The following is a 336,129-nucleotide window of genomic DNA, read 5'->3' on the forward strand; positions in this document are numbered from 1 at the left end:
TGACTTTATGCAGCTGGGACGCACCGAATGGGTGAAAGACGGCGTAGTGAAAAACCTGGCGCGCAGCCGCTACTGGGCCGAGCAAAGCAAAGGCGAAGTGGTCCCCGAACCCAACAACCTGATTATGATCGGCGGCGATAAAACCACCGAAGAACTGATCAAAAATACCCGCCGCGGTATTTTGGTATCCCGCACCTGGTATATCCGTATGGTCGATCCACAGTCCATGCTGCTCACCGGCCTCACCCGCGACGGCACCTTCTATATCGAAAACGGCAAGATCAAATACCCGGTGAAGAACTTCCGCTTCAACGAGAGCCCGGTAATCATGCTCAACAATATCGAAGATATGGGCGTCCCCCAGCGAGTGGGTATGTGGGGCATGTCCGCCATGATTCCCGCGTTGAAAGTGCGCGACTTCACCTTCAGCAGCCTTTCCGACGCCGTATAACAGCCAGCACCCATCGAGGATAACGAAATGGAAAGAAGAAAATTTCTCCAGCTCAGCGGTGCCGGCCTGGGTGTTTCCATGTTGCCGCTGTCCGGCAATCTGGTCGCCGAGAGCAAACTGACACAAAGCGGTATTGATCTCTCTGTAAAAAAAGAATTTGCCGATGTCGCCCTGAATACCGCCACTAAACTCGGCGCCACTTATGCCGATGTGCGTATTGGTCGCTACCTGAACCAATACGTGATCACCCGCGAGATGAAAGTGCAGGACGTGGTGAACACCGAATCTATCGGCATGGGGATTCGGGTTATTGCCAACGGCACCTGGGGCTTTGCTGCCACCAATGACCTGACAGCCGATGGCGTCGCTCGCGCCACCCGCCAGGCAGTAGCTACCGCCAAGGCCAACTCCAAGTACCAGCAGGAGCCAGTACAGCTGGCTCCGGTAAAAGGCCACGGCGAGGTGAGCTGGCAGACACCGATCCAGAAAAACGCTATGCAGATCCCCCTGGCCGACAAGGTGGACCTGTTAATGGACGTGAACAAGTCCGCTATGGATGCCGGCGCCAGTTATATCAATTCCATGTTGTACCTGGTGAATGAACAAAAGTATTTTGCCTCTACCGACGGCTCCTATATCGACCAGGATGTCCACCGTTTGTGGGCGCCCTTCTCGGTCACCGCAGTGGACAAGAAAACTGGCGGCTTCCGTACCCGCCAGGGCCTCAGCCAGCCGGTAGGACGCGGCTTTGAATACCTGGATGGCCGCGCCGAAGACAAGATCCAAGCGCAGACAGTGCTCTACCGCGACTCCTACGATATGGCCGAAGACGCACGCCTGGCGGCGCAACAAGCCAAGGAAAAGCTCACGGCTAAATCGGTCAAACCGGGCAAGTACGACCTGGTGCTGGACCCAAGCCACCTCTGGCTCACCATCCACGAATCCGTCGGCCACCCACTGGAGCTGGACCGCGTGCTCGGCTACGAGGCCAATTTTGCCGGTACCTCTTTCGCCACTATCGATAAATGGCGCAGCGGCAAATTCCAATACGGCAGCGACAAGGTCAACCTGTTTGCCGATAAGGTACAGCCCGGCTCTCTCGGCGCCGTCGGCTACGACGATGAAGGCGTGAAGACCCGCAACTGGGATCTGGTAAAAGACGGTGTGCTGGTGAACTACCAGGCCACCCGCGACCAGGTACATATGCTGGGGCAAAAGAAATCCCACGGCTGCTGCTACGCCGACAGCTGGTCCAGCGTGCAATTCCAGCGCATGTCCAACGTTTCGCTGGCGCCCGGCAAGGAGGAGCTGAGCGTCGACGATATGATCAAGGATGTGGAGAAAGGCATTTATATTGTGGGTGCCGGTTCCTTCTCCATCGACCAGCAGCGCTACAACTTCCAGTTTGGTGGACAGCTGTTCTACGAGATTGAAGACGGCAAGATTACCGGCATGGTGGAGGACGTCGCTTACCAGTCCAACACCCAGGAATTCTGGAATGCCTGTTCGCAGGTCTGCGACAAAGATGATTACCGCCTGGGTGGTTCCTTCTTTGACGGTAAGGGACAGCCGATGCAAACCAGTGCGGTATCCCACGGTAGTTCCACTGCACGCTTCGACGGTATCAATGTGATTAACACCAAGCGCAAGCTGGGCTAACCATTGATCCAGGCGGGAGCTGGCCAGCAAACCAGTCAGCTCCCAGCATTGAAAATAAATGGGTAGAAGGAAAGAAGGTGCTCCGTTCGAGACCGTTTGAGGCATGGATGCCGATTACGAGCGTACAGGGATGTATTTACAGCATGTCTCGAACGGAGCACCTTCTTTCCTTTGCTCTCAACAATAAAAACCAACGCAGTAACAGAGTTATCCCGTGTCCCTCACCCGCAAGGCTTTTCTCCAGCGCCTGATCCTGGGTAGCTGCGCCGCAGCGCTGCCGCTGGGCACACGCGCACAAAATACCGCACCGGGTAGTGCGCAGGAGCACTACGATTTTTATTTCACCCGCTTGATGTACGAGTCCGGTGACTGGGATGTGGATCAGCGCATGCCTTCCAACCTGCTCAATTCACTGGTGGAATACACCAATCTCAGGGTTGATCCCAAAGAGCACATAGTGCCGCTGGCCGATAAGAAAATGCTGCTGGCGCCTTTCTGCTACCTGGCCGGACACAAGCTGGTGCAATTCACCACGGAAGAGGCAAAGAATTTTCGCGATTACGTCAATCGCGGTGGCTTTGTATTTGTCGACGACTGCAACCACGATATCGACGGTCTCTTTGCCAAATCCTTCGAAGCACAAATGGCCGAGCTGTTTGGCGAAGACTGCCTGCAAAAGCTCCCAGACGATCACGACCTCTACCGCTGTTTCTTTCAATTCGATGAATTGCCGGTAACCAGCTTTGAATTAAATGGCTGGGGTGATGATCTGGTACATGACTACCTGAAAGCCATTATTGTTAACGGCCGTATCGCCGTGCTCTACAGCAACAAAGATTTCGGCTGCGAATGGGACTACGACTACCGCAACAAACGCTGGCTCGCCATCGATAACACAAAATTTGCGGTGAACATTGTTATTTACGCACTGACGAGCTGATTATGCTGACCACCCTGGAAAATAGTATCGAAGAACAACTGCACAGCCTCGACAATCTTCAACAGGAAATTGCGCGGGTGATTGTCGGCCAAAAACCCGTAGTGGAACAGATGCTGATCTGTCTGTTGGCCGGCGGCCACGCCCTACTCGAAGGGGTGCCGGGGCTGGGTAAAACCCTGCTGGTAAAAACTCTCGCCGATGCCAGTGCGCTGGATTTTAAGCGGGTGCAGTTCACCCCGGATTTAATGCCCGGAGATATTCTCGGCAGTGAGATCCTCGAAGAGGATCACAGCACCGGCAAGCGCTTTTTTAAATTCCAGCAGGGCCCGGTTTTCACCAATATCCTGCTCGCCGATGAAATTAACCGCACACCGCCGAAAACCCAGGCAGCCCTATTGGAGTCCATGCAGGAAGGCTCGGTAACCGTGGGCGGTAAAACACTGAAATTGCCCGATCCCTATTTCGTACTGGCCACACAAAACCCCATCGAGCAGGCGGGCACCTATCCCCTGCCGGAAGCTCAGCTGGACCGCTTCCTGTTAAATATTCATATCGACTATCCCGATGAGCGGGATGAAGTTGAAATCCTGCGCTCCACCACCGGTGCCAGCAGGGTCAAACCCAGTCCCAGCCTGGATGCGGAGCAACTGCGCGAAATGCAGCAACTGGTGCGGGAAATTCATGTCAGCGACGATTTGTACCGCTACGTGGCGGCACTGGTGCGCGCTACCCGTATGGAAACCAGCGGCAGCGATACCCTGCAACAGTGGATCAAGTGGGGCGCCGGCCCCCGCGCGGGGCAGGCTCTGATTCTCGCCGCCAAGGCACGGGCCCTTTTGCAACGACGCCTCGCCGTCACCCGCGAGGATATCCGCAGCTTGTTACTGCCGGTACTGCGCCACCGGGTGCTGCTCAGCTTCCAGGCACAGGCCGATGGCGTGCAGATGCCACAGCTGATTGAAGAATTACTGGCAGCGGTGCCGGAACCGGGCCGGGACTGATCAGCGTGGAATACCTGTCCCCCAAAACCCTGGCCAGCTGTCGCGATCTGGTATGGCTATCGCGGCATATTGCCGAGGGCGTGATGCTCGGTGTGCAACACAGCCAGCGCCGTGGCACCGGCTTGGAATTTCACCAATACCGAGGCTATCAAGCGGGTGATTCCATCCGCCATATCGACTGGAAACTGTTTGCACGCAGTGATCGCTACTATGTGCGCGAGACCGAGCAGGAGAGCCGTATGCACGTGTGCTTTGTGCTCGATAGCAGCGCCTCCCTGGGCCAGACGAGCTTTGTCGAGCCCAGTCTGAATAAACTGCATTACGCCAAGTGCTGGATTGCCAGCCTATGCTGGCTGCTCAACGCCCAGGGAGACAGCTTTTCCCTATTGGCGTTTAACAGTAGCAGAACGGTTTATGTGCCCGAAGGCCAGGGCGAGAGCCACCAGCGTCAAATCGCTCTTCAGCTACAACAACTCGACGCCAGCGGCCACTGGCCAGATCACACTCAACTGGCGCCGCTGTGGCAATACTTTGAGCGGCCCTGTCAGGTGGTGTTACTGAGTGATTTTTTTGAACAGGGTAATGAGATCGGCGATTTTGCCGCACGCCTGCATGCCGCCGGCCGCCCCTGCCTGCCACTGCAATTGTTAATTGAGGCAGAACAGACTTTTCCTTTTGGCGGAGAGCTAAAGCTGCTCAATCCAGAAGTAAGCGCCGGTACGCCCGCAACTTTAGAAGTAGACGCCGAGCGGCAACGCCAGTCTTACCTGGATGCTTTTGCTCAAGCACAGAGGGAGTTAAAAGCACGCTTTGCCGCACAGGAGTGTTCACTACAGACCGACCTTATCGAGCAGCCTGTGGAAAAGTCACTTCGGCAATTTATTCAGCTGCACGGCAGGTTGTGCTGAGATGTTGTGGATAAATAACTTATTTCAATCCCCACAATGGCTATGGCTATTCACAGCCCTGATTATCCCTGTCGCCATTCATTTGCTGCGCCGAAGTAATCCACAACAGGTCTCCTTTGCTGCGCTGCAATGGGTACAAAGATATTCACAGAGTCGCGCGCGCCGCCCTATTGTGGATAACAAGTGGTTGCTGCTATTGCGCCTGCTAATCGTCGCCCTGCTGGCAAGTTTATTGGCAAAGCCGCTGATTAAACGGGAAATTTATCCCCAAGAGGGCGTGATACTGGTAGACCCCAGAATTGAATCAGGGGAAGCGAATACATTTATCCACAATTCACTGCCGCAGCTTGTGGGGGAAGGTAATAAAGTACTGTGGTTATCCCCAGAAACGCCTTCCGTAACCTCACCCCCACCACAAAATGTGGACCTGTGGAAAACTCTATCAGTACTATCACGCCGGGCGGATTTGCGCAGGGCTCATATCCTGTTGATAAACAACGGGGTTCCAGCATCCCACCAGGCACTAAGAGTCAGTCCCCATTGGCAGTGGCACGGCCTCGACAAAACATCCACAGCTACGAGCCCGGTATTACCAGGTATCGCTTTAATGGGCAAACCGCCCAGCTGGTGGGCGCCTGTGCTGGAAGACTGGCAAGGCAATATGCCGGGACTATCGGTGCATATTCAGGAACAAGAAGAGACACCCAATGCCGAGCAGGCAGATTGGTTGATCTACACGGGCCCCGCTCCCCTGCCACAAGCCGTGCTGGAATTTGTTTCAGATGGCAGCCTGTTAATCACCGACAACAGCATCCCCCCTGCCGATAATCTCAACTTCGTTGCTGTGGATAACAGCCAGTCAGCTCAAGCGGCCTCAGTGGGACGGGGAAGTTGGCTGCGCTACGAAAGTGACTGGTACAGCGAGGCCTTTTATCGCCGCGCAGATTTACCTGAACGTTTATGGCAGCACTGGTCTGGGCAAGACTGGGCTCTGCAACACCAAAATCGTGGCCACTGGTCTGCCAATAAAGTAGTGGCAGACATAGCTGGGGCAGGCCTTCCTGTAGAAGACAGCGAGGTAGAAAACCGCCGTATTGAACAACTGCAACCCTGGTTAATAGCCGCCCTACTGTTACTTCTGGCTTTTGAACGCCTAATTGCCCTATCTCGTCCCCCAGCCATCATGGCAATCGATAGTAATAGGGAGGCCGACCATGCATAAGCACCAGTCCACCCTTAACGCTGTGCGCAGGCGCTGGCAACTGACAGCCCTGTGGCCCTATCTCTGGCTTGCCACTGGCCTCAGCCTTCTGGCGGGCTTGGGCATTTTTGTATTCGGCTGGCCACAGTGGCTATTGCTCGCCTGGCTCGGAATTATTGTTGTAGCAATTCTATTGGATCGCAGCTGGCGCCCAAGCCCTGAAAGCCTATGTCGACAATTGGATGGACAATATCCACAGCTGCAAGACAGCAGCCAGTTGCTTAGCCAACAGAAAACCAACCTAAGTCCATTGCAGCAATTACAGCGCACGCGTATCGAAACAGAGCTGCAACAACTGCTGGAAAGTGGCGACCGGTCGTTTTTCGGTCCAAAAAAACTCCGCAGTACCCTGACAAATGCTTTTGGTGCCTGCCTGGGACTATTGTTATTTGTACTGAGCGATTCTCACTTCACCGGGGATAAAACTGAGACCACGCAACAAAATACGGCTATTCCCGTTGCCGAAAAGCTCGCCATAACCCGCGCGGCAACCCATATCCAGCCGCCCGCCTACACTGGGCTCGCAGCCGACAGCCAATCCCTACAAGTCGACGTGCCGGAGCAGTCTGCGGTCGAGTGGCAACTTGAATTGAATCAACCGGTGCAAGGGCTGGAAATGCTGGCCGAAACTGAGCGCTTCGCCTTTTCTCCACTAGGTGATCTACCCAGTAAAAAATGGCAATTACAACGCACAATCGCTAAAGCAGACTTTTACCAGCTCTCAGTGCAACTCGCGGAGAGCCAAATGCTATTGCCGGAAATTCATAATATTCGGGTGCAAAAAGACAATGCTCCGGAGTTTACCTTTGAGGCACCCAGCTTGCGCGTCGATACGATTCAAGGCAGCGCTCAAAGTATTCCCGTGAAAGTAATCATTAATGATGATTACCAGGTGAGTTCTGCGGATTTATTGGTCACCCTCGCCAGCGGCACCGGGGAAAATTTACGCTTTCGCGAAGAGCGTATTGCTCTCACCAGTTTGCAACCCACTGCTTTATTAACAAACTCCTCGGAAGATAAGAAAGCAGCTCGCTACGATTTCCTCCTGCCCATCCACCAGTTTTCCATGGAAGCGGGAGATGAACTTTACTGGTATTTGGAGGCCAGGGATAACCGCGAGCCCAGCGCCAACGTTGCCAAGAGCCAACACTTTATCTTGCGCTGGCCGCAAGAAGAGATTTTCGGGCTGAGTGACAGCGAGGGGATGGCGATTAAGATATTACCGGAGTACTTCCGCAGCCAACGCCAGCTGATTATTGACACCGAGGCCCTACTAGCCGAGCGAGAGCAGCTGCATCCACAGGAGTTTCGCAAACGCTCCGAGGGTTTAGCCTATGAACAGAATTTGCTGCGCATGCGCTACGGCCGCTTTCTCGGCGAAGAGGATTCGGAAGCGGAGCATTCTGGCGCAGAGAGCGAGAAGCACGATGATAAAGAAGAATCCGAACACGGCCATAGCCACGATCATACAGAACAAGGTGAGCACCAATCACATGGCGAAGAAAATGCCACTCCCTTTGCACAGCGAGACTCCCATTTCCAACAGGCAGAGCGCATAGCTGCTTCTGCCGGACACCGGCATGACAGCTCAGAGCATGCCACCCTGTTCGATCCCCAAACCAAGGAGCTACTGCGCAACGCGCTGAATGCCATGTGGAGTTCCTGGCGCGACCTGTCGGTTATAGAGCCCCAAGCCTCCCTGCCCCACCAGCACCGGGCTCTGCGCTTTATCAAGGAGGTACAGCAGGCTTCGCGTATTTACTTACAAAGAGTCGGGTTCGAGGCGCCCCCCATAGACGAAAGCCGCCGGCTTAGCGGTGAACGGGAAGACGTAGCGCCAGAAACTGTCGACAGTGCCTTTGAACAAATACAAAGAGCACAGGTACTCGCCCTAATGGCCCAGGTAGATGCTGGCGCCGAACTCGATACTGATCTGCTGGTGCAGATAAATGAGCTAGCCACAGAGCAATCACTGGATCTCGGCCTGGAACTGTCCAAACAGCTGCGTTTATACCAGCAGCGCCACCAGCAACCGAATTGCATCGATTGCACGAACTCCCTGAATCAGCTGCTCTATCAGCTACTGCCAGCACCGGAGTCTGCGCCTTCACTGCCTTTGCAAACTGAGGCCGACGGCCATTTCAGCCGTTGGCTACACCAGCAAGGGGAGAAATCATTGTGATTGATTTCTTGATACCCGGCCTGTGCCTGTTGGCCTGTTTAACATCACTCGTACTGTTGCGCCGCCGAGGTACCAAGCCGTTCGACTATGGCTTGCAATTGGCGATTTGGCTGAGTGCCTGGATGCTCTGGCAGCCGCCGGCGATCATTCCCACCGAGCGCAATATCTCTATCAACAGCAAACAGCTGGCGAGCTCACATCCAATAAATCTCAATGGTGTGGAAAATATCTCTCTCAATGGGGAGCCACTCGGGCGCGACAAACTTCGGGACCTGGCACCGGTGCGTCTGGAGTTATCGAAGATCCTGGAATCTGATGGCCGCTGGGAATTGGACTGGCAGCGGCAAATTACCTTTGGTGATTCTTTAAAGTTAAAGGTTCACAACAACCAGCCACTGACTGAAAACGTAAAAATTAGCCTGCTCAATCCCTACGGCCATATTGAAGACAGTCTTGAGCTGAAAGTGGGAGAAACAATTCAGGCACAACTCACTGCCACTCCAAAACTCGCGGGCCCCCAGCTATACCGGGTACGGACGGAAAGCGAAGCCGGCGAAACCCATACAGATCCTTTACCCATCCTGGTGCGAGAACCGCTCCAACCCAAATTATTACTGTGGCTGGCACGCCCCTCTTTTGAGACGGCAGCCCTCTCTCGCTGGCTGCGCCAATCCGGTGTAACAGCACAAGTGATGACCCAGTTGGCACCTGAAATCATAAGAAAAGAAACTCTCAACGGCCTTCCACTTACCGGGTCTGCAGATTTATTCACGAATGAAAGTCCCTTCGATTTAGTGATACTCGACAGCAGTTTGTGGCCACAATTTTCTGCTCTGCAAAAGCGTCAGCTCAACGAGCTGGCCACTACAAAGTCACTGTTGTGGTTAGTCACTAGCGATAGCTCTGAAGAGTTTCTCCAGTACGCTGCTGCCCAATCCATGCCTCTACAAAAGGAAGAAGCCACCCACTTACATTCCGGCTTTGGCTACCAAAAAGCGGACAATCCAGAGATTCCCCCACTGCGTAATCTTGGCTTCAAAGTCACACAGCCCGGCTCCTACGACTTTTTACTGGGCAATGGAGAGTCCCCACATTTCTGGGGGCGTTCGACTGAGACACAACACCTGGGGTTTATCCTATTTAGTGACAGCCATCGCTGGCTAACCAGTGGCTTTACTACTGAATTCGCCAGCCTGTGGAAGTCCATTATTGATTACCAACTCAAGCATTTGGGTAGTCAGCAGCCAGTAATCCTCTCCAATGAGTTACCGCGTACACAAGAACGCATCACCCTATGCAGCCCACTTTTTTCTGATCAGAGTCCATTCTTATCAGAGTTTCAAGATAGCTCCCGCTCTACCAAAGGAATCGCCGCAAGCAGAAGTTCCCAGGGTCAGTGCTACAGCTTCTGGCCCCAAAATTCAGGTTGGCACCAGCTTTGGACTGAATTGGAAGGGGAGTCGGTACTAGACTTCTATATCTTTGCCAAAGAGGACTGGCCTCTATGGCAGCAGTCCCTGAATGCCAGGGAAACCCAACTAATGGCTGCCGCACGTTTGGGGCCAGAAGCAAATAATCAGGCAAACAGGGTTTTGTTGGGGCGCCAATGGCCGGCCCTTATATTGCTGTTACTAGTGTGTATAAGCTGGTGGCGGGAACGCAGGCTTTTGAACAGATCACGACCCTGAGGGCTGCACCGAGGGCTTATTTCCGGGCTTAGCCTCTTGCTTGGGAAATATCATCTGGTCGACGGGATACCCCAAAGCTTTGGCCTTCTGTAAAAACTGCTCCAACACATCCTTGGGCATGGTTGGGGTGCGGGACAATATCCACAGATAGGATTTATCGTAGCCAGATACCATCGCGTATTGGTAGTCATCCGATAGAGCAATCACGATATAGGATGAGTAAAAGGGGCCAAGAAAAGAGACTTTCAAATGGCCCACATTTTTCGGGCCGACAAACTCGGCCCTCCCCTCCGCCATTTGCCAGGCATCACGCGCTTTTGAATAGCCGGTATTGATCACCGCGACAGAACCATCATGGTTGAGACTGTAGTCGGCAGTTACCTGGGTCAGGCCGCGCTCGAATGAGTGATCCAATCGAGCAATCTCATACCAGTGACCTAAATATCGCTGTAGCTGGAAGTTTTGGACAGGCTCAACCCCCTCCGGCACCCGGGTACAGGCACCCAGCCAGAAAAAGGAAATCAGTAATACACCCAGTGAAAACAGCTTCATCTAGCCACTCCCAGCAAGCTCCCCTCAAGTCAGAATAGAAGGCAGGGGTTTCACAAGATCAGGATAGTTTCGGGAATCTGTATTTCACCCATAAAAAAACCACCGCGAGGGTGGTTTTTTTATCGCTGGACTGACCAACTTATTTTTCGACGAAAGCGCGCTCAATCACATACTCGTGAGGTACACCTGCGCGGGTCTCCTTGAATCCCCAGTCATCGAGGATATTGGTGAGATCCTTCAGCATTGCCGGGCTGCCGCACAGCATAAAGCGATCTTCCTCAACACTCGGCTTGGGCACACCCAGATCGGTGAAAAGCTTTCCGGACAGCATGAGATCAGTCAGGCGGCCAGTATTCCGATAGGGCTCACGGGTAACGGTTGGGTAGTAAAGCAGTTGCTCGCGTACCATCTCGCCAAAGTACTCGTGTTCCGGCAATTCGTTCTCGATCTGCTCCTGGTAAGCCAGCTCAGAAACATAGCGAACACCGTGAGTAAGGATTACCTGGTCAAAACGCTCGTAGACCGTGGGATCTTTGATGATGCTCATGAAAGGTGCCAAGCCAGTACCCGTGGACAGCAACCACAGGCGTTTGCCCGGCAGCAGGTGGTCCGCCACCAGAGTACCGGTGGGTTTTTGGCTCACGTAGATCTCATCGCCCGGCTTAATCTTCTGCAGGCGGGAGGTCAGGGGGCCATCGGGAACCTTGATACTGAAGAACTCCAACTCGTCTTCGTAGTTGGCACTAGCAATAGAGTAGGCGCGCAGCAGTGGACGGCCATTGTCCTGCTGCAAACCGATCATCGTGAAATGTCCGTTCTCAAAGCGAAAACCCGAATCCCGGGTGGTCTTGAAGCTAAACAGTGTGTCGTTCCAGTGATGGACTTCCAACACCTTCTCTATATTCAATTTGGACATAAACTTAAAACCGGTTATTCCACGAGTCTCTTGATAGTTGAATTTTAGCCCTAGAAGATCTATTGGCAAAGTGGGATATTTCGATATTCCTTATCTATTTTAACGATCAACTGGAGATATCCCTTTGCGCTACACGCTCCGCCAGTTAGAGGTGTTCCTTGCCTGTGCCCATCACGAGAATGTCAGTCGTGCTGCGGAGAGCCTGAGTATGTCCCAGTCCGCAGCCTCCACAGCGCTGAAAGAGTTTGAACAGCAGTTTGAGTTGCGCCTGTTCGAGCGCACCGGTAAGCGATTGCGTCTCAATGAACTGGGACGGCAATTGTGGCCAAGGGCGGAAGAACTCCTGGAGCGAGCCCAGGAACTTGAGCAGACACTGGCCACTCACCGGGAACTGGGAAGCCTGAAGATCGGAGCCACCCTAACCATTGGCAACTACCTGACTGCCAGCGTGATGGCTCGTTATATGGAAGAGCAGCCCGGTACTCAAGTACAACTGGAAGTTGCCAATACCGCAGCGATTGCCGAGAGGGTGCTCAATTTTGAATTGGACCTGGGATTAATTGAAGGAGAGATCAATCACCCGGATCTGGAAATCATTCCCTGGCGCCATGATGAGCTGGTTGTCTTCTGTGCACCCAACCACCCACTGGCAGGCCGCAAACGCCTCGCCGATAAAGATCTGATCGGTGCGACCTGGATCACCCGGGAATCGGGCTCTGGAACGCGACAGACTTTTGAACGGGCAATGGCTGGCATACTCCCCAAGCTTCACATTTTACTTGAGTTACAACATACGGAAGCCATAAAACGAGCGGTAGAGACCGGACTTGGTATTAGCTGCTTATCCAGGGTTTCATTAGCTGAGGCGTTTAAGAGAAACTCCTTAATTGAGCTCCCTGTACCACAGAGAAATTTTCAGCGAGAGTTTTATTTTGCCCTACAGCGGCAAAAATATAGAAGTGCAGGAATTGAACGATGGATTGAGCTGTGTAAACAAGCTTAATTAAAAAAAAGCCACCTCAAAGGTGGCTTCCTAACAACTGGCAACGATATTACTTAATTCGTACCAACTGTGATTTAGCCTCTTCCGGCACTTCGTCAATAGAAGCTATATTTAACCCACCGATCGGAGCAACAGCGGTATTTGACTGCAGAGTAACATGCGCAGATTCTGGCAGTTTCCACATTGCACCAGTTGCTGGGTCAACGATCAACCAGCCAATTAAACCACCAAAAAGAATATTACCGATGTACCAGCCATCCATACCCGCTTCAATCAAAAAGCTCTGTTCATTGTAACCAGCCATTTGGTATTTCACCGTATAGCTTGCAGAAGAAAAGAACCCATTAGATGCAGGCAGGGTAATTGTGTCAGGGGTTACACCACTATGAACATCCAAGCCCGCTTCATTAATGATAGTGAAGTTTGCACCGTTCGGAGTGCTGTTGATAGTTACCGGGTAGGAACTTTCACTCACGATACTTGCACAGCCAGTTACTGTCACCAATCCAGCAACAACAGCCCCCAAAGCGTATTTCTTAAACATATTTACTCCTAGTGTTATATATTTTAATTATCGGTAACTAGCCGATAGGTTGCGCAATTTAACATAGACCTATATTCATCTTACAAAAATTACGCACAATTCTTTCACAATTGAACTGTTAGTCGCTAATATCTAATTAGTAGCAAATAGCTCTCCAAAAAAATCCCCTTCATACCAATATGGCCTAGCTTCAGAGTCAGCCACTTCCCTGGCAATCAGGTAGTTCACCTCGGTAAACTGTTTGGCCGCTTCATAGCTAATCTGCTCGTCAGCAGCATCTCCTGGCTTGTGGTATCGCTCACGTAAGAAAGCCATCTGTGCAGCAGTACCATCGATGCTGGAATCTTTGGCCTCCCTTCCAGTAATCAAGTAAATAGAAGGAACTCCGCGACGAACAAAATTATAGTGGTCACTGCGCACGAAGATAACTTCCTCAGGCATGGGGTCGGGACTGAGTTTTAGCCCGGAGCGATTTGCAGCCTGCTCCGCAATTTTCCCCAAAGATGAATGTTCAGCACCGAAAGCAATAATGTCTCGGAATGGATAGAGTAACATGGGCATGTCAAGGTTGATGTTGGCTACGATAGACGCCCGTGGCACTGTGGGGTACTCAGCGAAGTAATCCGATCCCAGCAAACCTTTCTCTTCAGCGGTAACAGCAACGAACAGCAGTGATCTGCGAGGACTCTGACCAGATTCAACAAATAAGCGTGCAGTTTCCAACATAACGGCAATACCGGCCGCATTATCCTGAGCGCCGTAATGAATTTTGCCATCTTCTTTTTTTCCAACATGATCCAGATGTGCGGAGAAAACAACATATTCATCTTTAAGGTGTGGATCACTCCCTGGCAACACCGCCACCACATTGGGGCTGGTTAGGTGCTCATGCTTAGAGCTGCTGATTAATTCTGCACGGTACTCAAGCGTGAAGCCTTTCGGGATCTTTCCTTGCTCAATATCGCTAAAAATACTTTCTAAGCTGCGCTCAGCGCCATCAAACAGCTTGCCGCCTGCAGTGATGCTCAACATAACTCCCGGGTGCATCCCCGGGATTGCACTACCGGGCATACCAGTCTTTTTCACCCAGTCAAAAGTGTCGTCAAAACGGTGCTTCGCATAGTAGTCAAATGGGCGGCGTTTCTCCCGCTCAGGCGTATACAGGCGAACAAAACCCACAGCGCCATGTTTTGCGGCAACCTGGCGTTTGGTGCGAGGAGAGGAGTGGTGAGCCCCCACTTCACTGGGCAAGCTCTGCGGCCGGCCTGCTAACACAACGACAATCTTTCCCTGTACATCCAGGCCGTGATAGTCATTAATGCCAAAATCCGGAGCCTCAATACCGTAACCGACAAATACCAACTCGGCATTGATCTGCGAGCGCTCACTCAGTGCGGAGGGCGATGCTAGAAAGTCCTCGCCAAATTGCATGGCGATTTCATCGTTCTGGCCCTCTAAGACAAATTCAGGATCACTCCCATCCCAACTGGCACTGCGAAAAGGCACTTCCTGGAAGTAACCTTGCTCCCCTGCTGGAATCAGCCCCATCTTTTTAAATTGGCCAGCCACATACTGTGCCGCTTGGCGATAACCCTCGCTACCGGTATCGCGACCCTCTAGTTCCGCTGATGCGAGGAAATTGATATCTCTACGGATGTAATCACTATCTGCAATGGGGCCAGTGCTGTTAATGCTGGAGGTGGTACAAGCCACCAATAGTGCCATAGCCAGGGCACCCAATAGACTTTTAACTCTCATGGGGAGTGCTACTTCTCAGGAATACAAAGCGTGATTGTTGATACGGACAGGTCATTTGAAATCGCACCACTACAGGTGCTTGTGGACCGTCGAGCAATTGCCCATCTTACCACGATTTAGGGCAATCTAAGCTGAGGCCCAGTGAGCTGCGCCCTGACTGTGCTCGCTAAACTCATCTATGCAGCCTTCCCCAAACCGGGGAACGCTTGTCCAACCGCATAAGCTACTTTCTCGTAGGCATTATCCGCACAAAAATCTCCATGAGCCGCAAGAAAGTGCAAAAACGGCTGCCTTAGGATTTGTTCGAAGTCGTACTTCAACCACAGCCTGGGATTTTTATCACTTGGTGTCACCCTTGCTCTCCAGGAGGGAGCAATCTGCATACCTCGGCGGATACCAGAAAACCTCAGCAGGTTTTTCCCAAACCAGGTACATCCATTCCATGACTGCCAGTACTGCAGGGCATCACAACTGACCAGTAGTCCGCCACTAAACGGGAGCCACAATACGGCCTCTGGAAACTGACTTTGGGAAAAGACAATAAAGCGCCCCCCCGGTATTGGACAAACATCCTCCTGTCGCAACACCTTATCTGCTTTTGGCGGATAAAAATCGGAGCCGCGCTGTGTCCAAAAGGTAAGATCAAAGTGGTCTCTGTAGTAGAGATCATCACGCCCATGGTGATAGCCGAGCCGTATCGCGTGACTCACACGCCCGAGATCTTTTAACTTTTCCTCCTGCTGTGGACGCAATCTGATGGGATTAATCAAGGTAAGGTGATCCTGCCAGCGAGCGATTCCCATATTGCGATTGATAGTGACCCCCGGCGCTAGTTTGATAGTTCCGGGAACATAAAAAAAATTAGGCAACAGTTGGCGAATCTCGCCGTGGGGCTCTGTGGGGGGATAGTTGATACGCACTGGCAGGCTACATATCAGCTATATTGAACTCGATTTCGAATACCGCGCAGAATTTTTACTGCAAATTCCGCGCGCTCATCAGGGACAAAAATGTGGTCACGGTGTAGTGTGGATACCACGCTGGTATCTATTCCAGCCTCCATTAATTCCTGGGCGACCACAGGAATAACCCGCACCGCATCAAGACCAGCCAGGATCTGCAAAGTGATTTGGCGAAAGGGGGCGCTTGCGGCAATATCTAATTGCCGAGCCGAACGTTGAGGCAGTATCACACTCATTCCCTCACCTTCTCGGAAGAAACACAAACTCTCTGACAAAATATCTGTAAACCGACTATCTGAAACCTGACAAAACACATAGATTTCATCGTGCAGCTTGGGATACAAAGTTCTCAATGCTCTCACTACGGATAGATCAGCTTTCATGCTTTCTTTGCCGTCTGGAAGTTTTCTCCAACCTGATTAATACGACCGGTTTCTACACGGTCGCACTGCTTTTGGATCAATCTTTTTGATTAATACCTGTCTTCAGGTGAAAATAGTCCAACTCTAAAACTACTTTTTGTGGGCTCTCTATTACCCGGCAGCGTATTTTAATTTGGAAAAAATAAGATCACGCATTTTTTTAGAATTATTTTCCGAATAGAGCTGGCAGTTTAATAACTAAATATTTTTTAAGAGTTTTCCTGAAGCTTAGAGAAGTCGGATTTTAGCTGGTGGAAAGTTAAAAATATATTGATGGGATTAATTCTTATTGATAGAAGTTGACCCAATGACTGTGAGAAGTTACGGATTTCTCAGCTCTTCACCATCAAATTCCGGTTCATTGGGCGCGGGAGTTGTATCCACTTCCGACGAATCCTGTTCAACCTCCCAGCTCTTCAGCACCGCATCAATATCCTTTTCCAGTCGCACACGGGGAAATTTGGGGCAGGGTGAATCTCTATCTGGATCATGCCATGCGGATAGGGGGGCTACAAAAACTACGTAGGATTTATGCAGGCGATTTCGCCCAATACTCACTTCTGTCCATGTTGTTTGCCAGGCAAACTTTCCCCTTACCGCATAGTCGCTTTCGTAGGATTTTAAAGTGAGAAAATAGGGGTAAATCTTCCCTCGCTTGCAAATAATTCTGCGTCCGGTCTTTATATTGGCCATTTGAGTAAATGGATCAAAATACCAATTAATATCGTATCCAAATACGAATTGCATCTCTCCATTTTGCCTTAAAAAAGCGTAGGATCTCCCAGTGCCATCGGGCTTGAGACTCCACACATGCCGCGCTTCACCATCGCGGGAAATCAGCCAGGCCCCAACCCATTGACTGGCATCGTAGCGTGATTTTGCATGCCAGCCTTCATTGAGTGTTTTTCGTTTCTCTTCACTGGCATTTGCACTTACGACAAAAATTAGCAGTGGCAGGAAGAGATAGAATTTTATCCATTCCCACCCACTACTCATCTTTTCCACGCACGGATTAAATAGCGTTCGCACGGAAGTAAGCTGCTAGCGACTGACAATATCCGGGCAACTTGCACCGGCCTTGGGGGTTCGCCAATCAGCCAACCGACGCTGAAAGCTCAGAAGTCCACCGCCCGCCTGCAGCCAATGACGGCCATCAATCACTGCAAAGAGGAGGGTGGCACGGCTCCAATCTCGAAATGCGACAGATACAACCCCGCCCTTACAGCGCACCGAAGTTCCCGTTTTAACTCGCACCCGGTCACCATCCAATTGCCAGTTAATGGCAAAACCATGGGTCAATAGGCCTTTGGCATTAAATCCATAGGCATATCCGGAGCCATCGGCATGCAGTTGCCACACTAATTGATCATCGCCTTCACTCACAACTAGCCAATTTCCCGCCCACTTTTGCTGGGCGGACTCCGCCGAGGCCCACATTGGTATCGCTAGGAAAATTGCTGTGACAAATGGAACAACCGGCTTGATAAAATGCCGCTTTGGTAAATGACGCAAAAACTTCATGCGCTGCCCTACGGTATCGGCCCCAGTGCATTACAGGGGGCGGGTTATTCAAAAGACGACTGGGGAAGTCGCCAATTTTCCTTTCCGATTACGGGGCTAAAGCCTCACTTATCGGCATGAAAAAACGCTCAGGCGCTATTTTTCACATCCCTCGAAAAGTAAGGCTAGACGCAATTTACAACGGTGGCAGGTTAAACGTTTAAAATATTCAAATTTACGACAAATTCACAAAAAGAATGGCAAGTCACTTTTACCGGTAGTCCAACTATCTGGATTTTGCTTCGGAAAAATTCTTGTCTGCTCTCCACACTCGATACTTTAACTGCACGCCCTGAGGCAGATATATAACCATTGGCAACTTACTGCTATAAGGCAGCATCAAGCCATCACCGCGCACGGTGATAAATCGCCGGGATTCACTGCCTTGGGCACAGACCTTTTGCGTATCTGTGGTCGGGGTCAGGTCGGACAGGACATAGAAGGGGTAACCCCAGCCTGGGAGTATGTCCTTGCGCAATGGGGCGCTAAAGCTTTGCAAGTTGCATTCCGCGACTTGGCTTTTTCCCGGTATCAACTCAACCCTAAAGCGACTTTCATCGACAACCTTGGGCAGCTTGATAACGTGACGTAACTTGCCATCAACCTCCTCTGGAAATGCATCCAGAGGCTCAGAACTGTGGCAATCCAGGGCCAGTAACAACATGAAGGCAGTGGCAACTAATTTTGACATGGTATGGCCTCACTACTGCGCCGGGAAATGGCGGACAAAACTTTTTAAAGTCTAGTTCGCTTTTGTCTTCGCAGTCCCCACCAGAGCAGCGCCCCCAAACCAATTGCCAAAGCAAACAGAGCGGCAGTCCATAGGTATCGCTCCTCCCCCATCGCAGGTGGCTCCAACTTGGAGTGGGCCAGATTGAGATCCGCCCGCAGATTTTGAAACGCGGCAATAACTTCTGTAGAACTGGCACCACCAATCAAGTCACCCCGCAATTGCTGCCATTGGACCTGAAGCTGCTCCACCAGTACCTTGTCACGAATCAGTAGCTCCTGTCGTAACGGCCTATACCCATCACGATAAGCCAGCATTAACTTACCGTATGCCGCTGTTATATCTCCTCCTCGATAGTCCGTCTCCGCCAGCTGCAGCAAGCCAATTGCGCTGATAAGAGGGGGGATCAGAGTGCGTACAAGGTGGGGGTTTCCGCGCCACCACATCAGTGCTTGTTGCAGAGTTGGATCAAGTTCCGCCGGTTTAGTGGTCGCCATTCCCGGCAGTCCCAGTAAGCCGGGGTAACGGGTCGCCAAGTCGGAAGAGGGTGGCAACTGATCTGCCAATGGAAAAGCAGCGACAGTCACCGCTAATGCCCAGCGCTGTAGGCCGGTCAAGTCTCCATCAATGTCGACTGTGTGAATAGAGTCAGTTTCTGGGTCCAGGGTGTTATAAAGATCATAGAGACTGAACCCCGCCATTCTCTCGAGATCATTGAGGGCTGGGCCTTCATTACTACCCTCACCGTCGACACCGTGGCAGATGGCACACCGCTGCTGATAAACAGGCATCATAAAACCCGGCGAGGGCAAAGAGTAACTGGGTGACCGCTGCAGCTGATACAAAGCAGCAAGGCGGTCGGCGATTGCATTGGCTCGACGGCGCACCTCTGCGCCGGAATCCTTATTCTCAATCGCCTTACGCAAGTCCGAGAGGCTTTTCTGCAAACCCTGCCGACCAGGCCGATCGGGGAGTTGAGTGACCAGACGCAGTACTTCTTCTACCTGTTGCTTCTGTAGTTCATACAGAGGAGTGTCCAGTCGCTGCCCGTTCTCTACGGCGTCGCCGTAGTCTACCGCTATATAGGAGAGAAGATTGCTGGCCTGAGCGGCCACAGTATTGCTGCTTGAAGTGTCCTGGGCTGAAACAGGTGCGATTAAGCCAGCTAGGAGGGTAAACAGTAAAATCCATTTGAATCCCATTAGTGGCTTCCGGATCGGGCAAGGTTGATCGATGTTAGGAGCCTCTCGACAGATTGCGGGGCACCTTTCTTAGGGTAGAAATAAAAAACCCCGCTCGAGGCGGGGTTTCTTCAATTGGAAAGCTTAGCCGCGATCCGCTCGCTCTTTGGCAATCAGGTAATCCGCCACTTGCAGCATCAGCTCCTGGCCATTGCTCTTACCTTTATATCCGGGGAAAGAGGAACTGATGCGGTATTTACCCGCAACAACAACTTCCGGGGTACCGGTCATTTTGTAAGCGCGCTGATTGGCCATACCTTGCTTAACTTTGCTGTTGATAGCGAAGGAATTCATCAGCTTCGCAGCTTTCGCACCATCTTCACCATGCTTGTTAAACAGAGCCTCGATAGCCTTTAAGTCAGGCACCCAGTTGCGACCTTCGCGGACAGCCAGCATCTGGCGCTGAGTGTAGATGGTGTTAAAGATAGGCGTGTGCATCTTTTCCAGAACACCCATGGAATCTGCTACGTAGTAAAGACGAGCGTGTACATCCATAACCGGCTGCCAAATTGCTGGCAATTTCAGCAGCGCAACATCGCTGGGCATCTTCTCTTTCCAGCGCTCCAGAGTTGGCTCAAAAGTGAAGCAGTGGGCACAGCCGTACCAGAACATCTCAGTCACTTCGATCTTGTCGTTGCTCTTTTGTGGTACAGCCTGCGGCAATACTTCATAGTGCTGGCCCGCTTTGAACTCGCCACTTTCCTGGGCGCAGGCAACGAGGCTGAACATTACAGCAAAAACCATCGTGATCGGGGCGAGAAATGCTCTCATAAGTCTTCTCCAACTTTTATTTAGTGGTGCGAACGCCATCTAGCGGCGGGCTGTCGAGCCACTGAGGACACAATAGACAACGCAGATTATTTAAGTTCCCGGACCCTCGTGCAAGGAAACACTGCAAAAACTGCCTAGTACATCTATGGAAAGCGGCTTTATGCTCAGGCGACAGGCACAAAAAAGGCCGGTTACAGACCGGCCTCAGTGTACTCAAACCCTGTGACTATTAGTCAGTCAGGCCTGCGATATAGTTGGCCAGCGCCTTGATCTCTGCATCGGAGAGTTGCTTGGCCACGGTGCGCATAGTGCGAACTTCACCGTCATTGTTGCGGGTACCCACACGGAATGCTTTCAGCTGGGCTTCGATGTACTCTGGATACTGACCGCCCAGACGAGGGTAACCGGCCGGTGCATTGCCCAGTCCAGCAGGTGAGTGGCATCCCATACATGCGGGAACACCAGTCTCCATATTGCCACCACGGTAGATTTTACGTCCAAGCATCAGGCCGTCGACGTCCTCACCGTTGTTTAGCTTCACGGAAATAGCCTCAGATCCGGTCAGCTGCATTGGCTGCGAGGCAAAGTAAGCGGCGATATCCTGCAGGTCCTGATCGTTGAAGTTGTCCAACTGACCGATCATTTGCGGCACATCGCGGGCCTTTTTACCGTCTGGTGTACCTTTAATATCTTTAAGCTGCTTATACAGATATTTTTCGCCGAGTCCGGCAATCTTTGGAAAAGCTGGAGCAATACTGTTACCGTCTGCACCGTGGCAGGCTGCACATTGAGCGGCTTTTGCCTTGCCCGCAGCAGCGTCGCCCGCAGCCAGCGCCAAGGGCACGGCGCCCAAGCCGAAAACTAAACCGAGTGCCAGAGCAGTGTTCTTGATAATGCTGTTCATACGTCGTCCCGTTGCGCGCTGAGAGATGGCGTTTCGCACCGCCCCCGATAGTCCTGCGACGCGAAAACGGCGGCATTATATACTTGCGCGCCAAGCGAGTGTACCGAATAAACAGACTTATACGATGTCAAATTCAGAATTTAAAGCCCAACCACCAAAACTGAACTACCGTTCCATACAATTTCTCACCAGTGCCCCCACCCTGACTGAGTGTCCGGAGGACTTTGGTGCCGAGGTGGCCTTTGCCGGTCGCTCCAATGCGGGGAAGTCCAGTGCCATCAATGCGCTCACGGAAAACAACAAGTTGGCGCGTACCTCTAAAACACCGGGACGCACCCAGTTGATCAACTTCTTTCGCCTCTCCGACCAGCAGCGCCTGGTGGATCTGCCCGGCTATGGCTTTGCCAAGGTCGCCCGCAGTATGAAAGATGAGTGGCAGCGCCATCTGGCCACCTACCTTGAGAAGCGAGAGTGCCTGCGTGGACTCGTGTTACTAATGGACATTCGCCAACCCCTCAAGGAGTTCGATCTACATATGCTCACCTGGGCAGTAGAGGCCGAGCTCCCAGTGCACATCCTACTAACCAAGGCCGACAAGTTGAAGAACGGTCCAGCCAACAACACTCGCTTTGCTGTAGAGAAGACCCTCAAGGAGCAGGGACTCAATCACGGGGTCACTCTGCAGATCTTCTCATCGACCAAAAAAACAGGCCTGGACAAACTCGAGCGCAAGCTCAATGAGTGGCTGGAAATCCCAGAGGAAGCCGCCCCCACTGACGATTGAACGAGCTGGGAGCCCGGGGGCAGCGCCCCCCGAGCAACACAAGCACTTCAATTTTTCTCACACCGGAGATAATTCCTAAAAGCGAACTCCGGGCACACCAGTTGCCGCTGCTTTGCGCTTCTGTTCGGGGATCAGGGAGCGAAGCAGTACCCGGTGCAGCCGTCGTCGTGCCCCCGGAGTTAAACAATGCAATTCCTCTGCATGTAAGTACCTCTGCGCGAGAAGAGCGGCAAGGGTTTCTTCGTGTATGGCAATCGTCAGCAGACGGGAATTGCCATTGGCATTCATCTTTTCATTCCCCTCAGTGCACTCTGTTTCCACCATTGATACAGGCAGATATTCTGGCTGTGGAGAACTCGCGTACCTGCTGCTGTGTCTCTCCGGGGTAGAGTGAGCTGATGCAATCCGCCGCAACCCTTTGCTTATGGCTATCGCCCAACTCGCGGGCGAGTACTGAGCTGGCGCCGGCAAGTATGTAGTTTCGAAGTTTTTCATCACCCAGCTCCCGGTAGGCAGCCATTAACCAGATAGCGCTTTCACTAAAACGCGTTGCCGAAATGGCATAAGTTGGCCACTGCTTTTCCAGAAGAAAGCTGGCCAGATCGAAGGCGCATCCCAAATAAGGTATTGCTTCGGCGTAATTGCACTCTTCAAGCAAAAGCTTGCCGCGCTCAATCCAATCGAGCCACGCCTTTTCCGCACGATCCGTGTCAGCGATCAACCATTGGCGATGGTTGGCACACAAGTAACGTAAATTCACCGATAACCCCCCATATTTGATTTAACTTAAAGATAATGCGAACTATTATCATTTGCAAGCGCATTCACGAGCAACTTTTGCTTTCTGCTGTGATGGCGTCATTTACTGAAATAAAAAAAGCCGGCAGATGGGGGCTGCCGGCTAGGGGACAGTGCCCTTGGGGTGGGGCACTTGTCAGACGCACCCAGGGGGACGGGTACGCCTGAGGGTTCTTTTCATCCCAATATTTCTTTACCTATTTCGATATTAGGCTGAAATTTCATGCTTCCCAAGCGCATGTTTGAGCCTTTGGGTTAGCCCTACGCCATGCCCCCAAAATCGATTATGCCGGAAGTGGATAACAGGCAATGTAACCGTGGGACCTAGAGGTAACTGTGAAAAACCTCTGCGGGAGTCTTGGGGAAAGCCAATCTAAGGGCCTGCTCCCCACATACGAAAACTAAAAGTGGCTGAGCGGCTCACCAAACGATTTAAGCGCTTAATTCAAAAAGGAAAGGACAGGTGTCCCGATGAATGAAATTACAGAAATTCACGAAAGACATAAAAAAACCCCGGAGTTGGGGACCATCCGGGGTAGAAAAAGCTAAACGCTTTGGGGTTAGGGAGCAACAATGAACTGATTACTTGGATAGGCTCTCAAGCCCGATGGTTCCCGCTCCTTTGGTAAATAAGTGTAAACAAAATACGTGTTTTGGCGCCTCATACGTTCTTCTAAGTAAAGGCGGTCAATTTTTATCAAATTGATAACTCAGCCACTGGCCCATTGCTGTGCAGGCGGCGAATACAATCTGCAATCAACGGCGCACAATCTATCCACTCACAGTTTCCTCGCAGCTGCGACTGGGGAAGAGAATTAGTCACCACAATTGATTCCACCGGCAAGCGCGCCATTGCTGTATGGGCATCGCGACTAAATTGTCCGTGGACACAAAACACCAAAATCCGCCTCGCTCCCGCTTTTATCACCGCGTCCACTGCCCGTGTAACTGTGTGGCCAGTAGCAAGTAAGTCATCGACGATAATGACCGTGGCATCCTTAACTTCCCCAATCAAAGTTCCCCCACTCAACAGAGCACCGCTGCGATACTTCTCCACAAATGCGCTAGACACCGGCACCCCCAACTGATCCCCAAGGGCCAAACGGAATTTTTCCGCACGCTTTATCCCTCCTTCATCTGGAGACAAAACAACCAGGGGACCGGGGTCTCCGGACAGACGCATTCGCGCCACTTCAATCAACAGGGGGTTGGAAACCAGGTGAACGGTGCGACAGCGAAATGCGTTCTCAAAGGCCGCCAGGGAGTGAACATCCATAGTCACGACTACATCCACTCCGGCGGCTTCCAGAAAACTGGCCAGATAGCGACTCGGCAGGGGGTCGCGCAATTTGGTTCGCCGCTCTTTTCGTGCATAGCAAAGGTAGGGGATGACCGCAGTCACTCTCGCGGCACCGGCATCGCGAAGCGCCCCAATGAAAAACAGGCAGCGCATAAGTTTCTGGTCAACACAGCTGCTGGTATCGGTGTAAAGGGATTGGACCAGAAAAACATCCGCCCCTTCCACATCATCCAGTGGCCGAACTTTGTGTTCGCCATCATCGAATTGACGCTCTTCATGGCGAGATACCGGTTCACCGAGACTCGCGGCGACACGTCCAGCGAAGTCTGCTCCCACATCGAGACTGAATAACTTAATGCGGCTCATAAGCTCAGTACCCTGCCTGGCGCCTCACACTCGCTAAGCGCCTTGCCCACGTTTTAATAGAAGTATGGACAGTGGAATTTAGGATCTGGAGTACTGCGGGTGTTGCAGTTGTTGCGGCTTGCGTAGATAGGGAGGGTCAGGGCTGAAAGACAGGCAAAAAAATGCCCCGGACTTGGGGGAGTACCGGGGCAAACATCTGACTTCCTTGGGGGATGATGACGCATTCCAACGATCTTGCCTTTTTAGAGGGGCTGTCGCCGGAACAGTTCCACGGAATTTCAAAAAGATTGTAAAAACGCCTAACAAAACACAAAAATTGGCATTTTATTCATCCGTACCAACAAGGGCGCGCCAAATCATTCCGGACGCGCGCCCTACCCTCAATTCTTAGATGGTTTCTTTAGTCAAATTAGTGCGCCTGATCCCAATCTCGGCCCTGCCCCAGATCCACAATCAGGGGAACGTGGAGTTCTGCCGCGCCTTGCATCAATTCAACAATGCCATCGGCCACAATTTCGACCTCATCCTTGGGTACTTCAAGAACCAATTCATCGTGTACTTGCATAATCATCCGGGTCGCCAGCTTCTTCTCCCTGAGCCAGTTATCCACAGCGATCATGGCCCGCTTGATAATATCGGCGGCAGTACCCTGCATTGGCGCATTAATTGCGGTCCGCTCTGCTGCTTGGCGCTGCATGCCATTGCGTGAGTTAATTTCCGGCAGATAGAGACGGCGTCCAAACAGGGTTTCCACATAGCCCTTTTCTGCGGCCTGTGCACGGGTATCCTCCATATAGCGCAATACACCCGGGTAGCGCTCAAAGTAACGGTCGATATAAGTTTGGGCGTCAGCCCGGGGGATATCCAACTGCTTGGCCAGGCCAAAAGCCGACATGCCGTAAATCAAACCAAAGTTGATCGCTTTGGCCCGCCGGCGCTGCTCATCAGTCACCTCATCCTGAGCTACTTCAAAGACTTCTGCCGCCGTCGCGCGGTGAATATCTGCGCCTTGAGCAAATGCATCCACCAACCCTTTGTCCCCAGACAGGTGAGCCATAATACGCAGCTCAATTTGGGAGTAGTCCGCAGCGATGATCTCACTGCCACCATTGATTCTTGGGTCAACGGTGAAGGCCCGACGAATACGGCGCCCCTCCTCTGTACGAATAGGAATGTTCTGCAAGTTAGGGTCACTGGAGGACAGGCGCCCGGTAGCCGCTACTGCCTGGTGATAAGAGGTATGTACACGACCGCTTCCCGGGTCGATCATCTTTGGCAGTTTATCGGTGTAGGTATTCTTCAGTTTGGCCAGGCCGCGATACTGCATTATCAGTGCGGGCAGCTCGTGGTTGTGGGCCAACTCCTGCAATACAGCTTCAGCGGTAGAGGGCGCACCTTTGGGGGTCTTCTTGATCACTGGAATCTGCAGCTTTTCAAACAGGATCGCCCCCAGCTGCTTGGTGGAGCCCAGATTGAACTCTTCGCCGGCTACTTCGTAAGCCTGCTGTTCCAGCTCTCGCATTCGCTGCTCAAGTTCAGCACTCTGCTCCGCCAACATCTTGGCATCGATATAAGCACCGTTACGCTCCATACGGGCCAGAACTGGTAGCAGGGGCATCTCAATTTCATCGAGTACCTTTACCAGAGTTGGCTCTCGCTCCAGACGCGCACTCAACTCATTGTGGAGACGCAGGGTGATATCTGCATCTTCAGCCGCATAAGGGCCCGCTTTGTCCAGCTCGATCTGGTTAAACGTCAGCTGTTTGACGCCTTTACCGGCAATATCCTCGAAGTGAACCGTGTTCTCCCCCAGATACTTGAGTGCGAGACTGTCCATATCGTGACGGCTGCCAGTGCTGTCCAGAACATAGGACTCCAACATGGTATCCCGTGCGATGCCGCGCAATTCAATATCGTAGTTTGCCAGGATATGACTGTCGTACTTCAGGTTCTGCCCCACCTTCTTGTGCTGTGGATCTTCCAGCAGGGGTTTGAGTTTGGCCAGCACCTCATCAAACGGCAGTTGCTCTGGTGCACCCATATAGTCGTGGGCCAGGGGAACATAGGCTGCACGATAGGGCTCCACCGCGAAGGACACCCCCACTAATTTTGCCTGCATATAATTGAGGCTGGTGGTTTCCGTGTCGAAGGCAAAGATGTCTGAACTCTTCAGTTGTTCCAGCCAGGCATCGAACTCCGCCATTTCTGTGACGATGACGTAATCGCGCTCAACGGCTTCCGCCATGGCTTCTTCAGCCTCTTCACTGGTTAGCTCTTCTAACCAGCCACGAAATTCATTCTGCGTGAATAGCTCAACGAGAGCCTCTGTATTGGGCTCTGAATTGTGCAGTTCCTGGGGGTGATAAGGCATCTCCACGTCGGTTTTGATAGTGGCGAGCTTATAGGAGAGTTCTGCCGCCTCGCGGTGCTCCGCCATCTTTTTGCCGAGGGTTTTTGAGCCACGGAACCCCAGCGGTGCAATGGCATCCAGGTCGGAATAAATGGTCTCCAAGCCTCCCAGATTCTGTAACAGTGCCAGAGCGGTTTTCTCGCCCACACCAGGAACTCCGGGGATATTGTCTGATTTATCTCCCATCAGGGCGAGAAAATCGATAATCAGTTCTGGACCTACGCCAAATTTCTTAGTCACGCCCTCGCTGTCCATTTCGGTATTGGACATGGTGTTAACCAAGGTAACGCCCGGACGCACCAGCTGCGCCATGTCTTTATCGCCGGTGGAGATTATGACTTGCTGCCCCTGGCTCTGGGCCTCCAGCGCCAGGGTGCCAATCACATCATCAGCTTCAACACCGTCGACCACCAAGCGCGGCAATCCCATAGCGTCGATGATGTCGTGAATGGGCTGAATCTGCTCACGCAAGTCATCTGGCATAGGAGGGCGATGGGATTTGTATTCGGCAAACATCTCATCGCGAAAAGTCTTGCCCTTGGCATCAAAAACAACCACTACAGGACTGCCTGGGTGCTCCTTGAGGTGGCGACGCAGCATACTGATTACACCGCGCACCGCACCAGTAGGCTTACCCTGGCTGGTGGTCAATGGCGGCAGCGCGTGAAAAGCGCGATAAAGGTAGGAGGAACCATCCACCAAAATCAACGGGGCGGCTGAGGTGTTTTGTTTACTCATAGACGATGAATTCTTGCTTGCTTAGTTTGGCGTTCAGGACGCGCGGCAGGCCGATAGGATAACGCCCTTCGCTCTGTTTTTCCGCTTACTGATTCTTTCCCGCCAGACACCGTAGGTAACCTCTGCACAAAAGCCCACTCGACTTACCCCGCCGATTAAAACTATCGGCGCATCGATCTCACCAAATCTCCAGGCTTGGCTAGTCTTGCCGGTAGCGACCTTATGCGTTCGCTACTCCCCGGAAATCAAATTGTCACAGGCTGCCCCCAGGCAGTCAGGGATCTTTTATTTCCAAAAAACTGTGCCACCCGATGTTGAAGGAAGGATTCGAAAGATGAGAGGAGTGATGCGTGCCACCCTGTTGTTTGCCGCAAGTATTTTTGCCATTTCGGCAAGTGCCGGCTCGGATTGCAGTGGAGAGCATACCGCTGAAGCCGAGGCGACTGATGAAATACACTCACAGCAGTCTGAGGTAGAAGGCCATGAGTTAATACTCAGGCAGGCTATCCGAGAGAGAGAAAATGATTTGCTGGAGAGACAAAAACAGCAGCTGGAGAAACTGCAAAAACAAGCGGAAAGAGATGCTGCCCGGGTAGAGAAACTACAGCAAATAACCAATCGTTCCTAGAAACCACCCTACCAGGTCCCGCCGCCCTCCCTGGGAAGGCGGGATACTTGGTGCCCTCAAGGAGCCTCTGATTTATCCTTGCTGCGGTCGGGAACCTGACTCAAGCAAGTGCGGGCTTGAGACAAGAGGGACTCTATTAATTCCCTGTAATCAGCATTTTCATTCAACTGATCTCCCAGCAGATCCAAAGCGGCGTAACGCAGCCCCAAATTTTCTGCCAACTGTTGATCTCGTTCATTAGCCGGCATATCTCCAAATAGACAGCCGTCGCCAATCTGTGACAAATCCAGCATTGCCTTGGCACCATAGCCCCCGCCACTGCCATCGCCCAGGGCATGGGTTTTCACTCCTGCGGAACCAAAAAAGTGACCATAGGCATCGTGCGTAACAACGATGGGAACTTCGCGATATCCGTACAAGGCCCGATCGATTACTTTCTGCAAGTTGGCCATTGCACTGGAAAACTGCCGTGCACGCCCCATAAACAATTCCGCCTGCTGCGGCTGTAATTGTGCCAAGCGCTCAGCGATCTGCGCCGCTGCTATTGCCGCATTGCGGGGGCGCAGCCAGAGGTGGGGGTCGGTAGCACTGGCTCCCTTATATTCAAGGGTCTCTATATCCAGCAGCTGCATTTGCCGACCTGCTGGTAACAGCGCTGCCTGTTTTGCCAATACCCCCTCCATTTGCGGCCCCAGCCACACCAATAGTAAGGCGCGCTCAAGTGCAGCCCGATCGGAAACCGAAGGGGCATAATGGTGAGGATCTGCTCCCTCAACTAGCACCCGAACAGGAATATCCTCACCGGTTATTTCCCGGGCGATCAGGGCTAAAGGGCGCACGCTGACGACCAGCTCTCCACCACTGTCGGATTCCGGTTTGCTACAAGCCGGGAGAAAGAGCCCGAATAGAAGCACCGTGGAGATTGTAAAAAGACGTTTGAAGGGATACATCAGAGACATTAGGCGGCGAAAAATTGCGATATAATCACAACCAGCGCCAAGCTGCCAGCCTGGTTGTCCATATCCGGTAAAGAAGGTATGGAAGCAAACATCTTAAAGACTTCCCTGCGGAGATTGAATTCTGAATCCACCCCAGCCGCTTATCACAGCTGACAATATCGCCCTTCAGGTGGGCGGCAGACAGTTACTTAAAGATATTACAGTCGAATTGTCCCAGGGGGAGATTGTCACCTTAATAGGCCCTAATGGAGCCGGCAAAACCACTCTCCTTCGCCTTCTGCTGGGGCTCAGCCAGCCGACCCAGGGCCGCGTGTGGCGACAAACTGGGTTGCGTATTGGCTATATGCCCCAACGGCTTCATATCGATAGCTCAATGCCCATGTCAGTTGAACGCTTCTTGCAGCTTGGCCAACCGGCCATGAAGCCCGAGCAAGCGCAGTCGGCATTGGACAGGGTGGGCGCAGGGCAGCTTAGAGGCGCCTCTCTGGCAAATCTATCCGGTGGAGAAATGCAGCGGGTCTTACTCGCCCGTGCCGCATCGCGCAAACCTCAGCTGCTTGTCCTGGATGAACCCACGCAGGGAGTCGATATCGGTGGTCAAAGTGAGTTGTACCAGTTAATTGCCACTCTGCGCGACGAGCTCGGCTGCGGTGTGTTACTGGTTTCCCACGACCTTCATTTAGTTATGGCTGCAACCGACCGGGTCCTTTGTTTGAACCAGCATATCTGCTGTCACGGACATCCGGAGCAAGTAAGTCGCCACCCTGCCTATCTGGAATTATTTGGGGACAAGGTCGCCCCCTATACCCACCAACATAACCACCAACATAAATTAAGTGGAGATATTGCGCCCGCAAGCAGCTGCAATCATCAACACACTCACACAAATACAAAAAACAAAGAGCAAAAATAAGTGGTCGATTTCGGCGAATTACTGCACAGCCAATTTCTCTGGTACGCCCTCGCCGCCGGCCTTATGGTCGCTGTTGTCAGCGGCCCTTTGGGCTGCTTCGCCGTGTGGAGACGTATGGCCTATTTCGGCGACACCCTGGCTCACTCAGCCCTTCTCGGAGTGACGCTGGGTTTTGTACTTCAAATTATGCCAACGGTGGCCGTCGGCATTACTTGCTGTGTACTGGCACTGCTACTGATGTATTTACAGCAACGCCAAAAGCTCGCCGTAGATACCCTGCTGGGCATATTGTCCCACTCCATGCTGGCACTGGGGATTGTCACCGTCAGTTTCTTCAAGATAAAGGTGGACCTCTTATCTCTGTTGCTGGGAGATTTACTCGCAGTCAGTGGCCAGGATCTGGTACTAATGGCCATTGCCGCCGCCACAATCCTGGGACTGCTTTATTTCCTGTGGGAACAGTTACTGGCTTTCACCCTGCACGAGGAATTGGCTTCAGTAGAAGGTGTCCCCATCGAGCGACTGCGAGTCGCTCTGATGTTGATGCTGGCAATACTGATTGCGATCGCAATGAAAGTTGTCGGGGTTCTGTTAATTACCGCCCTGCTGATTATTCCCGCGGCTACCGCGCGAAAACTGTCGCACACTCCAGAGCGTATGGCGGTGCTGGCCTCATTGCTGGGATGCTTAGCGGTAGTGCTCGGCCTTCTTGCCTCTATCCTGTGGAATACACCCGCGGGCCCGTCCATTGTTCTGGCCGCAGCACTGTTCTTCCTCACTTCACAACTGCGAGCCAGCTAAAGGTGGCCTGCCGGTTAATCTCATCCTAATTTCTTATTTTATTTCGTTATTTGTCGCACATTGTCGCGTAAATCTACCCATTGGTGAGATGCCTGTCACCGTTTATCGCAATAAGCTGATGCTTAGCCGCTAGCTAATTGTGTCAATTTTCCGTCGTTGCTAGTGTTGCCCGACGACCAGCCGTATTAGGCCGGTCACCAATAATGACAAAAAAATGGACGCACAACGATATGGAAAAGTTCTCTCTTCGTCGCAAGGTATTAACTACAGCCATAGTGGCGGCAACCGCTGCCACTAGCCCACAAACACTCTTTGCCGCCGAGGATCAGGCGATGGAAGAAGTTGCAGTTGTGGGTTCCCGTATTAGTCGAAACGCTGAATTTGAAACAGCTACCCCGATCCAGGTAATGGATCGCGATGCCATCGAGAAGTCGGGATACACCAATCTGCAGCAGCTTTTTGAAAAAAACCCCGCCGCAGGTAATGGCACCTTCTCAACCCGGGGTAACAACCAGGACTCTACCGCAAACGGGGCTGCCGCTGTGAGCCTGCGCGGTATGGGTGCTGACGCCACTCTAGTACTGGTAAATGGTCGCCGGGTGGCTATCAGCGCATTTGCCGAGAGCATTACTACCAACTTTGTAGATATAAACAGTGTGCCCCTTGCGGCGATTGAGCGGGTCGAAGTCCTAAAGGATGGCGCCTCCGCAATTTACGGTTCCGATGCCGTTGCCGGTGTGGTCAATCTGGTGTTACGTAGAGACTTTGAAGGTACCGAGGTATCCGTAGATTACGGTGGTGCCGATGGCTATGACGAGCAATCCATGTCCGCCGTCTGGGGCATCAATGGGGATGACTCAAACCTGACTGTTATTTTTGACCACCATAAAAACAGCCGCCTATCCAGCACCGAACGCAGTGGTTTGGATACCGCTAACCAATCCAGCCGTGGCGGTATGGACTTCCGCTCCTCCAGGGGCTATCCCGGTAGCTTCAATGTGGGCGGTACCTTTGTTTCCGACCCCAACTGTCCCGAAGAGCGCGATACCGGTGAAGTCTGTGTCTATGATTACGGCCCCTGGACTTTGATCACACCCGAAGCCGAACGCACTGGCCTATTAATGCTTGGCCATACCCAGTTGGCCGAAGGCGTGGAGTTCTTTAGCGAGGTCGCTGTTCAGCACAATACCTCCGTAGCCCAGGGTGCACCCACCCCCCTCGATGGCGACGCGGGTCTCTATGTACTGGCAGATCATCCAAATAACCCATTCGGCGAAGATGTGGATATTTACCGCTATCGCACCGTGGATGCAGGCGCCCGCCAGTGGGATATCGAAACCGATAACTTGCGCGGTGTCTTCGGCCTGCGCGGCTCTGTCGCTGACTGGGACTGGGAGGCTTCTGTGCAGCGCTCCCGCAGTGAAACAACCCAGACCGGTGACCGCTCCCAGGGCTGGGTGCGTACGGACCTGTTACAAGAGCAGATTAATGCCGGTAACTACAATCCGTTTGGCGGGGTTCAAAATCCGGACTCGGTCATTGATGCCATCACCACCAGCCTAGTCCGCCAAGGCAAGTCTGACCTGACCAGCTATAACTTCTCAGTTAATGGAGATTTAGTCGATACCGCCAGTGGCACCATTGCCATGGCTGCAGGCTTGGAATATCGGGAGGAGAAAGCCTCCGACATCCCTGATGACCAGTTCCAGCGCGGTTTGATCTTCGGTACCGAATCCGTATCCGCCAGTGCCAGCCGGGATATCTCCTCAGCTTATGTGGAAGTTGCTATCCCCCTCCCTGCCAGGTTCGATCTAACTGTGGCCGCCCGTTACGATGATTACAGCGACTTTGGCAGCACCACCAATCCAATGGCAAATCTGCTGTGGACAGTAACCGACCAGCTATCCTTCCGAACCTCTTGGGGTACCGGCTTCCGCGCGCCGTCACTGGCACAGGTCGGCTTAGGCCCGTCACAAGAATCCTTATTCTTCGCTGATACCTATGGCTGTGAAGTTAACGATGCCTACTGTGCAAAGACCGACTACACCATTGTCTTCTCCGGCAACCCGGATCTGGATGCGGAAGAGTCAGAATCCTTTAACATCGGCGCTGTTTACGAGCCCATAGAAGACCTGCGACTGTCTCTGGATTATTGGAATATCACCCAGGAAGGTAAGATTGACGAGGTCCCCTTCGGCTATATCTACAGTCTCTATTGCTGGGATCAAGACAGCACCGTGTGCCGCCGCGATACCCCGATTGATGGTGAAACTCTTGGCGCTCTGCAATCTATCGACAGCAGCTTCACCAATATTGGTGAACAGGAAGTGTCGGGCGTTGACCTAAGTATTGTCTACAGCGGATTTGAGCTAGTGGGCGGAGAGCTTGGCCTGCGCCTGGATTACTCTTACCTGGCAGAATTTGAGCGTGTTGAACTGAATTCCAGCGGCGACGCATTTATCACCCGCGATCTGGCCGGTGAATACGAGTATCCACAACACCGTTGGAACGCTACCGCTGACTGGACCTTTGACACCTTCGGATTTAGTGCCGGGCTCAGCTACATTGGTGAGTTCGAGGATACTCCGGATATCGATTTCGACGGGACACTCGACTATGACAGCAATAACTCCCGCACCGTAGACTCTTTCCTGACCATGAATATGCAGGCCCGTTATACCGGCTTCGAGAATATGGTGTTGAGCCTGGGTGCGGATAATGTCTTCGATGAAGAACCGCCCTTCGCTATCGGGGATGGCGACGGAGACCTCTATGGTTATGTACAGTCACAACACGATCCCCGTGGTCGCTTTATCTACGGCAAGATGACTTATAGCTTCTAAGTTTTTTGTAAACCATAAAAATTACAAAGGGGAAGTATCAGGCTTCCCCTTTGTATTTCCTAACTAAGAGTAGTTAAGGACGACAATCATTTTTCTACGCCATTCTTCCGCACTCTTATTGCTGCCGACTCCAGAGAAATACGCTGTTTAGTCAATTCTTTTCCTGCTTTTCGAAACTCACGAATGCCCAGTAGAATTCCTATTAACTCAAAAAGCGAGACTGCCACCCCAATGACTAAAAGATAAATTTCTGGCACAACTATCTCCTGCGAGCTAGCAAAGCCGTCACTTTGAAATAGATACCCAGTGTCAGAATAGAGGGAACCCAAAGTGCGGTAAAAATGCCTTGCTCCTTATAACCGCTAAACCACAAACTTGCAGATAATATCAAAGAGATTAATACTGCCAGTAAGATAAAGAAATCTGATACTTTGAGCACACACCATATCCTCTAATCTTCATCAAATTCCCAGAATCCAATTGCCGCCATCAGCAAACCAAAAACTGTAATACCAGCTGGAATCCGCATCCACAATACGCCAAAAATATCTAACATTGAGGGAATAAATGAAAGAAAGCCTAAAATTCCCCACAGAAAGAATACACCGGCAATCGACAATCCAGTCCAACCCACTATCAATCGTACTTTCTTAGATCGAAAATAACCGGCCAAAAGTAATTTCTGCATTAATAATACAAAACAAACGGGCTTTGCCCGTTTGAACATTATTAACAGAATAGTGCAGCCTCAGCTGGTTAGAGGAGTGTGAGTCTCATCCTTTATTGCGCTTGGCGTAATCTTCATTAGCTTGCCAAACTCTAACTAAATTTCCGCCTAGAATTTTTTTAATGTCCTGCTTGCTATACCCACGCTTTAGCAGGCCTTCAACCAAATTAGGATATTGAGAGACGTCTTTTAAGCCGACGGGCAAGCTATCTCCGACACCGTCAAAATCCGATCCAATGCCTATATGATCCACTCCCACTAAATCACGAATATGGTCGAAATGATCAAGAACATCTTCCAAATCTGCATAAATGAACTTCTCAGCTGAAAGCTTATCGGAGTACTCCTCAACTTCCTTACTATCTTTGGGTAAACCCTTTTCTTTAGCAAATTTCTCAACCTGATCAGTTATTTCACGATATGAATTCAGTGATTCACCACTAATAAAAGTAGAGCCAAAATTCACCATGATAATGCCGCCATTGTCAGCCAACGCATTTATCATTTCATCATTCATATTTCGTTCAAATCCCGGCGTAAAATGCCTTGCCGAAGAGTGTGAAGCGATAATAGGAACAGCAGATAAATCAACAACTTGCCAAAAAGCTGCATCTGATACGTGGGAAATATCGATCATTACTCCCATCCGATTCATCTCTCGTACCAAGCGCTTTCCGAATGCACTCAAGCCTTCCCAGGGCCTGTTTTTATCATACGAGGAATCAGAGATATGATTGCTCTTTGAGTGGGCTAAGGTAATGTACCTCACCCCTCTATCAGAGAAATACTTTAAATTAGCAAGATCCCCCTCAATAGGAGCCCCGTTCTCTATACCCAAAGGTAAGGAAATTAAGCCGGCATCGACTTGCTTTTGTAGATCATTTATTGACTTAGGTATTGCAAACTTATCCGGGTGCTGTTTGACCATTGCTTCCACTTTATCAATCAAAGTATCTGCATACGATTTGGCAATACCCTCATCCTCCTTTTCTGCTGGGACATAAATAGACATAAAGGGGGCATTTAGTCCACCTGCTTTAGCTCGTGGGTAATCAAAGTCTCCCTTATCCGTGCTAAGTCCAACATCTTCTTCAGCTTGTTCGAGACGATAGGGAACATCTACATGTCCATCAACAATCAAATACTCTTGAACAAGCTCTTGAGCCAGACTTTTACCTTCAACTGCAAATACAGGGTTGCAAGTTAGTGCACATAATGTCCCAACTAAAAAATAATTTTTCAAATGACAATCTCCCTATTTATATGAATAAATCTAGAAAATTTACCGTAGATGGTGTTCATCTAGAACCACATTTCTTAAATACATTACTTTGATTTGTTAATCTACAAAGATTAAATCGTTGTCTTTCTTATAACTGCAGATTGGCTGAATCTTAGGGGTAACAATAAAACAATGATCCAAAGCAGATGATATATGGCCTAGCCGGGTAACGGGTAAGGCAACAAGATCATATGCAAAAGATTTACTCCCCAATGAGTCATTACGCATATCCAAAAATTCTGCCGTAATGTCCAAATCAATGCATAACAGATTGAGGCGACTATCAATAATAGAACTGCGGAGATATCTGTTGACCACCCTCCATGTAGAAGCACAAACACCGTAGCTACAACTGGTACGGATAACCAGCGCCAGCGCCCTAATAGTTCTTCGGTACCCCGCTGTAATATCCACCGGAAGAACCCCTCTTCAGAAATGCAAACAATTACTAAGTTTATCATTACCGCAACGGCGATAGTGCCAGTAAATTTTATCGAAGGCGTATATAGGAGTAGACCCAATGCAACGGGAGTAAATATAGCCAATAAAAGATAGGGTAAGTCCGTAAAACGGAAGGTCTGCTTCATGCGCAACATAAAAGCCAATAGGGCAATAGCAATAACTGCTTTACCGCTGTTTATGCTGGCATAGATAAGATTACCACTTGCATCTGTATAGGGTGGCAATACCTGGATATGTTCACTACCGGGAAGCAAATTTAACCCCGATACCAGCATTAAAACTGCTACAGAAAGAAAAGACAACGCTCTCGGCCAACTGCTAGTAGACTCTATTGCTCGCAGGAAAATCCAGATTAAAGGGGCTATAAGCCCACTCCAGCCAAAAGGAATTATACAAAGTGATAGCAAGATAGGTGCAGCCCAAGGACTCACCATACCAGATGGTGTCTGATCTCCTCTTCTCTTTAATGTAGCAACTTCATTTTGCATCGATTGGCCCAGAATTAATATCTAATTTGATAACAATAGCTCATGCGATTCCTTCACTATCCATTAAAGGTCGCTCGTATTGAACGATAGGTCAACTTCATTTTCGCAGGATCTAGAGGTGCCTTAAAAAAGGCGTGATAATGTCCTCTAGGATTAATTAATACAACTTGAGACCCATGATCGATAGTATAACCGCCCTCAGCAAGAGAAACTTTATTAAAAGGTACATTTAGCTGAGTGGCAAATTTCTTCAGCTTAAAAAAATCACCGGTAATACCACGGAATTCAGAATTAAAATAACGGACATACTGCCCTAACTGCTCCGGCTTGTCCCTGCTTGGGTCAACCGATACGAGTACTACGTCTGTAGATGCTCTGGTACTTTCGTCTAAAGTTTTATAAAAATTATTAAGTGTAGATAGAGTTGTTGGACAGATATCTGGACAGTGGGTAAACCCAAAAAATACCAAAGTCCACTTACCTTGAAAGTCTTTGGTATAGAAATCTCTACTGTCATCAGACAATAATTGTATATCTTCTATGATTCTTGGTCTCTGCAGTTTTACAGTGCCGTTAATTCTAAGTTCCTCATCAGTAATAATACGAGGCTGTCCGAGCTTATGTATAAATCCTGCAAGCACAGCAAGAATCAATACTAAAAGAACAATAACCGTAATTCTAATTCCACGTTTCTGTTTATCGATGGCAGAATATTTATTTTCCACTTTTCCCTCACACCTCAATTAAATAATGATCTAATAGCATGATAAAAAATAGTGCCATTAAATAAATTATTGAATATTTGAAAGTCTCCATACCAGCATTGGGGGTTTTTCCAATGAGCATTACAAAGCTCCAATAAACAAAACCAAATCCAAGTACGACAGCTCCCAGCAAATATAACCACCCAAACATCGCGGTGGCAAAGGGCAATAGGCTAACGGCCAGTAAAATAAAGGTATACAAAACTATATTTAGGTTTGTATAGGGTATTCCATGTGTAACCGGCAACATGGGAACATCAGCTTTTGCATACTCTTCTTTTCTATGTACGGCAAGGGCCCAAAAGTGTGGAGGAGTCCAAGCAAAAATAATCAATACTAACAACAATGCATGCCCATGCACTTCCCCAGTAACCGCAGTCCATCCCAGTAGGGGCGGAGCGGCACCTGCAAGCCCGCCAATAACAATGTTTTGTGGTGTGGCGCGTTTCAGGAACATGGTGTAAATCACCGCATATCCGAGAAGAGATATTAAGGTTAGCCAAGCGGTAAGGGCATTTACAAAAATCAACAGGATAAACATTCCTGTCACACCCAAGATAAGAGCAAAAGCAACCGCTTTAACTGGCTCAACCCGTCCTTTCGCAATCGGGCGATTACTGGTACGAGCCATTTTTGTATCAATATGACGATCAACTAAATGATTTACTGCCGCAGCACTACCCGCACAAAATGCAATTCCCAAATTACCAAATACTAAAATATCTAGCGGCACCATTCCTGGAACAGCTAAAAACATTCCAATAACAGAAGTTAACAGCATAAGCATAACTACTCGAGGCTTAGTAAGCTCATAGTAGTCCCGCCATTGAATTTGATGTATTCCCGTGGAGTTTATGGCCATATTCTCACCTATTTTTATATTTATATACGCTTAGTATCTAATTAAGATTGGATACGGTAGTTAAACCTTCTCCCCGCTCTATTACTTCCACATCGACTACCTCTTGTTTACTTATAATGACGGCATTCATTGTGTATATTCGATAACAAAAAGTTAGCAAACTAAGAAGTAGAAGAGCTGCACCAGCATTGTGTGCCACAGCAATCCCTAATGGTAGAGACATAACAACATTTGCTATTCCCAAGCTGACTTGAAGAAGTAGTACTCCGGTAAGCCATAATGACCAACCTCTCAATCCATATCTCCAAGCTAAAACTGAAAGAATAAGTACAATTGCTGTTGTAATCAGTGCTCCAATACGATGGGCAAGATGTATGGCTGTACGTGCATCATTCTCTAATGCACCACCTAAATAATTTGGGCCAATTTGTTGAAAAATATTAAAGCCTTCCACAAAGTTTGCCTGTGGCCACCATTGGTTATGACAAGTTGGAAAATCTGGACAGGCTAAAGCTGCGTAATTAGAGCTGGTCCAACCGCCGAGTCCAATCTGTAGAATTACTATTGCAACTGCAGTCAGAGCAAGTAGCCGTAATCGCCTTATTCCTGGTAAATACCTCCCATGTAATTGTCTAGGTTTATCAGCCAACCTTTCACAGAGAATCCACAACATAGATAATGTTGCCATTCCACCTAATAGATGAGCAGTAACTACCTGCGGCCAAAGCTTCAAGGTTACCGTCCACATCCCAAAAGCAGCTTGCAGTATAATAATAATTAAAAGAATATGTGTTTGCTTAAAGGTTGGGGCTTGCCGATCTCTCCAAGCAAGATAAGTGAGTAATACAACGAATAAAAGTAAAGTTCCTGCAAAGTATCGATGAACCATTTCCGGCCAAGTTTTACTAACATCTACCGGAGAGTCCGGAAAAATCATATTGGCCGTTTTAATTTCTTTTATATCATTCGGCCAGGTGAGATGACCATAACAACCAGGCCAGTCTGGACAGCCCAAACCGGCATCCACCAGCCTAGTAAATGCACCTAGAACAACAACTACGACAGCTAGTATACAGGCCGCCCAGGTAATGATATGTCGCCAATTCTTAGGGGTTTTTTGTTTAGACACTACTGAAAATCTCCGAATAATAATCTTATTGCTCGTAGGAGTACTTCAATAATCTTTTTATATCTTTAAGTAATTGGTTTCCGCTATGCTGCCGATCATAGGCCATCATTGCATAACCCTCCTGATCAACCAGCAATGCCTTGGTTGAAGTTACACCGCCATGATCAGTTTTCTGTACCAACTGCTTAAAGTTTTCATCATCCAAATTCACTATTTTTAGTTTCGGATGCTCAGTTTGTATTTGTTCTTGTCGTTTTTCATCCAAACTATCACCAACCACCAGTAACCTCTCAACCCTATGAGCTTTTTCCCCCAGCCGAATATGAACCTGCCTACTTATATACAAGAGATCTTCACAATCTTTACCACAATCACTGTCACTTAATATTAGATATCGCCATTTTGATTCTCCCTCTTGTGCCAGGGATTGCTGTTGTCCTTGAAAGGTGATTTTTATTTCAGTGATATCAAATGGGGGCTGCAATAATTCACCTTGATTAATCGTCTCTTTAGGCATGCCTAAGCCCGTATAGTAAACGACATAGGCAGCTGTAATTGGGAGTACGACGGATGCTAGCACTGAGAGTCCTTGAATGATTTTATTCGCTGGCTTCCTTTTGCTCAGATTTCTTTCAGGTGAAACTGGCTGACTATTTGATTTCATTTTAAAACTCCTTTTTCAAACTTCTACTCAATCTACGACGTAATCTAAAAATAATATTTGTGGCTGAATAAGCCCATAAAAGCCAGACAGCTATTGCCATCGTGAACCACTGGAAAGCATACGCTTGATGTTTTTCAGGGCCACTATTGAAAAAATTCCAATCAGTAATTAAAGCTGCACCTGAATCCGCAAACAAACGGATCGACCATCCACTGTTAACTAAGCCTATAGTCTCAATGAAATTTGAATTTATTTGTTGAATTCTATTATTAAAAACCGGGTCTAGACTAACACTCAAGGAGGTTTCAGTATCGATAGGGTATAAGTAGCCCTGAAGTGATTTCACATCAAGTGAAGCTGTTACTTCAGGTAAGCTATCTCGGTCGCCAGTAGAGGGAATCCAACCTCTATTGATAAGCCAATCAGTACTTTCTGTTGAAAATACTTGTAGTACTTCATATCCAACACGACCGTTTCTTGTTCTGTTATCCAGAAAATATATTTCCTTCTGGAAAACTCCCGCTAAAGTTACAGACGCATACTCTTGATAAGAACTTAGATTTGAGATTTCCTGCGGTTGCAGAGAGAGCCTACTCTCTACCTTTTGTATAAGTTCGACTTTCTGCTTTGCTCTATCAAGCTGCCACAATCCTAAAAAGATAAAAAGGATGAATGCACCCAGAGAAAATATCGTGATGGGCCAATTGCGAATCAGTGGTAAACTGATATCTTTCGCAGAAGCTGATGGAATATCTACTATCATGCGCAACTACATAAATAATGGAAAATAATAAAATGTGGCTAAAGATTGTTATTGTTGTCCTATTCCTTTCCGTACTTGCTAGTCTTTCAAGTGCACTTTTTTTTCTACTTAGAGATATGGGAACACCTCAATCCAAGCGCACACTCTACGCATTAGGTATTAGAATACTCCTAGCGTCACTCTTACTTCTTGCCATTTGGTACGGCTTTGAAAGTGGCATTTTGGCAAAAACGGCACCTTGGGCTGATAAATATTAAGAAAACAAAGGCTTTCTATTAATACGATAGAAAGCCTTGCCCACATTAAGCACCTAGAACATATACAAATATAAACAGCCCGACCCAAACTACATCGACAAAATGCCAATACCAACTTGCTGCTTCAAAGCCAAAGTGATCATCAGGTCTAAAATGATTGGCTATCACAGACCTTAACAACATGATCAACAACATAATTGTACCGAGTGTGACATGAGCACCATGAAATCCGGTCAGCATAAAGAATGTTGTACCATAGATTCCTGACTCAAGTGTTAACCCCAGGTGTTGATAGGCTTCGTAATATTCTTTACCTTGTAGAAAAATAAACGCCCCACCCAATGCTACAGTGATTGCCAGTAATATATTGAAATTTTTTCTTTGATTCTTTTTCAGGAAAACATGTGCGAAGTGTACAGTTACACTGGAAGTGAGAAGTATGATGGTGTTCCATAGTGGTAAGTGCCATGGGTCTATCACATCTTTAGGCCCCATAAATTTTGCCGTTTCTCCGTTTGCTGCGGCGTCAGGAGTCACATATAGGGGCCAGCTACTTTCGAATCCCTCCCAAAGCATATTGGAAATTCCACGATCACCTTCACCACCTAGCCAGGGAACTGTAAAATTGCGTATGTAATAAAGTGCTCCAAAGAATGCAGCAAAAAACATCACCTCAGAAAATATAAACCAGCCCATCCCCCAAACATATGATCTCTTTAACTGTTCACTGTTGAGCCCTGCCATATTCTCCTTGATTACGGCAGCAAACCAAAACCACAAAACTGCGGCCATCGCTAACGCACCGGTGAAGAAAATATAAGAGCTTCCTCCATTAATCCAATTTGCTGCGCCGAACGCTATTAGGAATAGACCTATCGTCGCAAAAATTGGCAGCCTGGATTGTTCGGGCACGTAATAACTGCTTTCACTAGCCATAATTTTTATCCCTCTCGCTCGGGGTCGATATCATTCTTATCGGTTTTATTGGCAAACCTTTCCGTTACATCAAACAACGTATAGGAAAGCGTTACAGTATTAACACTTGCGGGAAGATCTGGATCCACAATAAAACGTAGTGGTAATTCTGCAGTCTCTCCCGCTTTTAATTCTTGCTGGTTGAAGCAAAAACACTCTGTTTTATGAAAGTACTCAGCAGCTTTGAAAGGAACCATACTGGGAATTGCCTGACCAACCATATCCCTAGATGTCTTATTTTCTGCAATAAAAACAGTATCTTTAATTTCTCCAGGGTGTACTTTCAAAGACATCACACTCGGGCGAAATTCCCATGGCATATTTTCATTATTGTTTGCCACAAATTGCACTGTGACCAGCCTATTTTTATCAACCGCAGCTGGCACAGCTTCATAACGACCACCGGTTTTACCATTGAGTCCTGTGATTTCACAGAAGACATCGTAAATAGGCGGCATAATGAAAATTGCAAATACCAGCATGCTAGTCGCCACGGCCAGCAGCTTGATAGTTACCTTTGCATTTGCTCCAACTTTCATAGGTTAGCGTACAACCGGTGGCGTACTAAACGTGTGATATGGGGCAGGGGAAGCAACCGTCCATTCCAGTCCCTCAGGATCATCCCAAACCTGATCGGATGCTTTTTTCCCGCCCATTACAGTTCGTACCACATTAAACAAAAATACTATTTGTGCAGCGCCAAATAGGAAGGCACCGATACTGGATATTTGATTGAAATCCGCAAATTGCAGTGCGTAATCAGGTATCCGACGTGGCATACCGGCCAGGCCAACAAAGTGCATTGGGAAGAAAGTTACATTGAGACCAATAAATGCCAGCCAGAAATGTACCTTGCCCATAACTTCGCTATACATATGGCCAGTCCATTTAGGCAACCAATAGTAAACACCAGCAGTAATTGAGAAGATTGCACCAGGAACCAGCACATAGTGGAAATGAGCAACCACAAAGTACGTATCGTGATATTGGAAGTCTGCAGGCGCAATCGCTAGCATCAGACCAGAGAATCCACCGATGGCGAAAAGGATGATGAATGCAATTGCAAAAAGCATCGGGGTTTCAAATGTCATGGATCCCCGGAACATGGTGGAAACCCAGTTAAAGATTTTCACTCCTGTAGGTACAGCGATCAGCATTGTGGCGTACATAAAGAACAGCTCACCTGCAATCGGCATTCCCACAGTAAACATATGGTGCGCCCATACGATAAAGCTCAGGAATGCAATTGCTGCGGTGGCATATACCATAGAGCTGTATCCAAAAAGAGGCTTACGAGCGAAGGTGGGAATAATTGCAGAGATAATGCCAAAGGCCGGCAAAATCATGATGTAAACTTCCGGGTGTCCGAAGAACCAGAACACATGCTGGAATAAAACCGGATCACCGCCACCGGCTGCACTGAAGAAACTTGTGCCAAAATGAATGTCCATCAACATCATGGTCACTACTCCGGCTAACACTGGCATTACAGCAATCAAAAGGTAAGCAGTGATCAGCCAGGTCCATACAAACAACGGCATTTTCATCAAGGTCATACCAGGAGCACGCATATTCAAAATGGTTGCGATAATGTTGATCGCACCCATGATGGATGAAGCACCCATAATATGAATGGCAAAAATGAAGAAGGTTACGCTGGGTGGCGCATATTCCGTTGAAAGTGGCGCATAAAATGTCCAGCCGAAATTAGGCGCTCCCCCTTCCATAAATAAGGTCGATGCCAACATTGCGAAAGCAAAGGGCAAAATCCAAAAACTCCAGTTATTCATTCTTGGCAGTGCCATATCTGGTGCACCAATCATCATTGGTATCATCCAGTTAGCCAACCCCACAAAAGCCGGCATAACTGCACCAAATACCATGATCAGACCATGCATAGTGGTCATTTGATTGAAAAACTCCGGCTGTACAATTTGCAAACCGGGCTCGAATAATTCAGCGCGTATAACCAATGCCATACATCCGCCGAGTAGGAACATCGCAAAACTAAACCACAAATACATAGAGCCTATATCTTTGTGGTTGGTCGTATAGAGCCAACGCTTTATACCGGGCTGAGGACCATGTGCCATTCTTAAATTCCTCCGGGCGCTTACTGCTTATTCTTAAAGTTGAGGATATCTACGGGTTGGACGGTATCACCCATCTCATTGCCGAAAGCGTTTCGCTGGTAAGTAATTACCGCAGCCAGATCCACTTCTGATAGCTGCTCACCAAAAGCCTGCATTGCGGGGTTTACCGTAGAACCATCGATAACGATATCTAAGTGGCCATTGAGGGGACCGGTAGCAATTTTTGAGCCAGCAATCGGCGGGAATACTCCGGGTACTCCCTGCCCGTTCGGCTGGTGGCAGGCGGCACATGTGCGTGTATAGACTTTTTCACCCTGAGCAAAAAGCTCTTCGAAGGTAAATGTCTTCGCTGTAAGTTCACGCATTTTTATGGCTTCTGCTGCACGAGAACTCAACCAGTCATCGTATTCAGCCTGTGGTACTGCTTTCACAACAATAGGCATAAATCCATGGTCTTTTCCGCACAATTCAGCACACTGTCCGCGATATATTCCCGGCTCCTCAATACGCGTCCAGGCATCATTTATAAAACCGGGGATAGCATCTTTTTTAACGGCTAGATCTGGGACCCACCACGCATGTATTACATCATTGGCAGTAATCAGGAAGCGGATTTTTTTCTTGATAGGAACAACCAGCGGCTCATCGACTTCTAGGAGGTAGTTAGCACCCTTAGGCTGGAGGTTATCAATTTGAGCTTTGGGAGTGGACAAGCTGGAAAAGAATGAAACATCAGTGCCCCGATATTCATATTTCCACTTCCACTGATAACCGGTGATTACGATATTGAGATCTTCTTCCTCAGTATCGTAAATATCATAGAGCGTTTTGGTGGCCGGAATCGCCATCAGAATCAGGATAACGGTGGGAATAATAGTCCACACCAATTCCACAACCGTGCTCTCATGAAATTGGGCCGCTTGGTATCCCTTACTTTTGCGGTGACGCCACATGCTGTAGAACATGATGCTGAACACCAATGCCCCTATAGCCACACAAATCCAAAAGATCAGCATGTGTAGCTCGTAGGTGGTCTGGGCGACTTCTGTCACCCCCTGGGGCATATTAACCCCCCAGCGTTCAACGTCCTGCTCATTCGCTAACACCGCTTGTGCAGATAGCGAAGTAGCCAGCAAGGCGAACAGCCGATCAAAGCCTTTCAACATCGCCTACAGATCTCCGTGGTTGCGGGTCTCTCAGGGAAACCCGTAATTTTTATTTTGGCCACTGGCCTTCACGGATAAGCGAATTTTACCTGTATCAACTGCCTAACAGGATTAATTCCACACAAAATTTGTGGACATACTGTAGTAACACAAGACTACATACACTGGGCGAGGAGACCACCTCGCGTTACTGCCGTCAGTGCAACTTGTTATTCTTAGTAAAAGATTTTTTACTCCAGATGTCGTCGTCCGGAAAGGTACAACCAACAACCAGTTTCTTTATTTGTCGCAACTACTGCAGGTACAAAAGGAACACATCGACACAAAAAAGTCAATCGGGATCATTTTTGAATAACGTTGCTGCTTTATGAAAAAATTCGGTGATTAACAAATAAATTTAACCTCTTTGATAGGATACTTTTCCACAAGTAGAAAAAATATCGCTCCAAATAGAGACATGGCAATTTATTTGGTGAAAGATGACAACTAATCAAGCATTAATAATGCTGCCAAGAGAAGTATAAACCCTCTGGTTCAAGTGTCCCTGATTGCTTTTACACAGATTGACAACGATTTTTAATCCCTAATACTAAATTCTGACTGCTTCACACAACCAAGGCAGATTAGTTTCAATAAGCTTGAGGATTATCAGGCAGATCAATACAGAATCCTGTACTATCTACAATCAATCGAAATGATTTTTCCGCCAAATATTTCGTTTCGATTTTGTAAGCGTTACGAAATGAATTGCAAATAGCAGTATTGGGAGTCCGATTTAGGAAAAGGGTCTTATCAGCTCTGTACTGTTACCATTGGTAGAATCCGCCTGCACAGCTTTTCTTTTTCCGATTTCGGCTAGAAGCCAATCTATCCGTTAGTTGTTATGACTTATGCCTTCTTCTACAAAACTTGAATCCCAACCCATGTCTCGCGTCTGGAATCTGGCTTGGCCAATGATACTGAGTAATATTTCAGTGCCCTTACTCGGGATAGTAGATACCGCAATTCTTGGTCACCTCCCATCTGCAGAGTACCTATCCGGTGTAGCTATCGGGGCTAGCGTAATGTCGATGCTTTTATGGGCATTTGGGTTTCTGCGCATGGGTACTACCGGACTGGTGGCTCGGAGTACAGATCTTGGGATTCAATGGTTAGTACGTGCACTAGTATTAGCCATGGGGTTGGGAATCACTCTGTTTATTGTTGCCTCTCCTTTAATCTACTATATCGTTGAGTGGATGAATGCCAGTCAGGAAGCACAACCCCACGCACTGGCCTACCTACAAATACGTCTGTTATCTGCCCCCCTGGCTCTGGCAAACTTTGCCATTCTGGGTTTTTTTATTGGTCGACAAGATAGCCGTGCGCCTCTATATATACTTTTCGCTGCCAATCTTCTGAACATAGCCCTCGATTTCCTATTTATCCTTGGCCTGGGCCTAGGGGCAAAAGGTGCAGCAGCGGCAACCGTACTCGCTGATATTTTTGCATTTCTACTGGGTCTATATCTTCTTACCAGGGTTCATGTTGATATCTGGTCTTATGTACACAAAGAAATTGGGCAGAAGAAACTTCTCCCCTGGATCGATTCATCCCCATGGATCAATCTTTTAAAGATAAATACAGACTTATTTATAAGAACCTGTTTGCTCTTGCTAACACTCACTTTTTTTACTGCACAAGGGGCAGCCCAAGGTGATAATGTACTTGCTGCAAATGCTATTCTTATACAGTTATTAATGATGACTTCCTATGCCCTGGATGGTTTTGCTCATGCTACCGAGGCCTTGGTTGGGGAATCCATGGCAAAGAGATCAACGGCTCTATTCAGAAATACCGTTCGCAGTGCAGGTTTGTGGGCCCTGGGAAGCGCTGTCCTGATTACGCTGGTACTAGTTTCAGGGAAACCCTTGATTCTATCCTTATTTACAGATATCAAACCAGTAATCCACCAAGCGGAACAGGTATATTGGTGGCTCTGTGCACTACCTTTATTAGCGGTTTGGAGTTATCAGCTCGATGGTGTTTTTATCGGTGCTGGGAAAAGTCGCGATATGCGTAATACTATGTTTATAGCCTCAGTACTGGTTTTCTTTCCCGCCTGGTGGTTTACAAGGGATTGGGGGAATACAGGCATATGGTTCAGCTTGTTTTTGTGGATCGGAGCACGATCTTTAGGACTCATAGTATATTTTCAATACTACACTGTAACCAATTCCTGGATACGTAAATTACAGTAAAACTGTGGCAGGATATTTAGAGTTATTTTTTAATGTATAAATAACAGAATATGACAAATTTTGAGATTGAGAAATTAACTATTTCAGTCAGGATTACTCACTATCAAAATAGTAAATCTCTTATGATGCTACAAACACATTTAAAGCTATAATCTCAGGTTGGTAAATAATGACCGGGCAAAGCAACAAATAATAAAGCCCGCTCACATTTTTAATAGCTTGAAGACCGCACCTGTTTTTGCACTAAAATTTGCTTAAAATTTCCATAAAACGCTCCTTCTCCCTGGATGACAGCATTATATAAGTCTTCAACCTTCTGCTTTAATTCTTGGCTATAAAAATATAGGCTGCCGTTTCGGACACTGTAGGACTTTGGGTTCTCGGCCATGGTTTTGTAAAAAAGGGATACCCTTTCCAGATAGGTATCTGCCTGCTTTTTGGAAAAATTACCTTGTTGGTAATTATCTAAAACCTGAGAACTGATTCTTTGAAGAGTTAATTCGCGCTCTTCATCTGAAAAACGAAAGGCTTTTAATTGCGTGTTGATATCACGCTTTAGGTCTTTCATATAGCGAGCAGCAGCTTCTGCTGATTCATATAGTGCGTGAATAGTCTTTTCCCGCTTCCGCAGAGCACCGCGATCTTTCAAGGTATATATATTGGAGATTTCCTTTTCGGAGAAATCGCCTAGGGGGCGAAAAATAGTGACATGTTGCAAATTGCTATTCCTTGTGAGCTTGTCACAAATCTTTATTGCATGTCTCCACTTTTCAAAAGATTCTCCTTTAAGGATTTGATCAGGTAAAGCTTTTACAGCCACTCCCAACCTATTTTCCTCTTCAATGTAAAAATCTGGATGGGCTTTCCAGTCATTAGCCTGTAAACGGAATAACGTAAGTATCCCCTGATTCACACAGCTCGTTAGTAGATAGGCAACTTGTTCTCTCTGCCGTTCTGTATTTTTTCGATGGCGATCAAGGCCATAGAGACCTATGATCGCAACCGTAATAAAAACCACCAGTATAAAAAATATTTTTTTCACTTTTTACGGCTACTTGTGGGTTGGATAAGTTTCACTGGCTCCTCGTGAATATCTTTCTCTGTATCTTGGTTAACACGAGTAGACAGTTCTGTTGGCGCTGACTGCAATCGAATTTCATCCTTAAACCCACAGGCAACACATTCCCTATAATTTTTCCCATCCTTGTGATAGTTAATAATTTTATCCATTTCGCTACAGCGGGGGCACACAGCCCCTGCAATAAAGCGTTTTTTAACGATCTTACCAGACTCAGCCGAATCTTCTTTCTTCATCATGACTACTACTCAATATTTCATGACTGACTTATCCGTTACACAGGACTGATATTCAGCTCTTGCTGCTCGATACCAGAGTGACGCAATAGGGCATCAATTTGCGGCTCTCGTCCACGGAATTGAACAAACAGCTCCAACGCATCACGGCTACCACCCTGTTCCAAAATACTGTGCAGAAATTTATTTCCCGTCTCTCTATTAAAGATACCATCTTCCTCAAATAGAGAAAAAGCATCTGCCGAAAGCACTTCTGCCCATTTATAGCTGTAATATCCTGCGGCATAACCACCAGCAAAAATATGGCTAAAAGCATTTTGGAAGCGGTTTTCTGCGGCGATAGGCACAACAGCAATCTCTGCTCGTACCTGATCCAGTAAAACCTGAACTTTATCGGCGGTCAATGCCTCTTCGCTGGCATGGAGGCGAAAATCAAAAAGTGCAAACTCCAACTGGCGTACTGTAAACATGGCAGACTGGAAATTTTTCGCTGCCAGCATTTTATTCAGTAAAGCTTCGGGAAGGGCCTCTCCAGTTTCGAAATGTGCAGAAATTATGGAAATAGCCTGGGGTTGCCAACACCAATTTTCCAGAAATTGGCTGGGCATTTCCACCGCATCCCAAGCAACACCATTAATACCAGAAACTGCTGCCACATCAATCTGTGTCAGCATATGGTGGAGGCCATGGCCGAATTCATGGAATAAAGTGGTTACTTCCGTGTGGGTTAAAAGTGAGGGGATATCACCTGCAGCCGGACTGAAATTACATACTAGATAAGCTATAGGCAACTGGAGTCCGTTGAGCGTGTGGCGACGACTACTTACTGTATCCATCCAGGCCCCGCCACGCTTTTTCTCACGCGCGAACGCATCCAAATAGAAACCAGCTATCTTTTCGCCATCTCTCAGCAGCCAAAAGAACTGCACGTCGGCATGCCAAGTAGCAACGCTGGTATCTTCTTCAACTGTGATTCCGAATAATTTATCCACCACAGTAAAGAGGCCGTCAACGACTTTGGCGTAAGGGAAATAGGGCCTCAATTCCTCTTGGCTGATAGCGTATCGCTGCTGTTTGAGCTTTTCTGCAGCCCAGGCCACATCCCATGGTTGCAACTCTTCAATACTGAGTTGGTCTGCAGCAAACGCTTTCAGCTCAGCCATTTCTCGTTGGGCAGCTGGCCTGGCTCGTTCTGCCAGATCCTGTAGAAATTCCAAAACCCGCTCTGTATTTGGAGCCATTTTGCTGGCCAATGACAACTCCGCATAGCTGTTCATTCCCAGTAAACTGGCCTGTTCAGCGCGCAATGCGAGAATTGCCTCCATCACTTCGGAGTTATCGTATTCACCTGCCTGGGGACCAACTTCGGATGCGCGACTAACAAAAGCCAAATGGACATCCCGACGCAGAGATCTATTTTCAGCGTGGGTCATAACAGCGAGAAAGCTGGGCCCCTCTAAGGTAATCAGCCACCCATCGAGGCCTTTTGCCTCAGCTGCATTCCGTGCAGCGGCAAGAGCAGTTTGAGGAAGCCCCTGAAGCTGAGCTTCATCATTTGTATGCCAGGTCCAGGCATTGGTTGCATCGAGGACATTGTTGGCAAATTGGCTGGATAACTCCGCCAAACGCTGACTGTTAACGGCAAACTTTTCACGGGCCTCTCCTTCAAGGCCTACACCACCAAGTTCAAAGTCTCTGACTCCCAGCTCCAAGGACTTCTTGCGTGCCTGTGGCCAGTTTACAAACTCGGGCGACTGCATTAATTGGAGGTACAGGTCGTAAAGTTCACGATTTTGCCCCTGCTTTGTCCAGTAAGCCGTCACTTTGGCTAAAGCGGCCTCATAGGGCGCCCGCCAGGGGCCACTTACAACGCTATTCAGGTGACTGACTGGGGAGAAGGCTCGATTTAGCTGGTCTTCCGCCTGCTCCAGAGGCACCAGCGTATTATCCCAGCTGGGGGTCTCCAATCCCTGTTGAAGGGTTTGCTCACACGTTTTAATCAGTTCGGCGATGGCGGGTTCCACCTGCTCGGGCTCGAGATTATCAAAAGGCGGCAGCAGCGGGATATTCAACAGTGGATTGGACATATAAGACTCTGTGCTCGAATTAGGATAAAGCTATGATAGAGGATTCATTGTACAGGAGCTTATTTATGTCCCCACTGCGCAGCCACGATGATTCCCACGGCGAGAAGTTTCCAGAACTTGGCGACAGCGTATATATCGATCCGCAATCCGCAGTCATTGGTGACGTTACCCTGGGGGATGATTGCTCCGTATGGCCCATGGCCGTTGTGCGCGGTGATATGCATAAGATCCGCATCGGCGCGCGAACCAGTGTACAGGATGGGGCTGTTCTCCATATCACCCATGCGGGACCATTCAACGCCGACGGTTGGCCGCTGACCATTGGCGAAGATGTCACTATCGGTCATAAAGCCTGCCTGCACGGTTGTACCATCGGCAACCGGATCTTAATTGGTATCGGATCTATTGTTCTCGACGGAGCCATTATTGAGGACGATGTCGTACTGGCAGCCGGAGCACTGGTTCCGCCCGGTAAAACCCTGGAGAGTGGTTATCTCTACGTAGGCGCCCCCTGCAAAAAGGCGCGCCCCCTGTCTGACAAGGAAAAGGCTTTCTTTAAGTATTCCGCTGAAAACTACGTGAAACTGAAAGATCAGTATCTCCTTAAGCAGCAACCATAGTGACAGCCGGCTCCCCGCTATGCTTAACCTGAATATGGACCAGCTGCATATTTTTGTGCGCTCCTGTGAAGTCGGATCTTTTTCGGCGGTTGCTCGCGAAGTGGGCCGGGCTCAGTCTTCTGTAAGCAGCTTGATTCAAAATCTTGAACTCGACCTGGGGCTGACTCTATTTAACCGCGAAGGGAAATATCCCCAACCCACCGCCGCCGCTTTGGCATTACTACCATTAGCACGTCAATCGTTGGGGCAGTTGCAGCGCTTCCAACAAGCGGCAATTTCCTTCCAGCGGGGAGAGGAGCCCCAGCTCAATATATTATTTGAAGAGCTGGTAATGCCAGATCGACTCAACGATATGCTGGTAACTTTCAGCGAGCGCTTTCCGCATACTGAGCTTCAGCTCGGCAGTGTTACTGGGGAGGAAGCAGTCCAGCAGGTGACACTGGGTGAAGCCGATTTTGCCTTTGTCACCTCAAGGGATTCCTATCCCAGCTCGCTGGATACCAGTAACCTGGGACAACAGCGGGTACTTAGCCTGGCCTGCCCGGAACATCCCCTTGCCCAGAAAAAACAATCCTCATTGAATGAAGCGGCCCAGCACCGACAGATCACCACAGCACCAGAATCCCAAAGGTACCGTTGGCAGCTCTCTGCACAGACTTGGCGGAGTGATTCTCTGCTACAGGCCCTGGATCTGGCATGTAAGGGGGTTGGGTGGGTCAATGCGCCCTACGAACTGGCCCGGCCCTTTTTAAAAAGCGGCAGGTTGGTTGAGCTCAACTTAACCGGTTCTCTCAATACCTGGAGCCTCGGTGTGGATCTGCTCTGGTCCAAGCAGACGCCACAAGGCTTAGCTGCGCAATGGTTTGCCCGAGAGGCCCGGCGACTCTACGGTAACTTTTACAGCCCACCTATCGAAATATCCGATAGAAACTAATTTTTACCTATCAGGCTTTTACATAAGACTTGGCGTTGTAGGCCGATGGTCTGTGACTCAATCCGACTTGATTAGGAGCCAAACTATGTCGAAAGAGCAATACCTCCAGGAAATGGAGGCCTTCTCCCAAAAATACCGCTATGACATGGACTACTTGCGCGAGTTTCTTCAGGGCTCTCCTGAAGGCTTTGAAAAATTTAGAAATTTTCAGCCCCTATCCATGCACAGGGAGTTTTTACCTATTGATGTTTTTTGGGTGAGTAAGATAGCGGCAATGCAAGTAGCTGATTGCGGCATGTGCCTGCAACTGAATGTGCGTATGGCCCTAGAGGCTGGTGTTGAACCCCACTTGGTGAAAGCTTGTATCCAAGGCGGCAGCGGCCTGCCTGAGAACTTGCAGGACATTTTTGATTTTGCAACAGCCGTGGCCAGCTACAAAACGATCGATCCTGTTCTCAATGAACGGATAGGTGCACAACTGGATAACCGACAGAGAATCGAGCTGGGGGTCAGCGTCGCTACCGCGTCGGTCTTCCCCACAATCAAGCGGGCTATGGGATATACCCAAAGCTGCAGCCTGGTTGAGATCGAATTTAAACAGTGATGTGGCAGGCCTTGGCAACCAAGGCCTCCTCACTATTTACCCTGTAGCCGCAGCAGTGCCGATGCACCTATGCCGCCAATGGCACAAGCTAGAACGATAACCAGGGGCGTCATTTGTCCCAGTACCAGAGCACCGTAGTCATAACCTCTCTGCGGCAGAAGATACAACAGCATCAACCCTGCCGGCACCAGGGATAAGAGGAAGCCCCTTATTAACCAGGCGTTGCGCAAAGGCAACAAAAACAGCAGCCCGAAAACTCCACCCCAAACTACGCGCTGGTACAGGTAGGCATTGCTCAGGGATGGCGCCAAATCTACCCCTAGAAACTGGGTGAAGCCATACCGCCCCATGGCCCATAGCCCCACGGCATAGCAGAGCCCACCGAAACACCCCACAGCAAAACAAATCGACAGGTTTCGCACAATATCACGCACAACGCTTTCTCTCTTTTAATTATCGGTTGTCTGATTGAGGGCCCGGCGCAACTTGGCCATGATCGGCGCTGTTTCAGGACGTACACCACGCCACAGTAAAAATGACTCAGCGGCCTGCTCTACCAACATCCCAAGGCCATCAGCACTCTCTGCGCCCTGTCCACGCGCCCATTGTAAAAAAGGCGTTGGCTCGGCGGCGTACATCATGTCGTAAGCTTTACCATGACTGGCGACACAGCCTTCAGGAAGCGGCGGCAGCACACCGCCAAGGCTTGCGGAACTCGCATTGATAATCAGGTCGTAGCAGCCTCTCAATTCCTCCAGGCCGCCACCACTTAATTCGCCCAACTGGGAAAATTCTGCCGCAAGCTGTACCGCTTTTTCTGAGGTGCGGTTGGCAATATGTAAATGTGCTGGTTTTTCCGCAAGGATTGGCAGCAATGCTCCCCGGGCGGCTCCGCCAGCTCCCAGTAAGAGAACTTTCCGATCCTTAATTTCCCAGCCCAAGTTGGTACAAATATCAAATACCAGGCCGGTCCCGTCGGTGTTGTCGCCGAGAATCTTTCCACCTTCGGCCAGTGCCAAGGTATTCACCGCTCCCACTGACGCAGCCCGCTCGGTCAAGTTATCCGCCATCTCAAATGCTTGCAGCTTGAAGGGCACCGTCACATTGAGGCCACAACCACCCTCAGCAAAAAATGTTCGCGCGTAATCAACAAAGCCATCCAGAGGGGCAAGCAGTTTCCTGTAATCGATATCCTCGCCTGTTTGCGCGACAAAGGCTCGGTGTATCTCCGGTGAGAGGGAGTGCTCTATAGGGTTACCCACCACCGCATAGCGGTCACTCATGATTCCGCCCTTTTGCGCTCTCTCGCTGCCTCACGAATCTTGGCACTTTCATCGACAATTATTAAACCGTCAATTTTGAGGCCGTCGGCAGCTTCGGTGACTAAATAGCGGGTTTGTGAGCTGTACAGCTCTACCGCCTTTTCTTCCCCCTGCGGGTGTAACAAGGTCCAGCGCAAGCTCGCAAGGGTGCTGTAATTATTCAGCTCTATCACCTCGGTAACAGTGCCGAGAATCTGACAGACACCAAGGCGTCGATAAGCATTGAGGAGCTTAACCACCTGCTGGATAAACTCATCCCGTTCTACGGTGAGCTTTACGCCATCTTCCCGGTAGTAGTGCAGTGGGAAACGATAAAAGTCAGCAATCTGCTCAACATCTCCCGTTTCAAAATGCCGCCTGTAATCGAGAAACAGGGAGTTGATTCCTTCCAATCGCGATGGGTGCACAACAAACCTCCATTGTGACAAATTGCTTGGCTATACCCAGTCTCTGTGTGGCAGAAAATCAGTGTATAGCTTCTCTTCCGCAGATCCCGGCTCTGGTTGCCAGTCATACTTCCAACTCACCAGTGACGGCAAGGACATCAGAATGGATTCTGTACGCCCACCACTTTGCAATCCGAACAGAGTGCCACGATCAAAGACCAGGTTGAATTCCACATAGCGCCCACGGCGGTAGAGTTGGAATTCACGCTCGCGCTCACCGTAAGCAGCCTCTTTGCGCTTCTGCACAATGGGTAGATAAGCCTCCAAGTAACTATCGCCAACAGCGCGCATAAGCGCAAAAGCATTGTCGTAGCCACCTTCGTTAAAATCATCGAAAAAGAGTCCGCCGACTCCCCGAGCTTCATCCCGATGCTTCAAGTAGAAATATTTGTCACACCACTGCTTAAAGCGAGGGTATACCTCCCTGCCAAAAGGCTCACAGGCCTGCTTGGCCGTTTGGTGCCAATGTACGGCATCCTCGTGATAGCCGTAATACGGGGTCAAATCATAGCCACCACCAAACCACCAGATGGGCTCAGCTCCTGGCTTTTTCGCCACAAATAGACGCACGTTTGCATGGCTAGTGGGTACGTAAGGGTTGCGCGGGTGAATGACCAAGGAGACGCCCATTGCTTCAAAAGAACAACCGGCCAGTTCGGGGCGATTAGCCGTGGCCGAAGGCGGGAGTCCATCCCCATAAACATGGGAAAAGTTCACTCCGCCTTTTTCGATCAGATTCCCCTCTTCCAGCACTCGAGTTCGACCACCGCCACCACCGGGCCTGTCCCAGTTGTCCTCACGAAATGACTGGCCGTCTTCTTCGCTCAGGGCATTGCAAATACGGTCTTGTAGGCCGAGTAGATAGGCCTTTACTTCCTTGGTATCGATATCACTCATAGGCGAAAACTACGTCTCTGTTTGAGGTTAGGCACCCGCCCTCAGCACACGGCCGCTTTGCAGATCGCGAATTTCACTGGGGGCGCTGCGGCCGCCGGTCGAGCCGCCGCCGACAAAGTCGAGGTCGCGGCCGAAATAGCGTAGTACCTGGTACTTATTACGGGCGGGCTGAGACCCGGCCGGGTTTGCTGAAGTGGATACGATAGCACCGCCAAAGGCGCGTGTTAACGCAGCAGTAAACGGGTGATCGGTGCAGCGCAGGGCCACAGATTTATGTACTCCACAGACCCAGGCAGGAATTAAGCCCCGATGGGGTACGAGCCATGTCACCGGTCCCGGCCAGCTGCAATCCAGCTGCTCCTGTTGTTGATCACTAAGGTTTCTAAGGAGCGGATCAAAATGTCTTCTGTCACCGGAGACCAGGATCAAACCCTTTTCAAGCGGACGATGCTTGAGTTGTAGCAGGCGCCTAACAGCCAACAGGTTATTGGGATCGCAAGCCAAGCCCCAAACAGATTCAGTGGGATGGGCAATAACACCACCCGCTGCCAGGGCCCGGGCAGCCTGTTTTACGGAAAGTGGTGAGTACTTCATTTTTAAGCTGGTCTTACTTCATTTTTAGGCCGCTGCCAATCTTGCTGCAACGGAATATGGAGTTTATCCAAGGCGCCAAGCAACTTTTCCTACAGGCAGGTCGAAGTCAAAATCCACGAGGATCGCTCCAAAAGGCTTCTCTTCCGACTTACTTTACTGCCGAGCGAGGTGAACCACTACAATCTAGCGAATTGCCCAACTGCGCACAAGATGTAACCCCCGCGCTCATCTCAGAAATCAGTTCGAAAGCAAATCCCATGGCAATTCATATTGAACAGGGCATGCGAACCGCTCTTCAAAGTGCCATTTTTACCCCTGCGGCATAGCTGGGATGTACTTTGTGGAACTCAGCCAATTGTCGCTTAATTATTTCATTCGGTACACCCGCCATCGCTTCTGCAATATTGTTATATAAGCGCTGTTTTTGTTCATCGTCGAACAAATCAAATAGAACTCGAACCTGACTGTAATCCTCATTGCCTTTGCGGTGGTCATATCTATCTGCCGCACCGGATGTTGGTAACGGGGGTTCTTTCGCTTTTGGGTCCTCCTCTGGTCCAGAAAAACTATTGGGCTCATAAAAGGCATCCGGATTGCCACTGCGGATACCCGTACTATTCATTTCACCATCCCGATAATAATTATGGACAGGACAACGCGGTGCATTCACTGGAAGACTCTCATAGTGAGTTCCCAAGCGGTGACGATGTGCATCGGCATAAGAGAATATACGCGCCTGCAGCATCTTATCCGGCGAGAAACCGATACCCGGTACGATATTGGATGGAGAGAAAGCTGCCTGCTCGATTTCTGCAAAATAGTCTTGCGGGTTGCGATTCAACTCCATGGTTCCCACATCGATAGGTGGGTAATCACCGTGGGGCCAAACCTTGGTGAGGTCAAAGGGGTTGTAGCTTGTTTTGCCAAGGTCTGCTGCGGGCATGACTTGAATCTGGAATGTCCACTTCGGGCATTCCCCGTTTTCTATTGCACTGTACATCACCTCCTGGTAACTCTCCCGGGAGCGCCCAATTACTGCTTCCGCCTCCTTATTGGTGAAGTACCTATGTCCCTGCTGGGTCTTGAAATGAAATTTCACCCAGAAACGCTCCCCATTGTGATTCCACAGGGAGAAGGTATGGGAGCCATAACCATTCATATGCACCGGAGATATGGGCAAACCGCGATCGGAGAACAGTATGGTCACTTGGTGAAGACTCTCAGGACTCAGCGACCAGAAATCCCACATGGCCGTGGGGGAGCGCAAGTGAGTGCGGGGGTGGCGTTTTTGTGTGTGGATAAAATCCGGGAACTTGTAGGGGTCTCGTACAAAAAAGACCGGCGTATTGTTGCCGACCAAATCCCAATTGCCCTCCTCCGTATAAAACTTCAGTGCAAAACCACGAACATCCCGTTCCGCATCAGCTGCACCTAACTCGCCGGCCACAGTTGAAAATCGAGCCAACAGTGGGGTCTCTGCTCCAGGCTGCAGCACCCGGGCACAGGTGTAGTTAGAAATATCACCGGTTACCCTCAAAACCCCATAGGCGCCCCAACCTTTGGCATGTACCGCCCGCTCGGGTATACGCTCACGATTTTGATGCGCCAGTTTTTCGATAAGCTGATAATCTTGAATCAATAGCGGGCCATCTGGCCCCGCTGTAAGGCTATTTTGATTATCGGGAACCGGAGCGCCGGCATCAGTGGTGAGTTTGGGTTTATCCGCCATAATGAGACTCCACTTTTGGAATCCACTGAGTATTAACGCTGCTCCAGAGCAGCGCGAATTGATCGGCGGCTACACCATCAACAAGGAGTTTCTGATTAATTCTCTTCGTAACTTCCCAGTAAGACCTTTAGAGACTCACTAACTCCTCACAAGTTTTAGCCAGTTTTTCCCCATCCGTGTAACGGCTGCCCTTCAGAGTTAGCTGGTAAGACCCTGTGAGTTGCTCCACCAAGCCCTCTAACTCCAATTCCATCAATACAGCCATTAAATCACCCGGCTCAACTCCGGTATCCCGCGACAAAAGTTCGATACTTCGGGGCCCACCGGCAAGCGCCCTGATGACTTGTTGCTGAAGCTCTGGCAGTGGTTTAGCGGGAGGAAGATCAGTGGGTGTGGGCTCTGCCAGTAAACCGCCCAGCTGGCTAGCTACATCTGCACTGGTTTCGACCAGTGTCGCACCTTCCTTAATCAAGTGGTGGCAACCCCTGGCCATTGGGTTGTGGATAGAACCTGGAATCGCAAAAACCTCACGATTCTGCTCCAGCGCCAAACGCGCCGTAATCAGAGACCCTGAGCGCATCGCTGCTTCTACCAGTAACACCCCCATTGAAAGGCCACTGATAATCCGGTTCCGCCGAGGGAAGTTCTTTGCCTCAGCACTGCTGCCTATAGGCAATTCGCTGACCAGAGCACCGCCTGCAGCGAGAATGTCCTCCGCCAGGGGGCGATTGTGTTTTGGATAAATGCAGTCAACTCCACTACCCAACACAGCGATCGTAGCACCCCCTCCCCGCAGCGCCCCTCTGTGAGCTGCAGCATCCACACCCAGAGCCAGCCCGGAAGTGATAGCAAATCCGGAACCTGCCAATTCCGCGGCGAAGGCCCGGGCATTATCTAGACCCGCCACTGTGGCCCGACGGGCACCCACCATCGCTACCTGCGGTAGATTCAAAGCGCTTCTTTCACCACGAATATAGAGCACAGGCGGGGGGCGTGAAGTCTCCGATAACAGGGCGGGATAATCGGGATCACTGTGACAAATCAGCTGCACGCCCAGGTCTGCACAGCGGGCCCGCTCGCGCTTAACCCAATCGATGAGTTCACTGGCGGCAGATCGGCTGGAAAACCCCCGCCACTGGGTTTGGGCCCGCGGTGATAACTTTTCCAGAAGAGGTTGAGGAAACTGGTGGAGAGCCTCTTCGGCAGTGGCAAAGTACTCCAGTAATTGCCAGTAGCGAGCTGGGCCAATTCCCTCAAGACGCAGCAACGCCATAGTAGCGGTCAATGCATCCATGCGACTTACCATTTTCTGTTTTGAAGGTTATGCGGCAGGGCAAACAGCAACACCTGCCGCGAGATTTTCTGGGATCGCTTAGGGGTTGCGCACCATATCCATCACTGCCAGCGGGCGACGGGCATCCAGTACCAGGGCTAGGCTCATTTTTTCAAAGGTGCGGAATACCATCAACTCACCAGCGCGGGTATCTGGGAGCTTCACCACGTCACCAGCAATACGGTCGCGTACTGTTGAACCCGCTTTGTATATCGCCAGGACATTACCGGGTTGCAAGCCGTCTCTGTCTCCCGAATTCAAGATAACAACATCAAACTTACCAATTTGGTTTACCCCTTCATCAACACCTACAATCACCCCATCAACCGTGACACCCGGTGCGCTAGGGTGGAACAGCGCATCAATTGAGCGCTCTTCTACGGGCATCAACCGATCTTCAAGACGAACCTCACGAGAAGTGTTACGCACGCCCATTGTCGCTATAGAAAAATTCGAGTTGTTATCCGGATTGCTATCTGGGTCCAGCTGCAACAAGTCTAAAGTACCTATGCCAAGTGCCTGACGCCCGAGGACTTCACCAGATACTGGGTCAGTATAAATAGGACCAGGGCGATAGAGCCCGTACGAAGGTAATGGCGCCGCAAAATCACCGCGAGCATAGAGGATATCTCCAGCACCCATCAAAATATGATTTTCTGACCCAGAAACTACATAGGGAGTCCCCTCAAAAGCACCGGGCTCTACAATACGAGTCCGCGATAAAAAAGCATTGATCGCATCTAGCGGAATTGCCGGAATTGCATCCTCAACTGCCTGGCGTCGGATCGAAGGCGACAGGCGGTTGTCATCAACGCCCGGGGACAGTTGATAGGCTCGAGGGCCGCGTTGCAGCTGTAGCTGTGGTTGACCGTCGACATAAACAAGGCGCAGGCTATCTCCCGGATAAATCAGGTGGGGGTTTTCCACCTGTGGGTTCACTTGCCAAATCTCCGGCCAGTACCAGGGTTGCACCAGAAACTGACTGGAAATATCCCAGAGCGTATCGCCCTTTTGCACCACATAAGCGTCGGGGTGACTGGGGTTCAGGCGAACCTGATCCTGTGCTTCGACACCAAGGGCAACCGCTAACAACGAGATCGCGGCCAGGATAATTTTTTTCATGGAAGCATTCCTATGCTCTTTATCGCTATAATTCTCAGCGCCGGGCCACTCCCGTGAAGGGAGCGAGACCGGACCCGGGCGCATAGCGCCAGCAAAAACAGGGGTCCACTCGGTAAATTTTGAGCGCGATCATAATGTTATCAGCGCACGTTCAACGAATACTAGAAGTTTGTCACAGGTGTTATGGCTAAACTCGAGATACTGGAATTTCCCGATCCGCGCCTGCGCGAGATCGCTAAACCCGTCGCTGAAGTGACCGACGCCCACCGCCAATTGCTCGACGACATGTTTGAAACCATGTACGCCGCGCCCGGTATCGGCCTCGCCGCTATCCAAGTCAATGCGCAGGAGCGCATTGTGGTAGTGGATATATCCGAAGACGGCAATGAACCTTACGGGTTTATCAATCCCGAAATCGAAGTGCTGGACCCGGAGATCCATCAGTACGACGAGGGCTGCTTGTCAGTGCCCGGTTTCTACGAAACGGTGGAGCGCCCGCGCAAAGTGCGTGTAAAGGCCCTGGACCGCAATGGCGAACCTTTTGCCCTGGAGGCCGAGGGATTACTGGCGGTCTGTATCCAACATGAAGTCGATCATTTGGATGGTAAGCTCTTCGTGGATTATATCTCCCCGCTGAAGCGCAACCGCATCCGCTCTAAGCTGGAAAAGTCCCAGCGCCGCCGCGCCTGATCTGCGCCAGCCGCAGGAGCCTGGAGCTGCCGCCTTACGGCAGCTCTCCCACCCCCATTACCTGAGAGCAAGTCAGTGAATATTATTTTTGCCGGCACACCGGACTTTGCCGCCGTGCACCTGCAAGCGCTGCTCGACAGCGAGCACAATGTCATTGCCGTTTACACCCAACCGGACAGGCCGGCTGGGCGCGGTAAGAAATTGCTCGCCAGCCCGGTGAAACAGCTGGCACTCTCCCACAAAATCCCGGTGTACCAACCCCTGAGCCTGCGCGACGAGACGGCCCAGGCGGAGCTCACTGCCCTTGGAGCGGATATTATGGTGGTGGTGGCCTACGGCCTGATACTGCCGCAGGTGGTGCTGGATACCCCGCGTCTGGGCTGTATCAATGTGCACGCCTCTTTGTTGCCGCGCTGGCGCGGTGCCGCACCGATCCAACGCGCGGTGGAAGCGGGTGACAATGAAAGTGGTGTCGCCATTATGCAAATGGAGGCGGGCCTGGATACCGGCCCAGTTTTGGTGGAAAGCCGCTGCGCGATTACTGAGTCCGATACCGGTGGCAGTTTGCACGACAAGCTGGCGGAACTCGGCGGCCCATCCCTCCTCCAGGCCTTGGCTCTACTGGAAAGTGGCAGTGCCAAACCTCAGGTACAAGACGATACCCAGGCTAACTACGCCAACAAAATTACCAAGGAAGAGGCGCAGATCGACTGGCAGCGCCCCGCTGCTGAACTACATCGATTGATACGCGCTTTTAACCCCTTCCCGGTGTGCTGGAGCACTTATCGGGACAAGAAAGGCGAGCAGCGCCTGCGTATCTATAGCGCCGCCATCGAACAGGGCTGTCACAGTGATCAGCCCGGTACCATTCTCTCCAGTGACGACGAAGGTATTTTAGTGGCCTGCGGCCGCGAGGCCCTGCGCCTCCAATTAATACAGCTACCGGGTAAAAAAGCGCTTCCCGCAGCAGAAATTTTGAAAGGCTACCGGGAGCAGTTCGCCCCGGGTACCAAACTGGGATAATTATGAGCAGAGATGTACGCGCCGAGGCCGCCCGAGTTATCGCCTCACTGCTGGAAGAACGTGGCTCGTTGGCAAGACTTCTGCCTGCCGCCGAGGACAAAGTCGAGGAGCGCGATCGCCCCCTGTTGCGGGAGCTCTGTTACGGCAGTGCCCGCACGGCACCGCGCCTGCAATTGATCGCCGCCAAGTTACTGCGTAAAAAAGTCTCGGATATTGAGGTCAATGCACTGATCCTGCTGGGCATCTACCAGCTCGAGTACACTCGCATCCCCGATCACGCCGCCATATCTGCAACCGTCAATGCCGCGCGCAGCCTCGGTCTGGACAGAGCGACCGGGCTGATCAACGGGGTGCTGCGCAACGCCCTGCGCAACAGTGAGCAGCTTCAGCGCAAGCTGTCCGGCAATCCACAGTTCAGCTCTATGCACCCGGCCTGGTTACAGCAGCAGATTAAAGCCGCCTGGCCTGAGAAGGCGTCAGACATCTTCCGCGCCAACAATGCCAACCCACCCATGACCTTGCGGGTAAATACTGCCAAGATCTCGCGCGAGGACTATTTACAACAGCTCGATGAAACCGGCCTCTCCGCCGAGCCCTGTACTATTTCCCCGGTCGGTATCACCCTGGTTGAGCCGGTTTCAGTCACAGTGCTACCGGGCTTTGCCGAGGGCTTGGTCAGTGTTCAGGATGAGTCCGCACAATTAGCGGCGCTGCTGTTACAGCCGCAGGAAAATGCCCGGGTGTTGGACGCGTGTGCGGCACCTGGAGGCAAGAGTTGCCACTTATTGGAGCAGGAATCCAGCATTCAGTTGAGCGCGTTGGATATTGAGGAGGACCGCCTGGTGCGGGTCGAGGAAAACCTCGAGCGCAACGGGCAGAGTGCCGAGCTTATCTGTGCCGATGCCACGTCTCCGAATGAGTGGTGGGACGGGCAGCAATACGACCAGATACTACTGGACGCACCCTGTTCGGCAACCGGGGTAATTCGCCGCAACCCGGATATCAAACTATTGCGCCGGGAAGCAGACATTGCCGAGTTAGTGGCTTTGCAGGGCAAGATCCTGCGCGCTCTGTGGCCCCTGGTTAAACCGGGTGGGCAGTTGCTTTACGCCACCTGTTCCAGCCTACCGACGGAAAACAGCGAAGTCGTCGCAGCGTTCATTGCGGAGACAGAGGATGCGAGCGACAATACCCCTGAACTGCTAAACGATAAGCCCTGGGGCGAGAAACAAGTTGCCGGTATGCAGCTTCTACCCCAAACCGGCGGCGGTGACGGTTTCTACTACGCTCTGCTGAGCAAAGCTGAATAACGACGTCGCTAGTCGCGAGTCTCATCCGATATGAAAATTGTCATTCTCGGCGCCGGCCAGGTGGGCGGCTCTCTTGCGGAGGCCCTGGCCTCCGAGCGCAATGATATTGTCCTGGTGGACAGCGACGAGAAAACCCTGCGCGAACTGCGCGACCGCATCGATATCGGCGTGGTACTGGGCCACGCCTCTCACCCGGATATTCTGATGGAAGCCGGGATTGAAGATGCGGATATCCTGGTTGCAGTCACCAATAACGATGAGACCAATATGGCGGCCTGCCAGATTGCGCACTCTCTGTTTCGCGTACCCACCAAAATCGCCCGGGTACGAGCCTCCTCCTATCTGCAATACCCGGAATTATTCGATACCCAGGCCATCCCTATCGATGTACTGATCAGCCCGGAGCAACTGGTTTCAGAGTATATCTCCCGCCTGATGGAACATCCCGGTGCCTTGCAGGTGTTGGATTTTGCCGGCGGTCGCGTACAGCTGGTAACGGTTTTAGCCGTTCAGGGCGGGCCTCTTGTTGGGCACCAACTGCGCTATTTGCGCGAGCATATGCCCAAGGTAGATACCCGGGTTGCAGCGATTTATCGCCGCAACCGGCCAATTATTCCCCAGGGTGATACGGTGATTGAAGCCGGCGATGAAGTGTTCTTTATTGCCGCGCGAGCAGATATTCGCGCGGTAATGAGCGAACTGCGTCGATTGGAACACGGTTATAAACGAGTGGTGATCGCCGGCGGCGGCAATATTGGTTTGCGCTTGGCCACCCGGCTGGAGAATCGCTATTCGGTAAAAATTATTGAGCAGAGCCACGAGCGCTGTGTATTTTTATCCGAGGAGCTGTCTCACACCATTATCCTGCACGGGAGCGCCTCCGATCAGGAGTTGCTGCTGGAAGAGAGCATCGAAGATACCGATGTTTTTCTTGCCCTGACCAATGACGACGAGGCTAATATCATGTCGTCACTATTGGCCAAGCGTCTGGGCGCACGCAAAGTGATGACGCTGATCAATAACCGCGCTTATGTGGACCTGGTACAGGGCGGTGAAATCGATATTGCCATCTCACCGCAGCAAAATACGATCGGCAGCCTGCTCACCCATGTGCGCCGAGGAGATATGGTCAACGTCCACTCCCTGCGTCGAGGTGCAGCTGAAGCCATTGAGGTTATCGCCCACGGTGACGAGCGCACATCCAAGGTGGTGGGGCGCAAGATCGAAGATATCGACTTACCCGAGGGCGCCTCGATTGGCGCCATAGTACGGGAAACGGAAAATGGCAGCGAAGTTTTGATGGCACACGATGATGTCATTGTGCAAAGCGATGACCACGTGATTGTCTTCCTTATCGACCGCCGCCAGACCCGCCATGTAGAACAGCTGTTCCAAGTTGGTTTTGGCTTTTTCTGAGCAAATAATATTTTCGTTTTCCGGCGATAACGGTCTCCGCCGTCCAGATAACATTGCAACAAATAACGATAGGCTGATAGGCGCCAATGCGAATTGCGGTAATTGCGCGAGTTTTTGGAATTCTCTTGACGGTGTTCAGCCTGACTCTGCTGCCGCCGATTGGCGTATCCCTGTGGTATGAAGATGGTACTCACAGCGCATTTGTCGCAGCCTTTGTCATCACTCTGATCACCGGCCTGTTTATGTGGCTGCCAGTGCACGATTTGCGCGAAGACCTGCGCACCCGGGACGGGTTCGTAGTGACATCTTTGTTCTGGCTGGTACTGGGCAGCTTCGGTGCCCTGCCCTTTATTATCAGCCCACAGCCTGACTTGAGTATCACCGACTCTATTTTTGAATCCATCTCAGGGCTAACAACCACCGGCGCCACGGTGATTACCGGGTTGGACTCACTGCCTCCTGCCATTCTCTACTACCGCCAGCAGTTGCAGTGGTTTGGCGGTATCGGCGTAATTGTTATCGCCCTGGCCATCCTGCCGATGCTGGGTATCGGTGGTATGCAGCTGTATAAGGCAGAAATTCCCGGCCCGGTAAAAGATACCAAATTGACTCCGCGTATTGCCGAGACAGCGCGGGCACTAATTGTTATTTATGTAATTCTTACAATCCTCTGCGGCATCGGCTATTGGTGGGCCGGCATGACGGTATTCGACGCCGTTGGCCATGCGTTTTCCACTGTGGCCAATGGAGGCTTCTCCACCCACGATGCCAGTATGGGGTTCTACGCCCACAACCGCGCGATCATGATTATTTGTATCGTGTTTATGTTTACTGCTGCCATTAACTTCGGTCTGCATTTCTTCGCATTTCGCAACAGGACCCTCAGCCACTATTGGCGCGACTCAGAATTCCGCTTCTACGTTATGCTGATTCTCGGTGCCGGCCTGTTGATCAGCTGTTACCTGTGGATATTGAATATCTTCTCCCCCGGTAACAGCCTGCTACACGGTTTCTTCCAGGTGGTCTCGATCAGCACCACTGCCGGCTTCGCCTCGGAAAATTTCTCAGCCTGGCCAGTATTCTTACCCTACGTCCTCTTGCTGTTAGGTATTCTCGGTGCCTGCGCCGGCTCAACCTCGGGGGGCATTAAGGCGGTGCGCGGTATGCTGATTATGAAGTCCGGTATGCGCGAGCTGAATCGCCTGGTACACCCCAATGCAGTTATCCCTATCAAGATCAACCGCAAAATTGTCCCCGATCGAGTTACCGACGCTGTGTGGGGCTTCTTTGCGGTCTATGTTTCATCCTTTTTTATCCTCGCCATTATCGTCATCGCCACCGGTGAGGACTTTGTCACCTCCGTTACGACAGTAGCCTCCTGCCTGAGTAATATCGGCCCCGCCCTCGGCGAAGCCGCTGCCCACTATGGCGCGGTTAATGAAGTCGCCAAATGGTTTCTTATCCTGGCGATGCTGATGGGACGCTTGGAAATATTTACCCTGCTAGTACTACTTACCCCAGCTTTTTGGCGCCACTAACGACACAAGATGTCATGGCCACGCTAACGCGTGGCAATATTTTTTAATTTCTGCCACAGTTGCTGTTTACAGGAAGTAACTAATAAAAACAGGCTGTATGAGCAGAGATACTAGTGCGCTGCTCGGTCAACTCAAAATTGATCGGGAAACAGCGCCCGAACCCAGTTCCCCATCGCGCAAAGTTATATTGGCGGCATCTGTCGGCCTAGTTACTGGCATAGTTATAGGCCTTGCCGGCGCTTCTCTATTTGCAGAAGACAGTACACCAGTGCTCCCCCAAAGTAGCGAACCTCAAGCCAAGACTCTCAGCTTGATTCCCATGGAGGAAAAATTTCACGAGACCATTCTTAATGCTTCCGGCTATATCACACCGAGGCGCATGGCTACAGTCTCTGCTGAAGTAATGGGCCTGATCAGTAGTGTGGATGTCGAAGAGGGAATGCAGGTCGAGGAGGGACAGGTTCTGGCCCGCTTGGATGATGCCAAAGCGCGGGTCGCGCTGGATTTTGCCCAGGCACAAATTCAAGTGCTTCAAGCCAAGGAAGCGAGTATTCACGCGAAGTTAAAAGAGGCTGAACGCCAATATCGGCGTTTTGCCGGACTTCGAGACAAAAATTATTCCAGCAAAGCGCAGCTCACCCAAAGTGAATCCTCGGTAGAGGGGTTACAGGCAGACTTAAAAAGTGCCCGCGCCAATATTCAAGTCGCCATTCTTGAAGCTGAGAGGCAGCGAGAACGCCTGGCAGATCATATTATCCGCGCGCCTTTTGCCGGCGTAGTCACGACAAAAAATGCACAACCTGGCGAGATAGTTGCCCCCAGCTCTGCCGGCGGAGGTTATACCCGCACTGGAATCTGTACCATCGTGGATATGAATTCACTCGAAATCGAAGTGGATGTGAACGAAGCCTTTATCGGCCGGGTTGCCAAGGGACAGAAAGTTAACGCCAACCTGGATGCCTACCCGAACTGGGACATTCCAGCTACCGTTATCGCTATCATTCCAACGGCCGATCGAGCCAAGGCAACTGTTCGAGTGCGAATAGCTATCGACGACAAAGATGCTCGAATCCTGCCGGATATGGGCGTTAAGGTGGGCTTCCTCGCAGGCGAGGCCGCAGCTCCTTAGCAAACACCAATAAAAACACAACAGTATTTATAAGAGGGAATTTGAGATGTCAGAGGAAGTGTTGTTTCAGCTGAAGGATGTCAGCAAAAGTTTTACCAAGGGCAAAGAGACCATTTCCATTTTTGAATCCCTGAATATGGAAATTGATCGCGGTGATTTCGTTGCCATTATGGGGCCTTCGGGCTCCGGTAAAACAACGCTGTTAAATATGTTGGGCGGCGTCGATCAACCCAGCGGTGGAGAGATATGGTTTGACAGCGAGCGCATTGACTCCCTCAATGAAGGCGCCCTAACCCGCTGGCGAGCGAGAAATATTGGTTTCATTTTCCAATTTTACAATTTAATGCCGATGCTCAATGCCCAGCGCAATGTAGAGCTGCCGCTACTGCTGACAAATCTCTCCAAATCTCAACGCCGCCACAATGTGGAAACCGCACTGGCCCTGGTGGGATTAAGTGATCGGGCAAAACATATGCCCAGTGAAATGTCCGGCGGGCAACAACAGCGTGTTGCCATCGCTCGCGCCATCGTTTCCGATCCAAAACTGATTCTGTGTGATGAGCCCACTGGTGACCTGGATCGGGCCACAGCAGATGAAATACTGGAAATGCTGCAATTGTTAAACCGCGACCACGGCAAAACCATCGTGATGGTTACCCATGATCCCGCGGCTGCAAGATACGCCAAGCGCACCCTACATCTGGATAAAGGACAATTTGTGCAGAGGGAAATAGTGGCATGAGTGATTTTTATTTGGTTTTTAAAAATATGACAAGGAAGCCCTTGCGGCTATTCCTTACCTGCTTTGCTATTTTTATCGCCTTCTTGATTTTCGGTTCGGTTACCAGCCTCAAGTCCGCATTAAATTCCAGCGTGGAATTATCCGCTGATAATCGTCTGGTGGTATTCAATAGAATTAACTTTACCCAGTCACTACCCATTGCCTATGTGCAAAAGGTTGCAGCCGTCGAGGGAGTGAAACATGTAACTCATCTCAACTGGTTTGGCGGTTATTTTCAGGAACCCAGCCGGCAGGTCGTTTCAATGGCTGTAGATCCAGAATCCTATTTAAAAGTCTATGAAGAAATTGTTATTCCCGAGGAACAAAAGCAGGCTTGGTTTAACAATAGGCAAGGGGCCTTGGTTGGGGAAAAACTCGCGCAGATTTACGGCTGGAAAGTGGGCGATAGGATTCCTTTATCCTCCAATATTTTTTCGCATAAAGATGGTGGCTACACCTGGGAATTTGTGATTTCCGGGATTTTTAAAGGGGATACGGAACAGTACGATACACGCCAATTATTGTTTCATTATAAATATTTTATGGAGACACAGACTTTCGGTGGTGACTGGATTGGCTGGATGGCACTAACAACCGATGACCCTGCCATCAATGAAAACGTCGCAAAAACTATCGATGACAATTTTGCCAACTCGCAAAATGAAACCGATACCAGTACCGAGAAAGCCTTTAATAAAGCCTTTATTGAACAAATCGGAAATATTGGCTTAATTATTTTTTCTGTGGTGTTTACTGCCTTTTTCACCATATTGGTAGTGGTTGGCAACACTATGGCACTGGCTATTCGCGAGCGCACCGGGGAGATCGCCGTATTAAAAACCTTGGGTTTTTCCAGCACTCGTATTTTCCGAATGGTGCTGTCGGAGTCCCTGTTAATTGCCTTTGTCGGCGGCCTTTCCGGCCTGGCCGCAGCCTGGCTGCTGGTCGAAGGGGTAAAAACCTTCCTTGCCCGCTTTTTGCCCAACTTGATTTTGGATGGGGATATCGCCCTGCAAGCCATTCTATTTATGTTGTTGTTGGGTCTGATTACCGGGCTGATGCCAGCCTTTCAGGCTCTGCGACTTAACATAGTAACTGCATTTAACCGACAACAATAAACTGGTGCCCCACTGAAACTACACAATGGTTTTCACTGGGGAAACCTTAAAGGAGAAGAAATTATGGGTTCTCTTATTGCACAAATTGTTTCGGTAACCCTGATGAATCTGGGCAGCCTGCGCCGGCGCCTGTGGATGTCACTGGCCATGGTATTTGCCTCGGCAGTTGTCGTCGCAATCCTGCTGGCGTTTCTCGCTATGGCCAAGGGATTTGAGGCGACCATGAGTGGGGCCGGCTCCAGCCAGATCGCAATCCTGATGCGAGAGGGGTCTGCCAGTGAAATCAACTCTGTAATCCTGCAGGACCAGGTCAACCTGATTGCGGAATCGGCCGGTGTTGCCAGGGATACGAACGGCCCGCTGGTATCACCGGAGCTCTACGTTATTGTCGATGGCCTGAAGAAATCCACCGGCACCGAAGCCAATATCCCCTTGCGCGGCCTCAATGAAACCGGCATGGCCATGCGCAATAACATGCGTATGGTGGAGGGGCGTATGTTTACTCCCGGCACTAACGAAATGATTGTTGGTGAAGGGGTATTGCGTGAATTTAATGGTTTCGAAATCGGTAAAGAAGTGCGCTTTGGCAAAAACCTGTGGACAGTTGTTGGGGTCTTTTCCACAGGGGGTAATATATTTGAGAGCGAGCTGTGGGCAGATATCAAAATTATCCAAAGTCACTACAACCGCGGCAACAGCTACCAGTCAATCCGTTTGCAATTGGAGAATGACGGCGATCTCAAGCCCATTCAGGAAACCATCAAACGCGAGCCCCGCCTAAACCTGGAAGCGCAAACCGAACAGGAGTACTTCGCCAGCCAGGGTAAACAGCTGCAATATATCGCTACTTTTGGCTGGATCATCAGCTCTGTGATGGCGCTAGGCGCACTGGCCGGAGCTCTCAACACCATGTATACCTCGGTAGCGGACCGGGCTCGTGAAATCGCCACGCTGCGCGCGTTGGGATTCAGCAACTTCTCCGCGTTCTGCGGCACTATTGCTGAGGCAATGGTTTTAGCCGTTGCCGGCGGGCTTTTGGGTTCCCTAGCTGCTTACCTGTTTTTCGACGGTCTCAACACCTCAACTCTGGGAGGCAGTTTTACCCAGGTGGTGTTCAGTTTTGAGATGTCCCCAGACCTGTTTGTGCAGGGCGCCGTATTGGCGCTGGTGATCGGTTTTATCAGCGGCTTCTTCCCAGCCTGGCGCGCGGCACGCATGCCGGTTGTGGTCGCTTTCCGGCACGCGACTTAAATAATTTTATGGGGGGGCTTCTATGAAGAGCCCCTACTTTTTCTTGCGGTAAATTTTACTCTTGCCTTCCGGCTGTTTCCTGAAGCGCTTGTATTCCCACTGATACTGCTCTGGTGCCTGGGCAATACAGGCCTCCACTCCCCGATTCATCGCCGCCAGGGAAACTTTCTGCTCATCGCTATAAATGGCCTTTTCCGCAGGAACAAATACCAGCTCAAATCCACCTTCAACGCGCTTGCCGAAACCAAACACCACATGGCAGTTGGTGCGCTGAATCAAGTTGTGGGCGAGGGTCATCGTCAGGGCCGGGCGGCCAAAGAAAGGAGCAAAATCACCGCCCATATCCGGCTCCTGATCGGGAAGTATCAGGGCAAAATTACCGGCTTTGAGAGCCTTAAGTAGCGAGCGAACCCCATGTACGTTGGTGGGAACCATCTTGCCACCGGTCACTTCCCGCCCATTGCGAATAACCGGGTCCAAGGCTTCAATTTTGGGAGGCTGGTATAGCACTGTGCAGGGAGCCAGGGTGCCTACATGCAAGCCAAAAATTTCCCAATTGCCCGTATGCGGCATCAGTACAATTGTGCCGGTCCTGCCTTCTTCACTCCCGTCGAGCAAGTGCTGGTTGCGCACTCCCACAATCGCATTCTTACTTTTGGCCCAGGGGGTGTTCCATAGGGCCGCCATCTCAAAACCGGTCATTGCAGTACTGATCACGCTCTCTCTGGCGAGCCGTTCGCGCTGCTTTGGGTCCATGGCCGGATAGCACAACTCCAGGTTTATACGGCTCAGACGCAGCCCCTCGGAGCGCGTCCACACAGCAATTTTGCCAACGAGTAAACCGAGGCGTCGCGACCAAGACAACGGCAGTTTGCCAATGATTTTCAGTGCCCCTACTGCAAGGCGCCCTTTAATATCCACTGAATTACTTCCTATCCACAAAAGCCATTTTGAGACGGCTATCTAGTTCGAGAATGAACATTGACACCTCCGAAGCGGCTATAGCGCTTTAAGCACAGGAGCCGCTGCCGCTATAATTGCGTCCCTTTGCCCACAGCAGATACTGATCCGGAGATAGCGGTGTCCAAGCAATACGATCTCAGTACCTTTCAGGGACTCATTTTTGCCCTGCAGGATTATTGGGCGCGCCAAGGGTGCGTCATTCTACAGCCTCTGGATATGGAAGTGGGCGCCGGCACCTTTCATCCAGCGACCTTCCTCCGTGCCATAGGCCCGGAAAACTGGAATGCGGCCTATGTACAGCCCTGCCGCCGCCCTACCGATGGCCGCTACGGTGAGAACCCCAACCGCCTTCAGCACTACTACCAATACCAGGTAGTAATGAAACCATCCCCGGACAATATCCAGGAATTGTACCTCGATAGCCTTCGCGCCATGGGCGTAGATCCCGCTGTCCACGATATTCGCTTTGTTGAGGACAACTGGGAATCCCCAACCCTGGGCGCCTGGGGCCTCGGCTGGGAAGTTTGGCTGAATGGTATGGAAGTTACCCAGTTCACCTACTTCCAGCAGGTTGGCGGCCTCGAGTGCTACCCAGTTACCGGCGAGATCACCTACGGTCTTGAGCGTATCGCCATGTATCTGCAAGGTGTCGAGTCCATCTACGATTTAGTGTGGACCCGCAACCCGGATGGCAGCCCCGTCACCTACGGCGACGTTTTCCATCAGAACGAAGTGGAAATGTCCCACTACAACTTTGAACACGCCGATGTGGAGTTCCTGTTCGCGACCTTCGATCACTGCGAGCGCGAGAGCACACGCCTGATTGAGCTGGGCCTGCCGCTCCCCGCTTACGAGCAAGTTATGAAAGCCTCCCACGCCTTCAACCTGCTGGATGCGCGCCACGCCATCTCCGTAACCGAGCGCCAGCGCTATATCCTACGCGTACGCACCCTGGCCCGCGCGGTGGCACAGTCCTACTACGATGCGCGCCGCGCCCTGGGTTTCCCCCTGGCAGATGAAGCACTGCGGGCAGATATTTTGGCGGAAGACATCGAGCAAGAGGAGAAGCAGTAATGGCTCAGGATTTTTTGGTAGAGCTGGGCACCGAAGAGCTGCCGCCCAAGGCGTTACACAAATTGATGAGCGCTTTCGCCGATGGTATTTCCCAGGGCCTTAAAAGCGCCGAGCTGTCTTTTGGCGAAGTGAAAACCTACGCCGCCCCCCGCCGCCTGGCCGTGGCGGTATTTGGCCTGGCGGATAGACAGCAGGACAAGCAAATTGAAAAGCTGGGCCCGGCGGTCAAAGCCGCCTTCGATAAAGAGGGCAAGCCCAGCAAAGCCGCTGAGGGTTTCGCCCGCAGCAACGGCGTCACCGTTGCAGAGCTGGGACGCAAAGAGACCGACAAGGGAGAGCGCCTGGCCTTTATCAGCGAACAGAAAGGCGCTGCAACCGAATCCCTATTGGCTGGTATTGTCGAGAAGGCGCTGGCTCAATTGCCAATTCCCAAGCGCATGCGCTGGGGTGCGCGTCGCGAAGAGTTTGTGCGCCCGGTGCACTGGCTGGTTATGCTGTTCGGCAACAAGGTAGTCGACGGCGAAGTACTCGGCTTAAAAGCGGGTAACACCAGCCGTGGCCACCGCTTCCACTGCAACCGCGAGCTGGAGATCCACTCCGCCCACGACTACCCACAGGTTCTGCGCGAGCCCGGCTACGTTATGGCCGACTTCGCCGAGCGCCGTGAAGTGATTCGCGCCCAGGTGATCGCCGAGGCCAACAACGTCAACGGCGAAGCGGTTATCGACGACGATCTGCTCGACGAAGTGACCGCGCTGGTAGAGTGGCCCGTCGCCCTCACCGGCCGCTTCGAGGAGCGCTTCCTGGAAGTCCCCGCCGAGGCCCTGATCTCCTCTATGAAGGAGCACCAGAAGTATTTCCACGTGGTGGACGAAGACGGCCAGCTGCTGCCCTTCTTTATCACCGTGTCCAATATCGAGAGCCGGGATGCCGCCCAGGTAATCCACGGCAACGAGCGCGTAATCCGCCCGCGCCTGGCAGATGCCGCCTTCTTCTTCGAAACCGACAAGAAGACCAGCCTCGAATCGCGTCGCGAGAAACTGCGCCAAATCGTGTTCCAGCAGCACCTGGGCAGTGTTTACGACAAGACCGAGCGGGTCTCCGCTCTGGCGCGCACTATCGCCGAGAAGACCGGCGCTAACGGCGACTGGGCCGAGCGCGCCGGCCGCCTGTGCAAGTCGGACCTGGTCACCGAGATGGTGTTCGAGTTTGCCGATATGCAGGGTATCGCCGGTTACTACTACGCCGAAAACGACGGCGAGCCGCTGGATGTGGCCAAGGCCATGTACGAGCAGTATATGCCCAAGTTTGCCGGCGACGAGCTGCCCGCCAGCGACACCGGCACTGTAATCGCGCTGGCAGATCGCCTGGATACTTTGGTCGGCATCTTCGGCATAGGCCAACCCCCCAGCGGCTCTCGCGACCCCTTTGCCCTGCGCCGCGCCAGCCTGGGGATCATCCGCATCCTCGTAGAGAAGCGTCTCGACCTGGACCTGCGCGAGTTACTGGAATTGGCCCGTGACAACTACCCGCGCACCGCCCTGGGTGAATACGACAAAGTGGTGGAACAGACTCTGCAATATGTACTGGAGCGCTTCCGCGCCCGCTACGAAGACCAGGGTATCGCCACCGAAGTATTTATGTCCGTTGCCGCGCGCAAGCTGTCGCGCCCGCTGGATATCGACAACCGCGTGCATGCAGTCAACGCGTTTAGCCAGCTGCCAGAGTCTGGTGCTTTGGCCGCCGCCAACAAACGCGTTTCCAATATCCTCGCCAAGTTAGACAGTGCTGTACCCAGCAGTGTCGATGAAGCTCTGTTGCAGGAAGAGGCGGAAAAGGCTCTGTTCGCCGCAGTACAGGTTGCCCGCACAGAAGTCGAGCCTCTGTATAGCGATGCGCTCTTCGCCGAGGGCCTCGCCGGTCTGGCTGGCCTGCGTGAAACCGTAGACAGCTTCTTCGACCACGTGATGGTAATGAGTGACGACGAGCAACTGCGCAACAACCGCCTGGCCCTATTGGCCCAGCTGCGCGCACTGTTCCTCGAAGTTGCCGATATTTCCCTACTGGTTCCTGCCAAGTAATGACTTGCAGAGGCGGGGCATTAAACCCCCGCCTCGCAAATCAGGGAGATACGAATATGGCAATTATCATTCTCGGCCGCGACGGGGTGATCAACGAAAATCCCGATAAATTCGTCAAATCCGCCGACGAATGGCAGCCCCTGCCCGGCAGTATTGAAGCACTGGCAGCTCTCAGTCAGGCCGGCCATCAATTGGTAATAGCCACCAATCAGAGCGGCCTGGCGCTGGGCCAATTTGATCTGGATGACCTGGAAGAAATGCACGCTAAAATGCGTGCTCTGGTGGAAGATGCCGGTGGCGAAATCGCCGCTATTTTCTACTGTCCCCACGGCCCTGAAGATAATTGCCGCTGCCGCAAACCCCTGGCGGGTCTGCTGGATGCCATCGAGGCTGAATTTGATACCAGCCTGCACGACTGTTTTTTGGTCGGAGACAAGCTGGCAGATCTTTATCTGGCGTTGGAGAAGGGGTGTAAACCCGTTCTGGTAAAAACCGGTGCAGGTGATCAGACGTTACAGCGACTAATCGAGCAGCCGGAACCCCGCCTCGCTAATACTTCAGTATTTGTTGATCTTTCGCATTTTTCTCAGTTTTTATTATCCCCCTAAACCACTCCCTCTCTCTTTTCGCTAGATGATTCAAGCGACCAATATCTAACCTGGCGCACCATTTTTGCGATCTGTTGTTCAGCTAGACGCCAAAATGTTGAGCTATATGGCGCATTCCTTTAAAAGCAACTAGCGGGAGGGCGAGCCCATTGTTGTATCAATGATTCGTGCCAAGCCCAGGATGGGTCAGGCTTGAATGACGCTCTGAACATTCCTGTCGGGGGGAAAAGGAGTAATGCCCCCGGCGACGAGCTCTTTTAAGCCTTTTGTTGCCACCTGCACAAAACAATAAAAGGGATACTTCAATGAAAAGAAAAATTCTTACTGCCCTGACAGCCGGTATGTTGTTATCCAACAGTGTATTTGCTGAATCAGCCACAAGTAAGTTTGCCCCCAGTCAAGAAAAACCAAAAAAAGTTTACATTGTTCAACTGGACAGCGAACCTCTGTCCTCCTATAGCGGTACCATCCCCGGCTTATCGGCCACCAAACCGACTAAGCGTGGCAAAATCGACCCCCAAAGCAGTAGCTACCAACACTATTCCAATTTCCTCCGGTCGCAGCGGGAACAGGTTCTATCCACCATTCCCAACGCACGTACTGTTCATGAATACGACACCGCTTTTAATGGCTTCGCGGCCGTAATGAGCGAAAAAGAGGCGGCTGCTCTGCGCGGTCGCGCCGACGTTAAAGGTGTTTGGGAAGATGAATTACTGAAGCCCCATACCGATTCCACAGCGAACTTCCTCGGCATCACAGATATGCCCAGCCCTTGGCTCTGGGGAATTACCGGTGAGGATATAGTGGTGGGCATTATCGACTCGGGAATCCATCCAGAGCACCAGAGTGTCGCCGACATAGCTACACCTTTTCAGGGCAACCTGGGACCCCATGTGCCCTACGGCTCTATTCCAGAATCCTTTACCGGCAACGGCTGTGAATTCGGCAACAGCGACCACAACCCCAACGACGCTGCGTTTACCTGTAACAATAAGCTGATTAAGGCCAAGTCATTTTCCGATGCCTTCCTGACCAACAACGAATTGGCAGATTACGAATTCCTGTCAGCCAGGGATGCAGACGGGCACGGTACCCACACCGCGACTACTGCCGCCGGTAACTATGGCGTTACCACCCCGGATGGAAAAACCCTTACCGGCATGGCGCCACGAGCCCGCATCGCGGTGTATAAAGTGTGCTGGGATGCTCCAGACCCCGATGATAGTGGTTGCTCGTCCGCCGACTCCATGGCGGCTATTGATGAAGCCGTGGCCGATGGAGTGGATGTTATTAACTTCTCGATAGGTGGCGCCAGTACCACCTTTAGTGGTGCCGATGACATCGCATTTTTATTTGCCGCCGATGCCGGCATTTTCGTCGCCACATCTGCCGGTAATAACGGACCAGGCCCAGAGACCATGGGAACCCCTTCAGGGGTTCCTTGGATAACCGCAGTGGGCGCCTCTGAAGATGACCAGAGCTTCGGCTTAGCCCTACAAGTATCCTCACCAGAGTCGGTTTCCGGCACATACGAAGGGCGCGAGGGTAACGGCACAGTAAGTCTGGAAGAGGTTGGAGCAGTCTCTGCTGAGGTTGTTCTCAGCGAGCCGTTAGAAGCTTGTAGCGAAGTCACTAACAGCGAGTCTTTGGAGGGCAGTATTGCTCTGGTAAGACGTGGGGGTTGTTCCTTTACCGATAAATATAATAATGCTGCCGATGCCGGAGCCTTGGCTATCGTCGTTTACAACGATGGTACTGCAGACGATCGCATCAACCCGATTTCCATGTCAGCCCCTGATACCCGTATCCCCGGAATGATGATCTCGTACTATGAGGGCGAAACTCTCGCAGCCAGTAACGAAGTTTCTGGGGTTATCGATCCATCTCAATTGATCCCCAGGGAAGACCGCGTCGCAAACTTTTCATCTCGCGGCCAGAACGGCGGAGCTCCGGATATTATCAAGCCGGATATCAGTGCCCCGGGGGTTGGCATTATCGCGGGGATTTCTCCAGTGTTAAGCGGAGGAGAACTATTCGGAGCCCTCAGTGGAACTTCTATGGCCAGTCCCCATGTCGCCGGTGTAATGGCCATGCTGAAACAGGCCAACCCCCACTGGAGCCCGGCAATGGCCAAGTCCGCATTGATGACGAGTGCACGCAATGACCTGCGCAAGTCTTACGGACTAGCGGATGCAACACCATTTGATATTGGTGCCGGTGCCATAGTGCCCCGTGACGCCTTTAAACCGGGTCTGGTTTACGATGCGGGCTTCAATGATTATCTCGCCTTCCTATGTGGCGCTGAACTCCAGCCCGAGATGGTCGATAGCACAACCTGTGATGCTTTGACGTCCCTGGGATACTCTAGCGATTCCAGCGACCTGAACCTCGCTTCTATGGGGGTCGCCGACCTCCTCGGCAGCCAGACCATCAAACGCCGGGTTACTAGCGTCGCCTCCGGCCAGCGTTGGTATTGGGCATCCATCAACGCACCACTCGGTATCGATGTAGATATCAACCCGAAAGTGCTACGCCTCAGGGAGGGAGAGAGTGCTGAGTTTGAGGTGACCTTCACCGCCACAGAGTCCGTCGAAATGAATACTTGGGTCTTTGGTGACCTCACCTGGCAATCCGTAGGCTCCCAGATCAGTGTGCGCAGCCCAATTGCTATTCGGCCTGTTCCTCTAGCTGCACCACAGCAATTAACTGGCAGCGGCACCGATGGCAACCTCGAACTCAATGTGGGCTTCGGCTACAACGGTGATTTCCAGGTGAATGTCACTGGCCTGGCGGAGGGTGAGGCCACTACAACCACTGTTGAAGATGGCGATGTTCAAGTAATTTTCTTTGATATACCTGAAGGAACAGAGCTTGCGCATATCGCTATGTATGATGCCGATGTGGGCGACGGTAGCGGAAGTGACGACCTAGACCTGGAAGTTTATGGCCCAGCGCCAAACTACCCCGAAGTCGGTACCAGCGGCAGCGCCACTTCCGCAGAGTCAGTTTCCCTGGCTAACCCCTCTCCCGGTCAATATGCAGCCGTTGTTGTCGATTATGCGACATCCGCCGGCCCCACCAATTTCAGCTTATTCAATTTTAATCTGAACGGGGACAATGGAAATACCGCAGTGGATGCGCCGGCTCAAGCACAGATTGGCGGAACTGGGGTAGTTTCTTTGGAGTGGATGAACATTACTCCCAATACCCGCCATCTTGGTATTTTGGCTCATGGTGACGGAGAAAAAGAATTTTCCGAAACTCAGGTCATGATTAATACTCAATAGGCCTCACACGCTAATAATTGATGGTAAGAAGTGAAAGTCAAAACCGGCCGGAGTTTGGCCGGTTTTTTATTCGCAATTGAGTGTATTCTGCTGATGAATAAAAGCACTCGCTATGTCTAGGGATACTCGACCAAAGTCCCAAAAATCTTTTGTCTTTCGATTGATATTCACAGCAACAGAAAGCTGATATTCCGGTAATATCATTAACCAACTCTGACTGCCACGACTAACTCCGCCGTGATTGGCCACTTTTGTTAATCCTACCTCAGGGATTTCTACTTCAGTCACCCGCCAACCCAAGGCATAGTTTTGTTCATTCACTTCACCATTGGCCAATTTTTGTGGCGCCCAAAATATCTCACGGACTCCTGGGGACAAGTAGCCTGCTTTCAGGAACTGAGCACCCAGTCTCACCAAGTCACTGGGTGTGGAAATAAAGCCTCCCCCCGGCAGGCGATGACTTAAATCCACTGGACGCCATTCCCGCAGGCGAAGGGCACTGCCAGACAAGCCATTACTTTTGTAGAAAAGAGCAATATTACGTTCTATATCACCATTCAGTGGCGATACCTCTGTGCTGTTCATTCCGCTAAGCGTAAATACCTCATCATGCATCACTTCCAGATAAGGTTTGTCCTCAGCACCAGCCAAAACGGCCCCCAGAAGAACTGTGCCCAAAGTACTGTAATAAAAATCGGTACCCGGTTCGAAAAGTAATTCACTAGCATCAAAAATTCCCAGAGCCCGATACATATCCTCGTAGTGAACATCCAGTGCCAGAGTTTGATACAACCCCAGCCAATCGGAGTTCTTTTTATAATGTGGCAAGCCAGACATATGGGAAGCCAATTGGCGCGGGGTCATTGACGCCCAATCGGGGTTTGGTAAGGGTTCCAGATAATTTGAGATAGGTTTATCCAGATCAATAGCCCCCCTCTGTACCAAACGCGCCAATGCAGTTCCTGTTAAAGCCTTAGAGGTGCTACCAATACGAAAGCGTGTCTCTGTAGAAACAGGTACTTGCTCCTCTAAATCAGCCCAGCCGGCAGCCCCAGCCCAAACTACTGCACCACAAGCAGATACTGCCGCAGAAATTGCCGGAGCACCGATTTTCTCACGATGATTTTCAATTGCTTTAAGCGATTGCCCTGCGGCAAGCTGCAATCCACTATCGGAGAGCTCTTGAGTGGACGGCGCCTTTGTAGGTAGAGCCTGCCACCCCAATGGACTTAACGGCACTGTATTTAGTGACCAGGCATAGAATTGATAAACTGGCCACAACATATAAGTAAAACCACACAGAAGTGTGGCCACGCTCATCAATATGAGCTTACGTCTCATACCCCCTCCGAATTAAGCTTTAGGTCTGTTGCCCGATTTAAAAGCAAGCTTGACACAATTAAAAGTGTCGCAGGAGGCACATTTACGACCAATTCCGACACGATTTTAGATCGGCCCTAGGTCTCAAGTTTTATTCTATTCCCATGTTTCCTAAGCGGTGAACAATATCGAAATTTATTTTTAGATTTTTCCATAAAGAAGTATTTTATTCGCAAACTAATAAACTCTAGCGCCATTAGGGTATTCATAGGTTTACCTCCAACTCAGTAAATTTTCTCTAAAGTTGAAAACTAACCTTCAATAAACAATTATTAAAATTGCCGTTTGAGAGAGATTTAAAGAATCATTTACTTTTTAACTAGGCTAAATATAAATATCCCAAATTAAATATTAACAATTGGCTGCAAGTAATTAATAATTATATTTTTAGTGAAAACGCTTTCGATATTCACTCGGCAAAATACCCTTATGCTTTTTAAAGGCTCTTCTCAATTGCTCTTGGGATTGAAACCCACAGAGTTTTGCCACTTTATCCTGTGACTGATTTTGTTCGGAAAATAATTGGCAAGCTCGTTCCACTCTTATCTGCTCTAGAAAACGAGCAGGTGTTACACCAAGTTCTCGCACAAAGCTCCGGGCAAAATTCCGTGGGCTCATAGCGGCTTCCTGAGCCAGCCTCTCCACCGTTAGAGGTTTCTTAATATTCTGGTACATCCATTCAATTAAAGTTGCAAAACGATCGCTGTTTATCTGATTTTCCAATCGCACACTAAATTGCTGCTGTCCTCCATCTCTCTTTAAGTAGAGAACAAGAATTCGAGCCAGGTTGAGTGCCAAGCCCCTCCCATGGTCCTCCTCAATCATCGATAGAGCCAAATCAATTCCAGCAGTAATTCCGGCCGACGTATAAACATTACCGTCGCGGACAAAGATGGCATCCGGATCCACTTCTACCTGGGAGAATCCCTGCAACTCAGGAACATCCGCCCAATGCGTCGTAGCACGCCGCCCATTGAGAATGCCTGCGTTGGCGAGCATCAAGGCCCCACTACAGATTGAACCAATACGAGCAACTTTTTTCTGCTGCTCAGCCAGCCACTCCAGAACAGAACTATTGGCACAAGCTCGCTGACAGGAGTCCGGTGGCATGCCGCTCACTAACAGGGTATGAATCCCCTCAGCTTCATGAAACGGGAGGTCTATAAAAACCTTAACCCCTGTCGAAGTCGTAACCGGACCAGACTCAAGTCCCACCAACTGAATATCATAGAAATCCTGGTTGGAACGCCCTTGTTTGCGCAACTGATCATTTGCCAAGGCAAAAACCTCTAGGGGACCTGTGATATCCAGGCTAGTTGCACCCGGGCAGACCACCATGGCGACTTTCCTAGCTCCATTTTGTGTTTGTTGGTGCTTATTCATCTCGGCAGTTTTCCACAACGGCTGGGGATAAGAATGATTTACAGGCGCCAGATTCTGCCAGTTATAGCCAGCTTAGACACCCTGTTACCCCAAATTGATAGTCATTTTCTCCGGTACTGACGTATAAACTTTGACGGATATGAGTAACCCTCGGGTGACTATTGGTTCTTAAAGCTCCGAACGAGCCATACATCAGCTTGAGGCTTGACCTTCACTTAGCTGTCCGCACAATTGGCCCCTAATTTGTACACATCAACGGAGATCCCCTTTTGGTGGAGTTAATACTGAATCGAGGCGCAGAGCGCCGACTCAAGCGTGGCCACCTATGGATTTACAGCAATGAGGTGGACACTAAGCGCTCTCCATTAAAGGGAATTGATGCGGGTAGTCAGTGCCAAGTTCACGATAGCCAGGGCAAGCTGCTCGGCACAGCCTTTGTAAATCCGAGCCAACTTATTTGTGGACGAATAGTCAGCCGCAATTCTGACTTTTCCACAGATACTGTTTGTGAGCGCATACAAACTGCATTTGAACAGCGCCAGCGGTACTTTTCCCACCCCAGCTACCGGATGGTATACGGTGACTCTGACTGGCTTCCGGGCTTGGTAGTGGATAGGTTTGGGGATTATTTAGTAGTCCAGGTCAGCAATTGGGGAATGGAGCGCTACCAACAAACGATTGTGGATAAGTTGGTAGAGATGGTTAACCCCAAAGGCATCCTGCTGCGCAATGATCATCAGGGGCGCGCAGTTGAAGATATGCCGCTGGTACACACCGTAGCCTTTGGAGATGTACCCGAGATGGTCCCGTTCGAGGAGAACGGCGTTCCACTTCTGGCCCCGGTACACCAGGGGCAGAAAACCGGTTGGTTTTACGATCACCGGGAAAACCGCAGGCTATTGAATCGCTGGGTCAACGGCAAAAAAGTATTAGATCTGTTTTCCTACGCGGGCGGTTGGGGTATTCAGGCACTGGCCAATGGTGCGGCAGAGGTAGTGTGCGTAGACGCCTCACAGCAGGCTTTGGACTGGTGTTTGCTCAATGCGGATCACAATGGATTCGCCGACAAGCTCAAAACCATCCAGGGTAAAGCACTGGATGTCCTCAAAGGGTTGGTTGCAGAGGGGGAGAGGTTTGATGCGATTGTGCTCGACCCACCCGCTTTTATTAAGCGGAGGAAAGATCATAAAGCCGGCTTGGCGGCCTATCGCCATATCAATGAACTCGCAATGCGTTTGTTGGCAAAGGATGGGCTGTTAGTAAGCGCTTCCTGCTCTATGCATCTGCAATCCGATGAGCTTCTCGACTGTATCCGTGGCGCCGCTCACCGCTTGGGGCGCCCAGCCTCAATTCTGGCCAGTGGTGGTCAAGGGGCCGATCACCCTGTGCATCCAGCAATTCCGGAAACCAACTACCTAAAAGCTCACTTTGTACATCTCGAGGGAAACACCAATAAGTAGGTGCTCATGAACCCCACAAGGCCCCGGTAATGACCGGGGCCTTGTTCTCAGATCGATGAGCCTACTTCAGGTCAAAAGACATACTTCATACCTAAAGTGGCAGTGCGGGGTCGATTTGCACGGGCACCATCTGGACTGCGACTAATAATAACCTGCTCATCCAATAGATTATCCACTTTCAGGTAACCGGTCAGGTCAGCCATGAAATCATAATGCGCAGCAGCATCTACAACCCAAAGTGACTCGGTATAATCAAATTGGTCGGTATCTCCCCGGTTGCATTGGGTGTTAACACACATCTCGTCCTGATAGGCTGCAGTCAGGTTCAAACGCCAAGCAGCGCCGCTATCCAGACCCGCAGATATCGCAAAGACATTTTCTGGGAGGTATTCGAGGTTGTCGCCGGCAAGCAGGTCATTACCGTCACTATCTTCACTGATTTCTGCATCAGTAAAGGTATAGGTTGCCCGCAACGGTAGTATCCAACCGTTTGTGAGCACCCACTCACTTCCAAACGTAGCTTCCAGCCCTTTGATTTCTGCTTCACCCAACTGGTAGGTACCACTCTCGGCACCATTGGGACATTTCACCGCCACCGAGCAGTTTTGCACAGCATTTTCATAGTCACTGTAGAAGGCGATCAATTCAGCATTCAGGCTTCCTTTATCGAAGCGAGCACCCCATTCATAGTTTGTGGATAACTCCGGTCCCTGGCCATCGGCTGCACCTGCGCCGGGAGGGGCGAAGCCACGGTGCACACCTGCCAGCAGGCTCCACTGTTCGCTTGCCTGGTAAACAAGTCCCAAGCCTGGCAGCCATTCATCCACCTGATTGGAGCGATAGCTGCCCTTCTCGGTACGCTCAGCGTCGTTATAACGCTGCTGCTCGGTCTCTATATCCTCGTAGCGAAGAACAGCAGTGAGAGTCAGCTTATCGTTCAGCTGGATATCGTCGTAGATAAAGAACGAAGTTGCATCCGCTTCTTCAACACGGTTATTGCTGCTTTCTTCAGCGGTATCGGGAATATCTGTGCTCAGATACACCAATTTGCCATCAACCTGCTCATAGTTTTCCACAGGCTGGAATCTATCCACCTCATCTCGATGCTGGCGCACTCCAAAGGACAGCTCATGACTAACGGAAGCAGTATTAAAGCGCCAATCGGCACTGATCTGCAGGCCCTTGGCCTCGTACTCACGATTGTTGTGCTTAACACCGAAGGTGTAATCTTCAGTGCCATCCAAAACCGCTTGAGGGTCTAAAACTCCATCAGCACTGCCGCCGGTATTAACAGCATCTATCAAGTCACCCTCGCTGACCTTAAACCAGTCGCGTTTAAACTTGTTGTAGTAAGCCTGGGTATGCAGGGCAAAACTGTCACTCAGTTCGATACTGTGGTTCAGCTGGATAGTGCTGTGGCGATTCTGCATTTCATCCAGGGCGCTGATACCGTATCGACGGTTCGGATCTTTCTTAAAGTCGGCATCCGTTAGGCCCAGATAACTCATGCCAGACTCCTCTTCAGAGTACTGCAGCTTGATGTCCAACTGCTGGCGATACGTTGCGTCTCTATCGGAACTGATACGACCCTTTAATAGATAGTCTTCTTTAGCAATATCTGCGCTGCCGGCACTATCGATTTGTCTGAATCCATCTGCATACTGCTGCTGTGTTTCCAACAACCAGCCAGTATTTTCTGTACTGGCGCCATAATGAGCATGCAAACGGGTCTCACCGAATTCTCCAGCCTCTAGTTGCACCATACCTTCACTGGCGGTGGGAATAGGTGTGCTCAACATATTGACTGCACCACCCACGGTGAATGGGCCATATTGCAGAGAGCCGGGGCCTTTCAACACCTCAATTGCATTCATGCGGCCCGCACTGGGGAAATAGTAAGCTTCTGGTGCAGAGTAAGGAGCCGGAGCCACTAACACTCCATCTTCCATCAAGGAAATTTTGGCGGAGCGTCCCCCTTGGGCACCTCGAATCCCGATATTCGGACGCAATCCGTAGCCATCTTCTTCAAGAATGTAGACCCCAGGTACTGAGCGCATCATGCGATTGATATCTACAAACTCGAACTCGGCTAACTCATCAGCATCAACCAAGTGTGCAGAGCCAGGCAACTTGGAAATAGATGAGGAGTCGCCGATTACTGTTACGCTCTCCAGCTGTTGCTCGGCTAAAGTCGGCGCAGCAATAAGAGTGGCTATCGTAAAGGCCAGGGGTGTAAATGGAATGTGCTTCATGAACCCTCCAAGGATTATTAGTAACCTTGAGTCATTGTTTTTATAAATACGAATGATTGTATTTTAACATTCCCATTACACTTTATTTACACTCTTCTTTTTGCTGTTTAGCGTCACGAACTTCGCTGGTGTGCCTGCAACTTTAAGGTTTTGCTTATAAGCAGATGTTTTCTAGGATCTACTCTTCGATCTGACTAGCATTGGGCTCACGTATCCGCTTCGGGTGTGCCCATGATTAGAAAGGCAAAACTCAAAGAGCTGGACAGGTTGGAGCAACTTTGGCTACATGCATCAGCGAACTCCCACCCCTCCATACCCCGCCAGTTTTGGGTGGACCGTATAGCTCAATTTCGTAAAGACTGCCGTAACGCCACTCAATGCCTGGTTTATACCGATCGCAACAACGCTGTCGCGGAAGCCTTTATCACGCTTCTTAGTGACGGTACCGTCACCCACCTCTGTGTCAGTCCTTTATTTACTGGTTGTGGAATCGGCACTAACCTCATTTCTGCAATTCGTGACCGACGCTATCCACTAAAGGCTGAAGTACTTCGTGAGAATCTTCGCACTCGATACTTTCTACAAAAGCATGGTTTTGTGGAGGTGGAGCGCAGCTATAACGTGGAGTATGGCCAGCATTCAATCTCCATGCAGTGCCCCAGGGCATCTGCAAGATAAAATTTGCCGCACTATGCCCATTGAATAGACTTTCCCTTATAACTGAAGCTTATTGAATCACTTCTTTTTATTGTTTCTACGCGACTCTTGAACCGGGTAGCATGCCTCCCATCATAATTTTCCTGAGCGCTGAATTTTTATGGGACGCAACGCTTCCAGCCAAACTTTACAGCCTATTCCAGAACGCACCTTTCATCACGATGCGGATCTGGGGTCCATGAACCTTCGTTTCGCTGGCGCCAAGCCAAGCGAAATTATGCAGTTCACTATGGAGCACGCTCAGAACCCGGTGGTTTTTACTAATTTCCGCCCTTTGGCGATAGCCTTTCTCCACTTGGTTACGCGCGCCAAACCGGATATCCCGGTAATTTGGGTGGATCATGGCTATAACACCCCGGAAACCTATCGCCATATCGAAAACGTGGTCAATTCTCTCGATTTGAACCTGCGCACCTACTCACCGAAGATGTCCGCGGCCCACTACAACGCTGTGTACGGGGGGATCCCGCAGCTGGACACCCCAGAGCATGACTTCTTCTCCAGGACCGTTAAATTGGAGCCGTTTAACCGCGCTATGCAGGAATTGCAGCCGGATGTATGGCTAAACGGTATCCGCCACGATCAGAATTCGCACCGCAAAAACCTGGATATTTTCACCCAGGGCAACCACGGTACTATTCGAGTGGCACCGATGTTCCACCTCAAGGAAATCGATGTGGAAGAGTATGTTTACGAGAATGACCTCCCCGATAACGATATTTACTTTGATCCAACTAAAGGTGAGGAGCACCGGGAGTGCGGATTGCTGTTGGAAAAATAGAATGGACTACTCGGCGAGGACTAGCGTACTTCGCCTATCTCTTTAACAAGACCTTCTATCCCAGCCGTTTTTAAAGTAAATACTTTTTACGTATTTACCGAATAATAAAATCTATTACAAAAGGCGAGTCTCGACTCGCTGTATTTTTTTTAAAAAGGAGACTCTTCTATTTACTTCCGCGTAAATCCAGAAGAGTCTTTAAATTACTTATCATGCGATAGGCTAGGCAACTGCCCCTTTTGCAAGATGACCTCCTTTTTCCATGTAAATTTTCAGGTCCTTCAGCATTTGCTCAAATTGAGAGCCAGTCATCTTCTTCACCACAGGACTCAACACGCCTCCTAAAGCATTTAACTCCATATTTGCGGTGAAATTCACTGTTGTGCCTCCACCAACAGAGGGGCTTAATTTAAATTGAGATAAACTCTTTTTAACGGGGAATCCCGGTGGCGTATTTTTGGTTTCAACCGAGACATCCAGTTCATAGTTTTTCTCATCAAACCTTGTAATAGTTTCATCTGCGACAAGACCCGACGGTCCCTTATTTGTCAGGACACAAACCCGGCCTTCTACACTCGCATTTTCAACAGGTTTTCCCTCCTTAGCGAAGGAATGAGGGATTAACGTCATCCACTCGTAAGCTGTATCAAAATCAACGGCGAGGACTTTCCAGACCTCATCAATTGGGCGGTTAATTGCGATTTCTCGGTTTACTTGGGCTTCTTTCATCTCTGATCTCCTGGGTTTCTCTACGGAGTGCTATTGACGGGAGACAGATTAACTGGACACTATATGCAACGGAATACAGCAAAATAGGACAGTGTGTTGCATAAAGAGTCCATCGATTGGGGAGATATCCAGTTCTTTATCGCGGTAGCCAGGAGTAAGAGCGCTCGCAGCGTTGCTGACGACTTTAAGGTCAGCCATTCCACAGTTTCTCGCCGTATTGATGCCCTGGAGGAAAAGCTCCAGGCCAAGCTGTTTTATCGCAGCTCCAAAGGCTATCAGCTGACGGAGGATGGCAAGGCGATGCTCGACTACGCCCAATCGGCAGAGCAGTATCTAAATGCCGCGCAGAAGCATTTACAGGGGGGGAGTAACCAGCTGTCCGGGGAAGTTCGCATCACTATGCCGGATGTAGTCGCATCGCACTTAATTATCCCCTACCTAAATGACTTCTCACGTACGTATCCAGAGATCAACGTACAGCTACTGGTTACTAACCACGTTCTCGATTTGGAAAGTCACCAAGCCGACATAGCACTTCGTATTCTCCCCAAAGGCGACGTCGATGTTTCGGATCGACTTGTTGCTCGCAAGCTCGCTGACCTACCCAGTTGCTGTTACGGTTCTCCGAGGTATATCGAGAAATCTGTACCTGACGATGGCCACTGGCTCGGCTGGAGTGGCGATGACGCCACATTGAATTGGGCCAAAGACACGCCCTATCCACAGATGCCTTATCAGCACCAGATTAATCACGGTTTGATACAGCTAGAGGCAGTTAAGAGTGGACTGGGGCTGGCCAGGCTGCCCTGCTTTCTTGCAGATGGTGCTGAAGGAGTCGTTCGGGTCCCTGGGGCATCTCCATCCAGCCTGCATGAACTGTGGCTAGTCTCCAACCCAGAGCACCGCAATGTCATGCGCTTTAAGGTTTTTAGGGAGTTTATCGTGGAGTTGTTTATGAACCTGGAAGATAAACTGGTAGGAAAGCTTTAGTTGAGGCAATTGGTATATTTCCGGATATAGTAAGCCTCCCTAACCGACTGACGCTATTGAGCTGTTTGATTTTTTAACTATTTATTGTGATCGAAATTTGTCTGAGAGGGCAGCTGTTTAGCTTTCACATGGCTTTTGATAAGGAGAAAATTATAAATATCCAATTTATCGGAAGTTGTTTTTCAGGTGAAAACAATACTCCACAGTAATTCCTTATGTTGGTCACGTAAGAAATTACTGTGGGCTTATCGACTTCTATTAAACGTCGAGGTTTTCTACCGCCAAAGCATTGGTCTCGATAAAGTCACGGCGAGGCTCTACCTGATCGCCCATCAAGGTGGTAAAGATCTGGTCTGCTGCGATAGCATCTTCAACTGTTACCTGCAGCATACGGCGGCTCTCCGGGTCCATGGTGGTTTCCCAAAGCTGCTCCGGGTTCATTTCTCCCAGACCTTTATAGCGCTGGATACCGTAGCCTCTACGGCTCTCGCCCATCAGCCAGTCCATCACTTCAGGGAAGCTGCCAACAGAGTGCTGCTTCTCGCCGCGCTGGATAAAGGCACCCTCTTCCAACAGACCCACCATCTTCTCACCCAGAGCGCAGATAGACGCGTACTCTGCGGAATCGAAAAACTCGTGGTTAATCAGGTAGTCACTGCCAACACCGTGGGCCACGATATGGATATGGGGCAGGAATAGGCCGCGCTCGGTGTTCTCCTGAACCGTCACTTCGTGACGACGGGTTCCACCACTCTCTTCGTCACCGAGTTTCTCCTGGAGCTTCTCACTCCAAGCTGCGACTTTCTCCTGGGACTGGAGGTCTTCCTGAGACAAGCTGGGCAGGTAGATCATGCTGCGCAGCACTTCCTCAGGGTACAGACGCGACAGGCGGTCGATTGTCGCCAGTACGCTGCGGTACTCGCCTACCAGGCTTTCCAGGGAGGCACCAGAAAGCCCAGGGGCATCCGGGTTCACAAACAGCGTGGCGCCTTCCAGGGCGGCGTTGGTGAGGAACTGGGTCAGAGCGCCCTCATCCTTCAGGTACTGTTCCTGTTTGCCCTTGGAGATCTTATACAGCGGCGGCTGGGCGATGTAGATGTGGCCCCGCTCGATCAGCTCCGGCATCTGACGGAAGAAGAATGTGAGCAACAGGGTACGGATATGGGCTCCATCCACGTCCGCATCGGTCATGATGATGATGCTGTGGTAACGCAGTTTGTCCGGGTTGAACTCGCTCTTGCCGATGCCACAGCCCAGTGCGGTAATCAGGGTACCCACTTCGGCACTGGAGAGCATTTTGTCGAAGCGCGCTTTTTCCACATTGAGGATCTTACCTTTCAACGGCAGGATCGCCTGGGTGCGGCGATCCCGGCCCTGCTTGGCAGAACCACCGGCGGAGTCACCCTCCACCAGGTAAATTTCAGATAGTGCCGGGTCTTTTTGCTGGCAATCTGCCAATTTTCCGGGCAGGCCAGCAATATCCAGTGCTCCCTTGCGGCGAGTCATTTCGCGGGCCTTGCGGGCCGCCTCACGGGCTTTGGCCGCGTCGATCATCTTGGTGACGACAGATTTGGCTTCCTGTGGGTTCTCCATCAGGTAGTCTGTGAAGTGGTGGCCCATCTCCTGCTCTACTGCGGGTTTCACTTCGGATGAAACCAGCTTGTCCTTGGTCTGGGAGGAGAATTTCGGGTCCGGGACCTTCACAGAGATAATCGCGGTGAGACCTTCCCTGGCGTCATCGCCAGTGGTGTTCACCTTGTCTTTCTTGCCCAGGCCTTCCCGCTCGATATAGCTGTTCAGGCCACGGGTCAGGGCTGCACGAAAGCCCGCCAGGTGGGTACCGCCGTCGCGTTGGGGAATATTGTTGGTGTAGCAGAAGATGCTTTCCTGGAAGCTATCGTTCCACTGTAATGCCACCTCTACTGCAATGCCGTCTTCACGCTGGCTCTGGAAGTGCAGAACCTTGTTAATCGGGGTTTTGTTCTGGTTGAGGAACTCCACAAAGGCACTCAAACCACCTTCGTATCCATAGACCTCTTCCTTACCACTGCGCTCGTCCTTCAAGACAATACGCACACCCGAGTTCAGGAAGGACAGCTCGCGCAGGCGCTTGGCCAGCACGTCGAAATGGAATTCGATATTGCTGAAGGTGTCCTCTGAGGGTTTGAAGTGCACAGTGGTGCCGGTGGTATCGCTGTCACCCACGACTTCCAGGGGTGCCTGGGGCACACCGTGGTGGTAGGTCTGCTCGTGGATCTTGCCACCGCGACGGATAGTCAGCTTCAGCTCCTTGGACAGAGCGTTTACCACCGATACCCCTACCCCGTGCAGACCGCCGGAGACCTTGTAGGTGTTGTCATCAAATTTACCGCCCGCGTGAAGGACGGTCATAATCACTTCTGCTGCAGAAACCCCCTCTTCCGGGTGAATCTCTGTCGGGATACCACGGCCATTGTCCGATACGGAAATGGACTCATCCGGATGGATGGTTACGCGGATCTCATCACAATGGCCGGCCAGCGCTTCATCGATGGAGTTGTCGACCACCTCGAATACCATGTGGTGCAGACCGGTGCCATCGTCGGTATCACCAATATACATTCCGGGGCGCTTGCGCACCGCATCCAGGCCTTTTAATACCTTGATACTGCTTGAGTCATAGCTTTGCTGCTCTGACATTTATTCGCTCCATTAAACTTATTGTGCGGCCGAAGCTTCGGCACTGATCTTCCCATGTTCCACGTGGAACACTTTCGGGCAATTCCAAGGGGCATCTAGTTGCCGCCAGGGGCGGCTTGTAGTGCCCTCCTCAATTCCGGTTACAAGCACCTGGCTGGCACAACGCCCAACCCAATGCGCAAAAATCTGTTGGTTACTGTCATCCAGCTCTGCCGGCAAGTCATCTACCAGGAATACTGGCATATCTCCCTGCCTACAGACTACCTCCGCCATGGCCGTGCGCATTGCACACACCAACATCTTCTGTTGGCCGCGAGATAGGATATTGTGGGCCGACTCACCGGCTACGCTAAAACGAATATCCGCCCTATGGGGACCAATACGCGTGTGCCCCTGTGAAACATCCGATTCCCGTGATTCAGATAGAGCGCTACGCAGGTCAACTTCTTTACGCCAACCTCGACGGTAACTCATATCGACACGGCTCAACAGGCTCTGTGGTAACTCACCAAGCAGTTGTGAAACGGCAGACTGCAATTGAGAAAACTGAGCTAATCGCAGATCGTTTACACGATCGCCACTAAGGGCCAACTGCTCTTCCCATACGCCGATGCTGGCCTCATCGATTTTACCACGACGCAGGAGAGCATTTCGCTGCCGCAGTGCGATTTGATAATTTTTCCACTCCTGGGCAAATAAATGTTCCACGTGGAACACTGTCCAATCCAGCAACCGACGCCGAACGCCGGGGCCACCATCAAGTGCGGAAAAACTTTCACTGTTTATCAATTGAAGTGGCAGGCAACTAGCAAGCTGTGAGCTGGATTCCGCTGGAGCCTGGTTAACCCTGATTCGGCCCGAGCCATCTGCGAGGCGCTCTACCCCCAAGTTAAGACCTGTATCGAGCTGGGCAAAAACCGTAAGCCCACCAGTATCATGCTGAATAACCGATTTATGCTGGCGAGAGCGAAAGGAACGACCGGTTGCCAGCATATGTACCGCCTCTAACAGTGAAGTCTTGCCACTGCCATTCGCACCACAAAACACATTAACGCCAGGACCCAGTTTGAGATCGGCAGAGCAGATATTTCGAAAATTAGATAAGAGAAGACGGGTCAGCGCCACAGACACCTCCCCCAGAGTGAAGAGCGCGATGCACAGGCATCGCTTTGTTTATCGGCTACCCCACCGAGCGGGGAGGTAGCCTCAATCCATTCAGAAAAGAGCAATGGGTGGGCTGCCTTACAGGCGCATAGGCATAATCACGTACAGTGCATCACCTTCTTCAGGTTGCTGCAGCAATGCGCTGCTATTGGCATCCGCTAGACTGATACGGATCTGGTCACTGTGAATAGCACCAGTGACGTCCAGCAGATAGGAAACGTTAAAGCCAATCTCCATTGGCTCACCTACGTAATCCACCATCATCTGCTCTTCCGCCTCTTCCTGCTCCGGGTTGTTGGCAACGATCTGCAACAACCCCTCAGAAACCTGAAGGCGCACCCCACGGTATTTCTCGTTGGAGAGAATCGCCGCTCGGGAAAAGGCTTGGCGCAACCCCTGGCGATCCGCATAGACCACATTGCCCGCGCCTCGCGGCAACACGCGCTCGTAGTCAGGGAATTTGCCATCTACCAATTTAGAGGTGAAAGTAAACTGACCACTAACCACACGAATATGGTTGTTACCCAGCACTACCTGTGCCTGTGCATCGCTATCTTCAAGCAAACGACCCAGCTCAAGTACGCCTTTGCGCGGCACAATAGCCTGGATAGGCGTGGAGACATCCAGGCCGGGGGCATCGCGATCGCAGAGTGCCAAGCGGTGGCCATCAGTAGCAACCGCGCGCAGCTGCTGCGGGCGGCATTCAAGCAGTAAACCATTCAGGTAATAGCGCACATCCTGCTGAGCCATAGCAAAACTAGTGGCTTCTATCAGGCGGCGGATCTCGCGCTGGGAGATATCGAAACGGGTCTGTGCACTGGCCTCTTCCTGGTTCGGGAAGTCCGCTGCGGGCAGAGTCGACAGCTGAAAACGGCTGCGGCCACTGCGCAGTATCAGGCGCTCACCATCGCGCTCAAACTTTAGTTCAGCACCATCGGGCAGAGAGCGACAGATATCCAGCAGCTTGCGTGCGGGAACGGTCACCTCACCTTCCATTTCTACACCGTCTACACCGAGACGGCCGACAATTTCCACTTCCAGGTCAGTACCGGTCAGGGAGAGTTCCTGGCCCTGTAACTGCATCAACACATTGGCCAGGACTGGCAGTGTTTGGCGTTTCTCAACAACACCGGCCACCAGTTGTAACGGCTTCAGAAGGGCGTCCCGGCTCACATTGAATTTCATCGGTAGTTTCGCCTTGTTTTGTCAGTTATTCGATTAAGTGGTCAGCGACCGTGTCAGCAACTTAACGTCCTCGCGAATATCCGCGTCGGACTCCTGCAACTCACGTATTTTGCGGCAGGCATGCAGTACTGTTGTGTGGTCGCGGCCACCGAAGGCATCGCCGATCTCCGGCAAGCTGTGATTGGTCAGCTCCTTGGCCAGGGACATAGCGACTTGGCGGGGGCGGGCCACCGAGCGACTGCGCCGCTTGGAGAGCAAATCCGCCACCTTAATTTTGTAGTATTCAGCGACAACCCGCTGGATATTATCCACACTAACCAGTCGATCCTGTAGGGCCAACAGGTCTTTTAGTGCTTCGCGCACAAGGACATCGTCAATAGCGCGACCGGTAAATTGCGAATTGGCAATTACGCGGCGCAGTGCACCCTCGAGCTCCCGCACATTGGAGCGAATACGCTGTGCAATAAAGAAAGCGGAGTCGTGGGGCAAGTCCACACCCACCTGCTCGGCCTTCTTCATCAAAATAGCTACCCGGGTCTCGAGCTCCGGAGGCTCTACAGCCACCGTTAATCCCCAGCCAAAGCGGGATTTCAACCGCTCTTCCAAGCCGTCGATCTCTTTCGGATAGCGGTCACAGGTTAGGATAATCTGTTGACCACCCTCCAGCAGAGCATTAAAGGTATGGAAAAACTCCTCCTGAGAGCGCTCCTTACCGGCAAAGAACTGGATATCATCAATCAGAAGGGCATCAACAGACCGGTAGTAGCGCTTAAAGTCGCTGATGGCATTCAGCTGTAGCGCTTTCACCATATCTGCAACAAAGCGCTCGGAGTGCAAATACACCACCTTGGCGTTGGGGTTGCGCTCCAACAGTGCGTTGCCAACCGCGTGCATCAAGTGAGTTTTCCCCAGACCCACGCCCCCATATATAAAGAGGGGATTGTAGGCGCCACCCGGATTGTCAGAAATCTGTTGTGCCGCAGCGAGGCCCAGCTGGTTGGATTTACCCTCGACAAAGGACTTGAAGGTAAAGTTGCGATTGAGTGAGCTACCGTGCTTGATGGCCCCCTCCACCTCAACCTGCCTGGCCGGCTGCTCCGGTACGGAGCGAGCTATACCATTCATAGCCGGTGGTCGCAAATCTGTCAGGGCCAGTTCGCCTGTCGTCATCTGTTCGGCAGTCACCTCCTCAGCCATAGCGGGGTGAGGCACCGGCCTGCTGGCACCAAACCCAGATCCCAGCGGTGAAGTCACCGGAGGTGGCGTAGTGGCAACAGGTGGCACTGATACCGGTGGCGGTGCCACTGCCGGCTGCACCGGAGGTGGTGGCGGAGCTGGCGCCGATGGCGCGGGTGTCGGTACCGGAGTCGGAGGGGCATTATTTGTTACATGGCCGCGCTGGAAGCGAGCCGGCCGGCGAGCGGTAATCTCGAGCGCCACTTGCAGAGGGCGTCCTGGTGCAAACTGTTGCACCAACTCGCGAATGCGGTTCAGGAATTTATTGCCAACCCAGTCCAGCACAAAGCGGTTCGGTGCGATCAGGCGCAACTCGCCCTCCGCACTAACGGGATTGACGCGCAACGGCCTGATCCAGGTATTGAACTGCTGAGACGGCAGCTCGTCCTGTAAACAGCTCGCGCACTGCTTCCATACGGATTCAGTCAAGAAACCCCCCAAAAAACCCCAAAATGGTAAGACCAAGGAGAGACGGCAAGGCCGGATTAGGAATCACCCGGGGCCGTCAAATAAGATCGGCGCAGTATACCTTTCCACCTTTAGGTTATCCACAAGAAAGACTGCATCTGTTGAAAAAACTGCGCAAAAAGATCCACACAATCAAGGATTTGCACAACAATTAGACAATTGAGGTGGAAACCCTTCGAAAGTTATCCACAGGGGGCTGTGGGTATCTTGGGGTCAATCAGTGGGCATTCAGAGATACCCCTGATGACTCAACGACTTGTCTAGTTGGCGTAAAAAATTACAGTAAACTCGCGCACCAATAAAAAGAATTTCCCTGATTAGCGCGTTGCTTTCGCTGCTGGCTTTCTATACAATCCGCGGCCTTCGCAGCGCGTAGCTCCGTCTGCACCGGCTTTGTGCCGGACCGGAGTCCAGGCCGCGGCCGGGAAAGGTCCCGAGAAATTTTGAACACAAAGTCTCAGGTAGCAAGACTATGAAACGCACATTTCAACCAAGCAACTTGAAGCGCAAGCGCACTCACGGTTTCCGCGCTCGCATGGCAACCAAAAACGGCCGTAAGATTCTGGCCCGCCGTCGCGCTAAAGGCCGCAAAGTACTGTCTGCATAAGATCTCTTCCCTTTTAGAGATATCTCTTTATGCAGCAGGTGCGCAGCAGCTTCGGATTTGCCAAGACGCTGCGCCTGCTCAATGCGGCGCAGTATCGCTTGGTATTCAATGAAAACCAGGTGCGCGCCGCACACCCTCATCTGTTGATCCTCGCCCGTCCAAACTCCTTGGAACACCCGCGTCTCGGTCTCGTTATTGCTAAAAAGCATGTACGCAACGCCTCCGACCGCAACCAAATCAAGCGTATAACCCGGGAAACCTTCCGTCTGCAGCAATACGATTTGCCGCCGCTGGATGCCGTGGTGCTCGCGCGCCCTGGGGTCGCAGATCTGGATAAGGCCGAGTTGGCGAAACTACTGAATAAACTCTGGCGTAAACTGGCCAAGCGGGCTCGACAGCCGAAACCCCGACCATGAAGTGGATACTGATCAAGCTGATTCATGTATACCGCTACCTGGCCAGCCCCTGGGTAGGCAACCAATGTCGCTTCTACCCCACCTGCTCCCGGTACTCTGAAGAGGCCATTGAAACTCATGGAGCGATAAAAGGGGGTTATTTAACTCTGCGCCGCCTTATAAAATGCCACCCCTGGCACCCTGGTGGATTGGACCCGGTTCCCCCTACCAGACACAAGAACACGCTCTAGGTAATAAGATGGATTGGCAACGCTATACGCTGCTCGGCGGAATTCTCGCGGTTCTCCTGGCACTTATCTTCCAGTGGAACGCATTTCAAGAGCAACACACTCCTGAACTCGACCGCGAAACCGTCGTGCAGACTGGCGGCGAGACTGTCAGCCAAATACCCGCCGAAACACCCGCGAGCACCGGCGACAGTGATGTTCCCCAACTTCGCTCCCAGGTGCTCGCATCCGATGAAGGTAGCAGTACTGAGAGCAAGCTGATCAGTGTCACCACCGACGTTTTTGATCTGCTCATCAATCCTCGTGGCGGCGATATCGTCAAAGTGGCGCTGCGCAAACAGCAAGAGAAGTTGGATACCCCGGACCAACCCCTGATCCTGTTGAACCAGACCCGCAACCATACCTATATTGCCCAAAGTGGCCTTATCGGTAAAAATGGGACCGACAGCGCCGCTGGCCGCCCGGTTTTCAAGGTGGCAAAAACCGAATATGCGATGGTTGAGGGCGACGATACCCTGATAGTAGACCTGACTCTGCAACAGGAAGGCGCCAATATCACTAAGCGCTTCACCTTCAAGCGTGGAGACTACCTGCTCCAAGTGGCCTACTTGGTGGATAACACCAGTGACAAACCCTGGTCTGCGGCCATGTTTGGTCAGATTAAGCGCGATGCCAGTGAACCCGCAACCGACACCGGCTTCGGTATGTCGCCTTTCCTCGGCGCCGCCATCCGCACCAACGAAAAGAACTACTTCAAGCAGGACTTCGAGGAGATTGCTGAAAACCCCACCCGCGAAACCATCGAAGGTGGTTGGGTAGCTATGGTTCAGCACTACTTTATCAGTGCCTGGATTCCCCCCCAGGACGAGCGCAATACCTTTGAATTGAAGGAGCTATCCAACGGCCTCTTCCGCATGGGCTTTACCGCACCTCAAGTGCAAATCCCCGCTGCCACCCAAGGCGAGCTGAGCGCTTCTTTCTACGCTGGCCCGAAAGATGTCTACCGTCTGGAAGAAATCTCCCCCGGCCTCGATCTGACCGTCGACTACGGCTGGCTCTGGTGGATCGCAAAACCGCTATTCGGTGTCCTGCACTTTATCCAGGAGCATATTGTCAGCAACTGGGGCTGGGCGATCATCCTGCTCACCGTATTTATCAAGACGCTGCTTCTGCCTCTGTCCGCCGCTGGCACCAAATCCATGGCGCGTATGCGCAAGTTTGCGCCGCAGATGAAAAAGCTGCAGGAACAGTACAAGGATAACCGGCAAAAGCTGGCGGAAGAGACGATGAAGCTCTACCGCCGCGAGAAGATCAATCCGATGGGTGGCTGCCTGCCGATCCTGTTGCAGATGCCGGTATTTATCGCGCTCTACTGGATGCTCACCGAAACCGTTGAGCTGCGCCACGCGCCCTGGATTTTCTGGATTCACGATCTGTCGGCGAAGGACCCCTACTTTATCCTGCCGGTATTGATGGGCCTGTCTATGTGGTTTATGCAAAAGCTGAACCCGGCGCCCACCGACCCAACCCAAGCCCGCATCATGCAGCTGATGCCGGTGATGATGACCGTGTTCTTCCTGTGGTTCCCAGCGGGTCTGGTTCTGTACTGGATCGCCAACAACCTGATTACCATTGCGCAAACCTGGTATATCAACAAACAGGTGGATGCCGGTAAGTACTAACCAGTACCGATCTGCAGCAACACAATAAACAAGGGCCGCAAATGCGGCCCTTTTCCGTTCTGTCGAGTAAACTCAGCCGATGACACAAGAAAGCCTTAATCGCGACACTATTGCCGCTGTTGCCACCGCGCCCGGGCGCGGCGGTATCGGCGTTATCCGACTGTCGGGCACAAGAGCCCTACAAATTGCCCAACAAATCTGCGGCGAAAAATCCCTCCAGCCCCGCTCTGCCCACTACCGGAACTTTACCCACAAAGAGCAGTTAATCGACCAGGGATTGGCGCTCTTTTTCCCCGGTCCCAACTCCTTTACCGGGGAGGATGTGGTGGAGCTCCAGGGACACGGCGGTCCGGTAATTCTCGATCAGTTACTTCAAGCCGCTATCGAGTTAGGCGCTCGACAAGCCCGCCCCGGAGAATTTTCCGAGCGGGCTTTCCTCAACGACAAAATGGATTTAACTCAGGCCGAAGCGATCGCCGATTTAATCGACGCCGGCAGTGCCCAGGCAGCGCGTAATGCCATGCGTTCACTGCAGGGCGCGTTTTCCGAGAAAATCGAAGACCTGGTGGAAAACCTTACCCACTTGCGTATCTACGTGGAGGCCGCCATTGATTTCCCCGAAGAGGAAATCGACTTCCTCGCCGATGGCAAAGTGGCAGCTGATATAGAAACCCTACTGGCACAAATGGTGGGTGTGGAAACCCAGGCGCGTCAGGGCGCGATAATGCGCGAAGGAATGCGAGTTGCTATCGCAGGACGCCCCAATGCAGGGAAATCCAGCCTGCTCAACACACTGGCCGGACACGACGCCGCTATTGTTACCGATATCGCCGGTACCACTCGGGATATCCTGCGTGAATATGTTCATATCGACGGTATGCCCCTCCAGTTTGCCGATACTGCAGGGTTAAGAGATGCCCCGGATAAAGTCGAGCAAATTGGTATCGAACGCGCCTGGGAGGAAATCCACGGCGCAGACCGGGTACTACTTGTCATGGATGCAGAGCAGCTCCACTCCCTGGACCCCACACAAGTTTGGCCAGAATTTACCAGTCAGCTAAGAGATCTCAACAAACTGACATTGGTACTGAACAAGATCGACCTCACCGACTACAGCGCTGGACTTCAGGCACATACTGAAGGCGTGCCTGTGATTGCCATCAGTGCAAAAACAGGTGCCGGACTCGATGCGTTAAAAGAGCATTTAAAACAGAGTATTGGTTTCAGCGGCGCTGGAGAGGGAACATTCAGTGCCAGGCGCCGACACCTAGACGCACTGGGCCGGGCACAAGCTTTTATACATCAGGGCCAGCGGCAACTTCACACTAGCGGTGCAGGCGAACTGCTCGCCGAAGACTTACGCCAGGCCCAGCAGGCTCTGGGGGAAATTACTGGCACTGTGAGTGCCGATGAATTACTCGGCAAGATCTTTGGCAGTTTCTGTATCGGTAAGTAAACGCCCCATCCCAACTTCCAAGTTATCCCAAGGGGGAGGCAACTTTATTCTCCCTCTCTTCTCTCCTTCCGGCTTCCCAACATATTTCTCACTTCTTTTACACAGGCTTAACCCCGTTTTTCAGGCCTGATAAATTAAGTCCCCAATTTTTCCCGATCTTATTAAATAGACTCTCGAAAAAATCTGGCAAAAAACTCTGCAAAATAAGATATGGCGCCGATCGAGTTATACATGTCCACGGGGATTTCCCGTGGATATCTTTTCACTTGCTTCAATCACCTGTAAATCACATAGATACAGCAACGAAACTCACAGACTTATACAATATTCACTCTTACGCACAATTAACCCCCAAGTCTTATAACTCTCTACACACAAGCTAAAACCTGAAATTGCCAGGTGTGAGTAAAAAAGGGGATAAACACCTGCGTAAGCAACGAATGCTATGATGATAACTTTCCCGCCAGCATGAGGCGCGCAAAGTTGTCCCTGCTTTCCACAATCGTCTACCGGGGTTGCCCCCCCTTCGGCCAAGGGGTTATTGCCCATGTTTTCATCAATGTAAGATACTGATTTATAAGACTTTTTTTTGCTTATACATGATTTGCCGGACACTAATAAAAACAACTAAATCAAAAACCTCTCTCTAAGAAATACATTTATTCATTTATATAAACTTAAGAGAGCCAAAAAATAATTTGCTCTAAAGCTAGCTCTAGAAAGTTTCCTTGGAGAGAGAGCCCCAATAGCATGGAACTGGATAGTCTCAGTTTTTACAGCTTTACAAGCGTCTACCAACTAGAGTGCAGGAATATGCTTGTAGCCAATTGCTGACTCACACCTACTGCCTATAAAATGTGCGCCCCCAGTTGTAACCAGTAGCAGCCACTATGGAATTCCCTAAGACCTATGATGTGATCGTGATCGGCGGAGGCCACGCAGGTACCGAAGCCTCACTGGCAGCGGCACGTATGGGAGCTTCCACTCTGCTGCTGACCCACAATATCGAGACTCTTGGACAAATGTCCTGCAACCCGGCGATCGGCGGTATCGGCAAGAGTCATCTCGTGAAGGAAGTCGATGCCCTCGGTGGCGCTATGGCAACGGCAACAGACCTGGGCGGAATTCAGTTCCGGGTCCTCAATGCCCGCAAAGGCCCCGCAGTAAGGGCAACTCGTGCCCAGGCCGATAGAGCCCTGTATCGCGCCGCTATCCGTTCAATCCTGGAAGCACAGGAAAACCTGGAAATCTTCCAACAAGCGGCGGATGACCTGATTGTCGAAGGTGAACGGGTTGTGGGCGTTGTCACCAATGCGGGGGTGCGCTTTCGTGCCAAGACAGTGGTACTGACCGCTGGGACTTTCCTCGGTGGGCGTATACATATCGGCTTGGATAACCATGCCGGCGGCCGCGCGGGAGATCCGCCCTCGATTGCCCTGGCGGATCGTTTGCGCGAACTGCCTTTCCGCGTCGATCGCCTCAAAACCGGTACCCCTCCCCGTATTGATGCCCGCTCGGTAGATTTCAGCGAGCTGGAGGAGCAGTGGGGAGATAGCCCTACACCGGTGATGTCCTACCTGGGCAGCCGCGATCAACACCCGCGCCAGGTCTGCTGCTGGATTACCCACACCAATGCCCGCACCCACGAAATTATCCAGGGGGGGCTCGATCGCTCGCCCATGTACTCCGGCGTGATTGAGGGGATTGGCCCGCGCTACTGTCCTTCCATCGAGGACAAGGTGCACCGTTTTGCGGACAAAGACAGCCACCAGGTGTTTATCGAGCCGGAAGGGCTGACCACCAACGAGCTGTACCCCAACGGTATTTCCACCAGTTTGCCCTTCGACGTACAGATTGATCTGGTGCATTCCATCAAGGGCTTTGAAAATGCGCATATCACCCGCCCGGGCTATGCAATTGAGTACGATTTCTTCGACCCGCGCGACCTTTTGCCGTCCCTGCAAACCAAATTTATCCAGGGGCTCTACTTTGCCGGCCAGATCAATGGCACCACCGGCTACGAGGAAGCGGCTGCCCAGGGACTCCTGGCTGGCGCCAATGCCGCCCTACAGTCCCAGGAGCGCGAAGCCTGGGCCCCGCGTCGGGATGAAGCCTACCTGGGCGTGCTTGTGGATGATTTGATCACCAGCGGCACTAAAGAGCCCTACCGCATGTTTACCAGCCGCGCGGAATATCGCTTGCTGCTCCGTGAGGACAATGCTGACCTGCGCCTGACCGAAAAAGGTCGCGAATTGGGCCTGGTCGACGATACCCGCTGGGCAGCGTTCAGTGAAAAGCGCGAGGAGATCGCTCGGGAGACCCAGCGACTACAAGATACCTGGGTGCACCCAAAGACGCCCCAGGCCGCCTCTGTAGAAACCAAATTGCCGCAGCCATTGGCGCGGGAATATAGCCTGATGGACCTGTTGCGCCGTCCGGAACTGGGCTATCAGGATGTGGCGGGCCTCAAAGGGGAAGCGGTAACCGACGAGCAGGTTGCCGAACAGGTGGAAATTTCGGCCAAGTACGCCGGTTATATCGATCGCCAGCGCGAGGAAATTGAGCGTTTGCAGGCCTACGAAGATACCCCGATCCCGGCGGACTTCGACTACAGCGGTATTTCTGGTCTGTCCAATGAGGTTAAGCAAAAGCTGGGAGAGACCCGCCCAGATACCCTGGCGCGGGCCTCGCGAATACCGGGCGTGACGCCCGCATCCATATCCCTGCTGTTGATCCAGTTGAAAAAGCGCGGGCTGCTGAAGCGCAAAAAAGCGGTATAAATCGGTTTTCCACAGGGTATCCCGCGAGGCCCTGCGGGGTTTGAATTTCGCGGGACTACTGGGGGATAGACCCATTTCTCACTCAATGGAACAGTTTCGTCCGCGCCTGTTAGAGGCGGCGGCACAGATGTCGGTGGTACTCAGTGACCGGCAGCAGGATCAGCTACTGGAATACCTGGCGCTTTTCGCCCGCTGGAACAGTGCCTACAACCTGTCCGCCATACGCGACCCGGAGCAGATGCTGGAGCGCCATATTATCGACAGCCTCAGTGTGGTAAATCTCTGTGGCGAAGGCTCTTTAATCGATGTGGGTAGCGGTGGCGGCCTGCCAGGGATTCCCCTGGCAATTGTGCATCCGGAGCGCGCCATCACCCTGCTCGACAGCAATGGCAAGAAGACCCGCTTCCTGTTCCAAGTCGCCAGCACCCTGCCCCTGCCCAATATCACGGTAGTCAATGAGCGGGTAGAAGCCTTTGTGCCAGAACAGCCTTTTGCCGGTGTGGTGTCCCGCGCCTTTGCCTCCATAGAAGATATGGTCAATGGCAGTGAGCACATGTTGGCACCCTGGGGTCGTTTTTATGCCATGAAGGGCAAGCTGCCTGAGGATGAGTTGAGCGCTCTGCCAAAAGGCATTAAGGTCGAGCAGGTGCACCGGTTGTCGGTGCCCGGCTGCGACGGTGAGCGACATATGATTCAGCTCTGTCGCACAGAATAAGATGATAGTTTGGCGGGTTTGTCGCCCGCCCAATCCTGCTCCCCTATCGTGGGGCACAACAGCCGCCGCCCGAAGCCGAGCCGGCGTCGGGGCAAACGCACCCGGAAACAACAAAGGACAAGAATCTTGAGCAAGATATTTGCTGTGGCCAACCAGAAAGGCGGGGTTGGCAAGACCACTACCTGCGTCAACCTGGCCGCATCTTTGGTTGCCAACAAGCGGCGCGTATTGCTGATCGACCTGGACCCCCAGGGCAATGCCACCATGGGCAGCGGTGTGGATAAAAGTGACCTTGAGGTGTCCGGTTACGATGTGCTGGCCGCTGAATTACCCGTTGAGCAGGCCATTGTATCCACAGAGAGCGGTTTTGATTTGATCCCGGGCAACGGTGACCTGTCTGCGGCAGAGGTGGAGTTGCTGAATCTGGAGGGCCGCGAATCCCGCCTGCGCCGCGCCCTGGCTGCGGAGAGTAATCGTTACGACTACGTGATTATCGACTGTCCGCCATCGTTGAATATGCTGACCGTAAACGCCCTCTGTGCAGCTCACGGCGTATTGATTCCCATGCAGTGTGAATACTATGCCCTGGAGGGGTTGTCAGCACTGGTAGACACCATCACCCAGATCCAGCAGGCCGCCAATCCGGACCTGAAAATCGAGGGTATCTTGCGCACCATGTACGATCCGCGCAACAGCCTCACCAGCGAAGTGTCGGCGCAGTTGCAGGAGTTTTTCGGCGATCGTCTGTATCGAACCTGTATCCCGCGCAATGTCCGTTTGGCAGAGGCTCCCAGCTTCGGCAAGCCGGCGCTGGATTACGACCGCCATTCGAAAGGGGCTATTGCCTATCTGGCACTGGCTTGCGAAATCAATCGCCGCCATCCCGCCAATCAATCTTCCAATAAGAAAAGCCGCCCTGTGGCGGAAGCCGTATAAGGGGTAATTACTATGGCCGCCAAACGCAAAGGACTGGGCCGGGGTTTATCCCACCTGATCAGCAATAAAAACAGCACCGCGATCGCCGAGGCTACCGGTGAAGCTGAAACCGAAACCGCCGTGGTCGACGGTGAGCTGAAGGAGTTGCCGATAGAGTTTTTGCAGCGCGGCCGCTACCAGCCACGCCGGGATTTTCCACAGGAATCCTTGCAGGAGCTGGCGGACTCGATACGCGCCCAGGGCATTATGCAGCCGATCGTCGTGCGCGGTATCGGTGAGCAGAGCTATGAAATCATCGCCGGTGAACGGCGCTGGCGCGCGGCCCAATTGGCGGGACTGGAGAAAGTGCCGGCACTGGTGCGCAGCGTTTCCGATGAAGCTGCCATCGCTATGGCGCTGATTGAAAATATCCAGCGTGAAGACCTGAATCCGGTAGAGGAAGCTGTAGCCCTCAAGCGTTTACAGGATGAGTTCAAGCTGACCCAGCAGGAAGTGGCCGATGCGGTGGGCAAATCCCGTACCGCAGTAACCAACCTTTTGCGACTGTTGAGTCTCAGTGAAGAGGTACGGACTTTCCTGGAGCGTGGCGATCTGGAGTTGGGGCACGCCAAAGCCCTGCTCGGTCTATCCGGTGCCACCCAGCGCTCTGCTGCGCGCCAAGTGGTCGAGCGCAGCCTTACCGTGCGCCAGACAGAGGCGCTGGTGCGCCGTTTACAACAGCCGGCTGCCCCCGCACCGGAAAAACCGAAGCCCGACCCCAATATCCGTCGCCTGACTGAGCGCCTGGCAGAAAAAGTCGGAGTGCCCGTATCTATCGATCACAACGATAAAGGCAATGGCCGCCTGGTACTCAAATACACCACTCTGGAAGAGCTGGATGGAATCCTGGCCCACCTGGGTTACGCCGAGGACTGAGGCCACAGGGAAATGCGCGTCCTAGTGGCGCGCGCAATAACTGTTGGCAAATACTCACTGCGGCGAGTAATTCCGTGCAAAACCTCCTGAAAATCAAATAAGTTGACGACATTTGCCGGTTGAATCGGCGATGCTGTTGCCGCATAATTCGCACGCCCAAATTTTGGGCGGACAGCGCAAAAAAAGTCGGCTTATCCCGTCTATGACAAAACCCCCGGTATTACGAATAGCCGCGGTACAGCTTCTGCTGATATCGGTGGCCAGTGCGGCACTGCACTTGAGCGGTAAACCGGTGACTGCGCTCTCCGTATTTATCGGCGGTGCCCTGTGTGCACTGCCCGGAGCATATTTTGGCAGGCGCGCCTTTCGCGATAGCGGTGCGCGCGCGGCCCATCGCGTGGTAGGCAATTTCTACCGCGCGGAAACCGGCAAATTTATATTGACCATGGCAGGTTTTGCAGCGGTGTTTGCCACCGTCAAGCCACTGAATGCCGCGGCGCTTTTTATCAGCTACGTCCTCTGTGTAATCGTGCAGTGGATTTTGGTAGCGCGCATGGTCCGCTAGCCGGTGGATAAGAAAAAAGAATTCTTACTTTTACGATTGTTGAGGAACTATGGCAGGCGAAGCTCAAACCGCGACGGGGTATATCCAACACCACCTGCAAAATATGACTTACGGCAAGCTGCCGGCCGGGTATACCCGCGCCGACGGTACTGTGCTGAATGAGTCTACTTGGACTATGGCGCATTCCTCCCAGGAAGCTGCGGATATGGGCTTTTGGGCCCTGCACGTAGATACTCTGGGCTGGTCTATCGGCCTCGGTCTGATTTTTTGCTTCCTGTTTGCCCGCGCAGCCAAGAAGGCCAGTGTGGACAAGCCCACAGGCTTCCAGAGCTTTGTGGAGCTGGTTACCGACTTTATCGACAAGCTGGTTAAGGAAACCTTCCCCCACCGCAACACTATGGTTGCCCCGATGGCTCTGACCATCTTTGTGTGGGTGTTCCTGATGAACCTGATGGACCTGGTACCGGTGGACTGGCTGCCGATGGCTGCCGCCAAGATCTCCGGTAACGATCACCTCTTCTTTAAAGTGGTTCCGACTACCGACCCGAACGCCACCCTGGGTATGGCCCTGGCGGTGTTTGCGCTGATGATTTTCTTCAGTATTCGCGAAAAAGGTGCCATCGGCTTCCTTAAAGAGCTGACTCTGCACCCTTTCCATACCGGCAAGTTGTTCTTTGACATCCTGCTGATCCCGGTGAACTTCCTGCTGGAAGCAGTATCCCTGATCGCCAAGCCGATCTCCCTGGGCCTGCGTCTGTTCGGAAACCTCTACGCGGGTGAAATGATCTTTATCCTGATCGCGATTGTCTTTGGCGTTGGCGTTCTCGGCTTTATTGGTGCGGGCCTCCTGCACATGGGCTGGGCGATCTTCCACGTACTGGTAATCGTGCTGCAGGCGTTCGTATTTATGGTATTGAGCACCGTGTACATGGCGATGGCACACCATCGCGACGATGAGCACGAGCACGATCAATAAGTTTTTAACCCTTTTTTCGACCTTTACAACAACTCTTTAACTTTGATTTGGAGAACACAATGGAAGCATTAGGTCTGGTTTACATCGCAAGTGCACTGCTGATCGGTCTGGGCGCCCTGGGCACCGCAATCGGTTTCGGTACTCTGGGTGGCAAGCTGCTGGAAGGTTCCGCTCGTCAGCCTGAACAGGCTCCGGCTCTGCAGGGCAAGATGTTCCTGATGGCTGGTCTGCTTGACGCGGTTCCGATGATCGGTGTTGGTATCGCTATGTACCTGATCTTCGCCGTAGCTCCTGGTCTGGTTTAATTACGCCGTTCCAATTGCCCTTAACCCTATTTAAAGAGCAAGAGGTGTCGGAGTGAATATCAACCTGACTCTAATCGGCCAGTCGATTACTTTCCTGTTTTTCGTCTGGTTTTGCTGGAAGTTTGTTTGGCCGCCGCTTTTGGGCGTGATGAAAGAGCGTGAGCAGAAGATCGCAGATGGTCTCGCTGACGCCGAACACGCACAGAAAGACCTGGAACTGGCCAAGCGTAAAGCTGCCGAGCAGTTGAAGGAAGCCAAAGATCAGGCTAACGAGATCATTGATGGTGCCAACAAGCGCGCCAACCAGATTCTCGATGAAGCCAAGCAAGCGGCTCAGTCTGAAGGCGATCGTCTGAAAACTGCGGCCAAAGCTGAGATCGACCAGGAAGTGAATCGCGCTAAAGAGCAACTGCGCAGCCGTGTGGCAGACCTGTCTGTCCTGGGTGCGGAGAAGATTCTCGCGGTCAATATCGACGCTAAGGCGCACGACGACCTGATCGATAAACTGGCAGCCGAGCTGTAAGCGAGGAACCCAATGGCGGAACTCAGCACACTGGCCCGGCCCTACGCTAAAGCTGCATTCTCTTATGCGCAGGAAGCCTCCCACTTAGGTGGTTGGAGCACTGCGCTGAGCACTGCGGCAGCGGTCAGCCAGAACGAAAAAGTGCGTGAGCTGCTGGATAACCCCCAGCTCACCAGTGAAGAGCGCGCAGATAAATTCCTGTCGATCTGTTCAGACGAACTCGGCGAGCACGGAAGGAACTTCATCCGGTTGCTGGCGGAAAACAACCGCCTGCAGCTGCTGCCGGAAATTTCCGAACTGTTCGAAGAGCTGAAAGCGCAAGCGGAAGCCACCCTCGAGGTGGAAGTTGTTTCCGCGCACGCCTTGAGCGATGCACAGGCGCAAGCACTGGGCCAAAAGCTCAGCGTGAAGTTTGAACGCGAAATACATCTGCACAGCTCGGTGGACGAGAGCCTGCTGGGCGGCGCGATCATCCGCGCCGGTGATACAGTCATCGACGGTACCGTACGCGGCCGTCTGGCCAAGCTCGCCGAGGCGATGAACTCCTAAATTACTCTCCCCGTTGGCGTTAGCCGGCGGGGACTTGAGGAACAGAGCATGCAGCAACTGAATCCCTCTGAGATCAGTGAAATCATCAAGAGCCGCATCGAAAATCTCGATGTGAGCACTGAAGCCCAAAATGAGGGCACCATTGTTTCCGTATCCGACGGCATCATCCGCATCCACGGCCTGGCCGATGTGATGTACGGCGAGATGATCGAGTTCGAAGGCGGCGTTTACGGTATGGCGCTGAACCTGGAGCGCGACTCCGTTGGTGCTGTAATCCTGGGCGACTACAAGGCGCTGGCTGAAGGCCAGAAGTGCCGTTGTACCGGCCGCATCCTGGAAACCCCCGTTGGCCCGGAATTGCTCGGCCGCGTTGTAGACGCGCTGGGTAACCCGATCGACGGCAAAGGCCCGCTGAACAACAAGCTGACCGATGCGGTAGAAAAAGTAGCGCCTGGCGTTATTGCCCGTCAGTCCGTTGACCAGCCTGTACAAACCGGTTTGAAAGCGGTTGATACCATGATCCCGATTGGCCGTGGCCAGCGTGAGCTGATCATCGGTGACCGTCAGATCGGTAAGACTGCTGTGGCGATCGACGCCATCATCAACCAGAAAGGTACCGGCGTTAAGTGTGTCTACGTTGCCGTGGGCCAGAAGCAGTCCTCTATTGCCAACGTAGTGCGTAAGCTCGAAGAGCACGGCGCTATGGATCACACCATCGTAGTAGCCGCTGGCGCCGCCGACCCGGCAGCGATGCAGTTCCTGGCTCCCTACGTCGGTTGTACCATGGGTGAGTACTTCCGCGACCGCGGTGAAGACGCCCTGATCGTATACGATGACCTGACCAAGCAGGCTTGGGCCTACCGTCAGATCTCCCTGTTGCTGAAGCGTCCGCCTGGACGTGAAGCCTACCCCGGTGACGTTTTCTACTTGCACTCCCGTCTGCTGGAGCGCGCAGCGCGTGTAAACGCCGACTACGTAGAGAAGTTCACCAACGGTGAAGTGAAAGGCAAGACCGGCTCTCTGACCGCCCTGCCGATCATCGAAACCCAGGCCGGTGACGTATCTGCGTTCGTACCGACCAACGTGATTTCCATTACCGACGGCCAGATCTTCCTCGAGACCGATCTGTTCAACTCCGGTATCCGCCCAGCGATCAACCCGGGTATCTCTGTATCCCGTGTAGGTGGTGCAGCGCAGACCAAGGTGATCAAGAAGCTGTCCGGTGGTATCCGTACCGCTCTGGCTCAGTACCGCGAACTGGCGGCATTCTCCCAGTTTGCCTCTGACCTGGACGAAGCTACCAAAGCCCAGCTGGATCACGGTGAGCGCGTAACCGAGCTGATGAAGCAGAAACAGTACTCTCCGCTGTCTATCGCGGACATGGCTGTTTCCGTTTACGCCGCCGACAAGGGTTACCTGAAAGAAGTAGAAGTTGCCAAGGTTCTCGATTTCGAAGCCGCCCTGCTCGCTTACATGAACAGCGAACACGCAGAGCTGATGGAGAAAGTGAACAGCACTGGTAACTACAACGACGAAATCGACGCAGCTTTCAAAGCCGCTATCGAGAAGTTCGTCGCTACTAGCAGCTGGTAAGAACTCCCTGGAGAGCGCGAGAGAGCGGCGTGTCCGCTCTTTCGGAATCTAACTTCCAGCGAACAAGGTAAATCACTATGGCAGGCGGAAAAGAAGTACGCACAAAAATTGCCAGCATCAAGAGCACGCAGAAAATTACTGCCGCAATGGAAATGGTTGCAGCCAGTAAGATGCGCAGGGCTCAGGATCGCATGGCACTGGGGCGTCCCTACGCCCAGCGCATACGCGCAGTGATCGGCCACGTCGCCAACGCTTCGGCCGAGTACCAGCATATTTACCTGCAAGAGCGCGAGGCCAAGCGGGTCGGTTTTATCCTGGTATCCACTGACCGCGGACTCTGTGGTGGCTTGAACGTCAATATGTTCAAAGCCGCTATTCGCGAGATGCAGGCGTGGTCCGAAAAGGGTGTCGACGTCGAAGTCTGCGCGGTAGGTAACAAGGCGGCCAGTTTCTTTAATGCCATCGGCAGCAAGGTTGTCGCAGCGGTACGCGATCTGGGCGATGCGCCCCAGGCCAACCAGCTGATTGGCTCAGTTAAGGTAATGCTGGACCGTTACGCAGAAGGCGATATCGATCGCCTGTTCCTGGTATCCAATGAGTTTATCAACACCATGTCCCAGAAGCCGCAGGTTGAACAATTGCTGCCGCTGCCGAAGGACGAAGATGAAAAACTCATGCACGAGTGGGACTACCTCTACGAGCCGGATCCGGTTGAATTGCTGGATGGATTGCTGGCTCGCTACATCGAGTCCCAGGTATACCAGGCAGTAGTTGAAAACAAAGCCTGTGAACAGGCAGCGCGTATGATCGCGATGAAGAGCGCCACCGATAACGCCGGTGAGCTGATCGATCAGTTGCAGCTTGTCTACAACAAGGCGCGCCAGGCGGCCATTACCCAGGAACTGTCCGAAATTGTCGGCGGTGCGGCGGCGGTTTAATCCGCTGCCAGTAATGGTCAGCCTAGAAAGAATTTAAAGCTGAGGATCCGGAAATGAGTAACGGGCAAATTGTGCAAGTGATCGGAGCGGTCATCGACGTGGAATTCCCACGCGATTCTGTTCCGAATGTATACGACGCACTGGTGGTTGAGGACAAGAACCTCACCATGGAAGTGCAGCAGCAGTTGGGTGACGGCGTGGTACGCGCTATTGCCATGGGTTCATCCGAAGGTGTCAGCCGCGGTCTGTCCGTGCGCAATACCGGCGCTCCGGTTTCTGTACCGGTTGGCCTGGAAACCCTCGGTCGCATCATGGACGTGCTCGGCAACCCGATTGACGAGTGTGGCCCTATCGGTGAGAAAGAGCGCTCCTCTATCCACCGCGCTGCACCGACCTACGAAGAGCAGTCCAGCTCTACCGAGCTGCTGGAAACCGGCATCAAGGTAATCGACCTGGTTTGCCCGTTCGCCAAGGGTGGTAAGGTTGGTCTGTTCGGTGGTGCCGGTGTAGGTAAAACCGTAAACATGATGGAACTGATCAACAACATCGCTACCGAGCACTCCGGTCTGTCCGTGTTCGCAGGTGTTGGTGAGCGTACCCGTGAAGGTAACGACTTCTACTACGAGATGGCTGAATCCGGCGTTGTTGACCTGGAAAACAAAGCCAACTCCAAAGTGGCGATGGTTTACGGCCAGATGAACGAGCCGCCCGGCAACCGTCTGCGTGTAGCCCTGACCGGTCTGACCATGGCGGAGAAATTCCGTGATGAAGGTAAAGACGTACTGCTGTTCGTCGACAACATCTACCGCTACACCCTGGCCGGTACCGAAGTATCCGCACTGCTGGGCCGTATGCCTTCTGCGGTAGGTTACCAGCCGACCCTGGCGGAAGAGATGGGCGTTCTGCAGGAGCGTATTACCTCCACCAAGACTGGCTCTATCACCTCTATCCAGGCGGTATACGTACCGGCGGATGACTTGACTGACCCATCTCCGGCGACCACCTTCGCGCACTTGGACTCCACTGTAGTACTGAGCCGTGATATCGCCGCTAAAGGTATCTACCCGGCTGTTGACCCGCTGGACTCCACCTCTCGTCAGCTGGACCCACAGGTAATTGGTCAGGAGCACTACGAAGTGGCTCGCGGCGTACAGTCTGTACTGCAGCGCTACAAAGAGCTGAAGGACATCATCGCGATCCTGGGTATGGACGAGCTGTCTGAAGAAGACAAGCAGACCGTAGCCCGCGCCCGTAAGATCGAACGCTTCCTGTCCCAGCCGTTCCACGTTGCGGAAATCTTCACCGGTGCACCAGGTAAATACGTTTCCCTGAAAGAAACCATCCGTGGCTTCCAGGGCATCCTGAACGGTGAATATGACCACATGCCGGAACAGGCCTTCTACATGGTGGGAACCATCGACGAAGCTGTGGAAAAAGCCAACAAAGCCAAGGGCTAATCGAGAGAGGCATATACTATGGCCATGACAGTACATTGTGACATTGTCAGCGCCGAGCAGTCTCTCTTCTCCGGACTGGTAGAGATGGTGATTGTGAGTGGTATCGAGGGTGAGCTGGGTCTCTCCTACGGTCACGCTCAGTTGCTCACCGCTCTGAAAGCCGGTCCGGTGCGCATCATCAAGCCCGGTGGTGAAGAGGAAGTACTGTTCGTCAGCGGTGGCTACGCCGAGGTACAACCTAATATGGTGACTATCCTCGCCGATGTAGCCGAACGTGAGATCGATGAAGACGCCGCGCAGAAGGCCCGCGAAGAAGCGGAACACGCCCTGCACAAGGCACCGTCCGAAGTCGACTACGCGCGCATCTCAGCCCAGCTGGCCGAAGCCGAAGCGCGTCTGCGTACCCTGCAGGCAATCCGCAAGGCGGCCGGTAAGTAAACAGTTCTTACCTTCTCGTAAGGCCTGTTTCCAGGCGACATAAAAGCAGCTTCGGCTGCTTTTTTTTCTGGAAAACTCCAAAAGACTTTTACTCCCCCTACCCTGCCCGCACCTTCTAACGACTATAGTTACACGTGATGCTTGTATGTTTATGGATTGAAGAAGCTATCAACTATGAAATGGATGTTAGTTGTCGCGTATTTACTATTCCTGTTTGCCCCCTTGACTGCTAACTCTAACGCAGTGACTGCAGCCTCTATTAAAACTAGTAACAAACCTACTACAGCTGAAAATCTACAGTCCCCCAAAGCGTTGCTACTTCATGGAAATATCACTTCGCCTATATATGTAAACCCGGGAAACATTGTGCCTGAACACTTAGTGGAATTTGGATTCTTTCATTCCGGGTGGACTATAGATGAAATTGCTGAGGTGTCACAGTTTACTACTTTTGTAGACGTCTATTTCAATGAAATCGGTATTATGAAGGCTGCAAGGGCTCATGGATTAAAGGTTTGGGTACAACTAGCCCCAATATTTTTTGATGGATATCCGACCTTCAGAAAACGAGCGGATTATTTGGAGCGGTGGGAAGTAGCAAAGAAACGACTTGAGCCATTTAGTGACATAATTATGGCCTTCGATTCGTTAGATGAACCATTCCATCGCTCAAAATTAAGTAATCAAACGTTAAAGCTATATCTTGAAGAAATTGCTCAATTAGTTAAAGAAAGCTTTCCTAACGCAAAAAGAGCAATTACATTTATGAATGAAACTGTGAGGAAATCGAAGTTTAAGAATTTAATCCCTAAGAAATATAATTTACTTGGTGTAAATTACTATGTAGGAGAAAACTTCCAGCAACAATTGGTAGAAAAGCTAATGATAAAGACATCGCATTTAGATGTTGAATATTACTTAATACCGAGAGCATTTAAAACATCGAATAGAGGTTTCGGTAGTATTTCAGAACCACAAATAATTAGCCAGGCACGCCAAGCTTATAATTTTGCGATAGCAAACCCCAAGATTATCGCCATTTACCCGTTTGTTTGGGAAAGCATTTATGGCAAAGATGACTACTACCTCGGGGTGGACAATCTAGAGCGAGTACAAGAAGAGTATCGAAAAATAGGTCACGCCATATCAAACTCCAAATAAACTATTTTTTATTACCCATTATATAAGTGCTGTATATAGCTCTATCGTCGCCAAGAACCTGAAGTGCAAATAGTTTTTCTTCAATTGTATTTACAGACTTCATTCTAAACTTCATTAAATCAGTTGACTTTAAGTCAATGACAATAAAATCTGCTTCTTTTCCTTTTTCAAAGTTTCCAACTTTGTCATCGATATCCAATGCTTTTGCAGATCCTAAGGTTGCAAGATAAAAAGATTTTAGCGGAGAGAGTGTCTTTATATTGTTGTTATTTCCAATCGATTTTTGTAGCTGAACTACCTTATAGGCCTCATCCATAGTCTCTAACATCGAGAAACTGGTGCCGGCTCCTACATCGGTTCCCAGGCCCACACTAACATTGATTTCCTCAGCTTTATTAAGCGGGAATAATCCGCTCCCTAGAAACAGATTAGACGTTGGGCAAAAAGCTATAGCGCTACCTACTGAAGCCATACTTTCCATCTCTTGGTCATCCAGATAAATACCATGAGCAAACACTGAGTGGTCCCGATTTAATCCATATATGTTATAAACATCAAGATAACTGTTTGCTTCTGGGAACAATGATTTTACCCAATTAATTTCATCCTTATTTTCGGAAACATGGGTATGCATATACACATCGGGATATTCATCTAGTAACTTAGCTGCCTGCTTAAGCTGCTTAGGAGTACTTGTCGGGGCAAATCTTGGAGTAATGGCATAGCTCAATCGATCCCTATTATGCCAACGTTCGATTAGCTTCTTGCTATCGGAATAGGCACTTTCGGGTGTATCTTGCAGATATTCTGGCGCATTGCGGTCCATCAGTACCTTACCTGCAATTAGTCGCATGTTCTCCCGTTGAGCGACTTCAAAGAGAGCATCTACAGACTCCGGGTGAACGGTACCAAATACAAGTGCTGATGTTGTGCCATTCTTTAGTAACTGACTAATAAAGAACTCTGCAACCTCTTTTGCATGTTCTTGATCGGAAAATTTACTTTCAGTTGGAAAGGTGTATTCTTTAAGCCACTCCAATAATTGCTCGCCATGAGCCGCAATCATTCCCGTCTGTGGATAGTGAATATGAGAATCGATAAAGCCGGGAAGTATCAACTTGCCGCGATAATCTATAATCTCTGCGCCTCTTTGTTTTTCCGAAATTTCTTCTTCAGAAATTATCCCGGCAATTATTCCATCTTTGACAATTAATCCGCCGTCCTCAACATACTCATAAGCTTCATTAGTCTTCGCCGGGTCGGAAGTAAAATGAAGTATGTCACCTTGATATATAGTTGTCTCTGCATAAACAAAGTTGCTAGAGGCTGAGATTAATAGAAATAATATAGCTATATTGGACTTTATATTGCTGCTTAAGGATAAAGATTCGACCACTAGTTCACTCCGTTAAAACAATAAGCAAACCTATATATTTAGCATTTGAAAGATAATGCGACAAATATATTTTGGTTGTCTCTAGATGAGCTGGAATACAAAACAACAAATTAACTTACATATTGAGTAATAACCTGCTTGAAAATACAAAAATTTGATTTGTATATTTTGTATTTGGAAAAAACTTAAGTAATTACATCTAAACTTGTACTTAAATCCAGATTGAAGGCTCTCAATCCATGTTTAAACACCCAGATCACGTAACAGTAGTTGTTACGAAATTAGAGGAAAGTGTCAGTTTTTTTGAATTGCTGGGTTTTGAGCTTCTACTCAAAAATTATCTAACTGGCGAGAAAGCGTCACGGTATCTCCAGGTGGATAATGTAGAAGCAGATCACTTTACGATGGTACTAAAGCAGTCATCTCCGAAATTTGAGATACAGCTACTTCACTACCGAAATCCAGTGGTTAAAACTAATCCATCACTAATTGACTTGGCAAGGCCCGGTTATAACCATCTGTGTTTAAAGGTAGATAATTTGAATGAAGCTTTAGAGTATTTATCGAAGCAAGGAATTAGTACAAGAAGCGGAATATTGGAGTATCAAGATAAAAAATTAGCTTTTCTCTTGGGGCCTGAGAATATAACTGTTGAATTAGCCGAGTGAATTATCCAAGTAAATAGATAGTACTTTTACTTAATAACTTGACATGTAAATCTCTCGAAGAAATGATACTTGCCTAGCTAAAATTTATGTCTCCACATAATTTCGAGATATTGACATGGCAAATGAAATCATCTTTTATACGAATCCTCAGTCGAGAGGCTGTATTGTTCGATGGATGTTAGAGGAGATATCAGTACCCTATCAAACCAAAGTACTTGAATATGGCGAAGACATGAAATCGCAAGAGTATCTTGCTTTGAATCCCATGGGGAAAGTTCCAACACTAGTGCACGACAACAAAATAATAACTGAAGCAGCAGCAATATGTGTCTACTTGGCAGATGTATTTTCCGATTCAGGTTTGTCTCCGATAAATAACGAAGAGCGTGCCAATTATTACCGATGGATGTTTTATTCGGCTGGACCTCTGGAGTCCGCCATTGTGAATAAATATATCTTTGATGAAGATGTGGCTAAAGATAAACAGCAAATGTTGGGTTACGGTAATTATAAATTGGCACTAGATACGCTTTCTAGTGCAATTAAATCAAACCCGTATATTGTTGGAGAACGTTTTACAGCAGCAGATGTATATATTGGTGCACAGCTGGGGTGGGGGTTACAGTTTGGAACTATAGATAAGCGTGAAGAGTATCAGGAGTATGTAACTCGTTTATCTCAGCGTAAAGCATTTCAACGAGCTCATGAACTTGATGCAGCTTTGGAAAAAGACATGAATATAAGTCCCGCTTAAATTTAAGTATAGTTTGAACTAAAAGGTCAGAAATTATACTTCTGACCTTTCTAATTTATCCCAAATACTAGTTTTCAACTAAAAATTCCGCTTTTTATTTGCCGAACAGCTCTGTTGAATCGAAAACGATCATTTCTGTCTATAGAAGTATTTTCATCCATCATATGCTCATAATCACTTTCAACTACTTTGAGATAATCTAGTGCTTCATCTTTATCCCCCTTCATTGCAATAAGATATGAGCGAGACAAGCACATTCTTAATTTGTGAGCATCTGTTAGATGTTCTTTAGGATGATTATCGTGGAGCTTCAAGCATTCCTCTAGGCTAGCTTCGGTGAATGGGTCGTATTCAGCTACTTCCTTAGGAATTGGTTTTTTACACTTATAGATTGAACTTGAGAATACTTGCCCATACCAGTCGAAATAATCTTCAAGATATCCCATGGTTACTTTAATCCATGGTAAACGATCAAAGAAAAAATCTTGATTAATGAAAAATGATTCGCCCTCAATAAGCTTTGGCATAAACTCTGCTGAAACATGTTTATTTAGGTCCTGAGTTTTACATACATCAATAAAACAAATTTCAATTGGATTATCAGGCCAGGAAAACTCATTAAAATCACCGATATTTAGTTCAATCAATGATTGAAATGGAGAAATACTATTTTCTAGTATTGGAACAAAAGATTCACCAAACTTATAGGTTAGTGAGTCACACTCCCAAACACGATCCGAACCATTTGCAGGTTTAGGTAGAAAACCCAATTCATAACTACTAATAGGTTTACTATCCAATATATTTGAGTTTCTGTTGTTTGAAAAATCTGAGTTACTCATCAACCCATGTGCGAGAGAAACCACAGATGCTCCCATAAAGCTTCCGGCATCAACAATATACCCTTTTTGCTGAAAGTTTTTTGACGCCAATGAATAGAGTAATTTACGTTCCGCAATCGAAACCATCCCTGGTGTCTCAAATACGCTCTGGGGGACTTCAGTTTTAGAGAATGAAATTTCTGGGTGTACATAACAACCCCTTGCAATTTCCGCATCATCAATTTCGTACATTATTTTGCTCCGGAAATAATTGATTACTTAGCGTAAGCTACACAAAAAACAACATTTGTCTTCATTTCATCCAGTGTAATATCAGGAATTTCTTCTCTTACCCTGGTCTCTATTTCCGGAGTTAAACGCTCTAAAACATTACTATGGGAAGGCTGTAGTTCCCAGGTTTCGATATTAAAATACTTACGTGTTAATGCGCGTAATTCATCGATTCGAATGCGATTTAGATGTGTGTGTAAATAGTGGTCATGTGGCAAATGGCGGACAATATTAATATGGTTCCAATCACAAAACTTAAGATGATCTGGATTCCCTTCATCCAAAACTGATGGATTATGAGGAGGCATATGGTGCCCACTCCAGCCATAAAAGTTGTGATGCAGAAATATAATTTTCCCTCCTTTGGTTAACAGCCCCGCAATATCCTCGAATACACCCTCAATTTCCAATAGGTGCTCAGTGACATTGTGAAGGCAAACCGTATCAAAGGTCTTTATACCGACGAGATCGCGGGTAGAGCACTGGCGTAGATCAATATCCGGGATCAAATCCATGATGTCCTGGCCGGACATTGGAGCGTTAACCCACTTTCTTATCCTTTTATTGCGAACCCTCCTGGAGTCTAAAGACATTGCTGGGTCTACACCGGTATAACTGTTTGCTCCAGCACAGAGGTAGCCCATGGCATAGCCGCCAAAACCACAACCGACATCTAAAACATTGCACCCTTGTACATATTTATGTAATTTTCTTGGCCATGAGCAGTAGCCGAGTTCAACGGCACTAGTGATGAGATCCGAATCAAAATTCTTCAGTGCGTGGCGTATATTAGTGCAGTTGTGGAAAAATGCGATTTTAGCCTGTAATTCATGATTGTCCCAATCTTCTAAAGGTTCTATTTTCTTCAGTTGTTTTGCTGCCTTTGAGCGGGAAAGTTTTGAAAATGCAGGGTGAGAACGGGAAGTGTCTAAAATTTCAATCGCTTCCCTGGCGTTATTTTCGATTCGTATCAGTTTGACTTGGTCAAAGACTTTCAGAGCTCGTTTATGTTCTGGGTTGCACTTGATTGCTATTTTTATATCTTTTTCAGCTTGATCTATGTCTCCTTTAGCTATATTTAGCATAGCGGAGATTATTCTCATGCCTACATGGTGTGGATGTCTTGAGATGAAGGTCAGCGCATACTTATCACAATTTAGAATCGAACCATTTTTTGATTCGGCATAGCACAGAAAATAAGTAGCCGGATGAAAAGGGTTGAGATCGGCAATTGGACGCAATAACTCTCTCGCCAGGTCTATTTCTCCAGCTAATGCAGCTTGCTTCCCTTGTTCAAAGTTATCCAGCTGATTGATTTCTAAAGTAGACATTTAATTTTCCAAGTAATGGTAACCAGGTTTTTTGGCGTGGATATTGACTTGCATGCTGCAAATAGGTGCAGTTGCGCTCGATTTAAATCAAATATAATAAGATTGCTTATTATTGAGTACATGCTCGCAGCTAGCACTGATTTTCTTAAGCTATGAAAATATTCATAAATGTGAAAGTTGGAGCTGTCAAATAATAAATTTATTTTCTCTGAGAAAACTATTCAAGGTGCAATCTATAAAAGTTGGCGCGGATGCTAACTCGTATAATCGGTAAAGCTGGAAAGCCTGTGTTATAAATTGGATTTTGTAAGATTCACGTTATCCAATTAAGCAGCAGACGATAACACCTCAATCCTGAATAAATTGATCTGCCAACGGCCTGGTTGGCAAAACTTGTGGAGGTGGCTCTTTGAAACTGATAATAGTCGGTGGCGATGGCTTTTGTGGATGGCCAACCTCATTACATCTGAGTAATTTAGGTCATGAAATTATTATTATTGACAATTTTTCTAGAAGAAAAATTGATAGTGAGCTCAATGTAGAATCATTGACACCGATTCGAGAACTGAAAGAGCGTATTGATACCTGGTTTGAATTAACGGGAAAGGCTATTCGCTTTGTCGAGTTGGATGTTTCCCAGAAATTTAACGATCTTGTAAATCTCCTAGAGGAGGAAAAGCCAGATAGTATAGTTCATTTTGGTGAGCAGCGCGCTGCGCCCTATTCGATGAAAAGCAGCGCTACTAAAAATTATACGATCGCTAATAATATTTGTGGTACTCATAATATTCTCAATGCGATTGTAGAGACGCAGCTTGATATTCACTTGGTTCACCTCGGTACAATGGGAGTGTATGGTTACGGCCATGAGGAGCCCATACCAATACCTGAAGGTTACTTGGATGTAAAAATAGAGACAGTTGATAGTCGTCAAATTTCAGACTCCATCGTTTACCCGCCTAATCCCGGCTCCATTTACCATATGACCAAGACGATGGATTCGCAGATGTTCCAGTATTATGCGAAAAATGACAGGCTTCGTATTACCGATCTTCACCAGGGGATTGTTTGGGGAACGCAGACTGAACTCTCTAGTCTGGATGAGCGTCTGATAAATCGTTTTGATTATGACGGGGACTACGGCACAGTCCTAAATAGATTTCTAATGCAAGCGACTGTCGGTTTCCCACTGACTGTTCATGGCACAGGTGGTCAAACTCGTGCATTTATCCATATCTCTGATACTTGCAAATGTATTGAGCGGGCACTTTTACATCCACCGGAACTCGGTGAACGGCCACTGATTCTCAATCAGATGGCGGAAACGCAAACACTTTCCGATCTTGCACAATTAGTTCAATCACTGACAGACTGTGAAATAAGTTATCTGCCAAACCCGAGAAAGGAGGCAGAGAGAAATGATCTCAATGTAAAAAATGATTTACTTCGTTCATTTGGATGGCAGCCGATTCTTATTAAAGATAGCCTTCTGCAAGAAATTACAGATATAACAATGCAATATCAAGATCGGGCTGATCATACAAAAATACCTTGCGTTTCCTATTGGACACAAGGTAATAAACTAGCCGATATTTCCTATCGGGAAAAAACTAGTGAAGTTACAGAAACCATTTCTTAGTGGGTAGCTTTAGCTATGTCTACGCGAATCCTTATTACTGGTGGATGTGGATTTATAGGTTCAAATTTAGTCAAATATCTCAATGCTTTGAGTTTATATGACGAAATTTTAGTTTTAGATAATGAGGTCACTGGCACTACTGCAGCATTAGCCGGAATACCTCATCAATTTATCAGAGGAGATGTTAGAAATCAGCGGGATGTAGATGAGGCAGTAAAGCATGCTGATGCTGTTATACACTTAGCTGCAGATACACGTGTTATTAATTCAATAAATAATCCAGTCTATAACTTTGAAGTAAATGTACAAGGGACAGTCAATCTTCTGGAAGCGATGCGAAGGTATGAGGTTAAACATCTCATTAATGCTTCTACAGGTGGGGCGATCATTGGAGAAGCTGATCCACCAGTACACGAATTAATGCCAGTGAATCCCGCATCGGCTTATGGTGCGTCTAAGGCTGCAGCAGAGGCCTACTGTTCTGCATATTCTCAAAGTTATGGATTATCAATAACTTCTTTACGATTCTCTAATGTTTATGGTCCGCTTTCCTTTCACAAAGGAAGTGTGATAGCAGCCTTTATTAAAAATATTCTGAAAGGACAGGTCTGTGATGTCTACGGAGATGGCTATCAGACTAGAGACTTTATTTTTGTAGGCGATCTCTGCCAGGGAATAATTAGGGCTCTGGAAAAGAGAGAAAATGGGGTATTTCAGCTGGGTAGCGGCCAGCCGACGTCAATTAACGAAGTAATTAGTTTACTAAGGGATGTCTCGGGCTGCCATGAAGATCTTGAAATAGCTAACCACCCTTTCAGGGCAGGTGAAGTGCGCCATAACTATACGGATATTACTAAAGCAAAACAGTACTTGGGCTTTAGGCCGGAGGTATCATTAAGGGACGGTATTCAAATTACATGGGATTACTTTGTCAATAAGGAGGATGTTCTGAAGCCTAGCCTCTCGCAGAGGGCCCTACAGAATGCAGATTGACAAATTTTCAGTAGAATCATTCCCTGATTTAAATGCTTATGCAGGTTTTGAGTCGGACCAGAAGCTCAGAGTTTGTATAGCCACAGAAGAAATCCTAGGTCCGGTGAGAAATGGAGGGATTGCTTCAACCTACTATCACCTAGCGAAAGGACTGGCAGCACATGGGCATGAAGTACATGTGCTCTACTTAAAAGGTGAAACAGTTGAGAATGAAACACCTGAGTATTGGGTTGAGGAATATTCCAATTTTGGTGTTTCACTGCACTATTTGGTGCACACGGATGAAACAATAATTGGCCCCTCACAGGGTTGGCAGCGACGATATAGTGCGGCATACCGCTGGTTAATTGAACAGAGACGTTTTGATGTTATCCACACTTCCGAATGGCGAGGTGGATTAATTTATGCGTTGATGGTTAAGAAGTTGGGATTGGCGTTTAAAGATACATTATTTATTGTAAAGACATCGTCCCCGCACCTCTGGAATCGCCATTATCAAATGCAGCCATTGGTAAAAAGGGAGCTGTTACCAGCGAGTTTTGCTGAGCAGAAATGTGTTGAATTTGCCGATATGGTAATTGGTGGTAGCGCACATCTACTTTGCTTTATGCGCTATGTCGGCTATAAGCTGCCAACATCAACTTATGTTCAGCCAAATATTCTCGATTTTTCTGAAGTTCCCGTTGATGATAAACGCATTAATCGACAGCCTGGTGATGTAGTTCGCACTAACGAATTGACCTTCTTTGGTCGTTTGGAAATGCGGAAGGGATTGGAGCTCTTTTGTACCGCTCTGGATTTACTTGAGCGGACGGGGACTTGTCCTACCAGAGTTAATTTCCTAGGTAAATATGGTGAAGCCTTACCTAATCAAAACAATGAGAAGGTTGCGGACTATATTGAGCGAAAAGCATCTACTTGGAGTTTTGAAGTCAATTGCATCACAGATTATAACCAGCCGGAAGCTCTCTCGTTTTTATGTTCCAGGGATATGATAGCGGTAATGCCCTCCCTGATTGAAAACTCCACCATGGCAGTATATGAAACACTAGAGAATAATATTCCTTTTATTGCAACGCGAGTAGGGGGAACTCCAGAGCTTATCGCAAAAGAAGACCATGAAAGTTGTCTTATCGCACCCTACGCATTTGAGCTTGCGAAAAGGCTAGCAGAGGTACTGAAGAATGGGCATAAGATTGCGCATTCCAGTTTTGATAACAATTATAACCTTCAAGTTTGGTATGGTTTTCATGCCTACTTAGCAGATCTTTTTAAGCAGTATAGTGGCGCTGAAGCGATCACCAAGATTACAGGCTCTCCCACCTTAACAGCTTCTAATGAGATGGAGCTACCGACCCTAGAAGTGGTTGTTCTATTGCGGGATACTGAGAGTGTTATGGAGTTTTCTGAGGCACTTTTAGTTGATAGACCCGACTCCATCAAATTTTTATTAATTGATCCCTATCTTGAAAATATTGCTGAGAGAGCTTCTAACTTTCTATTGGAAGCCGGTCTCAATTGTAGTTTGGTGGATTTCATTGGATTTCCAGCAGGGATTGCACTGGCAAAAAGTCTTTCTGAAAGTACTCTAGATGCTTGCATTCTCTGTGATGGTACATCCTCTCGATTAGGTGGAAAATTTTGTGGTGAGTTACGCAAAACTCTTCAAATAAATCATGAATTCATAATCACTAGCTTTTTATCTCTACCTGAAAACAAGGTGGTAATGCCGATAGGTGGAGATATCGTCTCTGAGATCAGCTTTGGAAATGCAATAGGCACAAATATTATTTGTATCCCAAAACTGGTATCAAGCAAGGTGGGGTCAATACTCCCTTATGATATTCGCTACGGTTTGGTACAAGAATATATTTTAAGGGCGAACAAAGAATTTGGGTTTGAATTGATGGTTATTCCTGAGTGCCATCTTCGTAGTGATTACTATTTAGAGGAATTGGAAGAATCTCGAAATAACGCTAACTCTGTCTACCTTCGCTCAATGTCGTTGATTGAAAATGATAATATTGCCTATCGTAAACTAGCCCTTCTTCCTTCAGCTCAGCCTATTGGAGCTAAATTAAGACCAGCACTTTATCGGGATAAGAATCGTTTGGATGAGGAACCTGTGTGGCTTTTACATGCCGACCGGCCTCGTAAAATGAAAAATCGTAATCCGAGGGTAGTTGTTGGTTTGGACGAGAGAAATTCCCATTTGCTCTGTGTAGCCAAAGGTCCGGGAAATAGGCAATTAATTGTTAATGGCGAGCCCCAATCAATTTCTTTGGAGCTACAAGATAATGAACTTACTTTACATAGATTCCCAATTCCAGATAAATGGGAAGAAGGTGAAAAATTTAATATTAAGTTTCTGTTAGAAGATCAAGAAATGACTTACACCCGTTTTATACGGGTTATAAAACTATCTAAAAATGTATTTGCAGCTATCTCTGGAAGTCCAATACTTAATGAGGTAGCTGTTGAGGAGATATTTAACCAAAAATATACCTGGAGTTTCTTCTCTAAAACAGAAAATAACACACCTGAAAACATTCAAGGGATAGATACCGAAGATACCACTTTATATGGGCAAGATCACGCAGAGGTAGGAGAGTTTGTAGACAAGGATTATACAGTAGAAGGTAAGGATGAGCCTGAACATGATATTGCAAAAATTATCCATGAGCAGGGAAAAATCAATGAAACTGAATTTAAACCCAAGTTTAGTTTTCAGGCTGTGATTCAAAAATCAGGTACTACCTTGCAACGTATATTTAAGGGATATACTGGCTCACCTATTAAGGGGTCAATTCCACCACGAGAGCTTTTTGCACTCGATCCACGGGTTCTTGAGGGATGGGCATGGGATAGAAGCAATATAGCTAAAAATTTAGTGATTGTCTTAGAGGTAAACGGAAACATTGTAGCTGAAGCCACGGCGAATCGTTATGTGGAACGTTTCGGTACTCGAAACCCGAAACTAGCTTGGTATGGATTCCGGTTCTCATTAACACCTGAAATAAAGCAGGAAAACTCAGAGATTACCGTACGTGTTAAGGAAAATGGACTTGTCTTACGAAATGGTCGATTGCGTTATCTTAAACAAATGCTAGTTGCGATCTAAGGTGGCTTGAATAATGAAAGAGCTTCACGAGGATTTACGCCTTGAAGCTGTTCAGAAACCTAAACGTATATGCATCCTAACGGAGGATATGTTTGGTCCAATAAAAAATGGTGGCATTGGAACGGCTTACTTTCATTTGGCTGTTTTTCTACAGAGATCTGGTCACAAAGTCACCATCTGTTTCGTTAATGGTCTAGCAAAAAATCCTGTGAAAATGAAAATCACAAAAAATTTTTTTGCAAAACTTAATGTTGAATTTCATGGTGTTGCACCGCAGGCACTAGCTAAAACGACAATGGCTCGCACTATGGCAATGCCCTATGCAGCCTATGAGTGGCTCAAGAGAAATGATCGCTTTGATATTGTCCATGTTTCAGAATGGCGTGGAATGGGTTATATAGCATTACTTGCCAAGAGTCTTGGTATTGCATTCCAAGATATACATTTTGCTGTTAAAGGTTCTTCCCCAACACTCTGGTCTGCCGAAGGTAATCAACAATTCCTTAAAGAGGAACGGCAATTGGGGTGGGTATTTATGGAGCGTAGAAGTGCTGAGATGGCAGATACTCTGATCTGTGGGAGTCAGCATTTAGTCTGCTGGATGAAAAATAATAAATACCGCCTGCCTGAGCGCAGTTACTATTGGCCAAATGTATTTTTGGACGATCTATTACCTGATAATGAAGCCATAAAAAATAGTAACTTAGAGACAAAAGAATGGGTGTTTTTCGGGCGTCTTGAACCTCGTAAGGGGATTATTCTTTTTGTGAATGCATTAAACACTCTTGCTAAAAGAGGGGTTAGATTACCATCGATTACTTTTTTGGGAGGACACTCTTATCGATTTGATGCGCGAAAATTCATAGAGGAAAACCAGAAGCATTGGAGTACAGAAGTCTCATTTATAAGTGATTGTAATGCTATACAGGCTGTAGAGTATTTGAGTGGAGAAGGACGTTTGGCTGTGATCCCAGCTTTGTTAGAGAATTCCCCGATTTCTGTCTACGAATGCCTTGCAACTAAAGTACCATTTATTGCTGCTGATACTGGTGGTACTCGAGAGTTACTTGATGACGAAAATGGAAAAAAAATCCTCTTCAAGCCAAATCATATTGCTTTAGCGAGAAAGTTAGAATTACATGCAAAGAAACTGCCTGCGCCGGGTATAAAACACCAGAGGCTTAAGAAGTCGTTAGATGTATGGAATAAATGGCATGGCCAAGAGCATTCAATTATTAAAAACGCCCGATCTTCCAATAGACATGATCCCTTAGTTTCTATATGCGTAACTCATTTTGAGCGTCCAGACTTTCTCTACCAAGCGTTAAAAAGCATTGAAGATCAGACTTATAAGAACATAGAAGTTATTGTGGTTGATGATGGTAGCCATTCACAAGAAGCGCTACACGCGCTGGAAATTTTAGAAAGTCACTATCAGAAGAATGGCTGGCAGTTTGTATACCAGGAAAACCGATATGTAGGGGCTGCTAGAAATACTGCAGCACAAAATGCAAGCGGAGATTATCTACTTTTTTTTGACGATGACAATGTCATGATGCCGGAAATGGTAGATAAGTTGGTTAGCGCGGCAACTTTTGCAGATATTGATTGCCTGACTTGTAGCTCTATCCGATTCAGCGGCAAGGGGGCACCTAATACTCCAGAAGGTAAGCTCGGAACTCAAATTCGTTTTATGGGGCCAGCTAGAGCTTGGGCAACGAAAGTAAATATAGTCGGTGATGCGACGTGCCTGATAAAAGCTACTAAGTTTAGAGATCACGGAGGTTATACAGAGAGGTATAGAACAGGTAAGGATGATATTGAATTCTATAGCAAGCTAATTTTAGCAAAGGAAAATGTATCCTATTATCCTGATCCTTTATATTACTATCGCACCGGTGACAACTCTATGAAATTCAGAAATCACCTTCAAGAAGAAGGAGATTTCAGGCAAATAAGTCCTTACCTTGAAGGGCTCGACTCGGAAGAGAAAAGCCTCCTACTACTAAGAAAACAGCAAAAAGATGCCAAAAAAAATAGAGGGGGAAAATATAAGCCAGGGTTTTTAAAGCGAACGATTCGAAAGCTGCGTAAATTCGCTAGGGTGAAAGTTTGAAAGTAGTTAAGTACATTGAAAGTGCTAGTGAAACACGCTTCCCCCTTATTTGTATCTTCCGTGATGAATTGGATATTCTCCCGGCTTTTCTCGACCACTACCGGTCTTTAGGTGTGACATGTTTCCACCTAGTGGATACGGGAAGTAGCGATAACTCGGTAAGCTATCTACTGAAGCAGAATGATGTCCAGCTATACGAAGTTGATTGTGGCTACCCCCAGGCTAACGCAGGTGTAGATTGGGTTAACAGAGTTGCCCGGGACTACTGTCAGGGAAAATGGACTCTTGTGGTAGATGCTGATGAATTTCTCTGGTTACCTGAAATTTTAGGTAAAGCTTCACTGAAGGTTACGACTCAACTTATGCAGAGTGAATTAGCTTTTGCTCTATATACTCCACTAATAGATTTCTTTAGTGACAACCTTCAAGGGAATACATATGACATAAGAAATCTTTCTGAGTTAATGGAATCTACGCCTAACTATGTATCTTATAAAAACTTTAAGAAAAAAAGTATATTAGCTTTTCCTTTTTTTGAAATTCGCTCCAAAGCCAGAGCGCAAATATCTGGTATTTCTGATTACTTTGTTAAATCCTATAAAATTCCGCTGGTTTATTGGCGGACGGGTTTTCAATATTTACGTTCAACCCACTCATGTACGCCGGTTCCTCTCAGTAAAAATTGCGCTCATCTTCTCCATTTCAAATTCCGGTCCGGCTTTCAGCAAAGGCTTAGTCGGGAATTGCAGAACCCTGACCGGATGAATGCTGATGTATATCGCATTTCCAAGGCCATCATTAAAAATCAGATAACTATCCCTCAATACACATCGGATCTGCGCAAGATAGATGGATTCGGGGAAAGCGATTGGCTAACAAAGATGGATTTTGATACTGATTGGCAGAATGAAAATAAGTCCAAAAGCCACTATTTCGAACTGCTCACACAGCAAAAGATAGCCTCGGAGAGCTTTCTCGCCGATAACTTAAACCGTATAACCAAGTCTTTTAGTTGGCGACTGAGCCGGCCTTTACGCAGATTTCTGTTTCATCGGGGCATATTGCGACACGATCATTATCCAGAAAGGCTCGACCAGGATCATCCATTAGTGGATCAGACGATTGCCATCTATGAGTCATTTTGGTGGCTGGTTACGGGAATCTTTAGACTGCCTGTCGCAATCTATCGCGCCATTCTCTGGCATAAGTTGGGAGGACGTCGCCGGACCAGGTAGGGCTTTATACAAAAAAGGCCGGGGAGGTTTGTCCCTGGCCTTTTGTTTGCATCTCAGTTTGTGCCTGAGGTTAGTGTACCCAGTGGTGGCGTTCCATCTTCTCCTGTACCGCTTCTGCCGTAGGAGCGGGCATAGCGCTGATAGGCAGGCGTTCGTGGAAGAATGCCAAGCGTTCGCCAGCACCGACTTCGTTCATGGTTTCTGCCTCAAACACACGGCCATTAATTACCGTGTAGGTAATGTTTTCTGACAGGCGCAGGTTATCCAAGGGGTTGCCGTCAACCACGATCAGGTCAGCCAGCTTACCAGCTTCAATACTGCCGATATCACCGTCCATACCCAAGTAGCGGGCACCATCGATGGTACCGGCGCGGAAGGCTTCCCAGGGCGTAAAGCCGCCCTGCTCCATCATCCACATCTCCCAGTGGGCTCCAAGTCCTTCGCGCTGGCCGTGGGCGCCGATATGTACGGTGACACCTTCGTCGCGCAGCTGCTTGGCCTGACGGGCCACATTAAAGTGGTTGTAGTGGGCATCCGGCGCAGTCGGGCGACGGATAGAGCGGGGGTTAACGATAAAGTCCGGAGTAAAGCGGGTCAGGCGCTCGTTCTTCCATACCTCAGTGCGGTCATACCAGTACTCCTCACCCCAGAGACCGCCGTAGGCCACGACAAAGGTCGGTGTATAACCCACTTGGGTTTGGCTCCACAGTTGCTCCACATCGCCGTAGACATTGGCGATCGGCAGTGAGTGCTCGATACCGGTGTGCCCGTCCACAATCATGTTCATATTGTGCTGGTACTTACCGCCGCCCTCGGGCACTACCATAATGCCGGCTTCGCGGGCTGCCTGCAGCACTTGCTGGCGCTGGTCGCGGCGGGGCTGGTTGTAGCTCTTCACCGAAATGGCGCCCATTTCCTTGAGGCGGTTCACGTGGAACTGAGCGTCCTCCAGGGAGTTGATCTTGGCTTTGTAGCCTGGACCTTTGGCGCCATAGAGGATGGTGCCGGTGGAGAAAATACGCGGCCCAGTAATCAGGCCGGCCTTTTGCATTTCAGCGGCGGAGAAGATCTCGCTGCTGTCATTGGAGGGGTCGTGAATAGTAGTCACTCCAAATGCCAGGCTGGAGAACAGGTTCCAGTTCTGCTGCGGGATAATCTCTTCGCGACCCTGAGCACCGTGGGCATGAGCGTCAATAAGCCCCGGTAAAACGGTTTTGCCGGTGATATCGATACGGTTCGCTTCGGTGGGAATCTCCACTTCCGCTGCGGGTCCCACGGCGACAATACGGTTGCCCCGGAACAGAACCACACCATTGTCGATAATTTCACGGGTGTTTTCCGCATCGCGCATAGTGACAACCTTGCCGCCTGTGAGGGCAACGAGACCTGCGCGATTGTCGAAGGACTGTTCAAAGCTCAGGTCGATGCCTTCAGAAACTGGCTCTGGCAGTTCCTCCGGAGCGCCGGCGACAAATTCGAAGGCGTCCTTCAGTTCACGCTCGAACAGTTTGGGGCCGTGTGCCCAGCCCAAAGTGTCGCTATCGGCAGACCAATGCAGGTTTTCACCGGCGCGCTTGGATACCTGGGTGACTTTGACTGCTTTGCTATCGGGGCCGATAACCTCGGATTTGCCAGTATGCATAAAGGGCGCGACAAAGGCTTTGAAGTCCTGGGTGAAGGCAACCCACTTGCCGTCTGGAGACAGGCGGAAGGAAGTAATCTCAGCGCCGTGCAGGTGCTCGCGCTCATCCTTGCCTTCCAGGTTGGTGCTCTTCAGCACGCGCTTGCCGCCGTCAGCGTTTTGGTACTCGGAAAAGTAGATACGATCTTCGCTGGCGCCGAAATGAGGCTCATAGCCAGACTTCACGACCCGGCGCTGCCAGTCGCCGTCGGCGTCTGCCAGGTAAATGCCCGGTTCCAGGGAGTACTCGGGGCTGAGCAGATAGCCGCCGGTAAAGCGACGGTAGGCCACTGCGTCACCACTTGGAGAAAAGCTTGGTTCAACGTACAGGCCCGGCTGCTTGGTGATGTTTTTACCGCGACCGTTGCGAGCGGAAACTACCCTCACATGGCCCAGGTTTTGGTCGTCCCAAGAGACATAGGTGATCTCGCGACCATCGCGGGACCAGCTGGGATAGAACTCAAAGTGGTCGTCCTGGCGGGTCAGACGACGACGCTCACCACTGGCGACATCCTGAATATAAATCTTGCCCAATGCCTGGAAAGCGACCTGCTTGCCGTTGGGGGATTTCTGCGCCCAGCGAATCATCTTCACATCGAAGGTTTCCGGCGCTACGTCTACCGGGAAGCGCACCGCATCCGCTACCTGTTTCTCAACTTTCACATGGGCCGCAATCGGTGCGACGCTGTCGCCGTTGATGGAGATGCGCAGGAATTTACCGCCAGTCCAAACGACCAATGACTCACCATCGGGCATCCAGTCGTATTGAACGTAGTTGCCATGGGGGCCAAAGATTTCCTGCAGGTCGCGTTCGAGGCCGGAGTAAACCGGTGTTTCCAGTCCTGTGTCCAAATCTTTCAGGAACAGGGAGGTCTGGTTGTCCTGGCGGCGAATGAAGGCCAGTTTACTGCCATCCGGGGATGGTACAGGTGCCACTGCGCCACCGGGACCGGAGACAAAGGTCTCCTCTTCACCATCCTGGAGGTCATAGCGGTTGATGGCAAAAATTTCCTGGGTGGAGTTTTTGTTGTACTTCCACACGGTGCCGGGGGTGGTGTCGATGGAGTAATAGACATAGCGCCCATCCGGTGAGAAGGCCGGATCGGCAATATTTTTCTGGGCGATATCGCCACCGATACGCTCTTTCAGTTGGCGACCTTCACCCCCACCGTAGTGGTACATCCAGATTTCACCGGCGGGAATACTGCGGCCAGACATAAAGCCTTTACGCGCCACCAAGTACTGGCCATCGGGGCTCCAGTTGGGCGAGTGCAGCAAGTTTTCCTTCTCTGTCGTGAGCTGGCGAAGATTGTCGCCATTGCGATCCATCAACCAGATGTTGTCGGCGCCGTCACGGTCGCTGATAAATACGATGGTCTTGCCATCCGGGCTGAAGCGCGGCTGCATATTCCAGGCGATTTCATTGGTCAGGGCTACCGCCTCGCCGCCTGCTACCGGTACTGTGTAGATATCGCCGAGCATATCGAACAGGATGGTTTTGCCATCTGGGCTGATATCCAGGTTGCTCCAGGTGGTCTCGCGGGTGTCCAACTGGATCGGTTTGAATTCGTAGGGTGGCTTGTTGATATCCCAGGATTGGGCTTCCGCCTTTTCTACTTCCTTTTCTTTGGTAGCTTCGAGAGCGCTTTCGGCTTCTGCCACAGCACCCATCGGCAGGGTCAGTGCCAGGACAGCCAGAGCCAACAAATGGTGGCGCGGCTTGTTCTGCTTGGTGGTGTTCATTGAAATATCCCTCCGCCCGATTCTGTGTTTGGCGGCTATATTTGTTTTGTTGGGTTGAGTAACCGGTTGATTTCACAGGGGGTAAATTACCGGGATCAAAGCGGCGCAGCAATCTTAATGCGTTGAATACCTGGGCTCCGGGGCGAACTGTTGTTTGCTTGAGTAAACCGAGTCTAGTGGCCACAATGCACTCAAATTTTGTAGACGATTGGAATATCGACCCGTTATGACTATCGATGTTGTGATTTTGGCCGCCGGAAAAGGCACCCGCATGCACTCTGACCTGCCTAAAGTGCTGCATCCTATTGGCGGTATTCCCATGCTTGAGCGGGTAATTGATACCGCCATGTTGTTGGGAGAGGTGCAGATTACCGTGGTAATCGGGCATGGCGCAGACCTGATACGTGACCGCTTTGCTGATCGCGGTGTCAGGTTTGTGGAGCAGGAACAGCAATTGGGTACCGGGCATGCCGTGGCCCAGGCGGTGCCCCATTTCCGCGAGGGAGCTACCGTTTTGGTGCTCTATGGCGATGTGCCTCTGGTCAGGGCCGGCAGTTTGCAATCACTGCTATCGGCAGCGGATCACGGACCTGCCCTGCTGTCAGTTGAAATGGCAAATCCCGTCGGTTACGGGCGCATCGTGAGGGATAACAGCGGCTGTGTGCAGTCGATCGTTGAGGAAAAGGATGCCGATGCGGATACCCTGGCTATCCGTGAGGTTAATACCGGCATTTTGGCGACTCCTGGAGCACTGTTGGCCCGCTGGTTGCCGGAGTTGTCCAGTGACAATGCTCAAGGTGAGTACTACCTGACCGATATTATCGGTCGTTCGGTTAGTGAGGGTATTCCTGTAACGGGCGTAATTGCCAGTGATCCACTGGAAGTGGCGGGAGTAAATAGCCGTGCGCAGCAGGCACAGATGGAGCGCGCTTTGCAGCATAACCATGCGACCAGTCTTATGAATGCGGGGGTGACTTTATTGGACCCCATGCGTATAGATGTTCGCGGCAGCCTGGAGTGCGATACCGATGTCTCTATTGATATCAATTGCATTTTCGAAGGGACAGTTTCACTGGGTAAGGGGGTACAAATTGGACCTAATTGCCTGCTAAAAAACTGTCGTCTGGCAGATGGCACCAAGGTAGAGGCCAATTCCATTATCGAAGGCGCTGAGATTGGTGAGGCTTGCACTATTGGTCCCTTTGCACGTTTGCGTCCGGGCACAGAGCTGGCCACCGGTGCCAAGGTGGGTAACTTTGTCGAAACCAAAAAAGCCAAAATTGGTGAGGGCAGTAAGGTTAACCATCTCTCTTATGTCGGTGATGCCCTGGTGGGCGAAGCGGTCAATATCGGTGCTGGCACCATTACCTGTAATTACGACGGTGTGAACAAGTCCCTGACCGAGATCGGCGACAATGCCTTTATAGGTTCTAACACAGCTCTGGTAGCCCCAGTAACTGTGGGCGCCGGAGCCACAGTGGGTGCTGGCTCCACCATTACCCAGGCTGTGGGGAGCAAAGAGTTGGCGGTAGCGCGCAGCAAGCAGCGCAATATTACCGGCTGGCAGCGCCCTACCAAGAAAAGCTAAATAACCCTTACCGTAATTGGGTTGCCCTTCGGAAACTATAATTCCGGCGGGCATTCCCTCTCTACAACTGTTGATAGCCACCCTATCCATTAAACTTGCGCTTCGGGAACAAAAGGAATGGCCCGATGCACAAGCCCAGATTACAGCTGCTTGCCAGTTTTGATATTGCTTCGCTGCAATATTTGGATGAACAGGGACAGACGACCCAAGCCCTACCGGAATTTGCCACCCCGGATACCCTGATTGCTTACTACCGCCAGATGACGTTGGCTCGTATGGTGGATGATCGCGCGGTAAAAATGCAGCGTACCGGTCAACTTGGCACCTATCCCTCCAGCCTCGGCCAGGAAGCTATTGGTGTTGGTCTCGCAGCCGCCATGGCCAAAGAGGATATCTACTGCCCCAATTACCGGGAGACAGGCGCTCTTCTGGAGCGGGGCGTTACTATCGAGGAGATCTACGCAATCTGGGGGGGCGATGAGCGGGGGCAGAACTTTCGCCATAGCCGCGAAGATTTGCCCTTGAGTGTGCCTATAGCCACCCAGATGCTGCACGGTGCCGGTGTAGCCTTTGCCCTGAAATATAAACATGAGCATTTCGGTGACCCCATGCGCGTCGCTGTTTCGACCGGCGGCGATGGATCTACTTCGCGGGGAGACTTTTACGAGGCGATAAACCTGGCTGGGGACTGGCACCTGCCTTTGGTGATCGTTATCAACAACAATCAATGGGCCATTTCCCTACCGCGAGATGAGCAAACGGCCTGTAAGACTCTGGCACAGAAGGCTATTGCCGCCGGCATACCCGGCTTGCAGGTAGACGGCAACGATGTGATTGCCGTTCGTGAGGCGGTGGGTGATGCCGTGGAGCGGGCGCGCAGTGGTGCTGGCCCAGCTCTGATCGAGGCGATTAGCTATCGCCTGTGTGACCACACCACCGCCGATGATGCCAGTCGCTACCAGCCCAAAAAAGATGTCAGTGAAGCCTGGTCCCGAGAGCCTTTGCGGCGCCTGCGATCCTACCTGGAAAACTGCGGTGCCTGGGATGATGCGCAGGAAGAAGAGATGCAACGGGAGCTGACACAGAAGCTGGAGAGAGCGGTCCACATCTACCGGGAAACCCCCAGAGATGCCGCCACAGCAATATTCGATCACCTCTATGCAAAGTTGCCGGAGCCTTTTCTGGAGCAGTATCAACAGTTGCAGGGAGATAGCTAATGGCTGAGATAACTTTGGTCGAGGCTGTCACCCAGGCTCTGGCTTACGAGATGCAAGCAGACCCGATGGTGGTTCTATTTGGTGAAGATGTTGGTCTGAACGGTGGCGTATTTCGCTCAACTGAGGGGTTGCAGGCCAGGTTTGGCCGGGACCGGGTGATGGACACCCCCTTAGCCGAGACCATGATTGCCGGAATGGCTGTCGGTATGGCGGTGCAGGGCCTGCGACCGGTGGCTGAATTCCAGTTTATGGGTTTTATCTATCCCGGTCTCGATCAGATCCTCAGCCACGCCTCGCGCTATCGCAATCGCACTCGCGGCCGCCTCTTCTGCCCGATTGTCTATCGGGCCCCCTATGGAGGTGGAATCCATGCACCGGAGCATCACTCTGAGAGCACCGAGGCCCTGTTCGCCCATATTCCAGGTCTGCGCCTTGTGGTGCCCTCCTCTCCTGCACGGGCTTACGGTTTACTGTTGGCGGCAATTAGAGACCCGGACCCGGTAATTTTCCTGGAACCCAAACGTATTTACCGAGCCGTTCGCCAGGAAGTGCCCGACACTGGCGAGGCTCTGCCACTGGATCGCGCCTTTGTGTTGCGGGAGGGCCGCGATATAACGCTTATCGCTTGGGGCGCTTCCCTCAAAGAGACCCTGCAAGCCGCAGAGCAGCTCGCAGAGGAAGGGGTAGAGGCTGAGGTTATCGACCCGGCCACCCTGAAACCCCTGGATATCCACACGGTAATAGACTCCCTGGAGAAAACCGGGTGCTGTGTCGTTGTGCACGAGGCGGCCAGGTTCTGTGGCCTGGGTGCCGAGGTGATCGCACAGATTAATGAGTATGCCTTCGATCTTTTAAAGGCACCGGTACAGAGGGTGACCGGTTTCGATACAGTGATGCCCTACTATCAACTGGAGGATGAGTATCTACCCGGAGTGCCGCGTATTTTGTCGGCCGTACAGGAAGTGCTGGACTACGCCAACGGAGGGCCACAATGAAGACTTTTACCCTTCCGGATCTCGGTGAAGGTCTGCCCGATGCGGTAGTGCGGGAGTGGCATGTCAGAGAGGGAGATACCATAGCTGCCCATGAAACTCTGGTGACAGTGGAAACCGCTAAGGCCTTGGTGGAAGTGCCGGCTCCTTGGGGCGGCACTATTGAGAAGCTATTTGCGGCAGTGGATGAGACCGTGAATGTTGGCGATCCCCTGGTGGGATTTATGGCCGAGGGAGAAGTCGCAGATGAAAGCCCGCCCACTCAAGCTGAAGAATCGGAACAAGAGACTAGTCCTCGGGCCGACAGCGGTACGGTGGTGGGAAAAATAGAGCAAGGGCAAGGTGTATTGGGGGCTGAGCGGGGGCCGGAGGTGGGCTTAAAGCGCCTGGCCACCCCGAGAGTACGGGCCCTGGCCAGGCGTTTGGGGGTAGATTTACAGTCAATATCACCAGCGGGTGCACTGGTAACGGAAGCCCAGGTACTTACTGCGGTGGGGCCGGGAACAAAGCCCAAAACTGTGGCGAAGGGGCAGCATCCATCACCTGCCCGCGCTTCTGCCGTACAAACTACAGCCGTTGCACCCCAATTCGATTTTGAGTCCGAAGTCATGACGCCTGCACGTCGCGCAATGGGTTTGTCCATGAGCCGAGCGCGGGATGAGGTAAAGCAGATAACGCTGTGTGACGATGCGGATATTTCCAACTGGTGGGGTAGTGCTCCGGCGCTGCTGCGATTGATTCGTGCAGTACAGGAAGCTTGTGAGGCGGAACCTACCCTCAATGCTCTGTATCAGGATGAGAAGCTGGCGCCACAGGGCAGTATCAATATTGGTTTGGCAGTGGACTCTCCACGAGGGCTCTATGTGCCGGTACTCAGGGATGTCGCCCAGCGTACTGATGAAGATCTGCTCCAGCAAGTGGCGGACTTTAAACACCAGGCCCGCGAGACCGGGATCGCCCAGCGAGACCTTCAGGGGGCAAGCATACTTCTCTCCAACTTCGGCTCCATAGCCGGTCGTTATGCCACTCCGGTAGTCATGCCGCCCACTGTTGCCATTGTCGGTGCCGGGCGGGTGTGCCAGGGAGTTGTGGTGGTCAATCGATGGCCGGCACTTCGCCCCCTACTCCCTCTCTCCATCAGTGCCGATCATCGGGCCGTTACCGGTGGAGAGTTGGCGCGCTTTCTTCAGACAATGTTGGAAACTTTGTCTCTCTAGCAGACAGTCTGAGTGAGCCCTATACCGGTATCTAATCTGTTGAGTAATGGTTATTGATAAAAGTTGTGGGAACTTTAGTTTCGTTTTGTTATCTTTAAGTTTCGAAATGAAACTTATATGCCTATGTCCAAACGCAACACTCAACAGCGCCGCCACGGTATTCTCCACTTGCTAAATGAAGTAGGAGAGACCACTGTCGAGCAATTGGCGCGGCAGTTCGGAACTTCGGAAGTTACGATTCGAAAGGATCTGACGGCAATGGAAAATCATGGCTTGTTGCTGCGCCGCCACGGTGGTGCTATCCCAGTGCCGAGGGAGTTGGTCAATGAAGAAGGGCCCTCGGGGAGCAAGCGGGCCATTGGTCGAGCCGCTGCTGAGCTGATACCGGATCACCATCGAATTGTGATCGATTACGGTCGCACCACGGCGGCAATGATTCCTGAGCTTGAAAGCAAGCGCGGCCTAGTGGTGATGACTAACTCGCTGCATGTGGCCAATGCACTGCGCGAACTTGAAAACGAACCGACGCTGTTGATGACCGGAGGCACCTGGGACCCACACTTTGAGGCCTTCCAGGGGCAGGTTGCAGAACAGGTACTGAGGGGATACGACTTCGATCGCGCTTTTATTGGTGCCGATGGAATCGATTTGCAACGCGGTACCTGTACATTTAATGAGCAAATTGGCCTCTCCCGCGTAATGGCGGAAGTTGCGCGGGAAGTGGTTGTACTGGCGGAGTCCAGTAAAGTGGGGAAGCGGATTCCCAATCTGGAATTGTCATGGGAGCAGATCGATATCCTGGTAACTGATGATGGCCTGGCGGACGCCGTGGGCCAAAAACTGGAACAGCTGGGTATCCAGCTCATTTGTGCCGCTGAAGACAGGAGCGGAGGCGCTCAGCCTGAAATGTTAATGGGCGGCGAGACTCCCGGGTTAATGAGGAAATAATTATGTGCGGAATCGTAGGTGCGCTGGCACAGCGCAATGTGACGGGGATTCTTCTGGAAGGGCTGCGCCGCTTGGAGTACCGCGGTTACGACTCAGCCGGAGTCTGCTTAAGTAGTGGAGATGGCCAGCTGCAATTGCGCAAAAGCCTGGGCAAGGTCGCAGATTTGGAAGCCAAATTAAGTGAGGAAAGCGCCGAGGGCCATATTGGCATTGCCCATACCCGTTGGGCTACCCACGGTGTTCCCTCCGATGAAAATGCCCATCCCCATCTGTCAGGCCATATCGCTCTGGTTCACAACGGCATTATCGAAAACCATCAGGAATTGCGTTCAGAGCTTCAGGGAAAAGGCTATGAGTTTGAGTCTGAAACCGATACTGAAGTTGTGGTTCACCTTATTCACTCATTAAGTTCTGAGGGCCGCAGCCTGGTCGACTCTGTGACTGAAGCCACGCATATTCTTGAAGGTGCTTACGCCCTCGCGGTTGTTAGTCATGAAGAGCCAGAAGTTTTGGCCTGTGCCCGCTCTGGTAGTCCCCTGGTCCTGGGGGTGGGTATTGAAGAGAACTTTATTGCCTCTGACCCTATGGCCCTGCGCCAGGTGACTGATCGCTTTATATTCCTCGAAGAGGGCGATGTGGCGGAAGTGCGTCGCGGTGGCATCGCAGTTCGAGACAAGTTGGGAGAGGAAGTCAGTCGCCCGGTGCACAAGTTGACCGGCGGTCATGAAGCTACCGATAAAGGGCGCTACCGCCACTTTATGCAGAAAGAGATTTTCGAGCAGCCCCAGGTGGTCGCAGCCACTCTGGCGGGCCGTATCGGTGAGCGCTCGGTGTTGGCCCAGGCCCTTGGTGCCCGCGCCCAGGAGATTTTGCCCAAGGTGCAGCAGGTACAGATAGTAGCCTGTGGCACCAGTTACCATGCGGGAATGGTAGCCCGCTATTGGCTGGAGGACTGGGCCGGTATTCCCTGCTCGGTGGAGGTGGCCAGTGAACTGCGCTACCGCAAGAAAGTGGTGCGCCCGGGAACCCTGTTTGTGAGTATTTCCCAATCCGGGGAAACGGCCGATACCCTCGCCGCCCTGCGCCAGGGCAAGGACCTGGGCTACCTGGCCTCCATGACCATCTGCAATGTGCCCAATAGCTCATTGGTGCGAGAATCTGAGCTATCGCTAATGACTGAGGCGGGCCCTGAGATTGGTGTGGCCTCAACCAAGGCCTTTACGACCCAATTGGTAGCATTACAACTGTTCTGTATCGCCCTCGCCAAGGTCAACGGCCTGTCGGCGGAGCGTGAAGCTGAACTGGTCAGCGCCTTGCACCAGTTACCTGAGCTAATGGAGAGTTTTACCGGTCTGGATAAGGTGGTTAAAAACACCAGCAAGGCCTTTGCAGAGAAGAACCACGCGCTTTTCTTGGGGCGTGGTGTCGAATTCCCCATTGCTCTGGAAGGCGCTCTAAAATTGAAGGAAATTTCCTATATCCACGCAGAGGCCTATCCTGCCGGTGAATTGAAGCACGGCCCCCTGGCACTGGTGGACGGCGATATGCCCGTGGTTGTCGTTGCCCCCAATGATGAGCTGCTGGAAAAACTCAAATCCAATTTACAGGAAGTGCGTGCGCGGGGTGGGCAACTGTTTGTTTTCGCTAGCCCCAAGGCCGGATTTACCAGTGAAGAAGGTGTTACCGTGGTGGAAGTTCCAGATTCCCCAGAGAGTCTGGCGCCGATTCTCTACACCGTGCCGCTGCAGCTATTGAGTTACCATGTGGCGTTGCTAAAAGGTACTGATGTGGATCAACCCAGAAACCTGGCTAAATCAGTCACGGTTGAATAACCGTTCACCTGCCGCAAAAGGTTTATGCACAAGCGAGTAAAGCTGTGTGAATTTATTACCTCTGATAGCGTCACCCTGCGCTATCTGGAGGCCGGCAACGGCCCCATATTATTGATGCTACACGGCTGGTCCCAGGGGGCGGTGTTGTATAAACATCAGCTCGCTGGGCTCAGCGATCAGTTTCGTGTGATCGCGCTGGATATGCGTGGTCACGGTCAGTCTGACAAGCCCAATCATGGCTATCGAATTTCCCGCCTCGCCAAGGACTTGCAGGAGCTGATCTCAAGTCTGCAACAGGAACCCCTTCATTTACTCGGCCACTCCGCCGGCTGCTCGGTGATATGGAGCTACCTGGAAATGTTTGGTGGGGATAGGGTCAGTGCACTAGTGCTAATCGATGAACCCCCCTGTCTACTGGCTGATCCCGCCTGGAGTGAAGCGGAGCGATTGGCCGCTGGAGGCATACTGACCCCGGAGAGCCTCTTCCAGTTTGTGGATAACTTGGTTGGAAAAAAAGGTGTTGAGGCCACTCGCCAAATTCTTATGTCTATGGTCACGCCTTTAATGGGGAAAACCCAACGGGATGAGCTGGTTGCGGTTAACCTGCAGTGTCCCCGTCGCTGGGCTGCAAAGCTTTTTGTGGATAACGTAACAAAGGACTGGCGGGATTTTATCCCCAGGATTGATAAGCCGACGCTAGTGGCTTTCGGTCGTGCCAGTCCACACCCAATAGAGTGCCAGCAGTGGATTCACCAGCAAGTTGCGGGTTCCAAACTTGAGATCTTTGATGTGGCGGAAGGAGGAAGCCATTTCCTGTTTCTGGAAGCAGCACAAAGATTTAATGCCCTGGTGAGTAAATTTCTTCTCAAGTTTTCCACAGATCGCCATTTCCCCGTGCCCTAGTTCAGCTTTGTGGATAACTGTGGATAGAGTTATCCATAGACACTGGAATTTAAAAAAATAATTGAAACAGCTTCTGCGAGAAGGCAGTTTTTCCTGTGGATATTCCTTTTTAAGATACCTTCACACTAATTACCCCATTTGGAAAAGGATAAAACTGATGATGAAGGCCGTCGGTTATCAACAGTCTCTGCTAAGCAGTGATAAAGAAGCGCTACAGGATATAACCCTCCCCATACCGCAAGTCTCCGGCCGGGATCTGCTGGTAGAAGTACAGGCCGTTTCAGTTAACCCGGTAGATACTAAAGTGAGGCAGCGGGCCAGCCCGGATAGCGGTCAGTGGAAAGTACTTGGCTGGGATGCTGTGGGCATAGTGAAAGCGGTAGGCCCGGAAGCGGGACTCTTTAAGGTTGGCGATCGGGTCTGGTATGCAGGCGACATCTCCCGCTCGGGCAGCAATGCCCAGTACCAGCTGGTGGATGAGAGAATCGTTGGTACTGCCCCCAAGACGGTTGGCTGTGCCGAGGCGGCGGCGCTGCCCCTCACTGCGATTACCGCTTGGGAAATGCTATTCGACCGCCTCCAAGTAGCGGTGGGTAAAGGGGCAAACAACAAGTCACTGCTGATCATTGGTGCCGCTGGTGGCGTGGGTTCGATTATGGTCCAATTGGCCCGTCGTCTGACCAATTTGACTGTGATAGGCACTGCCTCCCGCCCCGAAACCAAAAGCTGGCTTGAAGAGCTTGGAAGCCACCATGTGATCAATCATCGTGAGTCTCTTAGCGAGCAGTTAAGCCGCGAGGGCATCGATGGCGTCGACTATGTCGTTAGTCTCACTAATACCGAAGAGCACTTGGCGGAAATTATCAAAAGTATCAGACCTCAAGGGAAGTTTGGTTTGATTGACGACCCCGCCTCCTTGGATGTTATGGCACTGAAGCAGAAGAGTGTGTCTCTGCACTGGGAGTTTATGTTTACTCGCGCGCTGTTTTCTACCGAGGATATGGTTGCCCAGCATGTTCTGTTGAATGAACTTGCGGAATTAATTGATCAGGGATTAATTAAAACCACTATGGGGCAGAATTTTGGGAAAATAAACGCAAATAATCTTTTAAAAGCGCATCAGCTTATCGAATCCCAGGCTGCAAAAGGAAAGATAGTCCTGGAAGGTTTTTGATAGAGTAAACTCGCTCCTACTCAGAGTCATATCTATGACATCTGGGTGGGAATTTACTTTGAGTAAGCAGTCCTAATTATTCGATAAAAGAAACTAAGTGCAAGATACTTATTTTTCATTATTTGGCAGTAAATTTTTGCTTATATTTCTACAGGGCGAAAATAAACTGATAGAAAAGACATCAAAGTCACTTTTATATTTTTCCGCATTATGCAGTCACCATTTTATTAAGTTATTAATCCTCGCATAGAAAATAAAAGTCATGCTATAACCATGCCTCGGCATTTTTCAAAGATGAGAGGGCCGCTAGGTGGCTACGACAGAAAAAAATAAAACAAAAACCGGTATTGATGCTGCTGTTATGAATGGCGACATCAATATGTTGCTTGGCGAGCCAACCCAGCCGCCAGAACAAGTTCGTGAAGAGCGCAAGAGAAAGCTGACGGCGGCTTTTCGGCTGTTTGGAAAATTTGGTTTTGATGAAGGCGTAGCCGGTCATATCACTGTCCGTGACCCGGAATATGACGATCATTTTTGGGTCAACCCCATGGGGGTTTCCTTTAAACAGATGACGATGTCACAACTGTTGCTGGTCAATCATCAAGGAGAGGTGGTTGAGGGGGATGGTTACCTTAATGGCGCAGCCTTTACTATTCATTCTCACATCCATAAAACCCGCCCGGATGTGATAGCCGCTGCGCACGCTCATTCCCTTTATGGGAAAAGTTGGTCTACTCTCGGGCGCCTTCTGGATCCCATTACCCAGGATGCTTGTGCCTTTTATCAGGACCACGGTTTGTTGGATACTTTTTCCGGCGTGGTATTGGAAATGGGAGAAGGTGCGGCCCTTGCTAAAGCCTTGGGTAACCACAAAGCACTGATATTGCAGAATCACGGCTTACTGACGGTGGGTAAATCCGTCGATGAAGCTGCCTGGTGGTATATCACTATGGAAAAAAGCTGCCAGGCTCAGTTACTGGCGCAAGCAGCTGGGCAGCCTATTTTGATCGATCCAGAGGTGGCAATACGAACCCGGGCGGTTGTGGGAACTGAACTGGCGGGATTATTTAGCTTTCAGCCTCTTTACAATGTAATTGCAAAAGAACAGCCGGATATGTTTGAGTAAAGAAACTCCAAAACTCTGCCAAATTTGCAGAGTAATTTTTTGGAGCGCTGCAAAGCGCCGGCACTTTTTCTCAGAATTTATTCCCTGTTTTCTATTCTCGCATAAACTTCCTGATATTGAGTGAACAGCACTAGGGAGCCTCTGAATAACTCCATGATACCTCTGCAAGCCCCGAAGGGCGGGCCTTGAAGGCCACATCTGCTGCGTTGCAGCTCTTGCAAAGGGCTACGGCCATTCGCGGCGAGCTGCGCCTAACATCTGCAGCCTTCAAGACCCGCAGAGGCATTACGGAGTTATTCAGAGGCTCCCTAGTTACTCGATAGAGATCTATTTCAATAAGGCGTCACAGGGAACTGTAGCGAGTAATGCACTATCTGGTTATTGCGCTGGTGCTGTTGTTAGTTGTGGCCATTACCCTGGTTATTGCGCGCCTGTTGCCTTTACCTATTCCACTGCCTCTATTGCAAATTGCTGCGGGAGCAATACTGGGTAGCTTTTTGGGAATAGAAATACCCCTCGAGCCAGAAATTTTTTTCCTGCTGTTTGTTCCGCCCTTATTGTTTATTGCCGGTTGGCGAATACCGAAAGGCGCTCTGTTTCGAGATATCGGTGCCATTGTTACCTTGGCTATTGGATTGGTGCTTTTTACCGTTGTGGGTATGGGGTATTTTATTTCCTGGTTGGTGCCTGTCATGCCACTGGCGGTGGCTTTTGCAGTAGCGGCAATTTTGGCACCGACCGATCCTGTGGCGGTATCGGTGGTCCACGGTGGAACGTCTATGCCACCACGGCTGGAGCATATCCTCGCCGGAGAGTCCCTGTTTAATGATGCCTCGGGATTGGATATTTTCCGTTTTGCAGTGATTGCCGCCCTCACCGGGACCTTTTCATTTCCCCATGCACTGGCTGGTTTTTTCTGGGTCGCTATCGGCGGTGTGGTTATAGGCGCTGGAGCAGCATTTGCCTGTGGGTATATTTTGCGCCTGCTGGTCAGAGTTGGCGGTGAGGACACTACTGTACAAGTTCTAGTGAGCTTATTAGTGCCCTTTGCGGCTTATATCGCCGCCCATACTTTACAGGTATCGGGTATTTTGGCGGCTGCCAGTGCTGGAATTGCGACTCACTATACCACCTTACACGGCGCGGAAATGTCGACTACACGGATGGACCGCCGTGCAGTATGGAAAACAGTACAAGCAGTTCTTGACGGTATTATTTTTGTTCTGTTGGGAGAGCAATTGGTTCGAATTACCGGAGCGGATTTCTCCGGCGCGCGTCACACTGGTGACTTAACAATTATTTTTTATGTCCTGGCAATATTTGTTGTACTACTTCTCCTGAGATTTGTGTGGGTATGGGTCTCCCTATATCTCTCACGTTTTGGGCAGAAAGTAGAATCTTTTGGTACCCATTTTTTATTGGTTAGCGTGTTGACCATCGCCGGGGTAAGAGGGGCGATTACATTGGCGGGAGCCTTTTCCCTTCCCCTCGCTATGACAGATGGAAAGCCGTTGCCCGGCCGTGATTTAGCCCTGATTATTGCAATGGGCGTTATCTTGCTTTCCTTATTGCTGGCAAGTTTTTTATTGCCTGTTCTACTGCGCCGTTTACCCGAAGCCCCCAATTTTGCCGCTATCGGTGATGAAAAAGGTGCGCGAATATCTGCTGCCACAGCGGCAGTGAATCAGCTGATGAATATGCGTCATGATATTGATCGAGGTGAAAAAGATCGCGATCTCGCTTTTGAGGCGGTGGATCACCTTTTAGCTATTTATCGGCGGCGCATAACCCTAGGAGAAGATGAAAGCGAGGATATTATCTGGATGCGTTCCAGGGTTGAGCGTCATTATCACCTTGCCGCACTTTCTGCTGAGCGCGAACAACTGTTGGAATTGCGTGTCTCCAGGAAGATTGATGATGAACTCCACCGCAAATTGGTTTTGGAGGTTGATCTGGTAGAGGCGAGCTTAATTAACAAAGAATAAATTTTCTCTTGTAATAGACACGCTTAAATTGGTGAAAACTTGATATGGAGTTTGTAGAGCTGTGTTCAGTTAATGGGGTTTCCCTTTTTCAGAAAAGAAAAATAGACAGTCCCCAGCGCGAGCCCCTGGGTAATTACTCAATCCCCTATCCCGCCAAGCAGGTGCAGTTCCGGGAGTTTAGTGAGGGACAGCGTTTTGATTGGCACTGTGCCCCGCAGGCGCAGTTTATTCTTTATCTTGAAGGCAGGGTGAAGCTCACAACCAGCTCCGGTGAACAATATATCTTTGCTCCCGGAGATATCTTATTAGCCAATGATTTACACGGAAAGGGGCATATCAGCGAGAGTCTGAGTCCTGGAAGGGCTGCCATTGTCGTGCTTAATGACAACCCCTAGGGCCAATAACCGGCTTACTGTTTTTCCATCTCGGGCTTGGCTTCTTCCCAGTAGTGATCCAGATGCAGGTCCTTGTCGCGCCGGTCTTGTTGTAACGCCTGTAGTAGCTGCTCGCGATAGATTCGGCTTTGTGCAATATGCTGGGACTCATCGCGCCAGTAGGGGAAAAGTGCCTCCAGCATACGCTGGTCGTGTTGCTTGAATTTCAAGGCGGCGCGGCGCGCCTGTATGGGACTGAGTCCCAATAGTTCCAGCGCCTTTTCGCCGATGGTCAGGGCCGAGTCCACGGTCTCGCGGAAGATATAGCGGACCCCGGCTTCCATCAAAGCATACTGGTGCATACGGTTGCGGGCCCGGGCGAGGATGGTCACATTGGGGAAGTGTTTTTGCAGCTGGGCCACAATTTCCAAACAGGCGGCCTGGTCGCTCAAGGTCAGGATAACCAGCTTTGCATTTTGGGCTCCGGCGGCGCGCAGCAGATCCTCTCGCGAGGCATCCCCGTAGTAAGCTTTGATACCATAGCGGCGCACCAGGTCCAGTTGTTCTGCATTGCGTTCGAGTAAAGTGGTATTGAAACCGCAGGCATTTAGAAGTCGCCCGGCGATCTGCCCGAAGCGTCCGTAGCCAATAATGATTACAGGTGAGCCCGAATCCACAGGCGGTGATGTATCTATGTTGGCGGGAACCTCTGGGCCGGTGACAAACCGCGGCTGGATAAACTGTTCGTAGATCAGCAGCAGCACTGGTGTCAGGGCCATGGTCAGAGCAATTTGAGCTACTAACAGATTGCCGATGTCCGCACTCAGGACCTGAAGCTGGGTAGAAAACGCTACCAATACAAAACCGAATTCACCGGCTTGCGCCAATGACAGCGCGAACAACCAATCCTCGCCCTTTGACATTCGCAAGGTGCGCGCCAGGGCAAACAGCACGGTAAATTTTACCAGCACCAACGCCAATGCTAATCCGATTAGCACCAGCGGGTTGTCCGCGATCAGGGAGAAATTCAGGCTGGCACCCACGGCGATAAAGAAGAGACCCAACAGCAGGCCCTTAAAAGGCTGTATATCCGCTTCCAGCTCATGGCGGAACTCGCTCTCGGCCAGCAGTACCCCGGCGAGGAAAGTACCCAGTGCCGGCGATAGGTCCAGCCAGGTCATTACCGCAGCTGCGGCAAATACGATCAGTAGCGCGCTCACGGTAAACAGTTCGCGAACTTGGCTGCCCGCCATTAGACGCAGCAAGGGACCGAGCAGGTAACGTCCGGCGAAAATAAAAGCCAGCATGGTGCCGATAACTGCCGATGCGTAATACCAACCACTCAAGCCACTTTCATGGGGGCTGGCAGCGGTACCTGCCAGCAGTGGCAATAGCGCGAGGATGGGAATAACAGCGATATCCTGGAACAAAAGTACCGCAAATGCAGCGCGCCCGCCCTGGCTTTTCAGCAGGCCCTTTTCACTGAGGGATTGCAATACGATCGCAGTTGAGGACAGTGCCAGGATCAGCCCGATAGCCACCGAAGAGCGCCAATCCATCTCGGAAAAGGCGAGAACCAATCCAGCGATGGCCGCAGCGGAAAACAGTAGTTGGGCACTACCGGTGCCTAGGATAGCACCGCGCATTTTCCACAACTTCTTCGGCTGCAGTTCCAAGCCGATCAGGAACAGCATGAGTGCAACACCAAACTCGGCAACGTGCATTTCATCGCTGGCATCGCCGACTAAGCCTAGGGCACTTGGGCCTATGGCCACACCGGCGAGTAAGTAACCGAGGACTGAGCCCAGGCCCAGGCGGGTGGCAATGGGTACCGCAATCACTGCGGCAGCCATGAAAATTACTGCCTCAATAAGGAAGCCGGAGTGTTCCATTTAATCGTTATCGCTATTTGGCTGTCGGTTGTTGGGGCTCGTCGCGTTCGGGCTCAGAAAACTCCCGGCTGCGACGAATCAATGGCGCTATGGTAGAGCCCTGTACGACGATAGAAAAGAGCACCACGCCATAGGTCATGACCACCCACAGGTAGCGAAGGTCCTGCCCTTGGACGAAGGCACTGCCGGCGGGAATCGACATCGCCAGCGCTAATGCCAAGCCACCTTTCAGCCCTCCCCATATCAAAATCCGGTTGGTATAGGGGTGGTACTTGCGGCGACTTTTTAAATACAGGAAGGGTATGCCGACAGCGAAAACCCGGGCGGTAAGAACAATGACAATGCCCACTGCCATCAGCAGGTAGTCGGAGGGGCGCAGGTCGATAGTAATCAGGAACAGGCCCACCAGCAGGAAGAGCAAACCGTTGAGGAAGTCCTCGGTGATGCTCCAGAAATTATCCAGCTCGTGTTGGCTCACCCGGGAAAAGCCGCGCTCGCGGGTAAAGTTGCCAATAATAATGCCACTGACCACCATTGCCAGGGCGCCGGAGACTCCGAGTACATTGGCCAGGGAAAAACCGGCGGTGGGGATAACCATGGTCAGCATCAATTCCAGGCTGTGATCATTGGTACAACAAATGGCCCAGTGGAAAACGCCACCAATGATCAGTCCCAATAATATGCCCCCCAGTGCCTCGATGGCGAATAGCTCAGCCACTGCTGGTACCGTGGGTTGGCCGCCTTCGAAAGCGAGTGCGTAAATCACCGCGAAGATCACGATACCGAAGCCATCGTTAAACAGGGACTCACCTTCAACCTGAATGGAAACCTGCTCAGGGGCTTTCAGGTTTTTCATAATTGCCAGTACGGCGATAGGGTCGGTGGGAGAGATCAATGCACCAAATAACAGGCAGTAAACAAAAGCTACCGGCATATTGATCAGCATCAGGAACCAGTAAAGAAGGGCCCCGACCACAAAGGTGGAAATGAGGGTACCGACAATGGCGAGAAGACCGATCTCCAGTTTTTGGTTGCGCAGTTCCAACAGATCGATATGTAAACTGCCGGCAAAAAGCAGAAACCCGAGCATTCCCTTGAGCAGAATATCCTCAAGGTTGAGCAGCGGCAGAAGCTGATCTGCCCAGGTGCGCAACTCTACCACCCCCAACTTGCCGAGGGCGGTGACCAATAGTGATAGGGCCAGGGCTCCGGCGGTAATAGCGATCGTGGTTTGGGCGCGCAATACGTATTGGTTCAAGAAGCCCAGAAAAACTGATACGGCGGCAAGAAAACAAAAGGTGTAATAAACTTCCATGCCGTGTGTGGACTCCAGCGCTGAAATATTCTCGGATGGTTTAATGCCATTTTGGGGAGCGCCCCGGCGGCAATTTATATGATGGTGAGTGTGCCGTTATTGTAGTCGTGCAGAGGCTGCTCGATTTCCCTTGGAGTGGATCTAGGGCAACAGGATTACACCGGGGCGGGCCGCGCGGGCACAAGCGGCCAACTCCCTTTTATATGGGCGCGCAATTGTAGCGGCTCTAGGGCGCCAGACAACTGCATTTTTCAGTTTTGCGCTCAAACGGATCGACTTCCCCTACCCACTAAAATTCATTAATGCCTTAGCTTTTTAAACATTACTTCATTACTTTCTAACTGCCAATTAGTAGATTCCTACCGACTATTGAAAATAAAAAGGATGATTGTCACGCCAATCTAGTGGTTTTTATCCCTCCTGAGTAAAGGCAGCTACCGACTATCTCATGAATTTTCACGACAGTGTCTACACTGGTTGATAGTCCATACCCATAAATGCGCAATTGAGGAAGTAGTAGTGAAGCATTCGATGTTGTGCGACACCTCAAAGCTGATCGGTCGGGTACTGATGTCGCTGATCTTTATATTTGCCGGCTGGAATAAAATTGGCGGCTACGAAATGACAGAGGCCTTTATGGTTTCCATGGGGATACCCGGCTTCATTTTGCCCCTAGTCATCGTTATTGAGTTGGTGGGAGGACTCGCGGTGTTACTGGGGATATTCACCCGGATTTCTGCTTTTGTCCTTTTCCTGTTCTGTCTCGCTTCGGCCTTCCTGGTACACCTGTCCCCTGGTGATGCAACAGAAATGACCAGCTTTATGAAAAATATCACGATTGCCGGTGGTTTCCTGATTCTGACCTGTGCCGGTGCCGGTCGCTTTAGCCTGGACCATTGGATACGCGGTAAGTAGATTTCAGCAACAGTTGTAGAGAGGAATTGAAGCCAGTTTCAGTCGAGCTTCAGTGGGGAGAAATTAGCCGGGCCTATACTGCCTGGATATAGGTAATGACTCAACAGGATTACCATGAAGCTTTTTTATGCACCGGGTGTTTGCTCTCTATCGCCTCATATTGTCGCTTGTGAAGCAGGGATCAATCTGGGCCTGCAAAAGGTCAATCTAAAAACCCACGAGCTGGAAAACGGCGACGACTTTACAAGGATTAACCCAAAGGGGTACGTGCCGGCACTGCAACTGGAAGGCGGAGAAGTACTGACAGAAGGTCCGGCAATCGTCCAGTTTTTGGCGGAGCAAAAGCCCGACGCGCAACTGGTGCCACCAGTGGGCACCCTGGCCCATTACCGGCTTCTCGAATGGCTCAACTTCCTCAGTGCTGAAGTCCACAAGCTATTCAAACCACTGTTTTGGCATGGTACAGAAGAAGAACAGGAGGATTCCCGGGTTAGGCTTATCCGCTGGTTTGACTATATCGAAGGGCAGCTTGATAAAGACTACTTAATGGGAGACGGTTTCACGGTTGCCGATGCCTACCTGTATGTTCTCTCTCGCTGGCTGAAACATCAGCAGTTTGATATGCCCCGGTGGCCCCGGCTTCAAGCATTCCAAAAGAGAATGGAAGAAAGGCCCGCAGTGCAGCGGGCGCTTCAGGAGGAAAGTTTAGAGCCGGTGTAAAGAGCTGTCGTTAACGCGGGGTAAAGCGCCGGGTCGCAGGGATATCGGACTCGATCGGTTGGCGAACCTTCGCGATAAATAGTGCAGAGAGTAGTGCCACAAAAGCACAGCCCGCCATAGATCCTGCAATAGGTGTCAGGGTTCCGGTGTGCAGGCTGCTCGCCAGTCCACCCAGTATCCCCCCGGTAATAAAAAGAGCGGCGCCGTATAGCGCGTTGGCACTACCGCTGATTTTGGGGAAGAACTCCAAATAACAGGCGGCGGCATTGGGGCCGGTAATACCGATACAGCTCATCACCAGTACCAGGGGAATCATCCACAGGGTCAGTTCTTTGACTCCTGTCATAGTTCCCAGCAGCAGCAGGCCGCAACCCAATAGCTGCAACACAATACCCGCCAGCAGGATATTGCGCGGCTCAAAAAAGTTCAGCAGGCGGATATTCACCTGAACCATGCAAATTAGCCCGAGTACGCAGATACCAAAAAACAGTGGGAACTGATTCGCGCTAACACCGAAGTAATCCATAAACACAAAGGGCGCGGTGGTGATGTAGATAAACATCGAACCGCTGACACAGGCCTGTGCAATCAGGAACCCAATAGCGCGGGGATTGCGCAAAACCTGGCCGTAGCTGCCCACGAGAGACTTTAGCGGCATCATCTGGCGGCGTGCGCGGGTAAAGCGGGAGACGGTCTCCGGTAACAGCAACTGTACTAGTACGAGCATTGCCAGAGCGTACAGTAACAAAAAGACGAATATACTCTGCCAGCCGCCAACGGCTAGTAGTGCGGAGCCGATCACCGGGGCGATCAGTGGTGCAATCAGCATGATGGTGCTAATCAGGGAAATAATTTTTGCCGCCTCACGGCCACTGTGTAGGTCGCGCACTATGGCAGCACAGATTACTGTGGCAAAGCCGCCGCCAACTGCCTGGCAGAAGCGCAGGATAATCAGTTGGTCTACATGGTCGGTAAACAGGACTAACAGGGAGCTGGCTATATAGATACTGAGGCCGATAGTTCCTACAAGGCGCCGTCCCCAGCGATCTGATAATGGTCCGCCAAACAGTTGTCCGAGGGCAAAGCCCAGCAGAAAACTGGACACTGAGTACTGCATCCGCTCGACTTCTGTATCCAGGGCTGCCGCCATCGCCGGAATGGCCGGCAGGTAGCTGTCGATGGAAAAAGGTGTCAGAGAAACGAGTGCGGCCAGCCACACCACTAGCCAGCGCGGGGCTTTCTCGTCCGGGTTAGAAGCGATGGATGTCATTATGTTGCTCAGGTACAGCCTGGAAGGATCTTCCCGGCAAAGCCCAATTGGCGGGAAATGGCTTTGGTAGAAACGGGCGGGCACATTGTCCCTTGCCCGCTTTGGATATCAGGGAGTTTAGTGCTTGTCTTCCCGCAATGTGTACAGTCCCTGTTTCAGTTTCAACAGGTGCTCCTGTAGCTGAGGACCTTTGCGCTGGGCTACGCCGATAGCCAGAACATCGATTACCACCAGGTGGGCGATGCGCGAGGACAGCGGCGTATAGATCTCAATATCCTCTTCTACATCCACTTCCAGTGGGATGCTGGCTTGTTGTGCCACCGGCGAGCCGCTGGGTGCCAAACCAACCACCAGAGCGCCCTGCTCTTTTGCCATGCTCATGGAGCGAAGTAACGCCTTGGTGCGACCGCTCTGGGAGATAGCTACTACTACATCCCCCGCTTGCATGGACATGGCCGACATATTCTGGATGTGGTGGTCCGAGTGGGCAGCGGTAGCCAACTGTAGGCGGAAGAACTTGTGCTGGGCATCGGCGGCGACGGCACCGGAGGCGCCAAAACCGAAGAATTCCACCCGCTTGGAAGCGGCCATCGCAGTGACAGCGGCCTCGAGGGCACGGTCGTCAATTCTATCGCGGACTTTCAGCAGGGTATCCACCGTGGAGTCGAAAACTTTGCGCTTGTACTCGGCAATGGTATCCGTTTCCGTAACCGCAATCTGGCCGAAGCTGGGGCTGGAAGCCAGCTGCTGCGCCAGGTTCAGCTTGAACTCCTGGAATCCGGAGCAGCCCACGGCGCGACAAAAGCGCACCACGGTAGGTTCACTCACCTGGGCTTCAGTAGCCAGGTCGACGATGCGCATATGAATGATTTCATCGGGGTTGGCGAGAATATACTCCGCCACCTTGCGCTCTGATTTGCGCATGGATGACAGTTGTTCACTGATTCGTTGCGTTACTTCCGCCGGTTTCACAGGACTTCCTTCTCTATGCCAGATGGCGCAGTTTAGCCGCTGTGCCCTCCGCTGGCGAGCGACATTACATTGTCAGGCAGGGCAAAATCCTGTTTATTTACACAGGTCTTGTGCATCAGCTCTGGTACAATCTTCGCCCATGGACGTATCTCAGATTTTAGACCCCCTCAACGACGCCCAGCGCGAAGCAGTAGCTGCCGCGCCCGGCAATCAATTGGTTCTGGCCGGTGCCGGCTCGGGCAAGACCCGGGTGCTGGTACACCGCATCGCCTGGCTGATGCAGGTGGAGGGCGCCTCGCCCTACTCCATTATGGCGGTAACCTTTACCAACAAGGCGGCCCGCGAGATGCGCGCCCGTATCGAAGAGCTGCTGGGGGTGAATACCTTTGGCATGTGGGTGGGCACCTTCCACGGCCTGGCTCACCGCCTGCTCAAGGCTCACTGGCAAGAAGCCAAGTTGCCGCAGAACTTCCAGATCCTGGATTCCGATGACCAGCTTCGCCTGATCAAGCGGGTACAGGCAGATCTTGGGCTGGATGATAAAAAGTGGTCACCGCGGGAAACTCAGTGGTGGATTGGCGCGCAGAAAGATGAAGGGCTGCGCCCGCAATATATCAACGCCGGCGCCGATCCCTGGTTGCAGACCATGGTGCGAATCTACTTCGCCTATGAAGAGGCCTGTCAGCGCGGTGGATTGGTGGATTTCGGCGAGCTGCTGTTGCGCGCCCACGAGCTCTGGCTAAATAACGACGCTATTCTGGCCCACTACCGCCGGCGCTTCCCCCATATCCTGGTGGATGAGTTCCAGGATACCAACACGATTCAATATGCCTGGTTGCGCTTACTCGCCGGTGAGCAGTGCCATATCACCGCCGTGGGTGACGATGACCAGTCTATTTACGGTTGGCGCGGTGCCAAGATCGAGAATATCCAGCACTTTTCCACAGACTTACGAGAAGTGCAGACGGTGCGACTGGAGCAGAACTACAGGTCCACCTCCACCATTCTAAATGCGGCTAATGCGGTGATCGCTAATAACAGTGGTCGCTTGGGCAAGGAGTTGTGGACCAAGGGTGAAGAGGGTGAGTCCATCGCCGTTTACGCGGCCTACAACGAACAGGATGAATCGCGCTTTATTGTCGAGCGAATCAATGACTGGGTGCGCGATGGCAACCGCCGCGACAGCATCGCCATCCTCTACCGCTCAAACGCCCAATCCCGGGTACTTGAAGAGGGGCTTTTGCGCGAGCAGGTTCCCTACCGTATCTATGGCGGCCAGCGCTTCTACGAGCGCCTGGAAATCAAGAATGCCCTGTCTTATCTACGCCTGATTACCAACCGCGATGATGATACTGCGTTTGAACGGGTAGTGAATACGCCCACTCGTGGCATCGGCGCGCGCACTGTAGAGATGGTTCGCTCTTATGCCCGGGAGCAGGGATGCTCCCTGTGGCAGGCGGCCAAGCTGATGTTGCAGCAGCGGGTATTGGCTGCTCGCGCCGGCAATGCCCTGCAGAGCTTCCTGGACCTGATTAACCAGCTGGCAGCGAATGCAGAAGATAAAGAGTTAGATGCTATTGCTGAGGATGTGATCGAAAACAGCGGTTTGCTGGAGTTTCACGGCAAAGAGAAAGGCGAGAAAGGCCAAACACGAGTGGAGAACTTGCAGGAACTGGTCACTGCCTGTCGCGGCTTTACCGGTGCAGGCCTGCCCGAGGGAGAGGAAGATGAGGAGGAAATCCCGCTTCTTAACCAGTTCCTCGACAGCGCTGCCCTCGATGCCGGTGAAGGCCAGGCGGATGAGTTTGAGGATGCCGTCCAGCTGATGACCCTGCACTCCGCCAAAGGTCTGGAGTTTCCCCTGGTATTTATGGCGGGTGTGGAGGAAAACCTGTTCCCCCACAAGATGTCGGCGCAGGAGCCCGGCCGCATGGAGGAGGAGAGACGCCTCTGCTACGTGGGTATCACCCGCGCCATGCGCAAGCTATACATTACCTACGCGGAAAACCGGCGTCTGTTTGGCAGCGAAACCTATAACAGCCCTTCTCGCTTTATCGGCGAAATTCCACCTAATTTGGTGCAAGAAGTGCGCCTGAAGACCGAAATTTCCCGCCCACTCTATCAGGCGGATTACGGCAAGGTAGGCCAGTTTTCCGACCCGGCGCCAGACTTCGATGATTTGCCCCCGCTGGTCCTGGGCGGGCGAGTGGACCACGCCAAGTTTGGTGAAGGAACTGTCATTGAGTTTGAGGGAACGGGTCCTCGAATGCGGGTGCTGGTTAATTTTGACGATGTTGGCGACAAGAGGTTGATACTTTCAATGGCCAAGTTGCAGCCGCTTTAAGTGATGGCTTGAGCTGGCACTAAGCATTAAATACTGAGTGCCGGAGCATGTCGGTACCGAAAGGCATGCAGAATTGAAAGTTAGATAGTGGTGAATGGATTCCAGCGATAGCGGGAATCCATTCAAAATACCAAGGTAAAATCACAGCGGACTTCTTCTGAAGACCTAAGTTGGCGACCAAAGCGTCTGCCGATAATTTGTACAATACAAAAATAACGATAAATTAGTGGCAATGAAAAAACTCAATTGGTACCCGGCTATCATTCTCGGGCTCTTAGCCCTGCTCGCCATTACCTTCGCCGCCCTGGTAGCTTCCCGTGCAGCAATGGGCCCTGCCCAGCACTTTTCTGCAGAGGGCAATAAAGAGCTGTTCGAGTGGAAATTAGTTACTACCTGGCCCAAGAATTTCCCTGGCCTCGGCAGTGCGCCGGAGCGTTTTGCCAAGAAAGTCGAGGCGATGTCAGCCGGGCGTCTCAGGATCAAAGTGTACGGTGCCGGTGAGTTGGTACCTGCCCTGGGCGTATTTGGTGCTGTTTCGGAAGGCGCGGCGCAAATGGGACACGGCGCGGCCTATTACTGGAAAGGCAAGGTGCCCGCAGCCCAGTTTTTTACCGCAGTGCCATTCGGATTGAACGCCCAGGAAATGAATGGTTGGTTGCACCACGGCGGTGGTCTCGAACTCTGGGAGGAGATCTACGAGCCCTTTAACCTGATCCCACTTGCGGGGGGCTCCACCGGTGTACAGATGGCGGGCTGGTTTAACAAACCGATTGAGTCGGTGAAGGATTTAAAGGGCCTAAAGATGCGTATTCCCGGCCTGGGTGGTGAGGTTTTAAACCGCGCAGGCGGCACTGCGGTGACCATTCCCGGTGGAGAACTCTACACCGCCCTCCAGACTGGAGTGATCGATGCTACCGAATGGGTGGGGCCCTACAACGATCTCGCTTTTGGTTTCCACCAGGTCGCTGAGTATTACTACTACCCCGGGTGGCATGAGCCGGGCTCTATCCTGGAATTTATCGTTAATAAAAAGGCGTTCGAAAAACTGCCTGCTGATTTGCAGGAAATAGTGCGAGTCGCCGCCCGTGAAGCTAACCAGGATATGCTGGACGAATACACGGCACGCAATAACCGGGCCCTCAAGGAGCTGGTAGAAGAGCACGGGGTAAAAGTGGAGCGCTTGCCGGAGGATGTTCTGTCTCACCTGAAGAAGATCAACAACGAAATTATGCAGGAGACGGCGCAGCGGGACCCGGAGTTTGCCCGTGTTTACAAAGCCTTTAAGGAATTTGAACGGGATGTGAAGCCCTACCACGAGATCAGTGAAGAGGCTTACTATCAAACGAGAGATACAGCTAAAGAGACTAGATAGACATTTTAGTTAAGGTTAAAAATTACCTTTTTACCCCAAATGATTAAAATAACTTTAAATTTTTCGGTTAATGAGAATAATAGCGCCGGCATTTACAGGCTATTTTTTTGGGGAAGAAATGAAGTCATCATTGCAAGTAGCATTTGTTTCGCTACTTATACTATTAACCGGTTGTGTCTCTCAGCAAGTTCCTGTTCCATTAGAACAGTCTTTTTATAGCTCTGAAAAGAAAGCAGTTGGCTTGGTACTTGAAGTGCCAGCGGTCCCTTCTCTTTCTTTTGAAGGTAATATAGGTTTGCTGGATTACGCAATTATCTCAGCAGCGACTGCTCCAATTTCAAAGCACTTGGAAACACTGGATACTAAAGAGTTTGTTGCAATTTCTGGGGACTTGAGCCAGAGCTTGGCAGAGGAAGGTTTTAGTTTAATCCAACTGGATACACTTGATAAAGACTTAAAGCTGGCGAAATTTAAGGATCCTGATACCAAGGATACCGTGTATTTTGCAAGAAGTGACTACCGCAGCTTTACTGAAGAGCATAAAGTTGATTACCTTTTGAAACTTTCAGCCAGACGAGTAGGTTTGGCACGACCATATTATGGCTTTATTCCGACAGATGCCCCGAGAGTTGTTTTCGAAATTACGGGTGAAATGATCGATTTATCGTCGAATCAGTTACTTTGGTATTCCGATGTTGTCCAGACAGCTTATGCTGCAGGCGAGTGGGATGAAGGGCCTACCTATCCTGGATTAACTAATACTTACTATATTGTAATGAATAATGCTAAGCAGGAGATTATGACTGCATTAGCTAAGCATGAAGCTGAAAGTAACACCCCTCTCTCGAGTGAAAATACAGTTCCTTCTGTATCTGAGTAAAATTAAGTAATAAATAATCTATTGACGGCACGTGAGTGCCGTCATTTTCTATGAAAAATATAATACTTTTATTAGTTTTTGCTCTGTTTAGTTCAGGGTGTACGAAAACGGCAACTTATCATATAGCCACTATTGACGCCGACAAGGTTAATCAGCTTAAAAGTATCTCTTTAAAAGTTGACTCACTAGAGAATGGCCCACTAACTGTAGATATACATCCAGAGCCATGGCGCTATACCTCGATATCATCGAATATGGCAGCAGCGCAATATTCAGCTCCGCCTCCCCCCCCTGGGACCAGTCCTGGGCAAGCTGCGGCAGCTGGTGTCGCTGGCTCCTTAATAGGAACACTTATTGCTAGTGAAATGGCCAAAAGCCGAGCTCAGAAAGAGGCGCAATTACCAGCTCAATCACTATTAGATGAACTATCAGCCCTGAATGTTGAAGGATTGAGTCAGGATAGGATCTATAACCGTTTTTTATTATCGAATTTTTCCCAGGGTAGAAGTGTTGTTACAGGGGAAGGGCAAAATAAAAAAGATATTCGCCTGATGATATCCCCCTCTATTAAGTTAACCAACTCTTTGGATGTTCTAAAATTTAATCTGAATGCTGAATTGAAAGATAAGAATAATAAATTGATTTATAAGAATTCAATTGAGTATTGGTCAGAAGGAACTACAAGTATCTCAAAGTCTGAGAGTTTAGATTACTGGCAAAGAGAGGGGTTGGAGGCTTTTTTAAATGAGCTTGATATTGCGATCGATTTTACGGTTGAGTATTTAACTGGCTCTCTAAATAACTCTTTGCCTATCCAGGAAGAACAACAGAAAACTCACAAAGTTACAAGTGGTAATAGCTGGGTATTGGTGCGTGGTAATCTCTTGGATGGTAGCGATCGTGGCTATGTAATAATCAGAGACTTGCGTGGGAATATTAAAATTATCCGCGGAATATTGATGTGATGACTGTTTGTTTATCAGTCAAACTTTAAACGTTAAAACATACATAAGGTAGTTCGATCAAAACGCCATTGATCGAACTACCTAGAAGCTTCACTATTAACGAGGGACTATGGCAACGGCCTGGTACGGCCGGCGTCGTCGATAGCGACAAATACAAACTCACCCTCGGTGACCTTGACCTGCTCACCAGAATCCACCCGGGTCAGCCAAACCTCAACCATGGTACGAATTGAGGAGCGCCCTTCTTCAATGGCTTCCGCATAGCAGCTGACTGTTGAGCCAACCGGAACCGGGCGCAGGAAAACCATGCTGCCCACCGCAACAGTTGTGACACGGCCGCGCGCCATAGTTTGCGCGAGAATGGCGCCAGCGAGGTCCATCTGCGACATCAGCCAACCGGCAAAAACATCCCCCTGCGGATTGGTATCGCGGGGCATAGCCAGGGTTTGCAGGGTTAGCGTGCCTGTGGGTTGCGGATCTTCATCGAGAGCTGACAGTGCGGACATCGGGTACTCACAGATTGTTAGAGTTATTGGTTTCCACTACTGGAATGGTGGCGCATTCTAGCACAATTTGACCAGTAATTGACCAGAATAAATTTAGGCCCAGTCTCTCCCGGTGCAGTTAAGGCACCGGGGGAGACTGGGCCTGTGGAACTAAAGAGTCTCGATAGCCAGCAAGTTATCGTCCGGGTTTTTGTCGATCATCTTGATGTAGGGATCAAAGCCGGCAATGCTCGGTTTACCCTTCACCTCAAACTCCAGCAAGGTGGTTTCTCTACTGATCTCCTGTTTGGCGAAGTAGAGCACATTATCTGAACTGGTATTTTTGTCAGGATCTTCTGCAAAAATGGCGACATCTATCCAGTTCTTCATGGGTATCTCTTTTTCCTGACCGTCTCCATCGGCTTCATATTTGCGTGCCTCCAGTTCCAACAAGACGCGATAATTGCCATTTTCCAATAGCTCTGAGGTGGCACTTGCGACCTGAAGGTCAAAGAGAACCACTCGCTCCAGCATATCGGTGATCAGCTCTTGCTGAGAGGCTTCCGCCCGAGCCCGGAGTCTCGCCACTAAGTCCATGCTGGTGGGATAGGGATCGCTGGAGAAGCCCTTTTCTTTTAGTAGGGAAGCCAGGACCTCATTGACGGCGTCTTCACCCATCGCATCCTTAAGGGCGTACATCGCCAGGGAACCCTTGCGGTAGTGGATATAGGATTGGTTCTCGTTATGGGTTAAGGGTAGCTCTTCGAGCAACTCGGAACCCCGCGCACTCAGGTAGCTATCCAGCTCATATTTGAGGAAGCGACGCATCTTTTCCGGGCCGTATTCCCGCTCCATCACCATCAATGCAGAGTACTGCGCCAGGGTTTCTGATAATAGGGTTGCGCCCTGCACATTGGCGCCAATCAATTGATGTGCCCACCACTGGTGTGCCACCTCGTGAGCGGTGACATAGAAGACGTAATCAATTTCATCCGGGTCCCGCAGGTCGGCGACAAAGCCGATAGATTCAGAGAAGGGCACGGTGTTGGGGAATGCCTGGGCAAAGGTTTCATAGCCCGGAAACTCGACGATACGCAGCTGGCGATACTGGTAGGGGCTGAATGCCTCGCTGAAGTATTCCAGAGACTTTTTCACCCCCTCGACCATGCGATCCACGTTGTAGTCGTGGGGCTTGTGGTGGTAAACCTCGATCGCGACATCCTGCCAGCGGTCTTTGACCACAGTGTAGTCTGCTGAAAGGTAGGAGAAAAAGTTGTGAATGGGCGCGTCCATCTTGTAATGGAAATAGTGGCGCTGTCCCTCCTGCCAGTCTTTTTGCAGGTAGCCGGGCGCCAGAGCTATCTGCCCCAGGGAAGTACTGACGGTAGTTTCAAAATTGATCCAGTCGGAGTCGCTGCGCAGATAGGACTCCCTGTAGTGGCCCTTGTCCTCCAGTTTGGGCATACGCTGTGGCGGCGGTAGGTCGTGCTTCCTGCGTAGGTGGCGGTCGGTCAGCTCAGCATTGCCGTTGTAACCGATAAACGGCAGCGCTTCATCGTTATTAAAGAAGGTACCGTTTTGCACCAAGGTGGTGGAGGAGCCGGAGTTCATAAAGCCGCGATTGATCCTGCTTAAATCAAACTTCAAGGTGAGAGACTCACCGGGTTGCAGAGGCCGATCCAAGTTAAAGAAATAGTGGCCGAACTGCTCGTCCTTGTCGCGCAATGTGGCCTGATCCAGGGATAGCTGGTTCACCCTAAGGCCGCGATCCAGTCCGATAACCACCTCTTCGATCGATTCGTTGCGTTTATTAACCAGGAAGTAACGGCCGCGCACTTCATAGCGACGCTCATCGGGGAAGATATCCACATCGACTTTGACATCGGCGATATGTGGTGCGGGTTTGTCCTCCAGGGCTTTGTATTTCTTCTCGTAGTCTGCGGCTAGCTGCTCCCGATCCTTGCTGGTTTCGTAGTGATTGAGAATATTGGTATTGTAGAAAATAAAGGCGCCACTGCTGATAAACAGCACTAGGGCGGTGGCGGCAGTTAAGCGGCTGGATAGCCCCAGTTGGCAGCGCAGGGCCTTGATCCGGCTCACCAGTGGAGCCAGAGTACCGCGCTGCCAGAGTCCGTAGCTCAAGATTGCCAGTATCAGGCTGAAGTTGATCCAGTAAAATGCAAACCAAGCCCGCCCCTGCTCAAAGTGACCATAGCCATTCATGTCTGAATAAGGTGCCGCGTTCCAACCGGCGAACCGATAGAGGTTGTGCTCGAAACCGAGGCCGTCGAGAACACTGGAGCTAATCAGGTAGCCCACCATCAGTAACATACCGAGGAATTTGTTGCGGGTTATTACCTGGGCAAAGATCGATAGGATTGCCATCAGGTAGAAAGGCATCGCGAACTGGTACCAGACACCGTAAAAGTACAGGCCCGGCTCAAGCGTTGTGTACCCCTTGCTCAGCTGTACAGCGACAGTGGTGAGCATGCAAGCAATCAGGATGCCAGCCAGAACCACCAACATCGCAATAAACTTGCTCGCGACAAAAATCCAACTGGGTGTGGGCACAGCATCCATAATTTCATGGCAGCCGGCCTGGCGCTCCCGCCATACCAATTCAGCTCCGTAGTAGATCAGGATAATCAGCATAATCAGGCTGAAGGCGCCCTGGATCAGACTGACCATAGAGCGGGTTACCGGGTATACCGCAGTGCCAAATATCGCTTCCAAATTTAGGGATGCGCTCAATACATTGAGAATACCCAGTGCCAGGATTACCCAAAAGGCCAGGCTTTTTACCACCGCTGTGACTTCAAAGCCGCAGCGAGCGCGAAATTGCTGCCAAACCGCACCCGTGCCAAACCTGGGAGTGACTCGCGGTAGGGGCTTGTTATAGCGAGGTGCCTCATCCTCTTCTGCTTCCGCAGTGCGTCGGCGCGACCAGAGCGGATTGCGCTCGGTAAATGAAAAACATTTATAGCCCAAACCTATAAATAGTAAGCTGGCCCCCAGCCATATTAAGCGGTTGATAAGATAGTTTCCCTCCAGCGCGATCATGGACGTATTGCGATCGAAAGCGGTCCAGTAGCGAGTTGCTTCCTGGAAGGCAGCGAGACCAAAGGGATCGGCCAGTGCTGCGGCACTGTGGTAGGCGGGTTCATCCATCATTCCCTGACTGGTGAAATAGAGCACCAGGAAGGCGATCAACCCCACGTAAGTGGCCATCATGCTGCGAGTTATGGCTGCCAGGCTAAAAAACATGGCGCTGCAAAACAGCATGCTGGGAAGGACAAGTATGAATAAGGTGTGTAGATAGTGGGAGATTTGGGTGGGCCCCAGGCGCTCTGGGTCCAGCCAGGGCATCCAAGAGCCGAGCAGCATACCCAGCGCCGCAGTTGAGAAAGCCAGGAAGGCCACGATAAATGATCCAGTGAAGCGCCCCAATAAATAGTCGCGCTTACTGATCGGGGTACTGAAGACAATACCTTCCATTTTCATATCGCGATCGCGCAGCACCGGGTTGGCTGCGAAGGCGGCAGTAATAAAAATGCTGAAAACGTACATTATTAACAGGGTCAGCATAATCGCGTAGGGGGAGTTGATCAGGGTGCTACCCCCACCGCCGCCGATCTGTACGTTGTCGACGGTCATAGCACCAAAAGTCAGTAGAAAAAATACCAGGCTGGTCACATAAAACAGCGGCTGGCGCAGCTGGTACTGAAGTTCAAACTTGGCAACCGATAAAAACATGTTGATATCCTCCCCTGTCTCAGGCGGCGCTAACCATACGAGAGGCTTGATTGCTGAACAGGGTGGAGAAGTAGACATCTTCGAGGTCGGGTTGCAGCAGCTCAAAGCCCTCGGCCGGTTGGCTATCTGCCAGTGCGTGCACAACATGGCGCCCAGCTAATAGTCGAGTGGAAATCACATCCAAACTATTGCGGTATTCCTCCAGTGCAGATTTGTCGACGGTACGCCGCCATACACGCCCTGCTAGTTTGGAGGTCAGCTCTTCAGGTTTGCCCTGGGCCACAATTTGGCCTGCGGCGAGGATAGCCATATTGGGGCATAAATCGGCAACATCCTCGACGATATGGGTGGAGAGAATTACCACTACGTTCTCGCCAATTTCACTGAGCAGGTTGTGAAAGCGGTTGCGCTCCTGTGGGTCGAGACCGGCGGTGGGTTCGTCGACAATAATCAGGCGTGGATCGCCGATCAGGGCTTGGGCGATACCAAAGCGCTGGCGCATACCGCCGGAGTAACTGCTGAGGCTTTTCTTGCGATCCTTAAATAAATTGGTTTGGTGCAGTAATTCCGCCACCATCTCGCGGCGCTCTTTGCGGTTGCCAATGCCTTTTAGTACCGCCATATGATCGAGCATATCCTCGGCATTGATTCTCGGGTAAACCCCAAAATCCTGTGGTAGATAACCCAGGGTACTGCGGATTTTCTGTGGATTGCTGGCCACATCGATGCCATCGAAAGTAATGGTGCCGCTGTCGGCAAATTGCAGCGTGGCGATAGTGCGCATGAGTGAGGACTTGCCGGCGCCATTGGGACCGAGCAACCCAAACATCCCCTTGGGAATCTCCAAGTTGACGTTATTGAGCGCGTGTACACCGTTATCGTAGGTCTTGGAAAGGTTGGCAATCCTTAGCATTTCTTAATTCCCTTTTATTTTTTATTCGCCCTTGAATATCGCCAGTAGTAGTTAATACCTTTTGATATTTAAGAACAGATATCCACAGAAAAGTTTCGATGGATTGGCGAGAGAGTTAAATGTCGAGCGCCAAAGTAACAGGAGGTGGTGGCTTGCTGGGGGGAATCAAGGTGCGTTGATAAATTTAAGGGGTGAAGGGTTTATAGAGTGTCTGTGTTGGTACAGTCGTCTGAGGCTGGAGGTTGGCTGCAAGCGGTAGTGATTCAAAATGCTATCGTACCAATTGCAGCCTCAGGGTTATTGTTGAACCATTCCCGGAAGCCAAGTGGCCAGGGCCGGCCATATCGCCAGCAGGCACAGCAGTAAAAGTTGGATGGCAATAAAAGGCGCTACCCCGCGATAGATGGCCGATGTGGCCACAGAACTGGGGGCCACCCCGCGCAGGTAAAAGAGAGCAAACCCAAATGGAGGCGTTAGGAAAGAGGTTTGCAAATTGATGGCAATCATAATGCCGAGCCACACCGGATCGACGCCCATTGCCAGCAGTACCGGGCCCACAATTGGTACCACTACAAAAGTGATTTCGATAAAGTCGAGGATAAAGCCCAGCAGGAAGATTACCAGCATCACCAACAGGGTCGCGCCGACTACCCCTCCGGGCAAGCTGTGGAAAAATCCTGTCACCAACTCTTCACCGTTGTAACCGCGAAATACCAGAGAAAATAATGAAGCGCCAATCAATATGGCGAAAACCATTGCCGAGACCTGAAGTGTACTGCGGCCGATTTCCCCGGCGCGCTTAAAGCTTAGTGCTCCGCGACTGGATGCCAGTAACGCCGCCCCCAGTGCGCCGACGGCGGCCGCTTCTGTAGGGGTGGCAGCACCAACGATGATTGATCCGAGCACAATCAGCATTAAGGCAATCGGGGGCAAAAGACTGCGAAGCAGCTGGGCCTTATCCACTTCTGGAGGCTCGCTGCTCTCCACGGGTTTGGGGCGACGAGCAATAAATAATAGATAAATGATATAGGCGGCCACCAGCAGTAAGCCGGGAATAATTGCCCCTACAAACAGATCCCCTACGCTGACTGGCTTGGGATTGAAAATGCCTGCAGACAATTGTGCCTGTTGATAGGCATTGGAGAGGGTATCACCCAGTAGAACCAGGGCAATAGAGGGTGGAATGATTTGCCCGAGGGTACCAGTGGCGCAGATAGTGCCGGTGGCCAGTTTGGGGGAGTAGCCATTTTTTAACATGGTGGGCAGTGACATCAGTCCCATGGTGACTACAGTTGCACCGACGATGCCAGTACTGGCGGCGAGCAGCGCGCCCACTACCACCACAGAAATAGCGAGTCCCGAGGGAGCCCCCATAAAGGCTTTGCTCAGATTAACCAACAAATCCTCGGCAATCTTGGCTCGCTCCAGTATTACCCCCATCAGCACAAATAGCGGAACGGCAACCAGAGTGCCGTTTTGCATAATGCCGTAGAGGCGATCGGGGAAGGCGCGCAGCAACTCAGCATCAAATACACCATACACAATACCCAGGCCCGCTGATAGCAGGGCGGTACCCGCGAGGGTAAAAGCTACTGGGTAGCCGAACATAAGCAGAGCGCAGACGGCTGCAAACATCAGAAAGGGGATTAGCTCAATCACACTTCGGCCCCTTCTACCTGCTTCAGTACTGCTTTTGACGACGACATTGGAATGGACTGTTGTTGGGGCAGCATCAATTGCACCAGCGCGCGAATAAACTGGGCCAGCCCCGCCAGAGCCAGAGTGACGGCGGACAGAGGAATCAGGCTCTTCAGTAAAAATACCCCGGGCAGGCCGCCGGCGTTCGCACTGTCTTCAAAAACTGACCAGCTATTCAGTACAAAGTGCCAGCTGCTTATAAATAGAAAGACGCAAAGCGGTAAGAGGAATATCAGATAACCAATTGCATTGATCCAGGCTTTGGCCCTGGCGCTCATCCTGCGGTAGAAGACATCCACCCGCACATGGGCATCGGTCTGCAACGCATAGGCCAACCCCAGCATAAAGGCTGCACCGTGCAGGTAAATCACGGATTCCTGTAGGGCGATAGAACCGGTATTGAAGCCGTGGCGCATCACCACAACACAGCTTTGTAACAGGACCATGGCCCAGGTGAACCAGGACAGCAGTTGCCCGGTATGACTGGTCAGGCGCTCGAGTGCCTGCGCGCTGCACAGCAGAAAACGCATGGGGGCTTCTCTCTTTACATCTTATTGTTATTTATGTTGCTCGAAGGTTAACCCTTTGCCCGCTCTCATGCCAGCAGGGTAAAAATACAGCTGTAACCTTTTTGTAATCTTTTATTCATAGAATCGTCACCCGTTGTTCCTAGCATCGCCGCGTGAAATAAAAACACTCATCGGAGTTACACAATGAACAAGCAAATTCTGGCGACTTCTCTGGCAGCCCTGACCCTGGCAACTTCACAGGTTGCTATGGCAGCGCGCGACTACATTAGTGTTGTAGGTTCCTCTACTGTTTACCCGTTTACTACGACTGTGGCGGAGCGTTTTAGCCGCGCAACCCAGTTTAAAACTCCAGTCGTTGAGTCCACTGGTACTGGTGGTGGCATGAAGTTGTTCTGCCAGGGTGTTGGAGAAAGCACTGCGGATATCACCGGTGCCTCCCGCCGCATCAAGCAATCCGAACTGGAAATGTGTAACAGCAACGGTGTTGATGTTGTTGAAGTACAGATCGGTTACGACGGCATCGTTCTTGCGAATGCTAAGAAAGCAGCTCCCTTTAAGCTGACCCGCAAGGACATCTTCCTGGCCCTGGCTAAGGAAGTACCTAACCCAGATGGTTCTGAAACTCTGGTAGCCAACCCCTACAAGACCTGGAAGGACGTAAATCCAGCCCTGCCCAACACCAAAATCGAAGTTTTGGGCCCGCCCCCCACTTCCGGTACCCGCGATGCTTTCGCCGAGCTGGCAATGGAAGGTGGCTGTAAGAAGTTTGGCTGGATCAAAGCCATGAAGAAAACAGACAAGAGCGCTTACAAAGCGATCTGTCACAACGTTCGCGAAGACGGCGCTTATGTTGAGGCCGGTGAGAACGACAACCTGATCGTGAACAAGCTGGTTGCCAACCCGAACGCCCTGGGTATCTTCGGCTTTAGTTTCCTCGACCAGAATGCTGACAAGGTACAGGGCTCTCTAATCGAAGATCAGGCTCCTACTTTCGACTCCATCGCTGACCAGAGCTACCCGGTTTCCCGTCCGCTGTTTATCTACGTCAAGAAGCAGCACGCTGACGTGGTTCCCGGTGTTAAGCAGTTCCTGGCTGAATTCACCAATGAGCGCGCTTGGGGTGAAGATGGCTACCTGGCTGACAAAGGTATGATTCCTCTGCCCACCGAGAAGCGTCAAAAGATTGCTACTGATGTGCGCAAGCTGAACGCACTGAGTAATCTCGCAGCCAAGTAAAAAAATTCTGGAGTTGTACTGTCAAAGGGAATTGACGGCCAAGCTCGAAAGGGCTTGGCCGTTCTTTATAAGAAGACTCACAAATTGTCGCCCCCCTGTGATGGAACGCGGGGATAAAGTCTGGATAATGCCAGCGACGATATTTTTAGTACGGTAATTCAATGCAAACCCCCACACTGTTCGCACTTTTGCTGCTCCTGATATTAGTGGCCTACGGCACTGGCTTTCGCCGTGCAGTGAACGCTGCTCGCAGTCTTGGCGGCGTTCGCAATCTGGCCGCCCTGCCCAGTTACTACGGATTACTCACCGCCCTTTGGTGTGGTTTGCCAGCACTGATATTACTCTGTGGCTGGTTGGTGTTTGACGATTCGATCATCCGTGCGATGGTCATGAATAGTATTGCCGATAAGCCGGAGAGCATCTCCGGGCAGAACCTTCTCTACGCGCAGATCCAGAATCTCGCGGCGGGCCACCTGATAGGTGAAAAGTCGCCACAATTGCAGAGTGCTGCGGACTACCTCAGTCAGTTGCGTTCCAGCTCCAATAATTTACAGGCTTTCCTGAGTTTGGTGTTGGCCAGCGGCCTTGCCGCTTTTGCACTGCTGCGCTTTTCTCCCAAGCTGCGCGCTCGCGAAAAAGTTGAAAAAGTGCTGCGCACGGTGCTGATTGCCTGTGCCAGCGCCGCGATTCTAACCACTGTCGGTATTTTGTTATCGGTATTGTTTGAATCCCTGCGTTTCTTCCAGTCCGTGCCGGTGAGTGAATTCCTGTTTGGATTGCACTGGAGCCCACAGATGGCCCTGCGCGCAGACCAGGTGGGATCGAGCGGTGCTTTTGGTGCTGTCCCGCTGTTTACCGGAACCCTGATGGTGTCCGCGATCGCCATGTTTGTGGCGGTACCTGTGGGATTGATGGCGGCTATTTATCTGGCCGAGTACGCCAGTAAGCGCGTGCGTTCTCTGGCCAAGCCGGTACTCGAAATTCTCGCCGGTGTACCCACCGTGGTATACGGATTTTTTGCTGCCTTAACCGTTGCTCCATTTATTCGCGAGTTGGCCACTTCTATGGGCCTACAGGCCTCCAGTGAAAGTGCACTGGCCGCTGGCCTGGTGATGGGAATCATGATCATTCCCTTTGTTTCCTCTCTGTCCGATGACGTGATCAACGCGGTGCCCCAGTCCCTGCGCGATGGCGCCCTGGGTTTGGGTTCCACCCAGTCCGAGACGGTGCGCAAAGTTGTGATTCCTGCGGCACTGCCTGGCATCGTCGGCGGTGTATTACTGGCGGTTTCCCGCGCAATTGGTGAAACCATGATTGTGGTGATGGCCGCCGGACTCGCGGCGAACCTCACCGCAAACCCGCTCGAATCGGTCACGACTGTGACGGTGCAGATTGTGACTCTGTTGGTTGGCGACCAGGAATTTGACAGTCCCAAGACCCTCGCCGCTTTTGCTTTGGGCCTGATGTTGTTTATCTCCACTTTGGTGCTGAACTTTATTGCCTTGCACGTAGTGAAAAAATACCGGGAGCAGTATGACTGATCTTACTCAGGCGCAGGTTCGCGAGCGCATAGAAAAAAGCCTCGCCAGCCGTCACCGCAAAGAAAAGCTGTTTCGTGGGTTGGGTATCGGCAGTATTGCCTTTGGTGTACTCGCTGTACTGATTTTGTTCACTGACATTATCAGCAAAGGCAGTGGTGCCTTTGTGCAGACAGCTATCCAACTGGAGGTGCACTACGACGAACAGGTTCTGGGCATCGATAAGGTCGATGATGAAAGTCTGACCTGGGCAAACTTCACCGGTGTTATTCGTCAGTCCCTGCGCGAACGCTTTCCCACTGTGACTGGTCGCAGTGACAAGCGCGAGCTCTACAGCCTGGTCTCCTCCGGAGCACCGTTTACCCTGCGCGATCGCTTGGCGGCGAACCCGCAACTGTTGGGTAAATCCGAGAAAGTCTGGCTGTCAGTCGATGACGATGTGGATACTTTCGTCAAAAGCCTGAAGGATTCCAAAGAGGGTTTCCGTGGTCGTACCTCGGACCAGAAGGCCGGTTGGATTGAGCAGCTGTTGGACAGCGGTGAGCTGAAAAAGCGCTTTAACACCATCTTCTTTACTAATGGCGACTCCCGTGAACCAGAGCAGGCGGGCATCCGCGCAGCCTTGATGGGCTCCCTGTTTACCCTGTTGGTAACTCTCGCACTGTCATTCCCTATCGGTGTGGCGGCGGCGATTTACCTGGAAGAGTATGCGCCCAAAAACCGTTGGACCGATTTGATTGAGGTGAATATCAACAACCTCGCGGCAGTGCCCTCTATTGTTTTCGGTCTTTTGGGCCTGGCGATATTTATTAATTTCTTTGAGTTGCCGCGTTCGGCACCCCTGGTAGGGGGCTTGGTACTGACACTGATGACCTTGCCCACGATTATTATTTCCAGCCGCGCGGCTTTGAAGGCGGTGCCACCCTCAATTCGCGAGGCGGCAATGGGTATGGGGGCTTCACGTATGCAGGTGGTTTTCCACCATGTGCTGCCCCTGGCGATGCCGGGTATGTTGACCGGCGCGATTATCGGTATGGCCCAGGCCCTCGGTGAGACGGCGCCCCTATTGATGATTGGTATGGTCGCTTTTATTGTCGACGTACCTGCTGGGGTAACCGACCCGGCCACCGTGCTGCCTGTGCAGATTTTCCTGTGGGCAGACAGCCCGGAGCGCGCCTTTGTCGAGCGCACCTCCGCAGCCATTATGGTGTTGCTGAGTGTGTTGATTGTGATGAATACCAGCGCGGTATTGCTGCGCAAGAAACTTGAGCGCCGCTGGTAACAGAGCGCGGATTATCAGAAAGCGGGATATTATATGAGTACCATGACCCTGGATGCCGCCAGCCAAACTGATGCGGCGCAATCCGATGTTGCGGGTAGGCAAATGATGAATGATCGGGCTGATGTTAGAGAAACAGTTGGCCAACCCTTCTGTGACACCGCCAAGTTGCGTATGCGCAATGTGAATGTTTTCTATGGTGAAACCCAGGCGATCCACTCGGTCGGCCTCGATATTGGAAAAAATGAAGTGGTTGCCATGATCGGCCCTTCCGGCTGTGGTAAGTCGACGTTTTTGCGTTGCCTCAACCGCATGAATGACACCATTGAAGGCTGTCGCGTCGAGGGCGAGTTAAGTCTGGATGGTGACCCCATCTACGGCCCCAAAGTGGATGTGGTACCCCTGCGCGCCCGCGTCGGTATGGTATTCCAGAAACCAAACCCTTTTCCCAAGTCCATTTACGAGAATGTGGCCTACGGCCCAAAAATCCACGGCATTGCCAGCCGCCGCGCCGATCTGGATGAGATCGTAGAAAACAGCCTGCGCCGCGCCGGCCTGTGGAATGAGGTTAAAGACCGCTTGGACAAGCCCGGTACGGGTCTGTCCGGTGGTCAGCAGCAGCGTCTGTGTATCGCCCGCGCTATTGCGGTGAGTCCGGAAGTGATCCTGATGGATGAGCCCTGCTCTGCCCTGGACCCAATTGCGACGGCGCGAATCGAAGAGCTGATTGATGAGCTGCGCCAGAACTACACTATCGCAATCGTTACTCACTCGATGCAGCAGGCTGCGCGGGTGAGTCAGCGTACGGCTTACTTCCATTTGGGGCATTTGGTGGAAGTTAACGATACTGAAACGGTGTTCACCAACCCCGAGCACGAACTCACTGAAGCCTATATCACCGGCCGCTTCGGCTAAGGTTCCTGCTCGGAGGGAAAACTATGGAAATGCATTTCGATCAACATATCTCACGCCAATTTAATGAAGACCTGGAAAGCCTAAAGACAGAGATGCTGGAAATGGGCGGCATGGTCGCCCGCCAGGTTGCCGATGCGGTTGATGCCCTGGCCAATGCGGACAGTGAGTTGGCCGAGGAAGTGCTGCGTATTGAAGAAGTCATCGATAAGAGTGAGATGGCCCTGGATGAGCACGCCACGCTAATTATTGCCAAGCGCCAACCGGCGGCATCTGACCTTCGCATGGTGCTGTCTGTCATTCGAATTGCCCGAGACCTGGAGCGCATTGGGGATGAGGCGAGCAAGATTGCCAAGATGGCCATAGCGCTGACAGATGAAGGTACGTCGCCGCGCGGGTATACCGAAATCCGTCATATTGCCAATGCTGTGCGCAAAATGCTCAATGACGCGCTGGATGCCTATACTCGTTTCGATGTGCAGTCGGCTCTGCAAACTCTTGCTGAGGACCAGCAGGTTGATATGGATTATCGTACGGCCGTACGTGAACTAGTAACTTACATGATGGAGGACCCGCGCAGTATTTCCCGGGTCATTAATGTGTTGTGGACCCTGCGCTCACTGGAGCGGATCGGTGACCATGCGAAGAATATTTGTGAGCAGGTTGTTTACCTGGTGGAGGGTGCTGACATTCGGCACGGACACCAGGAAAATCTACGCAAGTCCTAAAGGGATTTGCTAATTTAAAAAGGTCGCCTAGCGCGGCCTTTTTTGTTGGAATCTAATTCTTAGTCGTCAGGTAATACAGGGAATGAAATTTATCTTCGAAGTTCATCTACAAGATGGGTTTAAAGCTGAGGATTATGCCGATGCTTGGTTGCGTGCTTCCGAGATTATCCAGCGCTCCCCGGGAGCGATGGGCACAGAGCTTCATCGAAAAATTGATGACCCCAATGTGTTGATAGCCATTGCTAGCTGGCGATGTAAAAAAGATCGGGATGCTATGCAAGCTGTGCACAGTAAAGAAATTGATAAAATCATTGCCAGCGTAGCCCCTTTTGTGAAAATTAATCTAATAGGGGAATTTTATGACCCGCAATGGGTCGTAAATATTAATAGTGATCAATGTTAATCAACTGAACCTGAACACAGCCTGAATAAATATGTGTTCGAATAACAAAATAAAACTTTTTATTTTATTGTTTTTAGCTGGAATTTATTTATTTGGTGGATTACAGCCGATTACAGAGTTTGTTTTTTCTGGTTGATACGTTTTTTTGTCGAAAAAAAATATTCGCTTTACCGCAAATTTGGCTCTAATTGCTTATCGTGTAATTTGCTGTTGTTGCGCACTAAAAAACTTTTGCTACAATCCGCAGCCCAATTTGGATCGCTACGTTAACGAAGGATTTATCAAATGAGATTCAAGCTTGCTGCTCTGCCCCTAATGCTCGTTGCCGCAACTGCCGGTGCTGAGGAATATAATTCTTTTACTAATGCTACATACTTTAATACCGAGTATGATTATAAGGGTGATGGTTTTAGTTTTAGCTCTGATGCAGATGATTTTGACCTTGGTACTACTTACTTTTTTGGTGGTAAAGAAACTCTTGGTCCATTGAAAGAGTTCGAATATATCAATAAGGTAAGTAATGTTTCTGCCGGTTTCTCTCATTCTAATTTCGGTAGTGAAGATATAGATACTTTCAATTTGGGTGGTGAATACTTTGCATCCAATGGGTTGGTTATCGGTGCCGGTATATATGACCTTTGGGAGTCTAATGTAGATTATCAGTCTATCGGATATCTCTTTTCTCCAGATTTTCTGGTTAAGTTGAACCATGTTGATAACGATAGTGATAATGAGTTTTCGGTTGAAGCTCGCTATAACCACCAGTTAAATTCAACTGATTATGTTGGTTTTAATATTTATGTGGATGAGGAGTCTGATAATCGCATCCTGTCTTCTAAGTATTTCGTTCATCTGAGTGGAGAGCAGTACCTAACTGCAGAGTTAGCTTACAATAGCATCAACGAATACGATGACTTCTGGACGCTGGGTACTGAATTTTTCTTCAATCAGCGCACGTCTGTTGAGTTTGATTATAACGAACAAGAAGATTATAAGCTGGGGATGACTCATTTCTTTAACCGTAATATTGCTGTTGAAGCAGCTTATCTTTCTAACAATGATATTGAGGGTGACCTTGATATCTATCAGCTGGGCTTAACTGTCCAATTGTAAGCTTGCCAGTTTAAAAAGGGACTATCACTGATAGCCCCTTTTTATTTGTGCAAAATAGAAAATTACTAGCCTTTACCTGTTATCGCTTTAATTCTATTTTGTGCCATGGTACCAATTTCCCCACCAGCCCCGGCAGCCTCCTGATAGTGCTTGTAAGCACTTTGCTTATTTCCCTGTCTCTCATAGGTCTGGCCGAGGTAGTAGTGTGCGTAAGCGGTATCCAGATAGCGTAGTGATCTGGTTAGGTCGCCCTCTGCAGAGCTATAATTTTTTAATTGGATATTAGTGATTCCCCGCTTTAGCCAATGTGAAAATAGCGCCGGATTCTTTTGAATGGCACTGTCGTATGCCTTTCGGGCATTTTTATATTGTTTCTTTTGGCTGAGTAAATCGCCTTCTAGCGCAAAAAAGGCAGCTTCTTTGGGTTGCTGATTTTGAGCTTTTCTTACCAGCGTTAGTGCAGAATTGAATTTTTTATTATTGGCTGCAGCAACCGCATCGTCGTAATTCTTGTAAGCATCGGCATCGCGCTTTAATTGCGCTATGGCTTTTTGGTAAGAGGCCCGGTTGGTGATTCCCCCTTTGGGTAGAGATTGACTGTGCTTGATATTAGCGCTGACACGGGATTGGGAAGGGGGGTGGCTGGCAAAGAGTGCTTCCAATCCACTGGTTTGCCGCCCCTCTGACAGTTCAACAAACTTTCTTTGCAGGCGTACGGCTCCCTGGGGGTCATATCCTGCAGCGGCCATATATTTCATGCCGTACTGATCTGACTCTAACTCATTGCCGCGACTGTAGCGGGCAATATAGGCGGAGCCTCCCAGTTGAGTCCCGGTGGAGATCAAGTCAGAGTAGCCAGAGTCCTGGGTGGCAGCCCCCACGATTGCCAGGCCTGCGCCCAGTAATTGTTGTTGGGACATTGCAGTTGCGGAATGTCGCGCAGCAGCGTGAACTATCTCATGGCTCAGTACGGCAGCGAGCTCAGCTTCGTCATCGAGTAACACCAGCAGGCCTCGATTGATGGCAATTTTGCCGCCGGGCAGGGCCCAGGCGTTGGGAACCGAGTTGTTCAGAACCACAAACTCGTAAGGTAGCTGGGGGCGGTCTGAGACCCGCGCCAGCTTTTGGCCAACCTGGCTGACGTAGTTTTGCAAGGCTGGGTCAATGGTGTATTGGCCGCCTTGCTGCTGTTGATTGGCAGCGTAGTGCTGTTGCCCCAGTTGAACTTCCTGCTGCGGAGATATCAGCGAAACCTGTTTCTCACCGGTGACTGGATTGACAACGCATCCTCCGAGAATCGTGGTTGTCCAAAACGCGACACATGCCGTAAGCGCTTGGGTACGCGAGATCATTGCCTCCCTCCCTGTATAATGTTGAGTCATTAGAATGGTTACTCATTGTACACAGTACGGGAACTGAGGTTTATGACGGCACTTCAAGTCATTGAGTTATTTGCGGGCAACAACCCCGAAGGTGAGCCCGTTGTGGAACGGCTACAGGTTCGTGTGAGCGAGGATGATAGCTGCCAACTGGTGCGATCCCCTGTCTTTATTAAGGGAATCGCCAGTGGGGATTACATTAAGGTCGATAAAGACACCCAGCAATTTGAGTTGGTAAAGCGCTCGGGCAATTTGGCGGTGCGTATTTTTTGTCGCGGCGATAGCACGGAACTGTCTGATAAGTTGACCCCACAGCTGGAAAAGCTCGGGGGTGAGTTGGATCTTGAGGCACCGCGCGTATTGGTCTACAGCATTCATGTCAGTTGTGGATTCGATAAGATTGAGGAGATCCTCAACAGTGCCTGCGATGGGGCTAACAGCGTTTGGTATTACGGCAATGTTTATGACCCTAAAGACGGGCAGACTCCACTCAATTGGTGGCAGGACGTTCTAAAGCCGGAGTAAACATCCGCGATATATTTGGGCCAGCCACAATAGCTTGGTAGTGTGTGGTTGAGGCGATAGCGAAGCGAGAAGGCACCCGATGTTAATAGTTATTTCACCGGCGAAAACCCTGGACTATGAAAGTGATATTCCCTCACTGGAAACCACCCAGCCGGACTTTTTGAAAGAGTCAGCAGCCCTGATCAAAGAGTTGCGCGAACTGAGCCCGCAGCAGGTTTCCAGCTTGATGAAGATTTCAGATAAGTTGGGAGTCTTGAATTACGATCGCTTCCACACTTGGAAGCGCCCGTTTACCGATAACAACGCCCGCCCCGCCCTGCTCGCCTTTAAAGGTGATGTTTATACTGGATTGGAGGCGGAGACTATGGGTAAGCGGGACTTTGCCTATGCGCAAAAGCACTTACGTATGCTCTCTGGCCTTTATGGTTTGCTGCGCCCGTTGGACTTGATGCAACCCTATCGCCTCGAGATGGGCACTAAATTTGAAAATGCCAAGGGTAAGAATCTCTATGAATTTTGGGGAGATAAGATTACCGAAGCATTGAATGCGCAGTTGCAGGGCGTGAAGAATCGCGAGTTGGTAAACCTGGCATCCAATGAATATTTCAAATCAGTCAAAACCAAGCAGCTTGATGCTCAGGTGATCACCCCGCATTTTAAGGACCTGAAAAATGGTCAGTATAAGATGATTAGTTTCTTTGCTAAGAAAGCCAGAGGCATGATGAGTCGCTGGGCGATTGACCAGAGGATAAAGAAGGCGGAAGAGCTGAAAGGTTTTGATGTGGCTGGTTATGGTTATAACCCAGGTTTGTCCACTGAGTGGGAGTGGGTATTTACCCGGGATGAGCCGCAGTGAGCAGTACTGAATTGCCGAATGCGCCCTCCTGCGGGCGCAATCGCGAGCCGATTCTCCAGCAACTGACTCGCCTGTTGGCTTCGAGTCGTAAAGTGCTTGAGGTTGGCAGTGGTACTGGTCAGCACGCAGTATATTTTGCTCCGCATTTACCGCACCTTGAGTGGCAAACTTCAGAGCGATCGCAACAGCTGGAGGCAGTAAAGTCCTGGCTGGCGGAGATACCCAATAGCAACCTACCGCAACCGCTGGCGCTCGATGTTGGTGATTCTTGGCCCGAGATTTCGGCTGATGCTATTTTCACTGCAAACACCTTGCATATTATGTCGGCTGAACTGGTACAAAAGTTCTTTCTGCACAGTGCCGATGTTTTGGAGCCGGAAGGTTTGTTGATCGTTTATGGTCCCGTGAAAATTGCAGGAGAGTTTCTTGGCCCTACTAATGCTGATTTTGATATTGAGTTGAAGGAGCGTGATCCCGAGCGGGGGATTCGCGATCTCGAATGGCTCGATCAGCTGGCGGAGAGTGCGGGGTTCAGTCGCGTAGAACTAAATTACTTGCCAGCCAATAACCAATTAATGGTCTGGCGCAAAAGCGATAATAAGGAGTAACCATGCCCGAGTGGTTGGAAATAGTGGTAATCGTGGCTTTTGCCATTGGAGCGGTATTCTTTTTTGCCAAATACCGAGAGACAGCGGCGGCACTGCATGAGAGTGAGCGCATGAAAGCCCGTTTGTCGAATGACTTGAATCGCTATCGCGATGTGCCCAAGCTGCGCGCTCTGCGAGATGCCCTCATTGGTGTTAAGGCCCTGCCTACCGATGATGAGGGCAATGAGCACCTACTGCTGCGCGATGGGGATTTGCAGTTGCACCATTTGGTTTTGCGCCGGGAAGCAAACGCTCTGGGTAAAGAGGCCACGGCCAGCTATGTCAAAGACGGTAAAGAAGTAGAACTGCAGGAACTGGAGTAATCGAAAGCCGCTTTAATTAGCGGCTTCAGAACTCAACCTGGATGCTGGTTTTTGAGCCAGCTTTGCTGGCGGAAAGTGAAGCGTGAAGAGACTGCCCTGCCCGGGCGTGCTTTCTACACTCATTTCTCCATTGTGTCGCAGCAACACATGCTTAACGATCGCCAACCCGAGACCTGTGCCGCCACTGTCCCGTGAGCGGCCTGGATCAACTCGATAGAAGCGCTCAGTCAGGCGGGGAATATGGATCGAATCGATACCGATACCATTGTCCTCTACGGAAAAGTGCCCGCCTTTGTCATCCTGCCACCAGCGCAATTGAATTCCGCCCTCTTCGGGGGTGTATTTCACTGCATTTAATACTAAGTTGGCAAAAGCACTGTGTAATTCGCCGGGGTCTCCATTGAGGTAGCAATCCCCTTTGCAATCAACTTCGATATGATGATGCCGATCGCCACTGAAGCTGCGGGCTTCCTGGGCCACCCTCTCAATCAGTTCTGGCACTGATACAGCCATATCCCCACTTTTACGCTCTGAGGTCTCCAAGCGAGCCAATAGCAGCAGGTCATTGACCAGCGTACTCATGCGGCCAGTCTGCTCCTCCATTTGAGCCAGGGGTTTCCTCCAGGGAGGCGGTGCCATATCACTGCTTTGCAGTGTTTCCAGGTAGCCGGCAATTACCGTGAGGGGGGTGCGCAGCTCATGGGAAACATTGGCGACAAAATCCCGGCGCATCTGCTCGAGATTGTGTAAACGGGTGATGTCGCGAACAATGACCAAAGCCTCATCTTTACCGTAGCGGGTGACTTCCAGCTGTAACATACGGGCTTCATTGCCAGGTGCGGGCAGAGTGAGGGGTTCCCCGCTGTTGTCACTGTGCATATAGTTGACAAAGCCAGGGTCGCGGACAAAGTTGACTAATGACTGGCCGGAGTCACTGGCCTGTAATCCGAGAAGTTCACCGGCAGCAGGGTTCCACCAGGCCAGGTTATCGCCGTCTTCCAGGGCTACAATGCCTTCGCGCAGGGCGCTGGTACTGTCTTGTACCCGGCGTAACATCACGTGCAGCTTCTGCTTCTCGCGGCGGTGGCGCCGCTGCATACGGTAAAAGTCGTCGTAGATTTCGCCCCAAATACCAAAGGCGGTTGGGGCTGGGCCGCGTCTGCCGTTTGCCAGCCAGCGGTTGAAACGTTGCTGTTGCCACAGCACTGAGATCAGGTAGCTGGCCAATCCCGCAATCAGGGCGAGAGACCAGCTGCCGGAGGTGACACCGAGAATGGTGCACCCCAGGGCGATAATTACGAAACGCGAGAACTCGCCAATACTGCGATCCAACATAGAGTTGCCGTGTTGCCTGATAGATGGCGGCAGTGGCACAGCCTCTTCCGCCCGCATTCAATACCTCATGGAACCAGGCCCGCACCCGTTAAGCGCGGAGGTTTGATTCTGCAGGGATCGGTACCGATCCAGAGAGGATTGTCACACTTTTTCTGCGGTTTGCACAGAAAACCGATACCCGGTGCCGCGAACTGTCTGGATATAGCGGTCGTGGCCATCAATGGCCAGGGCTTTGCGCAGACGGCGGATATGGACATCCACGGTGCGCTCCTCCACATAGACATTCCCACCCCATACATGATCGAGGAGTTGGGTGCGTGTATAGGCGCGCTCCTGGTGGGAGAGGAAGAAGGTGAGCAGGCGAAATTCTGTTGGCCCCATATCCACCGGCTGCCCTTTGATAGTGACTCGGTGACTCAGTGGGTCCAATATCAGTGCGCCGGCACTGAGCGGTTCTTCCGGGGTTGCCGGGCCCGCGCGGCGCAGTACGGCCTTTAAGCGTGCAACCAGCTCCCGGGGGGAGAAAGGCTTGGTGATGTAATCGTCGGCCCCGGTCTCTAACCCTTTGATTTTATTGTCTTCTTCACCTTTTGCCGTGAGCATGATGATCGGCAATGAGGTGGTGAGTTCATCGCGCTTGAGGCGCCTTGCCAGCTCTACCCCGGAAACATCCGGCAGCATCCAGTCGAGCAGCACTAAGTCTGGCTTCTCGTCGATAATCAGGGCGTGAGCTTCCTGGGCGTTTTCCGCCTCAAGGCAGCGGTAATCCGCCATTTCCAGTGCGACCCGCAGCATATCGCGCACTGCGGATTCGTCATCGACAATCAGGATCGTTTTACTGTGCATTTGCCTGCCATACCCGCTCTGTTGTCAGGGTTTCCCCAGTTATGGCCGAGGATTAAACGGGATTTATATGACAAATATATGACGCTCCACTTCTAGGGCCCACTCATCTTTCAATTCAGCAGAAAATGCAGCGATATGCCGGCGAAAATGGCAAACCCTACCCAATTATTGTTGATAAAAGCCTGAAAACAGCCCTCTCGCTCTCGGTCCCGAATCAGCCACTGCTGATAAACGAATAAACTGCAAACCGGCAATAGCGCCAAGTAGTAAAAAATACCGAGTGAGAACCTTGATCCAATAAGCAGCAGGGCTATTAGAACTAAAAGTTGTAAGGTTCCGGTGATCACCTTGTCCATTTCCCCAAACAAAATGGCGGTGGATTTAACGCCGATCTGAAGATCGTCATCGCGGTCCACCATCGCATAGAAAGTGTCATAGCACAGGGTCCAAACCAAGTTGGCGGTATAGAGCAACCAGGCCTCTGCTGGTACTTCTCCTGTAACCGCTGCAAAAGACATGGGGATTCCCATACTAAAGGCGGCGCCCAGGACCATCTGGGGTAGGTGTGTGTGGCGCTTTGCAAAGGGATAGCCGAATGCCAGAGCCAGAGCTAAAAACGAGAGGAGAATTGTGAGTGTGTTGGTGGTGAGTACCAGAAGGAAGGCGGCAGCGCTGAGGCCGGCGAAAAGCGCCAATGCAGACTTTGGCGTCAGTGCGCCGGTGGCCAGAGGACGCTCCGCAGTGCGCTTTACATGGGCGTCAATTTTGCGATCGGCGAAATCATTGACTGCGCAGCCAGCCGCTCGCATCAGGATCACACCGAGTGTAAATACGATAAACAAGTGGAAGCCCGGCCACCCCTCAGCGGCTAGCCATAGTGCGCACCAAGTGGGCCAGAGTAACAGCAGTGAACCTATGGGTTTGTCCATCCTCGCTAATTGCCAGTAGGGCAGCGCGGTGGGCCAGCGTTGTGCGATCTGTTGGCTGATCACAGTGAATCCTCAGTTGCGATAGTTTTGGCTGCTTCTTGCGCTATGGGGTCACCTGTCGGTGTGAAGTTGGGAAGAAAAGCCTCCGACACCAGTAAAGGCTTGTCCCGCAGCCAGAATAGCGAGCGGCGACCCCAGACTTCAGAATCCTTTTCCCCAAGTTCACGATCGGCGCAGCCAGGGGATTTTTGCAGCAAATTGAGGGCGATCTCCCCTCTGCGAATACCCGGTTCACTAAACAGCAGCTCCCCCAGCGGGCGGGTATCCAGGCTGCGCAGATTGCGAGATTTTCCTTGAAGGCTGCGTTCGGGCAAAACGCTGCGGGCATACACCCAGGGCTGTCCGCAACCGTAGAGCAAAACTTCCCGAATCAGGGCCCGGCTACCATTGTGTAAACCCAGTACAAGGCATTCTTCTGGGCGAGGTGTCTGCCAACCCTGATACAGCACGCGAACATAAAAGTCCCCGTCACTTTGCTGCTTGAGAGCGGCGGTGAGTGATCCGGAATAGGTCAGCCAGGGCACCAGATTTTTGGGTGGTTGCTGCTGGGTTTCAAGAGGCAAACTCTGCCAATCGCCAGAGGGCACAAATGGTGATTGGTGCAACGATAACTCCGCAGTCTGGATAAAGGCCCCATTGTATCCCGGCCGGTGGCAACAGGTCTCTCCCTGTTGCATTTTTGCTCCCCAGCACGGCAATGGATATAGTGCTCACTGCAATGAAAACAACGATTCATAAAGAGAAGCTTGTTATGGGGCTTACGACCAAAATTTTAGTGGGAATGTTTGCGGGCATTACCGTTGGGGGGTTAATCAACTCCTTGAATGAGACCCAGCTGCTCGGTGCTGGCGTGAACAGTGCTATTAATCTTTACCTGACCGAAGGCCTGTTTGATGTTATCGGCCGTATCTTTATCGCGTCACTAAAGTTGATGGTGGTACCTTTGGTTCTGGTCTCGCTGATCAGTGGCGCCTGTGCCCTATCGGAAGGCAGCCGAATTGGACCGCTGGCGGGTAAAACCGTCCTGCTTTATATGGCGACAACGGCCATAGCCATTACTCTGGCACTGTGTCTGGCATTAATCTTCCAGCCTGGAGTTGGTGTTAATGAAGCCGCAGCTGAAGCCGCTTCAACATTTGTGCCGAAGGAGTCCCCACCTCTTTCAGAGGTACTGGTCAATATATTCCCGACCAACCCTGTTGCCGCTATGGCTGAGGGAAATATGCTGCAGATTATCGTTTTTGCCCTGTTGATGGGCTATGCGATCTCTCGTTGCGGGGAGCCGGGTCAACGTATTGCCGCTTTCTTTAATGACCTCAATACCGTTGTTTTGCGCATGGTCGGTGTACTGATGGTTTTTGCCCCCTATGGCGTTTTTGCGTTGCTGGCGAAAACCTTTGCCGGTCTTGGGTTAGGAGGCTTGATACAACTCGGAAAGTATTTCCTGGTCGTGGTCTGTGCCCTGCTTCTGCATGCATTGGGTACTTACTCGGTGATTCTGAAGCTGCTGAGTGGGCTCAATCCCCTAGAGCTACTGAAGAAAATGTGGTCGACCATGTTATTTGCCTTCAGTACCGCTTCCTCTGCTGCCACTATCCCGGTGACTTTGTCGACGGTAGAGAAGCGCCTGGGTGTGGATAATAAAATTGCTGCATTCACAGTTCCTCTGGGTGCGACTATCAATATGGATGGCACCGCGATTATGCAGGGTGTGGCTACGGTCTTTATTGCCCAGTTCTTTGGAATTGAGATCGGCCTGACCGGCTTTCTGACGGTGATCCTGACAGCAACTCTGGCGTCTATTGGTACTGCTGGGGTGCCCGGCGTCGGCCTGATTATGTTGGGTATGGTATTGCAGCAGGTGGGTCTGCCACTCGAGGGGATTGCCATTGTGATCGGCGTAGATCGCCTGCTGGATATGGTGCGCACTGCGGTCAATATTACCGGTGATGCGGTAGTAAGTAGTGTGGTGGCGAAGAGTGAAGGTGCCCTGGACGAAGAGACTTACTACGATGCCAATTACAAGAGTGTCAGCATTAACGACAACAACACAGTAGGCGCCCACTAGGGCGCTCTCCTCAAGCCTCGGCAAATCGGGGCTTGTTCTGTAACCAGCGTTTAATCAACTGTTGTCGCATGCCCTCTGTCAATTGAGGGGAAATAGCAATTTTTTGCACTTGCGGCAGCAGCTCAGCATCCCTCTGCAAGTCTGCGATGCGGTGCTGGATCTCCCCTGTCTGGCGGGTGCCGAGGATTTCCCCGGGACCTCGCAGACGCAGGTCTTCCTCTGCAATAGCAAAACCATCACTGTGTTGACGCAGCGCTTGCAAGCGGGCGCGGCCATTCTGCGATAGCGGTGTGCCGTACAGCAGCACACAGTGGCTGGCGATGGAGCCGCGCCCGACCCTGCCGCGCAACTGGTGCAATTGGGCCAGGCCCAGGCGTTCGGGGTTTTCGATAATCATCAGGCTGGCATTGGGCACATCTACGCCCACTTCAATGACCGTGGTTGCCACCAGCAAATCCACTTCCCCGGCCTTGAAGGCGCTCATCACCTGCTCTTTTTGCTCGGGCTTCAGGCGGCCGTGTACCAGGGCCACGCGAACGCCTTCGAGCATTTCGGCGAGTTCTTCAGCGGTGGATTCTGCGGCCTGGGCTTGCAGGCTTTCCGACTCCTCGATAAGGGTGCAAACCCAGTAGGCCTGGCGGCCCTCGGCGATGGCGCTTTGCACCCGTTCCATAACCTGGTCGCGCCGATCATTGGCAATGGCAACGGTGTTGATGGGTTGGCGCCCCGGCGGCAGTTCATCGATGATTGAGCAATCCAGGTCGGCGAAGGCGGACATCGCCAGGGTCCTGGGAATCGGTGTAGCGGTCATAATCAGCTGGTGGGGTTGCAGCCTGCCGGTAGCTCCACTTGCCGCCCCTTTCTCACGCAGCTCCAGACGCTGCTGTACGCCAAAGCGGTGTTGCTCATCGATAATCACTAATACCAGGTTGTGGAAAGCCACCTCTTCCTGAAAAAGTGCGTGGGTGCCAACCACTAACTGGGCATCGCCACTGGCGATCTTGCCCAGCTGTTTACGCCGCTCGGCAGCCTTTAAGCTGCCCGTTAGCTGAGCAACTTCAATACCCAGAGGTTCCAGCCAGTTACAAAAATTGATTCGGTGCTGCTCTGCCAGGATTTCTGTCGGTGCCATGACTGCTACTTGGGCGCCGGCCCCGATACCCTTGAGGGCAGCCATAGCGGCGACCAGGGTCTTTCCCGCGCCCACATCTCCCTGCAATAGGCGCATCATCGGGGTTTGCTGAGCCAGATCCTCAGCGATTTCCTCGCAAACTCTCTGCTGTGCTCCGGTGAGGGAAAATGGCAGACGCGACAAAAAGTCTCGCTCCAGGGATCGGTTAACGGACAGAGGTGGTGCCGCTACCCTAGCGCTATTGCGCCTCAACTCCAGCAGACTCAGATGGTGTGCCAGTAACTCTTCGAGGGCCAGACGCTGCTGGGCGGGGTGAGTACCTGCTGCCAGTTGATCTAGCTGGGTGCCAGCTGGAGGGGCGTGCAAATAAAGCAAGGCGTCCCTGAGGGGGTAGCGCAGTGATTTGGGTAATAGCCCTGCCGGCAAGAACTCGGTCACAGCGCCGTTTTTCAGCAGAACCAGTGCCTGCTCCACCAATCCTCGCATACGGGCCTGGCTCACACCTTCTGTTAGCGGGTAAACCGGCGTAAGGGTATCTGCGGTCTCCGCGTTTTCGATACCGACGATTTCCGTTTCCGGGTGGTAGAGCTCCAGGCCGTTGGCACCGCGACGGGCCTCCCCAAAGCAGCGTATTCGGGTTCCTCGGGCAAAGCGGCTTTTCTGTGCGGCGGAAAAATGAAAAAAGCGCAGGGTTAAGGTGCCGCTGCCATCCTGTAATCTGACCACCAGGCTGCGACGGCGGCCGAATACGACATCGGCGGCACTGACCTCCCCTTCAATTACCACATCCATACCAGCGGTGAGGCCGGCAATAGGCACCACCCGGGTGCGGTCCTGGTAGCGTAGCGGCAGGTGGAAAACCAAATCCTGTAGGGAGTTGATATGGAGTTTGGCCAACACCTGGGCAAATTTATCCCCCACGCCTTTGAGGGTGGTAACGGGCAGCTCGGCCAGGTTGTTATCTATCCCACGGTCAGGTGACACTGGCTGATGGCCTCTCGCAGTATGTCGATTGCGCGGTGTCGGGGGAAGCTTGCCCGCCAGGCCAGTGCTACGGTGCGGCGTGGGCCCGGTGCGGTAAAGGGGCGGGTCTCCAGCAGGCCACTGGCGTACTGTGATGCGGTGGCGGCTGAGAGTGGCAATACGGTAATTCCAAGCCCTGAGGCCACCATATGGCGGAGTGTTTCCAGTGAGCTGCCATCTGCGGCTGTGCGTATGCTGCCGCCGCCCGCTTCTTTTTCCATGGTTAGCTGCAGGTGCGGACAAGCTTCCAGTACCTGATCGCGGAAGCAGTGACCCTCACCCAGCAGAAGCACATTGTCTTCAGTGAGTTGATCCGGGGAGATAGCCTCTTGCTGCGTAAGTGGATGGCCTGCGGGCATCAATACAACAAATGGCTCGTCGTACAGGGGTTGGGTGACAACGTCGGGCTCGGTAAAGGGGAGCGCAATAATGATGGCATCCAGTTCACCCTTGCGCAGCCTCTGTCTCAGCGTGGCGGTATATCCCTCTTCAACATAGAGTGGCATTTCTGGTGCCAAATGCTGTAGTTGGGGAATAAAGTGTGGGAACAGGTAGGGCCCAATAGTAAAGATGGCGCCAACTGACAGGGGGCTCGCCAGCTGGTCCTTGCCGGCGCTGGCGATGTCTTTGATGGCTGCTGATTGTTCCAGAACCAGCTGGGCCTGGGCGACAATTCTCTCGCCCAATGGGGTTGCCTGCACTCGAGTTTTTGAGCGCTCAAACAGGGCGACACCGAGCTCTTTCTCCAGTTTCTTTACTGCGATAGAGAGTGTCGGTTGGCTGACGTAACAGCGCTCGGCGGCACGGCCAAAATGCTGTTCCTGGGCGAGAGTTACGATATAGCGCAGTTCATTGAGAGTCATGGTCGAGGCAATTAGATGGCCATTAGTAATAGTAATTATTCATAAATAATCGCCGCTGGCCAATACCCTGTCTCAATCTGTAAGCTGAGAGCGAATATTGGGAAAATTTACTATTTTTGGGAATTCAAGTGGGATTGAGGCGCAAAATTTTGCTATATCTGTAAGGGGCACACCGAACGGAGATACGTCATGGGAGTTCTGTCCTGGGTCATTCTCGGGTTGATTGCCGGCGCTTTGGCAAAGTGGATTATGCCCGGGAGAGATCCTGGTGGTTGGATAGTCACTATGGTCATCGGCATTGTCGGTGCCTTTATTGGAGGCTGGCTCGGTGCCCTGATTGGGTTCGGTGGCCCAGTGACTGGTTTCGGAATAGGCGACATAATAACGGCTACGATTGGTGCGATAATTTTTCTTGCGATCTATCGCATGTTCAAAAGGCGTGGCAACTAGTCCGCCTTTGGGGAGAGCCTCGGCGGCGAACTATAAGCATTCCGAATTTGAATTTGCCCAAATGACCCCAGCACCTTAGGACTGAATAGCACTGAATCAAGGGAATAAGGTGAGCAGCAAAGATTGTTCACCGGGAACTATATGACACAACAAGAAAAGCTTTGGATCCTTGGGTGTGGTGACCTCGGGGCGAGACTGGCACTGCATATAGACCGAAAGCAATACGCGGTTTATGGAATGCGGCGCAATCCCCTGGTAGCTCTGGCGAGTAAGCGCCGGGCAGATGTGGTGAATTGGCGCCGGGGGGATGCCACTAAGAAAGAGGATATTGAACGCTTGTTGTCTACGGGGGCGGATGTCATTCTCGCGACATTTACCCCCACTGAGCACACGCCAACCGGCTATCACCGCGCCTATGTGGAAACGGCAAAGGCAGTCGCTGAAGTTGTTCCGCACCTTCCATCCCCACCGCGTTTGGTTATTTGGGTTTCATCTACTCGTGTTTATGGCCAAAGCGGTGATGACTTTATCGATGAGCAAACCTTACCCCTGCCCAGTGGTTTTCAGGGAGATAGTTTGCTGGCAGCTGAAGAGATCATTCGCAACGCAATTCCCAACAGTTGCATTGTGCGCTTTGCGGGAATTTATGGGCCTGGTCGAGATCGCTTGTTGTCGCAGGTTCGCGCTGGTCGCTGCGCTCCTCCCCAGCCACCGCAATATAGCAATCGCATCCATGTCGATGATTGTATTGGTTTTTTATTGCACCTTATTGAAAGGCACAAACAGGGGTGGGTCCCGGAGCCTCTTTATATAGGCGCCGATAGCCAGCCTGTGCCGATGTACGAGCTGCAACAGTGGTTGGTAAAAGCGATGGGATATACCAGTGCCCACCTGCGCGAGATTGTGCAAACGAGCGAGCGCCGCTCGAAAAAGCTTAGCAATCAGTTGATGCTGTCCAGTGGTTACGAATTGAAGTATCCAGATTACAAGGTGGGCTATAGCGCTCTGTTGGAGTCGGAGGGCTGAGCTGCCCTCCTCAATTATTGCCACAGCATCGGCGAGAACTTCTTGCCTCAGGTCACCATAATCGCTTCGGCTTCAAAAAGGGCTCCCCGCGGCAACTCCTTGACGACGACGGTTGCCCTGGCGGGATAAGGCTCTTCGAAAAACTCTGCCATTATCTCATTTACAGCGGCAAAGTTGCTGCTGTCGGTAATGTAGAGATTGAGTTTCACAATATGCTGAAGCGATCCGTCAGAGGCCTCACAGACTGCGCTGAGGTTGCGAAAGACCTGGTGGACTTCATCGCTAAAACCTCCGCTAATCATCTGTTGTGTCTCTGGGTCCAGAGCGATTTGTCCCGACAGGTAAACAGTATTATCCACTTTTACTGCCTGGGAATAGGTACCAGCTGCGGCGGGTGCCCGGTCGGTTTTAATAACGGCTCGATTGGGCATGGGGTACTCCATTACTTATCAATATTGTTGAAAAGGAAGACCTATACGGAACTTCCGAATAATCCCTTACTTATTTGCGGGGCTTTCAGAAGTCGGTTAAATATATCGCGCTTTGAAGCCTAATGGCAGTTCCCAATGGGATTCCCTTGTGTTCCTCAAGGGCGGGCGATGCGTATGACAGAAGGGAGGTTGCGCAGGCGCTTCATAACCCGCGCCAAATGTACACGGCCACTGACTTCCAGGGTCAGGGAGATCACGCTGTTGTGAGCATCCTTCTCATCCACATTGATCTGTTCGATGCTGGCGCCCTCTTCCGTAATACGAGTAGCCAGTCGGGCAATAATCCCTCTCTCTGACTCGACTTCTACCCGCACATCACCGAGGAACTCCCCTGTCACATCCGGTGACCAGTTCACCAGCATGATGTTCTCTGGGTGCTCGCGAAAATCACCGGTATTGCGACAGGTGTCGCGGTGTACTACTACGCCTTTGCCCGAGCTGATATGGCCGATAATGGCATCCCCGGGAATAGGACGGCAACAGCGAGCAAAACTGATCATCATGCCCTCTTGGGCATCGATCGTTAAGGGTGAAGAGATATTGCTGGCTTCAGTCTCTTCACTGGTGACGGGCGCGAGTAATTTAGCGGCAGAGAAGGCCACTTTACTGCCCATACCTATCTCTTCCAGCAGTTTGTCCAAAGTTGCGCATTTCGCTTCTTTGAGGCCCGCTTCTAATTGCTCTGGTGATAGCGCGTCTAGGCTCGTGTCGAACTTACTGAGTGCTTTTTCCAGCAGGCGCCGTCCCAGGGTAATGGAATCGTGGTGACGCTGGTGCTTAAGGAAGTGACGGATAGCACTGCGCGCTTTGGCGGTTACTACAAAATTGAGCCAGTTAGGGTTTGGCTGTGCAGTTTTGCGCGTGAGAATCTCGACTTTTTGCCCGCTCTCCAGAGGTTGGGACAAAGGGGCCAGGCGCTGATTGATACGCACGGCAACACAGGAGTTGCCGATATCCGTGTGTACGGAATAGGCGAAGTCCACGGCAGTGGCTCCTGCGGGGAGGTCGACGATCTGCCCTTTAGGGGTAAAGACGTAAACTTCATCCGGGAACAGGTCAATTTTTACGTTTTCAATAAACTCTAACGAGTCGCCGGCGCGCTGCTGCATCTCTAGCAGTCCCTGGACCCAGCGCCGTGCGCGCACTTGGCTGGTGCCACCGGTATTGATCACCTCATCGCCGGAGGCTTTGTACAGCCAGTGGGCGGCAATGCCACTGTTGGCCATTTCATCCATTTCCTTGGTGCGGACCTGAACTTCAATGGGCACCCCGTGCATACCCAGCAGCACTGTGTGCAGTGACTGGTAGCCATTGGATTTGGGGATAGCGACGTAATCTTTAAACTCGGAGATTACCGGTTTGTACAGGCTGTGCATAACACCTAGAACCCGGTAACAGGTATCCACACTGTCCACAATGATGCGGAAAGCGTAGACATCCATTATCTCCTTGAAGGACTTCTTCTTGGCGCGCATCTTTTGGTAGATGCTAAATAGGTGCTTTTCCCGGCCAATCACCAGAGAGCTGATGCCCTCCCGCTGCAAGCGCAGTTCTATAGCATTCTGAATTTGTTCCAGCAGCTCTTTGCGATTGCCGCGGGCGGCGACCAGGGCGGCGCGCAAGCGGCTGGCACGCAGTGGGTAGATGGCAAAAAAAGCGCGATCCTCGAACTCGATACGAACGTCGTTCATACCCAGTCGGTGGGCGATGGGTGCGTAGATCTCCAGCGTCTCGCGGGCAATACGGGCACGCTTCTGCGGTTTCAGCGCGCCGAGAGTGCGCATGTTGTGCAGGCGGTCGGCCAGTTTGACCAGAATCACGCGGATATCGCGGGCCATGGCCAGGGCCATCTTCTGGAAGTTTTCCGCCTGCTTTTCTGCAGGGCTGTCGGTCTCGAACTGGGTTAGTTTGGAGACCCCATCGACCAGGTCGGCAACCTCTCCACCAAACTGCTCAGCCAGAGCTGCCTTGGGGATACCCGTATCCTCGATCACATCGTGCAACATGGCTGCCGCCAGGCTCTCGTGATCCATATGCATGCCCGCGAGAATAGTGGCAACTGCCAGCGGGTGGGTGACATAGGGCTCGCCGGAACGGCGCTGCTGACCATCGTGAGCCTGCTCCGCGTAAAAATAGGCGCGGCGGACGATTTGGATCTGGTCGGGGGGAAGGTATGAGGAGAGGCGGTGGGCCAAACTATCTATGGTGTGCAATGCCGCGCGCGCCTCTCATAAAACTCAAAAAGTACCCAGTAAGAGACCTGATCAGACTTGCTGATCTGTTAGGTAGTTGGGGGCAACGATAGGAGCAGGTGCCTCTTCGCGTTCCGGCTCGTCGAGGATGGCGGCATCCACCAGGCCCTCTTCGATTTCGCGCAGGGCAATTACCGTGGGCTTATCGTTTTCTTCGGGAACCAATGGATCCCTGCCGCCTGTAGCGATCTGACGGGCGCGTTTGCTGCCGACGATAACGAGCTCGAAGCGGTTGTCCACATGCTCAAGGCAATCTTCAACGGTAATACGTGCCATAAACTTTCGTTTCCATTTGCTGTGCCCGAAGGCAAATTCTGTACAGGGGACCGGCTATTTTACCGGACCGGGAAATGTATGCAATTCGATCAATTGGTTCAGTGGCGCAACAGTGCCTGAAGTAGATCGCCGTGGCGCAGTTGCTGCAGCTCTAAGCGCTGTCGCTGGGCAACGATAATGGCACGCAGCTCTGTTAACGCTTGGTCGAAGTTGTCGTTGATTACCAGGTAATCTGCGGCGACATAATGGGTCATTTCGTCGATGGCCTGGTCCATACGGCGATCAATGACTGCTTGATCGTCCTGACCGCGTCCGGTGAGGCGCTCGCGCAGGGCTTCCTGGGACGGAGGCAAAATAAAAATACCCACTGCATCAGGGCGCAGGCGACGAACCTGTTCGGCCCCCTGCCAATCGATTTCCAGGATTACATCGCGACCACTGGCAAGAGTCTCTTCGATCTCAGCTTTGGCGGTACCGTAATAATTATCGCCATAAACTTGGGCGTGCTCAAAAAAAGCATCGCGCTCCAACATTGCCAAAAATTCTTCTCGCTCGACAAAGTGATAGTCAACGCCGTGAGTTTCGCCTGGGCGCATGGCACGAGTGGTATGGGAAACCGATACGGTAACCTGGCTGTCGCTGTCTACCAGCGCTTTGACCAAGCTGGTTTTTCCTGCACCGGAGGGAGCGGAGACGGTGTAGAGGGTTCCTGTTTGCACAACTGATCCTGTTCGCGAGCAAAGAGCCCATTATAACCGAAGCTTGCGTCTGGAGATGAAAGAGTGTCATGAAGGGACAAGGCTAGCCCCCGACCGGAGTGGGGGTATCTGTTGGGAGATTCAGGGCGCGTTACCACCTGCGCGCCTGGGCCCGGCCGGGATAGCCTCGCGGGAGTTTCTCAATCACCGCCAACCACCTGTGATTAAGGGGACCTCCCTGTTGTTAATCGCTAACGAAAGTGACTCTATCCTCTTTGCGCCGGGTTGCCAACCACCACCATACCAAAGAGCTTGCGAGCAAGTAGGATATGAAGAGTGGTACATATGTATTGTTTAGTAGCGGAATAGCGCAGATGAGTGCTGCGAGTCTCAAAGTTTCGAAGCGCCCTGAAATAGGATGACCATCCAGTATCCTTCCATTAATTGCCAGGCAAATAATCAAGGCAATAACCGAGCCCATAAGTTGCCAGAAACTCAATACGCTGGTGAACCAGAGGAGAGATAAGGTTGTGGCGGTGTAACAGAGGTGCTGTGCGAATGCGTAGTTGCGCAAACCAGGGCTAATTTCAGGGTTGAAACGTTTAAAGTTTGTCAGATCGGTAGAGGCTACTGGCATGGATTTTTCTACATCTGCGGGCCTGTAGCCGGTGGGGCGGAACCAAAGAGTGCACTTGTCCCACCAGCTTTTCGTGTGCCAGGCATCAATTGCCATGCGCTTTAAGTGTTGTAAATTGGCTGCTACAGGATCAAAGGTATTCAGGGGCTTACGCACACCGTAAAGACAGGGCTCAGTTTCGAGTTCCTGCTGGTAGGTGCCAAATAAGCGATCCCAAAGTATTAGTATTCCGCCGTAGTTTTTATCTACGTAGACAGCGTTCTGGGCGTGGTGTACCCGGTGATTCGAGGGGGTAATGACAAACCACTCCAACCAGCGGATCTTGGGTATTTTTTGTGTGTGAACCCAAAACTGGTAAATAAGATCAATTGCGCCGGCGACAATAACAATTTCTGCCGGCAAGCCAATCAATAGAAGCGGTAGATAAAATATCCAATCCAGCTGTAGCCCCCCCGAAGACTGGCGCAATGCTGTGCTCAGGTTGTAGTCCTCACTCTGGTGGTGCACCAAGTGTTCTGCCCAAAAGATGTTTACCTCGTGACAGATACGGTGCTTCCAGTAGTAGCAGAAGTCGTATGCGAGAACTGCCAGGGCCAGGTGCCAGACATTGTCGATAGACCAGTTGAAACCAACCCATTGATAGTAAGGTTGTAGCAACGTAAACAGCGGGATATAGATAACGAGGAATAAGCTTTTATAGGTAAGCCCGATAATACGATTGAGAATCCCCGTGCTGAGATTGCCAATAGTGTCATTCAGCCTGTAGAGCCCCCAGCCTTTCCAGCGATCCAGGGCGAACTCCATAAGCATGGCGGTCAGAAAAAATGGAATGGAGAAAGTAAGCAGGTCCACAGAAACCCCATATTTTTATTATTAGATAGCGTATCTATCGAACTTTGCCACACGGCTACTGGGCCGCATATGCCAGTGAAGCATGGATTCTGAAATCAGTCAGTATTCGCTAAAGGGATTTTGACGTAATTAACTTTCAGGTTTACAAAAGTGGTGCCTGATTGGCACTAATCAAAAGATTGGCAAGAGCATGCGATACGTCGAATTGGTACCACGGCTAGGTGTGACTTTTGATGTTTAGGCATGGTTTTCTTCGTGAAAGGATTTTCTTTGGAGTTTATAAATAAAAAGACCGGCAAATGCCGGTCTTTTTTTACTCTGAACGCGTCGTTATTTACTCGCTAGCTTCCGCTTCCAGAGTCACACCGCTGTAGGATTCATACCCATAGACACTGATGTACCAGGTGCCGGAATCCGGGTTGCTAATGGTGCAGCTCTCCTCATTACCCCAGAGGTATGGACGACAGTCATATCGACGCAGAGTAGGATAGTTACCGTGGCGCACGTAGAGATCAACTTCGCCAGAGCCACCGGACATCTCTATAGTAAGGGTGGAAGTCCCCGACTCAACATCAATGGTGAAGTCATTCCAGCTGCCCTGGCTGCCAGAAAGGTTAGTTTCTGTCCAACCTGAACCATTGCTGCCACTGTCGTCATCGTCGCCATTACCACTATCGTCGCCGCTCGCCATAGCTACAGCTGCTGCCGCGTCCACAATACCGGAGCCGCAGTTGTTGCAAGAAGAGGGGAAGCTGCGAGCAGTGCTGGTGAGGATCGACTCAACTTCGTCCGGAGTAACGTCGGGGTTAACCGAATAAATCAGCGCAGCTGCGCCGGCGACATGGGGGGCCGCCATACTGGTACCCTGGCTGTAATAGTAGCTATCGCTGCCCGCATCGGTAGAGCCGTTGTTGTAGGTGGAAAGGATACCGTCGGAATCGTTTGCGAAGCTCTGTGCGCCACCGGGTGCAGCGACATCAACTACATTGCCATAGTTGGAGTAATAAGAGCGGCCGCCGGTACGGTCAGTTGCCGCAACGGTAATAACCCCATCACAGCTGGCGGGCGAGTATTGGCTTGCGTTGGCACCACTGTTACCAGCGGCGACAACCACGGTAGCGCCGAGGCTGCGCGCAGTGTCGATAGCACTTTGCGTGGTAGTGTCGCAGCTACCGCTACCGCCGAGGCTCAGGTTCAATACTTGGGCTGGGTTCTGGTTGCTTGGTAATCCGCTGACAGAACCACCGGCACCCCAGATGATGCCGTCGGCAATATCAGAGGTATAGCCACCACAGCGTCCAAGCACACGAACGGGCACTATCTTCGCATCATAGGCAACACCGGCGATACCCATGTTGTTGTTAGTAACCCCGGCAATGGTGCCGGCTACATGGGTGCCGTGCCAGCTGCTATCGCTCTCAGAGGTATCGTCGCAAGTGCCGGCTTCATACCAATCCCCTGGGTCAGTGGGATCGTCATCACGTCCATCTCCATCTACGGAGACGAAAGTGTCAGAAATCATATCGTAGCCTGGCAGGATATTGTCTACCAGATCGGCGTGGGGGAGATAACCGGTATCGAGTACGGCAACCACTACGCCATCGCCCTGGGTAACGTCCCAAGCTGAGGGCAGGTTCAAGCCGCCGGTGGACTCGTAGTAATGCCACTGGCTGAGATAGCTCGGGTCATTGGGCTCGGCCATCGCTTTCATAATCAGGTCCGGCTCTGCGTATTCCACATCCGGATCCTGTTTCAGGCGATCGATGATCGCGCTTACTTCAGCTCTACTTTTACGGCCTTCCAGGCGCATTACCTGGGCGCCAGTGGCCATACGGCGGAGGTGGCGCATCTTGTGGCCGGCGCGACGGGAAGCTTTTTCGACCGTCTCTGTGGCCATGGTGGCCGCCTTCCCAACTTTAGCGCTCTCCTTGTACTTTACGATGATGCGGTCGGTTAGCAGTGTTTTTTCCGCGTCCGCTGCGTGAGTAGCGAAAGGGGTAGCACACAGTAACGAAAACGCACTCGCCAGAGTCGTCTTTTGCAAAAGACTTTTCAATGATGATTTCATTATTGTTATATCTCCGAGATATTTTAAATCCGGCTATCAGTATTCCGATAGGCCGGAGACTCCTGAAAAACTCCGCACTAACAAAATAAATTTGCTTAACGGATAGGCCTAGAAACTGTCTTTCTCACAGTCGGTAAGTCAGTTTGACCAAAATTGGTACCAAAGTTTCAAAATGGTACTTCTTTATAACGTTCGTGAAATTATTATCCTCAGCTTAAGCCTTTAAATTTGTGTGGCTTTTGGCGACAAATTTATAAGTTTTGGGAAAAAAATCTGATAGTGAGAATTTATCTACGGGAGAGATGTGGAGGGGTTCACAGGGGGGAAATTGGATAATAAACGAATATTTTCAGATAAAAGAATTATCGTGCGTAGAAAAGATGAATCGCTAAACGCTTCTTAGTGACGTGTACGTAGCATTTACGTAGCATTTACGTAGCTTGGCTTTGGGGCCTGTTTCCTGAGGGTACCCCAGTAATGAAAACCTTTGCTGGCTACTACTGGGGTTTGAGGTTGAAAGGTTGGTGTTAGGACTTGTGTTTATCTGGCCTTGCTATAACTGGGAACTTTGGCCCACAGCTTTGCAGCCAGCAACCCAAAGATAAATCCAAATAGGTGGGACTCCCAGGAGATAAAACCACCCCGTGGCAAGACACCGAAAATAAGCCCTCCATAAAGGACGGCTACCACAATAGATATTAATAAACGGCTAAATTTCCTGCTGATAAATCCCGCAAGAAGCAAAAAGCCGAAATAGCCATAGATAACTGAGCTAGCTCCCAAATGATTGCCCCTGCCAGCAAAAAGCCAAACGGCCACTCCGGTGGTAATCACAACGAACAGGGTCACTCTCAGGTAAGTTTTTACCCCGTACTGCAGCACTAAGAAACTGAAGATGCACAGAGTGAATATATTCGAGAAGAAGTGCCAGCTATTTCCATGCAGTAATGGTGCAGAAAAGATATGGGGGAGGTGGTTGATTGAGCGGGGAACAATACCAAAGTAATTAAGCGATCGGCCGCTCAGAATATTAATAATCTCAATTGCAGCAAGCACTATAAAAATAGCGCCGACCCACTTCAGGTTTTGTCGCATAAATATCCCTTAAAGGGTGAGCTATCATAAATCCCCCTCTCTGGTGGCAAAGGGGCATCCACAGTCTCGGTGAGAATGCCCCAGAGGGTTACTCGATGTTTTGTACTTGCTCGCGCATCTGCTCGATCAATACTTTGAGCTCTACCGCAGCCTGGGTTGTGTCGGTAACCACAGACTTTGAGGAGAGGGTGTTGGCTTCGCGATTAAACTCCTGCATCAGGAAATCCAGCCGCCGGCCGATTGATCCACCGCCGGCTAAAACCCGACGTGTTTCAGAAGTGTGCGCACTGAGGCGATCGAGCTCTTCATCCACATCAGCCTTCTGGGCCAACAGGACGATCTCCTGCTCGAGCCGGTCCTTGTCCAGCTCCACTTGCAACTCTTCCAGGCGGCTGCGCAGCTTGTCTCGCTGTGCCTCAAGAATTTGGGGAAGCAGTTCTCGAACCTTGGCCACCTGCTCTTCGATTCCCTTGAGTCGGGCCTCAATAAACTTGGCTAGCTCAGCGCCTTCTCGTTCACGGTTTGCGCGCAGCTGTCCCAGTGCCTCGCGAAAAGCCTCCAATATCGTTGCCGACTGTTGATCGGTATCCGCCTCCGGTTCACTGATAACACCGGGCCACTGGAGAATTTGCAAGGGATTGAGTGGTTGAACATCCTCGCCACCCGCTACCTGTTTTGCCGCTTGAATCAGTGCCTGGGCGAGGGGTTGATTGATTTCCAGCCCAGTGTCTTCGGCGCTATTGGTCTTCAGGCTCAGGGTCAGTTCAATTTTGCCGCGGGACAGCGTCTTACGTAGCGTATCGCGCAGTTGTGTTTCCAGGGAGCGAGCCGCTTCGGGCAAACGGAAATGTGGTTCCAGGTAGCGATGGTTGACCGAGCGTAGTTCCCAGATAGCGGTGCCGTTTGCGTAATTGGCCTCGGCGCGTCCAAAGGCTGTCATGCTGCGCACTTTGTTCTGTTCCCGTTGACTGGCCATAGCTGATCCCCTACAGGCGTATTAATCGGCCCGGCATAATAACACAGCGTTTGGATCGCCATGCTGGGGTATATAATGCGGGGCTTTCATTCAATATTTGAGGTGGACTATGCAGCGTCCCAGTGGCCGCGCCCCTGCGCAATTGCGCCCGGTAAAAATTACCCGCAACTATACCCGTCATGCGGAGGGGTCTGTATTGGTGGAGTTTGGTGATACCAAGGTTTTGTGTAATGCCTCTCTATCCAGTGAAGTCCCAAGGTTTTTACGCGGCCAGGGCAGCGGTTGGATTACTGCAGAGTACGGCATGCTGCCACGCTCCACAGGCTCTCGTATGCCCAGGGAAGCGGCCAAGGGCAAGCAGAGTGGGCGCACCGTGGAAATTCAGCGCTTGATCGGGCGCTCACTGCGAGCGGCGGTAGACCTGGAGAAGCTGGGTGAGAATCAAATCACCGTCGATTGCGATGTTATCCAGGCCGATGGCGGTACCCGAACCGCAGCAATCACAGGTGCTTGTGTGGCACTGGTTGACGCCCTGCGTCATATGCAGCGAGAGAAAATCATAGCCGATGATCCGCTCAAGAATATGGTAGCGGCGGTATCAGTGGGAATTTATGAGGGGGAGCCGTTACTGGACCTGGATTACCCGGAAGACAGTTCAGCGGATACCGATATGAATTTGGTGATGGCCGAAGATGGCGGCATGATCGAGGTTCAAGGCACTGCAGAGGGTGAGCCATTTACCGAAAAGCAGTTCGCTCAGATGCTGGGGTTGGGCAAGGCGGGTATTGATGAATTGATCGCTTTGCAAAAGCGGGCGCTGGACGAGTAAAGCAGCCGCCCCTTGGTTTGTATCCGGCCCTCTCCCAATAGGGAAGGGGCCGGAACTCCATGCGATTCAGACTTCGATTTCGTAGTCCATGATTACCGGCAAGTGGCTGGAGAATTTCACATTCTTATTGATTGCACCGTACTCAATGCGATTTTTCAGACCGTGAGAAACGATCTGCATATCAGTACGCCAGCCATCTCCTTCTCCGACAGTACCGCTGGGCCACCAGCTAAATTCGTCGGTATCTTTTACTACACGGCGAAAAGCATCGACATAGCCAACATCATTAAACAGCTGGTCCAGCCAGCGCTGTTCGTGACGCATAAAGCCGGGAGAATCCTGGTGATCTTGCCAATTCTGTACGTCTGCACGACGGTGAGCCATGCCCCAGTTACCACAGAAAATAAAGTCGCGGCGTTTGCGGCTTATTTTTAGCAAGTGCGCCTGCATGTCCTCAAAGAATTGGACTTTTTTCTCTAACGACGTCTCATCTGAGGCGACTGGCGCGAGCAGGGAGCCAACACTCAGTCGCTCGAAATCCGCCTGTAGATAGCGGCCGTACATATCCTCACCATTGGCGAAGCCCATGCCGAATATGATGGCTTTGGGCTGGCTTCGGGTGTAGATAGCCACACCGTTTTCGTGGGGAGTTCCCGAGTCGAAAAAGTAACTGTAATAACCGTCGGGGTGAAATATTGGGTGGTCCAATTCAGGCTCGAGAGAGCGCAGGTCCTGAAGGCAGATAATATCTGCGTCCTGCTCCGCCAACCAATCGTAGAGACCGCGTTGGGCGGCCTGATGAACGCCGTCTACCGACAAGCTTACTATTCGCATTATTAGCCCCTTACCAGCGGACTGTGTATCATTAGAAACATTATATGCATGCCTACCCCCGGGAATGCTACGGGGAGGTCTCCCTTCACCTTAGCCAATAGTTAACAATTTTCCATGCAGCAATATCAGCGCGATTTTATCCAACTTGCCCTGGATCATCAGGTTTTGTGTTTCGGCGACTTCACATTGAAGTCGGGCCGTCAAAGCCCCTACTTTTTCAATGCCGGCCGTTTCCACACCGGTGCTGCACTGGCAGCGCTGGGACAGGCCTATGCCGAGGCGATAATCGCTTCGGGAGTGGAGTTCGATGTCATTTTTGGGCCGGCCTACAAAGGTATCCCGCTGGGTGCGGTGACTGCTGTGGCTCTAGCCCAAAAGGGGATCGATAAGCCTTTCTGTTACAACCGAAAAGAAGCCAAGGATCACGGTGAAGGCGGAACCTTAGTGGGTGCGCCGCTTAATGGCAAGGTTTTGATTATCGATGATGTTATTACTGCGGGCACAGCCGTGCGCGAAGTGATGCAAATTATCGAATCTCATGGCGCAGAGGCGGCGGGAGTTGTGATTGGTCTCAACCGCCAGGAAAAGGCTAGCGAAGATTGTGAATTCTCCGCTATTCAGCAAGTTGAGAGACAGTACAATATTCCTGTGGTCGGCATCGTGCAGTTAGACGATGTGATTAGCTTTCTCGAGCAGGAGTCGAATGACAGCGATACTCTGCAGAAAATTGTGGACTACCGGCAGCGCTACGGTGTCGCGGGTCAATAAATTTTGTCCCTCCTAGCCGTGGGCCGGTTAATTTAGAGAGAAGAGCGATGCGAGTCGCCCCTTTAGTACCTCTATTGGTCAGCACCCTTTTGATGCTGGCTGTAGAGGCTTATGGCAACAATAGCCGGGTTTTGTATCGATACACTGATCACCAGGGAGTCCTGGTGATCAACGATGCTATTCCACCGGAATTTGTTCCAAATGGATATGAGATTCTCACTCTTACCGGTCGTGTAGTTGAAGTAGTTGCACCGCAGCTCAGTCCCGAAGAGTACCAAGCCGAACTTCAGCTAGAGGCCCAGCGGGAAGCGGATCGTAAGTTGCTCAAGCGCTATAACAGTATTGCGGATATTGAGAGTGCTCGGTCGCGCAAGTTGGCTGTCGTAGAGCAGGATATGGCTATCATGCGGTCAAATATCAGCAGTCTACGCCGGCAAATTGCCCAGGAAGAAGCCTCTGCTGCGCGCACGCAGCGGGGCGGCCGTGAGGTGGCTCCCGAATTGTTGCAGAGAATTGCTGATCTACAAAAAGAAATGGAAGTGCTTGAGGAGCGCCTCAGCCGGCGTGCGGCTGAAGCGGATACCATAGGGGTTGATTTCGATAAGGCGGTAGCCCGCTATACCGAACTTAATGCTGAGAGCTAGCTAATTTCTCAATGCCTGAATAATTTCGGAGGGCTGCCGCTAAACAGCCCTCATGAGGAAATGGTTATCTGGCTGCAGCCACTGTCTCACGGAAGAAACCAGCCGTTAATACGGGCCACTGTTCTGCCCAGTACTCTGTAGGCTTACGCTTAAAACCGCTGCGCACGTATTGGACGATACGCCCCTCCGCGCTCGCCAAAAGCAGGTTGGCAGCACCACCGAGAGGAAGAGTCGGGCGCAGGTGTTCGCGCAATTCGGCTTCGCGCAAGATCTGTCTAATTTGGGTTTCCAGTCGATCAAACAACTGCAGGATTCGTCCATGCAGCCTCTCAGTTTCACCGGTAAGCGCGTCGCCTGTAAGCAGGCGAGTGATTCCTGGATTGCGTTCACAGAACGCCAGAAGAAGCTGCAGAATTTTCTGGCAGCGATTGAGAGCCGAGGGCTCCTCCTGCAGGATCATTGCGATACGGCTGAAAATGGTCTCCTCAATAAATTCGATCAGCCCTTCAAACATCTTGGATTTACTGGGGAAGTGACGATATAGCGCGGCTTCAGAGAAACCAACTTCCTTGGCCAGTGCTGCTGTTGTAATACGTGCGCCGGGACTGACTTCCAGCATATGTGCTAGAGCTTCCAGGATTTGTTGACGCCGATTGATTTTTTCGCTGCTCATTGACTGCCTTTGGTCCGCTTGGGGGGCGGAATTTAGTTTTGCTCTTGTCGTCTTATTTTGACGGCGGCGGAATCCTACCGATTCGCCGGGCTGTCTTCAATTGCCAAGGGCCTAGTGGTCCACAGTTTGCGCTTCGATGTTGGTAATCAGGGTACCCACGCCTCGATCTGTAAATATTTCGAGCAATATGGCGTGGGGCACACGGCCGTCGATGATGTGAGCGGAATTTACCCCATCCTGAACAGCGTCCAGAGCGCAGGTGATTTTTGGCAGCATGCCGCCATAGATGGTGCCATCCTGAATTAAGCCCTCTACTTCATTGGTAGTCAGTCCGGTGAGAACCTCCCCCTCCTTATCCTGCAGACCGGCGACGTTGGTAAGTAACATCAGCTTTTCTGCTTTCAATTCCTCAGCGATTTTTCCAGCGACGAGATCGGCATTAATATTGTATGAAACCCCATTGCCGTCGACTCCGATGGGCGCAATAACCGGGATAAAGTCACTGTGGACCAGCATATTGATCACATCAATATTAACTTTCTCGACTTCCCCAACCTGGCCAATATCAATGATTTCAGAGGCATGTAGTCCCGCGCTCTCATTTTTTCGGGTCAACTTTCGCGCTTTAACCAGTAATCCGTCTTTACCGGTGATACCTACCGCGCGGCCCCCATTTTTGTTAATCAAATTGACGATCTGTTTGTTGACGGTGCCCCCTAACACCATCTCCACAACATCCATGGTTTCGCTATCGGTGACTCTCATTCCGTCTACGAAGCGGGACTCAATACTGAGCTTATTTAGCAGCTGCCCGATTTGAGGTCCGCCGCCGTGCACCACCACTGGGTTCATACCTACCAGCTTCATCAGGATAATGTCTCGAGCGAAACTGTTTTGTAGTTGCTCATCCACCATGGCGTTGCCACCGAACTTGACCACAATAGTTTTGCCCGTAAAGCGCTGGATATAGGGCAGTGCTTCATTGAGGACCTGGGCACTTTTCAGCGCAGAGTTTAGATCTAGGGACATGGGCAGTTCCTTACACAGGGCGACAGGCAATTAGGTTTGGGGTCCTGACTTGAGTCGCCAACGATTTAAAGCAAATGTGGTGGGTTGTTTTCTAAGCAATAGAGGCAGTGGCCCGATGGCGGCGCAGTCTATTCCGCCGTTTAATCTTAATCGAGCAGCTGCCAGTCGGGTACAGTAATTGCGGGAGCAATCTTTCTGAGCTGTCCCATCACCTCTGTACGGATGCGCTCCAGGGCCTGTTCATTTTCAGCCTCAAAGCGCAGGGTTAGTGCGCTAGTGGTATTGGAGGCACGTACAAGCCCCCAGCCATCGGGAAACTCTATACGCAAGCCGTCGATAGTATTGATATCGGCATTGCCAAAATTCCCCTTATCGCGCAGCTGGTCTATCAGTGAAAACTTCTCAGTTTCCTCTACTGGTAGCAGGATCTCAGGGGTGCTGTGCATTTTCGGCAAGGTGTCGAGAAGCTCATCAAGACTTTGTTCTCGCAGTGCCATAATTTCTAGTACCCGCGCAGCAGCGTAGATACCATCGTCGAAACCAAACCAGCGGTCCTTAATAAAGATATGTCCGGAAAGCTCGCCGCCCAAAATGGCTTTGGTCTCCAACATCTTGGCTTTCATCGGAGAGTGTCCGGTCTTCCACATAATGGGGCGGCCCCCATACTGGCTGATTAGCTGGGATAAACTGCGACTGCTCTTAACGTCGAAGACAATATTTTCTCCCGGATTGCGCGCGAGGATATCCCTTGCCAGCAACATAACCAGTTGGTCTGCCCAAGCGATACGGCCGCTGCTTGAAATCAGGGTAACACGATCACCATCACCATCCAGGGCCACGCCCAGATCTGCTCCTGTAGCCAGAACCTTTTCAGTCAAGGCTTCGAGGTTTTCTGGTCTGGAGGGGTCCGGTGCGTGATTGGGGAAGTTGCCATCCACCTCACAATAGATCGGTGTTACCGCACAGCCGAGCTGCTCAAAGAGGCGGGGAGCCAGGTTAGAGGTGGCGCCATTGCCAGCATCGATAACCAAGTGCGGTTGCCCGGCGAGGGCGACATTATTGAAAACTTCATCGATATATTTATCGGTGATTTCTTGCTCCCGATTGGCGCCTTCCCCACTTTTGAATGGGCCTTTTTTCATCAACTGGTAGAGCCCCTGCAGTTTGTCTTCCGCCAGGGCGCGACCTTTCAGTACGATCTTAAAGCCGTTGTATTCTGCAGGGTTGTGGCTTGCGGTAACAATGACCCCACTACTGGTATTTTTTCCTTTCGCACAAGCGTAATAGAGAAGTGGTGATGGAATCAGGCCGAGATTAATAGAGTTGCAGCCACTATCTAGAATTCCCTCAATCAGGCACTGGCTAAGTGTTTCACTGCTATTGCGTCCATCTCGGCCAACTAGTAAGAGATGTTCTCCAGCGTGCTGTGCCAGGGTGCCGAGCGCTCTGCCTAGCTGATAGGCAAAAGGTTCATTGATTTCCTGCCCGGCGATTCCACGGATATCGTAGGCGCGGAAAACATGCTGGGGATACTCAGAGGTAAGAGGCAGCTCGGACTTGTCATCGTCACTTTCTGGCAAGTCCTTTGAACTATTTTCTTTTTCTTCGCTTTCTGAGTTCTCCGAATCGGAGTCCGAGATACTGGGTGCTGAGGCCAAGCTCTGCGGCAGAAAATCTGTATTGGGAGCCTGTGTAGTTCCTCCATCAGAGGCTTGTGGGTGCGCCTTATTAAACTCGCTGCCACTAGTATCCTTACTTCTTTCCCATGGGGCTCTCGAATCGCGAGGTAGGAATTTCAGTAGGGCGAGTAGACTCGCTAATATTCCAATGCCGGCTCCGATATAAATCCAGGATGTGGGCAGACTGTGCTGTTCGACAAAGGTTTTGGAGGGGCTGAAGTGGAGGCTTAAATAGCTGTCCTCAAGTTGCTCCACAGTGTTGTGGCCTTTTCCTGTGCCTGCGCGCCACAGAGTTTGTCGGTGGGCATCGGGAAACTTCTGCATTAACTGAACTTGTCCATGACTACCGCCCAGACTTTTTAAAATGTTTTCCAGCACGGAAAAGGGTTGGGTAGCCAGTAGTTGTTCATTTTCCAGGGTGATAACACTATGCAGTTGCCAGCTATTTTCCACACCTGTACGCAGTACTTCCATCGGTTGCTCAGGTGCTTCCTGGCTGCGCTTTAACAGATCGACCAAGGCAAAGTTCAGGGAGGGATTTTGCCCTGAGCCCACTCGAACCTGTTCGGAAGAAAAGGCCTGGAGGGATACCTGCTCAGGTAGTTTGGTAGATTCTGCAGGGAGCTTCCTTGATTCAAGGGCCTGCAGGCGCTTCGAATAGTCTGTGACGTAAGACTGCACGACTTCAGCTAGTTCGGCAGTTTTTTGCTTGGCGGCTAGCTCAATCTGCGAATGATTGTGGGGTATTACAAGATGCTGGATTAACAGATAGGCACCGCCCAGCCAAGCGACAACTACTAATAATAACGGTAAAAATAACCCTTTCTGCATGGTACCGCCTGGTTTCTTTTTGTTGTTGGAGCCCACAGATATCCCTGATTTGAGCGTAAATGTTGTCACTGAGCCTTGGAGGCGATGAGTTCAATGAGCTGTCGGGCTAGGTCGGTCTTTAATGCGGGAGCTAGTCGGCTCTGACCATCCGCATCTATCACAGTGACAGCGTTGTGATCGCTGTTAAATCCGGAGTCCGGTTGGCTCACATCGTTGGCAATGATCATATCGAGGTTTTTCCGCTGCAGCTTGCTCTGGGCGTGGGCGAGAACCTGTTCTGTCTCTGCGGCGAACCCGATAGTGAAAGGTCGTAGCTCAGTACGCGTGGCTATGGCTGCAACAATATCGGGATTTTTGATGAGGGCAATTGCATCATCATCTTGCCCGTCTTTCTTTTTGATTTTCTGCTCAGCGACTTGGGCCGGGCGGAAATCAGCAACGGCTGCTGCACTGATAAAGATATCGCAGTGATCGGCGACACTTTTGGCGGCCTCATACATATCCTGGGCGCTGATAACATTGATACGATTGACCTTTGGCGGCGTATCCAAATTTACGGGGCCGGCAATCAACGTCACTTCGGCACCGGCACTCTGCGCCGCCGCAGCCAGGGCGAAGCCCATTTTTCCAGAGCTGTGGTTGCTGAGGAATCTCACTGGGTCAATGGCTTCCCTGGTAGGGCCGGCAGTGATTACTACTTTGCGGCCCTGCAGTGAGTGGCTTGTGTGAAACAGGGATTCAGTGTGTTCCGCCAGGTTTTCTGGTTCCAGCATACGGCCGGGGCCCACGTCGCCACAGGCCTGGCTACCCGCGCCTGGGCCCCAGAATATGACTCCGCGCTCCTTTAGGGTCTGAGCATTGGCTGAGGTAGCTGCGTGGCGCCACATGGCTTGGTTCATGGCTGGTGCCAGGGCCAGGGGGGCTTCGCTGGCCAAACAAAGGGTGGTTAAGAGGTCATCAGCCATACCGGCAGCCAACTTTGCCATTACCTGGGCACTGGCTGGAGCAATCAGGATAAGATCAGCCCATTTCGCCAGTTCGATATGACCCATAGCGGCTTCTGCCGAGGGATCCAACAAGTCTGTATGCACCGGGTTAGCGGATAGCGCCTGAAAGGTCAGTGGCTGTACAAACTCCTGTGCTCCGGCGCTCATTACCACTCGGACATCGGCACCGCGCTCTTTGAGCCGGCGAACCAGGTCGGCACTCTTATAGGCGGCAATTCCACCGCTGATACCTAAAAGTATGCGTTTGTCGGCCAGAGAGGACATAAATGCTGTTTCCGATTTGGTGCGAGCCGGTAAGATTAGCATTTCTATGTCGTTTCTTATAAGACTGCAGTAGTGCTTCAAAGGCGCAGCGTGGAAGAGGTGTTCAGTAGATGTGCGATAGATAAGACACTGACTAACTGGGCTACAAATGAAAATAAAGGACTGGCCGGCAGGTGAGAGGCCTCGGGAAAAGCTGTTGGAGAGAGGAGCTGAGGCTCTGTCGGATGCAGAGCTATTGGCAATTTTTCTGCGCGTGGGGCTACCCGGCCTCTCAGCAGTGGATCTGGCCAGGAGACTTCTCAATGATTTTGGTGGCTTGCGCCCTCTATTAGAGGCCGAGCGAGATGACTTTTGCCGCGCGCGAGGGCTCGGCGACGCCAAGTTTGCACAGTTGCAAGCGGCGCTGGAAATGGCCAAGCGGCACTTGGCGGAGACGATACAGCACGGCAGCGCACTGTGCAGTCCCGGGGCGGTCAGGGATTACCTGGCAATCCAGCTCAGGCACCGGCGCAGGGAAGTGTTCTGCTGCCTCTACCTGGATAATCAACACCGGGTGATCGCTTTTGAGGAGCTGTTCGAGGGGACTCTGAATGCAGCGAATGTCTACCCGCGCGAAGTAGTACAGCAAGCGCTGTTGAAGGGAGCTGCGGCGGTTATTTTGGCGCACAACCACCCGTCTGGTGTCAGTGAGCCCAGCCAGGCAGATATCTGGATTACCGAGCGTTTGACCCAGGCACTAGAGCTGGTGGATATCAAGGTTCTGGACCATTTGATCGTCGGTGAGGGCAAGGCGCTATCCTTTGCAGAGCAGGGATTGATGTAAAGGTGTCGTTCCCGGCGTTGAAATGTTGTACAAAACTTGCTCCCTACGGGCTCTTTTGGTATAAAACGCCGCTCTTTGCGGCCGGGCCAGATTCTGCACAGGTTCCGCCGCCATCCAGGAACCGGATTAGAATCCCGATTTTTATGTTCCCGCACTACCTTTTCCTCTTCAGGATTGGCGCCATGCGGGCACAAGCGTTTTGAAGAGGCCAACAGATGTCCAAGGTATGTCAGGTAACCGGTAAGCGTCCGGTCACCGGAAACAATGTATCCCACGCTAAGAACCGCACCAAGCGTCGCTTTGTGCCGAACCTGCACAGCCACCGTTTCTGGGTTGAATCCGAGAAGCGTTTTGTGAAGCTGCGTGTTTCCGCGAAAGGCATGCGCGTTATCGATAAGAAAGGTATCGACGCTGTGCTGACTGAGCTGCGCGCCCGCGGCGAAAAAGTGTAACGGCTGTAGCCCAGCTAATAGATTGGAGATAGAGCAATGCGTGAGAAGATTCGTCTGAATTCCAGCGCCGGTACTGGCCATTTCTACACCACTACCAAAAACAAGCGCAACATGCCTGAGAAAATGGAGATCAAAAAGTACGATCCCGTTGTACGCAAGCATGTAATGTACAAGGAAGGCAAAATTAAATAATTGCCTACCGCTACTGTACAAAAAGCCCGGTTCTAACCGGGCTTTTTTGTGCGTATTGGAAATTGAGCAGCCAGTTTACACAGGGTAACTCCAGAAGATGCCAGAGCTCCCAGAAGTAGAAACCACTCTCAGAGGCCTGCAACCTCACCTGGAGGGGCATAAAATTCGCTCCGCAAAAGTGCGCCAGCACCAGTTGCGCTGGCCCGTGGAAGCAGACTTTGAGCGCCGTGTCCGCAATGCCCGGATACTGAAGCTGGAGCGCCGCGCCAAGTACCTGCTGGTGCACACCGATAAAGGCTGCGCTATCTGGCACCTGGGGATGTCTGGCAGCCTGCGAATGGTCGAGGCTGCACAGGCACCGGAAAAGCATGATCATATCGACTGGCGCCTGGATAGTGGTCTCACACTGCGTTACCGCGACCCGCGCCGTTTTGGTGCCCTACTGTGGACAGTGGCGGACCCACTGGCCCACGACTTACTCAGCCATTTGGGCCCAGAGCCTCTCTCGGAAGAATTTAGTGGTGACTATCTGTTCGAGACTTCGCGCAAGCGTAAGCAGTCTGTCAAAACCTTCGTCATGGATGGCCGTATCGTTGTGGGGGTGGGTAATATTTACGCCAGTGAATCTCTTTTCCTGGCGGGCATTCGCCCAGATCGACAGGCCGGTTCTATTTCCAAAGCCCGATACCAGCGCTTGGCTGAGTCCATAAAGCAGGTTCTCAGTCAGGCAATCGCCCAAGGTGGGACTACCTTGCGGGACTTTATTGGCGGCGATGGAAAACCTGGCTATTTCGCCCAACAGCTAAATGTTTATGGCCGTGCGGGTGAGTCCTGTCCCTCTTGCGGCCGAGCAGTCAAAGATATGGTTTTGGGCCAGAGAAATACCTTTTTCTGCTCTAGCTGCCAACGTTAAATCGCATCCTTCTGGCAGCTTTAGGCAATACTAATATCATCGTATTGCCGATAAGGAGCTGCTTAGTGGTCATGATATTGCCTTTTCTTACGGTCACCCTGTCGATTTGGGCCGTTTGGAATGGTCGTCGCGGCTCTGCAATGGGCTGGTGGTTGTTGACCTTGCTAATCTTCATTATGTGGTGTGGATATCATATGACGCGAGCACTGTCGCTGTCTTTCTAGGGACCGTGCCCATGATGGTGTTTATGGTCAGAAGGCTGGATAGCTTGGCGCTGTTAGCGGTAAGCATAATCCTATGGATTGCCTTGATCATGGAGTTGGTATCTCACCAACACCCCTGCCCTCTCTGTCTCTTACAACGTGTTGCCTTTGCCATGATTGGCATGGGATTGATGTTGAACCTGCGCTTTAGTATTCGTGCAGAGCATTACGGCGTTGTTATTCTTTCGTGTCTGGCCGGTCTGGCTGCTGCTGTCAGGCAGGTATTGCTGCATATCACCCCTGGCGATCCAGGGTTTGGCAGCCCAGTATTTGGCTTACATTTATACACTTGGTCTGCGCTGATTTTCTTTGTCTTACTGATCTACTGTGGCGTTGCATTAATGTTTGGCTTTAAGCGGCGAAGTTTTGCCACGAGAGAGTTTACTTTGATTGAAAAGTGCATTGCCATCTCGTTCTTCACTGTCGTGTTGGCCAATTTAGTCGCGGTTCTCCTCGAGTGCGGTCTGGGTCCCTGCACCAGTGGGTCATTTGGGTATCACTGGTTGTGGTCTCGAGGTTAGGCACACAAATGTGTCCGAGCTTTCTACACTTTTCCTGATAAGACCCGAGTCCCGGGGAATTGCGGAAAACTGTGAGGAGTCCCTATGCGTCTGGCCTGCCTGCTCATTTCACTATTGTTAATTGCTTGTGAACGAGCTGAATCCCCCTCGCCGGCCACCAGTGTTGAAACCGCCCAGCACGTTTTAAGGAATGCGTATATCTATACCGTCGACCCGGCCCGCAGTGTTGCCTCGGCAATGGCTATCCGCGATGGGCGCATTGTTTATGTGGGTACAGATCGGGGGGCAGAAGCCCTTGTAGGAGAGGGAACAAAGGTCACTGATCTCAGTGGAAAAATGGTATTGCCCGGTTTTATTCAGCAAATACCTGATGTTGGTATCAGTGACAGTTTGGATTTATCCACATATAAAACTGTAGAGGGGTATGAGAATAGCGTTCGTAAATTTATTCAGGCCAACCCCGAGAAGCAGCTTGTCGTTGGCAGCGGCTGGCGTCATGTCATTTTTGCACCACACAGACCACATAAAGCAATACTGGATCAAATAAATGATTTGATCCCCATTATTCTTTTCTCAGAAGATGGCGCCAGTGTATGGACTAACTCTGAAGGTATTGCCGCAGCTGGGATTGATATGGAGTCTAATTTTTCTGAGGGTGGTAGAATCGAAAAAGATGAAGATGGTCTTCCCATCGGTATTTTTCATGGTCGTGAAGCGGTGGAGGTTTTTTCCCGTCTGATACCCGTAAATAATGAGGGTGAAAAACCAACTCGAAGTTTTTCAGAGATTAAGAATATTGCGGCCCAGAGAGGCGTAACTACTTTTTTTCAGGCTGTAATGCCGCTCAATGATTTAAATAAATATCTCAGCGCCTTCGATCGCCCACTATCGTCAGAGAAATTGAGTTTGCGTATCCGAGCATCCTTTGAAATAGCGATGGATGTCACTGGTAAGAAACTTAGAGAATTGCAGAAGGTTGCAGAAAAATATTCCGGTGATGATTTCAAGATCAATTCGGTCAGCTTGAAAGCTGACAAGGTAGGTTTAGGTGATCAACGTGATTCAGGCCTATCGAGTGAACTTATTTCCAAGATAATTACTCGTGCTAATTCACATAATTTCCAGTTTTACCTGGATGCTAAGAGTAATAAAGAGTTGGCAGCTCTACAAAAGCTCATACAGATATCCCTGGATGGTGGCAGGGAGTTGGGATTGCGTAACACCCTGCTTAATATTAGTTCGGATAATGCTGGGAGTGTATTGTCAGCTGATAAGGAAAAACCGATTTTATTGCTGTCAGTAGCAGCGCGCTCAAAAGTTTCTCCAGATGATAAAAGTTACTTAACTGAAAGTCGAAAATCTAATACAGAGCCTCGTCATATAGCCGTGGTTATGGACTCGGGATATGTTGCCGGGCGAGAGGTGTCACCAATCCAGAACATCCATGCTGGAGTCAGTAACCAGATATCATTGGAGACAATGATTGAAATGTTCACTTTTACCGGTGCTGTTACGAATCACCTGGAGCAGGATACTGGTAGTTTGGAGGTGGGAAAGTGGGCGGACTTTATTGTTTTGGACAAAAACCTGTTTTTAATTCCGCAGCGAGATATTGGTAGTGTCCGGGTGATACAGACTTATTATAAAGGTCAGAAAGTCTATGACCGCAGGCGCTAAGGAGAGGAAGAAACCGAGGGGCAGTGCGCCCCTCGGTTGATCAATGTTAACGCCCTTGGGCGCTACCCTCGCGGCGGGGGTCGGCTCCCCCGTACAGCTTGTTATTTTGCAAAGCGATTGCATGGATACCACTGTTGAGGCCCCTTTCGACAACCTCGTGCCCACGGGCTTCGAGTTTCTCGATAGTATCGGGGCTGAAAAAGCCGGGCTCCAATTCGACCCTCTTACCGATTGCACCGATATTTCCCGCAGAAATCGCTTCGGCAATCGGCATATTCAAGCCCAGGTGGTAGAGAATGGTGCGCGCGGTGTAGTCAATAATTCGTGAGCCGCCGGGGGAACCCACCAGAAGGCGCATGCTGCCATCTTTGTTGAAAACGATGGTGGGGGACATGGAAGAGCGTGGTCTCTTGCGCGCTTGAATGCGGTTGGCCACCCGCTCCCCACTACTGTTTTTTGGAGTGAAGGAAAAATCGGTGAGCTGGTTGTTGAGCAGGAAGCCCTTCACCATCAGGCGCGACCCGAAGCCGGTTTCAATACTGGTCGTCATACTGACACCATTACCGTAGCGGTCGACAATCACTAAATGGCTGGTGTTGGGCAACTCTGGCGACTGGGCCATCACCCGCTTCACCCCGAGTTCGGCTGGGGTACCCGGAGTCGCAGCTGTGGCGGAGTCCGGGTCGATTAACTGCGCGCGGCGAGCCAAATAATCCCTGGACACCAGTGATTTACTGGGTACTTGGACAAAGTCGGAATCACCGGAGTAGGTGTTGCGATCGGCAAATGCCAGTTCCGAAGCTTCGATAAATAAGTGGGTGAGCAGATCACTGCCAGGCTCGAAGCGCTCCAGTGGGAATTGTTGCAGCATGCCCAGAATGCCGCCTACTGTGGTACCTCCGGACGACGGGGCATCCGCACCGCACACACGATATTCGAGAAACTCCGAACACAGGGGCTGGCGCTCCTTGGCCCGGTAGCTAACCATATCTTCGAGGCTCAGGAGCCCTGGGTTGGCACTGTCATAGCGCACAGCTTTGACGATAGCCTTGGCAATGTCGCCGTGATAGAAGGCATCCGCACCGCCCTGGGCAATGGCCTCCAGAGTTTCCGCGTAAGCTGGATTCTTCAAGTTGTGACCCACCGGCAGGGGCTTGCCATCACTGTTGAAGAAGTAGCTGGCAATTTCCGGTCGAGCAGCCACCTTCGGCATGCGCAGTAACAGCTGGTGAAGGCGCGGTGATATCTGAAAGCCGGATTTGGCCAGGTGTATGGCCGGCTGAAATAACTGCTCCCAGGGTAACTTGCCATCGCGCTCGTGAGCCATTTCCAGCATTCGCACAACACCGGGAACGCCGACCGAGTAGCCGCCGATTACAGACTCAAAAAATGAACGCGGCTTGTTGTCGCGGATAAAGTAATTTTCGTCTACCTGAGAGGGGGCTGTCTCGCGCCCGTCGTAGTACTTGAGCTTCTTTGCCGCAGCGTCATAGCTGAGCATAAATGCGCCGCCACCAATCCCGGAGGATTGTGGTTCTACCAATCCCAATACCATCTGAGCGGCAATGGCGGCGTCCACAGCGCTGCCGCCCCGGGCGAGAATCTGTTCGGCAGCCCGGCTGGCATGGGGGTTGGCAGTGACTGCCATATAGAAGTTGGCCGTTGAGGACTTAACGGCAGTGCGACCGGTATCAAACTCCGGTTGTGGTTCATCGGCAAAAGCGAAAGCGGGACTCAGAACCAGTGCAAAGGCGGCGAGAAAGTTGCGCACGTAACACTCCGCGGATTGTGGATAAATCCGCTCGAGTGTATCAGAAATAGCCAGATTCAGGCTTAACGAAATTTCTCTTCCAGCGCGCTTTGTACAGCAGCCGGAACAAACTTGGTGACATCGCCGCCCAGGGAGGCAATTTCACGTACTAAAGAGGATGAAATGTAGGACAAATGTTCTGCCGGTGTCAGGAACAAGCTTTCCATATTGGGCGCTAACTGGCGGTTCATATTGGCCAGCTGGAACTCGTATTCAAAGTCGGACACCGCGCGCAGACCGCGCAGTACGCCATAAGCATCTACCTGGCGCACCAGGTCGGCGAGCAGGATATCGAATCCAATGACTTCGACATTGGGCAGGTGACCGAGAACTTTTTGTGAAAGTTCTACCCGCTCCTCTAAGGTGAACAGGGGGTTTTTGCGATTGCTGGCAGCCACAGCCACGATAACGTGGTCAAACAAGCGGCATGCGCGCTCCACCAAGTCCAAGTGACCATTGGTGATGGGATCGAAGGTTCCGGGATAGACGACTTTTTTCATACGCCAGGGCTTAAATGCGGGCCGAATGGGATGCGAATGGTAAACAATTTACGGCTAAGGTCAAAACCGAATCTTTTTATTCTTTCCTAACCTGCCGGGCCAGCACGGCGAAACAAGCGCATACACACCTGTCCGGCACGTTTTTCTTTTTCCTGTTCCCAGCCAGGTACTGATGCAACCACTGTGTCTCGCGGTGTTTCCACATAGATTAATGCATCCTGCGAAAGATGGCCGGACAGGGCGCCTAGAGTTGCCTGCCAAAGATTGTCAGCAAAAGGGGGATCGATAAATACGAGGTCGTATTTACTTCCATTACTTCCGAGGAACTCTTCTGCACTACAGTTATGGACTTTGGCTTCCCGGGCGTTTAACTGTTTTAACTGTTCCGCCAGGGTTCGCGCAGCGCGAGTATTTAGCTCGACAAAATCTACTGAGCCAGCGCCTCGGGATAGCGCCTCCAGACCCAGGGCACCTGAACCGGCAAAGAGGTCCAGGCAGCGGGCGTCGGGCAGGTAGAACTGCAGCCAGTTAAACAGAACCTCCCGCAGTCGGTCGCCGGTAGGTCTCAAGCCCTCCACTGGGGCAAACTGTAATTTTCGCCCGCGCCACTGTCCGCCAATGATGCGTAACTGTGAAAGGTTTTGCGGGCTTTGCTTTCGGGATGAACTTCTGGCCAAGGTAACTCTCTACTGGGGGCTTAGCGATGCTAAGATTAGCGTCTTTCTGCAAGCGGTACATCCGGACATACGAATGATTTTTGACTTCCTGCGCAAAAAGAAGAAGCGCAAGCCCGAACAAAGTGAGCCCCAGCAATCCCAGGCGGAGGTCACTGCTGCGTCTGAAGAGGAATCATCGGCGCAGAGCCCTGAGCCTTCAGCTCTAGATAAAGAGCCCTCGGCGCTGGACAAAATGCCCTCAGACATAGAGGAAAAGTCGCCTGCTCAGGGAGAAACCTCCGCTCTGGAGGAAGCAAAGGCCCCTATCGATAAACCCACTGCCCCAGCTTCTGTCCCCCAAGAGGAAAGTGCCGGCTGGGCGCAGCATACTGATGCGGCGGGCGAGCCGGAGGCCGTTGTCGAAGCCTCCCAGGTGGTTGCAGCAGAGCCTGTAATAAAAGAAGAGGCCGAGAAGCCAGCCCCGATTCAACCTGAGCCAGCTCCAAAACCCAGAGCCAAAGAGCAGCTGAAACCGGAAGCCAAAAAGAAAGAGGGCTTCTTTGCTCGTATTCGTCGCGGCCTCAGCCGCACCAGCAACCAGTTTGTCGAGGGGATGGGAAACCTGTTCCTAGGGGCCAAGGAGATCGATGAAGATCTGCTGGAAGAGCTTGAAACACAGCTTTTAATGGCAGATGTGGGAGTTGAGGCTACCAGCGAGATCGTCGAGCGCCTGACCGAACGGGTATCCCGTCGGGAACTGGCCGATGGCGATGCACTTTACAAGGCATTGCAGCAGGAGCTGGCTGACTTACTCGATAGTGTTGATGCTCCTCTGGAAATCGATATCAGCAAAAAGCCTTACGTCATCCTGGTAGTGGGCGTAAACGGTGTGGGTAAAACCACAACAATCGGCAAGCTGGCCCACCGCTTTCTCGGTGAAGGTAAGTCGGTGATGTTGGCTGCCGGTGATACATTCCGTGCTGCAGCAGTTGAGCAGCTGCAGGTTTGGGGGCAGCGCCACGATGTACCGGTTGTAGCGCAGCATACCGGTGCCGATAGTGCGTCAGTTATTTTCGATGCGGTTCAGTCTGCCCAGGCGCGCGGCGTCGATGTGGTAATTGCCGATACCGCCGGGCGCCTGCACACCAAATCCAACTTGATGGAGGAGTTGTCCAAGGTGCGCCGGGTGATGGGCAAACTGGACCCCAGCGCGCCCCACGAGGTGCTGTTGGTACTGGATGCTGGCACTGGCCAAAATGCAATTAACCAGGCCTCTCAGTTCCGTGAGGCGGCCGGCGTTACTGGCTTGGTGCTGACCAAATTGGATGGTACTGCCAAAGGCGGCGTTATCTTTGCCCTGGCTCGTCGTTTCGGCATCCCGGTGCGTTTTATCGGTGTGGGTGAGCAGGCGGAAGATCTACAGCCATTCCGCGCTCGCGAGTTCGTATCCGCCCTGTTTGGCCGCGATAAGGCCTGATAGTTCGCCTAGGAAATAACAAGAACAACAGAAGCCGTGATCACTTTCGATAATGTGAACAAGCGTTACGCATCGGGGCAGGATGCCCTGGTGCGAGTCAGCCTGGAAATCCCCCGTGGCGATATGGTGTTTCTCACCGGTCACTCCGGTGCGGGTAAAAGTACTTTACTGAGACTCCTGACCGCGATTGAGCGCCCTACTAAGGGCAGTATTCTTGTCGCCGGACAGAATCTCAACCGCCTGCGCAATGGCCAGATCCCCTACTACCGCCGCAACCTGGGTATTGTCTTCCAGAATCACCAGCTGCTATTCGACCGCAGCGTTTTTGACAATATTGCCCTGCCCTTGTCTGTTGCTGGTTGCAATAAGCGAGAGGTGGGGCGTCGGGTTCGCGCAGCTCTGGATAAGGTCGGCTTGCTGCACAAGGAAAAGCAAAATCCCATTATGTTGTCTGGTGGTGAGCAGCAGCGGGTTGGGATTGCCCGCGCAGTCGTTAACAAGCCCGCGATACTGGTTGCCGATGAGCCCACCGGCAACCTGGACCCAACACTCTCGCAGGAAATCATGCAGTTATTCGCGGACTTTAACGCTGTGGGGGTTACGGTGCTGGTGGCGAGCCACGACTTGGAGCTGATTGCACGGATGCGCCGACGGGTATTGACCCTACAGGCTGGCCAATTGATTTACGACGGAGTGCCGAGCCGTGAAGTACACCCAAGCTAAAGCGCAACGGCAGGCCAACCCTGCCGCAGACAAGCGTGTGCGCAGCACCGGCGCTGTTGTTGCGCAAACAGGGCTGGGCGATCGATGGAATAGCTGGTTGGGGCACCACCGTGAGATGGCTGCCGACTCTGTCAGTCGATTTTTTAGCGCACCCATGGCCAGTGCAATGACGGCGCTGGTGATTGCTATTGCCCTGGCCCTGCCGGCGGCATTGCAATTGGGATTGTTGAATTTCCAGCGCGCGGTGGCCGGTTGGGATGGGCAGCCACAAATTTCTGTTTTTCTACACAAAGATGCGAGACAGGCTGCGGTTAATTCCCTGGCCGACAAATTGCGCAGTGACCCCGCTATCGCGGAGGTAACTTATGTCTCCCCGGAAGATGCACTGGCAGAGTTTGAACAGGCCTCGGGGCTTGGGGATGTATTGGTTGGCCTGGATGCCAACCCCCTGCCGGCAGTGCTGTTGCTGCGGCCAAGGGATGCGAAGGACGGCGATAAACTACAGGCTTTGGTGGAGAATCTGAGAGCCCAGGCACTGACGGATTCAGTGGTCTTGGATCTTGCCTGGGTCCAGCGCCTCGCCCAGATCACCGAACTGGGACAGCGTCTCTCCGCAGGTCTAGCCCTGTTATTGGCGCTGGGAGTGGTATTGGTGGTGATCAATACGATACGACTGCATATCGAAAGTCGTCGGGAGGAGATCCTGGTAGTAAAGCTCGTTGGCGGCACTAATGCGTTTGTGCGACGGCCGTTCCTTTACAGTGGCATTTGTTATGGGCTATTTGGCGGGTTGTTGGCGTGGCTGTTGCTTACAGGTGGTGTGGCTATGTTGTCTGGGCCAGTTGAGAGTCTGTCATCAAGTTATGGCAGCAGCTTCGAACTGAGAGGGCCGGGCGCCAGTTACTTCTTTCAATTAACTTTGGGGGCCTCCTCGCTGGGCCTATTAGGGGCTTGGCTTGCGGTAGCGCGACACACTCGCAAGATAGAACCCCGCTGACCAGCGAGTCTGATCAAGAAGGGTAAAGTGTTCTGGCAAAGGGAACCTGAGGCGTAAAAAGCCCCTCTAATTCCGCGAAATACAACAGAATACGGTAGTTGTTGGCGGGCTTTCTTATCTGCCCGTGCAAGTGCTACACTGAGTCCAGCTTGTCGCCGGATACAGTATCCGCCGGCAGCGGCCGGTAAGATCGGCCGACTAATAATGACAGGAGAGACCTGAATGGGAACCAGCCTACAGCCAGTGCATACGCTGTCTCCGGGCGCCAACCTGGGAGCTTATATCCAGACCGTCAGTGGTTTTGACGTACTGACCGCTGAACAGGAAAAGCACCTGGCAGAAGACCTCTATTACCGCGAAAATCTCGATGCTGCACGCCAGCTGGTCATGTCACACCTGCGCTTTGTAGTGCATATCGCCAAATCTTATTCCGGCTACGGGCTCAATGAAGCCGACCTGATTCAGGAAGGTAATGTCGGTTTGATGAAGGCCGTCAAACGCTTCAATCCCGAAAAGGGAGTGCGCCTGGTATCCTTTGCGGTACATTGGATTAAAGCTGAAATCCACGAATTTATTCTGCGTAACTGGCGTATTGTCAAAATTGCCACCACCAAGGCGCAGCGCAAATTATTCTTCAACCTGCGCGGTCAGAAGAAAAAACTCGCTTGGTTGACCAATGCAGAAGCTAAGGCCGTCGCCAAAGACCTGAATGTGGATGTCACCCAGGTCCATGAAATGGAAGGCCGCCTGGCTGCACACGATGCGGCTTTTGATGCGGGTGTCGATGACGATGACGATACCGCCTGGCAGGCACCGGCTCACTACCTGGAAGACCGCAGTTTTGATCCGGCCGCCCAGCTTGAGCGGGATAACTGGCAGGAAACCAACTTGACCAGCCTCGCCAGTGCCATGGCACAACTGGATGATCGCAGCCGCGATATTATTCAGGCCCGCTGGCTCAGTGAGGAGAAATCCACATTGCATGAGTTGGCTGATAAGTATGGTGTTTCCGCTGAGCGAATTCGCCAGCTGGAAAAAAATGCCATGAAGAAAGTGCGTGCTGCTATGGAAGCCTAAATCGGCGTTCTGGTACACGGGTAGAAAACCGCGCAGTAGCGCGGTTTTTTTTGTCCCGCCTGTTACAGGCATACCTGTCACCACTGGGTAAAACAAAAAGGGAAGGTAATGGCCAAACTCTATCTGCTGCTGTGCGCACTCTTTGGCGCTAGTGGTGTGGCTCTGGGGGCGTTTGGGGCTCACGGCCTGCGCGGTAAAGTGGCAGAGAATCTGCTAGAGGCCTATAAAACCGGAGTCCAGTACCAGATGATTCATGCCCTGGCGCTGTTTGGTGTGGTGCTGCTAATGCAAAACTGGGGAAACCGTTTATCGCTGACCCTGAGCGGTGCTCTTTTTACTTTCGGTATTATCTTCTTCTCCGGCAGTCTCTATGCCCTGGCACTGGGAGGCCCCCGATGGCTAGGTCCAATCACCCCTCTCGGCGGGCTGATGATGATAGCCGGTTGGGTAGTCCTGTTTTTTGCCGCATGTAATTTCTCTAAGTAGCCACCTTTACTGGGCTTACACTCAGATACCGAGCCCGAACAAAACATCAAGATATAATCCGTTTCGCATAAGAGGTCGCGAACAATGCAAGACGAATCTGCGGAAGATTTTCCCTACCGCACAGAATTTAAGAAGAAATCTATCCGCAGCTATGTGATTCGCGCGGGGCGAATGACAGAGGGGCAGCGCAATGCCTTTGACAATTATTGGGGGCAGTATGGGCTCTCCCTATTTGATGGACCTCTGGATCGCCAACAGGTCTTTGGCCGCGAGGCGCCACTGGCGTTAGAGATCGGTTTCGGTATGGGGGATTCCCTGCTGGCCATGGCTGAAGCCGAGCCAGATAAGGATTTTATTGGTATTGAAGTACACCCGCCGGGGGTTGGCCGGTTGATCAATAATGCAGGCAAGGCAGGTATCAAAAACCTGCGTGTTTACATGGCTGATGCGATCGATGTCCTAAACGATTGTATTGCCGATGGGAGCCTGGATCGTTTCCAGCTGTACTTCCCTGACCCCTGGCACAAGAAGAAGCACCACAAGCGCCGGATAGTGCAGCCGGAATTTGTTCGCCTGATTTGCAGCAAGTTAAAAACTGGCGGTCTTATGCATATGGCGACAGATTGGGAGAATTATGCCGAGCATATGCTGGAAGTATTGCAGGGTGAAAACCTGCTAGAAAATACCGCCAGTGAGGGTGATTATGTTGCCCGGCCAGAATGGCGCCCAGAGACCAAGTTTGAGCGTCGAGGGCAGAGACTGGGGCACGGTGTTTGGGATCTGGTATACCGCAGGTTACCTGGTGAAGCGCTGCCGCTAACTACCACTGACGTAGATGCGTCAACTGTTGAAGAGTCCAAAGGCGAATAATTCGCACTGACGATCGATGTTTGCCACCGGTGCTAACATGGCACCAGTGGCATGCAACAGCCCACCTCTATTGTTAGAAAAACTCATTCCAGTTTTTCTTGGCGGCTTCCCATCGGCGCTTGTCTTCTACAACATTCAGGTTGCGGATGGTGTTACTGTCATAGGACATCCAGTCCGACAGTTCAATATTATTTTGGGTGCCCGCAAAATAACGCATGCGAAAGCGGCGAATAAATTGGTTGGGAATAGCCATAAAGGCAACTTCACGTCCCTGGGTGACAGTGGAAACCTCTACGCATTGGTGGTTTCTTTTATCGAGCTCATAGATAAAACCGGTAGTGGCTAAGTCACCCTCATTTGTTCCATGCACAAAATAATACCTTTTTGGGCAATAAGTTTTGTTGTGCCAGGCAAAGCGCGCAACAATATTTGCATTGGTAGTGGTTGAGATGACTTGGTTAGATGCTCCGGTACCCAGGTGCGGATCAAAGCGGCCATTTTGATTCATCCAGGGAAAGAATCCCCCGGCTTGCCACAGCTTCTGTGGTGGGCGGGTATCGCCACGGTATAACAGCGTTGTCACTGTGTGCAGATTAAAACCACTGCGGCTAAATCGGTAATTAAATAGTGAGAAAGGGACGTCCAAATGGGCTTCGATGTTGGATATTGCTCTCCTCTCAGAGCTGAAAGCTTCACTGGCTTGTCGATACCAGCAGTAAGCTCCACCGAGTAAAGCTAAAACGGCATCTTTACGGCGTGTTATTCCATCGCTATCGAGTAGCTTGGTGGGTGTGGAGGGATCAAATCCAGTAAGCCAGGTATATAGGGTTTCCACTAGTACTTTGGCGACACGGGTAATCCTTCCGTAATCATTTGTTTGAATTTGTACTGCCTGGCTCACTAATTGGTCGATCCGGGTTAGTCCATCACTACTGCGCTTGTGATACCACTTACTGTTGCTATTGGAATTATTTTGGAAGTCCTGTGCGTACTCACGGATACTTTTGGGGACATAGCAGGTGGTTTGTATGTTTTGTGGGTGAACCAAGTTCCTAACATAGTTATCGATATTGGGTGCCAGCAAGGGTTAACTCTCCTGTCTTTATTACTGTTTTTCGCCACTAGCCGTCTATGCTTCTAGTGGTGCTGTGATTATCGAATTTTATTTCCAATAAGAACCGGATTCAGGAAGCATCGCGAAAACAAAACCGAATTATTTTTGTTAATAGATATTGATGTTAATAATAATTTGGGGGGTTGATCAAGGAAGGAATCTTGGTGTTTCTAATGAGAAGGCGTGACCCTCTGCTTTCATTTCTCTATAGCCTGCCGTTTATCTTACTCTTTACAGTTTCTGAAGTCCGTGCTGATTTTGTTGGAACTTTAAACCTCTATGTTAATGGGGGTAAGCATTGGTTTGATGGTGACCGCCTACAAGGCACGCCATTTCGCGGTTTTGAAATGCGAGATACCTCAGGTGTCGGTGCCGGTTTTGGCTTTAACATGACAAATCATTGGGCGATGGAAGGGGTTGTCGACTATTTCGTCGTGAGTGTTGCGGATACGCCCGAGAAAGTAGATGTGTATAACTACCGCATAGATCTCCTATATCAATTTGGAGGGCAGTTCTGCGGTAATTTTTGTTGGCAGCCCTATGTCGCGTTTGGCCTGGGTGAAATGCGTATTAATTACGACCGGCGTTACCGTAAAAAACACTGGCATCCAGATGACCCAAAGTATGTCTATGATCCGGATCATCCCTACGACCCATACTATCCCTATCCTTGGGATTGTCGTAAGAAATTCTATGTCCCTGAGGATCGGCCAGACGGCCACCATTATCCCTACCCGCCTTACCATTGTGACTGGCATGACCGGCAAAATATGGTGAATGTGGGAATGGGAATTAAATATCACCTGGGGCCCCGTTGGCAGGCCCGCGCAGATATACGTCTTTTCCAGGGGGTCGAAGAAGGTGGTGTCGATGGTTTTGCCAGCTTGGCGGTCGGCTATCAATGGCTTGAATATCCGGATTTTTGGTATGACGAAGATGCCGATGGTGTTATTGATGCCACTGATCAATGTCCGCAGACCCCAGTGGGAATCGATGTGCAATTAGATGGCTGCCCGCTGGATACAGATTTTGATGGTGTACCCAGCTATATCGATCAATGCCCAAATACACCGATTGGTATTGCAGTGGATGAATACGGTTGTATTCGTTAAGGGCAACTAAAATCGATTTCTTCAGCGGGCGGCAGAAAAGTTCTGAAGCCCGCTGAAGATATTGTTTAAAATGATTTTCTATAAAATTACTCGCTGCGAATTTCTTCGAGCTTCTCAGAAATTTCCAGCCATTCCATTTCCAGTTCTTCCATTAATTCCTGCTGCTCCGACTGCTCTTTATTAAGTCGAGCTATTTCCTCCTGCTGGCCACCGCTATATAGCGCTTCATCGGCAAGTTTTTCCTGTACTGCGACCAATGCCTTTTCTGCCGAAGCCATCTGTCGCTCAATATTCTTGAGTTTGTTGGTCAGGGGTTTCAGTTGTTCGCGTAGAGCGGCGGCGGCGCGCCTTTGGGCCTTCTTATCCTCAGGGGCTTTTTCCTCTGTGCTTGTAACAGTGGAGGCGCTCTCTTCTTTGCGTTTCTTTTCCCGGTTAAAGCCGAGCAGCCACTGTTTGTAGTCATCAAGGTCACCGCTATAGGGTTCGGCGCGGCCATTGGCCACCAGAATAAATTCGTCGGCAGTATTGGCCAGTAGATGACGATCGTGGGAAACCAATATGACGGCACCGGGAAACTCCGCCAGCGCCAGGGTCAGGGCGTGGCGCATTTCCAAATCAAGGTGGTTTGTCGGTTCATCGAGAAGCAACAGGTTAGGTTTTTGCCAGGCCAGTAGTGCCAGGGCTAAACGGGCTTTTTCACCGCCGGAAAAGCCCCCTACCGTTTCGAAAACCCGATCGCCGATAAAACCGTAGCCGCCGAGAAAATCCCGCAGCGATTGCTCCGAGGCATCGGGGCTCAGCCTTTGCAGGTGCAGCAACGGGGAACCGTTGCTATCCAGTGCTTCCAGCTGATGCTGGGCGAAGTAGCCGATGGCCAAGTGTTCGCCACATTGGCGCTCGCCTCTGAGGGGGGCGAGTGTGCCAGCCAGGGTTTTGATTAGAGAGGACTTGCCCGCACCATTGGGGCCGAGCAGGCCGATACGGCGTCCCGGTTGAATGCCCAGCTGAACGTTCTTCACCACTATTTTTTCGGCATAGCCAATATCCGCCTCGCGCAGGTCGATTAACGGATTAGAGGTTTTCTCGGAAGATGGCAAGGTGAAATGAAAAGGGGAATCCACATGGGCCGGGGCAATCAGAGCCATCCGGTCCAGGGCTTTCAGGCGGCTTTGTGCCTGCTTGGCCTTGCTCGCCTTGGCGCGAAAGCGCCGCACAAAGTCTTCCATATGTGCGCGTTCGGCCTGCTGTTTTTCAAACTGTATTTGCTGCTGGGCCAGGCGCTCAGCGCGAGCGCGCTCGAAGGCACTGTAATTGCCGCTGTACAAGACCAGTTTTTGCTGTTCAAAACTGACAATGCCGTCGACCACGGCATCGAGAAAGTCGCGGTCGTGGGAAATAATCAGCAGGGTACCGGGGAAGCGTTGCAGCCACTGTTCCAGCCAAAGGGTGGCATCCAGATCCAAGTGGTTGGTGGGCTCGTCCAACAGCATAAGATCTGCGGGGCACATCAGGGCGCGGCCCAAATTGAGGCGAATACGCCAGCCACCTGAGAAGCTGCGAACGGGGCGCTGTTGCTCTTCGTGGGAAAAGCCGAGCCCGTCGAGGAGTTGCGCGGCGCGCGCCGGGCCACTGTAGCCATCAATACTGGCCATGCGCTCGTGCAGTTCTGCCAGTTTGTGACCGTCGGTATCGCCGCTCGCTTCGGCCTCTGCCAGTTGCTTTTGCAATAGCCGCAACTCGCTATCGCCGTCTAAAACGTAATCCAGTGCTGACTGCTCACTAGCTTCTACCTCTTGAGCCATATGGGAGATACGCCAGGTGCTGGGGAGGTCTACCCGCCCTGCATCGGTTTCCAGTTGTCCAAGCAGCAGTTTGAACAGAGTTGACTTGCCACAGCCGTTGGCACCGATAATTCCGACTTTGTGGCCGGGGAAGATTCTGCAATCTGCGCTGTCAAGCAAGTCGCGCTCACCTCGGTGCAGAGAAACCCCTTGTAAATTGATCACTGGAAAAACCTCATATGAATAGGCCGATGAATGCTAGGCTATTGAACAGACCCGGACTCCACAGAGACTGGGGCACTATGCCGATCAGCAAAGGGTCGGGATTTTAACGTGACAAATACTTCACCTCCATCTTCCCCCAAGGAAAACCCCCTCTGGCAGTTCAGCTTGGACTTTTATGCCTATCAGGATGTTGAGAAGTTCCTACTCGACTGCCAAGACAGAAATGGCGCTGACGTGTGTCTTCTGCTGTGGGCGAGCTATACAGCCGTTTGTGGCAAGGAAATCAGTGAAGAGGGATGGAGAGTCGCAGATCGAGGCGTTGCGCCGCGCAGGCGAATGATTCGCAGTGTGCGGCACCTGCGTCGTTGGTTGGGGAGTTTGCGTCCCCATACCCAGCGGGCCTACGCACTGTGTAAACGCTATGAATTGAAGCTGGAGCAGTTGCAGTTGGCTGCGCTGTGGAAAATTTATGCTGAGGACTGGCCGGGGGATCGTTCTGCACTGGAGCTAGCATCCCAGCAATATGGTTTGCAGCAAAAAGATCAGGCCCGCTGGGCGGGCCTGATCGAAAGCTACTTGGCTCACAGGGGGGCAGCGGGTTAAGCCACTGTTACACCCCTCTGGGCACTGTACTTTTCTGGGGTCGCCGGTAATACAGTCGTGAAAAGTACAGAGCTCAATTAAGCAGCAGCATATTTGGCTGCGAGGAGTTCCGAGACTACTCGCCGCTGGGTTGCTCCGAAGAAAACAGGCTGTTTGCCGGAGTACTAGGAGTAATCGTTGCTGCTGGGCGCGGAGTATCCATCGGTTTCTGCTGCTCAGCTGGAGCCATGGTTTTTGAATCGTCTTTGGGCTTCTCTACGGTTTCTGGCTTGCTGGCAGCCTTCACCTTCGGAGTTTCTGCGCTTGGCTTGGCTTCCGTAGAGGGTTTGCTCGCCGTTGGTTTTTTGGCAGCAGTAGTTTTAGCTGGAGCTTTCTTCGCTGGAGTTTTTTTCTCGGCAGTAGAAGCTTTCTTCGCTGGCGCTTTTTTCGCAGCAGTGGAGGCTTTCTTTGCGGGAGTTTTCTTTACAGCTTTAGTGGCAGCGGCGGTTTTTGCCGGCGCTTTCTTGGCACTAGTTTTCTTTTCTGTGGCTTTTTTTGCCACTGTCTTTTTCGCCGTTTTGGTGGTGCTGGTAGTGCTTGCTTTAGTGCGGCTCTTTGCTGCGGTTGCTTTAGGAGCGGCTACTTTTTTTGAGGTGGTAGCTTTACGGTTTTTTGGCTTGGATTTGTTCAGCAGTTTTTCTGCTTTTACACCGGCCTTACGTACAGCTTCGGCAGCTTTCAGCTCGGCTTTTGCCTGGGACTCAGTACCCTTTGCTTCGGCGTGTGATGCCTTTGCTTGCTGGAGTACTTCGTTATGCTTTTCTACATTGGCCTTGGCGGCTTCTACACGCTTTTGAGTGGCAGCTGTCTTTCGTGTCTTGGCTGCAGTTCTAGCGTCTACTAGTTTAGTTTTCGCTTTAGCTAATTTTTCTTTTGCGGAAGTCAGTGCTTTTCCGGCCTTTAAAACACTTTTGCCGGCATCGGTAACTTTCTTGTTGCGGGCTTTGTCCAGCTTGACGGTTAGCTTGGAAATTTGTGCTTCCAGTTCTGCGACTGAATTGACAGCTCTTTGTTTGGCAGCCATGAGTAAATGTCCTGACGTTTATTATCAATTGGAACATCCGGACAGTGTACGGATCAGATCTATATGTAATAGACATATTTAAATCGGGGATCTGAACACTGTAAATTGTTCTGAAACTGAAAAGCACCTCAAACAGTCCGGAACAATAACCGGCGACTGGTCGATAATAGCGCTGTTTTTAAAAAAAATGTATGCCGTAAGCAGCGAAAATAGTGCTGTAAATGTATTTTTTTCTCGCTGGTCCCTGGAACCTTAAGGTGGAATGTGGTGTCCTGCACAGTGTGCGCGTCATCGGTATGCACTTGCAGTCGCCTTAGGTTAGACTTGAGCGGACTGGCGGAAAAGGTGCGCCTGGAGGCTAAGGGCCGAATCAGGATTACTTGATAAGCCGCCGCAGGCATTGACCCTGGGTCAAGCGCGAATCATTCAACGCAATACGGACAAAGAGACAACACCCATGAATAAATACCCTTTGGCTGCAGCAATTGCCCTTGGCCTGGCGCTGACCGGCTGTAACGAACAGGGATCTAAGCAGGAAAAAGAAGTTGCCCTGGACACCCAGGAGAAGAAGGTCAGCTACATCATTGCCGAAGATATGGCGAAGCGCCTTGAAGCTCAGGATGTGAAATTAGATCCCCAAGTGGTGATGATGGCTCTTAAGGATGTCTCCAGCGGTCATGAATCCCGTTTGACTGAAGAAGAAAAGCAGCAAACTATCGCTGCCTTCCAAGAGCAAATGCAGAAGAAGCAGCAGGAAATGCTGGCTCAGCAAGAGAAAGAATTCAAAGAAACTGCTGATAAAAACCTGCAGGAAGGAAAAGCCTTCCTCGAAGAGAATGCCAAGAAAGATGGTGTTGTTACCACTGATTCTGGCCTGCAGTACAAAGTGATTACTGAGGGTTCCGGCGGCCAGCCCAGTGAGAACAGCACTGTTGAAGTGGACTACAAGGGTACCCTGATTAATGGTGAAGAGTTTGATAGCTCTTACGCCCGTGGTGAGCCGGTCCAGTTCCCGGTTAATGGTGTCATCAAAGGTTGGACCGAAGCGTTGCAACTGATGAAAGAGGGCTCCAAGTGGGAGCTTTACATCCCCTCCGAGTTGGCATATGGCCCGGGTGGTGCAGGCGGTAAGATCGGCCCTAACGCAACGCTGATTTTTGAAGTGGAGCTGCACAAAGCCAATGTTGGCAAGGAAGATGGCGCCGAGAAAAAAGAAGAGAAAAAAGAAGAGCCCAAAAGCGAGTAAATAAATTTACTACTTTGGATTCAATAAAGGCGCCCAATGGGCGCCTTTATTTTTTACCCTGAAAAATCAACAGCAAAAATATTCGATTAAAGGCGCCGGCTTCCCATCGCCTTTACAGTGATGAATTCAGTTTTTAGACCAGCTGGTTTTTATGGGCCGTGTGCAAAAGTGCGATCATTCGATCTTCGGAACTAAAGCGGGTTTCCAGTGCTTCCCCCAGCTGTGACAAATCTGGGTTCAGGCTGGATAGATCGTCAGTTTCCTGGTACTTATCATTGAAATCGACAGCGACATCAGTGGTCACATCAATATCCCGATAGAGTTCCCGCGCTTGTTGCAGCCCCTGTTTATCATCAAAAGCCTGGCCTTCCAGTATGAGCTGTTCGTATACCTCAAAGTGTCCCGCAGAGACGTAGTCCACTAGCAACTGGCAAAGATGACGAACACCGTTCTCGGTCTCCGAATCCCCATCGTTAAATTCTTTCTTCTCAGATAGATGGTAGTAACTTACCAGCAGGATTTGTCGGGACTGTAGCCAGCGGTCAATGATTTCACTGACGCCACCCCAGCGCTCGCGCGCAGATTTACAATTTTCCAGCATCTCCAAGAATCCTTTGGTTACTGTTGCCGTGATAGCCAGCTTTATTGCTGATCCCGAAGGCCCTAAGAAGATAGGAGATTCCCCCGCCGACGGCAAGGTGCAGAGTGTGATCTACGCCAGAATACAACGATGCCTGCGGCGATCTTTGGTGGAGCAAATCTAGGGTGTTTTATCCTCTGATAATGAGCGGCAAAATCAGCGCGGTGAGCGCACCGCAGGTACCCATGGCCAATGCTGCACAGGCGCCGCACAGGGCGCTGATTTCTAATGCTCGTGCGGTCCCCACCGCGTGGGCATTGATGCCGAGTACGATACCGACAATGCGCTCATCGTGAATATTGAGCCTACTCATTAGAGCTGGGCCAGCGATAGCACCGACCACCCCGGTCAAGACCACAATAGCTGCAGTGAGGCTGAGAGAAGCGTGGATTGTTTCCGCTAGGGCCAATGCGATGGGTGTGGTAATAGATTTGCCGCTCAACGCCAGTAGTACTGACTTGCCCGCGCCAAATACCAAGGCGATTAATACCGCTATAACCGGGGCCAAAATCGCACCCACAAAAATAGTGACAAGTAGCGGCCAGCCGGCTTTGCGGATAATCACTAGATTTTGTTTGAGAGGGACAGCCAGGGCAACAACTGCTGGCCCTAGCAAGCTGTACAGTAATGCACTGGAGCCCTGGTAACTCTCATAGGGGATATGGAGAGCACTCAATGTTATTGCGGTCAAAATGCTAGCGCTGATGATAGGGTGCAGCAGAACAGTCTTGTAGCGCCGGTAAAGGGTAACGCCGACAAGAAAAGCTATGATATTCAAGGGCAATACAAAGATTGGGCTCGCCAGAAATTCATTCACTCTCTATTACCCCCAGAGCGAATCAGCAATTTCTTTAATAGCTGTGCGCAAATAGCGATACTGATCAGTGTGCCAATCACAATAGCGGCGATTAAGGCTAGCCAGTCGGATAGAGTCAGGCCCTGGAAAAAAAATACCCCGACAGCCGCCGGTAGCAATAACAGCGGCAATAGATAAAGCAGTTGTGAGCTGACTTTGGCAAGGCCTGCGGGAGCCCCACCATTGAACACGAGAATCACCAGTAGCATCAGCATCCCTATGACAGATCCCGGAATGGGTAGTGACAGGCTTGAGCTGGTGAAATTGCCCAGCCAGGTACAGGCAACCAGAATGGCAGCTCCCCCCAGCCAGCGGAGTATGTTGTGCAGCGTGGATTTTGACATGTAGGAGATGGCGGCCGGTAAAGCCGCCGGAGATTGTTAAGCTCTGCGGAATGCTTGCCAGCCACCGAACAGGATCAGACCGGCAAAACCGATAGCGGCCCAACCGGGGATACTCAGGCCCATCATGGTCCATTGTACTTCAGCACAATTGCCATCGCCGCTCAGCAGTGCCTTGAGCACATCGGCCATCGGGAAAACTTCAATCATATAGCTGACGCTTGGACCACAGGCCGGCACTTGGTCTTCCGGCAGGCTTTGCAGCCACAGTTGGCGACCGGCAAAGTAGAGACCGCCCATTGCCCACAGGGATACCAGCAGGCCGTAGACACGACGGCCAATGGTGGCAGGGTTGTGCAGGAATGCGATCAACGAAACTACACCAACACCCAATAGCATTACCCGCTGGGTAATACACAATTTGCAAGGCTCCAGCCCCTGCACGTACTCGAGATAAAAGGCGGAGCTGAGTAAAAAGGCCACCATTAGGAAGACCAGAAGAAAAGTGATGCGCGGGTTGGGTAAGGTCATGGTAATTCGGGTCCTGAATAGTGCTGTCGAAAGCGGTTCGCTTCGAGATTCAAGTCGGTTAATAGTTTATTGAAATTGCTTTCCAGTTTGTTCCGCCCGGCGATAAGTTCAGGCAGTAGCTCCTGCAGTGCTACCGGGCGGCGCAACCGCTGTCCAACCCGCTCCAGGGTCAGCTCGATTACCCGCTCCTCGCGGTAACTTTGCAGCAGTTTAATTTGCTCGGCGCGTTCAATAAATGCCATTGCGCGTGGCGGAATATACCGGCTGTCAAAATGAAAGTCTCTCCAACAGCGCCGGCAAAACTCATCCAGCGCTTCAGGGTGCCACTGCTGCCAGTTTTCTGCCAACAGGTGATCAAACCATATATCCAGTGCGATACCGGCATAGCGACGCCAGCGCGGGTCCAGTTGTGACAGGGCATCCCGGTAGGCCGGGTGAGCATCGGTGATGGCATCGATGCGACGGTGCAGGCGAATACCATGCTCAATATCCGTTGGCCAACTGTCATCCAGGGGACCTTTAACAAAGTCCCCCAGGAGCCCGCCCAGTCGCCAGCGCGGATTGGGCCCGGACAGTAACAGGTGTGCCAGATAGTTCATAAGCCTCGCTCAGGCTGCGGCACTGTATCAGCCGCTAGTCCTGGCAGCAGTTGTATTGGGCATAGTAACGGCTCAGGAATGTTTCAAAAGTACCGCTATCCTGCGCTTCAATTTCTTTTTGCTTGAGCAGTGAGGTTTCTGCCTGTTGTAAGAAGTCTTGCAGATAGTCGCTGTCCAGAGGGCGCTCCAGGAAGTAGCGGCGGTGCTGTTCGGCTTTATCCATAGCCCACTGGGAAAAGGTAATGTTTTGTTCGCGCATCTCTGCCAGTATCTGCTGTGCCGGTGTGAGGATATCCCCTTTCACCTTGGCCTTCTGCACGCCCACTGAGCCGCGGTATTGTGAGCCGCCCCAGGCGTTATCCAGCAGTTCTGCCACTGAGTCGACCTCTTCCAATAATTGGGTGGCCCAGTCGCCCAGTTTACGCTCGCCACCGTTATCCAGCAGTGTTAGTTCCGGTTCGTGACCCCGGTAGACGATACGCTGTTGGTTCTCCTGGGTACTGCGGTAATCGGCATCACTGGTTTTGGGGCTGTCAGTGAGCAGGCAGTGCAGCAGGAAGCTATCGAGAAAGCGCATCTGCTGGGCGTCAATTCCCAGGGGGGCGAAGGGGTTCAGGTCGAGACAGCGCACCTCAACATATTCAACACCGCGATTATCCAGGGCAGACAGCGCTGTTTCGCCGCGTTTGGCGGGGTTTTTGGGACGGATCGGTGAGTAAAACTCATTCTCGATTTGTAGTATGCCTGTGGACAATTGCTGGTAGTCGCCGCCTTCATTTTTAACCCCCATTTCCTGGTAAGGGCCGTAGGAACTGCTGATCGCTGAACAGAGCGTCGATAAATAGCTGCGCAGGTCGTTGTAGCAAACCACCAGTGACTGCTGCACGTTGCTGTTGTAGCCCAGGTCGCCCATACGCAAGGACGTAGCGTGGGGCACGTGCAGAGTGTGGTCATCCCCATTGAAGGGCTCAAGACTGTGCTCGCGGCCATCGACAAAAGAAGCGCATACCGCAGGTGCGGCGCCAAACAGGTAAATCAGCAACCAGTAATTGCGGCGGAAATTACGAATTAGATCGAAGTAGCGACGGGTTTTAAAACTTTTTAAATCCTCACTACTGCCTTCGATTTCATGCAGCCACAGCCAGAACTCTTCAGGAAGCGAAAAGTTGTAGTGGATACCAGCAATGGTCTGCATGGCTCGGCCGTAGCGCAGCCCCAGGCCCAGCCGGTAAATAGTTTTCATTGTGCCGCTGTGAGAGCTGCCGTAGCGGGCAACCGGAATATCTTTATCTTCGCCAATCGCACAGGGCATGCTGTTAACCCACAGGCGCTCGTCACCGATCTGGTTGTAGGTGTAGCGGTGGATACGGTCCAAGACCTGTAACGCTTCCTCTGGGGTCGCTACTGGTGGCGTTATAAATTCCAGTAGGGCCTCGGAGAAGTCGGTAGTAATACTTTCATGGGTAAGTGCGGAGCCCAGTGCTGTGGTATGCGGCGTTTGCGCAAGGGCACCATCGGGAGCGACACGCAGGCTCTCTTTCTCGACACCGCGGAGGATGCCTTTGAGTAGTTGGGCTGGTTTGGCTTGCGATAGCGCGGCCAGGTGGGAAATGGGCACTCGAATCTCCTTGGTACTACCGGAACGCTTCTTTATCGCTGCCATCTCGGGCGACTCTCTGTGCCGGTGCTGAATGTTCTGGCGCTCAGGCGGCGGATTCAGATTTGTTTTCGTCAGGCTGTGCGGGCGTTTCAGCGGGCGCTTGTTCCGGGGCAACCTCAGGCGCTTCTTCCGGTGCGACTTCAGGCGCAGGCTGGGGTTCTATCTCCGGGTTGGCCTGCTCTGGCAGTTCCTCAGGTGTTGAGGGGGTGATTTCAGGGTCACCCTGACTTACATCACTGGATACCGGTGCTAGAGCTTCCTCGGGGATCTGGGGGTGCCCCTTAATGCTGAGTTCGCACAGTAGCAATTCAATGCGTAGGCTCACATTGCGAGTATTGGCCTCGAACATCTGGTTGATAGCGACATCTTTATGCTCGCTGCGAAACAGTTTGTTCGGCTCGCGGCCATCGGTCCATTCGCCGCTTTTACTCAGGAACTGCTGGTGCTGATTGGTCAGCACGTACACATGACTCATTATGTTGGGCAACTTTGATGCTGTGACAGAAAGGCAGTTTAGCGACGGGGGCTTTATGGCTCAAGAACTCCGTTAGAGCGAAAGCGGTAAATGCCTGCTCTAACGGGTTAAGTGAGGAAATCTGTGATCTTTACAGGGTTTCCAGGGGATAGTTGTCCGGGTAGGGCAGGCGCGCACAGCCACTGTCTACGGCTGCTCGAGCTACGGCCGAAGCCACCTCAGGCAGTAAACGCGGGTCGGTTGGCTTGGGCAGGATATAGTTGGGCCCGAAGCTGAGCTCGATACCGCCATAACCTTCGCGCACTGAATCCGGTACCGGCAGGTGGGCAATTTTGCGGATCGCCTCGATCGCTGCCAGTTTCATCTCTTCATTGATTCGCGCAGCGCGGACATCCAGGGCACCCCGGAAAATAAACGGGAAGCAGAGGACGTTGTTAACCTGGTTCGGGTAGTCGGAGCGGCCTGTGGCCATAATCAGGTCGTCGCGCACACTGTGAGCCAGCTCGGGTTTAATCTCCGGGTTGGGGTTAGAGCAGGCGAAGACCACCGGTTTTGGGGCCATGCGCTGTAGCTGCTCGGCGGAGAGCAGGTCCGGGCCGGACACACCAAGGAATACATCCGCACCGGCGATGGCATCGTCGAGGGTGCGCATATCGGTATCCCGTGCCCACTCACCTTTGTAGGCGTTGATATCTGTTCGACCCGAGTGGATAACCCCACGGCTGTCGAGCATGGTGATCTGCTCTTTGCGCGCTCCGGCAGCCAGCAGCAGTTTGCAGCAGGCGGTCGCAGCGGCACCTGCGCCCAGGCAGACCATATGCACTTCACTAATTTTCTTACCCTGAATCTCCAGAGCATTGAGCATACCGGCAACGGTCACAATGGCGGTGCCGTGCTGATCGTCGTGGAAAACCGGTACCGGGCAGCGCTCGATTAGGGTCTCTTCAATATGGAAGCACTCTGGCGCCTTAATATCTTCGAGGTTGATACCGCCGAAGGTGTTGGCGATTGAGGCCACGGTCTGAATAAACTGCTCCGGGCTGCTGGCATCAACTTCGATATCTACTGAGTTGATATCGGCAAAGCGTTTAAACAGCAGTGACTTGCCTTCCATCACGGGTTTTGAGGCCAGCGGGCCCAGATTGCCGAGACCGAGAATGGCACTGCCATTGGAAATAACTGCTACCAGATTACCTTTGCCGGTGTATCGATAGGCTGCTTCTGGGTCCTTGGCAATTTCTCGCACCGGTTCGGCGACGCCGGGGCTGTAAGCCAGGGACAGGTCTTCCTGGGTTTCGGCAGGGGTCGTCAGTTCTACTGAAAGTTTGCCGGGACTGGGGAGCGCGTGGTAATCGAGCGCTGCCTGGCGCAATGAATCCGTCATTTGGGGGCTTTTCTCTCGAATACTGTGGACAACACTTAAGTGTTATCCCGGTTACTGCGGGGGCCAGAGAATAACCGAGGGAAGCTTGGCGCTACAAGCGTGAAAATCTGCAATATATGGTACGGACTTCTATTTTTATCGTGTCTATCGACGATTTTCGGGATAAATAGCCGCAATATTTTGATTTATAAGGATAAAATGGTCGCCAATAGCGGTAAGGTTAAGCGATTCAAGTCGATTTTGATTTTGTACACAGACGCTTACGGCTGCTGGATATGATGGGGAATGAATAGATACAAAAAAGGCACCATCACAGTGTGAGGTGCCTTTTGGGAATGGACCCTGCCGCAAGCGGCGGGCCCACTCGAGCGAAGAGCCCGGATTATTTGCCGATACGGCTGCCGAAACGCTTCTTGAAACGGTCAACACGACCACCAGTGGTAGCCTGCTTCTGCTTGCCAGTGTAGAAAGGGTGGCACTGGGAGCAAACGTCGATTTGCAGGTCTTTGCCCAGAGTGGAACGGGTTTTTACAACATTGCCGCAGGAACAGGTAGCGGAGATGTCGGTGTAGTTAGGATGGATATCTGCTTTCATGATTGCCTCTTTTCGAAACCGCCACTCGATCTTTTGCCGAGCACGGCATCGCCATTGGTGCAGGAACCAGTATGGTTCCAGGCTGTTTAAAAAGTCGGCGCATACTATCAGATTAATGTCGCGGTTCAAGCACAATTGGGTGGCGAAATAACTGAGGATGGCCACTTGTTAGCATTGCACAACAGCTTTGATAACAATTGACCTCACTAATTTCTCTGTGACGCCTAAGTCGCCAATTCGGTCATAACACCATTATCCCCGACGAAGCCCTGCAACTTGCCACATCTGCCATTACACTAGCGCCTTTTGCTTGAGTGAGTGGGGGCCAGGTGCAGGAGTCAGTCCAACAGAGAGTCATTTTAAGGCTGGCAGTGCCCGTGCCCCTGAGGCGCTTGTTTGACTATTTGCCGCCAGAGGGACTGTCGCCGGAGTCACTGCGGCCCGGCCAGCGCCTCTGGGTGCCCTTTGCCGGGCGCAAGTTAGTGGCAGTACTATTGGATATAGTGCAGGAGTCGCCGCACAGCAGTTTGAAGCCAGCGCTGGAACTGGTGGATTCGGAGGTTCTGTTTGGTGATGGCAGCCGCAAGCTGCTGTCCTGGATTGCCGACTATTACCAGGCGCCCCTCGGCGAGGTCTACGCCGCAGCGTTGCCTGTGGCGCTGCGCAAAGGTAAGCCGGCAGATCACTGGGCGGAGCAGTGGCTCCAGCTCACTACCGAGGGAAAGGGCTTGCCGGAAACTGCACTGGCACGCGCGCCCAAGCAGCAGGCTCTGTTCCAGTTGCTGTTGAGTGATGGCAAGCTGAGCCGAACCCACCTTAAGACCCTCGGCCACAATACCCCCGTGATTCGAGCCCTACAGGATCGCGGCCTGGTGGAATGGATTCCAGGCCCTACCGTACCTGCGCCGCTACCCGCAGCAGAGAGTACACCGGCTCCGGAGCTGAACAGCGAACAGCAACAGGTGCTCGACAGTATCGATTGCAGCGGCTTCTCTGCCTCACTACTGGAGGGCACCACCGGCAGCGGCAAGACCGAAGTTTATCTGCGCCTGATGCAGCGGGTCCTGGATAGTGGCCGCCAGGCACTGCTACTGGTTCCGGAAATTGGACTTACACCGCAAACGCTGAGGCGTATTGCTGCACGATTTCCCAAGCACAGTATCGCAGCGCTGCACTCTGGCTTGGCCGACGGCGAGCGCGCTCAATCCTGGTTGGCGGCAGCGGGTGGGCAGGCAGATATCGTGATCGGCACCCGCTCAGCCATTATGACCCCCCTGCCCAGGCTCGGCGTTGTGATTGTCGATGAAGAACACGATGCCTCTTTCAAGCAGCAGGACGGTGTGCGCTATTCGGCCCGGGACTTGGCCGTGGTTTTGGGGCGCAATAATAATGTACCGGTGGTTTTGGGTTCGGCCACGCCCTCTCTGGAAACCTTGCACAACGCTCTGAATGGGCGCTATCAACACCTGCGTATGCGCTATCGCGCCGGTGATGCCAAGCCGCCGCAAATTCACGTAGTGCCGACACTGCGGGAGCCGTTGGAAGAGGGATTTTCTCCCCAGGTGCTGCGCCATATCGGTGATACCCTCGCGCGAGGTGAGCAGGCTCTGGTGTTTATCAATCGGCGCGGCTTTGCCCCCGCGCTGACTTGTGATGATTGCGGCTGGCTGGCGGATTGCCCGCACTGCTCGAGCAAACTGACTATGCACCGGCGGCAACGCCAGTTGCGCTGCCACCACTGCGATTACCGCCGCCCGCTGGTTGATAGCTGCCCGCAATGTCACAGCCGGTCGATCTCGGCCCTGGGTGCCGGCACGGAACGCAGCGAGGAACTGTTGGCCCGTCGCTTTGCCGACTACCCGGTGATACGTGTGGACCGGGATACCACGGCGAGCAAACAGGCGCTGGATAAATTGTTAGCACCGGCGCGAGAGGGGGAGCCCTGCCTGTTGCTGGGAACCCAAATGCTGGCCAAGGGGCACCATTTGCCCAAGGTCACTTTGGTAGTGATCCAGGATGCCGATGGCGGCCTGTTCAGTGCAGATTTCCGCGCGCCAGAGCGTACCGGCCAGTTACTGGAACAGGTGGCGGGCCGTGCGGGGCGCGGCAGTCTCAGTGGGCGGGTATTGGTTCAGAGCCGCTTTCCCGAGCACCCGCTTTTACAATTGCTGCTGGAAAAAGGCTATGGCGCTTTTGCGCGCCAGTTGCTGAGGGATCGCTCGGTTGCACAGTTGCCTCCCGCGAGTGCTATGGCACTGGTGAGGGCGGAGTGTGAAGAGCCTGGCTGGGCCGAAGAGTTTCTACAAAATGCGCGACTCTTTATGCAGTCCCTGGCACCCCCGTCACCGCAGATCCAATATCTGGGGCCGGTGCCGGCACTACTGGAACGCAAATCCGGGCGCTTCCGGTTTTATATTCAGGTCACCGCACAAAACCGAGCCCACTTACAGCCGCTGCTGGCGCGAGTGTGTGCCTGGGCGGAGGGCAATAAAAATCGCCGCCTGCGCTGGGCTGTGGATATGGATGCGCAGGAATTATCGTGAATATGCGCTGGGTTACGCGCCTGGCACTAAATTGGCGGTACAATTCACAAACCGCTAAAACCTTGCAGGGAAGAAATTTTCGATGAGCCGTCGCACCAGTAATCGCCGCAGTAAAAAAGCCGCAGGCAAACCCGCATGGGTTTGGTTTGTCCTGGGGAATTTTGTCGGTGGCTTTGCGGTGGCCGTACTGTTTCTTCAGGGCATGGACAAGGACAGCCGGGGAATAAGCAGCATTAAGCCAAAGGCGGTGCAGCAGCGAGAGGAAACATCGCCTCAACCGCGTTTTGATTTTTATACAAAATTAAAAGAAAACGAAGTCACGGTACCCCCGCCCAAAGTGGCACAACCGGCGCGCCGCAGTGACTCCACCAACAGTTCCCAGAACAGTAGCTCATCGGAACCCGATCGCAGCACCCCGGCACAGGTATATATCCTGCAGGCGGCATCGTTTCGCGATGCCTCTGAAGCGGAGCGCTTGCGCGTTGAGCTGACCCTGGCCAACCTGGATGTCAAAGTGGAATCGGCCACCGATAGCCGGGGTACCTGGCACCGGGTATTGGTGGGCCCTTACAGCAACCGCTCCCGGATGGCCAAAGCGCGCCAAACATTGGCTGAGCATCGCCTGATGCCGCTGGTGCTAAAACGCCCGGCGACCCAGTGACCATCAATTCCGTTTATTAAGGTGTGTTGCCCCACTCAGTAATTGTGACCTCTCTTATTGAAATCGGCGCGTACCGTCCTCACTTACCTAGTCTGAAGACAATTCCCCGGCGCGGGCACTTCGATGCCCGCTGCCAGAGTACACGCGCAATCCGAGAGGTCTCCATTGGAACAGTATCGCGGAACTACTATTTTATCCTGTCGCCGCAACGGCAAAGTTGTGATTGGCGGCGACGGCCAGGTGTCCATGGGCAACACCGTTATGAAAGGCAATGCGCGCAAGGTGCGTCGCCTGTACAAAGATAAGGTTATTGCCGGTTTTGCCGGTGGTACTGCAGACGCTTTCACCCTGTTCGAACGTTTTGAAGCCAAGCTTGAGGCCCACGGTGGCCAGCTGACCCGCGCCGCTGTGGAGTTGGCCAAAGATTGGCGTACCGACCGCGCCCTGCGCCGCTTGGAGGCCCTGCTGGCGGTTGCCGATTCCACTGCCAGTTTGATTGTGACCGGTAATGGCGACGTGATTCAGCCGGAAGACGACCTGATTGCTATCGGTTCCGGTGGCCCCTTCGCCCAGTCGGCAGCCCGCGCGCTGCTGGACAATACCGATATGGATGCCCGCTCTATTGTGGAGCAGGGACTGAAGATCGCCGGTGATATCTGTGTTTACACCAACCAGAACCACACCATCGAAGAACTGGCTTATTGATTACCGGGTACACCCTAGAGTGACCGGCTGGCGGGCTGTTTAAGCCCCCGCAAGAATTTTTGCAGGAATTTGTATGTCCCAGATGACACCCAGAGAAATTGTCCACGAACTCGACCGCCATATTGTCGGCCAGCAGGAGGCCAAGCGTGCGGTAGCCATTGCGCTGCGCAACCGCTGGCGCCGTATGCAGGTTAGTGAAGACCTGCGCGCCGAGATCACGCCGAAAAATATTTTGATGATTGGCCCTACCGGCGTGGGTAAGACGGAAATTGCCCGCCGCCTGGCTAAACTGGCGAACGCGCCCTTTATCAAGGTAGAGGCGACTAAATTTACCGAAGTGGGCTATGTCGGTCGGGATGTAGAGTCGATTGTCCGCGATCTTGTCGAGATGGCAGTGAAGCAGGAACGCGAGCAGGCCATGGCTGGTGTTGAGCAGCGCGCTATGGACGCAGCAGAAGAGCGCATCCTCGATGCCCTGCTGCCGCCGGCGCGCTCCACCGAGCCCACCGATAAGGATTCCAGCACTCGCCAGCTATTCCGCAAGAAGTTGCGCGAAGGTGATCTCGATGACAAAGAGGTTGAGGTGGATCTGGCCGCTGCGCCTATGGGCGTTGAGATTATGGCCCCTCCCGGTATGGAGGAAATGACTAACCAGCTTCAGGGCATGTTCTCCAATATGTCCCAGGGCAAGACCCGCAAGAGCAAGCTGCCGGTGAAACAGGCCCTCAAGCAGCTTACCGACGAGGAAGCGGCCAAGCTGGTCAATGACGAAGACGTTAAGACCCGTGCGATCCGCGCTGCTGAGCAGAATGGCATCGTATTTATCGATGAAATCGATAAAGTCGCCAAGCGCCAGGAGAGCGGCGGTGCCGATGTTTCCCGCGAAGGGGTACAGCGCGACCTGCTGCCACTGATTGAAGGCAGCACGGTTAACACCAAGTACGGCATGATTAAAACCGATCACATCCTGTTTATTGCCTCCGGCGCCTTCCACCTGTCCAAGCCCTCGGACCTGATTCCCGAGTTGCAGGGTCGCCTGCCCATTCGCGTGGAATTGAATTCGCTGAGCTCCGCAGATTTTGAGCGTATCCTCACCGAGCCGTCCGCTTCCCTTACCGAGCAGCAAAAAGCATTGCTGGCCACTGAGGGGCTGGAACTGCAATTTAGTGAAGACGGTATTCGCCGCATCGCGGAAGTGGCCTTCGAGGTGAATGAGCGCACCGAGAATATCGGTGCACGCCGTCTGCACACGGTATTGGAGCGCTTGCTGGAGGAAATTTCCTTTGATGCGGGCGATGGCAATACTTCGCTGAACATTGATGCCGCCTATGTGGACAGCCATCTGGGCGAGTTGAGCCAGAACGAAGACCTGTCGCGTTTTATTTTGTAAATATAATGAAACCGCAAAAAATCCGATTAAATCGCGCAGAGAAAAGCCTGCATCTGGTATTTGGCGATGCTGAATTTACCTTGCCGGCAGAGTACCTGCGCGTCTACTCCCCCAGCGCCGAAGTGCGTGGCCACGGTGCCAGCGAACCGGTGCTGGTCAGTGGCAAAATGCATGTGGGTATCGATACGGTGGAGGCGGCTGGCCGCTATGCGCTAAAAATCGATTTCGACGATGGCCACGACACCGGTATTTTTACCTGGGAGTATTTGCACGAACTAGCTGAAAACTATTCGTCCAACTGGGAGGCTTACCTACAGCGTCTGCGCGATGCTGGTCAGGGCCGCGACCCGGATGAGAGTGTGGTGAAGTTTATCGGCTAGTGGCAAATTGATCGGTAATGACAACCGCTCCCCAGGGGGCGGTTCCACCCTTCTCTCTCTCAATATCTCCCCACTCTTCTCAATAATTTATTACCGAAATAATTAATTTTTGGTACGTCTTTGCCAAATATTGTCAAGTTTACGTAATTCTTTGATATTCATTGATTTTCAGAGCAAAGATATTAACAACGTAACCGGCGCGTAATTCTTTTGTCACATTTTGGAACTCTAATGCTCGCCAAATTAACGAGTTTCGGAGGCCCCCATGGCAAAAACAATTGTCCGCGCACTGAGCGCCTTTTGTCTGATTCCTCTCGCTTCCGCTGTTTCAGCGGCAACCCTGCCCGACTACCAAACCAATAGTGCCTGGTACACGGAAAGTGCTGACCGATTGGAAGAGCGCGCTTCGCTTTCCCGAGAGGCAAAAACTGCGAAGAATGTAATTCTGTTCGTCGGCGATGGAATGGGCATTTCCACACTAACCGCCGCCCGTATCCTTGAAGGCCAGCTTGTCGGTGAGAGCGGCGAAGAAAATGCGCTCTCTTTTGAAGAGTTTCCGCATACCGCACTGATCAAAACCTACAACACCAATCAGCAGACCCCGGATTCTGCCGGTACCATGACCGCTATGATGACCGGTGTAAAAACCCGCGCCGGTGTAATTAATATCGACGGCGATGCACTGCGAGCTGATTGCGCCAGCACTGAGGGTAAGGAATTAAACACCTTCCTGGAAATGGTGGAGAGCCGTGGCAAGGCCACCGGCATTGTTTCCACTGCGCGCCTGACCCACGCCACGCCCGCAGCCACTTACTCGCGCAGCCCGGAGCGCAACTGGGAGTATTCCGCCGAGGGTGATTGTTCCGATATCGCCTCGCAGATGGTTGAGGTGTCTGCCGGCGACGGTATCGATGTCATGCTCGGCGGTGGCCGCCGCAACTTTGTTACCACCGACAACGACGGTAGGCGTGAAGACGGCCGCGACCTGACCAGTGAATGGCTGGAGCGCTATGACGGCGAGCAGACTGCTGTGTACGTGGAGAGTGGCTCCGAGCTGGAAGGCGTCGATATTGCCTCCACCGATAAGTTATTGGGGCTCTTCACCAGCAGCCACATGAGTTACGATGCGGACCGCATCGCCAAGGACAGCGATGAGCCGAGCATTGCCGAGATGACCGATACCGCCATCGAGCTGTTGGAAAAAGACAGCGATGGCTACTTCCTGATGGTAGAGTCCGGGCGTATCGACCACGGCCACCACGCCGGCAATGCCTACAACGCCTTGCACGATGCCATCGCCTTTGCGGATGCGGTACAGGTTGCTTTGGATAAAGTGGATCTTGAAGATACCTTGATCCTGGTGACCGCCGACCACAGCCATGTGATGACTATCGCCGGCTATCCGACTCGCGGTAACCCGATACTCGGCAAAGTGATTGAGAATGACAGCAGCGGTGCCGCAGAAGCGGAAGAAGGTCTTGCTGCGGACGGTAAACCTTACACCACCCTGAGCTATGCCAATGGCCTGGGTTATGCCGATTTAGGTGAAAATACCGACGCGGATGAGCGCTACGATATCGCCGCCGATACCGGACGCAAAGATCTCTCCGGCGTGGATACCGAAGCGCCGGGCTTCCACCAGGAAGCAATGGTGCACCTGGAGTCTGAGAGCCATGCGGGCGAGGATATCAGCTTGCACGCTATCGGCGCCGGCGCCGAGCGGGTACAAGGTAGCCTGGAGCAGAGTGCAGTCTTCCACGTGATGACTGCTGCGACCGACCTGTCGCTGACAGAAGAATAACTGGGGGTAATTCACCATGAGATATTTTAAGAAAACGGTACTGGCTTTCTCTGTCGCCCTACTGGCCACCGCCTGTAGCGACGACAACTCAAACTCTGACGACGTAGTGGAATTACCCGAAGAGGAGCATGTCGGTGTTTCCTCTGCGCAGAGCAACAGCAGCTGGTTCCAGGAAGCCCAGCAGGCGATCGAAGAAGCGAGCGCTGTAGAAATCAACAACACCCCTGGTGCCGCCAAGAACATTATCCTGTTCGTTGGCGATGGTATGGGTATCTCCACAGTGACCGCCGCCCGTATCCTGGCGGGTCAGCAGCAGGGCCTCGATGGTGAGGAACACCAGCTGAGCTTTGAGCAAATGCCGTTTGCTGGCCTGGTCAAAACCTACAACACCAACCAGCAGACCCCGGATTCTGCCGGCACTATGACCGCACTGGTAACCGGTGTTAAAACCAAGGCCGGTGTATTGAGTGTTGCTGAAAATGTTGCGCGCGGCGATTGTGCCGCCAGCCTCGAGTACCCGCTGACGACGGCTATTGAACTGGCCGAAGACCTGGGCAAGAGCACCGGTATTATCAGCACCGCGCGTATCACCCACGCCACTCCGGCGGCTACTTATGCCAAGGTACCTGAGCGCGGCTGGGAAGAAGCAGCCCCGGATGGCTGCACCGATATCGCCGCTCAACTGATTGAGTTTGAGGCCGGTGATGGTATCGATGTGGTAATGGGCGGTGGCCGTCGCAACTTCCTGCCCAGCGATATTACCGATATCGAAGGTGAAGCGGGGCGCCGTGAAGATGGGCGCAACCTGGTGGATGAGTGGAAGGCCCGTTACGACGACGGTGTAAACAATATTGCCTACGTTGAAGACACCACTGCTTTTGAAGCCGTAGATGCCTCCGCAACCGACAAGCTGTTCGGTCTGTTTAATTCCTCACACATGGAATATGAAGCCGTTCGCGAGGACGATAAAGCCGGTGAGCCCTCCCTGTCAGAGATGACCGCCAAAGGTCTCGAGATGCTGCAGAAAAATGAGGGCGGCTACTTCCTGATGGTGGAATCCGGTCGTATCGACCACGGTCACCACGCCGGCAACGCCTATCGCGCGCTGACCGATGCGGTGGAATTTGCCGAAGCGATTCAGTACGCCATGGATAATACCAGTGCAGAAGATACCCTGATTGTTGTTACTGCGGACCACAGCCACGTGATGACTATCGCCGGCTACCCCACTCGCGGTAACCCGATTCTCGGTAAAGTGATTGGCAATGACGGCCATGGCGAAGCGGAAACCTCTCATGCCCTGGCGGAAGATGGCCTGCCCTACACGACTCTGAGCTATGCCAATGGCCCGGGCTACAGTGCCGGTGATAGCGGAGCGCGTCCGAGCCTGGTGAGCACAGATACTGCTGCCCTGGATTACCAGCAGGATGCCCTGGTTCCCATGAGCAGTGAATCCCACGCGGGTGAGGATGTGGGTGTTTGGGCGCGCGGACCGGGTGCGCACCTGGTGAGCGGCACCAACGAACAAAACTTCCTGTTTCACGTAATGGCGCGCGCTGGCGGATTATTGGAACAGTAATCCCATCAGCTATCGGTGTGGATGGCATGTTCATCCACACCGAAACTTTCCCCGGTCAGATCTTGAATTGAGGCTTGGAGAAAAGCGCCCCACAGAGTGCTTCGGTCTTTTTCATGAGTAGGCTTTGTCGGTGCCGGATAATTTTTAGCACCGTGCCAAACTCACTTTGCAGCTTGTCTCCCTGAGTGATTACCAGCCGTGCCAGCAAATGGAGATCACGCCAGTCACCCAGAACTTCTCCCAACTCCTTTAGTGACTTGCAGCGCTCGCCCACAGTGAGCGGATAACGCTTCCTCAATAAGCGGCTCTGGTACCAGTGATCCTTGGCTCTTTTACGCAATAGATGCAGGCGGTTTGCATTTTTGTGCCTGCGTACTTTACGCCATGCGCTTGCGGCTTTTCGGTAGCCGCGCAGGTAACCGGCTTCCGCATCATGCCAGCCGAGCTGTTCAAGCGGCCATGATGGAATTCTTATTTGACCTTTATCGAGGAGTTTCAATGCCGCTTGAACCGCTGAGTGGTTTTGCTCTGCCTGGATCAGTTCGTCGAGGAGATGGTGTAACCGGTGAAAGTGATGTAGCGGTGCCAATCCCAGTAAAGCGATGCGCAGTGCTGTGAGGTCGCGGGTGTGGGCGAGAGTGTTTGCCAATTTTCTGTAGTGGGTATTTTCACGCTGAAAAGTGCTAATGATTTGTGGGCGGACCAGGCGCAGTAGCGCGCGAATTTTCTTGCAGCGTTTGCGCAGTTCGTGGACAGCAGTTTCCCCTCCGTTGCGGAGCAAGTATCCGTTTGCCGCCGTTACTTCTGCCTGGGCGATAGATTTGATTTGCTCGGGAAAAGGAGAGTCACATTGGAATTGATAGCTCATAGAACAGTCCCGGGTGATCTCACTAAATTTTAGTGGTTACCGCTCTGCTTGATTTCAAGCGGTGCCCCACTGGCCCCGGCAATGTACAATGGCCTTTTAAAGTTTTCGCTCAGCAGGCATAGCATGAAGGATCGCAAGACCACCCACTTCGGCTACCAGGAAGTGCCGGTGGAAGAAAAGGCCGGTCGTGTGGCAGAAGTGTTCCACTCTGTAGCAGCCCGTTACGATGTAATGAACGACTTGATGTCTGGAGGTGTTCACCGCCTCTGGAAGCGCTTCACCATCGAATTATCCGGGGCCCGACGGGGCCAAAGTATTCTCGATATCGCCGGGGGTACCGGTGACCTCACCGCGCGCTTCTCCCGTATTGTGGGTGCCAGCGGCCAGGTAGTATTGGCGGACATCAATGAATCGATGTTGCGAGTGGGTCGCGATCGCCTGCTCGACCGGGGAATCGCCGGCAACGTGGTGCCGGTGCAGGCGGATGCCCAGTACCTGCCCTTCCCGGACAATACCTTTGATTGCATCACGATCGCTTTCGGCCTGCGCAATGTCACGGATAAGGACCTGGCACTGCGCTCTATGTTGCGCGTGTTGAAACCCGGTGGCCGATTGTTAGTGCTGGAGTTTTCCAAGCCCCAGTCGAAGCTGTTGGAGAAAGTCTACGATCAGTACTCTTTCCGCCTGTTGCCATTTATGGGCAAACTGGTTGCCAATGATGCGGACAGCTATCGCTACCTGGCGGAGAGTATCCGTATGCATCCAGATCAGGAAACCCTCAAGGGGATGATGGCGGATGCCGGTTTTGTCGATTGTGAATTCCACAACATGACCGGCGGAATTGTCGCTTTGCACCGGGGCATCAAGCCCTGAAAAACTGCATAAGCCTATTTTTTCTCTGAGCGCAGGCACGAGGCCGTAAACCGCCATGAGCGACCCCACTTTTCGCGCGGGCTTTGATGCCGCGCTGGAAACCACAATTAATGCTGCCCTCCAGTATGACCCGGCGACACGCGAGCGCCTTTCCGCACTGGATGGAAAGACCATGGCGCTGGATTTAACCGCCCCGCAGCTACAGTTTTGCCTGTGTATCGAGGGTGACCAGGTGCGGGTGCGCCAGCACTGGGAGGGGGAAGTTACCACCCAATTGAGCGGCTCAGCGCTGTCTTTTGTACGCCTGATCAAAGACCCGGATGCAACTCCTGCCGGATTGGGGGTGTCAGTGAGCGGCTCCAGTGCCCTGCTGGCAGAACTGCAATGGATCTTGAGTGACTTGGATATCGATTGGGAAGCGCCGCTGGCACAAGTGGTTGGCGATATTCCCGCCCACTCAATTGGCAATGTCCTGCGCGATGCTGCCCGCTGGTTGGGAGGCAACCTGAATCGAGCGCCTGAAGTGGCGGCAGAGGCTATTAGTGAGGAGTGGCAGCTGACCCCGCCCCAGGCCCAGTTCGAAGCATTTGTCGAAGACCTGGCCGAGGCCTCTCTAGCTGCTGAACGGCTCGAGGCGCGCGTACGCTTGCTGGAAGAAAAGTTTTCCCGCAGGGAGGCCGAGTAGTTTTGCCAGTTCGTCGAAGTCTCACAATTGCGCGGGTTTTTCTGCGCTATCGTCTCGATCAATTATTGCCAGCAGAGGAGCGCCCACTGTGGTTGCGGGGATTGCTACTTCCGGTGAAGTTGCTGCCGCAGTCCAAGATGCCACGGGGCGAAAGGCTGCGCCGGGCCTTGGAAGAGCTGGGCCCCATTTTCGTTAAATTCGGCCAACTTCTCTCCACTCGTCCCGACCTGCTACCGCCAGATATTGTAGAGCAATTAGATTATTTACAGGACAAGGTGCCGCCCTTCCCCAGTGACCAGTGCACGGCTCTGATCGAAGAAGCCCTTGGTGCCAAGGTGGATGAGGTCTTCGCCAAATTTGATCAGCAGCCACTGGCAGCGGCTTCAGTTGCACAGGTGCATGCGGCTGAATTAAAGAGCGGCGAATCAGTGGTTGTCAAAGTACTGCGCCCGGGTATTGATGAGGTAATCCAGGAAGACTTGAAGCTCCTGGGGGTGATCGCCCGTGGAATTGAACGCTTTGTGCCCGAAGGGCGCCGCATGCGCCCGGTGGAGGTGGTTGAGGACTATCGGCACACGATTGAAGGTGAATTGGACCTAACTCGTGAAGCGGCCAACGGCACCCAGCTCCGCCGCAACTTTACCAACTCCCCGCTGTTGTATATCCCCGAAGTGCACTGGGATTACACTCGCGAAAATGTCCTGGTGTTGGAGCGTATCGACGGTATCCCCGTCACCGACCTGGCCCAGCTTCGCGCCCAGGACACCAATATGCAGCTGCTGGCTGAGCGCGGTGTTGAGATCTTCTTTAAGCAGGTCTTCGAGTACAACTTTTTCCATGCGGATATGCATCCGGGCAACATTTTCGTTTCCAGGGAGCACCCGCAGCGCCCGCAATATATTGCGATTGATACCGCAATCGTCGGCAGCCTGACACGGGAAGACCAGTACTATTTGGCGCGCAATCTCCTGGCGATGTTCCGCCGTGATTACCGTATGGTGGCGGAGCTGCACGTGCAAAGTGGTTGGGTTCGCTCCGATACGCCGATCAATGCCTTTGAGTCTGCTATTCGCTCGGTCTGTGAGCCCATTTTTGAAAAACCCCTGGGAGAAATTTCTTTCGCTCGGGTGTTGATTAGTCTGTTCCAGACTGCGCGCCGATTCGATATGGCGGTGCAGCCACAGCTGGTACTGTTACAAAAGACCCTGTTGAATATCGAAGGTTTGGGTCGACAGCTTTATCCGCAGCTGGATCTGTGGAAGACTGCTCATCCATTTTTAGAGCGCTGGATGCGCGATCGAATCCACCCCAAAACAATTGTGGGTGAGATAAAGCGCTACGGTCCGGAGTGGCTTGAGAAATTCCCGCAGATGCCACAGCTGGTGTACTCAGCTCTGGAGCAGTCGCGGGAACTGGCGCCCCAGTTAGAGGTAATTGGCGAGCAGTTGGCGGGCTCGCAACGCCGAGGCTTGCGCCAATATATTCGGCGGGTCGCCGGAGTTGTGTTGGGCGTTGGCGCCATCGCTGTCAGTAAGCCGGAATGGCTGGCTCAGTTGCCGCCGACCGGTTGGGTACTGGGCGTTGCTGCACTAGTGCTACTGCTGTGGCCCTAGGGCGCTTCGGCCTACACAGGAACTTCTAAGGATTGTTAGACATTGACTCAAATTCAAGCAAAGGCCGGTTTTCTCGATAAAGTCAGCTGGAACAGTGATGGCCTGGTTCCTGCGATTGCCCAGGATTTCAAAACAGGGCGGGTGTTGATGATGGCCTGGATGAACCGTGAATCGCTGGCGCTCACTGCCAGTGAGGGTTACGCAGTCTACTGGTCCCGATCCCGCAAGGGCCTGTGGCGCAAGGGAGAAACCTCTGGTTTCCTGCAGAAGGTGCGTGAATTGCGTCTGGATTGTGACGGGGACACCGTATTAATGTTGGTCGAGCAGGAAGGTGGAATCGCCTGTCATACCGGACGCAGTAGTTGTTTCTATCACCTCCTTCAAGATGAAGAGTGGCAGGTGAATCAGCCGGTGATTCAGGACCCGAAGTCCATTTATAAGTGAAACAATTATGAAAGATGTGCTGCAACAGCTCGATGCGGTGTTGGAAAGCCGTAAAAATAGCAGTGATGCTTCTGAGTCCTATGTGGCCAGTTTACATAGCAAAGGCCTGAACAAGATTTTGGAAAAAGTCGGTGAAGAAGCCACTGAAGCTATTCTTGCAGCAAAAGATGCACAGAGTAGTGGCGATAATCGAGACCTGGTTGCCGAGACAGCGGACCTATGGTTTCACTCGCTGGTCATGCTATCTCACTTGGGCGCTGATTCTCAGGACGTGGTTCGAGAGCTTGGGCGCCGATTTGGTCTTTCTGGCCTGGAAGAGAAAGCTGCGCGAACTAAGTAAAATTTGAATCACTTGTGGCACCACCCCTGATGGCGGGAGTGCCCGGTAAGAAACTCAAGCCATCCTATTGAATGTAATGGAGACAATTATGGGATTCGGTGGAATTAGTATCTGGCAGTTGTTGATTGTCCTGGTCATAGTCTTACTACTGTTCGGAACCAAGCGTTTGAAAAACCTCGGAGGCGATCTGGGTGGCGCAATTAAGGGTTTCCGCAAAGCGGTTAAGGATGAAGACAAATCCAAGGATGCTGATGAAGACAAAGATGTCGAGCGTCTCAAGCACGATGAGGAAGAGAAGCCAGGCCAAGACAGTACTGTCAAAAATAAAGATAAACAGTCTCAGGACAAATAATCGGCAACGACTAAGGCGAGTGTCACTCTGTGTTTGATATCGGCTTTTTAGAACTATTGGTAGTTGCTGCCGTGGCCCTGTTGGTGGTTGGCCCTGAGCGACTGCCCGATGCGGTGCGTACCACTTCCCGCTGGTGGTCCGGTTTGAAGCGGACCTTACATAGTGCTCGCGAAGAATTGGAGCGAGAGGTTGGAGCCGATGATATACGGCGTGAACTTCACAACGAGCGCATTATGCGTGAGATTGAGGAGAGTCGTCGTGAGATGGAGCAAACCTTTAGCGAAGCCAATAAGGAAGTTCACGACGCGCTTAATCAGCCTGAAAAACCACAAGTTGCAGGGACACCAGTAGAAAAACAGGCAGCTGGAGTCAACCATCCTGAGGCACCAAAACCTGAAAAGGCGATAGAGGAACCTGCTCATCCTCGTGCAGAGCAGGAGGATTATTTGCCAGAACAGGATGAAACTGCCGAGGAGTTACAGGACCCCGAATACCCGGAGCATTGGCATGACTTTGGGGACCCGGACCTAAACCCGGACCATCCTGAAAACATCGATGAAGATGAAGAAGAAAAACAAAGCGAGAAGAAAACATCGCAACAGGAAAAAGACAGCCAGTCATGAGCGATCAGTCCCAAGATAAGCATCAGCCTTTTATCGACCACCTGATCGAACTGCGTGATCGCCTATTGCGAATCCTTTTGGTCGTATTGGTCTTATTTGTCTGCTTGATGCCGTTTGCGTCTGAAATTTATAATTTTATTGCCCACCCACTACAGGAGCGTTTGGCGGGTGATGTTGGAATGATCGCTACAGAGGTGACTTCCACGTTCCTTACTCCGTTCAAAACGACCTTTATAGTTTCTTTTTTTATTGCAATCCCTTTTGTGCTTTACCAAGTTTGGTCATTTATTGCCCCGGGGCTGTATAAAAATGAAAAACGTATTGCTATTCCATTATTAATTAGTAGCGTCGCACTTTTTTATATCGGCATTGCATTTGCGTATTTTGTGGTCTTTCCCCTTCTGTTTGATTTCTTTGTTGGAACTGCTCCAGAAGATATTAAGGTAATGCCAGATATGCGCAGTTATCTGGATCTGGTGCTGAAGCTTTTCTTTGCTTTTGGTTTTGCTTTTGAAATCCCTATCGCGACAGTCCTGCTGATCTGGAGTGGCGTAGTGGATGCCAAGACCCTGGCAAGTAAGCGCCCTTATGTGATTGTGGGATGCTTTTTAATTGGGATGCTACTGACACCGCCGGATATAATTTCCCAATCCTTATTGGCCTTCCCCATGTGGCTATTGTTTGAGATTGGCATTTTATTTGGGCGTTGGATGAAGTCTTCACCCAAAGATAAGCCTGCTACCTGAGATATAAAAAAGTCACCACTGGGTTTTCAGCGGTTAGCTTCACAGGCAGCGCTTGAGGTATTGCAGTTGCGCTCTCGATAGGGTTACTCACCTGAGAGCGCTAGCGATACGGGTACAACGCCGCACTCTCTTCTCAGTAGTATCAACTCCATCTCTTCCATGACAAGAAGCTTGATGACACGGTTATTTCCCAGCTGCAGGGAGGTTGACCACCCTACCGGCTGTAGAATGCCCGCTATTAGATACCAGATCGAAAGATAAACGCTAAACTAGCTTGTGCTTGGTTGCTTACAACAACGATGGAAGCCTAGCTATTTATTGGAACCGGTTGCTTGTGCTGCGATGCGTTCCTGCTCGGCAACAGCTTTTTCAACATTGTTGCGAACCAAGCGAACGAAAAACGCTGCCATCAGGAATATAAAGGCAATAACGGCCAAGCTGAGAAGGCCAGAAAAGCTGGTAAACAGGTCAATTAAAGCATCCATTTTTCTCTCCAAATAGGCTAATGCTTCACCTATGCAGTCTAGGGAGCTGTAATGGAAACCTCTTGACCTAAATCAAGCTGGATCGACTTATTGTAAGAACAACGGGTTGGTCAACGCAGGGTCAGGGCTGCTAGCAGGCAGAGTAAGGACGCGCCACATAAAGAATAAAGATCACTATTTTCTCGCCTGTCAGGCAGAAGCAGCAAAAGCGCCAAAGGTGGCATAAATAGTGCTATCAGCCCCGACAAGGGGTCGCGACTAAAACCAATAAATAGCAGTCGCAACCAGGCAACAGCACCTAAAACCAGGGCAAATACTGCTAAGACGGCTGCCACTGGTGACATGGAATAACCTTTTGCACATGGAATCGTTTGACTGGTGGGTTTCTCTAAGAAAAATACTAATAGGAAAAAGAGTGTATATCAGTATTTCTGATCTTAGGTTTTTAGCGCGCCCCAGAGTTTGGCTGCTCGTATTAGTATTGTTAGGGCTCTACGGGTGCGAGACTGCGGGCTATTACTTCCAGGCTGCAAGCGGTCAATTGCGGATACTCTCTGCCCGGCAGCCGATTGAAGAGCTGGTTCAAGACGGCAATGCCAGTGAGCAACTCCAGAAGCAATTACAGCTCGTTCAGGAAATCCGTGCCTATGCAGCACAGGAGTTAAAACTACCAGTGGGGCAAGCCTATAGTTCCTATGTTCAGCTCGATGATGAGTACCCCATATGGAATGTCTTGGCCGCACCAGAGTTTTCCCTGAGCCCCAAACGATGGTGTTACCCCATAGCCGGTTGCGCTAGCTATAGGGGCTACTTCCGCAAATCAGCGGCTATTGCCAAAGCAAATAGCTTGCGCTACCAGGGTTACGATGTCTACCTGGGAGCCGTTCCGGCCTACAGTACCCTGGGTTGGTTTAACGATCCTGTGTTATCAAGCTTTGTGAATTGGACACCGGAGAGACTAGCCGGACTCTTATTTCATGAGTTGGCCCACAAAAGAGTTTATGTGCCGGGTGATACCCGTTTTAATGAGAGCTTTGCTACAGCAGTTTCCGAAATTGCTTTACCTGATTGGCTTCGTAGCCAAGGTCTCACGAGTTCTGCTGAGGAGACTAAGGCTCAGGCACTGGTGGTACGACAGTTAATGACAGCGACGCGTAAAGAGCTTCAACCAGTTTACCAATCCAACTTGCCGGACGAGGAAAAGCGCCAAGAAAAGGAGGAAATTCTGAGTCGATTGAGGCGTTGCTATTGGCGTATGGCAGCAGAGTGGTCTTACCCCGCGCGCTACCAGGCTTATATAGAGAAAACCAATAATGCTACTTTGGCTTTGGCGGCAGAATATGAATCTTTGGTTCCAGCTTTTCGTCAGCTTTATATTGATAGTAATGGTTGGGAGGATTTTTATAATGCAGCTGAAAGATTGGGTGAACTCGATAAGGAAGATAGAGAGCAGAGCTTATTGAGATTGGCTGCCAAGTACAGGAGAGAGAATACTAAATCAGGCAATGTCATTAATTTTGACGTTCAGGCCTGCATGCATAACGCTAATTTTCAGGGTTCGAAGTCGCTTAACAAAAACAGGTAGCCCACAATTCATTAAGTATTGAGTAGTTATCAAATACTTTATTTTCTGCATAGTCATTATAGTCAGCATATTTTGGCAGGTAATTCTCCATAAATAGATTTTTTTTATCAAAAAAATTATAGTTGCCAGCTTTGTTAAGTAATGTAAAGGCACTGCGCAGAATGTATAGATATGGATTATCAACGCTTTTGGGGGCTTGTATCGTAAGTTTGTTAACTGGATGCAGTGGAGGAAGTGGAGGAAGTGACAATGATGGCGCTTCCGTACCACCAGAGCCAGATAGGGTTTCTCTCTTTATCCAAGGGAAACTAGTTGATGGGCCCAAGGAAAATGCCAATATAGAGGTGTTTATTGGCGACGCCCTAGTTTTCACAGATTCAAGTGATGATGGCAGCTATTTAGCTGAAATAGAATTAGATGACCCCGAGTCTGAAGAGTTAGTAAAAGTTTTTGCTACCTCTCAAGATAATAATAAAGTTAAATTTGCCAGCGTGCTGGGTCCTGTCAGCTCTTTGCTTGAATACGCTGGAGACGATGGAGTTCTTGATTCATCAGAAAATCACTCCGTAAATATTAGCAGCGTATCTACGGCTATTGCTGCCATATTCGAAGTGGAAGCTAATAAATCTATTGAGTCTTCGGAGGAATGGCATAGCTCCCTTAAATTAGTGGATGCAGATAGGGCTTTCTCTGTTGCTACAGCAATAAAGCTTTTTATCGATTATGCGGATAGAGGGATTTCTATCCCCACAGAAGTGGAAGATACCTACCAGTTTGCATCAGATTTTAAATTGTCTTCTGAATATGTTTATTTGCTAGAAGTAACAATGAATGAATTATATCGGGAGGCGCAGGGGGAGTTGGCGCAAACCGATGGCCTTTTAAGTTTGTCGAGTGGTACTCAGACGTCTATAGCGGATATATATGATTTAGGTTGGGGGAAGATAAAATTAAACGAAGATGGAACTGGTGAATATCTAAGTGATGGTGTGGCCGTTGAATTGTCCTGGCAAGAAAACTCCGAAGGGATTTTTCTGGAGGTTGATAGTACTTTTACAGTATCAGATTCAACTTCTATTGACGGAGATTATGTCTATTTTGAAAGAAATAGAGAGCTGAAGAAGTTATTCTGGGCGTATGATTCAGAATCTCAGGGAATGTTAGTGTTTGAGGTTAGTGATAGTCTTCACTACCCAAGAGGACAGCTACCTGACAGTGTTGAGAAGGGTTACTGGGCTGTTTCAGCCGTTCGCTCAAAAGGGCTTGTGAATCCCCGGGATGCGTTAGTTTTGGGAGAGGTTTATAGCATGCCGATGCCTAGTAGTGCTGGAGAGGTGGTTGGCGCTACTGAGGATTACTATCCCGATTTCACTACGAATACTATGGAGATGAGCTTTTCTGGCGACTTTGATGAAGGCGGAGTGGTCAGCGTGAAAGACCCCTCTACTTCACTTGACGGCAAAGCACTCGAAACAGATATTACTGCTACATGGATGCTGAATAATTCCAGCCAATTGATTGTAAATTTACCAGATAACTCTCAACTGACTTATTCGCTATTGAATGTTGTTGCTGATGGTGTTTTTGAAACTTCTGTTTCTGAGAGGTTAGATGATGGAAGTTATTCTTTTTGGCACTCTAATATTTTATTAAAAGGTAATGAAAGCTGGTCTGAGCAGGATATTGCTGGAATTTATACGTATCAGCCGACTTTTGCTGATCCGTTGTACAGTTATTCTTTTGACTTATCCGTTGATGGTTCTTTAGTTATCGTTAATAGCTTTGATAGTAATAAAAATAATGAAATTGAAGAGAGCGAATACTATGAATCACCTGGTCGATGGCAGGTGGAGGATAATGGCAGTTTGTTTATAAGAAGGTATGAGTCTGAAGGTGGTGGCTACTGCTTGCCGAACTCCTGGGAGCCCTCTGATGACGAAGGTTGTGAGATGTTTCGTGAAAGAGAGTGGGAGTTGCATCAATTTGTCGAACCCAATAATTACTGGTTTCGTCATCATCGAAATATTTTTAGGGATGCTGATGAGTTAAGTTTGCCGGTGGGTACAGATATTGGAGGTTATATTCTGAATTACGGCAATATATATAATACACACCTGCAGAAGGTTGATGAGAGGCCGGTTGTAATGCCTGAGTGATTATTAAATTTGGTCACAGTGGTGGGTAGGGGAAATGGCAGCCTTTTAGGTTGCCATTTTTGTTTGGACAAATATCCGTATGTAAATAATCGGATGGTAGCTGCTTAGGCTACCATCTCTGTTATCAATGCTTTTATATTTAAAATAGTAAAGCTAAGCTATTGTTACCTCAGAGGTTGCCTAGCAGCAGAGTCGCCTAGCCACATCCAGCATCCGATTGGCAAATCCCCATTCATTATCAAACCAAATCAAAATCTTGGCTAAGCGATTCCCCGCTACACGAGTTTGGCCTGCATCAATAATCCCCGAACGCGGGTCGTGATTAAAATCACAGGATGCGAGGGGTTCTTGGGTGAAGCCAAGTACACCATTAAACTCAGACTCAGAAGCTGATTTTAATAAAGCATTAATATCTTCCCGACTTACTTCTCTTTGTAGTGAGACTGATAAATCGATAGCAGAAACATTGACTGTGGGAACGCGCAGGGCCTGGGCTTCAAATTTACCTGCCAGATTGGGTAGTATTCTCTCAATACCGCGTGCCAAAGCCGTATCAACTGGGATAACAGAGGTTATCGCTGAACGCGTTTTTCTCAAATCAGTATGGTGATAGGCATCACTTACCGGTTGATCGTTCATCGCAGAGTGAATAGTGGTAATGACCCCGGCCTCAATGCCGAAGGCTTTATCCAGGGCGGCGATAACTGGAACACTGCAATTAGTCGTGCAGGAGGCTGCCGAAATTACCCGTTCCTTGTCCGTCAAAATATGGTCGTTCACCCCGTAAACAATCGTGGCATCGACATCCCGGCTGGCGGGTTGGGAAAACAATACTTTCTTGGCTCCTGCGGCAAGGTGCAACTCCGCGCCTTGTCGCTGCTTAAAGCTGCCGGTGCATTCCAGTACGATATCTACTTGATCCCGTCGCCAATCCAGATCTTCTAAGCGCTCGCAATGAGTTACGGCAATAGAATCTCCGTTAACCACGAGGACATCTTTATGCACGGAAACTTCGCCTGAGAAGCGGCCGTGGACAGAATCGTATTTTGTCAGGTGTGCAATGGTGTCGCAGTCAGCCAGTTCATTGATGGCGACTATTTGTAAGTTATCGCGGGCGCCAGACTCATAGAGTGCGCGTAAAACGGAGCGGCCGATACGGCCGTAGCCATTGATGGCAATTCTAGTGGTCATAGCACAACTTTAGGCAGGAGAAAAAATGTCAGCTCAGCGCCCCCGTGCGGCGCTGAGCCAGTGCCGCACGGGGTTGATACCTAAATGATATTCAGTGGAGAGAACAGTATTACTTCAGCAGTTTTTCTACCGCTTCAGTCACATTGTCCACAGTGAAACCAAAGTAGCGCATCAAGTCGCCGGCAGGGGCAGATTCGCCAAAGGTTTCCATACCGATAATAGCGCCATCGAAACCGACAAACTTATACCAGTAGTCTTTGTGGCTCGCTTCTACCGCTACTCGTGCACGTACAGAAGAAGGCAGTACGGACTCACGATAAGCCTCTTCCTGCTCCATAAACAACTCGGCACAGGGCATGGAAACAACGCGAACTTTCTTGCCAACCAGTTTTTCCTGGGCAGCCATCGCCAGCTCTACCTCGGAGCCAGTGGCAATAATAATGGCCTCAGGAGTACCTTCGCAGTCGGACAGTACGTACCCACCGCGCTCAATCTGAGCCAGCTGTGCGCTGTCGCGATCTTGAGGAGCCAGGCCCTGACGGCTAAAGACCATGGTGCTGGGGCCTTCTTTGCGCGCGATAGCCATCTTCCAGCTCACTGCGGATTCAGTGGCATCACAGGGGCGCCAAGTGTGCAGGTTCGGAGTGGCGCGCAAGGCGCTGAGCTGTTCTACCGGCTGGTGAGTCGGGCCGTCTTCGCCGAGGCCAATAGAGTCGTGGGTGTAGACAAAGACCACACGCTGCTTCATCAGTGCGGCCATGCGCACAGCGTTGCGGGCGTATTCCATAAACATCAAGAAGGTAGCGCCGTAGGGCACGAAACCACCGTGCAGAGCGATACCATTCATAATGGCGCTCATACCGAATTCGCGCACACCGTAATAGATGTAGTTGCCGGAGGCATCCTCGGCGCTGACACCTTTGGAGCCTGACCAGATAGTGAGGTTGGAGCCAGCCAGGTCGGCGGAGCCGCCGAGGAATTCGGGCAGCAGCGGGCCGTAAGCGTTCAGAGCGTTTTGGCTGGCTTTACGGGAGGCGATCTTCTCTGCATTTTCCTGGCAGGCTTTGATGTACTCATCTGCTTTGCTGAGGAAATCTGCGGGCAATTCACCGCTCATGCGGCGCTCAAATTCGGCTGCCAGCTCCGGGAATTCTTCGCGGTAATCAGCGAGGATATCTTTCCACTCGTCTTCCTGGGCTTCACCTTTGGCTTTGGCATCCCAGCCAGCGTAGATATCTTCGGGGATTTCAAATGGGCTGTGGGCCCAACCGAGGGTTTCGCGAACCAGGGCAATCTCTTCGTCACCCAGCGGTGCACCGTGACACTCTTCGCGCCCCTGTTTGTTCGGGGAGCCGAAGCCGATCACGGTTTTGCAGCAAATAATGGTGGGCTTATCGGTAACAGAGCGAGCTTCTTCAATAGCGGCTTTGATAGCGGCGGAATCGTGGCCATCCACATTGGGGATTACGTGCCAGCCGTAGGATTCAAAGCGCTTGGGCGTGTCGTCGGTGAACCAGCCTTCCACTTCACCATCGATGGAGATGCCGTTGTCGTCATAGAAGGCGACCAGCTTGCCCAGGCCCAGAGTGCCGGCCAGGGAGCAGGCTTCGTGGGAGATGCCTTCCATCAGGCAGCCATCGCCGAGGAATACATAGGTGTGATGGTCTACCAGCTCGTAGCCGGGGCGATTGAACTGGGCACCCATGATCTTTTCTGCCATTGCCATACCAACAGCGTTGGTGATGCCTTGGCCCAGTGGGCCGGTGGTGGTTTCTACACCAGGGGCATAACCGTATTCGGGGTGGCCCGGAGTTTTGGAATGCAGTTGGCGGAAGTTCTGCAGCTCTTCAATCGGCAGGTCATAGCCGGACAGGTGCAGCAGGGAATAAAGCAGCATGGAGCCGTGACCATTGGACAGTACAAAGCGGTCGCGATCGGCCCAGCTGGGGTTGGCCGGGTTGTGCTTTAAGTAGTCATTCCACAGCACCTCGGCGATATCCGCCATACCCATGGGCGCACCGGGGTGGCCGCTTTTGGCTTTTTGGACCGCGTCCATGGACAGGGCGCGAATGGCGTTGGCCTTTTCAGCGCGAGAGGGAGTAGAAGACATAAGAAGAGCTCTCTGGTTTCTTAGCTAGGGTGCGGCGCTGCTCTGCCGGCAGATTCCCGCAACAACAAAATGGTGGCGTATTTTCCCGTAAAGGGCGGCCCCGCGCAAAGCTTTGGTTGGGGATTTGTTGTTGAGTGCAGCAACAAACTTCTAATTCTATGCATTAGGCGGCGCCATTAACATCTATATCAAAAATATTTAATAAAGCTATATCAAAACATTTTGATATAGGTGTGCTCCCCTGCTAGACTTCGCCCCATGTCTGAAAATGAGCCAGCACCCGAACTGAGTCCAGCCGAGGCAATTCCTCAGCTGGCCTTGACCCTGAAAGCCGCCGGAGATCCCCTGCGGCTCGAAATATTGCGCCTGCTTAGCCAGGATTCTTACAGTGTTTTAGAGCTGTGCCGAATCTTTGATTTGCGCCAACCGGCCCTGAGTCATCACTTGAAAGTGCTCGCCCAGGCAGGTCTGGTAAACAAGCACCGCGAAGGTAATAACCTTTTCTACCGGCGCACTGCAGCTACTCCATTGCTGGCACAGCTATTTACAAACCTGGATCATTTGCCTCTGGCCGATGTGCGGGTGCAGGCGGTATCCCGGATTTCTGAGGAGAGAGCGGAAGCATCGCGACGTTTCTTTGCCGATTACGGCAACCGCTTTCGCGAGCAGCAGGAATTGATTGCCAGCTATGACGTATACGGACCACAGGTGGCTCAGCTGCTCAAACCTGGTCGCCATGCCTTGGAAGTTGGGCCTGGAGAAGGTGAATTTCTACAGGAGTTGGCTCAGCGTTTCGCGACAGTGACAGCACTGGATCTGTCTTCTGCAATGTTGGAGCGGGCTCAATCTTTTGCCGATGAACAGGGTATTAAAAATATCGAGTTTGTCTGTAGCGATACTCGCGTTGCTGCGGCACGGCCGGCCAGTGCCGATACCATCGTGGTGAACATGGTGCTGCACCACACTCCTGACCCGGCACAAATTTTTCACGATTTGCACGGCGCCCTAAAAAAGGGCGGGCAGCTTTTAATTGCAGAATTGCAAGAACACAGCCAGGACTGGGCCAGAGAGGCCTGCGGAGATTTATGGTTGGGTTTTGCTCCAGAGCAGTTGAGTGACTGGGCCGCGACTGCCGGCTTACAAGATGGGCGCAGTATTTACAGTGCCCTGCGCAACGGCTTTCAGATCCAGATAAGAGAGTTTATTAAGCCCTGACGGGGGTTTGTCAGGCACAGCCTGAAGTTAAAAGATATTCAACCGCTGCGGCGGGACAATGGAGACCTCAAAATGAGTGAATACAGACTGTTTACCTCAGAATCCGTATCTGAGGGGCACCCGGATAAAATTGCCGACCAGATTTCCGATGCTGTATTGGATGCTCTACTGGCCCGTGACAAGCAGGCGCGGGTTGCCTGTGAAACCCTGGTGAAAACCGGTATTGCTGTTATTGCCGGTGAGATTTCCACCTCTGCCTGGGTGGACTTGGAAGAGCTGGTGCGTAAAGTTATCACCGATATCGGCTACACCTCCTCTGACGTGGGTTATGACGGTGAGACCTGTGGCGTTATCAATGTGATCGGTAAACAATCTGTGGATATCGCACAGGGTGTAGACCGCGCTAAGCCGGAAGATCAGGGCGCCGGGGACCAGGGTTTAATGTTTGGTTATGCGACCAATGAAACCCCCACTTTTATGCCTGCACCGATCTACTATTCCCACCGTCTGGTTGAGCGCCAGGCTGAAGTGCGTAAATCCGGTCTGCTCCCTTGGTTGCGTCCCGATGCAAAAAGCCAGCTGACCTTCCGTTACGACGAACAGGGTCGCCCCTGTGCGATCGATGCGGTTGTTCTTTCAACTCAGCACAACCCGGATGTCAGCCAAAAAGATCTGCGCGATGCAGTGATGGAGTTGATTGTTCACAACACCTTGCCGCTGGAATGGCTGCATAAAGACACCAAGTTCCATATCAATCCGACGGGCAACTTTGTTATTGGTGGGCCAGTTGGAGACTGCGGTCTAACCGGGCGCAAAATCATTGTTGACACTTACGGTGGCTCTGCTCGCCATGGCGGCGGTGCATTTTCCGGTAAGGACCCCTCTAAGGTTGACCGCTCTGCCGCTTACGCGGGTCGTTATGTGGCCAAGAACATTGTCGCGGCAGGCTTGGCCAAGCGCTGTGAGATTCAGGTTTCCTACGCCATCGGTGTCGCCGAGCCGACTTCCGTAGCAATTAATACTTTTGGAACCGGTTTGATACCAGAGGATAAGCTGGTAGAGCTGGTGCGCGAAAACTTTGACCTGCGCCCTTACGCCATCTCCAAATCCCTCGACCTGCTGCACCCGATGTATCAGTTGACCGCAGCTTATGGTCACTTTGGTCGCGATCCGTTTACCCACACTTACAATTGGATCGACAGCAATGGCCAGGAACGCAGTGAGAGCTTTACTGCTTTCCCATGGGAAAAAACCGACAAGGCGGATGCGCTTCGCTCCCAAGCCGGCCTCTAAGTTTTAGAAATAAATATTCATGCCTGCGCCAAAAGCGCGGGCACACAAAATATGCTGGGTACCACTCGGCAAGCAGATAATTTTTGGACTCAAAAACGATGAATCAAATGAGCACTGAATTTAAAGATTACAAAATCGCGGACATTTCCCTGGCCGAGTGGGGGCGCCGTGAAATTGAAATTGCAGAAGGTGAAATGCCGGCACTGATGACCCTGCGTGAGAAATACCGCGCAGAGCAGCCGCTGGCGGGTGCCCGTATCATGGGCTGTATCCACATGACGATCCAGACTGCAGTGCTGATCGAAACCCTGGTCGCGCTGGGTGCTGAAGTTCGCTGGTCCTCCTGTAATATTTTCTCCACCCAGGACCACGCCGCTGCCGCCATTGCTGCGCGCGGAATCCCCGTATTTGCCTGGAAAGGTGAAACTGAAGAAGAGTACGAATGGTGCCTTGAGCGCACTATTGGTGCCGATGTTGCCGGCTGGCAACCCAATATTATTTTGGATGACGGTGGCGACCTCACCGAATTGCTGCACCGCGAATACCCGCAACTTCTCGATGCTTGCCACGGTGTGAGTGAAGAGACCACCACCGGCGTACACCGTCTGCAGGATATGCTGCGCGAAGGCACCCTGAAGATTCCTGCGATCAACGTCAATGACGCTGTGACCAAGAGCAAGAACGACAACAAATACGGCTGTCGCCACAGCCTCAACGATGCCATCAAGCGCGCCACTGACCACTTGCTCTCTGGTAAGCGAGCGCTGGTTATTGGTTACGGCGACGTAGGTAAAGGTTCCGCAGCATCCCTGCGCCAGGAAGGCATGATCGTACGGGTTTCTGAAGTGGACCCGATCTGTGCGATGCAGGCTTGTATGGACGGCTTCGAGCTGGTTTCCCCCTACATCGACGGCGTTAATACCGGTACCGCTGAGGGTATTAACAAGCAGCTGCTGGCCAATACAGACCTGATTGTTACTACAACTGGCAACGTAAACGTTTGCGATGCCCACATGCTTTCCGCCCTGAAGAGTGGTGCGGTGGTTTGTAATATTGGTCACTTCGATAATGAAATCGACACCGCCTTTATGCGTGAAAACTGGGAGTGGCAGGAAGTTAAGCCGCAGGTACATAAGGTGGTTCGCAATAGCGAAACCAACGATCACTTGTTGCTGCTGTCTGAAGGCCGCCTGGTAAACCTCGGCAACGCTACTGGCCATCCGAGCCGCATCATGGATGGCTCTTTTGCCAACCAGGTTCTCGCCCAGATCCATTTGTTCAAAGAAAAGTTTGCTGACTTACCGGCAGATCAAAAAACTTCAGCGCTGTATGTAAAAGTACTGCCCAAACACCTGGATGAAGAAGTTGCACGCTATATGGTTGAGGGTTTTAGTGGTGTTATTACCCGTATGACCGAGCAGCAAGCTAACTATATCGGTGTTTCAGTTGAAGGTCCGTTCAAACCTGAAAGTTATAAGTACTAATAGCCCCTAACGAAAAGGTGCCGGCATCGCCGGCGCCTGAATTGTGCGGGGTTGGAGAAATATAATGAAAGACTCCATTCGCATAAGTTTCGAATTTTTCCCTCCTAAAACGCCAGAGGGTCGCGAGAAATTATATAAAACTCGCGAAGCGCTCCAAGCATTTAATCCTGAATTTTTTTCTGTTACCTATGGTGCTGGTGGCACCACGAGAGAGACAACGTCGAGTATTGTGACCAATATGCGACGTGATGGTATTTCCATTGCTCCTCATTTATCGTTTGGTGGTGACAATGAAGAGACCATACTGGGTTTGTTAAATGAATATAAAGAGGCGGGAATTAATCGAATAGTTGCACTGCGTGGTGATATGCCGTCGGGCATGGGGGCGGTGGCGCAACTGGTTTATGCGAATGAATTAGTCGCTTTTATTCGCCGACATACCGGTAATCAATTTCATCTTGAAGTAGCTGCATATCCAGAGATACACCCGGAGTCGAATAGCTATGATGACGATATTCGCTATTTAAAAGGTAAATTTGAGGCCGGTGCGAATAGCGCGCTGACACAATATTTTTACAATCCGGATTCCTATTTCTACTTCATTGATCAGTGTGAGAAGGCGGGTATCGATGCGCCTATTTATCCAGGCATTATGCCAATAGCTAATTTTGCCAACCTTGTGCGTTTCTCTCGCAATTGTGGTGCGGAAATCCCAAGGTGGTTGGTTAAGCGTATGGAAAGTTACCGTGACCCTGAGGATATTAGGAAGCTTGGATTGGAGGTTGTGACTGATCTCTGCGAGACCTTATTAGAAGGTGGGGCACCAGGTTTGCATTTTTATACAATGAATCAGGCGAGTTCGTCAAAAAACATTCTTGCCGCCTTGAATTTAAGTGTGGCAAGGTAAGTATTAGGTTTCTAAGATTAGACTTTTTATAGTTTTACTGTATCCATAACATTGTTTGTTGGCTTTAAAAAGTTTGAGAAGCTGGGCCTCAAAGAGGCCCAGCTAATTTTATTTAACTTTAAAATTTATAGTTAATACCCGCAGTTACATAGCGGCCAATAACGTCATAAACACCAAGTGCTGAGAAAGAGTTGACAGCTTTCGGTGGCTCTTCATCAAAGACATTCCTGATCGAGAGGCTGGCCTGTAGATTGTCATTGAATTGATAACCTACATAAGCATTATTCAACCAGTATTCAGGGACGACTCGAATATCTCGAGATTCTGCTGTGTCATCATTATCAACATTTGCCTTTCCTATATATTGTGTCTGCCAATTTACAGTTAGGTCGTCAAGTGTATAGGTTAAGTGGATATTCCCTTGCCAGTCAGAATATCCGATTTCTCCTGCATCAACTTCAAGATCTTTGCCGGTGACAGAGAATTGCTGCTCCTTAATATGATAGGCAACCATCCCCAAATCGAAGTTACCAGGAATATCCCATTTACCTAAATCGAACTTATAGGACAAGTCGGATTGAACACCGCGGAAATTATAGAAGCCTGCGTTTCTATAGCCCGTAGTGAAGTCAACGATTTGAAAATTTTCATCTCGTGTGAAATTACCGCAAGCTTCGTTACTTTGGTCACCGTCATAACAGGCCTCCATCAATATCGTTAAAGATAGATTTTCAATCGCATCCTCTATATCGATATTGATCCAGTCTACGGTGAGTTCAAGACCGTCCGCAAATTGCGGGACCCAAACAAAACCAAAAGTGCTTGCTTCTGCGCGCTCATTTAATAGATCAGGATTGCCACCGGTAGAACCAATTTTTGTGGCATTAACAACCTCGGACTGCCAACTGTTTGGGTCGTAGTCAAAACCAGCTGCGGTGGCTTCGGCTTGGCAGTTTGCGAGACGTAAAGCAGGATCTTCACCTTGCCCAACATATCGTTCATCACAAGGATCATTTGCGCTGCTAAATGTTTCAGAGATAGGAAGTAATGCTTCTGTGACAGCGGGAGCCCTGATGGATTCAGTAATGTTACCTCGCAGCGTGAGTGAGCCCACAACAGGAATGTCTAACATGATTCGAGAACCAACAGACCAAGTTTCATCACTTCCTGCTTGAGAGTGGTCAATTGTCCTCCAGGCCCCCTCAAGCTCCAATCCTGATACAGTTGGAATCAGGTCAGATGGGATTACTGGAACAAGGAATTCCGTATAAAATTCCTTAGTATCAAAGCCTCCAGAAAGTGGTGACAATGCGGCGCTGCGTCCAAGTCCCTGCTGAAGGAAACTATCTGGACGGAATTCGGAGTATTCATCACGAATTTCGTATCCAAATGCTAGCGCAAGAGGACCGGCAGGCAATTCAATAACTTCACCGGAAAGGTAGGCACTAAATATCTCTTGTTCCAGTTCTCCGTAAGTATGGGCATTTGTTGTCACATAATTGATGGCGTCGCTATCAGTAACAACTCCTAAAACATTCAGCGGAACACAATCAGGATCGGAAGATACACAAACAATATTGCCACTTTCATCTGTGGTAACATCCAAGGCTTTTTCGTAGTTCTCTTGGACTAATTGTGTTTCCTCTGTAGTCGCTTCAGTTTTGCCTTTGTTGTAGCTTAGGTCCCAGTTCCAGTCTCTACCGGCAAAGGAAAAGTCACCTTCTAAGCCTAAGACATAGCGAAACATTTCGCTTTCGCCACCGGTATACCCACTTTGAGCAAGGTCATTCATTCCCTTGTGGAGATAAAATACCCCATCTTCTACGATGCCATTATCAATTAAGATTTGGCGATCGGTTTCGCTCAAGTAAGGATTATCTATGGAAATTGGGAGTGCACCAGAGTCGCCCCCAAACATGGAGGACTGATAAAATGGCTGGGCGTTTGGATCACTTGACTCTGAAGTGAAGAAATTAACCTCTGCGTAAGCTTTGATATTGTCGGTGATATCAAAGTGTCCAAGAGAGTTAAACATGTGTCGCTCAATAGGTGCGCGAACAGAGTCGTAGTCTTGGAGCAGGAGTCCATCCCCCCCCATATAAGTGATAACATTGCCCGTTGGCGTGCCGAGATTCAGAGGTGTTAACTGACCGTCTGCACCAAAGCCCAAAGCATTTCCATCAGCATCTTTAATTGTGTTGTAATCTAGGGCAAATAAAGGATAGTAGTCTGTAGGAGTAGGAATTCCCTCTTGGGTGAGAATTGGGATAGCTCTTCCTTTTCCAAAAACTCGGTCATAAACTCCGTCATTGGGCCCTTCGCTTTCTGGATTCTCAAAGAAGTAGTAATAATCTCGGGTAAATTCCCGATCATTCATAAGGACCGCATCGGTCTTATTGTATTCATAGCTGGCAACGACATTGGCGCGATCATTAAATAGATTCTGACCAAAGGTAATAGATGCCATATGGTCGCCAGCATCCATTTCGCCGTCTGCAAAGCCAGATGAAATCTCTGTTTCAATGCCTTCGAAATCATCCTTAAGAATAATGTTGATTGTTCCCGCAACGGCATCGGAACCATAGATGGGTGCACCACCAACGGATACAACTTCCACGCGCTCAATAAGTGCTGTTGGAAGAGCATTCAGGTCGACCTGCAAACCACCAGTGGCTCCAAAGGCATTAGGTGCATTAGAGGATACAACCCTGCGGCCATTTACCAGGGTCAGGGTGCGCTGTGAACCTAGGCCATAGAGGTCAGCAAAGCTTTGACCAACGTTGTTTGAGTCTGATTCTGCCATATTGGTGCCAGATGCTGCCATCATAGGCAAGCTATTGATTGCATCTGATACGTTTGTATACCCATTGGTTTCTATAAGGTCTTGTCCAATGGTTGAGGCTGGCTGCATGGTGTCGTAACCGGCTCTTGGGATACGGGAGCCAGTAACAGTGACCTCTTCTATTTGTTGTGAATTACTAAGCTTTGGCTCATCACTATCGATACTGTCTTGTGCATTGGCAAAGATGGCAGGCATCCCAACTGTGATCGCTAGCAACGTTTTCTTAAAATTGGTATCCATTGTTTTTCCTTTTAGATCTATGGAAGAGCGATGCGATTCGTAATCTTCAGAAGACTGAGTCAGCCTGAATTTTATAGTTTTAATTCGCCCCCAAAATTTAGACGTCCTGCTTATTGATTCCCTCAATCTTTTTTGGTCAATAAATGGTAAGATCGTATAACACGTTGCATTTTCTTGCTAAAAGGTTTGCTTTTATGTTAGTTAGGCTCCACTTAAACAAGTTAGGGTGATTCTGGGTATATTGGTACGGAGAAGCGTGAAGAGTTGAAGGAGCGGGAGGTGGATTGGTACATAGCAATGAAGCCAAGCAAGCTAAAAACTCTTCCAGGGCGTGATGCACTCCGTAAGGCGGAAAAGATCAAGGCACAGATAAGACGAAGGTTGAACACCCCTTTCGCTACATTAAACGGGTATTTGGTTATGACAAGGTCCGCTATCGGGGGCTGTTAAAAAATACTGAGCGGCTGTGCTTGCTAGCAGGCTTTACCAACTTACTAATAGGGAGAAAATATTTGGCCACCTAGGGGGGGGGGGGGGGGGGTCTGAAATCCCCCTACCGGGGATTTTAGGTGAAAAATTAGGGAGCTATTACCCAAAAATTGAGCGTTTTTGCGTAGGAAAGTGAATTTTTTAAATAATTCCGCTTAATTCTAGAAAAATGCTTCATTGATCAGAGGCTCCTTAGAATAATGATTTTGACTTGGCCTGCTCTGGCTGGTAATAAAATTGTTAGGTAGTTAGTAACTATCAAGGTGCGGATTAGTCAACTGATATGTAACAAGTTGCACATTACTGCCTCTATAGGGGCTGGCTAGTTAATAAAAATGCGGGTTTAAAAAGTGACTATGGTTACTCGTCAAATTATTAAGCCATGCTTTCATCCCTATAGGTTTTATTTTTCACGATGGTATTCAGGATCGTAAGCTACTCTCTCATGCCAGCAATCTGGATGACCTTTTTAGGTTTTCCAGCGTCGATTAGCCGCTTATACTTATACATCGGCTTTAATTTGGGATGATTTAGTGGCTGACATAATGGGAGCAAATAGAGCCCCACGTACATGATGCCTTCCGTCTCGAGTATATCTCTTTCCCTGGAAGCTACCGCTATCATGGTTCATTGGTGCGATACCTACAAGTGCAGCTATTTCTTTACGGTTCAATTTTCATCGTTCAGGAAGTACACTCATCAACGTATAAGCCTGTCCATCTCCAACTTCTTTGGCGCCACATAGGCACACTGTTAGCCAGTTTAAGCAGTTATTTGTCGATTTCTTGTAATTCTTATTAATGGTGTTTAGAGTGGCTTGGATAGGTTCGTGCACAGAATCCGGGGTCCTTTGAAGCCGATATTTTTGCATTGTACTCAACTCTAAATAATGATTTCTCACAGCCAGTAAGTCACCGATATCGATGGATTTTCTGGCTTACGCGCAGGTAATCTATGGCTTCATAGCCTCACCAAGATGGGCGACATCAATAGCGTCTAGCTTGTTAGTCCTGGCGAGGCGGCCTGCGGATTTTGTGAAGCTTCTTATTTGAGAAGGATTGCAAAAACAATAACAGGCAGTCCCGCTTTATCTGCGATACAAACGAACTCTAATTAAATCCTTCCTGTAGACTCTATCAGTACGCTTTTAGGTTTAAGGGCTGTAGTTGTTTAATGGCATCCTTAATATCTTCTTTATCATTGGTAATACTAAAGAACTAGCCAGAAGGTCTTACATAAATACCGAGTTTTTTACTGCTGGTATCGATACCGACATTGATCTCTTGAGGTTCCATAAGATAAGCTATCTCCGCCCTGCTATTTGGGTTCGAGGTTCACATGACTACCCGAGCTATGCCTAGTGAGTACTTATCACGTTCATACTTGTTATCGGTCTTTTACGAATTAGCCAAACTGCGAACTGTGATAAACATGGCCTTCGATGGCCGCCGAAGGTAAACTCAATTTACCCGTTAATGAAAAGAATTTTCAATATTTGAATAGGGTGGGAACATCAATACAAGCTTAGTAACTCCTTAAAGTGGTATATTTTTGTTAAGTAGTAATTTTCAGTAGGTATGATGAGAAAATACACACCGCCAAATAAACCTTTTCTATCCGTAGTTTACGAAGATGAGATGTTACTAATCTTAGATAAACCTAGTGGTCTTCTCACTGTGCCTGGTCGTAGTAGTGATCGTAAAGATAGTTTATTTGTTCGATCTCAAAATAAATATCCGGGGTCATTGATTGTTCACCGTTTGGATATGGATACTTCAGGGTTAGTTGTGATGGCGCGTAGTCCAGAAGCGCATAAGAGGATGAGCGCTTTATTTCAATATCGAAAAATTGAAAAGACTTATTATGCGCGAGTATGGGGTGTGCCAGAAAAAAGTAACGGCGAAGTGGATTTGCCACTAATATGTGACTGGCCCAATCGGCCACGGCAAAAGGTAGATTTTGAAGTAGGAAAAGCATCCTTGACTCACTGGAAGAAAATATCCAGCGTAGGAGGTAGTAGTTTACTTCGACTTAAACCTATTACAGGACGCTCGCATCAGCTGAGGGTCCATATGAATGCCATAGGGCATCCAATTTTAGGTGATCCTTTCTATGCCCATCAAGAAGCTATGACTGCTGCTTCCAGGTTGTTGCTACATGCAAGTGAGTTAGAGTTCGTTCACCCCTATACTGAAAGTTTGCTAACTCTCAAAAGTGATTTACCTATCGATTTTTACGTTTAGATATCTATGAATTATTCTGATTGCGAAATATTCAGTTTGTGGTGTGCTTTTTTATTTTATAAATATTTTTCAATTCTATATTAATGGTAGGTAAGTTAAAGGTATATGTAGGTTTCAAATTTATGGGAAATAATAAATACTTAATGACTCTTTTAGGTATTCCTAATTGCCAGTTATGCTACGCTAATTTTCAGCCTGAATTCCAACAACTACCGACAGATATGGCGATAGCGAAGGAGGCCAGCTGGCTGTAGGTCTTTTAGATTCCACGCAAACGAGCCAAAAATCCTATGAGAATCAACTGACGCTGAAAGAACGATACTAGACCGAAGTCCTCAATGGACAGAGCTATTTAGCTCGAGCCATTACACGCTTAAGGGAATGGCTGCCGACTACGCCTCCCTTGTGGATAACAAGGCGCAATTTGATCTTCCAGTCTAGGGGATGGAAGCCTCCCCCCTTAAAGTAGACGCCACCTTATATTCATTTTATGCGGCCATTCTTTCATATTCATCTGGGCTTTTGAACCCAAGTAAACCATGTCTTCTTTTAAAGTTGTAGTACCTATCAAGATACCAAGATAAGTTGGTTCTTAGCTCCTCAACGGATTCAAAATTAAATCCTTTGAAACTCTCAGTTTTCAGCATTTGAAAAAATGATTCTACATACACATTATCATTCATAAATCCTGGACGGTTCATGCTCGGCTCAATACCCAGTTCTTTGAGTCGGTTTTGGTATGCATAAGCACCGTACTCAGAACCTCGGTCGCTGTGAAATATTAGATCTGATTCTATGTTTCTGCGACGGACAGCTTTATTTAGCGCTGACAGTGCTAGCTCCACAGTTCGAGTATCCGACAGCTCCCAACCCAACACTTTCCGGGAGTAAAGATCAATAATCACAGCTAAATATTGCCATTGCCCATTGATCTTCAGATAGGTTACATCACCAGTCCATTGAGAGTCTGGCTTAGTCGGCATACCATGCTCTTTTTGTAAATTTTCAACCTTGATGCAAGGATTTCCAGGCAATGGGCGTCGACGATAAATCCTTCCTGTTTTCCCAACGATTCCAGTTTCTCTCATAAGGTGTTCAACGCGTTTGTGATTTATTCGTTCACCATTAGCTTTCAGCTCTGCGCCAATTCTTGGGCTTCCATAATTACCATCATGCTGAGCATAGATAGCTTCTATACACCCTAGAATTCGCCTATTTTCCATGTCACGAGTGCTCTCATCGCGGTTGAGCCACTTATAAAATCCTTGGGGTGAAACATTCAAGTATCTACATAAGTACCTGACCCCAAAGTCTGATCGATTAAGAGCTATGAACGAGAATCTTTCAGCTTTGGATCTTTCAGGTACATTTCCCACTTTTTTAGGAAATCATTCCCCTTTTGCAATTTCTCAACCTGCTTTTTAAGACGTCTTATCTCTTTATCATCAGTTTGAGACTGAATTTTCGTTGCCTTTGTCATACTTATTCTACGACTAGGCTTCCCGACCAGCTTGCCTTCTCTGCTTTCCTGTCGCCATCTATACACCATCACTGGGCGAAGACCAATAATTGTGGCGATGGTAGTCGTATCTACTTTCAGTTGATTAGTGAGATCTACCACTCTAACTTTGAACTCTGTTGAGTATTCAACAACACGTTCTTCACTCAGCATTTTCGGAGTTTTTTCCTACCCTATTCAAAAGGTAGGCGTCTACTCAATGGGGGAAGGTTTCGATGTCTATCTGAGAGAGAAACTTCTTACGGCGAGTTATATGACGCTTTAGCTTGATAAATGCACCTTGATGTATGGTTCATCGTAGTCTTGGCAGGTAGCCGAATACTATCAAACAGGCTTGAAATCATTCAGCCGCCCCTAAAAATTCTTAAAGATTATCAGTTCATGAAGCTTGTGATGAAATATTTGGTTGCGTCATAGCAGCGATAAATAATTAATCTTGTGTAAATAAATTATTATATGCATTTGGACTTAATCGTTTTCTAGAGCGGTCAAAAGACCGCCCTTACTGTTGCCTACTTTTTATTTTTCATTGCCGCCATCAAAATATCACCCATGCTGCCACGGCCATTGCCTTGGCCCCCTTTCTGGGAGCGGTTGCCCTGCTGCTTGTTGTAGCGCTGGGCTTGGCGGTTTTCGCGCTGGTCACCTTTTTTAATACCGCCACTACCCTGCTCACCGGGCTCATCAGATAAACGCATGGAAAGGCCGATACGCTTGCGGGCAACGTCCACTTCCATCACTTTAACTTTGACAATATCACCGGCTTTTACGACTTCGTGAGGATCTTTAACGAACTTCTCTGAGAGTGCAGAGATATGTACCAATCCATCCTGGTGAACACCGATATCCACAAAGGCACCGAAGTTGGTGACGTTGGTGACGGTCCCCTCGAGTACCATTGCCGGGCGCAGATCTTTTATTTCCTCTACGCCCTCTTCAAATTTGGCCGTGCGGAATTCCGGGCGCGGGTCGCGACCGGGTTTTTCCAGTTCGGCGATAATATCGGTAACGGTAGGTACACCAAATTTCTCGTCGGTATAGTCTGCCGGGTTCAGTCGGCGCAGGAAGCTGGAGTCGCCGATAAGGCTGTGAATTTCACGGCTATTTTTCTCGGCAATGCGTTTAACCACGATATAGGACTCGGGGTGCACCCCGGATTTATCCAGCGGGTTGTCAGCATTGTTAATACGCAAGAAGCCGGCGGCCTGTTCGAATGCCTTGGGCCCCAGACGTGGTACTTCCATTAGCTGTTTGCGGTTAGTGAAGGCACCATTTTGGTCGCGGTAGCTGACGATATTGCTGGCGATAGAAGCTGTCAGGCCAGAGACCTTGGCCAGAAGCGGTGCTGAGGCGGAGTTCAGCTCAGCGCCGACACCGTTCACACAGTCCTCCACCACGGCGTCCAATGAGCGGGCCAGCTGAGTCTGGGAAACGTCGTGCTGGTACTGGCCTACACCAATGGACTTGGGTTCGATCTTCACTAGCTCTGCCAACGGGTCCTGCAGGCGGCGGGCGATGGAGATAGCTCCACGGATAGTAACGTCAAGATCCGGGAATTCCCGCGCAGCAAATTCAGAGGCGGAGTAAACGGAAGCACCGGCTTCGTTAACCACAACTTTTTGAGCCGTCAGCTTGTATTGCTTAATAGTTTCCCCGACGAATTTGTCGGTTTCGCGGCTGGCGGTGCCGTTGCCAATGGCGATCAGGCCCACATTGTATTTATTGCACAGGGCGGCAATAACCGCTGCAGACTCCTGGTGGCGATTCTGTGGTGGGTTGGGGAAGATGGCGGTGTGATCGAGTATTTTGCCGGTGGCATCGACCACGGCGACTTTGACCCCGGTGCGCAGGCCTGGGTCGAGGCCGATGGTGGCTTTTTGCCCAGCCGGAGCTGCCAGCAGCAGGTCTTTCAGGTTGCGGGAGAATACCTTGATGGCTTCCTCTTCTGCCTTCTCGCGCAGTTCACCCATCAGGTCAGTTTCCAACGCGGTCAGAAGCTTGATTCGCCAGGTCCAGCGCACCACTTCGCCGAGCCATTTATCTGCAGGTCGTCCCTCGTCGGTGATATCCACATGGCGGGCAATCATGGCTTCGCAGGGATGGCTGGCGGTTGGGGAGGCCCCTTCTTCTTCAGCGAGGCCCACACTGATAGCGAGTACGCCCTCGTTGCGGCCGCGGAAAATAGCCAGGGCGCGGTGGGAGGGCACTTTGGACCAGTCTTCGGCGTATTCAAAATAGTCGCGGAACTTGGCCCCTTCCTCTTCTTTGCCTTCGAGCAGCTTGGATTTCACCTGCCCATCGCGCTTGAGGAATTCACGCAGTTTACCCAGCAGCTCGGCGTCTTCGGCAAAGCGTTCCATCAGGATAAATTTGGCTCCATCCAGAGCGGCTTTAATGTCTTTGACGTGAAGGGAGGCGTCTTCGTTGTCGGTGTTGAGGTATTGCTCTGCTTCGGCTGCAGGGTCGAGGGAGGGGTTGTTGATCAGTGCATCGGCCAGCGGTTCCAGGCCAGCCTCGATGGCGATTTGCCCTTTGGTGCGACGCTTGGGTTTGTAGGGGAGGTAGAGGTCTTCGAGGCGGTTCTTGGTGTCGGCACTGTTAATTTGTTGTGACAACTCTGGAGTCAGCTTGCCCTGCTCATCAATGCTTTTCAGGATGGCAGCGCGGCGCTCTTCCAGTTCGCGCAGATAGCGCAGTCGGTCTTCCAAGGTGCGCAGCTGGGTGTCGTCCAGGGCTCCTGTCACTTCTTTCCGGTAGCGCGAAATAAATGGGACTGTGGCTCCTTCATCGAGCAGGGATACTGCGGCGGTAACCTGTTGTGGTCTGACATTGAGTTCTTCGGCGATGCGAACGTTGATATCCAGCATTTGATGTTTACATCCGTTTTCCGGGAAATTTCGTACCGTTAAGGGCGATGTTGGACCAGTAAGTAGCCTTTCAGTTTCCGTGGTATTTGGCGGGTAAACGAGAGGGCCCTTACAGGAGTAATTTTGGGTCGGCATTATGCGTTACCCGAGCGCAGCGAGGAAGGTTTGCGGCAGGACACAAAGTTGTGCGGCAGTCTGCATCCAAATTGCCTCTTATGTGCGTCGAACTCCAGTAGAATGCGTACTAACTAAAATTTGACCAATTCAGGTCAGGGAACGGGGTAGAGGGTACCTGTGAAAGTCTCGAGTAAAAACAAGCTGTTATTCATTGTATTGTTAGTCGGGGTGGCTGTTATTGCTGCGGTGGTTGTATTGAAGCCGAAGCCGGAGGAAAAACCGCCAGAGGTGGTGGTACCGCCAATGGCCGATGTTCTCTATATAGAACCCCGTCGCCAGACACTGTTGGTACCCAGCCAGGGAACCGTTCATGCCCGCCATGAAATCGATGTGATCGCGCGAGTCGGCGGTGTGATCGAAAGCGTGGATGAGGCATTTGTTCCCGGTGGCTTCTTCAATAAAGACGCCCGTTTATTACAGCTTGAGCAAGCAGACTATCGCTACCAGGTCACTCGCGCAGAATCGCAACTGGCAAATGCCAAGTCCGCCCTGGCTCAGGAGCAGGGCCATGCCAAGCAAGCTAAGCGCGAGTGGCGTGACCTGGGATCTGAAGCTGCCAATGCCCTGTTCCTACGCAAACCCCATCTCGAAGCTGCCCAGGCTGCAGTGGAAGCCGCGAGAGCTGACCGCGACCAGGCCAAGCTGGATTTGGAGCGCACATCACTCAAAGCACCCTTTGCAGGTCGTGTAGTTGAGACTTTTGTCGACCTGGGACAGTACATTACCCCCGGCACCCCTCTGGCAAAAATTCACAGCACCGGTATCGCTGAAGTCCGCCTCCCTCTGACCGACCAGCAACTGGCGTTGCTCGATCTTCCCCTGGGTAAGACTATTGAGAATGGCCCCGCTGTGCGTCTGCAAGCTGTTGTGGCTGGACGTGAGCACGAGTGGCGTGCGCAATTGGTGCGAACCGAAGCGAGTATCGATCCCAACAGCCGCTTTATTTTTGCTGTTGCCCAGGTACAGAAACCCTATGAAGGGGATGTGCCGCTGATGAATGGCCTGTTTGTTGAGGCAGATATTGCCGGCAGAACCTTTGATGATGTTGTGGAGCTGCCCCGTCAGGCACTGCATGAAGGGGACCACTTGTTGGTGCTGAATGACGAGAGTCAGCTGATCTACAAAACTGTTGAGCTGTTACAAACCATCGGTGACAGAATCTGGCTCCGCGGGGATATCGCTATGGGTGACCGAGTGATTGTTTCAAGCTTGGGCTACTCCCGTGAGGGTATGGTACTTACCGCTAACCCCCTCAATGAGCGGCCAGCGGGCCTGGGGAGTCTTCCTGAAGATCCAGCAGATCCCTCTACAGTATCCGCTGCTGGTGATGCCGGTGGTGTTAGCAATGCTTCCCAGGGAGGCAAGTAATGAGCGGAATCATCCCGTGGTTTGCGCGCAATAGCAAAGCCGCAAACCTGCTGATGATTATGATAATCATCGGCGGAATCTTTGGCCTTATGAGTATCGACCGGGAGGTGTTTCCCACGCTGCAGCTGGGGATTGTAGAGGTTAATATCTCTTACCCCGGCGCCGGTCCGGCAGAGGTGGAGCAGCAGGTAACCGTTCGGGTTGAGGAGGCTATCTCCGAAGTAAAGGGTATTAAGGAGGTAAATTCTGCTTCCCGACGGGGTAGTGCCTCTATTGAAATCCAGGCGATGGATGGCTACGACGAGCTGCGATTGCTCAACGATATTAAGGTTCAGGTGGATAGTATCAACACCTTTCCTGACGGTATTGAACGTCCCGTTATTCGCTTGATTGAAGCCAATGCCGAGTTAATGATGATCGCCATCGGTGGGCCAGTTTCTGAGCGTCAGCTCAAGGAAACCACCCTGGATTTGCGCGATAAGCTCAACCTGATTTCCGGTGTGCGCAGAGTTGATGTTTGGGGTGATCGACCAGACGAGTTGTCCATTGAAGTTTCCGAGCTGGATTTACGTCGTTACAACCTGAGCTTTAATCAGGTTGCCGACGCGGTGCGCCGCTCCTCCCTGGATTTGCCTGCCGGCATGGTGCGCTCGGACCGCGGTGATATTCAGGTGCAAACTCGTGGCCAGGCCTATACCGCCGAAGACTTCGAGCGTATCCCCGTAGTTAGCCGTGCCGATGGCTCTGTATTGTTGCTGCGCGATGTAGCGACAGTGCGCGATGGCTTTGAGGAATACAACAACGTTATTCGTTTTAATGGCAATCCCGCCATGAACCTTCGCATTATTCAGGGCGAGCCCCTGGATGTGGTGAAAACCGCTGAGCGAATAAAAGCGTTCCTGGAGGAGACTCGCGAGCAATTGCCACCGGGCATGGAACTGGATGTCTGGTTCGACTTCTCCAAGGCATTTGAAGGCCGCATGAATCTGCTGACTACTAATGCCCTGAGTGGTTTTGCCATGGTGTTTGTCATGCTGATGCTGTTCCTGCGCCCGGCACTGGCCATGTGGGTAACCGTGGGCATTGTTGTCGCTTTCCTGGGTGCTTTCTGGCTGTTGCCGGTGACCGGCGTCAGCCTAAATATGCTGTCACTGTTCGCCTTCCTGTTAATACTCGGGATTGTGGTGGACGATGCCATCATTGTGGGGGAGGCAGTACATGCTGCCCACGATAGAGGTGAATCTGGCTTAGCTGCAGCTGAGCAAGGGGTGAAGCAGGTAGCTTCCCCGGTAATTTTCGCCGTGACCTCCACCATGGTGTTCTTTATCCCTATGCTGTTTCTACCCGGCATTACCGCACAGATGATGCTGGCCCTGCCGGTGGTGGTACTGTTGTGTCTGGTCTTCTCCCTGGTGGAATCCCTGTTGATCCTGCCGGCTCACTTGGTGGGCATGAAGCCAGAGAAACCTGCCAAATCGACTTTGGGAATTAAATTACAAAACGTACGTAGAAGTTTTGCCGGTGCGATGAAGACGGCCGGAGATAAGTACTACCTACCTTTGCTGGAAAAGTCCCTTAGCAATAGCCGCACCACAGTGATGAGCTTTATGTTGGCACTGGGTTTGTCGATCGCTGTTTTCCAGAGTGGTTATGTGGGCTCTTCATTCTCACCCCAGGTCCCCTCCGATTTATTGCAATTGCGAATTTCTATGGCCTCAGGTGAACCCTTCAGTGAAGCTGAACGGGTAATGGAGCAGGTACTCACTGCCGCTGATAAGTTGGAAACCGATGAGGGAATGCTGGAGCAGAACAAGGGTGAGTCTTTCTTGCAAAACTCCCTGGTTTTCAATTGGCGTGGCAATATTTATGTAACCTTGCAGCTTACCGATGGAGAGATGCGCGATGTCACCTCCGAGTCTCTAGCGTTGCGCTGGCGCGAATTGATTGGCGAGTTGCCGGCTAGCGTCGAGGACATGAATATTGATGCGAGCATCAACAATAGTAGTAATGGTATGAGCCTGAACCTGAGCACTGCCTCAGGGGATATGGGTGAACTGCGCGCTGCTGCTGATTTGGTTAAGGAAAAACTGGATAGTTATGTCGGTGTTTATGATGTGCGGGATAACCTGACCAGTGCCCGTCGCGATATTGAGATCCAGCTGAAACCCTACGCCACTACGATGGGTATTAACTTGGCAGACGTGGCCAGGCAGGTTCGTCAGGGTTTCTACGGTGAGGAAGTTCAACGTATCCCACGTGGTCGTGAGGATGTTCGCGTAATGGTTCGCTACCCTATGGAGGAGCGCGCCAGCGAAGAGCAGATGGACCGCATTCGCATTCGTACCAACGATGGGGAGGTACCCTTCTCAGCGGTGGCCGAGGCAGTTTACGTGCCGGGCTATACCACGATTCGCCGCAACGATCGCGAGCGCACCGTGCGGGTATTTGCCGAAATAACGCCGAATACTTCCAGCGCGCAGGATATCCTTAAGGATATGCGCGAGACCCTAGTACCTGAGCTGGAGCGCCAGTTCCCCGGTTTCTCCCTGAGAACCGCTGGGGAAATGCAGGAAGAGGAAGAGTTTAACGGTGCTATCCTGGCCTTCTTCGTATTGTCCCTGTTCGGCATTTATGCGCTGCTGGCGATTGCTTTCCGCTCCTACTCTCAGCCGTTGCTGATCCTTACTGCTGTGCCGTTTGGGTTCTTTGGTGCTTTAGTTGGCCACCTGTTGATGGGACACAACATCAGCATTATGTCGATGCTCGGCTTCCTCGCAGCAGCGGGTGTGGTTGTGAACGATAACCTGGTATTGATGGATCGTATTAATCAGCTGCGCGCTCAGGGTATGGCGGTGATGGATGCGGTAGTACACGCGGGCCGGGATCGTTTCCGCCCGATTATCCTGACCTCGATTACTACCTTTATCGGTCTGGTACCGATTATGTTCGAACGGTCGATCCAGGCCCAGTTCCTGATCCCGATGGTGATCAGCCTGGCATTCGGCGTTCTGTTTGCAACGGCAGTGACTTTGATCTTGGTCCCCAACCTGTACAAAGTTATTGAGAAGTTACGCCCGAAGCACAAAGTTGCAGTAGAAGACGATACCCCGGTCTCATTGGAGACTGTGTAGCGCGGGTATCCAGGCGCAATGGTGGATCGCCTTCACCATTGCGCCTTTGGGGTATAAATGCCTAAACTAACTGCCAGCAAAATGCCGACATTCCTGTCGGCTTTTTTATGGTGTTTGAATAGGATTCTCCCATGCGCATCCCGCGTATTTTTTCCAAGCAGCCTCTGGCTTCCGATCAAGAAGTAGACCTGGATGAGCTGGCTTCCCGTCACCTGGTAAAAGTACTTCGCTTGAATGCGGGCCACCCCTTAGTTCTTTTTGATGGCAATGGCGGTGAGTATACGGCGGAGTTGATCGAGACCGGCAAACGGGCGCGCGCGCGCACGGGAGAGTACTGTGCAGAGGATCGCCAGTCACCGTTGGCACTGACCCTGGCGATCGGTATTTCCCGTGGCGATCGCTTCGATTGGGTGATACAGAAAGCCACTGAGCTGGGAGTGGCGGCGATACAGCCGCTGTTTACCGAACGTTGTGAAGTGAAGCTGTCCGGGGACCGCTTACAGAAAAAACTGGGTCACTGGCGCCAGATTGCTATCAGTGCCTGTGAGCAGTGTGAGCGCAACCGGGTGCCGGAGATTGCCGAACCGATAAAGCTGGCGCAGTATTTACAGAGTGAATCTGCAGAAGCTGAGCCCCAAGCCAAGTTGGTACTGCATCACCGCACCGAGCTGGATCTGCGCCAATGGCAGGCGGAGCGCGGTACACCGGAATCCGCCCTGCTACTGGTAGGTCCAGAAGGCGGGCTATCGCAGGTGGAAATCGATGCGGCACTGGCGCAGGATTTTATGCCTCTGCGCTTGGGACCAAGGGTGATGCGCACTGAGACAGCGCCGATAGCGGCATTGTCGGTATTGCAATTTCAATGGGGTGATTTGTAGTCGCTGAAGGAATGGACTCGAGAGTATTCAGGGAGAGAAGAGCATGATAAAAGCATTTATCTGGTTGTTGGGCATTGTCATCGTTGTGCTATCACTGGCGATTATTGCCAAGCCGAAGCTGGCACAAAGCCTCAGCGAACGGCTTAACGAAACCGGCTATGCCCTCTCCGCCTGGGCGCGAATTATTATTGGCCTGATCCTTTTACTAATTGCAGACACTCGCCACTGGTATATTTTGTTCAACGCTCTCGGCGTACTGGTGCTATTGAGTGGTGCCTATATGCTGCAAATTGGTTTTGAGCGGGGCAAAGAATTAGCGGTTAAAATTTCCCGTGGCAATGAAAATTTCCTGCGTATTAGCGGCGTCATCGGTGTCATCCTCGGCCTGATGCTGCTCTCTGCGCGTTAACGATGTAGGTTCCCATGTCTTCTACCGATTTAATTATTTTTGACTGTGATGGTGTGCTGGTAGACAGCGAGAGCATCGTCTGTCGCATATTGGCAGAAGAAATGAATCGCCTGGGCTTGCAGACCACCGCCGAGGAGCTGGACGAGCAATTCAGCGGTCGCCCGGCCAGGGACTGCTTGGTGGAAATCGAGAAGCGCTTTGGCGGACCACTACCGGATAATTATTTTGGCAATACGGAGCGGCGTATCCGCGAGGCGTTCCAGCAGGAATTACAGCCGGTTGTGGGTATTGAAGGCCTGCTCGACCAACTGCAACAGCTGGGTCTGCGCAGCTGCGTGGCTTCCTCGGGCTCTCACCAGAAAATGCAGCTGACACTGAATAAGACCGGTTTGTACGATTATTTCGACGGGCGGATTTTTAGTGCCGACGATGTATCCCGGGGCAAGCCCTGGCCAGAGCTATTCCTGCACGCAGCAGATGCCATGGGGGTGGCGCCGGAGCGCTGTCTGGTAGTGGAGGACTCCATTGCCGGTGTCTCTGCGGCCGTCTCTGCAGGTATGCGCGTGGTTGGCTACAGTGCCCATCCAGTAAGGGGTCCCCAGCTGGAACAGCAGGGTGCCCGGGTAGTCACAGACATGATGGCAGTTCTCAACTTTATTTAATGGCCACAGTGGCCGAGACTTCCAGTTGATCAGCGCTTTCGCTGTTCTACACTGAATTTGACGTCGAGAAACCGGAAGCTGTACCTATGGCGGGTAAATTCTTGTCTGCCAGTTGCCTATTCTTATTGGCCTTTACTCTGGTGGGCTGTGACCAGTCCGAATCCCCAAAGAAATATACGCTCGAGCCTGTCGATGGAATACAGTCAGGTGACAGTGAGAAGACTGCCCGAGCAGCGGCCCCCTTTGCCGATGAGCTGGTGAGGTTTTTACGGGGAAATAATCGTTCTATCGGAGACACGTTCCGCCTGCGCCTGGAGTTCGATCCCGGCGGTTTTGCCCCCCGCATAGAAACCATTGCCGATCTGGAAGCCTTGCTGGTGATCATGCGCGATTTTTCAGAGATGCGAATCTCCATTGAGGGGCATACAGACAGTGGCGGCGATGCGAAAAAGAATCTCAGCCTGTCCCAGCGCAGAGCGGATTGGGTAAAGCATTTCCTGATAGAGCGAGGCGTCTCCGCTGACCGTATGGAAGCCCAGGGCTACGGCGATACTGATCCGATTGCGGATAATGAGACAGAGAAAGGCAAGCGGGAGAACCGCCGCCTGATGATCCGGGTACTAAATTTTGATCGTGTTCCCAGCAAACTGCCGAGGCGCTAACCCCGAACAGCTTGCAGGTGAAGAGCTAGCTTAGGATAGTGTCTCAGCTAGAGGCATTACCCAGTTCCTCACTGGAATTTACCGGCGTCTTTGGGGCTTGGTTGGAAAATATTTTCTTCATTAATTTTCCAGTTTGACGCAATCCAATAATACTCTGCGCTGTGAGCATACCGGAGATCATTGCACCGGCTACGCCGCAGCTCACCACATCCTGCCCGGTAAGGTAGAGCCCTTTGACCCGGCTTTTGGGTCTCAGCCAGGATTGCTCAAAGCGGTTGGGATCGTGATCCAGTCCGTAGATCTCTCCCCGTGGATAGAAGCAGAAATAATCCGTGGATAACGGGGTTGAAAGCTCGTAGTAATCGATTTCCCCACGCAACTGCGGCATGTGCTTATACAAATGCTCCAGCAGGCGCTGGCTAAATGCCTCCTTCAGGTCCTCGTAATCATCTCCTCGCTTGCCCCAAGGCTTGTCGTGCCACTGGGCAAACCAATCGTAGTTGGCCGGTGCCACAATTTCGATAGTGGCGCGGCCCGGGTAGCGCTGGGTAAAGGTGGGGTCTTTCGCAGACGGGAACGAAATATAGACTAGCGGTATTTCCTTATCCTGATCGTCGATAAAGGCCTGCATATCCTCTTCGTACTGATCGCTGGAATAGATCCAGTAATTGGTCTTGGGCAGGTTTAATTCTTCCGCTGTTTTTTCCAAGCCAATATACAGACACAGGTGAGACATGGAGCGGTTGACGGTGTCCAGGTCGCGGATATATCCCATGCGCTCACTGGTACTGCGCGGTAACAGCTTCTCGAAGGTATTAAATACCCCTGCGCCGGAGACAACTAATGGTGCTTCGATTTCATGTCCGTCGGACATTCTTACACCGCGAACCTGATCCCCATTCATCAGGATGGTTTCCACCTTGGCATAGGTAAATACATCTCCACCACTGGCCTGGATTTGGGGAATAATCGTTTCGGAGATTTTACTGGCGCCGCCGACAGGATAGTAACCGCCATAGAGATAATGCTTGGCGATCAGGGCGTGAATAATAAAGCTGCCCTCGGATGGGGTCATGCCATTATCACCCCACTGCCCTGTCAGCACAGAGATCAGCTTTTCATTGCTGGTGATTCCACTGAGAACTTCGCGGGTGGTTTTATTGAGCCAGGCGGGTTCGCGCAGCTTTCTCCACAGGCGAATAAAAGGCCCACACCAGGAGGGCAGCATTTTTTCCATTGCCAGTCGCTGCATGGCTTTGGCAACCACATTCAGCCGTTGCAGGTACTCCTCGATATTCGCGCGCTCATCGGGGAAGTGGCTGACCAACTCATCGATAAATTGCTGGCGGCCGGCTTTCAGGTCGTATTGTTTATCGCCAATACAGATGCGGTCATAGGTGCTGTCCATTGGCGCCCAGTGCAACTGGTTATTGGAAATAAAGTCGAAGATCTTGCGGGTCATGGTGGGGTGTTCGCCCACATCGCCGATATAGTGGACGCCGACATCCCACTCATAACCATTGCGGTCATAGGCGTGGGTGTATCCCCCGGCAGTGTAGTGTTGCTCAAGGACAAGTGCTTTCTTGCCCATGGCACTGAGCATCGCAGCACAAGTCAGACCGCCAATGCCTGAGCCGATGATAATGGCGTCGTAATTGCCTTCCAGGCGGCTCGGGCGATAGCGCCGACCAATACGCAGCCGGCTTGGTTTTGGGGCACTGCGCTTCTTCTCAGGGGTCTCTGTCATGATGGCCTCGCCACTATTGTTTTTATTCCTCAACCATAGCGCCCCCTATCGAGCTATGCAATAAGTTGCATATTAATATTCTGTTTATCTATTGTGCACTTTTATATGTTTCGTATACAATTTATATATAAAGTATATCAAGGTTAGGGTTATGGGCATCGTCAAGATATCCGATGAGCTACACGATGAGATTCGCAAGGCCAGTACGGTGATGGCCCGTTCAATTAATTCCCAGGCGGAGTACTGGATCAAGATTGGGATGCTGGCGGAGCTGAACCCGGAATTAAGCTACAGCGACTTGTGTAAGAAGTTGCTGCGCAATCAGGCATTAACCCTGGAAGAGCTGATACGTGAGTGAAATAAAAATAAAGACTCCTGATGAGCAGGAGTTAATGCGCCAATCGGGCCAATTGTTGAGTCGTGTATTTGCCATGCTGGACGCCTTTATTGAACCGGGGGTCTCGACAATGCAAATTAATGAGCGGGTAGAAGAATTTATTGTCAATGAACTCAATGCCCGCCCCGCCAGCAAGGGGCAATATGATTATCCCTACGCTCTGAACACCTCAGTCAACGAAGTAGTCTGTCACGGCATGCCCAGTGATAAGCAGCTACTGCGGGAGGGAGATATCATCAATGTGGATATTACCCTGGAGAAATCTGGCTATATTGCGGATTCCAGCAAAATGTATAGCATCGGTACCGTGACCCCTATTGCCAGAAAACTGGTAACCACCTGCTATGAAGCTATGTGGGCCGGTATTGCCACGGTAAAGCCGGGAGTTACTTTTGGTGATATCGGCAATGCAATCCAGCGCCATACCGAGCGCAACGGCTTCAGTGTCGTACGGGAATATTGTGGTCATGGTATTGGCCGGGAAATGCATGAAGCACCTCAGGTTCTTCACTTTGGGCGGCCTGGTTCCGGTGAAGTTTTACAGGAGGGAATGACATTTACCATTGAGCCCATGATCAATCAGGGAAATCGTAAAACCAAACTCAAGAAAGATGGCTGGACTGTAGTAACTAAGGATAAAAAGCTATCGGCCCAATGGGAGCATACGATTTTGGTAACTGGTGACGGTTATGAAGTGCTAACGCTTAGGGATGAAGAGAGATCTTCTAAGATTAAATAGCGGCCAATTAGTGATCGTTAGGTAGATAGCAATGGGTAGCGAGACACTTTATATTTTCGCTACCCACTGTTTTCAATAGATATTTTAATCCAGGCATGCAGGTTCTGCTGCGGTAAACGTGTTAAAGACCCAAGTATTGGTGCCGCTGCAATCGCCCGGATCGGTATCATCTTCCAAATCGTAAGGTGAGTTATTGAGAGAGGTATTTCGAACAATCTTGTTAAATTCACTACCCTCGATAAATATACCAATTCCTCCCTCGCCATTATCCTCGACAGTATTTTGAGTGATGAGAGTACTTGAAGTAAATCTAATTGGAATTCCTAGGCCGGCATTTCCGGTTACAAGATTGTTTGAGACTGTAGAGAAGTCAGCTTTATCTCCCTCATCGCCTTCCCCTACGGCAATTCCATCATTTAAGCCATCGGTAACAATATTTGAAAATACATTGGTGAACTGTCCATTCACCTCGATACCCTGATTGCCGCTACCACTGATATTATTAAAAGTTATACTATTAAACATTCCCCTTAATTCAATACCTGAATTGTCAATATTGGTAAGGGTATTTCTAAGTACTATATTTGAATTCCCCCTAAGCTCTACACCATCCCCACTTTGAGTTGTAGAAAGGGTGTTATCTCTTATAACTGTATTATTAGTTTCTACATAAATTAAATCACCAAACATATCAGTAAGGTTCATAGAATAAATGACATGCCCTCCCTCCCCTTCAGCAACAATACCTCTTCCACAACCGGTGATCGAACCATCAAATACCTGCGCGCCAGTTCCGGTAAGAAGTATTGCTGCGTCTGCTTGATTGCTCTCATCAATACAGGTGAGTTGATAACCATCCATATCAAAAATTCCAGTGGGGCCATCTACGGTCAAAACTATCTGGTCTGGCTCTGTGACTTCACAAATAAGATCCTCTGTCAGTGTGGTTGGTGAAGTAATCGTATCACCACATTCAACGGCGACTGCTGAAAGTGGAATAAGTAATCCAGAAAATATAATCGTTACGTGAAATTTACATTTTTTCATCAGGATGTCTCGCGAAGTGGATTTCTAAATAAAGGTGGTTTGCACGATTTTGCTATTCGCAAAATTTATAGAATTTTAAATTGATTTACTCTTGCCTGGATAATATTCAAATGAAATCTGTTTTCTAATTCTTAGAAGAATTCTAGATTTGATTGTGATCTTTATTAATTTACGCGCCAGGTTTTGCTGGTGTCATCATTAGATAAAGTTATTCGGCGCCTTTGGAAGTTGGCAGCGGTGCCAGTTCGCTATTGGCTTGACAGATCTGTACTTTCTCAAGATATACTGTATTTTTGTACAGTATTATAGATGAGTTGTTATGCGCCCCAGAGTTATAGTTTTTGATAATGAACCCATAAGAATTTGCCGCTATAGGTCCAGTTATGACAGCCGCCCTATGTACGCGATTAGTATTTTGAACTATGAAAAGTACGTACGTCGGTTTTCTGTTGCTGTGGGAGTGGATTTGCGCAAGGAATTGGAGTTAACCTTGTGTCAGATGAGAGGGATCGAGAGTAATTTAAGGTGGCTGTCCGAATATACTGAAAAAACCAGTTCAGCGGGATAAGTGGGAGGCTATGGGTGTGTAGTGTCTTTGATGTCAGTGATCATGCGGGTATGGAGCGCTTTCTCGATACCTATGGTATTCGGGGTGCCGGACATATGATTTACGGTAGACGCCGGAGGCCCACCCAGCAGGTGTCTATCATGACTACTCGGAAGGGTGCTGCTGAAATAGAAAATGCCATTTGGCATCTCTACCTTGAGAGGTATGGTGATACTTGGCGGCCCCATAAAAAATACTGGTCCATCAACAGTAATTGGAAAAAACTGGACTCCAGACCGGAATATCGCAAGTCCCGTTGCTTAATACCCGCTACCGCCTGGGTGGAAAGCCAAGGTGGCAAGTACCCGGTAGAATTCAGTTATGGTGAACCTTTTTTCTTTTGTGGTTTGTATAAAATCTGGGGAAATTTACTCAGTTGCTCAATCATTACTTTGGACTCCCACCCAGCCACTAAGCGCTACCATGAAAAGTCACTTCCCATGATTGCGCCCAATCGCCCAGATTTTGTAGAGTCCTGGTTAAATTGTACGGAGTTGACAGAAGATTTTGGCCCATTCCTGAAACCGTCCGTTGAGTATTCGGGGAAAATACTTACAGCTCATCCTTTGCTGAGGGCAACTTCTACGGAGTATATCGGGGACCCTATCCCCGTAATTGAATAATTATTTGCCCTGGGATATTGGTGTATAGAAAAATTTATATTGCACAACCTAAATTGTACTCCTGGCGTGGTATATCAATTAGCTCCGTTCTTGAGCTTATACTTCTTTCGTGAGGTGCAAAATATGCGCTGGTTTCATCTAGAAGATCTACAAAGCGATATAGCCGATGTATTTGTTTTTGGTTTAAATTATCTTGAGCAAGAAGTGCATTGATTTCTGTGCTAGCCAGCTCCTTTGCTGCTATATCTTCTGGCAGGCCACTGCGAGTACATAATCCATAAGTCCCCTCAATAAAGTGTTGCCATTCCTCTTCGATATGTTGAGAAATTCCGGATGAAAATTTTGGGTTTCTTGATTCGTATCTTAAATTTTGCAATTGAGCTATTTTAGCCATATATCGATTAGCAAAGCATTGATAAATAGAGTTAAAGTCTTGCTTAGCCTCTATGATACCAATCCAGCTGGCGTAGCCTTTTGCAAAGTACTCAACTGCCTGTTTTTCGGAGTGGGGTCCAAAAAAGGATTCACAGTCCCATTGAATATTAAGCTTATAAGAGGGCTTTGGCATAACACCCTCATCCTGGTAGCGCTGCAATTGTAGTTCGCTGATTTGAGTAGCCTGAATAAGCTGTTCTTTGGTCAGGAAGTGTTTATCCAGATAATTAAGCAATTTCACTGAATGTGCTCCAAGGTAGAAATCGAATGAAATTCTAGTGCCTGGAGCACTTAATACTTCGATGTGAGCCGAAGCATCTTTTCCCTTTTAACAGGTCTTGGAGAAGTTATTCCTGCAGGAAGAGAATATCCGTTCTAATAATATATTTGATTCCTCGGGTGATTGGAGTAGAGCTGTGAATTCTGTGTAAGGGATGCATTCCATGAGGGAAGCACAGTACGGCCCCGGCAGGTGTGCGGACATCGATGTCTAATAAAGAGTCTCGGCTGGGTTGTTTTAGGGGGTCATCTGCATTCACCCTGAATCGGGTTGCACCACCTTCAAAATCTTCACTCAGCAGTACTAAAAACGTCATTTCACTATAGCGATCGGGGTAGCCATTGGTGATCAACTGGTTGTTGTCAATGCGGCTACCGGGCCAGGCGCCATCGGTGTGGAACTGGAAGAAATCTCCCTCACCATAGCGATAAAAGCGGAAACGCCGATTGATGCCGACAGCCTCTCTTCCACCAAAGTAACCATTTAAGTCCTGCGCCAGGTCTCGGCATCGCTGCCAGATCAGCCGCTCTGTAACCTCGTCAACCACCCAGGTCAGGTTGTCGTTATGGCGGACCTCCCGGGGCAGGGAGACGGCTGCATCCGGTAAATAACCCACCGCTTCAGTGATATCAATGAGCCGTTGGCATTCCTCTTTTGAAAAGACATTGAGCAATTGGAAGGCTCCGGGTACCTCGGCGATATCTCGTCGTGAAACCGGTTGCGGAGCTTGCTCGGCCAGGGCCGCCGGGTTTTTACTGCGAGTAGCCCAGGTAGGTAGGGCCGGATGTTCTGCTCCGGGTTCGCGAGCGATAACAAAAAAGTCATCCAAGTGGGTGACAGTATCAATACTTTCAGTCGTGGACATCTGCTGTACTTCTATAGAAAAACTTTTAAAAGACTTAGCGGTTTAAAACGGTAATTTGGGCAAACTGCCGGTGCCCTTCAGCTCCACCGTGGAAGCCAAAGCCACTTTGCTTGGCGCCCACCCAAGGTGACCCGCCGGCGCCCTGGTTGATGCCAATCATTCCCGCTTGCAGCTGGCTGGCGACTTGCTCGGCCTGTTTGCTTTCACCAAACACAACCGCACCGAGACCGTAAACAGAGTTATTGGCCCGCTCGACCACATCGTCTACTGAGCTAAAGCGGTCGATGGCTACGATAGGCCCAAAAGTCTCATCATCTTCCACCAGCATGCCCGGTCGAATACCGCTGATAACTGTGGGCGGAATAAACGGCACCTGTGGATCGCGCTCCCCTAGAAGAAGCTTTGCGCCTTTATTCAGGGCATCGTGGATATGCTCCACTACCTTTTGATGTTGGCGGTGATTAACCAAGGGGCCGATATCCACCTGTGGCTCCTGCCACCCGCCGACACGATATTGCTTCGCTAATGCCACCACGGCATTTTCGAATTTATCGGCAATTTTTTCGTCCACATAAATACGCTCTGTGGAGGTGCACATCTGGCCAGAATTCTCAAAACTGGAGCCAACGGCAAATTGTGCAGCCTGGGGAATATTGGCGCTCTGCAACACGATCATCGGGTCATTGCCACCCAATTCCATAACCAGGCGTTTCAATGCCGGAGCGGCATTGGCCATAATTTTTTGGCCCGTTGTTCGCGATCCGGTAAAGGCGACCATATTGATGGGGGATTTCACCAGGGCTTCACCGGTGGCGCCATCGCCGTGAGCAATTTGTAAAATGTCCTGAGGCAGGGTTTGATTGAGTGTTTTCACCAATAAGTCAGCGACCAATGGCGACTCTTCTGAAGGTTTTAAAATCACAGCGTTGCCGGCGATCAGCGCGGGAACAATCAGGTTATTGGCCATGGCCAGTGGATAGTTCCAGGGGGAGATAACCGCAACAACGCCCAGTGGCCGATATTGAATTTCGCTACCGCCACTGCGTTTTGCCCGCAGGGCCTCTCCGGCATCCCCCGCTAACCAGGCACCGCCTTGGACTACGCCGCCGGCTTCATACTGTGCACGCCGGGCATCTTTGCCCATTTCACGGCTGATAAGTTGTGCCAGCTCTCCCTCTTCCGCATTCAGTTTTGTGTAAGCCTGCTGAAGTAGTAGTACCCGCTCCTGAAGAGATTTACTCGACCACACTCGCTGCGCTTTGTGAGCTTTCTCCACCATGTCCTGAATATCTTGGGGCTTGCTGACAGGTAGCGATCCGATGGCCTCTCCGGTTAGTGGATCAATCGATCGAAGTATATTTTCCATAATGGGGTCTCACTTAATCCGGCCACTTTATTGAGTGGCCGGGTGTTTTCTTAAAAGCGTTGGTGTTATTGGTCAAACAGGACAATAGTGCGAATTTCCAGGCTGGTTCTGCGTGGTGCCCCTGCACTTCCCGGCAGGTCGAAAGCGCAGTGGGGAACACCGGTTACATCACCTCGGTGCTGGCTATCGAAGACCCGCAGTAAAATGCCTTCGCCGGGCTGCATGTCGCTAAACCAAATCCAGCGGTGAACCGGGTTGAAACTCAACACCGAAATCTGCCCTTTTCGCTCTGGGTAAATTAATCGCATATTGTGGAAATCACTGGCGGCGACAGTGCGCAGGTCCACCATTGCCAACGGTGACTCCTGCACCGGGCGCAATAGGGGCAGCCAGAGATTAATAAACTGGTAGCGCGGATAATCTGATGGCTTGTACCCCCGGGCCTCCAGGGTTTCCTTTAGCTGGCGCTCTGCGGACCAGGGTGTGTAGTCGTTGTGCACCAATTTCACCGGGGATCGGCGACTGCGACTCAGCTCCGGTGCCGCATCAGTCGATGGTTGGGCTCGCAACGTGTGGTCAAAGGTCAGTACCTTTGCTGCACCCAGGTGAGCGCCTATCCAGGATTCAATAGCTGGATACCATTGGGTGCGAATCAACTGGTCGCGCTCCTCAGGGCTGGGGCTACTCCCTGAGGGTTGGTCCAGCGCGTGTAGCGCATCATCCAGCTGGCGCAGGTTTATGCCGAGCATAGGGCGTACAAGCTCAAATCCCTGGGTATCGAGACGAAAACGCTCCCCGGCGGTTTTCAGGGCGCGACCATCGTAGATGTGAACCTGCTGGGAAATAACATTCTCGACCAGATTGGCGGGCCCGGGGCCCTCTGAACGCTTGTCGTACACCAGATCGCTACTGGGATCAGCGTAGTGAATAATTGCTGTAACTAATTGATCCTGAAAGGAGGATCGGGCTGCGGTTTGCATATTGAACTCTCCCCCCACCGAAGTGGATGCCATACGGGCCAATCTACTCACAATGCTAGGGTTACGTGGATACAATGAAAACCAAGTAACAGTTGTGAGTGATACAGGTTTGAGCAGAAATCATCGGGCGAACCCGCTGGAGAGGCTGGAGTTACGTCAACTTCGCTTAATGAACGCTATCTTGCGGGAACTGAACTTATCCCGGGTGGCTGACCAGCTGGGTGTGAGCCAGCAAACAGTCAGTGAACAATTGAAACGCCTGCGGGAAATCTTTGATGACCGGCTGTTTATTCGCACCAGCAACGGTGTTATTCCCACCCCCCTGGCCGAGCGTCTGGCTCCTAAATTGGATGAGATCTTGAACAATGTCGCGGCGCTGCTGCGTACGGATGAATTTGACCCGGCACAGCATCGGGGCATCTTTACCATCAGTGCAACAGACTTTGAGCAGCGGGTGGTACTGCCGGTTCTCCTCAAGCAACTGCGTCAGCAGGCCCCGGATATAAAAGTCGTGGTGCTTAAGTTGGAGATTGATCGCATGGCCCAGCAACTGCAAACCGGTGAAGTGGATCTGGTGTTTAGCACGCCGGGATTTGTGCCGGATAACAGCCCCAGCATGTTGTTGTATCGAGAGCGCTACGTCTGCGTATGCTGCCAGCACACCGAAATGCCGCACAGCGCCAGTCAGCCCTTGGGAATGGAAGAGTTGGCAGCTTTGCCACAGCTGGTGGTATCACCTTCCAGGGGGGATCTGCGGGGCATGGCGGATAGTTGGTTTGAGCAGTTTGGTTTGGAGCGCAATGTGGTGCTGTCTGTCCCCTCTTTTGCCGCCGCAGCCGAGTGCATTGCCTCTACCAATACCGTTGCCTTTTTGCCCTCGCGACTGTTGCCTGATCCCCGACTAAAAACACTGCCTATTGTCGAACAGCCCCCGGGGTTTGATGTGATTGCCGCCTGGCATACCCGCAGCAGTCAGGACCCTTTGCACAAGTGGATTCGCACCCTGTTAGCACAACAATTTCCCAGTAATTAGCGAGGGAGGCAGCGCTGCTAAACTTGAGCATTCCAAGGGTTCAGCTAGTGGTCGCCATGCGTGCAGCATTTTTTCTACTGATATTTTTAAGCGCTTCTGTTTACGCTCATACCGATTTTACCGAGCAAGTGGGTATCCCCCACTTATTTGCCAAGGACGCATTGGTTGAGGAAATTAAAAAAGTGGATTGCACCCTCTCTGAGGGGCGCAAGACCCAATGCTGGATGATCGTGGTAAAGGCAGAGCCCAAGCATAAAATGGGGCCTTGGTGTCCACGCAATGTTGTCGACCCAATTACGTCTGGCGGCATGATGTTTATCAAGCAGCAGATAGTGCCGATTGATGGACCTTTCGTTAAAAATGCTGCGACCTTTTTCTCTGATCCAAAATGGAGCCTATATGATCCTAAAACTGGGGCGATAAAGGTTACCGATTCGAAGCAGGCTTGCGAGATGGCCGCGCGGCCTGATGTGGCACCGCAATACAACAATTACTGCGTGGAGTGCCTGGCCAGCTATATGGGCCCGGATTTTCATACCCGCTACCTGATCCCCGTACAGCCTGCCAAGGCCAAGGCCAAGTCAAAGCAGAATCCCGATGGTTTTTCCGGCTATGGGGTTGCTTTTAATGGGGTTAAATTTGATATCGCCGCGCCCATCGGTGCAATTTTAGGTGCACATACCTTAGCGCCAGTGGATGCCTGTGGTGGTCATGTAAATCCCCACGTGGGCTATCACTACCACGCTGCCCTGGGCTGCAGCCAGGCCTACCCGTCTGCCGCAAGCCATGCTGCGATTGTCGGTGTCGCCATAGATGGCTACCTGATTTATGCGCGGGAGAATGCCGATGGCCGCGAGCCCGGTGACCTGGACGAATGCCGTGGCCATGAGTTTGCCGACCTGGGCTATCACTACCACGCCAACCTCGCTGCAGAAAACGATATCCTGCATTGCCTAAAAGGGGAGAGAGGTTGTGCCCTGGCCGGCAATCAAAGCCAGTGCGATTTCTCCCACCGGGGACCTCCCGGACCACCCAGGCGTTAACTCAGGCCCGATTGTTGCTTCAAATAGTGAAAGACGAAGAGAGCCTCAGCACTCTTTTTGGTATTGATGACAATAAATGGCGTCGAATAACTGTCTTTTAAGCCCAGGACTTGATCTGACCGTCAGGTTTCCTTAATGGCCCTGGGACATAATGCCTCTAACTATTTCAGGTAATCCGGAATACCAACAATGAGCAATGGTACAAATTTCTATCTGATCCGAATGGTGGAATCCCTCGGTGTGCTGGTGCGCACTCGCCTGTGGATGCAGATAGTGGTCGCCATGATTCTGGGGCTAACTGTCGGCCTGCTGCTATCTCCTGAAGGGGCCGCGCTGGTGAGCCAGGATCTCAGTGCGGCATTGGCCAGCTGGTTTAAGCTGCCGGGCTCCATCTTTCTGAATATGATCCAGATGGTGGTGATACCGCTGATTATGTCCTCAATCATCCTGGGGCTTAGTGGCAGCGGGAACGTCAGTCAGCTTAAACGTGTCGGACTGCGCATTGCTCCCTACTTTGTCGGCACTACCACTGTTGCGGTGATTATCGGCATTATCCTGGTCCAGTTGATCCAACCCGGCGACTATATCGATGAGTCCCTGCTCAGCGCCGCCACTGAGTTACAGGTTGCGAGCGCCCCCCAGGTTATGGAGTCCAAACCGCTTCCCGAGCGTATTGCTGAGTTGATTCCCGCAAACCTCAACGAAAGTATTGCTATGCGCAATATGTTGCAGCTGGTGGTCTATGCGATTTTTATTGGTGTTGCAGTGATGCTGTTGCCGCAAAAGCAGCGGGAAACAGCGGTATACGCTTTTGGCATTATTCAGGAGGTGGCACTTAAGGTAGTTGGCTGGGCCATGCTGTTTGCGCCCCTGGCCGTATTTGGCCTCCTGGCAGATATTGCTATTCGCGTCGGTCTCACTGCAATTCTCGGGATGTCCGTGTACGTGGGTACCGTGATTCTGGGGCTACTTATTCTTCTCAGCTTTTACCTGATAATTGTTTCTCTGGTGACCTCCGTCGGCCCGATCACATTTTTGCAGAGAATTAGCGGAGTGCAGCTACTGGCATTTTCCACGTCCAGTTCCGCTGCTGTTATGCCCCTATCCATGCGTGTTGCCGAGAGCCCTCTGGGAGTAAAACCATCCATCGCCAAATTTATTGTGCCCCTGGGCGCTACTGTAAATATGGATGGCACGGCGCTTTATCAGGTAATCGCTGCGGTGTTCCTAACCCAGGTATATGGCATCGACCTGACAACCGCGCAGCTAGTGGGGCTGACTGTGACCACCGTTGGCGCTTCAATAGGTTCTCCCAGTACGCCGGGGGTCGGTATCGTAATTCTGGCGACAATTCTGGCTGGCATAGGCGTACCGCCGGAAGGTATTGCGCTGATTCTGGGGGTGGACCGGATTCTCGATATGTGTCGTACCGCCGTGAACGTCACTGGAGACCTGACTGCCTGTTTGGTGATGGACAAGCTGCTGGGTAGCGATAGGCTGGAGGAAGCGACTACCCAAACCGCTTAACTGGAGTACGAACTAATGTTGGACAGGAACCTTCAGTATCTCGAAAGTACGAGGGTCCTTCTGTCCTTCATAGTATTTTTCCAGCACCTCATCAAATAGCTTGTCATTCGGATCGGCGATAGAAAATAGCGTCATGGATGACTTGAGCTTCAGGTCATCAGGAGAACCAAATATTTGATGGGCAGAGAGATTATTTTGTTGTAGAAGCTCCTTGCAGCACTCCTTGAGCCTGGGGCCTAGTACTGGGTGCTCCAGATAGGCGCGGGCCTCATCTAGATTCTTAATTCCAAAATGCTCTGATGTCGCGCTGTGTCCCAGGCCGGAGACCTGGGGGAATATATACCAGATCCAGTGAGAGCATTTATGTCCGCTGTGCAATTCACTCAAGGCGCGTTCATAAGAGCCTTCTTGCGCCGTCACAAAACGTTCAAGGTGGAATGATTGGGCCATTTCTTGAATCTCCTTATTCTTATTCCTTAGCAGGCTCAAGGTTAGCAGTAATAAGGATGAATGCTAGAGGATGAACTGCCTGACGGCAGACCTTTCACTAGTTAATCAATATTCATCATAATTACGGCAAGTACAGGCTGCTTGGCTCAGAGTCCCCCACCAATTTTCCTATGTTCTGGCCGCTTTTTCTTACGCCTATTTAAGAGGCGTTGCCCAAGAGGCTGCCATAAGCCTTTTCAGGTTCCACTTTGCCGTAGACCCCCGGTTCACCCGGGTGATAGACCTAAGCACTCCAGCTATGGCTCAAGGTCTCCGCCTGCTTTAAGCACAGTTGCACCGCCTCATCTGCCCCATCCGGTGGGTACTTCCATTTGCGCAGTGCGCGGCGCACCAGGTTGCGCAGTTTGGCGCGCACGCTGTCGCGCACCTGCCAGTCCACGGTGGTGGATTTGCGCAGCTGCTGGGTAACGTATTTGGCGAGTTCGCGCAGATTGTTATCCCCCAGCTCTTTTACCGCCGACTGGTTTTGGATCAAAGCGCGGTAGAAGGCGATTTCGTCGGTATTGAGGCCGGAGTTTTCCGCCATCTGCGCATCGTCGGCCATGTCCTTGGCCATCTGGATCAGTTCTTCAATCACCTGGGCGGTTTCGATGGCGCGATTATGGTATTTGCGCAGGGCTTCCATAATGCGGTCGGAGTATTTTTTCTCCGACACCACATCGGTTTTCATACGCGCTTTCACTTCATCGCGCAGTAGCCGTTCGAGCAGCTCAACGGCCAGGTTTTTTTCTTTAAGATTGGCGACGTCTTCCATAAACTCAGGGGACAGCAAGCCGATATTCGGGCGGTCCAGGCCCACCATGCTGAAGATATCATCCACACCGTCGGCGACGATGGCATTGTCGATAATCTGCTTGAGTGCGGAGTTCTTTTCCTCATCGGTGCGGCGCTTGTCGATGGTGGTGAACTTGGTGATGGCGTTTTTCACCGCACCCCAGAAGGCGATCTCTTTCTTGTAGGGCGCGGCGTCCGCCAGGGTGCTGCACAGGGTGTAGGCCTTGCTGAGCGCAGCCATCACATCGAGAAAGCGCCGTTTACCATCCAGTTCGCCGCTGCCGGGGTTTTTCAGGCTGAGGATATGGTTCATGGCGCCGGGCAACAGTTGCAGGGCCTGGGTCTCGTACTGGCTGTAATCAAAGCCGTGCATCATATCCTGCAGTACGCCGAGCTTTTCCAGCAGAATGGCGTAGGCCTCATGGGCGTCGTGGGTGGGCTTGCCCTTGCCGTTAGCGCCGGTATAGGTCTTGAGTGCCTGCTTCAGCTCGTTGGCAATGCCGATGTAGTCCACCACCAAGCCGCCGGGCTTGTCTTTAAACACCCGGTTAACCCGGGCAATGGCCTGCATCAGGTTGTGGCCCTTCATGGGCTTGTCGATATACATGGTGTGGCAAATGGGGGCATCGAAGCCGGTGAGCCACATATCCCGCACAATCACCAGCTGTAACGGGTCGTTTACGTCCTTAAAGCGCTTTTCAAATGCCTTCTTGGTTTCCTTGTTGTAGATATGCGGCTGCAACTTGGCTTTGTCCGACGCCGAACCGGTCATCACAATTTTGATCGCGCCCTTGTCGGCGTCTGGGTGGTGCCACTCCGGCTTGATAGCGACGATGGCATCGTAGAGGTCGACGCAGATCTCGCGGCTCATGGCCACAATCATGGCCTTGCCGGGCATGGAGGCGGTGCGGCTGTCGAAATGCTGGATTAGGTCTTTGGCCACCTGCTCCACCCGGGGCTGGCTGCCGACGAGTTTTTCCAGTGTGGCCCAGCGGGATTTGGTTTTCTCCCGCTCGGCTACATCTTCTTCGTCCTCAATAACCTCTTCAACATCCTCGTTCAGGGCCTCGATATCGGCCGCGTGGATATCCAGCTTGGCCAGGCGCGATTCATAGTAGATGGGCACCGTGGCGCCATCGTCTACCGCATCCTGAATATCGTAGATGGAGACATACTCACCAAATACCGCGCGGGTATCTTTATCGGCCGAGTCGACCGGGGTACCGGTAAAGCCGATAAACGAGGCCGCCGGCAAGGCATCGCGCATATGCTTGGAATAGCCGAAGGTGTAAGTGCCCTTTTTGGCGTTGAACTTGGCCTTGTCGCCATACTGGCTGCGGTGGGCCTCGTCGCTGACCACGACGATATTGTGGCGGCGGCTCAACACCGGGTGGCTGGTTTCCTCGCCGAGTAGGGCAAATTTTTGCACCGTGGTAAACACGATACCGCCGGACTGGCGCGCGGCGAGTATCTGGCGCAGCTCGTCTCTGTCGCCGGCCTGTACCGGGGTCTGCTTGAGGGCATCGGCGGCCATACAGAAGGTGTTGTACAGCTGGCCATCCAGATCGTTGCGGTCGGTGACAACTACGATGGTGGGGTTATTCATGGCGGGCTGTGCCAGCAATTTGCCGGCGTAACACACCATGGAGATGGACTTGCCGGAGCCCTGGGTGTGCCAAACCACCCCGGCCTTGCCGGAACCGGGTATTACTTTATCGGCATAGTTCGCCCGGGGCTGGGCCACCATGTTTGATCGCTCGGCCGCAATCACGGTCGCTTTCACCGCTTGGCGCACCGCGTGGAACTGGTGATAGCCGGCGATCTTTTTAACGATTTGATCGCCGTCCTGCTCAAACAGCACAAAGTGGCGGATATAGTCCAACAACAGTTCGGGCTTAAAGAAGCCTTTTACCAGGGTTTCTAAGAAATATTCAAAGTGCGGTTTGTCGTGCTCGTTATTGACCACCCGCCAGGGCAAAAACCGCTCTTTGCTGGCGGTGAGGGAGCCGACGCGGGCATCGAGGCCATCGCTGATGACCAGCGCCTGGTTAAAAATAAACAGGTCGGGGATTTCTTCTTTGTAAGTTTGCAGCTGCTGGTAGGCGGACCAAATATCGGCGCTGTTGTCGGCGGGGTTTTTCAGCTCAATCACGGCCAGCGGCAAGCCATTGATAAATACAATAATGTCCGGGCGGCGGCTCCCCTTGGTACCCATAATGGTGTACTGGTTGACCACCAAAAATTCGTTGTGTTTGGTATTGTCGAAGTCCACCAGCTTTACATAGTCGGTCACTACTTCGCCGTTGGCATCCTTAAACTCGACCTTGACCCCTTCCTGCAACCACTGGTGAAACTGTTTGTTGTTTTTGATCAGGATGGGCGTTTCGGGTGTGGCGATCTGCTGGGTGACTCGCTCAAGGGTGGATACCGGCACCTGCGGGTTAATAACTTCCAAGCGGCTTAGCAGGCGCTTGTGCAGGATAACCTGGCGGTAATCGTTGCGCTCCGGGGTATTGCTATCGGGGGCGATATCGTAGCCGCAGGTATAGCTGTAGCCGAGGGAGTTAAACCATTCTAAGCAGAGTTGTTCTAGTTGGTCTTCGGTAATATTCATTCCGTTTCCTCTAGAATTTCTCTATCTACACGATTACTCTCACTTTGCTTAATACCTGCCTTCAAATACTCAATAATTTCTGCTATTGCAGTATCTCGGTTATCTGAAGGGTAGCCATATTTTCTTAAGCTTATTCTTATAGATGACCGTATTTTGGCAATCGCTGACTCTCTTTCATTCCAGTCAACAACTAATAAGGGTTTAATTTCTCTAGCCAAATGTTCTGAAGCAAACTGTATTCGTCCTGGTTCTACTTGTTGCGCTGAATATTTAGTTAGTATCCTTGCAAAATGTTTCGATTCATCATCAATAACGGCTGTCTCTAATTCCGAAACATCAGCTTCTGGAGTTCTACCAGAAACCTTATTCTCTGCTCGTCTTGCAGATTTATCGAACTCATATTCCAGATACTTTTCGGCCACCATTAAGTTGCAATATTCCGATGCACCAATCAAATCAGGAAATAGACTTGCATGATGCACATTCATTCTTCGAAGATGTCGCATACAGCCTTCTCTATCTTCGTTTTTAATTAGAATTTTACAAATATATTTAGCGACAATTTCAGCTTGTGCATCAGCCAAAATATTACCTTCTGAATCTGACTCAGGTTCTGCTGTCAGTAAGCCCTTATCAGGTGAGTTATCCGCAACCAAGGCATCTAGTAACTTACTCTCAATCGTTGCCCCATATGGAGAAAACGTAAATAAACCTGCTTGATTGACTAATCGTCCATGATCATCTTTCTTCGGTTCAAACATGCGTATATCTGGGCAACGTTTATTGTTAGCAACAAATGTTTTATTTAGAATATAAATGGCACGATATGGATTTTCTTTCTCCTCTTCAGAATCTTCTTTTGCAAAGGCAAAAAATAAAGCCACATATGGTGAGTGCGTCCAATCTAGCAAGGGTGTTAGTAAACCATGATGCTGTCCTACAGACCATAACTCATCCTCTTCACCTTCAAGTACTAGAGCATTATCTGAAAGCCTTCCTCTTACAGCATGCCTAAAATAGTCCAGCTGACTATCTGCTAATTCACGCGTTATGATTCCTGAGTCGGGTACACGTGCAAGCGTAGGCATCAACCCCCAATCAAAGCGTCTGTGTCCTCGAAAAACTAATTGTGTTTTTGGTCTATTAAAAAAATTATGTTCTAGTAGCTCTGAAAATTCTTTCCAGCTTTCTAATCTCGTAGTTGGTATACGACCATGATTGCTGTCAGAAAGAATATCAAAGCTTTCAGTATTACCATTCCACACAGGTATGTTTTTAAAAATGTCCGTATCCATAAGGTACCTATGCAATATTGCTTACTTATAAGTCACCAGAAAGGAGCTTTGGCAACAATGCATCTCTCATCTCCTCTAGATTTATGCACTGAACTTTATTTGCAACAATTCTTTTAAAGATTGGTTCTAAATTTTTGCTAAAAGCTTCCAGTAGATCATTGTTAGGCTCTAGATAAGTAAAGCCATCAATATCGCCCTTACCAAGATGTATTACTGTTGTTGCCACTGCTGTTAACTCAAAGAATCTCAATTGCCGAGTTATAAACTCTCTCACAAGTACAGATGAGATACCTTTTTTTGGTTTGAAGGTGCATACTCGTTGATTCATCCAGGCTTCGTTCCCACCCCAAATGTATGGCCTAAATTCGCCATCCATCCCAACAAGTAAGTCACCATTTTTAATTAAATATCCCTTCTTGTGCACTTCAGGTGTGTACACTCCCGGTCGTTCTTTTTTTAAATCTCTAATACGAACCAAGGGTAAGCCTTTTCCATCCTCATTAAAGAGCTTTGATTTAAATGGCGCGCCATAGATAACATCAGCAATATTGTAAATTGACTCAATGCTCCAGCCTTCCGGTATTTTCTCCTGCTCAGAATCCACCAGCGTATCCGGAAACAAAGCAGCGGTGGTTTTAAGTTGGGCTTGTTGCGCTTCGCTTAGGGTATCGAAGGCTTGGCCTCCGTTAAGGGCGGCGATGGCGGCTTGTTCGGGGTTGCCTTGGGAGATGATGGCGGCCTGGGCGCTGGTCCAGCATGGGTCTTGCTGGATTTTACTTAGAATTTCGCTGTCGCTTTGGCCTTGCTGGCGCATCTGGGCGGCCTGATTCGCGGCGATCTTGGCGCGGGTGGGTTCGAAATCGACAAACCAGCTTTTAAATAGGGATTCGGCGATCTGTTCCAAGATTTGGTTGGTTTGGCGGTTGAGTTCGATTTTATCTGATAATGAAAAATATATATCTACTATCGAATCTTGTATCGCTCTATCCGGCAATTTTACTTCAAGATTTCTAACAGCTTCTTTTGTTATCGTTTTGGTAACAGACCCATTTGCGAAATTTTTTACATAAGCCTCATGAACCTTAAGATAGATGTAAACATACGTTGGATTGGCTTTCTCAGGGTCAATGCGTAATAAAAACAGATTCATGGCCAATGAAGCAGGTCTGTCTAATTTCGGCATAAGGTAACTCGAACCTGCATTAGCGATTTTATTCATGATAATATCGCCGGCTTGTACCTTAGATTTTGCTAAAAAATTATAAGCATTCTCGGTAATGTACTTCAAATTTGAAGAAAACTCATTTTGTTCAAAATTAGTCGTACGAATCATTACCGCATAGTCAGGCTCATCCAATAGCTCAACGTTTTCCTTTAACTTTTTGTATGCTCCGTTAGCGTGATAATCAGTCAAGAGCTCAAGCAATTCACCAAGTCTAACAGTGTCAAATTTCATAACCCAACCCCGCCAAATTCTTTTTAATCTCCGCTTCTAAACGATCCGATTCTGCAAACTGCACTTTTAATTGGCCGGTTAAACGCGCCATCTTCTCGGCAAAGGGCTCACCATCATCTTCTTCGGCAGCCGCACCCACATAGCGGCCTGGAGTCAGCACAAAATCGTGCTTTTGCAATTCTTCCAACTTGGCGGCTTTAACAAAGCCCGGTACGTCTTCGTAGTTTTCGCCTACCTGCCAGTTGTGGTAGGTCTCGGTAACTTGGTTTAAATCTTCCTGGGTGAAATCCCGCAGCACGCGGTCTTTCATATAGCCCAGGTTGCGGGCGTCGATAAACAGCACTTCGCCTTGGCGGTCGCGCAGTTTTCTGCCGGCGGCGGAGGTGCGCGCACCTTTGTTTTTGCTCAGGAACCAGATGCAAGCGGGGATCTGGGTATTGGTAAACAGCTGGCCGGGCAGGGCGACCATGCACTCCACCAGGTCGGCCTCGATCAGGCGCTTGCGGATTTCCCCTTCGTTATTGGTGTTGGAACTCATGGAGCCGTTGGCCAGCAGCAGACCCATACTGCCGTTGGGGGCCAGGTGGAACAGCATATGTTGCAGCCAGGCGAAGTTGGCGTTGCCCGATGGCGGCCTGCCGTATTGCCAGCGTTTGTCATCCTCGGCCACGCCGGTATCCCACTCCTTCATATTGAACGGCGGGTTGGCCATAACGAAGTCGGCGCGCAGGTCCGGGTGCTGGTCGTTGGTGTAGGTGTTGGCCGGCTCTTTACCAAAGTTAAAGTCGATACCGCGAATGGCCATATTCATCGCAGCCAACTGCCAGGTGGTGTGGTTGTATTCCTGGCCGTAGATAGAGACTTCGCCAATCTTACCCCGATGCTCGGTAATAAAGTGCTCGGACTGCACAAAGAAACCGCCGGAACCCATAGCCGGGTCGTATACGCGGCCCCTGAAGGGTTCGAGCATTTGCACGATTAGGCTGACGATAGACTTGGGCGTATAGAACTGGCCACCCTTCTTGCCTTCGGCCAGGGCAAACTGGCCGAGCATATATTCGTAGACGTGGCCGAGAATATCTTTACTGTTGAGGCTGGCGTGGTTGAACGGCACCGTGGCGATCAGGTCGATCAGTTCACCCAGTTTGGACTGGTCGATTTGCAGCTGGGTGTAGCGCTTGTTGAGCACCCCTTTGAGCTTGGGGTTGTCGGCTTCGATGGCTTCCAGGGCGTTATCAATCAGGTGGCCGACAGAGCTGATTTTGAGGGTTTTGTTCTGGCCTTTCTCGTCCTGGAAGCTGAGTTCAGCACCACCGATCACGGCTTTGTTGTTGTCTTGCAGAAACTGCCAGCGGGCCTGCTGCGGCACCCAGAAAGTATTGGTTTCCAGGTAGTAGTCGCGCACTTCCAGTTCGATATCGATTTCTGCTGCGTAGTCTTCACTGTCGGGACCGCCAAAATCGTCGGGGTCGAGGAAGTAGTCGTGGTCGGCATTGGTGAGCTGCTGCTTGAGTTCAGCGCAACGGATATCGAAGGCATCGGAGACATATTTGAGGAAGATCAGGCCCAGTACGGTGTGTTTGTATTGGGCGGCATCCAGGGTGGAGCGCAGCTTGTCGGCGGCATTCCAGAGTTTTTTCTCGAGGTCGTTGAGAAACTGTTGTTCTTCGCTGTTGGTCATGGAATTACGACTATTGGTTAAATCTTTTGGTTGTTCGGTGTGTTCTTCAGTGCTTGCATCGGCTGATGGGGCAGGTTTGGACCGATATTAATCATCTTCACTAAAGTAATCGGAGTCTATGGCTTGTAGGGTCAGGGTTTCTTTGACACTAGTGCCGAGTCCATAGGTGATCATTAGGTCGGTGAGTTTGTCGCCGTCGATCAGGATGATTTTCTTTTCAATCATGCCCACAAATGCTTGGGCTTCCTGGCTAAAGCGGCTGGTGGTTATGAATACCCCTTTCTTTGCGCGGCACATATCCAGTGCGCCGCAGAATTTTTGTATCTCTGGGCGGCCAATGGTGTTTTCGGTGTAGCGCTTGGCTTGCAGGTAGATACTGTCTAGTCCCAGCGGATCTTGCTTGATAATGCCATCAATACCGCCATCGGCGCTGTATTGGGTGGCAAGGCCCGCGTCTTCGGCGGTTCCCCCGTAGCCCATAGCGAGCATCAGGTCGACGACTAAACGCTCAAAGAACTGCGGGCTGCACTGCTTGATATGGGTAAGCAACTGGTCTGCCAGGGTGTCTTTGAGCTCGGCGTGGGCGCTGCGTAGCCGTTCTTCTGGGGTTAGGTCGTTGTCGGTGGTGGTTGCCTGGGATCTATCAGCGGTTTCACGGGAGCCGCGGGTGAATTCTAGAAACTCCGGATATTGGCGCAGGTAGGCGTTGCTAATGGCATTAGGGCAGTCGACCAATGCTTGCCGGCCACGGTCGGTAATTTTGCAGCTACCGCGTGCGGGGATTTCGATAAGTCCTGCTTTGCCTAGATAAGTGCGGGCCCAGCCGAGGCGGTTGCGGAAATAGGTTTGGCGGCCGCTGGGGAGACGCCTCTGGATTTCTTCCTGGGTTAGCTCAAAAAATGTACTTAGGCGCTCGTGCAGGTCGGCCATTTGGTGAGCACGGCCATCTTCTATGGCTGCTAAGAGCGGGCGGAAGAGTTGTTGATAACTTGGAATAGGCATTTTGATTTTGTGACGCCGTTTTAAGCGATAGAAAATACCATAAATTTTTGGGGAAGGCTGGGGTATTTGGAGACGTGGATTACTGCGTGCTGCGGCAGTGGCTTGTTGCTCCTGAGCGATGGGTTAGGGTGGAGCCATTACAGCAAAGCCCACTTAGCTAGAGTGAGGGCCTGCGTAAGCTTTACGTTGCTGGTGGAGCCCGCTTGATGAATGAGAGTGCAAACGGCTTTCAAGTTACGGCGCCTACAGAGTAAGAAATAATGGTGCTTGCAGAATAAATTGCCAGGTCTAAGCCGAGAGTGTTTTTCTCTTGGTCAAATATTTTGGACGTTTGAGCGGAGAAAATTGAGCGCTATTCAATATAGTGGGGTGGAGTATTGAAAGAACGGTATTGTCTCTTCATATTAGCAACGACATCAGTTCATGCTGTTATTTTTGTACTGTGCTAAATAGACCAAGACTTTCATTTTTCTTCATATTTTTAAATCTTCTTTAGATGGTGTGAGTGCTTCAGGGGCTGTTTTGGTGACCCTCCCTATCCATTTTCAATAATTTTTTCCGGCACTTATAATCAGTTAAGTCTTTAAATTTTTCTGGAATGTATTTTTAAATACCCATAAATAAACCTATTAACCACGTATTGAATTATAAATTGTACGTTTTTTTCCATTTGCCTTCCGTGCGGGGGTGAGTCCATAGCTTTCCCTGATTGCGGAGAATTGTATTCTTGAACTGAAAATAAAAGTGATAAACACACTTAGATGGTACGTACGTTGCGTATAAGTAATTAGCCTATTAATTATTGTATGTATACTTGGATGAGACCTGGTTCTCAAGGTGGTCATAAAACTATTTTTTAAATTTCTTTATGATTCTAGCTCCTCATACTCCTGGATAAAATTGTAAGTCTTATCCCTGCAAGAAGCACCATGGGTTAATTATATAAAGGAGAGTATGCGTGTATCCACGTCGCCATGATCACAATGTAAAGGAGCAGAAATATAATGCTATCCGGGAAATTGTATTTGAAGAAATTCGAAATGATTTTGGTGTTAATGCAAAAGGAGTGACATTGCGAGATTGCCAGCTTGCAAATAACTGGGAGAACCTTCAAGGCAAAGGATATAGAAGAGATAGGGGTGGTTGGGATTGGGTTGAGCTATTTAAATCTTATCAAAATAAGCCAAATCGGTTCGAAATTGCTCTTACTTCAGCTGGGACATTGGGTGCGCTGGCATATGGTCAAACTTCTAGAGCCGGCTCAAAAGTACGCTTGGATTTTATTGAATCAACACCGGTAAGGCCTAGTCCTTTGGGGATGAGATCTCTTCCGGTAATCTCTGCTGCCGCGACCCTGTTCGCTGATATTGTCGGTGCAGATGAAATATGGGTAATTGAGCCTTTTGCCCATTTAGAAGAGACTTATAAGTCAGTAGGTTTTGGTCCTCGCACCTACTACCATCAAAAGGTGCCTGGACAGATGAAAAAGAGAAGGTTGTTATGAAGCATGATCCAACAACAAAAGAAGGGCGAGAAGAGATAAAAAGATCTCTTAAAAAACTACGTCCAGAGATAGAAGAGCTGAAAGAGCTTGCAAAAAAAGATGTCGATAATGAGCCGAGAGGCAAGCTTACAAACCCTAGTGAGATACATGTAAAAAGGATTTTAAAGCGAAATGAAGATAGATGAGATTAGAGATATTCAGTCACAATTAAAAAGTAGAAAATCCGTGCTGAAGGATAAAGCTAAGAAGGTGGAGCTTGGATTGAAGTTGATGAAAGATCAAAAACGCTTTGCTAGTGACAGCCGAAAGAAAAAATAGGCAGTAGCTGCTATTTGATGCCCCTTTGACAAACCCTCTAGTTGATGGGGCGGGGGGTTTGGTGGAATTGAACCAGGCGCTGCCGGGAACTTTAGTGCTTTGATCAAGCATTAAAAAACCCGCGAAAGCGTGTGCTTGCGCGGGTTTTAATATGGTGCCCGGAGGCGGAATAATCGGAACAGCCTTTGGGCTGTTCCGCCCCTGTGGGCTTCGCGCTGCGCGCTCGTTTGCCAATGCTGGCGCATCGGCTCGAACCATATCGGCGATTCTTATCCGGCCGTCCGGGCATAAAAAAAGCCCCATCCTTGCGGATGAGGCTTTTGTATATGGTGCCCGGAGGCGGAATCGAACCACCGACACGGGGATTTTCAATCCCCTGCTCTACCGACTGAGCTATCCGGGCTTTGCGATCTTGCTGGGCTTCCCCTGCGTCGCGAGGCGCGTATTAAAGCCCTTCCCCGGGTCAGAGTCAACCCCTTGATTATAAAAAAGTTTTTTTTCTTTGCCGGGGAAGCTTCGGGGCCTTGTGTTACTGCTGTTCCGGCGGAACGTAACCGTCGGCTGCGTCGTATTCCTCGCCGCTTAAGAACTTCATCATCTGCTCGCTCAAGTAGGCGCGGCTTGAGGGTTCCATCATGTTCAGGTGCTTTTCGTTAATCAGCATGGTCTGGTGGGACATCCACTCCAGCCAGGCTTTTTTGGAAACGTTCTCGAAGATATCCATGCCTTTGGGGCCGGGAAAGGGCGGTGCATCCAGACCTTCCAATTCCTCTTGGTACTTGCGGCAGAATACGGTTCTGGACATGGACTCCTCCTGGTTTTAGTCGGCAGTGGTCGGCGTGAGCAGGGGAGCCTGCAGCGCCAGTAGTTGTTTTGCCAGCTTGACGATAGGGGCGGGTAGCCCCAGTTCCTGGGCCGCACGAGGGCGGTTTAAACGCCGCAGTTTATACCAGCCAGCGCCGCTCTCCGCCACCTGTGCTGGGACTTTGCTCAGTTGTACCCACACCGGAGAAATATCCAGGTGAAAGTGAGTGAAGGTGTGTCGCAGGGTCGGCAGGCTTTGGACGTCACTGGCACGCCAGCGCTTTGCCTTGAGCCAGTCGCTGCTATTGTCGGCTTCAGGCGGGCTCCAGAGTCCGCCCCAGATTCCGCTGGGCGGGCGCTGTTCCAGGTAGATTTCACCTTTGTGTTCAAGCAAGAGCAGGGTGGCGCTGCGCACCGGCTTTTCCTTGCGCGGTTTCTTGCCGGGGTAATCCTGTGGGTTGCCCTGGGCGTGAGCCACACAGGATTTTTTCACCGGGCACTCCTCGCAGCGTGGTTTCGAGCGGGTGCACAGGGTGGCACCCAGGTCCATCATCACCTGGGTGTAGTCGTTAACGCGTTGGTTCGGGGTGTAGGTCTCGGCCAGTTCCCACAGTTGATTGGCAACCGCTGTCTGTCCGGGCCAGCCCTCCACTGCGTGAAAACGGGCCAGCACCCGTTTGACGTTGCCATCTAGGATCGGCGCCCTGAGTCCCATACTGATACTGGCAATAGCGCCAGCGGTGGAGCGGCCGATGCCGCTCAATTCGGTCAGTTCCTCTACGTCCTGGGGAAACTCTCCGCCGTATTCCTCCAGAACCGTCTGGGCGCACTTGTGCAGGTTGCGGGCGCGGGCGTAGTAGCCGAGGCCGCTCCAGTGAGCCAGGACTTTGTCCTGAGGCGCGCGGGCGAGACTCTCCAGGGTGGGGAAGCTCTGCATAAAGCGCTCAAAGTAGGGAATAACCGTGGTGACCTGGGTCTGTTGCAGCATGATTTCGGACACCCAAACCCGATAGGGGTTGATGTCCTGCTGCCAGGGCAGGTCTTTGCGCCCGTGTTTGTCGAACCATTTCAGGACGGCATTTTGGAACTGCTTTGGGGTCATGGGGATACTGCGGGCTGGAATCTGTGGTTGAACGCTGGAGTTGTGCACCGGGTGGACCCCGGTGCACTTTAGCGGGGCCTTAGCGGCCGAAGAGATTTTTCAATTTTTCTTTCAGTTCGTCGACCTTTTCTTCAACTTTATCGCCGTATTTCTTTTCGGCTTTGTGCTTCAGTTCTTCCCGCAGCAAGTCGTCGAGGCGGCGGCTGTCGGGTTTACAGGTGCTGATGTTCACATCGTCGAAGTCGCCCTTGCAGCGCAGCGGCAGCGGGCGATTGCGCCAGCGCTTGTTGCGCACGGTACAGCCGTCGGCGGAGGTGCTCTCGCCCACCAGGGCCAGGCCGAGCTTGAAGTCGAAGTCCTGTTTCTTCAGGTCCACCTCTCCGTCACCGGTCAGGGCGATATTTTCGATACCGGCGAGAATTTCGCTCACATCTACCTGGTCGCCTTTCACCGCGATGGTGGCGCGAAGGTCCTGCAGTCCGGTGCTATTGGGCCAGTCCCGGGTGGGCATTTCGGTATTTTCCGCGTAGCTGAACAGCTGGCACATGTTTTTCTCCAGGTTGAATGGAGAAATCGACATTTCCTTGCTGGAAACCTCAACGGAGGCGCGCAGGTTTTTCTCTAAGGCTGTGGATGTTTTACCTTTGGTGCTGGCACTCCAGTTAACGCTGGCTTCCCCAGCCAGCTGGACGTCTTCACTGGGGAAGAGGGCAGCTTGGACCTTGCCGATATCCACATTGGTGAGACCACCGCGCATCTGCGCCTCGGCGGACTGGGCGCGAGCGTTGAGCTGGCCATTCGTGTTCAGCTGGCCACCATAGATATCGGCACTCAATTTTTGCAGTCGGTAGAGGCCGTTATCCACAGTGAGTTGGATTTCCGGGCTGTCCATTTGCAGGTCAGCGGCTTGCAGTTGGTCCAGTGCCAGGCTGATATTGGCGTTGAAGCCGCGCAGGTCGCTCAGTGGAAGGGGTTCTGCCTCGGGCGGCTTGGCAGCTACTGTTCTCTTTGATTTTTCTGCGGTTTCAGTTTGATCACTCTTTGTCGCCTGCTCTCCCTGCTTTTTGCCTTCAGCGGCGGGAGCTTGCGCACTCTGTGCTTCCACTCCCTCGGTTTGTTCCGCCGAAGCGGCTCCAGCCTCATCTTCGTTCGAAGGGGGCAGATAGTTATCCAGGTTAAAGGCGCCGCCGCGCAGGTTCAGGTCCAGCCCGGGCATTTCTGCGTTGCGCAATTGGGCGTTGCCGCTAAAGGTGACGTCGTCCAGTTTCAATTGCAGCGGTGTCAGGTCGAGCTTTTGCTCGGTACCTTCCACGCTCGCTTCGATACTCAGCTTTTGCAGTGCCGCTTTATCGCGGGTATCGATTTCGGTGCCCGTCAGTTCAAACCAGGGGCGCAGAGGGTCGGCATTGGCGTTGACGTTTAGTTGTATACGCCAGGGTTGGGTGTTGCTGTCCCTGCGCAGGTAGCCGCGCATATGTAGGCTGGCCTTGGCGCTGTTCTCAGAGGTGAGGTCTACTTGTAGCGGTTGCAGGCGCAGCCCATTGAGGCCCTCATCCAGGGCGAGGGTACTGTCAATTTTTAGCTTCAGCGGGTGTTTGAGGTCGCTGCCGGTAAGGTCTGCTGCGGCAGTGAGTTTGCCCGGTTCGCCACCCGGTACCAGGTTAATAACGCTTACCTGCAGGTCTTGGACTTTGTACTCTTTGTTAGTCTGGGCATCGCTGTAGAGCACCACGCCCTTCTCGATACGCAGCTTTTGCAGGCTCAGGTCGACCTGTTGTTGTGAAGGCTCTTCCTGTTCCTTGGGGATGGAGAGTTTGGGAGGTTGCTTGCTCTGCGCTTCCAGGGCCTCGCTGATCAGCTCCCAGTTGCCGCGCCCTTCTTTGTCGACGGTGAGCTCAATTTGCGGAGCTACCAGGACTATCTCCTCAGCCTCTACTTTGCGTTGCAGTAGTGGCTTGAGGGCCACGCCAATGGCAATTTTTTCTGCTTTCACCAGAGTTTGTTTTGGTAGCTTTAATGGTGCCAGCTGTACATCTTCAAGTTGCAGGCCGAGCTTGGGCCACAGTTGCCAGCCGATATCACCTTCCAGTTGCAGGGAGATGCCTTGCTTGGCAGCGAGTTTTTCTAACTGGGGTTTGTATTGGTTGATGTCGAGTCCTGCTAACAGCCAGGCGACGGCGCCAGCGAGTAGCAGGAAAACGATTAAAAGTGCGATAAAAGTGCGCTTTATCCAGGCCATGGAGAGCATTGTCCCTGTGTATTTGTCGTGTGGTGTCACGCATATGACGCCGCAGCGCGGCTCGATGTTCCCGCGCACTTCTACAAATAGGTTATGCCGGAATTGTAGGAGATGCAGCCCCGCGAGGCTGGGAAAGCACTGCGGGGCCATTGAAGCAGGTGTTTATTAGAAAATAAACCGCACACCGGCTTCGACGCTGCGACCAGCTTCAGGAGCGTAGTCGCGCAGTAGTGAGGTGGAGTTGCGAATTTCTTCGTCGAGCAGGTTGCGGGCGCTGGCGAAGATCACCGCGTCGCTGCTGCCGATGTTGAAGTTGTAGTGGGCACTCAGGTCCATGCGGGTATAGCCGTCGGTTTCTTCTTCGTAGGCGCCGGCGCGATCCTGGTCCGCAGCTTCGACTGTGCGCCATTCCCAACCCCACTGGTCGTACTCTGCTCCCAGGGCGAGACCCAGGCGCAGGGGAGGCATGCGCGGCACATCGGAACTCTCACCGGCGATATCTTCGTCGAAGCTCGCGCGCACAACATCGCCAAACAGAGTCAGGTAGAAGTTGCTGCGCAGGGGAAATTTCACCGAGGCTTCAGCACCGTAGAAGGTGGCATCGCGGTTGCCATAGGCGTAGATGGGCAGCTCTTCTTCAAACAACTCATTGGTGTTTTGCGCGTAGATGTAATCGCCGATGCGGTTGTAGAAGACGCTGGCTTCAATCTGCGCTGCATGCCAGCCACTGGCCGCTTCGTTGTGGTGGTGATAGCCCAACTCCAGATTAATGGATCGCTCTTTGTCCAGTTCGCTGTTACCGATGAGATAGCGGGACTCGGCCAGGTGCTCACCATCGGCAAATAGCTCCTCGGCTACCGGGGCGCGTTCGGAGCGGGTGGCACCGACGCTGATATGCTGGTGCTCTTGCAGGAAGTACTGCAGGGTAGCGCTGGTGCTGAACAGGTTGAAGTCGCGATCCTCTGCGGTCTCCGGGTCGACATCGACACGCTCAATACGCGCGCCCAGGTCCAGGTGCCAGTTGCCCCATTCGCGTTCCTTCATAGTGAAGAGGCCGGCGCTGCGGGTGCGGGAGGGCTGGATAAATGCCCCTTCGTCAGAGGTAAAGTCTTTATCGGACAACTGCAGACCGTAGGCGCCACGCCACTCACTACCGCTGTCGTGGGTGATTTCCAAGCGACCTTCCCAGGCTTCGTTGGCATAGCGGGTACCGGCTGCGTCCTCTTCCAACTCTACGTGCTCGTAGTCGTTATAGCCGATACGCAGGCGTAACTTGTCCCAATAGTTGCTGTTAAAGCGGTGCTCGCCTTTGAGGTCGTAGCGAGTCTGCGCCATATCGATACGCACAGCTTCGGCTTCGCTCTCCTCCTCATGCTCTTCGTGTTCCTCGTGATCGTCCTCGTCGTGCTCCTCATCATCGTGGTGGTGCTCGTGAGTGCCGAGGGGAATGCCGTAGTTGTTCTCAAGCTTGTTTACTGACAGACCGATATAGCCACTTTCAGTAATCCAGGAAACTCCACCGCTGTAGCTGTGGGCGCGGGCGTTGGTGTTGCCGACGTAGCCGTCGGTGTTGAATTCTTCCTCGTGCTCGCCTTCGTCCTCGTCGTGCTCTTCGTGTTCCTCGTGCTCGACAATAGCGAGGCCGGGGATTTCGGTATCGTCATTTTCGCGATAGACACCGTCGAAGTACCAGGCCAGCTGCCCGGCACCGCCGGTAAAGCGGAATACCGAGGCATCCTGGCTGTTGGCAGTGTCGTGGCGCATCTCAACCGCGCCTTCAACTTCCTCGGGTACCTCAGTGGGGATGCGACCGTCGATAATATTTACCACCCCACCGATAGCGCCGCTGCCGTAGCGCAGTGCCGCCGGTCCGCGCAGTATTTCGATGCGCTCCGCCAGTAGAGGTTCGATACTGGCAGCGTGATCGGCGCTGGTGTTGGAGGCGTCAGATACATCTAGGTTGTCATTCAGGATCTTCACCCGGTTGGCGCTCTGGCCGCGAATAACTGGCAGGCCCACGCCACTGCCGAAGGAGGCGTTGGCCACTCCCGGCTGGTTCTTCAGGGTTTCGCCCAGGGTGGCGGAAGCGGCTTTGCGCAGGGTCTCGCCGGAGAGCACCGATACCGGGGCAGCTACTGCGTCGGCGGGCTTATCCAGGGGAGATACGGTGACGTTAACTTCTTCCAGTTTGTTGCTGTCTTCTGCGGCGCAAATAGCGGGCACGGCCAAGCTGGCAATAGCCAGGGCTAAAGTATTGAACTTAGTCATTGTTTTTTATTCCTGTCACAGGCGGACAATGCCATACGCGCTCCAGCGCGGGCATTCATTAAAAAAATATCGGTTTTTGGGTGTTAGCTGAGTGACAGGAAGAAGGGAGGGGCGCGCGCACTCTGGCGCTCTGGCTGGCAATCGCGCGCGGTTGGCGCAGAGGGCCGTTCGTAGTGACTTTGGGGCTCAGCCTGTACGAGCAATGGCTCGCTGCCGAGTGCTGCAGGTGAATGCATGCAACACAGGTCACACATCTCTACCTGGGTATTGCCCAGGTGGAAGTGCTCCGCCCACAGCGGCTGAGCTGCTACTACGGCGAGTAACAGGAACAGGCTGGCCCAGTAATGGGATTTTCGGCGCTTTAGAGTAACCATGCGGTGCATGATAGGGCTAAACAATTACGAATCAAGTTTCATCTGACACTAGAGAGCCACAGGGGATGTCATTCATCCTATAATTTGCGCCCTCTGTCTTATCGTGCAAATAAGGATCGCTTTCGATGCGTACAGCTAGCGTCACCCGTGACACCCTGGAAACCAAGATTCAAGTCAGCGTTAACCTGGACGGCCAAGGTCATGGCAAGTTCGCGACTGGGGTTCCTTTCCTGGAGCATATGCTCGATCAAATTGCCCGCCACGGCATGATCGACATGGACATTAGCTGCGATGGCGATATTCATATCGATGACCATCATACGGTGGAAGATATCGGCATTACCCTGGGCAAAGCCATTACCGAAGCGCTGGGAGATAAAAAGGGGATGACCCGTTACGGCCACAGCTATGTCCCATTGGATGAGGCGCTCTCCCGGGTCGTAATCGACTTCTCCGGGCGGCCCGGCCTGGTTATGGATGTGCCTTTCACCCAGAAGCGGATCGGCAATTTTGATACTGAACTGTTTTTTGAGTTCTTCCAGGGCTTCGTCAATCACGCGCTGGTAACCGTACATATTGACTGCCTGCGTGGCCACAACGCTCACCATCAGGTGGAAACTGTATTTAAAGCCTTTGGCCGCGCCCTGCGTATGGCGTTGACCCCGGACCCCCGTATGGCCGGCACCATGCCCTCCACCAAAGGAGTCTTGTGATGGGTAAGATTGCGGTACTCGATTACGGTATGGGCAACCTGCACTCGGTGGCCAGCGCCCTGAACAAGGTGGCGCCGGAGGCCGAGGTGGTGCTGGCACAAACTCCGGAGCAGGCCGAGGGCGCAGAGCGCCTGGTGGTGCCCGGTGTGGGTGCCATTCGGGATTGTATGGCAGGGTTTGTCGAGGCGGGTTTTTCGCCGCTGCTTCGCGAGGCTATCAGTGTGGGTACCCCGGTGCTGGGTATCTGTGTGGGTATGCAGATTATGATGCACCACAGCGAGGAGAATAATGGCGTTGATTGCCTGGGGATTTTCCCGGAGCCGGTGAAGTTCTTCGGCGACAACATTCCCCCGGCGCAGAGTGCTGAACGGCTCAAGGTGCCCCATATGGGCTGGAACAGTGTTCAGCAGCGTCAGCCGCACCCCCTGTGGGCCGATATTGCCGATGGCAGCCGTTTCTACTTTGTCCACAGCTACTATGTGCCGGCTGCTGAAAATCCGGATATTGCCGGGCAAGCCGAATACGGCATTCCCCTGGCTGCCGCAGTTGCCAGGGAGAATATCTTCGCCACCCAGTTCCACCCGGAGAAGAGTGCCGAGGCTGGCTTGCAGCTGCTAAAGAACTTTGTCCACTGGAACGGCCGGGCCCAATAGACCCAGCTCACCGATCACACTGAAATTACTGCCGACGTAAGAAAAGACATGATTGTAATTCCCGCGATAGATTTAAAAGACGGCCAATGCGTGCGCCTGCGCCAGGGCGAGATGGATGACGCCACTGTATTTTCCGATGATCCCCTGGCTACAGCTCAGCATTGGGTGAACGAGGGAGCCAAGCGACTGCACCTGGTGGACCTGAATGGCGCCTTCGCCGGCAACCCGGTGAACGGTGAAGCGGTAACTGCTATCGCCAAACAGTTTCCCGATTTACCGGTGCAAATTGGCGGAGGCATTCGCGATTTGCACACTATCGAGCGCTATCTGGATGCCGGTGTGCAGTGGGGGATTATCGGCACTGCGGCGGTAAAAAATCCCAAGCTGGTGGAAGAGGCGTGTCGCGAGTTTGAGGGCCATATTATTGTCGGGCTCGATGCCAAAGATGGCTTGGTGGCTACTGAGGGCTGGGCTGAGGTCTCCGAGCTGAAGGCGACAGAACTGGCCAAGCGCTTTGCCGATTGTGGCGTCAGCTCTATTGTTTATACAGATATTGCCCGCGACGGCATGATGCAAGGCGTCAATATTGAGGCGACTCTGGAAATGGCCCGCGCAGTGCAGGTGCCCATTATTGCCTCCGGCGGTGTCAGCAGCATCGAGGATATCGAACAGCTGTTGGATGCCGGTGAAATCTACGGTGCGATTACCGGCCGGGCGATCTACGAAGACAAGTTGAACCTGCGCGAAGCGCAGCAGCTTTGCGACCAACGGAACAAGTAATGGCTCTGGCAAAACGTATTATTCCCTGTCTGGATGTAGACAACGGCCGCGTGGTGAAGGGCGTTAACTTTGTCGATATCCGCGATGCCGGCGATCCGGTGGAAATTGCCCGCCGCTACAACGAAGCGGGCGCGGATGAAATTACCTTCCTCGATATCACCGCCACCCACGAACAGCGCGATACCATCCTGCACACCGTGGAGAAAATGGCCCACGAGGTGTTTATCCCCCTCACTGTCGGCGGCGGTGTGCGCACCTTGCAAGATATCCGCAATCTGCTGAATGCCGGTGCGGACAAGACTGCAATCAATTCAGCGGCGGTGAAAAATCCCGAGTTTGTACGCGAGGCCGCCGAGCGCTTTGGCAGCCAGTGTATTGTGGTGGCCATTGATGCCAAACAGGTGGGAGAGGGTCGCTGGGAGATCTTCACTCATGGCGGGCGCCAGCCCACTGGCATTGATGCAGTGGCCTGGGCTCGGCAGATGGCCGAATACGGTGCCGGCGAAATCCTGCTGACCAGTATGGATCGCGACGGTACCAAGAACGGTTTTGACCTGGCCCTGACCCGGGCAGTTACTGAGGCGGTTCAAGTGCCAGTCATTGCTTCTGGTGGTGTGGGAGATCTACAGCACCTGGCGGATGGCGTATTGCACGGCGGTGCGGATGCGGTATTGGCTGCGAGTATTTTTCACTTTGGCGAATACACCATTGCCGAGGCGAAAGCGTTTATGCACAGCGCGGGGATTGAAATGCGGTTGTAGGTAATGCTGGGGTAGTCTTGCACGGCGGGCCCTGGGCCCGCCGTACTTTGCTTACTGCTGTTCGTCTGCGCGGGCAAGGCGCTCGCGCAAACCCCTGTCCCTGTGAGCGTAGAGATTGAGGCCCTTGAGTACATTGAGGGCTTCGAAGATTTGGTTGTCACGATCCATCCAGTCTTCCCGTTCTTCCTGTTCTCTCGAGCGGTCTTCAGAAGTCCGGTCGGCACCACCGTTACCGTTGTCCAGATGCCCGGCCAAATCAGCTTCAGTGGGCCTGGGAGAGTCGTCCAAGCGGGTGACTTTCACCCGCTCTACCACGATATCCGGTGTGATGCCCTGGGCCTGGATTGAGCGGCCATTGGGAGTGAAGTAGAGCGCGGTTGTCAGCTTGATGGCGCGTTCATTATTGATAGGGATTACTGTTTGTACCGATCCCTTGCCGAAGCTGTCGGTGCCCATCACCACTGCGCGGCGGTGATCCTGTAGGGCGCCGGCGACAATTTCCGCTGCAGAGGCGGAGCCCGCGTTGATTAATACAACCAGCGGAGCTCCTTCGGTTAAATCGCCCGGCTCGGCGGAATAGCTCAGGTTGGCGGCTTCATTGCGACCTTCGGTGTAGACCACCAGGCCCTCTTCCAAAAATGCATCCGCTACTTCCACCGAGGATTGCAGCACGCCACCGGGGTTGTTGCGCAGGTCGATAACCAGCCCTTTAAGTGCGCCTTTCTTCTGCAACTTGATCAGCTCGTCGGCCACATCGGCGCCGGTGTCCAGCTGGAACTGGCTGATGCGCAGATAACCGTAGCCATCATCGAGGACTTTGCTGCGCACACTGCGCACGCGCACGGTGTCCCGCTTGAGAGTGACATCGAAAGGTTCTTTAAAACCTTTGCGAGCGATGGTCAGGGTGACACTGCTTCCTTTGGGCCCGCGCATCCACTCCACCGCTTCATCCAGGCTCACGCCCTTCATGGATTTGCCCGACAAGCGCAGTATGACATCGCCGGCCTTGAGGCCAGCGCGGGAGGCGGGGGTGTCGTCCATGGGGGTGACGACGGTGATATGGTCGTTTTCGATGCCCACCTCGATCCCGAGGCCGGCAAATTCGCCGGTGGTGTTGGCTTGTAAATCGTCAAAGGATCGGCGATCAAGGTAGGAGGAGTGGGGGTCTAGGCCCTGCAGCATGCCCTTGATGGCGTATTCCAATAGGGTGCGGTCGTCCACTTCCTCGATATAGCCCTGGCGAATTTGCTCGAAAACTTTGGCAAAGCTGCGCAGATCTTCCAGCGGCAGGCGGGCTTCAGTGTCTGCAGCCACCTGGGAATGGCTATCGCCGTCGGTCAAACCCATTAAAGGCAGGGCTGTCAGAGCGGCTGCGCCGATCAAGGTTGTCAGCGCCTTGGGGATAAACATGTTGTTGTGACCTCTGCCTTATTTCTTCGCTGCTTTGCGAAAGTGTAGACCGCAGAGATTGGCAGGGATTCTAAGCGGACGCCAAATTCTACAGTGTCACGATCTTAGTCGTCATAAGCCCAGGGGTCTTACACCTGGGTTGGCTCCCGCTCTTATTCTCTTTTGGCGATAAAAAAGCCGCTACGCCGCAGCTTTTCGTCGTGATGCTTTCTCATTTAATTAGCACAGCGGCGGGAGTCGTGAGATGAAGTGGAGAGCATTAGGCGGGTGTGTAATCCCGATCGCTGTGATTTGCGAGGGGGCTCTATAACGGGTGCGTGGAAAATGCCCGAGATTTTTGCGCCTCGTATTATGCCCTCAGTGCCAGCCCCGATCAGGAGCGGCACCAAACTGTAGGGTCCTGCGCTTTACCCCGGTGGCGAATTTCGAAGTAAACACCGCTATGGCTGAGTCCACCGCTATTGCCAACCCGAGCGATGGTGTCACCACTTTCCACCCACTCGCCAATATTGCGGGTGAGGGACTGGTTGTGGGCGTAGAGACTCATGTACTCCTCTCCATGATCCAGGATAACCAGCATGCCGTGGCCGCGCAGGTAATCGGAGAAAACCACGCGGCCGCGGTGGATCGCCCGCACGGGCTCCCCTTCATTGGCGCGCAAGGTGACACCTTTCCAGGTGATGCCATTGGCGCGACGCTGTCCATAGGCATTGGCGCGGCGGCCATCAACCGGCCACTGCATTCGGCCTCGCTGGCGCGCAAAGGGCTTTTGCTCGCTGGGGTTTACCAGTGAGGCGATGGCGCGGCCTACTTCGTCGATCAATTTTTGCAGGCGTGTGCGATCCCCTTGGAGCTGCTTGAGTTCACCGCTGCCATCGGAGAGCCGCGCCGCCAGTTTATCCAGCGTGTCCTTGCGATTCTGCTGTGCGACGCGCAGTTTGCTCTGGCGTTTCTGCAGCTGCTCTCGCTCCGCTTTCAAGGTTTCGCGCTCGCGCTCAATGGAGGCGGATACGGTTTCCAGTGAGGTGAGGGTTTCCAGGTAAGTGTCTATGATGCGGCTGCGTTCTTGGAGGAAGTAATCGTGGTAGCGGAGATGGCGGGCGACGTTCTGTGGATCTTGCTGGTTGAGCAGGAGCTTGATCTGCTCCTGTCGGCCTAGTCGGTATGCGGCGGCGATCTCCTGCTCGACCCGCCGCTGCATACTTCGTCGCGACTCTTGCAGTTGCTGTTGTTCCTGCTGGAGTTCGCGCAGCTTGTCCGAGCGGCTGCGCATATCCTGTTTGATCTTGTCTATGCGCTGGTGCAGCCCGGAAATATCTTTCTCGTTCTCTTCCAAATCCTTGAGCAATTGGTCGCGCTGGCCTCGCACCTGGTTGAGTTCCTGTTGCAGGGACTCAATGCGTTGCTTGATTTGCGCCAGGCGCGCCTGCTCATCTCCCTCAGCCTGGCTCCAGGCGGGTAGAGAAATCAGTGTGATCAGGAAGAGTACGAGAGTTTTCATCAGTCCATTTTTACCAAACTTTGGCCGGTCATTTCCGTCGGCTGTGGCAGATCCATCAACGCTAACATGGTTGGTGCTACATCCGCCAGACTACCTCCGTCACACATTTGCACATTGCGCTCGCCGATATAAACAAAAGGCACCGGCAGAGTGGAGTGCTGGGTGCTGACTTGGCCGGAGTTGGCGTCGAACATCTCTTCCACATTGCCGTGATCGGCAGTAATCAGCACCTCGCCGCCGGCAGCCAGAGCGGCGTTTACGACGCGCTCTACACACTGGTCCAGGGCTTCGACGGCTTTTACTGCCGCCTCGAAAACACCGGTATGGCCGACCATATCGCCGTTGGCGTAGTTGCAGATAATGGCGTCGTACTCGCCGCTCTCAATCGCCGCTACCAGTTTGTCAGTGACGATTGGCGCATTCATTTCCGGTTGCAGGTCGTAGGTGGCCACATCCGGTGACTTGATCAGCTCGCGGGTTTCGCCGTTGTAGGGCTCTTCGCGGCCGCCGCTGAAGAAGAAGGTAACGTGGGCGTACTTCTCTGTCTCGGCGATGCGCAGCTGGGTTTTGCCCTCTGCAGACAAGTACTCGCCGAGGGAGTTGACCAGGTTTTCTGGCGGGAAGGCACAGCTGGCGTGGATATCGGCAGCGTATTCGGTCGTCATGACGAAGTCCGCCAGCTGCGGCTTGGCTTTGCGCTCGAAGCCGCTGAAGTCCTGCTCGGTAAAAGCGCGGGTTAACTGGCGCGCGCGATCCGGGCGGAAATTCATAAAGATAAGGGCATCGCCGTCTTGGATGGGAGCGGGCTCGCCAATCACCGTTGGCGCGACAAATTCATCGTTTTCACCGCGCTCATAGGCCGAGGCCAGTCCTGCCAGGGCGTCACTGGCACTGTGCTCTGCTGTACCCAGGGTCAGCATGTCGTAAACGGACTCGGTGCGCTCCCAGCGCTGGTCGCGATCCATGGCGAAGTAGCGCCCGGCCAGGGTAGCCATATGGGCATTGCCGACGGAGTCACACACCTGCATCAGGCGCGCCAGGGAGGGTTCGGCACTGCGCGGTGGGGTGTCGCGGCCATCGAGAAACGCGTGTACATAAATAGCGCGGGCGCCGCGCTGTGCCGCCAGGGTTATCATGGCAACAATATGATCTTCGTGGCTGTGTACGCCGCCTTCGGACAGGAGTCCCATAATATGGACGGCGCCGTTGTTGGCGATAGCCTTATCGACCGCAGTGGTGTAAGCGGTATTGCGGAAGAAGTCGCCGTCCTGGATGGCTTTGTTGATCCGGGTAAAGTTCTGGTAGACCACTCGACCGGCACCCAGTGTCATATGGCCGACTTCCGAGTTGCCCATTTGTCCATCGGGCAGGCCCACCGCCATCCCGGAGGTCTGGATCAGGGTTTTTGGGCGGGTCGCCCAGATATTGTCCCAGACCGGAGACTTGGCTGCGTGAATCGCATTGTGCTCGGGATTGTCGCTGTGGCCGAAGCCGTCCAGAATCAGCAGGACCAGGGGGCGTTTTTGCGGGGCTTGCGTAGCGGCCATAGCGACAGTATTCCTCTTCCAAGGGTTAAATTGCGGACGCGGATTTTAACCTGTGGGGCTGGTATTTCACCATGTTATTTAGCTTAAGCCGGATTACAAAGAGGCTGGGGCGGAGGGATTTGGTTGATTAGAATTTCGCCATGATCGTGTATACTCCCGCCGGCATTGGGCGCCGTAGCGCCCTATTGATTACCACTTGAGGATTTTGGGGGCGAAGTGGATTTTCTCGACTTTTTAGCTGAGCAGTGGCTGTTGGTCGGCCTGCTTGTGGCATTGCTTTACGCATTTGTTTTGACTGAGCGATTCAAGTCTGGCGAGCCGGCATCACTTCATGAAGTGACCAAGCTGATCAATAGCGAAGGGGCCAAGGTGCTGGATATTCGCGATCGCAGCGAGTTCACTGCCGGTCATATTGTCGACTCCCTGCATATTCCCCACGGGGATGTGGCTGAGCGCATTGCCGAGCTGGAACCGTTTAAAGACAAGACCATTATTGTCGCTGACAAGATGGGGCAGCACGCAGGTCCGGTGGGGCGCATGCTGAAACAGAAAGGTTTCCAAGTGCGTCGCCTGCAGGGCGGAATGAGCGAGTGGGCTAACCAGAACCTGCCTGTCGTTAAAGGCAAAGGTTAACCTGAAGTATAAGTTTGACGGAGTTTTGTCATGCAGAATGTTGTCATTTATACCACCCGTTTCTGCCCCTACTGTATTCGCGCCAAGCAGCTACTGGATAGCAAGGGTGTCGCTTATCGCGAAATCCCTGTGGACAATAATCCCGGCTTGCGCGCAGAAATGGCTGACAAGGCGGGGCGCCGCTCGGTGCCGCAGATTTGGATTGGCGATAAGCATGTAGGTGGTTGCGACGACCTGATGGCGTTGGAGCGTGGTGGCCGACTCGACAAATTGCTGAAAGCAGCGGGATAAGCGGAAAACTGACGCGGCCGCCAACATGCGGTCCCCAATTTTTGCTATTTATCCGGTCTGGGCCTTGAAACGTTTTATCGAGGCCCCAACTGTTGAGTTATTACCGGAGTCTTTCTCACGGAAGGCATCAATAAACTTTTTATAATGAACAGGCTGTAACATGGCTGAAGAATTAAATGGCGCAGCGGCAAACGCAGAGGCTCCACAAGTACAATTTGCGATGCAACGCATCTACCTGAAAGACCTCTCCTTCGAAACCCCGATGGGTGCCGAGGTCTTCAAAAAGCAGTGGAAGCCCCAGGTTAATCAGGAGCTGAACACCAAGACCGCGAAGATCGAAGACGATCTGTACGAAGTGGCTCTGACCCTGACTATCACCGTAAAGCTGGAAGAAGACACCGCTTTCCTGGTGGAAGTAAAACAAGCTGGCCTGTTCGGTATCAAAGGCCTTGAAGGTCAACAGCTGGCCCAGGCCCTAAATACTGCCTGCCCGCAAATTCTGTTCCCCTACGCTCGCGAAGTGATCGATAACGCTGTAGTTAAAGGTTCTTTCCCTGCACTGATGTTGCCGCCGGTGAACTTCGACGCTCTGTTCGCTGCTGCCCTCGATAAGGCACAGAAAGAAGCAGAGGGCGCTCAAGCGAACGCTTAATTCGCTTTAGCCCAGCTGGCACGATAAAAAGGTCCCTTAGTGGGGCCTTTTTTTATATCTGTAATCTCCCCGGGGATAGCGTCCATTTTACTGACTATCCCTCCGCAACCGCAGCACAAACCTGGAGCCGCTTATGCAGTGGGATCTGCCAAACCCATTTATCACCAAAGTGACGGTTGGCGCCGAACATGTGGATGGTCTGAGTCATGCCAACAATGCGGAATATGTGCGCTGGTGTGAGGCCACCGCCTGGGCGCACAGCGCAGCCCTGGGTCTGGATGTCACGAATTATCAGCAGCTTGACCGGGGAATGGCAATTCGTCATGGCGAGTATGACTATATACTGGCGGCCAGAGAGGGGGAGGAATTGCTGTTTGGCACCTGGCTCACTGAGGTGGACGGGCGTCTGAATATGACTCGCCGCTTTCAGGTATTTCGCGCCGCCGATAAGGCATTGGTATTGCGGGCCGAATGGCGGATGGTGTGCATTGAGCTTTCCACTGGCAAGCCAAAACGTATGCCGGCGATCTTCAAGGAAATTTACAGTCCGGCAGTGACTGCCCCGGAGGCTGAAAAAAATGAGTGAAGAGTTTGTATCCCTGACCAATAATTCAGGCGCGCTTAAGGACAAGACCATCTTTATCACTGGTGCCAGTCGCGGCATCGGCCGGGCGATTGCCCTCAAATGCGCGGCGGATGGTGCCAATATCGTGATTGCCGCTAAGTCGGCAGAGCCACATCCCAAGCTTCCGGGAACCATCTTCTCGGTGGCGGAGGAAGTGGAGAAAGCCGGCGGCAATGCCCTGGCCCTGCAGGTGGATGTGCGCGATGAGCAGCGAGTAGAGCAGGCTATGTCGGAGGCTGCCGAAAAATTTGGCGGCATCGACGCTGTGATTAATAATGCGGGCGCGATCAACCTGACCAATGTTGAGTCGACACCACCCAAGCGCTACGACCTGATGCAGAGTATCAATAGTCGCGCGGTGTATCTCACCGCCCACTTGGCGACTCCCTATCTGAAAAAAGCTGACAATGCTCATATTCTCAGCCTGTGCCCACCGCTGAATATCCAGCCCAAGTGGTTGGGGCCCTTCGCTCCTTACGCCCTGTCAAAATTTGGTATGACCATTCTCAGCCTGGGTTTGGCAGAAGAGCTGCGTGAGGCGGGGATCAGCGTGAACACCTTGTGGCCGCGCACACTGGTGGCCACCGCCGCGATTGAATTTGCGGTGGGTAGTCGTGATATGTTTGAGCAGAGCCGCAAGCCCTCGATTATGGCCGATGCGGCCTACGAGATACTGACGACTAAAGATGTCGCCTTGAGCGGTCGCCAGCTAATCGATGAAGAGCTGTTGGCAGAGCGCGGTGTGAAGGATTTCACCGGTTATGCCCACAATCCAGCCAATGCAGACAATTTAACCAAGGATTTATTTCTCGACTGACGCTGGCAGGGGGTATTTGTGAGCAGCGACAGCAAATTATTTAAAGACGCTCTCGGTGAAATGGGAGACGTTAAACCGCTGGCGCAGGAGCGCCGCGTCAATTTGCGCAAGGAGCCGAAGCAATCTGAGTCTATGTTGCGGGAGCGCCGCGCCGCTGCCACGCGACTGACAGAGCGGGAAATGAACCCCCTGTCCGGTGAATATATTGATCTGGTAGAGCCATGGGATCCGTTGGAATTCAAGCGCGATGGTGTGCAAAACGGGGTCTATCGCAATTTGCGCCTGGGCAAATACAGCATAGATGCGCGCCTGGATTTACATCGCCACTCTGTGGAGATGGCGCGCAGGGCCGTGATGGAATTTATCCGTGATTGTGTTGAAGCGGATGTGCGCTGTGCCCTGATTACCCACGGTAAGGGTGAGGGGCGTAAGCAGCCGGCGTTATTGAAAAGCTGTATCAATCACTGGTTGCCGCAGCTGCATGAAGTACTGGCTTTTCACAGTGCGCAACCCCAACACGGGGGCTTGGGAGCGACTTATCTGCTGCTGAGAAAGAGTGAACGCAAGCGGCAGGAGAATCTGGAGATACATCAAAAACGCCGTTAAGGTTCTTTTGTAACTTTTCTGTCACTTATGCAAATTAAGATGCGCCGCTGAGGCTTTCCCCTCAAGAGTGCTTTTTTAGACTCCTAAAGCTCATCTTTTTGATTCTTCTTGATTGTCATTCTGGCGACCCAATGGGTCGCCTTTCTTATAGGGTTGGGCCTGACGGTAGCTGCGGTCTACTTGTTCAAACTCAATATAGGCACTGCCATCGGTATTGCTGATCATCATCTTGTTACCCACGATAACAATCAAATCAGACTTTCTCAGGGCATTGAGGTAATCGATCTCCAGTTCATCGCTGGGGTGTGCTCCCCCCATGCGCGCAATAGCGGGAATCCGCTCCCAGGTGAAAGCACCGCTGCTAGTGAGAGAAAATCGCCCCAGGTACGGATTGGTGCCACTGTTGCCCCTAACATAACCAAATTGATCGCATTTGAAAAAGGGTCTATCCCGCCAAAACCTGCTCCAGCTCAGGGTTGAGTCATAAGTGCGCCCGGAGTAATACAAGCTCGATAGCACCCACTCGTGCTCACAGGCAGACCAGGCCGATCGTTGGAGTTGGGGAATAGGGGGATTGGGGGTGCTGCAGCCTGCAAGCACCAGGTTGCATACGATAATACTCAGTAGTAAGTAAAAAGCACGACGTGGCATGATGTCGTTCTCATTGATTTTGCGACATTTAACCTAAAAATTTACAGGTCTTCTGTGGCGGCGTTCAAGGTCCGGCCTTTACGTATTCTATATAGATATCACCGGAGGGGTCACGAAGTATCAAACGATTCCCGCGCGATTTGGTAAATGCCTGGCGAGTGGCGGCGAGGGCACCGAGGTAGGCATGTTCTTGCCGCAGCAAGGGTTCGGGGCCGCCCATCTTGGTAGAGACAAAGCTGGAGGTATCCCAAAGTAACTGCCCGTTATCGGTTACCTGCACCTCTCCCCGATAGGTGTTTATGCCACTCCTCCCCATGACATTGCCTTGGAGATTGCACACAAAGGTAAAGTCCGCAGGCCTCTGGATGTCGACCACCCCACCATTGACGCGCAAGCGTACCAGCTGCCACTTCTTACCACAGACCGCTCCCATACTGCCTGAAGATTGAACAACTTGGGCTTCTTCTATTCGGTTTGTTAGACATCCGCCGACAACTAATAGGGCTCCCAGAAGCCATATTTGTACCAACCTACTCATCGACGAATAACTCCCAAACACAAACCCTTCTCCAGCCCACACCCAAGCCAGCCACTTTTCGGCTTTCACAAAAGCTTAGTTGTTGGCTGCCGTGACGAGACGACAGCAGTGACAAGCTATGCTTGCACTGATGTAAAAAAATAGTATTTGGCCATCGATTAAAGGACGGTCGTCGATATGATCAGGCGCACCAAAATTGTTGCCACCCTGGGTCCAGCTACCGATAAAGAAGAAACACTTCGGCAATTAATCAAGGCCGGTGTGGATATGGTTCGCCTTAACTTCTCTCATGGAAAAATTGATGATCACCGGCGCCGGGCAAAATTTGTCCGTGAAGAAGCCGAGCGTCAGTGCAGACATATTGCCCTGCTGGGAGATTTACAGGGGCCCAAAATTCGTGTCGGAAAATTCACTGATGGGCGTATATATCTGCGCAAAGGTGAAGAATTTATTTTGGACCCTGATTGGGATAAAGAAAGTGGCAGTCCTGAAGGTGTTTGGGTTGATTATGAAGCACTCGCAGAAGACTGTAATGAGGGAGACTGCCTGTTACTGGATGACGGCCGATTGAGTTTGCGCATCAAAAAAATTATTGGTCTGTCATTAAAAACCGAGGTTGAAAATGGTGGCTGGTTATCTGATAGAAAGGGAATAAATAAGCAGGGAGGTGGCCTGACTGCGCCGGCACTGACAGAAAAAGACCATCGGGATATCAAAGTTGCCGCCGAGTTACAGGTAGATTATTTAGCCGTTTCTTTCCCTCGCGATGCTCGCGATATTCACAAAGCGAGAAAGTTACTCAGAGAGGCGGGTGGCACCGCACATATTATTGCCAAAATCGAAAGGGCTGAGGCGGTATCCAATGATGCTCGCCTTGAGAAGCTCATCTTGGCCAGTGATGCCATTATGGTAGCGCGCGGTGATCTCGCCGTGGAGATTGGTGATGCAGAATTAATGGGAGTACAAAAACATTTAATCAGCTATGCCCGCTATCTCAATCGGGTCGTTATTACTGCGACACAAATGATGGAGTCGATGATTTCGAGTCCGGTACCTACTCGAGCAGAAGTCTGCGATGTGGCTAATGCAGTACTGGATGGTACTGATGCGGTAATGTTATCTGCTGAGACAGCGGCAGGTGAATATCCTATTGAAACCGTTAAGCATATGGCTGAAGTGATTCTTGGGGCAGAAAAACACCGTAAAATTTATTCCACGCCGGAAAGCCTTCGCGGCGATTACCCTGCGGGTGATGCGTGTATCGCCATGGCCGCCATGATCATAGCGAATCATTGCCGTGAAATTAAAGCCATTATTTGCCAGACCGAAACTGGAAATACTGCGTTATTGATGTCGAGAGTATGTGCATTAATTCCTATTTACGCTTTTTGTCGGCACCAAAAGTGCTGTAATCGTGTAGCCCTCTACAGCGGCGTTGACCCTGTATTAATGGATGTTTCTAATATGGACGGCCCGCTGCGAGATCAAAAAGCAATTTCTTATTTGCTGGATCAGGAACTGCTAATTTCAGGGGACTTCGTTTTGATATCCCGGGGCTATCAACAGGATATTGGTGGTCACACCGATACCCTGCGTATTGTCCGCGTGCCCTGATACAAACGATTAAATTACAAATTCTCACAGTGCAAATAACTTACCCCGCACGAACACATCTAACCAGTACCTTGGTCTCCAATTCCTGCTCAACACAGCGAAACTTCTGACCGTCAAGGGTTAATGACTTTGGGCTTCCCTGGGGCGCGGTTGTCGAACAACCGGCAACTCCTGTCGCCAGGGCCACGGCAAGCAGAATAAGTAGTATTTTCTGCACCGCAGTTACCTCTTTGAGTGGTGTGAGTGACGCATTCCCGAATAACTTGTTTATTCAGGGTAGAGGTAATAGCTGTCATTGAGATGTATAACGCGCCAATTTGTTAAAAGTGGCGACAGTGAGCTTGGATGGTGAGGCTATTTAAGTGGGCGGTTGCACTGAGGTTGGCGATTAACTTACCCCGCTGCGTCTTTTGATGGTTTACTACAGCGGGGTTAGTTACCTAATAAAGCTTGGAGTTAGCGTCTACCGCGATGGTGTCCACCGCGAACACGATAGTGGCCTCTATGGCCCCGGTAGCCGCGATAACCGCCGCGGTGATAACTTCTATAGCCTCGGTGATGGGCCCGGTAGCGGGCATGGGGCGACCGAGGGTAATAGAAACGGTTGTAGTAGGGCATTCCGCGATAGTAATAGCGAGCCCGGTAGCGAGGGTGGCCGCGGAATGATGCGGATCGGTAACTGGCGTAGCCACCGCGGTAATAATAGGTATTCACCGGTGTGAAACCAACGGTTTGGTAAACCGGTGTCCTGTAGGAAGTTAAATAGACATTACTCGAAGCGTAATAGTTGGGCGTGGCATAGGGATAAGCGTAGGAGGAGGTGTAAGCGACTTGCCCTCCACTTGGGCCACCGTAACTGGTGTAGGTGGTGTAGTAACCATCGGTGGCACAGGCACCCAGGGCTAGGGCTGTGCACACCGTGGCGGTGAGAATCACCGTTTTAACAGCTCTATTCATAGTGCTTTCTCCGGTAAGTGGAATTTCCCCCCGGAGAGGCCCGGCAGGGGCCAAGCCCCTAGGCGCGCCAACTAGGCGAGCACAGAATCTCAGGTTTAGTAAGGTCTTGCGCGCGGCGGTGGATCGACAATTTGATACTGGGTATTTACAACCGCAGGCGGTCTCAGGCGATAAAAGTTGCCGTCCCAGTAGAAGTTACAGTGCTGCATATTGTGACAGGTGCCATCCGGGTGGCAGTGGGCATAGCGGCCACGCAGGTTGTAATACGTCTTGTTGTAATAAGGGCTGTATCCGTAATAACTGGCGGAACAATCGTTGCCTCCGCAGGGATAGCCGGATGTTCCATTACAGGCCGATAGAGCCAGTCCTGCTGCGATGGCGAGCGCACAACCTGAGCCTCGCAGCAATCTAGTGGGCAGCGGTTTCATCAAGACCTCCACACCTATTGGCGGGTAACACTTCTACATTCAGCCTAGCATTTTTGGCGCGTGAATCATCACGGGGCAGAGTAAATGTTCTAGCAAAGCTGAATACCGAGGCAGGTCTGTGTTGGTTGATGGAAACTCTTCAGTTTCAATTTGATAGACCCACTTGTTCGGAGTCAAAAAAGGTAAGGTCGGCAGGCGGGTGAAACCACTAAAAATTCGCACATTGTGAGAAAAATGGTTCTCTCGCAATGCGCGAATCAAGCCATGAAGGTTTTTTAACCTAGTGACTGCTGGGCAGGAGATTGGGGTTTATTGACTCTAAGTAGGCGCCGCTGCTCAGCAACTGCTTTGCCTCTTCAATATCCGGGGCAAAGTAGCGGTCCTTGTCATAGAAAGGTACTCGGGCGCGAAGTTTTGCCTTGGCGGCCTCCAGTTTTTCCGTGGATTTTAACGGCGCGCGGAAATCCAGTCCCTGACAGGCAGCGAGTAGCTCCACCGCCAGGATGCCACAGGTATTGTCGGCCATATCCCGCAGGCGACGGCCAGCAAAGGTGGCCATGGATACATGGTCTTCCTGATTGGCGGAGGTGGGCAGTGAGTCCACGCAGGCTGGGTGCGCCATGGATTTGTTCTCACTGGCAAGCGCCGCTGAGGTGACCTGGGCGATCATAAAGCCGGAGTTCACCCCGCCATTTTCCACCAGGAAGGGAGGCAGGCCCGATAGGTTACTGTCGATCAGCAGCGCCATGCGACGCTCGGATAGAGAGCCGATTTCTGCCAATGCCAGCGCCAGGTTGTCGGCGACCATAGCAACAGGCTCTGCGTGGAAGTTACCACCGGAAATAATGTCGGAGTTATCCGGATTTTCCTCATCGGTAAATACCAGCGGGTTATCGGAAACACCATTTGCCTCGGCCAACAATACTTCGGCAGCGAAGCGCATCTGCTGCAAACAGGCACCCATGACCTGGGGCTGACAGCGCAGGGAGTAGGGGTCCTGCACTTTTTCACAGAACTGGTGGGAATCACCGATCTGGCTGGTCTCACCGAGCAGGTCCCGATAAATTGCCGCTACGTCGCGCTGAGCCTGTTGGCCGCGGGCGTTGTGAATACGATCATCGAAGGGGCGGCGTGAGCCCTTAGCGGCTTCCAGGGTAATAGCACCGGTTACCAGGGCGCCGGCGAACAGGTCTTCACTGGCGAACAGGCCGAGCAGGGCAAAGGCGGTAGAAGCCTGGGTGCCGTTTAGCAGGGCAAGGCCCTCTTTGGGGGCCAGGGTAATGGGCTCTAGTCCCGCGGCTTTGAGGCCTTCGTGAGCACTCTTGCGCTCGCCCTTGATAAATACTTCCCCTTCACCGAGAAGTACCACGCTCATATGAGCCAGCGGCGCCAAATCGCCAGAAGCGCCGACAGAGCCTTTCTCAGGGATAGCGGGATATACACCGGCATTGACCAGTTGCATTAAAGCTTCGATAACCTGCGGGCGCACGCCGGAGAAGCCGCGCGCGAGCGAGTTGATTTTCAACACCATCAGCAGACGCACGGTGGCTTCACTCATAAAGTTGCCGGTACCGGCGGCATGGCTCAGTACAATAGCGCGCTGCAGGTTTTCCAGGTCGTGCTTTTCAATACGGGTGTTGGCCAATAAACCAAAACCGGTATTAATTCCGTAAACCGTGCGCCCCTCGGTAATAACCTGGGCAACAGTGTGGGCAGAGGCTTCAATAGCGGGGTAGGCGCTTTTCGCCAGGGACAGCTGCACCGACTCGCGGGCTACGCGGCGCAGTTGCGCAAGGCTCAATTGACCGGGATCGATTTCCAATTGATACATAAATTCATTCACCAAAAAATATTTACTGCTTAGCAGGCTGTTGAAAAACAGCCTGCGCGGGCGGTGCGAAAGCGCCTGCCGCAAAATCAAGCACTGCAAATGCTTGATTTGAGTGCCCATCTTTGTGGACATGTGCCGCAAAGATGGCTTGAAAAAGTCGCCTGTAGGCTTTTTCAACACCCTGTTAGGCGCCGGCGGCGCAGCCCGATAAAAATTATTCGGGCTGTAAAAGATTTCCGCCGGCGGTATTTTTATTGCGGTAAAAAATCAGTCGTTCAGCATGGGCAGGTCCAAGCCCTGCTCTTTTGCACATTTTTTTGCGATCTCGTAACCGGCATCGGCGTGGCGCATTACGCCGGTGGCGGGATCATTCCAGAGAACCCGTTCGATACGTTTGCGCGCAGCTTCGGTACCGTCACAGACAATGACCACACCAGAGTGCTGGGAGAAGCCCATGCCTACGCCACCACCGTGATGCAGAGATACCCAGGTAGCGCCGGAGGCAGTGTTCAGCAGGGCATTCATCAGCGGCCAGTCGGAGACAGCGTCGGAACCATCCATCATGGCTTCAGTTTCGCGGTTGGGGCTCGCTACAGAGCCGCTGTCGAGGTGGTCGCGGCCGATCACTACCGGTGCTTCCAATTCACCGTTGGCTACCATCTCGTTAAATGCCAGTGCCAGGCGCGCGCGATCTTTCAGGCCCACCCAACAGATACGTGCGGGCAGTCCCTGGAAGTGAATCCGCTCGCGGGCCATATCGAGCCAGTTGTGCAGCTGCGGATTATCGGGAATCAGTTCTTTAACCTTGGCATCGGTTTTGTAGATATCTTCCGGGTTGCCGGACAGGGCCGCCCAGCGGAAAGGACCGACACCTTCGCAGAACAGCGGGCGAATATAAGCGGGTACAAAGCCGGGGAAATCAAAGGCATTTTCCACACCTTCCTCGAGAGCCATCTGACGAATATTGTTGCCGTAGTCGAGGGTTGCGGCTCCGCGCTTTTGCAGCTCCAGCATGGCTTCAACCTGAACCGCCATAGACTGTTTGGCTGCCTTTACTACTGCGGCTTCATCTTTCTTGCGCATCTCCGCAGCGTATTCCATGGTCCAGCCCTGGGGCAGGTAGCCATTTAAAGGATCGTGTGCGGAAGTCTGGTCGGTAACCGAATCCGGCAGAATATTGCGCTTTACAATTTCCGGGAAAATATCTGCTGCGTTGCCCAGCAGGCCAACGGAAATGGCTTCGCCTTTTTCCATCGCGGCTTCAATCATTTGCAGGGCTTCGTCGAGGCTGGTGGCTTTTTTGTCTACATAGCCAGTGCGCAGACGGAAGTCGATACGGGTTTCGTCGCACTCTACTGCGATCATGCTGAAACCAGCCATCGTCGCCGCCAGTGGCTGAGCGCCACCCATGCCGCCGAGGCCACCGGTAAGAATCCATTTGCCTTTCGCTTCGCCATTAAAATGTTTGCGTGCGACGGCGGCAAAGGTTTCATAGGTGCCCTGGACGATGCCTTGGGAGCCGATATAAATCCAAGAGCCGGCAGTCATCTGGCCGTACATGGCCAGGCCTTTTTTATCCAGCTCGTTAAAGTGTTCCCAGTTGGCCCAGTGGGGTACCAGGTTGGAGTTGGCAATTAATACCCGGGGTGCATCGGCGTGGGTTTTAAAGACTCCGACAGGCTTGCCGGACTGCATCAGCAGGGTTTCGTCGTCTTCCAGGCGCTTCAGCACTTCGACAATCTTGTCGTAGCACTCCCAATCCCGCGCGGCGCGGCCGATACCACCGTACACCACCAGGTCCTCCGGGCGTTCAGCTACCTCGGCGTCCAGGTTGTTCATCAACATGCGCAGGGGAGCTTCGGTGAGCCAGCTTTTGGCATTGAGCTCACTGCCGCGAGGCGCGCGGATTTTGCGGCTGGGATCGTGGCGTTTGTCGGTAGACATAGCTTCCTCGTCAATTTTTCTCGTAAAAAAATTCACACGTCCCGGATTTGATTGTTTCTTTTCCCAGGGCGCGCGGGATAAATCAATAACTAGAATCTCAGTTGTGCACCGAGGCGGTATCGATTGCCTGGGTGAACCAGGCGCGCGAAGCTCACGGTGCCGGCACTGCATTTAGTGCGCCGCCAAACCTGGAGGCACGCATCTCCGGGGGCAATTTCCAGAGCGTGGGCGATAGCGGCTTCCGCAGCTATGGCCTCGACGGTTGTATCGGCCTCGGTCAGCGGTGCGACTTTGGAAAGATAGGCGTTGGGGGTGGTGTGGGCGAAGTCCTGGTCCAGGTAATCTGGAGCCAAGGCTGGGTTGGTAAACCGCTCTTCCCACTGCACCGGCAAGCCGTTGTCACAGTGCACAATAATGGAGTGAAACACTTTTGCCTGTTCGGGCACTTCCAATGCCAGGGCTACATCGGCGCTGGCGACACAGGGCTGAGCTAACAGAATGCGGTTGCTGTAACTGTGCCCCCGGGCCGAGATCTCGTCGGCGATATTGCGCACTTCCAACAGTGAGCTGGCGGGCACCGGCTCGGCGACAAAAGTACCCAGCCCCTGGGAGCGCATCAGAACGCGCTCATCGGTTAACTCGGTGAGTGCCCGCCTTGCGGTCATCCGGCTCACACTGAATTGCTGTGCCAGTTGGTTCTCCGAGGGTACCTGGGAGTGAATTGGCCACTCGCCAGACTCAATTTGTTGGCGGATATGGCGCTTGATGGCCGCGTATCGGGGTTCACTTGCAGTATTCATAGACTCAGGTACAGTGCTTCCGTGGCTTGTATATTGTTGTATATACAAGAATAGTTACGGCTACTATGGTTTCCCTGCTGCGGGCTGTCAAGTCGATGAGGGGAACTGTATCCTGCCCGTTACTGGTTTGTCGGTCATCGGGCCGAGCATCTATGGTTTAAAAGGAAAAGCGTGCCGCTAAAAGCTTATGTCAGAACGCTGTGATTTGCTGATTACCAATTTGAATGCCGCCACAATGGACCCATCCATTGCCGGTGGTTACGGTGTTATCGAGGATGCTGCAATTGCGGTAACCAAAGGTCGGATCGTTTGGATTGGTCCCCGCCGGGATCTGCCCGAGTGCACCCCAGACCGCATTGTTGATGGCGAAGGTCAATGGGCAACTCCGGGCCTGATCGATTGCCACACGCATCTCGTATATGGAGGCCATCGCGCAGGGGAGTTTGCCCGTCGCCTGGGGGGAGAGAGTTACGAAGAAGTGGCTCGCTCTGGCGGGGGTATTATTTCTACCGTGCGGGCGACACGGGGTGCCAGTGCCGAGAACCTGTATAAGTTGGCTGAGCCCCGTCTGCACGCCCTGATGGCCGAAGGCGTTACAACCGTGGAAATTAAATCCGGTTATGGCCTGGACCTGGATACTGAACTAAAGCAATTGCGCACCGCGAGACGCCTGGCGCAACACAACTCAGTGGAAATAGTAACGACCTGTCTGGCAGCTCACGCTCTGCCACCGGAATACGACGGTCGTGCCGATGAATATATCGACCTTATCTGCGAGCAGATATTGCCCGCTGTAGCCCGCGAGCAACTGGCCGATGCCGTGGATATGTTTTGCGAGACGATTGGATTTACTGTCGATCAGTGCCAGAGAGTTATCGATGCAGCGAAAAAACTGGACCTGCCAGTAAAAGTGCACGCCGAGCAGTTGGCGCGTACAGGGGCTACTGAAATGGCGGCAAAGTCCGGGGCATTATCGGTAGATCATATTGAATACATCAGCGATGCGGATGTCCGGGCCATGGCGGAAAGCGGCACCGTGGCCGTCCTCCTGCCGGGTGCTTTCTATACGCTGCACGAAACCCAGGTTCCGCCCATTGAAAAATTACGCGAGGCGGGGGTTTGTATGGCATTGGCTACAGACCTTAATCCCGGGAGTTGTCCAATCGCTTCCCTACGTTTGATGATGAATATGGGTTGTCAGCTGTTTGGCTTAACTCCGGCAGAAGCTCTCGCAGGTGTTACCCGTGCAGCCGCTCGGGCATTGGGTTTGTGCTGTTCTCGCGGTGTACTGCGCGAGGGGCTGCGAGCAGATATTGTTCTTTGGCCGATGGATACCCCGGATCAGCTCGCTTATGAAGTTGGCGCTTTAAAGCCTGCAAGAATTTTCCTGGAGGGGCGCGATGTTACAGCTTGCTGATATGCAACTGAGAATCGGGTAAGTTGATTCTTAGGGTGGATGTATATCGGAAATAAGGATAAGTTGGTGCTAAATGAGCAACAATATTATCAACAATTTTTATAAGGTTTTTGCGCCCATTATTATCTGAGAATTGGAATGTTGATCTCTATTTAGTATCTATCGAGGGCTTTATTTTTAGTTCATGAGTGCCGCTTTGTATTTACAATGGGCGACACTTTTTGATACTGCTAACCAATGTCACAGCGTTGGCTGATAAATAGGGCATACTTATAAACTGTAAGCCTCTTTAGATTTACAATCGGAATAAATAAACGGTCCCCTCTTAACATTAATGATCAGGGGGCTGTAACCGATAAATAAGTAATAAGGCTTTTTGTATACCTTACATTTTCACAGGAAGTGCATCTTGCCTTTGCAATATCTCTATATCAGTTAATGCACACTAAATTCATTACTCTAAAGCTAGGAGCTCTTGAAAATGAGTAATTCCAGTCTTTCAGGAGCAGTGGTGCTCCCGCAAGAAAATCCTCGTATTTTGGCCTTTGATCTGACCCGAGGCATTGCCGTACTGTTTATGATTGCTATTCACGTCTTATATCATTATGGACGAACAGACGTGGCAGACAGTGCTATTGGTGTTGCTATCCAGGTATCTGCGGGAACTCCGGCAGCTTCAGTGTTTATGCTGATTATGGGTATTTTCATTGGCTATAGTTCGAAGCCGAGTCTGAAACAGGATTTGTTTCGTGCTGCTGGTCTTTTTGCAATAGGGTATTTACTTAATTTCGCCCGTGGCACAGTGCCTATGTGGCTTTCTTTACAGTTTGGCCTTGTGACACAGGAGCAACTGGGAGAATACACACCGCTGAGTGAATTTCTTATGGTAGATATTTTCCAGTTTGCTGGCCTTGCGCTTGCTATTTGTGCACTAGTCAGGCACTTCTTGCCTCATCCTATATACTGGCTCGCTGCGGCAGCTATCGTAGCATTCGGCTCCTCACTCGTCTGGGATATCGGCAGTAACTCCGTTGTTATTGACGAAATTTTACAGTTGTTTTTTGGCAATAAGCGCGAAGGGGTAATGTTCCCGTTATTTTCCTGGCTTGCCTATCCCCTCGCAGGCATGGCAGTTGGCTACTGGTTTAAAAATACAAAAAATATAGATGCATTGTTCTCACGCAGCATATGGATTGGCTTAGCCCTAATGAGCATAGGTGGCCTTCTAATCATGTTGAATACGCAATACTTTTTTGCCGAAAACATGAGAGGTGGCCCAGGTCTAATTATTCTGCTTATTGGCTATACTTTCCTTTGGCTTTGGATTAGTAATTTCCTCTTAAACAAAGTAAAGAACAGAAAGCTCATTGACGTAATGGTGTTTTGGGGTAAAAACATAACTCCGTTCTATATTGCTCAGTGGTTGATAATTGGATGGGGATTAATGTTAGTTGGTTCCCAGCAGCTTGGTATGGCCAGTACATTAACAGCAATGTTTATCGTACTCCTGCTTTCTCATGTCGGGACTCGAGCTTGGGTTAATTTCCGTTCCCACAAAGGGAAAGCTATGGAGCAGCCTGCAGCGTCTGCGGTATAGTACCGACATGCAACACGTGCTGTTGAAAAATGCGGCGCGTTAGTGTTATAGAAGCGCAACTTAAATGCTTCTTTTCCGTGACATATTTTAAGGTACTCGCAGAGGGCATTGCTTGATCGTCTACTTCCAAAAGTATCGGCAGCTCTCGCGTTGGGGCTTTACAGTTCCCACAGCCCACTGTGCGAAGGTTTGCGCGCGCATATTGCGCACGGCCAATGGATATTCCGGTTCAACTTGCCTACAAAGTGGGGGCTTGAAGCCAATAAAGATCTTCCTCGGAGGTATTGATGTTACAACTTGCTGATATGCAGTTATGGAGTGGTCGCACCGACTCTGAGGATGGACGTGCAGGTGAGCGCTGGCACCAGCGGATTTCTCCTTTGCAATTGGATGACCCTCCCGGCCTGACTGTTCTCGGCTTCGCTTCTGATGAGGGTGTGCGTCGAAATAAAGGGCGAATTGGCGCGGCCAAGGGACCGAGAATATTGCGTTTGGCCATGGCGAACTTGCCGGCAACTTTTGATGCGCCCTTATACGATGCGGGTAACGTCAGAGTCGAACGGGAAGACTTGGAGTCTGCCCAATCGCTATTGGGTGCCCGTATCAATGAGTTGCTCGGTGCCGGTCACTTTCCACTGGTATTGGGAGGCGGCCATGAAATTGCTTTTGGCAGTTATCAGGGGATTGCCCGCTGGATGCGCGAGCATCACCGCGAGAGCAGTCTGGGTATTATCAATTTTGATGCGCATTTGGATTTACGCACACCTGCGCCAAAGGGGTCATCGGGTACGCCATTTTTCCAGATTGCAGAGCAGTGCAGGATAAATGGCCGCGAATTTAATTATCTCTGTGTAGGCGCAGCGGATAACGCCAACACGCCTGCTCTCTACCAGAGAGCTGATGAGCTGGGTGCCCAGGTTATTCGGGATCGTGAAATCAGTAGTTGGAATCTGAATACTGTTCAGGCGCGAATCCGCGATTTTATTGAGAAGGTGGATTTTGTCTATCTGACGGTATGTCTGGATGTATTGCCGGCGGCAGTAATGCCAGCGGTGAGTGCCCCCTCTGGCAGGGGGGTTTCCATGGAGTTTCTGGAAGTCTTGCTGGATACCGTTTTGGAATCCAATAAAGTTTGTTTGGCGGATATTGCTGAATTTAATCCCTATTTTGATATTGAGGATCATGGTGCGCGTACCGCAGCCCGCTTAGGTTTTCAAATTGCAAATCGTGCGGCCAGAAAAATCCCCTGAGTATTTTTTAATAATACAGCGCGGCCTGTATGTCTTTGGAGGTCGCGTTAACTTCAGTATTAGAAACCACTATTTTAATCTTTATCCACAGCCGTAAGTGACTGGCAGAAAGCTCCACTTTTGCAGTTGATATGATCAAAGATCTTGAAATTAATCACCTAAGAACCCTGGAAATACTATTCAGGGTTGAAAGTATCTCCCTTGCTGCAGAGCATCTACAGGTTTCGCAGCAAGCTGTCAGTTTGCAGCTGAAGAAGATTAGAAAAATAGTTGGGGATGATCTATTTGTGCGCACTGGGCATGGGATGGCTCCCACCAGTTATGCAAAATTTATAGAGCCACAGATTCGACAGGTGCTGACGTTACTCAGTGAGATTCCCGCCCCGGGCTCTCTTGACTCAAGCCAGGCTTCCCGGACCCTGGTGATCTCTGCTACAGATTACACGCAAAAAGTGGTTGTTGCCGAATTGATCGAAAGGGTCAGGCAATATGCGCCGAAAGTGAAATTTATTGTCACTAATATTGAAAGCGTCTCGCTCACCCAGAAAATGCATCAGGGAGAAATTGACTTAGCTTTCACATCAACGGGGTATGTGCCTGATGGAATTAATACACAGGTGCTCTTTAATGAGCGTTATGTCTGTGTATCGGCTAATCCTATGTATAGTTTAGATGAGTTGGTCCCTATTGGTCAGTTGATGCAATCTGATTTTGTGATTACATCGCCAGGGGTTGGAGGCTTGCGCGGTTCAGCCGATCGTTGGCTAGAGGGGCAAGGTCTAAAAAGAGAGATTGTTGTTTCGGCGCCCTCTTTTTATATAGCCCAGGAGTTTTTGAAAAGGACAGATACCCTGGCCTTTATTCCCTCTAGATTGATGCCTTGTGAGGGCTTGGTGGAAATTACCTTGGACAAGTACCCACCTGGCTACGAAGTTGTAGCCGCCTTTCATCCCCGAGTGGAAAATGATCCATTGGTAAGTTGGATTCTCAATGATCTGCACCAACGGTTTTCTAAGTCAATGGCTTCCTGATTGTATCCGTAACAAGCTTTACTCCATAGCTTTGGCAAAGCTGCCTTTCTACTATGATTTTTTCAAAAGCTAGAAAGCGTACAGGCCTGTTATGAGTATTCTGAATATTAATCCTTCTTCACTTTATGATGGCAGTTCTTCCTGCCTATCCCACGCCCGAGTCGATACCAAAACAGGCTTGGTATTTGTATCGGGTCAGGTGGATTGGGATAGTAATTGTGAAGTTAAAAACAAAGGGGTTGGTGCTCAGGTGGAAAGCGCCATGCAAAACTTATTGACAGTACTGGATGAGGCCGGATCGTCGGTAGAGAACCTTTTGCAGTTACGTATCTATGTGCGTGGAGAAGTTAGTGAGCATCTGGGGGAAATAGTCCCTGTGCTATCTAAATATTTGGGTACTACTCGCCCGGCAATCACGGGAGTGGGAGTCACATCCCTGGCGTCGCCAGAGACATTGATAGAAATTGAGGCAGTGGCTAAAACGCTGCTTTAAGTACCTGAATAAAAAAGCCCCGCATTGCAGGGCTTTTAAGTTTTACTTGAGGTGTTCCCTAAGCTCGGAGCCTGCTTGATCAAGAGCATCCTGCACTGCGGGCACGTCACTCAGGGCATTTAGTAGGCCGTAGTCGTGAATCATGCCGTTATAGCGAACAGCGGTTACGGTCACACCAGCTTCGTTAAGTTTGCGGGCGTAAGCTTCCCCTTCATCTCTCAGCACATCCATCTCAGCAGTCTGCACCAGAGCGGGAGGCAAGCCGACCAACTGGGATTTGCTTGCGCGCAGAGGTGAAGCATAGATCTCGTTGCGCTGTTTGGGGTCGGTAGTGTAGTTATCCCAGAACCACTTCATCATATCCCGTGTCAGGAAGTGATCCTGGGCGAACTGCTTGTAAGAAGCGTTGTTGAAGTTGGCATCGGTAACCGGCCAGAGCAGCAGTTGGAATTGCAGATCCGGTGTTCCTTTCTCTTTCGCCATCAAGGCAACCACGGCTGCCATATTGCCACCGACACTGTTACCGGCCACGGCAAGACGGGACCCGTCGACACCGATCTTTTCGCCATTCTCCGCGACCCACTGGGTAGCCGCATAAGCCTGGTTAATTGCAGTCGGGTACTTGGCCTCTGGAGATGGGGTGTAATCCACATATACCGCAGCGGCGCCGGAGCGTTGAACCAGATCGCGGATCAAGCGTTCGTGAGTTGGGTAGTCACCCAAGACCCAGCCTCCGCCGTGGAAATACATAAAGGCGGGAATCTGGCCCCGGGTGTTTTTCGGTTTAACGATAGTCAGTTCCAGCTTTTCGCCATTAACCCTAATGGTTTTCTTGCTGACTTCAGCGGGCGGCAGTTGCGCACCCTCTTGGGCTCCGACCAGGACGGCGCGGGCATCTTTTGGTGATAGTTGCTCAATGGGTTTGCCGCCACCTTGCGCCAGTGCTTGAAGGAATCCCTGGGTATTTTTCTCCACACCAGGGGAAATAGAAGCAGACGCAGAAGCCATGCCAAGAGCAAAGAAAAGGGGTAGTGCCAGCTTGGAAATTTTTAAGCCATTCATAACGGATACCTTCAACTCTCTACCGGTTGCTTAAGCGGATATGTGCAGGCGCACATCAACATTGCCTCGGGTTGCATTGGAATAAGGGCAAACTTCTTCGTGAGCGGTGTTGGCAATTTTTTCTGCCGTCGCCTGATCCAGGCCAGGAAGATCGATGTAGAGGTCAATATCCAGACCGAACCCCTTACCCTGGGGACCGATTCCAACTTCAGCGCGCACAGTGGTTTCTTCCGGGACTTTTACTTTCTCTTTACCGGCGACAAACTTAAGAGCGCCAATAAAGCAGGCAGAGTAACCCGCAGCAAACAGTTGCTCTGGGTTGGTGCCATCGCCACCGGGACCGCCAAGCTCTTTGGGAATACTGAGCTTGACGCTTAACTTCCCATCTGATGATTGAGCTTCGCCATCACGGCCGCCATTTGCGGTTGCTACTGCGGTGTAAACTGTTTGCATTAACCTGTCCTCATTGATGTGTGTTTGTCTGTCAGAAGCCGCCTGGAATGGAGTCCAGTCCTTTTCCCGCTGGATTTATTGAGCTGGGGGTAGTAGTCCGGATTTCTAAGTCAGCTTCTAAATAGCGCGTCAGCTTGGGCGCCAGATAAAGTTATTGCGATAACTATTATTGCGATAATTAAATATCTCTATAAGGGCGATAGCTATAACAAATGGGGTCAAAGCGGGGCCCCGCTAATGGCGGGGCGATAAAAAGAGGGAAAGATTAAGGGTTCGCTAAATATTGGCGAAGCGTCTCTATTTGCGCCTTTAGCGCTCGTGCAGACTGAGGATTCAAGCCACAGGCATTCAGCACTTGAGTGGGAATTGAAGCAGCTTCTTTTTGCATCGACCTACCGGTATCAGTCAGCTCGATAATGACTCGACGCTCGTCCTCCGGGTCTCGGTGGCGGTTGATCAGATTTTGATTCTCCAATCGTTTGATAACTGGCGTTAGGGCACCCTTATCCTGGCCAAGCCGCAGACTCAGCTCCGTAGCGGTGATTCCGTCGTCTTCCCAGAGTACCAGCATCATCAAGTATTGGGGATAGGTTATTCCCAGTGTCTCCAATAGAGGCTTGTACATTTTGCTCATTGCCAGGGAGGCAGAATACAGGCTAAAGCAAAGTTGGTTATCGAGTTTTTGGTCTTCGTTTATGGACTTGGCCATAGGCACACCCTACTTACCGGTGGCAGTTTTGCGCCAGTGTAGCGCAAGTATGGACTTACCACGCTCCTTCATTGTTCCAGAACCGACACATACTGCCAATCGAGAGCAGCGAAACTTTTTGTAAGGTTTTATTTGAAGCCGGTACAGTAATTTGCATAGACGATGGAGTGGCCGGTGGAATTACGGGATCAATTATTTCAACAAGCGACTACGGAATATACCGAAGGGGTTTCCCGGCTGGTACATAGCTATGTGCGATCAAAAGCCGAGCATGATGATCTGTTACAGGAAATCTGGCTGGGACTCTGGCGGGCCCTGCCGACATTTCGCGGTGATGCCAGCTTAAAAACCTTTGTATATCGTATCGCACATAACCGCTGTGTGACCGAGCTGACCCGTAGAAAACCTTATCATGGGAGTGATGATGAATTACTGGAGCTTGAGGACCACCAGCCGGGCCCCGCAGAGCGATTGGTAGCCGAACGCAAGTCTGAACAGCTGGTTCGTGCAGTGCAGAAATTACCCTTAGGACTCCGGCAGACATTGACTCTTCGCCTGGAAGGCCTGAGCTATGCGGAAATCTCTGAAGTTCTGGGTATTACCGAGTCCAATATTGCAGTGCGGCTCAACCGGGCAAAAGAGCGTCTCAATATCTGCCTTTTGGGAAGTGAAAAATGAATGAATCAGACACAGAAAAACAGTGGCTAGAGCTGGAAAGTATCTGGAAGGGGCAACAGACCAGCGCAGAAATCCCAATTACAGCGCTGAATTGGGTGCGTCGCCAGGAGCGACGAATGCGATTGGTGGTCGCTTTTGAATATCTTTTTGCAATAGCTGGGGTAATCTATTTGCTAGGAGTAATTCTTGCGAAGAGCTACCCAGATACCATGTACCGAGTAGCTTTTGTTATTGCGACGCTCGTTTCGGCAATAGTATTTTCGACAGTTAATCGGCGAGGTCTATGGGCCCCGCTAGAAGAATCGGCAAAAGCTTATGTTGAATTAGGGCTGTTGAG

306 protein-coding genes, 1 tRNA gene and 1 pseudogene (2 of these 308 cut by a window edge) are annotated in these 336,129 nt (G+C 51.4%); 168 read left to right on the forward strand and 140 right to left on the reverse strand.

Features of this window, described 5'->3' with window-relative positions:
• The 8 genes from ACJJIZ_RS02025 to ACJJIZ_RS02060 form a co-directional block, all read left to right on the forward strand.
• Nucleotides 1-451, forward strand: the 3' end of a protein-coding gene (locus ACJJIZ_RS02025; RefSeq protein WP_444895545.1) for a TldD/PmbA family protein. The gene continues 881 nt to the left of window position 1, outside the view; 451 of the gene's 1,332 nt are visible here — the last part of the coding sequence; the start codon falls outside the window, past its left edge; its stop codon occupies nucleotides 449-451.
• Between the two features lie 27 nt (nucleotides 452-478).
• Nucleotides 479-2,110 carry a TldD/PmbA family protein gene (locus ACJJIZ_RS02030; protein ID WP_444915069.1) on the forward strand — a complete coding sequence of 544 codons (1,632 nt, stop codon included), beginning with the start codon at nucleotides 479-481 and terminating at the stop codon, nucleotides 2,108-2,110.
• 214 nt (nucleotides 2,111-2,324) lie between these two features.
• Nucleotides 2,325-3,050 (forward strand): DUF4159 domain-containing protein, encoded by a 726-nt coding sequence (locus ACJJIZ_RS02035; RefSeq protein ID WP_444915070.1) that lies wholly within the window; start codon nucleotides 2,325-2,327, stop codon nucleotides 3,048-3,050.
• Nucleotides 3,051-3,052: 2 nt separating this feature from the next.
• Complete coding sequence (locus ACJJIZ_RS02040; protein ID WP_444915071.1) at nucleotides 3,053-4,051, forward strand: AAA family ATPase; 999 nt, start codon at nucleotides 3,053-3,055, stop codon at nucleotides 4,049-4,051.
• 5 nt (nucleotides 4,052-4,056) lie between these two features.
• On the forward strand, nucleotides 4,057-4,959 hold the full coding sequence (locus ACJJIZ_RS02045) for a DUF58 domain-containing protein (protein WP_444915072.1): 903 nt from the start codon (nucleotides 4,057-4,059) through the stop codon (nucleotides 4,957-4,959).
• A 1-nt stretch (nucleotide 4,960) separates the two neighbouring features.
• Nucleotides 4,961-6,181: an N-terminal double-transmembrane domain-containing protein gene (locus tag ACJJIZ_RS02050; RefSeq protein WP_444915073.1), complete on the forward strand. Its 1,221-nt coding sequence runs from the start codon at nucleotides 4,961-4,963 to the stop codon at nucleotides 6,179-6,181.
• Entirely contained in the window at nucleotides 6,174-8,402 is a 2,229-nt protein-coding gene (locus ACJJIZ_RS02055) for a hypothetical protein (protein ID WP_444915074.1), read from the forward strand. Before ACJJIZ_RS02050 ends, ACJJIZ_RS02055 begins: the two co-directional genes overlap by 8 nt.
• Nucleotides 8,399-10,090, forward strand: coding sequence for a hypothetical protein (locus ACJJIZ_RS02060; protein WP_444915075.1), 1,692 nt, complete (start codon nucleotides 8,399-8,401; stop codon nucleotides 10,088-10,090). The genes ACJJIZ_RS02055 and ACJJIZ_RS02060 overlap by 4 nt, the downstream gene beginning before the upstream one ends.
• Here the strand turns inward: ACJJIZ_RS02060 and ACJJIZ_RS02065 are convergent.
• Together ACJJIZ_RS02065 and ACJJIZ_RS02070 are read right to left on the reverse strand one after the other, a co-directional pair.
• A complete protein-coding gene (locus ACJJIZ_RS02065) occupies nucleotides 10,079-10,642 on the reverse strand; it encodes a lipocalin family protein (protein ID WP_444906728.1) in 564 nt (187 codons plus the stop codon). The two genes, ACJJIZ_RS02060 and ACJJIZ_RS02065, sit on opposite strands and share 12 nt — an antisense overlap.
• 139 nt (nucleotides 10,643-10,781) lie before the next feature.
• Nucleotides 10,782-11,558, reverse strand: coding sequence for a ferredoxin--NADP reductase (locus ACJJIZ_RS02070; RefSeq protein WP_413663957.1), 777 nt, complete (start codon nucleotides 11,556-11,558; stop codon nucleotides 10,782-10,784).
• 124 nt (nucleotides 11,559-11,682) lie between these two features.
• Between ACJJIZ_RS02070 and ACJJIZ_RS02075 the strand changes: the two genes are divergently transcribed.
• Complete coding sequence (locus ACJJIZ_RS02075; RefSeq protein WP_444895550.1) at nucleotides 11,683-12,561, forward strand: LysR family transcriptional regulator; 879 nt, start codon at nucleotides 11,683-11,685, stop codon at nucleotides 12,559-12,561.
• Between the two features lie 49 nt (nucleotides 12,562-12,610).
• Here ACJJIZ_RS02075 and ACJJIZ_RS02080 read toward each other — a convergent pair whose 3' ends face one another.
• The 10 genes from ACJJIZ_RS02080 to ACJJIZ_RS02125 all read right to left on the reverse strand — a co-directional run bounded on the left by ACJJIZ_RS02080 (nucleotide 12,611) and on the right by ACJJIZ_RS02125 (nucleotide 21,453).
• Nucleotides 12,611-13,105, reverse strand: coding sequence for a hypothetical protein (locus tag ACJJIZ_RS02080; RefSeq protein WP_444895551.1), 495 nt, complete (start codon nucleotides 13,103-13,105; stop codon nucleotides 12,611-12,613).
• Nucleotides 13,106-13,237: 132 nt separating this feature from the next.
• Nucleotides 13,238-14,863 carry a M28 family metallopeptidase gene (locus ACJJIZ_RS02085; protein WP_444915076.1) on the reverse strand — a complete coding sequence of 542 codons (1,626 nt, stop codon included), beginning with the start codon at nucleotides 14,861-14,863 and terminating at the stop codon, nucleotides 13,238-13,240.
• A 176-nt stretch (nucleotides 14,864-15,039) separates the two neighbouring features.
• Nucleotides 15,040-15,783 (reverse strand): hypothetical protein, encoded by a 744-nt coding sequence (locus ACJJIZ_RS02090; protein ID WP_444906748.1) that lies wholly within the window; start codon nucleotides 15,781-15,783, stop codon nucleotides 15,040-15,042.
• A 14-nt stretch (nucleotides 15,784-15,797) separates the two neighbouring features.
• Nucleotides 15,798-16,208, reverse strand: a complete 411-nt coding sequence (locus tag ACJJIZ_RS02095) for an ACT domain-containing protein (RefSeq protein ID WP_444911866.1) — start codon at nucleotides 16,206-16,208, stop codon at nucleotides 15,798-15,800.
• A gap of 360 nt (nucleotides 16,209-16,568) precedes the next feature.
• The gene (locus tag ACJJIZ_RS02100) at nucleotides 16,569-17,243 is read right to left on the reverse strand and encodes a hypothetical protein (RefSeq protein ID WP_282930497.1); all 675 of its coding nucleotides are present in this window, start codon (nucleotides 17,241-17,243) and stop codon (nucleotides 16,569-16,571) included.
• 45 nt (nucleotides 17,244-17,288) lie between these two features.
• On the reverse strand, nucleotides 17,289-17,768 hold the full coding sequence (locus tag ACJJIZ_RS02105) for a hypothetical protein (RefSeq protein WP_444915077.1): 480 nt from the start codon (nucleotides 17,766-17,768) through the stop codon (nucleotides 17,289-17,291).
• Nucleotides 17,769-18,033: 265 nt separating this feature from the next.
• Entirely contained in the window at nucleotides 18,034-18,498 is a 465-nt protein-coding gene (locus tag ACJJIZ_RS02110) for an ecotin family protein (RefSeq protein WP_282930499.1), read from the reverse strand.
• 44 nt (nucleotides 18,499-18,542) lie between these two features.
• Nucleotides 18,543-19,739, reverse strand: coding sequence for a biotin/lipoyl attachment domain-containing protein (locus ACJJIZ_RS02115; RefSeq protein WP_444915078.1), 1,197 nt, complete (start codon nucleotides 19,737-19,739; stop codon nucleotides 18,543-18,545).
• Nucleotides 19,740-19,862: 123 nt separating this feature from the next.
• A complete protein-coding gene (locus ACJJIZ_RS02120; RefSeq protein ID WP_413663932.1) occupies nucleotides 19,863-20,549 on the reverse strand; it encodes a thiol:disulfide interchange protein DsbA/DsbL in 687 nt (228 codons plus the stop codon).
• 229 nt (nucleotides 20,550-20,778) lie between these two features.
• Nucleotides 20,779-21,453: a c-type cytochrome gene (locus tag ACJJIZ_RS02125; protein ID WP_444906752.1), complete on the reverse strand. Its 675-nt coding sequence runs from the start codon at nucleotides 21,451-21,453 to the stop codon at nucleotides 20,779-20,781.
• A 124-nt stretch (nucleotides 21,454-21,577) separates the two neighbouring features.
• Between ACJJIZ_RS02125 and yihA the strand changes: the two genes are divergently transcribed.
• The gene (gene yihA, locus ACJJIZ_RS02130; protein WP_444895556.1) at nucleotides 21,578-22,237 is read left to right on the forward strand and encodes a ribosome biogenesis GTP-binding protein YihA/YsxC; all 660 of its coding nucleotides are present in this window, start codon (nucleotides 21,578-21,580) and stop codon (nucleotides 22,235-22,237) included.
• 75 nt (nucleotides 22,238-22,312) lie between these two features.
• Here yihA and ACJJIZ_RS02135 read toward each other — a convergent pair whose 3' ends face one another.
• From ACJJIZ_RS02135 to polA, 4 genes are all read right to left on the reverse strand, one after another.
• Complete coding sequence (locus tag ACJJIZ_RS02135; RefSeq protein ID WP_444915079.1) at nucleotides 22,313-22,525, reverse strand: hypothetical protein; 213 nt, start codon at nucleotides 22,523-22,525, stop codon at nucleotides 22,313-22,315.
• Between the two features lie 13 nt (nucleotides 22,526-22,538).
• Nucleotides 22,539-22,997 carry a hypothetical protein gene (locus tag ACJJIZ_RS02140; RefSeq protein WP_444915080.1) on the reverse strand — a complete coding sequence of 153 codons (459 nt, stop codon included), beginning with the start codon at nucleotides 22,995-22,997 and terminating at the stop codon, nucleotides 22,539-22,541.
• A gap of 735 nt (nucleotides 22,998-23,732) precedes the next feature.
• Nucleotides 23,733-24,701 (reverse strand): ribose-phosphate diphosphokinase, encoded by a 969-nt coding sequence (locus ACJJIZ_RS02145; protein WP_444915081.1) that lies wholly within the window; start codon nucleotides 24,699-24,701, stop codon nucleotides 23,733-23,735.
• Nucleotides 24,702-25,110: 409 nt separating this feature from the next.
• On the reverse strand, nucleotides 25,111-27,849 hold the full coding sequence (gene polA / locus ACJJIZ_RS02150; RefSeq protein WP_444915082.1) for a DNA polymerase I: 2,739 nt from the start codon (nucleotides 27,847-27,849) through the stop codon (nucleotides 25,111-25,113).
• 334 nt (nucleotides 27,850-28,183) lie between these two features.
• Between polA and ACJJIZ_RS02155 the strand changes: the two genes are divergently transcribed.
• Nucleotides 28,184-28,477, forward strand: a complete 294-nt coding sequence (locus tag ACJJIZ_RS02155; RefSeq protein ID WP_413663925.1) for a hypothetical protein — start codon at nucleotides 28,184-28,186, stop codon at nucleotides 28,475-28,477.
• Between the two features lie 56 nt (nucleotides 28,478-28,533).
• On the opposite strand, the gene ACJJIZ_RS02160 is transcribed toward ACJJIZ_RS02155, so the two are convergent.
• Nucleotides 28,534-29,436: a metal ABC transporter substrate-binding protein gene (locus ACJJIZ_RS02160; RefSeq protein ID WP_444915083.1), complete on the reverse strand. Its 903-nt coding sequence runs from the start codon at nucleotides 29,434-29,436 to the stop codon at nucleotides 28,534-28,536.
• A gap of 121 nt (nucleotides 29,437-29,557) precedes the next feature.
• Here ACJJIZ_RS02160 and znuC point away from each other — a divergent pair, with 121 nt between their 5' ends.
• The 3 genes from znuC (at nucleotide 29,558) to ACJJIZ_RS02175 (ending at nucleotide 33,993) form a co-directional block, all read left to right on the forward strand.
• The gene (gene znuC, locus ACJJIZ_RS02165) at nucleotides 29,558-30,349 is read left to right on the forward strand and encodes a zinc ABC transporter ATP-binding protein ZnuC (protein ID WP_413665908.1); all 792 of its coding nucleotides are present in this window, start codon (nucleotides 29,558-29,560) and stop codon (nucleotides 30,347-30,349) included.
• Nucleotides 30,350-31,150: an iron chelate uptake ABC transporter family permease subunit gene (locus ACJJIZ_RS02170; protein ID WP_444915084.1), complete on the forward strand. Its 801-nt coding sequence runs from the start codon at nucleotides 30,350-30,352 to the stop codon at nucleotides 31,148-31,150. It begins immediately after the preceding gene.
• Nucleotides 31,151-31,353: 203 nt separating this feature from the next.
• A complete protein-coding gene (locus ACJJIZ_RS02175; protein ID WP_444915085.1) occupies nucleotides 31,354-33,993 on the forward strand; it encodes a TonB-dependent receptor in 2,640 nt (879 codons plus the stop codon).
• Nucleotides 33,994-34,079: 86 nt separating this feature from the next.
• Here the strand turns inward: ACJJIZ_RS02175 and ACJJIZ_RS02180 are convergent, their stop codons facing one another.
• The 9 genes from ACJJIZ_RS02180 to ACJJIZ_RS02220 form a co-directional block, all read right to left on the reverse strand.
• Nucleotides 34,080-34,250 (reverse strand): hypothetical protein, encoded by a 171-nt coding sequence (locus ACJJIZ_RS02180; protein ID WP_444915086.1) that lies wholly within the window; start codon nucleotides 34,248-34,250, stop codon nucleotides 34,080-34,082.
• A gap of 194 nt (nucleotides 34,251-34,444) precedes the next feature.
• Nucleotides 34,445-34,681: a hypothetical protein gene (locus ACJJIZ_RS02185; protein WP_444915087.1), complete on the reverse strand. Its 237-nt coding sequence runs from the start codon at nucleotides 34,679-34,681 to the stop codon at nucleotides 34,445-34,447.
• A gap of 85 nt (nucleotides 34,682-34,766) precedes the next feature.
• The gene (locus tag ACJJIZ_RS02190; protein WP_444915088.1) at nucleotides 34,767-35,963 is read right to left on the reverse strand and encodes a dipeptidase; all 1,197 of its coding nucleotides are present in this window, start codon (nucleotides 35,961-35,963) and stop codon (nucleotides 34,767-34,769) included.
• Between the two features lie 197 nt (nucleotides 35,964-36,160).
• Nucleotides 36,161-36,952, reverse strand: a complete 792-nt coding sequence (locus ACJJIZ_RS02195) for a CPBP family intramembrane glutamic endopeptidase (protein WP_444915089.1) — start codon at nucleotides 36,950-36,952, stop codon at nucleotides 36,161-36,163.
• 56 nt (nucleotides 36,953-37,008) lie between these two features.
• Nucleotides 37,009-37,677 carry an SCO family protein gene (locus ACJJIZ_RS02200; RefSeq protein WP_444895566.1) on the reverse strand — a complete coding sequence of 223 codons (669 nt, stop codon included), beginning with the start codon at nucleotides 37,675-37,677 and terminating at the stop codon, nucleotides 37,009-37,011.
• Nucleotides 37,678-37,684: 7 nt separating this feature from the next.
• Nucleotides 37,685-38,578 carry a heme o synthase gene (cyoE, locus tag ACJJIZ_RS02205; protein ID WP_444895567.1) on the reverse strand — a complete coding sequence of 298 codons (894 nt, stop codon included), beginning with the start codon at nucleotides 38,576-38,578 and terminating at the stop codon, nucleotides 37,685-37,687.
• A 37-nt stretch (nucleotides 38,579-38,615) separates the two neighbouring features.
• Entirely contained in the window at nucleotides 38,616-39,707 is a 1,092-nt protein-coding gene (locus ACJJIZ_RS02210) for a COX15/CtaA family protein (RefSeq protein ID WP_444915090.1), read from the reverse strand.
• Between the two features lie 25 nt (nucleotides 39,708-39,732).
• Entirely contained in the window at nucleotides 39,733-40,371 is a 639-nt protein-coding gene (locus tag ACJJIZ_RS02215; RefSeq protein WP_444911857.1) for a redox-active disulfide-containing membrane protein, read from the reverse strand.
• Nucleotide 40,372: 1 nt separating this feature from the next.
• On the reverse strand, nucleotides 40,373-41,134 hold the full coding sequence (locus ACJJIZ_RS02220; protein WP_444911856.1) for an SURF1 family protein: 762 nt from the start codon (nucleotides 41,132-41,134) through the stop codon (nucleotides 40,373-40,375).
• A gap of 32 nt (nucleotides 41,135-41,166) precedes the next feature.
• On the opposite strand from ACJJIZ_RS02220, the gene ACJJIZ_RS02225 reads away from it, so the two are divergent.
• Nucleotides 41,167-41,391 carry a DUF2909 domain-containing protein gene (locus ACJJIZ_RS02225; RefSeq protein WP_413663912.1) on the forward strand — a complete coding sequence of 75 codons (225 nt, stop codon included), beginning with the start codon at nucleotides 41,167-41,169 and terminating at the stop codon, nucleotides 41,389-41,391.
• Nucleotides 41,392-41,436: 45 nt separating this feature from the next.
• Here ACJJIZ_RS02225 and ACJJIZ_RS02230 read toward each other — a convergent pair whose 3' ends face one another.
• From ACJJIZ_RS02230 to coxB, 4 genes are read right to left on the reverse strand one after another with little or no spacing between them, the layout of a single operon-like run.
• A complete protein-coding gene (locus ACJJIZ_RS02230) occupies nucleotides 41,437-42,327 on the reverse strand; it encodes a cytochrome c oxidase subunit 3 (RefSeq protein WP_282930522.1) in 891 nt (296 codons plus the stop codon).
• Between the two features lie 5 nt (nucleotides 42,328-42,332).
• The gene (locus ACJJIZ_RS02235; protein ID WP_282930523.1) at nucleotides 42,333-42,905 is read right to left on the reverse strand and encodes a cytochrome c oxidase assembly protein; all 573 of its coding nucleotides are present in this window, start codon (nucleotides 42,903-42,905) and stop codon (nucleotides 42,333-42,335) included.
• 3 nt (nucleotides 42,906-42,908) lie between these two features.
• The gene (ctaD, locus tag ACJJIZ_RS02240) at nucleotides 42,909-44,459 is read right to left on the reverse strand and encodes a cytochrome c oxidase subunit I (RefSeq protein WP_282930524.1); all 1,551 of its coding nucleotides are present in this window, start codon (nucleotides 44,457-44,459) and stop codon (nucleotides 42,909-42,911) included.
• A 20-nt stretch (nucleotides 44,460-44,479) separates the two neighbouring features.
• The gene (gene coxB / locus ACJJIZ_RS02245) at nucleotides 44,480-45,625 is read right to left on the reverse strand and encodes a cytochrome c oxidase subunit II (protein WP_444915091.1); all 1,146 of its coding nucleotides are present in this window, start codon (nucleotides 45,623-45,625) and stop codon (nucleotides 44,480-44,482) included.
• A 953-nt stretch (nucleotides 45,626-46,578) separates the two neighbouring features.
• On the opposite strand from coxB, the gene ACJJIZ_RS02250 reads away from it, so the two are divergent.
• Nucleotides 46,579-47,865 (forward strand): MATE family efflux transporter, encoded by a 1,287-nt coding sequence (locus tag ACJJIZ_RS02250; RefSeq protein ID WP_444915092.1) that lies wholly within the window; start codon nucleotides 46,579-46,581, stop codon nucleotides 47,863-47,865.
• A gap of 211 nt (nucleotides 47,866-48,076) precedes the next feature.
• Here the strand turns inward: ACJJIZ_RS02250 and ACJJIZ_RS02255 are convergent, their stop codons facing one another.
• Genes ACJJIZ_RS02255 through ACJJIZ_RS02265 form a run of 3 tightly spaced genes read right to left on the reverse strand, consistent with a single transcriptional unit; the run spans nucleotide 48,077 to nucleotide 51,266 of the window.
• The gene (locus ACJJIZ_RS02255) at nucleotides 48,077-48,907 is read right to left on the reverse strand and encodes a hypothetical protein (RefSeq protein WP_444915093.1); all 831 of its coding nucleotides are present in this window, start codon (nucleotides 48,905-48,907) and stop codon (nucleotides 48,077-48,079) included.
• Nucleotides 48,904-49,182, reverse strand: a complete 279-nt coding sequence (locus ACJJIZ_RS02260) for a YheV family putative zinc ribbon protein (RefSeq protein WP_282930528.1) — start codon at nucleotides 49,180-49,182, stop codon at nucleotides 48,904-48,906. The genes ACJJIZ_RS02255 and ACJJIZ_RS02260 overlap by 4 nt, the downstream gene beginning before the upstream one ends.
• A gap of 35 nt (nucleotides 49,183-49,217) precedes the next feature.
• Entirely contained in the window at nucleotides 49,218-51,266 is a 2,049-nt protein-coding gene (locus ACJJIZ_RS02265) for a M3 family metallopeptidase (RefSeq protein WP_444915094.1), read from the reverse strand.
• Between the two features lie 65 nt (nucleotides 51,267-51,331).
• Here ACJJIZ_RS02265 and ACJJIZ_RS02270 point away from each other — a divergent pair, with 65 nt between their 5' ends.
• The 3 genes from ACJJIZ_RS02270 to ACJJIZ_RS02280 all read left to right on the forward strand — a co-directional run bounded on the left by ACJJIZ_RS02270 (nucleotide 51,332) and on the right by ACJJIZ_RS02280 (nucleotide 53,424).
• Nucleotides 51,332-51,886 (forward strand): gamma carbonic anhydrase family protein, encoded by a 555-nt coding sequence (locus ACJJIZ_RS02270; RefSeq protein ID WP_444892455.1) that lies wholly within the window; start codon nucleotides 51,332-51,334, stop codon nucleotides 51,884-51,886.
• Between the two features lie 19 nt (nucleotides 51,887-51,905).
• On the forward strand, nucleotides 51,906-52,820 hold the full coding sequence (locus tag ACJJIZ_RS02275; RefSeq protein ID WP_444915095.1) for a LysR family transcriptional regulator: 915 nt from the start codon (nucleotides 51,906-51,908) through the stop codon (nucleotides 52,818-52,820).
• A gap of 85 nt (nucleotides 52,821-52,905) precedes the next feature.
• Nucleotides 52,906-53,424 (forward strand): carboxymuconolactone decarboxylase family protein, encoded by a 519-nt coding sequence (locus ACJJIZ_RS02280; RefSeq protein ID WP_444915096.1) that lies wholly within the window; start codon nucleotides 52,906-52,908, stop codon nucleotides 53,422-53,424.
• A 32-nt stretch (nucleotides 53,425-53,456) separates the two neighbouring features.
• Here the strand turns inward: ACJJIZ_RS02280 and ACJJIZ_RS02285 are convergent, their stop codons facing one another.
• From ACJJIZ_RS02285 to ACJJIZ_RS02320, 8 genes are all read right to left on the reverse strand, one after another.
• Nucleotides 53,457-53,858, reverse strand: a complete 402-nt coding sequence (locus ACJJIZ_RS02285) for a hypothetical protein (RefSeq protein ID WP_282930533.1) — start codon at nucleotides 53,856-53,858, stop codon at nucleotides 53,457-53,459.
• A 15-nt stretch (nucleotides 53,859-53,873) separates the two neighbouring features.
• Complete coding sequence (gene aroE, locus ACJJIZ_RS02290) at nucleotides 53,874-54,707, reverse strand: shikimate dehydrogenase (protein ID WP_444915097.1); 834 nt, start codon at nucleotides 54,705-54,707, stop codon at nucleotides 53,874-53,876.
• A complete protein-coding gene (locus ACJJIZ_RS02295) occupies nucleotides 54,704-55,153 on the reverse strand; it encodes a DUF6841 family protein (RefSeq protein ID WP_413663901.1) in 450 nt (149 codons plus the stop codon). The genes aroE and ACJJIZ_RS02295 overlap by 4 nt, the downstream gene beginning before the upstream one ends.
• 30 nt (nucleotides 55,154-55,183) lie before the next feature.
• Complete coding sequence (gene hemF, locus ACJJIZ_RS02300) at nucleotides 55,184-56,089, reverse strand: oxygen-dependent coproporphyrinogen oxidase (RefSeq protein ID WP_444915098.1); 906 nt, start codon at nucleotides 56,087-56,089, stop codon at nucleotides 55,184-55,186.
• Nucleotides 56,090-56,116: 27 nt separating this feature from the next.
• The gene (locus tag ACJJIZ_RS02305) at nucleotides 56,117-56,683 is read right to left on the reverse strand and encodes an L-threonylcarbamoyladenylate synthase (protein ID WP_444906778.1); all 567 of its coding nucleotides are present in this window, start codon (nucleotides 56,681-56,683) and stop codon (nucleotides 56,117-56,119) included.
• Nucleotides 56,684-56,978: 295 nt separating this feature from the next.
• On the reverse strand, nucleotides 56,979-58,412 hold the full coding sequence (locus ACJJIZ_RS02310) for a catalase (protein ID WP_444915099.1): 1,434 nt from the start codon (nucleotides 58,410-58,412) through the stop codon (nucleotides 56,979-56,981).
• Between the two features lie 127 nt (nucleotides 58,413-58,539).
• Nucleotides 58,540-59,706: a DNA-processing protein DprA gene (gene dprA / locus ACJJIZ_RS02315; protein WP_444915100.1), complete on the reverse strand. Its 1,167-nt coding sequence runs from the start codon at nucleotides 59,704-59,706 to the stop codon at nucleotides 58,540-58,542.
• Nucleotides 59,707-59,784: 78 nt separating this feature from the next.
• A complete protein-coding gene (locus tag ACJJIZ_RS02320; RefSeq protein ID WP_444915101.1) occupies nucleotides 59,785-60,867 on the reverse strand; it encodes a LysM peptidoglycan-binding domain-containing protein in 1,083 nt (360 codons plus the stop codon).
• 183 nt (nucleotides 60,868-61,050) lie between these two features.
• Here ACJJIZ_RS02320 and def point away from each other — a divergent pair, with 183 nt between their 5' ends.
• From def to ACJJIZ_RS02365, 9 genes are all read left to right on the forward strand, one after another.
• Nucleotides 61,051-61,557 (forward strand): peptide deformylase, encoded by a 507-nt coding sequence (gene def / locus ACJJIZ_RS02325; protein ID WP_444895582.1) that lies wholly within the window; start codon nucleotides 61,051-61,053, stop codon nucleotides 61,555-61,557.
• 75 nt (nucleotides 61,558-61,632) lie between these two features.
• A complete protein-coding gene (fmt, locus tag ACJJIZ_RS02330; protein ID WP_444915102.1) occupies nucleotides 61,633-62,580 on the forward strand; it encodes a methionyl-tRNA formyltransferase in 948 nt (315 codons plus the stop codon).
• A 2-nt stretch (nucleotides 62,581-62,582) separates the two neighbouring features.
• Nucleotides 62,583-63,890, forward strand: a complete 1,308-nt coding sequence (rsmB, locus tag ACJJIZ_RS02335; protein WP_444915103.1) for a 16S rRNA (cytosine(967)-C(5))-methyltransferase RsmB — start codon at nucleotides 62,583-62,585, stop codon at nucleotides 63,888-63,890.
• 30 nt (nucleotides 63,891-63,920) lie between these two features.
• Entirely contained in the window at nucleotides 63,921-65,306 is a 1,386-nt protein-coding gene (trkA, locus tag ACJJIZ_RS02340) for a Trk system potassium transporter TrkA (protein WP_282930545.1), read from the forward strand.
• An 86-nt stretch (nucleotides 65,307-65,392) separates the two neighbouring features.
• On the forward strand, nucleotides 65,393-66,844 hold the full coding sequence (locus ACJJIZ_RS02345) for a TrkH family potassium uptake protein (protein ID WP_282930546.1): 1,452 nt from the start codon (nucleotides 65,393-65,395) through the stop codon (nucleotides 66,842-66,844).
• 97 nt (nucleotides 66,845-66,941) lie between these two features.
• On the forward strand, nucleotides 66,942-67,973 hold the full coding sequence (locus ACJJIZ_RS02350; protein WP_444915104.1) for an efflux RND transporter periplasmic adaptor subunit: 1,032 nt from the start codon (nucleotides 66,942-66,944) through the stop codon (nucleotides 67,971-67,973).
• Nucleotides 67,974-68,019: 46 nt separating this feature from the next.
• Nucleotides 68,020-68,715 carry an ABC transporter ATP-binding protein gene (locus ACJJIZ_RS02355; protein ID WP_282930547.1) on the forward strand — a complete coding sequence of 232 codons (696 nt, stop codon included), beginning with the start codon at nucleotides 68,020-68,022 and terminating at the stop codon, nucleotides 68,713-68,715.
• Nucleotides 68,712-69,872 (forward strand): ABC transporter permease, encoded by a 1,161-nt coding sequence (locus ACJJIZ_RS02360; RefSeq protein WP_444915105.1) that lies wholly within the window; start codon nucleotides 68,712-68,714, stop codon nucleotides 69,870-69,872. The genes ACJJIZ_RS02355 and ACJJIZ_RS02360 overlap by 4 nt, the downstream gene beginning before the upstream one ends.
• A gap of 63 nt (nucleotides 69,873-69,935) precedes the next feature.
• The gene (locus ACJJIZ_RS02365) at nucleotides 69,936-71,123 is read left to right on the forward strand and encodes an ABC transporter permease (RefSeq protein WP_444895587.1); all 1,188 of its coding nucleotides are present in this window, start codon (nucleotides 69,936-69,938) and stop codon (nucleotides 71,121-71,123) included.
• A 33-nt stretch (nucleotides 71,124-71,156) separates the two neighbouring features.
• On the opposite strand, the gene ACJJIZ_RS02370 is transcribed toward ACJJIZ_RS02365, so the two are convergent.
• Entirely contained in the window at nucleotides 71,157-72,044 is an 888-nt protein-coding gene (locus ACJJIZ_RS02370) for a lysophospholipid acyltransferase family protein (RefSeq protein ID WP_444895588.1), read from the reverse strand.
• A gap of 159 nt (nucleotides 72,045-72,203) precedes the next feature.
• Here ACJJIZ_RS02370 and glyQ point away from each other — a divergent pair, with 159 nt between their 5' ends.
• The 4 genes from glyQ to ACJJIZ_RS02390 all read left to right on the forward strand — a co-directional run bounded on the left by glyQ (nucleotide 72,204) and on the right by ACJJIZ_RS02390 (nucleotide 79,136).
• Nucleotides 72,204-73,160: a glycine--tRNA ligase subunit alpha gene (gene glyQ / locus ACJJIZ_RS02375; RefSeq protein WP_444915106.1), complete on the forward strand. Its 957-nt coding sequence runs from the start codon at nucleotides 72,204-72,206 to the stop codon at nucleotides 73,158-73,160.
• Nucleotides 73,160-75,241, forward strand: a complete 2,082-nt coding sequence (gene glyS, locus ACJJIZ_RS02380; RefSeq protein ID WP_444915107.1) for a glycine--tRNA ligase subunit beta — start codon at nucleotides 73,160-73,162, stop codon at nucleotides 75,239-75,241. Before glyQ ends, glyS begins: the two co-directional genes overlap by 1 nt.
• Nucleotides 75,242-75,297: 56 nt before the next feature.
• Nucleotides 75,298-75,849: a D-glycero-beta-D-manno-heptose 1,7-bisphosphate 7-phosphatase gene (gene gmhB / locus ACJJIZ_RS02385; protein WP_444915108.1), complete on the forward strand. Its 552-nt coding sequence runs from the start codon at nucleotides 75,298-75,300 to the stop codon at nucleotides 75,847-75,849.
• A 305-nt stretch (nucleotides 75,850-76,154) separates the two neighbouring features.
• The gene (locus tag ACJJIZ_RS02390; RefSeq protein WP_444915109.1) at nucleotides 76,155-79,136 is read left to right on the forward strand and encodes a S8 family serine peptidase; all 2,982 of its coding nucleotides are present in this window, start codon (nucleotides 76,155-76,157) and stop codon (nucleotides 79,134-79,136) included.
• Nucleotides 79,137-79,202: 66 nt separating this feature from the next.
• Here the strand turns inward: ACJJIZ_RS02390 and ACJJIZ_RS02395 are convergent, their stop codons facing one another.
• Together ACJJIZ_RS02395 and ACJJIZ_RS02400 are read right to left on the reverse strand one after the other, a co-directional pair.
• On the reverse strand, nucleotides 79,203-80,477 hold the full coding sequence (locus ACJJIZ_RS02395; protein ID WP_444915110.1) for a serine hydrolase domain-containing protein: 1,275 nt from the start codon (nucleotides 80,475-80,477) through the stop codon (nucleotides 79,203-79,205).
• Between the two features lie 426 nt (nucleotides 80,478-80,903).
• The gene (locus ACJJIZ_RS02400) at nucleotides 80,904-81,899 is read right to left on the reverse strand and encodes a GlxA family transcriptional regulator (RefSeq protein WP_444915111.1); all 996 of its coding nucleotides are present in this window, start codon (nucleotides 81,897-81,899) and stop codon (nucleotides 80,904-80,906) included.
• A gap of 272 nt (nucleotides 81,900-82,171) precedes the next feature.
• Here ACJJIZ_RS02400 and ACJJIZ_RS02405 point away from each other — a divergent pair, with 272 nt between their 5' ends.
• Entirely contained in the window at nucleotides 82,172-83,359 is a 1,188-nt protein-coding gene (locus ACJJIZ_RS02405; protein ID WP_444915112.1) for a class I SAM-dependent rRNA methyltransferase, read from the forward strand.
• A gap of 71 nt (nucleotides 83,360-83,430) precedes the next feature.
• Here the strand turns inward: ACJJIZ_RS02405 and ACJJIZ_RS02410 are convergent, their stop codons facing one another.
• Nucleotides 83,431-85,611, reverse strand: coding sequence for a TonB-dependent receptor family protein (locus tag ACJJIZ_RS02410; protein WP_444915113.1), 2,181 nt, complete (start codon nucleotides 85,609-85,611; stop codon nucleotides 83,431-83,433).
• Between the two features lie 231 nt (nucleotides 85,612-85,842).
• On the opposite strand from ACJJIZ_RS02410, the gene ACJJIZ_RS02415 reads away from it, so the two are divergent.
• Together ACJJIZ_RS02415 and ACJJIZ_RS02420 are read left to right on the forward strand one after the other, a co-directional pair.
• The gene (locus ACJJIZ_RS02415) at nucleotides 85,843-86,289 is read left to right on the forward strand and encodes a GNAT family N-acetyltransferase (RefSeq protein WP_444906795.1); all 447 of its coding nucleotides are present in this window, start codon (nucleotides 85,843-85,845) and stop codon (nucleotides 86,287-86,289) included.
• A gap of 139 nt (nucleotides 86,290-86,428) precedes the next feature.
• Entirely contained in the window at nucleotides 86,429-87,109 is a 681-nt protein-coding gene (locus tag ACJJIZ_RS02420; RefSeq protein WP_444915114.1) for a phosphoadenosine phosphosulfate reductase domain-containing protein, read from the forward strand.
• Between the two features lie 222 nt (nucleotides 87,110-87,331).
• Here ACJJIZ_RS02420 and ACJJIZ_RS02425 read toward each other — a convergent pair whose 3' ends face one another.
• Nucleotides 87,332-87,838 (reverse strand): SRPBCC family protein, encoded by a 507-nt coding sequence (locus ACJJIZ_RS02425; RefSeq protein WP_282930559.1) that lies wholly within the window; start codon nucleotides 87,836-87,838, stop codon nucleotides 87,332-87,334.
• Between the two features lie 96 nt (nucleotides 87,839-87,934).
• On the opposite strand from ACJJIZ_RS02425, the gene ACJJIZ_RS02430 reads away from it, so the two are divergent.
• Complete coding sequence (locus ACJJIZ_RS02430; protein ID WP_444906797.1) at nucleotides 87,935-88,828, forward strand: LysR family transcriptional regulator; 894 nt, start codon at nucleotides 87,935-87,937, stop codon at nucleotides 88,826-88,828.
• Between the two features lie 258 nt (nucleotides 88,829-89,086).
• On the opposite strand, the gene gyrB is transcribed toward ACJJIZ_RS02430, so the two are convergent.
• The 4 genes from gyrB to dnaA form a co-directional block, all read right to left on the reverse strand.
• Nucleotides 89,087-91,507 carry a DNA topoisomerase (ATP-hydrolyzing) subunit B gene (gene gyrB, locus ACJJIZ_RS02435; protein WP_444915115.1) on the reverse strand — a complete coding sequence of 807 codons (2,421 nt, stop codon included), beginning with the start codon at nucleotides 91,505-91,507 and terminating at the stop codon, nucleotides 89,087-89,089.
• Between the two features lie 18 nt (nucleotides 91,508-91,525).
• On the reverse strand, nucleotides 91,526-92,632 hold the full coding sequence (recF, locus tag ACJJIZ_RS02440; RefSeq protein WP_444915116.1) for a DNA replication/repair protein RecF: 1,107 nt from the start codon (nucleotides 92,630-92,632) through the stop codon (nucleotides 91,526-91,528).
• Nucleotides 92,633-92,749: 117 nt separating this feature from the next.
• A complete protein-coding gene (gene dnaN / locus ACJJIZ_RS02445) occupies nucleotides 92,750-93,856 on the reverse strand; it encodes a DNA polymerase III subunit beta (protein WP_444895604.1) in 1,107 nt (368 codons plus the stop codon).
• Nucleotides 93,857-93,889: 33 nt separating this feature from the next.
• On the reverse strand, nucleotides 93,890-95,521 hold the full coding sequence (gene dnaA, locus ACJJIZ_RS02450) for a chromosomal replication initiator protein DnaA (protein WP_444915117.1): 1,632 nt from the start codon (nucleotides 95,519-95,521) through the stop codon (nucleotides 93,890-93,892).
• Between the two features lie 511 nt (nucleotides 95,522-96,032).
• Between dnaA and rpmH the strand changes: the two genes are divergently transcribed.
• The 19 genes from rpmH (at nucleotide 96,033) to ACJJIZ_RS02545 (ending at nucleotide 113,799) form a co-directional block, all read left to right on the forward strand.
• Nucleotides 96,033-96,167, forward strand: coding sequence for a 50S ribosomal protein L34 (gene rpmH / locus ACJJIZ_RS02455; RefSeq protein ID WP_020413885.1), 135 nt, complete (start codon nucleotides 96,033-96,035; stop codon nucleotides 96,165-96,167).
• Nucleotides 96,168-96,196: 29 nt separating this feature from the next.
• A complete protein-coding gene (rnpA, locus tag ACJJIZ_RS02460) occupies nucleotides 96,197-96,583 on the forward strand; it encodes a ribonuclease P protein component (protein ID WP_444915118.1) in 387 nt (128 codons plus the stop codon).
• Entirely contained in the window at nucleotides 96,580-96,813 is a 234-nt protein-coding gene (yidD, locus tag ACJJIZ_RS02465; protein WP_108735100.1) for a membrane protein insertion efficiency factor YidD, read from the forward strand. Before rnpA ends, yidD begins: the two co-directional genes overlap by 4 nt.
• A gap of 8 nt (nucleotides 96,814-96,821) precedes the next feature.
• The gene (gene yidC, locus ACJJIZ_RS02470; protein ID WP_444915119.1) at nucleotides 96,822-98,492 is read left to right on the forward strand and encodes a membrane protein insertase YidC; all 1,671 of its coding nucleotides are present in this window, start codon (nucleotides 96,822-96,824) and stop codon (nucleotides 98,490-98,492) included.
• Between the two features lie 79 nt (nucleotides 98,493-98,571).
• Nucleotides 98,572-99,948: a tRNA uridine-5-carboxymethylaminomethyl(34) synthesis GTPase MnmE gene (mnmE, locus tag ACJJIZ_RS02475; RefSeq protein ID WP_444915120.1), complete on the forward strand. Its 1,377-nt coding sequence runs from the start codon at nucleotides 98,572-98,574 to the stop codon at nucleotides 99,946-99,948.
• A gap of 890 nt (nucleotides 99,949-100,838) precedes the next feature.
• Nucleotides 100,839-102,728, forward strand: coding sequence for a tRNA uridine-5-carboxymethylaminomethyl(34) synthesis enzyme MnmG (gene mnmG, locus ACJJIZ_RS02480; protein ID WP_444915121.1), 1,890 nt, complete (start codon nucleotides 100,839-100,841; stop codon nucleotides 102,726-102,728).
• Nucleotides 102,729-102,813: 85 nt separating this feature from the next.
• Entirely contained in the window at nucleotides 102,814-103,443 is a 630-nt protein-coding gene (rsmG, locus tag ACJJIZ_RS02485; RefSeq protein WP_444915122.1) for a 16S rRNA (guanine(527)-N(7))-methyltransferase RsmG, read from the forward strand.
• Between the two features lie 126 nt (nucleotides 103,444-103,569).
• Entirely contained in the window at nucleotides 103,570-104,379 is an 810-nt protein-coding gene (locus ACJJIZ_RS02490) for a ParA family protein (RefSeq protein WP_444915123.1), read from the forward strand.
• A 12-nt stretch (nucleotides 104,380-104,391) separates the two neighbouring features.
• Nucleotides 104,392-105,294 carry a ParB/RepB/Spo0J family partition protein gene (locus ACJJIZ_RS02495; RefSeq protein ID WP_282930568.1) on the forward strand — a complete coding sequence of 301 codons (903 nt, stop codon included), beginning with the start codon at nucleotides 104,392-104,394 and terminating at the stop codon, nucleotides 105,292-105,294.
• A 202-nt stretch (nucleotides 105,295-105,496) separates the two neighbouring features.
• Nucleotides 105,497-105,859, forward strand: coding sequence for an ATP synthase subunit I (locus tag ACJJIZ_RS02500; RefSeq protein WP_282930569.1), 363 nt, complete (start codon nucleotides 105,497-105,499; stop codon nucleotides 105,857-105,859).
• Between the two features lie 49 nt (nucleotides 105,860-105,908).
• Nucleotides 105,909-106,835, forward strand: coding sequence for a F0F1 ATP synthase subunit A (gene atpB / locus ACJJIZ_RS02505; RefSeq protein ID WP_282930570.1), 927 nt, complete (start codon nucleotides 105,909-105,911; stop codon nucleotides 106,833-106,835).
• Nucleotides 106,836-106,894: 59 nt separating this feature from the next.
• On the forward strand, nucleotides 106,895-107,140 hold the full coding sequence (atpE, locus tag ACJJIZ_RS02510; protein WP_020413895.1) for a F0F1 ATP synthase subunit C: 246 nt from the start codon (nucleotides 106,895-106,897) through the stop codon (nucleotides 107,138-107,140).
• A gap of 52 nt (nucleotides 107,141-107,192) precedes the next feature.
• The gene (locus ACJJIZ_RS02515) at nucleotides 107,193-107,663 is read left to right on the forward strand and encodes a F0F1 ATP synthase subunit B (RefSeq protein WP_282930571.1); all 471 of its coding nucleotides are present in this window, start codon (nucleotides 107,193-107,195) and stop codon (nucleotides 107,661-107,663) included.
• Between the two features lie 12 nt (nucleotides 107,664-107,675).
• Complete coding sequence (locus ACJJIZ_RS02520) at nucleotides 107,676-108,212, forward strand: F0F1 ATP synthase subunit delta (RefSeq protein WP_444915124.1); 537 nt, start codon at nucleotides 107,676-107,678, stop codon at nucleotides 108,210-108,212.
• Between the two features lie 48 nt (nucleotides 108,213-108,260).
• Complete coding sequence (atpA, locus tag ACJJIZ_RS02525; RefSeq protein ID WP_108735090.1) at nucleotides 108,261-109,805, forward strand: F0F1 ATP synthase subunit alpha; 1,545 nt, start codon at nucleotides 108,261-108,263, stop codon at nucleotides 109,803-109,805.
• Nucleotides 109,806-109,882: 77 nt separating this feature from the next.
• The gene (gene atpG, locus ACJJIZ_RS02530) at nucleotides 109,883-110,743 is read left to right on the forward strand and encodes a F0F1 ATP synthase subunit gamma (RefSeq protein ID WP_282930573.1); all 861 of its coding nucleotides are present in this window, start codon (nucleotides 109,883-109,885) and stop codon (nucleotides 110,741-110,743) included.
• Between the two features lie 53 nt (nucleotides 110,744-110,796).
• Entirely contained in the window at nucleotides 110,797-112,200 is a 1,404-nt protein-coding gene (gene atpD, locus ACJJIZ_RS02535) for a F0F1 ATP synthase subunit beta (protein WP_282930574.1), read from the forward strand.
• An 18-nt stretch (nucleotides 112,201-112,218) separates the two neighbouring features.
• Nucleotides 112,219-112,638, forward strand: a complete 420-nt coding sequence (locus ACJJIZ_RS02540) for a F0F1 ATP synthase subunit epsilon (protein WP_108735087.1) — start codon at nucleotides 112,219-112,221, stop codon at nucleotides 112,636-112,638.
• A 174-nt stretch (nucleotides 112,639-112,812) separates the two neighbouring features.
• Nucleotides 112,813-113,799 (forward strand): hypothetical protein, encoded by a 987-nt coding sequence (locus tag ACJJIZ_RS02545; protein ID WP_444915125.1) that lies wholly within the window; start codon nucleotides 112,813-112,815, stop codon nucleotides 113,797-113,799.
• 1 nt (nucleotide 113,800) lies between these two features.
• Here ACJJIZ_RS02545 and guaD read toward each other — a convergent pair whose 3' ends face one another.
• Nucleotides 113,801-115,195, reverse strand: a complete 1,395-nt coding sequence (gene guaD / locus ACJJIZ_RS02550; protein ID WP_444915126.1) for a guanine deaminase — start codon at nucleotides 115,193-115,195, stop codon at nucleotides 113,801-113,803.
• Between the two features lie 239 nt (nucleotides 115,196-115,434).
• On the opposite strand from guaD, the gene ACJJIZ_RS02555 reads away from it, so the two are divergent.
• Both ACJJIZ_RS02555 and ACJJIZ_RS02560 read left to right on the forward strand, forming a co-directional pair.
• Nucleotides 115,435-115,863, forward strand: coding sequence for a VOC family protein (locus ACJJIZ_RS02555; RefSeq protein WP_444895617.1), 429 nt, complete (start codon nucleotides 115,435-115,437; stop codon nucleotides 115,861-115,863).
• Nucleotides 115,864-115,978: 115 nt separating this feature from the next.
• Nucleotides 115,979-116,617 (forward strand): glutathione S-transferase family protein, encoded by a 639-nt coding sequence (locus tag ACJJIZ_RS02560; RefSeq protein ID WP_444895618.1) that lies wholly within the window; start codon nucleotides 115,979-115,981, stop codon nucleotides 116,615-116,617.
• A gap of 74 nt (nucleotides 116,618-116,691) precedes the next feature.
• Here ACJJIZ_RS02560 and ACJJIZ_RS02565 read toward each other — a convergent pair whose 3' ends face one another.
• Both ACJJIZ_RS02565 and ACJJIZ_RS02570 read right to left on the reverse strand, forming a co-directional pair.
• Nucleotides 116,692-117,690 (reverse strand): hypothetical protein, encoded by a 999-nt coding sequence (locus ACJJIZ_RS02565; RefSeq protein WP_413663867.1) that lies wholly within the window; start codon nucleotides 117,688-117,690, stop codon nucleotides 116,692-116,694.
• A 23-nt stretch (nucleotides 117,691-117,713) separates the two neighbouring features.
• Nucleotides 117,714-119,060 (reverse strand): methyltransferase, encoded by a 1,347-nt coding sequence (locus tag ACJJIZ_RS02570; protein WP_413663866.1) that lies wholly within the window; start codon nucleotides 119,058-119,060, stop codon nucleotides 117,714-117,716.
• A gap of 409 nt (nucleotides 119,061-119,469) precedes the next feature.
• Between ACJJIZ_RS02570 and ACJJIZ_RS02575 the strand changes: the two genes are divergently transcribed.
• Genes ACJJIZ_RS02575 through ACJJIZ_RS02595 form a run of 5 tightly spaced genes read left to right on the forward strand, consistent with a single transcriptional unit; the run spans nucleotide 119,470 to nucleotide 128,164 of the window.
• Entirely contained in the window at nucleotides 119,470-120,699 is a 1,230-nt protein-coding gene (locus tag ACJJIZ_RS02575; RefSeq protein ID WP_444915127.1) for an NAD-dependent epimerase/dehydratase family protein, read from the forward strand.
• A gap of 15 nt (nucleotides 120,700-120,714) precedes the next feature.
• On the forward strand, nucleotides 120,715-121,692 hold the full coding sequence (locus tag ACJJIZ_RS02580; protein WP_444915128.1) for an NAD-dependent epimerase/dehydratase family protein: 978 nt from the start codon (nucleotides 120,715-120,717) through the stop codon (nucleotides 121,690-121,692).
• Nucleotides 121,682-124,813, forward strand: a complete 3,132-nt coding sequence (locus tag ACJJIZ_RS02585; RefSeq protein ID WP_444915129.1) for a glycosyltransferase family 4 protein — start codon at nucleotides 121,682-121,684, stop codon at nucleotides 124,811-124,813. The genes ACJJIZ_RS02580 and ACJJIZ_RS02585 overlap by 11 nt, the downstream gene beginning before the upstream one ends.
• A 13-nt stretch (nucleotides 124,814-124,826) precedes the next feature.
• Nucleotides 124,827-126,929 (forward strand): glycosyltransferase, encoded by a 2,103-nt coding sequence (locus tag ACJJIZ_RS02590; protein WP_444915130.1) that lies wholly within the window; start codon nucleotides 124,827-124,829, stop codon nucleotides 126,927-126,929.
• A complete protein-coding gene (locus ACJJIZ_RS02595) occupies nucleotides 126,926-128,164 on the forward strand; it encodes a glycosyltransferase family 2 protein (protein ID WP_444906815.1) in 1,239 nt (412 codons plus the stop codon). Before ACJJIZ_RS02590 ends, ACJJIZ_RS02595 begins: the two co-directional genes overlap by 4 nt.
• A 70-nt stretch (nucleotides 128,165-128,234) precedes the next feature.
• Here the strand turns inward: ACJJIZ_RS02595 and ACJJIZ_RS02600 are convergent, their stop codons facing one another.
• Entirely contained in the window at nucleotides 128,235-131,588 is a 3,354-nt protein-coding gene (locus ACJJIZ_RS02600; protein WP_444915131.1) for an amidohydrolase family protein, read from the reverse strand.
• A gap of 226 nt (nucleotides 131,589-131,814) precedes the next feature.
• On the opposite strand from ACJJIZ_RS02600, the gene glmU reads away from it, so the two are divergent.
• The 11 genes from glmU to ACJJIZ_RS02655 all read left to right on the forward strand — a co-directional run bounded on the left by glmU (nucleotide 131,815) and on the right by ACJJIZ_RS02655 (nucleotide 144,965).
• Complete coding sequence (gene glmU, locus ACJJIZ_RS02605; protein WP_444915132.1) at nucleotides 131,815-133,176, forward strand: bifunctional UDP-N-acetylglucosamine diphosphorylase/glucosamine-1-phosphate N-acetyltransferase GlmU; 1,362 nt, start codon at nucleotides 131,815-131,817, stop codon at nucleotides 133,174-133,176.
• Nucleotides 133,177-133,301: 125 nt separating this feature from the next.
• Nucleotides 133,302-134,393 carry a pyruvate dehydrogenase (acetyl-transferring) E1 component subunit alpha gene (gene pdhA, locus ACJJIZ_RS02610; protein WP_444915133.1) on the forward strand — a complete coding sequence of 364 codons (1,092 nt, stop codon included), beginning with the start codon at nucleotides 133,302-133,304 and terminating at the stop codon, nucleotides 134,391-134,393.
• Nucleotides 134,393-135,388, forward strand: a complete 996-nt coding sequence (locus ACJJIZ_RS02615) for an alpha-ketoacid dehydrogenase subunit beta (RefSeq protein WP_444915134.1) — start codon at nucleotides 134,393-134,395, stop codon at nucleotides 135,386-135,388. Before pdhA ends, ACJJIZ_RS02615 begins: the two co-directional genes overlap by 1 nt.
• Nucleotides 135,385-136,602: a dihydrolipoamide acetyltransferase family protein gene (locus tag ACJJIZ_RS02620; protein WP_444915135.1), complete on the forward strand. Its 1,218-nt coding sequence runs from the start codon at nucleotides 135,385-135,387 to the stop codon at nucleotides 136,600-136,602. Before ACJJIZ_RS02615 ends, ACJJIZ_RS02620 begins: the two co-directional genes overlap by 4 nt.
• 123 nt (nucleotides 136,603-136,725) lie before the next feature.
• Nucleotides 136,726-137,550 carry a DeoR/GlpR family DNA-binding transcription regulator gene (locus ACJJIZ_RS02625; protein WP_444916181.1) on the forward strand — a complete coding sequence of 275 codons (825 nt, stop codon included), beginning with the start codon at nucleotides 136,726-136,728 and terminating at the stop codon, nucleotides 137,548-137,550.
• Nucleotides 137,551-137,552: 2 nt separating this feature from the next.
• A complete protein-coding gene (glmS, locus tag ACJJIZ_RS02630) occupies nucleotides 137,553-139,382 on the forward strand; it encodes a glutamine--fructose-6-phosphate transaminase (isomerizing) (RefSeq protein WP_444915136.1) in 1,830 nt (609 codons plus the stop codon).
• A gap of 24 nt (nucleotides 139,383-139,406) precedes the next feature.
• The gene (locus tag ACJJIZ_RS02635) at nucleotides 139,407-140,285 is read left to right on the forward strand and encodes an alpha/beta fold hydrolase (protein ID WP_444915137.1); all 879 of its coding nucleotides are present in this window, start codon (nucleotides 139,407-139,409) and stop codon (nucleotides 140,283-140,285) included.
• Between the two features lie 157 nt (nucleotides 140,286-140,442).
• A complete protein-coding gene (locus tag ACJJIZ_RS02640; RefSeq protein WP_444915138.1) occupies nucleotides 140,443-141,459 on the forward strand; it encodes a zinc-binding alcohol dehydrogenase family protein in 1,017 nt (338 codons plus the stop codon).
• Between the two features lie 310 nt (nucleotides 141,460-141,769).
• Entirely contained in the window at nucleotides 141,770-142,585 is an 816-nt protein-coding gene (locus tag ACJJIZ_RS02645) for a class II aldolase/adducin family protein (protein WP_444915139.1), read from the forward strand.
• A gap of 365 nt (nucleotides 142,586-142,950) precedes the next feature.
• Complete coding sequence (locus tag ACJJIZ_RS02650) at nucleotides 142,951-144,570, forward strand: Na+/H+ antiporter (RefSeq protein WP_444915140.1); 1,620 nt, start codon at nucleotides 142,951-142,953, stop codon at nucleotides 144,568-144,570.
• Between the two features lie 44 nt (nucleotides 144,571-144,614).
• Nucleotides 144,615-144,965, forward strand: a complete 351-nt coding sequence (locus tag ACJJIZ_RS02655; RefSeq protein WP_444895636.1) for an AraC family ligand binding domain-containing protein — start codon at nucleotides 144,615-144,617, stop codon at nucleotides 144,963-144,965.
• Between the two features lie 14 nt (nucleotides 144,966-144,979).
• On the opposite strand, the gene ACJJIZ_RS02660 is transcribed toward ACJJIZ_RS02655, so the two are convergent.
• Together ACJJIZ_RS02660 and ACJJIZ_RS02665 are read right to left on the reverse strand one after the other, a co-directional pair.
• Nucleotides 144,980-146,836 carry a monovalent cation:proton antiporter-2 (CPA2) family protein gene (locus ACJJIZ_RS02660; RefSeq protein WP_282930597.1) on the reverse strand — a complete coding sequence of 619 codons (1,857 nt, stop codon included), beginning with the start codon at nucleotides 146,834-146,836 and terminating at the stop codon, nucleotides 144,980-144,982.
• A gap of 13 nt (nucleotides 146,837-146,849) precedes the next feature.
• Nucleotides 146,850-148,151 (reverse strand): cation:proton antiporter, encoded by a 1,302-nt coding sequence (locus ACJJIZ_RS02665; protein ID WP_282930598.1) that lies wholly within the window; start codon nucleotides 148,149-148,151, stop codon nucleotides 146,850-146,852.
• 519 nt (nucleotides 148,152-148,670) lie between these two features.
• Here ACJJIZ_RS02665 and ACJJIZ_RS02670 point away from each other — a divergent pair.
• Complete coding sequence (locus ACJJIZ_RS02670) at nucleotides 148,671-149,066, forward strand: DoxX family protein (RefSeq protein ID WP_413663848.1); 396 nt, start codon at nucleotides 148,671-148,673, stop codon at nucleotides 149,064-149,066.
• Nucleotides 149,067-149,180: 114 nt separating this feature from the next.
• Nucleotides 149,181-149,786, forward strand: coding sequence for a glutathione transferase GstA (gene gstA / locus ACJJIZ_RS02675; RefSeq protein WP_444915141.1), 606 nt, complete (start codon nucleotides 149,181-149,183; stop codon nucleotides 149,784-149,786).
• 10 nt (nucleotides 149,787-149,796) lie between these two features.
• On the opposite strand, the gene ACJJIZ_RS02680 is transcribed toward gstA, so the two are convergent.
• Both ACJJIZ_RS02680 and hexR read right to left on the reverse strand, forming a co-directional pair.
• On the reverse strand, nucleotides 149,797-151,056 hold the full coding sequence (locus ACJJIZ_RS02680; protein WP_444915142.1) for a multidrug effflux MFS transporter: 1,260 nt from the start codon (nucleotides 151,054-151,056) through the stop codon (nucleotides 149,797-149,799).
• A 117-nt stretch (nucleotides 151,057-151,173) separates the two neighbouring features.
• Entirely contained in the window at nucleotides 151,174-152,028 is an 855-nt protein-coding gene (gene hexR / locus ACJJIZ_RS02685; RefSeq protein WP_282930602.1) for a transcriptional regulator HexR, read from the reverse strand.
• A 139-nt stretch (nucleotides 152,029-152,167) separates the two neighbouring features.
• On the opposite strand from hexR, the gene uvrD reads away from it, so the two are divergent.
• The 4 genes from uvrD to ACJJIZ_RS02705 all read left to right on the forward strand — a co-directional run bounded on the left by uvrD (nucleotide 152,168) and on the right by ACJJIZ_RS02705 (nucleotide 157,589).
• Nucleotides 152,168-154,372 carry a DNA helicase II gene (uvrD, locus tag ACJJIZ_RS02690; RefSeq protein ID WP_444915143.1) on the forward strand — a complete coding sequence of 735 codons (2,205 nt, stop codon included), beginning with the start codon at nucleotides 152,168-152,170 and terminating at the stop codon, nucleotides 154,370-154,372.
• A 232-nt stretch (nucleotides 154,373-154,604) separates the two neighbouring features.
• Nucleotides 154,605-155,744 carry a TRAP transporter substrate-binding protein gene (locus ACJJIZ_RS02695; protein ID WP_444915144.1) on the forward strand — a complete coding sequence of 380 codons (1,140 nt, stop codon included), beginning with the start codon at nucleotides 154,605-154,607 and terminating at the stop codon, nucleotides 155,742-155,744.
• 118 nt (nucleotides 155,745-155,862) lie between these two features.
• The gene (locus tag ACJJIZ_RS02700; protein WP_444915145.1) at nucleotides 155,863-156,624 is read left to right on the forward strand and encodes a hypothetical protein; all 762 of its coding nucleotides are present in this window, start codon (nucleotides 155,863-155,865) and stop codon (nucleotides 156,622-156,624) included.
• A gap of 50 nt (nucleotides 156,625-156,674) precedes the next feature.
• Nucleotides 156,675-157,589, forward strand: a complete 915-nt coding sequence (locus ACJJIZ_RS02705; RefSeq protein WP_444915146.1) for a hypothetical protein — start codon at nucleotides 156,675-156,677, stop codon at nucleotides 157,587-157,589.
• A 107-nt stretch (nucleotides 157,590-157,696) separates the two neighbouring features.
• On the opposite strand, the gene ACJJIZ_RS02710 is transcribed toward ACJJIZ_RS02705, so the two are convergent.
• From ACJJIZ_RS02710 to ACJJIZ_RS02730, 5 genes are all read right to left on the reverse strand, one after another.
• Nucleotides 157,697-158,086, reverse strand: a complete 390-nt coding sequence (locus ACJJIZ_RS02710) for an acyl-CoA thioesterase (protein WP_108735392.1) — start codon at nucleotides 158,084-158,086, stop codon at nucleotides 157,697-157,699.
• Between the two features lie 159 nt (nucleotides 158,087-158,245).
• Entirely contained in the window at nucleotides 158,246-161,827 is a 3,582-nt protein-coding gene (locus ACJJIZ_RS02715; RefSeq protein ID WP_444915147.1) for an ABC transporter permease/M1 family aminopeptidase, read from the reverse strand.
• Between the two features lie 19 nt (nucleotides 161,828-161,846).
• Entirely contained in the window at nucleotides 161,847-162,740 is an 894-nt protein-coding gene (locus tag ACJJIZ_RS02720) for an ABC transporter ATP-binding protein (RefSeq protein WP_444915148.1), read from the reverse strand.
• Between the two features lie 297 nt (nucleotides 162,741-163,037).
• Nucleotides 163,038-164,399, reverse strand: coding sequence for a TRAP transporter large permease (locus ACJJIZ_RS02725; protein WP_444915149.1), 1,362 nt, complete (start codon nucleotides 164,397-164,399; stop codon nucleotides 163,038-163,040).
• Nucleotides 164,396-164,968 carry a TRAP transporter small permease subunit gene (locus ACJJIZ_RS02730; protein ID WP_444892395.1) on the reverse strand — a complete coding sequence of 191 codons (573 nt, stop codon included), beginning with the start codon at nucleotides 164,966-164,968 and terminating at the stop codon, nucleotides 164,396-164,398. The genes ACJJIZ_RS02725 and ACJJIZ_RS02730 overlap by 4 nt, the downstream gene beginning before the upstream one ends.
• A gap of 183 nt (nucleotides 164,969-165,151) precedes the next feature.
• On the opposite strand from ACJJIZ_RS02730, the gene ACJJIZ_RS02735 reads away from it, so the two are divergent.
• From ACJJIZ_RS02735 to ACJJIZ_RS02765, 7 genes are all read left to right on the forward strand, one after another.
• Nucleotides 165,152-166,204: a PstS family phosphate ABC transporter substrate-binding protein gene (locus ACJJIZ_RS02735; RefSeq protein WP_282930607.1), complete on the forward strand. Its 1,053-nt coding sequence runs from the start codon at nucleotides 165,152-165,154 to the stop codon at nucleotides 166,202-166,204.
• A gap of 161 nt (nucleotides 166,205-166,365) precedes the next feature.
• Nucleotides 166,366-167,745 (forward strand): phosphate ABC transporter permease subunit PstC, encoded by a 1,380-nt coding sequence (pstC, locus tag ACJJIZ_RS02740; protein ID WP_444892394.1) that lies wholly within the window; start codon nucleotides 166,366-166,368, stop codon nucleotides 167,743-167,745.
• On the forward strand, nucleotides 167,738-169,024 hold the full coding sequence (pstA, locus tag ACJJIZ_RS02745; RefSeq protein WP_444915150.1) for a phosphate ABC transporter permease PstA: 1,287 nt from the start codon (nucleotides 167,738-167,740) through the stop codon (nucleotides 169,022-169,024). The genes pstC and pstA overlap by 8 nt, the downstream gene beginning before the upstream one ends.
• Nucleotides 169,025-169,126: 102 nt before the next feature.
• Nucleotides 169,127-169,936: a phosphate ABC transporter ATP-binding protein PstB gene (gene pstB / locus ACJJIZ_RS02750; protein WP_282934617.1), complete on the forward strand. Its 810-nt coding sequence runs from the start codon at nucleotides 169,127-169,129 to the stop codon at nucleotides 169,934-169,936.
• 23 nt (nucleotides 169,937-169,959) lie between these two features.
• Nucleotides 169,960-170,661, forward strand: coding sequence for a phosphate signaling complex protein PhoU (phoU, locus tag ACJJIZ_RS02755; RefSeq protein WP_282930610.1), 702 nt, complete (start codon nucleotides 169,960-169,962; stop codon nucleotides 170,659-170,661).
• An 82-nt stretch (nucleotides 170,662-170,743) separates the two neighbouring features.
• Complete coding sequence (locus tag ACJJIZ_RS02760) at nucleotides 170,744-171,064, forward strand: antibiotic biosynthesis monooxygenase family protein (RefSeq protein ID WP_444915151.1); 321 nt, start codon at nucleotides 170,744-170,746, stop codon at nucleotides 171,062-171,064.
• A gap of 285 nt (nucleotides 171,065-171,349) precedes the next feature.
• Entirely contained in the window at nucleotides 171,350-172,177 is an 828-nt protein-coding gene (locus tag ACJJIZ_RS02765; protein ID WP_444915152.1) for a putative porin, read from the forward strand.
• Nucleotides 172,178-172,242: 65 nt separating this feature from the next.
• Here the strand turns inward: ACJJIZ_RS02765 and ACJJIZ_RS02770 are convergent, their stop codons facing one another.
• Nucleotides 172,243-173,529: a M48 family metalloprotease gene (locus ACJJIZ_RS02770; protein ID WP_444915153.1), complete on the reverse strand. Its 1,287-nt coding sequence runs from the start codon at nucleotides 173,527-173,529 to the stop codon at nucleotides 172,243-172,245.
• A 72-nt stretch (nucleotides 173,530-173,601) separates the two neighbouring features.
• Between ACJJIZ_RS02770 and ACJJIZ_RS02775 the strand changes: the two genes are divergently transcribed.
• The 4 genes from ACJJIZ_RS02775 (at nucleotide 173,602) to ACJJIZ_RS02790 (ending at nucleotide 175,907) form a co-directional block, all read left to right on the forward strand.
• Nucleotides 173,602-174,081: a DUF4265 domain-containing protein gene (locus tag ACJJIZ_RS02775; protein WP_108735048.1), complete on the forward strand. Its 480-nt coding sequence runs from the start codon at nucleotides 173,602-173,604 to the stop codon at nucleotides 174,079-174,081.
• Between the two features lie 79 nt (nucleotides 174,082-174,160).
• Nucleotides 174,161-174,937 carry a peroxide stress protein YaaA gene (gene yaaA / locus ACJJIZ_RS02780; protein WP_444915154.1) on the forward strand — a complete coding sequence of 259 codons (777 nt, stop codon included), beginning with the start codon at nucleotides 174,161-174,163 and terminating at the stop codon, nucleotides 174,935-174,937.
• Nucleotides 174,934-175,545: a DUF938 domain-containing protein gene (locus ACJJIZ_RS02785; RefSeq protein WP_444915155.1), complete on the forward strand. Its 612-nt coding sequence runs from the start codon at nucleotides 174,934-174,936 to the stop codon at nucleotides 175,543-175,545. The genes yaaA and ACJJIZ_RS02785 overlap by 4 nt, the downstream gene beginning before the upstream one ends.
• A 2-nt stretch (nucleotides 175,546-175,547) precedes the next feature.
• On the forward strand, nucleotides 175,548-175,907 hold the full coding sequence (locus ACJJIZ_RS02790; protein ID WP_444915156.1) for a hypothetical protein: 360 nt from the start codon (nucleotides 175,548-175,550) through the stop codon (nucleotides 175,905-175,907).
• Between the two features lie 12 nt (nucleotides 175,908-175,919).
• Here ACJJIZ_RS02790 and phoR read toward each other — a convergent pair whose 3' ends face one another.
• The 4 genes from phoR to ACJJIZ_RS02810 all read right to left on the reverse strand — a co-directional run bounded on the left by phoR (nucleotide 175,920) and on the right by ACJJIZ_RS02810 (nucleotide 179,754).
• Complete coding sequence (gene phoR, locus ACJJIZ_RS02795) at nucleotides 175,920-177,299, reverse strand: phosphate regulon sensor histidine kinase PhoR (protein WP_444915157.1); 1,380 nt, start codon at nucleotides 177,297-177,299, stop codon at nucleotides 175,920-175,922.
• A gap of 84 nt (nucleotides 177,300-177,383) precedes the next feature.
• Nucleotides 177,384-178,088 carry a phosphate regulon transcriptional regulator PhoB gene (phoB, locus tag ACJJIZ_RS02800; RefSeq protein ID WP_108735044.1) on the reverse strand — a complete coding sequence of 235 codons (705 nt, stop codon included), beginning with the start codon at nucleotides 178,086-178,088 and terminating at the stop codon, nucleotides 177,384-177,386.
• A 110-nt stretch (nucleotides 178,089-178,198) separates the two neighbouring features.
• Nucleotides 178,199-179,080, reverse strand: a complete 882-nt coding sequence (gene ubiA / locus ACJJIZ_RS02805; protein WP_444911815.1) for a 4-hydroxybenzoate octaprenyltransferase — start codon at nucleotides 179,078-179,080, stop codon at nucleotides 178,199-178,201.
• Nucleotides 179,077-179,754 (reverse strand): chorismate--pyruvate lyase family protein, encoded by a 678-nt coding sequence (locus tag ACJJIZ_RS02810; RefSeq protein ID WP_413663835.1) that lies wholly within the window; start codon nucleotides 179,752-179,754, stop codon nucleotides 179,077-179,079. Before ACJJIZ_RS02810 ends, ubiA begins: the two co-directional genes overlap by 4 nt.
• A 74-nt stretch (nucleotides 179,755-179,828) precedes the next feature.
• Here ACJJIZ_RS02810 and ACJJIZ_RS02815 point away from each other — a divergent pair, with 74 nt between their 5' ends.
• The gene (locus tag ACJJIZ_RS02815) at nucleotides 179,829-181,145 is read left to right on the forward strand and encodes a dicarboxylate/amino acid:cation symporter (protein WP_413665904.1); all 1,317 of its coding nucleotides are present in this window, start codon (nucleotides 179,829-179,831) and stop codon (nucleotides 181,143-181,145) included.
• A 10-nt stretch (nucleotides 181,146-181,155) separates the two neighbouring features.
• On the opposite strand, the gene recG is transcribed toward ACJJIZ_RS02815, so the two are convergent.
• On the reverse strand, nucleotides 181,156-183,261 hold the full coding sequence (recG, locus tag ACJJIZ_RS02820) for an ATP-dependent DNA helicase RecG (protein WP_444915158.1): 2,106 nt from the start codon (nucleotides 183,259-183,261) through the stop codon (nucleotides 181,156-181,158).
• Nucleotides 183,240-184,163, reverse strand: a complete 924-nt coding sequence (locus ACJJIZ_RS02825) for a hydrogen peroxide-inducible genes activator (protein WP_444915159.1) — start codon at nucleotides 184,161-184,163, stop codon at nucleotides 183,240-183,242. The genes recG and ACJJIZ_RS02825 overlap by 22 nt, the downstream gene beginning before the upstream one ends.
• Nucleotides 184,164-184,352: 189 nt before the next feature.
• On the opposite strand from ACJJIZ_RS02825, the gene ACJJIZ_RS02830 reads away from it, so the two are divergent.
• Entirely contained in the window at nucleotides 184,353-184,613 is a 261-nt protein-coding gene (locus ACJJIZ_RS02830) for a GlsB/YeaQ/YmgE family stress response membrane protein (RefSeq protein WP_108735039.1), read from the forward strand.
• A 141-nt stretch (nucleotides 184,614-184,754) separates the two neighbouring features.
• Complete coding sequence (locus tag ACJJIZ_RS02835) at nucleotides 184,755-185,639, forward strand: sugar nucleotide-binding protein (RefSeq protein ID WP_282930625.1); 885 nt, start codon at nucleotides 184,755-184,757, stop codon at nucleotides 185,637-185,639.
• 47 nt (nucleotides 185,640-185,686) lie between these two features.
• Here the strand turns inward: ACJJIZ_RS02835 and ACJJIZ_RS02840 are convergent, their stop codons facing one another.
• The 8 genes from ACJJIZ_RS02840 to ACJJIZ_RS02875 all read right to left on the reverse strand — a co-directional run bounded on the left by ACJJIZ_RS02840 (nucleotide 185,687) and on the right by ACJJIZ_RS02875 (nucleotide 194,984).
• Entirely contained in the window at nucleotides 185,687-186,070 is a 384-nt protein-coding gene (locus ACJJIZ_RS02840) for a Rid family detoxifying hydrolase (RefSeq protein ID WP_282930626.1), read from the reverse strand.
• Nucleotides 186,071-186,225: 155 nt separating this feature from the next.
• A complete protein-coding gene (spoT, locus tag ACJJIZ_RS02845; RefSeq protein ID WP_282930627.1) occupies nucleotides 186,226-188,343 on the reverse strand; it encodes a bifunctional GTP diphosphokinase/guanosine-3',5'-bis pyrophosphate 3'-pyrophosphohydrolase in 2,118 nt (705 codons plus the stop codon).
• 51 nt (nucleotides 188,344-188,394) lie between these two features.
• Complete coding sequence (gene rpoZ, locus ACJJIZ_RS02850; protein WP_413663830.1) at nucleotides 188,395-188,658, reverse strand: DNA-directed RNA polymerase subunit omega; 264 nt, start codon at nucleotides 188,656-188,658, stop codon at nucleotides 188,395-188,397.
• A 98-nt stretch (nucleotides 188,659-188,756) separates the two neighbouring features.
• Nucleotides 188,757-189,377 carry a guanylate kinase gene (gmk, locus tag ACJJIZ_RS02855; protein WP_413663829.1) on the reverse strand — a complete coding sequence of 207 codons (621 nt, stop codon included), beginning with the start codon at nucleotides 189,375-189,377 and terminating at the stop codon, nucleotides 188,757-188,759.
• A 223-nt stretch (nucleotides 189,378-189,600) separates the two neighbouring features.
• A complete protein-coding gene (locus ACJJIZ_RS02860) occupies nucleotides 189,601-190,845 on the reverse strand; it encodes a sterol desaturase family protein (RefSeq protein ID WP_444915160.1) in 1,245 nt (414 codons plus the stop codon).
• A 334-nt stretch (nucleotides 190,846-191,179) separates the two neighbouring features.
• The gene (locus ACJJIZ_RS02865; protein ID WP_444915161.1) at nucleotides 191,180-192,913 is read right to left on the reverse strand and encodes a S8 family peptidase; all 1,734 of its coding nucleotides are present in this window, start codon (nucleotides 192,911-192,913) and stop codon (nucleotides 191,180-191,182) included.
• A gap of 540 nt (nucleotides 192,914-193,453) precedes the next feature.
• Nucleotides 193,454-194,008 carry a rhomboid family intramembrane serine protease gene (locus ACJJIZ_RS02870; protein WP_444915162.1) on the reverse strand — a complete coding sequence of 185 codons (555 nt, stop codon included), beginning with the start codon at nucleotides 194,006-194,008 and terminating at the stop codon, nucleotides 193,454-193,456.
• 88 nt (nucleotides 194,009-194,096) lie between these two features.
• The gene (locus tag ACJJIZ_RS02875) at nucleotides 194,097-194,984 is read right to left on the reverse strand and encodes a YicC/YloC family endoribonuclease (protein WP_444915163.1); all 888 of its coding nucleotides are present in this window, start codon (nucleotides 194,982-194,984) and stop codon (nucleotides 194,097-194,099) included.
• A 109-nt stretch (nucleotides 194,985-195,093) separates the two neighbouring features.
• On the opposite strand from ACJJIZ_RS02875, the gene rph reads away from it, so the two are divergent.
• Nucleotides 195,094-195,813 (forward strand): ribonuclease PH, encoded by a 720-nt coding sequence (rph, locus tag ACJJIZ_RS02880; protein ID WP_444895659.1) that lies wholly within the window; start codon nucleotides 195,094-195,096, stop codon nucleotides 195,811-195,813.
• A 66-nt stretch (nucleotides 195,814-195,879) separates the two neighbouring features.
• Here rph and ACJJIZ_RS02885 read toward each other — a convergent pair whose 3' ends face one another.
• Nucleotides 195,880-196,647, reverse strand: coding sequence for an exodeoxyribonuclease III (locus ACJJIZ_RS02885; protein WP_413663823.1), 768 nt, complete (start codon nucleotides 196,645-196,647; stop codon nucleotides 195,880-195,882).
• A gap of 114 nt (nucleotides 196,648-196,761) precedes the next feature.
• Here ACJJIZ_RS02885 and pyrE point away from each other — a divergent pair, with 114 nt between their 5' ends.
• Complete coding sequence (gene pyrE / locus ACJJIZ_RS02890) at nucleotides 196,762-197,415, forward strand: orotate phosphoribosyltransferase (RefSeq protein WP_413663822.1); 654 nt, start codon at nucleotides 196,762-196,764, stop codon at nucleotides 197,413-197,415.
• Nucleotides 197,416-197,462: 47 nt separating this feature from the next.
• Complete coding sequence (locus ACJJIZ_RS02895; RefSeq protein ID WP_444915164.1) at nucleotides 197,463-198,059, forward strand: hypothetical protein; 597 nt, start codon at nucleotides 197,463-197,465, stop codon at nucleotides 198,057-198,059.
• A gap of 64 nt (nucleotides 198,060-198,123) precedes the next feature.
• Here the strand turns inward: ACJJIZ_RS02895 and slmA are convergent, their stop codons facing one another.
• The 4 genes from slmA to coaBC form a co-directional block, all read right to left on the reverse strand.
• Nucleotides 198,124-198,732: a nucleoid occlusion factor SlmA gene (gene slmA / locus ACJJIZ_RS02900; protein WP_108735025.1), complete on the reverse strand. Its 609-nt coding sequence runs from the start codon at nucleotides 198,730-198,732 to the stop codon at nucleotides 198,124-198,126.
• A gap of 111 nt (nucleotides 198,733-198,843) precedes the next feature.
• Nucleotides 198,844-199,761, reverse strand: coding sequence for an acetylglutamate kinase (gene argB, locus ACJJIZ_RS02905; RefSeq protein ID WP_444915165.1), 918 nt, complete (start codon nucleotides 199,759-199,761; stop codon nucleotides 198,844-198,846).
• Nucleotides 199,762-199,907: 146 nt separating this feature from the next.
• A complete protein-coding gene (locus ACJJIZ_RS02910) occupies nucleotides 199,908-202,271 on the reverse strand; it encodes a phosphomannomutase/phosphoglucomutase (RefSeq protein WP_444915166.1) in 2,364 nt (787 codons plus the stop codon).
• A 65-nt stretch (nucleotides 202,272-202,336) separates the two neighbouring features.
• Nucleotides 202,337-203,542, reverse strand: a complete 1,206-nt coding sequence (gene coaBC, locus ACJJIZ_RS02915; RefSeq protein ID WP_444915167.1) for a bifunctional phosphopantothenoylcysteine decarboxylase/phosphopantothenate--cysteine ligase CoaBC — start codon at nucleotides 203,540-203,542, stop codon at nucleotides 202,337-202,339.
• Nucleotides 203,543-203,690: 148 nt separating this feature from the next.
• Here coaBC and radC point away from each other — a divergent pair, with 148 nt between their 5' ends.
• The 7 genes from radC (at nucleotide 203,691) to ACJJIZ_RS02950 (ending at nucleotide 208,383) form a co-directional block, all read left to right on the forward strand.
• Entirely contained in the window at nucleotides 203,691-204,365 is a 675-nt protein-coding gene (radC, locus tag ACJJIZ_RS02920; protein WP_413663818.1) for a RadC family protein, read from the forward strand.
• Nucleotides 204,366-204,580: 215 nt separating this feature from the next.
• Nucleotides 204,581-204,817, forward strand: a complete 237-nt coding sequence (gene rpmB, locus ACJJIZ_RS02925) for a 50S ribosomal protein L28 (protein WP_020413982.1) — start codon at nucleotides 204,581-204,583, stop codon at nucleotides 204,815-204,817.
• Between the two features lie 36 nt (nucleotides 204,818-204,853).
• Nucleotides 204,854-205,009, forward strand: a complete 156-nt coding sequence (gene rpmG, locus ACJJIZ_RS02930; RefSeq protein WP_020413983.1) for a 50S ribosomal protein L33 — start codon at nucleotides 204,854-204,856, stop codon at nucleotides 205,007-205,009.
• A gap of 97 nt (nucleotides 205,010-205,106) precedes the next feature.
• On the forward strand, nucleotides 205,107-205,922 hold the full coding sequence (mutM, locus tag ACJJIZ_RS02935; RefSeq protein ID WP_444911810.1) for a bifunctional DNA-formamidopyrimidine glycosylase/DNA-(apurinic or apyrimidinic site) lyase: 816 nt from the start codon (nucleotides 205,107-205,109) through the stop codon (nucleotides 205,920-205,922).
• A gap of 71 nt (nucleotides 205,923-205,993) precedes the next feature.
• Nucleotides 205,994-206,146 (forward strand): DUF5993 family protein, encoded by a 153-nt coding sequence (locus tag ACJJIZ_RS02940; protein WP_444895664.1) that lies wholly within the window; start codon nucleotides 205,994-205,996, stop codon nucleotides 206,144-206,146.
• Nucleotides 206,147-206,157: 11 nt separating this feature from the next.
• On the forward strand, nucleotides 206,158-206,706 hold the full coding sequence (locus ACJJIZ_RS02945) for a disulfide bond formation protein B (protein WP_413663816.1): 549 nt from the start codon (nucleotides 206,158-206,160) through the stop codon (nucleotides 206,704-206,706).
• A gap of 84 nt (nucleotides 206,707-206,790) precedes the next feature.
• Complete coding sequence (locus ACJJIZ_RS02950) at nucleotides 206,791-208,383, forward strand: amidohydrolase (protein ID WP_444915168.1); 1,593 nt, start codon at nucleotides 206,791-206,793, stop codon at nucleotides 208,381-208,383.
• A 46-nt stretch (nucleotides 208,384-208,429) separates the two neighbouring features.
• Here the strand turns inward: ACJJIZ_RS02950 and ggt are convergent, their stop codons facing one another.
• The 3 genes from ggt to rsmD form a co-directional block, all read right to left on the reverse strand.
• Nucleotides 208,430-210,154, reverse strand: coding sequence for a gamma-glutamyltransferase (gene ggt, locus ACJJIZ_RS02955; protein WP_413663814.1), 1,725 nt, complete (start codon nucleotides 210,152-210,154; stop codon nucleotides 208,430-208,432).
• A 62-nt stretch (nucleotides 210,155-210,216) separates the two neighbouring features.
• Nucleotides 210,217-210,693 carry a pantetheine-phosphate adenylyltransferase gene (gene coaD, locus ACJJIZ_RS02960; RefSeq protein WP_282930647.1) on the reverse strand — a complete coding sequence of 159 codons (477 nt, stop codon included), beginning with the start codon at nucleotides 210,691-210,693 and terminating at the stop codon, nucleotides 210,217-210,219.
• An 86-nt stretch (nucleotides 210,694-210,779) separates the two neighbouring features.
• On the reverse strand, nucleotides 210,780-211,370 hold the full coding sequence (gene rsmD / locus ACJJIZ_RS02965; RefSeq protein WP_444915169.1) for a 16S rRNA (guanine(966)-N(2))-methyltransferase RsmD: 591 nt from the start codon (nucleotides 211,368-211,370) through the stop codon (nucleotides 210,780-210,782).
• A 505-nt stretch (nucleotides 211,371-211,875) separates the two neighbouring features.
• Here rsmD and ftsY point away from each other — a divergent pair.
• From ftsY to trmB, 6 genes are all read left to right on the forward strand, one after another.
• Nucleotides 211,876-212,826 carry a signal recognition particle-docking protein FtsY gene (ftsY, locus tag ACJJIZ_RS02970; protein ID WP_282934620.1) on the forward strand — a complete coding sequence of 317 codons (951 nt, stop codon included), beginning with the start codon at nucleotides 211,876-211,878 and terminating at the stop codon, nucleotides 212,824-212,826.
• A gap of 36 nt (nucleotides 212,827-212,862) precedes the next feature.
• Complete coding sequence (ftsE, locus tag ACJJIZ_RS02975; RefSeq protein WP_282930649.1) at nucleotides 212,863-213,549, forward strand: cell division ATP-binding protein FtsE; 687 nt, start codon at nucleotides 212,863-212,865, stop codon at nucleotides 213,547-213,549.
• The gene (gene ftsX / locus ACJJIZ_RS02980; protein WP_444915170.1) at nucleotides 213,530-214,546 is read left to right on the forward strand and encodes a permease-like cell division protein FtsX; all 1,017 of its coding nucleotides are present in this window, start codon (nucleotides 213,530-213,532) and stop codon (nucleotides 214,544-214,546) included. Before ftsE ends, ftsX begins: the two co-directional genes overlap by 20 nt.
• A 222-nt stretch (nucleotides 214,547-214,768) precedes the next feature.
• A complete protein-coding gene (gene rpoH, locus ACJJIZ_RS02985) occupies nucleotides 214,769-215,623 on the forward strand; it encodes an RNA polymerase sigma factor RpoH (protein ID WP_282930650.1) in 855 nt (284 codons plus the stop codon).
• 108 nt (nucleotides 215,624-215,731) lie between these two features.
• A complete protein-coding gene (locus tag ACJJIZ_RS02990; RefSeq protein WP_444915171.1) occupies nucleotides 215,732-216,109 on the forward strand; it encodes a DUF423 domain-containing protein in 378 nt (125 codons plus the stop codon).
• 84 nt (nucleotides 216,110-216,193) lie between these two features.
• Nucleotides 216,194-216,979, forward strand: coding sequence for a tRNA (guanosine(46)-N7)-methyltransferase TrmB (gene trmB, locus ACJJIZ_RS02995; protein ID WP_444915172.1), 786 nt, complete (start codon nucleotides 216,194-216,196; stop codon nucleotides 216,977-216,979).
• A gap of 73 nt (nucleotides 216,980-217,052) precedes the next feature.
• Here trmB and ACJJIZ_RS03000 read toward each other — a convergent pair whose 3' ends face one another.
• A complete protein-coding gene (locus tag ACJJIZ_RS03000) occupies nucleotides 217,053-218,063 on the reverse strand; it encodes a hypothetical protein (protein WP_413663809.1) in 1,011 nt (336 codons plus the stop codon).
• Between the two features lie 203 nt (nucleotides 218,064-218,266).
• On the opposite strand from ACJJIZ_RS03000, the gene ACJJIZ_RS03005 reads away from it, so the two are divergent.
• A complete protein-coding gene (locus ACJJIZ_RS03005; RefSeq protein ID WP_282930654.1) occupies nucleotides 218,267-219,205 on the forward strand; it encodes an outer membrane beta-barrel protein in 939 nt (312 codons plus the stop codon).
• Nucleotides 219,206-219,291: 86 nt separating this feature from the next.
• Here the strand turns inward: ACJJIZ_RS03005 and ACJJIZ_RS03010 are convergent, their stop codons facing one another.
• Nucleotides 219,292-221,211 carry an ABC-F family ATP-binding cassette domain-containing protein gene (locus ACJJIZ_RS03010; protein ID WP_444906861.1) on the reverse strand — a complete coding sequence of 640 codons (1,920 nt, stop codon included), beginning with the start codon at nucleotides 221,209-221,211 and terminating at the stop codon, nucleotides 219,292-219,294.
• Between the two features lie 108 nt (nucleotides 221,212-221,319).
• Between ACJJIZ_RS03010 and ACJJIZ_RS03015 the strand changes: the two genes are divergently transcribed.
• On the forward strand, nucleotides 221,320-221,814 hold the full coding sequence (locus tag ACJJIZ_RS03015; RefSeq protein ID WP_413663807.1) for a TIGR02444 family protein: 495 nt from the start codon (nucleotides 221,320-221,322) through the stop codon (nucleotides 221,812-221,814).
• Between the two features lie 115 nt (nucleotides 221,815-221,929).
• Here ACJJIZ_RS03015 and ACJJIZ_RS03020 read toward each other — a convergent pair whose 3' ends face one another.
• Nucleotides 221,930-222,877 (reverse strand): histidine kinase, encoded by a 948-nt coding sequence (locus ACJJIZ_RS03020; protein ID WP_444915173.1) that lies wholly within the window; start codon nucleotides 222,875-222,877, stop codon nucleotides 221,930-221,932.
• 457 nt (nucleotides 222,878-223,334) lie between these two features.
• On the opposite strand from ACJJIZ_RS03020, the gene bamJ reads away from it, so the two are divergent.
• Complete coding sequence (gene bamJ, locus ACJJIZ_RS03025) at nucleotides 223,335-224,123, forward strand: FKBP-type peptidyl-prolyl cis-trans isomerase (RefSeq protein WP_444906864.1); 789 nt, start codon at nucleotides 223,335-223,337, stop codon at nucleotides 224,121-224,123.
• 133 nt (nucleotides 224,124-224,256) lie between these two features.
• Here bamJ and rsd read toward each other — a convergent pair whose 3' ends face one another.
• The 9 genes from rsd to rpmE all read right to left on the reverse strand — a co-directional run bounded on the left by rsd (nucleotide 224,257) and on the right by rpmE (nucleotide 231,204).
• Nucleotides 224,257-224,724 carry a sigma D regulator gene (rsd, locus tag ACJJIZ_RS03030; protein ID WP_413663804.1) on the reverse strand — a complete coding sequence of 156 codons (468 nt, stop codon included), beginning with the start codon at nucleotides 224,722-224,724 and terminating at the stop codon, nucleotides 224,257-224,259.
• A 169-nt stretch (nucleotides 224,725-224,893) separates the two neighbouring features.
• Nucleotides 224,894-225,580: an LrgB family protein gene (locus ACJJIZ_RS03035; RefSeq protein WP_444915174.1), complete on the reverse strand. Its 687-nt coding sequence runs from the start codon at nucleotides 225,578-225,580 to the stop codon at nucleotides 224,894-224,896.
• Complete coding sequence (locus ACJJIZ_RS03040; protein WP_413663802.1) at nucleotides 225,577-225,963, reverse strand: CidA/LrgA family protein; 387 nt, start codon at nucleotides 225,961-225,963, stop codon at nucleotides 225,577-225,579. The genes ACJJIZ_RS03035 and ACJJIZ_RS03040 overlap by 4 nt, the downstream gene beginning before the upstream one ends.
• A 36-nt stretch (nucleotides 225,964-225,999) precedes the next feature.
• Nucleotides 226,000-226,491: a disulfide bond formation protein B gene (locus ACJJIZ_RS03045; protein WP_444915175.1), complete on the reverse strand. Its 492-nt coding sequence runs from the start codon at nucleotides 226,489-226,491 to the stop codon at nucleotides 226,000-226,002.
• On the reverse strand, nucleotides 226,488-227,090 hold the full coding sequence (locus ACJJIZ_RS03050; RefSeq protein WP_444892361.1) for an acyl carrier protein phosphodiesterase: 603 nt from the start codon (nucleotides 227,088-227,090) through the stop codon (nucleotides 226,488-226,490). The genes ACJJIZ_RS03045 and ACJJIZ_RS03050 overlap by 4 nt, the downstream gene beginning before the upstream one ends.
• 34 nt (nucleotides 227,091-227,124) lie before the next feature.
• Nucleotides 227,125-228,753, reverse strand: a complete 1,629-nt coding sequence (gene gshA, locus ACJJIZ_RS03055; protein ID WP_444915176.1) for a glutamate--cysteine ligase — start codon at nucleotides 228,751-228,753, stop codon at nucleotides 227,125-227,127.
• A gap of 40 nt (nucleotides 228,754-228,793) precedes the next feature.
• Entirely contained in the window at nucleotides 228,794-229,225 is a 432-nt protein-coding gene (locus ACJJIZ_RS03060) for a hypothetical protein (protein WP_444906868.1), read from the reverse strand.
• 130 nt (nucleotides 229,226-229,355) lie between these two features.
• On the reverse strand, nucleotides 229,356-230,609 hold the full coding sequence (locus ACJJIZ_RS03065; protein ID WP_108734997.1) for a malic enzyme-like NAD(P)-binding protein: 1,254 nt from the start codon (nucleotides 230,607-230,609) through the stop codon (nucleotides 229,356-229,358).
• A 382-nt stretch (nucleotides 230,610-230,991) separates the two neighbouring features.
• Nucleotides 230,992-231,204, reverse strand: coding sequence for a 50S ribosomal protein L31 (gene rpmE, locus ACJJIZ_RS03070; RefSeq protein WP_108734996.1), 213 nt, complete (start codon nucleotides 231,202-231,204; stop codon nucleotides 230,992-230,994).
• Between the two features lie 329 nt (nucleotides 231,205-231,533).
• On the opposite strand from rpmE, the gene ACJJIZ_RS03075 reads away from it, so the two are divergent.
• From ACJJIZ_RS03075 to ACJJIZ_RS03105, 7 genes are all read left to right on the forward strand, one after another.
• Entirely contained in the window at nucleotides 231,534-233,747 is a 2,214-nt protein-coding gene (locus ACJJIZ_RS03075) for a primosomal protein N' (protein WP_444915177.1), read from the forward strand.
• Nucleotides 233,748-233,829: 82 nt separating this feature from the next.
• Nucleotides 233,830-234,408, forward strand: coding sequence for an SPOR domain-containing protein (locus ACJJIZ_RS03080; RefSeq protein ID WP_413663797.1), 579 nt, complete (start codon nucleotides 233,830-233,832; stop codon nucleotides 234,406-234,408).
• 165 nt (nucleotides 234,409-234,573) lie between these two features.
• Entirely contained in the window at nucleotides 234,574-235,113 is a 540-nt protein-coding gene (hslV, locus tag ACJJIZ_RS03085) for an ATP-dependent protease subunit HslV (protein WP_108734993.1), read from the forward strand.
• A 73-nt stretch (nucleotides 235,114-235,186) separates the two neighbouring features.
• Nucleotides 235,187-236,503: an ATP-dependent protease ATPase subunit HslU gene (hslU, locus tag ACJJIZ_RS03090; protein ID WP_282930670.1), complete on the forward strand. Its 1,317-nt coding sequence runs from the start codon at nucleotides 235,187-235,189 to the stop codon at nucleotides 236,501-236,503.
• Nucleotides 236,504-236,508: 5 nt separating this feature from the next.
• Nucleotides 236,509-236,883 carry a gamma-butyrobetaine hydroxylase family protein gene (locus tag ACJJIZ_RS03095; protein ID WP_413663796.1) on the forward strand — a complete coding sequence of 125 codons (375 nt, stop codon included), beginning with the start codon at nucleotides 236,509-236,511 and terminating at the stop codon, nucleotides 236,881-236,883.
• 265 nt (nucleotides 236,884-237,148) lie between these two features.
• Nucleotides 237,149-238,684 carry an alkaline phosphatase gene (locus ACJJIZ_RS03100; protein WP_444915178.1) on the forward strand — a complete coding sequence of 512 codons (1,536 nt, stop codon included), beginning with the start codon at nucleotides 237,149-237,151 and terminating at the stop codon, nucleotides 238,682-238,684.
• A gap of 16 nt (nucleotides 238,685-238,700) precedes the next feature.
• Nucleotides 238,701-240,263: an alkaline phosphatase gene (locus ACJJIZ_RS03105; RefSeq protein WP_444915179.1), complete on the forward strand. Its 1,563-nt coding sequence runs from the start codon at nucleotides 238,701-238,703 to the stop codon at nucleotides 240,261-240,263.
• A 55-nt stretch (nucleotides 240,264-240,318) separates the two neighbouring features.
• Here ACJJIZ_RS03105 and ACJJIZ_RS03110 read toward each other — a convergent pair whose 3' ends face one another.
• Nucleotides 240,319-241,131 (reverse strand): CHAD domain-containing protein, encoded by an 813-nt coding sequence (locus ACJJIZ_RS03110; protein WP_444915180.1) that lies wholly within the window; start codon nucleotides 241,129-241,131, stop codon nucleotides 240,319-240,321.
• Between the two features lie 123 nt (nucleotides 241,132-241,254).
• Between ACJJIZ_RS03110 and ubiE the strand changes: the two genes are divergently transcribed.
• The 8 genes from ubiE to tatC all read left to right on the forward strand — a co-directional run bounded on the left by ubiE (nucleotide 241,255) and on the right by tatC (nucleotide 246,807).
• Nucleotides 241,255-242,004 (forward strand): bifunctional demethylmenaquinone methyltransferase/2-methoxy-6-polyprenyl-1,4-benzoquinol methylase UbiE, encoded by a 750-nt coding sequence (ubiE, locus tag ACJJIZ_RS03115; RefSeq protein ID WP_108734987.1) that lies wholly within the window; start codon nucleotides 241,255-241,257, stop codon nucleotides 242,002-242,004.
• A gap of 55 nt (nucleotides 242,005-242,059) precedes the next feature.
• Nucleotides 242,060-242,689, forward strand: coding sequence for a ubiquinone biosynthesis accessory factor UbiJ (locus ACJJIZ_RS03120; RefSeq protein ID WP_413663791.1), 630 nt, complete (start codon nucleotides 242,060-242,062; stop codon nucleotides 242,687-242,689).
• Between the two features lie 2 nt (nucleotides 242,690-242,691).
• Entirely contained in the window at nucleotides 242,692-244,302 is a 1,611-nt protein-coding gene (ubiB, locus tag ACJJIZ_RS03125) for a ubiquinone biosynthesis regulatory protein kinase UbiB (RefSeq protein ID WP_444906877.1), read from the forward strand.
• A gap of 51 nt (nucleotides 244,303-244,353) precedes the next feature.
• On the forward strand, nucleotides 244,354-244,746 hold the full coding sequence (hisI, locus tag ACJJIZ_RS03130) for a phosphoribosyl-AMP cyclohydrolase (RefSeq protein WP_282934621.1): 393 nt from the start codon (nucleotides 244,354-244,356) through the stop codon (nucleotides 244,744-244,746).
• A gap of 7 nt (nucleotides 244,747-244,753) precedes the next feature.
• Nucleotides 244,754-245,086, forward strand: coding sequence for a phosphoribosyl-ATP diphosphatase (locus ACJJIZ_RS03135; protein ID WP_282930677.1), 333 nt, complete (start codon nucleotides 244,754-244,756; stop codon nucleotides 245,084-245,086).
• A gap of 88 nt (nucleotides 245,087-245,174) precedes the next feature.
• A complete protein-coding gene (gene tatA, locus ACJJIZ_RS03140) occupies nucleotides 245,175-245,438 on the forward strand; it encodes a Sec-independent protein translocase subunit TatA (protein WP_444892350.1) in 264 nt (87 codons plus the stop codon).
• A 29-nt stretch (nucleotides 245,439-245,467) separates the two neighbouring features.
• The gene (tatB, locus tag ACJJIZ_RS03145) at nucleotides 245,468-246,061 is read left to right on the forward strand and encodes a Sec-independent protein translocase protein TatB (protein WP_444915181.1); all 594 of its coding nucleotides are present in this window, start codon (nucleotides 245,468-245,470) and stop codon (nucleotides 246,059-246,061) included.
• On the forward strand, nucleotides 246,058-246,807 hold the full coding sequence (tatC, locus tag ACJJIZ_RS03150; RefSeq protein WP_413663789.1) for a twin-arginine translocase subunit TatC: 750 nt from the start codon (nucleotides 246,058-246,060) through the stop codon (nucleotides 246,805-246,807). Before tatB ends, tatC begins: the two co-directional genes overlap by 4 nt.
• A 311-nt stretch (nucleotides 246,808-247,118) precedes the next feature.
• Here tatC and ACJJIZ_RS03155 read toward each other — a convergent pair whose 3' ends face one another.
• On the reverse strand, nucleotides 247,119-247,292 hold the full coding sequence (locus ACJJIZ_RS03155) for a DUF3149 domain-containing protein (RefSeq protein WP_282930681.1): 174 nt from the start codon (nucleotides 247,290-247,292) through the stop codon (nucleotides 247,119-247,121).
• A 110-nt stretch (nucleotides 247,293-247,402) separates the two neighbouring features.
• Complete coding sequence (locus tag ACJJIZ_RS03160; protein ID WP_444915182.1) at nucleotides 247,403-247,636, reverse strand: hypothetical protein; 234 nt, start codon at nucleotides 247,634-247,636, stop codon at nucleotides 247,403-247,405.
• Between the two features lie 71 nt (nucleotides 247,637-247,707).
• Here ACJJIZ_RS03160 and ACJJIZ_RS03165 point away from each other — a divergent pair, with 71 nt between their 5' ends.
• Nucleotides 247,708-248,877, forward strand: coding sequence for an aminopeptidase (locus tag ACJJIZ_RS03165; protein ID WP_444915183.1), 1,170 nt, complete (start codon nucleotides 247,708-247,710; stop codon nucleotides 248,875-248,877).
• Nucleotides 248,878-249,038: 161 nt separating this feature from the next.
• Nucleotides 249,039-251,033, forward strand: a complete 1,995-nt coding sequence (locus ACJJIZ_RS03170) for a hypothetical protein (protein WP_444915184.1) — start codon at nucleotides 249,039-249,041, stop codon at nucleotides 251,031-251,033.
• A 180-nt stretch (nucleotides 251,034-251,213) separates the two neighbouring features.
• On the opposite strand, the gene gap is transcribed toward ACJJIZ_RS03170, so the two are convergent.
• Nucleotides 251,214-252,224, reverse strand: coding sequence for a type I glyceraldehyde-3-phosphate dehydrogenase (gene gap, locus ACJJIZ_RS03175; RefSeq protein WP_444915185.1), 1,011 nt, complete (start codon nucleotides 252,222-252,224; stop codon nucleotides 251,214-251,216).
• Between the two features lie 109 nt (nucleotides 252,225-252,333).
• On the reverse strand, nucleotides 252,334-254,334 hold the full coding sequence (gene tkt, locus ACJJIZ_RS03180) for a transketolase (RefSeq protein ID WP_444906883.1): 2,001 nt from the start codon (nucleotides 254,332-254,334) through the stop codon (nucleotides 252,334-252,336).
• Nucleotides 254,335-254,592: 258 nt separating this feature from the next.
• Between tkt and ACJJIZ_RS03185 the strand changes: the two genes are divergently transcribed.
• The 4 genes from ACJJIZ_RS03185 (at nucleotide 254,593) to metF (ending at nucleotide 259,233) form a co-directional block, all read left to right on the forward strand.
• A complete protein-coding gene (locus ACJJIZ_RS03185; RefSeq protein WP_444915186.1) occupies nucleotides 254,593-255,549 on the forward strand; it encodes a metalloregulator ArsR/SmtB family transcription factor in 957 nt (318 codons plus the stop codon).
• Nucleotides 255,550-255,621: 72 nt separating this feature from the next.
• Nucleotides 255,622-256,842 (forward strand): methionine adenosyltransferase, encoded by a 1,221-nt coding sequence (metK, locus tag ACJJIZ_RS03190; protein WP_444915187.1) that lies wholly within the window; start codon nucleotides 255,622-255,624, stop codon nucleotides 256,840-256,842.
• 107 nt (nucleotides 256,843-256,949) lie between these two features.
• Nucleotides 256,950-258,326 (forward strand): adenosylhomocysteinase, encoded by a 1,377-nt coding sequence (gene ahcY, locus ACJJIZ_RS03195; RefSeq protein WP_369974263.1) that lies wholly within the window; start codon nucleotides 256,950-256,952, stop codon nucleotides 258,324-258,326.
• A gap of 64 nt (nucleotides 258,327-258,390) precedes the next feature.
• Nucleotides 258,391-259,233, forward strand: coding sequence for a methylenetetrahydrofolate reductase [NAD(P)H] (gene metF / locus ACJJIZ_RS03200; protein ID WP_444915188.1), 843 nt, complete (start codon nucleotides 258,391-258,393; stop codon nucleotides 259,231-259,233).
• A 118-nt stretch (nucleotides 259,234-259,351) separates the two neighbouring features.
• On the opposite strand, the gene ACJJIZ_RS03205 is transcribed toward metF, so the two are convergent.
• Nucleotides 259,352-262,315, reverse strand: coding sequence for a TonB-dependent receptor domain-containing protein (locus ACJJIZ_RS03205; protein WP_444915189.1), 2,964 nt, complete (start codon nucleotides 262,313-262,315; stop codon nucleotides 259,352-259,354).
• 389 nt (nucleotides 262,316-262,704) lie between these two features.
• Between ACJJIZ_RS03205 and ACJJIZ_RS03210 the strand changes: the two are divergent.
• A pseudogene (locus ACJJIZ_RS03210) lies at nucleotides 262,705-262,839 on the forward strand (IS5/IS1182 family transposase); the annotation flags it as partial.
• Between the two features lie 467 nt (nucleotides 262,840-263,306).
• Here ACJJIZ_RS03210 and ACJJIZ_RS03215 read toward each other — a convergent pair.
• A complete protein-coding gene (locus ACJJIZ_RS03215) occupies nucleotides 263,307-263,435 on the reverse strand; it encodes a hypothetical protein (protein WP_444915190.1) in 129 nt (42 codons plus the stop codon).
• A gap of 946 nt (nucleotides 263,436-264,381) precedes the next feature.
• On the opposite strand from ACJJIZ_RS03215, the gene ACJJIZ_RS03220 reads away from it, so the two are divergent.
• Nucleotides 264,382-265,047 (forward strand): RluA family pseudouridine synthase, encoded by a 666-nt coding sequence (locus tag ACJJIZ_RS03220; RefSeq protein WP_444915191.1) that lies wholly within the window; start codon nucleotides 264,382-264,384, stop codon nucleotides 265,045-265,047.
• 488 nt (nucleotides 265,048-265,535) lie between these two features.
• Here ACJJIZ_RS03220 and ACJJIZ_RS03225 read toward each other — a convergent pair whose 3' ends face one another.
• From ACJJIZ_RS03225 to ACJJIZ_RS03235, 3 genes are all read right to left on the reverse strand, one after another.
• A complete protein-coding gene (locus ACJJIZ_RS03225; RefSeq protein WP_444915192.1) occupies nucleotides 265,536-266,423 on the reverse strand; it encodes an IS3 family transposase in 888 nt (295 codons plus the stop codon).
• Nucleotides 266,375-266,719 carry a transposase gene (locus tag ACJJIZ_RS03230; RefSeq protein ID WP_444915193.1) on the reverse strand — a complete coding sequence of 115 codons (345 nt, stop codon included), beginning with the start codon at nucleotides 266,717-266,719 and terminating at the stop codon, nucleotides 266,375-266,377. The genes ACJJIZ_RS03225 and ACJJIZ_RS03230 overlap by 49 nt, the downstream gene beginning before the upstream one ends.
• Before the next feature lie 359 nt (nucleotides 266,720-267,078).
• Nucleotides 267,079-269,433, reverse strand: a complete 2,355-nt coding sequence (locus ACJJIZ_RS03235; protein ID WP_444916182.1) for a Tex family protein — start codon at nucleotides 269,431-269,433, stop codon at nucleotides 267,079-267,081.
• 294 nt (nucleotides 269,434-269,727) lie between these two features.
• Between ACJJIZ_RS03235 and ACJJIZ_RS03240 the strand changes: the two genes are divergently transcribed.
• The 6 genes from ACJJIZ_RS03240 to ACJJIZ_RS03265 all read left to right on the forward strand — a co-directional run bounded on the left by ACJJIZ_RS03240 (nucleotide 269,728) and on the right by ACJJIZ_RS03265 (nucleotide 276,720).
• Complete coding sequence (locus ACJJIZ_RS03240) at nucleotides 269,728-270,978, forward strand: efflux RND transporter periplasmic adaptor subunit (RefSeq protein WP_444906889.1); 1,251 nt, start codon at nucleotides 269,728-269,730, stop codon at nucleotides 270,976-270,978.
• Entirely contained in the window at nucleotides 270,978-274,109 is a 3,132-nt protein-coding gene (locus tag ACJJIZ_RS03245) for an efflux RND transporter permease subunit (protein WP_413663777.1), read from the forward strand. Before ACJJIZ_RS03240 ends, ACJJIZ_RS03245 begins: the two co-directional genes overlap by 1 nt.
• 131 nt (nucleotides 274,110-274,240) lie before the next feature.
• Nucleotides 274,241-274,987, forward strand: a complete 747-nt coding sequence (locus ACJJIZ_RS03250) for a 16S rRNA (uracil(1498)-N(3))-methyltransferase (protein WP_282930691.1) — start codon at nucleotides 274,241-274,243, stop codon at nucleotides 274,985-274,987.
• A gap of 43 nt (nucleotides 274,988-275,030) precedes the next feature.
• A complete protein-coding gene (locus ACJJIZ_RS03255; protein WP_282930692.1) occupies nucleotides 275,031-275,396 on the forward strand; it encodes a hypothetical protein in 366 nt (121 codons plus the stop codon).
• Between the two features lie 14 nt (nucleotides 275,397-275,410).
• Nucleotides 275,411-276,058: an HAD family hydrolase gene (locus ACJJIZ_RS03260; protein WP_282930693.1), complete on the forward strand. Its 648-nt coding sequence runs from the start codon at nucleotides 275,411-275,413 to the stop codon at nucleotides 276,056-276,058.
• 86 nt (nucleotides 276,059-276,144) lie between these two features.
• Entirely contained in the window at nucleotides 276,145-276,720 is a 576-nt protein-coding gene (locus ACJJIZ_RS03265; protein WP_444906891.1) for an OmpA family protein, read from the forward strand.
• 43 nt (nucleotides 276,721-276,763) lie between these two features.
• Here ACJJIZ_RS03265 and ACJJIZ_RS03270 read toward each other — a convergent pair whose 3' ends face one another.
• On the reverse strand, nucleotides 276,764-278,467 hold the full coding sequence (locus tag ACJJIZ_RS03270; RefSeq protein ID WP_444915194.1) for a phytoene desaturase family protein: 1,704 nt from the start codon (nucleotides 278,465-278,467) through the stop codon (nucleotides 276,764-276,766).
• Between the two features lie 151 nt (nucleotides 278,468-278,618).
• Here ACJJIZ_RS03270 and ACJJIZ_RS03275 point away from each other — a divergent pair, with 151 nt between their 5' ends.
• On the forward strand, nucleotides 278,619-278,825 hold the full coding sequence (locus tag ACJJIZ_RS03275; RefSeq protein ID WP_444915195.1) for a ParD-like family protein: 207 nt from the start codon (nucleotides 278,619-278,621) through the stop codon (nucleotides 278,823-278,825).
• Nucleotides 278,818-279,603, forward strand: coding sequence for a type I methionyl aminopeptidase (gene map, locus ACJJIZ_RS03280; RefSeq protein WP_444915196.1), 786 nt, complete (start codon nucleotides 278,818-278,820; stop codon nucleotides 279,601-279,603). The genes ACJJIZ_RS03275 and map overlap by 8 nt, the downstream gene beginning before the upstream one ends.
• A gap of 84 nt (nucleotides 279,604-279,687) precedes the next feature.
• Here map and ACJJIZ_RS03285 read toward each other — a convergent pair whose 3' ends face one another.
• Entirely contained in the window at nucleotides 279,688-280,650 is a 963-nt protein-coding gene (locus ACJJIZ_RS03285) for a right-handed parallel beta-helix repeat-containing protein (protein ID WP_444906893.1), read from the reverse strand.
• Nucleotides 280,651-281,232: 582 nt separating this feature from the next.
• Between ACJJIZ_RS03285 and ACJJIZ_RS03290 the strand changes: the two genes are divergently transcribed.
• Entirely contained in the window at nucleotides 281,233-281,880 is a 648-nt protein-coding gene (locus tag ACJJIZ_RS03290; protein WP_444915197.1) for an SOS response-associated peptidase family protein, read from the forward strand.
• A 34-nt stretch (nucleotides 281,881-281,914) separates the two neighbouring features.
• On the opposite strand, the gene ACJJIZ_RS03295 is transcribed toward ACJJIZ_RS03290, so the two are convergent.
• The 4 genes from ACJJIZ_RS03295 to ACJJIZ_RS03310 form a co-directional block, all read right to left on the reverse strand.
• Nucleotides 281,915-282,556: a DUF6058 family natural product biosynthesis protein gene (locus tag ACJJIZ_RS03295; protein ID WP_444915198.1), complete on the reverse strand. Its 642-nt coding sequence runs from the start codon at nucleotides 282,554-282,556 to the stop codon at nucleotides 281,915-281,917.
• A gap of 106 nt (nucleotides 282,557-282,662) precedes the next feature.
• Nucleotides 282,663-283,460 carry a prolyl hydroxylase family protein gene (locus ACJJIZ_RS03300; RefSeq protein ID WP_444915199.1) on the reverse strand — a complete coding sequence of 266 codons (798 nt, stop codon included), beginning with the start codon at nucleotides 283,458-283,460 and terminating at the stop codon, nucleotides 282,663-282,665.
• A 34-nt stretch (nucleotides 283,461-283,494) separates the two neighbouring features.
• The gene (locus ACJJIZ_RS03305) at nucleotides 283,495-284,826 is read right to left on the reverse strand and encodes an aldehyde dehydrogenase family protein (protein ID WP_444895712.1); all 1,332 of its coding nucleotides are present in this window, start codon (nucleotides 284,824-284,826) and stop codon (nucleotides 283,495-283,497) included.
• 65 nt (nucleotides 284,827-284,891) lie between these two features.
• Nucleotides 284,892-285,806, reverse strand: a complete 915-nt coding sequence (locus ACJJIZ_RS03310; RefSeq protein ID WP_444895713.1) for a CmcJ/NvfI family oxidoreductase — start codon at nucleotides 285,804-285,806, stop codon at nucleotides 284,892-284,894.
• A 94-nt stretch (nucleotides 285,807-285,900) separates the two neighbouring features.
• On the opposite strand from ACJJIZ_RS03310, the gene ACJJIZ_RS03315 reads away from it, so the two are divergent.
• From ACJJIZ_RS03315 to ACJJIZ_RS03325, 3 genes are all read left to right on the forward strand, one after another.
• Nucleotides 285,901-286,839 (forward strand): LysR family transcriptional regulator, encoded by a 939-nt coding sequence (locus ACJJIZ_RS03315; RefSeq protein WP_444915200.1) that lies wholly within the window; start codon nucleotides 285,901-285,903, stop codon nucleotides 286,837-286,839.
• Between the two features lie 56 nt (nucleotides 286,840-286,895).
• Entirely contained in the window at nucleotides 286,896-287,882 is a 987-nt protein-coding gene (locus tag ACJJIZ_RS03320; RefSeq protein WP_444915201.1) for a YHYH protein, read from the forward strand.
• Nucleotides 287,883-288,071: 189 nt separating this feature from the next.
• The gene (locus ACJJIZ_RS03325; protein ID WP_444915202.1) at nucleotides 288,072-289,409 is read left to right on the forward strand and encodes a dicarboxylate/amino acid:cation symporter; all 1,338 of its coding nucleotides are present in this window, start codon (nucleotides 288,072-288,074) and stop codon (nucleotides 289,407-289,409) included.
• Nucleotides 289,410-289,421: 12 nt separating this feature from the next.
• On the opposite strand, the gene ACJJIZ_RS03330 is transcribed toward ACJJIZ_RS03325, so the two are convergent.
• The 6 genes from ACJJIZ_RS03330 to ACJJIZ_RS03355 form a co-directional block, all read right to left on the reverse strand.
• A complete protein-coding gene (locus ACJJIZ_RS03330) occupies nucleotides 289,422-289,859 on the reverse strand; it encodes a DUF1810 domain-containing protein (protein WP_444915203.1) in 438 nt (145 codons plus the stop codon).
• Nucleotides 289,860-290,142: 283 nt separating this feature from the next.
• Nucleotides 290,143-293,307: a type I restriction endonuclease subunit R gene (locus ACJJIZ_RS03335; RefSeq protein ID WP_444915204.1), complete on the reverse strand. Its 3,165-nt coding sequence runs from the start codon at nucleotides 293,305-293,307 to the stop codon at nucleotides 290,143-290,145.
• Nucleotides 293,304-294,602 carry an FRG domain-containing protein gene (locus tag ACJJIZ_RS03340; RefSeq protein ID WP_444915205.1) on the reverse strand — a complete coding sequence of 433 codons (1,299 nt, stop codon included), beginning with the start codon at nucleotides 294,600-294,602 and terminating at the stop codon, nucleotides 293,304-293,306. Before ACJJIZ_RS03340 ends, ACJJIZ_RS03335 begins: the two co-directional genes overlap by 4 nt.
• A gap of 25 nt (nucleotides 294,603-294,627) precedes the next feature.
• Nucleotides 294,628-296,058: a restriction endonuclease subunit S gene (locus ACJJIZ_RS03345; RefSeq protein ID WP_444915206.1), complete on the reverse strand. Its 1,431-nt coding sequence runs from the start codon at nucleotides 296,056-296,058 to the stop codon at nucleotides 294,628-294,630.
• The gene (locus ACJJIZ_RS03350; protein ID WP_444915207.1) at nucleotides 296,048-297,739 is read right to left on the reverse strand and encodes a class I SAM-dependent DNA methyltransferase; all 1,692 of its coding nucleotides are present in this window, start codon (nucleotides 297,737-297,739) and stop codon (nucleotides 296,048-296,050) included. The genes ACJJIZ_RS03345 and ACJJIZ_RS03350 overlap by 11 nt, the downstream gene beginning before the upstream one ends.
• An 87-nt stretch (nucleotides 297,740-297,826) precedes the next feature.
• Entirely contained in the window at nucleotides 297,827-298,741 is a 915-nt protein-coding gene (locus ACJJIZ_RS03355) for a restriction endonuclease (RefSeq protein ID WP_444915208.1), read from the reverse strand.
• A 958-nt stretch (nucleotides 298,742-299,699) separates the two neighbouring features.
• On the opposite strand from ACJJIZ_RS03355, the gene ACJJIZ_RS03360 reads away from it, so the two are divergent.
• Genes ACJJIZ_RS03360 through ACJJIZ_RS03370 form a run of 3 tightly spaced genes read left to right on the forward strand, consistent with a single transcriptional unit; the run spans nucleotide 299,700 to nucleotide 300,563 of the window.
• Nucleotides 299,700-300,245, forward strand: a complete 546-nt coding sequence (locus ACJJIZ_RS03360) for a hypothetical protein (protein WP_444915209.1) — start codon at nucleotides 299,700-299,702, stop codon at nucleotides 300,243-300,245.
• Nucleotides 300,242-300,430 carry a hypothetical protein gene (locus tag ACJJIZ_RS03365; protein ID WP_252083780.1) on the forward strand — a complete coding sequence of 63 codons (189 nt, stop codon included), beginning with the start codon at nucleotides 300,242-300,244 and terminating at the stop codon, nucleotides 300,428-300,430. The genes ACJJIZ_RS03360 and ACJJIZ_RS03365 overlap by 4 nt, the downstream gene beginning before the upstream one ends.
• Nucleotides 300,417-300,563, forward strand: a complete 147-nt coding sequence (locus ACJJIZ_RS03370) for a hypothetical protein (RefSeq protein WP_444915210.1) — start codon at nucleotides 300,417-300,419, stop codon at nucleotides 300,561-300,563. The genes ACJJIZ_RS03365 and ACJJIZ_RS03370 overlap by 14 nt, the downstream gene beginning before the upstream one ends.
• 327 nt (nucleotides 300,564-300,890) lie before the next feature.
• On the opposite strand, the gene ACJJIZ_RS03375 is transcribed toward ACJJIZ_RS03370, so the two are convergent.
• The 6 genes from ACJJIZ_RS03375 to ACJJIZ_RS03400 all read right to left on the reverse strand — a co-directional run bounded on the left by ACJJIZ_RS03375 (nucleotide 300,891) and on the right by ACJJIZ_RS03400 (nucleotide 307,374).
• Nucleotides 300,891-300,966 (reverse strand) — tRNA-Phe (locus ACJJIZ_RS03375).
• A 126-nt stretch (nucleotides 300,967-301,092) separates the two neighbouring features.
• Entirely contained in the window at nucleotides 301,093-301,368 is a 276-nt protein-coding gene (locus ACJJIZ_RS03380) for an oxidative damage protection protein (RefSeq protein ID WP_282930759.1), read from the reverse strand.
• Between the two features lie 15 nt (nucleotides 301,369-301,383).
• Nucleotides 301,384-302,469 carry an A/G-specific adenine glycosylase gene (mutY, locus tag ACJJIZ_RS03385; protein ID WP_444916183.1) on the reverse strand — a complete coding sequence of 362 codons (1,086 nt, stop codon included), beginning with the start codon at nucleotides 302,467-302,469 and terminating at the stop codon, nucleotides 301,384-301,386.
• A gap of 79 nt (nucleotides 302,470-302,548) precedes the next feature.
• A complete protein-coding gene (locus tag ACJJIZ_RS03390) occupies nucleotides 302,549-304,708 on the reverse strand; it encodes an AsmA family protein (protein ID WP_444915211.1) in 2,160 nt (719 codons plus the stop codon).
• Nucleotides 304,709-304,873: 165 nt separating this feature from the next.
• Nucleotides 304,874-306,976, reverse strand: a complete 2,103-nt coding sequence (locus ACJJIZ_RS03395; protein WP_444915212.1) for a TonB-dependent receptor — start codon at nucleotides 306,974-306,976, stop codon at nucleotides 304,874-304,876.
• Between the two features lie 83 nt (nucleotides 306,977-307,059).
• Nucleotides 307,060-307,374 carry a hypothetical protein gene (locus ACJJIZ_RS03400; protein WP_444892326.1) on the reverse strand — a complete coding sequence of 105 codons (315 nt, stop codon included), beginning with the start codon at nucleotides 307,372-307,374 and terminating at the stop codon, nucleotides 307,060-307,062.
• Nucleotides 307,375-307,475: 101 nt separating this feature from the next.
• On the opposite strand from ACJJIZ_RS03400, the gene hisB reads away from it, so the two are divergent.
• From hisB to hisF, 4 genes are read left to right on the forward strand one after another with little or no spacing between them, the layout of a single operon-like run.
• Entirely contained in the window at nucleotides 307,476-308,063 is a 588-nt protein-coding gene (gene hisB / locus ACJJIZ_RS03405) for an imidazoleglycerol-phosphate dehydratase HisB (RefSeq protein ID WP_282930763.1), read from the forward strand.
• Nucleotides 308,063-308,716: an imidazole glycerol phosphate synthase subunit HisH gene (gene hisH, locus ACJJIZ_RS03410; protein ID WP_282930764.1), complete on the forward strand. Its 654-nt coding sequence runs from the start codon at nucleotides 308,063-308,065 to the stop codon at nucleotides 308,714-308,716. Before hisB ends, hisH begins: the two co-directional genes overlap by 1 nt.
• 48 nt (nucleotides 308,717-308,764) lie before the next feature.
• Complete coding sequence (hisA, locus tag ACJJIZ_RS03415; protein ID WP_413663754.1) at nucleotides 308,765-309,496, forward strand: 1-(5-phosphoribosyl)-5-[(5-phosphoribosylamino)methylideneamino]imidazole-4-carboxamide isomerase; 732 nt, start codon at nucleotides 308,765-308,767, stop codon at nucleotides 309,494-309,496.
• Complete coding sequence (gene hisF / locus ACJJIZ_RS03420) at nucleotides 309,496-310,257, forward strand: imidazole glycerol phosphate synthase subunit HisF (protein ID WP_444915213.1); 762 nt, start codon at nucleotides 309,496-309,498, stop codon at nucleotides 310,255-310,257. Before hisA ends, hisF begins: the two co-directional genes overlap by 1 nt.
• A 51-nt stretch (nucleotides 310,258-310,308) precedes the next feature.
• Here hisF and ACJJIZ_RS03425 read toward each other — a convergent pair whose 3' ends face one another.
• From ACJJIZ_RS03425 to gpmI, 3 genes are all read right to left on the reverse strand, one after another.
• On the reverse strand, nucleotides 310,309-311,667 hold the full coding sequence (locus ACJJIZ_RS03425) for a S41 family peptidase (protein ID WP_413663753.1): 1,359 nt from the start codon (nucleotides 311,665-311,667) through the stop codon (nucleotides 310,309-310,311).
• 373 nt (nucleotides 311,668-312,040) lie between these two features.
• Nucleotides 312,041-313,168: a murein hydrolase activator EnvC family protein gene (locus ACJJIZ_RS03430; protein WP_444915214.1), complete on the reverse strand. Its 1,128-nt coding sequence runs from the start codon at nucleotides 313,166-313,168 to the stop codon at nucleotides 312,041-312,043.
• Nucleotides 313,168-314,715: a 2,3-bisphosphoglycerate-independent phosphoglycerate mutase gene (gpmI, locus tag ACJJIZ_RS03435; RefSeq protein WP_444915215.1), complete on the reverse strand. Its 1,548-nt coding sequence runs from the start codon at nucleotides 314,713-314,715 to the stop codon at nucleotides 313,168-313,170. Before gpmI ends, ACJJIZ_RS03430 begins: the two co-directional genes overlap by 1 nt.
• Nucleotides 314,716-314,931: 216 nt before the next feature.
• On the opposite strand from gpmI, the gene ACJJIZ_RS03440 reads away from it, so the two are divergent.
• The 6 genes from ACJJIZ_RS03440 to smrA all read left to right on the forward strand — a co-directional run bounded on the left by ACJJIZ_RS03440 (nucleotide 314,932) and on the right by smrA (nucleotide 318,339).
• Entirely contained in the window at nucleotides 314,932-315,348 is a 417-nt protein-coding gene (locus ACJJIZ_RS03440) for a rhodanese-like domain-containing protein (protein WP_444915216.1), read from the forward strand.
• Between the two features lie 30 nt (nucleotides 315,349-315,378).
• Nucleotides 315,379-315,639 (forward strand): glutaredoxin 3, encoded by a 261-nt coding sequence (gene grxC, locus ACJJIZ_RS03445; RefSeq protein ID WP_282930771.1) that lies wholly within the window; start codon nucleotides 315,379-315,381, stop codon nucleotides 315,637-315,639.
• A 160-nt stretch (nucleotides 315,640-315,799) separates the two neighbouring features.
• On the forward strand, nucleotides 315,800-316,291 hold the full coding sequence (gene secB / locus ACJJIZ_RS03450; protein WP_282930772.1) for a protein-export chaperone SecB: 492 nt from the start codon (nucleotides 315,800-315,802) through the stop codon (nucleotides 316,289-316,291).
• A gap of 133 nt (nucleotides 316,292-316,424) precedes the next feature.
• Nucleotides 316,425-316,877: an acyl-CoA thioesterase gene (locus ACJJIZ_RS03455; RefSeq protein WP_282930773.1), complete on the forward strand. Its 453-nt coding sequence runs from the start codon at nucleotides 316,425-316,427 to the stop codon at nucleotides 316,875-316,877.
• Nucleotides 316,870-317,733, forward strand: coding sequence for an SDR family oxidoreductase (locus ACJJIZ_RS03460; RefSeq protein ID WP_282930774.1), 864 nt, complete (start codon nucleotides 316,870-316,872; stop codon nucleotides 317,731-317,733). Before ACJJIZ_RS03455 ends, ACJJIZ_RS03460 begins: the two co-directional genes overlap by 8 nt.
• An 18-nt stretch (nucleotides 317,734-317,751) precedes the next feature.
• Nucleotides 317,752-318,339 carry a DNA endonuclease SmrA gene (gene smrA, locus ACJJIZ_RS03465; protein WP_444892318.1) on the forward strand — a complete coding sequence of 196 codons (588 nt, stop codon included), beginning with the start codon at nucleotides 317,752-317,754 and terminating at the stop codon, nucleotides 318,337-318,339.
• Nucleotides 318,340-318,429: 90 nt separating this feature from the next.
• Here smrA and ACJJIZ_RS03470 read toward each other — a convergent pair whose 3' ends face one another.
• Nucleotides 318,430-318,990, reverse strand: a complete 561-nt coding sequence (locus ACJJIZ_RS03470; RefSeq protein WP_282930776.1) for an META domain-containing protein — start codon at nucleotides 318,988-318,990, stop codon at nucleotides 318,430-318,432.
• Nucleotides 318,991-319,054: 64 nt separating this feature from the next.
• Nucleotides 319,055-319,528 carry an META domain-containing protein gene (locus ACJJIZ_RS03475; protein ID WP_413663749.1) on the reverse strand — a complete coding sequence of 158 codons (474 nt, stop codon included), beginning with the start codon at nucleotides 319,526-319,528 and terminating at the stop codon, nucleotides 319,055-319,057.
• A gap of 177 nt (nucleotides 319,529-319,705) precedes the next feature.
• Here ACJJIZ_RS03475 and pyk point away from each other — a divergent pair, with 177 nt between their 5' ends.
• A complete protein-coding gene (gene pyk / locus ACJJIZ_RS03480) occupies nucleotides 319,706-321,142 on the forward strand; it encodes a pyruvate kinase (RefSeq protein WP_413663748.1) in 1,437 nt (478 codons plus the stop codon).
• 40 nt (nucleotides 321,143-321,182) lie between these two features.
• Here pyk and ACJJIZ_RS03485 read toward each other — a convergent pair whose 3' ends face one another.
• The 6 genes from ACJJIZ_RS03485 to hutC all read right to left on the reverse strand — a co-directional run bounded on the left by ACJJIZ_RS03485 (nucleotide 321,183) and on the right by hutC (nucleotide 327,102).
• Nucleotides 321,183-321,359 carry a hypothetical protein gene (locus tag ACJJIZ_RS03485; RefSeq protein WP_413663747.1) on the reverse strand — a complete coding sequence of 59 codons (177 nt, stop codon included), beginning with the start codon at nucleotides 321,357-321,359 and terminating at the stop codon, nucleotides 321,183-321,185.
• A gap of 239 nt (nucleotides 321,360-321,598) precedes the next feature.
• Nucleotides 321,599-322,099: a hypothetical protein gene (locus ACJJIZ_RS03490; protein WP_282930780.1), complete on the reverse strand. Its 501-nt coding sequence runs from the start codon at nucleotides 322,097-322,099 to the stop codon at nucleotides 321,599-321,601.
• A gap of 95 nt (nucleotides 322,100-322,194) precedes the next feature.
• Nucleotides 322,195-322,527 (reverse strand): hypothetical protein, encoded by a 333-nt coding sequence (locus ACJJIZ_RS03495; RefSeq protein ID WP_282930781.1) that lies wholly within the window; start codon nucleotides 322,525-322,527, stop codon nucleotides 322,195-322,197.
• A 280-nt stretch (nucleotides 322,528-322,807) separates the two neighbouring features.
• Nucleotides 322,808-324,358, reverse strand: a complete 1,551-nt coding sequence (hutH, locus tag ACJJIZ_RS03500; protein ID WP_444915217.1) for a histidine ammonia-lyase — start codon at nucleotides 324,356-324,358, stop codon at nucleotides 322,808-322,810.
• 267 nt (nucleotides 324,359-324,625) lie between these two features.
• Nucleotides 324,626-326,302: a urocanate hydratase gene (hutU, locus tag ACJJIZ_RS03505; protein WP_444915218.1), complete on the reverse strand. Its 1,677-nt coding sequence runs from the start codon at nucleotides 326,300-326,302 to the stop codon at nucleotides 324,626-324,628.
• A gap of 89 nt (nucleotides 326,303-326,391) precedes the next feature.
• Complete coding sequence (hutC, locus tag ACJJIZ_RS03510) at nucleotides 326,392-327,102, reverse strand: histidine utilization transcriptional repressor HutC (RefSeq protein ID WP_282930784.1); 711 nt, start codon at nucleotides 327,100-327,102, stop codon at nucleotides 326,392-326,394.
• A gap of 187 nt (nucleotides 327,103-327,289) precedes the next feature.
• Between hutC and hutI the strand changes: the two genes are divergently transcribed.
• The 5 genes from hutI to ACJJIZ_RS03535 all read left to right on the forward strand — a co-directional run bounded on the left by hutI (nucleotide 327,290) and on the right by ACJJIZ_RS03535 (nucleotide 332,890).
• Nucleotides 327,290-328,519 (forward strand): imidazolonepropionase, encoded by a 1,230-nt coding sequence (gene hutI / locus ACJJIZ_RS03515; RefSeq protein ID WP_413663744.1) that lies wholly within the window; start codon nucleotides 327,290-327,292, stop codon nucleotides 328,517-328,519.
• A 481-nt stretch (nucleotides 328,520-329,000) separates the two neighbouring features.
• Complete coding sequence (locus tag ACJJIZ_RS03520) at nucleotides 329,001-330,116, forward strand: heparan-alpha-glucosaminide N-acetyltransferase domain-containing protein (RefSeq protein ID WP_444915219.1); 1,116 nt, start codon at nucleotides 329,001-329,003, stop codon at nucleotides 330,114-330,116.
• A gap of 287 nt (nucleotides 330,117-330,403) precedes the next feature.
• A complete protein-coding gene (gene hutG / locus ACJJIZ_RS03525; RefSeq protein ID WP_444906918.1) occupies nucleotides 330,404-331,366 on the forward strand; it encodes a formimidoylglutamase in 963 nt (320 codons plus the stop codon).
• Nucleotides 331,367-331,497: 131 nt separating this feature from the next.
• A complete protein-coding gene (locus ACJJIZ_RS03530) occupies nucleotides 331,498-332,397 on the forward strand; it encodes a LysR family transcriptional regulator (RefSeq protein ID WP_444915220.1) in 900 nt (299 codons plus the stop codon).
• Nucleotides 332,398-332,488: 91 nt separating this feature from the next.
• Entirely contained in the window at nucleotides 332,489-332,890 is a 402-nt protein-coding gene (locus tag ACJJIZ_RS03535) for a RidA family protein (protein ID WP_444906919.1), read from the forward strand.
• 42 nt (nucleotides 332,891-332,932) lie between these two features.
• On the opposite strand, the gene ACJJIZ_RS03540 is transcribed toward ACJJIZ_RS03535, so the two are convergent.
• The 3 genes from ACJJIZ_RS03540 to ACJJIZ_RS03550 form a co-directional block, all read right to left on the reverse strand.
• Nucleotides 332,933-333,952: an alpha/beta hydrolase gene (locus tag ACJJIZ_RS03540; RefSeq protein WP_444906920.1), complete on the reverse strand. Its 1,020-nt coding sequence runs from the start codon at nucleotides 333,950-333,952 to the stop codon at nucleotides 332,933-332,935.
• 30 nt (nucleotides 333,953-333,982) lie between these two features.
• A complete protein-coding gene (locus ACJJIZ_RS03545) occupies nucleotides 333,983-334,405 on the reverse strand; it encodes an organic hydroperoxide resistance protein (RefSeq protein ID WP_282930790.1) in 423 nt (140 codons plus the stop codon).
• A 265-nt stretch (nucleotides 334,406-334,670) separates the two neighbouring features.
• On the reverse strand, nucleotides 334,671-335,114 hold the full coding sequence (locus ACJJIZ_RS03550) for a MarR family winged helix-turn-helix transcriptional regulator (protein ID WP_444915221.1): 444 nt from the start codon (nucleotides 335,112-335,114) through the stop codon (nucleotides 334,671-334,673).
• A 174-nt stretch (nucleotides 335,115-335,288) separates the two neighbouring features.
• Between ACJJIZ_RS03550 and ACJJIZ_RS03555 the strand changes: the two genes are divergently transcribed.
• Together ACJJIZ_RS03555 and ACJJIZ_RS03560 are read left to right on the forward strand one after the other, a co-directional pair.
• Entirely contained in the window at nucleotides 335,289-335,792 is a 504-nt protein-coding gene (locus ACJJIZ_RS03555) for an RNA polymerase sigma factor (protein ID WP_413663736.1), read from the forward strand.
• Nucleotides 335,789-336,129, forward strand: the 5' portion of a protein-coding gene (locus ACJJIZ_RS03560; RefSeq protein ID WP_444915222.1) for a hypothetical protein. It continues 247 nt past the right edge of the window; 341 of the gene's 588 nt are visible here — the first part of the coding sequence; its start codon is at nucleotides 335,789-335,791; its stop codon lies off the right edge, out of view. Before ACJJIZ_RS03555 ends, ACJJIZ_RS03560 begins: the two co-directional genes overlap by 4 nt.

It is taken from the genome of Microbulbifer maximicatervae (SeqCode), from assembly GCF_052467225.1.

Excerpts from the sequence above, each read along its gene's own strand:
- ACJJIZ_RS02030 (WP_444915069.1), top strand. The coding sequence starts at position 479 with ATGGAAAGAAGAAAATTTCTCCAGCTCAGCGGTGCCGGCCTGGGTGTT.
- ACJJIZ_RS02040 (WP_444915071.1), top strand. The coding sequence starts at position 3,053 with ATGCTGACCACCCTGGAAAATAGTATCGAAGAACAACTGCACAGCCTC.
- ACJJIZ_RS02050 (WP_444915073.1), top strand. The coding sequence starts at position 4,961 with ATGTTGTGGATAAATAACTTATTTCAATCCCCACAATGGCTATGGCTA.
- ACJJIZ_RS02055 (WP_444915074.1), top strand. The coding sequence starts at position 6,174 with ATGCATAAGCACCAGTCCACCCTTAACGCTGTGCGCAGGCGCTGGCAA.
- ACJJIZ_RS02065 (WP_444906728.1), bottom strand. The coding sequence starts at position 10,642 with ATGAAGCTGTTTTCACTGGGTGTATTACTGATTTCCTTTTTCTGGCTG.
- ACJJIZ_RS02070 (WP_413663957.1), bottom strand. The coding sequence starts at position 11,558 with ATGTCCAAATTGAATATAGAGAAGGTGTTGGAAGTCCATCACTGGAAC.
- ACJJIZ_RS02080 (WP_444895551.1), bottom strand. The coding sequence starts at position 13,105 with ATGTTTAAGAAATACGCTTTGGGGGCTGTTGTTGCTGGATTGGTGACA.
- ACJJIZ_RS02085 (WP_444915076.1), bottom strand. The coding sequence starts at position 14,863 with ATGAGAGTTAAAAGTCTATTGGGTGCCCTGGCTATGGCACTATTGGTG.
- ACJJIZ_RS02095 (WP_444911866.1), bottom strand. The coding sequence starts at position 16,208 with ATGAAAGCTGATCTATCCGTAGTGAGAGCATTGAGAACTTTGTATCCC.
- ACJJIZ_RS02100 (WP_282930497.1), bottom strand. The coding sequence starts at position 17,243 with ATGAGTAGTGGGTGGGAATGGATAAAATTCTATCTCTTCCTGCCACTG.
- ACJJIZ_RS02105 (WP_444915077.1), bottom strand. The coding sequence starts at position 17,768 with ATGAAGTTTTTGCGTCATTTACCAAAGCGGCATTTTATCAAGCCGGTT.
- ACJJIZ_RS02110 (WP_282930499.1), bottom strand. The coding sequence starts at position 18,498 with ATGTCAAAATTAGTTGCCACTGCCTTCATGTTGTTACTGGCCCTGGAT.
- ACJJIZ_RS02115 (WP_444915078.1), bottom strand. The coding sequence starts at position 19,739 with ATGGGATTCAAATGGATTTTACTGTTTACCCTCCTAGCTGGCTTAATC.
- ACJJIZ_RS02120 (WP_413663932.1), bottom strand. The coding sequence starts at position 20,549 with ATGAGAGCATTTCTCGCCCCGATCACGATGGTTTTTGCTGTAATGTTC.
- ACJJIZ_RS02125 (WP_444906752.1), bottom strand. The coding sequence starts at position 21,453 with ATGAACAGCATTATCAAGAACACTGCTCTGGCACTCGGTTTAGTTTTC.
- yihA (WP_444895556.1), top strand. The coding sequence starts at position 21,578 with ATGTCAAATTCAGAATTTAAAGCCCAACCACCAAAACTGAACTACCGT.
- ACJJIZ_RS02135 (WP_444915079.1), bottom strand. The coding sequence starts at position 22,525 with ATGAATGCCAATGGCAATTCCCGTCTGCTGACGATTGCCATACACGAA.
- ACJJIZ_RS02145 (WP_444915081.1), bottom strand. The coding sequence starts at position 24,701 with ATGAGCCGCATTAAGTTATTCAGTCTCGATGTGGGAGCAGACTTCGCT.
- polA (WP_444915082.1), bottom strand. The coding sequence starts at position 27,849 with ATGAGTAAACAAAACACCTCAGCCGCCCCGTTGATTTTGGTGGATGGT.
- ACJJIZ_RS02155 (WP_413663925.1), top strand. The coding sequence starts at position 28,184 with ATGAGAGGAGTGATGCGTGCCACCCTGTTGTTTGCCGCAAGTATTTTT.
- ACJJIZ_RS02160 (WP_444915083.1), bottom strand. The coding sequence starts at position 29,436 with ATGTCTCTGATGTATCCCTTCAAACGTCTTTTTACAATCTCCACGGTG.
- ACJJIZ_RS02175 (WP_444915085.1), top strand. The coding sequence starts at position 31,354 with ATGACAAAAAAATGGACGCACAACGATATGGAAAAGTTCTCTCTTCGT.
- ACJJIZ_RS02185 (WP_444915087.1), bottom strand. The coding sequence starts at position 34,681 with ATGCAGAAATTACTTTTGGCCGGTTATTTTCGATCTAAGAAAGTACGA.
- ACJJIZ_RS02195 (WP_444915089.1), bottom strand. The coding sequence starts at position 36,952 with ATGCAAAATGAAGTTGCTACATTAAAGAGAAGAGGAGATCAGACACCA.
- cyoE (WP_444895567.1), bottom strand. The coding sequence starts at position 38,578 with ATGGCCATAAACTCCACGGGAATACATCAAATTCAATGGCGGGACTAC.
- ACJJIZ_RS02215 (WP_444911857.1), bottom strand. The coding sequence starts at position 40,371 with ATGAAATCAAATAGTCAGCCAGTTTCACCTGAAAGAAATCTGAGCAAA.
- ACJJIZ_RS02220 (WP_444911856.1), bottom strand. The coding sequence starts at position 41,134 with ATGATAGTAGATATTCCATCAGCTTCTGCGAAAGATATCAGTTTACCA.
- ACJJIZ_RS02225 (WP_413663912.1), top strand. The coding sequence starts at position 41,167 with ATGTGGCTAAAGATTGTTATTGTTGTCCTATTCCTTTCCGTACTTGCT.
- ACJJIZ_RS02230 (WP_282930522.1), bottom strand. The coding sequence starts at position 42,327 with ATGGCTAGTGAAAGCAGTTATTACGTGCCCGAACAATCCAGGCTGCCA.
- ACJJIZ_RS02235 (WP_282930523.1), bottom strand. The coding sequence starts at position 42,905 with ATGAAAGTTGGAGCAAATGCAAAGGTAACTATCAAGCTGCTGGCCGTG.
- ctaD (WP_282930524.1), bottom strand. The coding sequence starts at position 44,459 with ATGGCACATGGTCCTCAGCCCGGTATAAAGCGTTGGCTCTATACGACC.
- coxB (WP_444915091.1), bottom strand. The coding sequence starts at position 45,625 with ATGTTGAAAGGCTTTGATCGGCTGTTCGCCTTGCTGGCTACTTCGCTA.
- ACJJIZ_RS02250 (WP_444915092.1), top strand. The coding sequence starts at position 46,579 with ATGATACTGAGTAATATTTCAGTGCCCTTACTCGGGATAGTAGATACC.
- ACJJIZ_RS02260 (WP_282930528.1), bottom strand. The coding sequence starts at position 49,182 with ATGATGAAGAAAGAAGATTCGGCTGAGTCTGGTAAGATCGTTAAAAAA.
- ACJJIZ_RS02265 (WP_444915094.1), bottom strand. The coding sequence starts at position 51,266 with ATGTCCAATCCACTGTTGAATATCCCGCTGCTGCCGCCTTTTGATAAT.
- ACJJIZ_RS02270 (WP_444892455.1), top strand. The coding sequence starts at position 51,332 with ATGTCCCCACTGCGCAGCCACGATGATTCCCACGGCGAGAAGTTTCCA.
- ACJJIZ_RS02275 (WP_444915095.1), top strand. The coding sequence starts at position 51,906 with ATGCTTAACCTGAATATGGACCAGCTGCATATTTTTGTGCGCTCCTGT.
- ACJJIZ_RS02280 (WP_444915096.1), top strand. The coding sequence starts at position 52,906 with ATGTCGAAAGAGCAATACCTCCAGGAAATGGAGGCCTTCTCCCAAAAA.
- aroE (WP_444915097.1), bottom strand. The coding sequence starts at position 54,707 with ATGAGTGACCGCTATGCGGTGGTGGGTAACCCTATAGAGCACTCCCTC.
- hemF (WP_444915098.1), bottom strand. The coding sequence starts at position 56,089 with ATGAGTGATATCGATACCAAGGAAGTAAAGGCCTATCTACTCGGCCTA.
- ACJJIZ_RS02305 (WP_444906778.1), bottom strand. The coding sequence starts at position 56,683 with ATGAAGTACTCACCACTTTCCGTAAAACAGGCTGCCCGGGCCCTGGCA.
- ACJJIZ_RS02310 (WP_444915099.1), bottom strand. The coding sequence starts at position 58,412 with ATGGCGGATAAACCCAAACTCACCACTGATGCCGGCGCTCCGGTTCCC.
- dprA (WP_444915100.1), bottom strand. The coding sequence starts at position 59,706 with ATGGATGCATTGACCGCTACTATGGCGTTGCTGCGTCTTGAGGGAATT.
- ACJJIZ_RS02320 (WP_444915101.1), bottom strand. The coding sequence starts at position 60,867 with ATGAAAAAAATTATCCTGGCCGCGATCTCGTTGTTAGCGGTTGCCCTT.
- def (WP_444895582.1), top strand. The coding sequence starts at position 61,051 with ATGGCTAAACTCGAGATACTGGAATTTCCCGATCCGCGCCTGCGCGAG.
- rsmB (WP_444915103.1), top strand. The coding sequence starts at position 62,583 with ATGAGCAGAGATGTACGCGCCGAGGCCGCCCGAGTTATCGCCTCACTG.
- trkA (WP_282930545.1), top strand. The coding sequence starts at position 63,921 with ATGAAAATTGTCATTCTCGGCGCCGGCCAGGTGGGCGGCTCTCTTGCG.
- ACJJIZ_RS02345 (WP_282930546.1), top strand. The coding sequence starts at position 65,393 with ATGCGAATTGCGGTAATTGCGCGAGTTTTTGGAATTCTCTTGACGGTG.
- ACJJIZ_RS02350 (WP_444915104.1), top strand. The coding sequence starts at position 66,942 with ATGAGCAGAGATACTAGTGCGCTGCTCGGTCAACTCAAAATTGATCGG.
- ACJJIZ_RS02355 (WP_282930547.1), top strand. The coding sequence starts at position 68,020 with ATGTCAGAGGAAGTGTTGTTTCAGCTGAAGGATGTCAGCAAAAGTTTT.
- ACJJIZ_RS02360 (WP_444915105.1), top strand. The coding sequence starts at position 68,712 with ATGAGTGATTTTTATTTGGTTTTTAAAAATATGACAAGGAAGCCCTTG.
- ACJJIZ_RS02365 (WP_444895587.1), top strand. The coding sequence starts at position 69,936 with ATGGGTTCTCTTATTGCACAAATTGTTTCGGTAACCCTGATGAATCTG.
- glyS (WP_444915107.1), top strand. The coding sequence starts at position 73,160 with ATGGCTCAGGATTTTTTGGTAGAGCTGGGCACCGAAGAGCTGCCGCCC.
- gmhB (WP_444915108.1), top strand. The coding sequence starts at position 75,298 with ATGGCAATTATCATTCTCGGCCGCGACGGGGTGATCAACGAAAATCCC.
- ACJJIZ_RS02390 (WP_444915109.1), top strand. The coding sequence starts at position 76,155 with ATGAAAAGAAAAATTCTTACTGCCCTGACAGCCGGTATGTTGTTATCC.
- ACJJIZ_RS02395 (WP_444915110.1), bottom strand. The coding sequence starts at position 80,477 with ATGAGACGTAAGCTCATATTGATGAGCGTGGCCACACTTCTGTGTGGT.
- ACJJIZ_RS02400 (WP_444915111.1), bottom strand. The coding sequence starts at position 81,899 with ATGAATAAGCACCAACAAACACAAAATGGAGCTAGGAAAGTCGCCATG.
- ACJJIZ_RS02410 (WP_444915113.1), bottom strand. The coding sequence starts at position 85,611 with ATGAAGCACATTCCATTTACACCCCTGGCCTTTACGATAGCCACTCTT.
- ACJJIZ_RS02415 (WP_444906795.1), top strand. The coding sequence starts at position 85,843 with ATGATTAGAAAGGCAAAACTCAAAGAGCTGGACAGGTTGGAGCAACTT.
- ACJJIZ_RS02420 (WP_444915114.1), top strand. The coding sequence starts at position 86,429 with ATGGGACGCAACGCTTCCAGCCAAACTTTACAGCCTATTCCAGAACGC.
- ACJJIZ_RS02425 (WP_282930559.1), bottom strand. The coding sequence starts at position 87,838 with ATGAAAGAAGCCCAAGTAAACCGAGAAATCGCAATTAACCGCCCAATT.
- gyrB (WP_444915115.1), bottom strand. The coding sequence starts at position 91,507 with ATGTCAGAGCAGCAAAGCTATGACTCAAGCAGTATCAAGGTATTAAAA.
- dnaN (WP_444895604.1), bottom strand. The coding sequence starts at position 93,856 with ATGAAATTCAATGTGAGCCGGGACGCCCTTCTGAAGCCGTTACAACTG.
- rpmH (WP_020413885.1), top strand. The coding sequence starts at position 96,033 with ATGAAACGCACATTTCAACCAAGCAACTTGAAGCGCAAGCGCACTCAC.
- rnpA (WP_444915118.1), top strand. The coding sequence starts at position 96,197 with ATGCAGCAGGTGCGCAGCAGCTTCGGATTTGCCAAGACGCTGCGCCTG.
- yidD (WP_108735100.1), top strand. The coding sequence starts at position 96,580 with ATGAAGTGGATACTGATCAAGCTGATTCATGTATACCGCTACCTGGCC.
- yidC (WP_444915119.1), top strand. The coding sequence starts at position 96,822 with ATGGATTGGCAACGCTATACGCTGCTCGGCGGAATTCTCGCGGTTCTC.
- mnmE (WP_444915120.1), top strand. The coding sequence starts at position 98,572 with ATGACACAAGAAAGCCTTAATCGCGACACTATTGCCGCTGTTGCCACC.
- mnmG (WP_444915121.1), top strand. The coding sequence starts at position 100,839 with ATGGAATTCCCTAAGACCTATGATGTGATCGTGATCGGCGGAGGCCAC.
- rsmG (WP_444915122.1), top strand. The coding sequence starts at position 102,814 with ATGGAACAGTTTCGTCCGCGCCTGTTAGAGGCGGCGGCACAGATGTCG.
- ACJJIZ_RS02495 (WP_282930568.1), top strand. The coding sequence starts at position 104,392 with ATGGCCGCCAAACGCAAAGGACTGGGCCGGGGTTTATCCCACCTGATC.
- ACJJIZ_RS02500 (WP_282930569.1), top strand. The coding sequence starts at position 105,497 with ATGACAAAACCCCCGGTATTACGAATAGCCGCGGTACAGCTTCTGCTG.
- atpB (WP_282930570.1), top strand. The coding sequence starts at position 105,909 with ATGGCAGGCGAAGCTCAAACCGCGACGGGGTATATCCAACACCACCTG.
- atpE (WP_020413895.1), top strand. The coding sequence starts at position 106,895 with ATGGAAGCATTAGGTCTGGTTTACATCGCAAGTGCACTGCTGATCGGT.
- ACJJIZ_RS02520 (WP_444915124.1), top strand. The coding sequence starts at position 107,676 with ATGGCGGAACTCAGCACACTGGCCCGGCCCTACGCTAAAGCTGCATTC.
- atpA (WP_108735090.1), top strand. The coding sequence starts at position 108,261 with ATGCAGCAACTGAATCCCTCTGAGATCAGTGAAATCATCAAGAGCCGC.
- atpG (WP_282930573.1), top strand. The coding sequence starts at position 109,883 with ATGGCAGGCGGAAAAGAAGTACGCACAAAAATTGCCAGCATCAAGAGC.
- atpD (WP_282930574.1), top strand. The coding sequence starts at position 110,797 with ATGAGTAACGGGCAAATTGTGCAAGTGATCGGAGCGGTCATCGACGTG.
- ACJJIZ_RS02540 (WP_108735087.1), top strand. The coding sequence starts at position 112,219 with ATGGCCATGACAGTACATTGTGACATTGTCAGCGCCGAGCAGTCTCTC.
- ACJJIZ_RS02545 (WP_444915125.1), top strand. The coding sequence starts at position 112,813 with ATGAAATGGATGTTAGTTGTCGCGTATTTACTATTCCTGTTTGCCCCC.
- ACJJIZ_RS02555 (WP_444895617.1), top strand. The coding sequence starts at position 115,435 with ATGTTTAAACACCCAGATCACGTAACAGTAGTTGTTACGAAATTAGAG.
- ACJJIZ_RS02560 (WP_444895618.1), top strand. The coding sequence starts at position 115,979 with ATGGCAAATGAAATCATCTTTTATACGAATCCTCAGTCGAGAGGCTGT.
- ACJJIZ_RS02565 (WP_413663867.1), bottom strand. The coding sequence starts at position 117,690 with ATGTACGAAATTGATGATGCGGAAATTGCAAGGGGTTGTTATGTACAC.
- ACJJIZ_RS02570 (WP_413663866.1), bottom strand. The coding sequence starts at position 119,060 with ATGTCTACTTTAGAAATCAATCAGCTGGATAACTTTGAACAAGGGAAG.
- ACJJIZ_RS02580 (WP_444915128.1), top strand. The coding sequence starts at position 120,715 with ATGTCTACGCGAATCCTTATTACTGGTGGATGTGGATTTATAGGTTCA.
- ACJJIZ_RS02585 (WP_444915129.1), top strand. The coding sequence starts at position 121,682 with ATGCAGATTGACAAATTTTCAGTAGAATCATTCCCTGATTTAAATGCT.
- ACJJIZ_RS02590 (WP_444915130.1), top strand. The coding sequence starts at position 124,827 with ATGAAAGAGCTTCACGAGGATTTACGCCTTGAAGCTGTTCAGAAACCT.
- ACJJIZ_RS02600 (WP_444915131.1), bottom strand. The coding sequence starts at position 131,588 with ATGAACACCACCAAGCAGAACAAGCCGCGCCACCATTTGTTGGCTCTG.
- glmU (WP_444915132.1), top strand. The coding sequence starts at position 131,815 with ATGACTATCGATGTTGTGATTTTGGCCGCCGGAAAAGGCACCCGCATG.
- pdhA (WP_444915133.1), top strand. The coding sequence starts at position 133,302 with ATGCACAAGCCCAGATTACAGCTGCTTGCCAGTTTTGATATTGCTTCG.
- ACJJIZ_RS02615 (WP_444915134.1), top strand. The coding sequence starts at position 134,393 with ATGGCTGAGATAACTTTGGTCGAGGCTGTCACCCAGGCTCTGGCTTAC.
- ACJJIZ_RS02620 (WP_444915135.1), top strand. The coding sequence starts at position 135,385 with ATGAAGACTTTTACCCTTCCGGATCTCGGTGAAGGTCTGCCCGATGCG.
- ACJJIZ_RS02625 (WP_444916181.1), top strand. The coding sequence starts at position 136,726 with ATGTCCAAACGCAACACTCAACAGCGCCGCCACGGTATTCTCCACTTG.
- glmS (WP_444915136.1), top strand. The coding sequence starts at position 137,553 with ATGTGCGGAATCGTAGGTGCGCTGGCACAGCGCAATGTGACGGGGATT.
- ACJJIZ_RS02635 (WP_444915137.1), top strand. The coding sequence starts at position 139,407 with ATGCACAAGCGAGTAAAGCTGTGTGAATTTATTACCTCTGATAGCGTC.
- ACJJIZ_RS02640 (WP_444915138.1), top strand. The coding sequence starts at position 140,443 with ATGATGAAGGCCGTCGGTTATCAACAGTCTCTGCTAAGCAGTGATAAA.
- ACJJIZ_RS02650 (WP_444915140.1), top strand. The coding sequence starts at position 142,951 with ATGCACTATCTGGTTATTGCGCTGGTGCTGTTGTTAGTTGTGGCCATT.
- ACJJIZ_RS02655 (WP_444895636.1), top strand. The coding sequence starts at position 144,615 with ATGGAGTTTGTAGAGCTGTGTTCAGTTAATGGGGTTTCCCTTTTTCAG.
- ACJJIZ_RS02660 (WP_282930597.1), bottom strand. The coding sequence starts at position 146,836 with ATGGAACACTCCGGCTTCCTTATTGAGGCAGTAATTTTCATGGCTGCC.
- ACJJIZ_RS02665 (WP_282930598.1), bottom strand. The coding sequence starts at position 148,151 with ATGGAAGTTTATTACACCTTTTGTTTTCTTGCCGCCGTATCAGTTTTT.
- gstA (WP_444915141.1), top strand. The coding sequence starts at position 149,181 with ATGAAGCTTTTTTATGCACCGGGTGTTTGCTCTCTATCGCCTCATATT.
- ACJJIZ_RS02680 (WP_444915142.1), bottom strand. The coding sequence starts at position 151,056 with ATGACATCCATCGCTTCTAACCCGGACGAGAAAGCCCCGCGCTGGCTA.
- uvrD (WP_444915143.1), top strand. The coding sequence starts at position 152,168 with ATGGACGTATCTCAGATTTTAGACCCCCTCAACGACGCCCAGCGCGAA.
- ACJJIZ_RS02695 (WP_444915144.1), top strand. The coding sequence starts at position 154,605 with ATGAAAAAACTCAATTGGTACCCGGCTATCATTCTCGGGCTCTTAGCC.
- ACJJIZ_RS02700 (WP_444915145.1), top strand. The coding sequence starts at position 155,863 with ATGAAGTCATCATTGCAAGTAGCATTTGTTTCGCTACTTATACTATTA.
- ACJJIZ_RS02705 (WP_444915146.1), top strand. The coding sequence starts at position 156,675 with ATGAAAAATATAATACTTTTATTAGTTTTTGCTCTGTTTAGTTCAGGG.
- ACJJIZ_RS02715 (WP_444915147.1), bottom strand. The coding sequence starts at position 161,827 with ATGTTTTTATCGGTTGCCAAGTTTGAACTTCAGTACCAGCTGCGCCAG.
- ACJJIZ_RS02720 (WP_444915148.1), bottom strand. The coding sequence starts at position 162,740 with ATGCTAAGGATTGCCAACCTTTCCAAGACCTACGATAACGGTGTACAC.
- ACJJIZ_RS02730 (WP_444892395.1), bottom strand. The coding sequence starts at position 164,968 with ATGCGTTTTCTGCTGTGCAGCGCGCAGGCACTCGAGCGCCTGACCAGT.
- ACJJIZ_RS02735 (WP_282930607.1), top strand. The coding sequence starts at position 165,152 with ATGAACAAGCAAATTCTGGCGACTTCTCTGGCAGCCCTGACCCTGGCA.
- pstC (WP_444892394.1), top strand. The coding sequence starts at position 166,366 with ATGCAAACCCCCACACTGTTCGCACTTTTGCTGCTCCTGATATTAGTG.
- pstA (WP_444915150.1), top strand. The coding sequence starts at position 167,738 with ATGACTGATCTTACTCAGGCGCAGGTTCGCGAGCGCATAGAAAAAAGC.
- pstB (WP_282934617.1), top strand. The coding sequence starts at position 169,127 with ATGATGAATGATCGGGCTGATGTTAGAGAAACAGTTGGCCAACCCTTC.
- phoU (WP_282930610.1), top strand. The coding sequence starts at position 169,960 with ATGGAAATGCATTTCGATCAACATATCTCACGCCAATTTAATGAAGAC.
- ACJJIZ_RS02760 (WP_444915151.1), top strand. The coding sequence starts at position 170,744 with ATGAAATTTATCTTCGAAGTTCATCTACAAGATGGGTTTAAAGCTGAG.
- ACJJIZ_RS02765 (WP_444915152.1), top strand. The coding sequence starts at position 171,350 with ATGAGATTCAAGCTTGCTGCTCTGCCCCTAATGCTCGTTGCCGCAACT.
- ACJJIZ_RS02770 (WP_444915153.1), bottom strand. The coding sequence starts at position 173,529 with ATGATCTCGCGTACCCAAGCGCTTACGGCATGTGTCGCGTTTTGGACA.
- ACJJIZ_RS02775 (WP_108735048.1), top strand. The coding sequence starts at position 173,602 with ATGACGGCACTTCAAGTCATTGAGTTATTTGCGGGCAACAACCCCGAA.
- yaaA (WP_444915154.1), top strand. The coding sequence starts at position 174,161 with ATGTTAATAGTTATTTCACCGGCGAAAACCCTGGACTATGAAAGTGAT.
- ACJJIZ_RS02790 (WP_444915156.1), top strand. The coding sequence starts at position 175,548 with ATGCCCGAGTGGTTGGAAATAGTGGTAATCGTGGCTTTTGCCATTGGA.
- phoR (WP_444915157.1), bottom strand. The coding sequence starts at position 177,299 with ATGCGGGCGGAAGAGGCTGTGCCACTGCCGCCATCTATCAGGCAACAC.
- phoB (WP_108735044.1), bottom strand. The coding sequence starts at position 178,088 with ATGCACAGTAAAACGATCCTGATTGTCGATGACGAATCCGCAGTGCGC.
- ACJJIZ_RS02810 (WP_413663835.1), bottom strand. The coding sequence starts at position 179,754 with ATGCAACAGGGAGAGACCTGTTGCCACCGGCCGGGATACAATGGGGCC.
- ACJJIZ_RS02815 (WP_413665904.1), top strand. The coding sequence starts at position 179,829 with ATGGGGCTTACGACCAAAATTTTAGTGGGAATGTTTGCGGGCATTACC.
- ACJJIZ_RS02825 (WP_444915159.1), bottom strand. The coding sequence starts at position 184,163 with ATGACTCTCAATGAACTGCGCTATATCGTAACTCTCGCCCAGGAACAG.
- ACJJIZ_RS02830 (WP_108735039.1), top strand. The coding sequence starts at position 184,353 with ATGGGAGTTCTGTCCTGGGTCATTCTCGGGTTGATTGCCGGCGCTTTG.
- ACJJIZ_RS02835 (WP_282930625.1), top strand. The coding sequence starts at position 184,755 with ATGACACAACAAGAAAAGCTTTGGATCCTTGGGTGTGGTGACCTCGGG.
- ACJJIZ_RS02840 (WP_282930626.1), bottom strand. The coding sequence starts at position 186,070 with ATGCCCAATCGAGCCGTTATTAAAACCGACCGGGCACCCGCCGCAGCT.
- rpoZ (WP_413663830.1), bottom strand. The coding sequence starts at position 188,658 with ATGGCACGTATTACCGTTGAAGATTGCCTTGAGCATGTGGACAACCGC.
- ACJJIZ_RS02865 (WP_444915161.1), bottom strand. The coding sequence starts at position 192,913 with ATGAAATCATCATTGAAAAGTCTTTTGCAAAAGACGACTCTGGCGAGT.
- ACJJIZ_RS02870 (WP_444915162.1), bottom strand. The coding sequence starts at position 194,008 with ATGCGACAAAACCTGAAGTGGGTCGGCGCTATTTTTATAGTGCTTGCT.
- ACJJIZ_RS02875 (WP_444915163.1), bottom strand. The coding sequence starts at position 194,984 with ATGGCCAGTCAACGGGAACAGAACAAAGTGCGCAGCATGACAGCCTTT.
- rph (WP_444895659.1), top strand. The coding sequence starts at position 195,094 with ATGCAGCGTCCCAGTGGCCGCGCCCCTGCGCAATTGCGCCCGGTAAAA.
- ACJJIZ_RS02885 (WP_413663823.1), bottom strand. The coding sequence starts at position 196,647 with ATGCGAATAGTAAGCTTGTCGGTAGACGGCGTTCATCAGGCCGCCCAA.
- pyrE (WP_413663822.1), top strand. The coding sequence starts at position 196,762 with ATGCAGCAATATCAGCGCGATTTTATCCAACTTGCCCTGGATCATCAG.
- ACJJIZ_RS02895 (WP_444915164.1), top strand. The coding sequence starts at position 197,463 with ATGCGAGTCGCCCCTTTAGTACCTCTATTGGTCAGCACCCTTTTGATG.
- slmA (WP_108735025.1), bottom strand. The coding sequence starts at position 198,732 with ATGAGCAGCGAAAAAATCAATCGGCGTCAACAAATCCTGGAAGCTCTA.
- argB (WP_444915165.1), bottom strand. The coding sequence starts at position 199,761 with ATGTCCCTAGATCTAAACTCTGCGCTGAAAAGTGCCCAGGTCCTCAAT.
- ACJJIZ_RS02910 (WP_444915166.1), bottom strand. The coding sequence starts at position 202,271 with ATGCAGAAAGGGTTATTTTTACCGTTATTATTAGTAGTTGTCGCTTGG.
- coaBC (WP_444915167.1), bottom strand. The coding sequence starts at position 203,542 with ATGTCCTCTCTGGCCGACAAACGCATACTTTTAGGTATCAGCGGTGGA.
- radC (WP_413663818.1), top strand. The coding sequence starts at position 203,691 with ATGAAAATAAAGGACTGGCCGGCAGGTGAGAGGCCTCGGGAAAAGCTG.
- rpmB (WP_020413982.1), top strand. The coding sequence starts at position 204,581 with ATGTCCAAGGTATGTCAGGTAACCGGTAAGCGTCCGGTCACCGGAAAC.
- rpmG (WP_020413983.1), top strand. The coding sequence starts at position 204,854 with ATGCGTGAGAAGATTCGTCTGAATTCCAGCGCCGGTACTGGCCATTTC.
- mutM (WP_444911810.1), top strand. The coding sequence starts at position 205,107 with ATGCCAGAGCTCCCAGAAGTAGAAACCACTCTCAGAGGCCTGCAACCT.
- ACJJIZ_RS02940 (WP_444895664.1), top strand. The coding sequence starts at position 205,994 with ATGATATTGCCTTTTCTTACGGTCACCCTGTCGATTTGGGCCGTTTGG.
- ACJJIZ_RS02945 (WP_413663816.1), top strand. The coding sequence starts at position 206,158 with ATGATGGTGTTTATGGTCAGAAGGCTGGATAGCTTGGCGCTGTTAGCG.
- ACJJIZ_RS02950 (WP_444915168.1), top strand. The coding sequence starts at position 206,791 with ATGCGTCTGGCCTGCCTGCTCATTTCACTATTGTTAATTGCTTGTGAA.
- coaD (WP_282930647.1), bottom strand. The coding sequence starts at position 210,693 with ATGAAAAAAGTCGTCTATCCCGGAACCTTCGATCCCATCACCAATGGT.
- rpoH (WP_282930650.1), top strand. The coding sequence starts at position 214,769 with ATGGGAACCAGCCTACAGCCAGTGCATACGCTGTCTCCGGGCGCCAAC.
- ACJJIZ_RS02990 (WP_444915171.1), top strand. The coding sequence starts at position 215,732 with ATGGCCAAACTCTATCTGCTGCTGTGCGCACTCTTTGGCGCTAGTGGT.
- trmB (WP_444915172.1), top strand. The coding sequence starts at position 216,194 with ATGCAAGACGAATCTGCGGAAGATTTTCCCTACCGCACAGAATTTAAG.
- ACJJIZ_RS03005 (WP_282930654.1), top strand. The coding sequence starts at position 218,267 with ATGAGAAGGCGTGACCCTCTGCTTTCATTTCTCTATAGCCTGCCGTTT.
- ACJJIZ_RS03020 (WP_444915173.1), bottom strand. The coding sequence starts at position 222,877 with ATGGCTGCCAAACAAAGAGCTGTCAATTCAGTCGCAGAACTGGAAGCA.
- bamJ (WP_444906864.1), top strand. The coding sequence starts at position 223,335 with ATGAATAAATACCCTTTGGCTGCAGCAATTGCCCTTGGCCTGGCGCTG.
- rsd (WP_413663804.1), bottom strand. The coding sequence starts at position 224,724 with ATGCTGGAAAATTGTAAATCTGCGCGCGAGCGCTGGGGTGGCGTCAGT.
- ACJJIZ_RS03040 (WP_413663802.1), bottom strand. The coding sequence starts at position 225,963 with ATGTCAAAATCCACGCTGCACAACATACTCCGCTGGCTGGGGGGAGCT.
- ACJJIZ_RS03045 (WP_444915175.1), bottom strand. The coding sequence starts at position 226,491 with ATGACCTTACCCAACCCGCGCATCACTTTTCTTCTGGTCTTCCTAATG.
- ACJJIZ_RS03050 (WP_444892361.1), bottom strand. The coding sequence starts at position 227,090 with ATGAACTATCTGGCACACCTGTTACTGTCCGGGCCCAATCCGCGCTGG.
- gshA (WP_444915176.1), bottom strand. The coding sequence starts at position 228,753 with ATGGCAGCGATAAAGAAGCGTTCCGGTAGTACCAAGGAGATTCGAGTG.
- ACJJIZ_RS03060 (WP_444906868.1), bottom strand. The coding sequence starts at position 229,225 with ATGAGTCATGTGTACGTGCTGACCAATCAGCACCAGCAGTTCCTGAGT.
- ACJJIZ_RS03065 (WP_108734997.1), bottom strand. The coding sequence starts at position 230,609 with ATGACGGATTCATTGCGCCAGGCAGCGCTCGATTACCACGCGCTCCCC.
- rpmE (WP_108734996.1), bottom strand. The coding sequence starts at position 231,204 with ATGAAAGCAGATATCCATCCTAACTACACCGACATCTCCGCTACCTGT.
- ACJJIZ_RS03080 (WP_413663797.1), top strand. The coding sequence starts at position 233,830 with ATGAGCCGTCGCACCAGTAATCGCCGCAGTAAAAAAGCCGCAGGCAAA.
- hslU (WP_282930670.1), top strand. The coding sequence starts at position 235,187 with ATGTCCCAGATGACACCCAGAGAAATTGTCCACGAACTCGACCGCCAT.
- ACJJIZ_RS03095 (WP_413663796.1), top strand. The coding sequence starts at position 236,509 with ATGAAACCGCAAAAAATCCGATTAAATCGCGCAGAGAAAAGCCTGCAT.
- ACJJIZ_RS03100 (WP_444915178.1), top strand. The coding sequence starts at position 237,149 with ATGGCAAAAACAATTGTCCGCGCACTGAGCGCCTTTTGTCTGATTCCT.
- ACJJIZ_RS03105 (WP_444915179.1), top strand. The coding sequence starts at position 238,701 with ATGAGATATTTTAAGAAAACGGTACTGGCTTTCTCTGTCGCCCTACTG.
- ACJJIZ_RS03110 (WP_444915180.1), bottom strand. The coding sequence starts at position 241,131 with ATGAGCTATCAATTCCAATGTGACTCTCCTTTTCCCGAGCAAATCAAA.
- ubiE (WP_108734987.1), top strand. The coding sequence starts at position 241,255 with ATGAAGGATCGCAAGACCACCCACTTCGGCTACCAGGAAGTGCCGGTG.
- ACJJIZ_RS03120 (WP_413663791.1), top strand. The coding sequence starts at position 242,060 with ATGAGCGACCCCACTTTTCGCGCGGGCTTTGATGCCGCGCTGGAAACC.
- ACJJIZ_RS03135 (WP_282930677.1), top strand. The coding sequence starts at position 244,754 with ATGAAAGATGTGCTGCAACAGCTCGATGCGGTGTTGGAAAGCCGTAAA.
- tatA (WP_444892350.1), top strand. The coding sequence starts at position 245,175 with ATGGGATTCGGTGGAATTAGTATCTGGCAGTTGTTGATTGTCCTGGTC.
- tatC (WP_413663789.1), top strand. The coding sequence starts at position 246,058 with ATGAGCGATCAGTCCCAAGATAAGCATCAGCCTTTTATCGACCACCTG.
- ACJJIZ_RS03155 (WP_282930681.1), bottom strand. The coding sequence starts at position 247,292 with ATGGATGCTTTAATTGACCTGTTTACCAGCTTTTCTGGCCTTCTCAGC.
- ACJJIZ_RS03160 (WP_444915182.1), bottom strand. The coding sequence starts at position 247,636 with ATGTCACCAGTGGCAGCCGTCTTAGCAGTATTTGCCCTGGTTTTAGGT.
- ACJJIZ_RS03170 (WP_444915184.1), top strand. The coding sequence starts at position 249,039 with ATGTATAGATATGGATTATCAACGCTTTTGGGGGCTTGTATCGTAAGT.
- gap (WP_444915185.1), bottom strand. The coding sequence starts at position 252,224 with ATGACCACTAGAATTGCCATCAATGGCTACGGCCGTATCGGCCGCTCC.
- tkt (WP_444906883.1), bottom strand. The coding sequence starts at position 254,334 with ATGTCTTCTACTCCCTCTCGCGCTGAAAAGGCCAACGCCATTCGCGCC.
- ACJJIZ_RS03185 (WP_444915186.1), top strand. The coding sequence starts at position 254,593 with ATGTCTGAAAATGAGCCAGCACCCGAACTGAGTCCAGCCGAGGCAATT.
- metK (WP_444915187.1), top strand. The coding sequence starts at position 255,622 with ATGAGTGAATACAGACTGTTTACCTCAGAATCCGTATCTGAGGGGCAC.
- ahcY (WP_369974263.1), top strand. The coding sequence starts at position 256,950 with ATGAGCACTGAATTTAAAGATTACAAAATCGCGGACATTTCCCTGGCC.
- metF (WP_444915188.1), top strand. The coding sequence starts at position 258,391 with ATGAAAGACTCCATTCGCATAAGTTTCGAATTTTTCCCTCCTAAAACG.
- ACJJIZ_RS03205 (WP_444915189.1), bottom strand. The coding sequence starts at position 262,315 with ATGGATACCAATTTTAAGAAAACGTTGCTAGCGATCACAGTTGGGATG.
- ACJJIZ_RS03215 (WP_444915190.1), bottom strand. The coding sequence starts at position 263,435 with ATGAACCATGATAGCGGTAGCTTCCAGGGAAAGAGATATACTCGAGAC.
- ACJJIZ_RS03220 (WP_444915191.1), top strand. The coding sequence starts at position 264,382 with ATGATGAGAAAATACACACCGCCAAATAAACCTTTTCTATCCGTAGTT.
- ACJJIZ_RS03230 (WP_444915193.1), bottom strand. The coding sequence starts at position 266,719 with ATGCTGAGTGAAGAACGTGTTGTTGAATACTCAACAGAGTTCAAAGTT.
- ACJJIZ_RS03235 (WP_444916182.1), bottom strand. The coding sequence starts at position 269,433 with ATGCTGGATATCAACGTTCGCATCGCCGAAGAACTCAATGTCAGACCA.
- ACJJIZ_RS03245 (WP_413663777.1), top strand. The coding sequence starts at position 270,978 with ATGAGCGGAATCATCCCGTGGTTTGCGCGCAATAGCAAAGCCGCAAAC.
- ACJJIZ_RS03250 (WP_282930691.1), top strand. The coding sequence starts at position 274,241 with ATGCGCATCCCGCGTATTTTTTCCAAGCAGCCTCTGGCTTCCGATCAA.
- ACJJIZ_RS03255 (WP_282930692.1), top strand. The coding sequence starts at position 275,031 with ATGATAAAAGCATTTATCTGGTTGTTGGGCATTGTCATCGTTGTGCTA.
- ACJJIZ_RS03260 (WP_282930693.1), top strand. The coding sequence starts at position 275,411 with ATGTCTTCTACCGATTTAATTATTTTTGACTGTGATGGTGTGCTGGTA.
- ACJJIZ_RS03265 (WP_444906891.1), top strand. The coding sequence starts at position 276,145 with ATGGCGGGTAAATTCTTGTCTGCCAGTTGCCTATTCTTATTGGCCTTT.
- ACJJIZ_RS03270 (WP_444915194.1), bottom strand. The coding sequence starts at position 278,467 with ATGACAGAGACCCCTGAGAAGAAGCGCAGTGCCCCAAAACCAAGCCGG.
- ACJJIZ_RS03275 (WP_444915195.1), top strand. The coding sequence starts at position 278,619 with ATGGGCATCGTCAAGATATCCGATGAGCTACACGATGAGATTCGCAAG.
- ACJJIZ_RS03285 (WP_444906893.1), bottom strand. The coding sequence starts at position 280,650 with ATGAAAAAATGTAAATTTCACGTAACGATTATATTTTCTGGATTACTT.
- ACJJIZ_RS03300 (WP_444915199.1), bottom strand. The coding sequence starts at position 283,460 with ATGTCCACGACTGAAAGTATTGATACTGTCACCCACTTGGATGACTTT.
- ACJJIZ_RS03305 (WP_444895712.1), bottom strand. The coding sequence starts at position 284,826 with ATGGAAAATATACTTCGATCGATTGATCCACTAACCGGAGAGGCCATC.
- ACJJIZ_RS03310 (WP_444895713.1), bottom strand. The coding sequence starts at position 285,806 with ATGCAAACCGCAGCCCGATCCTCCTTTCAGGATCAATTAGTTACAGCA.
- ACJJIZ_RS03320 (WP_444915201.1), top strand. The coding sequence starts at position 286,896 with ATGCGTGCAGCATTTTTTCTACTGATATTTTTAAGCGCTTCTGTTTAC.
- ACJJIZ_RS03325 (WP_444915202.1), top strand. The coding sequence starts at position 288,072 with ATGAGCAATGGTACAAATTTCTATCTGATCCGAATGGTGGAATCCCTC.
- ACJJIZ_RS03330 (WP_444915203.1), bottom strand. The coding sequence starts at position 289,859 with ATGGCCCAATCATTCCACCTTGAACGTTTTGTGACGGCGCAAGAAGGC.
- ACJJIZ_RS03335 (WP_444915204.1), bottom strand. The coding sequence starts at position 293,307 with ATGAATATTACCGAAGACCAACTAGAACAACTCTGCTTAGAATGGTTT.
- ACJJIZ_RS03340 (WP_444915205.1), bottom strand. The coding sequence starts at position 294,602 with ATGGATACGGACATTTTTAAAAACATACCTGTGTGGAATGGTAATACT.
- ACJJIZ_RS03345 (WP_444915206.1), bottom strand. The coding sequence starts at position 296,058 with ATGAAATTTGACACTGTTAGACTTGGTGAATTGCTTGAGCTCTTGACT.
- ACJJIZ_RS03350 (WP_444915207.1), bottom strand. The coding sequence starts at position 297,739 with ATGACCAACAGCGAAGAACAACAGTTTCTCAACGACCTCGAGAAAAAA.
- ACJJIZ_RS03355 (WP_444915208.1), bottom strand. The coding sequence starts at position 298,741 with ATGCCTATTCCAAGTTATCAACAACTCTTCCGCCCGCTCTTAGCAGCC.
- ACJJIZ_RS03365 (WP_252083780.1), top strand. The coding sequence starts at position 300,242 with ATGAAGCATGATCCAACAACAAAAGAAGGGCGAGAAGAGATAAAAAGA.
- ACJJIZ_RS03370 (WP_444915210.1), top strand. The coding sequence starts at position 300,417 with ATGAAGATAGATGAGATTAGAGATATTCAGTCACAATTAAAAAGTAGA.
- ACJJIZ_RS03380 (WP_282930759.1), bottom strand. The coding sequence starts at position 301,368 with ATGTCCAGAACCGTATTCTGCCGCAAGTACCAAGAGGAATTGGAAGGT.
- mutY (WP_444916183.1), bottom strand. The coding sequence starts at position 302,469 with ATGACCCCAAAGCAGTTCCAAAATGCCGTCCTGAAATGGTTCGACAAA.
- ACJJIZ_RS03390 (WP_444915211.1), bottom strand. The coding sequence starts at position 304,708 with ATGGCCTGGATAAAGCGCACTTTTATCGCACTTTTAATCGTTTTCCTG.
- ACJJIZ_RS03395 (WP_444915212.1), bottom strand. The coding sequence starts at position 306,976 with ATGACTAAGTTCAATACTTTAGCCCTGGCTATTGCCAGCTTGGCCGTG.
- hisB (WP_282930763.1), top strand. The coding sequence starts at position 307,476 with ATGCGTACAGCTAGCGTCACCCGTGACACCCTGGAAACCAAGATTCAA.
- hisH (WP_282930764.1), top strand. The coding sequence starts at position 308,063 with ATGGGTAAGATTGCGGTACTCGATTACGGTATGGGCAACCTGCACTCG.
- hisA (WP_413663754.1), top strand. The coding sequence starts at position 308,765 with ATGATTGTAATTCCCGCGATAGATTTAAAAGACGGCCAATGCGTGCGC.
- hisF (WP_444915213.1), top strand. The coding sequence starts at position 309,496 with ATGGCTCTGGCAAAACGTATTATTCCCTGTCTGGATGTAGACAACGGC.
- ACJJIZ_RS03425 (WP_413663753.1), bottom strand. The coding sequence starts at position 311,667 with ATGTTTATCCCCAAGGCGCTGACAACCTTGATCGGCGCAGCCGCTCTG.
- ACJJIZ_RS03430 (WP_444915214.1), bottom strand. The coding sequence starts at position 313,168 with ATGAAAACTCTCGTACTCTTCCTGATCACACTGATTTCTCTACCCGCC.
- gpmI (WP_444915215.1), bottom strand. The coding sequence starts at position 314,715 with ATGGCCGCTACGCAAGCCCCGCAAAAACGCCCCCTGGTCCTGCTGATT.
- grxC (WP_282930771.1), top strand. The coding sequence starts at position 315,379 with ATGCAGAATGTTGTCATTTATACCACCCGTTTCTGCCCCTACTGTATT.
- secB (WP_282930772.1), top strand. The coding sequence starts at position 315,800 with ATGGCTGAAGAATTAAATGGCGCAGCGGCAAACGCAGAGGCTCCACAA.
- ACJJIZ_RS03455 (WP_282930773.1), top strand. The coding sequence starts at position 316,425 with ATGCAGTGGGATCTGCCAAACCCATTTATCACCAAAGTGACGGTTGGC.
- ACJJIZ_RS03460 (WP_282930774.1), top strand. The coding sequence starts at position 316,870 with ATGAGTGAAGAGTTTGTATCCCTGACCAATAATTCAGGCGCGCTTAAG.
- ACJJIZ_RS03470 (WP_282930776.1), bottom strand. The coding sequence starts at position 318,990 with ATGCCACGTCGTGCTTTTTACTTACTACTGAGTATTATCGTATGCAAC.
- ACJJIZ_RS03475 (WP_413663749.1), bottom strand. The coding sequence starts at position 319,528 with ATGAGTAGGTTGGTACAAATATGGCTTCTGGGAGCCCTATTAGTTGTC.
- pyk (WP_413663748.1), top strand. The coding sequence starts at position 319,706 with ATGATCAGGCGCACCAAAATTGTTGCCACCCTGGGTCCAGCTACCGAT.
- ACJJIZ_RS03490 (WP_282930780.1), bottom strand. The coding sequence starts at position 322,099 with ATGAATAGAGCTGTTAAAACGGTGATTCTCACCGCCACGGTGTGCACA.
- ACJJIZ_RS03495 (WP_282930781.1), bottom strand. The coding sequence starts at position 322,527 with ATGAAACCGCTGCCCACTAGATTGCTGCGAGGCTCAGGTTGTGCGCTC.
- hutH (WP_444915217.1), bottom strand. The coding sequence starts at position 324,358 with ATGTATCAATTGGAAATCGATCCCGGTCAATTGAGCCTTGCGCAACTG.
- hutU (WP_444915218.1), bottom strand. The coding sequence starts at position 326,302 with ATGTCTACCGACAAACGCCACGATCCCAGCCGCAAAATCCGCGCGCCT.
- hutC (WP_282930784.1), bottom strand. The coding sequence starts at position 327,102 with ATGAATACTGCAAGTGAACCCCGATACGCGGCCATCAAGCGCCATATC.
- hutI (WP_413663744.1), top strand. The coding sequence starts at position 327,290 with ATGTCAGAACGCTGTGATTTGCTGATTACCAATTTGAATGCCGCCACA.
- ACJJIZ_RS03520 (WP_444915219.1), top strand. The coding sequence starts at position 329,001 with ATGAGTAATTCCAGTCTTTCAGGAGCAGTGGTGCTCCCGCAAGAAAAT.
- hutG (WP_444906918.1), top strand. The coding sequence starts at position 330,404 with ATGTTACAACTTGCTGATATGCAGTTATGGAGTGGTCGCACCGACTCT.
- ACJJIZ_RS03530 (WP_444915220.1), top strand. The coding sequence starts at position 331,498 with ATGATCAAAGATCTTGAAATTAATCACCTAAGAACCCTGGAAATACTA.
- ACJJIZ_RS03535 (WP_444906919.1), top strand. The coding sequence starts at position 332,489 with ATGAGTATTCTGAATATTAATCCTTCTTCACTTTATGATGGCAGTTCT.
- ACJJIZ_RS03540 (WP_444906920.1), bottom strand. The coding sequence starts at position 333,952 with ATGAATGGCTTAAAAATTTCCAAGCTGGCACTACCCCTTTTCTTTGCT.
- ACJJIZ_RS03545 (WP_282930790.1), bottom strand. The coding sequence starts at position 334,405 with ATGCAAACAGTTTACACCGCAGTAGCAACCGCAAATGGCGGCCGTGAT.
- ACJJIZ_RS03550 (WP_444915221.1), bottom strand. The coding sequence starts at position 335,114 with ATGGCCAAGTCCATAAACGAAGACCAAAAACTCGATAACCAACTTTGC.